At 62.6% G+C, this 456633-nt stretch carries 419 protein-coding genes, 1 tRNA gene and 5 pseudogenes (2 of these 425 cut by a window edge); 217 read left to right on the top strand and 208 right to left on the bottom strand.

The genetic code is table 11. The features are described 5' to 3' along the window. The 4 genes and pseudogenes from pgeF to ACU5AZ_RS17535 form a co-directional block, all read left to right on the top strand. Window positions 1–739 (top strand): annotated as a pseudogene (pgeF, locus tag ACU5AZ_RS17550) (peptidoglycan editing factor PgeF); its annotated part reaches 50 nt to the left of the window's first position; the annotation flags it as partial. A gap of 7 nt (window positions 740–746) precedes the next feature. After that, window positions 747–1898 carry a M24 family metallopeptidase gene (locus ACU5AZ_RS17545; protein WP_446823614.1) on the top strand — a complete coding sequence of 384 codons (1152 nt, stop codon included), beginning with the start codon at window positions 747–749 and terminating at the stop codon, window positions 1896–1898. Between the two features lie 147 nt (window positions 1899–2045). Further along, window positions 2046–2747, top strand: a complete 702-nt coding sequence (locus ACU5AZ_RS17540; protein WP_446823613.1) for a hypothetical protein — start codon at window positions 2046–2048, stop codon at window positions 2745–2747. 134 nt (window positions 2748–2881) lie between these two features. Beyond that, complete coding sequence (locus tag ACU5AZ_RS17535) at window positions 2882–3814, top strand: ribose-phosphate pyrophosphokinase (protein ID WP_446823612.1); 933 nt, start codon at window positions 2882–2884, stop codon at window positions 3812–3814. A 108-nt stretch (window positions 3815–3922) separates the two neighbouring features. Here the strand turns inward: ACU5AZ_RS17535 and ACU5AZ_RS17530 are convergent, their stop codons facing one another. The 3 genes from ACU5AZ_RS17530 to ACU5AZ_RS17520 all read right to left on the bottom strand — a co-directional run bounded on the left by ACU5AZ_RS17530 (window position 3923) and on the right by ACU5AZ_RS17520 (window position 7089). Then, the gene (locus ACU5AZ_RS17530) at window positions 3923–4300 is read right to left on the bottom strand and encodes a DUF779 domain-containing protein (RefSeq protein ID WP_446823611.1); all 378 of its coding nucleotides are present in this window, start codon (window positions 4298–4300) and stop codon (window positions 3923–3925) included. Window positions 4301–4383: 83 nt separating this feature from the next. Then, window positions 4384–5892: an aldehyde dehydrogenase gene (gene adh / locus ACU5AZ_RS17525; RefSeq protein WP_446823610.1), complete on the bottom strand. Its 1509-nt coding sequence runs from the start codon at window positions 5890–5892 to the stop codon at window positions 4384–4386. A 240-nt stretch (window positions 5893–6132) separates the two neighbouring features. After that, complete coding sequence (locus ACU5AZ_RS17520) at window positions 6133–7089, bottom strand: helix-turn-helix domain-containing protein (protein ID WP_446823609.1); 957 nt, start codon at window positions 7087–7089, stop codon at window positions 6133–6135. Between the two features lie 344 nt (window positions 7090–7433). Here ACU5AZ_RS17520 and ACU5AZ_RS17515 point away from each other — a divergent pair, with 344 nt between their 5' ends. The 5 genes from ACU5AZ_RS17515 to ACU5AZ_RS17495 all read left to right on the top strand — a co-directional run bounded on the left by ACU5AZ_RS17515 (window position 7434) and on the right by ACU5AZ_RS17495 (window position 12796). Further along, on the top strand, window positions 7434–8048 hold the full coding sequence (locus ACU5AZ_RS17515; protein ID WP_446823608.1) for a 50S ribosomal protein L25/general stress protein Ctc: 615 nt from the start codon (window positions 7434–7436) through the stop codon (window positions 8046–8048). 343 nt (window positions 8049–8391) lie between these two features. Further along, on the top strand, window positions 8392–10779 hold the full coding sequence (locus ACU5AZ_RS17510) for an EAL domain-containing protein (RefSeq protein WP_446823607.1): 2388 nt from the start codon (window positions 8392–8394) through the stop codon (window positions 10777–10779). Between the two features lie 17 nt (window positions 10780–10796). Then, window positions 10797–11510 carry a substrate-binding periplasmic protein gene (locus ACU5AZ_RS17505; RefSeq protein ID WP_446823606.1) on the top strand — a complete coding sequence of 238 codons (714 nt, stop codon included), beginning with the start codon at window positions 10797–10799 and terminating at the stop codon, window positions 11508–11510. Window positions 11511–11602: 92 nt separating this feature from the next. Then, window positions 11603–12325 (top strand): aminoacyl-tRNA hydrolase, encoded by a 723-nt coding sequence (gene pth, locus ACU5AZ_RS17500; RefSeq protein WP_446823605.1) that lies wholly within the window; start codon window positions 11603–11605, stop codon window positions 12323–12325. 24 nt (window positions 12326–12349) lie between these two features. After that, the gene (locus ACU5AZ_RS17495) at window positions 12350–12796 is read left to right on the top strand and encodes a GNAT family N-acetyltransferase (RefSeq protein ID WP_446823604.1); all 447 of its coding nucleotides are present in this window, start codon (window positions 12350–12352) and stop codon (window positions 12794–12796) included. 18 nt (window positions 12797–12814) lie between these two features. Here the strand turns inward: ACU5AZ_RS17495 and ACU5AZ_RS17490 are convergent, their stop codons facing one another. Continuing rightward, window positions 12815–13528: a DUF930 domain-containing protein gene (locus ACU5AZ_RS17490; protein ID WP_446823603.1), complete on the bottom strand. Its 714-nt coding sequence runs from the start codon at window positions 13526–13528 to the stop codon at window positions 12815–12817. Between the two features lie 112 nt (window positions 13529–13640). Next, complete coding sequence (gene clpS / locus ACU5AZ_RS17485) at window positions 13641–13952, bottom strand: ATP-dependent Clp protease adapter ClpS (protein WP_261929565.1); 312 nt, start codon at window positions 13950–13952, stop codon at window positions 13641–13643. A 241-nt stretch (window positions 13953–14193) separates the two neighbouring features. Between clpS and ACU5AZ_RS17480 the strand changes: the two genes are divergently transcribed. Together ACU5AZ_RS17480 and ychF are read left to right on the top strand one after the other, a co-directional pair. Then, window positions 14194–15231, top strand: a complete 1038-nt coding sequence (locus tag ACU5AZ_RS17480; RefSeq protein ID WP_446823602.1) for a CorA family divalent cation transporter — start codon at window positions 14194–14196, stop codon at window positions 15229–15231. A 103-nt stretch (window positions 15232–15334) separates the two neighbouring features. Beyond that, window positions 15335–16438: a redox-regulated ATPase YchF gene (gene ychF / locus ACU5AZ_RS17475; protein ID WP_261929563.1), complete on the top strand. Its 1104-nt coding sequence runs from the start codon at window positions 15335–15337 to the stop codon at window positions 16436–16438. Window positions 16439–16549: 111 nt separating this feature from the next. Here ychF and ACU5AZ_RS17470 read toward each other — a convergent pair whose 3' ends face one another. Together ACU5AZ_RS17470 and ACU5AZ_RS17465 are read right to left on the bottom strand one after the other, a co-directional pair. Beyond that, window positions 16550–17737 (bottom strand): hypothetical protein, encoded by a 1188-nt coding sequence (locus tag ACU5AZ_RS17470; RefSeq protein ID WP_446823601.1) that lies wholly within the window; start codon window positions 17735–17737, stop codon window positions 16550–16552. Between the two features lie 92 nt (window positions 17738–17829). After that, window positions 17830–18036 carry a YgaP family membrane protein gene (locus ACU5AZ_RS17465; RefSeq protein ID WP_446823600.1) on the bottom strand — a complete coding sequence of 69 codons (207 nt, stop codon included), beginning with the start codon at window positions 18034–18036 and terminating at the stop codon, window positions 17830–17832. Window positions 18037–18242: 206 nt separating this feature from the next. Here ACU5AZ_RS17465 and ACU5AZ_RS17460 point away from each other — a divergent pair, with 206 nt between their 5' ends. The 3 genes from ACU5AZ_RS17460 to ACU5AZ_RS17450 are packed head-to-tail and all read left to right on the top strand — an operon-like array spanning window position 18243 to window position 19672. Next, window positions 18243–18710: a MaoC family dehydratase gene (locus ACU5AZ_RS17460; protein ID WP_446823599.1), complete on the top strand. Its 468-nt coding sequence runs from the start codon at window positions 18243–18245 to the stop codon at window positions 18708–18710. Next, a complete protein-coding gene (locus ACU5AZ_RS17455) occupies window positions 18707–19174 on the top strand; it encodes a MaoC/PaaZ C-terminal domain-containing protein (RefSeq protein ID WP_446823598.1) in 468 nt (155 codons plus the stop codon). Before ACU5AZ_RS17460 ends, ACU5AZ_RS17455 begins: the two co-directional genes overlap by 4 nt. Before the next feature lie 18 nt (window positions 19175–19192). Beyond that, window positions 19193–19672 carry a glutathione peroxidase gene (locus ACU5AZ_RS17450; protein WP_446823597.1) on the top strand — a complete coding sequence of 160 codons (480 nt, stop codon included), beginning with the start codon at window positions 19193–19195 and terminating at the stop codon, window positions 19670–19672. 6 nt (window positions 19673–19678) lie between these two features. On the opposite strand, the gene ACU5AZ_RS17445 is transcribed toward ACU5AZ_RS17450, so the two are convergent. The 5 genes from ACU5AZ_RS17445 to ACU5AZ_RS17425 form a co-directional block, all read right to left on the bottom strand. Beyond that, on the bottom strand, window positions 19679–20221 hold the full coding sequence (locus ACU5AZ_RS17445) for an adenine phosphoribosyltransferase (protein WP_446823596.1): 543 nt from the start codon (window positions 20219–20221) through the stop codon (window positions 19679–19681). Window positions 20222–20316: 95 nt separating this feature from the next. Further along, on the bottom strand, window positions 20317–21216 hold the full coding sequence (locus ACU5AZ_RS17440) for a cytochrome c1 (RefSeq protein WP_446823595.1): 900 nt from the start codon (window positions 21214–21216) through the stop codon (window positions 20317–20319). A gap of 29 nt (window positions 21217–21245) precedes the next feature. Further along, on the bottom strand, window positions 21246–22502 hold the full coding sequence (locus ACU5AZ_RS17435; RefSeq protein WP_446823594.1) for a cytochrome b: 1257 nt from the start codon (window positions 22500–22502) through the stop codon (window positions 21246–21248). A gap of 14 nt (window positions 22503–22516) precedes the next feature. Beyond that, on the bottom strand, window positions 22517–23095 hold the full coding sequence (petA, locus tag ACU5AZ_RS17430; protein WP_446823593.1) for a ubiquinol-cytochrome c reductase iron-sulfur subunit: 579 nt from the start codon (window positions 23093–23095) through the stop codon (window positions 22517–22519). 356 nt (window positions 23096–23451) lie between these two features. Then, window positions 23452–25338 carry an ABC transporter ATP-binding protein gene (locus ACU5AZ_RS17425; protein ID WP_446823592.1) on the bottom strand — a complete coding sequence of 629 codons (1887 nt, stop codon included), beginning with the start codon at window positions 25336–25338 and terminating at the stop codon, window positions 23452–23454. Window positions 25339–25761: 423 nt separating this feature from the next. Here ACU5AZ_RS17425 and ACU5AZ_RS17420 point away from each other — a divergent pair, with 423 nt between their 5' ends. Further along, window positions 25762–27246, top strand: coding sequence for a TadE/TadG family type IV pilus assembly protein (locus ACU5AZ_RS17420; protein ID WP_446823591.1), 1485 nt, complete (start codon window positions 25762–25764; stop codon window positions 27244–27246). A gap of 39 nt (window positions 27247–27285) precedes the next feature. On the opposite strand, the gene ACU5AZ_RS17415 is transcribed toward ACU5AZ_RS17420, so the two are convergent. Next, on the bottom strand, window positions 27286–27924 hold the full coding sequence (locus tag ACU5AZ_RS17415) for an HAD family hydrolase (protein ID WP_446826039.1): 639 nt from the start codon (window positions 27922–27924) through the stop codon (window positions 27286–27288). Between the two features lie 60 nt (window positions 27925–27984). Beyond that, the gene (locus ACU5AZ_RS17410; protein WP_446823590.1) at window positions 27985–29832 is read right to left on the bottom strand and encodes an ABC transporter ATP-binding protein; all 1848 of its coding nucleotides are present in this window, start codon (window positions 29830–29832) and stop codon (window positions 27985–27987) included. A gap of 14 nt (window positions 29833–29846) precedes the next feature. On the opposite strand from ACU5AZ_RS17410, the gene ACU5AZ_RS17405 reads away from it, so the two are divergent. Together ACU5AZ_RS17405 and ACU5AZ_RS17400 are read left to right on the top strand one after the other, a co-directional pair. After that, window positions 29847–30155: a hypothetical protein gene (locus tag ACU5AZ_RS17405; protein ID WP_446823589.1), complete on the top strand. Its 309-nt coding sequence runs from the start codon at window positions 29847–29849 to the stop codon at window positions 30153–30155. Between the two features lie 107 nt (window positions 30156–30262). After that, window positions 30263–30718: a tRNA (cytidine(34)-2'-O)-methyltransferase gene (locus ACU5AZ_RS17400; RefSeq protein WP_446823588.1), complete on the top strand. Its 456-nt coding sequence runs from the start codon at window positions 30263–30265 to the stop codon at window positions 30716–30718. Between the two features lie 73 nt (window positions 30719–30791). Here the strand turns inward: ACU5AZ_RS17400 and ACU5AZ_RS17395 are convergent, their stop codons facing one another. Both ACU5AZ_RS17395 and ACU5AZ_RS17390 read right to left on the bottom strand, forming a co-directional pair. Beyond that, window positions 30792–31745, bottom strand: coding sequence for a flagellin N-terminal helical domain-containing protein (locus tag ACU5AZ_RS17395; RefSeq protein WP_446823587.1), 954 nt, complete (start codon window positions 31743–31745; stop codon window positions 30792–30794). A 280-nt stretch (window positions 31746–32025) separates the two neighbouring features. Next, a complete protein-coding gene (locus tag ACU5AZ_RS17390; RefSeq protein ID WP_446823586.1) occupies window positions 32026–32286 on the bottom strand; it encodes a hypothetical protein in 261 nt (86 codons plus the stop codon). Window positions 32287–32477: 191 nt separating this feature from the next. Here ACU5AZ_RS17390 and hemF point away from each other — a divergent pair, with 191 nt between their 5' ends. From hemF to ACU5AZ_RS17370, 4 genes are all read left to right on the top strand, one after another. Continuing rightward, entirely contained in the window at window positions 32478–33392 is a 915-nt protein-coding gene (gene hemF / locus ACU5AZ_RS17385; protein WP_446823585.1) for an oxygen-dependent coproporphyrinogen oxidase, read from the top strand. A 110-nt stretch (window positions 33393–33502) separates the two neighbouring features. Beyond that, the gene (locus ACU5AZ_RS17380) at window positions 33503–35050 is read left to right on the top strand and encodes a cryptochrome/photolyase family protein (RefSeq protein WP_446823584.1); all 1548 of its coding nucleotides are present in this window, start codon (window positions 33503–33505) and stop codon (window positions 35048–35050) included. A 133-nt stretch (window positions 35051–35183) separates the two neighbouring features. Further along, the gene (locus tag ACU5AZ_RS17375; protein WP_446823583.1) at window positions 35184–35468 is read left to right on the top strand and encodes a hypothetical protein; all 285 of its coding nucleotides are present in this window, start codon (window positions 35184–35186) and stop codon (window positions 35466–35468) included. 70 nt (window positions 35469–35538) lie between these two features. Continuing rightward, a complete protein-coding gene (locus tag ACU5AZ_RS17370) occupies window positions 35539–35724 on the top strand; it encodes a DUF1059 domain-containing protein (RefSeq protein ID WP_446823582.1) in 186 nt (61 codons plus the stop codon). A 24-nt stretch (window positions 35725–35748) separates the two neighbouring features. Here the strand turns inward: ACU5AZ_RS17370 and ACU5AZ_RS17365 are convergent, their stop codons facing one another. The 3 genes from ACU5AZ_RS17365 to ACU5AZ_RS17355 are packed head-to-tail and all read right to left on the bottom strand — an operon-like array spanning window position 35749 to window position 38251. Further along, window positions 35749–36999: a CCA tRNA nucleotidyltransferase gene (locus tag ACU5AZ_RS17365; RefSeq protein WP_446823581.1), complete on the bottom strand. Its 1251-nt coding sequence runs from the start codon at window positions 36997–36999 to the stop codon at window positions 35749–35751. Beyond that, a complete protein-coding gene (locus ACU5AZ_RS17360; RefSeq protein ID WP_446823580.1) occupies window positions 36996–37631 on the bottom strand; it encodes a CoA pyrophosphatase in 636 nt (211 codons plus the stop codon). Before ACU5AZ_RS17360 ends, ACU5AZ_RS17365 begins: the two co-directional genes overlap by 4 nt. Further along, the gene (locus tag ACU5AZ_RS17355; protein WP_446826038.1) at window positions 37628–38251 is read right to left on the bottom strand and encodes a DUF1285 domain-containing protein; all 624 of its coding nucleotides are present in this window, start codon (window positions 38249–38251) and stop codon (window positions 37628–37630) included. The genes ACU5AZ_RS17360 and ACU5AZ_RS17355 overlap by 4 nt, the downstream gene beginning before the upstream one ends. 175 nt (window positions 38252–38426) lie before the next feature. On the opposite strand from ACU5AZ_RS17355, the gene ACU5AZ_RS17350 reads away from it, so the two are divergent. Genes ACU5AZ_RS17350 through ACU5AZ_RS17330 form a run of 5 tightly spaced genes read left to right on the top strand, consistent with a single transcriptional unit; the run spans window position 38427 to window position 45691 of the window. Beyond that, window positions 38427–39431, top strand: coding sequence for an AAA family ATPase (locus ACU5AZ_RS17350; protein ID WP_446826037.1), 1005 nt, complete (start codon window positions 38427–38429; stop codon window positions 39429–39431). 25 nt (window positions 39432–39456) lie between these two features. Further along, window positions 39457–40377 carry a DUF58 domain-containing protein gene (locus ACU5AZ_RS17345; RefSeq protein WP_446823579.1) on the top strand — a complete coding sequence of 307 codons (921 nt, stop codon included), beginning with the start codon at window positions 39457–39459 and terminating at the stop codon, window positions 40375–40377. Further along, complete coding sequence (locus ACU5AZ_RS17340; RefSeq protein WP_446823578.1) at window positions 40374–43196, top strand: DUF4159 domain-containing protein; 2823 nt, start codon at window positions 40374–40376, stop codon at window positions 43194–43196. The genes ACU5AZ_RS17345 and ACU5AZ_RS17340 overlap by 4 nt, the downstream gene beginning before the upstream one ends. Continuing rightward, entirely contained in the window at window positions 43196–45265 is a 2070-nt protein-coding gene (locus ACU5AZ_RS17335; protein WP_446823577.1) for a hypothetical protein, read from the top strand. Before ACU5AZ_RS17340 ends, ACU5AZ_RS17335 begins: the two co-directional genes overlap by 1 nt. A 3-nt stretch (window positions 45266–45268) precedes the next feature. Then, a complete protein-coding gene (locus tag ACU5AZ_RS17330; protein WP_446823576.1) occupies window positions 45269–45691 on the top strand; it encodes a GNAT family N-acetyltransferase in 423 nt (140 codons plus the stop codon). 154 nt (window positions 45692–45845) lie between these two features. Here ACU5AZ_RS17330 and purU read toward each other — a convergent pair whose 3' ends face one another. Together purU and ACU5AZ_RS17320 are read right to left on the bottom strand one after the other, a co-directional pair. Then, window positions 45846–46730, bottom strand: a complete 885-nt coding sequence (gene purU / locus ACU5AZ_RS17325; RefSeq protein WP_446823575.1) for a formyltetrahydrofolate deformylase — start codon at window positions 46728–46730, stop codon at window positions 45846–45848. Between the two features lie 416 nt (window positions 46731–47146). Then, window positions 47147–47671 carry a GNAT family N-acetyltransferase gene (locus ACU5AZ_RS17320; protein WP_446823574.1) on the bottom strand — a complete coding sequence of 175 codons (525 nt, stop codon included), beginning with the start codon at window positions 47669–47671 and terminating at the stop codon, window positions 47147–47149. A gap of 268 nt (window positions 47672–47939) precedes the next feature. On the opposite strand from ACU5AZ_RS17320, the gene ACU5AZ_RS17315 reads away from it, so the two are divergent. Then, window positions 47940–48926 (top strand): glutathione S-transferase family protein, encoded by a 987-nt coding sequence (locus tag ACU5AZ_RS17315; RefSeq protein ID WP_446823573.1) that lies wholly within the window; start codon window positions 47940–47942, stop codon window positions 48924–48926. 12 nt (window positions 48927–48938) lie between these two features. On the opposite strand, the gene ACU5AZ_RS17310 is transcribed toward ACU5AZ_RS17315, so the two are convergent. Next, window positions 48939–49427 carry an NUDIX domain-containing protein gene (locus ACU5AZ_RS17310; RefSeq protein ID WP_446823572.1) on the bottom strand — a complete coding sequence of 163 codons (489 nt, stop codon included), beginning with the start codon at window positions 49425–49427 and terminating at the stop codon, window positions 48939–48941. Window positions 49428–49468: 41 nt separating this feature from the next. On the opposite strand from ACU5AZ_RS17310, the gene ACU5AZ_RS17305 reads away from it, so the two are divergent. Next, window positions 49469–50371, top strand: a complete 903-nt coding sequence (locus tag ACU5AZ_RS17305; RefSeq protein ID WP_446826036.1) for a metallophosphoesterase family protein — start codon at window positions 49469–49471, stop codon at window positions 50369–50371. A 28-nt stretch (window positions 50372–50399) separates the two neighbouring features. On the opposite strand, the gene ACU5AZ_RS17300 is transcribed toward ACU5AZ_RS17305, so the two are convergent. The 4 genes from ACU5AZ_RS17300 to ACU5AZ_RS17285 form a co-directional block, all read right to left on the bottom strand. Beyond that, complete coding sequence (locus tag ACU5AZ_RS17300; protein WP_446823571.1) at window positions 50400–51095, bottom strand: CerR family C-terminal domain-containing protein; 696 nt, start codon at window positions 51093–51095, stop codon at window positions 50400–50402. A gap of 432 nt (window positions 51096–51527) precedes the next feature. Beyond that, window positions 51528–53261 (bottom strand): 2-isopropylmalate synthase, encoded by a 1734-nt coding sequence (gene leuA / locus ACU5AZ_RS17295; RefSeq protein ID WP_446823570.1) that lies wholly within the window; start codon window positions 53259–53261, stop codon window positions 51528–51530. 339 nt (window positions 53262–53600) lie between these two features. Next, window positions 53601–55355 carry an alpha/beta fold hydrolase gene (locus ACU5AZ_RS17290; RefSeq protein WP_446823569.1) on the bottom strand — a complete coding sequence of 585 codons (1755 nt, stop codon included), beginning with the start codon at window positions 55353–55355 and terminating at the stop codon, window positions 53601–53603. Window positions 55356–55559: 204 nt separating this feature from the next. Beyond that, complete coding sequence (locus ACU5AZ_RS17285) at window positions 55560–56150, bottom strand: ATP-dependent Clp protease proteolytic subunit (protein ID WP_446823568.1); 591 nt, start codon at window positions 56148–56150, stop codon at window positions 55560–55562. 217 nt (window positions 56151–56367) lie between these two features. Between ACU5AZ_RS17285 and ACU5AZ_RS17280 the strand changes: the two genes are divergently transcribed. Together ACU5AZ_RS17280 and ACU5AZ_RS17275 are read left to right on the top strand one after the other, a co-directional pair. Further along, window positions 56368–57186, top strand: a complete 819-nt coding sequence (locus tag ACU5AZ_RS17280; RefSeq protein WP_446823567.1) for an isocitrate lyase/PEP mutase family protein — start codon at window positions 56368–56370, stop codon at window positions 57184–57186. 140 nt (window positions 57187–57326) lie between these two features. Next, the gene (locus tag ACU5AZ_RS17275) at window positions 57327–57893 is read left to right on the top strand and encodes a HupE/UreJ family protein (RefSeq protein WP_446823566.1); all 567 of its coding nucleotides are present in this window, start codon (window positions 57327–57329) and stop codon (window positions 57891–57893) included. A gap of 63 nt (window positions 57894–57956) precedes the next feature. Here the strand turns inward: ACU5AZ_RS17275 and ACU5AZ_RS17270 are convergent, their stop codons facing one another. From ACU5AZ_RS17270 to ACU5AZ_RS17250, 5 genes are all read right to left on the bottom strand, one after another. Further along, window positions 57957–58676, bottom strand: coding sequence for a gamma-glutamylcyclotransferase (locus ACU5AZ_RS17270; protein ID WP_446823565.1), 720 nt, complete (start codon window positions 58674–58676; stop codon window positions 57957–57959). 37 nt (window positions 58677–58713) lie between these two features. After that, window positions 58714–59178, bottom strand: a complete 465-nt coding sequence (gene queF, locus ACU5AZ_RS17265; RefSeq protein ID WP_446823564.1) for a preQ(1) synthase — start codon at window positions 59176–59178, stop codon at window positions 58714–58716. Between the two features lie 68 nt (window positions 59179–59246). Further along, a complete protein-coding gene (locus tag ACU5AZ_RS17260; protein ID WP_446823563.1) occupies window positions 59247–60179 on the bottom strand; it encodes a cation diffusion facilitator family transporter in 933 nt (310 codons plus the stop codon). 131 nt (window positions 60180–60310) lie between these two features. Then, window positions 60311–62500: an anthranilate synthase gene (locus tag ACU5AZ_RS17255; RefSeq protein WP_446823562.1), complete on the bottom strand. Its 2190-nt coding sequence runs from the start codon at window positions 62498–62500 to the stop codon at window positions 60311–60313. Window positions 62501–62781: 281 nt separating this feature from the next. Continuing rightward, window positions 62782–64977, bottom strand: a complete 2196-nt coding sequence (locus ACU5AZ_RS17250; protein WP_446823561.1) for a TonB-dependent hemoglobin/transferrin/lactoferrin family receptor — start codon at window positions 64975–64977, stop codon at window positions 62782–62784. Window positions 64978–65290: 313 nt separating this feature from the next. Between ACU5AZ_RS17250 and ACU5AZ_RS17245 the strand changes: the two genes are divergently transcribed. Further along, window positions 65291–66127 carry an extensin-like domain-containing protein gene (locus tag ACU5AZ_RS17245; RefSeq protein WP_446823560.1) on the top strand — a complete coding sequence of 279 codons (837 nt, stop codon included), beginning with the start codon at window positions 65291–65293 and terminating at the stop codon, window positions 66125–66127. On the opposite strand, the gene ACU5AZ_RS17240 is transcribed toward ACU5AZ_RS17245, so the two are convergent. After that, window positions 66090–66494, bottom strand: a complete 405-nt coding sequence (locus tag ACU5AZ_RS17240) for an STAS/SEC14 domain-containing protein (RefSeq protein ID WP_446823559.1) — start codon at window positions 66492–66494, stop codon at window positions 66090–66092. The two genes, ACU5AZ_RS17245 and ACU5AZ_RS17240, sit on opposite strands and share 38 nt — an antisense overlap. 281 nt (window positions 66495–66775) lie before the next feature. On the opposite strand from ACU5AZ_RS17240, the gene ACU5AZ_RS17235 reads away from it, so the two are divergent. Beyond that, window positions 66776–67246: a diguanylate cyclase gene (locus tag ACU5AZ_RS17235; RefSeq protein ID WP_446823558.1), complete on the top strand. Its 471-nt coding sequence runs from the start codon at window positions 66776–66778 to the stop codon at window positions 67244–67246. A 73-nt stretch (window positions 67247–67319) separates the two neighbouring features. Here the strand turns inward: ACU5AZ_RS17235 and ACU5AZ_RS17230 are convergent, their stop codons facing one another. The 6 genes from ACU5AZ_RS17230 to ACU5AZ_RS17205 form a co-directional block, all read right to left on the bottom strand. After that, window positions 67320–68429: a DUF2333 family protein gene (locus ACU5AZ_RS17230; protein WP_446823557.1), complete on the bottom strand. Its 1110-nt coding sequence runs from the start codon at window positions 68427–68429 to the stop codon at window positions 67320–67322. Beyond that, entirely contained in the window at window positions 68422–69720 is a 1299-nt protein-coding gene (locus ACU5AZ_RS17225; protein ID WP_446823556.1) for a DUF6638 family protein, read from the bottom strand. The genes ACU5AZ_RS17230 and ACU5AZ_RS17225 overlap by 8 nt, the downstream gene beginning before the upstream one ends. After that, complete coding sequence (locus ACU5AZ_RS17220) at window positions 69717–71633, bottom strand: AAA family ATPase (RefSeq protein WP_446823555.1); 1917 nt, start codon at window positions 71631–71633, stop codon at window positions 69717–69719. Before ACU5AZ_RS17220 ends, ACU5AZ_RS17225 begins: the two co-directional genes overlap by 4 nt. Window positions 71634–71635: 2 nt before the next feature. Beyond that, entirely contained in the window at window positions 71636–72781 is a 1146-nt protein-coding gene (locus ACU5AZ_RS17215) for a hypothetical protein (protein WP_446823554.1), read from the bottom strand. 71 nt (window positions 72782–72852) lie between these two features. Continuing rightward, window positions 72853–73941: a hypothetical protein gene (locus tag ACU5AZ_RS17210; RefSeq protein WP_446823553.1), complete on the bottom strand. Its 1089-nt coding sequence runs from the start codon at window positions 73939–73941 to the stop codon at window positions 72853–72855. Between the two features lie 226 nt (window positions 73942–74167). Then, window positions 74168–74554: a c-type cytochrome gene (locus ACU5AZ_RS17205; protein WP_446823552.1), complete on the bottom strand. Its 387-nt coding sequence runs from the start codon at window positions 74552–74554 to the stop codon at window positions 74168–74170. 506 nt (window positions 74555–75060) lie between these two features. Here ACU5AZ_RS17205 and ACU5AZ_RS17200 point away from each other — a divergent pair. From ACU5AZ_RS17200 to ACU5AZ_RS17175, 6 genes are all read left to right on the top strand, one after another. Continuing rightward, on the top strand, window positions 75061–75993 hold the full coding sequence (locus ACU5AZ_RS17200) for a choline ABC transporter substrate-binding protein (RefSeq protein ID WP_446823551.1): 933 nt from the start codon (window positions 75061–75063) through the stop codon (window positions 75991–75993). A 78-nt stretch (window positions 75994–76071) separates the two neighbouring features. Further along, on the top strand, window positions 76072–76965 hold the full coding sequence (gene choW / locus ACU5AZ_RS17195; protein ID WP_446823550.1) for a choline ABC transporter permease subunit: 894 nt from the start codon (window positions 76072–76074) through the stop codon (window positions 76963–76965). Continuing rightward, on the top strand, window positions 76962–78017 hold the full coding sequence (gene choV / locus ACU5AZ_RS17190; RefSeq protein WP_446823549.1) for a choline ABC transporter ATP-binding protein: 1056 nt from the start codon (window positions 76962–76964) through the stop codon (window positions 78015–78017). The genes choW and choV overlap by 4 nt, the downstream gene beginning before the upstream one ends. 14 nt (window positions 78018–78031) lie before the next feature. Beyond that, a complete protein-coding gene (locus tag ACU5AZ_RS17185) occupies window positions 78032–78790 on the top strand; it encodes a HugZ family pyridoxamine 5'-phosphate oxidase (RefSeq protein WP_446823548.1) in 759 nt (252 codons plus the stop codon). A 75-nt stretch (window positions 78791–78865) separates the two neighbouring features. Then, window positions 78866–79189, top strand: a complete 324-nt coding sequence (locus tag ACU5AZ_RS17180; RefSeq protein ID WP_446823547.1) for an ArsR/SmtB family transcription factor — start codon at window positions 78866–78868, stop codon at window positions 79187–79189. 268 nt (window positions 79190–79457) lie between these two features. Continuing rightward, window positions 79458–80786, top strand: coding sequence for an aminotransferase class III-fold pyridoxal phosphate-dependent enzyme (locus ACU5AZ_RS17175; protein ID WP_446823546.1), 1329 nt, complete (start codon window positions 79458–79460; stop codon window positions 80784–80786). 116 nt (window positions 80787–80902) lie between these two features. Here the strand turns inward: ACU5AZ_RS17175 and ACU5AZ_RS17170 are convergent, their stop codons facing one another. Further along, window positions 80903–82222, bottom strand: a complete 1320-nt coding sequence (locus ACU5AZ_RS17170) for a GGDEF domain-containing protein (protein WP_446823545.1) — start codon at window positions 82220–82222, stop codon at window positions 80903–80905. 208 nt (window positions 82223–82430) lie between these two features. On the opposite strand from ACU5AZ_RS17170, the gene ACU5AZ_RS17165 reads away from it, so the two are divergent. From ACU5AZ_RS17165 to ACU5AZ_RS17150, 4 genes are all read left to right on the top strand, one after another. Then, window positions 82431–82844 (top strand): rhodanese-like domain-containing protein, encoded by a 414-nt coding sequence (locus tag ACU5AZ_RS17165; protein ID WP_446823544.1) that lies wholly within the window; start codon window positions 82431–82433, stop codon window positions 82842–82844. An 80-nt stretch (window positions 82845–82924) separates the two neighbouring features. After that, on the top strand, window positions 82925–84619 hold the full coding sequence (gene ade, locus ACU5AZ_RS17160) for an adenine deaminase (protein ID WP_446823543.1): 1695 nt from the start codon (window positions 82925–82927) through the stop codon (window positions 84617–84619). Between the two features lie 61 nt (window positions 84620–84680). Further along, a complete protein-coding gene (locus ACU5AZ_RS17155) occupies window positions 84681–84926 on the top strand; it encodes a DUF4160 domain-containing protein (protein WP_446823542.1) in 246 nt (81 codons plus the stop codon). Then, a complete protein-coding gene (locus ACU5AZ_RS17150; protein ID WP_446823541.1) occupies window positions 84907–85152 on the top strand; it encodes a DUF2442 domain-containing protein in 246 nt (81 codons plus the stop codon). Before ACU5AZ_RS17155 ends, ACU5AZ_RS17150 begins: the two co-directional genes overlap by 20 nt. Here ACU5AZ_RS17150 and aac(6') read toward each other — a convergent pair whose 3' ends face one another. Then, complete coding sequence (gene aac(6') / locus ACU5AZ_RS17145; protein ID WP_446823540.1) at window positions 85153–85605, bottom strand: aminoglycoside 6'-N-acetyltransferase; 453 nt, start codon at window positions 85603–85605, stop codon at window positions 85153–85155. After that, a complete protein-coding gene (gene bglA, locus ACU5AZ_RS17140) occupies window positions 85605–87260 on the bottom strand; it encodes a beta-galactosidase BglA (RefSeq protein ID WP_446823539.1) in 1656 nt (551 codons plus the stop codon). Before bglA ends, aac(6') begins: the two co-directional genes overlap by 1 nt. Window positions 87261–87428: 168 nt before the next feature. Here bglA and ACU5AZ_RS17135 point away from each other — a divergent pair, with 168 nt between their 5' ends. Together ACU5AZ_RS17135 and ACU5AZ_RS17130 are read left to right on the top strand one after the other, a co-directional pair. Continuing rightward, window positions 87429–88340 (top strand): sugar kinase, encoded by a 912-nt coding sequence (locus tag ACU5AZ_RS17135; protein WP_446823538.1) that lies wholly within the window; start codon window positions 87429–87431, stop codon window positions 88338–88340. A 100-nt stretch (window positions 88341–88440) separates the two neighbouring features. Beyond that, entirely contained in the window at window positions 88441–89535 is a 1095-nt protein-coding gene (locus ACU5AZ_RS17130) for a glycosyltransferase family 4 protein (RefSeq protein ID WP_446823537.1), read from the top strand. Between the two features lie 22 nt (window positions 89536–89557). Here the strand turns inward: ACU5AZ_RS17130 and der are convergent, their stop codons facing one another. From der to ACU5AZ_RS17115, 3 genes are all read right to left on the bottom strand, one after another. Then, window positions 89558–90982, bottom strand: coding sequence for a ribosome biogenesis GTPase Der (gene der, locus ACU5AZ_RS17125; protein ID WP_446823536.1), 1425 nt, complete (start codon window positions 90980–90982; stop codon window positions 89558–89560). Window position 90983: 1 nt separating this feature from the next. Continuing rightward, the gene (locus tag ACU5AZ_RS17120; RefSeq protein WP_446823535.1) at window positions 90984–91661 is read right to left on the bottom strand and encodes a tetratricopeptide repeat protein; all 678 of its coding nucleotides are present in this window, start codon (window positions 91659–91661) and stop codon (window positions 90984–90986) included. A gap of 107 nt (window positions 91662–91768) precedes the next feature. Then, window positions 91769–92356, bottom strand: a complete 588-nt coding sequence (locus ACU5AZ_RS17115; protein ID WP_446823534.1) for an NnrU family protein — start codon at window positions 92354–92356, stop codon at window positions 91769–91771. Between the two features lie 127 nt (window positions 92357–92483). Between ACU5AZ_RS17115 and ACU5AZ_RS17110 the strand changes: the two genes are divergently transcribed. Continuing rightward, the gene (locus tag ACU5AZ_RS17110; protein WP_446823533.1) at window positions 92484–93458 is read left to right on the top strand and encodes a polysaccharide deacetylase; all 975 of its coding nucleotides are present in this window, start codon (window positions 92484–92486) and stop codon (window positions 93456–93458) included. A gap of 84 nt (window positions 93459–93542) precedes the next feature. Here ACU5AZ_RS17110 and ACU5AZ_RS17105 read toward each other — a convergent pair whose 3' ends face one another. The 3 genes from ACU5AZ_RS17105 to ACU5AZ_RS17095 all read right to left on the bottom strand — a co-directional run bounded on the left by ACU5AZ_RS17105 (window position 93543) and on the right by ACU5AZ_RS17095 (window position 97228). After that, window positions 93543–95537, bottom strand: coding sequence for a primary-amine oxidase (locus tag ACU5AZ_RS17105; RefSeq protein WP_446823532.1), 1995 nt, complete (start codon window positions 95535–95537; stop codon window positions 93543–93545). 66 nt (window positions 95538–95603) lie between these two features. Further along, window positions 95604–95783: a hypothetical protein gene (locus ACU5AZ_RS17100; protein ID WP_446823531.1), complete on the bottom strand. Its 180-nt coding sequence runs from the start codon at window positions 95781–95783 to the stop codon at window positions 95604–95606. Beyond that, window positions 95780–97228 carry an APC family permease gene (locus tag ACU5AZ_RS17095; RefSeq protein WP_446823530.1) on the bottom strand — a complete coding sequence of 483 codons (1449 nt, stop codon included), beginning with the start codon at window positions 97226–97228 and terminating at the stop codon, window positions 95780–95782. The genes ACU5AZ_RS17100 and ACU5AZ_RS17095 overlap by 4 nt, the downstream gene beginning before the upstream one ends. A gap of 126 nt (window positions 97229–97354) precedes the next feature. On the opposite strand from ACU5AZ_RS17095, the gene ACU5AZ_RS17090 reads away from it, so the two are divergent. Further along, entirely contained in the window at window positions 97355–98362 is a 1008-nt protein-coding gene (locus tag ACU5AZ_RS17090) for an AraC family transcriptional regulator ligand-binding domain-containing protein (protein ID WP_446826035.1), read from the top strand. A gap of 42 nt (window positions 98363–98404) precedes the next feature. Here ACU5AZ_RS17090 and sbmA read toward each other — a convergent pair whose 3' ends face one another. The 7 genes from sbmA to glpK all read right to left on the bottom strand — a co-directional run bounded on the left by sbmA (window position 98405) and on the right by glpK (window position 105224). Beyond that, window positions 98405–99655, bottom strand: a complete 1251-nt coding sequence (gene sbmA / locus ACU5AZ_RS17085; protein WP_446823529.1) for a peptide antibiotic transporter SbmA — start codon at window positions 99653–99655, stop codon at window positions 98405–98407. A 131-nt stretch (window positions 99656–99786) separates the two neighbouring features. Next, a complete protein-coding gene (locus tag ACU5AZ_RS17080; RefSeq protein ID WP_446823528.1) occupies window positions 99787–100893 on the bottom strand; it encodes a YbfB/YjiJ family MFS transporter in 1107 nt (368 codons plus the stop codon). Between the two features lie 145 nt (window positions 100894–101038). Continuing rightward, the gene (map, locus tag ACU5AZ_RS17075; protein WP_446823527.1) at window positions 101039–101791 is read right to left on the bottom strand and encodes a type I methionyl aminopeptidase; all 753 of its coding nucleotides are present in this window, start codon (window positions 101789–101791) and stop codon (window positions 101039–101041) included. 43 nt (window positions 101792–101834) lie between these two features. Then, complete coding sequence (locus ACU5AZ_RS17070) at window positions 101835–102893, bottom strand: LLM class flavin-dependent oxidoreductase (RefSeq protein ID WP_446823526.1); 1059 nt, start codon at window positions 102891–102893, stop codon at window positions 101835–101837. Window positions 102894–102992: 99 nt separating this feature from the next. Then, window positions 102993–103424, bottom strand: a complete 432-nt coding sequence (locus ACU5AZ_RS17065; protein WP_446826034.1) for a PIN domain-containing protein — start codon at window positions 103422–103424, stop codon at window positions 102993–102995. Beyond that, a complete protein-coding gene (locus ACU5AZ_RS17060) occupies window positions 103421–103666 on the bottom strand; it encodes a type II toxin-antitoxin system prevent-host-death family antitoxin (protein ID WP_261931880.1) in 246 nt (81 codons plus the stop codon). Before ACU5AZ_RS17060 ends, ACU5AZ_RS17065 begins: the two co-directional genes overlap by 4 nt. A 70-nt stretch (window positions 103667–103736) precedes the next feature. Next, window positions 103737–105224 (bottom strand): glycerol kinase GlpK, encoded by a 1488-nt coding sequence (glpK, locus tag ACU5AZ_RS17055; RefSeq protein WP_446823525.1) that lies wholly within the window; start codon window positions 105222–105224, stop codon window positions 103737–103739. Between the two features lie 207 nt (window positions 105225–105431). Here glpK and ACU5AZ_RS17050 point away from each other — a divergent pair, with 207 nt between their 5' ends. The 4 genes from ACU5AZ_RS17050 to xdhC all read left to right on the top strand — a co-directional run bounded on the left by ACU5AZ_RS17050 (window position 105432) and on the right by xdhC (window position 111102). Beyond that, window positions 105432–106208, top strand: a complete 777-nt coding sequence (locus ACU5AZ_RS17050) for a 3-hydroxybutyrate dehydrogenase (RefSeq protein ID WP_446823524.1) — start codon at window positions 105432–105434, stop codon at window positions 106206–106208. A gap of 84 nt (window positions 106209–106292) precedes the next feature. Next, entirely contained in the window at window positions 106293–107759 is a 1467-nt protein-coding gene (xdhA, locus tag ACU5AZ_RS17045; RefSeq protein ID WP_446823523.1) for a xanthine dehydrogenase small subunit, read from the top strand. Window positions 107760–107770: 11 nt separating this feature from the next. Continuing rightward, a complete protein-coding gene (gene xdhB, locus ACU5AZ_RS17040) occupies window positions 107771–110110 on the top strand; it encodes a xanthine dehydrogenase molybdopterin binding subunit (RefSeq protein WP_446823522.1) in 2340 nt (779 codons plus the stop codon). A gap of 191 nt (window positions 110111–110301) precedes the next feature. After that, on the top strand, window positions 110302–111102 hold the full coding sequence (gene xdhC, locus ACU5AZ_RS17035; RefSeq protein ID WP_446823521.1) for a xanthine dehydrogenase accessory protein XdhC: 801 nt from the start codon (window positions 110302–110304) through the stop codon (window positions 111100–111102). A gap of 3 nt (window positions 111103–111105) precedes the next feature. On the opposite strand, the gene ACU5AZ_RS17030 is transcribed toward xdhC, so the two are convergent. Continuing rightward, complete coding sequence (locus ACU5AZ_RS17030; protein WP_446823520.1) at window positions 111106–111336, bottom strand: hypothetical protein; 231 nt, start codon at window positions 111334–111336, stop codon at window positions 111106–111108. 96 nt (window positions 111337–111432) lie between these two features. Between ACU5AZ_RS17030 and ACU5AZ_RS17025 the strand changes: the two genes are divergently transcribed. From ACU5AZ_RS17025 to guaD, 4 genes are all read left to right on the top strand, one after another. Further along, a complete protein-coding gene (locus ACU5AZ_RS17025; protein WP_446823519.1) occupies window positions 111433–112350 on the top strand; it encodes a LysR substrate-binding domain-containing protein in 918 nt (305 codons plus the stop codon). 92 nt (window positions 112351–112442) lie between these two features. Then, a complete protein-coding gene (locus tag ACU5AZ_RS17020; protein WP_446823518.1) occupies window positions 112443–114107 on the top strand; it encodes a sulfotransferase in 1665 nt (554 codons plus the stop codon). 119 nt (window positions 114108–114226) lie between these two features. Beyond that, window positions 114227–115471 (top strand): urate hydroxylase PuuD, encoded by a 1245-nt coding sequence (locus tag ACU5AZ_RS17015; RefSeq protein WP_446823517.1) that lies wholly within the window; start codon window positions 114227–114229, stop codon window positions 115469–115471. Next, window positions 115468–116778: a guanine deaminase gene (gene guaD / locus ACU5AZ_RS17010; RefSeq protein ID WP_446823516.1), complete on the top strand. Its 1311-nt coding sequence runs from the start codon at window positions 115468–115470 to the stop codon at window positions 116776–116778. Before ACU5AZ_RS17015 ends, guaD begins: the two co-directional genes overlap by 4 nt. Window positions 116779–116889: 111 nt before the next feature. Here guaD and ACU5AZ_RS17005 read toward each other — a convergent pair whose 3' ends face one another. Then, a complete protein-coding gene (locus tag ACU5AZ_RS17005; RefSeq protein ID WP_446823515.1) occupies window positions 116890–117726 on the bottom strand; it encodes a LysR family transcriptional regulator in 837 nt (278 codons plus the stop codon). Window positions 117727–117821: 95 nt separating this feature from the next. On the opposite strand from ACU5AZ_RS17005, the gene ACU5AZ_RS17000 reads away from it, so the two are divergent. Further along, window positions 117822–118796, top strand: coding sequence for a quinone oxidoreductase family protein (locus ACU5AZ_RS17000; RefSeq protein ID WP_446823514.1), 975 nt, complete (start codon window positions 117822–117824; stop codon window positions 118794–118796). A 201-nt stretch (window positions 118797–118997) separates the two neighbouring features. Here the strand turns inward: ACU5AZ_RS17000 and ACU5AZ_RS16995 are convergent, their stop codons facing one another. The 8 genes from ACU5AZ_RS16995 to ACU5AZ_RS16960 all read right to left on the bottom strand — a co-directional run bounded on the left by ACU5AZ_RS16995 (window position 118998) and on the right by ACU5AZ_RS16960 (window position 125118). Beyond that, on the bottom strand, window positions 118998–119738 hold the full coding sequence (locus tag ACU5AZ_RS16995; protein ID WP_446823513.1) for a metallophosphoesterase family protein: 741 nt from the start codon (window positions 119736–119738) through the stop codon (window positions 118998–119000). Window positions 119739–119741: 3 nt separating this feature from the next. Next, window positions 119742–120098 carry a hydroxyisourate hydrolase gene (gene uraH / locus ACU5AZ_RS16990; RefSeq protein ID WP_446823512.1) on the bottom strand — a complete coding sequence of 119 codons (357 nt, stop codon included), beginning with the start codon at window positions 120096–120098 and terminating at the stop codon, window positions 119742–119744. Beyond that, on the bottom strand, window positions 120095–120595 hold the full coding sequence (locus tag ACU5AZ_RS16985) for an ureidoglycolate lyase (protein WP_446823511.1): 501 nt from the start codon (window positions 120593–120595) through the stop codon (window positions 120095–120097). Before ACU5AZ_RS16985 ends, uraH begins: the two co-directional genes overlap by 4 nt. Next, on the bottom strand, window positions 120592–121614 hold the full coding sequence (alc, locus tag ACU5AZ_RS16980; RefSeq protein WP_446823510.1) for an allantoicase: 1023 nt from the start codon (window positions 121612–121614) through the stop codon (window positions 120592–120594). Before alc ends, ACU5AZ_RS16985 begins: the two co-directional genes overlap by 4 nt. Then, on the bottom strand, window positions 121614–122111 hold the full coding sequence (gene uraD, locus ACU5AZ_RS16975) for a 2-oxo-4-hydroxy-4-carboxy-5-ureidoimidazoline decarboxylase (protein WP_446823509.1): 498 nt from the start codon (window positions 122109–122111) through the stop codon (window positions 121614–121616). The genes alc and uraD overlap by 1 nt, the downstream gene beginning before the upstream one ends. Further along, window positions 122111–123034, bottom strand: a complete 924-nt coding sequence (puuE, locus tag ACU5AZ_RS16970) for an allantoinase PuuE (protein WP_446823508.1) — start codon at window positions 123032–123034, stop codon at window positions 122111–122113. The genes uraD and puuE overlap by 1 nt, the downstream gene beginning before the upstream one ends. A gap of 81 nt (window positions 123035–123115) precedes the next feature. After that, a complete protein-coding gene (locus tag ACU5AZ_RS16965; protein WP_446823507.1) occupies window positions 123116–123823 on the bottom strand; it encodes a DUF1045 domain-containing protein in 708 nt (235 codons plus the stop codon). Window positions 123824–123939: 116 nt separating this feature from the next. Further along, the gene (locus ACU5AZ_RS16960) at window positions 123940–125118 is read right to left on the bottom strand and encodes an NAD(P)/FAD-dependent oxidoreductase (RefSeq protein ID WP_446823506.1); all 1179 of its coding nucleotides are present in this window, start codon (window positions 125116–125118) and stop codon (window positions 123940–123942) included. On the opposite strand from ACU5AZ_RS16960, the gene mnmD reads away from it, so the two are divergent. After that, window positions 125117–125845, top strand: coding sequence for a tRNA (5-methylaminomethyl-2-thiouridine)(34)-methyltransferase MnmD (gene mnmD / locus ACU5AZ_RS16955; RefSeq protein WP_446823505.1), 729 nt, complete (start codon window positions 125117–125119; stop codon window positions 125843–125845). The two genes, ACU5AZ_RS16960 and mnmD, sit on opposite strands and share 2 nt — an antisense overlap. On the opposite strand, the gene ACU5AZ_RS16950 is transcribed toward mnmD, so the two are convergent. The 3 genes from ACU5AZ_RS16950 to ACU5AZ_RS16940 all read right to left on the bottom strand — a co-directional run bounded on the left by ACU5AZ_RS16950 (window position 125834) and on the right by ACU5AZ_RS16940 (window position 130147). Next, window positions 125834–129136, bottom strand: a complete 3303-nt coding sequence (locus ACU5AZ_RS16950; RefSeq protein ID WP_446823504.1) for a response regulator — start codon at window positions 129134–129136, stop codon at window positions 125834–125836. The genes mnmD and ACU5AZ_RS16950 overlap by 12 nt on opposite strands. Before the next feature lie 182 nt (window positions 129137–129318). Beyond that, complete coding sequence (locus ACU5AZ_RS16945) at window positions 129319–129885, bottom strand: cytochrome b/b6 domain-containing protein (RefSeq protein WP_446823503.1); 567 nt, start codon at window positions 129883–129885, stop codon at window positions 129319–129321. Further along, a complete protein-coding gene (locus tag ACU5AZ_RS16940) occupies window positions 129875–130147 on the bottom strand; it encodes a PepSY domain-containing protein (protein WP_446823502.1) in 273 nt (90 codons plus the stop codon). Before ACU5AZ_RS16940 ends, ACU5AZ_RS16945 begins: the two co-directional genes overlap by 11 nt. A 178-nt stretch (window positions 130148–130325) precedes the next feature. Here ACU5AZ_RS16940 and ACU5AZ_RS16935 point away from each other — a divergent pair, with 178 nt between their 5' ends. The 8 genes from ACU5AZ_RS16935 to ACU5AZ_RS16900 all read left to right on the top strand — a co-directional run bounded on the left by ACU5AZ_RS16935 (window position 130326) and on the right by ACU5AZ_RS16900 (window position 138446). Then, window positions 130326–130637 (top strand): PepSY domain-containing protein, encoded by a 312-nt coding sequence (locus ACU5AZ_RS16935; protein ID WP_446823501.1) that lies wholly within the window; start codon window positions 130326–130328, stop codon window positions 130635–130637. Further along, complete coding sequence (locus tag ACU5AZ_RS16930; protein ID WP_446823500.1) at window positions 130638–131303, top strand: response regulator; 666 nt, start codon at window positions 130638–130640, stop codon at window positions 131301–131303. It abuts the gene before it with no gap. After that, a complete protein-coding gene (locus ACU5AZ_RS16925) occupies window positions 131303–132655 on the top strand; it encodes an ATP-binding protein (protein WP_446823499.1) in 1353 nt (450 codons plus the stop codon). The genes ACU5AZ_RS16930 and ACU5AZ_RS16925 overlap by 1 nt, the downstream gene beginning before the upstream one ends. A 302-nt stretch (window positions 132656–132957) precedes the next feature. Further along, a complete protein-coding gene (locus ACU5AZ_RS16920; protein ID WP_446823498.1) occupies window positions 132958–134346 on the top strand; it encodes a DEAD/DEAH box helicase in 1389 nt (462 codons plus the stop codon). 333 nt (window positions 134347–134679) lie between these two features. After that, window positions 134680–136074, top strand: coding sequence for a circularly permuted type 2 ATP-grasp protein (locus ACU5AZ_RS16915; RefSeq protein WP_261931878.1), 1395 nt, complete (start codon window positions 134680–134682; stop codon window positions 136072–136074). A gap of 3 nt (window positions 136075–136077) precedes the next feature. After that, window positions 136078–137016 carry an alpha-E domain-containing protein gene (locus tag ACU5AZ_RS16910; RefSeq protein WP_446823497.1) on the top strand — a complete coding sequence of 313 codons (939 nt, stop codon included), beginning with the start codon at window positions 136078–136080 and terminating at the stop codon, window positions 137014–137016. 46 nt (window positions 137017–137062) lie between these two features. Then, on the top strand, window positions 137063–137890 hold the full coding sequence (locus tag ACU5AZ_RS16905) for a transglutaminase family protein (RefSeq protein WP_446823496.1): 828 nt from the start codon (window positions 137063–137065) through the stop codon (window positions 137888–137890). A gap of 79 nt (window positions 137891–137969) precedes the next feature. Then, window positions 137970–138446, top strand: a complete 477-nt coding sequence (locus tag ACU5AZ_RS16900; RefSeq protein WP_446823495.1) for a hypothetical protein — start codon at window positions 137970–137972, stop codon at window positions 138444–138446. Window positions 138447–138467: 21 nt separating this feature from the next. Here ACU5AZ_RS16900 and ACU5AZ_RS16895 read toward each other — a convergent pair whose 3' ends face one another. Genes ACU5AZ_RS16895 through ACU5AZ_RS16885 form a run of 3 tightly spaced genes read right to left on the bottom strand, consistent with a single transcriptional unit; the run spans window position 138468 to window position 142780 of the window. Continuing rightward, window positions 138468–140132 (bottom strand): CRTAC1 family protein, encoded by a 1665-nt coding sequence (locus tag ACU5AZ_RS16895; protein ID WP_446823494.1) that lies wholly within the window; start codon window positions 140130–140132, stop codon window positions 138468–138470. Window positions 140133–140143: 11 nt separating this feature from the next. Further along, on the bottom strand, window positions 140144–141553 hold the full coding sequence (locus ACU5AZ_RS16890) for a di-heme oxidoredictase family protein (RefSeq protein WP_446823493.1): 1410 nt from the start codon (window positions 141551–141553) through the stop codon (window positions 140144–140146). Window positions 141554–141577: 24 nt separating this feature from the next. Then, window positions 141578–142780 carry an ROK family transcriptional regulator gene (locus tag ACU5AZ_RS16885; protein WP_446823492.1) on the bottom strand — a complete coding sequence of 401 codons (1203 nt, stop codon included), beginning with the start codon at window positions 142778–142780 and terminating at the stop codon, window positions 141578–141580. 255 nt (window positions 142781–143035) lie between these two features. On the opposite strand from ACU5AZ_RS16885, the gene ACU5AZ_RS16880 reads away from it, so the two are divergent. The 6 genes from ACU5AZ_RS16880 to ACU5AZ_RS16855 all read left to right on the top strand — a co-directional run bounded on the left by ACU5AZ_RS16880 (window position 143036) and on the right by ACU5AZ_RS16855 (window position 148264). Then, window positions 143036–144034 carry a substrate-binding domain-containing protein gene (locus ACU5AZ_RS16880; RefSeq protein WP_446826033.1) on the top strand — a complete coding sequence of 333 codons (999 nt, stop codon included), beginning with the start codon at window positions 143036–143038 and terminating at the stop codon, window positions 144032–144034. A gap of 210 nt (window positions 144035–144244) precedes the next feature. Further along, window positions 144245–145570, top strand: a complete 1326-nt coding sequence (locus ACU5AZ_RS16875) for a sugar ABC transporter permease (protein WP_446826032.1) — start codon at window positions 144245–144247, stop codon at window positions 145568–145570. An 11-nt stretch (window positions 145571–145581) separates the two neighbouring features. Further along, window positions 145582–146391 carry an ATP-binding cassette domain-containing protein gene (locus ACU5AZ_RS16870; protein WP_446823491.1) on the top strand — a complete coding sequence of 270 codons (810 nt, stop codon included), beginning with the start codon at window positions 145582–145584 and terminating at the stop codon, window positions 146389–146391. Between the two features lie 177 nt (window positions 146392–146568). Continuing rightward, window positions 146569–146645: transfer RNA gene (locus tag ACU5AZ_RS16865), tRNA-Arg, on the top strand. Between the two features lie 101 nt (window positions 146646–146746). Beyond that, window positions 146747–147550, top strand: coding sequence for a hypothetical protein (locus ACU5AZ_RS16860; RefSeq protein ID WP_446823490.1), 804 nt, complete (start codon window positions 146747–146749; stop codon window positions 147548–147550). Window positions 147551–147793: 243 nt separating this feature from the next. Then, window positions 147794–148264: a helix-turn-helix domain-containing protein gene (locus tag ACU5AZ_RS16855; protein WP_446823489.1), complete on the top strand. Its 471-nt coding sequence runs from the start codon at window positions 147794–147796 to the stop codon at window positions 148262–148264. Between the two features lie 549 nt (window positions 148265–148813). On the opposite strand, the gene ACU5AZ_RS16850 is transcribed toward ACU5AZ_RS16855, so the two are convergent. Continuing rightward, the gene (locus ACU5AZ_RS16850) at window positions 148814–149704 is read right to left on the bottom strand and encodes an AraC family transcriptional regulator N-terminal domain-containing protein (protein ID WP_446823488.1); all 891 of its coding nucleotides are present in this window, start codon (window positions 149702–149704) and stop codon (window positions 148814–148816) included. Between the two features lie 95 nt (window positions 149705–149799). On the opposite strand from ACU5AZ_RS16850, the gene ACU5AZ_RS16845 reads away from it, so the two are divergent. Further along, window positions 149800–150627 (top strand): oxidoreductase, encoded by an 828-nt coding sequence (locus ACU5AZ_RS16845; protein WP_446823487.1) that lies wholly within the window; start codon window positions 149800–149802, stop codon window positions 150625–150627. Window positions 150628–151051: 424 nt separating this feature from the next. On the opposite strand, the gene ACU5AZ_RS16840 is transcribed toward ACU5AZ_RS16845, so the two are convergent. Continuing rightward, window positions 151052–152221 carry an MFS transporter gene (locus ACU5AZ_RS16840; RefSeq protein ID WP_446823486.1) on the bottom strand — a complete coding sequence of 390 codons (1170 nt, stop codon included), beginning with the start codon at window positions 152219–152221 and terminating at the stop codon, window positions 151052–151054. Next, window positions 152218–152556: an antibiotic biosynthesis monooxygenase gene (locus ACU5AZ_RS16835; protein WP_446823485.1), complete on the bottom strand. Its 339-nt coding sequence runs from the start codon at window positions 152554–152556 to the stop codon at window positions 152218–152220. The genes ACU5AZ_RS16840 and ACU5AZ_RS16835 overlap by 4 nt, the downstream gene beginning before the upstream one ends. A gap of 108 nt (window positions 152557–152664) precedes the next feature. On the opposite strand from ACU5AZ_RS16835, the gene ACU5AZ_RS16830 reads away from it, so the two are divergent. After that, window positions 152665–153552 carry a LysR family transcriptional regulator gene (locus ACU5AZ_RS16830; protein ID WP_446823484.1) on the top strand — a complete coding sequence of 296 codons (888 nt, stop codon included), beginning with the start codon at window positions 152665–152667 and terminating at the stop codon, window positions 153550–153552. 300 nt (window positions 153553–153852) lie between these two features. On the opposite strand, the gene ACU5AZ_RS16825 is transcribed toward ACU5AZ_RS16830, so the two are convergent. Then, window positions 153853–154776 carry a LysR family transcriptional regulator gene (locus tag ACU5AZ_RS16825; protein ID WP_446823483.1) on the bottom strand — a complete coding sequence of 308 codons (924 nt, stop codon included), beginning with the start codon at window positions 154774–154776 and terminating at the stop codon, window positions 153853–153855. 93 nt (window positions 154777–154869) lie between these two features. On the opposite strand from ACU5AZ_RS16825, the gene ACU5AZ_RS16820 reads away from it, so the two are divergent. The 4 genes from ACU5AZ_RS16820 (at window position 154870) to ACU5AZ_RS16805 (ending at window position 160237) form a co-directional block, all read left to right on the top strand. Beyond that, complete coding sequence (locus ACU5AZ_RS16820; protein WP_446823482.1) at window positions 154870–155880, top strand: DAPG hydrolase family protein; 1011 nt, start codon at window positions 154870–154872, stop codon at window positions 155878–155880. 282 nt (window positions 155881–156162) lie between these two features. Then, window positions 156163–156351, top strand: coding sequence for an SDR family oxidoreductase (locus ACU5AZ_RS16815; RefSeq protein ID WP_446823481.1), 189 nt, complete (start codon window positions 156163–156165; stop codon window positions 156349–156351). Between the two features lie 170 nt (window positions 156352–156521). After that, window positions 156522–158345 (top strand): ABC transporter ATP-binding protein, encoded by a 1824-nt coding sequence (locus tag ACU5AZ_RS16810; RefSeq protein WP_446823480.1) that lies wholly within the window; start codon window positions 156522–156524, stop codon window positions 158343–158345. Then, on the top strand, window positions 158342–160237 hold the full coding sequence (locus tag ACU5AZ_RS16805; protein WP_446823479.1) for an ABC transporter ATP-binding protein: 1896 nt from the start codon (window positions 158342–158344) through the stop codon (window positions 160235–160237). The genes ACU5AZ_RS16810 and ACU5AZ_RS16805 overlap by 4 nt, the downstream gene beginning before the upstream one ends. 310 nt (window positions 160238–160547) lie before the next feature. Here ACU5AZ_RS16805 and moaA read toward each other — a convergent pair whose 3' ends face one another. Genes moaA through ACU5AZ_RS16785 form a run of 4 tightly spaced genes read right to left on the bottom strand, consistent with a single transcriptional unit; the run spans window position 160548 to window position 165363 of the window. Further along, window positions 160548–161558 carry a GTP 3',8-cyclase MoaA gene (moaA, locus tag ACU5AZ_RS16800; protein WP_446823478.1) on the bottom strand — a complete coding sequence of 337 codons (1011 nt, stop codon included), beginning with the start codon at window positions 161556–161558 and terminating at the stop codon, window positions 160548–160550. Continuing rightward, window positions 161558–162898 carry an FAD-dependent oxidoreductase gene (locus tag ACU5AZ_RS16795; protein WP_446823477.1) on the bottom strand — a complete coding sequence of 447 codons (1341 nt, stop codon included), beginning with the start codon at window positions 162896–162898 and terminating at the stop codon, window positions 161558–161560. Before ACU5AZ_RS16795 ends, moaA begins: the two co-directional genes overlap by 1 nt. Further along, a complete protein-coding gene (locus ACU5AZ_RS16790; protein ID WP_446823476.1) occupies window positions 162895–163200 on the bottom strand; it encodes a 4Fe-4S dicluster domain-containing protein in 306 nt (101 codons plus the stop codon). Before ACU5AZ_RS16790 ends, ACU5AZ_RS16795 begins: the two co-directional genes overlap by 4 nt. 36 nt (window positions 163201–163236) lie before the next feature. Further along, window positions 163237–165363 (bottom strand): molybdopterin-containing oxidoreductase family protein, encoded by a 2127-nt coding sequence (locus tag ACU5AZ_RS16785; RefSeq protein WP_446823475.1) that lies wholly within the window; start codon window positions 165361–165363, stop codon window positions 163237–163239. Between the two features lie 189 nt (window positions 165364–165552). On the opposite strand from ACU5AZ_RS16785, the gene ACU5AZ_RS16780 reads away from it, so the two are divergent. Together ACU5AZ_RS16780 and ACU5AZ_RS16775 are read left to right on the top strand one after the other, a co-directional pair. Continuing rightward, window positions 165553–166446, top strand: a complete 894-nt coding sequence (locus tag ACU5AZ_RS16780; RefSeq protein WP_446823474.1) for a helix-turn-helix domain-containing protein — start codon at window positions 165553–165555, stop codon at window positions 166444–166446. Between the two features lie 110 nt (window positions 166447–166556). Next, window positions 166557–167492 (top strand): helix-turn-helix domain-containing protein, encoded by a 936-nt coding sequence (locus ACU5AZ_RS16775; protein WP_446823473.1) that lies wholly within the window; start codon window positions 166557–166559, stop codon window positions 167490–167492. A gap of 94 nt (window positions 167493–167586) precedes the next feature. Here ACU5AZ_RS16775 and ACU5AZ_RS16770 read toward each other — a convergent pair whose 3' ends face one another. From ACU5AZ_RS16770 to ACU5AZ_RS16750, 5 genes are all read right to left on the bottom strand, one after another. Beyond that, window positions 167587–168840, bottom strand: a complete 1254-nt coding sequence (locus ACU5AZ_RS16770; RefSeq protein WP_446823472.1) for an acyl-CoA dehydrogenase family protein — start codon at window positions 168838–168840, stop codon at window positions 167587–167589. Window positions 168841–169289: 449 nt separating this feature from the next. Further along, window positions 169290–170036 (bottom strand): ATP-binding cassette domain-containing protein, encoded by a 747-nt coding sequence (locus ACU5AZ_RS16765; RefSeq protein WP_446823471.1) that lies wholly within the window; start codon window positions 170034–170036, stop codon window positions 169290–169292. Beyond that, window positions 170029–171093, bottom strand: coding sequence for an ABC transporter permease subunit (locus ACU5AZ_RS16760; RefSeq protein ID WP_446823470.1), 1065 nt, complete (start codon window positions 171091–171093; stop codon window positions 170029–170031). Before ACU5AZ_RS16760 ends, ACU5AZ_RS16765 begins: the two co-directional genes overlap by 8 nt. A gap of 106 nt (window positions 171094–171199) precedes the next feature. Then, window positions 171200–172189 carry an ABC transporter substrate-binding protein gene (locus ACU5AZ_RS16755; RefSeq protein WP_446823469.1) on the bottom strand — a complete coding sequence of 330 codons (990 nt, stop codon included), beginning with the start codon at window positions 172187–172189 and terminating at the stop codon, window positions 171200–171202. A 236-nt stretch (window positions 172190–172425) separates the two neighbouring features. Beyond that, the gene (locus ACU5AZ_RS16750; RefSeq protein ID WP_446823468.1) at window positions 172426–173337 is read right to left on the bottom strand and encodes a sugar-binding transcriptional regulator; all 912 of its coding nucleotides are present in this window, start codon (window positions 173335–173337) and stop codon (window positions 172426–172428) included. Between the two features lie 246 nt (window positions 173338–173583). Here ACU5AZ_RS16750 and ACU5AZ_RS16745 point away from each other — a divergent pair, with 246 nt between their 5' ends. The 3 genes from ACU5AZ_RS16745 to ACU5AZ_RS16735 are packed head-to-tail and all read left to right on the top strand — an operon-like array spanning window position 173584 to window position 176624. After that, window positions 173584–174501: a tagatose-bisphosphate aldolase gene (locus ACU5AZ_RS16745; RefSeq protein ID WP_446823467.1), complete on the top strand. Its 918-nt coding sequence runs from the start codon at window positions 173584–173586 to the stop codon at window positions 174499–174501. Between the two features lie 18 nt (window positions 174502–174519). After that, window positions 174520–175944 carry an ROK family protein gene (locus ACU5AZ_RS16740; RefSeq protein ID WP_446823466.1) on the top strand — a complete coding sequence of 475 codons (1425 nt, stop codon included), beginning with the start codon at window positions 174520–174522 and terminating at the stop codon, window positions 175942–175944. After that, window positions 175941–176624: an HAD family hydrolase gene (locus ACU5AZ_RS16735; protein WP_446823465.1), complete on the top strand. Its 684-nt coding sequence runs from the start codon at window positions 175941–175943 to the stop codon at window positions 176622–176624. Before ACU5AZ_RS16740 ends, ACU5AZ_RS16735 begins: the two co-directional genes overlap by 4 nt. 51 nt (window positions 176625–176675) lie before the next feature. Here ACU5AZ_RS16735 and ACU5AZ_RS16730 read toward each other — a convergent pair whose 3' ends face one another. The 3 genes from ACU5AZ_RS16730 to ACU5AZ_RS16720 all read right to left on the bottom strand — a co-directional run bounded on the left by ACU5AZ_RS16730 (window position 176676) and on the right by ACU5AZ_RS16720 (window position 179818). Beyond that, a complete protein-coding gene (locus tag ACU5AZ_RS16730) occupies window positions 176676–177524 on the bottom strand; it encodes a carbohydrate ABC transporter permease (protein WP_446823464.1) in 849 nt (282 codons plus the stop codon). A gap of 6 nt (window positions 177525–177530) precedes the next feature. Then, entirely contained in the window at window positions 177531–178472 is a 942-nt protein-coding gene (locus ACU5AZ_RS16725) for a carbohydrate ABC transporter permease (protein ID WP_446823463.1), read from the bottom strand. A gap of 98 nt (window positions 178473–178570) precedes the next feature. Further along, complete coding sequence (locus ACU5AZ_RS16720; protein ID WP_446823462.1) at window positions 178571–179818, bottom strand: ABC transporter substrate-binding protein; 1248 nt, start codon at window positions 179816–179818, stop codon at window positions 178571–178573. 520 nt (window positions 179819–180338) lie between these two features. Between ACU5AZ_RS16720 and ACU5AZ_RS16715 the strand changes: the two genes are divergently transcribed. Continuing rightward, the gene (locus ACU5AZ_RS16715) at window positions 180339–181373 is read left to right on the top strand and encodes a LacI family DNA-binding transcriptional regulator (RefSeq protein WP_446823461.1); all 1035 of its coding nucleotides are present in this window, start codon (window positions 180339–180341) and stop codon (window positions 181371–181373) included. Between the two features lie 18 nt (window positions 181374–181391). On the opposite strand, the gene ACU5AZ_RS16710 is transcribed toward ACU5AZ_RS16715, so the two are convergent. Beyond that, complete coding sequence (locus ACU5AZ_RS16710) at window positions 181392–182330, bottom strand: alpha/beta hydrolase (RefSeq protein ID WP_446823460.1); 939 nt, start codon at window positions 182328–182330, stop codon at window positions 181392–181394. Then, window positions 182327–183475: a Gfo/Idh/MocA family protein gene (locus tag ACU5AZ_RS16705; protein WP_446823459.1), complete on the bottom strand. Its 1149-nt coding sequence runs from the start codon at window positions 183473–183475 to the stop codon at window positions 182327–182329. The genes ACU5AZ_RS16710 and ACU5AZ_RS16705 overlap by 4 nt, the downstream gene beginning before the upstream one ends. Window positions 183476–183746: 271 nt before the next feature. Between ACU5AZ_RS16705 and ACU5AZ_RS16700 the strand changes: the two genes are divergently transcribed. Beyond that, complete coding sequence (locus ACU5AZ_RS16700) at window positions 183747–184565, top strand: sugar phosphate isomerase/epimerase family protein (protein ID WP_446823458.1); 819 nt, start codon at window positions 183747–183749, stop codon at window positions 184563–184565. A 40-nt stretch (window positions 184566–184605) separates the two neighbouring features. Here ACU5AZ_RS16700 and ACU5AZ_RS16695 read toward each other — a convergent pair whose 3' ends face one another. Then, on the bottom strand, window positions 184606–185367 hold the full coding sequence (locus tag ACU5AZ_RS16695) for a DeoR/GlpR family DNA-binding transcription regulator (RefSeq protein WP_446823457.1): 762 nt from the start codon (window positions 185365–185367) through the stop codon (window positions 184606–184608). Between the two features lie 214 nt (window positions 185368–185581). Between ACU5AZ_RS16695 and ACU5AZ_RS16690 the strand changes: the two genes are divergently transcribed. The 10 genes from ACU5AZ_RS16690 (at window position 185582) to ACU5AZ_RS16645 (ending at window position 195548) form a co-directional block, all read left to right on the top strand. Further along, window positions 185582–186382: an aldolase gene (locus ACU5AZ_RS16690; RefSeq protein WP_446823456.1), complete on the top strand. Its 801-nt coding sequence runs from the start codon at window positions 185582–185584 to the stop codon at window positions 186380–186382. A gap of 4 nt (window positions 186383–186386) precedes the next feature. Beyond that, the gene (locus ACU5AZ_RS16685; RefSeq protein ID WP_446823455.1) at window positions 186387–187316 is read left to right on the top strand and encodes a PfkB family carbohydrate kinase; all 930 of its coding nucleotides are present in this window, start codon (window positions 186387–186389) and stop codon (window positions 187314–187316) included. A 310-nt stretch (window positions 187317–187626) separates the two neighbouring features. Further along, complete coding sequence (locus ACU5AZ_RS16680; protein ID WP_446823454.1) at window positions 187627–188772, top strand: ABC transporter ATP-binding protein; 1146 nt, start codon at window positions 187627–187629, stop codon at window positions 188770–188772. Between the two features lie 19 nt (window positions 188773–188791). Next, window positions 188792–189868: a Gfo/Idh/MocA family protein gene (locus ACU5AZ_RS16675; RefSeq protein ID WP_446823453.1), complete on the top strand. Its 1077-nt coding sequence runs from the start codon at window positions 188792–188794 to the stop codon at window positions 189866–189868. Beyond that, entirely contained in the window at window positions 189868–190701 is an 834-nt protein-coding gene (locus ACU5AZ_RS16670) for a sugar phosphate isomerase/epimerase family protein (protein WP_446823452.1), read from the top strand. The genes ACU5AZ_RS16675 and ACU5AZ_RS16670 overlap by 1 nt, the downstream gene beginning before the upstream one ends. Beyond that, window positions 190698–191519 carry an alpha/beta fold hydrolase gene (locus ACU5AZ_RS16665; protein ID WP_446823451.1) on the top strand — a complete coding sequence of 274 codons (822 nt, stop codon included), beginning with the start codon at window positions 190698–190700 and terminating at the stop codon, window positions 191517–191519. The genes ACU5AZ_RS16670 and ACU5AZ_RS16665 overlap by 4 nt, the downstream gene beginning before the upstream one ends. Continuing rightward, window positions 191512–192213, top strand: coding sequence for a ribulose-phosphate 3-epimerase (locus tag ACU5AZ_RS16660; protein ID WP_446823450.1), 702 nt, complete (start codon window positions 191512–191514; stop codon window positions 192211–192213). Before ACU5AZ_RS16665 ends, ACU5AZ_RS16660 begins: the two co-directional genes overlap by 8 nt. Before the next feature lie 15 nt (window positions 192214–192228). Continuing rightward, window positions 192229–193215 carry an ROK family protein gene (locus tag ACU5AZ_RS16655; protein ID WP_446823449.1) on the top strand — a complete coding sequence of 329 codons (987 nt, stop codon included), beginning with the start codon at window positions 192229–192231 and terminating at the stop codon, window positions 193213–193215. Between the two features lie 105 nt (window positions 193216–193320). Continuing rightward, complete coding sequence (locus tag ACU5AZ_RS16650) at window positions 193321–194268, top strand: sugar kinase (RefSeq protein WP_446823448.1); 948 nt, start codon at window positions 193321–193323, stop codon at window positions 194266–194268. Next, entirely contained in the window at window positions 194265–195548 is a 1284-nt protein-coding gene (locus ACU5AZ_RS16645) for a D-tagatose-bisphosphate aldolase, class II, non-catalytic subunit (protein WP_446823447.1), read from the top strand. Before ACU5AZ_RS16650 ends, ACU5AZ_RS16645 begins: the two co-directional genes overlap by 4 nt. Window positions 195549–195596: 48 nt before the next feature. Here ACU5AZ_RS16645 and ACU5AZ_RS16640 read toward each other — a convergent pair whose 3' ends face one another. After that, window positions 195597–196913 (bottom strand): aminotransferase class I/II-fold pyridoxal phosphate-dependent enzyme, encoded by a 1317-nt coding sequence (locus ACU5AZ_RS16640; protein WP_446823446.1) that lies wholly within the window; start codon window positions 196911–196913, stop codon window positions 195597–195599. 96 nt (window positions 196914–197009) lie between these two features. Between ACU5AZ_RS16640 and ACU5AZ_RS16635 the strand changes: the two genes are divergently transcribed. Further along, window positions 197010–197888: a LysR family transcriptional regulator gene (locus ACU5AZ_RS16635; protein ID WP_446823445.1), complete on the top strand. Its 879-nt coding sequence runs from the start codon at window positions 197010–197012 to the stop codon at window positions 197886–197888. A gap of 10 nt (window positions 197889–197898) precedes the next feature. Here the strand turns inward: ACU5AZ_RS16635 and ACU5AZ_RS16630 are convergent, their stop codons facing one another. Next, window positions 197899–198279 (bottom strand): GFA family protein, encoded by a 381-nt coding sequence (locus ACU5AZ_RS16630; protein ID WP_446823444.1) that lies wholly within the window; start codon window positions 198277–198279, stop codon window positions 197899–197901. A gap of 144 nt (window positions 198280–198423) precedes the next feature. On the opposite strand from ACU5AZ_RS16630, the gene ACU5AZ_RS16625 reads away from it, so the two are divergent. Further along, the gene (locus ACU5AZ_RS16625) at window positions 198424–198735 is read left to right on the top strand and encodes a helix-turn-helix domain-containing protein (protein ID WP_446823443.1); all 312 of its coding nucleotides are present in this window, start codon (window positions 198424–198426) and stop codon (window positions 198733–198735) included. Window positions 198736–198856: 121 nt separating this feature from the next. Then, window positions 198857–200356, top strand: coding sequence for a hypothetical protein (locus ACU5AZ_RS16620; RefSeq protein WP_446823442.1), 1500 nt, complete (start codon window positions 198857–198859; stop codon window positions 200354–200356). Window positions 200357–200417: 61 nt separating this feature from the next. Here ACU5AZ_RS16620 and ACU5AZ_RS16615 read toward each other — a convergent pair whose 3' ends face one another. Next, entirely contained in the window at window positions 200418–201689 is a 1272-nt protein-coding gene (locus tag ACU5AZ_RS16615) for an NAD(P)/FAD-dependent oxidoreductase (protein WP_446823441.1), read from the bottom strand. A 180-nt stretch (window positions 201690–201869) separates the two neighbouring features. Between ACU5AZ_RS16615 and ACU5AZ_RS16610 the strand changes: the two genes are divergently transcribed. Continuing rightward, window positions 201870–202259 carry a globin domain-containing protein gene (locus ACU5AZ_RS16610; protein ID WP_446826031.1) on the top strand — a complete coding sequence of 130 codons (390 nt, stop codon included), beginning with the start codon at window positions 201870–201872 and terminating at the stop codon, window positions 202257–202259. A gap of 4 nt (window positions 202260–202263) precedes the next feature. Then, window positions 202264–202629, top strand: a complete 366-nt coding sequence (locus ACU5AZ_RS16605; RefSeq protein ID WP_446823440.1) for a DUF423 domain-containing protein — start codon at window positions 202264–202266, stop codon at window positions 202627–202629. Window positions 202630–202658: 29 nt separating this feature from the next. On the opposite strand, the gene ACU5AZ_RS16600 is transcribed toward ACU5AZ_RS16605, so the two are convergent. The 4 genes from ACU5AZ_RS16600 to ACU5AZ_RS16585 are packed head-to-tail and all read right to left on the bottom strand — an operon-like array spanning window position 202659 to window position 203959. Next, entirely contained in the window at window positions 202659–203033 is a 375-nt protein-coding gene (locus tag ACU5AZ_RS16600) for a glyoxalase superfamily protein (RefSeq protein WP_446823439.1), read from the bottom strand. A gap of 1 nt (window position 203034) precedes the next feature. Continuing rightward, window positions 203035–203349 carry an antibiotic biosynthesis monooxygenase family protein gene (locus tag ACU5AZ_RS16595; protein WP_446823438.1) on the bottom strand — a complete coding sequence of 105 codons (315 nt, stop codon included), beginning with the start codon at window positions 203347–203349 and terminating at the stop codon, window positions 203035–203037. A 17-nt stretch (window positions 203350–203366) separates the two neighbouring features. Continuing rightward, complete coding sequence (locus ACU5AZ_RS16590; protein ID WP_446823437.1) at window positions 203367–203621, bottom strand: hypothetical protein; 255 nt, start codon at window positions 203619–203621, stop codon at window positions 203367–203369. Next, window positions 203618–203959, bottom strand: a complete 342-nt coding sequence (locus ACU5AZ_RS16585; protein WP_446826030.1) for a DUF2325 domain-containing protein — start codon at window positions 203957–203959, stop codon at window positions 203618–203620. The genes ACU5AZ_RS16590 and ACU5AZ_RS16585 overlap by 4 nt, the downstream gene beginning before the upstream one ends. A 379-nt stretch (window positions 203960–204338) precedes the next feature. Between ACU5AZ_RS16585 and ACU5AZ_RS16580 the strand changes: the two genes are divergently transcribed. Together ACU5AZ_RS16580 and preA are read left to right on the top strand one after the other, a co-directional pair. Further along, window positions 204339–205700 (top strand): NAD(P)-dependent oxidoreductase, encoded by a 1362-nt coding sequence (locus ACU5AZ_RS16580; protein ID WP_446823436.1) that lies wholly within the window; start codon window positions 204339–204341, stop codon window positions 205698–205700. Window positions 205701–205718: 18 nt separating this feature from the next. Beyond that, a complete protein-coding gene (preA, locus tag ACU5AZ_RS16575; RefSeq protein WP_446823435.1) occupies window positions 205719–207032 on the top strand; it encodes an NAD-dependent dihydropyrimidine dehydrogenase subunit PreA in 1314 nt (437 codons plus the stop codon). Between the two features lie 49 nt (window positions 207033–207081). Here preA and ACU5AZ_RS16570 read toward each other — a convergent pair whose 3' ends face one another. After that, window positions 207082–207852, bottom strand: coding sequence for an ion channel (locus ACU5AZ_RS16570; protein WP_446823434.1), 771 nt, complete (start codon window positions 207850–207852; stop codon window positions 207082–207084). 116 nt (window positions 207853–207968) lie between these two features. Here ACU5AZ_RS16570 and ACU5AZ_RS16565 point away from each other — a divergent pair, with 116 nt between their 5' ends. Beyond that, a complete protein-coding gene (locus ACU5AZ_RS16565) occupies window positions 207969–208901 on the top strand; it encodes a DMT family transporter (RefSeq protein WP_446823433.1) in 933 nt (310 codons plus the stop codon). A 31-nt stretch (window positions 208902–208932) separates the two neighbouring features. Here the strand turns inward: ACU5AZ_RS16565 and rutR are convergent, their stop codons facing one another. Further along, complete coding sequence (gene rutR, locus ACU5AZ_RS16560) at window positions 208933–209625, bottom strand: HTH-type transcriptional regulator RutR (RefSeq protein ID WP_446823432.1); 693 nt, start codon at window positions 209623–209625, stop codon at window positions 208933–208935. Window positions 209626–209910: 285 nt separating this feature from the next. On the opposite strand from rutR, the gene ACU5AZ_RS16555 reads away from it, so the two are divergent. From ACU5AZ_RS16555 to hydA, 3 genes are all read left to right on the top strand, one after another. Continuing rightward, window positions 209911–211164 (top strand): Zn-dependent hydrolase, encoded by a 1254-nt coding sequence (locus tag ACU5AZ_RS16555; RefSeq protein ID WP_446823431.1) that lies wholly within the window; start codon window positions 209911–209913, stop codon window positions 211162–211164. 32 nt (window positions 211165–211196) lie between these two features. After that, window positions 211197–211631, top strand: coding sequence for an endonuclease domain-containing protein (locus ACU5AZ_RS16550; protein WP_446823430.1), 435 nt, complete (start codon window positions 211197–211199; stop codon window positions 211629–211631). Between the two features lie 325 nt (window positions 211632–211956). Beyond that, a complete protein-coding gene (gene hydA, locus ACU5AZ_RS16545; protein ID WP_446823429.1) occupies window positions 211957–213411 on the top strand; it encodes a dihydropyrimidinase in 1455 nt (484 codons plus the stop codon). 184 nt (window positions 213412–213595) lie between these two features. Here the strand turns inward: hydA and ACU5AZ_RS16540 are convergent, their stop codons facing one another. After that, window positions 213596–214006, bottom strand: coding sequence for a cupin domain-containing protein (locus ACU5AZ_RS16540; RefSeq protein WP_446823428.1), 411 nt, complete (start codon window positions 214004–214006; stop codon window positions 213596–213598). Between the two features lie 79 nt (window positions 214007–214085). Here ACU5AZ_RS16540 and ACU5AZ_RS16535 point away from each other — a divergent pair, with 79 nt between their 5' ends. From ACU5AZ_RS16535 to ACU5AZ_RS16500, 8 genes are all read left to right on the top strand, one after another. Further along, on the top strand, window positions 214086–214877 hold the full coding sequence (locus ACU5AZ_RS16535) for an ABC transporter ATP-binding protein (RefSeq protein ID WP_446823427.1): 792 nt from the start codon (window positions 214086–214088) through the stop codon (window positions 214875–214877). Window positions 214878–215076: 199 nt separating this feature from the next. Beyond that, window positions 215077–215472 (top strand): endonuclease domain-containing protein, encoded by a 396-nt coding sequence (locus ACU5AZ_RS16530; RefSeq protein WP_446823426.1) that lies wholly within the window; start codon window positions 215077–215079, stop codon window positions 215470–215472. Further along, window positions 215469–216353: an ABC transporter permease gene (locus ACU5AZ_RS16525; protein WP_446823425.1), complete on the top strand. Its 885-nt coding sequence runs from the start codon at window positions 215469–215471 to the stop codon at window positions 216351–216353. The genes ACU5AZ_RS16530 and ACU5AZ_RS16525 overlap by 4 nt, the downstream gene beginning before the upstream one ends. Continuing rightward, window positions 216350–217222, top strand: coding sequence for an ABC transporter permease (locus ACU5AZ_RS16520; RefSeq protein ID WP_446823424.1), 873 nt, complete (start codon window positions 216350–216352; stop codon window positions 217220–217222). Before ACU5AZ_RS16525 ends, ACU5AZ_RS16520 begins: the two co-directional genes overlap by 4 nt. A 20-nt stretch (window positions 217223–217242) precedes the next feature. Continuing rightward, complete coding sequence (locus ACU5AZ_RS16515) at window positions 217243–218226, top strand: ABC transporter substrate-binding protein (RefSeq protein ID WP_446823423.1); 984 nt, start codon at window positions 217243–217245, stop codon at window positions 218224–218226. Between the two features lie 340 nt (window positions 218227–218566). After that, window positions 218567–219760 (top strand): efflux RND transporter periplasmic adaptor subunit, encoded by a 1194-nt coding sequence (locus tag ACU5AZ_RS16510; protein ID WP_446823422.1) that lies wholly within the window; start codon window positions 218567–218569, stop codon window positions 219758–219760. A 13-nt stretch (window positions 219761–219773) separates the two neighbouring features. Beyond that, window positions 219774–223079, top strand: coding sequence for an efflux RND transporter permease subunit (locus ACU5AZ_RS16505; protein WP_446823421.1), 3306 nt, complete (start codon window positions 219774–219776; stop codon window positions 223077–223079). 312 nt (window positions 223080–223391) lie between these two features. Next, entirely contained in the window at window positions 223392–224123 is a 732-nt protein-coding gene (locus ACU5AZ_RS16500; RefSeq protein WP_446823420.1) for a Crp/Fnr family transcriptional regulator, read from the top strand. 20 nt (window positions 224124–224143) lie between these two features. Here ACU5AZ_RS16500 and ureG read toward each other — a convergent pair whose 3' ends face one another. The 21 genes from ureG to ACU5AZ_RS16395 form a co-directional block, all read right to left on the bottom strand. Next, window positions 224144–224755, bottom strand: a complete 612-nt coding sequence (gene ureG, locus ACU5AZ_RS16495) for an urease accessory protein UreG (RefSeq protein WP_446823419.1) — start codon at window positions 224753–224755, stop codon at window positions 224144–224146. Window positions 224756–224785: 30 nt separating this feature from the next. Continuing rightward, complete coding sequence (locus ACU5AZ_RS16490) at window positions 224786–225472, bottom strand: urease accessory protein UreF (protein WP_446823418.1); 687 nt, start codon at window positions 225470–225472, stop codon at window positions 224786–224788. Next, window positions 225465–225941, bottom strand: a complete 477-nt coding sequence (gene ureE / locus ACU5AZ_RS16485; protein WP_446823417.1) for an urease accessory protein UreE — start codon at window positions 225939–225941, stop codon at window positions 225465–225467. The genes ACU5AZ_RS16490 and ureE overlap by 8 nt, the downstream gene beginning before the upstream one ends. 111 nt (window positions 225942–226052) lie before the next feature. After that, complete coding sequence (locus ACU5AZ_RS16480) at window positions 226053–226886, bottom strand: GGDEF domain-containing protein (RefSeq protein ID WP_446823416.1); 834 nt, start codon at window positions 226884–226886, stop codon at window positions 226053–226055. 435 nt (window positions 226887–227321) lie between these two features. Next, window positions 227322–227930, bottom strand: coding sequence for a LysE family translocator (locus ACU5AZ_RS16475; RefSeq protein WP_446823415.1), 609 nt, complete (start codon window positions 227928–227930; stop codon window positions 227322–227324). Between the two features lie 55 nt (window positions 227931–227985). Then, complete coding sequence (locus tag ACU5AZ_RS16470; protein ID WP_446823414.1) at window positions 227986–228867, bottom strand: GNAT family N-acetyltransferase; 882 nt, start codon at window positions 228865–228867, stop codon at window positions 227986–227988. A 100-nt stretch (window positions 228868–228967) separates the two neighbouring features. Further along, entirely contained in the window at window positions 228968–230680 is a 1713-nt protein-coding gene (ureC, locus tag ACU5AZ_RS16465) for an urease subunit alpha (protein WP_446823413.1), read from the bottom strand. Between the two features lie 3 nt (window positions 230681–230683). Then, complete coding sequence (locus ACU5AZ_RS16460) at window positions 230684–231328, bottom strand: DsbA family protein (RefSeq protein WP_446823412.1); 645 nt, start codon at window positions 231326–231328, stop codon at window positions 230684–230686. Window positions 231329–231330: 2 nt separating this feature from the next. Continuing rightward, entirely contained in the window at window positions 231331–231783 is a 453-nt protein-coding gene (locus ACU5AZ_RS16455; RefSeq protein ID WP_446826029.1) for a lysozyme inhibitor LprI family protein, read from the bottom strand. Between the two features lie 13 nt (window positions 231784–231796). Continuing rightward, on the bottom strand, window positions 231797–232102 hold the full coding sequence (locus ACU5AZ_RS16450; protein WP_261929399.1) for an urease subunit beta: 306 nt from the start codon (window positions 232100–232102) through the stop codon (window positions 231797–231799). Between the two features lie 19 nt (window positions 232103–232121). Beyond that, the gene (locus ACU5AZ_RS16445; protein WP_446823411.1) at window positions 232122–232424 is read right to left on the bottom strand and encodes an urease subunit gamma; all 303 of its coding nucleotides are present in this window, start codon (window positions 232422–232424) and stop codon (window positions 232122–232124) included. Between the two features lie 22 nt (window positions 232425–232446). After that, a complete protein-coding gene (locus ACU5AZ_RS16440) occupies window positions 232447–233265 on the bottom strand; it encodes an urease accessory protein UreD (RefSeq protein ID WP_446823410.1) in 819 nt (272 codons plus the stop codon). Between the two features lie 186 nt (window positions 233266–233451). Beyond that, window positions 233452–234147, bottom strand: a complete 696-nt coding sequence (gene urtE / locus ACU5AZ_RS16435; RefSeq protein ID WP_446823409.1) for an urea ABC transporter ATP-binding subunit UrtE — start codon at window positions 234145–234147, stop codon at window positions 233452–233454. A gap of 171 nt (window positions 234148–234318) precedes the next feature. Beyond that, a complete protein-coding gene (urtD, locus tag ACU5AZ_RS16430; protein ID WP_446823408.1) occupies window positions 234319–235086 on the bottom strand; it encodes an urea ABC transporter ATP-binding protein UrtD in 768 nt (255 codons plus the stop codon). Window positions 235087–235091: 5 nt separating this feature from the next. Beyond that, complete coding sequence (gene urtC / locus ACU5AZ_RS16425; protein WP_446823407.1) at window positions 235092–236255, bottom strand: urea ABC transporter permease subunit UrtC; 1164 nt, start codon at window positions 236253–236255, stop codon at window positions 235092–235094. Beyond that, window positions 236252–237874: an urea ABC transporter permease subunit UrtB gene (gene urtB, locus ACU5AZ_RS16420; protein ID WP_446823406.1), complete on the bottom strand. Its 1623-nt coding sequence runs from the start codon at window positions 237872–237874 to the stop codon at window positions 236252–236254. Before urtB ends, urtC begins: the two co-directional genes overlap by 4 nt. Before the next feature lie 79 nt (window positions 237875–237953). Beyond that, complete coding sequence (gene urtA / locus ACU5AZ_RS16415) at window positions 237954–239201, bottom strand: urea ABC transporter substrate-binding protein (protein ID WP_446826028.1); 1248 nt, start codon at window positions 239199–239201, stop codon at window positions 237954–237956. A gap of 307 nt (window positions 239202–239508) precedes the next feature. Continuing rightward, entirely contained in the window at window positions 239509–239727 is a 219-nt protein-coding gene (locus tag ACU5AZ_RS16410) for a hypothetical protein (protein WP_446823405.1), read from the bottom strand. Between the two features lie 146 nt (window positions 239728–239873). Then, on the bottom strand, window positions 239874–240110 hold the full coding sequence (rpsU, locus tag ACU5AZ_RS16405) for a 30S ribosomal protein S21 (protein WP_446823404.1): 237 nt from the start codon (window positions 240108–240110) through the stop codon (window positions 239874–239876). A 54-nt stretch (window positions 240111–240164) separates the two neighbouring features. Then, window positions 240165–240470: a cold-shock protein gene (locus ACU5AZ_RS16400; protein WP_446823403.1), complete on the bottom strand. Its 306-nt coding sequence runs from the start codon at window positions 240468–240470 to the stop codon at window positions 240165–240167. Window positions 240471–240596: 126 nt separating this feature from the next. Then, window positions 240597–240806: a cold-shock protein gene (locus ACU5AZ_RS16395; RefSeq protein ID WP_446823402.1), complete on the bottom strand. Its 210-nt coding sequence runs from the start codon at window positions 240804–240806 to the stop codon at window positions 240597–240599. A gap of 428 nt (window positions 240807–241234) precedes the next feature. On the opposite strand from ACU5AZ_RS16395, the gene ACU5AZ_RS16390 reads away from it, so the two are divergent. From ACU5AZ_RS16390 to sciP, 11 genes and pseudogenes are all read left to right on the top strand, one after another. Next, complete coding sequence (locus ACU5AZ_RS16390; protein WP_446823401.1) at window positions 241235–242170, top strand: DMT family transporter; 936 nt, start codon at window positions 241235–241237, stop codon at window positions 242168–242170. A 92-nt stretch (window positions 242171–242262) separates the two neighbouring features. Further along, window positions 242263–242892 (top strand): HupE/UreJ family protein, encoded by a 630-nt coding sequence (locus ACU5AZ_RS16385; RefSeq protein ID WP_446823400.1) that lies wholly within the window; start codon window positions 242263–242265, stop codon window positions 242890–242892. Window positions 242893–242896: 4 nt separating this feature from the next. Then, window positions 242897–243664: a hypothetical protein gene (locus tag ACU5AZ_RS16380; RefSeq protein ID WP_446823399.1), complete on the top strand. Its 768-nt coding sequence runs from the start codon at window positions 242897–242899 to the stop codon at window positions 243662–243664. Continuing rightward, entirely contained in the window at window positions 243661–244248 is a 588-nt protein-coding gene (locus ACU5AZ_RS16375; protein WP_446823398.1) for a DUF1007 family protein, read from the top strand. The genes ACU5AZ_RS16380 and ACU5AZ_RS16375 overlap by 4 nt, the downstream gene beginning before the upstream one ends. Before the next feature lie 108 nt (window positions 244249–244356). Next, entirely contained in the window at window positions 244357–244617 is a 261-nt protein-coding gene (locus ACU5AZ_RS16370) for a CopG family ribbon-helix-helix protein (protein WP_446823397.1), read from the top strand. Then, a complete protein-coding gene (locus ACU5AZ_RS16365; RefSeq protein WP_446823396.1) occupies window positions 244614–244955 on the top strand; it encodes a type II toxin-antitoxin system RelE/ParE family toxin in 342 nt (113 codons plus the stop codon). The genes ACU5AZ_RS16370 and ACU5AZ_RS16365 overlap by 4 nt, the downstream gene beginning before the upstream one ends. A 142-nt stretch (window positions 244956–245097) precedes the next feature. Next, a complete protein-coding gene (locus ACU5AZ_RS16360; protein ID WP_446823395.1) occupies window positions 245098–248484 on the top strand; it encodes a hybrid sensor histidine kinase/response regulator in 3387 nt (1128 codons plus the stop codon). Continuing rightward, window positions 248477–249011 (top strand): annotated as a pseudogene (locus ACU5AZ_RS16355) (response regulator); the annotation flags it as partial. The gene ACU5AZ_RS16360 and the pseudogene ACU5AZ_RS16355, both read left to right, overlap by 8 nt. Window positions 249012–249079: 68 nt before the next feature. Continuing rightward, window positions 249080–249397 (top strand): annotated as a pseudogene (locus ACU5AZ_RS16350) (response regulator transcription factor); the annotation flags it as partial. Between the two features lie 135 nt (window positions 249398–249532). Further along, the gene (locus ACU5AZ_RS16345) at window positions 249533–250573 is read left to right on the top strand and encodes a DUF2793 domain-containing protein (RefSeq protein ID WP_446823394.1); all 1041 of its coding nucleotides are present in this window, start codon (window positions 249533–249535) and stop codon (window positions 250571–250573) included. A gap of 214 nt (window positions 250574–250787) precedes the next feature. Next, window positions 250788–251063 carry a CtrA inhibitor SciP gene (sciP, locus tag ACU5AZ_RS16340; RefSeq protein WP_261929379.1) on the top strand — a complete coding sequence of 92 codons (276 nt, stop codon included), beginning with the start codon at window positions 250788–250790 and terminating at the stop codon, window positions 251061–251063. A gap of 81 nt (window positions 251064–251144) precedes the next feature. Here the strand turns inward: sciP and ACU5AZ_RS16335 are convergent, their stop codons facing one another. Then, on the bottom strand, window positions 251145–251597 hold the full coding sequence (locus ACU5AZ_RS16335) for a paraquat-inducible protein A (RefSeq protein ID WP_446823393.1): 453 nt from the start codon (window positions 251595–251597) through the stop codon (window positions 251145–251147). A gap of 202 nt (window positions 251598–251799) precedes the next feature. Then, complete coding sequence (locus ACU5AZ_RS16330) at window positions 251800–252150, bottom strand: flagellar export protein FliJ (RefSeq protein WP_446823392.1); 351 nt, start codon at window positions 252148–252150, stop codon at window positions 251800–251802. Between the two features lie 444 nt (window positions 252151–252594). Between ACU5AZ_RS16330 and ctrA the strand changes: the two genes are divergently transcribed. Then, window positions 252595–253296 carry a response regulator transcription factor CtrA gene (gene ctrA / locus ACU5AZ_RS16325; protein ID WP_261929376.1) on the top strand — a complete coding sequence of 234 codons (702 nt, stop codon included), beginning with the start codon at window positions 252595–252597 and terminating at the stop codon, window positions 253294–253296. Between the two features lie 168 nt (window positions 253297–253464). Here ctrA and ACU5AZ_RS16320 read toward each other — a convergent pair whose 3' ends face one another. Both ACU5AZ_RS16320 and chpT read right to left on the bottom strand, forming a co-directional pair. Further along, a complete protein-coding gene (locus ACU5AZ_RS16320; RefSeq protein ID WP_446826027.1) occupies window positions 253465–253827 on the bottom strand; it encodes a response regulator in 363 nt (120 codons plus the stop codon). A 151-nt stretch (window positions 253828–253978) separates the two neighbouring features. Then, window positions 253979–254626 carry a histidine phosphotransferase ChpT gene (gene chpT / locus ACU5AZ_RS16315; RefSeq protein WP_446823391.1) on the bottom strand — a complete coding sequence of 216 codons (648 nt, stop codon included), beginning with the start codon at window positions 254624–254626 and terminating at the stop codon, window positions 253979–253981. A gap of 305 nt (window positions 254627–254931) precedes the next feature. Here chpT and ACU5AZ_RS16310 point away from each other — a divergent pair, with 305 nt between their 5' ends. Continuing rightward, window positions 254932–255522: a DUF1134 domain-containing protein gene (locus ACU5AZ_RS16310; protein ID WP_446823390.1), complete on the top strand. Its 591-nt coding sequence runs from the start codon at window positions 254932–254934 to the stop codon at window positions 255520–255522. Between the two features lie 175 nt (window positions 255523–255697). Continuing rightward, entirely contained in the window at window positions 255698–256828 is a 1131-nt protein-coding gene (locus ACU5AZ_RS16305) for a hypothetical protein (RefSeq protein WP_446823389.1), read from the top strand. A 30-nt stretch (window positions 256829–256858) separates the two neighbouring features. Here the strand turns inward: ACU5AZ_RS16305 and ACU5AZ_RS16300 are convergent, their stop codons facing one another. Continuing rightward, the gene (locus ACU5AZ_RS16300; RefSeq protein ID WP_446823388.1) at window positions 256859–257695 is read right to left on the bottom strand and encodes a TrmH family RNA methyltransferase; all 837 of its coding nucleotides are present in this window, start codon (window positions 257693–257695) and stop codon (window positions 256859–256861) included. A 4-nt stretch (window positions 257696–257699) separates the two neighbouring features. Then, window positions 257700–258080, bottom strand: a complete 381-nt coding sequence (locus ACU5AZ_RS16295; protein ID WP_446823387.1) for a hypothetical protein — start codon at window positions 258078–258080, stop codon at window positions 257700–257702. A 29-nt stretch (window positions 258081–258109) separates the two neighbouring features. Between ACU5AZ_RS16295 and ACU5AZ_RS16290 the strand changes: the two genes are divergently transcribed. Further along, window positions 258110–259138, top strand: a complete 1029-nt coding sequence (locus tag ACU5AZ_RS16290) for an RluA family pseudouridine synthase (RefSeq protein WP_446823386.1) — start codon at window positions 258110–258112, stop codon at window positions 259136–259138. Between the two features lie 166 nt (window positions 259139–259304). Continuing rightward, complete coding sequence (gene rpoH, locus ACU5AZ_RS16285; RefSeq protein WP_446823385.1) at window positions 259305–260219, top strand: RNA polymerase sigma factor RpoH; 915 nt, start codon at window positions 259305–259307, stop codon at window positions 260217–260219. 80 nt (window positions 260220–260299) lie between these two features. Here rpoH and ACU5AZ_RS16280 read toward each other — a convergent pair whose 3' ends face one another. Then, window positions 260300–262165 (bottom strand): hypothetical protein, encoded by a 1866-nt coding sequence (locus ACU5AZ_RS16280; RefSeq protein WP_446823384.1) that lies wholly within the window; start codon window positions 262163–262165, stop codon window positions 260300–260302. A gap of 55 nt (window positions 262166–262220) precedes the next feature. Then, window positions 262221–263519 (bottom strand): adenylosuccinate synthase, encoded by a 1299-nt coding sequence (locus ACU5AZ_RS16275; RefSeq protein ID WP_446823383.1) that lies wholly within the window; start codon window positions 263517–263519, stop codon window positions 262221–262223. 302 nt (window positions 263520–263821) lie between these two features. On the opposite strand from ACU5AZ_RS16275, the gene ACU5AZ_RS16270 reads away from it, so the two are divergent. Next, window positions 263822–264715 (top strand): DMT family transporter, encoded by an 894-nt coding sequence (locus ACU5AZ_RS16270; RefSeq protein WP_446823382.1) that lies wholly within the window; start codon window positions 263822–263824, stop codon window positions 264713–264715. A 9-nt stretch (window positions 264716–264724) separates the two neighbouring features. Here the strand turns inward: ACU5AZ_RS16270 and ACU5AZ_RS16265 are convergent, their stop codons facing one another. From ACU5AZ_RS16265 to ACU5AZ_RS16255, 3 genes are all read right to left on the bottom strand, one after another. Further along, window positions 264725–265657 (bottom strand): VOC family protein, encoded by a 933-nt coding sequence (locus tag ACU5AZ_RS16265; protein WP_446823381.1) that lies wholly within the window; start codon window positions 265655–265657, stop codon window positions 264725–264727. 159 nt (window positions 265658–265816) lie between these two features. Next, entirely contained in the window at window positions 265817–266521 is a 705-nt protein-coding gene (gene ung / locus ACU5AZ_RS16260; protein WP_446826026.1) for a uracil-DNA glycosylase, read from the bottom strand. A 94-nt stretch (window positions 266522–266615) separates the two neighbouring features. Continuing rightward, complete coding sequence (locus tag ACU5AZ_RS16255) at window positions 266616–267017, bottom strand: ketosteroid isomerase-related protein (protein WP_446823380.1); 402 nt, start codon at window positions 267015–267017, stop codon at window positions 266616–266618. A 148-nt stretch (window positions 267018–267165) separates the two neighbouring features. Between ACU5AZ_RS16255 and ACU5AZ_RS16250 the strand changes: the two genes are divergently transcribed. Both ACU5AZ_RS16250 and ACU5AZ_RS16245 read left to right on the top strand, forming a co-directional pair. Continuing rightward, the gene (locus ACU5AZ_RS16250) at window positions 267166–267768 is read left to right on the top strand and encodes a GNAT family N-acetyltransferase (protein ID WP_446823379.1); all 603 of its coding nucleotides are present in this window, start codon (window positions 267166–267168) and stop codon (window positions 267766–267768) included. Window positions 267769–267788: 20 nt separating this feature from the next. After that, on the top strand, window positions 267789–268655 hold the full coding sequence (locus ACU5AZ_RS16245; protein ID WP_446823378.1) for a carbon-nitrogen hydrolase family protein: 867 nt from the start codon (window positions 267789–267791) through the stop codon (window positions 268653–268655). Window positions 268656–268716: 61 nt separating this feature from the next. Here the strand turns inward: ACU5AZ_RS16245 and ACU5AZ_RS16240 are convergent, their stop codons facing one another. The 17 genes from ACU5AZ_RS16240 to chvE all read right to left on the bottom strand — a co-directional run bounded on the left by ACU5AZ_RS16240 (window position 268717) and on the right by chvE (window position 288967). Next, window positions 268717–269571 carry an ABC transporter permease gene (locus ACU5AZ_RS16240; RefSeq protein ID WP_446823377.1) on the bottom strand — a complete coding sequence of 285 codons (855 nt, stop codon included), beginning with the start codon at window positions 269569–269571 and terminating at the stop codon, window positions 268717–268719. A 15-nt stretch (window positions 269572–269586) separates the two neighbouring features. Further along, a complete protein-coding gene (locus ACU5AZ_RS16235) occupies window positions 269587–270855 on the bottom strand; it encodes an ABC transporter permease (protein WP_446823376.1) in 1269 nt (422 codons plus the stop codon). Between the two features lie 69 nt (window positions 270856–270924). Then, on the bottom strand, window positions 270925–272019 hold the full coding sequence (locus ACU5AZ_RS16230; RefSeq protein WP_446823375.1) for an extracellular solute-binding protein: 1095 nt from the start codon (window positions 272017–272019) through the stop codon (window positions 270925–270927). A gap of 86 nt (window positions 272020–272105) precedes the next feature. Beyond that, window positions 272106–273179 carry an ABC transporter ATP-binding protein gene (locus ACU5AZ_RS16225; RefSeq protein WP_446826025.1) on the bottom strand — a complete coding sequence of 358 codons (1074 nt, stop codon included), beginning with the start codon at window positions 273177–273179 and terminating at the stop codon, window positions 272106–272108. Between the two features lie 243 nt (window positions 273180–273422). Then, window positions 273423–274286, bottom strand: coding sequence for an SMP-30/gluconolactonase/LRE family protein (locus tag ACU5AZ_RS16220; RefSeq protein ID WP_446823374.1), 864 nt, complete (start codon window positions 274284–274286; stop codon window positions 273423–273425). Beyond that, the gene (locus ACU5AZ_RS16215) at window positions 274283–274891 is read right to left on the bottom strand and encodes a 2-dehydro-3-deoxy-6-phosphogalactonate aldolase (RefSeq protein WP_446823373.1); all 609 of its coding nucleotides are present in this window, start codon (window positions 274889–274891) and stop codon (window positions 274283–274285) included. The genes ACU5AZ_RS16220 and ACU5AZ_RS16215 overlap by 4 nt, the downstream gene beginning before the upstream one ends. Beyond that, on the bottom strand, window positions 274888–275802 hold the full coding sequence (locus tag ACU5AZ_RS16210; RefSeq protein WP_446823372.1) for a 2-dehydro-3-deoxygalactonokinase: 915 nt from the start codon (window positions 275800–275802) through the stop codon (window positions 274888–274890). The genes ACU5AZ_RS16215 and ACU5AZ_RS16210 overlap by 4 nt, the downstream gene beginning before the upstream one ends. A 6-nt stretch (window positions 275803–275808) precedes the next feature. After that, complete coding sequence (locus ACU5AZ_RS16205; RefSeq protein ID WP_446823371.1) at window positions 275809–276579, bottom strand: SDR family NAD(P)-dependent oxidoreductase; 771 nt, start codon at window positions 276577–276579, stop codon at window positions 275809–275811. A gap of 94 nt (window positions 276580–276673) precedes the next feature. Next, window positions 276674–278263, bottom strand: coding sequence for a response regulator (locus ACU5AZ_RS16200; protein ID WP_446823370.1), 1590 nt, complete (start codon window positions 278261–278263; stop codon window positions 276674–276676). Further along, window positions 278264–278695 (bottom strand): response regulator, encoded by a 432-nt coding sequence (locus ACU5AZ_RS16195; RefSeq protein ID WP_446823369.1) that lies wholly within the window; start codon window positions 278693–278695, stop codon window positions 278264–278266. Continuing rightward, window positions 278676–281144, bottom strand: a complete 2469-nt coding sequence (locus tag ACU5AZ_RS16190) for a PAS domain S-box protein (RefSeq protein ID WP_446823368.1) — start codon at window positions 281142–281144, stop codon at window positions 278676–278678. Before ACU5AZ_RS16190 ends, ACU5AZ_RS16195 begins: the two co-directional genes overlap by 20 nt. Before the next feature lie 191 nt (window positions 281145–281335). After that, on the bottom strand, window positions 281336–282262 hold the full coding sequence (locus ACU5AZ_RS16185; protein WP_446823367.1) for a Gfo/Idh/MocA family protein: 927 nt from the start codon (window positions 282260–282262) through the stop codon (window positions 281336–281338). A 16-nt stretch (window positions 282263–282278) separates the two neighbouring features. Then, window positions 282279–284024 carry an L-arabinonate dehydratase gene (gene araD / locus ACU5AZ_RS16180; protein ID WP_446823366.1) on the bottom strand — a complete coding sequence of 582 codons (1746 nt, stop codon included), beginning with the start codon at window positions 284022–284024 and terminating at the stop codon, window positions 282279–282281. Window positions 284025–284035: 11 nt separating this feature from the next. Continuing rightward, entirely contained in the window at window positions 284036–285001 is a 966-nt protein-coding gene (gene araD1 / locus ACU5AZ_RS16175) for an AraD1 family protein (RefSeq protein WP_446823365.1), read from the bottom strand. Between the two features lie 16 nt (window positions 285002–285017). Then, complete coding sequence (gene mmsB, locus ACU5AZ_RS16170; RefSeq protein ID WP_446823364.1) at window positions 285018–286223, bottom strand: multiple monosaccharide ABC transporter permease; 1206 nt, start codon at window positions 286221–286223, stop codon at window positions 285018–285020. Between the two features lies 1 nt (window position 286224). Further along, the gene (gene mmsA / locus ACU5AZ_RS16165; protein ID WP_446823363.1) at window positions 286225–287814 is read right to left on the bottom strand and encodes a multiple monosaccharide ABC transporter ATP-binding protein; all 1590 of its coding nucleotides are present in this window, start codon (window positions 287812–287814) and stop codon (window positions 286225–286227) included. A gap of 82 nt (window positions 287815–287896) precedes the next feature. After that, window positions 287897–288967: a multiple monosaccharide ABC transporter substrate-binding protein gene (gene chvE, locus ACU5AZ_RS16160; protein ID WP_446823362.1), complete on the bottom strand. Its 1071-nt coding sequence runs from the start codon at window positions 288965–288967 to the stop codon at window positions 287897–287899. A 176-nt stretch (window positions 288968–289143) separates the two neighbouring features. Here chvE and ACU5AZ_RS16155 point away from each other — a divergent pair, with 176 nt between their 5' ends. Further along, the gene (locus tag ACU5AZ_RS16155) at window positions 289144–290115 is read left to right on the top strand and encodes a LysR family transcriptional regulator (protein WP_446823361.1); all 972 of its coding nucleotides are present in this window, start codon (window positions 289144–289146) and stop codon (window positions 290113–290115) included. 4 nt (window positions 290116–290119) lie between these two features. On the opposite strand, the gene ACU5AZ_RS16150 is transcribed toward ACU5AZ_RS16155, so the two are convergent. After that, entirely contained in the window at window positions 290120–290614 is a 495-nt protein-coding gene (locus ACU5AZ_RS16150) for a hypothetical protein (protein ID WP_446823360.1), read from the bottom strand. A 236-nt stretch (window positions 290615–290850) separates the two neighbouring features. Next, a complete protein-coding gene (locus tag ACU5AZ_RS16145; protein WP_446823359.1) occupies window positions 290851–291489 on the bottom strand; it encodes a TerC family protein in 639 nt (212 codons plus the stop codon). A gap of 226 nt (window positions 291490–291715) precedes the next feature. Here ACU5AZ_RS16145 and ACU5AZ_RS16140 point away from each other — a divergent pair, with 226 nt between their 5' ends. From ACU5AZ_RS16140 to ACU5AZ_RS16100, 9 genes are all read left to right on the top strand, one after another. Continuing rightward, complete coding sequence (locus ACU5AZ_RS16140) at window positions 291716–292669, top strand: sugar-binding transcriptional regulator (RefSeq protein ID WP_446823358.1); 954 nt, start codon at window positions 291716–291718, stop codon at window positions 292667–292669. A gap of 143 nt (window positions 292670–292812) precedes the next feature. Beyond that, window positions 292813–294123 (top strand): ABC transporter substrate-binding protein, encoded by a 1311-nt coding sequence (locus ACU5AZ_RS16135; RefSeq protein WP_446823357.1) that lies wholly within the window; start codon window positions 292813–292815, stop codon window positions 294121–294123. A 133-nt stretch (window positions 294124–294256) separates the two neighbouring features. Next, the gene (locus tag ACU5AZ_RS16130; RefSeq protein WP_446823356.1) at window positions 294257–295129 is read left to right on the top strand and encodes a carbohydrate ABC transporter permease; all 873 of its coding nucleotides are present in this window, start codon (window positions 294257–294259) and stop codon (window positions 295127–295129) included. A 4-nt stretch (window positions 295130–295133) separates the two neighbouring features. Further along, entirely contained in the window at window positions 295134–295964 is an 831-nt protein-coding gene (locus ACU5AZ_RS16125; protein ID WP_446823355.1) for a carbohydrate ABC transporter permease, read from the top strand. Between the two features lie 12 nt (window positions 295965–295976). Next, a complete protein-coding gene (locus ACU5AZ_RS16120; RefSeq protein ID WP_446823354.1) occupies window positions 295977–296975 on the top strand; it encodes an ABC transporter ATP-binding protein in 999 nt (332 codons plus the stop codon). Further along, complete coding sequence (locus tag ACU5AZ_RS16115; protein WP_446823353.1) at window positions 296972–297748, top strand: L-iditol 2-dehydrogenase; 777 nt, start codon at window positions 296972–296974, stop codon at window positions 297746–297748. The genes ACU5AZ_RS16120 and ACU5AZ_RS16115 overlap by 4 nt, the downstream gene beginning before the upstream one ends. Window positions 297749–297801: 53 nt before the next feature. After that, entirely contained in the window at window positions 297802–299292 is a 1491-nt protein-coding gene (locus tag ACU5AZ_RS16110) for a mannitol dehydrogenase family protein (protein ID WP_446823352.1), read from the top strand. Between the two features lie 32 nt (window positions 299293–299324). Further along, window positions 299325–299990 carry an HAD family hydrolase gene (locus tag ACU5AZ_RS16105; RefSeq protein WP_446823351.1) on the top strand — a complete coding sequence of 222 codons (666 nt, stop codon included), beginning with the start codon at window positions 299325–299327 and terminating at the stop codon, window positions 299988–299990. An 18-nt stretch (window positions 299991–300008) separates the two neighbouring features. Then, window positions 300009–301592, top strand: coding sequence for an FGGY-family carbohydrate kinase (locus ACU5AZ_RS16100; RefSeq protein ID WP_446823350.1), 1584 nt, complete (start codon window positions 300009–300011; stop codon window positions 301590–301592). 9 nt (window positions 301593–301601) lie between these two features. Here the strand turns inward: ACU5AZ_RS16100 and ACU5AZ_RS16095 are convergent, their stop codons facing one another. From ACU5AZ_RS16095 to ACU5AZ_RS16080, 4 genes are all read right to left on the bottom strand, one after another. Further along, the gene (locus tag ACU5AZ_RS16095; protein WP_446823349.1) at window positions 301602–302897 is read right to left on the bottom strand and encodes a TRAP transporter large permease; all 1296 of its coding nucleotides are present in this window, start codon (window positions 302895–302897) and stop codon (window positions 301602–301604) included. Then, window positions 302894–303391: a TRAP transporter small permease gene (locus ACU5AZ_RS16090; protein WP_446823348.1), complete on the bottom strand. Its 498-nt coding sequence runs from the start codon at window positions 303389–303391 to the stop codon at window positions 302894–302896. Before ACU5AZ_RS16090 ends, ACU5AZ_RS16095 begins: the two co-directional genes overlap by 4 nt. A gap of 20 nt (window positions 303392–303411) precedes the next feature. Further along, window positions 303412–304413 carry a sialic acid TRAP transporter substrate-binding protein SiaP gene (locus tag ACU5AZ_RS16085; protein ID WP_446823347.1) on the bottom strand — a complete coding sequence of 334 codons (1002 nt, stop codon included), beginning with the start codon at window positions 304411–304413 and terminating at the stop codon, window positions 303412–303414. A gap of 189 nt (window positions 304414–304602) precedes the next feature. Further along, the gene (locus tag ACU5AZ_RS16080) at window positions 304603–305304 is read right to left on the bottom strand and encodes a GntR family transcriptional regulator (protein WP_446823346.1); all 702 of its coding nucleotides are present in this window, start codon (window positions 305302–305304) and stop codon (window positions 304603–304605) included. Between the two features lie 97 nt (window positions 305305–305401). On the opposite strand from ACU5AZ_RS16080, the gene aroQ reads away from it, so the two are divergent. Next, a complete protein-coding gene (aroQ, locus tag ACU5AZ_RS16075; RefSeq protein WP_446823345.1) occupies window positions 305402–305842 on the top strand; it encodes a type II 3-dehydroquinate dehydratase in 441 nt (146 codons plus the stop codon). Further along, complete coding sequence (locus ACU5AZ_RS16070; protein WP_446823344.1) at window positions 305839–306888, top strand: Gfo/Idh/MocA family protein; 1050 nt, start codon at window positions 305839–305841, stop codon at window positions 306886–306888. The genes aroQ and ACU5AZ_RS16070 overlap by 4 nt, the downstream gene beginning before the upstream one ends. Before the next feature lie 20 nt (window positions 306889–306908). Here ACU5AZ_RS16070 and ACU5AZ_RS16065 read toward each other — a convergent pair whose 3' ends face one another. The 6 genes from ACU5AZ_RS16065 to ACU5AZ_RS16040 all read right to left on the bottom strand — a co-directional run bounded on the left by ACU5AZ_RS16065 (window position 306909) and on the right by ACU5AZ_RS16040 (window position 313244). Beyond that, entirely contained in the window at window positions 306909–307655 is a 747-nt protein-coding gene (locus tag ACU5AZ_RS16065) for a FadR/GntR family transcriptional regulator (protein WP_446823343.1), read from the bottom strand. Further along, a complete protein-coding gene (yjfF, locus tag ACU5AZ_RS16060) occupies window positions 307648–308634 on the bottom strand; it encodes a galactofuranose ABC transporter, permease protein YjfF (protein WP_446823342.1) in 987 nt (328 codons plus the stop codon). The genes ACU5AZ_RS16065 and yjfF overlap by 8 nt, the downstream gene beginning before the upstream one ends. Continuing rightward, on the bottom strand, window positions 308631–309638 hold the full coding sequence (locus ACU5AZ_RS16055) for an ABC transporter permease (RefSeq protein ID WP_446823341.1): 1008 nt from the start codon (window positions 309636–309638) through the stop codon (window positions 308631–308633). The genes yjfF and ACU5AZ_RS16055 overlap by 4 nt, the downstream gene beginning before the upstream one ends. Beyond that, window positions 309635–311164 carry a sugar ABC transporter ATP-binding protein gene (locus ACU5AZ_RS16050; RefSeq protein ID WP_446823340.1) on the bottom strand — a complete coding sequence of 510 codons (1530 nt, stop codon included), beginning with the start codon at window positions 311162–311164 and terminating at the stop codon, window positions 309635–309637. Before ACU5AZ_RS16050 ends, ACU5AZ_RS16055 begins: the two co-directional genes overlap by 4 nt. A gap of 103 nt (window positions 311165–311267) precedes the next feature. Next, window positions 311268–312239 (bottom strand): galactofuranose ABC transporter, galactofuranose-binding protein YtfQ, encoded by a 972-nt coding sequence (ytfQ, locus tag ACU5AZ_RS16045; RefSeq protein ID WP_446823339.1) that lies wholly within the window; start codon window positions 312237–312239, stop codon window positions 311268–311270. 285 nt (window positions 312240–312524) lie between these two features. Further along, on the bottom strand, window positions 312525–313244 hold the full coding sequence (locus ACU5AZ_RS16040; RefSeq protein ID WP_446823338.1) for an aspartate/glutamate racemase family protein: 720 nt from the start codon (window positions 313242–313244) through the stop codon (window positions 312525–312527). A gap of 162 nt (window positions 313245–313406) precedes the next feature. Between ACU5AZ_RS16040 and ACU5AZ_RS16035 the strand changes: the two genes are divergently transcribed. Beyond that, window positions 313407–313868, top strand: coding sequence for an Lrp/AsnC family transcriptional regulator (locus ACU5AZ_RS16035; protein ID WP_446823337.1), 462 nt, complete (start codon window positions 313407–313409; stop codon window positions 313866–313868). Window positions 313869–313874: 6 nt separating this feature from the next. Here ACU5AZ_RS16035 and ACU5AZ_RS16030 read toward each other — a convergent pair whose 3' ends face one another. The 7 genes from ACU5AZ_RS16030 to ACU5AZ_RS16000 all read right to left on the bottom strand — a co-directional run bounded on the left by ACU5AZ_RS16030 (window position 313875) and on the right by ACU5AZ_RS16000 (window position 323597). Next, window positions 313875–314774: a PfkB family carbohydrate kinase gene (locus ACU5AZ_RS16030; RefSeq protein ID WP_446823336.1), complete on the bottom strand. Its 900-nt coding sequence runs from the start codon at window positions 314772–314774 to the stop codon at window positions 313875–313877. Between the two features lie 141 nt (window positions 314775–314915). Next, window positions 314916–316655 carry an OFA family MFS transporter gene (locus tag ACU5AZ_RS16025; protein ID WP_446823335.1) on the bottom strand — a complete coding sequence of 580 codons (1740 nt, stop codon included), beginning with the start codon at window positions 316653–316655 and terminating at the stop codon, window positions 314916–314918. 292 nt (window positions 316656–316947) lie between these two features. After that, a complete protein-coding gene (locus ACU5AZ_RS16020) occupies window positions 316948–318948 on the bottom strand; it encodes a sensor histidine kinase (RefSeq protein ID WP_446823334.1) in 2001 nt (666 codons plus the stop codon). Further along, on the bottom strand, window positions 318941–320329 hold the full coding sequence (locus ACU5AZ_RS16015; protein WP_446823333.1) for a sigma-54-dependent transcriptional regulator: 1389 nt from the start codon (window positions 320327–320329) through the stop codon (window positions 318941–318943). The genes ACU5AZ_RS16020 and ACU5AZ_RS16015 overlap by 8 nt, the downstream gene beginning before the upstream one ends. Window positions 320330–320422: 93 nt before the next feature. Next, window positions 320423–321508, bottom strand: coding sequence for an ABC transporter substrate-binding protein (locus tag ACU5AZ_RS16010; RefSeq protein WP_446823332.1), 1086 nt, complete (start codon window positions 321506–321508; stop codon window positions 320423–320425). Continuing rightward, window positions 321505–322917 (bottom strand): sensor histidine kinase, encoded by a 1413-nt coding sequence (locus tag ACU5AZ_RS16005; protein WP_446823331.1) that lies wholly within the window; start codon window positions 322915–322917, stop codon window positions 321505–321507. The genes ACU5AZ_RS16010 and ACU5AZ_RS16005 overlap by 4 nt, the downstream gene beginning before the upstream one ends. After that, complete coding sequence (locus ACU5AZ_RS16000) at window positions 322914–323597, bottom strand: response regulator (RefSeq protein WP_446823330.1); 684 nt, start codon at window positions 323595–323597, stop codon at window positions 322914–322916. Before ACU5AZ_RS16000 ends, ACU5AZ_RS16005 begins: the two co-directional genes overlap by 4 nt. 130 nt (window positions 323598–323727) lie before the next feature. Between ACU5AZ_RS16000 and ACU5AZ_RS15995 the strand changes: the two genes are divergently transcribed. The 3 genes from ACU5AZ_RS15995 (at window position 323728) to ACU5AZ_RS15985 (ending at window position 326792) form a co-directional block, all read left to right on the top strand. Next, complete coding sequence (locus ACU5AZ_RS15995; RefSeq protein WP_446823329.1) at window positions 323728–324711, top strand: Bug family tripartite tricarboxylate transporter substrate binding protein; 984 nt, start codon at window positions 323728–323730, stop codon at window positions 324709–324711. 93 nt (window positions 324712–324804) lie between these two features. Continuing rightward, complete coding sequence (locus tag ACU5AZ_RS15990) at window positions 324805–325236, top strand: tripartite tricarboxylate transporter TctB family protein (protein ID WP_446823328.1); 432 nt, start codon at window positions 324805–324807, stop codon at window positions 325234–325236. Window positions 325237–325250: 14 nt separating this feature from the next. Continuing rightward, entirely contained in the window at window positions 325251–326792 is a 1542-nt protein-coding gene (locus ACU5AZ_RS15985) for a tripartite tricarboxylate transporter permease (protein WP_446823327.1), read from the top strand. Between the two features lie 90 nt (window positions 326793–326882). On the opposite strand, the gene ACU5AZ_RS15980 is transcribed toward ACU5AZ_RS15985, so the two are convergent. Beyond that, window positions 326883–328220 carry an MFS transporter gene (locus ACU5AZ_RS15980; protein WP_446823326.1) on the bottom strand — a complete coding sequence of 446 codons (1338 nt, stop codon included), beginning with the start codon at window positions 328218–328220 and terminating at the stop codon, window positions 326883–326885. 354 nt (window positions 328221–328574) lie between these two features. On the opposite strand from ACU5AZ_RS15980, the gene cyoA reads away from it, so the two are divergent. The 8 genes from cyoA to argE all read left to right on the top strand — a co-directional run bounded on the left by cyoA (window position 328575) and on the right by argE (window position 336094). Continuing rightward, the gene (gene cyoA, locus ACU5AZ_RS15975; protein WP_446823325.1) at window positions 328575–329510 is read left to right on the top strand and encodes a ubiquinol oxidase subunit II; all 936 of its coding nucleotides are present in this window, start codon (window positions 328575–328577) and stop codon (window positions 329508–329510) included. Between the two features lie 101 nt (window positions 329511–329611). Beyond that, the gene (gene cyoB / locus ACU5AZ_RS15970) at window positions 329612–331618 is read left to right on the top strand and encodes a cytochrome o ubiquinol oxidase subunit I (protein ID WP_446823324.1); all 2007 of its coding nucleotides are present in this window, start codon (window positions 329612–329614) and stop codon (window positions 331616–331618) included. Window positions 331619–331621: 3 nt separating this feature from the next. Further along, entirely contained in the window at window positions 331622–332251 is a 630-nt protein-coding gene (gene cyoC / locus ACU5AZ_RS15965; protein WP_446823323.1) for a cytochrome o ubiquinol oxidase subunit III, read from the top strand. Next, window positions 332251–332637, top strand: a complete 387-nt coding sequence (cyoD, locus tag ACU5AZ_RS15960; RefSeq protein ID WP_446823322.1) for a cytochrome o ubiquinol oxidase subunit IV — start codon at window positions 332251–332253, stop codon at window positions 332635–332637. Before cyoC ends, cyoD begins: the two co-directional genes overlap by 1 nt. A 52-nt stretch (window positions 332638–332689) precedes the next feature. Then, on the top strand, window positions 332690–333454 hold the full coding sequence (locus tag ACU5AZ_RS15955; protein ID WP_446823321.1) for an SURF1 family protein: 765 nt from the start codon (window positions 332690–332692) through the stop codon (window positions 333452–333454). A gap of 89 nt (window positions 333455–333543) precedes the next feature. Beyond that, window positions 333544–334617: a cation diffusion facilitator family transporter gene (locus ACU5AZ_RS15950; protein ID WP_446823320.1), complete on the top strand. Its 1074-nt coding sequence runs from the start codon at window positions 333544–333546 to the stop codon at window positions 334615–334617. Continuing rightward, a complete protein-coding gene (locus tag ACU5AZ_RS15945; protein WP_446823319.1) occupies window positions 334614–334922 on the top strand; it encodes an ArsR/SmtB family transcription factor in 309 nt (102 codons plus the stop codon). The genes ACU5AZ_RS15950 and ACU5AZ_RS15945 overlap by 4 nt, the downstream gene beginning before the upstream one ends. 47 nt (window positions 334923–334969) lie before the next feature. After that, entirely contained in the window at window positions 334970–336094 is a 1125-nt protein-coding gene (gene argE / locus ACU5AZ_RS15940) for an acetylornithine deacetylase (protein WP_446826024.1), read from the top strand. A gap of 10 nt (window positions 336095–336104) precedes the next feature. On the opposite strand, the gene ACU5AZ_RS15935 is transcribed toward argE, so the two are convergent. Then, window positions 336105–336563, bottom strand: a complete 459-nt coding sequence (locus ACU5AZ_RS15935; RefSeq protein ID WP_446823318.1) for an Lrp/AsnC family transcriptional regulator — start codon at window positions 336561–336563, stop codon at window positions 336105–336107. A 143-nt stretch (window positions 336564–336706) separates the two neighbouring features. Here ACU5AZ_RS15935 and ACU5AZ_RS15930 point away from each other — a divergent pair, with 143 nt between their 5' ends. The 7 genes from ACU5AZ_RS15930 to ACU5AZ_RS15900 all read left to right on the top strand — a co-directional run bounded on the left by ACU5AZ_RS15930 (window position 336707) and on the right by ACU5AZ_RS15900 (window position 345107). Then, window positions 336707–337897, top strand: a complete 1191-nt coding sequence (locus tag ACU5AZ_RS15930) for an acetyl-CoA C-acyltransferase (RefSeq protein WP_446823317.1) — start codon at window positions 336707–336709, stop codon at window positions 337895–337897. Window positions 337898–337922: 25 nt separating this feature from the next. Next, window positions 337923–339050, top strand: a complete 1128-nt coding sequence (locus ACU5AZ_RS15925; RefSeq protein WP_446823316.1) for an acyl-CoA dehydrogenase family protein — start codon at window positions 337923–337925, stop codon at window positions 339048–339050. Between the two features lie 71 nt (window positions 339051–339121). Then, window positions 339122–340354: a thiamine pyrophosphate-dependent enzyme gene (locus ACU5AZ_RS15920; RefSeq protein ID WP_446823315.1), complete on the top strand. Its 1233-nt coding sequence runs from the start codon at window positions 339122–339124 to the stop codon at window positions 340352–340354. 2 nt (window positions 340355–340356) lie between these two features. Then, window positions 340357–341370, top strand: a complete 1014-nt coding sequence (locus ACU5AZ_RS15915) for an alpha-ketoacid dehydrogenase subunit beta (RefSeq protein ID WP_446823314.1) — start codon at window positions 340357–340359, stop codon at window positions 341368–341370. 3 nt (window positions 341371–341373) lie between these two features. Next, the gene (locus tag ACU5AZ_RS15910) at window positions 341374–342639 is read left to right on the top strand and encodes a dihydrolipoamide acetyltransferase family protein (protein WP_446823313.1); all 1266 of its coding nucleotides are present in this window, start codon (window positions 341374–341376) and stop codon (window positions 342637–342639) included. 4 nt (window positions 342640–342643) lie between these two features. Continuing rightward, a complete protein-coding gene (gene lpdA / locus ACU5AZ_RS15905; protein ID WP_446823312.1) occupies window positions 342644–344035 on the top strand; it encodes a dihydrolipoyl dehydrogenase in 1392 nt (463 codons plus the stop codon). After that, window positions 344019–345107, top strand: a complete 1089-nt coding sequence (locus tag ACU5AZ_RS15900) for an enoyl-CoA hydratase/isomerase family protein (protein ID WP_446823311.1) — start codon at window positions 344019–344021, stop codon at window positions 345105–345107. The genes lpdA and ACU5AZ_RS15900 overlap by 17 nt, the downstream gene beginning before the upstream one ends. Window positions 345108–345137: 30 nt before the next feature. On the opposite strand, the gene ACU5AZ_RS15895 is transcribed toward ACU5AZ_RS15900, so the two are convergent. From ACU5AZ_RS15895 to araD (ACU5AZ_RS15885), 3 genes are read right to left on the bottom strand one after another with little or no spacing between them, the layout of a single operon-like run. Further along, entirely contained in the window at window positions 345138–345848 is a 711-nt protein-coding gene (locus tag ACU5AZ_RS15895) for a ribonuclease activity regulator RraA (RefSeq protein WP_446823310.1), read from the bottom strand. A 23-nt stretch (window positions 345849–345871) separates the two neighbouring features. Beyond that, a complete protein-coding gene (locus ACU5AZ_RS15890; RefSeq protein ID WP_446823309.1) occupies window positions 345872–346771 on the bottom strand; it encodes a dihydrodipicolinate synthase family protein in 900 nt (299 codons plus the stop codon). An 18-nt stretch (window positions 346772–346789) separates the two neighbouring features. Next, window positions 346790–348526, bottom strand: coding sequence for an L-arabinonate dehydratase (araD, locus tag ACU5AZ_RS15885; RefSeq protein ID WP_446823308.1), 1737 nt, complete (start codon window positions 348524–348526; stop codon window positions 346790–346792). A 224-nt stretch (window positions 348527–348750) separates the two neighbouring features. Here araD (ACU5AZ_RS15885) and ACU5AZ_RS15880 point away from each other — a divergent pair, with 224 nt between their 5' ends. Genes ACU5AZ_RS15880 through ACU5AZ_RS15865 form a run of 4 tightly spaced genes read left to right on the top strand, consistent with a single transcriptional unit; the run spans window position 348751 to window position 352902 of the window. After that, window positions 348751–349794, top strand: coding sequence for a Bug family tripartite tricarboxylate transporter substrate binding protein (locus tag ACU5AZ_RS15880; protein WP_446823307.1), 1044 nt, complete (start codon window positions 348751–348753; stop codon window positions 349792–349794). Between the two features lie 59 nt (window positions 349795–349853). Continuing rightward, on the top strand, window positions 349854–350273 hold the full coding sequence (locus ACU5AZ_RS15875) for a tripartite tricarboxylate transporter TctB family protein (protein WP_446823306.1): 420 nt from the start codon (window positions 349854–349856) through the stop codon (window positions 350271–350273). Window positions 350274–350298: 25 nt separating this feature from the next. Further along, window positions 350299–351795, top strand: coding sequence for a tripartite tricarboxylate transporter permease (locus ACU5AZ_RS15870; protein ID WP_446823305.1), 1497 nt, complete (start codon window positions 350299–350301; stop codon window positions 351793–351795). 45 nt (window positions 351796–351840) lie between these two features. Next, complete coding sequence (locus ACU5AZ_RS15865; protein WP_446823304.1) at window positions 351841–352902, top strand: LacI family DNA-binding transcriptional regulator; 1062 nt, start codon at window positions 351841–351843, stop codon at window positions 352900–352902. Window positions 352903–352921: 19 nt separating this feature from the next. Here the strand turns inward: ACU5AZ_RS15865 and ACU5AZ_RS15860 are convergent, their stop codons facing one another. Beyond that, complete coding sequence (locus ACU5AZ_RS15860) at window positions 352922–353950, bottom strand: glycoside hydrolase family 25 protein (protein ID WP_446823303.1); 1029 nt, start codon at window positions 353948–353950, stop codon at window positions 352922–352924. 268 nt (window positions 353951–354218) lie between these two features. Here ACU5AZ_RS15860 and ACU5AZ_RS15855 point away from each other — a divergent pair, with 268 nt between their 5' ends. Then, on the top strand, window positions 354219–355493 hold the full coding sequence (locus tag ACU5AZ_RS15855) for an MgtC/SapB family protein (RefSeq protein ID WP_446823302.1): 1275 nt from the start codon (window positions 354219–354221) through the stop codon (window positions 355491–355493). A 477-nt stretch (window positions 355494–355970) separates the two neighbouring features. Further along, window positions 355971–358532, top strand: a complete 2562-nt coding sequence (locus ACU5AZ_RS15850; protein WP_446823301.1) for a GcvT family protein — start codon at window positions 355971–355973, stop codon at window positions 358530–358532. 90 nt (window positions 358533–358622) lie between these two features. Here the strand turns inward: ACU5AZ_RS15850 and ACU5AZ_RS15845 are convergent, their stop codons facing one another. Beyond that, window positions 358623–361589, bottom strand: a complete 2967-nt coding sequence (locus tag ACU5AZ_RS15845) for a M10 family metallopeptidase C-terminal domain-containing protein (protein ID WP_446823300.1) — start codon at window positions 361587–361589, stop codon at window positions 358623–358625. Between the two features lie 331 nt (window positions 361590–361920). Here ACU5AZ_RS15845 and ACU5AZ_RS15840 point away from each other — a divergent pair, with 331 nt between their 5' ends. After that, window positions 361921–363411, top strand: a complete 1491-nt coding sequence (locus tag ACU5AZ_RS15840) for an NAD-dependent succinate-semialdehyde dehydrogenase (RefSeq protein WP_446823299.1) — start codon at window positions 361921–361923, stop codon at window positions 363409–363411. Window positions 363412–363432: 21 nt separating this feature from the next. Here ACU5AZ_RS15840 and recQ read toward each other — a convergent pair whose 3' ends face one another. The 6 genes from recQ to hutI form a co-directional block, all read right to left on the bottom strand. Further along, window positions 363433–365286, bottom strand: coding sequence for a DNA helicase RecQ (gene recQ, locus ACU5AZ_RS15835; protein ID WP_446823298.1), 1854 nt, complete (start codon window positions 365284–365286; stop codon window positions 363433–363435). Window positions 365287–365375: 89 nt separating this feature from the next. Beyond that, window positions 365376–365972: a HutD/Ves family protein gene (locus ACU5AZ_RS15830; protein WP_446823297.1), complete on the bottom strand. Its 597-nt coding sequence runs from the start codon at window positions 365970–365972 to the stop codon at window positions 365376–365378. Between the two features lie 57 nt (window positions 365973–366029). Next, complete coding sequence (gene hutU, locus ACU5AZ_RS15825) at window positions 366030–367703, bottom strand: urocanate hydratase (RefSeq protein WP_446823296.1); 1674 nt, start codon at window positions 367701–367703, stop codon at window positions 366030–366032. 10 nt (window positions 367704–367713) lie between these two features. Beyond that, entirely contained in the window at window positions 367714–368514 is an 801-nt protein-coding gene (gene hutG, locus ACU5AZ_RS15820; protein ID WP_446823295.1) for an N-formylglutamate deformylase, read from the bottom strand. Window position 368515: 1 nt separating this feature from the next. After that, window positions 368516–370051 carry a histidine ammonia-lyase gene (hutH, locus tag ACU5AZ_RS15815; RefSeq protein WP_446823294.1) on the bottom strand — a complete coding sequence of 512 codons (1536 nt, stop codon included), beginning with the start codon at window positions 370049–370051 and terminating at the stop codon, window positions 368516–368518. Beyond that, the gene (hutI, locus tag ACU5AZ_RS15810) at window positions 370048–371259 is read right to left on the bottom strand and encodes an imidazolonepropionase (RefSeq protein WP_446823293.1); all 1212 of its coding nucleotides are present in this window, start codon (window positions 371257–371259) and stop codon (window positions 370048–370050) included. The genes hutH and hutI overlap by 4 nt, the downstream gene beginning before the upstream one ends. A gap of 167 nt (window positions 371260–371426) precedes the next feature. Between hutI and ACU5AZ_RS15805 the strand changes: the two genes are divergently transcribed. From ACU5AZ_RS15805 to ACU5AZ_RS15700, 22 genes and pseudogenes are all read left to right on the top strand, one after another. Continuing rightward, window positions 371427–372770 (top strand): formimidoylglutamate deiminase, encoded by a 1344-nt coding sequence (locus tag ACU5AZ_RS15805; RefSeq protein WP_446823292.1) that lies wholly within the window; start codon window positions 371427–371429, stop codon window positions 372768–372770. Next, window positions 372763–373512, top strand: coding sequence for a histidine utilization repressor (gene hutC, locus ACU5AZ_RS15800; protein WP_446823291.1), 750 nt, complete (start codon window positions 372763–372765; stop codon window positions 373510–373512). Before ACU5AZ_RS15805 ends, hutC begins: the two co-directional genes overlap by 8 nt. A gap of 120 nt (window positions 373513–373632) precedes the next feature. Next, complete coding sequence (locus ACU5AZ_RS15795; protein ID WP_446823290.1) at window positions 373633–374562, top strand: ArsR/SmtB family transcription factor; 930 nt, start codon at window positions 373633–373635, stop codon at window positions 374560–374562. Between the two features lie 126 nt (window positions 374563–374688). Further along, window positions 374689–376200, top strand: coding sequence for an arabinosylfuranosidase ArfA (gene arfA / locus ACU5AZ_RS15790; RefSeq protein WP_446823289.1), 1512 nt, complete (start codon window positions 374689–374691; stop codon window positions 376198–376200). A 9-nt stretch (window positions 376201–376209) separates the two neighbouring features. Beyond that, window positions 376210–377280 (top strand): ABC transporter ATP-binding protein, encoded by a 1071-nt coding sequence (locus ACU5AZ_RS15785; protein ID WP_446823288.1) that lies wholly within the window; start codon window positions 376210–376212, stop codon window positions 377278–377280. Window positions 377281–377355: 75 nt separating this feature from the next. Further along, on the top strand, window positions 377356–378630 hold the full coding sequence (locus tag ACU5AZ_RS15780; RefSeq protein WP_446826023.1) for an extracellular solute-binding protein: 1275 nt from the start codon (window positions 377356–377358) through the stop codon (window positions 378628–378630). 60 nt (window positions 378631–378690) lie between these two features. Continuing rightward, window positions 378691–379575 (top strand): carbohydrate ABC transporter permease, encoded by an 885-nt coding sequence (locus ACU5AZ_RS15775; RefSeq protein ID WP_446823287.1) that lies wholly within the window; start codon window positions 378691–378693, stop codon window positions 379573–379575. After that, window positions 379572–380399 (top strand): carbohydrate ABC transporter permease, encoded by an 828-nt coding sequence (locus ACU5AZ_RS15770; RefSeq protein ID WP_446823286.1) that lies wholly within the window; start codon window positions 379572–379574, stop codon window positions 380397–380399. Before ACU5AZ_RS15775 ends, ACU5AZ_RS15770 begins: the two co-directional genes overlap by 4 nt. Before the next feature lie 197 nt (window positions 380400–380596). Beyond that, complete coding sequence (locus ACU5AZ_RS15765) at window positions 380597–381559, top strand: helix-turn-helix transcriptional regulator (RefSeq protein WP_446823285.1); 963 nt, start codon at window positions 380597–380599, stop codon at window positions 381557–381559. Window positions 381560–381787: 228 nt separating this feature from the next. Continuing rightward, the gene (locus tag ACU5AZ_RS15760; protein WP_446823284.1) at window positions 381788–382885 is read left to right on the top strand and encodes an HD domain-containing phosphohydrolase; all 1098 of its coding nucleotides are present in this window, start codon (window positions 381788–381790) and stop codon (window positions 382883–382885) included. Next, on the top strand, window positions 382882–383208 hold the full coding sequence (locus ACU5AZ_RS15755) for an STAS domain-containing protein (RefSeq protein ID WP_446823283.1): 327 nt from the start codon (window positions 382882–382884) through the stop codon (window positions 383206–383208). The genes ACU5AZ_RS15760 and ACU5AZ_RS15755 overlap by 4 nt, the downstream gene beginning before the upstream one ends. Continuing rightward, window positions 383205–383573 (top strand): response regulator, encoded by a 369-nt coding sequence (locus ACU5AZ_RS15750; protein WP_446823282.1) that lies wholly within the window; start codon window positions 383205–383207, stop codon window positions 383571–383573. The genes ACU5AZ_RS15755 and ACU5AZ_RS15750 overlap by 4 nt, the downstream gene beginning before the upstream one ends. Beyond that, the gene (locus ACU5AZ_RS15745; RefSeq protein ID WP_446823281.1) at window positions 383570–385615 is read left to right on the top strand and encodes a chemotaxis protein CheA; all 2046 of its coding nucleotides are present in this window, start codon (window positions 383570–383572) and stop codon (window positions 385613–385615) included. Before ACU5AZ_RS15750 ends, ACU5AZ_RS15745 begins: the two co-directional genes overlap by 4 nt. Then, window positions 385612–386124, top strand: a complete 513-nt coding sequence (locus tag ACU5AZ_RS15740; RefSeq protein WP_446823280.1) for a chemotaxis protein CheW — start codon at window positions 385612–385614, stop codon at window positions 386122–386124. Before ACU5AZ_RS15745 ends, ACU5AZ_RS15740 begins: the two co-directional genes overlap by 4 nt. A gap of 23 nt (window positions 386125–386147) precedes the next feature. Further along, a complete protein-coding gene (locus ACU5AZ_RS15735; RefSeq protein ID WP_446823279.1) occupies window positions 386148–387836 on the top strand; it encodes a methyl-accepting chemotaxis protein in 1689 nt (562 codons plus the stop codon). Between the two features lie 176 nt (window positions 387837–388012). Next, entirely contained in the window at window positions 388013–389839 is a 1827-nt protein-coding gene (locus ACU5AZ_RS15730; protein WP_446823278.1) for a methyl-accepting chemotaxis protein, read from the top strand. Between the two features lie 204 nt (window positions 389840–390043). Beyond that, window positions 390044–390562 (top strand): annotated as a pseudogene (locus tag ACU5AZ_RS15725) (CHASE3 domain-containing protein); the annotation flags it as partial. 249 nt (window positions 390563–390811) lie between these two features. Next, window positions 390812–391963, top strand: a pseudogene (locus ACU5AZ_RS15720) (methyl-accepting chemotaxis protein); the annotation flags it as partial. After that, window positions 391963–392460: a chemotaxis protein CheW gene (locus ACU5AZ_RS15715; protein ID WP_446826022.1), complete on the top strand. Its 498-nt coding sequence runs from the start codon at window positions 391963–391965 to the stop codon at window positions 392458–392460. The pseudogene ACU5AZ_RS15720 and the gene ACU5AZ_RS15715, both read left to right, overlap by 1 nt. Before the next feature lie 86 nt (window positions 392461–392546). Next, window positions 392547–393341 carry a CheR family methyltransferase gene (locus ACU5AZ_RS15710; RefSeq protein ID WP_446826021.1) on the top strand — a complete coding sequence of 265 codons (795 nt, stop codon included), beginning with the start codon at window positions 392547–392549 and terminating at the stop codon, window positions 393339–393341. Between the two features lie 3 nt (window positions 393342–393344). Further along, the gene (locus ACU5AZ_RS15705) at window positions 393345–394439 is read left to right on the top strand and encodes a protein-glutamate methylesterase/protein-glutamine glutaminase (protein ID WP_446823277.1); all 1095 of its coding nucleotides are present in this window, start codon (window positions 393345–393347) and stop codon (window positions 394437–394439) included. Between the two features lie 111 nt (window positions 394440–394550). After that, entirely contained in the window at window positions 394551–396299 is a 1749-nt protein-coding gene (locus tag ACU5AZ_RS15700; RefSeq protein ID WP_446823276.1) for a hypothetical protein, read from the top strand. A 6-nt stretch (window positions 396300–396305) separates the two neighbouring features. Here the strand turns inward: ACU5AZ_RS15700 and ACU5AZ_RS15695 are convergent, their stop codons facing one another. The 11 genes from ACU5AZ_RS15695 to pobA form a co-directional block, all read right to left on the bottom strand. Beyond that, window positions 396306–397022, bottom strand: a complete 717-nt coding sequence (locus ACU5AZ_RS15695; protein WP_446823275.1) for an AAA family ATPase — start codon at window positions 397020–397022, stop codon at window positions 396306–396308. A gap of 141 nt (window positions 397023–397163) precedes the next feature. After that, the gene (locus tag ACU5AZ_RS15690; RefSeq protein ID WP_446823274.1) at window positions 397164–398726 is read right to left on the bottom strand and encodes an acyl-CoA dehydrogenase family protein; all 1563 of its coding nucleotides are present in this window, start codon (window positions 398724–398726) and stop codon (window positions 397164–397166) included. Further along, window positions 398723–399598, bottom strand: coding sequence for an amidohydrolase family protein (locus ACU5AZ_RS15685; protein ID WP_446823273.1), 876 nt, complete (start codon window positions 399596–399598; stop codon window positions 398723–398725). Before ACU5AZ_RS15685 ends, ACU5AZ_RS15690 begins: the two co-directional genes overlap by 4 nt. A gap of 12 nt (window positions 399599–399610) precedes the next feature. Beyond that, complete coding sequence (locus tag ACU5AZ_RS15680; protein WP_446823272.1) at window positions 399611–401425, bottom strand: feruloyl-CoA synthase; 1815 nt, start codon at window positions 401423–401425, stop codon at window positions 399611–399613. Continuing rightward, entirely contained in the window at window positions 401418–401918 is a 501-nt protein-coding gene (locus ACU5AZ_RS15675) for a MarR family winged helix-turn-helix transcriptional regulator (protein ID WP_446823271.1), read from the bottom strand. Before ACU5AZ_RS15675 ends, ACU5AZ_RS15680 begins: the two co-directional genes overlap by 8 nt. A gap of 13 nt (window positions 401919–401931) precedes the next feature. Further along, entirely contained in the window at window positions 401932–403254 is a 1323-nt protein-coding gene (locus ACU5AZ_RS15670) for a TRAP transporter large permease (protein ID WP_446823270.1), read from the bottom strand. After that, window positions 403251–403793: a TRAP transporter small permease gene (locus tag ACU5AZ_RS15665; protein WP_446823269.1), complete on the bottom strand. Its 543-nt coding sequence runs from the start codon at window positions 403791–403793 to the stop codon at window positions 403251–403253. Before ACU5AZ_RS15665 ends, ACU5AZ_RS15670 begins: the two co-directional genes overlap by 4 nt. A gap of 2 nt (window positions 403794–403795) precedes the next feature. Continuing rightward, complete coding sequence (locus ACU5AZ_RS15660) at window positions 403796–404836, bottom strand: TRAP transporter substrate-binding protein (protein WP_446823268.1); 1041 nt, start codon at window positions 404834–404836, stop codon at window positions 403796–403798. 46 nt (window positions 404837–404882) lie between these two features. Continuing rightward, window positions 404883–405677, bottom strand: coding sequence for a crotonase/enoyl-CoA hydratase family protein (locus ACU5AZ_RS15655; protein ID WP_315972581.1), 795 nt, complete (start codon window positions 405675–405677; stop codon window positions 404883–404885). A gap of 10 nt (window positions 405678–405687) precedes the next feature. Then, window positions 405688–406449, bottom strand: coding sequence for an SDR family NAD(P)-dependent oxidoreductase (locus ACU5AZ_RS15650; RefSeq protein WP_446823267.1), 762 nt, complete (start codon window positions 406447–406449; stop codon window positions 405688–405690). 187 nt (window positions 406450–406636) lie between these two features. Beyond that, the gene (pobA, locus tag ACU5AZ_RS15645; protein WP_446823266.1) at window positions 406637–407809 is read right to left on the bottom strand and encodes a 4-hydroxybenzoate 3-monooxygenase; all 1173 of its coding nucleotides are present in this window, start codon (window positions 407807–407809) and stop codon (window positions 406637–406639) included. A gap of 163 nt (window positions 407810–407972) precedes the next feature. Between pobA and ACU5AZ_RS15640 the strand changes: the two genes are divergently transcribed. Further along, a complete protein-coding gene (locus tag ACU5AZ_RS15640) occupies window positions 407973–408860 on the top strand; it encodes a helix-turn-helix domain-containing protein (RefSeq protein ID WP_446823265.1) in 888 nt (295 codons plus the stop codon). 33 nt (window positions 408861–408893) lie between these two features. On the opposite strand, the gene ACU5AZ_RS15635 is transcribed toward ACU5AZ_RS15640, so the two are convergent. Further along, window positions 408894–409967 carry an ABC transporter ATP-binding protein gene (locus ACU5AZ_RS15635; RefSeq protein WP_446823264.1) on the bottom strand — a complete coding sequence of 358 codons (1074 nt, stop codon included), beginning with the start codon at window positions 409965–409967 and terminating at the stop codon, window positions 408894–408896. Between the two features lie 350 nt (window positions 409968–410317). On the opposite strand from ACU5AZ_RS15635, the gene ACU5AZ_RS15630 reads away from it, so the two are divergent. The 7 genes from ACU5AZ_RS15630 to ACU5AZ_RS15600 all read left to right on the top strand — a co-directional run bounded on the left by ACU5AZ_RS15630 (window position 410318) and on the right by ACU5AZ_RS15600 (window position 418147). Beyond that, the gene (locus tag ACU5AZ_RS15630; protein ID WP_446823263.1) at window positions 410318–411958 is read left to right on the top strand and encodes an extracellular solute-binding protein; all 1641 of its coding nucleotides are present in this window, start codon (window positions 410318–410320) and stop codon (window positions 411956–411958) included. Between the two features lie 72 nt (window positions 411959–412030). Continuing rightward, on the top strand, window positions 412031–413149 hold the full coding sequence (locus ACU5AZ_RS15625; protein WP_446823262.1) for a carbohydrate ABC transporter permease: 1119 nt from the start codon (window positions 412031–412033) through the stop codon (window positions 413147–413149). After that, complete coding sequence (locus tag ACU5AZ_RS15620) at window positions 413149–414060, top strand: carbohydrate ABC transporter permease (RefSeq protein ID WP_261929245.1); 912 nt, start codon at window positions 413149–413151, stop codon at window positions 414058–414060. The genes ACU5AZ_RS15625 and ACU5AZ_RS15620 overlap by 1 nt, the downstream gene beginning before the upstream one ends. A gap of 16 nt (window positions 414061–414076) precedes the next feature. Beyond that, a complete protein-coding gene (locus tag ACU5AZ_RS15615) occupies window positions 414077–415075 on the top strand; it encodes a LacI family DNA-binding transcriptional regulator (protein ID WP_446823261.1) in 999 nt (332 codons plus the stop codon). A gap of 50 nt (window positions 415076–415125) precedes the next feature. Then, window positions 415126–415587 (top strand): RbsD/FucU family protein, encoded by a 462-nt coding sequence (locus ACU5AZ_RS15610; protein WP_261929243.1) that lies wholly within the window; start codon window positions 415126–415128, stop codon window positions 415585–415587. Further along, a complete protein-coding gene (gene rbsK, locus ACU5AZ_RS15605; RefSeq protein ID WP_446823260.1) occupies window positions 415584–416513 on the top strand; it encodes a ribokinase in 930 nt (309 codons plus the stop codon). Before ACU5AZ_RS15610 ends, rbsK begins: the two co-directional genes overlap by 4 nt. A 17-nt stretch (window positions 416514–416530) precedes the next feature. After that, window positions 416531–418147, top strand: a complete 1617-nt coding sequence (locus tag ACU5AZ_RS15600; protein ID WP_446823259.1) for an FGGY-family carbohydrate kinase — start codon at window positions 416531–416533, stop codon at window positions 418145–418147. A 47-nt stretch (window positions 418148–418194) separates the two neighbouring features. On the opposite strand, the gene ACU5AZ_RS15595 is transcribed toward ACU5AZ_RS15600, so the two are convergent. The 8 genes from ACU5AZ_RS15595 to ACU5AZ_RS15560 form a co-directional block, all read right to left on the bottom strand. Continuing rightward, the gene (locus tag ACU5AZ_RS15595) at window positions 418195–419478 is read right to left on the bottom strand and encodes an NAD(P)/FAD-dependent oxidoreductase (RefSeq protein ID WP_446823258.1); all 1284 of its coding nucleotides are present in this window, start codon (window positions 419476–419478) and stop codon (window positions 418195–418197) included. 83 nt (window positions 419479–419561) lie between these two features. Next, window positions 419562–420758 (bottom strand): kynureninase, encoded by a 1197-nt coding sequence (gene kynU / locus ACU5AZ_RS15590; RefSeq protein ID WP_446823257.1) that lies wholly within the window; start codon window positions 420756–420758, stop codon window positions 419562–419564. A gap of 2 nt (window positions 420759–420760) precedes the next feature. Further along, the gene (kynA, locus tag ACU5AZ_RS15585; protein ID WP_446823256.1) at window positions 420761–421600 is read right to left on the bottom strand and encodes a tryptophan 2,3-dioxygenase; all 840 of its coding nucleotides are present in this window, start codon (window positions 421598–421600) and stop codon (window positions 420761–420763) included. 64 nt (window positions 421601–421664) lie between these two features. Next, entirely contained in the window at window positions 421665–422138 is a 474-nt protein-coding gene (locus ACU5AZ_RS15580) for a MarR family winged helix-turn-helix transcriptional regulator (RefSeq protein ID WP_446823255.1), read from the bottom strand. Between the two features lie 163 nt (window positions 422139–422301). Beyond that, window positions 422302–423231: an XdhC family protein gene (locus tag ACU5AZ_RS15575; RefSeq protein WP_446823254.1), complete on the bottom strand. Its 930-nt coding sequence runs from the start codon at window positions 423229–423231 to the stop codon at window positions 422302–422304. Window positions 423232–423358: 127 nt separating this feature from the next. Then, on the bottom strand, window positions 423359–425623 hold the full coding sequence (locus tag ACU5AZ_RS15570) for a xanthine dehydrogenase family protein molybdopterin-binding subunit (protein ID WP_446823253.1): 2265 nt from the start codon (window positions 425621–425623) through the stop codon (window positions 423359–423361). After that, a complete protein-coding gene (locus tag ACU5AZ_RS15565; protein ID WP_446823252.1) occupies window positions 425613–426671 on the bottom strand; it encodes an FAD binding domain-containing protein in 1059 nt (352 codons plus the stop codon). The genes ACU5AZ_RS15570 and ACU5AZ_RS15565 overlap by 11 nt, the downstream gene beginning before the upstream one ends. After that, the gene (locus ACU5AZ_RS15560; protein WP_446823251.1) at window positions 426668–427165 is read right to left on the bottom strand and encodes a (2Fe-2S)-binding protein; all 498 of its coding nucleotides are present in this window, start codon (window positions 427163–427165) and stop codon (window positions 426668–426670) included. Before ACU5AZ_RS15560 ends, ACU5AZ_RS15565 begins: the two co-directional genes overlap by 4 nt. A 198-nt stretch (window positions 427166–427363) precedes the next feature. On the opposite strand from ACU5AZ_RS15560, the gene ACU5AZ_RS15555 reads away from it, so the two are divergent. From ACU5AZ_RS15555 to ACU5AZ_RS15510, 10 genes are all read left to right on the top strand, one after another. Further along, entirely contained in the window at window positions 427364–427942 is a 579-nt protein-coding gene (locus ACU5AZ_RS15555; RefSeq protein WP_446823250.1) for a TetR/AcrR family transcriptional regulator, read from the top strand. Between the two features lie 226 nt (window positions 427943–428168). Continuing rightward, the gene (locus ACU5AZ_RS15550; RefSeq protein ID WP_446823249.1) at window positions 428169–430490 is read left to right on the top strand and encodes a bifunctional salicylyl-CoA 5-hydroxylase/oxidoreductase; all 2322 of its coding nucleotides are present in this window, start codon (window positions 428169–428171) and stop codon (window positions 430488–430490) included. 10 nt (window positions 430491–430500) lie between these two features. After that, complete coding sequence (locus ACU5AZ_RS15545; RefSeq protein ID WP_446823248.1) at window positions 430501–431289, top strand: SDR family NAD(P)-dependent oxidoreductase; 789 nt, start codon at window positions 430501–430503, stop codon at window positions 431287–431289. Between the two features lie 37 nt (window positions 431290–431326). Next, window positions 431327–431773: a cupin domain-containing protein gene (locus ACU5AZ_RS15540; RefSeq protein ID WP_446823247.1), complete on the top strand. Its 447-nt coding sequence runs from the start codon at window positions 431327–431329 to the stop codon at window positions 431771–431773. A 62-nt stretch (window positions 431774–431835) separates the two neighbouring features. Further along, window positions 431836–432678, top strand: coding sequence for an enoyl-CoA hydratase family protein (locus tag ACU5AZ_RS15535; RefSeq protein ID WP_446823246.1), 843 nt, complete (start codon window positions 431836–431838; stop codon window positions 432676–432678). Between the two features lie 4 nt (window positions 432679–432682). Beyond that, a complete protein-coding gene (locus ACU5AZ_RS15530; RefSeq protein WP_446823245.1) occupies window positions 432683–433879 on the top strand; it encodes an acyl-CoA dehydrogenase family protein in 1197 nt (398 codons plus the stop codon). An 8-nt stretch (window positions 433880–433887) separates the two neighbouring features. Beyond that, the gene (locus ACU5AZ_RS15525; protein WP_446823244.1) at window positions 433888–434301 is read left to right on the top strand and encodes an acyl-CoA thioesterase; all 414 of its coding nucleotides are present in this window, start codon (window positions 433888–433890) and stop codon (window positions 434299–434301) included. Further along, window positions 434294–434689, top strand: a complete 396-nt coding sequence (locus tag ACU5AZ_RS15520; protein WP_446823243.1) for a RidA family protein — start codon at window positions 434294–434296, stop codon at window positions 434687–434689. Before ACU5AZ_RS15525 ends, ACU5AZ_RS15520 begins: the two co-directional genes overlap by 8 nt. A gap of 11 nt (window positions 434690–434700) precedes the next feature. After that, window positions 434701–436695 (top strand): 3-hydroxyacyl-CoA dehydrogenase NAD-binding domain-containing protein, encoded by a 1995-nt coding sequence (locus tag ACU5AZ_RS15515; RefSeq protein ID WP_446823242.1) that lies wholly within the window; start codon window positions 434701–434703, stop codon window positions 436693–436695. Window positions 436696–436848: 153 nt separating this feature from the next. Next, window positions 436849–437349: a MarR family winged helix-turn-helix transcriptional regulator gene (locus ACU5AZ_RS15510; RefSeq protein WP_446823241.1), complete on the top strand. Its 501-nt coding sequence runs from the start codon at window positions 436849–436851 to the stop codon at window positions 437347–437349. Between the two features lie 2 nt (window positions 437350–437351). Here the strand turns inward: ACU5AZ_RS15510 and ACU5AZ_RS15505 are convergent, their stop codons facing one another. The 6 genes from ACU5AZ_RS15505 to ACU5AZ_RS15480 form a co-directional block, all read right to left on the bottom strand. Further along, window positions 437352–438038, bottom strand: coding sequence for an ABC transporter ATP-binding protein (locus ACU5AZ_RS15505; RefSeq protein WP_446826020.1), 687 nt, complete (start codon window positions 438036–438038; stop codon window positions 437352–437354). Continuing rightward, window positions 438035–438784, bottom strand: coding sequence for an ABC transporter ATP-binding protein (locus tag ACU5AZ_RS15500; RefSeq protein WP_446823240.1), 750 nt, complete (start codon window positions 438782–438784; stop codon window positions 438035–438037). Before ACU5AZ_RS15500 ends, ACU5AZ_RS15505 begins: the two co-directional genes overlap by 4 nt. Further along, complete coding sequence (locus ACU5AZ_RS15495; RefSeq protein WP_446823239.1) at window positions 438777–439751, bottom strand: branched-chain amino acid ABC transporter permease; 975 nt, start codon at window positions 439749–439751, stop codon at window positions 438777–438779. Before ACU5AZ_RS15495 ends, ACU5AZ_RS15500 begins: the two co-directional genes overlap by 8 nt. Window positions 439752–439766: 15 nt before the next feature. Then, a complete protein-coding gene (locus tag ACU5AZ_RS15490; RefSeq protein ID WP_446823238.1) occupies window positions 439767–440681 on the bottom strand; it encodes a branched-chain amino acid ABC transporter permease in 915 nt (304 codons plus the stop codon). A 9-nt stretch (window positions 440682–440690) separates the two neighbouring features. Further along, complete coding sequence (locus ACU5AZ_RS15485; protein ID WP_446823237.1) at window positions 440691–441827, bottom strand: ABC transporter substrate-binding protein; 1137 nt, start codon at window positions 441825–441827, stop codon at window positions 440691–440693. A 116-nt stretch (window positions 441828–441943) separates the two neighbouring features. Beyond that, window positions 441944–443569 (bottom strand): AMP-binding protein, encoded by a 1626-nt coding sequence (locus ACU5AZ_RS15480; protein WP_446823236.1) that lies wholly within the window; start codon window positions 443567–443569, stop codon window positions 441944–441946. 258 nt (window positions 443570–443827) lie between these two features. Between ACU5AZ_RS15480 and ACU5AZ_RS15475 the strand changes: the two genes are divergently transcribed. Further along, window positions 443828–444652 (top strand): alpha/beta hydrolase, encoded by an 825-nt coding sequence (locus ACU5AZ_RS15475; protein ID WP_446823235.1) that lies wholly within the window; start codon window positions 443828–443830, stop codon window positions 444650–444652. A 148-nt stretch (window positions 444653–444800) separates the two neighbouring features. Here ACU5AZ_RS15475 and ACU5AZ_RS15470 read toward each other — a convergent pair whose 3' ends face one another. Then, entirely contained in the window at window positions 444801–446795 is a 1995-nt protein-coding gene (locus tag ACU5AZ_RS15470) for a methyl-accepting chemotaxis protein (protein ID WP_446823234.1), read from the bottom strand. Window positions 446796–447160: 365 nt separating this feature from the next. Between ACU5AZ_RS15470 and ACU5AZ_RS15465 the strand changes: the two genes are divergently transcribed. From ACU5AZ_RS15465 to ACU5AZ_RS15440, 6 genes are all read left to right on the top strand, one after another. Continuing rightward, on the top strand, window positions 447161–448180 hold the full coding sequence (locus ACU5AZ_RS15465; protein WP_446823233.1) for a LacI family DNA-binding transcriptional regulator: 1020 nt from the start codon (window positions 447161–447163) through the stop codon (window positions 448178–448180). A 61-nt stretch (window positions 448181–448241) separates the two neighbouring features. Then, complete coding sequence (locus ACU5AZ_RS15460) at window positions 448242–449477, top strand: ABC transporter substrate-binding protein (protein ID WP_446823232.1); 1236 nt, start codon at window positions 448242–448244, stop codon at window positions 449475–449477. A 123-nt stretch (window positions 449478–449600) separates the two neighbouring features. Then, on the top strand, window positions 449601–450518 hold the full coding sequence (locus tag ACU5AZ_RS15455; RefSeq protein WP_446823231.1) for a carbohydrate ABC transporter permease: 918 nt from the start codon (window positions 449601–449603) through the stop codon (window positions 450516–450518). Beyond that, entirely contained in the window at window positions 450518–451381 is an 864-nt protein-coding gene (locus ACU5AZ_RS15450) for a carbohydrate ABC transporter permease (protein ID WP_446823230.1), read from the top strand. Before ACU5AZ_RS15455 ends, ACU5AZ_RS15450 begins: the two co-directional genes overlap by 1 nt. A gap of 18 nt (window positions 451382–451399) precedes the next feature. After that, entirely contained in the window at window positions 451400–453340 is a 1941-nt protein-coding gene (locus tag ACU5AZ_RS15445; RefSeq protein WP_446823229.1) for a glycoside hydrolase family 127 protein, read from the top strand. Further along, window positions 453337–454428, top strand: a complete 1092-nt coding sequence (locus ACU5AZ_RS15440; protein WP_446823228.1) for an ABC transporter ATP-binding protein — start codon at window positions 453337–453339, stop codon at window positions 454426–454428. Before ACU5AZ_RS15445 ends, ACU5AZ_RS15440 begins: the two co-directional genes overlap by 4 nt. 129 nt (window positions 454429–454557) lie before the next feature. On the opposite strand, the gene ACU5AZ_RS15435 is transcribed toward ACU5AZ_RS15440, so the two are convergent. After that, the gene (locus ACU5AZ_RS15435) at window positions 454558–455178 is read right to left on the bottom strand and encodes a TetR/AcrR family transcriptional regulator C-terminal domain-containing protein (protein WP_446823227.1); all 621 of its coding nucleotides are present in this window, start codon (window positions 455176–455178) and stop codon (window positions 454558–454560) included. Between the two features lie 94 nt (window positions 455179–455272). Between ACU5AZ_RS15435 and ACU5AZ_RS15430 the strand changes: the two genes are divergently transcribed. Beyond that, on the top strand, window positions 455273–456633 hold the 5' portion of the coding sequence (locus ACU5AZ_RS15430; RefSeq protein WP_446823226.1) for a carotenoid oxygenase family protein. Its footprint extends 106 nt past the window's final position; the window shows 1361 of its 1467 coding nt (coding positions 1–1361); it begins with the start codon at window positions 455273–455275; its stop codon lies beyond the right edge, outside the window.

The raw sequence follows: 456633 nt of genomic DNA, 5'->3' as shown, positions 1-456633 counted from the left end.
CAGCACGAAAGCGGGCATCCGGCATGGCTTCTTCACCCGCAAGGGCGGCGTATCGGAAGGCATCTATCAGGGGCTGAACACCGGCCTCGGCTCAAATGACGAGCGTGCGCGCGTCGTCGAAAACCGCGCCCGCGTCAGCCGCTGGTTCGACGCCGACCCGGGCCGTCTCGAAACCGTGCACCAGATCCACTCGAACATCGCCGTAACGGTCTCCGAGCCCCTGAACGGCCATCGCCCGGAAGCCGATGCGCTGGTGACCGCAGTCCCCGGCCTCGTTCTCGGCATCCTGACAGCCGATTGCGGCCCCGTGCTGTTCTGCGACCCGGTCAACCGGGTCGTCGGTGCCGCGCATGCCGGCTGGAAGGGCGCCCTCTACGGCGTTCTCGAAAGCACCATCGAGGCCATGGAAGCGCTCGGCGCCGAGCGGTCGCACATCAAGGCTTCTCTCGGGCCGTCGATCAGCGGACGCAACTACGAAGTGGGACCGGAATTCGTGGAACGCTTCACCACCCACGACGCGGCCTATGAGCGCTACTTTACCGCAAGCCCGAAACCGGGCCATGCCATGTTCGATCTTCAGGGTCTCACCCTGATGCGGCTTGAAAAGGCGGGCATCGAGGCGGAATGCCTCGGCATCTGCACATATGAGGACGAAGACGGCTATTTCTCCTACCGCCGCACGACGCATCGCGGCGAGCCCGACTACGGGCGGCAGATTTCGGCCATCGCAATCATGGAGACCAGATATGGCACTGCATTTCGACCGCCACGAATACGCCATGCGGCTTGCACGGCTGACCGAAAAGATGCGGGACGACAAGCTCGACGCCATGCTGCTCTTCGCCCAGGAGAGCATGTACTGGCTGACCGGCTATGACACGATGGGCTTCTGCTTCTTCCAGACGCTGGTCGTCAAGGCGAACGGCGAGATGGCCCTGCTGACCCGCTCCCCGGACCTGCGTCAGGCCCGCCACACCTCGACGATCGAAAACATCATCGTCTGGGTCGATCGGCTTAAGGCCGATCCCTCCTCCGACCTGAAGAACCTGCTGAGCGACATGGACCTGCTCGGAGCCCGTATCGGTGTCGAATACGACACGCACGGCATGACCGGACACACCGCGCGTCTGGTCGACGACCAGCTCACTTCTTTTGCGCAACTGATCGACGCCTCGGCGCTGGTCGGACAGCTGCGCCTGATCAAGAGCCCCGCAGAGATCGAGTTCGTCGAGCGCGCCGCCGAGCTTGCCGATGACGCACTGGATGCGGCGATGCCTTATCTGAAGGAAGGCGGCGACGAGGCCGATATTTTTGCGGCCATGCAGGGCGCTGTGCTCGCCAGCGGCGGCGACTATGCCGCCAATGCCTTCGTCATCGGCTCCGGCCCGGATGCGCTGCTCTGCCGCTACAAGTCCGGACGCCGCACCCTGTCGGCCAACGACCAGGTGACGCTCGAATGGGCCGGGGTAAGTGCCCACTACCATGCCGCGATGATGCGCACCGTCGTCATCGGCGAGCCCTCGCCGCGCCATCACGAGCTCTACAGCGCCTGCGTCGACAATATCAGGGCGATCGAGGACGTGCTCGTGCCCGGCAAGACGTTCGGCGACGTGTTCGACGCCCATGCCCGGATGATGGACGAACGCGGCCTGACGCGCCACCGCCTGAACGCCTGCGGCTATTCGCTCGGCGCCCGTTTTGCTCCCTCATGGATGGAACAGCAGATGTTCCATGCCGGCAATCCGCAGGAAATCGCGCCCGGCATGAGCCTCTTCGTCCACATGATCATCGCCGATTCCGATACCGGCACCGCCATGACGCTTGGTCAGACCTATCTCACCACCGAGGAGCGCCCCCGCTCACTCTCCCGCCACCCGCTCGACTTCATGAACCGTTAACGCTCGTGACAGGAACTGTCACAGCTTGAGGCGCCCTATCGCGGATTTTCATAAAATGTGAAGGAAACGGGGGGAAAACCGCTAAAGTAGAAACGGAAAGCGGCGGAATAAGCGGCCCTGCAAGCCGCGTCTGAGAGGTAAGGCGTCATGAAGTCGATAGTCTCGACGCTTGTTGTTGTCGCATGTACGGGCCTGACGACCGCCTGCACTTCGACCGACGCCCTGACGCCACCGCTTCCCGTCGGAGAACCATCTTCCGCCTCCGTCGGCATGCCTCTCGCGCAGGAGGAAGCCCAGCAGATCGAAAGCGATGCGGGAGACCCCAGCCAGTTTCCGCCTCCGCCGCAATCCGCCGGATCGCAGATCGCCGCAACCGACGACATGCAACAGCAGCAGCAGCCGATGACGGCGCCGGCGCAAGCTACCGTTCAGCCGGCACCGACCGGCACGATGCTGACGCCGCAGATCGCCGCGGCGGCAAGCGTCCCGGCCATCCGCTTCCTGCCGATCATCGGCGCCCCCGTCAGCGCAGTCACCCCCCTCTCGCAGGCACTCGGAACGGAAGCGCGCAACCGCGGCCTGACGATCAAGCCGGCCGCCGATGCCAGCGGTGGCGATATCCTCAAGGGCTATTTCTCTTCCACGTCGGGCGACAACGGCGTGACCGTCATCTATGTCTGGGACGTGCTGGACAATGCCGGCAGCCGCCTGCATCGAATTCAGGGTCAGGAAACGGTACCCGGCCCGGTCCAGAGCGACGCCTGGGCCAGCGTGCCGGCAAGCGTCATGCAGAAGATCGCCGCCGACACGATCGCCTCCTATCTCTCCTGGAAGCAGACGGCCGGGTGAGCACGCTTCCATGCGCCGCACTGCAGATTTGTGACTAAAACTTGAAAATAACGGGATGCGAACCCATGCGCCCCCTTGAATTAAGAGGTGGTGGCGTTATTAAGCGGCCATCAGAATGATCACAGGCGGCCAAAATGAAGGTTTTCGCAGGCAATTCGAACCGGCACCTCGCCGAAGCGATCTGCAAATATCTCAATGTTCCCTTGGGGAAAGCCAGTGTCCGGCGATTTGCCGACCAGGAAATTTTCGTTGAAATCCAGGAAAACGTGCGCGGCGAGGACGTCTTCATCGTCCAGTCGACCTCGTTTCCCGCAAACGACAACCTGATGGAGCTGCTGATCATGATCGATGCCTTCCGCCGGTCCTCGGCGAAGCGCATCACGGCCGTTCTTCCCTATTTCGGCTATGCCCGCCAGGACCGCCGGGCATCGGGCCGCACGCCGATCTCCGCCAAGCTCGTCGCCAACCTGATCACCGAGGCAGGCGCCGACAGGGTTCTGACGCTCGACCTACATGCCGGTCAGATCCAGGGCTTCTTCGACATTCCGACCGACAACCTCTATGCCGTGCCGATCCTTACGCGCGACATCAAGGAACACTACGACACCAAGAACGTCATGGTCGTCTCTCCCGACGTCGGCGGCGTGGTGCGCGCGCGATCGCTCGCCAAGCGCCTCGACTGTCTGATCGCAATCGTCGACAAGCGTCGTGACCGTCCGGGTGAGTCGGAAGTCATGAACATCATCGGCGACGTAGACGGCAAGGACTGCATCCTGATCGACGACATCGTCGATTCCGGCGGCACGCTCTGCAACGCCGCCGAGGCGCTCCTGAAGAACGGCGCGACCAGCGTCACGGCCTACATCACCCACGGCGTGCTGTCGGGCGGCGCGGTCACCCGCGTCACCTCGTCGAAGCTGAAGGAGCTGGTGATCACCGACTCCATCCAACCGACGACCGCGGTCCAGTCCGCCCCGAACATCCGCGTGATTTCGACGGCCAGCCTGATCGGCGAAGCCATCAACCGCACCAGCCAGGAAGAATCGGTTTCGAGCCTGTTCGACTGATGGCAGCGCGGCCGCCAGGCGGCTGAATCAGAATATCAAGACATTGAATCAGGCCCTTCGGAAGCTTCCGCAAGGGCCTGATTTGATTCAACTTGCAGACTACCAGCTTCAACGCCCCGGCAGAGGACAGGCCTCGTCCTCGCCGAAGACGCGGCCGCGTGTCAGGAATCGTTTCTCGCGGCCATTGTCGAGCGAGAACATGCCGCCTCGTCCGGGGACCACGTCAATGATCAGCTGCGTGTGCTTCCAGACCTCGTACTGCTTGCCGCCGATGTAGAACGGCACCCCGCCGATATGGCCGAGCAGCACGTCATGGTCGCCGACCTGAAACTCGGCGGCCGGATAGCACATCGGCGACGAGCCGTCGCAGCAGCCGCCGGATTGATGAAACAGGATGTCCGGATGATCCGCCTTGATTTCGGAGATCAGATTGAGAGCCGCGTCGGTGGCGATGACGCGCGGTTCGGTGCCATTGTCGTCCGGCATGTTCGTTTCCTCCCGAATGACCGAAGGGCTCCCGGCGCATGACGCCGGAAGCCCGCTGTTGAGGTGACTGCCTGTCGGCAATCTCAGAAGAAGCCGAGAGCGTTCGGGCTGTAGCTCACCAGCATGTTCTTGGTCTGCTGGTAGTGGTCGAGCATCATCTTGTGGGTCTCGCGACCGATGCCGGACTGCTTGTAGCCACCGAAGGCGGCATGCGCCGGATAGGCATGGTAGTTGTTGACCCACACGCGGCCGGCCTGGATGCCGCGGCCGAACTGGTAGCAACGGTTGGCATCGCGGCTCCACACACCGGCACCGAGGCCGTAGAGCGTGTCATTGGCGATCTCCAGCGCTTCGGCCTCGTCCTTGAAGGTCGTGACGGACACGACAGGGCCAAAGATTTCCTCCTGGAAGACCCGCATCTTGTTGTGGCCGCGGAAGACGGTCGGCTCGACATAGAACCCGCCGGCGAGATCGCCTTCGAGAACATTGCGGCCACCGCCGGTCAGCACCTCGGCGCCCTCGCCCTTGCCGATTTCGATGTAGGACAGGATCTTTTCCAGCTGTTCGGAAGAGGCCTGCGCACCGATCATCGTCGAAAGGTCGAGCGGGTTGCCCTGCTTGATCTTCTGGACGCGGGCGACGGCGCGCTCCATGAAGCGGTCATAGACCGATTCCTGCACCAGCGCGCGGCTCGGGCACGTGCACACTTCACCCTGGTTAAGCGCGAACATGGCGAACCCTTCGAGCGCCTTGTCGAAGAAGGCGTCGTCTTCCTGCATCACGTCGGCAAAGAAGATGTTCGGCGACTTGCCGCCAAGTTCCAGCGTCACCGGAATGAGGTTCTGCGACGCATACTGCATGATCAGGCGGCCGGTCGAGGTTTCGCCGGTAAAGGCGATCTTGGCGATACGCGGGCTGGAGGCCAGCGGCTTGCCGGCTTCAAGGCCGAAGCCGTTGACGATGTTGAGCACGCCCGGCGGCAGCAGGTCGCCGATCAGTTCGGCGAGCACGAGGATCGAGGCCGGCGTCTGTTCGGCGGGCTTCAGCACCACGCAGTTTCCGGCGGCCAGTGCCGGAGCAACCTTCCAGGCCGCCATCAGGATCGGGAAGTTCCAGGGAATGATCTGGCCGACGACGCCAAGCGGCTCATGGAAGTGGTAGGCGATGGTGTCGTGGTCGACTTCGCCGATCGTGCCTTCCTGGGCGCGGATGCAGGCCGCGAAGTAACGGAAGTGGTCGATGGCGAGCGGAATGTCGGCCGCCATGGTTTCACGCAGCGGTTTGCCGTTGTCCCAGGTTTCCGCCTTGGCGAGGACCTCGAGATTTTCCTCCATGCGGTCGGCGATCTTGTTCAGGAGATTGGCGCGTTCCGTCGTCGACGTCCGGCCCCATTTGTCCTTCGCGGCATGCGCCGCATCGAGAGCGAGTTCGACGTCCTTCTCATCCGAACGGGCAACCTCGCAGAGCACGCCGCCATTGACCGGCGTGGTGTTTTCGAAATAGCGGCCGGCAACCGGCTCGCGCCATTCGCCACCGATAAAGTTCCCGTAGCGCAGCTTGAACGGGGTTTCGATAATCTTCTGGTGCAGCATGTCATCCTCCTTGACGATGTTCGAGCAACCGATGGAGGAAGGATGAGCGCTAATCGGCATCAGCGATAGATGCCAAGAACAATGCCGCACTGCACACTGTATCACTTGTGCGACAGCACAATCTCGCTGAATTGATCAATAATCTACATGCATCAATACTAAATTTTACATATAAAAATGGAGGCGCATCCGAAAAATACGCCTCCAGTCAGAGAAGATATTAAAACTATAAACAACCCATCAGTGAACGGAGAACTTCTTCATCTTGCGATGCATGGTCGCCCGGCTGATGCCGAGCAGTTCGGCGGCCTGGGAGACGTTGCCGTTGGTCCGCGACAGCATGCGCCGCAGCGCTGCGCGCTCGGCCTCGAACAGATCGCCGCCCTCGTCGGCGCGCGCCTCCTGCAAGGCGTCGGCAGCCGGAACACCGCGCATGATCTGGGCATCATCGAGCTGGAGAGCGAGACGCGCCGCGCGGGTTGCGCCAACGACGAGATCGTCCTGATCAACGGCCAGAAGGGCGTTCGTCGGATTGGCGGCATGCGGCACCATGATGATGCGCGCACCCGGGAAAGCCCGGCGGAACAGGTTGGTCTCGATCCGCCCCGCCGTATCCCGCACGGCCTGCGAGAGGATCGACATCGTCATCTCGTTGAGGTCGTCGCGGCAGGTGGAAATGTCGAGCGCGGCCGTCACCCTGCCCTGATGGTCGCGGATCGGCGACGTCGTGCAGCCGAGGCCGATATTGGTCGCGAGAAAATGCTGATCGCGGTAGATCGTCACGGAGCGCTCGTCCGCAAGGGCCGTGCCGATCCCGTTCGTGCCGACGCTCGCTTCCGTCCAGACATTGCCGGGCCACAGGCCGACGGTCTTGAAATCCTTCTCGTCTCCGACGGTGCCTCGGCGGTCGAGCGCAATGCCGTTTTCATCGCTGAGAATCAGGCAGCAGCCGGCCTTACCGACCGTCTGGAACAGGCGATCCAGTTCGCCGCGGGCCTCATTGACCAGCAGTTCGGAGCGTTCCAGCGCCTGGCGGAAGGCCGCATCATCGAGATGGAAGGGCAGTCGGCGCTCTTCCGGCGCCATCGAGTGCATGACCATGCAGCGTCGCCAGGAGGCCACCACCGGCGAGCTTGCCGCCGCGGAGCCCTGCTTGGCGAGCGAATAGACCCGCTCGATATGCTGGATATCTGACATCGGCTCCTCCCAAAGCGTCCGTACACATTACGCCATGAGCATATCACACCTGCATAATATGTATCGGATCTTATATAGGCAGACAATTCAGGCGTATCCTTGATCTGTATCAAAAGTGCGACAGACGCAGCCGCCCGGTACGGCTGACAACATGCAAACAGCAGCGAGGCCATGCAGCGTGATCCCTTGCGTTTCCGGTACTATTGGTCTATAGCGCCCCGGTCCGCCCAGACACCCTTGGAGGCAAGGCGGATGAAGCCGGTCAATTTGCCGATTTCAAGTGAACCTCTCCCGGAATATCCCGGCCACGGTTCGCTCTCCAATAATACGCGAAAGGAAATGCCATGAGCCAGGAAACTTACGTGCTCAAGGCCGAAGCGCGCGAACGGGTTGGTAAGGGGTCCGCCCGAGAACTTCGCCGCAACGGTATGATTCCCGCTGTCATCTACGGTGACAAGCAAGCTCCCCTCGCCGTCGCTCTGTCGACGAACGAAGTTACCAAGCGCATCCACGCTGGCGGCTTCATGACCACCATTGCGACGATCGAAGTCGACGGCAAGTCCATCAAGGTTCTGCCGAAGGACTATCAGCTCGATCCCGTCCGCGACTTCACCGTGCATGTCGACTTCCTTCGGGTTTCCGGCAACACCCAGGTGACCGTTGCCGTTCCGGTTCAGTTCATCAACGAAGACAAGTGCCCCGGCATCAAGATCGGCGGCGTTCTGAACGTCGTTCGTCACGAAGTCGAAGTCCATTGCCCGGCTGATGCCATTCCGGACCACATCGTGGTCGACCTCACCGGTTGGAAGATCGGCGAAGGCGTTCACATCTCGCACGTCAAGCTGCCGGCAAAGGTGACCCCGGTCATCACCGACCGCGACTTCACGATCGCGACGATCGCGACGCCGGCTGGCGGCGTCCAGGACGAAGAAGAAGCATCCGGCGACACCGAAGAATAATCCTCTTCGATCGTTACGATCAGGGCCCGCGCACCGGCATCCGGCGCGCGGGCTTTTTTCATGCCGGCGCATCCCTGGCCGCTGCGATCGCAGATACCGGACGCACCTTAAGGCCATGTTTACCAGCTTTCGGCTTTGCGCCTGAAAGAGGCCCGCCTGCCCCGCCTCCAATGCTGTTTCGACCGGGTTATTCAGCAAAGCTTAAAACTCGTCGATGAAGATCGTCGGCAGTTCTGCGGCCTTCACGCTCCATGCGCCCCGAAGCCGGCCACAGATCAAAAGCGGGAGGAGGAACGCCGACGATATCGCGTCTCCCAGCGAAGTCGATTGAGGATAGCAGCATATGAAGACAAACTCGGTCCAGAGCCGATTTATCGCCATCATTCTCGCAGCGCTCTTCGTGCTTGTCGTCCCGCTTTTCCTGCTCTTCTTCCACCTGTCCGGCGAGCGCGCCAGCCGCGAGGCCTTGGAACATGCGCAGATCGTTCTGGCCGCCAACGCGCAGGCGCTGGGCAAGCCTCTATGGGACTTCGACGAGGAGAGCGTAAAGCAGATTGCCAACACGATTGTCTCCGACCCCAGCATCGACGCCGTCAAGGTGACCGAAAGCGCCAACAATACGTCCACCGAATTCACGTCCTTCCAAAACAAGCCGCAAACCGAAACTGTCAATCTGTCCGCACCCATCGACTATCAGTCTCCCGATGGCGTCCGCCGGGTCGGCATCTTGTCGATCTCGGTCGCCAAGCCGGGCTTTCTTTCCAATCACAAGAGCGAAGAACTGTCCTTGATCGGCATCTTCGCCTTTGCTGTCCTGATCATCACCGTCGCCGCGATCGTCGGCAGCCGGATCATCATCCTGAAGCCGCTGGAGAAACTCACAAAGGCGATCCGCGCCACCCGCATTCCTGGGTCGCGCCACATGGTCGAGTGCTCCTCGAAGGACGAAATGGGCGAACTTGCCGCGAACTTCAACGAGATGCAGGCGCGTCTCGCCAAGGAAGAGCTGGAACTGAAGCAGGCGCACGACCGCGCCACCACCACCTACAATCTGACGCCCGCCAAGCTTTACACCGTCGACGAACAGGACCGGCTGGTGGCCGTCAGCGATTACTGGCTGCTGGCGACCGGCTACCGCCGCGAAGACGTGCTGGGACGGACGTTCGGCTCCTTCGTGCATGAGGCCAGCCGTGAAGCCTATGCCGAATACAAGATCAAGGCCGCGCAATGGCAGGGCGACTACAATCCGACGGTCAAGTTCGGCTGCGCGGACGGACGGGTCATCGACGTCCTGATCAAGGAAGTGCCGATGGAGCAGGACGATGGCAACGGCCTGGTCAATCTCGCCGTCATGACCGATGTCACCGAACTGAAGGACGCCGAGCAGCGCAACAGGATGCAGGCGATCACCGACCACCTCACCGGACTTCTGAACCGGCAGGGCTTCGAGAACGAACTCGACAAGGTGCTGACCGAGGTCAATGAGAACGGCGGCGAACTCGCCTGCCTGCTGATCGACCTCGACCGCTTCAAGGCCATCAACGACAATCTGGGGCACGCTTATGGCGACAAGGTGCTGCGCACCATCTCGAACCGCATCCGCGACCAGTTGAGAGCCCAGGACAGGATCGCCCGCCTCGGCGGCGACGAATTCGCCGTGCTCGTGCCCGCCCAGAATGCGGAAAAGGCCGCCACGGCAATCGCCGAGCGCATCGTCACCGCCTGCGAGGCGCCGATCCTGACGGACGGCCATGAATTGTCGGTGAGCGCCAGCGTCGGCATCGCGCTTTACCCGGCCCAGGCCTCCAGCGCCGGTGAACTGCTGCAACGCTCGGACATGGCCATGTATGTGCGCAAGCACAATGGCAAGAACGGCGCGGAACTGTTCAACTTGGACATGATCAAGTCCGCCCGGGAAAAGGCCGACATCGGTGCATGGATCGATCAGGGGCTTCGTGACGACTGGTTCGAGGCGCACATGCAGCCGGTCATGAACCTGCAGAAAGGCACCCTGGCCGGCTTCGAATGCCTCCTGCGCCTGAACCACCCGGAACACGGGCTGATCCCGCCGAGCCGCGTCATCGCGGTCGCGGAGGAAAACGGCTCGATCCGCAGGGTCGGTGACCGGATGTTCGAGAAGGCCATCAGCCAGATGGTGGAGCTGTCGGCGATTCCGGCGCTGTCCCAGACGCGCTTCGCCGTCAATGTCTCGCCGTTGCAGTTCACGCCGGATCTGGCGCCGCGCCTCGCTCACCTGATGATGGCGGCGGGGCTTTCCCCGCACCGGCTGATCCTGGAAATTACGGAAGCCGTGCTGATGCACAGAAATCCGGAGATCAGCAACGTTCTGGCCGCCATCCATGAATGCGGCTTCAAGATCGCCATGGACGATTTCGGCACCGGCTACTCGTCCCTGAGCTACCTGCTGCGCTTCCCCTTCAACATCGTCAAAATCGACCAGTCCTTCACCAGCTCGCTCACCAGCCCCGATGCGGAGATCGCGAAGCGCAGCCGTCAGCTGATTGAAGGCATCCGGGCGATCTCCCAGCAGATGAACTGCCAGGTCGTCGCCGAGGGCATCGAAACGCCGGAGCAGGCAGAAGCCCTGCTTGGCCTCGATATCGAGTTCGGCCAGGGCTACCACTTCGGCCGCCCGAAGCCCGTGGCCGAAATCATCCGCCAGTTCTCGCCCGCCGCCCTGGAGAAGGCGGCCGCTGGCCTGTTGTCCTAACCGAACGGAGCCCCCCTTTGAAGAACGCCATCCTGGTAGCCGCCTTTCTGATCCCGACCGTCCTGCAGGCCGCACCGCTGACGCTGACGACCGAATCCTATCCGCCCTTCAACTTCCGTGAGAATGGCGAATACAAGGGCTCCTCGATCGAGCAGATCCAGATTCTGATGAAGGCGGCGGGCATCGACTACACGATGGAGATGATGCCGTGGGCCCGCGCCATCGCGCTTGCCGAAAAGGATGCGAATACCTGTGTCTTCACCACCGTTCACAACCAGGAACGCGATCCGTCCTTCAAATGGGTGGAACCACTGCTGACCAGCCGGACAGTCCTCATTCGCAAGGCGGGCTCTGGCGTCGATCCGAAGTCCCTGGCCGATGCCAGAATGTTCAACGTCGGCACACAACGCGACGACTTCACCCAGACCATCCTGCAGGAAAACGGCTTTGCCCGGATCGATCTCGCCACCGATCTGGAACTGACCATGAAGAAACTGCTCTCCGGTCGCATCGACCTGATGCCGATCTCCGAGAAATACTACGACAAGCTGAAGCGCGAAGGCGTGCCGATCGAGTCGACTCTCGTCCTCGCTCAGGACGTCTATTCGATCGCCTGCAATCCGGGCGTACCCGACGAGACGGTCAAGAAGATGCAGACCGGGCTCGACGCACTGATCGCCGACGGCACGCAGGCGAAGCTCTTCGAGAAATACGGGTTGGCGGGTGACTGACGCCACGCGTCAGCAGCGCCGCAAGACTTGACATCGTCTGCGTTTCAGGTTGGTGAAGCGGAGGAACAGCTTCAAGCGAAAAAGGCCCCGCCATGCTCATAATCGCCGGCCTCGGCAACCCCGGAGCGAAGTACGCCGGAAACCGCCACAACATCGGCTTCATGGCCGTCGACGCCATCCAGCGCCGCGCCTCTTTCGCGCCCTGGTCGAAGAAATTCCGCGCCGAAATTTCCGAAGGCGAGATCGCCGGCGAGAAGGTGCTGCTGATGAAACCGCAGACCTTCATGAATCTCTCCGGCGAATCCGTCGGCGAGGCGATGCGCTTCTACAAGCTCGGACCGGAGAACATCGTCGCGATCTACGACGAACTGGATCTGCTTCCCGGCAAGGCCCGCATCAAGACCGGCGGCGGCTCCGGCGGCCATAACGGTATCAAGTCGCTCGACGCCCATTGCGGCAAGGACTACCGGCGCCTGCGCCTCGGCATCGGCCACCCGGGCGACAAGGCCCGCGTCCACGGCTACGTCCTCGGCGACTTTGCCAAGGCCGATCGCGAATGGCTCGACCCGCTGATGGACGCGCTCGCCGACAATGCCGAGATGCTGGTGAAGGCAGAGGATTCGCAACTGATGAACAAGCTGGCGCTGGCCGTCGGCGGCAGCAGCGACGCCCCCGCCCCGAAGCCCGCCAAGGCTCCCGCCAAGCCGGCCGGAAAGTCGCATATCCATCAGGCAAGGACCACGCAGCAGAAGATTCCCGAAAAGGGACCGATGGCCGAGATGCTGAAGCGCATGTTCGGCAAGAAGGACGATTAGCTGCGGCACATTTTGGAGCTCAGGATGTCACTTCTCGATATTCGCCCGGTTGTCGAGGGAGACATTTCCGCGCTCATAACGTTGTATTCCCACCTGACAGGCGACACGCCAGCCATGCCTTCGGATATGGCAGCCAGACGGTTCACGGAAATCGACCGTCACCCGGGTATGACAATATTGGCGGGATTTGCTGGCAGCGAGATGGCTTCGTCCTGCACCCTTGTTGTCATCCCGAACCTGACACGCGGCGGCAGACCCTATGCGCTGATTGAGAATGTCGTCACACATCCAGACCATCGTCGCATGGGATACGGGCGCGCAGTCATCCGGAAAGCCATCGAAATGGCCTTCCAGGCCGATTGCTACAAGGTAATGCTGCTGACAGGCGCGCGAAACCCCGGCGTGATCGAATTCTACGAGAGTTGCGGCTTCTCGCAATCGAAAACGGGCTTTCAGATCAGGCAGGATTAGCGCGGCCAACTGTCTTGACTAATCCTCGTCGCCGCCCGCCGGCAGATAATACTGCTCCCAATCCGCCTTCGGAATGGCGTCTCCCAGTTCGAAGGCGAAGGCCGTCACTGTGCGGTCGTCGGCAGCGAGCGTGCAGTCGAACTTGAGCCGGTACCAGAGACCGTTGGCACGGATCGCCGCGCCGTCGGCCCGAATGGTGGCGCCGTCGGTCTGTGTGTCCTTCAGCGCATAGGCGATCACCTGTTCGGTCTTCAGGCTCTTCTTCCACGCCTCCACCTGCTCCATGGCCTCAAGGTTGCAGATCTGCTCCTTGCGGTCGTCGAGCGCCACGCCGTTGAGTTCGGCCACCGCCTTGGCACTGCGCGGATCGGCGAGCGTCCTTGCCGCAAAGAAGGTCTTCGCCTGAACCATGCTGCTTTGGGACGGAGGCTGCGAGCTCTCCGACGGCGCGGCGGGCTTGATGGATGTCGGCGGAACGGGAGAAGGTGTCGGGTTCGTAGCATCCTTCGGCGCGGTCAGGATGGCCGGCGCGGGCCGCGTCGCCTCAGGTGGCACGGAAGGCACGATCGCAACCGAGATGCTCTCTTCGGTCGGTCGGACCTGCGGCCTCGGAAATCGTATGAGCAGCAGCAACAGGACGAGAAGAACGCCGTGGAACGCCACGGAAACGGCAACAGACCACCGGTCGCCGGGCGGGGTCTCCGGCCCCGGAAGAAGTCTCTCTGCCTGCATGATTGTCCGATGGTTGCGAATACCGAAGCAACTTTGGATTGGCACCGATCAAAGCGGCAGTAAGATGGCAATCCGAAGGCCTCGGTGAAATGACACCGCCCGGGGCTGCGCGCTATTCCTCCGGCTCGGTCGTGAACATCAGCGGGAAGCCCGCCTCCTTGGCCAGATCCGTCGCTTCCTTCGCCTTTGTCTCGGCAATGTCGCGGGCATAGACGGCAACCACGCAGGAGCCCTTCTGATGGGCCGTCAGCATGATGTGGTTGGCGGCATCTTCGCCGGTGCGAAACACAGCTTTCAGGACGAGCACGACGAATTCACGCGGCGTGTAGTCATCGTTGAAGAGAATGACCTTGTGCAGCCGCGGCCGCTCCAGCTTCGGCTTGGTCACCGTCTTCGGTTTGAGAACAGTATCGTTCTGGCTCATCGCAGCAAATCGTGTCCGTCAAAGCGCAAGCGCCGCCGTTTTCAGGCGGAATGGGGCGCGGAAAATTTATGGAGTTCCAATGCCACTACCATACAGCATCGCGACGCCGAATCCAATGCCGCCCGCCGGCAGCAACAGGTCACCCTGCCCCGCTTGCGACTGTCGGCCAAGCTGCTAAGCTTTCGGCACACGGGGCAAGACGCTGATGAAGCTTGACCTTTTGCAGCACGGGGAGACGATCTTGGGCATAGCAGCGTCATCGCGTCGATCGTCCGTCAGCTACGGCTCCGAGCCCGGAGTACGCTTCGCCTTGCTTCTCGATGGCGCCGGCGGCGGCACGCAACTCGATTTGACGGCGGTCGACAGCCTCAAGCCCGAGGAAGGCGTCGTCTGGCTGCATCTGGAGCGCGACCATCCGGCCGCGGCGGAATGGATCCGGACGAAGAGCGGCCTCGATCCGGTGGTCATGGACGCCCTTCTGGAGGAAGACACCCGCCCCCGCGTCGAACCGATCGACGACGGGCTGCTGATCATCCTGCGCGGCGTCTGCGCGACCGCCCCGGACGACGTCGACGATGCGCCGGACGACATCGACCTCGTACCGATCCACCTGTGGGTTGACGGCGAAAGCGTCGTCTCGCTGCGCGACAGCGGCCATTACATCACCGCGCTTCGCGACATCCGCCTGGCGCTCGAGAACGGCAAGGGACCGCAGCGTTCCGGCGAACTGCTCGCCCTCATCTCCGACAAGCTGGTCCGCGATCTGGAGCCCGTGCTGGACGACATGGACGAAGAGGTCGATCAGCTCGACGACATGATCTTCAACGGCAATGACAGCGAGGTGCGCGGTCGCCTGAAGGCACTTCGCCGCCGCGCCGTCCAGTTGCGCCGCTATCTCGCGCCGCAGCGCGACGCCCTCAACCGTATCGAACATGACGACGCCCCCTGGCTCGGCGAACGTGACAAGCTCAGGATGCGCGAGGTCATCGACAAGCTGATGCGCTTCATCGAGTATCTCGACGCAATCCGCGACCGCACCTCGATCCTGCATGACGACCTGTCGACCGTCATCAGCGAGCGCATCGCCCGCAATTCCAATCGGCTGGCAGCACTCGCCGCCCTCCTCCTGCCGCCAAGCGTGATCGCCGGTCTGTTCGGCATGAATGTCGGCGGCATACCCGGCGTCAACGACACCTGGGCCTTCATCCTGATCGTCGCCTTCGTCACGATCAGTTCCGCCGCCACGCTCTGGCTGCTCAGGCGCATCAACTGGCTCTGACATCGCCAAAGCGGCCCCGCCGCGCCGCTTTCCCCTTGACCTGAAAGCCCGTGTCCCGCATAGGCAGGCAAAGAATTTCCGGAAGAAAAGACAGGTTTTCCCGATGGGTTTCAAATGCGGTATCGTCGGTCTGCCGAATGTCGGCAAGTCGACCCTCTTCAACGCGCTGACGAAAACGGCCGCCGCGCAGGCAGCCAATTATCCGTTCTGCACGATCGAGCCGAACACCGGCGAAGTCGCAGTGCCCGATCCGCGCATGAAGAAGCTGGCGGAAGCCGCCAAGTCCAAGGAAATCATTCCGACGCGTATCTCCTTCGTCGACATCGCCGGCCTCGTGCGCGGCGCGTCGAAGGGCGAAGGCCTCGGCAACAAGTTCCTCGCCAATATCCGCGAAGTCGACGCCGTCGTGCACGTGCTGCGCTGCTTCGAGGATGACGACATCACCCATGTCGAAGGCCGCATCAATCCGGTCGGCGACGCCGACACGATCGAGACCGAGCTGATGCTTGCCGACCTCGAAAGCCTGGAGCGCCGCGTCGAGCAGACGCGCAAGCGCGCCACCGGCAAGGACAAGGAATCCATGGCGCAGCTCCCGGTCATGGAAGCCGTCGTCAAGCTCCTGAACGAAGGCAAGCCCGCACGCCTGCTCCTGAAGACGCTGAGCCCGGAAGAAGTGCTGACGCTGAAGGGCCTCAACCTCCTGACCTCGCATCCGGTCCTCTACGTCTGCAACGTCGCCGAAGCCGACGCCGCGACCGGCAACAAGCACACCGAAGCCGTCGCCGCCATGGCGAAGGAACAGGGTGCGGAATGCGTGATCATCTCGGCGGCGATCGAATCCGAAGTCGCGCAGCTCCCGGAAGAGGAAGCGCAAGAATTCCTGGGCGCCCTCGGGCTGGAGGAAGCCGGCCTCGACCGGCTGATCCGCGCCGGCTACCACCTGCTCGACCTCATCACCTATTTCACCGTCGGGCCGAAGGAAACGCGCGCCTGGACGATCGTGCGCGGCACCAAGGCACCCGCCGCCGCCGGCGTCATCCACACCGATTTCGAACGCGGCTTCATCCGCGCAAACACCATCGCCTATGATGACTACATCGCCTTTGGCGGCGAAGTCGGCGCCAAGGAAGCGGGCAAGGCCCGCGACGAAGGCAAGGAATACGTCGTCCAGGACGGCGACGTCATCCACTTCCGCTTCAACACGTAAGACAAGCGCTTACCGCAATAGACAAAGAGCGAGACGGAAAACCGCCTCGCTCTTTTCTTTTCAACACGTTGCGTAGCCGGCCTGAATCAGTCTCTCAGGCTGGAAATGGATTTACCGCAGCGTCGGCAGGATCGCCCGCATCCGCGCGGGCAGAATGGCCAACAGGCCCGAGCGCAGCGTCCGCCAGCCGAAACCGATGATCAGCACGATGGCGCCGACGACCAGCACGACGACCGAGAACTGGTCCGATATCCGGCCCCACAGGCCGCCTCTTGCGCCCGTCTCCAGAATGCCCGCAACGGCATAGCCGAGCGACAGCAGGCCGGAGGTGACGAAGGCGCGGCGGTCGAGCAGGACACCGGCGAGCATCAGCACCACGACGGCACCAATGAGCGTCAGCGATGCGCTGAGCGGCAGATTGGCGATGCCCATCCCGCCGCTGTGGTTCATCGTCGTGACGAACACCGCATTCAGGAGCGCAGGCGCGGCAACCAGATGCAGCCAGAAAGCGACGTCGGAACGCCGCGTCAGCCGCTTCGGATCGGAAAGGTCGAAATAGAGCGCGATCAGGAACAGAGTGAGTCCGAACAGGCCGATGAAGAACGGGCCGATGCCGCGCCCGGCCGCGGTCTCCAGCGGCAGCGGTCCGAGGAACGGCGTGGCGATAGCGGAGACAATGAAGGCGACGGCGGAAACGCACAGCATGGCAAAAGCGATCGGCACGCGGTAGCGCCAGTAATAGGCGCCGAGCAGCAGGGCCTCGAAGACGAGGATGATCAGCGCATCCGCTTTTTCGGAAGCGGCGCCGAAGAGGTCCGGCGTACCTGTCATCGTCACGTAGAGCGATGACACCGCGTAGAACGCCGAAACCGTGAAAGCCAGTGTCAGAACGACGGCAGGCAGGGCAAGCCGCTGGCGGCGGATGAAGATTTCCGATAGCAGCAGCACCGCGGCGAGAATGACATAATAGGGTGTCAGCCCGGCGAGACCTGCAAGCGTGATGAGGATGCCGATGGTGATCAGCACGTCATGATAGCCACGGATGAAGCGCGGCGATTCGCTCTCCTCCTCCTCCGTCGCCCGGTCGGTGGCGATCGGCTCGTCGAGCGTGTCACGCACTTCACCATTCTGCGGCGAAGGTGCGGCGGTGATGCCCACGCCCCGATGCAGCAGGAAGTCGGCAAGCGGCGCGCTTTGCGCCTCCGCGATCACGCCCGCCTGGGCGGCTTCTGCGAGGAGTGGCTGGAGCGCACGCTTGCGCCCCTCCCAGTCGTCGAGCGAAAAGGTCCTGTCGGCCATTCATATCCCCTGGCTGCAAAATTCAGCACAAGGGATATAGCTTCAACCCGCAGATGCAACCCGTAAAGGTCGATCGGGACGCGTTATGCCGCTCAGTTCTTTTTCGCCGGGCAGGTCGAAACGCCGAGGATCGAATAAAGCGGGCACGTGGAAAAAAGCCCGGTGGCCAGCGGCACGATGCCGATCAGCGCGTAGTAGCGCCACCAGGCACCCGGATAAAGAAAGAATAGTGCGATGAGAACCACGCCGACGAGGATTCGAAGCATGCGATCGACGGAACCGACATTCTTGGCAAACATGGAAGTGACCTTTCCTGAAGCGATGCATTGGCCGGACGCCGCCGGCAGTCGTCACATATTGCGCCTGTCCGGCATCGAATGACATGATAAAAATCAAAACATCTATATGTGTGAATGTTTTTTCATCGAAATCCGGGCTCCCCGCCCCTTGCCATGCGGGTGGCAACTGACCATTGTTCAACCTCGAACAATGGTCCCAGAGCCCCATGACAGCCAGATACTATTTCGAGGATTTTCATTCCGGCCGCACATTTCCGTTCGCTCCGGTCACCGTCAGCAAGGAAGAGATCATCGCCTTCGCAAGCGAATTCGATCCGCAGCCGATGCACACCGACGAGGAAGCCGCGAAGGAGTCGATGTTCGGCACGCTGATCGCCTCCGGCTGGCACACCTCCAGCATCATGATGCGGATGATGATCGATGCCTACCTCCTGCAATCGGCCTCCGAGGGGTCCCCCGGCGTCGACCTGATGGAGTGGAAGAAGCCGGTGCTCGCCGGTGACACCCTGTCTGGTCAGACGACCGTCGTGCAGAGCCGTGGCTCGGCCTCCAGACCCGGGCTCGGCCTCGTAAAGGTCCTCCACGAACTCTTCAACCAGCGTGGCGAACTGGTCTTGAAATCGGAAAACTGGATCATGATGCGGCGGCGTCCGGCCGGGGAGGCTCAACAATGAGAATGTCGGATCTCCACAAGCCGGATACGCGTGTCAACGTCGGCACCTACACCTTTACCGACGAAAAGATCATCCGCTTCGCCAACGCCTTCGACCCGCAGCCGTTCCACGTCGATGCGGAAGCGGCCAAGGATTACGTCTTTGGCGGCCTGTGCGCCTCCGGCTGGCACACGGCCGCCGCCTGGATGCAGACCTTCCTTGGCTACTGGCAGAGGGAGAGCGACCGGTTGACCGGCGAAGGCGAGGAGCCGCCGAAGCTCGGCCCCTCGCCCGGCTTCACCAGCCTCAAATGGCTGCGTCCGGTCTTTGCCGGCGACAAGGTCACCTACTACGTCACGCTGACCGGCAGCCGGGCGCTGGCCTCCCGGCCGGGACTTATTCTCAACACCACCCTTGTCGAAGGCGAGAACCAGGACAAGTTACCGGTGTTGCGCTTCGAAAGCAGCGTGCTGGAATACGAGTGAAACACGGTGGAGTGATCAATGTCCGTCTATGACTATCAGGCCAGGAACAATGCCGGCCAGCCTGTCGACCTCGACACCTATCGCGGCAAAGTGCTGCTGATCGTCAACACGGCAAGCGCCTGTGGTTTCACCCCGCAATATGCCGGCCTGGAAGAGCTCTACAAGGCGTACAAGGACGACCTCGTCGTCCTCGCCTTTCCGTGCAACCAGTTCGGCGCGCAGGAGAAGGGCAGCGACGAGGAGATCAAGACCTTCTGCGACCTGAACTTCAACATCTCCTTCCCGCTCTTCGCCAAGGTCGATGTCAACGGCAGCGATGCCCATCCGCTGTTCAAATATCTGAAGGAGGCCTTGCCCGGTGTGCTTGGCACCGAGGCGATCAAGTGGAACTTCACCAAGTTCCTGATCGCCCGCGACGGCAAGCCGCTCAAGCGCTTTGCACCGAACGACAAACCTCAGGACATCGAGGACGACATCAAGGCGGCGATCGCCGCCTGACGGCTTTCAGTGGCCTGAAAATTCGACGAGCGTGCGGACCTCGACGCCGAGCGCTTCGAGCTTCTTGCGGCCGCCGAGTTCCGGCAGGTCGATGACGAAGCAGGCCGAGACCACGTCCGCCCCCATCTGCCTGAGAAGCTTCACCGCACCTTCCGCCGTACCGCCGGTCGCGATCAGGTCGTCGACGAGGATCACCTTCTCGCCCGGCTGAACGGCATCCTTGTGCATCTCCATCTCGTCCACGCCGTATTCCAGGCTGTAGGCGATGCGCACGGTGTCGTGCGGCAGCTTGCCCTTCTTGCGGATCGGGATGAAGCCGGCGGAAAGCTGGTGGGCCACCGCGCCTCCGAGAATGAAGCCACGCGCCTCCATGCCGGCGATCTTGTCGACCTTCAGCCCGACATAGGGCTGCACCAGTTCGTCGACGGCGCGGCGGAAGGCGCGCGGATTGCCGAGCAGCGTGGTGATGTCGCGGAAGATGATGCCGGGCTTCGGATAATCCGGAATGTTGCGGATGGCGGCGGCAAGTTCGGAACGCAGATCGTTCATCGATGACTTTCCTCTGTTTTGGCTGGGAGGTTCGAAGCCTCCCATAAAAAAGGCGGCCCGAAAGCCGCCTTTCAAGTATGGGGACAAGAGATCCCTTAGTGTTCCTTGCTGGCGTAGACAGCCTTCTTGGTCAGGTAGATCAGCGCCGTGAAGATCGCCAGGAACACCAGTACCATGAAGCCGGTGCGCTTGCGGTCTTCGAGATGCGGCTCGGCGGCCCACATCAGGAATGCGGAGACGTCGTGCGCATACTGGTCGAGCGTTTCCGGCGAGCCGTCATCATACGTCACCTGGCCATCGGAGATCGGCGGCGCCATGGCAAGCGACGGCGAACCGACGAAATACGGGTTGAAGTGCGTGCCTTCCGGAACCGTGTAGTCCGAACCGTCGGTGTTCTTGATGCCTTCCGGCGGCTCCTGGTAGCCTGTCAGAAGCGAGTAGATATAGTCCGGACCACCTTCCTGATACTGCGTGAAGATATCGAAGATGAAGGTCGGGAAGCCGCGTTCGACACCGCGCGCCTTGGCGAGCAGCGACATGTCCGGCGGGGCAGCACCGTTGTTGGCGGCGGCGGCTGCTTCCGGGTTCGGGAACGGCGACGGGAAGTAGTCGGAGGCAACGGCCTTGCGGGTGAACATCTCACCATCGCCGTTCGGACCGTCCTGCACTTCGTAGTTGGCCGCGAAAGCCTTCACCTGGGCTTCGGAGTAGCCGAGGTCTTCCAGCGTGCGGAAGGACACCAGCTCCATCGAATGACAGGCCGAACAGACTTCGGTGTAGACCTTCAGGCCGCGCTGCAGCTGGGCCTTGTCGTAATGGCCGAACGGCCCGGCAAAGCTCCAGTCCTGGTTCTTCGGCTTGAGGATGGGGAAGTGCCCACCCGCAATCGCATGCGTTGTTTCCTCGGCCAGGCCGTGGCCTTCCTCGGCCGCGAATGCCGATCCCGACGCGAAGACAGCGGCGGCGATGACAATGCTTGATACAAGCTTTTTCATTGTTTCAGTTCCTTTCAGCCGCTGCAGGTTCACGCTTTCGCGCTCTTCTTCTCGAGCACCGCTTCGGTGATCGAGTTGGGAATGCGCTTCGGCGTTTCGATCAGGCCGAGAACCGGCATGATGACCAGGAAGAAACCGAAGTAGTAGATCGTGCCGCACAGAGCCATGAGGGTGTAGAGGTCGGACGGCGTACGCGAACCGAGCCAGCCCAGCATGATGCAGTCGACGACGAAGAGCCAGAAGAACAGGCGGTACCACGGACGGTACACGGCCGAACGGACCTTCGAGGTATCGAGCCACGGCAGGAAGAACAGGATGATGATCGAGCCGAACATCACCAGAACGCCGCCGAGCTTGGAGTCGATCGGACCGATGTTGAAGGTGATCGCACGCAGCATCGCGTAGAACGGCAGGTAATACCATTCCGGAACGATGTGGGACGGCGTCTTCAGGGCGTTGGCCATGATGTAGTTGTCGGGGTGGCCAAGGTAGTTCGGCAGGTAGAAGACGAACCAGGCATAGGCGATCAGGAAGATCACCACGCCGAGCGCATCCTTCAGCGTCGCATAGGGCGTGAAGGGAACGGTGTCGGTCTTCGACTTGACTTCAACGCCGGTCGGGTTCGTCTGGCCGGTCACGTGCAGCGCCCAGATGTGCAGGATAACGACACCGGCAATCATGAAGGGCAGCAGGTAATGCAGCGAGAAGAAGCGGTTCAGCGTCGGCTGGCCGACGGCAAAGCCGCCAAGCAGGAACTGCTGGATCCACTCGCCGACCCAAGGGAAGGCGGAGAAGAAGCCGGTGATGACGGTCGCGCCCCAGAAGGACATCTGACCCCAGGGCAGAACGTAGCCCATGAAGCCGGTCGCCATCATCAGGAGATAGATGACGACGCCGAGGATCCAGAGGATTTCACGCGGCGCCTTGTAGGAACCGTAGTAGAGACCGCGGGCGATGTGCAGGTAGACGGCGACAAAGAAGAACGACGCGCCGTTGGAGTGCAGGTAACGGATCAGCCAGCCGTGATTGACGTCGCGCATGATCTTTTCGACAGAGTCGAAGGCGATCGTCGTCTCGGCGGTGTAATGCATGGCGAGAACGATGCCGGTGAGGATCTGGACGATCAGCATGACCGACAGCATGGCGCCGAAGGTGTAGGCATAGTTCAGGTTGCGGGGAACCGGATAGGCGACGAAGCTGTCGTAAATCATCCGGGGCAGCGGCAGGCGGGAATCGATCCACTTTTCGAGACCCGTCGACGGCTGGTAGCTAGAATGGCCACTCATAATCAGTATCCCCCTCAACCGATCTTAATGACTGTGTCGTTGACGAACGAGAAAACCGGCATGTGGAGGTTCTCGGGTGCCGGACCCTTACGGATACGGCCCGCCGTATCGTAGACAGAACCATGGCAGGGACAGAACCAACCGTTATATTCGCCGGCCTGCCCGAGCGGCACGCAGCCGAGATGGGTGCACGAGCCGATCATCACGATCCAGTTCTGCTTGCCGTCGCCGGCGGAGCGGTCGACGCCACTCGCAGGCGCATCGGCCGGCAGGTTGGCGTTGCGCGCGACCGGGTCCTTCAACTGGTCCATCGGAACGCTGGCAGCCTCTTCGACTTCCTTGTCCGTGCGGTTGCGGATGAAGACCGGCTTGCCGCGCCACTTGACCGTCAGCGACATGCCCGGCTCCAGCGCCGAAACGTCAACCTCGATCGAGGCGAGCGCCAGAGTCGATGCATCCGGACGCATCTGGTCGATAAAGGGCCACGCAACGGAGACTGCGCCTACAGCAGCAGCCATGCCGGTGGTCAGATAAAGGAAATCACGGCGAGTCGGCTCGCCCATGTTCTCGCTAGTCGCTTCGTGTTCGCTCACGGTTACCCATCCTCTCCGCGTATTTCTGCGAAAAACCGCATCTACACCTTAAGATTGGAGAGCCCCATGAAAACACGGTCCCGTAACAGACTCCCCACCATTCCGGCGCTTCTATGCTTGATCGCAAAATAAGTCCAGTCTTGGCAAGGGGGTGAGCCAACAATGTCCCGGAAAATTGCTCCCGCCATGTCACTGATCGAGTTGATGAAAGACAAATGGCCCAGCATAGGCCCCGGCAGTTCTTGGCGGAGCATTGCGCGACCTCCCGCAAGCCGCTCCGTCGGCAGCGGCGTCCTGCCGCATGCCAACTGATCAGAACGGCCTAAGGAGGGCAGTTTTTCCGGCGTCTGGAGCCGCTATTCCGCCGAAATCGGCTGTGCGACATCGTCTTCTGCGGCAAGGAATCCGCCCGACTGCCGCGCCCAGAGTTCTGAGTATAGCCCACCGGATGCGAGGAGCTCGTGATGCGTTCCCTCCTCGATGATCCGCCCCTTGTCCATGACGATCAGCCGGTCCAGCGCGGCGATCGTCGACAGCCGGTGCGCGATCGCCAGAACGGTCTTTCCTTCCATCAGCCGGGCGAGGTTCGACTGGATGGCGGCCTCGACTTCCGAATCGAGCGCCGACGTCGCCTCGTCGAGAACGAGGATCGGTGCGTCCTTCAGCATCACGCGGGCGATGGCGATGCGCTGGCGCTGGCCGCCGGACAGCTTGACGCCGCGCTCGCCGACATGCGCGTCGAAACCCTTGCGGCCGCGCTGGTCCTGCAGGTCGCGGATGAAATGCAGCGCTTCGGCGCGTTCCGCCGCCCGCTCCAGATCCCCTTCCCCCGCATTCGGCCTGCCGAACAGAATATTGTCGCGGATGGACCGGTGGAGAAGCGCCGTGTCCTGGGTGACCATGCCGATCTGCGAGCGCAGCGATTCCTGGCGGACGGCCGCGATATCCTGGCCGTCGATCAGGATTCGTCCGCCTTCGAGGTCGTAGAAACGCAACAGCAGATTGACGAGCGTCGACTTGCCGGCGCCCGAGCGTCCGACAATGCCGACCTTCTCGCCGGGCCGGATGTGCAGGCTGAGATCGTCGATGACACCCGAGCCCTTGCCGTAGTGAAAGCGGATGCCCTCGAAGCGGATATCGGGTCCGGTCACCACCAGCGCGCCGGCCCCCGGTCGATCCGTCAGCTGGATGGGCTCCGAAATCATCTCGGCCGCATTCTGTATGACGCCGATATTGCGCACGATGCCGTTGAACTGCGTCATCATGCGGCCGAGCAGCATGTTGAGGCGCAGGACGAGACCAAGCGTGAAGGCGACTCCGCCGGACGAGATCGCGCCGCTGAGCCAGAGGTCGACCGAAAGCGCGGCGACCATGGAAATCATCACCCCGGACAGAAGTGCCAGCGACGTGCGGATACCGGTAATGTGCCGGGTCAGTTCCATGACCACGGCGCGCCCCTTGCGGAAACCACTCATCATGTACTGGTCGTTCACGTCCTCGCGGCCGTAGAGCTTCAGCGTCTGGATATTCCCGTAGGAATCGACCAGCCGGCCGTTGATCATCGACGCCATCTCCGCCGTCTCGCGCGCCCTCGCCCGCACCCGCGGGACGAAATAGCGGGCCAACACCCCGAACACCCCGATCCAGAGGGCGATCAGCGCCGACAGTCGCCAGTCGAGCTGCGCAACCAGCGCCATGGTCGAGACGGTGTAGATGATGATGAACCAAACCACCTGCAGCATCGACACCATCAGGTCGGAGACCGACTGCCCGGCACTCCAGACCTTCGTCACGATGCGCCCGGCGAAATCGTTCTGGAAGAAGGTCAGCGACTGGCGCGCGACATGCACATAGGCCTGCCAGCGGGCAAGCGTCACGAAACCGGGGACGATCACCTGCTCCTCAACGAGCGCGCTCAACGCCGTCACGATGAAGCGGACGACGAGCACGGTTGCGAGCATCGCGGCGAGCTCCATCCCGTGATTGGCTGTAAGCCCCTCCCATCCCGATCCTTTCGGCGTCTGGTCGAGGATATCCACCAGCCGGCCGACGAACCAGAACAGCGCAGCCTCCAGCATCGCCACCAGCCCGCCAAGCACGAGCATGGCGAAGAACGGCCACTTGGCCTGCCGGACATAATACCAGATGAAAGCCAGCGTACCCCGTGGCGGCCGCAGGTCATCATGGCGGGCGAAGGGATCGATCCAGTTTTCGAAGAGGCGGAGGATTCGGGCGATCAGCATGAGCGAGATATAGGCGGATTCCGAATTTCGGCAAATAGAGGCTCCCTCGCCAAATTGCCGCGCGGCCCTGTCCCGCATTTACCATTCAGAAACGCAACGGGGCCGCGCGACAACCGTAACCAAACAAGACAGGTGCCTCGAATTGATACATCCACCCACGGCCGATGGCGGGAAAACGGCGATCGGAGGACACCTGAAATTGCACGAACAGCAGCCCAGCACAGCGGATAAGTTGAAAAATCTGGAGCAATTCGACAAAATCGATACATGTATATATTTCGATTAAAAATTTAATATTCGAATTACAGCGGAATAAACCAGGTATTTACAAGACACCTACTACAAGACTGCAAGAAATAGTAATGTCTCCGATCAGTAATGGCGCATATCGACCGCCTGTATCATTTTGAACCGGAGCAGTGCATGCAAAAGGAATGGCAGCTTGTAGAACAGTGCTCTGCAGCCTTGCCGCGCTTGCGGCAAGCGCTGAAGCGCTTCAGCTCGGATCGCGCCGGCAATTTCGCGGTGACCTTCGCGCTCATCGCCGTGCCGCTCTCCATGACGGTGGGATCGAGCTTCGACTTCGCCGAAGCCTACAACACCCGCGAGAAGATGCAGGCCGATCTCGACGCCGCTCTTCTTGCCGGCGTGCGCGACATCGGCACGGCGACCGATGCCGAGATCAAGGACAAGATCCGCAAATGGTTTGCCGCCCAGACGCCGCTGACCAACGCTGACGGCTCGGTCGATCCGACCGCGGATGTCAACGCGACGGCTTCGTCGAATATCGGCACCTACCAGCTCACGGACGACGACATCACGATCGATCATACGACGCACGAGATCAAAGCCACCGTCAGAGGCACGATCGGCACAACGCTGCTGCGCATCGTCGGCGTGGACGACATTGACGTCTCGATCACCGCTGCCGCGGCAGGCTCGACGACATCCTTTATCGACGTCTACATCGTCCTCGACAAATCCTCTTCTATGCTGCTGGCCGCCACCACGGCCGATCAGCAACTGATGGTCGACAAGACCAGCTGTGTCTTCGCCTGTCACTCGGGCAGCATCGCAGTGGCGAGCGGCAGCGGTCGCAAGAAGACGTACACCTACTACACCCCATACGAAATGGCGCGACTGAACAACGTGACGCTGCGTTCGGACGTCCAGCTCGACGCCGTCAGGTCCGTGCTCGACATGGTCGACGCCGCCAACACCGAAACCCAGCACATTCGTGTAGGTTTCTACACAGTCGGCACCAGCACGACCGGCTCGTCGCTCTTCTCTTCAAGCTACAACACGGCAAACGGGCTGCACGCGATCCAGGCGCCGACCTACGACACCGCCGCGCTGCGCTCGTCGCTGACCAACAACAGCGCCCTGAACTCCGACAGCACCTACGACTCGTCCGACTTCCGCGCCCTCAAGAGCCTGTCGACAGCCGTCGGCACCGCCGGCGATGGACTGACCCAGGATTCCGCCAAGAAACTGGTCATGCTGATCACCGACGGCGCGCAGTCCAGCAAGGGCTTCATCACCAGTTCGAGCTATTATCCGGACATCTCGCCGCTCAATCCGAAATGGTGCGACAATGCCAAGAACGCCAAGGCCACCATGGCGGTTCTCTACACCGAGTATCTCGCCGTCTCGATCGGCGATGACGTATACCGCTACCAAAGCACGCTGGGTTCCACGATGAGCTCCAGCTACTTCACCAGTGTCTGGGGAGGCACCCTGAGCTCGACCGACAACGGCACGAGCCGGCGCGACTATATATCCAAGGCGCTGTCCGCGTGCGCATCGAACTCCAGCTACTTCATCGCGGCAGAGGACAAGGACGAGATCGTCAGCGGCTTCTCGGCGCTGTTCGACACCTACCTCTCGAATATCCGTCTGACGCAATAATGGGAGGCCAATCGGAGGAGTGCGATCTGCCTCCTCCGGTTACCATAGAGAGGCGAGACGAGGATGGTTGCGGATGTCGTCTGCGGAAGTCACCTCGGTAGCATCCCATCCACACGCGATGGCGATGTCGCAGATGTCTCTCTGATCATCGAAAAATAACGGCCGCTCGCCCATGGCAATACTCAGGCGATCATTGATGGCTTCAAAAAAGCGGGGATCGTTTTTGCCGAAGCCTATTTCGGCGCTGTAGAACAAGTCATCAAAGTGCTCGGAAAATTTCAGGTCGTCCCACAGATATCGGGCTCGGTGATGCTCCTGCCCAGTGGCGAGAAAAAGCTGACGCCCCCCGAGGGCCCGCAATCGCTTCACCAGCGAAAACACCGCAGCATTCTGGTTCGAGTCCTTTTCAAACCAGTACCGCATGAAATCCCCGACGGAACCGCGATAACCTGTTCGGGGCAAGACCTCGGCCAGCACGTCTGCCAAATCCCGACGGCCCGTTATACAATCCGTCATCGGCGCGGCCCCGCCTTCGCCTGCAAACAACTGCCGTTGCAATGCTAGGCGATCGACGCCGAGATCCTCCTCGATGGTTGCGTCCCATGGTCGGCGCAGTTCCGGCCGCACGTGCCACCCGTCGATCAATACGCCATCAACATCGAAGAATATTTTCATCATTTCACCCAAGTAGCGTGTCCGCCCGCGACTAAAGCCGCGGGCGGATTTGCGTGAAACGCCCTACTCCGCCGCCACTTCCAGTTCGTCGGCGATGAAGCCGCCGGACTGGCGGTTCCAGAGGTCGGCATAGATGCCGGTACCGGCGGCGAGTTCCGCATGCGTGCCCGACTCGACGATGTTGCCCTTGTCCAGCACGATCAGCCGGTCCATCTGCGTCAACGTCGACAGGCGGTGGGCGATCGCGATCACCGTCTTGCCTTCCATCAGCGAGAACAGGCTCTCCTGGATCGCCGCCTCCACTTCGGAATCGAGCGCCGACGTCGCCTCGTCGAGGATCAGGATCGGCGCGTTCTTGAGGAACACGCGGGCGATCGCGATCCGCTGGCGCTGGCCGCCGGAAAGCTTGACGCCGCGTTCGCCGACATGGGCGTCGAGCCCCTTGCGGCCCTGCAGATCCTCAAGCGACTGGATGAAGTCCCAGGCGTTCGCCTGCCTGGCAGCCTCGATGATCTCCTCGTCGCTGGCCGACGGACGGCCATAGGAGATGTTGTCGCGGATCGAGCGATGCAGGAGCGAGGTGTCCTGCGTGACCACGCCGATCAGCGAACGAAGGCTGTCCTGCGACACCGTGGAGATGTCGTCGCCATCGATCGTGATGCGGCCCGCCTCCAGATCGAAGAAGCGCAGAAGCAGGTTCATCAGCGTCGTCTTGCCGGCACCCGAACGGCCGACAAGGCCGACCTTTTCGCCGGGACGGATGCCGAGCGTCAGGTTCTCGATGACACCCTTCTGCTTGCCGTAGTGGAAGCGGACCTTGTCGAACAGGATCTCCCCCTTCGGCACGGTCAGCGCGTTGGCGGCGGGCCTGTCGACGATGTCGTGCGGCTTCGTCATCATCGCCATGCCGTCATAGACGGTGCCGATGTTTTCGAAGAGCGCCGAGACTTCCCACATGATCCACTGCGACATGCCGTTGATGCGCATGGCAAGGCCGATGGCAATGGCGATCGCCCCGATGGAGATCACGCCGTTCAGCCAGAACCAGATCGACAGCGTGCCGATAGCAAACAGCGCCACGCAGTTGTTGAGATAGACGAAGATCTGGAAGAGCGTCACGCGGCGCATCTGCCGGTAGACGGTCTGCAGGAACTCGTCCATGCCGCCCTTGGCGTACTGCTCCTCGCGACCGGCATGCGAGAACAGCTTCACCGTCGCGATGTTGGTATAGCTGTCGACGATCCGGCCGGTCATCATCGAGCGCGCATCCGCCTGATCGGCGGAGATCTTGCGCAACCGCGGCACGAAGTAGGCGACGATGCAGACATAGATGGCGAGCCACACGATCAGCGGCGCCGTCAGCCGCCAGTCGGCTGTGGCGACGACGACGATCATCGTGATGAAGTAGGACATCACGTAGACGAACACGTCGAGCAGCTTCATCACCGTTTCGCGCACGGCAAGCGACGTCTGCATGACCTTGGTGGCCACGCGCCCGGCAAATTCGTTGGCGAAGAACGTCATCGAATGCCGCAGCAGGAAGCGGTGCATCTGCCAGCGCGCCATCATCGGGAAATTGCCGAGCAGCACCTGGTGCATGATGACCGACTGCGCTGCGACGATCAGAGGCAGGCCGACCAGCACCATGGCACCCATGCCGATCAGCTTGGGTGCTTCCGTCTGCAGGAAGGTCGTGCGATCCGCATTCGACAGCCAGTCGACGATGTCGCCGAGGAACCGGAACAACATGACTTCTCCGACCGCGATCAGCACGGTGAAGAACGACATGGCCAGGAGCCAGCCGGCGGCCGGCTTGGTGTAGTGCCAGCAGAAGGAGAAAAGCCCCTTGGGGGGCAGCTCGGGATCTTCCGAGGGATAGGGGTTCAGTCGCTGTTCAAACCAGGCGAACATTGGATGTCTCCAGAATGATTTTTACGCGCGATGCAGATCCCGAACGGAACTATAGCATCAAAAAGGCCGGTCGAAACCGAAGCTTCCTCAGGGAAAACGAGGCAAATCTGCCGCGCGCGCTGTTATTTAGAATCTTGGGAAAATGGGAGAGCGTTAAGGGCTCAGCCGGCGAAGGAGATGCCGGTCGGTCGTGGCAGTGCATTCCGCCGCGCGCCAGCAAGAAGGCCGGTCCAGGTCACATTATCCATGTCTGCCTCCTGTATCGCGGTGGAAAGATGGGACGTCTTTTACCCCCGTTTTCGAAATTTGAAAAGCATCAATGACGCAACGGCGTCACGGACTGTCGCATGTGACAGATCGGCAACAGCCTGAAGTTGCATCGACGCATCGACGCTTGAACGCGTCCGGCAAGCGGGCTAACCAGCAGATCATGACGAGACCATCGATCGCCCTCTACCAGCCCGACATTCCCGGCAATACGGGAACAATCCTGCGGTTTGCCGCCTGCCTCGGCCTTGCCGTCGAGATCATCGAGCCGGCCGGATTCGATCTCTCCGACCGCAACCTGAAGCGCGCCGGCATGGACTACATCGCCCGCGCCGCGCTCACGAGGCACGTCAACTGGCAGGTCTTCGATGAATGGCGCAAGGCCGAAGGGCGACGGCTGGTGCTGGCCTCCACCAAGGCCGCCCTGCCCTACACAACGTTTGCCTACCGGCCCGACGACATTCTCCTCTTCGGGCGCGAAAGCGCCGGCGTGCCCGAGCATGTCCACGACGCGGCCGATGCCCGCGTGCTCATCCCCATGGTCGAGGGTCAGCGGTCGCTCAACATCGCCATGTCGGTCGCCATGATCGCCGGGGAAGCGATTCGCCAGCAGGCATGAAAAAGCCCGCAGCCTATTTCAAGAAACCGCGGGCAGGTTGGAAACATAGGCACTGTTTCCGGGGTCAGGGTATTCAGCCGAACAACGACAGGATGTTCTTCGACTGATTGTTCATGATGTTGAGGCCGATGGTCTGCAATTGCTGCTGCACCTTCTGGGCCGACAGGTTGACCGCCTGCTCCTCCATATTGGCATCCACAAGCCGGCCGATGCCTTTCTTGATGGTGTCCTGCAGGTTCTGCAGGAAATCCGACGAGCTGGAAATCCGGTTCGACGTCGCGCCAAGCGATGCGCCGGCACCGGTCAGTCCGCTCAGCATGGAGTTCGTGGCCGCGATCATGCCGTCGAGTTCGTCGGAAGTGGTCGAAGAATCGACCGCAATTTCCGATCCGGTCGTTGCAGCCGTCGAGTTCGCGTCGATCAGGTGATAGTCATAGGCCGTACCGCTTGCCGTCGTACCGGAATAGCTGCGCGTCAGGAGACCATCTTCGGCATCGCCGCCGGCAATGAGATTGGATTGCGCGGTATCGTAATCGATCGTGCCGATCCTGACGCCGCCCTTGCTGTCGGTTGTTGCCGAAGCGACGAGCGACTGCGTCTGCGGAGCGCTGCCGGCATCCGTGCTCAGCCAGTTCTGGCCGGCAAACGAGGTGCTCTGGGCAACCGTGCCCAACTGTTCCTTCAGCTGGTTGATCTCCGCGCCGACCGCATCCTTGGCCGATCCGCCGAGCGACTTCGCCAGGATCAGCTTCGACTGGATCTGCGTGACGATATCGGTTGCCGCCTGCATGCCGAGCCGCGCGGTGTCGACGGTAGCGGAGGCGAACGCCGTCGCATCCTGTGCGCTCGAAAGAGCCGACCCTTGCGACTCCATGTCCGTCGCAATCGCCCAATAGGCGGCGTTGTCGGAGGCGCTGTTGACCTCCTTGCCGGAGGCAACCTTGGTGATCGTGTTGGCCAGCGCCTTGTTTGAGCCGGTGAGCAGCGAAAGGGCGGATGCGGCCGTCGAATTGTTCAAGCTTACCATGGGATCCCCATGTGTCTCGGGTTAGGGCGACATGCCGAAGAACGGCGCTCGGATGGCGTCATGCCCTGTTCCCCATATCCATATCGATGGCAGGGAAGTACCGATCAGGCCTCACATGTATAAGACAACCGTTGGAAAATGTTTTTCCGGATCGCTAAACTTTTATGGATCACTGCATTTCACAGGATGAACCACAAACGATCATTGAATTGGCAAATAGAATATGAAGCTTTGCTTTGAATGCTTCAGAATAAAACATGAGAGATAAACTGTCAGGTGATCAGTCCGCGGACGGCAGGCGGCGCATGGTGAACTCGATCCGGTCGCCTTCGAGCTGCCGCCAGCTTTCCACCGTCGTCCAGTATGCGGCCTTGGGGAAGGCGTCGAACCATTCGCGCGCCTTGGCGCGGGCTTCCTCGCGACCGAGGCAATAGGTCTTGCGAACGAAATCTGTCTTGGCGCCCCGCGCGCGTTCGTCGCGGTGCTGTCGGATCCGTCGCTTCAAACCGTCCATCGGCGGACGGGCAGGTACTTTCGCCATGCACAATACCTCTCGCCACGCTCAAGAATAGTGCGGGTAATGCTTTATGGCGAGTCCATTTTGCTGGCGTAATGCATGACCCAAGGGCCGCCACCGTTGGATTTTGCGCCATCAACTGTTAGAGCACGCCAGAAACTACAGGCGGGGCCCAGCGAGTCGCCGCCAGGATCGCGCGCAAGGCGGAGGAAACGATGCAGAGACCGGAACTGCCGAAGGGCCTGCCGGACGATATCGAGGAGAAGAAGACCAGGGCCAAGACCTGGTTCGAAGAGCTTCGCGATCAGATCTGCGCCTCGTTCGAGACGCTCGAGGACGAGCTTGCCGGCCCCTTGTCGGATCACGAACCCGGCCGCTTCGAGCAGAGCGACTGGAAGCGCGACGGCGGAACGGGCGGCGGCGGCCGCATGTCCATGCTGGCCGGGCGCGTCTTCGAAAAGGCCGGGGTCCATACCTCCACGGTCTACGGCGAGTTCTCGCCGGAATTCCGCAGCCAGATCCCCGGCGCCGAGGAAGACCCGCGCTTCTGGGCATCCGGCATTTCGCTGATCGCCCATCCGGTGAACCCGAATGTTCCGGCCGTCCACATGAACACCCGCATGGTGGTGACGTCGAGCCAGTGGTTCGGCGGCGGCGCGGATTTGACCCCGGTGCTGTCGCGAAGGCGCACGCAGGACGATCCCGACACGCAACTCTTCCACAAGTCGATGCAGATCGCCTGCGGCCAGCACGACGAGGTCGCCGACTATCCGCGTTTCAAGGAATGGTGCGACGAATACTTCTTCCTGAAGCACCGCAACGAGCCGCGCGGCATCGGCGGCATCTTCTTCGACTGGCTGCATTCGGACGAGGCGCGCGGCGGCTGGGACGCCGACTTCGCCTTCGTGCGCGACGTCGGTCGGGCCTTCAGCCTCGTCTATCCCAAGATCGTCCGCGACAATTTCAACAAGAGCTGGACTGAAGCCGACCGCGACGAGCAACTGATCCGTCGTGGCCGCTATGTCGAGTTCAACCTGCTCTACGACCGCGGCACAATCTTCGGCCTGAAGACCGGCGGCAACATCGATTCCATCCTGTCTTCGCTGCCGCCCGTGGTCCGCTGGCCGTAAGGTCGAGTGGCCGCGTCGCCTGATCCGCGCGGCGCCCGAATTCGTAGTGTCCGGAGTAGCCGCGGCGCGCACATGCGCCGCCTCTCCTGACGAAAGACGAATTCGAGCCCATGGCCGACCGCCCTTCCCTCATCCTGATCCTTGGCGACCAGCTTACGCGCCAGATCAGCAGCCTGCGAACCGCCGACAAGGATCGCGACGTCGTGCTGATGTGCGAACTTCGCGACGAGACGAGCTATGTCGGCCACCACAAGCAGAAGCTGGTGTTGATCCTATCGGCCATGCGGCACTTCGCAAGCGAGCTTGAGGCAGACGGCTGGACCGTCGACTATGTGAACCTCACCGACCCTGAGAACACCCACAGTTTTTCCGAGGAGGTCGCCCGCGCCGTCAAGCGCCACAAGCCGGGCAAAGTCGTCGTCACCGAGGCAGGCGAATGGCGCGTCCAGCAGATGATCGACAGCTGGGCGGACGACCTTGATATCGACGTCGACTGCCGGCCCGACGAACGCTTTCTCTGTTCGAAGGCCAAGTTTGCGGACTGGGCGGAGGGGCGCAAGGAATTCCGCATGGAGCATTTCTATCGGGAAATGCGCCGCGACACCGGTCTCCTGATGGACGGCGACAAGCCGGAGAGCGGCAAGTGGAACTTCGACCATGACAACCGCAAGCCGGCCAAGGAAGACCTGTTCCTGCCGAAACGCCTGCGCTTCGAGCCGGACGACATCACGCGCGAGGTGATCGCTCTCGTCGAGAAAGCGTTTCCCGACAATTTCGGCGCGCTGGAGAATTTCGGCTGGGCGGTGACTGCCAAGGACTCGGAGCGCGCCTTCGACGACTTCCTGAAAACGTCGCTCGCCGATTTCGGAACCTATCAGGACGCCATGCTGAGCGGTCGGCCCTTTCTCTATCATGGCCTGATTTCGCCCTACATCAATCTGGGGCTGCTCGACCCTCTAAAAGTCTGCCGCGCAGTCGAGGAAGCCTGTCGCAAGAACAAGGCGCCCTTGAACGCCGCCGAGGGCTTTATTCGCCAGATCATCGGCTGGCGCGAATATGTCCGGGGCATCTACTGGCTGAAAATGCCGGACTACCGCGACAGGAATGCCCTGTCGGCGCATGCGCCCCTACCCTGGTTCTACTGGAGCGGCGAGACCGACATGAACTGCCTGCGCCAGGCGATCGGCCAGACCCGCGACGAGGCCTATGCCCATCACATTCAGCGGCTGATGGTGACAGGCACCTTCGCTCTTCTGGCCGGCATCGACCCACACGCGGTCCACGAATGGTATCTCGCCGTCTACATCGATGCCTTCGAATGGGTGGAACTGCCGAACACGCTCGGCATGAGCCAGTATGCCGACGGCGGGCTGCTGGGGTCGAAGCCCTATGCGGCGAGCGGCGCCTACATCAACCGCATGTCCAACTACTGCGATGATTGCGCCTTCGATGTGAAGGCGCGGACCGGCGAAAATGCCTGCCCCTTCAATTACCTTTACTGGGATTTCATCGCCCGGCATGAAAAGCGCCTGGGCTCCAATCCGCGCATGCGACAGATCTACGCGACCTGGCACAAAATGGCTCCTGAGGACCGCAAGACTGCCCGCGATCAAGCGTCTGTTTTTCTTGAAAAACTGCGGAATGATGCCACGGAATAGGTCCGGCGACCGTGCTCCACGGGCAATGCCTTGCCCGCTTTTTAATTTAGCATTCGCGCAAAAAGATGGTACCTTCAGACCCAGAGCAATCGTTGGAGGGATTGTAGCTCGCTTTTTGAAGGAGGAGTTCGAAATGGCAGATGCAAAGACCGACCGCAAACCGGTCATCGATGTCGCAACAGAGTCCCCCCGTAAGACGCGTACGCTGAAGATCGAAATAGAACGCCTTGCCGAAGACTTGCGCGCGGCAAGCGATCTGAAATTGCCTCATTCCTATTTTGTCGAGCAGGCGACGCTGAAGCTCGGCGGCCATCCCGAAATCGCGACCGGACATCAGGAAGCGATCGAAGGCAGGGTCACGCATGACGGGCAGTACAAGTCGCCCGCATGCTTCAACGCCTGGGCAATGCCGGACTGAGATTTCCGGTCTCCGGGTGTAACCGGCCATCATCACTCAAGAGTTGGCCGATGACAGAAAGGAGAACCTGATGAAAGTATTCGAATGTGGAACACTCGTTCCGGGTTGCGATTGGCATACCCGGGCGGACGAGGACGCCGAAGTGGTTCGCCGCGCCGTCGAGCACATGCGCACAGCGCATGGCGAAACGGTAATCCGGGAAACCATGGTCGAAAACATCAAGGCCCGTATCCGCAAGGAAGACAAGGCGGCCTAGGCCTCGAAAGGCCCTCGGCCGCCGTCAGCGCAAATGATCCAGCCGGGCGAGCAGGCTCGCCCGGTCCATCACGAAATTCGACTTCACCCATTCTTCTTCCAAACCCTTGAGGACATCGCCGACCTTTGGGCCCGGCTGCATGCCTGCGGCCAGCAGATCTGCGCCCGACAGCGGAAAGACCGGCTTCTGCCAGCGTTCCGCCCGCTCCAGCAGGAGCGACAACCGTCCCACCTTCGCCATCGCCAGCATGTCCGCGCCAGCCTTCGCCCGAGCATTGGCGAGATCGATGCGCAGCCGGGCGATGATGCCTTCACGACCCGACCGGTAAAGAAGCCGGTCGAAGGCGCGGTCGCTGATATCCTCCGCAATCGGGGGAGCACCCGCAAACGCGGCAAGCTCGGCAGCTTCCGCGTTCGAAAGCCGCAGGCGCTTTGCCAATGCGGCGAGGCGCTCGCCATCCGGCGGCACCATGGCCATCAGCCGTAGCATGGGATCGGGCTTCCAGCCGAGCGCCGTGCCGGCCTCGATGAGCGCCGGTATCGTGTCGATGCCCCACTTCTCCGTCTCAGGCAGGATTTCGGTCAGGACGCCCGTCTGGCGCATCCATAGGAGCGCCCTGCCCGGATCCCGCGCGCCGAGCAGCTTCTTCGTCTCCGACCAGATGCGTTCCGCCGAAAGCGTCGAAAGCTTCGAACGTGCCGCCGCAGAAGCACGCAGTCCCGCCGCATCCGGACGACCGCTGCCGTACAGCGCAAAGAAGCGGAAGAAGCGGAGAATGCGCAGATAATCTTCCGCGATCCGCTCGCCGGCATCCCCGATGAAGCGCACGGTGCGCGTTTCGATATCCGGTATACCGTTGACGAGATCGATGATGTTGCCGTCCGCATCGGCATAGAGTGCGTTGATCGTCAGGTCACGGCGCTCGGCATCGACCTGCCAGTCCGTTCCGAACGCCACTTCCGCGTGGCGCCCGAAGGTCTGGACGTCCTTGCGCAGCGTCGTGACTTCAAACGGCGTATGGTCCTTCACCAGCGTGACAGTGCCATGATCGATCCCGGTCGGCACCGCCTTGATCCCGGCCTCAGCCGCCCGACGCATGACTTCCTGCGGAAGAAGCGTCGTGGCGATGTCGATATCGCCAACGGGAATGCCCATCAGCGCGTTGCGCACCGCGCCGCCTGCAACCCGCGCCTCCCCGCCATCGGCGTTCAGGAGCGCCAGGACCGCTTGCAGCGCCGGTTCCTTGAACCACGCTTCGTCGGCGACAGTCTTCATGCATAAAGCCTTTCATAGATGGTGCGGACGATTCCCGCCGTCACGCCCCATATCATCCGCTCGCCATAGGGGATGCGGTAGAAATGCCGCACCGCGCCGCCGAGCATGCCGCTGTCGCGCCGGTGGTTTTCCGGCTGCATCAGAAAGGACAGCGGTACCTCGAAAACGTCGTCGACCTCGTGCGGGTTCAGCGTGAACTTGAAACCGGGTCTGACGACGGCGAGCACCGGTGTGATGCGGAAACCGGTCGCCGCCAGATACTGCGGCATCCGGGCGACCGGCTCGACGAAGGACGGGTCGAGCCCGATCTCCTCCTCGGCCTCGCGGATCGCCGCCCGCTCCGGGCTGCCGTCCTCGGCATCAACCGACCCGCCGGGAAACGCCACCTGACCGGAATGCTTGCGCAGCTTCTCCGTTCGCTTGGTGAATATAACCGTGGCGTCGGGACCATCGTCGACGACCGGCACCAGAACGGCGGCATCGCGCAGCTTCGGCGTGTCGATCGCCCGCACCAGATCGACGTTCAGGGAATGATCACCATGGTCGAGCACCGCGTGCTCGATCGGCGCGCCGACCTGATGCAGGGCCCTGCGGCGAAACTCCGCGGCAGAAAAAGGGAAATCAGCACTCATTGCGACAGGGCATCCAGTTCCGCCGTCGGCATGATCGGGAAGACCGTGCCGCCGGAGCTGACCGAAAACATCTCGATGCCATCGACCGTCTCGCGCTCGCCGAGCGCCACGAGGTCGTACATCAGAGCCCGCGTGACAAGCGCCTCCAGCCGGCCACGAACGAGGATATAGGGCTTCAGCTGCTTGTCCTCGCCGGCAATCTCGAAGCGCAGCGGATGCTCCGGTCCGACCTCGACCACATCGCCGACATTGGTCCGGAAGGTCAGCAACGGCGCGCCGTCCTTCTCTCCGACATGCATCTCGACGGCCAGGAAGGGCGCGTCCTCGACCCGGATGCCGACCTTTTCCACAGGCGTGACGAGATAGGTCTTGCCGTCCTCGTCCCGCCTGAGGACGGTCGAAAAGAGCCTCACCAGCGGCTTCCGGCCAATCGGCGTCCCCATGTAGAACCAGGTGCCGTCGGCCCGGATTTCCATGTCGATATCGCCGCAAAAGGGCGGATTCCAGCGCTCCACCGGCGGCAGGCCGCCGCCCTTTGCGCCGGTCTCGGATGCGGCACGCTGCACGAGTGCCGCCAGTCCGGCCGCATCCGCCTGCGCTTTCATCTCATTGGCCGCCATCATTCAGTCCCGATTGTCCATTTACCATTCCCTTCACGAGATAGTCATTTGCACCCAGCTTGTCAGCCACCACAATGGAAATAAGCTATGATGAGTTGAAGTGCAGCGCACAACACCGCGATTCGGCAGCCCAATTTCGCCCACACCCTGCCAATGGAGATGCCCCATGAGCCTGATGTCCGCTTCCGAAACGACACTCGACGAAAAGGCCATCGTCGAGCTCGCCGAACGGGCGCTCGCCGACATCGCCACCGTCAAGGCCGAGGTGGGCAAGGTTATCTTCGGCCAGGAAAGTGTCGTCGAGAACACGCTTCTCGCCGTCCTCTCCGGCGGCCATGCGCTGCTGGTCGGCGTTCCCGGTCTTGCCAAGACGAAGCTGGTCACCACGCTCGGCACGGTTCTCGGCCTTTCGGCCAACCGCATCCAGTTCACACCCGACCTCATGCCGTCGGACATCCTCGGCTCAGAAGTGATGGACCAGGACGAGACTGGCCGCCGCTCCTTCCGCTTCGTCAAGGGACCGGTCTTCGCCCAGCTCCTGATGGCCGACGAAATCAACCGCGCCTCGCCGCGCACCCAGTCGGCGCTTCTGCAGTCCATGCAGGAGTACCACATCACCATGACCGGCCAGCGCTACGACCTGCCCTCGCCCTTCCATGTGCTCGCGACCCAGAACCCGCTTGAGCAGGAAGGCACCTATCCGCTGCCGGAAGCCCAGCTCGACCGCTTCCTGCTGCAGGTCGACGTCAACTATCCGGAGCTGGCCGCCGAGCGTCAGATCCTGATGGAGACCACCGGCGTGTCCGAAGGCAAGGCGGAAAGCGTGATCGACGCCGAACGGCTGCAGTTCATCCAGAAGCTCATCCGCCAGATGCCGGTTCCCGACAGCGTCGTTGACGCCATTCTCGATCTGGTCCGCTCGGCTCGTCCGGGTCAGGGCAACGCGACGACCGACAAGCATGTCGCCTGGGGTCCGGGTCCGCGCGCCGGCCAGGCGATGATGCTCTGCGCCCGTGCCCGCGCGCTCTACGAAGGTCGGCTGGCGCCGTCGCTGGACGACGTCTACGCGCTTGCCGAGCCGATCCTGCAGCACCGCATGGCGCTGACCTTCGCCGCACGCGCCGAAGGCATGAGCGTGCGCGACGTCATCGCCGATCTGGTGCGGAAGGCCAAGGGTTGAACAAGGTTATAGGAGGCCGGCGAATTTGGCGGCAATAGGCCAGAAGGTCATCCCGACACCGGCAACGGAAACGCTGGCTCGCGCCCGGCAGCGCGCGGCGCTCATCCCTGACTGCATGGTCGAAGCCAAGCGCATCGCCAACACGGTGATCGCCGGCTGGCACGGCCGCCGCAAGCGTGGCATCGGCGAGAATTTCTGGCAGTTTCGTCCCTTCACCGAGGGCGAAAGCCTGTCGCGCATCGATTGGCGCCGCTCGGCGAGAGACGATCATGTCTATGTCCGCGACCGCGAATGGGAAGCCGCCCACACCGTCTGGCTCTGGGCCGACCTCTCGCCGTCGATGATGTACAAGTCGAGCCTGTCTCCGGTTTCGAAGGAAAGCCGGGCGATGGTGCTGATGCTGGCGCTGGCCGAAATCCTCGCGCGTTCCGGCGAACGCATCGGCTGTCCGGGCGTCATGGAGCCCGTTTCCGCCCGCAACGCCGCCGAACGGCTGGCAACCGCCCTGATGCACACCGAGATCGACGGCGGCCTGCCCGACACCGGCATGATCCGCTCGCTGAGCGATCTGGTGCTGATCGGCGACTTCCTCGACACGCCGGAAGCCATTCTCGACCGTCTCGGACCGCTTGCCAAGCGCGGCCTTCGCGGCCACGTGGTCGAGATCGCCGATCCGGCGGAGGAGGATTTCCCCTATGCCGGGCGCACGGAGTTCGTCGATCCGGAAACCGGTGACAAGCTGATTTCCGGCCGCGCCGAAACCGTCCGCGAAGATTACCGCAACGCCTATCTCTCGCGGCGCGCAGCACTCGGCGAAACCCTGCGCCATCTCGGCTGGAACTTCATCAGCCACCGCACCGATCACCTCGCCTCCGAGGCGCTCGTCGCCGTCCACATGTATCTCTCCGGCATGCCGGCCAAGGCCAGCAATGGAGGCCGGCGATGATGGGGCTGCCCTTTGCCTTCACCTTTCCGCTGGCGCTCGGCGCGCTCATCGCGCTGCCGCTGATCTGGTGGCTGCTGCGCCTGACGCCGCCATCGCCGAGGACCGAAGTCTTTCCGCCGCTGCGCATTCTCGCCGGAGTTCTGAAACGCGAGGAAACGCCGGCCAAGAGTCCGTGGTGGCTGACCCTCCTGCGGATGATCATGGCGGCCGCCGTCATTCTCGCCATCGCCGGCCCGGTCTACAATCCGCAGGTCAACACGGTCGCGGGCGACGGGCCGCTGGCGCTGGTCGTCGACAATAGCTGGGCCTCGGCCGCCGACTGGGACATGCGGGTCGAAACGGCAAAATCAATCATCGAGGATGCCGCCGAAGGCGAGAAGCCGGTGGCGATCGTCTTTACCGCCGACCAAACGCATGATGCGACGCCCGGAACGGCCAGCGCCGCATTGGAAAAGCTCGCCGCCGCCAAGCCGCGTCCCCTGAAGGCCAACCGCGCCAAGGCGATAGAAGCCTTGCGCGCCGAACTGCAGGGCCAGACGCCCGGCACGCTCGCCTTCATTTCCGACGGCATCGACGAGGCCGGCGACCGCAAGGCGATGCAGATGCTCGCAGACCTCAAGCCGCAGTCGCTCGACCTCATCGAGGGCGACAACAGCCGCGCCGTCGCGCTCACCTCGGCGTCCAACGATGCCAGCAGCATGACGGTCACCGCCACCCGCCTCGACACGGCCTCGCCTGCCCGCCACCTTCTAGTGGCGCAGGATGCGCAGGGCCGACCGATCGCGACCGGCGACCTCGACTTTGCCGCCGGCGCGGCGACCGCGAGCGCCCGGATCGACGCCCCCTTCGAAATGCGCAACGACTTCGCCCGGATCGCGATCCGCAACATGGACACCGCCGGCGCGGCCTATCTTCTGGATGACGGCTTCAAGCGCCGGCGCGTGGCGCTGATTTCCGGCGAGGCGGCCAACGAATTCCAGCCGCTGCTCTCGCCGCTCTACTACATACGCCGGGCGTTGGAGCCCTATGCCGACCTGATCGCCCCGGACAATGCCGACATGTCGGTCGCCATCCCCAATCTCCTCGAACAGAAGCCCTCGGTCATCATCATGGCCGATGTCGGCCGCCTGCCGGCCGAAACCTATGCGCCGCTCGAGCGCTGGCTGGCGAACGGCGGCATGCTGATACGCTTTGCCGGACCGAGACTGGCGGCAGCCCCCGCCGACGATCCGTTGGTGCCGGTCACGCTGCGCCAGGGCGAACGTTCGCTCGGCGGCGCGCTCTCCTGGGCCGAGCCGCAGCCGCTCGCCGATTTCCCGCCGGACGGCCCCTTCGCCGGCCTGCCGACGCCGAAGGACATTCTCGTCAAGCGCCAGGTCCTGGCCGAACCGAGCCCGGATCTTGCCGCCCGCACCTGGGCAAGCCTTGCCGACGGCACGCCGCTCGTGACCGCCAAACCGGCCGGCGCCGGCAACATCGTTCTCTTCCATGTGAGCGCCGAGGCGACATGGTCGAACCTGCCGATCTCGGGCGAATTCGTGGAAATGCTGCGCCGTGTCGTGCAACTGTCCCGCTCGGGCGGCGCGACGGCGGAAACCACCGCCAATTCGATCGCGAGCCTCCTGCCGCCCTACAGATTGCTGACAGCCACCGGCGCGCTGACGAGCGACACCGGCTCGGCCAAGCCGCTCGACGTCGCCGCCAAGGGCGGTCTGCGGACGAGCTTCGACAATCCGCCCGGCCTTTACGGATCCGAAGACGGCTTCACCGCGCTCAATCTGATGGCGAAGGACGAAGTGCTGAAACCGCTCGACCTTACCGGCATCACCGTGCCCGTCACGCGCAGCCGGCTCATCGGCAACGAGGCGCTGTCCCTGAAGCCGCCGCTCTTCATCCTCGCCTTCCTTTTGTTGGCGCTCGACAGCCTCATCGTCCTCTTCATCAACGGCGCCTTTGCCCGCCTGCCAAAGGCGACGCGGGTCGCCGGCAGCGCCGCCGCCGTCCTCATCTTTGCAGCAGCGATTGCCTTCGCCGTGCCGCCACAAGCCCGCGCCGACGACAGCAAGCCCGGCGACGACATCCTGATGAAGAGCCTCGACACCACCCACCTCGCCTATGTCGTCACCGGCGAAAAGCAGACAGACGACATTTCCGAGGCAGGACTGAAGGGTCTCACCGAGTTCATGACCTACCGCACCGCACTGGAGCCCGGCGAGCCGATCGGCGTCGATATCTCGCAGGACGAGCTTGCCTTCTACCCGATGATCTACTGGCCCGTTTCCGCCTCCGCGCCGATGCCGAGCCCCGCCGCGATCAGCCGCATCGATGCCTATATGCGCAGTGGCGGCACGGTCCTGTTCGATACGCGCGACCACATCAGCGGGCTCGGCGACGATTCCGTCTCCGCCAATGGCGAACGCCTGCAGATGATCCTCGCCAATCTCGACATTCCGCCGCTCGAGCCGGTGCCGGCCGATCATGTGCTGACCAAGGCGTTCTACCTGTTGTCGAACTTCCCCGGCCGCTATGCCGGCGGCCCGCTCTGGGTCGAAGCGCGGCAGGATCCCGACAAGGCGAACCTCAAGTCTTCGTCGTCGGGCGACGGCGTCTCGCCGATCCTGATTACCGGCAATGATTTCGCCGGCGCCTGGGCCGTCAACGATCGCGGCGAACCGCTGCTGCCGACGGTGCCCAATGACGAAACCCAGCGCGAATACGCCTACCGCGTCGGCGTCAACATCATGATGTACATGCTGACCGGCAACTACAAGGCCGACCAGGTCCATATCCCGGCGTTGCTTGAAAGGTTGGGCCAGTAATGACGGTTGCCTTTTCGCCATTCCTGCCCTGGCCCGTCATCGCCGTTCTGGCCTTTGCCGCGGCTGTCCTGCTGGCACTCGGCATCTGGCGCTCGGTGCGCGGTACATGGCTTCGCGCCGGCGCGCTTCTCCTTCTTCTGGCGGCGCTGACCAACCCTGAACTCTTGCAGGAGGACCGCGAGCAGCTGTCGACCGTCGTGCCGGTGGTCGTCGACCGCTCGCAGAGCCAGATGACGCCGGAGCGCATCAAGGCGACCGACGAGGCGCTGGCTGAGGTCGAGCAACGGCTGTCGCGCTTTCCGCGGCTGGAACCGCGCATCGTCGAAGCCCGCGACGACGCCGATGCCGAGGCGCCCGCCACAAAGCTCTTCTCCGCCCTGCAGGCGGCCGTCGCCGACGTCCCGCCGTCCCGCATCGGTGCGGCGATCTTCATCACCGACGGCCAGATCCACGACCTGCCGAAATCGGCAGACCAGATCGGCTTCAACGCGCCGGTTCACGGCCTGATCACCGGCAAGGCCGACGAGTTCGACCGCCGCATCGAGATCGTCAAGGCACCACGCTTCGGCCTCGTCAACAAGGAGCAGGAGCTGACTTTCCGAGTCATCGACGACGGCAAGGCCCCCTCTTCCGCCGCAGAAGTCACCGTGCGCATGAACGGCGAGGAAATCGCCACCTTGAGCGCAAGGCCGGGACAGGACACGCCCTTCTCCTTCAAGGTCCCGCGCGGCGGCAACAACATTCTCGAGTTCGACGTCGGAGCGCTTGACGGTGAAGTGACCACCGCCAACAACAAGGCGATCCACGAGATCGAGGGCATCCGCGAAAACCTGCGCGTGCTGCTGGTCTCCGGCGAACCGCATGCCGGCGAGCGGGCCTGGCGCAATCTTCTGAAGTCTGACGCATCCGTCGACCTCGTCCACTTCACCATCCTGCGGCCGCCGGAGAAGCAGGACGGCACGCCAATCAACCAGCTGTCGCTGATCGCCTTTCCGACCCGCGAACTCTTCGTCGAGAAGATCGAGGATTTCGACCTGATCATCTTCGACCGCTACCAGCATCGCGGCGTGCTACCGATCCTCTATTACGATTATATCGCCCAGTACGTGCAGAATGGCGGCGCGCTCTTAATCGCCGCCGGACCGGAACATGCCGGCGACAACTCGATCGCGCTGACCCCGCTCGAAACGGTACTGCCCGCCGAGCCGACCGGCCGCATCGACGAGAAGGCCTTTTATCCGCGCCTTTCCGACGAGGGCAAGAAGCACCCCGTCACCCGGGGCCTCGAAGGCTCCGACCAGGAACCGCCGCACTGGGGCCGCTGGTTCCGCAGCGTCGATGTCGAACAGCCGAAGGGCGAGACGGTAATGGTCGGCGACGACAGCCACCCTCTCCTCGTCCTCAACCGCGTCGGCGAAGGCCGCGTCGCCATGCTGCTCTCCGACCAGGGTTGGCTCTGGGCACGCGGCTTCGAAGGCGGCGGCCCGCATGTCGCCCTCTATCGGCGCATCGCCCACTGGCTGATGAAGGAACCGGCGCTGGAAGAGGAAGCCCTGACGGCCAAGAGCAGCGGCCGGACGTTGGAAATCACCCGCCAGACCATCGGCGACGATCCGGGGCCGGCGACCGTCCGCTATCCCTCCGGCAAGAGCGAAAGCGTGACGCTCAGCCAGACGAAGCCGGGGCTTTACACCGCCGAACTGAAGACCGACGAGACGGGCCTGTTCCAGATCGCCAATGGCGATCTCTCGACGCTCGCCCATGTCGGCGCGCCGGATGCACCAGAATTCAAGGCCATGGTGTCGACCGAACAGGTGCTGGCACCGGTCGTCGAGGCGAGCAAGGGGCTGATGACGCGTGTCGAAAAGGACGGCGGCAGCGTGGACGTGCCGGCAGTACTTCCGCTTTCCGGCACCATCCGCTCGGCCGACAGGCAGCGCATGGTGGTCCATCTGACCGACGAAAGCGTTCTGAAGGGCATCAACACCTATCCGCTGTTCGCGGGCTTTGCCGGGCTCGGCGCCCTGCTGCTCGCCTTCTCCGCCATGTGGTGGCGCGAAGGACGCTAAGACGTGACGCCTCGCCTTGAAGTGACCGACACGCTGGACGACGGTGCGGAAGAGAAGATCCTGGCCGAGCTGAAGGCCCACAACGACGTCCTGTTCGGCGCACCGAGCGACCGACGTGGACTGTACGTGCCGATCCGTGACGAAGCCGGCGCCGTCATCGGCGGGCTGACCGGCTATACCGGCCGCGGCTTCCTGCATGTGGAAATGCTGTTCATTCCGGAAGGCATGCGCGGAAAGCGCCTGGCCGGCCGCCTGCTTGAGGCCGCCGAGACCGAGGCGAAGGCCCGCGGCTGCGTCGGTGCCTATATCGACACGGCCAACCCCGACGCCCGACGCGCCTACCAGCGGCAGGGCTACGAGATCATCGGCACGCTTGCCGACTACCCGCCGGGCTTCTCCATCACCTGGATGGCCAAGCGGTTCTGACTCGCTTCCGGCAAACAGAAAACCCCTCGGGTATGACCGAGGGGTTCAATCAATGGCAGTATTGATACCTGACCCGGCCCTTCGCATAGCTCAGGGCGTTCGGCGCTTGAAACGCTCCACCGGAGCGTTTCATAGGGCTATGCCCGACCGCGCCTCACCCCATCCGTTCAGACTTGTAGGCGCCGGGGCTGGCCGGGAAGACGACCGTGCGGTTGCCGTTGATGAAGGTACGGCGCTGGATGTGCGCATGGATGGCGCGCGCCAGGACCTGTGCTTCGACGTCGCGGCCGATCGAGACATAGTCGTCTGCCGACTGCGCATGGGTGATGCGGGCGACGTCCTGCTCGATGATCGGACCTTCGTCGAGATCCGAGGTCACGTAATGCGCCGTCGCACCGATCAGCTTCACGCCGCGCTGGTAGGCCTGCTTATAGGGGTTCGCCCCCTTGAAGGACGGCAGGAAGGAATGGTGGATGTTGATGATCTTGCCGGACATCTTCCGGCACATGTCGTCCGACAACACCTGCATGTAGCGGGCGAGCACGATCAGTTCCGTTCCCGACTGCTCGGCAAGGTCCATGATCCGGGCTTCCGCTTCCGGCTTGTTCTCCTTCGTCACCTTGATGTGGTGGAAGGGAATGTCGTGATTGACGACGACCTTCTGGTAATCGAAATGGTTGGAGACGACACCGACGATGTCGATGTTCAGCGCGCCGATCTTCCAGCGATAGAGAAGGTCGTTGAGGCAGTGGCCGAAGCGCGACACCATCAGCAGCACCTTCATGCGGCTTTCGGCGTCATAGATTTCCCATTCCATGTCGAACTTGTCGGCGATCGGCGGAAAGCCGGCCTTCAGGGCCTCGAGCGTCGCGCCCTCTTCGGAGAGGAAGGTGACACGGGTAAAGAAGTTGCCGGTGTCCAGATCGTCGAACTGCGATGAATCGGTGATGTTGCAGCCCTTGTCGGCGAGATAGGTCGCTAGCGCAGCGACAATCCCGCGCGTCGACCGGCACGAAACGGTGAGAATAAAGGTCTTCATGGTTCCCCCGCAAAAACGGCGTCGTTGGTCTTCTGTCCTGTCCGAAGCGGCTTGCGCCGCAGCGGTGAGGGTTAGTGGCAAAGTCTTGGGGACATGTCCACCTGCAACGTCGAATGCCGGCCCTGGCCGTCAATCACCATTGGCAGAAACGTCTGTTGCGGATGTCCCTTTCCTCGCAGGAGAGATTAGGCGAGATGGTAGAAAACTCTGCTCCCTTTGCGCCTTCGAAAGGCTCATCACCGTCAAGGCTTTTCGCAAGCATAACCCCACCGCCCGATTTTGAGCACCCGGGGACGAAAAGCGATTCCTCGCCATACACTTGGACGCGCCGGCTGACTCAGAGCGCGAAGCGTCCGCCGAAATGCCCGTATCGAAGAATGCCTGCCATTTCAAACTGCTTGGCGCAAAAGCCTGAATCAGACTGCCAAGGCCTGCCGGACGTCGCCGCGCCAGCCAATCACGCCGTGCAGCCGCTCATGCGTATCGGCGGCGATCGGCACGACCAGCACACGGCCCGGATCGACCGGACCGGGAAACTCGAGCGCGCCATAGGCGACCTTCTCGAACCCCAGCGGTCCGTAATAGGGCGGATCGCCGACGAGAATGACGGCTTCCGAACCGGCTCTTCTGGCGGCGGCAACGGCAATGCGTACCAGTTCGCGGCCGATGCCGATATTCTTGTGAGACGGGCGGACTGCGAGCGGCCCGAGCAAGTGGCCCTTGACCGTTCCGGCGTTCACCGGTGTCATCCGCACGGACGCGATCACCTCGCCATTGTCCTCGCAGACATAGGAAAGCGAACGCGTATGCGGACCCTGCTCGCGGATGCGGGCGGCAGCGCGGGTAAACCGGCCGGGGCCGAAGGCTTCTTCGTTGATGAGTTCGATGACGTCGTCATGCGACGCATCCTCGGTGAGGTAGACGAGATCGTGCTTTTTCATGTGGGTACGGAAACCGGAAAGACAAACGGATGAGCGGTTCGGACGCGCCAGGTGAAGCGCGGGAAGGTCATCGGCGTCGTCGCAGGTTCCGTATGGCAGTCATCGTCAGATGTGTCCCGAATTGAGGTGAAAGGCGGATATCAGGAAATTTTCATGGCGTCCAACACAAAACGCATTGTTCACCTTTTTTGTCTCGATCTTCCCGCCGCGGTCTCTAAGTATAGACCAGACATCAAAGAAACGAACATCAAACGGGGAGACATCGGATATGGGCAAGCTGATCGACGGCACCTGGCACGACGTCTGGTACGACACCAAGGAAACCAAGGGGCACTTCAAGCGCTCCGCATCGAGCTTTCGCAACTACGTGACCGCCACCGGCGAGGCAGGCCCTTCCGGTGAGGCCGGCTTCAAGGCGGAGGCCGGTCGCTATCACCTCTACGTCTCCTATGCCTGTCCCTGGGCGCATCGCACGCTGATCTTCCGCAAGCTCAAGGGTCTTGAGGACCTGATCGGCCTTTCGGTCGTCAACCCGCTGATGCTCAGCAACGGCTGGGAATTCGGCGGCCATGACGGCGCGACGGAAGATCATCTCCACGGCTCCTCCAAGCTCTGGCAGGTCTACACCAAGGCCGATCCGCACTATTCCGGCCGCGTCACAGTGCCGGTCCTGTGGGACAAGCAGAAGGAAACGATCGTCTCGAACGAATCCGCCGAGATCATCCGCATGTTCAACTCCGCCTTCAACGACCTGACAGGCAACGAGGACGACTATTATCCGGAGGAGTTGAGGGACGAGATCGACGCGATCAACGAGCGCGTCTACGACACCGTCAACAACGGCGTCTACAAGGCCGGCTTCGCAACCACCCAGGAAGCCTATGAGGAAAATGTCGAGAAGCTGTTCGAAACGCTCGATTTCCTGGAACAGAAGCTGGCGGACAGCCGCTACCTTGTCGGAAACCGGCTGACGGAGGCGGACTGGCGGCTCTTCACCACGCTCGTGCGCTTCGACGCGGTCTATGTCGGCCACTTCAAGTGCAACATCCGGCGGATCGTCGATTATCCGCACCTCTCGGGCTATCTGCGCGATCTCTACCAGACGCCGGGCGTCAAGGAGACGGTCAACTTCGATCACATCAAGCAGCACTATTATCGCAGCCACACGATGATCAACCCGACCGGCGTCGTGCCCGTCGGCCCGGTGCTCGATCTCGACGCTCCGCATGAGCGGGCGTCTCTCAGTAAAGGCTGAGGCCCTACGGGCTCACCAGTGGTCGGCGGGAATGGCTTCGCCGGCTAGCTCGGCGAGACGCCGGCGGGTTGCCGGCGTCACCCCGTCCGGCAACGCATCCAGCGGAAAGAAGCCGGCTTCGGCGATTTCCCGGTCTGGCCGCCGTGGCGCCGTCTGCCGCACACGCACCCGGTAGAGCAGGACGTGGTCGCGCCGTGTCGTCACGGTGTTGAAATAGGCCTGCACGAGTTGAGGAGCTTCGAGCATTTCGAGGTTCCCCTCCTCTTCGAGCTCCTTCTTCAGCGCCGCATGTGCCGTCTCGCCCCGCTCGACGCCGCCGCCCGGCAGGTGCCAGCCGCGCACATAGGTATGGCGCACCAGAAAGATCCGGCCGTCCTCGTCGAAGCACGCGCCCCTGACACCGAGCGTCATGCCCCGCACCAGGAAATAATAGCCGTGGAACAGTCGTAAAAGGACCTTCTCGCCGATCCGCCGCACGCCGGGCTTCCTTTCCGGGTTCATTTTACTTGCCCGATGCGCCATGCATGCTTATGCCTCTTGCCATGTTCAAGCTTGCCCATATTTCCGACGTCCATCTTGGTCCCCTGCCCCGGCTGACGATAGGCGAACTGTTTTCCAAACGCATCACCGGTTTCATCAACTGGCACAGGAACCGGCGCAAGCACCTCTTCACCAACGCCCTCGACATGATCCTGGAAGACATCGAACGGCAGGGTCCCGACCATCTGGCAATAACCGGCGATCTGGTCAATCTCGGCACCGGTTTCGAAGTCCGGGCGGTCGCGCGGTGGCTGGATACGGTCGGTGACCCGAAAGAAGTCTCCGTCGTGCCGGGAAATCACGACGCCTATGTGCGCGGCTCGGTCAAGAAGGCCATCACCGCCTGGAGGCCTTACCTCACCGGTGACGACGGATCGATTTCCGGCGTCGAGCCGGACCAGCCCTTCCCCTATATCCGCCGGCGCGGCCCGGTCGCCCTCATCGGCTGCTCGACATCCATCGCCACTCCGCCATTCTCCGCCACCGGCTATTTCGGGCCCGGACAGGCGCGCGAGACGGCAAGGCTGTTGAAACAGGCGGGCGAGGAAGGCCTTTTCCGCGTCGTGATGATCCACCATCCGCCGATCCGCGGCGCGGCCGCCAGCCACAAGCGCATGTTCGGCATACGCCGCTTCAGGGCAGCAGTCTCTCTCGGCGGCGCGGAACTCGTCCTGCACGGCCACACGCATCTCAACACGATCAACTGGATCAAGACGATGAGGGGAGACATTCCCGTCGTCGGCATCGCCTCCGCGTCGCAGGGCCCGGGCGGCAAGAAGCCGCCGGCAGCCTATAATCTCTTCTCGATTTCCGGGGAGCCGGGCAACTGGAAGCTGTCGATGGAGCGCCACGCGCTGACGGAAGACGGCGAGAGCATTGCGCTCGACATGCGCAAGCACTTCTGACGCCGGAACGCCCGGCGTCATATCACAATTAGCGGTCCAGAAGCTCCAGATGCTTCTGCGGGGACGTGGCCTTGCCGGCGCGGTGATAGGCAATGATCGCCCGAAGATTGTCCTTCAGCGTGTCGATGACAAGCTGGGCCTGCTTCGGACCGAACTCGCACCATCCCATCTGGTGCAGCACCACGGCCTGACAGTTCTTGAAGTGCATGGTCTGGCCGATCAGGGTGAAGACGAGCGCCCGCATCGCGCAGCTGTCGGCGCGCTCTCCGGTGGCGATCGAAAGCAACTGGCACATCCGCTCATGCAGAGGACCGGTAAGCTCACGCTCCAGGTAGACCAGAACCTCGCCGGGCTGAAGCATCTCGCGCATGATGAAGCGGGTGATCTCAAGCGCATCCGCGCGCTCGGTGGAGGTGCGGACGAACGTTGCCAGAATGTCTTCCAGCATAAGACCTGCCTCGTCCGGCGTCATGTCCGCAGACAGCGGCTGGCTGAAGGAGTCACCCATCTGCTCGATGATCGTCGAGACCACGTATTCCGTGCAGGCTAGCCTCAACCCCGGCTTGCCGCCGAAGTGATAGGCGATCGAGCCGATATTGGCCGCGGCCTGATCGGCGATTTGGCGCGTCGACACGGCGTCGTAACCATGCTCTCCAAAAAGACTGAGAGAGGTGGAGATGAGCGCCTGCCTCGTGGCCATTGCCCCCGAGAGTGTCTTCTTCATAGCTGCCAAACCTTTTCTTTCTTCTTTTAATCACTCGATTAATATACAAATCTCGGCCAATATCAAGTCTTGCACGTCACCGCGACGGTTCGTCGCGATGCATGCCCGGCAAGATTGGCCGCAAATTGCCATCCCCTGCCCTGTATAAAAGCACGTCATCGACGGTTTTGAAACTCGCAAGACTGCCAATAGGCCGGAATGGATTCACATCCGGCAGCCATATCCGGGCTTTGCCCGACAAGCGATGCTGCATCGCCTGGCCGCGTCCTGCAGAACATATGGATATTGTAATGTATTATTGCAAGGAGCTGTCGGGGTTCCGGCGATGGCTCCCCGAGACCCAGGCTCGTCTTGCGGCACCTTGAATAGGAGAAGGCCGCGCTGTGGCAGCGCGGCCTTCCCTTATCTCGTCTCTCTGGTGGCGCGACTGCGTCAGCGCTGCGCCAGCACCCGGTTTGCTGCCGAGACCACCGCCTCCATGGAGGCGGCGACGATGTTGGTGTTGACGCCGACACCGAACAGCTTGCCGCCCGGATAGGAGACTTCCATGTAGCAGATCGCCGAAGCGTTCGAGCCGTGCTGCAGCGAATGCTCGGAATAGTCCTCGACCGTCATCTCGATGCCGAGATAGGCCGAGAGCGCATTGATGAAGCCGTCGATCGGACCGTTGCCGTGGCCTTCGATCCGCTTGGTCTCTCCGCGGTCGGTGATTTCGGCGGCGACCACGCGCCGGCCCTTCACTGCCGTATCGGCATAGGTATGGTGATCGACGAATTTCAGCCGTGCGTCCGGCTGGTCGACATAGCGCTCGATGAAGCGCTCGTAGATCCGCTTCGAAGGAAGCTCCTTGCCTTCCTCGTCGGTGATCCGCTGGATGTCCTCGCGGAACTCGACCTGCAGGTTGCGCGGCAGGTTGATGCCGTAGTCCTGCTGCAGGATGTAGGCGATGCCTCCCTTGCCCGACTGCGAGTTGATGCGGATGATCGCCTCGTAGGTGCGGCCGACGTCCTGCGGGTCGATCGGCAGGTACGGCACTTCCCAGAAGGGCTTGTTGGCGACCTTGATCGCCTTCATGCCCTTGTTGATCGCATCCTGGTGCGAGCCCGAGAACGCCGTATAAACCAGCTCGCCGACATAGGGATGCCGCTCCGGGATCGTCATCTGGTTCGAATATTCGTAGACTTCCTTGATGCGCTCGATGTCGGTGCAGTCCAGCTCAGGATCGACGCCCTGGGTGAACATGTTCAGCGCCAGGGTGACGATGTCGACATTGCCGGTGCGTTCGCCGTTACCGAACAGCGTGCCCTCGACACGGTCCGCGCCGGCCATCAGCCCCAGTTCGGTGGCCGCGATCCCGGTGCCACGGTCGTTGTGCGGATGCAGCGAGACGATGACGTTTTCGCGATTGTTGATGTTGCGGCACATCCATTCGATCTGGTCGGCATAGATGTTCGGTGTCGCCATCTCGACCGTCGAAGGCAGGTTCAGAATCAGCTTGTTGTCGGCCGTTGGCTGGATGATATCGATGACCGCGTTGGAGATTTCCAGCGCCACCTCAAGCTCCGTGCCGGTAAAGCTTTCCGGCGAATATTCGAAACGGAAGCCGCCGCCGGCCTTGGCGGCCATGTCGGTGATCATCTTGGCCGCATCGACGGCGATCTGCTTGATGCCGGAGACATCCTTGCCGAACACCACGCGGCGCTGCAGTTCACTGGTCGAGTTGTAGAAGTGCACGATCGGGCGATGCGCGCCTTCCAGCGCCTCGAAGGTGCGGGTGATCAGTTCCGGCCGGCACTGCACCAGCACCTGCAGCGACACGTCGGCCGGCACGCCGCCTTGCTCGACGCACCAACGGGCAAAATCGAAGTCGGTCTGCGAGGCCGACGGGAAACCGATCTCGATTTCCTTGAAGCCCATGTCGAGCAGCAGCTTGAACATGCGCGCCTTGCGGTCGTGCCCCATCGGGTCGACCAGCGACTGGTTGCCGTCGCGCAGATCGACCGAACACCAGATCGGCGCCTTGGTGATCGTCTTGGACGGCCATGTGCGGTCCGGAATGGCGATCTGCGGATAAGGGCGGTACTTTTCGCTGGCGGACGGCATGCCCTTCTTGCCGGCGGTATCCGGCTGGGCATCGGTCTTGGCGGGGGATGCGTTCACGTTCATCTTGCTTCTCTCTTCGCTCCCGGCAGGTCACGCGGCCTATAGCGCATTGTCGCTCTCTTGGCGACGAAAAAGGCGTGTACTGCCGTTCAGTTGATCAGGATATTCGGCTTTCGAGGAGAGCTTCTGCCGGCAGGGCTTATCGGCCGCCGGGCGCTCCCTCAAAGGACCCGGCAACCGCGAGTAAGGCCGAGGAGAAGAAGCGAGGATAGCGCACGCGAAAAGATCGGACGGCCAAATCGGCCACGTCCGGCTTCGCTGATGATATGTGCGCGTTCTGTCGTCATGGCACGGCTTATAGTGTCTGGCGCGAAGAAAGGCAAGCGCAACCGCCAGCGATCATCACGGCAGATGCAGCACGGTCTCCGCCAGCACATCGCGCCAGCGCTTGAAGAAGATCAGTTCCCCGGCCTGCTGGTCCTCGACATAATGGATCTTCGGAAAGGCCTTCTTGATCTCCGCCAGCGTCTCCGGCGGCGCGGACGGGTCCTCGCGACCGATGAAGGCGATCTGCGGCAGGTCACAGCCGGCCATCAGGTCGCTCCAGTCCTGCTGCTGCAGGATCACTTCTTCCGCGAACGCCTCATGCGCGCTGTGCCAGTCGGAGAAGGTGATCTCCGAGCCGGTCAGCAGCGCCTCGAAGAGGTCCGGCGTGTCGCAGAGCGCAAGATCGCTCGGCGAGTTCTGGTGGATGAGCCGGACGAAGCCCGCCTTGCCGATTCGCCTTGCAAGGGAAAAACCGGCCTTGATGATGAACGGCAGGATTTTCGGTGCATAGCGCGCATTGGCGCGCACGAAGCGATGCCACTTGCTCATGCGCTCGAACTGGATGTGCGAGAGCGTCGGGAAGCCACCGCCGCAGATCACGATCGCTGTCAGCCGCCCCGGATGCCGCCGGGCGAAGGAATAGGCGAAGAAGCTGTCCGGTCCAAGGGTGATTGCCGGTGCCGCGTCAACGCCGAGGTGATCCATCAACGCCAGGAGGTCGTCCGTGACGATCTCCGTCCGGCTGGCCCGCCTCGGCACCGGCGAACTGTGGCCATAGCCCGGCCGGATCGGCACGATCACCCGATAGCCGTTGCGTTTGGCAAGGGCTTCGGCCACGGCCGGCCAGCGGATGAGGCCATATTTCATCGGCATGAAAATGATCGGCCGGCCCGCAGGATCGCCGAGCACGACGTAATCCGCGCGGCGCCCGTCCGAACGCCAGAGCGTCTGGAACGGCACGGGCTCGAGCTGCCCCTCCGTACCGTCACCCGCAAGGCCACGCGTGACCGTCCGCTCGCCGTCGCCGATCATGTCCATCAGGTTCAGCGTGACGCGCAGCAGTTCCGACTGGCTCTTGGTCCGCGTCTTGTTGAGGATGGATTTGACCTGCGTGCGGATCGTCTCCACCGAACGTGCGCGCGAGGCTGCGAGAGCACCGATCGTCTGGCCCTCGACCAGCCCGCGCACGATATCCACCTCCGCGCTGGTCAGTTGAAAGGCGTCCTTGATCATCGCCGACAGCGCCTCCGGCCAGGCAAGCTCCGTCGAGATCGCCAGCACGAACCGTCCGCCATACCGCGCCGGGTCCATGGGGCTCAGGCGGAAGACGACCACCCGGCCACCATCGTTGAGGTGGCAGCGCAGATACCGGTTGCCGGTGCCCTGTCCGGCGATGCTTCGCACCTCGGTCAGGTAGGCTTCGATTTCCGCGGCCGCGAAGGGCAATTTGCCGGCATCGTCGCCGGTCTTCACGCCGAAGACGGTGATGGCCGCCGCATTTGCCTGGCGGATCGTCCCATCGGGCTCGACGACAAGCGCGGCCGAGGGAAGCAGCGAATTCAGGAGCGCATGCAGCGGGTTGACGACGATCTCTGCCGGCGTGCGATCGAGCACCATCGCCGCCCGCTGGACATGATCCTCCAGGAACGAGTCGCGGAATTCGCTGCCCTTCTCCCCGCCCTGCCGCAGGATCGGGCCGACCTTCTCGTCCCAGACGTCGACCAGCCGCTCATAGTGCAGTGACGGATCGAGCGCCGCATCATAGAGCGATGTGACGATTTCCGCCCGCTGACCGTCACTTAGATGGCCCCTGTCGTCTTCAGTCCCCATGCGTCCCCAGTACCCCAACTGGTCGTCGCGCTCCTGGCAAAAGCCAAGGGTGCCGCGACATCATTGGCCACAACCTACACCATCGATCCGCCCGGAGCGACCCTCGCAACCGGTCAAAAGGCCTGAATTCCGGTCGCGCGGGCAGATGCAAGAAGGGCCCCGCATTGCGAGGCCCTCCCAGGACTTGATTCAGCTAGTGTGCGATCAGCCGATTTCGGCCTGCGACGTGACGATCTTCGACACCAGGCCATAGGCCTGGGCTTCGTTGGCCGACAGCCAGTAGTCGCGATCCGTGTCCTTGGCTATCTTTTCGACCGGCTGGCCGGTCGCCTCGGAGAAGATCTTGTTCAGGCGCTCGTTCATCTTGATGATTTCGCGGGCCTGGATCTCGATGTCGGATGCCATGCCGCGCGTGCCGCCGGACGGTTGGTGCAGCAGGAAGCGGGTGTTCGGCAGGCATATGCGGCGCTCCTTCGGAGCGGCGACATAGATCAGCGCGCCGGCTGAAGCCACCCAGCCCGTCCCGATCATCCAGACCTTCGGCTTGATGAACTTGATCATGTCATGGATGGAATCGCCCGATTCCACGTGACCGCCCGGCGAATTGACGAAAATCTTGATGTCTTCGTCGCTGGCGGCGGCAAGCGCAACCAGCTGGGCGCAGACCTTGTTGGCGAGCTCCTGCGTGATGCCGCCGTAAATGAAGATCGAGCGCGACTTGAACAGGTTGGCTTCTGCGTCCTTGCCAAGCGGCGCCGCGGTCTTCTTGTCGTCTTCTTCGTCTTCGAGGCGCATGCGCGAACTCCCAATGCTTGATTTCAGTTTCCCGGACATAATGCGACTCCAGTCGTAAAACAATGGAGGAAAAAGGCAAGGGAAGCACGGGGTGAAGGAAAGGTTATGACCACCCGATCACAGGCGCTCTCCAGGCAGCGATTGACATCCGTCTTTTGTTCCCTTTACGTTCACTAACGGATCGCATTGTCGATGATCGCACCTGGCAGGACGGAAGATGGATAAGAGCAAGGGCGCAGCATTTCGGCTTATGCATGACAGGGAGCGCGCGTTCATCATCCCCAATCCCTGGGATCGGGGCTCGGCCCGCATCCTCGCAGGCATGGGGTTCGAGGCCCTTGCGACCACAAGTGCGGGAATGGCGTTCTCGCTCGGCATCGCCGAAGGGACCGCCTCCCGCGAACAGACGCTCGACCATTGCAGGACCATCGTGGAGGCGACGCCCCTGCCCGTTTCGGCCGATCTCGAACGAGGCTTCGGCGACCATCCGGAGGCTGTGGCGGCAACCCTAGTATCGGCCGCCGGCATCGGGCTTGCGGGTGGCTCCATCGAAGACCATACCGGCGACGCTTCCAATCCCATCTATGATTTCTCACTTGCCGTCGAGCGGATCGCCGCAGCGGCGGAAGCTGTGCGCGGCCTGCCGCAGGATTTCGTGCTGACGGCACGATGCGAGAATTTCCTCTGGGGCCGCCCCGATCTCGACGATACGATCCGCAGGCTACAGGCATTCGAGGCGGCGGGCGCAGACGTCCTTTATGCGCCCGGTCTCCCCGACCTCGATGCGATCAGGACCGTCTGCTCTTCACTGCAAAGGCCGGTCAATGTCGTCATGGGCATGCCGGGCACACGCTTCAGCCTGGCGGAGCTGTCCGACGCCGGTGTCCGCCGCGTCAGCGTCGGCTCGGCTTTGGCCCGGCTTGCCTATGGTTCGCTTCTCGACGCCGCCGAGGAAATGCGCGGCAGCGAAACTTTCGCCTTTGCCGGTCAGGCAGCACCCTTCGCCTCAATAGAACGATACTTCCGCGACCTCTGACCAGGCGTCGCAAACGCCATAGTCTACGGCAAAATGCGCATGGACATCGCCGAGGGACTTACCCTAGTCTGTGAATCTCATTAAGACGGGGTCAGGCGCGACCGGTTCTCGGGCGCCATGTCGACCAAACGAGGGACATCATGTTGAAAAGAATTTCCATCACCGCCGCCATTTTCGCCGCCGCAGCAGCTCCGGCCTTCGCGCATATCAGCAGCGAACACCTGTCCGCGATGACCGGCCTTGCGCATCCGCTGTCGGGTGCCGACCACATCCTCGCCATGGTCGCCGTCGGCCTGTGGGCCTCGATGATCGGCGGCCGCGCCCGGCTCATCGTTCCGGCGGCCTTCGTCTCGACGATGGCGCTCGGCTTCCTGCTGTCGATCTCCGGCGTCGCCCTGCCCTTCGTCGAACCGGCGATCCTTGCCTCGGTCATCGGCCTCGGCCTCCTCGTCGCCATGGCGGTGAAGATGCCGACCGCCGCTTCCGCCGCCGTCGTTGCCGTCTTCGCCCTCTTCCACGGCTTTGCCCATGGCAGCGAGATGCACGGCGCCGGCGCGCTGCCGTTTGCCGCCGGCTTCATCGCCTCGACGATCGCGCTGCATGCCGCCGGCATCGGCCTCGGCACGCTGCTCGGCCGCTACCAGACCGTCGCCCGCCTGCTCGGCGGCGCAACGGCCATCGGCGGCATTGCCCTGATGATGGCATAAGCCGAACCAACCACATCCAAATATGCGAAACGGGGGCTTTAAGCCCCCGTTTTCATTTCCCGGTCAGACCGATGTCGGAAAATCGGGCTGTCTTTCGATCTCGTCGGCGATCAGCGCCTGCAGCTGCCAGAGGTTCCTGTCGCGAATGCCGAGTTGCTCAAGATGCGAGACGGTATTGAAGACGTATTCCGCCATCGACCCGCGAAAGCCGCTGGCCCGGGCGAGAATCGCCGCAAGTTCTGCGTCGTCCTCGCAGACGATATAGCGCCCGCTCTTGCGGTTCATGGCGAATGTCAGGGCCCGGACCCTGCCCTCCTCGGTGACGACGTCGATCCAGCGCCATGGAAAGGCCGACGGCACCATGCTGACCTCGCGGCGGATGAGCTTGTGCAGTTCGGCCTCGAGCCCGTCGTCCGGCAACCGATAGGCCATGCCGCGGCATTGCCCGCCGCGATCGAGCGCCAGCATCACGCCCGGCGTTTCCCGGCAGCCGCGATAGCGATAGTCCCATCCGAGGCAGAAGCGTCGATGCCAGCCGAGCGCAGTCGCTGGCCGCTTTTCAGTATACGCAGTCTCGGGATTCCAGATCAGCGATCCATAGCCGAAAAGCCAGACGCCATCATTCGGACGCGAGGCCAGAATGGCGTCCACATCTTTGGCGTAGTCGGCATCGGTTGCGGTGCGAAACCCTTCGATCAACTGCGGACCGGGATCGTCCATGACGCGGGCTACATGGCGGAGATGCGTCTCGGTGAGCCTCATTCGCCTGCCGGTCTTCGTCATGCCGATCTCTTTCCCGTTGCAATCCGTTGATCAGAACTCAGCCGCGCCCGCGATAGGTCGGCACGCCCTGGTCCGGTATCCAGACCCCCTTCGGGGCCTCGCCGGTCTGCCAGAACACGTCGATCGGAATGCCGCCGCGCGGATACCAGTAGGCACCGATCCTCAGCCACTCCGGCTCGAGCAAATCGACGATACGCTTGGCGATATAGACAGAGCAATCCTCATGGAAAGCGCCATGATTGCGGAACGCGGTCAGGAACAGCTTCAGCGACTTCGATTCCACCAGCCATTTGCCGGGAACGTAGTCGATGACGATGTGGGCGAAATCGGGCTGGCCGGTCATCGGGCAGAGCGAGGTGAATTCCGGCGCGGTGAAGCGCACGACATATTGCGTGCCTTCATTGCCGTTCGGAACCCGCTCGAGAACGGCCTCTTCCGGCGTCTGCGGCGCGGATACGGTCTGGCCGAGCTGCGTCAGCCCGGAAACATCGGTCTTGGACATGGGTAAGCCTCAAAGTCTGGAAATTGGCGGGTGTCATAGACCCGCCGGGCACGGAATGGAAGCCCCGCTCAGCCCGCCGCCGCGTGGCGGCTGCGCCGCCGGCCGATATTGACGTGCACGCCGTGCGCCTTCTCGCCTTCCGGCTCGACGTGGATCGCGATGCTGGCGCCGGAGATCACGTTGTGGATCGCATCTTCCAGCCGGTCGCAGATGTCATGCGCCTCGCCGACCGGCATCTGCCCGGAGACGACCAGATGAAAGTCCACGAAGACGGCCGGCCCGGCGCGGCGGGTCCGCAGATCGTGAACGTCGATCGCGCCTTTCGCATTGTCCGAGATCGCCTGCTTGATCGCCGCCTCCTCGTCCGCCGTCACGGCCTTGTCCATCAGGCCGCTCACCGAATGGGAAATCACCTTCCAGCCCTGGTAGAGGATGTTGACGGCGACCAGGATCGCCATCAGCGGATCGAGGATGGCATAGCCTGTGAGAATGGCCGCGACCAGGCCGACCAGCACCCCACCGGAGGTGATGACGTCGGAGAGGATATGCTGGCCATCGGCCGTCAATGCTGCGGAATGATGCGCCTTGCCGATGCGGATCAGAAGATAGGCCCAGGCGGCGTTGACGACCGCAGCCGCCGTATTGATCACCAGACCCAGCGCAGGTGCGGCGGGCAGTTCCGGAGAGCTTAGATGCGGCAGCGCTTCGTTGACGATCAGCAGCGCCGCCAGCACGATCATCACGCCTTCGGCGACCGCCGAGAGATATTCCGCCTTGTAGTGGCCGAACTGGTGGTCCTCGTCGGCCGGCTTCTGCGCATAGACGACGACGAAATAAGCGATGAAGGCGGCGATGACGTTGACCGTCGACTCCAGCGCATCCGACAACAGCGCGACGGAGCCCGTCACCCACCAGGCGAGCAGCTTCAGCCCCATCACGAAGAAGGCAAGAGGGATGCCCCAGAAAGCGATCCGCTTCAGGTTTTCGCGCTCGACAGCCATGACCGGCTCCACTTCGTGATCTCCCGCGCCGCATAGCATTCAAGCGCAGCAGAGCAAAGCGGCAGATTGCACTATCAAAAGAAAAAGGCGGCCTTTGATGCCGCCTTTTTATGTTCTCTGTTCGCAGGCACTCAGGCGGCCTTGATCTTCGCCCGCTTTGCCAGATGCGTCACCACGTTCTCGATCATCCGCATGCCGGCATCGTGACCGAGTGTCATGATCGATTCCGGGTGGAACTGGACGGCGGCGATCGGCTCCTTGGTGTGCTCGATGCCCATCACAGTTCCGTCCTCGCTCTCCGCGGTGATCATGAATTCGGCCGGCAGGGCCACCGGATCGGCGAAGATCGAGTGGTAGCGGCCGACCGTGATCTCCTTGCCGAGGCCGGAGAAGACGATGCCCGGATCGAGGACGCGGATGCGCGACGGCTTGCCGTGCATGGGGATAGCCAGCTGACGCAACTGCCCGCCATAGGCTTCGGCCAGCGCCTGCAGGCCGAGGCAGACGCCGAAGATCGGCAGGTCGCGTGCCCGCGCCTTCTTGATCGTCGCCTTGGTGTCGAAGTCCTGCGGACTGCCCGGTCCGGGCGACAGCACGACGAGGTCCGGCTTCATACGGTCGAACACCTCTTCCGGCACCGGGGTTCTGACGGTCGTTACCGTCGCGCCGGTCTGGCGGAAATAGTTGGCGAGCGTATGCACGAAGCTGTCTTCGTGGTCGATCAGCAGAATGTTGACGCCCTTGCCGACGGCGGCAACGTCGCGCTGCGTCTTGGCATTGCTGCCGACCTTGGCTTCACGGATGGCAGACAGCATGGCGGATGCCTTCAGTTCGGTTTCGGCTTCTTCTTCCTGCGGATTGGAATCGAAAAGCAGCGTCGCGCCGGCGCGCACTTCGGCGATGCCGTCCTTGATGCGGATGGTGCGCAGCGTCAGGCCGGTGTTCATGTCGCCGTTGAAGCCGACCATGCCGATCGCCCCGCCATACCAGGCGCGCGGGCTCTTCTCGTGGTTCTCGATGAAGCGCATCGCCCAGAGCTTCGGCGCGCCGGTGACGGTGACCGCCCAGGCGTGGCTGAGGAAGCCGTCGAAGGCGTCCATGTCGTCACGCAGACGGCCCTCGATATGATCGACCGTATGGATCAGGCGCGAATACATCTCGATCTGCCGGCGGCCGATGACCTTGACGGAGCCCGGCTCGCAGACGCGGCTCTTGTCGTTGCGGTCGACGTCCGAACACATGGTCAGCTCGGATTCGTCCTTCTTGGAGTTCAGGAGCTTCAGGATCTGCTCGCTATCGGCGATCGGATCATCGCCGCGCTTGATCGTGCCGGAGATCGGGCAGGTCTCGATGCGACGGCCGGACACCCGGACGAACATTTCCGGCGAGGCGCCGATCAGGTATTCCTGATTGCCGAGATTGATGAAGAAGGAATAGGGCGACGGGTTGATCGCCTTCAGGCGGCGGGAGATGGCCGACGGCTTGCTCTCGCAGCGCTCCATGAACTTCTGGCCGGGAACGACCTCGAAGAGATCGCCCTTCTGGAAGCTTTCCTTGGCCTTGACGACCAGCTCGGAATACTCGCCCGGACGATGATCGCCGCGCGGCGGGATCGTATCCGTCATCTTGAACGGTTCCGGAGCGATCGTGCCGGCCTTGCCGAAGGTGGTCAGGCCGTCCTTCTCGAAATCGTAGCGCTGCACCCAGGCCTTGGCCGAATAGTTGTCGACGACGAGAATTTCGTCCGGCAGGTAGAGCACCATGTCGCGCTGGTCCCCTGCCCGCTCCAGCTTCAGCTTGATGGCGTCAAACTGGAAGGCGAGATCGTAGCCGAAGGCGCCGTAGAGGCCGAGATTGTCGTCGGCCTTGGAGAAGAACAGGTCCGTAATGGCGCGCAGGACGGTGAACACCGTCGGGATCTTCGAGCGCTCTTCTTCGGTGAAGACCCGGTCCGGCTCCTTGACCGTCAGGTCGATGCGGCGAGCGGTGCGCTCATCGATGGTCACGTCTTCGACGGCGGCAAGCTTCTCGCCGATAAAGGCCAGAAGCACCTCGCCGCGCTCGTTATAGGCATCTAGCCACATCTTGCGGCCGAAGCAGGAAACTCCGACCGGCGGATCGACGATCGCCGTATCCCAGCGGGTATAACGGCCCGGATATTCGTAGTTCGACGACAGCACCGCACCGCGTCGCTCGTCCATCATGTCGATATAGTCGGAGATCGCGTCGGCGTAAGGCTTCTCGATCTTCTGCCGGGTGATGGTGATGCCACCCTTCGTCTCGTAGACTTCCGCGCCGTCATCGCGAAGTATCGTAACCATTCTCTTCTCTCCAGCATTCCCCTGGCCGGGTGATCAGGCGCTTAAAATACAAAAAAGCCGCCTGAAGGATCCCGGGCGGCTTCACAAGTCTTCGTCTTCAAGACACGACTGGTCGCGGCCGCCTCAGCGAGCCCACCACCAGTTCCAGATGTTCAAAGACGTGTTCATGGGGCGAATTGTTAGCGCGTGTCCCCGGCTTTAGCAAGACCGGCTTTTCGGCTTTGAAAAAATAGGGAGCGGCATGATGCATGCCGCTCCCGCAACTGATGAAATATTGAAGTTTAAAAGGTTTTGGTGATCGAAACTTTGAACGTGCGTCCCGGCTCCGAGTAGAAAGCACGGTTGGATGAAGTCGATGTGACGTTCACATCCTTGACCTCCAGCGCATCGTAATACTCCTTGTCGAACAGGTTGTAGACGCCGGCCTGTACCCTCAGCCCCTTGAGCTTCGCGGGCTCCCACCATCCGGTCACGTTGACGATGCCGTACCCGGCGGGCTTGAAATTGGCGGTGAACTTGTCCGAAACGCCGCTGACGCCGATCACGGTGAAATCCGTTCCCCATTCCTCCTGCTGATATCCGATGCCGGCGACCACCTTGAGCGGCGGCACGGAAGCCAGGCGCTCGCCAGTGTCGAGATCCTCACCGATCGCATAGCTCAGCGCGCCATGCAGATTGATGCCGTTGTCGAAGTTCTTGTGGAGATTGGCCTCGACACCATAGATGCGGACACGGTTCCGGTTGAAGTATTCCGTGCTGCCCATCGGGAAGTCGGAGGTGATGGTCGTCTCGCTGTCGATGAAGTTGCGGTAGCGGTTGTAGAAACCGGCCAGCCGCCCGCCGAAGCCCTCATTGCCAAAGTTGGTGCCGAGTTCGAAGCCATTGCTGGTTTCCGCATCCAGATCGGGATTGCCGATTGTCCGATAGCGGCCCGGATTGGTGTAGTTGAGATACATCTGCGTGACACTCGGCGCCTTGAAGCCGACCGCCCATTGCGCATAGAGCTCGACATCCGGTCGAACCTGCCAGGACGCTCTCACCTTGGGCGAGAACTGATAGTCGCTGGTTCCGTCGGGCAGCCCGTCATAGCCGTCATTGTTCTCGTAGCCCGCCGTTTCCTTCGTGTCGTAGTTGAACCAGTCGAAGCGCAGGCCCGGTGTGAGCGAGAAATTGCTGTTGCCGAAGCTGATCTTGTCGTCGGCGTAGATGCCCAGGTTTGTGCTCCAGACTTCCGGCATGTCAGCCTGGTTGTTGTGATAGAACGAGCAGGCGGTTGGCTTGGTGGCGTAGGTGTCGCACGTGTCGTAACCCGTCTCGTACTGCGTCGTCTTCGCCAGCGATGCGTTGCCGCCGACGGTAACCTCGTGGTTCAGGCTGCCGGTCTCGAATCCACCCTTCACCCAGCCGGTGAAGCCGAAGGACTTGTCGTCATAGTCGCTCTTGCGCCAGTAGTCGCCGGCCGGAGCGCTAAGTCGGTACGCTTCCACCCCGCCGTACTTCTGCAGTTTCTGCCAATAAAGAGTGGCCGAAGCACTGTCGATAAGGCTGTCGGTACTCTCCGACTCGAACCGGTAGTCGAGCGACACGCGCGTACGGGTCGTGTCGTCGATGTCGTCGTAGTCGTCCTGGCGATAGGTCGTGCCCTGCTGGTTGCGCAGGTCGGTGGTCGAATCATAGTTGTAGTGCTCTGCGGTCAGGCCGATCGTGTGGCCGCCCTCGAGTTTGCGGCGGATCTTGAAGAGCACGTTCTCGCGATCGAAGTCCTCGGGGTTCGCCTCGGTGCGCGTCGATCCGTAGCCGCCGACGTCGCCCTTCGTCTCGGTCTCGTGTCCCTTCTTGTAGCTGCCCTGGAAGAGCACCGACGTGTCGCCAACGCGCTTGGCGCCGGCCACGGAGGCGCTGAAGGAACGGTCGGAACTGTCGTAGGTCGTCTTGGCGACGACACCCCAGTCCTTGTAGTCGCTGATCAGGTCTTCCGGTTCCAGCGTACGCAGCACGACGGCGCCGCCGAGCGCACCGGAACCGGCGCGCGACGAATCCGCGCCGCGGACGATGTCGATGGCGGAGAGCGACGAGAAGTCGTAGCTGTCCGATCCGCCGAGCGCATAGCCGCGCACCGGATCGCTGACATAGGGGATGGGAACGCCGTCAATGAGCGTCAGGACACGGTCCTCTTCCAGACCGCGGATGTTGACCGAGCCGGATGCGCCGACGAAGCTGACGCCCGGCTCCGTGGTGTTGCCGAGATCGTTGAGATTGTCGACGTCCTTCTTGGCGATCTCCTCCCGCGTTGTCTCGCTGGCCAGCGGCGTTTCGGCGACTGCTGATTTGACCCGCTTGCCCTTGAGCACGATCGGGGCGAGTTCGGTCGTATCCTCGGTCTTCTGTGCATCCTGCGCGGAAGCGATGCAGGCGGACGAGGCAAGAAGAATGGCAGACAGCGCAAGTATCGAGGAATGCGCAGGGCGAAGCGGCATTGAGCTAGTCCTTTCGATGGGATCGACCGGGCTGGCTGAGGCATCTTCATATGCCGGGCTGGCTGGGCAGGGAGAGGAGGCACCGGAAAAGCGCCTGATTTCCGCCACATAAATAACATGAGTTTTTATGTCAACAAATTATCCATGCCGTACCGGAATTGAACATTTCCGCCGTTCGCGCGTTGCAGCCATGCAACAGTGTCTTCCTGCATCCGCCATGTGGTTCAGGCAGCGGCGACCATTGCCTTGTTGCAAACACGAGACCATGGCTCCGTTTCCGGAGCCGGTCATGGTCGGGGCATGGAGACGACGCATGAGGACACTGAAAGCCGGACTTCTGGCGATAGCCGCACTTCTGCTGATCTCGGCTGCATTGCCTGAGACGGGTCCTGTCCCGAAGGAAAACCCCATGCGTGACGAGGCATCGCCGCCATCCGGCGAAAAGGCCGGCCCGGACGACGCAGCACCCGCCGAGACAAAGGACGATCAGAAGAAAGGCGCTGACAACGGGGAAAAGACCGACGACGAGAAGAAGCCGGCCGAAGAAACTGCTCCCAAGACGCCCCCGCCCCCTCCGGTCGAAAAGGAAAATGCCGCCACATACGCCGCCTGCATCAGCGACCTGAAGGCAATCGGCGCAGCCTTCAGCGAGAAGGAACGGATCGACGACGGCGATGGTTGCGGTATCGACAAGCCGATCGAGGTCACCGCCATCCTGCCCGGCGTCAAGATCGAGCCGGCGGCGACCCTTCGCTGCGAGGCCGCCTTGGCGCTTGCCCACTGGACGCGCGAAACGGTCATCCCCATGTCGGAGAAGGCCTTTCCAAAGGCGGGCCGCCTCACGACGCTCGGCCAGGCGTCAAGCTATATCTGCCGCAATCGCAACAGCGCCACGACAGGCAAGCTGTCGGAACACGCCAGAGGCAATGCCATCGACATCGCCTCTTTCAAGTTCTCCGGCGGCAAAGCGCTCAGCGTGGAACCACGCAGCAAGGATTCGACCTTCGACGGCGCGTTTCAGCGCGCCGTTCGCGAAGCGGCCTGCCTGGACTTCACCACCGTCCTGGGGCCGCCAAGCGACGAAGCCCACAAGACCCACCTTCATCTCGACGTCATAGAGCGGCGTGGCGGGTTTCGGTATTGCTGGTGAAATCCTTGTCATAGGCAAGCCAAGCCGTCGCCTTATCGAGGTTTTCCGTCTTGAATACATGCGTTTCCGCCGGAATCATGAAGGCGACCGAGTGGATGATGGCGGCCATCACCGAACTGGAGGTGACGACGGCGATCTTTTCGAAATCGAAATAGTGCCTCAAACCGAAGACCGCGTCGTCCCAGACCGCGCCGAGTTCGAACCCGGCAAAGTCATCCGCCAGCACGAACAGGAAACGCATCCTTCCGTCTTCAAGCGCATTGAGAACCGCGGGAATGAGCACCGTCTCATAGTCGTGCGCCTTGAGTTTCCCGTGCGCCTCGAACCCGATAATTCCGTCGGGCAGATCGTCCATTTGCTTCAGCATCGTTTTCTCCCTTGGATGCGGACCGAAGAACGAAGTGTTGAAACAGTATAGCACGACCGGCCACTCAAAGCACCGAACTGATCTGCTGATCAGCAATGGTGGAATACATAGTAATTGCAAGATTTAAGGATGTTCAGGCGTCTTGACAGGGCGTATCCTCCATATAGTGGGAGAAGTACGATCAGCAAATTCAGCCTGGACCGAAGGAATTTCAATCTGATGAGATCCGAAGGCAAGGCCGACTCGTATGAGTGATAGAAACTAGGAAACAGCCTGTGCCATTGCGTTTTACAGATATCGACGAGACCTCAAAAACCGCCGACCGCGACCATATCAGCATTTCCGACAAGGAAATCGTGGATCTCGTGGCCGCATACCGGCTTTATGGTTTCTGGCGAATGGACCTGGAAACAGGTCATTTCTTCGCGACGAAAGATATCTTCACGCTGTTCGGCATGGAATACACCACGGGCCCGATGAACCTGGTCGAGGCCAACAGCAAGATCCATCCGGACGACTACACGCTTGTTGTCCAGGCGCTCGAAACCTGCATCGAGCAGAGAAACAGCTTTCACGTGATCTTTCGCCTGAAGAGCGGCGATCAGAACTTCAAGTTTCTGCGCAGCGTCGGTCGCTACCGCGAAACGCCGGACGGCCGCGGCGAGATGGTCGGCATCACCTACGAATTCTTCGAGCGCCTTCGCGCCATCGGCTTCGTCGGAGACGGCGCCGAGAACATGGCGACTGTCTGAAAAGACAATCGGCCCGCCAGGTTAACTGGCGGGCCGTCACATTTGCAGTATCCGGTAGGACCCTGCCCGTTCCTCAGCGGTCCAGAACCGAGCGCAGTTCGACGAGGTTCGACCGCACTCTTAGGATATAGAAGCCCATCGTCGCCAGATGCGTCGGCATGATCCAACCGGCTTCGCTGCCGTTGGAAATGATCGCCGGGCGGATCTTCAGCGCGCCTTCGAATTGCGCATCCATCTGCGACCAGATCGCGCCGAGATTGCGCTCCTTGACCACATCCGCGAAATCGGACCGGGCCGCCGACAGCACCGCATATTGCGCGTAGAGCTGGCCATAGGCAAACCAGAAACGGTCATCGGCGCGGGTGTCAAACCAGCCCGCATTGTAATCCTCCGAACGCTTGCGCAGGATATCCGACGTGCTGCCGAGGTCGCTCGCCATGCGGTCGAAGAGCTGGATCAGGTTGTCGGCACGCGTGTCGAAGGTTGCGTTGCAGCTCGCCAGGTCGGTGTTGAACTTGTCGAAGTCCTTGATCGCCTGGCGATAGAAGCTCGGCGTCGGCGTCTTGAAGCCGAACGGATGCAGCCCGAAATACCAGGTGTATTCGTCAAACTGGATATTGCCGCGCGCCCGCTGCAGGTCGTTGTTGATGCTCGACGTGCCGCGCACGCGGCCGAGCGCATCGACAAGCTCGATGGCCGTGCGGCGCACCACCTGGTTCACCCCACGCTGGAACGACGCCTTGTTGTCGAGGAACGGCGTGTTGTCCCAATCCATGCCGAACAGGCCGGCCTTGTAGAGCACCATCGACGAAATCCAGGCATTCTGGTTGACGTTGAAGTCGGTGAGATCGGAGGCAATCTGGACGACGGCCGACGGCTCGCAGGTGCCGGGCTTGTCCGGAACCGGCTCGCCTGCGCTCAGCGTCCGCGATCCGAAATTGTAGCTCTTGACCAGTTCCGGATTGAAGCCCGACCAGACCTGTGTCTGCCAGAAGAAGTAGCCGTAAAGACCGACAAGCACGATCAGCATGAGACCAACCGGCCCTTTCACCAGCCAGTGGCGGCGGCGGTACCAGCTTGCCAACGCCAGAAACGGCCAGACGACCCACGCCACCAGCATGCCAAATCCGCGGCCTATGGCGCGGAAGCCGCGCTCGAAGAATTCGATGATCGGATCAAGCATTGACGTCGTCTCCTATGCCGTAAAGGCGCTTGCGGAACGCTTTCTTGTCTTTCAGATATGCGCCGGTCAGCACCGACACAACATGCGCGCGGAAATTCTCCGGGAAATCCTCGTAGTTCCGGTAGAAGCCCTGCTTGTCGAAGACGAAGCGGGACACGAAATCCTGCGGCACCAGCTGCGCGATCAGCCGGTTGGTGAGCCACATGTCCGGATGGGCAGGTGCTGCCCGCAACAGCGCGAAACGTCGCTCCGGCGCCACCTCTTCCATCCGGATGGAGCCCGTCTGCGCAATCGTCTTCTGGATGCCGGCGAGGAAGGGATAGGTCCCCTCCGCCATCACGGCGTCGGCGTTTCTGTGCAAAAAGGTCTGCGTCCAGATCGGATCGATGCGCTCGAAATCCGCCTGCGGCTCCAGCCTGGCAATCAGCGTCTGCAGCGCCATGTCGGCGCGGTGGCGATAGAGACCCGACGCCTCCACCCAGCTTGCCCGCGGCAGCTCGATACGGCCCGATCGGGCGAGGAACTCGTAGATGCGGGCGTGATCGTGGACGGAAATATAGCTGACCTGCCAGGGCCGCGAGCGACGGAAGCCCGGCGCATCCGGATCGCAGATCACCGTGATCGTACGCTCGTCGGAAAAGATGTAGACACCGCCGAAATGGTCCGCCCAGAAGCTCTCGTGGCGGAAGACCAGCTTGTCGGGCACCAGCGCATTCTGGCGGATGTCTCCGGTCGACTTGGCGAGCTCGACCATGCGGTTCAGCATGGCGTCGTCGCGCCAGGCATCGGGAACCGTCGTCAGCCGATCGGCGAGCGCGCGCAATTCGCCGGCCTTGCCGAGCAGGTCCTCCGCCGACAGGACGCGAAAGCGGACCTCGTTGATCGACAGAAGGTCCTCCAGGCTTTTGACCTCGGCGACCGAATCCTCGATCTCGCCGTAGAGCGCATCCTTGATCGTCACCGCCGTGATCGCCCGCCGGTTGGCGAGGTAGAATTCGTGCATCAGCCCGGCGGTGTTGGAAAAGCTCGTATGAACGACCGGCAGGTTCTCCTGGTCGGGCGTCATGATGATGAAGCGGCGGTTGACCTTGTTCGGATCGAGATAATCCCAGTCACCGAGCTCGGCCGCGACGTCCGGCGAAAATCCGGTCATGTCGATCGAAAAGCGGTCGAGCTTCGTCTCGGGCAGACCGAACCCCTTCAGCGCCTTGTTGTAGCGCGCGATCAGGTGCGGCTCGGCGATGTCGAGCAGCCTGCCATAGATCAGTTCGGCTTCGAGAAGGCGTCTCATTCCTGCCAGCGCCCTTCCTTCTTCATGGTCTCGATCTCGCGAACGGCCTTCTCCCGCTGCCGCTCGCGGCGCACGATGTCGGAGACGGCGGCATCGTCCGACTTGTCGGTGTAGCGGAATTCGCTGTCGGCGTAGCGGTTGATCTCCTGCAGGATCATCTCGAGGGTGATCGGCCCGCGCAGATCCTCGATCATCGCCTTTTTGTCGTCGTAGCTCTTGTGCATGAAGGCTTCCGGCGTTGCGAACCATTCGTCCGGCAGGTCGACATCCATCGCCCGCATCTTGATCGCGTCGGTGATGTTCTTGATCGCCCGGCCGGTAAAGCGCGGCTCGGCGACCTTGATCATGTGCAGGTATGCGCCGATATCGGCAAGCGACTTCGGTTCGCCGTGGTCGCGCGTGAAGCGGTCCCACACGGCGACGAGCCCCTCCTCCTGCGGGCGCGAATAGCCCTGATAGGCCTCGGAGACGGCCTTCTTGATCTCCTGACCCGCAAAGAGCTCGTGCTGTCCGAGCGGGATCGAATGGTTCTTGCCGATCAGCAGCGCGAAGATGTCGATGTAGTCGTCCTCCGTCTGCGGACCATCGACCAGCCAGCGGGTGCCGGCACGCTGGCGCAGCGCGTCGTCGACGTTCTCCGGATAGTTGGAGAACATGCCGAAGGAGCAGTTGCCGCGCACCACGGTCGACGCACCGGCAAAGTTCTCCATCAAGACGGCGGTCACTTCCTGCTGGCCGGCAGAGGCCCGGTCGTCCGCGCGCCTCGCAGCGACCTGGTCGATATCGTCGATCGTGCCGAAGCCGATCGCCCGCGGGTTCATCACGTTGTTGATGAATTCCTTGCAGTTCTGGCCGGACTTTCCCTGATAGGACGAAATCTGGTCGACGCCGAAATTCTCGTAGTGGAAGGCATAGCCTGCGACCTGGCAGTAATCGTTGAGGAGACCCGCCACCATCTGGATCAGGATTGTCTTGCCGGTCCCCGGCATGCCGTCGCCGATGAAGGTGAAGAGAAAGCCGCCAAGCTCGACGAACGGGTTCATCTGCCGGTCGAAATCATAGGCCATCAGCATCTTGGCGAGCTTCATCGCCTGGTACTTGGCGATGTGGTTGCCGATGATCTCGTTCGGCTTCTTGAAGGTCATGACCAGCGGCTTGCGCGTCTGGCCCGGCGCGACATCGAAACCATCGAGCGTGAAATCGTCCTGGTCAATGCGGATATGATTGCCTTCGAAGGCGGAAAGGCCGGTGAAGCGCGCCTTGCGGCCGATCAGTCCGGCAATCGCCTCGCGGGCGAACGCCCTCGCCCGCGCCGTCATCGCCATTTCGTCGGCACCGCCCGCAATCGCCGTGTCGAGACCCGAGATCATGCTTTTCAGCGCGTCTTGCGGCGTGTCGAACAGATAGTCCGGCTCGTGCGTGTCGTTGACCGGCTCACCCTCGCCGGCCAGCGTCTGCGCCAGATAGGCCGCGAAGGTGAAGGCGGCGACATAGGCCTGTGCGGCGAGCAGCGCCTTGAAATGGGTCGCCTCCTCACCCTGCAGCGGCGCCGAGATGTTGCGCGCCAAAAGGCCCTCGAGCGCTGTCTGCCGGCCGTAGATCTCCGCCACCGCCAGCGCCACCTGCAGCCCGCGCCGCGCCCGGTAAAGCAGCGTATGCTGGGCCGGGGACATCAGCGGATCGTCAGGCTTGATCGACTGGATCGTCTTCGACAGTTCGACCTCGCGCGTCCGCCGTATGCCGCCGGTCGAAACCGTGGAGACGAAACGCCGACCGGTGCCGGCGAGCGGCGTCGACGGCGCGGCACCGCCGGTCTCGATCATCACCAGCCGCGTCACCATGCCTTGGGCAACCGCCAGGTGTTTGGCGATGTCGTCTTCGTGGATCGTGGTCAGTCCGGTACTGCTCGCCATGGTCAAACCTCGCTGATCACCTTGTTCGATGAAATCACATGCACCTTGTAATTGCCGAAGATGCTGTCGGCTTCTCCGGCAGCATAGAGCGCCTGATAGGCGTCGTGCGGCACAAGGGCATGTTTCTCGTAGGCGCTGACGCCCATGCGCGTCGCCTCCAGATCGTTCGTCTCGATGTGGAATTCCTCCGCCGCAGGCGCCGTCGAGAAGAAGCCCTTCTTCTCCGGCCGCTCGCGCTTGGAGAAGATTTCCTGCATCGTCCAGGTGAACATCCAGGCATTATCGGTGTTCCGGACCTTGGACAGGATGTCGTTGACCCGGCCATTGTTCTCGGTGATGCCCGCGGAATAGAGCGGCCCGAGCACCAGCCGGCGCATCACCTTCGGATGCAGCTCCGGAAAATCCTGGTCCAGATTGACCGCGATCGTCGCCGGTGTGAGCGAATAGGCGCCGTTGCGCACGACGAAATCATCGAACCGGACGGCGAGCCGCGGATTGAGGAGCCCGCCAACCGGCAGCGGGATTTCTGAGTCCAGATTGAGCCTGCCGTCCTTCGTCACCAGAAGCTTGACCATTTCCTCCGACGAATCCTCGATCGCCGCCAGGTAGACCATCGGCAGGGTCTGGCTGCCGTCGAAAATGCCCCAGGCGACATGGTAGACCGGCCGCATGGTCTTCGGGTTGACCGAGACATGCAGCGTATCCGGCAAGACGGCCGGCGAGAAGACGGCGCCCTCGCCGATACGTTCCAGATAGGTGCGCTCGGCCATCTGCTGCTGCAGGGCGGAGGGAAAGCTCTTCTGCCGCAGGATGAAATCCGCCATTTCCTCGCGCAGCGCCTGTGCCGGCGGGATCGAGGCGAGCCGGCTCTCGGCGCTGGCCCGGTCGTTTTCAAGCTCCAGCACGTTCTGGAACACCGGAAAGCCGCTGTCGGCGCGCGAAATGCGGAATTGCTCGGCAAATCCCGCATGCGTCTCCCAACAGGAGAACGATGCCATCAGCCGCTTGAGATAAGGCTCCAGCACGCCCGCCGCGAAACCATCGACGGGGCCCTTCGGCCCGCGCTGCTCCACATAAGCCTCAAACCCGGAAAGCGCCGCCTTGATCGTCGCAAAATAATGCGCGGTGGCGGGTGACCCATTGCTCATTTCCAAATGCCCCTCACCCTAACCCTCTCCCCCGCACGCAGGGAGAGGGTCCGGAGTGCCGTGTGAACGCCTTACTGCTTCACGTAGTTTGCCGAATTGTGCTTGTCCATCACCGCCTGGAAGCGGCGGGCGAAGGCGTCGTCGGCGAGCTTCTTGCGGCGCTGGATGTCCTGGGTCGACAGCATGTTCTTCTCATGCATCTCGAGGAGATCACCGATATGGCGCTGGGCGGCGGCGCCGATGCCAGCCATGGTTTCCTCGGCAGCGGTGTCGACCTTGCTGCCGAGCGTGTTGATCTTGTGCGCGACGTCCTGTTGCGCCGCCGTCTTCAGCGAATCTTCCAGCGCCTTGTAGAGGACGATGCGCTGCTCGGTGTCGATCGTCAGCTTGTTGATCAGCGTGTTCTGGGCGGCGATCTGGTTGTTGAGCGAGTCGACAAAGGTCTGGAACATCGACGTGTAGCGTTCCAGCGTCTGGCTCTCGGCAAGCAGTTCCTGCTCGCGCGCCTGCAGCTGGTTGTACTCCGTCGCCATCGCCGAGCGCTCGCCCTCGATCTGGGTGCGTTCACCCTGATCGGTCGAGGCAGCGATGCGGTTTTCGAGATCCATCAGCATCGGATTGAGCTCGTCGATGCGCTTCTGCGTCTCTTCGAGCGTGCCGATCGTCGACTTGCGGCGCTCGATCACCTGCACGAGGCTCGCCTCTGAGGTCTTGTAGCGCTCGTCGAGGACGGCGCGCTGCTCCTTGAGGATGCCGACGATCGCGTCCGACTTGCCGAGCAGATCCTGCAGGTTGCCGGCCAGCGACATGTTGCGCACGCGGTCGGTGCGCATGCGCTGTGCCTTCTGCTTGGAGAAGATGCCGACGAACTTTTCGAAACCGGTCATGCTCTTCATGCTTTCGAACTCCTGTCCGAAAACATTGGTCGCATCCTCGAGCCCGATGATCAGGTCGGCGATGTTCGCCTCCATCACCTTCTGCTGATTGATGACGTCCTGGAGCCGCGCGTTCTCGATGTCGAAATCGGCGCTGCCGAGCTTTTCATCGGATTTCGCGAATTCCTCGAGGACGATGCCGGACTGCTCGAGCTTCGAGCGCATGTCCTTCACGATGCCCCTGGTTTTTTCGATCTCGCTGTCAAACGATTGAAGCGTGGCCATTGCAAACGTCTCCCCTTATGAGCCCGTCTGCAGATTATCGGCAGACGCGGTTCCGTCAATCGCGGGAAGACAATCAATCCAAACGGATAGTTGTGATTCCGCCGCTGAAATGTAGTTATGGCTGCAATCGGTACAAGAGATAATCGGCAGGCGAATGACAAGAGGCCCGGCGAAATGTTCCGCCGGGCCATCTTGCTGGAAATGCTACCAAGAAACCGAAACGACGTTACTTCGCCGCAGCCGGATCCTTGAGGTAGGCGATGATGTCGAGGATGTCCTCCTCCTTCGTCAGCCCGGCAAAGGCCATCTTGGTCTTCGGCACGAGAACCTTGGGCTTCTTGAGATACTGATCCATCAGCGCTTCGTCCCAGACCTTGCCGTCTGCCCCGAAGGCCTTCATGTCGGCCGAATAGCTGTAGCCCTCCACGGTCGCAACCGGACGGCCGATCACGCCCATCAGCGACGGTCCGACCTTGTTCTTCGGCTCGGTGGCGGTGTGACAGGCCATGCACTTCTTGAACACCTTGGCGCCGGCTGTGGCGTCCCCGTCCGCATAGGCCGTCCCCGCGGCCAAAAGCGATGCAGCAGCAACGGCAACAAAACTCAATTTCATCCGATGTCCTTTCGTCGTCATCCCTTGACCCGGCCCCACGCCGGCAAACAGGCAGCAAAGCTACGCGATAACAGCATCCTCTAGGGCATGGCCAAGAGGTGCGGCTTGATCAGGATCAAGCCCGGTGCATTTTCATGGCCAACGCGGCCAGGCCGCCACACGGACCTCCGGCCACCGCTAAAACATGCAAAAGCCAGCAAAAATCACAGATATTTCAATGAAAATTGCCTCAAGGGGTTGCCCTCTGGGGAGGCTGCCGTTAGGTCACACCCGCCCTCTCCGGGCTTGCCTCACCGTTCCACCGCCGCCGTGCGCCCGCATGCGGCATGATCAAACTTCCAGGCCAACTCCCCCGCGCGATTAAATTTTAGCCATTCCTGAAAGTCGCAAACGCATAGGGCAAACTGGCGCAAACGAACCGAAACCGCTTGATTGGTTAGGGTATTGGTGCTTGGCTTGGGAACAAAAATTAAGACTGGGAGTCAAACATGCAGAAAACAAGCATAATGGGAATCTTTATGGCCTCGGCCATGTCCATCGTCGGCTTTGGCAGCGCGATGGCAGCGGAAGCTGACAGCTGCAAGGCAGTCCGCTTCTCCGACGTCGGCTGGACCGACATCACCGCGACGACGGCAACGACGTCCGTTGTCCTCAAGGCTCTCGGCTACGAGCCGAGCGTGACCGTTCTCTCCGTTCCGGTGACCTACACCTCGCTGAAGAACAAGGACATCGACGTCTTCCTCGGCAACTGGATGCCGACGATGGAAGCCGACCTGAAGCCCTACCGCGATGACGGTTCTGTCGAAAGCGTACGCGCCAACCTTGAAGGCGCCAAGTACACGCTGGCCACGAACGGCAAGGGCGCCGAAATCGGCATCAAGGATTTCGCCGACATCGCCAAGCATGCCGACGAACTCGACGGCAAGATCTACGGTATCGAGCCGGGCAATGACGGCAACCGCCTGATCCTCGACATGATCAAGGACGACAAGTTCGGCCTGAAGGATTTCGAACTCGTCGAGTCCTCCGAACAGGGTATGCTGGCCCAGGTCGCTCGTGTGAAGAAGTCGGGCGATCCGATCGTCTTCCTCGGCTGGGCGCCGCATCCGATGAACGTCCGCTTCGACCTGACCTACCTGGCCGGCGGCGATGACGTCTTCGGCCCCGACTTCGGCGGAGCGACCGTCTACACCAACGTGCGCGCCGGCTACACCAGCGAATGCCCGAACGTTGGCGCCCTGCTCAAGAACCTGTCCTTCACGCTGCCGATGGAAAGCGAGATCATGGGCAAGATCCTGGACGACGGCGAAGAGCCGGAAGCCGCCGCAACGGAATGGCTGAAGGCCAATCCGGACGCCATCGAGCCGTGGCTCGCCGGTGTCACGACCTTCGACGGCGGCGACTCGGTTGCCGCGGTAAAGTCGGCTCTCGGCCTCTGATGACATGACGAAACGGGGTGCCTTGGCACCCCGTTTCCGATTGCATCGACAGTCTAAACACGGGGGCCCCACTCAGCCATGTTTTCAGACAACTCCTTCCTTTTCGACAAGGACTACAAGATCGCCATCGGCCGATGGTCGGAAACCTTCTTCGAATGGCTTACCGACAATTTCGGCTGGTTCTTCAACTTCGTCACCAAGGTCCTGAAATCCTGCATCGATGCACTGGTCTACGTGCTGCAGATGCCCGAACTGAAAGGCACCGGATACGAGAACTACTACGGCGTCTTCGTCATCCTCGTCTTCACGGCGGCGACCTGGTATTTCAGGCGCAGCCTTTCCAATGCGCTGCTCGTGCTAATCGGCTTCCTGCTGATCATGAACCAGGGCTATTGGAAGGAAACCACAGAAACACTGGCGCTGGTCGTCGTCGCCACGGCGGTCTGTATGATCATCGGCGTTCCGATCGGGATCGCCGCTGCCCGTCGCGCCTGGCTCTACTCCGTCATCCGCCCCATTCTCGACCTCATGCAGACGCTGCCGACCTTCGTCTACCTGATCCCGGCCCTCATCCTGTTCGGCCTCGGCATGGTGCCCGGCCTCATTGCAACAGTGATCTTCGCCATCCCGGCGCCGATCCGCCTCACCCGCCTCGGCATCATCTCGACGCCCGGCTCACTGGTGGAAGCCGCAGAAGCATTCGGCGCCAGGCCGCTGCAGGTGCTGACCAAGGTGGAGTTGCCCTTCGCGCTGCCGCAGATCATGGCCGGCCTCACGCAGACCATCATGCTCTCACTGTCGATGGTGGTCATCGCCGCCCTCGTCGGTGCGCCCGGGCTCGGCGTTCCGGTCGTACGCGCGCTCAATACGGTGAACGTCGCCAAGGGCTTCGAGGCCGGGACCTGCATCGTCATCCTGGCGATCATCCTCGACCGCGTGTTCCGCATTTCCGATGAAGGAGAAGGCGCATGAGTGACGCTGTCATCTTCAAGAACGTTGACATCGTGTTCGGCGACAAGCCCGGACCGGCGATCCCGATGATCGACGCCGGCAAGACCCGTGACGAGATCAGCCGCGAGACCGGCCTCGTTCTCGGCGTCGCCGACGCCTCGCTGACGGTCAAGGAAGGCGAGATCCTCGTTCTCATGGGCCTGTCGGGTTCCGGCAAGTCGACGCTGCTGCGCGCCGTCAATGCGCTGGCGCCAGTGGTCCGCGGCGAAGTATCGGTGATCACCCCGAACGGGCCGGTCAATCCCTACAGTGCCAATGCCCGGACGCTGCGCGATCTACGCACGCACACCGTCTCCATGGTGTTCCAGCAGTTCGCGCTGCTGCCCTGGCGGACCGTCGCCGAGAATGTCGGCTTCGGCCTAGAGCTCGCCGGCATGCCGGAGAAGGAGCTGAACGCGAAGGTCGACGAACAGCTCGAACTCGTCAATCTCACCCAGTGGAAGAACCGCAAGGTGGGCGAGCTCTCCGGCGGCATGCAGCAGCGCGTCGGGCTCGCCCGCGCCTTTGCGACGGGCGCGCCCATCCTCCTGATGGACGAACCCTTCTCGGCGCTCGACCCGCTGATCAGGACACGGCTTCAGGACGAACTCCTCGAATTCCAGCGTCGGCTGAAGAAGACCATCCTCTTCGTCAGCCACGACCTCGACGAGGCGGTCAGGATCGGCAATCGCATTGCCATCATGGAAGGCGGCCGGATCATCCAGTGCGGCACCCCGCAGGACATCGTCAGAAATCCGGAAAACGACTACGTCGCCGATTTCGTCCAGCACCTGAACCCCATCAACCTGCTGCTCGCCCGCGACGTGATGCGGCCGGGCGCCGGCGGAGCGGAAACCGGAAGCGGCGTGACCGGCACGACCTCGCCGACGACGCCGCTCGCCAACATCCTCGACGCGCTTTCGCGCCAGCCCGGCGTCATCGGCGTGGTCGAGAACGGTTCGGTCATCGGCACGATCGGCCCGCAGGACGTCATCTCCGGCCTGACGCGCCACAAGCGCGCCGAACCGGCGTAAGTCGGCCGGCGGACATGGCAGACAAGCCGTCGGTCATACGGGAAACGGACGATGAAGCGCGCGGGCTGGCCCGCGCGCTTCTGCGTTCGGCTTCCTATGCTGCGCTTTCGGTCCTGGAACCCGGCACAGGCTTTCCCTTTGTCAGCCGCACCCTGGTGGCGACGGCAACGGACTGTGCACCGGCCATACTTGTCTCGGCACTTTCGACGCATACGAAAGCCTTGCGCGCGGATGGCCGCGCCTCCCTGCTCGCCGGCGAACCGGGAAAGGGAGACCCGCTCGCCCACCCCCGTGTCACCGTTCAGTGCATCGCCGAACCGGTCGAACGCGACAGCCCGGCGCATGCGACATTGCGCCGCCGCTTCCTCGCTCGTCATCCGAAGGCGGCCCTGTATATAGACTTCCCTGACTTCAGCTTCTTCAGGCTGGTGCCGCAGCGTGCCAGCCTCAATGGTGGCTTCGGTCGGGCCTATCTCCTGGAGGGCAGCGAGTTTCTGATCGACCCGTCCGTCGCCGGCCGTCTGGAAGAGCACGAACAGGGCCTTCTGGACACCATCAATGCGGAATGGCCGGACGCTATTGCCAAGCTTGCGGCGATCAAGGGCCGCAGCCCGGCAAAGGGGTCTTGCAGGCTGGTCGGCATCGACGCAGCCGGCATCGACATCAAGAACGGCGACACTATAGTCCGCAAGGAATTCGCAAGGGTGGCGGACGACTTAGAAAATATGCGAGCCTTATTAAACGAACTAAATATTCCACTGTTGCAAAATTAAGAATGTACGATCCATGAATTGCTGATATACCACACGGCAATCCCAAGGCCCCACTTTAATACCGAGACCGAAACCATGACCGAGAAAAAGGCCCTTACCGTCTTCTGCGATGAGGCGGCCAGGATGCTGACTGCATTCGCAAACCCCAAACGATTGATGATCCTGAATTTTCTGCTGATGGGCGAAGTCGCCGTCGGCGATCTGGCCGAACGTGTCGAGCTCAGTCAGTCCGCCCTGTCGCAACACCTCTCCAAGCTCAGGGCACAGAAGCTGGTGGCCACCCGCCGGGAAGCCCAGACCATCTACTATTCAAGTAACAGCGAGGCCGTCGCCAGGCTGATGGCGCTGTTGAATGATCTTCATGCCGCCAAGGCGATGCACAGAGACACAGCTGCCTGAGGTCGAATTCGGCCGGCAGAGAGCTCTCCAGAAAGGTCGCCCCATCGGCGCATGCCGCATGTGACGACCTGGCATACATGCGCTTGTGTGCCCGGACGAAGCCTCCCGAACCTGCCGCCCCGACATCGCTCCACACCGTCGCAACGCCGAGGGAACGAGCCCTTGCCGCGCTCCTTGACGCAATGCGCAGCGCTGATAATTTGCCAACCGGTAAAAAACGACGGCCTTCGCACGGGAGGCCGTTTGGCCTTGGGCTCTGGAGAAAATAATGTCCAACAGATTGAATGCCACGCCGAACGATTTGCGCGCCTTTTGGATGCCGTTCACGGCGAACCGCCAGTTCAAGAAGGAACCGCGACTGTTCGTTGGCGCCAAGGACATGTATTACACCACCCATGACGGCCGCCAGGTCCTCGACGGCACCGCAGGCCTCTGGTGCGTCAATGCCGGTCACTGCCGCCCGAAGATCACGGAGGCCATCCGCGAGCAGGCCGGTGAGCTGGATTACGCGCCGGCCTTCCAGCTCGGCCATCCCAAGGCCTTCGAACTGGCAAACCGCCTGGTCGACATCGCGCCGGAGGGCATGAACCATGTTCTCTACACCAATTCCGGATCGGAATCGGTGGAAACGGCGCTGAAGGTGGCGCTTGCCTATCACCGCGCCAAGGGCGACGGCTCGCGCTTCCGCCTGATCGGCCGCGAGCGCGGTTATCACGGCGTGAACTTCGGCGGCATCTCGGTCGGCGGCATCGTCGCCAACCGCAAGATGTTCGGCACGCTCCTGACCGGCGTCGACCACATGCCGCACACCCACCTGCCCGGCCAGAACGCGTTCACCCGCGGTGAGCCGGAACACGGCGGCGATATCGCGACCGAACTGGAACGCATCGTCACGCTGCATGACGCCTCGACCATCGCCGCCGTCATCGTCGAGCCGGTCGCAGGCTCGACCGGCGTTCTCATCCCGCCGAAGGGCTACCTCAAGAAGCTCCGCGACATCTGCACCAAGCACGGCATCCTGCTGATCTTCGACGAAGTCATCACCGGTTTCGGCCGCCTCGGCACGCCGTTCGCGGCACAGTATTTCGACGTCAAGCCGGACATCATCACCACGGCGAAGGGCCTGACCAACGGCGTGATCCCGATGGGCGCCGTGTTCGTGACCTCGGAAATCCACGACGCCTTCATGAACGGGCCGGAACATCTGATCGAGTTCTTCCACGGCTACACCTATTCCGGCAACCCGATCGCGTCTGCCGCCGCTCTCGGCACGCTCGACACCTACAAGGAAGAAGGGCTTCTGACGCGCGGCGCCGAGATGGCCTCCTACTGGGAAGATGCGCTGCATTCGCTGAAGGATTGCCCGAACGTCATCGACATCCGCAACATCGGCCTGATCGGCGCGATCGAACTGTCGCCGATTGCCGGCGAGCCGACCAAGCGCGCGTTCACCGCCTTCCTGAAGGCTTATGAGAAGGGTCTACTGATCCGCACCACGGGCGACATCATCGCGCTGTCGCCGCCGCTGATCATCGAGAAGCACCACATCGACGAACTGTTCGGCAAGCTGCGCGAAATCCTGATGAACAACGTCTGAGGCGAGAAGCCGAAGGATATCAAGCGATCGCCTCCCCGCTCACCCGGGGAGGTTTTTCATGCAAAATACAGGTCGGATGACCGGCAGTGCTCGGCGGCAAGCCTCATCCCCCGCAGTCAGAACCTGTGAACCCGGTTGCGGCCCGACACCTTGGCCGCATAAAGCGCGTCGTCGGCCCGTTTCAGGACGTCGTTCAGTCCCTCGTCCTCGGCATGAAGCTCCGCCACGCCGATGCTGACCGTTACCGTCACGCTGCCGCCAACCACCGAAACGGCCTGCCGGGCAACCAGGTTGCGCAGCATTTCCGCATAGACGACGGCATCGTCGAGCGACTTGCCCTTCATGACGAAGAAGAACTCCTCGCCGCCGGCGCGGGCCATCAGGCCATCGCCGCGGACACGATCGTCGAGACGCTCGGCAACCTCCCGCAGGACGATGTCGCCACCGGCATGGCCGAACCGGTCATTGATCGATTTGAAATGGTCGATGTCGAGGACGAGCACGCAAAGCGGCTCCTCGTCCTGCCGCGACTGGTCGATCATCGCCGAACCGGCGGTGAAGAACTTGCGGCGGTTGAAACAGTTCGTCAGCGGGTCGCGCTCGGCCGCGTCGATCAGCTTGGTCTCGAGCTCCTTCTGCTCGGTGATGTCGAGCATGGCGCCCGCAAGTCCGATGACCTCTCCGCTCTCGCCGATCATCGCCGCCTTGTGGAAACTGACGATGTGCCTGCGGTCGTTCGCCGCGAAACGCACCTGGGCTTCGTAAATCTGCACGCCACGCTCGCGCATCAATGCTTCGTCGGCGTCTTCATAGGTTTTGGCGAGATCGGACGGCGCGACGTCATGGACGGAACTGCCGATCACTTCGGCGCGGCTGCGACCGATGAAGGCGGAAAAGGCCTTGTTGCATCCGATGTAGCGCCCCTGCCGGTCCTTGTAGAAGATCGGCGACGGCAGCGTGTCGATGCAGGTCTGCAGGAAGGCGCGATCGGCCGCAACCTTGCCGAGGCGAGCCGCATCGGCCGACTGCCGCGCCATCATTCGCCTGGCTCTCGCGATAACCGCGTCCGGTGCCCCGGCTATCTCCATCACGTCGTCGGCGCCCAGTTCGATCACCCGCGCCGCCCACGTCGGCGACAGGGCGATATCGGTGACGGCAATCAGATAGGCGTCGTCGCCGAGCCGCTCGCGGAACGCCGCGACATCGCGTCCGAGCCTGCCCGCATCAACGCGGACGAAATAGATGGCGCCGGCGGCACCTTCGGGTCTTTCCGCGATAGACCTGATGCCGGCTTGCAGGCCCCAGCCCGGTATCTCCATATTGTCTTCAGACCACCAGTAAAGCGTCGGCGCCGGCAGATTGTCAGGACAGTGACGGGAATTGGGAGGTGAAACGACGGGCAGGCTCTGATCGAGCATAGATGCGGGTGTCTGCATAGGGAGCGGGCCTCGAAAAATCGCAGGTGAGTTCTAGTCCACGTTGATTATCGAACTGTTAAGCTGGTGAGAGTTCACAACAAAACATCACGCACTCCGCCCGCCCGCGCGCGGTGACATATCCCGCATATATGTTTTTTCGCCTGCCGCTGTTTTCGCAGGGCGCAAGCGACGCTAGGCTGCCCTTGAGGTCGCTTGGCAGATGCGAATGGAGGAGCGAATGAAAAAGGGATACAGGCAGTTGCTCGACGAAGCGAATGCGCAGGTCGTGGCGGTCAGCGCGGTTGACGCGACCACCCTCCACGGCGATCCCGGCATCGTCTTCGTCGACCTGCGCGATCCGCGCGAGCGGGAACGCGAAGGCACCATCCCCGACGCATTCTCCTGCCCGCGCGGCATGCTCGAATTCTGGATCGATCCGGAAAGCCCTTATGCCAAACCGGTCTTCGCAGAGGACAGGCGCTTCGTCTTCTTCTGCGCCAGCGGCTGGCGTTCGGCGCTCGCCGCCAAGACCGCGGAAGACATGGGGCTTGAGAAGGTGAGCCACGTGGCGGGCGGCTTCACCGCCTGGCGCGACGCCGGCGGCCCGGTCGTAACCGTCGGACACAAGCCAAAAGCCTGAACCCGAAACCCGCCTCCCGCCATTTCCTTGCGCATCGGTGGGGGCTACACTTGCTGCAAAGCAACATGGAGCAGATTCGCATGAGTGACCTCAGCCGCCGTATCGACCAGGGCGTGGGCCGTGAAAAGGCGGACATCGTGCTGAAGGGCGGGCGCTTCTTCGATCTCGTTACCGGCGAACTCGTGCATTCCGATATCGCCATATGCGGCGACACCATCGTCGGCACGCTCGGCGAATACAGCGGCAACGAGGAATTCGACATTTCCGGCCGGATCGTCGTCCCCGGCTTCATCGACACCCACCTGCACATCGAATCCTCGCTGGTCACCCCGCATGAATTCGATCGCTGCGTACTGCCCTATGGCGTCACCACGGCCATCTGCGACCCGCACGAGATTGCCAATGTGCTGGGCGCGGAAGGCATCAGCTTCTTCCTGGAGTCGGCCACGGAAACGATCATGGACATCCGAGTCCAGCTCTCCTCCTGCGTGCCGGCGACCCATCTCGAAACGGCGGGCGCAGACCTGCCGATCGAAAGCCTCCTGCCCTTCCGCGACCATCCAAAAGTGATCGGCCTGGCGGAATTCATGAACTTCCCTGGCGTGATCCACAAGGATCCGATCTGCATGGCAAAGCTCGAAGCCTTCCAGGGCGGGCATATCGATGGCCATGCGCCGCTCCTGCGCGGCAACGACCTCAACGGCTATCTTTCCGCCGGCATCCGCACCGACCACGAATGCACGAGCGCCGAGGAAGCGCTGGAGAAGATCCGCAAGGGCATGCACATCCTCGTGCGTGAAGGCTCCGTTTCCAAGGATCTGCACGCGTTGATGTCGATCCTCACGGAGCGCCTGTCGCCCTTCGTCGCGCTGTGCACGGACGACAGAAACCCGCTCGACATCGCCGAGCAAGGCCATCTTGATTACATGATCCGCACCGCGATCCGCGCCGGCGTGCAGCCGATCGCCGTCTACCGCGCCGCCTCCATTTCCGCCGCCCGCGCCTTCGGCCTGCGCGACCGCGGCCTGATCGCGCCCGGCTGGCGCGCCGATCTTGTGGTGATCGACAGCCTGGAGAGTTGCACCGCCGAGTTCGTCTTCTCCGCCGGGCGGATCGTCACGGAAAGATTGTTCGCCTCGCGCCGGCCGGTCGCCCCGGTCGGGCTCGAAAGCGTCAAGGCCAATCCCGTCAATGCCGCCGATTTCGGCGTGCCGGCCAGCGCGCTGGAAACATCGGTCATCGGCGTCCTGCCCGGCAAGATCATCACCGAGAACCGCCGCTTTCAGCTGCCGTCGAAGGGCAACCAGACCGGCGTCGATCTCGACCGCGACATCATCAAGGTCGCAGTCATTGAGCGTCACGGCAAGAACGGCAACCATGCCAACGGCTTCGTCCAGGGCTTCGGCCTGAAAAAGGGCGCGATCGCCTCGACCGTCGGCCATGACAGCCACAACATCTGCGTCGTCGGGGTCAACGAGGACGACATGGCGCGGGCCGCCAACCGGCTCTCCGAGATCAACGGCGGCTTCGTCGTCGTCGAGGACGGCAAGATAACCGGCGAGATCGCCCTGCCCGTCGCCGGACTGATGAGCCTGGAGCCCTACGAAAGTGTCCGCGACACGCTGCACGACCTACGACAGGCTGCCTACGCCCTCGGCGCCACGCTGGAAGAACCCTTCCTGCAACTCGCCTTCCTGCCGCTGCCGGTGATCCCGCACCTGAAGATCTCCGACAAGGGCATGGTCGACGTCGACAATTTCACGCTGATGGGGTGAAGGAGGGGCACTCCCTTGCTCGCTTTGCAATATCAGGCATCATCCAGTCTTGGAGAACCCCATGCCTGTCGTCTTTCGCTTCAACAATCTGACCTTCTTTTTCTATTCCAATGAAGGTGATCCGCGCGAGCCGATGCACATTCATGTGCGTTGCGCCGGCTGCGAGGCGAAGGTCTGGCTGGAGCCGGCGATCGGCGTAGCTGAAAGCCGAGGCTTCAACAGAAAAGAGCTATCTGTTATCGTCCGCAAGGTGATCGATAACCGTCACCTCATAACGCAGGCTTGGCATGAACATTTCTCCGACTGATGTCCGCTTCGATGACGAGACCATGTGGGTATCGCTTGATGACGGCCGTACGATCGGCGTACCGCTGGCCTGGTTCCCGCGCCTGCTGACGGCGACGCAGCCGCAGCGCCAGAATTTCGAGCTCAGTCCAGCGGGAATTCATTGGGATCATCTGGATGAGGACATCTCGATCGCTGGGCTGCTGGCGGGTCGTGGCGACCAGACTGTCAAGAAGCCTGCGGCCTGATCACTCAAGCGCCTTGCGGAAGAAGACCACGCGTTCGGTGTCTTCGAAGCCGAGCGACCAGTGCATCTCGTGCGACACGGTGTTGTCGGCATAGGCGTCCGAGCCGAGTTCGGTCATGCCTTTTTGCCTGGCCCATCCTTCCACAGCCTGCACAAGCAACCCGGCGACACCTTTGCGGCGCGCTTCCGGAGCGACGTAAATGCCCTCGAGGAAGGCGACCGGGGACGTCTTGCAGCCGCTGACGGAGTCATGACGGATGCTGACTTCGGCAAAGCCGACAGGACCGGACACATCATCGACCGCCAGGAAGCCGGCAAACCGGTCCGGGCGGGTGAGCATCGCCTCCACCTCGGCGAACAGGTGCTCCTCGGTGTGCTCATGCCACAGGACATGGCGGAAGCGGACCCAGTCCGCTGCCTGATCCGTCGTACATCGAACGATCCCGACCGACATCATTCCCCTCCCATAGTGCCTGCAAACCCGCTCATCGGCGGCAGCGTGACGACGCCGTTCTTCAATGTCGCCTCCATCGCCGGCGCAGTGAGCGGCTGGCAGCCGACAAAATGCTCCGGCAACGCATAGTCCTGTGGCTGCCGCGTCAGGTTGAAGACGAAGAGCAGATGCGCCCCGTCCTTCTCCCGCGTGAAGGCCAGAAGATCGGCATTGCCGCCGAGGAACATCATGTCGCCGTCGAACAGGGCAGGATGCGACCGGCGGAAGGCGAGAACGGCACGGTAGTGCTCCATCACCGAACCCTCGACGCCATCCTGTCCATCCACGGCCAGTGCGAGATGCTCCGGCTTCACCGGCAGCCAGGGCTTGGCCGTGCTGAAACCGCCATTCGGTTGCTGCCGCTCCCAGACCATCGGCGTGCGGCATCCGTCGCGGCCCTTGAAGGCCGGCCAGAAGCGGATGCCGTAGGGATCGGTCAGTTCCTCGAAAGCGAGTTCCGCCTCAGGCAATCCCAACTCCTCGCCCTGATAGAGGCAGATCGAGCCGCGCAGGCAGGCCAGAATGCTGATCGCCAGCTTTGCCACGGTCTCGTATTCGGCGGGACTGTGGGCAAAGCGGCTCACATGGCGGTGTACGTCGTGATTGGAAAACGCCCAGCAGACCCATCCATCCGACACCTGCTTCTGGAACTCGATGACGCAGCGGCGAATGTGATCGGCGGTAAAGTCCGGGCTCAGCAGGTCGAACGTGTAGCACATGTGCAGCTTGTCGCCGCCGCTCGTGTAATTGGCGACCGTCTTCAGCGATCGCGCCCCGTCGCCCACCTCGCCGACCGATGTCCGGCCCTCATAGGTGTCGAGCAATGCGCGGAAGCGCTTCAGGAAGTCGATATTCTCCGGCTGCGTCTTGTCGTAGAGATGGTTCTGCATGCCGTAGGGATTGACGTCGGGCGCGTCGAGACCGACGGCATCCGGATCCGGCTCCAGCGGCGGGTTGTCGCGCAGGTGCTTGTCGTGCACGAAGAAATTCACGGTATCGAGCCGGAAGCCGTCTACGTCCCGGTCGAGCCAGAACTTCACCGCTTTCAGCAGAGCCTCCTGCACCTCCGGATTGTGGAAGTTGAGATCGGGTTGCGAGGCGAGGAAGTTGTGCATGTAATACTGCTTGCGCACGCCGTCCCATTCCCAGGCCGGTCCGCCGAAGATCGACAGCCAGTTGTTCGGGGCCGTGCCGTCGCGCTTGGGATCGGCCCAGACATACCAATCGGCCTTGGGATTGTCGCGGCTGGAACGGCTTTCCTTGAACCAAGGATGCTGGTCTGAGCTGTGCGAGAGCACCTGGTCGATGATGATCTTCAGCCCAAGATCATGGGCCTTGGCGACCAGCGCGTCGAAATCGGCGAGCGTGCCGAACATCGGATCGACATCGCAATAATCCGAGACGTCGTAACCCATGTCGGCCATCGGCGAGGCGAAGAAGGGCGACAGCCAGATGGCGTCGACGCCGAGCGAGGCGATGTGGTCCAGACGCTGGGTGATGCCCTTGAGATCGCCGATCCCGTCGCCGCTGGTGTCCTGGTACGATCGCGGATAGACCTGATAGATGACGCCGCCGCGCCACCAGTCCGCACCCGTATTCGTCCTGCCAGCCGCCATCTGAACCTCTCATCCTGTCGGTTTGAATTCGGATAGACCGATGCCCGCGGGCGGTCTCCAGACACAAGGGGTAAAGCACAATACCCCGAACCGCAATGCAGCATGGGCGTCTTGTCTGCACCGCGTCAAAAGGCTAGGACCGCTCGGGCAGCAATCCTGGAGGCGGACTTGGCGAAGCGTTTTCTTTCCATCGGCGAGTGCATGGTCGAACTGTCGCAGGCCGAAGGCGGCCTTCTGCGCAAGGGCTATGCCGGCGACACCTTCAACACCGCCTGGTACGCCCGCATCTGCCTGCCGACCGACTGGACGGTCTCCTATTATACCGCGCTTGGCGACGACCCGGTCTCCGACGAGATGCTCGCTTTCATGGCAAAGGCCGATGTCGAAACCGGCGACATCCGCCGCATCAAGGGCCGCACGCCCGGCCTCTACATGATCCACCTGAAGGACGGGGAACGCTCCTTCAGCTACTGGCGCGACACCTCCGCCGCCAAGAATCTGGCCGCCGACCCCGACCACCTCCGCCGCGCCATCGACGCGGCCGACATCGTCTATGTCTCCGGCGTCACGCTCGCCATCCTGAAGCCCGACGGCCTCGACACGCTGCTTTCCGAACTGCGCCGCGCCAAGGTCGCCGGCAAGCCGGTCGCCTTCGATCCGAACCTGCGTCCACGCCTCTGGCCGGACCGGCAGACCATGCTCGACACGATCAGCCTTGGCGCGCGCGCCGCCTCGATCGTCCTCCCCGGCTTCGATGACGAGGCCGCCCATTTTGGCGACGCATCGATCGACGCGACCCTCGACCGCTACAAGGGGCTCGGCTCCACCGGTATCGTCGTCAAGGACGGCGGCAAGGGCGCGACCCTCGATTTCGGCGATGGCAGCATCCATGTTCCGGCAACGGCGGTCGACAAGGTCGTCGACACCACCAGCGCCGGCGACAGCTACAACGGCGCCTTCCTTGCCCGCTATCTCGATGGCGCGTCGCCGGAAGACGCCGCCGCCTTCGCGGGAAAGGTCGCATCCCGCGTCATCAGCCATCACGGCGCCCTGATACCGGCGGAAAAGCTCGGCGTCTGAGCCGGTCGGCCGCACTGTAATAATCACGTCACACGACGCAGGCATGGTCCGGGCGTGCTGGAGCCAGCCCGGCCTCGGCAAGCACGGGTGTGACTGTGGAATGACACGAATCATCATTGTCTCCGATGCCTGGCATCCTCAGGTCAACGGCGTCGTCCGCTCGATCGAGATGACCTCGCAGGAACTCGACAAGATGGGCTTCGAGACGGTGATGATCACGCCGCAGCTCTTCCGCTCCTTCCCCTGCCCGTCCTATCCGGAAATCCGCCTGTCACTCTGCACCGCGGGCTCCGTCGGCAAGAAGATCGAGGCAGCCCAGCCCGCCTTCGTCCACATCGCCACCGAAGGCCCGCTTGGCTATGCCGCCCGCGCCTGGTGCCGGCGCAAGGGCATGCCCTTCTCGACGAGCTACCACACCCGCTTTCCCGAATATGTCGCCGCCCGCTTTCCCGTCCCCCTGACGCTGCTCTACGGCATCATGCGCCGCTTCCACAATGCCGGCTCGGGCTGCATGGTGGCGACACAGAGCCTCGAGAACGACCTGGCCGCGCATGGTTTCAAGAACCTGATGCGCTGGAGCCGCGGTATTGACGGTGTCCTCTTCCATCCTCGCGAAAAGCAGGAGCGGCCTTTCGGCCTGCCGCGCCCGATCTTCATGACCGTCGGCCGCGTGGCGATCGAAAAGAATCTGCCGGCCTTCCTGGATCTCGATCTTCCGGGCTCCAAGGTCGTCGTCGGCGACGGCCCGGATCTCGAAAAGCTGAAAGCGCACTATCCGGACGTCCATTTCACCGGCGTGAAGTTTGGCGAGGAACTTGCGGCGGCCTATGCCGAGGCCGACGTCTTCGTCTTCCCGTCGAAGACCGATACGTTCGGCAACACCATCCTCGAAGCGCTGGCAAGCGGGGTGCCCGTGGCAGCCTATCCGGTCATGGGGCCGATCGATATCATCGGCGGGGACCCTAAGGCCGGGGCACTCAACGACGACCTGCGTCAGGCCTGCCTCGAAGCCCTGCCGTTGAAGGGCGAAGACGCCCACGCCCACTCCGAAGCCTTCACCTGGGAGGCAGCGACACGGCAATTCCTCGACAATGTCTTCAAGGCGAACGGCATCCCGCCGTCGCGGCGTTTCGGCCTGTTCCGCCGGCGCCAGAGCGCGGAATCAATCACGCAGGAAATACCGGCATCCCATTGATGCGCCAGCCAAATCCGATCGATCAGCGGTTCTTGCGCTTCTTCTTTTCGAACGGGTTGTCGGAAGTGCGGAAGTGGATGCGGATCGGCACGCCCGGCATGTCGAAATCCTTGCGCAGACCGTTGGTCAGGTAGCGCACATAGGATTCCGGCAGCGCGTCGGCCCGAGTCGACGAGATCATGAAGGCCGGCGGACGGGTCTTCACCTGCGTCATGTATTTCAGCTTGATCCGGCGGCCGGAAACGGCCGGTGGCGGATGCTGGACCTGCTGGGTGTCGAGCCAGCGGTTGAGCTTGGCCGTCGACACGCGCTTGTTCCACACCCGGTCGGTATCGGTGACCGCCTGCATCAGCTTGTCGAGGCCCTGCCCCGTTTCGCCGGAGATCGGCACGGCGCGGATGCCGCGCGCCTGCGGCAGAAGCCGGTCGGTCTTTTCGCGCAGCTCGGCGAGCACGGCCTGCCGGTCCTCGATCAGGTCCCACTTGTTGAAGGCGAGCACGGCCGCACGTCCTTCGCGCAGCACGAGATCGACGATGTGCAGGTCCTGCTTCTCGAACGGGATCGTCGCATCGAACAGGATCACGACCAGCTCGGCAAAGCGGATGGCGCGCAGCGTGTCGGCGACAGAGAGCTTTTCCAGCTTCTCCGTGACCCTCGCCTTGCGGCGCATGCCGGCGGTGTCGAACATCTTGATCATCCGGCCGCGCCAGTCCCACTCGACGGAAATGCTGTCGCGGGTAATGCCGGCCTCGGGTCCGGTCAAAAGACGGTCCTCGCCGAGGAAGCGATTGATGAGCGTCGACTTGCCGGCATTCGGACGACCGACGATTGCCACGCGAAGCGGCTTGCTGTCGTCATAGAGCGGCTCTTCGTCGTCATCATCGACGTCGTCGCTGATCGGCAGGTCGATATCGGTGACCGCCTCTTCCTCTTCCTTCGGGAAGGCCTTCTCTTCGCCGATCGCGGCGATGATCGCATCGCGCAGGTCCCACATGCCCTCGCCATGTTCGGCGGAGATCGGGCACGGCTCGCCAAGGCCGAGCGTGAAGGCGTCGTAGAAACCGCCGTCGGAACCCCGCGCCTCGGCCTTGTTGGCGACCAGCACCACGGGCCAGCCGCGCTTTCTCAGCATGCCGGCGAGCTCCTGGTCGACCGGCGTCAGGCCCATCTTGGCGTCAACCAGAAACAGCGTCAGGTCGGCCTCGTCGATGGCGATCTCGGTCTGGGCGCGCATGCGGCCCTGCAGCGTGTCGGCGCCGGCCTCTTCGAGACCGGCCGTATCGATGATGCGGAAACGCAGGTCGATGAGCTTCGCCTCGCCCGGTCGACGGTCGCGGGTAACCCCTGGCGTGTCGTCCACCAGCGCCAGCTTCTTGCCGACAAGCCGGTTGAAAAGGGTGGACTTGCCGACGTTCGGACGGCCGACGATGGCGACGGTGAAGCTCATATCAGCCTTGCGCCACCTTGCCGGAGGCAGCGATCACGCCGAGCAGCATCTTGGCCCGGTTGGCGACGTTTGCCGGAGTTTCGTTGTCGTTTTCGATCGCGTCGAACCATTCCTTGGCCTTGCCGTAATCGCCGGCCTTGAACGCGGCGAGGCCGAGAAGTTCGCGAGCGGAATGACGGAAGGCGTTTCCGGCAACCGCCAGAACCTCGACTTCGCCAGACACCTGGTCATAGGTGCCGGTTTCGACGAGCAGCCAGCCGGCGCGCAGCTTTGCCGCGCTGCGGATGGCTTCCGGAACGGCGTCATCCTTGCCGATCGCCGTAAATGCGTCGATCGCACCCTTCTTGTCGCCCTGCTGCGCCATCAACGAGGCGGCACGCATCTTCGACAGGATCGGATAGGAGCCGGAGCCATTGGCTTCGAGATCGGCCAGTGCCTTCTTGGCTTCGTCCAGCTTGTCCTGGTCGGCCAACTGCAGCGCCGCAAGGAACTGGTCGCCCGACCGCGAAGCCCGGGAGTCGGCCCAATATTCGTAACCGCGGTACGCAGCAGTTCCCACGACGACCAGAACGGCGAGCGCAACGATGATCCGACCGAAGCGTCTCCAGACGGCTCTCATCTGATCCGAGCGCAGCTCTTCGTTTACCTCACGGATAAAACTGTCGTCGTTGTGTACCATGCGTGTCTCCGCGGCCGCGTTCTCCGCCAGCCTTTGTTATCCGGGCCTTCTACCCGATTTTGCCGGTATTGTAAGGGGGCAGTCCGTGTTTTCTTGACAGCCAAGGTTTACATGGCGACCAGAGGGCTGACGCCGATCAGGGTCTCATGCAGATCGAAGACGATCGCCGCCCAGATCAGAATGCCGAGCGCAACGGCGAAAATGTCGTAGCGGCTGGACACGAAAGGCCGCGCCACGACCTCGCCGGACGCCACCCGCTTCTTCAGCGAAATGCGCAGCACCACGGCCCAGATCAGGAAGGCGCCGAACAGCATCACCGACGAAGTCTCGCCATTGGCGAGGAGGTGCGAGAACGCCCAGATCTTGATCGCCACAAGCAGCGGAAACTTCGTCTTGGTCCGGATGTAGCCTGCCGGCAGCGCGGAGGCTGCCAGACAGACGCAGGCAATCAGCATCAGGGTCAGCGTGATATGCGACATCCAGGCCGGCGGATTGTAGAGCATGCCTGTCACCGCCCGCGCCTCTGCGAAGGCCCAGATGAGCAGCGCCAGCGTCGCAATGCTCAGCACGGAATGGAACGTGATCCAGACCGGCCTTCCCAGCGCGGAAATGGCCGACCGGCGCAGGCCGGGCGCGACGACGCGGACCAGGTGAACCGCGAGAAAAAGCAAGATGCTGACCGCCAGAAGCGCCATATGTCCGATCCCCAAAACCTGTGTTCAATCGTTTTTTCGCCACGAAACGCCTGCATGAAGCAGCGGCAACCCGCGCGCCACAGGTTTATTCAGGATTGGCCCGCGAAATCAACATTGAAGGACATGCATGCGTCATTCTGTTCGCCTTTCATTGCTGTTTACCTGCCTTCTTGCCTCTACGGCGATCGCGAAGGAACCGCAGAAGCAGCTGGTCATCATCTCCTTCGACGGTGCGCATGACAACGCGCTGTGGCAGAAGAGCCGGCAGATGGCGAAGGACAGCGGCGCGCATTTCACCTACTTCCTGTCCTGCACCTTTTACATGACGAAGGAGATGGCGCACGCCTACCAGGCGCCGGGCGAAAGGCGCGGCCGGTCGAATGTCGGTTTCGCACCCGACAATGCCGACATAGCCGCACGGCTGGACAATGTCTGGAACGCCCACCTGGAAGGCCACGAGATCGCCAGCCACGGCTGCGGCCATTTCGACGGTTCGAAATGGAGCAAGGCCGACTGGCTTCAGGAATTCGGCACGTTCCGCCAGACGCTGCTGTCCGCCTGGGACGGCATCGGCAAGACCGCGCCGGAGGGCTGGGACGACTTCGTGACCAAGGACATTCGCGGCTTTCGCGCGCCCTATCTCGCGGTGAACGACGCGCTCCCGAAGGCCGAGAAAGAAGCGGGCTACCTGTTCGACGCGAGCCTGGTGACCCGCGGCCCTGCAATGCCTGTTGTTGACGGAAAGCTCACCCGTTTCGGCCTACCGACCATTCCGGAAGGCCCAAGGGACCGGCGCATCATCGGCATGGACTACAATCTCTATGTCCGCCATTCCGACGCCAAGGAAGACAAGCGCGACGCCCCTGAGTTCGAGGAGCGCGCCTATGAAGCCTTCAAGTCCGCGTTCGACCGGCAGTACGACGGCGACCGTGTTCCGCTGCAGCTCGGCTTCCACTTCGTCGAAATGAACGACGGCGCCTACTGGCGCGCGCTGGACCGGCTCCTCAAGGACGTCTGCCACAAGGACGACGTAGCCTGCGTCACCTATCCGGAAGCTATGGATATCCTGAAGAGGGAAAAGGACGGCCACGCCGCCGGCTGATGCCAACCAGGGAACGGTTGCCGGACGCAGCAACCATCGGTGAACACGCCTGCCGCAGAGCCGGCAGGCGTGCCCGGTCTTCGCTCAGGAAGATTTGCAGCATCCCGACGGCTCCGCCGGCGCAGAGCAGCAATCAGCGCTGCGGTTATCCTTGCTGTGCGCGTTCTTTTCCGGCGGCAGGTCCATGCCTATGTTGGACGCAAAGAAGCCGTTCGGCTTCAGGGTGAAGGCTGCATATTCCACCGGCATGATCGGAAAATCCTCCGGCTTGCAGACATGCGTGTGACCGAACGAGTGCCAGAGCACAATGTCCTCGTTCTCGATCGGACGGTTACGCTGCACATATTTCGGCAATCCATCGCCGCCGGCATGGACGTTGGGATAATCGCCGCTGGCATATTTTTCCTTCGGATCATAGGCCGTGACCCAAATGTGCTTGCGCGCAAAGCCGCCGCGCTGGGAGACGGTGGATTCCGGCTGTGCGAGCATCGTCGGAGAAGGCATCACAATCATCTTGTAGCCCGGCGCCTTGCCGACGCTGTTGGAGACGTTGGGATTCTGCACTTTCCAGTAGCGGCCGGTCTCGCCATTGGCGTTTGAAGGACTGTCCAGCTCGCGCTTCAGGACCCGCGTTTTCGTATCGAAGACATTTCCGTAGGGATTGTCGTCACCCCACGGACGCGGAGCAAACTCGTGTTCGGTGACCGTATTGCCACCACCGTCGACGTCCATATGCAGGCGCGCATTGAAGAAGTGCTGGTGCGTCGGACCGCCAAGATTGTCATCCACCATCCCGCCCCAGGGATAGGTCTCGCCGGATGCGATGGCCGCCGTCTGGATGATGCCGGTCAGCTTGGCCTCGAGCTGGATCGTCCCGTCCTGGTAGAGATACCAGTAAAATCCGTAGTCATAATTGCCGACTGTCGCGAAGAACGAGATCACCAGCCGCCGCGAGCGCCGGACCTCATAGATGTCGTTGCGGAATTCGTAGTGCTTCCAGAGGATGCCGTAGTCCTCCTCATGCATGCAGATGGCATTCTTCATGACAAACGGCTGGCCGAAATCGTCTGCGGCGGGCACATCGAAATAATGGATATGGCCGAGGCAGTCGCAGCCGAGCTCCAGGCAGTTGGCAAGCCGCCCGAGACCATACTCGCCGGCGTCGAAGGCGCTCTTCCAGTAGTGATTGGCGGTGGGGTCCGCATAGGGAACGACCATTTCCGTCACCGACGCACGGAATATGATCGGACGCACGCGGTCTCCGTCCTTGATCGACAGCTCATGAAGGACAAGGCCCTCACGGGGCGTGAAACCGACGCGGAATGACCAGTTCTGCCAGGTGACCTTCCAGCCGTCCACGGAGAAGCTCGCGCCTTGCGGCTGCACGATGTCGAGCGGCTTCAGATCCTGCCGGGTCGTCGGAAAGTTTTCGCGACCGTAGTTGCGCTTCTTCTTCGGCACCGGGACGATCTTGTCGTCATCCACGAGGTCGACGACCTCCTGCTTTACCAGATCCACAACCGCGACCACCCCTTCGATCGGATGCGCGTAGCCGTTGTCGCGGATATCGCCGCGCCAGTAGGAAACGGCGCGGACAATTCGTGCCCCCTTCTCGAATTCACGCCCGAAGTAACCGGACGAGAAGGGATCGATCTGGACGAGCGGGATGTCTTCATCGGTGATGCCCCGCCTCTTGACCGCAGCAATCCAGCGGGGATCGCTCTTGACGATCCCTTCGACCGTTTCGAACTCGCACAGCATGACTGGCGGCTGGCCATACGGCGCTTCGTCAAGCGGCAGCCGTTCGTGCGACTTTATCTGACCGGCGGTGAGGTCGACGATCGTCTCGCTCGTCTCACCGGTGGCAACATCGAGGCTCAGAATGAAGGCCAGGCGCGCCGGTCGCCCGCCGGATCGGTAGGCGGCAAGGTCGGCCTTGTCCGGCTCCTCGAGCCGGATGATCGGAAAGCGCACCGAAGCGGCCAGCGCCTTTTCCGATTTCAGGATTGAGACGGCCTGAATGATCTCTTCGGCGGTCAGGAGGTCGAGCGGATGCTGGGACTTGACGGTCGCGTCCATGTGTATTTCCTCTTGATAGAACGGGGTGGCGGCGCGCTCCTCACGCGCCGCCTCGTGCTGGTTGCGTCAGGGTGCCGAGCGGCTGGAGCAGACGTCATCGACGAACGTCATCTCGTCTCCGTGGATGCAGTAGATCCGGCAAAAGGCATGCGCCTCGGCAGCCACAGCAAGCGTTGCGATGAACAGACCGGCATACATCATCCTGATCAGCCGGTCGGATGGTTCCCAGGCGAGAAGCGTGCTCATGCTTCGAACACCTTTCCGAGCGCGGCGTAGCGCTCCGGGCTCGACTTCTTGATGGTGAGCGCGAAGGCGATGCCGGCCAGGCCGCAAAGCACCACCAGGACCGGGAAGGAGTTGACGATCAAATTGGACGTGCCGGCCAGCAATTCCAGATTGGAGATCACAAGGACGAGGGCTCCGGCCAGGCCAATCAGTGCCACTGCTGGAGCAATCACCGTTTTCCAGCGTCCATATCCCTTATTGTCCCTCTTGAAGAACAGCAGGATTGCGACGCAGACGAGGGCCTGGACTGCCAGAATGCCGATGACCGCAAGCGCCGACATGTAGGAGAACACCACCGTGAATGGATCCTGGCCGGCGATCGCGAACGCCGCGAGGATGATGGCAGCGATGGAGGACTGAAGCATGCCGGCGACATAGGGAGAACCATGGACGACGTGGACCTTGCCGAGCGCGCTGAACGCGATGCCTTCGCGTCCGAGAGCGAAGAAGTAGCGGTTCAGCGTATTGTGGAAGGACAGGACGCAGGCGAACAGGCTGGTGATCAGCAGAATGTTCATGGTCTGGGCGGCCCATGCACCAAGTACCGTGCCGGCGGCATCGAAATAGAAGGTCTCAAGCGCGTTGCCGGCGACTTCCTGAACCTTCGACGGCCCGTAATACTGGGTGATCGCCCAGGTCGAGAACGCGTAGAAGACAGCGATCAGCAAGACGGAAATATAGGTGGCGAGCGGAATGGTCTTCTCCGGCTTCTCCGCCTCTTCTCCGAAGATCGCGGTCGCTTCGAAGCCGATGAAGGAGCCGATGACGAAGACCAGGGAGACGCCGAGGCCCGGCGCGAAGACCGAAGATGGCGCGAAGGAGGAAAACCCGATCCCCTCGGGGCCTCCGCCACCGGCAACGATTCCGATGTCGAGCAACAGCAGGATGGCAATCTCGGCGAGCATGCACACCCCGAGGATGGTTCCAGAAAACGCAATGTTGCGCTGCCCCGAAAAGTGCACGACGATCAGGAACGCGAACGACCAGACCCACCAGGGCAGATCAAGGCCAACACCGGCGAGGGCTCCCTCCGTGAACAACCCCAGAAGTCCGTAGACGGCGATCTGCACGGCACTGTAGGTCAGCAGCGCCATGAAGGCCCCGGCAACGCCGGCCGGCTTGCCGATGCCATGCGTGATATAGGTATAGAAGGCCCCAGCGCCGCCGACGTGACGGCTCATCGCCGTAAACCCGACCGAGAACACCAGATAGAGCAGCCCGGCAAGCACGAATGCCCCCGGGACACCGGCGCCATTGCCGAAGGCAAATGCGGGCGGTGTGGCGCCGACCACTGCGGTAAGCGGCGCAGCGGCAGCGACGACGAAGAAAACGATATGGGCGATTCCGACGGAATTACGAGCAAGGCGCACCTGGGGCGTCGCCTGCATGCTTGTCTCAATAGTCATTGGAAGATCCCCTCTTGTGGCGATGGGGGGAAGCCTATTGCTGCTCAACTGGCCCAAATAGTGCAAGGCATGCCAATTATTCGATATATTGTGCCATAACAGCCTACCAGGTCAGCGTTTGCATCAATTGCACAGAAAGGAGGCAGGCCAGTGTCTGGAATTGCATCAATCCGCGCCTCCGTTCTCATCCCCCTGGTTCAACAAATCGACAGGTCGACGGGAAAAGGTGACATTCTGCTGGCCACTCACGGCATTTTGCGGTCGCAGTTGAACGATCCCTACGCCGTGGTTCCCATGTCCCGCTATGTCGCCCTGTTCGAGGATAGCGCGAGGATCACCGGCGACGAGTGCCTCGGCGCCCGGATGGGTCTTCTGTTCAAGGCCGGCGATATCGGCCCGACCGGTGTGCTCTTCTCGATATCGCCGACCATCAAGGCCGCATTTCAACGCATCTCCCGGTTCGTCCACTCACTCCAGGGAGCCACGACAAGCGGACTTTACGAGTATGACAACAATCTCGTGTGGAGTTACAGGCTCGCCGATGAAACGCTCTGGCCCCGTCGCCAGGACAGCGAGTTCTCGCTCTCCGCCTCGTGCCAGATGGTCCGCACCTGCTTCAGCCGCAGCTGGCGGCCGCTCGAAGTCCATTTCGAGCACGGACCGCCACGGAGCGTCGCCGTGCTCGAGCGCATTTTTCGGGCGCCCCTGAAATTCGGCCAGTCGAGCAATCGCATCATATTCGAAAGAGGCGACGGAGAGAGGCTGTATCGGGCAGAAGACGTGGCACTCACCAGCGTCCTTGAACGCCATATCGTGGATTTGCTCGACCGGGATCAGGAACCGGCATCGGTCCACGACAAGGTGCAGTCGCTCATAGAGATCTACCTCGGTCACAAGCGCATAACGCTGGGGACGATCGCCGACGAGCTTGGCATCTCGCAGCGGACCTTGCAGCGCCGTCTGTCGGAGGAAGGGACATCGCTTCGCGCAATGATCGAAGGGCACCGGCGCATCTTGACTGCCAAGCAGCTCGACGCCTCCGTGAAGAAATCCCGCATAGCCGAAACGCTCGGCTATGCGGATTCGACCGTCTTCTGGCGCGCGCACAAGAAGTGGACGCAGACACAGGACTGACGAACGATCCGCGGCGATGGCCGCGGCCGCCGTTCCTCGACGTCAATCTTCGACCGGGTTGGCCATGTAGTTCTGATCGATCGCCGGCAGAGGCTCGTCATAGATCGCCGCCTCGAAGGAGCGCAGGCGCTTGTAGATCGAGAGCAGGTCGACGATCGTCGTCCAGGAATTGACGAGATACTGGAATGATCCGCGCACCTGGTCGAAGACGTTGTTGATCTGCGTCATCAGGCCCAGCGTCAGCTTGCCCGCGACGATCGACGGCACCAGAACCAGCAGGGAGAAGATGTTGTCGGCCTGCAGGTAGAAGATGCGGGCGACGTTGAAATACAGGTAGTGGAAATAAAGCCGGAAATAGTTCTTCCGGACGTTGTCGTAGAGTTCGCGGACCGTCAGCGGCTCGGCGCGGGCACCGTCGTCCTCGCCATAGACCAGTTCCTTGCGGTAGGCCGCTTCCACGCGCTGGTTCTTGAATTCGAGCCCCGGCAGCTTGATGCCGACGATGGCCAGGAAGAACGTGCCGAAGACCGACCAGAAGATCGCCGCCCAGACCAGCGCATATGGAATGTGCCCGACGATCGGCAGTTCGGTGATGTCCTTGCTGAGCGTGAAGAGAACGGGAAGGAAGGCGATCAGCGTCATGACCGAGCCGATCAGGCTCACGCCCAGCCCCTCGACGGTCGAGGAGAACCGCATGGTATCTTCCTGCACACGCTGGGAGGCGCCTTCGATGTGGCGCAGCCGTCCCCAGTTGGCCATGTAGTATCCGTTCATCGCGGTCCGCCAGCGGAAGATCCAGTGGCTGACGAAGAAGCGGTTGAGAACGCCGATGGTGATTGCCACGAAGGCAATGCCGGCGACACCGAGCATGCCGAGATAAAGCTCGCTTGCGGTGACGGCGCCCGGCGTCGAAAGCGCCTTCTGGATAAGGTCGTAGTAGGGGCCGTACCAGGCGTTGAAGGCGACGCTGACCTGGACGCTGAAATAGGTGTTGAAGATGATCAGCGCGCTGCCCCAGAGCGACCAGCCCTGCCACGGATGCGGGCTGATCATCCGCCATGCGGCGCCGAACAGCAGGACCACGAAGAAGTAGTAGATGTAGAACCAGAGAAACGACGGCGCCCAGAAGCGCGAGATCCCGATCGGCAGTTCGCTGTCGGGCATTGTGCTTGCCAGTCCAATGTATTCCCCCCATCTGTCGGCGCCGGCATACCATAAGCCGATGCAGAGCAGCGACCAGACGACGGCGGAAATGAAGAATGGCTTCGGCTTGGGGAAGAATGAGAGGAACAAGCTATGCGGCTCCCTTGTCGTATGTCTCGCATGCGAGCAGGATTGATTTGCGGGGAACCTAGGCCAGAACGCAAAACGCGGCAATGGCGGGCGGCCAAGATGACACAATTGTAATCAGGGAAAATGCGCCGTTACCGGGGCTTGGCACCAAGCGTCATGACAAGGAACGCAACCACAAGCATAGCCGCCGCCATGAGGCTCGCCATGGTAAAGCTTCCCGTCAGCGACGCCGCATAGCCGGCGACGACAGGACCGACGATCTGGCCCAGTCCGAAGGCCGCCGTCATGAGGCCGATCGCCCGGCGCGGACTTTCATGCCAGAGCGTCCGGCTGAGCTGCAGGCCGTAGGCGGTGATCATGATGAAGGTCGCGCCGAGAAAGATGCCGCCGATCATGAGACCGGCAAGTCCCGGCACCAGCACGGACGCGACGACGCCCACCGCTTCCAGCGCGATCCCGGTGATGTAGGTCCGCCGAAGACCGTTTCTTTTCGCATAGAACGGCCAGAGAAACATCGACGCCATGACGGCCAGGCCGGTGGCGAACCAGCAGAGAAATTCGGCCGCCGCCCCGCCGCCGCCCATGCGCGCGATGGTCACGAGGAAGGTGGCGGTGATGATGTACCCAAAGCCGAAGAGGCCGTAGGAGACTATCATCCGGATCCCCTCGCCGTTCCACGTCAGATGCGGCTCGGCTGGCGTCTTGCCGCGATGCCGGTCCGGCCTCGGGATGAAAATCAGGCCGACCACGAAGGCCACGACACACAGCGCGCCGGCCACAACCCACTCCGCCCGCCACTGCGCAATGCCGAAATCGATCGGCTTCATGGCGAAAACCATGAGCGAGGACAGCGCGATGCCGAAGCCCACGCCGCCGAAATGCAGCGCCTGCACGCGCACGTCGCCGGGAAAGCGGGCAAGGATCAGCGATGTCGCGAAGATCATGATGAAGGCGCTGGCGACGCCGGCACCGAAGCGGACGATGGAGAAAAGGAAGAGGTTGGAAATGCAGGCCATCAAAACGAGCAGGACGGCATTGGCGGCCAGCGACCAGAGCGCCACCTGCCGCTCGCGCCCGGAGGCCCAGCCAAGCGAGGCGAGGATGGCGCCTGCGAGATATCCTACGAAATTGGCGGAAGCGATGATGCCCGCATCACCCGCGGAAAGCCCCGCGCCGGCCATCATGCCCGGCAGGATGGGGGTGTAGACGAAGCGACCGAATCCCATCGCCGCGGCCATGACGATCGCTCCGGACAAGCCGGAAAAAATGGCGGATTCGGAAGCGGGCTTCATTAGCATGCGAGCGTTATGGCATCGCCTCCCGCGCTGCACAAACGCAGAATGCTGCACGATCGGACAAAAAATTTGATCGGTGACCCGCTGCTCAGTCCGGCAGCGTCAGGATCAAGGGGCCGTTCTTGGTGGCGACGACGGTGTGCTCATATTGGACAGTCAGCGCCCGCGGATCGGAATAGAGCGTCCACTCGTCCGCCTCACCGTCATCAGCCCACTGCGCGCCGAGCGAAAGAAACGGCTCGACGGTGAAGACCAGACCATCTTCTGCAACCCGTCGCTCGGATGCATCCGGCCAAGTGGAAAGCTCGGCCGGCTCCTCATGCAGAGAGCGCCCGACGCCGTGGCTGGCGAGATTGCGGATGAGCGTATAGCGGTTTCTGCTGGCGAAACGCCCGATAGCATTGCCGATGTTGGCGAGCGGCGCACCGGCTTTCACCTGCTGCAGGCCGATGAACAGCGCGCGCTTGCCGTCGCGGCAGAGCCTTTCGGTCCGCTTGGCGACCGGCGGCACCGCATAGGACGCGCCCGTATCGCCGAAGAAGCCATCCTTGACGGCCGACACGTCGATGTTGACGAGATCGCCGGCCTGGATGACGCGCGCGCCCGGAATGCCGTGCGCCACTTCTTCATTGACGGAAATGCAGGTGGCGCCGGGGAACTTGTAGCAGAACTCCGGGGCCGATTGCGCACCGTTGTCCTCCAGGATCTTGCGGCCGATCGCGTCGAGCTCTGCCGTCGTGATGCCCGGTTCGAGAGCCTCGCCCATGTCCTTCAGGGCAATACCGCAAATCCGGCCGATATCCTTCAGCTTTTGAAGTTCGTCGTCTGAGGAAATGACCATGGGCTCCGTCCGGTTGCTTGCAATGCTGGTTCAGGTGGCGGTGTTATTCTGCCGCTTTCTCCATCTTTTTCTCATCCGTCAATGCTTTTCTGACCAGAGGCGCGACCTTTGTGCCGAAGAGTTCGATGGCGTGCATGAGCTTTTCATGCGGCATCAGGCCGATCGCCATCTGCAACAGGAAGCGGTCATTGCGGAAGATGCGGTGATGCGCGACGATCTTCTCCGCCATCTCTTCCGGGCTGCCGACGAAGATCGCGCCGTGTGGTCCGCGCTGCATGTCGAAATGGCTGCGCGTCATGGCCGAGAACCCGCGTTCGCGGCCGATCCGGTTCATCACCTCGGCCTGCGGCTCGTAGAAGATGTCGGCCGCTTCCTCGGTCGTATCCCAGACGAAGCCATGGACGTTGATGGACGTCGCCAGCTTGTCCGGATCGTGTCCGACCTTGCGCGCCGTCTCGCGGTAGAGCTGGAACAGGGGCGCAAAGCGGCGCGGCTCGCCACCGATGATGGCGAGCGCCAGCGGCAGGCCGAAATAGGCAGCGCGCGCCACCGAATTCGGCGTGCCGCCGACGGCGACCCACAGCGGCAACGGATCCTGCAGCGGCCGCGGATAGACCGGCAGGTCGTTGATCGGCGCCCGCGTCTCGCCTGACCACGTCACCCGCTCGCCTTCGCGCAGCTTCAAGAGCAGGCCGAGCTTCTCGTCGAACAGCTTGTCGTAATCGTCGAGATCGTAGCCGAACAGCGGGAAGGATTCGATGAAGGAACCACGCCCGGCCATCATTTCCGCCCTACCCTTCGACAGGAGATCGACGGTCGCAAACTGCTGGAACACGCGCACCGGATCGTCGGAACTCAAGACCGAGACCGCGCTGGTCAGGCGAATGTTCTTGGTCTTCACCGCCGCTGCCGCGAGCAACGTCGCCGGGCTGGAGGCCATGTAGTCCGGGCGGTGATGCTCACCGAGACCGAAGACGTCGAGCCCCACCTTGTCGGCAAGTTCGATTTCGGCGATCAGCTCTTCGGCCCGCCTTGCCGCGGCCTCCCCCTTGTTCTGCGCATTCGGGTCGACATCGGCAAATGTGTAGAGGCCAAGTTCCATGATCGTTCCTTTCGGTTTTGACCAATGACATAGGCCGGCGACGGAACGAGGCCAAGGGCAGCCGCGAAGACAGACTGTCCTCCACGCGAAAACAGTCGCCTATTCGGCCGCCACTTCCCAGGGGTTGATCAAATTCAGGGGCATACCCTCAAAATCGCGGACATTGCGGGTGACCAAGGTGAAGCCCGCAGCAATGGCGGTCGCTCCTATCAGGGCATCACGCTCTGGTTTGCGATCGGGTATGTGCAGTCCCGCACAGATGCGGGCGACCTGCTCGTCTACGGGAAGTATTCTGGCGTTAAACACGCTGACGACGGTCTCTTCGAGCCAGCGTCTCAGTCCCTCGCCTTGACGGGCGTCGCGCCGCTCCATCAAAAGCGCGCCATATTCGAGCTCGAGAAGTGTTATGGCGGATATGAAAGATTGACGTGGGTCGCGACCGCCAATCCATGCCACGACACTCTTGTCGGCCCGGCCGCTACGAAACTTCCGCAGTTCCGAAACGATGTTCGTGTCGAGAAGATACATCAGTCGAATTCAGCTGGACGGATTCCCAAATCGCCGAGTTTGGGCGGATCGAAATCGATATCGTCATCTTCCGGCATGGAAAGAAGCTCCGCCAGATTCTGCTTCCGGAGCCCCGCAAGGCGTTCGTACTCCTCGATCGACAACAGCACATGCGCCGGCCGGCCGCGGTCGGTGATGAACACGGGTTCCTTTTCGGCTGCCTTCTTGGCGCCGCTGGTATTCTGGTTGAATTCCCGGCTGGTCATGATCGTCACGGCGGCATCTCCTTTGTAGCAACGTTACTACATTTGGTGCCGGTCGTAAATCGGAACAAGATCAGCTCAGCGTCCGCTCGACCGCCCGCTTCCAGCCCTTGAGCCTTGCCTTGCGCGTATCGTCATCCATTTGCGGTTCGAAACGGCGGTCACGCGCCCAGCTGGCGGCAAAGCCGTCCATGTCCGGCCAGACGCCGGCCCGTGATCCGGCGAGCCAGGCGGCGCCGAGCGCCGTCGTCTCGAGGATCGTCGGACGGTCGACGGGCGCATCGATCAGGTCGGAAAGCCGCTGCATGGTCCAGTCGGAGGCCACCATGCCACCATCGACCCGCAGGACGGTGTCGCCTTCCGCGCTCGTCCAGTCCTTCTTCATCGCGTCGAGCAGGTCGCCGGTCTGGAAGCAGACCGCCTCAAGCGCCGCCTTGCAGAATTCGGCCGGACCGGTGTTGCGGGTCATGCCGTAGATCGCGCCGCGCGCTTCCGCGTCCCAATAAGGCGCACCGAGCCCGGTAAAGGCCGGCACGAGATAGACGTCCTGAGACGGGTCGGCATTGGCGGCCAGCGCGCCGGATTCGGCGGCATTGTCGATGATCATCAGCCCGTCGCGCAGCCACTGTACGGCAGCCCCGGCGATGAAGATCGATCCCTCCAGCGCATAGGTGGTCTCTCCATTCATCCGATAGGCAATCGTGGTCAGCAGACGGTTCTTCGAATGGACGAGATCCGTGCCGGTGTTCAAAAGCGCAAAGCAACCCGTGCCGTAGGTCGACTTCATCATGCCCGGTTTGAAGCAGGCCTGGCCGATGGTGGCAGCCTGCTGGTCGCCGGCAACACCAAGGATCGGGATCGGCGCGCCGAACAGATCGGCATCCGTCGTTCCGAAGTCGGCGGCGCAATCCTTCACCTCCGGCAGCATCGACGCCGGAATGTTCAGGATGCCGAGAAGGTCCGCGTCCCACTCGTTCTTGCGGATATTGTAGATGAGGGTGCGCGACGCATTGGTCGCGTCGGTGACGAAGGATTTGCCGCCGGTCAGCCGCCAGATCAGGAAGGCGTCGATCGTGCCAAAGCAGAGCTCGCCCTTTTCCGCCTTCTCTCGCGCGCCTTCGACGTGATCCAGAAGCCAGGCAACCTTGGTTCCGGAGAAATAGGGATCGAGCAGCAGACCGGTCTTCTGCGTGAAGGTCTTTTCATAGCCCTGCTTTTTCAGCGTCTCGCAGAAGGAGGCGGTGCGGCGGTCCTGCCAGACGATCGCCTTGTGGATCGCCTTGCCGCTCTTGCGCTCCCAGACGACCGTCGTTTCGCGCTGGTTGGTGATCCCGATCGCTGCGATGTCGGAGGCCGATATCCCGGCCTTCTTGATGGCGCCCTTGATGGTCGAGACGACGGACTGCCAGATTTCTTCCGGATCATGCTCGACCCAACCGGAATCGGGGAAGAACTGGGTGAACTCCTCCTGCGCGATAGCCACGACCTTCATGTCGCCGTCGAAGATGATCGCCCGGCTCGATGTCGTGCCCTGATCGATGGCGAGAATATAGCTGCCCATGCCGTCCTCCCAGAAGTCATGCTTTTGTTTCACTTCAATATCAGCCCAAAACGAATGTCAAACGAAAACAAAACGCAAATGCACCGCAGCCGCGGCATCGCGTCACCCCCGCCGGAAATCTCAATTGCCAGCTCTCCCTGATGTCAATAACCTGCCCTAGATACTGCATTGCAGCAGAACACAAACTCATTCACAGGGAGTTCTATCATGGCAATCACTGTCGTCGTCACTGGGTCGACCAGCGGTATCGGTTTCGGCATCGCCAAGGGCTTTGCCGGAAAGGGCGCCAACATCGTGATGAACGGCTTCGGCAAGCCGGAAGACATCGAGGCGAAGAAGAAGGAACTCGAGGACGCCGGCAGCGGCAAGGTGCTCTATCACGCCGCCGACATGACCAAGCCGGAAGAGATTGCCGACATGATCGCCACGGCCGAAAAGACCTTCGGCGGCATCGACGTCCTCGTGAACAATGCCGGCATCCAGCATGTCGCTCCGGTCGAGGAATTCCCGATCGAGAAGTGGAACATGATCATCGCCATCAACCTGTCCTCCTCCTTCCACACGATCCGCGCCGCGGTTCCGGGCATGAAGAAGAAGGGCAAGGGCCGGATCATCAACATCGCGTCTGCCCACGGCCTCGTCGCCTCCCCCTTCAAGTCGGCTTATGTCGCCGCCAAGCACGGCATTCTGGGTCTCACCAAGACGGTCGCGCTGGAACTTGCCGAACACGGCGTCACCGTCAATGCCATCTGCCCCGGCTACGTGCTGACACCGCTCGTCGAAGCGCAGATCCCGGATACGGCGAAGGCCCGCAACATGACGGAAGAACAGGTGAAGAAGGAAGTCATCCTCGAAGCCCAGCCGACGAAGGAATTCGTCACCGTCGAGCAGATCGCCGCACTGGCGCAATACCTTGCGAGCGACGACGCCAAGCAGATCACCGGCACGCACATCTCCATGGATGGCGGCTGGACAGCGAAATAGTTTCCGTTGCACTGCAACCATTGACGGAAAGCCGAAATAGGCAAAGAGTGGCCTTTTGTTTACTAATTGGACAAAAGGCAACTCATGGCAGATTCGATCCGCTTCTTCTTGAATGATGAAGTCGTTTCTCTTTCGTCCGTCCGTCCGACGGAAACGCTTCTCGATTATCTTCGGCTGAAACGCCGGCTGACCGGGACGAAGGAGGGATGTGCGGAAGGAGATTGCGGCGCCTGCACGGTCCTCGTCGGCCGCCTGGTCGACGGCGCGTTACGTTATGAAGGCGTCAATGCCTGCATCCGTTTTTTGGGATCGCTGAACGCGACTCACGTCGTCACGGTCGAGCACCTGGCTGCGAAAGACGGCAAGTTGCACCCGGTCCAGCAGGCCATGGTCGACACGCATGGCTCGCAATGCGGTTTCTGCACGCCGGGCATCGTCATGTCGCTATACGGGCTCTGGCTGTCGAACAGCGCGCCGTCGCGCGCCGATATCGAGAAGGCGCTGCAGGGCAATCTCTGTCGCTGCACTGGCTATGAGCCGATCGTGAAGGCCGCCGAACAGGTGTCGGCGGCGCGACCGAGCACGCTGTTCGACCCTGTGGAAAAGATTCGCACGGAAGTTGCCGCCAAGCTCTGGTCGATGCGCAGCGACGCGACAATCGACATCACGACCGAGGACGGCAGGCTGCTCGTTCCGGGCTCGGTCGAAAAGCTCCTCGAAATCATGGCCGAACATCCACAGGCGACCATAGTCGCCGGCTCAACCGATGTCGGTCTCTGGGTCACCAAGCAGATGCGGGAACTGAACCCCGTCGTCTTCATCAATCACCTGACCGACCTGCAGATCGTTCGCGCTGACGAGACCGGGGTCTTCATCGGCGCCGGCGTCACCTACAGCCAGGCCTTCAAGACACTTGCCGCCGAAATTCCGGCGCTTGCCCCTCTCCTCGACCGGATTGGTGGCGAGCAGGTGCGCAACATGGGCACGATCGGCGGCAATATCGCCAACGGCTCGCCGATCGGCGACACGCCGCCGCCTCTGATCGCACTTGGCGCAACCGTGACGCTGCGCTCGGTGCGCGGCCGCCGGTCGATCCCGCTCGAAGACTTCTTCATCGAATATGGCAAACAGGACCGCGCCGCCGACGAGATCGTCGACAGCATTTTCATTCCGCGCCCGCCCGCAGCGAGCCGGTTCGCCGTCTACAAGATTTCCAAGCGGCGCGACGAGGACATCTCGGCGCTCTGCGGCGCCTTCAGCCTGACGCTCGACGACATGAACAAGGTCGCCGACATCCGCATTGCCTTCGGCGGCATGGCCGGCACGCCCAAGCGCGCCCGGGCTGTCGAAAGCGCACTTCTCGGCCAGCCCTGGAGCGAGGAGACGATCGAGGCGGCGCGTGACGCCTTCGACAGCGACTTCCAGCCGTTGACAGACTGGCGCGCCAGCGCCGGATACCGCCAGCTGACCGCGAAGAACCTTTTGACCCGCTTCTACCTGGAAACGACCGGTGACCGACAGGAACTGGTGCGTTTCGAGGCTGCTGAGTGAGGAAGACGGACATGGACAAGAGAACCTTCGAACCCAAGAGCACGATCAGCGGCCCGATGCACCAGGTCCTGAAGCACGATTCGGCCCACAAGCATGTCAGCGGCACCGCTGACTACATCGACGACATGCCGGAACCGGCAAACCTCCTGCATGGCGCGCTCGGCCTCTCCACGCGGGCGCATGCAAAAATCCTGTCGATGGACCTTTCAGAAGTGGAAGCATCCCCCGGCGTCGTCTGCGTGCTGACCGGCAAGGATGTGCCCGGCGTCAACGACGTCTCGTCCGCCGGACTGCACGACGAACCACTGCTCGCCGAAACGGAAGTCCAGTTCCATGGCCAGCCCATCTTCGCCGTGATCGGCGAAACCCGCGAGGCCGCCCGGCGCGCCGCGACCAAGGCGAAGATCGAGTACGAGGACCTGCCCTTCTGGACCGACATCGACGGCGCACTTGCCAACAACGCGCCGACGGTCGTCACCCCCATGACGCTGAAGCGCGGCGAAGCCGAGGCGGAGATGAAGAACGCGCCGCGCACGCTCTCCGGCACCATGCGGATCGGCGGCCAGGAACATTTCTATCTGGAAAGCCATATTTCCATGGCGATCCCCGGCGAGGACGACGAGGTCACCATCTGGGCCTCCACCCAGCATCCGAGTGAAATCCAGCACATCGTCGGCCACGTCCTCGACGTTCCGTCCCACGCGATCACGGTCAACACGAGGCGCATGGGCGGCGGCTTCGGCGGCAAGGAGACCCAGGGCAACCAGTTCGCGGCGCTGGCCGCCATTGCGGCCAAGAAGCTGAAGCGCGCCGTCAAGTTCCGCCCCGACCGCGACGAGGACATGACCGCGACCGGCAAGCGCCACGATTTCCGCGTCGACTACGAGGTCGGCTTCGACGACGACGGCGCCATCCATGCCGTCAAGGCGAACTTCGCCGCCCGCTGCGGCTATTCGGCCGATCTCTCCGGCCCGGTCACCGACCGCGCCCTCTTCCATGCCGATTCCAGCTATTTCTATCCGCATGTGCTGTTGAAATCGCAACCGCTCAAGACCCACACGGTCTCCAACACCGCGTATCGCGGCTTCGGCGGTCCGCAGGGCATGGTCGGCGGCGAGCGCATCATCGAGGAGATCGCCTATGCGCTCGGCAAGGACCCCCTCGAGATCCGCCGCAAGAATTTTTATGGCCAGAAGGGCTCCGACCGGGTCCTGACGCCCTATCACCAGACCGTCGAGGACAACATCATCGACCGCATCGTCGACGAGCTGGAAGCCTCCTCCGACTATCAGGCCCGCCGGCAGGCGATCGTCGATTTCAACCGCACGAGCCGCGTCATCCGCAAGGGCATCGCACTGACCCCGGTCAAGTTCGGCATCTCCTTCACCATGACGGCCTTCAATCAGGCGGGCGCGCTGGTGCACGTCTATCAGGACGGGTCGATCCACCTGAACCATGGCGGCACGGAAATGGGCCAGGGCCTGTACACCAAGGTCGCCCAGGTGCTCGCCGACGCCTTCCAGGTCGATATCGACAAGGTGAAGATCACCGCGACGACGACAGGCAAGGTGCCGAACACCTCGGCGACGGCCGCGTCTTCCGGCACCGACCTCAACGGCATGGCCGCTCTCGACGCCGCCAACCAGATCAAGGACCGCCTGATCCGCTTCGCCGCCAAGAAGTGGAAGGTGAAGATGGCCGACGTCGAGTTCCTTCCAAACCGGGTGAAGATCGGCGACAAGGAGGAAGTCCCCTTCCCCGATCTCATCCGCCAGGCCTATTTCGACCGCGTCCAGCTGTCCGCCGCCGGCTTCTACAAGACGCCGAACATCCACTGGGACCGCGCCAGCGGCAAGGGCCAGCCCTTCTACTACTTCGCCTATGGCGCGGCCTGCTCCGAGGTCTCGATCGACACGCTGACCGGCGAATACATGATGGAACGAACCGACATCCTGCACGACGTCGGCAAGTCGCTCAATCCGGCGATCGACATCGGACAGGTGGAAGGCGCATTCGTGCAGGGCATGGGCTGGCTGACGACGGAGGAACTCTGGTGGGACGGCAAGGGACGGCTGCGCACGCATGCGCCGTCGACCTACAAGATCCCGCTCGCCTCCGACCGGCCGAAGATATTCGACGTCAAACTGGCGGAATGGTCCGTAAACGCCGAGCCGACCATCGGCCGCTCGAAGGCCGTCGGCGAGCCGCCTTTCATGCTGGCGATCTCCGTCCTGGAGGCGCTGTCGATGGCCGTCGCCAGCGTCGCCGACTACAGGGTCTGCCCGAAACTCGACGCGCCGGCGACACCCGAGCGCATTCTGATGGCCGTGGAACGCATGAAAACGGTATGATGCGTTCGCCAGTGATGGGCAAATTAGGAAGGTCCCCCTCTGGCCTGCCGGCCATCTCCCCCACAAGGGGGGAGAAACCGCGCGGAAGCGACCTGTTGATCTCCATGAGGGTGAGAAGGCGCGGCAAGCCCCTCCCCCTTGTGGGGAGGGGTTGGGGAGGGGATTTTTGTTGAAGCGCAGATACTTTCCCCATGTTCACCTGTGATTCCTTCAGGGCCTTTGCGGCCCGCCACCGCCAGCTCGTCTTCGTCGAGGTCGCCTCGGTCAAGGGGTCGACGCCGCGCGAGGCGGGCGCGTTCATGCTGGTCGCCCCGCGCGAGACCTGGGGCACGATCGGCGGCGGCCAACTGGAGTACCGCGCGATCGCCCATGCGCTGAAGCTGATGGTCGGCGAGGAAACCACGCTCTCGCTCGACATTCCGCTGGGCCCGGAAATTGGTCAGTGCTGCGGCGGCCGCACGCTGTTGCGATTCCTGCAGGCCGACCCGCACATCCTCCAGCTGATCGAACGCCGGCTGGAGGACGAGCGCGCCATCTGGCCGGACGTCCATATCTTCGGCGCAGGCCATGTGGGCAAGGCGCTCGTCCGTGCGCTCGCCCCCCTGCCGCTCGCCGTCACCATGGTCGAAACCCGCGCGGAGGAACTGCAGGGACTGAAGGCGGAGGGCGTCTCGGTCAAGCACGTTGCCATGCCCGAGGCGCTGGTGGCGGACATCCGGCCCGGTGGTGCGGTCCTGGTGATGACCCACGACCACGCGCTCGATTTCCTGATCGCCCGCGAGGCGCTCCTGAACGACGATCTTCTCTATGTCGGCATGATAGGCTCGTCGACCAAACGCGCGACCTTCGTCAACTGGCTTCAACGCGAAGGCGAGGACGAAAGCCTGGCGCGCCGGCTCGTCCTGCCGATCGGCGGCGCCAGCGTCCGCGACAAGCGCCCGGCGGTGATCGCCGCCATGGTCGCCGCCGAGCTGCTAGACCACCTCCTTTGACCATCACAGCATGTGGCGCAGCCGGTTGCCGGCCCGCCAGAAGCGCTCCCGTCCGGTGTGTCCGTCCGCCCCACCGTTATCGCCAATGCCAATGTCCGCGCGCAGATGGCGATCAAGCTCTTCCACCCGGCAACGGAAATGCTCCGGCCGGGATGGGCGCCTGAACATCAGGCGCAGTTTGTCGATGACAGAGCGCGTCGCGCCGCTGCCTTGCGTTGCTTCCATGCTGGCCATTGCCAGATTCCTTTTATTGATCCACAGTCACATTCGCTCAAAAAAGGCTTCTCCACCAACGAATTTCTCGCCAGAACGCATAAAGAGAACTGATCCATGAAACTGTCGAAGCAGTTGCCGCTGAATGCCTTGCGTGTTTTCGAAGCCGTGGCGCGGCACGGTTCCTTCACCCGCGCCGGCGACGAGCTCGGCATGACCCAGACGGCGGTCAGCTACCAGATCAAGCTTCTGGAAGAGACGATCGGCGAACAGCTTTTCCGCCGCCAGACGCGGCAGATCACCCAGACTTCGGTTGCCGAACGGATGCTGCCGAAAGTGACCGAGGCAATGGCACTTCTGCACGAAGCCGTGGATTCCGCCCGCAAGGCATCGAACGAGATGCTCGAGATCCATTCGATCCCAACCTTCGCCACACTGTGGCTCGCCCGCAATCTCGGCTCCTTCCAGCTCCGCCACCCGGAAATCGCCGTGCGGCTGGTCCGCTCCGACCAGGCAACACGGATCTACCGTCAGGGCGCCGACGTCTCGATCGAATATTGCAACGAGGCTCCGGCCGGCTTCGTCGCCCAGCCACTGCTCAATCTTGAATTCACGCCGATGCTGAGCCCCTCGCTGGCAGACACCATTGGCGGCGTGAAGACCCCGGACGATCTTTTCCGGCTGCCAGTCATCACCGAAACCGCCGACGAGGAATGGTGGCGCCGCTGGCTCGCGCTGGCCGGCGGGGAATACAGAAAGCCGAAAACAGCGACGATCAACGCGATGGGCATCATGGATCTGGAAGCAAAGGCAGCAATCAGCGGACAGGGGATCGCCATCTTGAGCCCCTTCCTGTTCCAGGAAGAGCTAGCCTCCGGCCGCCTGATCCAGCCGTTCCCCTACACCGTGCCGGGCAAGGCACCGCTCAGCCTTCTCTATGCCCACGCACACCGCCGCGCGCCAAAAATCCAGGCCTTCCGCGCCTGGCTGGAGAGCGAGCTTTCGGACGAAGCCGCAACACTGACGGAAGGCTGAGCCGCTTAAGCGTTTGCCGTAAGCTCGGTTCAGCCCTGGACAAGCCGCAACCGCTATCCACCATTGGACCAAAGAACAACTTCCGCAGGGCAATGAGCAGCGACACGGTAGAGAAAATCCAGGCCATGCTGGCAAGAGCCGGCCAGGCCATTCAGTCGACAGCACTCGCCGGCAAGCCGTTGCCGGACGGCTTTGCCGACAGGATCGCCGAGGCCTGCATCACAGCCGCCCGCCAGGAAATTCACCGGAACGAGCTAGGAGCCGCCGGAACGATTATCGATGGCGCATTGTCGCTCTTTCCCGACCACCCGGCCCTCAAGCGGGAGCGCGCCTCGATCTGCGTCGCCAACGGCGATCCGCGAGCCGCCCTCGCCCACCTCTCCTCCGTGCTGGCAACCTGCGCGGATGACGCAGACGCCCTCCATCTTGCCGGCTATGCCTGCCAGCTCACCTGGCGTCTCGGCGAGGCGATAGCCCACCTGCAGCGTGCCGTGGCGTTGCGGCCCGATAACGACCGTTTCCACAGGACGCTTGCCAACGCCTATTCCGCGGCCGGCCGACCCCAGGACGCCGCCGCCATCTGGCAGCGCTTTGCGGAACAGGAACCGGAATGCCTGGATTACCTCTTCTGCCTCGCCGGAGCGCTGAACGATGCCGGCGAGATCAAGCAGGCGGCCGAAACCTACCGCCGCATTGTCAGGCTGAACCCGGATTGCGGCACCGCCCACCGCATGGCGGGCCTGGCAACGACCTATGACAGCCCGTCCCATCCGCATATCGCCGAACTGGAGGACGGGCTGACCCGGATAGCCGACGACAAGACGAATGCGCGCGAATTCCACTTTGCGCTCTATCGTGCCTATGACGGCGCAAAGGACTATGACCGCGCCTTCGCGCATCTCCTGGAGGCAAACCGTCTGCTCGGAGAAACCAAAGGCTATTCAACGGGTTCCGAGTTCACGCTGATTCAGCGTCTGCAAGATCACTTCTCTGCGGCTTTCGTTGAAGAGATGCCCGTATCCGATTCGAAGGATTCGCCTATTTTCATCGTCGGACTGCCGCGCTCCGGCTCGACGCTGACAGAGCAGATCCTTGCCAGCCATCCCGACGTCGGCGGTGCCGGCGAAGTCACGGTGCTTCAGGACATTGTCGAACGCGACCTTTTCGATCATGGCCGATCGACCCTGAAAACCTTCGACCACGGCTCGGTTCCGCTGCTGAATGCCCTCGCCATGGAATACATGTCTTGCCTGTCGGGCATGTCGCCGGGCGCCCGCCGCGTGACAGACAAATACCTGTCGAACTTCCTGTGGGTCGGCGTCATCCGCATGCTGTTCCCGCTGGCGCGCATCGTCCATTGCCGCCGCGATCCGGTCGCCAACGGCTTCTCGATCTTCTCCAACCATTTTGAAACCAGCGGCCTGCTCTACAAGACCCGCCTTGAAGATATCGGCCGCTACCACCGCGCCTACAGCGGATTGATGGCCCATTGGCACGACCGCTTTCCGGGCTGGATCCACGATCTCGACTACGAAGCGCTGACCGAAAACCAGGAAGAGGAAACCCGCAGGCTGCTCGCCTATTGCGGCCTTGCCTGGGATCCGGCCTGCCTCGAATTCCACAAGACGAAGCGAACGGTGAGGACCACCAGCTACAACCAAGTGCGAAAGGCCATGTACAGCGGCGCCGATCGCAAGACCATGAATTATATCCGGCATCTGCAGCCGCTGATCGACAGCCTGTCAGCCGAAAAGTGACGTTCGGAGTGCCGAACCGCAACGCAACGCGACAAATGCGTTGCGGCGCACAAAAGTTCTTTTCTTGTCGGCACGAATTGCGCAAAGTGACCCGCAAAGACTTGGATGGGGGCAACTGCATGTATGAATTCGCCATAGCCTGGGAATGGCTGGCCTTTGCCGTTCGCTGGCTGCACGTGATCACGGCGATTGCCTGGATCGGATCGTCCTTCTATTTCGTCGCCCTCGACCTCGGCCTCGTCAAGCGCGACCACCTGCCCGCCGGCGTTTACGGCGAGGAATGGCAGGTCCATGGCGGCGGCTTCTATCACATGCAGAAATACCTGGTGGCGCCGGCGACCATGCCCGAGCACCTCACCTGGTTCAAATGGGAGAGCTACGCCACCTGGCTCTCGGGCTTCGCCATGCTCTGCGTGGTCTATTACGGCGGCGCCGACCTATTCCTCATCGATCGGCATGTGCTCGACGTCAGCCAGCCGGTTGCCATCCTGATTTCCATGGCATCACTCACCATCGGCTGGCTGTTCTACGACACGCTCTGCAAATCGCCGATCGGCAAGAGCACCTGGGGCCTGATGATCCTGCTCTATGTGCTGCTGGTGCTGATGGCCTGGGGCTATACCCATCTCTTCACCGGCCGCGCCGCCTTCCTGCATCTCGGCGCCTTCACGGCGACGATCATGTCGGCCAACGTCTTCTTCATCATCATTCCGAACCAGAAGATCGTCGTCGCCGATCTGGTGGCTGGCCGCACGCCCGACCCCAAGCTCGGGCTTCAGGCCAAGCAGCGCTCGCTGCACAACAACTACCTGACGCTCCCCGTCATCTTCTTCATGCTGTCGAACCACTATCCGCTGGCATTCGCGACCTATTTCAACTGGATCATCGCGGCTCTCGTCTTCCTGATGGGGGTCACGATCCGCCACTGGTTCAACACCACGCATGCGCGCAAGGGCACGCCGCACTGGACCTGGGCGCTGACCGCCATCATCTTCGTCGTCATCATGTGGCTGTCGACCCGCCCCGGGCCCGAGCAGGCGGCAGAGGATGAAAGCACGGCCGTGGCGCCGGCCTTCCAGGAATTCGCCGCCAACGCCCATTTCGGCGCCGCCCGCGATGTCGTCCTGTCGCGCTGTTCCATGTGCCATGCCGCCGAACCGGTCTACGAAGGTCTCAGCCGGCCGCCGAAAAACGTCATGCTCGAAACCGATGCCGAGATTGCGTCCCACGCCCGGGAAATCTATATCCAGGCCGGCCGCAGCCACGCCATGCCGCCAGGCAACGTCACCGATGTCACGCCGGACGAGCGCAAGCTGCTGGCGGCCTGGTATGAAAGCGCAATAGGCGGAAGCAAGACCGAATGACCGATACACTCCTTTTGCGCGGACGGATCCTGTCCTTCCGCCGCGCGCCTTGCGATATCTCCGACACCGGCAGCTACCAATACGAGGAGGACGGCGGTCTGCTGATCGGGAACGGTCGCATCATCGCCTGCGGCAGCTATGCGGATATCCGCCGCAATGCGCCGGCGGATATCCGCGAGGCTGATCATCGCCCCCACCTCATCATGCCAGGCTTCATCGATACCCACCTGCATTTTCCGCAGATGCAGGTCATCGGCTCCTACGCCGCCAATCTCCTGGAATGGCTGAACACCTACACCTTCATCGAGGAACAGCGTTTCGCCGACAGGGCGCATGCCGAGCGGATTGCCGTGCGCTTCTTCGACGAGATGGTCCGTCATGGCACGACGACAGCGGTCGCCTATTGTTCGGTCCACAAGACCTCCGCGGATGCCTTCTTTGCCGAAAGCCTGAAACGCGGCACGGCGATGATCGCCGGCAAGACGATGATGGACCGCAACGCGCCGGACGCGCTCACCGACACGCCGCAATCCGCCTATGACGACACGAAGGCGGTGATTGCGCAGTGGCACGGCAAGGGCCGCAACCGCGTCGCCATCACGCCGCGCTTCGCCATCACCTCGACGCCGGAAGAGATGGAGGTCGCCAAGACGCTTGCCGCCGAGCATCCCGACCTGCACATCCAGACGCATCTCTCCGAGAACAGGGAGGAGATCGCCTTCACCTGCTCGCTCTATCCGGAGGCGAAGGATTACACCGACATCTATGCGCGCTATGGGCTCCTGGGTCCGAAGAGCCTGTTCGGCCACGCGATCCATCTTTCGGACCGCGAGGCAGACGCCATGAGCGAAAGCGGCTCGGTCGCCGTTCACTGCCCGACCTCGAACCTCTTCCTCGGCTCCGGCCTGTTCCCGATGAAGACCTACCAGCGGCGCGAGAAGCCCGTCCGTGTTGCCGTCGCCACCGACATCGGCGGCGGCTCCAGCTATTCCATGCTGCGCACACTCGACGAGGCCTACAAGATCCAGCAATTGCTGGGCGAACGGCTGAACCCGCTCGAAAGCTTCTACCTGATGACGCTCGGCAATGCCGAAGCACTCTCCATGGCAGACGAGATCGGCACGCTCGAACCCGGCACCATCGCCGACCTCGTCGTGCTCGACGCCTCGGCGACCCCGGCCATGGCGCTGAAGCAGGAAGCCAACCGGACGCTGACGGAAGAACTCTTCCTCATGCAGACGATGGGCGACGACCGCACGATCGCCGAGACCTACATCGCCGGCCGACCGGCGAAGAGCGTTCTGTGAGTCTTTGAACTCGCCATTCCTATGAGTTGCCCCTCATCCGCCCTGCCGGGCACCTTCTCCCCGCTCGCGGGGAGAAGGTCAGGGGTAGGGGCAATCTTCAAGGAGCTCCCCCTACCCCGCCGACACCGCATCGATCACCGCCCGGATCGCCGGGGCATGCCGGATATCCGGGTGGACGACGAGCCAGACCTCGCGGTTCAATGGCGAAAGCGACGTAGGCACCACCTCGACGGGCATTCCGGGTTCGATCATGAAATCCGGCAGGATGGCGATACCCGCCCCGCCGCAAACCGCCCTCACCTGCAGGTCCAGCGTAGAGGCCCTAAAGCCGATCGACCGGCCGGCGGCAAACTCCAGCAGCTTGCGGTGCTGGGGAGCATTCTCCATCTCGCGGTCGTAGCTGATGAAACTCCACTCCGCTTCCGGCACCTGGCCCACATAGCCTCGGGCAGCATAGAAGGAGAAGGACACCTCGCCGATCCGCATGATCGTCAGCTCGCCCTCGACAGGTCGGGTCATGCGTATGGCAATATCGGCTTCGCGCCGCGCCAGCGATGCCTCGCGCTTGTCGCCGAGAATGGTGAGGCTCAGTTGCGGATGCTCCCGCCGCAGTCGGAGAAACGGTTCGGCCAGCACCCTGTCCGCATAGGCTGGCGGCGCGCTGATCACCACTTCGCCGGCAATTTCCGAACGGTCGCCGACAGCCGCGCGTTCGATGGCGATTGCACCCTCTTCCATGCGCTCGGCCAGTGCCGCGATGCGCTGCCCCTCCGCCGTCAACGACAGGTGCCGTCCGCGGCGGTCGACAAGCTTGAGGCCAAGCTCCGCCTCCAGCGCCGCCACACGCCGCGCCACGGTCGCGTGCTCGACACCAGCCGCACGTCCGGCAGCGGACAGTGTGCCTTGACGTGCCAGAAGGGCGAAGATGCGCAGGTTCTCCCAGTCCATATCCGTTAATTTCCTCACATCTCATGCGCATATATCGGGAATTTTCAATCAACATAGCGTGCGCGAAACTCGTGTCCAGACACAGGAGACACACCATGAGCAAAGTCGTTAAACTCAAAGAGATCGGCGGACCGGAAAACTTCGTCATCGAGGACCAGTCGCCGGCGGACCCGGGTCCCAAGGAGATCCGCATCCGCCAGGAGGCGATCGGCCTCAACTTCGTCGACATCTACCACCGCGTCGGCCTCTACAAGCTGCCCACCTATCCCGCCGTGCTCGGCGTCGAAGGTGCCGGCGTGGTCGAGGCTGTCGGCAGCGATGTCACAGATCTGAAGCCCGGCAACCGGGTCACCTATGCCGGCGCGCCGGTCGGTGCCTATGCTACAACCCGGCTGCTACCCGCCGAGCGCGCCATGCGCCTGCCCGACGGCGTTTCGACCAAGGTCGCTGCCGCCTCGATGCTGAAAAGCCTGACCGCCTACATGCTTCTGAAGGAAGTCTATCCGGTCGGCGAGAACACCACTGTCTTCGTCCAGGCGGCTGCCGGCGGCGTCGGCTCAATCGTCGTCCGCTGGGCCAAGCATTTCGGCGCAACCGTTATCGGTGCGGTCAGTTCGGACGAGAAGGCGGAGATTGCCCGCCGCCACGGCGCCGACCATGTCATCGTCGGCCGCAACGCTGATCTTGGCAAGGAAGTGAAGGTGCTGACGGAAGGCCGTGGCGTCGATGTCGCCTATGATGGTCTTGGAGGCGAACCGCTTATAAAGATGCTGGATTGCGTCCGTCCCTTCGGCATGGCCGTCAACATCGGCCAGGTCGTCGGCCCCGTCCCAGCGTCGATTAGCGCCGACATCGCCGCGCCCCGCGCCATCGCCTTTTCGAGGCCAAGCGTGATGTTCTACATCTCCGACACGGCGCGTTACCGCAAGGCGGCCGATCGCGTCATCCATCATCTCGCCGCCGGCCTGGCACCAGGCGAAGGTCAGGAATATGCCCTTGCCGACGTCACCCTGGCCCACCGCGATCTTGAGGCCGGACGCACCAGCGGCAGCGCCATTCTCGTGCCGTAACCGCACAGATTTCAGAGGGTTGCGCCGGGGAAGAAAAATTTACCGGAAAGAAAATTTCTTCTTTACTTTACGTTAACCACTCGGCATTATCTTTACATACAGATCCTGCATTTACGAATGCAGTCGAGGGAAACCGCGCTAGCACGGATGTACTGCAGCGCGGTTTTCCGCATATGAACTCTCCTAAAATTTCAATGATCGCTAGCGCAGCCACCCAGTGGCCAGTGCTGCCGCCCACTCGTCGCGGCCGTTCTCGCGTGCCAGTCTCGCCGCGGCTTCGCAGTCATAGGGCACCTGCCGGAAGGTGACCGACCAGCCCGCGCTGTCCTTCTCCAGAATTGCGTAGCTTGCCAGCGGATTGCCCGTCTGCATGCGGTGCGGATAGGGCTGGTCGTCCTCATAACCCGGACAGCCGACGCTTCCCGGATTGACGATCAGCCGACCGTCGCGAAGCCGGACGGTGCGTGGCGTGTGCGTATGTCCGCAGAGGATGAGGGAAAAATCCACGCCTGCGGCCATCGCCTCGATCTCATCTACCGGGCGCTGGTGCATGATGCCCTGCGGAGAGACCGTCTCCAGCCAATAGGTGTTGTCGTCGGTCGGCGTTGCATGACAGAGATAGACCTCGTCCTGCCAGACGCGATCGAACGGAAGGCTTGCCAGCCAAGCAAGGTGCGAAGGCGTCATCCGGTCGCGGGCATAACGATCCGTCCGTCCCATGGCCTCGGGCATCTGTTCGACGAGATAACGGTCGTGATTGCCGCGCACTGTCGGCAGGTCGAGCGCCATCAGCCGGTCCGCCACCTCCGCCGGCCAAAGCGGCCCGGACACGCAGTCGCCGAGATTGACGATGTCGCGAATGCCCAGCCGCGCGATGTCGGCGAGCACCGCCTCCAACGCTTCCAGATTGCCGTGAATGTCGGCGATCGCGGCGAAACGCACCGCTCAACTGCCGCGATAGGTGGAATAGCTGTATGGCGAGAGAAGCAGCGGCACGTGATAATGCGCCGTCGTATCGGCAATACCGAAGCGGATCGGGATGTCGTCGAGGAACGGCGGATCGGCAAGCGCGACGCTCTTCGCCCGCAGATAATCACCGGCATGGAACAGGAGTTCGTAACGGCCAGCGGCAAAATCATCGCCCTGCAGCAGCGAACCGCCATCGACGCGGCCATCGGCATTGGTCACCACCGTCTTGATCAGCACAGGTTCGGCGCCGTCCATCCGGAAAAGATCGATGACGAGGCCTTCGGCCGGCGTGCCGCGGGCGGCATCAAGAACATGTGTGGTAAGACCGGTCATGGCTTCGGCTCCGTGATGGTGAAGGGTGTGTCGAAGAAGAATTCCTCGAGATTGTTACCCGGTCCGGCGCGGTCGACAACCAGAAAGTCGGACGCTTCGCCGATCGCCATCAGCGGATGGTGCCAGACATTGCGGCGGTAGTTGACGCCCTGATGGGGCTCAGCGAGAAAAACCTGCGGCTCGCCGGGCTTTCCGTCCTCGTCCATGGAGACCACCACCAGAAACGGCCGGCCGGAGAGCGGCGTAAACGACTGGCTGCCGAATGGGTGCCGCTCCATCATGTCGACCGTGTAGGGAAAGCTGCGCGCCTGGCCGCGGAAGATGTTGAGGATGACCGAGGCCCCCTCGCCTTCGGCCTCGGCGGTGGCGAGCGCGTGAAACCGTTCGGTCGTGCCGCCGTTGATCAGCCGCATCGTCTGCGGATCGGCTTCCAGAACATCGCCGAAGGGGGCAAAGGCCGCCTTCGTCAGCGGCCTTATCGGAAGTGTACGGCTCACGCCTTGTGGCCCATCAGCCTGAGGCGCATGACGCCGCCGTCCGGATGCATGGCGAAGCGGACATGCGTGACCGGCCCGATATCGGCGACGGTGTGTCCGGCGAAGACATGTTCGTGGTCCATCTCCAGCTTGTGGCGGGCAAGGATCGGCTTCCAGCTTTCGGACGCGGCAATTTCCGCCTCGCTGATCGTCTCGCCGGCATCCGGCAGATAGGCGCCGAGCAACTCGCAGGTGTCGGGAAAATTACCCTTGAAGAAATGTGTATCGACGATGACCCGCTTGATGATGCCCGGATGGCCGAGGCGGATGATGGTCCAGTCATGGCCGGGGCCGCGTCGACGCTTGGTTTCCCAGCCGTCGCCCATGTTGATGCCGCGCCCGGGCGACAGCATCTTGTCGGGATGCCCGTAATGGGCGTCCGTCCAGGTCAGTGCCTTGGCGCCGTGGAAGATGTAGGCGAGATCGATTTCCTGCTCGGGCGAGACCTTCGACCAGTCGAAATGCGCGGCACCGTAGACGCGCAGGCGGGCGATGCCGCCATCGGGATACATGTGGACCCGCAGATGCGTCCAGACCTTGTCGCGATCGCCGTTCTCGAAGAAGAACTGCGCGCTGGCGCCGAGCGTCGACTTGGCGAGCACTTCGGTCCACTCGGTCGCATCCGTCGGATCGCCGCTCTCGACGAAGGCAGCCTCGATCGAGACCGCGGGCGCGTAATTGCCGGTGAAGTAGCGGGTATCGACATCGAAACCGAAGATCTTTCCCGGCATGGCAAGCCGGATGATCGCAAAGTCATGGCCGGGCGTGCGCTTGCGCCGGCTTTCCCAGCCGTCCATCCATTTGCCGTTGTCGTCATAGGCATCGGCCTTCCACACGGCCGGATCGTCGGACAGCATGCGGTCGACCGGTGCGAAGAAATCGTCGGTCACGAAAATGCCCTTGGCGCCGAGACGGGCCGAGGCGAGATTGACGGCGCCCGCCGCGAAATCAGGCAGCAGGACCTCACTTACTTCAGTCATCAGGAATTCTCCGAAAATATGGCGTCCAGCCTCAGCCGCGCGATCTTCTCCACCTGCGCGCAGGCTGTCGCCAGCTCCTCCTCGCGCTCATGGTGGATGCGTGTCTCGAACGCGGCCAGAATGGCGTCCTTGTATAGGCCTTTCACGGCAATAATAAAGGGGAATCCGAACTTTGCCACATAGGCCAGGTTGAGTTCGGTGAACCGCGCATGCTCCTCGGCCGTCAGCTGATCGAGGCCGGCGCCGGCCTGTTCCTTGCGGCTGTCTTCGGTCAGCTTGCCGGCGATGGCGAGCTTGCCGGCGAGATCGGGATGGGCGCGAAGAACCGCCAGCCTCTCCTCGCCATTCGCCGCGCGGAACGCCGAACAGAGCGCCGCGTGAACACTGCTCGCCGACAGCGGTTCGGTGATCCCGGCATCATAGGCCCGCTCCGCGACCCACGGCGAATGCTCGAATATGCCGCCGAAGCGGGCTACGAAATCCTGTCTGTCCATCATCACATGATCTGCGGCTTGTGGTGCTCATGCCAGTGACGGGCGATCTCGATCCGCTTCGGGATCCACACCTTGTCATGGGAAAGCACGTATTCGACAAAGCGCTTCAGCGCGGCGGCGCGGCCCGGACGGCCGACGAGGCGGCAGTGCAGGCCGACATTCATCATCTTCGCCTGCCCCTCCTTGCCCTCCTGATAGAGCACGTCGAAGGCGTCCTTCAAATAGTTGAAGAACTGGTCGCCGGCATTGAAACCCTGCGGTGTCGCAAACCGCATGTCGTTCGTCTCAAGCGTATAGGGAATGATGAGGAACGGCTTGCCGTCGAGACCCGGCACCCAATAGGGCAGATCGTCGGCATAGGAGTCGCTCGAATAGAGGAAGCCGCCCTCCTCCATGACGAGCTTCAGCGTATTGTCGGACGGCTTGCCCTGATACATGCCGAGCGGGTGCGAGCCGGTCAGTTCCTTGTGCAGCCGCACAGCCTCGAGAATGTGCTCGCGCTCCTTCTCGATCGGAAAATCCTTGTATTCGAGCCAGCGATAGCCGTGGCTGGCGATCTCCCAGCCGGCTTCCTTCATGGCGGCAACCGCTTCCGGATTGCGCGCCATGGCAAGCGTGACGCCGTAGACGGTGACCGGAACATTCAGGCTGGTGAACATGCGGTGCAGACGCCAGAAGCCGGCGCGCGACCCGTATTCGTAGATCGATTCCATGTTGAGGTTGCGCTGCCCCGGCCAGGGTTGCGCGCCGACAATCTCCGAGAGGAGCGATTCCGACGCCGGATCACCGTCCAGTATGGAGCTTTCGCCCCCCTCTTCGTAATTGACCACGAACTGCACCGCGATCCGCGCATCGCCCGGCCATTTCGGGTCGGGGGTTTGACGGCCGTAGCCGATAAGATCGCGGGGATAATTGTCTATGTCCATCGACGCACCTTTTTCCATTCGGTCAAAAATTATCAGGTGCGATTGGATTGTCGAGGGCGCCAAGGCAAAAAGCGGCGCGTTCTACGCCCTCTTTTTCTGCGACACGGGCCCAAGCGGGTGCAGCGAATGCACATGGAAGGGAGCCCCTTGCTCCTCCTCGATCATCAGCGCCAGATTGGCCACTTCCAGCGGCATTTCGAGCGCCGGCGCGAAGAAGCGCTTCAACGCCCGCTCGAAGCGCTCCAGCTCGGACGCATTGAGCGCGCCCGTCAGCATCATGTGAAAGCGGTATTCGTCCATCACATGCGGATGGCCCCAGCGGTGGAGATTGGCGAACTCGGTTGCGTTCAGAACGTCCGGATTGCGCCGCTCGATCTCGACGTCGCTGAGCGGTGCCCGGTAGGCATCGAACTCGTGGATGACGGAACAGGCGAGCTCGTGCATTTCATAGGGATAGGTCGAAGCGATCAGCCCCAGCCCCTGCCCGACCCGCGCGACCTCGAGCGGTGGCAGCAGGAACGGCTGGCGACCGCCGGCAAATGTCATCATGTGCTTCAGGAGAGACGCCGGATTGGCGTCATCCTTCAGCCGGAACGGCGCCTGCAGCATGGCATGGAACCCCGCCCGGCGCGGCAGCGCTGTGTGGAAGGCAATCTCATGGATGCCAAGGCCACCGATGCCGTGCGGTTCGTACAGGTGGCCCGCGAAAGCGTCGCGGCCGAGCCACAAGGCCGCCGCCTCCGAAAGCACATGGCGCGGCGGCGGTGTAAAGGCGATAGAATAGCGCATGTCGCACATCCCGAAAGAAGGATGAAATTCGTCGGCATCGGTCATTCCGATGCTGTTTGCGCCGGTTTAGGTGATTTGCGTAACAGATTGACGACGGGGAGAAGGCGGAATTGCGCTCATATCTTGCCGGCCAGGACAAAGTGCCGTTCGGCGACGAAGCTCTCCGGCAGGACAATACCGGACGGCCTGCCGGCAATCTCGCCGACAACTGCTTCGGCAAGCCGGTGGGCGATCCCGAAACTGACCTTGAAGCCGCCGGTCAGAAAGGAAACATTCTCAAATGCCGGGTGCCGGCCGGCCATCGGATCGCGGCCGATCGCCTTTGGTCTGAGCCCCGCCCAGCGCTCGACAACCGGCGCTTCGCCAAGGCATGGCGCAAGGGCCCTCGCCCGCTCCAGCAAATCCTCCAGCAGACCATCGGTGGCGAACGGCTGGTCGAACTCCTCCTCGCTGGTGCTGCCGACAGCAACCAGCCCATTCTCATGCGGCACGACATAGACGCCGTCGTGAAAGATGACCGGCAGCGCCGGATCGATCTCCGCCTTCAATAGCGCTGCCTGCCCCTTGACCGGCTTGCCGATCGGCTTTGCCATCGGTGCCATGGCCTCAGCCAGAGGGAATGAGCCGACACCGGCGGCAATCAGGCAGTGCCCGAAACGGATGTCGTTGCCGCCGACGCAGGCGACCCCCGCCTTCGCATCGATGGACGTGACCGCCGCGTTCTCCATAAGCCGCGCCCGACCCGACCGACGGAGAGCGGCAATCAGCGCCGCCGTCAATGCGCGCGGCGACACGCGGGCCGCAAACGTGTCGAGCACCACGCCGAAGGGCGCTGCCTCGGCATGAGGCCACGTCGCAAATGGCGACTGCTCCAGCACCTGCCAAACATAATCCGCGCCCGGGACTTGCCAGTTCAACCGCGCATCCTCGGAATGACCAAACGCGCGCTCCCGGTTCTGCTCGTGGGTCAGCGGCAGAAGACGGCCGCAGCGGTGGTATCCGGTCGAAAGCTCGGTCATCTCTTCCAGCGCCGCGATCTCGTCTTCAAGCGCAACGAGCGCATCGAACTGGAACTGCTTCTTCGCGTTCCAGCGGTCGGGTTGATGCGACATCAGTGCGCCGAGAAAGCCGTTGCTTGTGCCCCCACCCAAACGGCCCGCATCGGCGAGCAAGACATCGAGGCCCGACTGCACCGCCTTTAGAGCCGCCCAAAGCCCCACGATGCCGCCGCCGACGATCAAAAGACCGGCGGACGATTGACCGCTCGCAAACGCGGTATTATCGGCTTGGCTCATGACGGATCCAATTTCGAACGACGGCGCCTCCGGCAACAGGCTCGAATGGCGCGAGGGCGATATGCCCTATTCGACCGCCTTTGGCGACCACTTTTATTGCCAGACGGACGGACGGCTGGAATGCGCCTACGTGTTCATGGACGGCAATGGCTTGCCGGCGAGATGGCAGGCCGGCGGTGATTTCCGCATCGGCGAACTGGGGTTCGGCACCGGTCTCAACCTCTGCGAAACCTGGCGGCAATGGAAGCGGTCACGGACAGCGGATGGTCATCTGCACTTCACCTCGTTCGAGCTCTATCCCATGCAGCGCGAAGAGATTGACAAGGCGCTCGCCCACTGGCCGGAGATCGATGCCGAACGGCAGGGCCTGACATCGCTCTGGCCCGACGCGCCAGAAGGCATCGTCACGCTCGAACTCGACAGCCGCACGACGCTGACGATCGTCTGCGGCCCGGCGGCAGACACTGTTCCGGCCGTGCACATGCCTTTCGATGCCTGGTATCTCGACGGTTTTGCCCCCTCCCGCAACCCGGACATGTGGTCGCCGGAACTGATGGCCACGGTCTGTGCGAAGACGGCGCCTGGCGGCACATTTGCCACTTATGCAGCGGCAGGTTTCGTCCGCCGCAATCTCGGAGCCGCCGGTTTCGAGGTCAAGCGTCGGCCGGGATTTGCGGGCAAACGCGAAATGCTGTTTGGAACGAAGGCCGCGCCCTCAGGGGCGTGACTGCCCCGCTCCCGCCCCTTCCACATCGCTCAGGAGCGCGTGGATCTTGTCGAGCAGGACCGAAGGCACGATCGGCTTGGCCATGTGATCATCCATGCCCGCGTGCAGGCAGACCTCGCGCTCCCGTTCGAGCGCATGGGCGGTGACGCCGATGATCGGCACATGCGCGCCGTCGCATCGCTCCTGCTCCAGCTCGCGGATCATCCTGGCGGCTTCGAACCCGTCCATCACCGGCATGGAGACGTCCATCAGGATCAGGGACGGAGAGAGCGCCTCCCAGCTCGCCACCGCATCGGCGCCATTCTCAACCATCTTGAACCGCAAGCCCGCCTCGAGAAGGATCTGCGAGAAGAATATCCGGTTGACCTCGTTGTCCTCGGCGACCAGTACATCGATCCGCTGTGCATCCGTCTTCCCGACCGCCGGCCGGGGCCGGGCTCTGCCGTCAACAGGTGGTACCGGGAGGAAGGTGTCGCGGCGTTGACCGTCCATGCGCGCAGCAGTGCGCAAGACCTCGATCAGCGTGCTGCGCAGAATGCCGAAGCGAACGGGTTTCACGACATAGGTATCCGCAATGGTCCCGGTCTTGGGCTGGCCGCGCTCGGCCGCGTCCAGCGACGACAACAGAACGGCCGGTATGTGCGGGCAGATCTCGCGGTGGATGATGCCGACGGCGGCAGTCCCCTTCATATCGTCGAGCCGTTCGTCAACAATGATCGCCGCCGGCTTCACACCCGCTTCGAGTGCCGCCTTGAGGATCTGCATCGCCATGCCGGCGTCTTGCGCCACCACGGCTTCGCAGCCCCAGTCGGAAAGTTTCGCGCTGAGCAACTCGCGCCCGATCGGATTCGAATGGATCACCAGCACGCTGCTGCCACCGAGATCGACAGGGAGCGCCCAGACCCGCTCGCGATGCGACGCCACGGCAAAGGGCAACTCGACGGTGAAGGCGCTGCCGACACCCGGCTCGCTTTCGACCGAAATCGTGCCACCGAACAGCTCGACCAGCGTTGCCGTCACCGACAGTCCCAGCCCGATACCTTCGTAGCGTGCGCTGTTGCCCGCCTCAAGCTGGTGGAACTTGTCGAAAATCGTCGGAAGCTTGTCCGCCTCGATGCCGATGCCGCTGTCGCGAACCGTCAGGACCAGCGTGACGCACGACGGATCGTCCTTGTCAGTGCGTGAGGCAAGGTCGATCAGCACATGACCGGCCTCGGTAAAGCGGATCGCATTGCTGACAATATTGGTGAGGATCTGCCGCAGGCGGCCCGCATCGCCGACAAGCGTGCTCGGCAAACTGTCGTCGCTCGAAAGGAATATCTCGAGGTCCTTTTCGAAGGCCGCGGCCGACATCAGCGTCGCGACGTCCTCGACCGCCTCGAGCGGGTCGAAATGCTGGCTGACAAGCCGCAGCTGACCGGCTTCGAGCGTCGAGAAATCCAGGATATCGTTGATGATCGTCATCAGCGCCTTGCCCGATTTGACCATCACGTCGATGAAGGTCTTCTGCCGCGGATCGGGATCGGTCTTGGCCAGCAGTTCGGCCATTCCCAGAACGCCGTTCATCGGGGTGCGGATTTCGTGGCTGACGACAGCGAGAAAGTCCGATTTTGCCCGGTCGGCGGCCTCGCTGCGGGCGAGCGCGACCTTCAGCTCTTCCTCGCGCTGCTTCATCTCGGTCATGTCGGTGAGCACGATGGTCCACTGGCCGAGACCGTTGGGCGAGGCCTCCATATGCACCCAGGTCTTGCCGGCGGCCAGGAATCCGGCGGAAAACGCCTGATCATTCAGGAGAAAATTGTCCCATTCGGCGGACGGGTCAGCAAGTTCGCCCTCAAAGTCGCCCCGGGCCGCGCAATGCGAAATGAGGTCCGCCCAGGCAGCGCCGGGCATTAGCACTTCCGGCGGCAGTTCCAGCATGGCCGGCAGCGCATCGTTCGACAGCAGAATGCGTCCGTCCTCGATCAGCAGCAGCCCCTGCGACATGACCCGGGTCGCATCGGAGATGAACCGGCCAAGGCGGGAAAGCTGTTCCTGTACCTGATCGATCTCCATCTCCCGCGACCGGATGGTGGTCACGTCGGTGTAGATCATCAGCAAGCGACCGTCGCTCAGGTGGCGATTGGAAACGACGACGAACTTGCCGTTTTCGTATTCCACTTCCTGCGGCTTGTCGAAACTGTTGTCGGCAAGCTCGGTTCTTCGCCTGTCGACATATTCGTCCAGCGCCTCGGTCTTCACGGGTGCCATCCCGCCCTGCCGCGTCAGCTCGACGACTTCGGAAAAGCCCATGCCTTCTATGACGGCATCATCGGGCCAGCCCCAGATATTGCGCGCCTCCTGGTTGACGTATTCCACGACGAAGTCGCTCGACATCATGACGACGCCGACCGGCATCGCTGACACCAGCCGTTCCAGATCCCCGCGCAGGGACTCGGTTTTTGCCCGTTCGGCAATCAGCTGCGCTTCGCGCTGCTTCAGTTCGGTGACGTCGGTGATGGTACCGACGAGAAATGATCCCGCCGCGGCGGTGGAAACCCTCGTAATACGGCAAAGAAGCACATGCTCCTCGCCATCCGGCAGGAGCGCCGTCTGCTGGAATTCGGCCGTCGATCCGGTCTCCAGGACCACCTCGTCGGCGGCCTGGTACTCGAGGCCGACCGGGCCGAAGATATCCGGTTGCGTCGTCCCGATGAGCTTGTCTTCGGGCATGCCGACGATACGGGCATAATGACGGTTTGCGGCAATCAGCCGATGATCCCGCCCGCGAACGAAGGTGGCGACCGGCAGCTTGTCGAGGAGTTCCTTGAACAGGTCCTGCCCGAAGGAATGTTGATCGCCGGCAGGCGCCAGTCCGTGATCAGGCGGCTTGCCGGGAGTGCCGGCGCCTGGACCGGAAGCGTCCGTGGCGGCTACAGGCCCTGCGGAAGGCACCTCCGTCTGCTCTTCGAATATACCGACGACGTGGAACTGGCCGCTGTCTGAAATGAACCGCTCGATCAGCACGGAATGACGCGTATTGCCGGACGCATCGAACCAGGCGGCGGTTTCTTCCGAGCCGAAGACAAGCGCGCGCCGCTCTCGTTCTTCCAGCTCGCCGGTCACGCCGGCTATGCCGAGGTCGCTTGCAAGACGGCCTTCGAAACTGTCGGCAGTAAGCCCGAAGAGACGTGCAAAGGCATCATTGACCGCAGAAAAGCGAAGCTTCCCATCCTTTACGTAGGCGGGAAGTTCGTGAGCGCGGATACGCTCACATGCCAAAAGAACCAAGTCGGCCCCGGCCTCGGTCAAATGAAAACTCCCGGTTGCACTAAGTCAGGTCGACAACAGGAATACCCGATTTCCCTTGAACAATTCGTTAACCATAAGTCCGGGAAGCCACAAATTGGAAAGCAGGCTATCGGAATGAGAATGCCAGGGCCGCACGGGCGGGGAACATTGCGGTCCTGGCATCGATCAAGCGGTCTGTTTTGTTATTGCGGCCGCTTGCGCCCGGTGATCATGGCCCGAACGAGGTTTTCCCGATGTTCGAAGCTGGCGAGTATGACACCGAGGATGTGAAGCCCGACGAGCCCCAACGTGACATTGACAGCGCCTTCGTGGAGTTCCCCGACCCATTCCACGCCCCAGTAAGCGTCCGTGGTCATCATGTATCCGGTCGTCGCAATGGTTGCGATCATGACGAGAAGCGCGATCACCATCGCGCCGCCGGCCGGATTGTGGCCGAGATAACGCCGCGCCCGCATGCGTGCGGTATCCCTGAGGAAACCAAGCACCGTCGACGGCCGGTAGATGAACGTCGAGAACCGCGCATGCTCGGTGCCGACCAGGCCCCAGAGGACCCGGAACGCGATCAGCCCGGCGATCACATAGCCAGAGAGGATGTGGGCGCTCTTCCATTCGTCGCCGGTCAGGTAGGAAAAGGCGAAGAAGCCGACCAGAGACCAGTGGAACAGCCGGACGAAAGGGTCCCAGACCTTCTCGGTCGCGGCGCCCTCGTCGAGCGCGCCGCCATTGTCGAAATCGGCATCAACCGTCATTGTCTTCACCAGCGGCTTCGCCGGTCACCGGGTTGAATAGCTGCTCGACGCGCTTGCCCTCGGGGCTGACGGCGTAGACTTCGTAGCAGCCCTTCTCGGCCTTCACCTGACGCACCTTGTAGCCCATGCCCTCGGCCTTCTGCTGCATGGCCTCCTTCGACATCCACTTGGACTGAGGCTCGTTGCCACACGGGCTTTCCGCCGCAAAGGCGGCACCGGCAAAGGCTGCGGAAGCAAGGATTGCAAGAATAGTGGTCTTCATAAAAGTCGTCTCCATCGTCTTGTGGCGACCGGACTGCCCGGCCTCGACACAAACCCTAGCGGAGCCAAACTGACGGCTGGCTGACGGCCCCTGTCAGCTTCCTGTAAGGTTGGCGGCGCTAATGGAGAGCATGGCAACTCTCGGCAAATTGCACTCCCCGTCCCTTAAGAGAAGGCGCATGCTGGTCCTCGCGCTCAGCGGCCTTGCGGCCAGCCTGCCGCTTTCGGCCCGAGCCGATGACGACGACGGAGACGGAGACGACGACCGGGACGACGCGCTGCGTTCGGTCCGGGCCGGCCATGCCAAACCCCTCTCCGCCATTCTTCCGGTGATCCGCGAGCGATGGCCGGGCGAGCTCGTCGGGGTGAAAGTCCGGCGAAGACGCCACCGGCTTTATTATGCCATCCGCGTCGTCGCCGAGAACGGCCATCTCATCGAGATCGAGGTCGACGCCACCTCCGGCACCGTCATCGAGGTGGAAAACGAATAGATGCGCATCCTGCTTGCCGAAGACGATCCGCTGATCGCCCGCGATGTGACCGCGCACCTCACGAGCGCCGGCTATCTGGTCCGGCACATCTCGGACGGCGAGACCGCATGGCACCTCGGCGATACCGAAGATTTTTCCGCCGCCGTCCTGGATCTGGGACTGCCGGCGCTCGACGGCATGCAGGTGCTGAAGCGCTGGCGTACTGCCGGACGCGACATGCCTGTCCTCATCCTGAGCGCGAGGGGAAACTGGGAGGAACGGGTGGAAGGCATCGACGCGGGTGCCGACGACTACCTTCCAAAGCCCTTTCGCATGCTCGAGCTTCTGGCGCGGCTGAGGGCGATCATGCGCCGCTATGCCGGCCAGTCGGGAACGATGCTCGCCTGCGGTCCGATCGAGATCGACACGAGGAACAAGGCCGTCTTCCTGCATGGCGTGCCGGCACCGCTGTCGGCCCTCGAATACCGCTGCGTCGCCGTTCTCGCCATGAATGCCGGCCGGCCGGTCTCACAGGTCGAACTTACGGAACAGCTCTATGAACAGGACTTCGAGCGCGACAGCAATTCGATCGAGGTGCTGATCACACGGTTGCGCCGCAAGCTCGGCAAGGAAACCATCCTCACCAAGCGCGGCTTCGGATATCAGCTGACGACCAGCGAGGCGTGATGCGGTCGATCAGGCTCCGCTTTCTCATCGTCTCCCTGATCGGCATAACCATCGCGCTCTCGCTCGCCGCCTGGTTCTTCGTCATCCTGTTTACCCGCAACCTGCAGGCCCGGATCGACGGAGAGCTGTCGGGCTATATCGGACGGTTGGCCGCGACACTGCAGTTCGATGACGCCGGTGCCCTGAAACGCCCTGAACAATTGGCCGACAACCGCTTCTACCAGCCCTATGGCGGTCTCTACTGGCAGATCGAGGACGAAGCACAAAGCGTCCGCATGCGTTCGCCATCATTGTTCGACTATGCCCTGCCCCTCCCCGCTGATACCCATGAGCCAGGCACCATTCACCGCTACCGCCTGCCCGGCCCCGACGGAAACGACGTGATGGTGCAGGAGCGCATCATCGTCCTTGCCGCACCGGGCGGAAAGCGGGACATCCGCATCGCGGTCGCGATCGACGCTGCCGGCCTCGACAATGCCAGCCGCCGCTTCGCCCGTACGATCCTGCCCTACATCCTTGCCCTGGCGCTTCTGCTCTCGCTGATGTCGGCGGCGCAGCTGTCCTTCGGCCTTCGTCCGCTGTCGAGGCTTGCCGAAGACGTCCGCAAGATCCGCGAACGCCGGGCCTTGCGGCTCGACGGCCAGTATCCGAGCGAGTTGTCGGGCCTGTCGAGCCAGTTGAACCAGCTGATCGAAGCCCAGGAAAAGACGGTCGAATCCGCCCGCACCCGCGCCGCCGACCTGGCGCACGGTCTCAAGACCCCGTTGACCGTGCTCGCCAATGACGCACTGACCCTGCGCGAGAAGGGGGAGACGGAAATCGCCGACGAACTGGAGGCGCTGGCCGCGACGATGCGGGCGCATGTCGATCACGAACTGGCCCGGGCGCGCATGGCGCCGAGCCCCGAGCAGAGACGTTCCGACGCAAGCCTGAAGACGGTCGTCGACGGTCTGGTCCGGACCTTGCGTCGCTCTCCCTATGGGGAAAGGCTGGATTGGCGATCGGACATCCCCGAGCACGCCATGGTGCCCGTCGATCCGCAGGACGCCCGCGAGATGCTGGGCAACATTCTCGAAAACGCCGCCAAGTGGGCGGCGGCCAGCGTGGCCATCGGGGCGGTCATGACCCGCAACGGCTGGCGCCTGACCATCGAGGATGATGGCCCCGGCGTTTCCCCCAACAAGCTTGGCGACATCACGGCACGCGGCCTGCGTCTCGACCATCGCAAGCCAGGCAGCGGCCTCGGTCTCGCCATCGTCGCGGACATAGCAACGCTCTACGATATCGATGTCGCCTTCGACAATCGCGCGGAGGGTGGATTGCGGGCCACCTTCCTGTTTCCAAGGCTCTGAGACGCCGTATGTTTTTCGCAACTGCGAAACAATTACCTTGACTTGTGGGCCGTAATCCATCAAACAGCGGGCAGCTTTCACCTTCCGGCCGCCGCGTGAGCTGGCCCCTGCGATTGAATTGAACGGACGCTCAAGAAGGAAAAGCGCAATACGTAAAGCACCGAGACGGTGCCATCCCAGCGCTGGAAAGCTTTTTCCAACAAGCAAGTTCCCACTTCACGCGGGGTTCTTGATGTCTCACAGGCCCGACCCGCAGAAAGCGGAGCCGGCGTTGCCTGTTGCGGCATCCGAAAGGTATTGACTTGACCACATTTGAATCTCTGGGTCTTTCTCCCAAGATCCTGAAGACCCTCACCCTCGCCGGTTTCGAAAATCCGACCCCGATCCAGGCACAGGCCATTCCGCTGGTTCTGGAAGGCCGCGACCTCATCGGTCTCGCCCAGACCGGCACCGGCAAGACGGCCGCATTCGGCCTGCCGATCATCGAAATGCTGATGGTTGAAGGCAAGGACGGCGTTCGTCCCGACCCGCGCACCACCCGTACCCTCATTCTCGCCCCGACCCGCGAACTGGTGAACCAGATCGCCGAAAATCTGAAGGCGTTCGTCCGCAAGACGCCGCTGAAGATCAACACCGTCGTCGGCGGCGCTTCGATCAACCGCCAGCAGATGCAGCTTGCCTCCGGTTCCGACATCCTCGTCGCGACCCCGGGCCGCCTGCTCGACCTGATCGCCCGCAACGCCCTGTCGCTCTCCAAGGTCAGCTATCTCGTCCTCGACGAAGCCGACCAGATGCTCGACCTCGGCTTCATCCACGACCTGCGCAAGATCTCCAAGATGGTGCCTGCCAAGCGCCAGACGCTGCTCTTCTCGGCCACCATGCCGAAGGCAATCGCCGATCTCGCCGGCAACTTCCTGACCAATCCGGTCAAGGTCGAAGTCAGCCCGCCCGGCAAGGCTGCCGACAAGGTCGAGCAGTATGTTCACTTCGTCGCCGGCAAGAACGACAAGACGGTCATCCTCGAAAAGTCCCTCAACGACAATCCGGACGGCCGGGCCCTCGTCTTCCTGCGCACCAAGCACGGCGCCGAGAAGCTGATGGTCTACCTCGACAAGCGCGGCTTCGCCGCCGCCTCGATCCATGGCAACAAGAGCCAGGGTCAGCGCGAACGGGCGCTCAAGGGCTTCCGTGACGGCTCGGTCAAGGTTCTCGTCGCCACCGACGTTGCCGCCCGCGGCATCGACGTTCCCGGCGTGACCCACGTCTACAATTACGACCTGCCGGAAGTGCCGGACGCTTACGTCCACCGCATCGGCCGTACGGCCCGTGCCGGTCGCGACGGCGTTGCCATCGCCTTCTGCGCACCGGACGAAGCAGGTCTTCTGCGCGACATCCAGCGTCTGATGGGCATCGACATCGTCGTTGCCTCCGGCGAACCGCATGCGGGCAATGCCCGTCCGGTCCGTGGCAGCGGTGGCCGCAACGCCGGCGCCGGCCGTGGCAACGGCAACGGCCAGCGCGCACCCCGCGCCCAGGGCGCCGACGCCGAGCGTCGCGACCATGGCGATGGTGCGGGCCATCACCGCGCCGGCAAGAAGCCGCACCGCAAGGGCGCCGCTTTCCGCGGCGGCAAGGGTTCCTCCAGCGGTCGGCCAAGCGCCGGCCGGCAGGACCGCCGCGAACGCGCGTAAGCCTTGACGGCATCAATGTAGTGGATGGCGGGGCAACGTCCCCGCCATTTCTTTTTCATGCGGCGCGACATGCGTGGCCGCCGCTGAACAGCAAATGCACAACTGACCAAATAAGCAGCAGCACCATCCTGCTTTTTCGGCATCCGCTTTGGAAAGCCGGTCAGTTCAGTCCATCGCCCGGCATCTGCGGACAGAGCTTCGCTGCCCAAGACAGCGAATTCCGCGCCCGCGAAATTTCTTTCGCCTCGATTGCGCACGCTTCTTGCATTGCCGATAGCATTGTAATCTTATGTGAAAAAATCACAGGGGAAAGTTCACTTGGCATTCGATGAAATGACAAACGCGGACGGAAGCCCGCGAGAACCCTACAGGAAATATATGGAGTGGCTCTCGGTACAGGATACCGAGCATTTGAAAGCCAAGGCGCGCGACGCCGAGAATATCTTCCGGCGAACCGGGATCACCTTTGCCGTCTACGGACACGAAGATTCCTCCGAGCGCCTCATCCCCTTCGATCTCATTCCCCGCATCATATCCGGCCGTGAATGGCGAAAGCTGGCCCAGGGCATCGAGCAGCGCGTGATCGCGCTGAACGCCTTCCTTGACGACATCTACCACAAGCAGGAGATCGTCCGCGCCGGCCGCATTCCAAGAGAGCTGATCGAGCGCAACGACGCCTTCCTGCCCCAGATGATCGGCATGAAGCCGCCGGGCGGCGTCTACACGCACATCATCGGCACCGACATCGTCCGCACCGGCGAAGACCAGTTCTACGTCCTGGAAGACAATGCCCGCACGCCCTCCGGCGTCAGCTACATGCTGGAAGACCGGGAAACCATGATGCACATGTTCCCGGAGCTCTTCCAGAAGATCCGGGTGCGCCCCGTGGAAGATTATCCACTCAGGCTCCGCCAGTCGCTCGACACGCTCGCGCCTCCCGGCTGCAAGGGAAAACCCCGCGTCGCCGTTCTCACCCCCGGCATCTTCAACTCGGCTTTCTACGAACACGCCTTCCTCGCCGACCAGATGGGTGCGGAGCTGGTGGAAGGCTCGGACCTGCGCGTCATCGACGGCAAGGTGCAGATGCGCACCATCCGCGGCTACGAGCCGATCGACGTGCTCTATCGCCGCGTCGATGACGACTTCCTCGATCCGCTGACCTTCCGTCCGGATTCGGCGCTCGGCATCGCCGGCATCATGGATGTCTACCGCGCCGGCAACATCACCATCGCCAATGCGCCCGGCACCGGGATTTCCGACGACAAGGCGATCTATTCCTACATGCCCGACATCGTCGAGTTCTACACCGGCCGCAAGGCGATGCTGGAAAACGTGCCGACATGGCGCTGTTCGGAACCCGATAGCCTCGCCTACGTGCTCGACAACCTTGCCGACCTCGTCGTCAAGGAAGTGCACGGCTCCGGCGGCTACGGCATGCTGGTCGGCCCGACGGCGACGAAGAAGGAAGTCGCCGAATTCGCCAAGAAACTGAAGGCCAAGCCGGGCAACTACATCGCCCAGCCGACGCTGTCCCTCTCCACCGTTCCCATCATGGTCAAGAAAGGCGTTGCCCCGAGACACGTGGACCTCAGACCCTTCGCACTCGTATCGGACAAGGTCAGGATCATCCCCGGAGGGCTGACGCGCGTCGCCCTCAAGGAGGGTTCGCTCGTCGTCAATTCCAGTCAGGGAGGCGGCACCAAGGATACCTGGGTGCTGGAGGACTAAGACATGCTCGGACGTACTGCCAACGGACTCTACTGGATGTCGCGCTATCTCGAGCGCGCTGAAAACACCGCCCGCCTCATCGATGCCGGCCTGCGCCTGTCGCTGACGCGTTCCACCGGCGCGGACGACGAATGGGAAGGCATTCTCCATTCGGCCGACGTGAAGGAGGCCTATCTCAAGAAGCACGACAAGGTGACCGCTGCCGACGTGATCGACTTCATGCTGCGCGACCGGGACAATACCTCCTCCGTCCTCAACAGCATGGAATTCGGCCGCAACAACGGCCGCATGGTGCGCACCGCATTGACCCGCGACACGTGGGAAGCGCTGAACGAATGCTGGCTGGAGACACGTCAGCTCCTGTCCAAGCGGGTCAGCCCGGCCGTGCTGCCCGACGTCATCGAGACGATCAAGCGGCGCACCTCGCTGATCGGCGGCATGTTCTTCGGCACGATGCTGCGTGACGAGAACTACAACTTCGCCCAGCTCGGTACCTTCATCGAACGCGCCGACAACACCAGCCGCATTCTCGACGTGAAGTACTACGTGCTTCTGCCGTCGATCACCTCGGTCGGCTCCTCGCTCGACAGCGTGCAGTGGGAATCGATCCTGCGCTCGGTCTCGGCGCAGCGCTCCTACAGCTGGGTCTACCAGGAAGACTATTCGCCGGCCAACATCGCCGACTTCCTGATCCTCAACGTGCAGATGCCGCGCTCGCTCGCCTATTGCTACGAGAAGCTCTGCTCGAACCTCAACTATCTCGCGCTGTCGGTCGGCGACCGCCACCAGGCCCATTCCACGGCGGAAGCGATGCGCAACCAGTTGCGCACCAAGTCGATCGCCGAGATCATGGACCAGGGGCTGCACGAGTTTCTCGACGCCTTCATCACGCAGAACAACCAGCTCGGGATGGAAATTTCATCCGCATACAGGTTCTATTGATCGTGAACCGGATTGAGCCCCGAACAAACAGGATGGACCTTGCGGCATGAGACTGAAGATCAGCCACATCACCGAATACCGCTATCCGACCCCGATGGAATTCTTCCTGCAGCGCCTGCGCCTGACGCCGAAGTCCGGCCCAGGCCAGGAGGTCGTGTCTTGGAAGACATCGGTTGAAGGCGCAAACTTCGAAGTCGGCTATGACGACCACTTCAGCAACCGCGTGCAGCTCCTGAGCATCACGGCGGAAACCGACAGCGTGCGCATCATCGCCGAGGGCGAGGTGGTGACCTCCGATCTTGCCGGCGTCACCGGCCCGCATGTCTCGAATGCGCCGCTCTGGCTCTTCAAGCGCGAAACGCCGCTGACCAAGCCCGGAAAGCTGGTCCGCGAACTGACGCGCGGCCTGACCGGCACCGATCTCGAAAAGATGCATGCGCTGATGCTCTCGATCCACGAGGCGATCGTCTACGAACCGGGCAACACGACGACAGCAACGACGGCGGAGGATGCACTGGAGCACAAGAAGGGCGTCTGCCAGGACCATGCCCATGCCTTCATCGCCGCCGCGCGTTCGATGAAGATACCGGCGCGTTACATCTCCGGCTACCTGTTCATGGAAGACAAGCTCGAACAGGAAGCAACGCACGCCTGGGCGGAAGCCTACATCCCGGATCTCGGCTGGGTCGGCTTCGACCCGGCGAACAACCTCTGCCCGGACGAGCGCTACATCCGCGTCGCCTGCGGTCTCGACTATCGCGACACCGCACCGGTCTCCGGCATGAGGATCGGCACCGGCGAGGAAAAGATGACCGTCACGGTGAAGATCGTCGAAGCCGAACCCGGCCAGTCACAAAGCCAGAGCCAGGGCTGAAGGCGCCTCGCGCAAGCGGGACGGCAAGCTCCGCGCCAATTTGCACGGCTAGAACCCTTGCACGAAAGGGAGCGTGATCATGCTGTTCGGGCAATCGGTCTTTCAGTCCGTGCTGGAGCGGCTGAAGGAAGAGCATCCGGAAATCGAGGATGAGGAACCGTCGTACCGCGTGCGCGGGCTCGGCGCGGCGTTCGTCGCCGCCCAGTCGCCCTCCGACGATGTCACCGCCCGCGGCGTCATGAACGCCTATATGGACTTTGCCGGCGAGGCGCCGCCTCCTGAGCCCGAGCCAATACAAGAGCCGGTCGTCGAGGAAGCGCCGGTGATGCCGGAGCATCTGTCCCGCATCGATCCGCAGGAGGTTTCCGACGAACTAGCGCTCAGCGAAACCGACACGGTCGCAAGCCTTCACGAAAAGCGCCGGCTGTTTGCCAAGGCCAATCACCCCGACAGCGTCCTCGCCGCATTCCGCGACAACGCCAATATCCGCATGATGATCGCCAACCTGCTGATCGACGAAGCGCTGCGGCGGCTGAAAAAGCAGGACACCCGCTGATCCAGCCGCCCTCGGTTTCAGTCAGTGCGCATTGCTCACCGGAAACCAGTATTGTGCGCCGGCGGCACCGCGCCGGATCACCACATGCTGGTTGGCAAAGACGCGGTAGGGCGCGCTCCACTCTCCATCCGGCCATTGCACCCGGATCACCGCGCGTTCGTTGACGCCGAGCCCGAAATGCGTGAACCCGAGATGGCCCGACGCATGGCCGCCGCCGACCTGGACGGTCCTGACCTGCGTCAAAGTCCCCGCCCTGACATTGATCTTGGCGCCGACGGCGAAAGGATTGACCTTGCCGTTGTCGAGCTCGATTTCCGTCCAGTTGCCAAGCGGCCGGTAACCCCAGTCGGTCTTGGCGCCCATGTTGCGGAACAGGCTCGCCTTCTGGCTGCGGTTGACGACCAGCAGATCGAGCATGCCGTCATTGTTGAAGTCCTCCAGCACCGCGCCGCGGCCCTTGGTGTTGAGCGCAATTCCCGCCTCGCCGCCACGTTCATGGAACTTGCCGTCGAAGCCGCCGAGCAGGAGATTGTCCGGATCGAAATTGGCGAAGTCCGGCATCACCTCGACATTGCCCTTGGCAATGAAGAGATCAATGTTGGTGTCGTTGTTGACGTCGGCGAATTCGGAATGCCAGCCGGTCGAGGGCCGTCGGTCGCCGCCGGTATAGGGCCGGTAGGCGGTCGAGCCCTTCTCATAGGCGATGTCGCGATAGGTCGGCCGGTCTTCCTCCGCCTCGTCATCCAGCGTCTGCAGCATGGTGTCGCCCATCGAGGTCAGCGCATATTCCGGCAGGCCGTCGGCGTTGAGGTCGGCTTCCGCAATCCCCATGCCCCAGATCTTCAGGGCCTGCCAGCCCTGCGCCGTCGTATACTGCCGGGGTGGATGGCCGTCCGGAAGTTCCCACAATTGCTCCTGACCACCGCGATAATATTGCCGGTCGTTGGTGACCCTCAGCGACGCCTTGCCCGACCGGTTCCAGTCGGTAAACAGCATCGACAGCGTGCAGTAGCTGGGCCTCAGCGCGAATCCGTCGGAGTAGTCCGGCTTGTCGCCCTCCTTCGGCCGCAGCAGCCGGTTGTCCGAGCAGGTGCCGAACGGCGAACCGGGCGCGGAACGGTCGACATAATTGCCGATCGCGAGCGTCGGAAAGCGGCTCCCCGTTTCCCACGTCGCCGCGAACGCCGTCGACCAATCCCGCCCGCCATCGAAGGCGAAGGCGCGGTTGGCCTTTTCGAAGCTGCAGTTCGGCCCGCCCTTCAGGACGATGTTCTCGCCAAGCCGCAGCAGCACGAGATCGATGTGGCGGTCATTGTCGATATCGACCGGATAGACGCCGAGCACCGACTTCTCGTCCCGCTCGGAAAGCCCCAGCGACCGCTTCTCGAAGGTAAGCGCGCCACCGACCGGACTGCGATTGACATAGAGCGACGCCGGTGACGTTCCGCCGGCAAGCACCAGGTCCGGTGTGCGGTCGCCGTTGCAATCGAAGCTCGCGACGCCGCCGCCGACGAAATATTCCCACGGGCCGATATATTCGTGATCGATGCCGGCGGCGAGCGCCTCCTCGTTATACTGCGGAATGTCCCCGTAGAAGGGAGCTTCGGGCTTTGCGTCTTCCGCGGCAATCGAAGGCTGGAACAACCCGAGCGCGGCGAGACCTGCGTAAAATGCGGTTTTCTTCATGATCCCCCTCCTCATGGCTTGATCACCAACGTCTTCAGGTAGGCGATGATGCTGTTGCGGTCGGCTTCGGATGCGGCGACATAGGCATCCCGTGCCGCCCGCCCATCACCGCCATGCGCGCGGATCACCTCGTCGAGCGTGGTGAGATCGTTGCGATGGCCGTAGGGTGCCGTCGAGCCCACGCCCCAGAGTTCGGCGGTCATGAAGATGTTGCGATCGACGAATCGCTGCGGCAGCAGTTCGTTGCCGAGCTGGTCGATGCTGTTGTCCGTCATCGTATGACGCTTGAGATCGCCGAACAGCGGCACCAGAACCTCGCCCTTTTCGTTGCGGGGCAGCGCATCCGTCCACTTTTCCAGCGCCAGATCGTAGACGGCGGGTGCCTTGACCTGCGAAATGCTGAGCGTGCCGGCCACATCCGCACCGCCGGGATCGGCGAATTTGAGCGACGTCAGCGGCAGGCTCGGCTTGTGACAGGTCTCGCAGCCCATCGAACCGAAATTCTTCGCGCCCAGCGCGGCCATCTCGCGCCAGCGGCCATCCTCCGGCACTTCTTCGACCGGTGCGGGCCGTGTCGCCTGCCAGGCGACCAGCGCCGACACGTCGGCGGCGTTGATCTCGTCGGCGATGCCGTCGCCGTCGAAATCCGTCTCGCCCGTCCAGCGCGCCCCGAAGCGTTCATCGGCCTCCATGCCGTGATGGGCATTCAGTGCATTGATGGTGAACTGCCGGATCGACGTCATCACGCCCTTCTGGCTGAACGGCCGGATGACGAGATCCATGTCGACGCCGTCTAGCTCACGCATGTCGACGATTCCGTCCGGATGCACGGTCAGCCAGCCGAAATCGATACCCTTGCTCGCAAGCTTGATGCGCAGTTCCTTGCCGGCCTTTTCCGCCGCCTTGAGCGCATCGAGGCGCTGGCGCTGCAGATCGGCCGTCATTTCGCGCGCAAGCAGTTCGACAAGCCCGGCACCGAACAGATGAGTCGATCCGCGCTCGTTGGAAAATTGCGGATCGGTCGTGTCGAAATCGGCGCTTTCGAAGCCTTCCGAGACGAAGACATTCATCGAGAAGTCGCCCGCGCCGCCGACGACCGGCTGATTATGACAGGACGAACAGGAATTGGCGTCCATGCCGGCGGTGCGGGAAAACTCGTTCGGGACCGGATGCCGGCGCTTGGTCGGCACGATCGCCTGCGTCGCCAGCGGACGACCGGCGCCGTCGAGCGTGGTGTAACGTGCCTCGAACAGCTTCTCGCCGATATCCGAGAGCGTCTTGAGCTGCGCCGCATCGAGCGTGCCGGAAACCTCGGCTCCCGCCGTCCCGAGTGCCCCGGTGCGTTCCTCCCATGGCTCTGCGGCCATCACCGGCATTGCCAGCGCCATCAGCGCCGCTCCGCCCGTTATCCAGTTTCGCATGGTCCCCTCCTCCCAAAATTCACTCTATCCGGACTGCACGATCCCGACATCCATTGCCGCAAGCGCCTGACTGAGGTGCCCGCTGAATGCCAGGTTCTGCTCGTCCGTGATGATCGATATTGCCGGCATGCCCTGCATGGCGACAACATGCGACTGAGCGAGCCCTTCCTCCAGGCCCGGCTTCATCAGGTCATAATAGCGCGTGCCGGGTCCCGTGATGACGATCGGCATGAAATCATAAAGGCTCATCAGCCGCGACAGGCCATTGCCGAGCGCCAGCCCCGCCTGGCGGAAGGCGAAGCCTGCCATGCGGTCGCCACGCCGCGCATTCGCGGCAATCTTGTCGAGCTCGGACAGCGGCACGAACTTCGCCGGGATCGCATCGGCCGGCACTTCGAAGGCGGTCCTCAATATGGCGTAGAAACCGGAATAGGCCTCGATGCAGCCCTTCGCACCGCAGCGGCAGAGGGCACCTTCCGGCTGGTGCAGCATATGGCCGAAATTCGGAGCGGACACGCTTTCGCGATCGCCGTTGGACGCGACGATCCCAAGCCCGATCGAATGGCCGAGCGAGAGTGCCGCGAGCGATGGCGGACGCGGATCGAGACGGTGGGAGATCGCCTGGGCCACCAGCAACGTTTCGTTGGACAGCGACACCCATATGCCCGGACGATCGCCGAAAACGGCATGAAAATCGATCCGCTCGCTGCCGAAGACCGGCGACCAGACGAGCTCCGGACGATCGGCAGCGACCAGCCCCTTGCTGCTGGCGGAAATTGCCAGCACGCGGCTGTCGTCGATACGCGAGCGTTCCAGCAGACGGTCGAGTCCTTGCCGCAGCATCGCGATAAAGCCGGCGGTGCCGCGCGGATTGGTCTCGCGCGCCTCGTTGAAGCGGTCGATCAGCGTGCCGCGATAGTCGGCGAGCGAAAACTGCACGGTGTCAGACGAAATGATGATGATCGCCAGATAGGCGAAATCGCGTTTCGGCGCGAACAGCACGCGTGGCCGGCCACGGCCGACGGCGGCCATCTGCTCGACCCGCTCGATGACCCCGCGGCCTTCCAGTTCGGCGGTGATCGCCGAAACAGTCGCCGAGGACAGGCCGGTGCGTTCCGTGATCACCGTGTGCGCGGCAGCCCCGTGCTCCCTCAGCGCGTTCAGCACAAGGATGACGTTGCCAATGCGCAACTGTTCGGTACTGGACCTGGTCGGGCTGACCATCATCCGTCTCTTTCGACACTTCCTTTGGAGGCTCCTCCCAGAGCACACGAAGGCAGGCAACACAGGCAGAAAGAAGCCGTGTTGACAGCCCAAAAATTCTCTGCCATTAAATTTCTCGACTGTCGAGAAAAAACTTTTTTGAAGTGTCTCGGCAGATTTCTGGTCCGGCTGGCCATGAGGATGGAGGGGTGCCGGACTCTGTTTTGGGAGGACAACATGAAGAAGTTGACAGCCGCGCTTTTGGGCGCAGTATTTACCATGTCGATTGCCGGCCCGGTTCTGGCCGAAGGCAAGACGGTCGCCGTATCCTGGAAGATCTTCCAGGAAGAACGCTGGAAGCGCGACGAAGGCGTCATCAAGAAGATCGTCGAAGACGCCGGCGACAAGTACATTTCCGCTGACGCCCAGGGCTCTGCGGCAAAGCAGCTGACCGACATCGAATCGCTGATCTCGCAGGGCGCTGACGTGCTCCTGATCGTTCCGTGGGACTCCGAAGCGATCATGCCTGCCGTTCAGAAGGCCAAGGACGAAGGCATTCCGATGATTGCCTATGACGTTCAGATCGAAGATCCGAGCGTTCTCTACATGACCTTCGACAACGTCGGCGTGGGCCGCCTGATGACCGAGGAAGTGCTGAAGGTGAAGGACAAGGGTAACTTTGCCATCATCAAGGGCGACCAGGGTGATCCGAATGCGACCTTCCTCTACAACGGCATGATGGAAATCCTGAAGCCGAAGATCGACGCAGGCGACATCAAGATCGTCGGCGAAGCCTCGTCGGACGGCTGGAAGCCGGAAAACGCCCAGAAGAACATGGAACAGATCCTGACGGCCGCCGACAACAAGGTCGATGCGGTTCTGTCTGAAAACGACGGCATGGCTGGCGGTGTGGTTGCTGCCCTCGCCGCCCAGGGTCTTGCCGGCACCGTTCCGGTCTCCGGTCAGGACGGCGACTTCGCCGCCATCAACCGCGTGGCTCTCGGCACCCAGACCGTTTCGATCTGGAAGGACTCCCGCGCCCTCGGCAAGGCTGCCGCTGAAGCAGCCCTGATGCTCGCCGACGGCAAGGAAATGACCGACGTTCCGAACGTCTCCAAGTTCAACCAGGGCGCCAAGGGCGTCGAGATGAACTCGGTTCTGCTGACCCCGACGCCGATCACCAAGGACAACATCAACGTGATCATTGATGCCGGCTGGATCGACAAGGCAACCGCTTGCGCTGGCGTTGCTGCCGGCAAGGTCGCAGCCTGCGACTGATCCCTGCGGGATAAAGGCCTCGTTTTGGCTGAAACGGGACCGCGCTGCATTCATGCGGCGCGGTCCTGTCAAATACGGGGTCCGCAGTCATGAACCATCATGCAGTCTCGCAGCCGGTCTGCGACGCTTAAGGCAAGCGCACGAAGCGGCCCGCCCGAAGTCACGATCGCTGGGTGGAAGACTTCGAGATTCATTAAAAAAGGCAGAAAAATCGTGAACAAACCTCATTCCGCTTCGCCCGGTCCGGGGCAAGTCAAAGAAGGGCCGGTCACCACCTTCCTTCGGGCGACGGAGATCGACGCACGCATGCTCGGCATGTTCGGCGCCCTCCTTCTCATCTGGGTCGGCTTTCATGTGTACGGGATGATCTTCAACGGCTACGGCGCGTTCCTGACCTTCCGCAACCTGTGGAACCTGTCGGTCCAGACCTCCTCCATCGCCGTCATGGCGACCGGCATGGTGCTGATCATCGTCACCCGCCACATCGACCTCTCCGTCGGCTCGATGCTCGGCGTCACCGCCATGATCACCGGCGTCGTCCAGGTGTGGCTGCTGCCGCCGATCATGGGATTCGGCGATCCGGCCATCTGGATTCTCGCGGTTATCACCGCGCTCGTCGTTGGCACGCTGATCGGCGCCTTCCAGGGCATCCTGATCGCATACCTGCAGATCCCCGCCTTCATCGTCACGCTCGGCGGCCTGATGGTCTGGCGCGGCGCAGCCTGGTGGGTGGCGCGCGGTGAGACGATCTCGCCGGTCGACGCCAACTTCGCCCTGATCGGCGGCGGTCCCTACGGCTCCATCGGCGTGACCGCGAGCTGGATCGTCTCGGTACTCGGCTGCGCCGCCATCGCCTTCTCCATCCACGCGGCACGCCGCCAGCGCACCCGCTTCGGCTTTCCCCTGCGTCCCATGTGGGCCGAGATCTTCATCGGCACCTGCGGCTCGCTGATGCTGCTTGGCGCCGCCTATGTCGCCAACAACTATCCGTGGCCGCGCGGCATCGTCAAACAATACGCCGCCGCCCACAACATCACCGTGCCGCCGGAAGGGCTTGACATCGGCCATGGCTTCGCCATTCCGGTGCTGATCGCAGCGGCCGTCATGGTCGGCATGACCTTCCTGTCCAACCGCACCCGCTTCGGCCGCTATGTCTTTGCCATCGGTGGCAATCCGGAAGCAGCGGAACTCGCCGGCATCAACACCCGCCGCGTCACCGTCATGGTGTTCGCGCTGATGGGCACGCTGGTCGGCATTTCCGCCATCATCGCTTCGGCCCGCCTGAACTCGGCGACCGCCGACCTCGGCAAGCTCGACGAACTCTACGTCATCGCCGCGGCCGTCATCGGCGGCACGTCGCTGGCTGGTGGTTCGGGCACCATCTGGGGCGCCGTGCTCGGCGCGCTGGTCATGCAGTCGCTGCAGTCAGGCATGGTGCTCATCGGCTTCGACAGCGCCATGCAGCAGGTGGTCGTCGGCATCGTGCTCGTCGTTGCGGTCTGGATCGACACGATCTACCGCCGGCGTATCAAGTAAGGAGGACGGACATGAACGAGAACAAAGCCCCTTCTCAAAACGGTGCCGTTCCGCTGGTCGAAATGCGCAACATCTCGATCGCATTCGGCGGCATCCACGCCGTGGAGAACGCATCGGTCGACCTCTTCCCCGGCGAAGTCGTCGCCCTGCTCGGCCACAACGGTGCCGGCAAGTCGACCCTGATCAAGATCCTGTCGGGCGCCTACAAGCGCGACGCAGGCGACATTCTGATCAACGGCGAACAGGTGGAAATCCGCAATCCGCGTGACGCCAAGGCCTATGGCATCGAGACGATCTACCAGACGCTCGCCGTCGCCGACAATGTCGACGCCGCCGCCAACCTGTTCCTCGGCCGCGAGATCCTGACGAAATGGGGCACGCTCGACGATGCCGCCATGGAGGCGGAAGCGCGCGAGGTGATGGGGCGCCTGAACCCCAACTTCAAGCGCTTCAAGGAGCCGGTGAAGGCCTTGTCCGGCGGCCAGCGCCAGTCGGTGGCGATCGCCCGCGCCATCCTCTTCAACGCCCGCATCCTGATCATGGACGAGCCGACGGCGGCCCTCGGGCCGCAGGAAACCGCGCAGGTCGGCGAGCTCATCAAGCAGTTGAAGAAGGAAGGCATCGGCATCTTTCTGATCAGCCACGACATCCACGACGTCTTCGATCTCGCCGATCGGGTCACCGTGATGAAGAACGGCCAGGTCGTCGGCCATGCCCGCACCGAAGACGTCACCAAGGACGAAGTCCTCGGCATGATCATCCTCGGCAAATGCCCGCCCAAGGCCATCCCCGGTCCCGGCGCCATGGCCGAAGCCGGCTGACGGCATAACGACATGAGAAACAAGGAAAAGGCCTGGCAAGACCGGGCCTTTTCCTTATCCGCTCCGCCACCCCGAACAAATTCCCCGCCCTGCCCTTTTTGACCATTGAAGCAGGCCGAAAGGTAGGGTAATACCCGAAGCACTGAGGCCTGATTCAAATCAAGGCCCATACGGCAAGCACCCGTAGCTCAGCTGGATAGAGTGTTGGATTCCGATTCCAAAGGTCACAGGTTCGAATCCTGTCGGGTGCGCCAGTAACTTCCTAATGCATTGAAATCCTAAAAGCGCTAAGGTTTCCAAGACCTTGTCGGAGCCCGATTGGTACACAATAAGGGCACGCAAGGGATACCCACCTATGGCAACGGGGATGAGCTACATGCAGCGCCGGAAGTCGGGAATTTACGAATTTCGCAAGAGGCTACCCACCAGCCTTGCGGGGGTGCCCTGCCCTGACCACCTGAAAATTGAGCTGAGTGAGCTGGTCAATCCACAAACGGGTCGCTTCAAGCGAGAGCTCACTGGCCTGCTGGGGGATTACCTCGCAGTCAAAGGCTTCTCGCTCGCCGGCACCGCCGGGGCGACGGGCCAATTGGCACTGCAGAAGCTGCTTAACAAAAGATTAGAGGCGGCAAGAAAGGAGCTGTTAGACAGCTTATCCAAGGGGAAAATCAATGTGAGCGACATCCCAGAAGATGATCTTGCCGCCATAGTTTTCCGCCATCTGCGGGCTGCCGAGGAAGGTGCTGCACGCCTAAACCTTAAGCTTATGGCGTCTGTCATCGCTGGGAGTGTGGACAAACCTGATTTCTACGCGAACGATTTTCTTTTGTGGGCTGACGCCCTAGCCAGCCTCAAGCGTGACGAAGTCTTGGTTTTGGGGGTTATGCACCGCGTGGCCGCCGAGACTGACTACGACATTCAGCAACGAACCGGAGAGTTTTGGGGGAAGTGCTTGCCAATATTGAAAGACAAATACGGCATGGAATACACTTGGGCGGAGATACACGCTGCGGCCCTAATGCGCACAGGACTAGTCAGAATTCTGGGTGGCTTAATGGACACCGGCCAAGCGTTCCTCCCAAGCCCGGACCTCCGCAAACTAGGCGAGATGGTTGATATCGAGTCAGCCTATAGCGACACCCCCTACGGGTACAGTTAATGCCCAGCAGCGACGGGCGCTTGGTGCCGGCTTCGGGCATAGGGGTGGCCATTTGCCCCATAACGGGAGGGCCTGGGGCGGCACGGGGGGAAAGCCCTTTGCCGCTGCTACGTGATCACCCTTGAGATGTGTGACCCCTAGTGTACCTCGGGAAGAAGAACCCACATTCAAAATTAGCGACAAAAATGGCATATTAAAATAAGATACCTTGTTGCTCTTTCAGTTTTCGACTAGATCTGACCCATGATGACGAGACCGACACTTGACGCTCTTCGGGAGCATGACGACAGCACGGATAGCCTTAGCGTCTCACAGCGCTGGGAGGGCATCACCAACACTGGGTTTATCGCCGTCCCAAACCTCCTCCTGCTCAATCAGGCTCGTTTGGGTCTGACCAGCGAGGAGTTAAATGTGCTTCTGAATTTGCTTGTTCATTGGTGGCGGCCCGAAGATTTCGTGTTCCCCCGGTCGGAAACTATAGCGACCAGAATGGGCGTATCACAAAGGAGTACCCAGAGAGCATTACGTTCACTGGCGACCAAAGGAATGATAGTTCGAAGGCGGACCGGGGACCTCAGAAGCTATTATGATCTGGGGCCTCTCATTGAGAAACTGAAGCCACTTGCGGACAGGGCAACAAGCGAGAGAGCAGCCTTTCAAACTCTAAGCGCTTTCAATGGGCCTGCTCTAGGCAATGAGGAACCTGCAAACTAAAGTTCGAATGTGGCCGATGGTTTGAATTTTCAGGGCAATCCATCGGCCATCATCAAGACTCAAATTCACAGGAGGACAGCATGAAGCCGCCATAGTCCCGCAAATATTCCCGAAGAAAGCCCCTTAAAGGCCCAATTCGGCAGCCCCGTAGGGGGAAGAGTCGGGGCGCAAATGCCTCGACTCTACTTGATTTTAGTATCACGCCGCCCATTCAGCCGTCAAACCCGGGGGCCGGTGCCCCAGCTATGCTTCGTACCAAGACCGGTAGCTTTGTCGATATGACTTGCCTTTCCCGTCAAAAGTGGTACACAAAGTTCAAATGGCTCCGTCAAAAGCCTTTTAGATTCAGTGCGCTATAGGCCACCCATCGTTTCCTGTCGGGTGCGCCAAATTCCACTGATCGCCCTCCATAATACGCTATAGCCGCGGAACGGTTCGAATCGCTTTCGGTCGAGTGATTGCCACAAGAATGCATCGCGGTCTGCTGCGGCGGGAACGCGCCCTCGCTTGAAGCAGGCAGACACGGTCAGGGAAAATCTGCGCTCGCCATCAAGTCGGCTCTCCCAGATGTTCCCGCATCCAGCGGGCCTCTTCGGTAGCGGTTCGTCCAAAATGCTTGCGAAAATCGCGGCTGAACTGGGCCGCACTTGCATATCCGACTTGGGCCGCAACAGTGGAGATGGGGCCCTGGTTGGATGCGATCATGACGCGCGCTTCGTGAAGTCGCATCGCCTTAATATAACGGACTGGCGACGCTCCTGTCAGGGCCTTGAAATGGGCGTGATAGGAAGGAACGCTCATACCGGCCTCTGCCGCCAGTTCCGGGACGGAAATGCCCGCGGTGAACGATGCGCGAATGCGAGCGAGGCTTTCCACGATCCGTCCGGCAGGCCCCCGGTGACGCAGGGCCGCCCGAAGAGCGCCCCCCTGAGGCCCGACGAGGACCAGGTAATGCAGCTCCCGCAGAATAGCGGGGCCGAGGATCGCGCATTCCTGCGGGTCTGCCAGCGCGCTCATCGTTCTGCGCAAGAGATCTCGCAACTTCGAAGACAAGGGGCTTGAAACAAGGCTCCGAGCCTGCTCTCGCGCAATATTTCCCCCATCTTCAAGCATGACAGCGATCTCGGCGGCGAGATGCAGGTCGAATTCCAGGTAGAGCGCGAGCAGAGGCATTTCAGGGCTGGCTTGCGACGCCATCCGGAATGGCACTGGAACCGACACGCCGAGGTAATGATCGGCATCGTAGCGATAGATTTGCCCGTCCAAGAAGCCCTGCTTCGCGCCTTGCAGCACAAAGACCGCCCCGGGTCGATAGAGAACCGGAACGTCCTCCAGAACGGTTTCAGACCGCAAGATACGCATGCCAACCAAGGCCGTGGGATTGTATCCAGGGCGCGGTGCGAGCTTTGATGCCTGCCAGGCGAGATCGTCATGTTTCATAGGATTGGTCAATTTTATCAGAGGATGCGCGCTGTCTGTCGGCTCCGCCTCATACTATTTAGCAATTCATCGAAACGCACAAGCAAGGCCCAATCATGACGACCAAGACTTTCTTCATTACCGGTGCCAATTCGGGCTTCGGGTTCGCCATCGCCGAGGCAGCGCTGCGGGCGGGACACAATGTGATCGGCACTATTCGTTCCGAGGAGGCGCGCATCTCCCTGCTCGAGCGACTTCCAAAAGTCCACGCCGTCTTATGCGACATCACCGATTTCGACCACATCGAGGGGATCGCTCGCCAGGCCGAGACCGATTTCGGCCCTGTCGACGTGCTGATCAACAATGCCGGCTACGGGCACGAGGGGGTGCTGGAGGAATCGCCATTGTCGGAAATGCAGCGCCAGTTCGACGTCAATGTTTTTGGCGCCGTCGCTGTGGCCAAGGCATTCTTGCCACGCTTCCGCCAGCGGCGTTCGGGATTTATCGTCAACGTCACCTCGATGGGTGGTCTGATCACAATGCCTGGGATCGCCTATTACTGCGGCAGTAAATTTGCCTTGCAGGGCATATCCGAAGTCATGCGTGCCGAGATGGCACCGTTTGGGGTGCATGTTACCGCGCTTTGCCCAGGCTCTTTCCGCACCGACTGGGCGGGGCGCTCCATGGTTCGCACGGAGCGCTCGATCGACGATTACGACAGGCTCTTTGATCCGATCCGCGAGGCGCGGCAAAAAAAGCACGGCGCTCAGCTCGGCGATCCGGAAAAGCTTGCTGACGCAGTCCTGACCCTCGTGAAGTCCGAAAATCCTCCGCCACAACTGCTTTTGGGCAGCGACGCACTTGGCCTGGTTCGTCATCGGCTTCAGGCGATGCTCCATGAGATCGACGACTGGGAGAAACTCACCTGTTATACGGACGGCTGACAACCAATCCGGTAGACCGCTGCAAGCCCCAGCCAAACGCCGATAAGCTTTGGGCTGGGGCTCGCGGAAAGGCGAGATGCGCTCAAGCTGATCTACGAACTTCCAGACCGGCCTCGCTGACGATGGACCGCCCCCCGAAGATCCGGCCAAGCTGCTGGCCTTGCGAGGGCCAGATGAAGCGAACGATCGCTTTCGAGGGCTTCTCACATCGACCGGCTACAATGGGGCGCCATGCCGCCCAAAGACATCCTATCAACAAGCGCTCAAAGGCCGCCAATTCCACACCCCAACCACCTTTGCTACGCAGCACGACGCTACAGCTTGATGGCGGGCCGCGCCCGACGAAGATGAGCACTACGTCTACGCTATAGCACTCTAACACCGCACAAGGCGACAATCCGGAGCAAACCTGCATCGCGCTTTGTCACGACATGCGTCCTGCGTCAGCGGGGTGGGCCATGCACAGTGATGATCCAGCGGCGCCGACAAGCAGAGCGATACCTGCCCACGACAACCCGCCTGCTCCTGCGGTTTCGAGAATGACCCCGCCCATGACGGCTCCGCCAAAAATGGCGATGTTCCATGCCGTGACGATCATCGCCTGGGCCACATCGGCCGCAGCACCGGCAGCACGCGCCGATGCGGTCTGAAAGAGCGTCGCCGACCCGCCAAAAGCCAGTCCCCAGATAAGTGTGGCCCCGTAGATCGCCGACGGTGCTCCGGTTATCACCGCAAGGATCAAGACCGCCACAAGAAACAGGCCGATGCCGGTGAAGGTCAATGGTCGCAGCCATTTGTCGATCAACACGCCCGTCAGACCGATACTGACAAGTGCGGAAACCCCGAAAACCAGAAGGACACTATCGATCTGGCCCGTCATGCGATGGCCGGCCAGAAGTGGCGCGATGTACGTGTAGAGGATGTTGTGGGCCAGCACGAAGCAGAGCGTCACCGCCAGCACCGGGCGCACGCCCGGCACCGCAAAGACCTGGGCCAATGACGGGCGTTGCGTTTCAGGCTCGCTGGCGAAATCCGGCACCTTCGCCATGATCCAGCCAGCGAGCAGCAACGCAATGACGCTGAGCAATCCGAAGGTCAGTCGCCAACCGGCGAGGTTGCCGATAAATGTGCCGGCGGGGATGCCGATGGAGAGCGCCAACGGCGTCCCCGCCATCGCAATGGCCATGGCCCGGCCAGCGAGGCTGGGCGGCGCCATGCGAACAGCATAGCCGGCCAGCAACGCCCACAGCAAGCCGGCCGATACACCGCCGACGAAACGTGCCGCCATCGCGACGATGTAACTCGTCGTCAGGGCCGTAATCAGATTGGCGATAGCGAAACCGATAATGGCACCGACCAGGAGCGGTCGCCTGCGCCAGCTTCGCGTCGCCGCCGTCAGCGGGATCGCGGCAAGCAGCGACCCGAGTGCATAGATACTGATCCATTGTCCGGCCATCGCCTCGCTCACCCCCAGCGATGTCCCGATCTGCGGGAGCAAACCGGCAGGCAGGGCTTCAGTCAGAATGGTGACAAAACCGGCAACCGCCAGTGCACATAGCCCGGCTACCGGCAGCCGTTCCCTCCGGCACGTCACGCTGAGGCCCTCGGCAGCACCAGCTCACAAACCGTGTAGGTATGAAACTCGCTCGACGAGACGGTGTCGAGCTTGCGGAACTTTTCGAGAAATACTGGATCGGAAAAGAAAATCTCAACGTCGCCGGGGTCTGAGATCGCCTCGATATTCACGACCGTCAGCCCATCGGTGCTCTTGGCAAGATTGCTCCAAAGAAAGCCCGGCTTCCGCTCGGCGACATAGTGGACGACATCCTGGATCAACTGAAACGCCTCCTCCTGTTTGCCGGGGTGAACGTGAATGACATTGACGATGAAAGTCGTCGGGGTGGGTTGGGTCGTGAAGGCGGGGATCATGTGCGTCTCCTTGGTTTCGGAAGGCCAAGGGGTAGCGGACGGCTTTCTACGGAAAAACAGGCCGTCGTTCCGATGACTACGGAATAAAGTTCCTGTAATAGTCAGTGCATGGACAAACTCACTGCGTTCGACGCCTTCGTGCAATCGGCTGAAACCGGCAGTTTCGTTGCGGCTGGCCGCAAGCTCGGCCTTTCCGCCTCTGCGGTGGGCAAGGCGGTGGTTCGACTTGAACAACGGCTGGATGTGCGCCTGTTCCACCGCAACACGCGCAACATGACGCTCACCGAAGAGGGGCGGCTGTTCCTCGAACGCTGCCGCCGCATCTTCGAGGAGGTGGAGGCAGCGGAAGCCGAGCTTGCCCGATCCAATCGGACGCCAAGAGGGCGGCTGCGGATCAGTCTGCCGCTGGTCGGCATGCTGCTGACACCGGTGATGGCCAAGTTCATGCGCGCCTGGCCAGAGGTGCAACTCGATCTGGATTTTAGCGATCGGCTGGTGGACGTGGTGGAGGAAGGGTTCGATGCCGTCATTCGCACCGGGCAACCATCGGACAGCCGGTTGATGAGCCGCAATGTCGGCCGATTCAAACTGAAAATCGTCGCCTCACCCGACTATCTGGCAAGGTGTGGCGTGCCGGAAACCCCTGACGATCTGGCGCAGCATCAGTGTCTCCACCAACGCTCTCCCAGCACCGGCAAGCTCCGACCCTGGCCGTTTGCTCGCGGGGAACGGCAAGGGAAGGTTGTCCTGCCCGAACGGATGAGCGCGACGGCGGTCGATCCTCTGATCGAGTTGGCGATCGAGGGACTGGGCATTGCGTGTCTGCCGCCCTTTGCGATCCGTGACGAGATCGCTGACGGCCGCCTCGTGTCCATCCTGGACGAGTGGGTTGCCGAGACCGATCAGTTCAACGTGCTCTGGCCGGCCAGCCGCCAGATTACGCCCAAACTGAGGGTGTTCGTCGACTTCATGGCCGAGCATCTGCAGCCGCAATAGGTGTCGCATATCGCGCCGGTTCGGCCCGTTTCCGCTGTCATGGTCGCGGGCGGAGCGGCCACGGCGTGACGCGCGGTGCGGAAATCGGCGGTGTTTGCGTAGCTATCGCGCAGGGTATCGCGTCATAGCGTAGAATCGGCGGGACAGACGGGACATGCGGGATTCGAACCGGCTTAAGGGGGGCCACAGCGTAGACATAGTTCTCATCATCACCCGGCACGGTGCGCCATTTTCCTTTACCAGCGCCGCCATGCCGTCACCATTTTCGCAGGAAGCGGAAAAAAGCGCGAAAGCGGGAGCCTATGGTTTCCTCCCACGCAGACATCTGAGCCCTTCGACGACAAGATCGCGCAGGAAGCGGTTTGCGGGAGCCTTGTCGCTGGCCGCATGCCACATCAGCATCAGCTTTGCAGGCGCGAGGCGGATTTCTTCCGGAAGCGGCCTGACGGACAGGTCGAAATGCCTGGCGAAACGTTCCGCCACCTGGGTGTGGACGGCGGCGATCATCGGCGCCTGGGAAACGATAGAAGGCACCGTCAGCAGATGGGGCGTTCGCAGGGCGACATGCGGCCACACGTCCAGACGTCCCAACGCGTCGAGGATTGCGTCTCCGTCCGGTCCGTCGACCACCACCATCGGATAACGCCTGTAATCATCAAGCGTCATCGCTTCACCGATGGCGACCAGGGCGGCATTGAAAACCGTATGATACCCTTCGTGATAGATCACGCGTTGCTTGTGGTAGCTTTTCCCCCCGGCGAAGGTGCCAATGGCGAGATCGAAGACGCCCATCTCCAGACCATCGGCGACATCGGCCCCGCCTATGGGGATCAACTTGAGCGTGACGCCGGGCGCCTTTTCAAGCAGCAAGGCCGAGACTGCGGGAATGAGGATTGCTTCGGCGCTGTCGGTCACGCCAAGCCGAAAGGACATTTGCGCGGTTGAAGGATCAAACGGCAATTGCTCCTCAAACAGCATGCGTATCTTCCGCATGGTCGCGCGAAGCTCGACTTCGAGGCTGACGGCTTTCTCCGTCGGCACCATGCCACCCGCACTTCGCACCAGCAACTCGTCCCCCAGCAAGCGCCGAAGCCGCGCCAGATTGTGGCTCATGGCGGGCTGGCCAAGAGAAAGCCGCCGCGCAGCGCGCGAGACGTTCTTTTCCTCCAGGAGGGCCTCCATCGAGATCAGCAAGTTGAGATCGATGTTCGAGATATCAGTCATGTCGATTTCTGTCATGTATTAGATCGATTTGATTAATGATGAGCATGGCGTAGTTTCAGGGTCAAGCATCGAATTTTCGCCAAGGAGCTCGCCATGACCCATACGCTGTCCCGCCGCACCCTTCTCAAAAGCGCTCCAGCCGCAATCGTCGGAACCACGTCTGCCGCTATCCTGTCCCATTCGGATCTGGCGCAGGCGGCATCCGCCGCCGAACCCGCAGCGCATCGCGACGCCTACGGGGACTGGAGCGCTGTCACATACCTTTCCCTGGAATGCCAGAAGCAGCGCACCGCCAATGAGCAGGCCGTGGGCGCCACCCCTTATGCGCCCTATCTCGACACGGATCTCTCCGTCCCCTCGGCGTCGGCGAAGGCTCTCCAGTTCGGACCGCTCGACCCCGGCGAAGTACCCACGCCGAGTGCGCAGAACCTCAACCGCCTGATCGACCCGTCCTTCAAGACGAAAGACAACGGCTATGCCGTTCTTGATGGACAGATGGCCTATGCGCAAAGCCGCATCGTCATGCCCGGCGTGACCACTGAGATGTTCAAGTGGTGGTTCACCTGGCATCCGGTCGAAAGGGAGCGCTACATGCTCTGGTTTCCGCAGGCGCATATCGACACCAGCGTCGCCGACCCGTCCCGCCTGAAGGATGCATCGCTGAGCTACGAGAAGCGGCTCTTCAACAATCCCAATCGCATCCAGGAATGGATCGGACCGAGCCGTCTCGACGCCATCATCCATTTCTCCGAGCCGGCGACGCTCGGCTTCGACGCGCAGGCACTGGCGCGAGAGGGTTATACCGCCAGCGCCAGCGCCGTCTGCTATGCGACGCCGGCGCCCGATATCCCGTTCACGCTGATGGTCCATATTGCCCGCGACACAAGTGCCGGCATGGAACTCTTAAGCCGATACTGGATCGGAGCCCATGCGGACATGGCGCGGTTCGCCAATGCGGAAAAGGCTCCGGCAATGCTGCAAAAGATTGGCTTCAACGAGCAGGTTGCGGAATCAACGGCCTATGAAATGTCGGTTCACGACATGACCGAGTTCAACCATCTCGCGCGCATCCTGCCCGGCATTCATCACGCATTCGGGTCATGAGGGGGCGGAAGCCAATGTCGGCCATAAACGCCCGGATCAAAGGAAGGCGATAGAGTAGAGATAGTTCTCATCATCACCCGGCGTGACGCGCCAATTCTTGAAATGCAGCGTTCTTGGGCGAACTATCTTCTCTTGTGCGTGCTCGACGATGATCCAAATGCGGTCATGGAAAAAACAATAAAACTGCGCAAGCGTGGCGTCATGCGCCGATCGCGTTGGTAGAGAAGCCACATGGGTCTTTCACGCAGTCGCCAATCCGCAAAAAGCCGAACCAGGCAGCCGATGGCCGACGAGGTTCTGGACCCGGCATTCTCCGCCAAGCTTGCCGCCCACGCGCCCTTGGGGCGAAACGGAACTCCCGACGACGTTGCCGGCACCGTCGCATGGCTGCTCTCCGACGATGCCCGGTTCGTTACAGGTCAGGATATTCTGATTGATGGCGGCTTCACACTCGGAGGACCGCGGCTGTAAGCGACGCACTCAATAGACCCCGAAGCGCCCTTTGAGACGTGGTCTTTAAGACCCGGATCCGGCGCCCGCGGTTACCGCCGGAAAATACACGGGCGGCAACCACCATCATCCACAGCACCACCAGCCAGGCCGCGACAATATTCTTGTGCAGCGCGAAGGAGGAGGCCAGTATGGTTCCTGACGCGAAGCAGCGGAGCAAAATGGCCATGGCGAACTTAACCGAAGTGTCGATCATCGAACCCGTTCCTGCTGCACCTGCGAAAAATTGGAGCGCCCGGCTTCGCGGGCATGGCTGGGCCCTGTCGGGCTTACTGCTGTGCCAATTGGGGCAGGTTACGGCATCGCTGCTGCTTCCCGGTTATAGCGCCGATGTCATCGACAAAGGCATCTCCACCGGGTCCACCGACACGGTGCTGGGCTATGGCGGATGGATGGTGGCGGCCTCGCTGGCTCAGCTCCTGCTCAACGTCGCGACAGTCCTGCTCGGCGCGCGCATAGCCTACCAGATTGGCCAGACCTTGCGCGCAGACATCTTTGCCAAGGTTCATAGCCTCGCCCTCGCGCAGGTCCAGAGCTTCAGCATCGGCTCTCTGATCACCCGCTGCACGAATGACGTGTTGCAGGTGCAAACCATGCTGATCCTGACACTGACCATGATCGTGACCGCACCGATCATGGGGATCGGCGGCGCCATCATGGCTTTGCGCCAAGATGTGCAATTGTCCAAGCTTTTGGTCATCGTGGTGCCGATCCTCGCTCTGATCGTCGGATTTTTGACGCTACGCGCGACACCCTTGTTCCAGCAGATGCAAAGACAACTCGACGGTGTCAACACCATCCTGCGCGAACAGATCGACGGCATTCGGGTCATTCGCGCGTTTTTGCAGGAGGGCCGCGAGAGCCGGCGGTTTGGCGCGGCCAACACCGAACTGACGGACACCGCGCTTCACGCAGGGTGGCTGATGGCGACGATCAGCCCGGCGGTGACCGCAGTGATGCAACTGGCCTCGGTAGCTCTGGTATGGGCCGGTGCGAGCCGGATAGTGTCGGGCGATCTGCAGATAGGCGCGCTGATCTCCTTTCTCTCCTACGTCTCGCTGATCCTGATCTCGGTGATGATGATGGGAATGCTGGTCGTGTTGTTGCCGCGCGCGCTGGTCAGTGCACGTCGGATCGGCGAACTCCTGCAAACCCCGCTCATGGTAGCCCCGCCCGCACATCCGCACGCTCTACCCGAAAAAGGCGCCGGACTGTCCGTACGCTTTGAGGCGGTGAGCTTCGGCTACCCTGGTGCAGAGGCCATGGTGCTCGAAAGCATCGACTTCGCGGTCGACCCTGGGGAGGTCCTCGGCATCATCGGAGCGACCGGCTCGGGCAAATCCACGATCGTCAATCTCATCGCGCGGCTGGACGATCCAAGCACCGGACGCATCTTGCTCGGCGGGACCGATCTGCGGGCGATCGCGCCGGAGACGCTGAGCGGACGAATCGGCTACGTTCCGCAAAAGACCTACCTCTTCTCAGGCACCGTCGCTGACACCTTGCGGCTGGGGAATCCTGAGGCCGATGACGCCAGCCTGTGGCGCGCCCTCGAGATCGCCCAGGCCGCAGACTTCATCCGCGCGCTGCCTGAGAAACTGGCGGCGCCCGTGGCCCAGGGAGGAACGAATTTTTCCGGTGGCCAGCGACAGCGGCTCGCCATCGCCAGGGCGCTCGTCTGCGATGCCAATCTCTACCTGTTCGACGACAGCTTCTCGGCGCTCGATCAGGCCACCGATGCGCGGTTGCGGGGGGAGCTTCGCCGCGCGACCGCGCAAGCGGTGACGGTGATCGTCAGTCAGCGTGTGATATCGATCAAGGATGCGGACCGCATCCTTGTGCTCGATCGCGGAAGGATCGTCGGGTCGGGTCGCCATGCGGCGCTGGTGGAGGATTGCCCGATCTACGCCGATATCGTGCGCTCGCAGCAAAGCGTGGCGGAGGATGCCGCATGAACAAGGTGGAGGATTCCCGCCCGGCCACCGCCTCGACCTCCCCACGGCCTGCGCAAAATGCGCCCGGCGCCGCGATCGGGGGGGAGAAGCCGAAAGATACCCGTACTGCGGCCCTCGCAACCTGGCGAGCTCTCGGCGCCAGCCGACTGGTCGTCGTCGGCACCGTGCTCCTGTCGATCGGCAGCGTGGCGGCCAGCACGGCCGGGCCTTGGCAACTCGGGGAGGCGACCAATCTTCTGATCGGCGATGGCTTCAGTAACGCGGCGCTCGTCCGCCACCTCGCGATCGTCGCGGTTATCTATCTGGCCGCCTCACTGTTCAATCTGGCGCAGGCCTGGCTGATCAACAATCTGGTACAAAAGCTGGGCCGCGATTTGCGTTGCCAGGCGCAGGCGAAGCTTTCACGCGTGCCATTAAGCTGGTTTGACGCGCAGCCCCGGGGCGAGCTTTTGTCGCGTTTCACCAACGATATCGACAACATGGTCCAGAACCTGCAGCAGGTCGCCAGCCAGTTCCTGCTGATGCTGCTGACGATCCTCGGAGTTCTGGCGTTCATGATCGTCATGTCACCGCCGCTGGCTATTGTCGCGCTGGCGGCTATTGCCGTCTCCATGGTACTGACATGGCTTCTCACGCGGGTGTCAGGGCCGCAATTCGCCCGCCAATGGCGCGAAACGGGCAATCTGAACGCGACGGTGGAGGAGAGCTTCACCGGCCAGACCCTGATCCGGGTCTTCGGCGCGCGCAGCCGGATCGAGGCGCGCTTCGCCGATCAAAATGCCAAGTTGACCAATGCCAGCAGGACCGCGCAAATCCTGGCCAGCCTGATCCAGCCGGTGACCATGCTCGTCACCAACCTCGCCTATGTCGCGGTCGTCGTTGTCGGCGCCTTCCGCGTGCTTGCGGGCGGGCTGTCGCTGGGCGAATTGCAGGCGTTCATCCAATATATCCGGCAGATCGGGCAGCCCGTCTCTCAGTTGGGTAGCATGGCGGCCCAAGTCCAGTCCGCGCTGGCATCGGCCGAGCGAGTATTCGAACTCCTCAATGCTCCGGAAGTGTCGTCAGACGAAGCCAGCGAGACGCGGCCACGCTTTGCCGTCACCGGCCATGTGTGTTTCGATCACGTTCGATTCCGCTATCAGCCCGATCAGCCCCTGTTCGAGGATGTAAGCTTCGAAGCGCTGGCGGGCCAGACCATCGCCATTGTCGGCCCGACCGGGGCCGGAAAAACCACCCTGGTCAATCTGCTGATGCGGTTTTACGAGATCGACGGTGGCGCCATCCGTCTCGACGAGGTCGATATCCGGGAACTTTCGCGCTCCGAACTGCGCAGCCGGATCGCCATGGTGCTTCAGGACACATGGCTCTTCACGGGCACGGTCCACGACAACATCGCCTTTGGCCGCCCCGAAAGCAGCCGCGAGGCGGTGGTTGCCGCCGCGCAACGCTGCCACGTCGATGATTTTGTCCGAACCCTTCCAGGGGGATATGACACAGTGCTGGAGAATGGCGGCGCCTCGCTGTCACAGGGTCAGCGCCAGCTCATGACCATCGCGCGCGCCTTTCTTCTGGACGCGCCGATCCTTGTTCTCGACGAGGCCACCAGCTCCGTCGACACAAGAACCGAGATGCTCATCCAGCAAGCCATGTCCGAGCTGCGTCAGGGCCGGACCAGCTTCGTCATCGCGCACAGGCTCTCGACCATCCGCGACGCGGACCTGATCGTCTATATGGAGGCGGGCAACGTGCGTGAAACGGGCACCCACGACGCATTGATGGCGCTCAGGGGCGGATACTGGTCGCTGCAACAGGGCGGAGCCACGCAACAGCCACCGCAAGAGGCCCCGGATCGCCCGGCGGACTCAGATTTACAGCCGTCACATGTATCGTAAAGCCGAGAGCAGCAAGCATCGAACGTGACGCATGATCGAACCGCCATGCCGCTTGGTTTTGGGAGGCCCCGGGGGGCGGGAATGGCGGGCAGAGAGGGATCCAGACACCGCCGAAGTGAGCGTTATGGCGTAGACATAGTTCTCATCGTCACCCGGTACGCTGCGCCATTTGCTCGGAAATTCGAGAATAAATTCAGCTCTGACGCCGCGAGAGCCCCAACCGTCGGGGTGAACTGGCTGCGCTCCACGTCAGCAACGGGGCCACACGCTGCGTGCGGCGCGTCGGCACGTCCCTGCGCCGCGGCCGGGGTTAGCCCCCGGTCGCCGACATGTGGCGGGCGATCTGTGGCACTGATGCGCGGTCCAGCACGAAGTCGTGGCCCTTGGGTTTATGCTTCAGCGCATGGGCGATCGTCTCCAGCAGCAGTCCGTCGTCGTCGGATGCGCGTATGGCTTCCTTCAGATCCGCCGCGTCGTTCTGGCCGAGACAGGTGTGGAGTACGCCGGCGGCGGTCACCCGGACGCGATTGCAGTTTTCGCAGAAATTATGCGTCATCGGCGTGATGAAGCCGATGGTGCCGCCGGTTTCGGCAACCCGCGCATAACGGGCCGGGCCGCCGGTGCGAAGGCCGATATCCGTCAGCGACCATCGCTCCTCTATCTGCCGGCGCAGGCGATCCAGCGGCAGATACTGGTCGAGCCGGTCCTCCCCCGTTTCTCCAAGGGGCATGGTCTCGATCAGCGTCAGGCCCATGCCGCGCCCGTGCGTGAAGGCGATCAGGTCATCGATCTCCTCTTCCGTGCTTCCGCTGAGCGCGACCGTATTGATCTTGATTGCCAGCCCGGCATCGTGCGCAGCGTCGATCCCCTCGAGCACGGTTGCCAGGGAGCCGCCACGGGTCAAGGCTGCGAAACGATGCGGATCAAGCGTATCGAGGGATATGTTGACTCGCCGCACGCCCGCAAGCGCCAGATCCCTGGCGTAACGGGCAAGGCGGGTGGCGTTGGTGGTCAGCGTCAGTTCCTGCAAGCGTCCATCCTGCAGGCTTGCCGAAAGATCGCGGAAGAGCTCGATGACATCCTTGCGGACAAGCGGTTCGCCACCGGTGATGCGTATCTTGCGCACGCCCACCCGGATGAAGGCGTGGGCGACCCGCGCCAGTTCGTCCAGCGAAAGAATGTCCTTCCGCGGCATGAAGGTCATGCGCTCCGACATGCAATAGACGCAGCGCAGGTCGCAGCGGTCCGTCACCGACAGCCGCAGATAGCTCACCCTGCGGCCGAAACTGTCGACAAGCGCGCAGGCGGATGAGGGTTCCATCAGCACGCGATATCCCTCCCCGTGGCCGCGGCCATCATCTCTGCAACGGACACGAACTTCTCGCGCGGCTTGCCCAGCGCCCGGCCCCGGGCCACCTCCGCCATGTCGATCGCACGCCAAGCGTCAAAATCGAGCCGCTGGCCCTGTCGCGCCCAGATTGAGGCAACGAAGTCGTCCGCTGAGGTGGCGAGTGGCGAGGGCAGAGATTCGATGTCGGCCAGAACCTTCTCCACCGTATCGAGCGCGCAGGCGCGATTTGTGCCGATCGTTCCCTGCGGACCGCGCTTGCTCCAGCCGCACACGTAAAGGCCCGGAACACCCTCTCCTTCAACACCGACGCGGCCACCGGCATTGGCGTGGACGCCGCGGGCCGCGTCATACGGAACATCGGCGACCGGCGCACTGCGCCTGCCCACACTGAGGAAGACGAGGCCGGTATCGATCGCCACGTCTTGCGTCATCCCCTCGCCCGCTGCGGTCGAACGAAAGTGCGCACGGCTGACCCGCTCATTTCCTTCGAAACGGACCGGATTGAGATGGAAGCGGAACAGGCAGCGCTTGCTCTTCGTCGCCGGGTGGCGGGAGAATGCCTCAAGCAGGCCGACAGCGATTTTCCGTTCCGGGTCCGCGGCCTGCGGCAGGGCAAACGGATCGATGCCAAGATCGTTCTCGGCAACGCCCGGATCGCAATCGGCCAGCGTCCCGAACTCCTGCAGCTCCTTGGCGGAGAAGCGGGTCCCCGCCGGGCCGCCACGCCCCACGAGATGCACTTCGCGAATCCGGCTTTCGGCCAGCGCCTCGAGAGCGTGGCCAGCAATATCCGTGTGGCGCAACTCCTCCGGCGTCTTGAGGAGGATGCGGGCGACATCGAGAGCGACGTTGCCATGGCCGATGACGACCGCGCGCTCGCCGCCGAAGTCGAACGTCAGATCCCTGTAATCCGGGTGACCGTTATACCAGCCGACGAAATCGCTCGCCTGATGGGTGCCGGGCAGGTCTTCACCCGGCAGGCCGAGGTCCCGGCCCAGCGCGGCACCCGTCGCCAGGATCGTCGCGTGATAGGATCGGCGCAGGTCATCGATGCCGATATCGACACCGATCTCCACCCCGCCGACAAAGCGAAAGCCGGGCATCGCCGCGATCCGCTCGAACACCGCGGTGACCTGCTTCAGCTTCGGATGATCGGGCGCGACCCCGAACCGGACCAGACCGTAGGGCACCGGCAGTCGCTCGAACAGATCGACCGCGATGTCCTTGTCCGACCGAAGCAATGCTTCGGCCGCATAGAACCCGCTCGGACCGGCGCCGACAATGGCAACACGATAGCGCGGCACCGTCATAGGCCCATCGCCCTCTTGCGCTCGTCGGCGCCGGGAAGCGGCGCCAGGCGCGTGTTGACAACCGGCGTTTCGGCGGAACGACGCTTGTTGATCTCGATCCACTTCTGCTGGTCGGGCGACAGGAGGTAGGACGGCTGGATCGCGCCAACCGGACAGGCCGGGACACAGCCGCCGCAATCGATGCAGTTGTCGGGGTCGATATAGGTCATGTCATCGTCGATGTGGAAACATTCGACGGGGCACACCGTCACGCACTCCGTATAGCGGCATCCGTTGCATTGGTCGGTAACGACATAGGGCATTGTCAATAAACCTCTTCAGGGAAGCAAGATTGTCGGTCAGGATCTGGCAACCTCGACCAGCACATCCGAAAATGTCGGTGCACGGCCCAGGTCGGCGAAAGCGGGAGGCGTCAGGGCATGGACCGTGGGGCCCCGGCGGTTCGAGCGCTGCCAGTAACCGGCGGGTGCAACCACAACGCCGCGCATCACGTCCTCGGAGACGGTGGCGAAAGCCTCGAAGACACCGCGATCGTTGAAGACGCGAATGGGCGCCCCCACCTCTATCCCGCGTGCGTTCGCGTCATCCGGATGAAGGATGACCGCCTGCTCCTCGCCCGCCTGGGCCAGTTGCGCCGGCAGGTTGCCATAGTTGGAATTGAGGAACGCATGGCTCTTGGGCGAGATCAGGCTGAGCGGATATTTCTTCGCAAGCGCCGGTGCGCTGGCCGGGCTCTCGTTCGGCCTGATGTAATGCGGCAAGGGATCGACGGGTTCGCCTGCCTGATCGCCGTTGTAGCCCTGGCGAAACAGCGGAACCACGAAGTTGCCGTTGTCGGCCAGCGTGGACTTGAACTCGCATTTCCCTGTCGGCGTCGGAAAATTACCGTCGCGGTGCGGTGCCCAGTCGCCGGCAGCCGGCAACTTCAGACGCAGGAAGCCCTTCTCCTTCAGCTCCTCGAGCGTGATGCCCTCCATGACCGGATTTTCCCAGTCCATGGACTGCTCGATCATCTCGTCGTCCGAACGGTGGAAGAACGGGTCATCGATATCGAGCGCGCGGGCGATCCGGCGGAACAGTTCGGTATTCGGCACCGCCTCCCCCAGGGGCTCGATCGCCGGATTGTTGTAGGAGAGATAGAGATGCCCCCAGGAGAACATGATGTCCTTCTGTTCCAGCTGGGTGGTCGCCGGCAGAAGGATATCGGCATAGCGGGCGGTGTCGGTGATGAAATGCTCGCTGACCACGGTGAAGAGATCGTCGCGTGCCAGCCCCTGCTCCAGCTTTTCCTGCTGGCTGACCATCGCCATCGGATTGGCGTTGTAAACGAAGAGCGAGCGGATTGGCGGATCAAGCGGCATATCGCCGGTCAAGGCAGGCCCGAGCTGCCACGAATTGATGACCCGCATGGTCTCGGGCTGCAGATCCGGCCGCATCATTCCGCCCCAGTTGACCGGGAAGGCCCAGATCGGCAATTGCAGCAACCCGCCCCCCACATGCTTCCAGGCCCCGATCAGGGCCGGCAGACAGGCGATGGCGCGCACCGTCTGGCCGCCGCCGGCATGGCGTTCGACCGCGACGCCGATGCGCACCACGGCCGGCGCGGTCGTGGCATATTCCCGCGTCAGCGCGTAGATGTCCTCCACGGGAATGCCCGTTTCGGCGGACGCGAATTCGGGCGTGTATTGCTCGGCCCGCTCCGCCAGTTCGGCAAAACCGACGGTATGGGCATCGATATAGTCGCGATCGATGAGCCCTTCCTTGATGATGATGTGGATCATCGCCAGCGCCAGTGCGCAATCGGTGCCGGGGCGGATGGGAATGTGCCAGTCCGCCAGGCGCGCGGTGCGGGTGCGCACCGGATCGATGACCACCAGCTTGGCGCCGTTCTTCCGGGCCTGTTCGATAAAGGGCCAGTGATGCGAATTGGTGCTGAGCGTGTTGCAGGCCCACAGGATGATGTATTTCGAATGGATGAAGGCTTCCGGATCGACGCCAGGCGTATGGCCGATCGTCATCATATAGGCGGTGCAGGAACCGGAATCGCAGAAGGTGCGCTCGCTGACGCTGGCGCCCAGCTTGTTGAACAGCGGATCGCCGACATTGAGCCCGTTGATAATGCCCTGCGTGCCGAGATAGCTGTAAGGCAGGATGGCCTGCGCGCCGTCGGTGGCAATGATGTCCTTGAAACGCGCCGCGATCTCCCCAATCGCATCGTCCCAACTGATGCGCTCGAACTGCCCACTGCCCTTAGGGCCCGTGCGGCGCATCGGATACAAGAGGCGCTTGTCGCTGTAGACGCGGTCCTGGTAGTTGTTGACCTTCACGCAAAGACGACCGCGCGTAAACGGGTGATCCGGATTGCCACGGACAGCGACAGCCTTCCCATCCTCGACCGTGGTCAGGATGGAGCAGGTGTCCGGACAGTCATGCGGGCATGCGCCGACAACAGTAGTGCGAGCCATTTTCAACTCCCAAGGTTTGCCTTCTGAAAAGCATTGCTTCAACTTTAGGCAATGTGGAGCGAGTGGGCGGTCTTTGGCGTTAGCAAAAACTGCGTTTGTCTATTCAATTCCTGCTAAACTGGCTGTTTGGCGGGTTGGTCCGGAAATTGCTTCTCCTCACCTCAGGCAAAATGGAACCGGAGCGAAGCCATGTTCGGTCATTCCGTCGACAAATACATTACCGGCACGATGACCCAGACCTCGAACGCAAGCGGTTGGCGCAATATTCTGGCCGAGCGCTGGTGCCATGAAGCGGGTGAACTGCCCTCACTCGTTCCGCGGGAAACCGAAATCGCCATCCTCTTGCACGGACGCAGCGTCGTGGATCGCCGCGGCGGCGGCATGCGGCAGCACACGGTCGCCCGGCGCGGCACGATCTGGCTCTGTCCGGCCGGGATTGAGGAGGAGTTCATATCGGTGACGGAGCGGATGGACGACTGTCTTCATCTCTTCCTGCCGGGGCAGCCCTTCTCCTCGACGATCCTGCAGGAGTTCGACCTCGATCCGGCGGCGATCGAATTGCGGTACGAAAGCATCGACCAGGATCCCTTCATCGAATTTGCCGCGGGACAGATCCTGCAGGAGATGTCGACGGAAAGCGCGGCCGGCCGCCTGTTGATCGAGACGCTGGCCGTCTCCCTTTCCGCCCATCTTGTCCGCTCCTATTCGACGGCCTCCTCCCGCCAGCAGGGCAAGCGTAGCAGCGAGGGTGCGCTGGACGCGCGGCGAATGAGACGCGTGACGGATTATATCGAATTTCACCTCGACGAGGAGTTTTCGGTCGCCGACCTTGCCGAGGTGGCCTGCATGAGTGTTGCTCATTTCGCCCGGGCATTCAAACACGCCACCGGAACGAGCCCGCATGCCTATGTCAATGGCAAGCGCATGGCGCTCGCCAAGCAGAGACTGCTCGATGACAACTGGAATGTCGCCGACGTCGCCATTGCCGCCGGATTTTCTTCCCACGCCAACTTCACCCGTGCGTTCAAGAACTCGACAGGCATGACACCGCACACATTCCGCAGCGAGATGCGCGGACACTAGGGACCGACAGCGAATTCGTGGCCTTGCCGTGGCTGTCGGCTGGGCCGGGCAGCTCTCCAAAGCCTGTCACGGAGCAGAGAAACAGGAAGCCGTAACCGGAGCAGTAAGTCATGCACGCGAGGTCTTTCGATTTGACGGAGATCAGGGCCACAGAGCGCTTCAGCTACTGGAGGGATGTCCTGTGCAAGGTCTACGTGACACTCGCCCCTGAAAAGGCGCCGCAACTGGCTTTCCAAGGTGCCGTCACCGATCATGCGTTCGATGACATCGGTATTTCGACGATTTCCTCGGTGCGACAGACGATTGCCCGCACCAGAAGGGACATTGGTCGCGACACGGATGCCTATTGCTTTCTCAACCTGCAGGTAGACGGCAGTTGCAGCGCCAGTCAGGGCCGCCGGAGCGCCGTCACCTCGCCCGGCACCTTCACCGTCGTCGATTCATCCGAGCCCTTTCTCCTGGACTATGGCAGCGACGCCTGGACGCAACATTCCTTCAAGATCCCCAAGCATATGTTTGATGCCCATGTCGGCCAGGACCTGGCCGTGCGAACCGCCGGCGCCGGCACTCCCATCGGCAGGATCGTTGTGGATTTTCTCTCAGCCGTGGCCAGCAATCCGGAAAGCTTCCGCCACAGCGCAATCGACCTGACGAAGACCATTCTCGATCTGGTCGCCATGTCGCTTCGGGCTTCAGCGCCGGATCCGGGAAAGGAACAGCAGCGGAGCTTCCGGTCGCCGCTGCGCCACGCGGTGCTCCGCCATATCGATCTCCATTTCGCCGATCCGCACATCACGCCGGCCAAGGTCGCCGCGCATTTCGGGATCTCGCCGCGCTACCTGCACAAGTTGTTGCAGGGAAGCGGCGAGACCTTCGGCCAGATCATTCTCAACAAAAGGCTGGAGCGCTGCGCCTTCGAACTTAGCAAGGGGACGTGCCTGACCATATCGGAGGTCGCCTTCCGCTACGGCTTCAACGACATGTCCCACTTCAGCAGGGCTTTTCGCCGTCGCTTCGGCGTCACACCCCGGGACTACCGGCCGTGACAAGGCAAGCCTGGAGCGGGGCCGCCGACACGCTGCCCCGCTCCGTTCGAGTTCAAGGCATCATCGCCTGAAGCGGTTGATGCCGGGACGATTGTCAGGCGCCGAAAGTGGCGTAGGGAGCAGTCAGCGAACTGTAGCTCGGATCCTTGATGATGCTGTGCAGATTGCGCCGGCGTGCGCCCATGTTGCCGCCGTCGTAAAGCGGGAAGCACATGGCGTCATTCATCATGTCGGCCAGGGGATGAAGGTCGGTGTAGCTGTCGACGCCGACCACCCGCATGGCATCGTAGACGACGTTGACGCAGGTTTCGGAGCAGAACACCTTGGTCATCACCGCCAGTTCATGCTCGGCGCCCTTGGACTGATCGTACTGATGGCACGCTTTCCACGTCAGGTAGCGGCAGGCCTCGATCTTCATCTTCATATCGGCGAGCTGGTAGCCGACGGTCGGATAGTCGATGATCGGATGCGGGCCGGAACGGGCATCCGAGCGGGCGAACTGCAAAGCATGGTCGTAGGCCGCGCGCATGACGCCGACGCAGGCCGCGCCGATCAGGGCTGCGGTCCAGGCAAAATTGGTGGAGATGATCTTGATGCCATCACCCGGTTTTCCGAGAATATTGTTCGCTGGTACGCGCACATTCTCGAAGGTCATTCGCGGAGAAATCGTCGCCCTGTGGCCGATCGTGTCGAGAAGGCCCGAAACCTTGATACCCGGCGTGTTGCCGGGAACCATGATGACGGCAAGCGAATCCTGAGCGCTTTTGGACAGGTCGGTGCGGCACAGCACGGCATAGAGGTGGCAATTCTTGCCGTCCCAGCCAGTGCCGTTCGTTGTGTAGTGCTTCTCGCCGTTGATCACCCATTCGTCACCCTCCAGCGTGGCGACCGTCTTCACGCCGAAGCGCGGATCGGCGGAATCGAAGTTTGCGCCGCCCGTGACTTCCGTGAAGGCCAGCGCACCGAGGCGTGTGCCATCCTCGGCGAAATCGGTCAGAAGGCGCTTTTGCTGCTCCTCGGTTCCAAACATCGCGACCGGCTTGACGCACAGGCCGGTGCCGAACAGGGCGCTTGGAATATTGACATCGACAGTCGTCAGTTCTTCGGCCGCCAGCGCGAAATCCAGCGTGGCGATATTCGAGCCGCCGGCAGCCTCGGGCAGCAGGGTCTTCACGAAACCCGCCGCCACGGCCTGGTCGAAAAACGGCTTGATGGCATAGAAGCGTTCGTCGGGTCTCGCATACTGCGCGATCGTCTTGCGGACATCCTTCAACACGGTATTGGCAAACGTACGCGCACCGTCGCGAAGTGCGATCTGGTCTGCGTTCAAGGCGAAATTGATACTCATTGACGTTCCCTTGTCTGGTGGATTGGAGCAATCGATATGGCGGCACAGCGTCTCTCGCGCCTTCACGCCGGTTCATACCGTCCAAAAGGATAGAACCGGAGAAAGCGGCCGGCTTGACTGTCCGCGCCCGAAGACTTGGCCGTAAGGGAACTGCCGGCTTTCATCGAGAGGGCTTTGCCGGACATGGATCGGATGGAAAGCGCCCGGCACTCACGGGCGGATTAAGGGAGCGCTCCGGCGTAGTCACGGCTCTCATCATCACCCGGCGCGTTGCATCGGGGATGTTTCCGATGCTTTGAAGTCGGAGCTTCGATAAGCGCTGCAGCGGCCGGCTTCGCACAACGAAGTTGCGAACGTCCTGAAGAGTTCCAGGGCGGCGGCGTCATATTAGGTCAGACCGCGAACGTTCAGACGCGGCCTGCCTGATCGCAATGCATGAGCAGCGGCTTTCAGCCGCCGATCATCAGCTTGACCACTTCCGAGTGATCCGTCTCCGAAATCGCCCTTTCGCCCGCGACGACGCCGCGGCGCAGCACGACGATGCGGTCGGACACGGCGAAGATGTCCTGCAGATTGTGCGAGATGAAGATCACGCCCCTGCCCTGCGCCTTCAACGCTTTGATGAGGGAGATCACCTTGCGCTGCTCCGGCACGCCGAGGGCTGCCGTCGGCTCGTCCATGATCAGGATCTTGGCGTTCCAGTAGACCGCCCGGCCGATCGCCACTGCCTGGCGCTGGCCGCCGGAGAAGTTGGAGACCGGCGCGTCGAGGCGCTTCACATGGAAATCGAGCTTTGCCATGGTCTCGCGGGCGGCATCCGCCATCGCCTTGCGGTCGAGCACCGGCAGGAAGCCGAAGCGCTTGGTCATCGGCTCGCGACCGAGGAAGATATTGGCGCCGATGGACAGGTTGTCGGCGAGCGCGAGATCCTGGTAGATCGTCTCGATCCCCTTCATGCGCGCTTCCTGCGGCGAAGAGAACTCGACTGGCTTGCCGTCGATCAGGATTTCTCCCGACGTCGGGGGATAGACGCCGGACAGCGCCTTGATCATCGTCGTCTTGCCCGCGCCGTTGTCGCCGGCCAGCGCTACGACCTCGCCGGCCCTGACCATCATCGAGCATTCCTGCAGGGCCTTCACCGCGCCGAAATGGCGGGAAAGGTTGCGAACTTCCAGAAGCGGAGCCTGACTATTCATCCTGTTTTCCTCCGCTGAAGCGGCGCTGCGCCTGGTCGATCAGAACCGAGATGATGATGACCGTGCCGACGGCGATAAACTGCCAGAACGGCTCGACATTGACGAAGACCAGTCCGTACTGGATGACGGCGATGACAAGGGCGCCGGCAATCGTGCCGATGACCGAACCGGATCCGCCGAAGAGCGATGCACCGCCGATGACGACGGCAGCGACCGAATCGAGCAGCAGCGGCTCGCCTGCCTGCGCGGCACCGGCCGTGAAGCGGGCCGCATAGAGCGCTCCGCCGAGGCCCGCGCACATGGCCGAGAGAATGTAGAGCTTCAGGATATGCGCCTTGATGTCGATGCCGGAGCGTCTTGCGGCCTGCGCATTCGCGCCGATCGCATAGTTGTGCTGGCCGAAACGTGTCTGGCTCAGGATGTAGTGCATGATCAGCAGGAACACCGCTGTGACGATCACCAGATAGGGGACGCCGAAGAAGCGTCCGTTGCCGAGCTCTGCGAAGGCCGCATTCGCGACGGGGACCGTCGTTCCGCCAGCGAGAAGGAATGCCGTACCGCGCGCAACGCCGAACATGCCAAGTGTGCCGATGAAGGGCGGGACCTTGAGTCGTGAAATGAGGAGCCCGTTGATCATGCCGGGGACGCCGGCAACGACGATCGCCGAGGTAATCCCGCAGAGCATTGCCGGGATGGGCGGCATGTAGCCGCCGGCAAGGTTCGTCACATGCGCGGCAACGACGGCAGCAAGGCCCATGATGAAGCCGGCCGAAAGATCGATACCGCCGGATATGATGACGAAGGTCTGGCCAACGGCGATCAGCAGCGGAGCGACGGCGAAAACGGCTATCGACTGCCAGTTGAACTGCGATCCGACGAAGGTTCCGCCGAACGAAACCCGCGACCAAACCTCGAAGGTCAATATGAGGAAAGCCAGGAAGAGCCAGGCCCTGAGTTGGGCGACGCGCTGCACGATGGTCTTGGCGATCTCGTCGTGATCGGCCTGGGGTGCCACGTGCTGTTCTGGTTCGCCGGATAAAGTCTTTTGATCTGTCATGCCTGATCCCGGACTGTCGTCAAATGGAGGGAAGCACTCGTCCGCTTCCGAGAGAGCGGCCCCCGCACCAGGTGCGGGCGCCGCCTTGCGCTCGGGAGGAGCAGTCTCAATCCGAGTAGATGAACTTCGCTACGTTCGGATCGTCGACATTCGCTTTGTCGATGACGGTGAAGCCGGTGCCGATCGCGGTCGGTACCGAGTTGCCCGTCAGGTGGGCATAGGCCGTGACGACGCCGTAGTAGCCGATTTCCGCAGGATGCTGCGCAATCGCCAGGTCGACGAGGCCGGACTTGATGTTGTCGACGATGCTGGTCGGCGCATCGAAGGCAACGACCTTGATATTGCCGGTCTGGCCCGCCTGCTGAACGCCGTTGGCCGCACCGAGCGCGGAAAACAGGTTGGCGCCGAACACGCCGACCAGATCCGAGTTGCGGGCATAGACGGCCTGCAGCTGGGATGCCGCCTTGTTTGCATCATTGTCGTTGAACTGGGTATCGAGAACGGTGATACCCGGGAATTCGGCCATTGCCGTCTTGAAGCCTTCCTCGCGCTGGTCGGTCGTGGAAATGCCGGGCTTGACGTTCGAGACGTAGACCTTGCCCTTTTCGCCGACGGCCTTGGCAAGTGCGCGGGCAGCCATCGCGCCGCCGAGCACGTTGTCGGAGGCGACATAGGAAATCGGGAAATCACCATCGCCCGAACCGGTCTGGTACTTGCCGGTACCGATGAAGGTATCGACGGTGACGATCGGGATGCCGGCGTCGGCAGCTTTCTTCAGCGGCTGAACCAGCTGCGCCTTGTCGGTCGGCGCGATCAGGATCGCATCCGGCTTCTTGGCGATGACCGCATCGAGAACCGGAACCTGCGTCACCGGATTGAAGTCGGGCGCGCCCTGGAACTCCAGCTCGACGCCAAGCGCGTCCGCTGCAGCCTGCGCCCCCTTGCGCATCGTGATGTAGAAGGCATCCGTGGTCAGACCAGGAATAAGCGTGATCTTGAATTTCTTGTCCTGCGCACCGGCCTTGTCGGCAGTCATTGCGGCGGCGCCTACGAGGGCGGCAGCGGCAGAGGCTTTAAAGAATGAACGACGTTCCATGGTCTCCTCCTTTGGAACACTTATTGGTTGCAGAGCGCTATCTCCCAGAGCGTCATGCCGGCGCATACTCGACGCAAAACTTTACTCACGTCAAGCGCAATTTCTTCCTGAAATGAATTTCTTTGGTGGGGACCGCTCTCGCCCGCAGTCGATGCAGGGCCGTAAATCACTGATGAAATTTCGGAAATCGATGCAGACCGGTGACCGCTTCAAAAACGGGAAATCAACCGAAAGCCTCAGTTGCGGGCAGGAAGCAGCACCGAGATGATCGCCTGCGCCGTGGCGGTATCCGTCACGATGGCGTTGACCATGCCGGAGCGGACCGCGCCGATAAGCCCCGCGGCCTTCTCCGGCGATGCGGCGACCGCAATCGACAGCCGGGCTCCGGCCAGCTGCTCGCGGGATGCGGCGATCATCCGCTCCTCGCCCTCCCAGGGCACGACCTTGCCGTCCCGGTCGAAATAATGGCGGATCACGTCGCCGGCGGCTTCGGTCAAGGCCTTTTCGCTGGCCGTCGCCGCACTCGCCTCCGGCGGATTGAACGGATGCGGCAGCCCGACGCCGACGATCGCGCAGTCCAGCCGATCCCACAGCGAGACGGTGTCGTTGACCCCCGAATCGGCCAGGAACGCCGCCCGAAGCTCCTGCGACGACACATAGGGCGCGTGAAGGAAGCGCGGCTCGCCGCCCATCTGCTCGGCCGCCTGCCGGACGAACTCGTTGATCTGGAAGTGCGCTGCCGGTTGCTGCAGTCCGCCATTGAGCGGAACGACCGTAACGGCTCCGAGCTTTGGCAAACCCGCCGAGATCACTTCCCGGATCGCCCTCCCCCAGCCGATGCCTATGACGGAACCGTCGGCAAACCCTGCTTCCTTCAGAAGGTCGGCAAGCGGTGCAGCAAGGGCGCCGACCATTCCCGGCGACACTGTTTCGGCCACCGCCACGCCCTTCAAGCCCAGGAGTTCAGCAAGCTCTTCCGCCACTTCGTTCGGCGCAATGAGATCCATGACCTCAATCTTCACGATGCCAAGTGCGCGGGCCTTCTGCAACATGCGCGAAACCGTTGCAGTCGACAGCCCGAGCCGACGGGCGATGTCCACCTGGGCCATCTCCTCGACATAGTGAAGCTTCGCAACCATGTGCAGCATGGCGCGGCTTGCGGGGCTTTCCTGATTGGGCTGAAGAGCCAGCTTGCAATTCCTTTCTGAAATGTGTTACACGACACAAAGAAAGTTATCGCTCAATTGCCGTCGTTTCGCAACGACCGAAATAAGAAACAGGGATGGAAGCATCTCCCGCGGACAGATGTCCGGTCGGGCGGTCTTCGTGCGGCCGGACACGGCCTCGTACACCGGAATTTGCAACAGCCGAAGAGACTTCGAAGGAGAATGACAGTGTCTGCAATGACGACAGCCGAACTCAGGGGTTATCAACAGATCTGCGGCGACGAGGGCGCGATGATGGTGATCGCCTGCGATCAGCGCGGTGGCATGCGCCAGGTCCTCGCCGCCACTCCGGAGGAGCAGGCCAAGATCAGCAACGAGACGCTGGGCCTGACCAAGGCGGACATCGCCCGTTATCTCGCAAGCCAGGCCGGCGGCGTGCTGGTCGATCCGATCTGCGCCGTGCCGATGATTGTCGACGAATGGCTTCTGCCGAAAAACACAGGTCTCCTGATCGGGCTCGACGCGTCCGGCTGGGACACCTCGCCCGAAGGCTACCGCCTGTCGAAGCTGGTTGAAGGAGTGGATGCCCGACGCGTGCGCGAGCTTGGCGGCACCGGCGGCAAGATCATGGTCTACCTGCGGATGGATACGCCCGCCGCCAATACCCACAATCTCGAAATCCTGAAATCCTGCATCGAGGATTTTGCCCGCGAGGACCTGTTCCTGGTCGTCGAGTTCCTCACCTACCGGCTGGAAGGCGAAAGCAAGGAAGATTACGAGGCAAAGCTGCCCGCCCTCATTCAGGACGGTTGCCGTGCCTGCCTCGATCTCGGTTCGAAGATTTTGAAGATCCCCTATCCGGGTTCACCGGAAGCCTGCGCGGAAGTGACCCGCATTTGCGGCAGCACCCCGTGGGCGGTCCTTTCGGCCGGCGTCGACCATTCGACGTTCCTCGGACAGGTCGAAGCGGCGATGAGCAACGGCGCCTCCGGCGTGATCGCCGGCCGCTCGCTCTGGAAGGACTGCATCTCTCTCGATCGCGCCGTGACGCAGGAAAAGCTGACGACGATCGCCGTGCCGCGGCTGAAGGAGTTGCAGGCGATCATCCGCAAGCATTACCGTCCAGCTTACCGCAAGGCGGCCTAAGCTCCGGGAGCAGCAGACATGGCGAGAACCTCTGTCGGCCTCGATGTCGGCGGCACGCGCATCCGCGTGGCGCTCGTCGACGAGGCGGGTACGATCCTCCGCAAGAAGGTGATCGATGGCACGCGCGACCCGGAACGTGCCGTCGAGTTCTTCGTCGAGCTTATATCCGAGATCGATGACGGCGCCTTCGAAGCGATTGGCATCGGCATACCCGGGCGGGTGAATGCTCACACCGGGGAAGTCCTCTCCGGCGGCTTCCTGAATCTTGCCGGCGTTGACCTCGCCGGCATTCTCGGCAAGCGCTTCGCCAGACCAGTGGCTGTCGCCAACGACTGTTCCATGGCACTCCTCGCCGAGGCTCGCGCCGGCGCCGGTCGCGGCCTCGCCAATATCGTCATGCTCACCATCGGCACCGGAATTGGCGGCGCGGCGATGCTCGACGGCAAGATCGCCAGCGGCCGCCGTTCTGCAGGCCAGTTGGGCCACCTGATCGTCCGCGAAGGCGGCGTCCGCTGCGTCTGCGGCCAATCCGGCTGCGTCGAGATGTATTCGTCAGGCACCTCGTTCCGCCGGCTCGCATCCGAAATCGGATTTCCCGCAGGCTATACCTGCGAACAGGCGCTTTCCGACGCGATGCAAAGCGATGACGCCCGATCGCTGATCAGCAATTGGGCCGGGCCATTGCGCGCGGCGATTTCCTCGCTCTCCGCAAGTTTTGATCCAGACATACTCCTGCTCGGCGGCGGCCTCGGGGAGAGCGCCGTCATGGCCTTGCGGCAACTGCCCGCCGAGACCTCCTGGTATGACATTCCGGTCGCCCCCGCCCTGCTCGGCGACGATGCCGGCGTGATCGGCGCGGCGCTTGCCGGTCTCGATCTCGTGCAACCTACACCCGCCGCCGGAAAACGGCTGGTTATGGTCAATGGCATTCCGGCAACGGGCAAGAGCCGGGTGTCCGCGGCGCTGTCGGCCCGCACCGGCTGGCCGATCCTGGCGCTGGACACGATCAAGAACCCTTTTCTCGCCGAGATCGGCGATGTCGACCGGCTCTTCAACCGCCGCCTCGGGAAAGCGAGCTACCAGGCGATCTGGGACACCATCGCCGCCGCGCCCGCAGGCTCGACCTTCATCGTCGACGCGTGGTTCGGCTTCCAGCCGCTTGACCTTCTGGACGCGGGTATTTCACACGCCGGCATCACCGCGCTTGCCGAAATCTGGTGCCACGCGCCGGGAGACGTGCTTGCCGAACGCTACCGCGCGCGACTGTCTTCTCGCCTCCCGGGCCATCCGGGAGAAGCTTATATTCCCGAGCTGATCGCCCTTGCCGAACGGGCGACGCCCGCCGGCCGCGGGCCGATTTTCGACCTGGATACAACGAAAGTGCCAGACGACGACGCCCTCGCCGAATGGGTGACAAATGCATTGAAAGGCACGCCGCAATGAACGGTTTCGAACTGGTCATCTTCGATTGCGACGGCGTCCTGATCGATTCCGAAGCGATCGGCGTTCATATCGAAGCAGATCTGCTGACGGCTTCCGGCTATCCCGTCACGGCGCCGGAAGTCGCGGAACGTTTTTCCGGCCTGCCCTGGGAGCAGATCCTCAAGATCGCCGAGCAGGAAAGCGGCCTGGACCTTTCCGGCAAACTCGCGGGCCGACTGGAGCAAGTCCTCGACCAGCGCTTGCCACTGGAAGTCGAGGCCATCAGCGGCGTTGCCGAAACGCTGGCGGCGCTCGGCCGGAAACGCTGCGTCTGCTCCAACACCAAGTTCAGCCGTGTGGACCTGCTCCTTGGCAAGGTCGGCCTTAAAGACTTCTTTGCCCCGAACATCTTCTCGGCAAAGGATCTCGGTCCGGGCCGTTCCAAGCCGAAGCCCGACATCTTTCTGCATGGCGCAGCCAGAATGGGCGTCGCCCCAGTCAAAACCGCGGTGGTCGAAGACAGCGTCCACGGCGTCGAAGCCGGCGTTGCCGCCGGCATGACCGTTATCGGCTTCACCGGCGGCGGGCACAGCTATCCCGGCCACGCCGCGAAGCTAAGATCCGCCGGTGCGAGCGCGACCATAGGCGACATGCGCCGACTGCCGCAGACGCTGGAAGACCTTCAACAAGCCATTGCCTGACATCGCGGGAACCCGCTGATCTCTGAGCAGCCGAAAAGCTGCAAGCCTCCGTCAGCTCTTGACCGAGCCTGCCGTCATGCCGGCCAGGAAATAACGCTGGGCGACGAGGTAAAGGAGGAGAAGCGGCAGCGAACCCAGAACGCTCATCGCCATCATCTCATTCCACTCGAAGGCGTGCTGGCCCATCAGCAACTGGATGCCGATCGGCACCGTCCTGAGGCTTGTCGACTTCGTCAGCGTGAGCGCGAAGAGAAACTCGTTCCAGGAGAGGAGGAAGGTGTAGACGGCGGTCGCGACGATGCCGGGGATCGACACCGGCACGATCACCCGCCAGAGCGCCGTCCAGCTCGATCCACCGTCGACCAGCACAGCTTCATCGAGCTCCTTGGGCAATGTATTCAGATAGCCCGTCATCAGAAGAATGGCGTAAGGCAGCGTGAAGACCAGATAGGTCAGGATGAGCGCGTAATAGCTGTCGAAGATCCGCAGCGCCACGACGATGCCGAAATAGGGAATGAGCAGCGTGATCGGCGGCACGGTCTGGGTGCTGATGATGAAGATGTTCAGCGTGTTCTTAAAGCGGAAGTTGTAGCGGCTGAAGCCGTAGGCCGTCAGGATCGCGATCAACACCGTCAGCACGGTGACCACGCCGGCGACGAAGTAGCTATTGATGAAGAACCGCACCTTCACCGGATCGCTGAAGATCGTGCGATAGGCCTCGAGCGTCGGAATCTTGGGCAGGATCGCCGGCGGCAGCGCGAAGATTTCCGTGTTCGACTTGATTGACGTGAAGAACATCCAGACGATCGGGAAGGCGGCGAAGACGAGGCCGATCGCAAGCCCGAGATAGATGAGCAGCGTCGGAAGAACGGTTCGCTTGAAGGAAGAACGCTTGGCCATGACCGATCACCTGCGCTGCTGATGCTTGATGTAGAAATAGGTGACGCTCATGGACAGGAGCAGCACGATGATGGCGCTCGCCGAGGCGACCGAGAACTGGTACTCGGCGAATGCAAGCTTGTAGGTGAAGGTGGACAGCATCTCGGTCGAGTAGATCGGGCCACCGCCTGTGGTCATCCACACGAGCGGGAAAACCTGCATGGTCCAGATGAAGTCCAGAAGTGCAATGCTGATGGTGATCGGCATGAGCTGCGGAATGGTGATGTACCAGAATTTTTCGAGCTCGTTGGCGCCGTCGATGCCGGCCGCCTCGTAGAGCTCCTTCGGAATGCCCTGAAGCCCGGCAAGCAGGCTCACCATGTAGAGCGGATAGCCAGCCCAGATGTTGGCGAAGGTCAGGGCGTGGATCGCGGTTTTCGGCGAGGAGAACCATTCGACCTTGAAGTCGACGATGTGAAGCGCCATCAGGACGCTGTTGACGACCCCGTTCGGATCGAGCAGCAGGCGCCAGATGATGGCGATGATGACGGCGGTGAACAGCCAGGGAAGAATGTAGAGCACGCGCAGAATGCTGCGGATGAAGGGATCGATGCGGTTGGTGTTGAGCAGCAGCGCGAAGATCAGCCCGAGGACCAGGTGAAACACCACGCTCATGATGGTGAAATAGAGCGTGTGGCCGACCGACTGCCAGAACACCGGATTTGAAAAGACCGTTTCGTAATTGACGAAACCCGCGAAGCTTGCGTCCTTGCGCATGATGGCGCCGTCCATCAGCGAATAGCGCAGGACCGTGATCATCGGCAGAAGCATCAGGAGCGTCAGAAGAAGGGTCGCCGGCGATATGTACAGATACGGCACCAGCTTCCTCAGCGAGCGATAGCTGAATCTGCCCCTCTTCTTGAGTGTCCGTGGCTGGGCGGCAACCATTGCCGGTGCTGATCGGTTCATGGAGCGTGTCTTTCCCATCTCTCCGGGCAAAGCCCGGAACTGACGCATATGCCGGCAGCGGTTTTGGCGCTGCCGGCAGCTTGAGAGGATTACAGGTCTTAGAACTTGGTCATCCAGGCCTTCTGCGTGTTCGCAGCTGCATCCTTGGCCGACTGCTGACCGTCGAAGAGCTTCTGCACTTCGATATTCATGTCACGCATCAGGTCTTCGGCAACCGGCAGGCCGACGAATTCGTTTGCCGGATAGCCGCTCTGGTAGATCTTGAACGCGTCGGCGAAGATCGGGTCGGACTTCACGAAGTCCGGCTTGGCATGGACGTTGCCAGGGAAGGCGTTGGCAATCGAGACGAGCCGGCTGTTGATTTCCGGGCTCATCAGGAAGCTGACCAGCTTCCAGGCCTCTTCCTTGTGCTGACTGCTATCACTGATGCCGATGCCCCAGGATGCATAGGGCATGCCACGCTTGCCGTCATATCCGTCCTTGGCCGGCAGGGCCGACAGGCCGAAATTGAGATTCGGATTGCGCTCGCGGATCAGGTTCACGTGGGCAAGCGAGTCGATCATCATGCCGACGCGGCCGTTGACGAATTCCTCGACCTTGTCCTGTTCCTTCTTGGCGAAGATGCCGGGCGAAATGACGCCGTCCTTGTTCAACTTGTCGAGATACTCGAGCGTGCCGACGACATCGTCATTCTCGAGGTCCGGCTTGCCGTCCTTCATCATCGATCCGCCGGACGCCCAGACCCAGGACATCACGTCGTTCTGGATACCGCTCGGCGACTGCAGCGATAGCGGCAGAACCCAGCCGTACTGGTTCTTCGAAGCGTCCGTCATCTTCTTGGCGGCGTCCTCGAATTCCGTGCGGTTCGACGGCATGGTCTCGACGCCGGCGGCCTTGGCGAGATCAAGGTTCACGAACACCGGATAGACGAAGGACGCGACCGGGAACATCACGCTCTTGCCGTCGACCTTGACGATGTCGGCGAGCTGGCTGCGGTCATAGTTGGCCTTGTCCATCAGCGCGCCCATGTCGGTGATCGCGCCCTGCTTGGTCAGGCCGTTCACCCAGGCACCGTCGAGACCGACGACATCGCTGAGCGTGCCGGAGGCCGCCCCGACGACGATCTGGTCATGCGTCGTGGAATAAGGGCCGCTGACGAGCGTGACCTTGATGTCCGGATTGGCCTTCTCGAAATCGTCCATGATGCCGCGAAGGGCGCCGGCGGGCATTTCCGGTTCCCACCACTGGATGAACTCGAGATTTGTTTCGGCGAGCGACGTCGAGGCCCAAAGGCCCCATGCGGCGGCCGCAATGGTCAGAGTCCTGCTGATTTTGCTGAATTTCATGTCCAACCTCCCATTAGACGAATGACTTATCGATCCTCCCAAAGATCGTGCCGGCAGTAGGTTCCCGCGCTTGTCGCATGTCAACCACGAACTGCGCGGAAGCAAACGAAAGGCGGGATTTTTTTGCGAAAAAATCGATCAAATAACTGAAATAATTAATCTAAAAAAATTTGCGCGCGAGAATTTTTTGAACCCGCATCTATTGCTTATGATGCCTTTTTTCTTTACTTTCGTAAACAAATGAAAGCTGCTTGTGCCGCAGATGGTTTTGCCGCCTTTGGAGGAGTGCAGCGCACCGTTCCTTGCTGCAATGCAATCAGGTGTCGGTCACCCGAAGTATCGACCGAATACACCCACACGCCGGGACATTGGGCGCCGCACGAGGATGGCAAGCCGATTGTATCGCGCAGCAAATTGCGCTTTTCCTGAGCGAAGAAGTTGACGCGCCAGTCAATTTTGATTTACGCGCGGAACAGAAGTGGTCGCGCAACGAAAATTCCGGCGACCTGTGGGGAATGGCATGGCGAAGAAAACGTACAAATCGATGGACGACTTTGCCGGCGCCTGCGGCGTGTCGCGCCCGACGCTGTCAAAGTATTTCGACGACCCCACCCAGGTCAAGGAGTCGACCCGCAAGCGCATCGAGGCCGCGCTGAAGAAGTCGAATTTCGAGCCCAACCTCTTCGCACGCCATCTGAACCGCAAGCGGACCAAGAACATCGGCATTCTGGTTCCCAGCATGGCCGACCCGTTCTATGTGCAGGTCGTCTCGCTGATCGAACTGGAACTGCGCGAACGCGGCTTCTGGCCGATTCAGTTCTCGTCCCATACACGCCCGGACCTCGAGGAGGAGGCTGTGCGCACCCTCCTGTCGCTGAAGGTCGCCGGCGCCGTCGTCGCCCCGATGGGCGCAAGCTCCAAGCGCGGAGCGCTGGAACGGCTGAAGGATGCCATTCCCGTCGTCTGCTTCGACAGCCCGTCGAGCTTCAACCTGCCCTTCGTCGGCAACGACAATGCGCAGAGCGTGGCCGCCATCGTGCAGTATCTCTGCCGGTCCGGCGAGCCGCCGGTCTTCCTCGACGTTCCGCACATGATGGAAAACACCAACGAGCGAACCGAAAGCTACCGCTCGACGATGATCCGCGAGGGCCATGCGCCGCTGGTTGTCCCCTGCGATGCGCCGCCATCCTGGGAATTCGAGCGGCTCGGTTACGAGCAGATGAACCGGATGCTGCAAAAAGGCGCCCTGCCCGGCAAGACGCTGCTGTGCGCCAATGATCGCTTCGCCTTCGGCGCCATGGCTGCGGCGTTTGCCGCGGGCCTGAAGATCGGCAGGACGGAAAGCTCGGACATCAGGATCGCCGGCCACGACGACCATCCGCTGAGCCGCTATACCTGCCCGTCGCTCACCACCATGGCCCAGAATGCTCCGGAAATTGCGGCGAGAGCGGTGGAAATGCTGCTGGCCATCATCGATGAAGACAGCGATGACAAGAAGGTCCTGCCAAGCCGGGTGATCCTTGAATCGACCCTGATGATGCGCGAATCCGCCTGACCGAGCCACACCGGCGGATCATTGCCCGAAAGCGGGATCCATCGCGCGCCAGGCATCGACGATAGCGTCAAGCGCCTCGCGCGCCTCTGGGATTGCCTTGCTCATCGACACGAAGCCATGGATCTGCCCCGGCCAGATGCGACGGGAGCAACGCGCTTGCCCTTCAAGCGCTTCGACATAGGCGAGCCCCTCATCGAACAGCACATCGCAGCCGGCCAGCACGACGAATGCAGGCGCAACGCCTGAAAACGAAGACGCCAGCAGCGGAGACGCCCGCCAGTCGAGCTGCGCTCCTTCCTCCTTGCCGACATAGTGATCACGGAACCAGCGCATCGCCTCCGCCGTCAGGCCGAAGCCGCTGGCGTAGCGACGATAGCTTTCGGAAACCTGGCGTTGGTCGGTGACGGGATAGATCAGCAGCTGACCGATGACCGGCGGCACCTCGCCATCCCGCGCCATCAGGGCGACGACAGCGGCAAGGTTGCCGCCGGCACTGTCACCGCCGACCACGATGCGGGCGGGATCCACTCCGAGACTTGCCGCCTCCGAAACCATCCAGGCCAGCGTCGCGGCGCAATCCTCCAGTCCGGACGGAAACGGATGCTCCGGGGCGAGACGGTAATCGGGCGAGATCACGACCGCGTTCGCGGCATTGGCGAGGATGCGGCAGATGTCCTCATGGGTTTCCGGTGCGCCGATCACGAAGCCGCCGCCATGCAGATAGAGAAGCGCCGGCGCCGCCGTTTGCGGCGCATTCAAGCCGCGCCAGACCCGAATCCGGATACCGCCGACGTCTTCCTCCGACGCCGCGCCGACCGGTTCGAGCGGCACCTGAAATCTCGCAAATCCGTCAAGATATTGCCGCCTTGCCTCTTCCGGCGTGAAGTCCTCCACCGGCTTTTCCGGTTCACCCGGCCAGTTCAGCGCTTTGACAGCGGACGGGTCGAGCGAGGTCATCCGAGCAGGCTCCGGACCTCGTCCTCGCTAAGCTCCTTCGGCTGCGTAGCGGAGCCGGAAATGGTCTGCGCCTGGCCGGTTTCACCAGCCCGCAGGATCGCCTCCATGATCTCCAGCACGTGCAGGGCGAGGTCGCCGGATGCGCGCGGCGCGCGGCCTTCGGTGATCGAACGCGCGAGATCGGCGAGGCCGACCATCCGGTAGTTGGCGCGGTCGGGCTTGTCGATCGGCCAGTTGATCGCCCCGAGAAGTTCACCCGCGGTATCCGTCTCCTGCCAGGGCGCCCCCTGCTTCGACAGGCCTATGACGCCGCCGAACGTGTCTGGATCGGGCAGGCGCAGCGACCCTTCGGTGCCGTGCAACTCGATCGGATAATTGGAATGGCGGAAGACGTCCCATGAAGCCCCGAAGGTCACCGTCGCACCGCTCGCAAATTCCAGAAGGGAGAGAACGCTGGTCGGCGTACCGACCTTGAAGGTGGTATTCTTCTTCGGTCCGTCGGCGGTGATCAGGCGCTCTTCCTGCCCGCTCGTCGCCACCGCCTGCACGCGCCGGACCGGTCCCATCAGGTTGACCATCATCGAAAGATAATAGGGGCCCATGTCCATCACCGGCCCCGCGCCGGGCTGATAATAGAAACCCGGATCCGGATGCCAGTGCTCCATGCCGCGCCCCATCATGAAGGCGGTTCCGGTCACCGGCTTGCCGATCGCGCCCGTTTCCATCAGCCGCCGGGCATGGCGGCCGGCAGCACCGAGAAACGTGTCCGGCGCGGAGCCAAGCGCCAGCCCCTTCCCCTTCGCCTCGGCGACGAGCCTGCGACCTTCATCCGCCGTCACGCCGAGCGGCTTTTCGGTGAAGACATGCTTGCCGGCGGAAAGCGCCCGCATGGAAATCTCGTAATGCGCCGCCGGGATCGTCAGGTTGAGGACGAGGTCGACATCCTTGTCGGACACGAGGTCGTCGACGTCCATCGCCTTCAGGCCGAACTGATCGGCGCGAGCCTTGGCCGCGGCCATGTTCAGGTCGGTACAAGCCGTGATTCTGACACCCCGAAAGAGGGCGGCGTTGCGCATGTAGGCAAGAGAAATGCTGCCGCATCCCACCACGCCGATTCTCAAGATTGTCTCATTTTTCGTCGTCATTTCAGTCACCTGAACTTACAGCTTAGAGAGTGGCTTCGGGCGGGCAGCTTACACATTTTCACATTGCGCGCACGAGAAATGTTGACGCACGATAATATTTTATCTTACGTATTGATAGGACGTTGGGAGGCGTCTCGATCCGGACAGTTTCAAGCGCTCGGCGACAGGTTCCACTCCATTGGGAGAGCGCCTCGCCGTCACCTCACATTCGCCCATGTCCGCCGCGCCAGCCCACACGATAGACAATCAAGGACAAGTCAGGACCCCATTCATGAAGACCGCAGAACTCAAAATCGGTTGCCAGACATTCACCTGGGAAATGCTCGGCGACCGCTTTCGCGGCGGCCCGGACGATCTGGTGCGGGCAATTTCCGCTGCCGGCTATTCCGGCATAGAGATCACCGACACGATGATCGGCGATTACGCGAACAAGCCCGAGGCCTTCGCGCAGACACTTGACTCCGCCGGCCTCACTCTCGTGTCCTTTGCCTTCGGCTCGGACAGCGGCTTTACCGTCCCCTCCAAGCTCGACGAAGACCTCGAGGCAACCCGGCGCTGGGTCGATTTCGCCGCTCATTTTCCGGGCGCGCTGGTCTCGATGGGGTCGGCGACCGTGGTCGACGATGGCCCCCGCAACGACAAATTCGCCGTCGCCGCCGAATGCTACAACCGGTCGAGCGAAATCGGCAGGGCGGCAGGCGTGACCGTTGCCGTCCACCCCTCCTCGCACCACAACACGCTGTTGTTCACACGGGCAGACTATGACGCCCTCTTTCCGCTCCTCGATCCGGAAGTCGGCTGGGTGCCGGACACCGGCCACATCCTGCGCGGCGGCCAGGTCATGGCGGACACGCTTCAGGCCTTCCGCGACCGCATCCGCTACGTGCACCTGAAGGACGTGGACGCAGGCGGCACCTGGGCGATGCTCGGAGCCGGCGCTTGCGATGTCCCGGCCGTCATCGAGACCGCAAGGAACAGCCCCAGGTTCAACGGCTGGATCGTCGTGGAAGAGGAGTCGGACGAAGCCGGCCGCGATCCGGCAAAGGCCGTTCGCGTGAACTACGAGACACTTCGGAGCTTCGGCTACTGAGCGGAGCTGTCCGGTGGCGGCAAGTCTGCCGCCGGACCGATCAGGCGTAACGGACCTCGACCCCGAGCTTGTCGAGGCGGTGGCGGATGCTGAGCGGCAGGCCGCTGTCGGTGATGATGAGATCGACGCGAGAGAGGGAGAAGGCCTTGGAGGAGGCGCCTATGTCCCATTTGCTGGAATCGGCGACAAGCACCACCCGGCGCGCCATGCGCACGAGGTTGCGCTTGGTGCGGGCGACATCCTCTGAAACATCGACCACGTCGAAGGACTGGTCGATCGCGTGCGCGCCGACGAAGGCCTGGTGGGCGACGAGGCCGCCGAGCGCCTTGTCGGAATCCGCGACGATCGTGCTGACCGTGCTCGGGAAAACCCGCCCGCCGATCATATGGACGTCGAGGCCCGGTCGATACATCAGATGCTGGGCGATATTCATTCCCGTCGTCGCGACGACGACATTGTTGACCGGCGGCATCTGCATCGCGATCTGCAGCAGGGTGGAGCCGCTGTCGAAGACGATCGACTGGTTGTCGATGATCTGCTTTGCCGCGAGCTGGGCGATCCTGCGCTTGGCGTCGAAATTGCGCTGCATGCGCTCCTCGAATGCCGCGGCGGGTGAATCGGCGGGCGCGGCAATGGCGCCGCCATGCGTCTTGATGAGCCTCTTCTTCGCATCGAGCAGTTCCAGATCGGAGCGGATGGTGACTTCCGAGACGCCGAACAACTCCGCGAGCTGGCTGGTTTTCGCCTGGCCGACGCGCTGGAGCTCGATGAGGATCTGGTGCCGTCTCTGTTCTGCAAGCATCTTCGGTTCCGCTCTACGTCGCCATCTTTCCGCTTTCGAAATTCGAAAGCGGACTCAGCTTTCGAATTCTTTCGATCTCATTTTCATAGCTTTTAGCACGATAAAATACCGATGCTAAGCCACAAATGAAAGATTTCGAAAGATTGAACATTCTTTTATTTCCGAGTTAGGGTCCACTTACCTCAGCTGCAACGAACGCAAGGAAACCACTGCAATGGGTCTCGGAACCAAGATTCGCCTGTCTCGCCTCTTCTCCAATCCGTCCGGAAATCTCTTCGGCGGCGCGGTGGATCACTTCGTCGGCTACGGCAATGTGCGTGAAGGCGGCCTTGCCGACCTGCCCGGCGCGCTTGGCCGCGTCATGGAAGGCGGCCCCGACTATGTCAGCATCCAGCCGGGCGCGGCCCGCCACCTCTGGCCGCAATATGCCGGCAAGGCGGCGCTCGTCATTCAGGCCGGCTGCTTCACGGCCGACGACCGCATCCGCCAGCTGATCGCCACCCCCGAGGATGCCGTGCGCTACGGCGCCGACGCGCTCGCCGTCGCCATTCCCGTACGCGGCAATACGGAAGGCGAATACATTCGCTGGCTGACGGACACCGTCAACGCGGCCGCCCGCTACGAGATGCCGATCATCGCCCACATCTATCCGCGCGATTTCACCAACGGCGCCAAGATCGTCTTCACGCCGGACGAGATCGCCTATGCGGTGCGCATCGGCTACGAGACCGGCGTCGATGTCGTGAAGGTCGGCTACACCGGCGATTTCGACTCGTTCCGCGAAACCGTGGCGACCTGCCCGATCCCGGTGGTGATGGCCGGCGGACCGAAGACCGAAAACCTTCTCGGCGCCCTCACCCAGACGGCAGATGCCCTGCGCGCCGGCGCAAAGGGCGCGGTCGTCGGCCGCAACCTCTGGGGCCATGGCGACACCACGAAGGCGGCCAAGGCATTCAAGATGGTGATCCACGACGGCGCCTCTCCGGCCGACGCGCTTGCGGCGACTGGCGCCTGACAGGATGTCCCGGCGGTTCGACGTCATCGGTTTCGGTGCATTGGCGATCGACGACATCGTCTACGTCGACCGCCCTCTTTCTGCGGGCAAGGGCAAGGTGACCCGACGCGAGGCCGATCACGGCGGCAATGTCGCGACGGCCCTCGTCGCCGCGGCCCGCCTTGGCGGTCGTGCGGCCTTTGTCGGCTGGCTCCCCCAACCGGCAGACGATGTCGGCGGCCCCGAAATGCAGCGGGAAGGCGTGGACATATCGCTTGCCCCGCGCCGGGCCGACGCCTCACCGATCCGTTCCGTCATCACCGTCGGACCGGACGGCGACCGTTTCATTGCCTATGATGACGACGTCCCCCATGGTACAGCGGAGACGATTGCCGATGAGGCGATCGCCTCCGCGCCGGTGCTGATCATCGACGGATATTCGATCCATTCGGAAAGCGTGGTGGCGCGCGCGCGCAAGCTTGGGCTGTCGATCGTCGCGGACATCGAATGGGCGGTCGGCGAACAGACCGACCGCATCCTGGCGCTCGCCGACCATCTTGTCCTGCCCCTTGCCTTTGGCAAGCTGGCGACGGGCGAGACGGAACCGGCGGCGATCCTTGCCCGCCTCTGGACACCGGATCGCGCGGCCGTGGTCCTGACCGACGGACACAATGGCTGCTACCTCCGCCAGAACGGAGATACGACCCTCTGGCATTTGCCCGCTTACCCGGTTACCGCCGTAGACACCACCGGCGCGGGGGATTGCTTCCACGGCGCCTACGCGCTGGCTCTTGCGAGAGGCGAAACACCGCTAGCCTGCGTCGCCTACGCGACCGCCGCCGCGGCAATCTCGGTCACCCACCACGGCGGCCGCAAGGGTCTGCCGAACGACGCGGCCTGCCGCACCCTCATGACGAGTGACAGCGCGCCTGCTCCCTCGCCGATGCCGGCTTGACGCCAAACCTCCGCCAGACTGCAGCTATACCCAACAGAATCTTGCGCATCGAGGGCTCGATCAGCGACCCTTTCGTCGCTTATAAAATTACGCGCGTTAAAAAATAAAATACCACAAAGATATTTTTTAATAAATCAATTTAGTATTTTAAAATCATATGCTTAATTGCACTGACGCGCTCTGTTAGGCCGCTTCATCCCAAATTTTCTATTGACTTTACCCACCACTCCTGAGCCATTTGAAAGAAAAAGATGGCAGCGGCAGCGGTGTGCGTGCCGGCTTTGCCCTGGAGTGACGGGAGGAAATCGACGTGGCTGTGGTAGTGCTCGACAAGATCTGCAAGACCTACGGGAACAATTTTCACGCGATCAACGAATTGAGTCTGACGATCAACGACGGCGAGTTCCTGATCCTCGTCGGACCGTCCGGCTGCGGCAAGTCGACAGCACTGCGCATGATCGCCGGACTCGAGGAGATCAGCAGCGGAACGCTGACGATCGGCGGACACGACGTCGAGGACCTTCCGCCGAAGGATCGCGACATCGCCATGGTCTTCCAGAACTATGCGCTCTACCCGCACATGACGGTGTTCGACAATATCGCCTTCTCGATGAAGCTCGCCGGCAAGACCAAGGCCGAGCGCGAGAAGCGCGTCAACGAGATCGCCAAGATCCTCCAGCTCGAAACGCTGCTGCAGAACAAGCCCTCGCAGCTTTCCGGCGGCCAGCGCCAGCGCGTCGCCATGGGCCGCGCCATGGTGCGCGAGCCGGCGGCGTTCCTGATGGACGAGCCGCTGTCGAACCTCGACGCCAAGCTGCGGGTGCAAATGCGGGCGGAAATCGCCAGCCTCCAGCGCCAGCTCGGCGTCACGACGATCTACGTCACCCACGACCAGACCGAGGCGATGACGATGGGCGACCGCGTGGCGGTCCTCAAGGGCGGCGTGCTGCAGCAGGTGGACACGCCCAAGGCGCTCTACCATCACCCCGCCAACGCCTTCGTCGCGGGCTTCATCGGCTCGCCGTCGATGAACCTCTTCGAAGGCCGGCTCGAGGGCCGCAGTATCCGCCTTCCGAGCTTCTCCATACCTCTGCCCGAAAATGTCTTCGATCGCGCGCCGGGCCTTTCAGACCTTCAAGGCGAGACGGTCGTCTTCGGCATCCGCCCGGAAGATCTGTTCGACAGCAAACTGCCGTCCGGCTCGGCTTTCCCGACCATTCCCGCGACGGTAAAATCGATCGAGGAACTCGGCTCCGAACTGATCGTGCATCTGAAACTCGACGCGAGCCGCGTCGATTCCGGCGATCCCGACGCTGTCGAGGATTTGAGCGGAGCCGCCAATGCCGTCGCGAGATTCGAGGCGGTGAGCACAATCCGGCCGGGACAGGTGATCGATCTGGCGATCGACACGTCGAAGATGCACTTCTTCCATCCCCAGACCCACCTGACGCTCTGAAAGAACGATTGAGGATATCATGCCCGCAAAGCAGGAAAAACGTCTCCGCGTCGGTGTGTTGGGCGCCGGCCAGATCGCCCAGGCAGCGCATTTCGAGAGCTGCACCAAGGCAGCCAACGCCGATCTTTATGCAATCTGCGATGTCGCCGACGACCTGCGCGAACGCATGGTGATCACCCATGGCGCAGAGAAGAGCTACAACGATTACGACAGGATGCTCGCCGATCCGGATCTCGATGCGGTGATCATCGCGACTGCCGATGCCTTCCACGTCCCCGCCTCCATCCGGGCGCTCGAAGCCGGCAAGCACGTGCTGTGCGAAAAGCCTGTCGGCCTGACCGTCGAGGAATGCCGCGACCTGAAGGCGGCCGTGACCCGTTCGGGCAAGGTCTTCCAGGTCGGCCATATGAAGCGCTTCGACCCTGGCCTGCAGGCCGCCAAATCCTTCATCCGCGACGAGATGGGAGAGCTGGTCGCGCTCAAGGCCTGGTATTGCGACAGCACCCACCGCTATCCGATGACGGATGCCGTGCAGCCGCTGATTGTCACCAGCGCCAATGCCAGGAAACCGTCGGCCAATCCCAAGGCGGATCTGCGTCGCTACTACATGCTCGCCCATGGCTGCCACCTGATCGACACGGCACGCTATTTTGCCGGCGACATCGTTTCGGTGGATGCGAGGCTTTCCGAACGGGCCGGGATCTGGTGCTGGTTCGTCGACGTGGAATTCGCCTCCGGCACGCTCGGCCATCTCGACTTGACGGTTCAGGTCCGCATGGACTGGCACGAGGGTTTTCAGATCTACGGTCAGAACGGCAGCATTCTCGGCAAGACCTATAACCCCTGGTACTACAAGTCGAGCGAGGTCGACATCTTCCGCGAGGCGGATGGCGCAACCCACCGGGTGCTGGGTGCGGACGGCCATTTCTACCGCCGCCAGCTCGAGGGCTTTGCCCGCACCATTCTCGACGGCGCCGCCATGGAAGGCGCAAACATTGACGACGGCCTCGCCTCGGTCCAGGCGATGGTGGCGATCGCACGCTCCGTGGAAAGCCGTAAGCCGGTCGCCCTTGCCGACGTCTCGGGCGGCGTCTGATGAAGCTCGGGATCTTCGCCAAGACCTTCGATGGCAAGGACCCGCTGACGGTCCTTGAAGCGGTTGCCGCGGCCGGCTTCGGCGCGGCCCAGTACAACATGGCCTGCTCCGGCCTTCCCTCGATGCCCGATGTCATCGACGAGGCAGACGCGCGGAGCGTTGCCGATGCCGCCGCACGCACGGACGTCGAGATCGTCGCGGTCTCCGGCACCTACAACATGATCCATCCCGATCCGGCCGTACGTGCAGCCGGACACCGGAGGCTTGAAACGATTGCCGCAAGCTCGGCAGCGATGTCGACCGGGCTCATCACGCTCTGCACCGGCACCCGCGATCCGATCGACCAGTGGAAGGAGCATCCCGACAACAACACGCCGGAGGCCTGGCGCGATCTTCTGGACGCGATGGCCATCGCCGTGGAGATCGCCGACCGCCACGATGTAGACCTCGGCATCGAGCCGGAACTGGCCAACGTCATCAACTCCGCCGAAAAGGCACGCCGCTTGATCGCCGAAATGCAGAGCCCGCGGCTGAAGATCGTGCTCGATCCGGCGAATCTGTTCGAGGTGGCGACGCTCGAGGAACAGAAGCGTACGGTATCCGCCGCCATCGATCTTCTAGCCGACCGCATCGTGATGGCGCATGCCAAGGACCGCTATCCCGACGGCCGTTTTGCAACCGCCGGCAAGGGCGTCCTCGACTACGGACATTATCTCGGCAAGCTCAAGGACATCGGCTTTTCCGGCAGCCTCGTCACCCATGGCCTTGCGGCCATAGAGGCGCGGGACGTCGCGATCTTCCTCACCGACCATCTGAAGGCGCTGTCCGCATGACGAGCCTCGCAACGTTCGAAACCGTTGATGGAACGGTCCTGAACGTCGATGGCGACGAGGCGGGTATCCCGGTCGTCTTCCAGCACGGGCTCTGCGGTGACGCCGGACAGACCGCCGAAGCCTTCCCGCCGCTGCCGGGCTATCGCCGCATCACGATCGAAGCGCGCGGTCACGGCGACTCCGGGGCCGGGGACCTTTCCCGCCTGTCGATCGCAACCTTTGCCGAGGATATCGCCGCCTATATCGAAACGCGGCTGACGGCGCCGGTGGTGGTTGGCGGCATATCGATGGGCGCGGCGATCGCCCTGAGGCTTGCGGTGACGAGACCCGATCTCGTCCGCGGCCTGATCCTCGCGCGACCCGCCTGGATCGCGGCGGCCGCACCGGACAACATGCGGCCGAATGCCGAAGTCGGCCATCTGCTGCAAACCCTGCCGCCGGAAGAAGCCAAGACCGCCGTCCTCGCCAGCGAGACCGGACAGCGGCTCGCCAAGGAAGCGCCGGACAATCTCGCCTCGCTCACCGGTTTCTTTTCGAGAGAGCCCATCGCCGTGACAGCCGCCTTGCTGACGGCGATCTCGAATGACGGTCCCGGCGTCAGCGAGGCCGAAATCGTCGCCATCACCGTGCCAACGCTCGTCATCGGCCACGATCGCGACATCATCCACCCTATTACCCATGCCGAAGCGCTGGCTGCGGCGATTCCGGGCGCACGCCTCGCCAAGATCACGTCCAAGGCGGAAGACCGCACGCGCTACGTCTCGGACTTCCATGAGGCGCTGGGACAATTTCTCAAGGAGATCGAAGACAATGAGTGATCAACACAAGACCTGGATCGCTGACCTGCCGAAGGACCGGCTGATCGCCGAATTCTCCGTCTGGTCCGCCGATCTGATGCGGCTCGCCGACGACCTCGCCCGTGTCGAACAATATGTCGATGTCCTGCATGTCGATGTCGCCGACGGTCACTTCGCCCCCGCCATGCTGTTCTTCCCGGACCTTGTCGCGGGCGTTCGCAAGGCGTCGAAGCGACCGATCCACGTCCATCTCATGGTCGCCGACGCGGTCATCCTTCCGCAGATCGAACAGTTTGCCGATGCCGGCGCCGACCTGATCAGCCTGCACGTCGAAAACGAGAGCGTCGCCGAGAAGGCTCTCGAACTTCTGGACCAGCGACGCCTTGCCGCCGGCATGGTGCTTAGGGTCGAGACGCCGGTGGAGCGGATCCGGAAATATGCCGCCCATCTCGATTTCATTACCCTGCTCGGCACCGCGATCGGCGTGAAGGGACAAGGCCTCGACGAGAAGGCTGGCGACCGTCTTGCTGAAGCCAAGAAGATCATTGCCGATTGCGGTGCCGACCACCGCATCGTGCTCGCCGCCGATGGCGGGATCCGCGAACATACGGTGCCATTGCTGCGTGAGGCAGGTGCCGAAACGGTCGTGCTCGGGTCGCTGGCCTTCAACGCGCCATCGCTCGCCGATCGCATGGCGTGGCTCCGCGCCCTTTGAGAAGGCCCAGTTCCGATGGAGCATTTCGCCATAGGTGTCGATCTCGGAGGAACCTCGGTTCGCGCGGCGCTGGTCGATGAACGGGGCAACATCCTTGCGCAGGACGAGGACGAAACCGATGCGACCGGCGGCCCCGAGCGGGTGCTCTCCCAGATACTCGGCCTCGCCCGTGGCCTGATCGCCTCGCGGCCAAACCTTGGGCCGGCAGGCGTCGGCGTTTCGACGCCGGGGCCGGTCGATACCATCACCGGCATTGCAAGCGACATTCCGACCCTTTCAGGCTTTGATGGCTTTCCCCTGCGCGCCGAACTGGAACGGCAGTTCGCTCTCACCGTCTCACTCGAAAACGACGGCATCGCCGCAGCCATCGGCGAATGGCAGTTTGGCGCTGGAAAGGGATATGACAGTCTCGTCTACGTGACGGTCAGCACCGGCATCGGCGGCGGCATCATTGCCGACGGGCGCGTCGTACGCGGCCGCATGGGCATGGCCGGCCATGTCGGCCATATGACGATCACGCCGGATGGAGAACCCTGCCCTTGCGGAAACCGTGGTTGTTTCGAGGCCTATGCGTCGGGAACTGCCTTCACCCGCCGCGCGCGCCAGCGTGCGTCCGGACGCACCGACACGGCTCTCGGCCGTGATGGCAGTCCGATCAACAGCCGGGCGATATTCCGCGCCGCCCGGGAGGGCGACGTCTTCGCCAATCAATTGATCGACGAAGAGGCCGAGACGCTCGGGCGCGGGATCACCAACCTCATCCACATTCTCAGCCCCGAGATCGTCGTGATGGGCGGCGGCCTGTCGAACGAATTCGACCGGCTGCATGCCGGCATTGCGGATCATATCGCACGACGCGCCATGCCCGCCTTTCGCGAAGTACCGGTGGTACGAGCCGCGCTTGGCCAGAATTCCGGGCTCGTCGGCGCCGCGGCCCTTGCCCTGCCGGGACGACATCTCGCATTTCATCCCGTGGCGAAACCGGGCGTTCTGGAATTTTGACGCTCGCCATTCGACGTATTCGCGAGACAGGGGTAATACACCCGGCATGAGACAGAATAGCTGCTTGGGGCAGTGCCCACACAAAACTTGGACGAGGGAGAGCCAGTGAAGAAAATCGTGACGTCGGGTGAGATTCTCGTCGAGATCATGGCGGAAAGGCTAGACCAGAGCTTCCTGACGGCCGGCCCGCTCGTCGGACCGTTTCCCTCCGGCGCGCCCGCCATATTCATCGGCCAGGCGGCGGCCCTCGGCCAACCGGCCGGGCTGATCGGGTGTGTCGGCAACGATGATTTCGGAACACTGAACATTCGCCGGCTGGAAGCGCTGGGCGCCGACGTATCGGCGATCACGACCCATCCGGAATTGCCCACCGGCACTGCATTCGTCACCTACCGGAGCGACGCAAGCCGGCATTTCGTCTTCAACATCAAGCACAGCGCCGCGGGCGCGCTTGCCTTTGGCGATGCCGCGCGTGCGCTGGTTCAGGGCGCCGATCATATGCATGTGATGGGATCGTCCCTGTTTTCGCCGGAAGCGACCGACGTGGCGCTTCAGGGGATTGCTGCCATCAAGGAACGGCGCGGTACCGTGTCATTCGATCCCAATATCCGACGCGAGATTCTCTCGCTGCCGGGCATGCGCGAGGCACTGGCGCGCGTGTTTGAGCTGACCGACGTCTTTCTGCCGAGCGGCGACGAACTCTTCCTGTTCTCGGACGAGAAATCCGAGGCCGCGGCCATCCGGTCCATTCTAGCCCGAGGGCCTTCGGTGATCGTGCTCAAGAAGGGCGCAGCCGGCGCAGTCTATTTCGATCGGGACCGAACTGTCGCGAGCACCGCATTTCCGGTCGAGGAGGTCGACCCGACGGGAGCCGGCGACTGCTTCGGGGCTGCCTTCATCTCAATGTGGCTGCGCGGCGCCGAACCCGAACAGGCCATGCGCATCGCCACGGCGGCAGGCGCGCTTGCCGTGACGCGCAAGGGGCCTATGGAGGGTATTCACTCCATGGCCGACATCGAAGCGTTTATTGCAAGCCGGGAGCATCGGGCATGACCAGCGTCACTAGACAATTCGCCGACATGCCGGCCGCCCGGCGCGCCGGCCGGCGGCCCGGCATCGTCTCCATCTGCTCGGCCCATCCGATGGTGATCGAGGCGGCGTTTCGCCATGGTCTTCGTCGCGAGGGACCGGTGCTGATCGAAGCGACCTGCAATCAGGTGAACCAGGACGGCGGCTATACCGGCATGACGCCCGCCGACTTCCGCAGTTTCGTCGAGGACATCGCCGGCAAGGTCGGCTTTCCTATCGACCGGTTGCTGCTGGGCGGTGATCATCTCGGCCCCAATCCGTGGACCGCTCTCAATGCCGACACGGCCATGGAAAAGGCCGTAACGATGATCGAAGCCTTCGCAGTGGCGGGCTTCACCAAGCTGCATCTCGACACCAGCATGAGCTGCGCCGATGATCCCTCGCCGCTGCCCGATGAAGTGATCGCGGCACGCGCCGCAAGGCTCGCGGCCGCCGCCGAACGTTCGGTCCAGGCAACCGGAGGCACCCTGCCCGCCTACATCATCGGCACCGAGGTGCCCGTTCCGGGTGGCGCTTCGGAAGCGCTGGACCATCTGGAAGTCACAAAGCCCGAAGACGCGCTGCGGACAGTCGAAATCCACCGGGACGCGTTCTCAAAGCTGGGGCTGGAAAGCGCCTTCGAACGGGTGACCGGCGTCGTGGTCCAGCCCGGCGTCGAATTCGGGAATGCCGAGGTCGTGGAATACGCGCCGGACAAGGCAGTCAGTCTGTCCGCAGCATTGAACGACATGCCGCAATTCGTCTTCGAGGCGCATTCGACGGACTATCAGAGCGCTGAGGCGCTACGTCGCCTGGTCGACGATGGCTTCGCCATCCTGAAGGTCGGCCCGTGGCTGACATTCGCGCTGAGGGAAGCGCTCTACGGCCTCGACAGCATCGCCGGCATTCTTGTTCGTGACAGCGACCGGGAAGCCCTCCCCGCGAGCATGGAACGCCTGATGCAGGAAAAGCCGGGCAACTGGCGCAAGTACTATCACGGCACCGGCACGGAGCAGTATGTGCAGAGGCACTATTCGTTTTCGGACCGGATCCGCTATTACTGGCCCGATCCCGCAGCGCAAGCGGCCGTTTCGGCACTGCTTGCCTGCCTGGACGGAGCTCTGATACCGCGACCGCTCATCAGCCAGTATCTCGGCCATCTGGAACCGCTCGTCGAGAGTGGAAAGGTCAGGCCGATGGCGCGCGACCTCATCCTCGCCAGCATCGAACGCATTCTCGACATCTACGCCGACGCCATCGACTGAAACGTGGCGAAGATCGATCCGCCACGTTCCTGGAGCCATTGCCGGTCGTCAGTTGACGAAGTGCACCGTGTCGAAGGTCCGGCGCCATTCGGCAACCTCGGGGGCGAGCGCCTCCGGGTCGTTGCGTTTCAGTCCGGCGGCGATCAGCTTGGCGAGACGGGGCGCGTCGGCCGCCGTCATGCCCCAGCGCACCAGTTCCGGCGTGCCGATGCGAAGGCCGTTCATGTCACCCTTGACGTCCGCGATCGGCAGGCCGATGCCGCAGGCGAGGAAGCCGGCGCGGCGCAGCGTCTTCGACGCCGCCTGTCCGCCGCCGAACTCAGCCGCCGCGATGGCGAACTGGTGGGAACGGGTATAGCCGTCCGCGCCGGAAAAGACCGGCAGGCCTTCGTGCGCCAGCGCTTCTGCGAGCGCCATCGACATGCGGATCATCTCTGCCGCATAGGCCTGTCCGAAATCGCGCCAGTCAAGCATGGTGACGGCGAGCGCGGCGGACTTGGCCGCATCGAAATTGGCGGTCATGCCCGGGAAGGCGATGGCGTCGAGCGCCTTGGCGATCTCGGCCTCGTTGGTGACGATCAGCCCGCCGGCCGGACCGCCGAGGCTCTTGTACGTGCTCATCGTCATGAAATGCGCGCCGGCGGCAAGCGGGTTCGTCCAGGCCTTGCCGGCGATGATGCCGCATTGATGCGCGGCATCGAACATCACCTTGGCGCCAACCTCGTCGGCAATCGCCCGCACTTCCGCGACCGGATGTTCGAAGAGATTGAGGCTGCCGCCGACGGTGATCAGCCGCGGTCGTTCGTGGCGCGCGAGTTCGCGCAAGGCATCGACATCGACGGTGTAGCCGTCGGCGCGCACCGGCGCCGGAACGGTGCGCAGACCGTAGAGGCCGGCGCAGCCGGCAATATGATGCGTCACGTGGCCGCCGATCGAGGCCGGCGGCGCGATGATCGTGTCGCCCGGCTTGCAGATCGCCATGAAGCCGAAGAGATTGGCAAGCGCGCCCGACGGCACGCGGATTTCGGCATATTTCGCGTCGAACACTTCCGCCGCCAGTTCGGCCGCGATCACCTCGATCTCCTCGATCGCCTCCAGCCCCATCTCGTACTTGTCGCCGGGATAGCCAAGCGACGGGCGCGTGCCGATGCCCGAAGCCAGCAGTGCCTCGGCTTTCGGGTTCATGACGTTCGTCGCCGGGTTGAGATTGAAGCATTCCTTCTCGTGGATCTCGCGGTTGCGCTCGGCCAGCGCTTCGACGCGGGCGAGCACGCCGCCGGACGCCTGCCGGGCAACCTCGCCGGCAATCTCCAGCACGCGCGTTTCACACTGTTCGGGAACCCAGTTTCTGCGGGACAATGTCATGGCCGATCTCCTTTGTTGGCGCGAGCATCCGATTTTCCGCAAGACCGGGCAAATCAGATTTGCTATTTTTGAGTTTAGAAAAACTGAGGGTAGAAAATGCCGGTCTCGCCTCCGCGCCCCAAGGGCCCGCCGCTCAACGCGCTTCGCGCTTTCGAGGCCGCCGCCCGGCTGGAAAGCTTTGCCGAAGCCGCCGAAGAGTTGTCGGTGACGCCGGGTGCGGTGTCGCAGCACATCCGCACGCTGGAGGACTGGACCGGAGCCGACCTCTTCATCCGCCACGCACAAGGCGTGCGGCTCACAGCGGTCGGCAAGTCGCTGCTGCCGAAATTCGTTGCCGCCTTCGATCACCTCGGCGAAGCCGTCAGGGCGCTGCAGGGCATCCGGCCAGTCACCGACATCCACATCGCCACCATGCCCAGCATCGCGCAATTGTGGCTGTCGCCGCGGCTGAGTGGCATCCGCCGGCATCTGACAGGCATAAGGCTGTCGGTCACGGCGCTGGAAAACGCCCCGAACCTGAAGCGCGAACTCTTCGACCTGTCGCTGTTCATCCGCAAGCCCATGGGCCTGCCGTCGGAGACCGTGCTGGAGGAGGACCTGATCTATCCGGTCTGCGCGCCCGCCCTCCTCGACCGCGTCTCCAGTCCGGAGGATCTCGCCGGCCTGCCGCTGCTGTTCGACCGGTCGTGGGAGGAGGACTGGGAGCTCTGGCTCTCAAGCTGCGGCGTGACGCTGCCGGGTGGACCGCAGGGCCCGCGCTATTCGCTCTACAGCCTGGCGCTGGAGGAAGCCAAGGCCGGCGCCGGCGTCCTGATTGGCCATCAGAGCCTGGTCGCTCCGGCCATTGCCGCCGGCGATCTCGTCTGCCCGTTCGAACATGTCTGCAGTACCGGCAAGGCGCTGGTCCTGGAAACCCTGCCCGGCAAGAGCGCCGTCAGCGATGTGGTCGAGATCGTTCGACTGCTAAGGGAATGACACAGCTCGCCTAGTGCGCGTTCTGAGGCAGGCCGTCGGCGATCTCGTAATAGTCGCCCTTGTCGGCGACGAAGATATGCATCTCCAGATGCGTCCCGGTCGGGCCATCGAAAGCGCCCATGGCAATGGCGATCCAGTCGCGGTGCGGCGGATCGAAGAACAGCGAGGAGCCGCAGACCGAGCAGAAGCCGCGGCGCACCTTCACCGACGACTGATACCACGTGACGTTCTCTTCGCCTTCAACCGTCAGGCTGTCCTTCTGCACATTGGCCGAGGCGAAATAGTGGCCGGAATGCTTGCGGCAGATCGAACAATGACAGGCATCCGGCGCCCCGAGCTCACCCGCCACCTTGAAGCGGACGGCGCCGCACAGACATGAACCACGATGCATCGGCAAATCTCCTGTTCGTCGGGCGCAGACTAGAGGAACGCAGCAGGAATTGCATTCACAACCGGATACACTTTTTACGATATTACGGTTGAAAGATGCACGCATAGATGTTTTATCCAGAGCCATACGCTCCAGGGGAGATCGATGGACACCCAAGCTGTCAGCACGCGTCTGCGCACCGCCATGGAGACAAAGCGGCGACGCAAGCTCTTTGCGTTTTCGCATGAGCTCGGCGTCAGCCCGAGCACCGTCACAAGATGGCTGCAGGGACAGCCGATCAGCTCGGATAATCTCGTCCGGCTCGCGGAAGCGCTCGATATTTCGATCGACTGGCTGCTGATGGGCAAGGGCGACATGTCGCCGAAAGGCCCGCCGGCACCAAACGAACTCGACGCCCTGCGACGACTGCCGCCGGATGCAAAGGCCGCGTTGCGAGACCTGTTCAGCAGGATCTAGGTCGGAATTGCGCGAATGCAATCATAAGGGCAATAAGTTGCATTAATGCAATCTTGAATAGTTTACAGGATGCCGCCGACGCTCGACCATTGCCCTGCAATCCACTCATGGAGGAACGGACATGCCGAGAACGCTCTATCTTCCCGGAACCACCATCGCGGGATGGGCCGGGGTTCAGGTCTGGCAGGGACACAACAATGTCTTTGCCAATATAACCGCCACCTGGAACTGGTCTCTGACGCATCACCAACACTATGAAGTCGCCCGCTTCGGCGGAGGTTCTTATTGGGTGCCTGTCTCAACACATCCGCCCCATGTCTGGGGCGGCTCGAAATATGTCGTCGGAACCCAGCCAGCCGGCGGGACCCCCGTCAATCCCTACGGAAACGAGCAGCGGCCGGACACCACCTACATCTGGATCCCCGATGCCAGCATACCGGGCTACATCGTGCCCGGCATGACCTCAAACTGGGTGATCTGCGGGTATCCGACCGCCTACCCGCCGCCGCATCAGGCCGCCAATCTTCTCGTGCCGGACGACCTGCCCAGGCAAGGTGTTCACCGTGCCGCATTCCGCCAACAATCCAACCGGGAGGAAACCGCCATGCTCATGCTCGAACGGGCCCACGCCACACTTGACGACATCCTGAGCACCACCACGCCGACGGACGTGATGAAGCTCGCCGCCGCCAACCAGGACGCCTTCTCCGACAGTGACGGCCTGATCTCCTTCGTCAACCTGTCTTCCTCGTTCGTCACCAGCAATCCGGAATTCAAGACGGGACGTGCGGTGTGCGACAAGATCTCCAACTTCTATTCGACCATTCGCGAGCCGATGTTCGCCTTCCTCGTCAAGAATCCGTCCAAGGTGCCGCCCGGCGATGCCGTTCCGAAGACGAAATGGGATCCGGCCGTCAACAACATGATCAAGATGATGCTGGCCCAGGCCGGCGGGCTGACCAATTTCAGCGTCACCAACGAGACCTATTCGGCCACGCAGGTGATCGCCGATTTCAACACCAGCTTCCTCAAACTGATCTTCGATGCCGCCGTGGTGCCGGCGAGCATCATCAGCCAGGTCGGCAACTTCATCACCAGTGTCGGCGATACGCTGCGCACGAGTTGGGATGACCGCAGCCGTACCTTCGCGACGGCCCTTCTCGGCCAGTGCCACGAAGCGGTGCCCGTCGCCGCCGGCAGCGACACGACGATCTACTTCCCGAAGGTCAAGTATTACCGGATCGAGGTGGATTCCAGCCAGCAGGAGTTCACCTCCCCTTGCACGTCGGTCAAGAAGGTGACGTTCAACTTCAACTACACCTACTACGTCACCGGCCTGAAGGCATCGATCCTGGACCCCACGTCCAGCGACTACAAGCAGTTCGTCGGCTTCCTCGACAAGCAGCAGAACATTTCCTACGACCAGGCGCAGAACCTGCTGGACCAAATCCTGAACGGCACGGTCTCCTCGGCGCCGTCCGGGCAGAAGCAGTCCCCCGGCATGCTCGACGAAATGAACACATTCGGCGTCGACCTGATGGCTTACCCGAAGGCGCTCATCCAGCCGCACCCGAGCATCGAAAGCGTGCTGAACGGCATCGTCGCCGAAACCAACGGCTAGCAGGCAGCTTGAAAATCCGGAAGTCGCGGGCGTCTCGCCCGCGGCTTTTTTTTTCCAGACCTCAGAACCGCGCCGGCGAATAGGCGGCGATGTCATTGCTGTTGCCGCGCCGTGAGATGAGGCCGGAGACGATGCGGGCGGTGACCGGCGACAGCGTCAGCCCGATATGCCCATGGCCAAAGGCGAGAATGACGTCATCTCCACCGCCGGACTGACCGATCACCGGCACGGAATCGGGCATCGACGGCCGAAAGCCCATCCACGTCCGGTCCGGCGTCCTGTCTTTCAGGAACGGAAAGACCTCGCGCGCGCCGCGCTCCAGTGCCGCCAGGCGATGCGGGCTCGCCGGCGCTTTTGTTCCGCCGAGCTCGACCGTTCCGGCAACCCGCAGACGTCCGTTCATCGGAATGAAGTAGAAGCCGCGCTCGGTCGGGCAGGTCGGCCGGGTCAGCGGCACATCGTCCAGGTCGTATTCGAGATGATAGCCACGCTCGGTCTCCAGCGGCACGCGGCTGCCGGCCTGGGCGGCAAGCGCGCGCGAATGGGCGCCGGCGGCGATCACCACGCGCTGCGCCTTGACGCGAAGTTGCCCCGCCCCAATCTCCACGCCGCCGTTCACCCGTGTCAGCGTCTTTGCGCTCGTCTTCAGGAACGGCACGCCCTCAGCCGTCAGCTTCGCCGCAAGCAGCCGCATCATTCCGCCGGGATCGGCCAGATGGATCGCATCGCGGAAATGAACGCCGCCACCCTCGATCGGCGGCAGTGCCGGTTCCAGCGCCGCCACCTCGTCCGGGCCGACCAGGGCCTGCGACACGCCGTAATTGCGCCGCTCAGCGAACCCTTTCTGCGCGCCCAGAAAATCCTTTTTCGAGGAATAGAGGTAAAGCGCGCCGTTCTCGCGAATGAGGCCCTCGCCGCCGATTTCCGCCGCGAGTTCCCGCCAGGACGATGCCGCGCCGGACAGCAGGCCGGCAATGGTCGCGGTGTTGCGCGCCGCATTGGCCGGCAGCGATTGCCAGGCGAACCGCACAAGCCAGGGCAGCAGCGCGGGCAGATAGGCCTTGCGGATGGCGAGCGGGCTGTCGCGATCGAAGAGCAGCGACGGCAGGTTCTTCAGTACCGCCGGCGTGCCGACCGGCATGATGGCATAGTCGGCGATCGTCCCGGCATTGCCGTAGGAGGCGCCCATGCCCGGCTCGCCGGGTTCGATGATCAGGACCTCATGACCCTCGCTCCTGAGCCTTAGCGCGATCGTCATGCCGATCGTGCCGCCGCCGATGATGGCGATTTCGGTAGATACTGTCCCTGCCGCCTGTTCCATACCGTCCGTCATCCCCGACCCCGAATCCTTGTCCTCGGATTTAGCCGCCGCACCCAATCACCGGCCGGAGAAGCAATCAAGCCCCGCGATGCAGGCCGGCCACACGGGCGCGCCGAAACGCCGCATGACGGGCCGTGCGCTTGCGGTCTCTGCACCGTTGCGAATATGACAATGGAACAAGGGTTGGTAATGATGAGCAACGAAACGATCACGCTTTACGAGGCCATCGGTGGCGACGCCACCGTCAAGGCCCTCGCCCGCCGCTTCTATGAACTGATGGACACCTTGCCGGAAGCCGCCCGCTGCCGCGCCATCCATCCGGCCGATCTGTCCGGCTCCGAGCAGAAGCTCTACGACTATCTGACCGGCTATCTCGGCGGACCGCCCGTCTATGTCGAAAAGCACGGCCATCCCATGCTGCGCCGCCGGCATTTCATGGCCGCGATCGGACCGCTGGAGCGCGACGAATGGCTCCTGTGCTTCCGCCGTGCCATGGATGAAACGATCGAGAACGAGAAACTCAGGGCCATCATCTGGCCGCCGATCGAGCGCCTCGCCCATCATATGCAGAACCGGGAATAAGCCCTTGCCGAGACTCCAGAATATCATCCTGTTTCTTGCCGGGCTGACGGGCCTTTCCGGCGTTGCGCTTGCCGCCGCCGCCAGCCATCTCGGCGACCGCTACCTGCTCGGCAACGCCTCGCTGATCTGCCTCAGCCATGCGCCGGTGCTCATCGGCCTCGTTGCGCTGTGGACGAAGGCGCGGACAATCCCGGTAGCAGCCGTCGTGCTATTCGTCGGCATCCTGCTTTTTTCGGGAGATCTCGTCAGCCGCCACTTCACCGGCGCGGCTCTGTTTCCGATGGCAGCACCATCCGGCGGCGTATTGATGATGGCAGGATGGCTGTTGATCAGCCTCGGCGCGTTCTTCCCGGCGAAATCCGAGCGCTGAAGCCCCTTCGCTGCAGGCGATGTGCCCGGTCAGGGCATGCTGCTGAAGCGCAGCAGGTTCCAGTGCGGATCGTGAACGAAGAACTCCACCACGTCCGGCTGGCGTTCGCATAAAGGGCTCAGATGATCGAGACCCGCTTCGCTGAACTCCTCGTAAAGGCCACGAATGCCGCTGCCGCGCAGGAAGATGCAGGAGTTTTCGCAGAGTTTGGGATCGTCGACCTGCCAGAAATGCAATTCCATGCAGCCACGGCGAACGACGAGATAGGACTTCTCGTCATGAGGAACCTGTTCAAATCCAAGCCTGTCCCGGTAGAAGGCCAGCGTCACGTCGAGGTCCAGCGACGGCAGCACCGGCAGGACCTCCACCAGACAGTCGTCGCTCGTTGCATGTTCGGCAGTCACGTCATGCTCCTTCGACGTCCGTAAATCCTTCGAACACCGGCGGTCCCAGATACATTCCCTTGTGGTCGGCGGCGTGCCTGTGGGCCTGCCGGAAATTCTCCGACTTCGTCCAGTTCAGAAAATCGGCCTCGCTCTTCCAGAGCGAGTGCGATGCAAAGAGGGTATATCCCTCTTCCGCGAATGTCTTGCCGCGCAACAGCCTGAAACCCTCGAAGCCCGGCACGCTCGCCAGGCTCGAATCGCGGTTCTTCCAGACATTCTCGAATGTCGTTTCCGCGCCGCAGGCGACCTTGAAACGGTTCATTGCTACATACACTCGAATGCCCCCCCTCGTCATGTGCGGGCACTCTGCCGAAATGACCGGACAAACGCAATCACGCGTCCTGCGGCCTCCACATTCGATTGCATGCCCCGCTGCCCGGCAAACTGCCTTTTCTGAGGCAATGGTAAAACGTTCGATAATGCCGCCCGCCGCTCGCGCTCATCCTCGACAATCTGATGGAGTTCGACGACAAAACCGCCGTTTTCCGCCTGCATCAGCTTGTGAAGACCGATCAGCGTCGACCTTTCTCCGGCTTCGATGATCACTGCAGTCCATCCCGCTCATGCAGGTCGGCCAGCGCCCGCTCGAGGCTTGATTTCGAGCCGTTTCGCAATGGAATGAAGGCCTTGCCGAACTTCTTGCAGCCGGTTTTTACACGCAGGCACGCATCATGGCTGATGCAGTTGACCGGGCAGAACACGCAGTCGACCGACGGCAGAACCGTGTCGATCCGGGACACCGCCTCACGCAGGCCGCCGTCATGGTGCAGCAATTCGGCACCGTAGCTCTCCGCGAGCTCTCTGAGATGCGCAACCTGACAGTCACGGCCACCCACATAGAGGAAGCTGCGGCCGCCAAGTCCCTGGCGCTCTCCCGAAGACATCTCGTTCTGCACCTGCGGCTGATTGCTCCGGTCGCGCTTCTTGATCTTCTTCGCCATTGGCAGATTCCCTCCTTGCAAGCATCAAGGCTTCAAGCCCCTTTGATGCCGGAACCATATAAAACCTGATTTTTATAATCAACTATAAATATGATCAAATAACTCATGTTTTTTCACACCGGAAAACGGCCAATGCGAACGCCTGAATCAGAGTGTGAAGACCATGCAACTCAGCATCAGGTAACCGGAATAACCGATTCAAATCATTGACTTGCAGAGACCGACGGCACGCCGTCAGACAGTCAAATATTTACCGTTTGATAAAATTTTTAAGCTGAGTTACCGTTATCCCAGTCGCCATACCAAAAAAGAGGGAACGTTCATGGGACGACTGGATTCCGGCATTGCCGCCGGCAGGCTTCAGCCTGCCGAATACGAGACGAATTTCTCCGACCTGCACCCGCGGCTCGACAAGCATGAGGCACTGGTCGCCTCCGACCGCTGCTACTTCTGCTACGACGCGCCGTGCATGACGGCCTGTCCCACCTCGATCGACATTCCGATGTTCATCCGCCAGATCGGAACCGGAAATGCGATCGGCGCGGCAAAGACCATCTTCGACCAGAACATCCTGGGCGGCATGTGCGCCCGCGTCTGTCCCACCGAAACGCTCTGCGAGGAGGCCTGTGTGCGCAACACGGCCGAGGAGAAGCCGGTCGAGATCGGCCGCCTGCAGCGTTACGCGACCGACATCGCAATGGGCGAAGGCAAGCAGTTCTACAGCCGTCCCGCCTCGACCGGAAAGACGGTCGCCGTCGTCGGTGCCGGCCCGGCCGGGCTCGCCTGCGCCCATCGTCTCGCCATGCACGGCCATTCCGTCGTCGTCTACGAAGCCAAGGAAAAGGCAGGCGGCCTGAACGAATACGGCATCGCCAGCTACAAATCGACCGGCGGCTTTGCCCAGAAGGAAGTCGACTACGTGCTTTCGATCGGCGGCATCGAGGTCAAGAACGGCCAGATGCTCGGCCGGGACTTCTCGCTCTCCGACCTCGCCTCGGACTATGACGCCGTCTTCCTCGGCATGGGGCTGGCTGGCGTCAACGCGCTCGGAGCCGAAGGCGAGGAAACGTCAGGCGTCATGGACGCCGTCGACTTCATCGCCGAACTGCGCCAGTCCACCGACCTATCCACCCTTGCCGTCGGCCGCCGCGTCGTCGTCATCGGCGGCGGCATGACCGCCATCGACGCCGCCGTTCAGGCAAAGCTGCTCGGCGCCGAGGAAGTCACCATCTGCTATCGCCGCGGCAAGGAAAACATGAACGCCTCGGAATTCGAGCAGGACCTCGCCGCCTCCAAGGGCGTCATGATCCGCCACTGGCTGCAGCCGAAGAAGGTGATCGCCAAGGACGGCAAGGTCGCCGGCATCGAAGTCGAATACACCGAACTGAAGGACGGCAGACTGTCGGGCACCGGCGAGACTGGCCTCATTGCCTGCGACCAAATCTTCAAGGCGATCGGCCAGACCTTCGAGGCGACCGGCCTCGGCGCCCTCAAGATCGAAGGCGGACGCATCGCCATCGACAGTGAAGGCCGCACCTCCGTCTCCGGCGTATGGGCCGGCGGCGACTGCGTGAAGCTGGGCGAAGACCTGACGGTGACTTCGGTCGCGCAGGGTCGCGATGCCGCAGAATCGATCAACAAGGCTCTGGCCGCCGGCACCGTCCGCGCCAGCGCCGTGGCTTGAAGGAAGGGATGAGGGACAATGGCTGATCTTCGCACGAACTTCGTCGGCATCAAATCGCCGAACCCCTTCTGGCTCGCCTCCGCGCCGCCGACCGACAAGGCCTACAATGTCCAGCGCGCCTTCAAGGCCGGCTGGGGCGGCGTCGTCTGGAAGACGCTCGGCTCGGAAGGCCCGCCGGTCGTCAACGTCAACGGCCCGCGCTACGGCGCGATCTGGGGGGCCGACCGCCGTCTGCTCGGCCTCAACAACATCGAGCTCATCACCGACCGCGACCTCTACGTGAACCTGCGGGAGATGAAAGAGGTCAAGATGAAGTGGCCCGACCGGGCGCTCGTCGCCTCGATCATGGTCCCCTGCGTGGAAGAGGAATGGAAGGCGATCCTGCCGCTGGTCGAAGAAACCGGCGCCGATGGCATCGAACTCAATTTCGGCTGTCCGCACGGCATGTCCGAGCGCGGCATGGGTGCTGCGGTCGGCCAGGTGCCGGAATACATCGAGATGGTCGTGCGCTGGTGCAAGCAGTACACGCGCATGCCGGTCATCACCAAGCTGACGCCGAACATCACCGACATCCGCAAGCCGGCCCGCGCCGCAAAGGCCGGCGGCACCGATGCGGTGTCGCTGATCAACACCATCAACTCGATCGTCTCCGTCGACCTCGACAACATGGCCCCCTCGCCCACTGTCGGCGGCAAGGGCACCCATGGCGGCTATTGCGGCCCGGCGGTCAAGCCGATCGCGCTCAACATGGTTGCCGAGATCGCCCGCGATCCGGAAACCTACGGCCTGCCGATCTCCGGCATCGGCGGCATCACCACCTGGCGCGACGCGGCCGAATTCATGGCCCTCGGCTCCGGCACCGTCCAGGTCTGCACCGCCGCCATGACCTATGGCTTCAAGATCGTCGAGGAGATGATCACCGGCCTTTCCGCATGGATGGACGAAAAGGGCTATGCGACGCTCGACGACGTCGTCGGCCGCGCCGTTCCCAACGTCACCGACTGGCAGTACCTGAACCTCAACTACATCGCCAAGGCCCGCATCGACCAGGATCAGTGCATCAAGTGCGGCCGCTGTCACATCGCCTGCGAGGACACCTCGCACCAGGCGATCACAGCCATCGTCGACGGCGCCCGCAAGTTCGAGGTCATGGAAGACGAATGTGTTGGCTGCAACCTCTGCGTCAACGTCTGTCCCGTCGAGGGCTGCATCACCATGGTGCCGCTCGAAGCCGGAGCGATGGACGAGCGCACCGGCAAGCCGGTCGACCCGAACTACGCCAACTGGACGACCCATCCCAATAACCCGATGTCCCGTCAGGCCGCGGAATAAGTGTCCTCCTCAAACTCCAAGCGCCCGGTTCGTCCGGGCGTTTTTTTGTTCAGACGTCGCCCTCGTTGGGAATGTTCAGCACGGTGCCGCAATGCTTGCAGTGCACCGCATCGCGCTCATGCTGGGAGAGACCGCATTGCGGACAGGGATATTTCACCTTCGACGGGCGGAAGATCGTCTGCACCAGACGCAGGAACAGCGACACGCCGAACACCATGATCAGGATCGAAAGCAGCCGTCCCGTCTGGCCCTGCAGCGTGATGTCTCCGAACCCCGTCGTCGTCAGTGTCGTGACGGTGAAATACATCGCGTCGAGGAAATGCCGGACGTTCGGATTGACGCCCACCTGGGTCACGAACACCGCTTCGGTCATGACGAAGATGAAGATGAACATGTTGGTGGCGCTGAGGATCACCTCCTCGTTGCGCTTGAAATAGGGAAAGTCATGCCGGAGCCTGTTCTGCAGCCGGTAGGAGCGCAGCAGCCTCAGAACCCGCAGACCGCGCAGGAAGGCGAAGTTCTCGCCGAGAATGGGCGCGAGGAACGACAGCATGGCGACCAGGTCGGCAAGATTGAGCGGATGAATGAGAAAGGCCGGCTTCTTCTTCGCGATCCAGAATCGCGCCGCATAGTCGGCCAGGAGGTAGAGGCCGAAGACCACGTCCAGCGCTTCGATCAGCGCCGAACCGTAATAGAAGGTCGAGACGACGAGAAACAGGATCGTCAGGACATCGACGCCAAGAAGCGTGTATCGAAACCGGTGTGCGGCATCGCTGTCGCCTTCGTACAGTTCGTAGATCCGCGCTTTCAGCCTCTGCAATATGCCGCCCCCGTTTGATTTCATCCCCCTGCTTGGCAGTTTTGGACGATTGCGGCAAGACAACCCGGCACTTTAAGGCTAAAGCACGTTTCAACCTCACAGCCAGGGGCAGAACCTTGAAGCAGGATGTTCAACCGCAAAAATCGATCCACAACACCCATGCCACGGGTGCTGTGAAGCTTCGCGCGCACCTGGCGATGCTGTCCTTCTCGCTGCTGGTGGCCGGATCGTTTTCCCTTGGAGGCATGGCCGCGCAGCACATGCCGGCGGCCGAACTGCAGTTCATCCGCTACATGATCAGCATCGTCGTCATGGCGGGCATGGCCTTCATCATGTTCCGCCAGCGCTTCGCCATTCCGGTCCAGCCCTGGCGCTTCGCCATCTACGGCATGCTGATGGGCACCTACATGCTGACCATGTTCCTGGCGCTGGAAATCACCAGCCCGGTGCAGACGGGCGCAGTCTTCACGCTCATGCCGCTGGCGAGCGCCGCCTTTGCCTTCGTGATCCTGAAGCAGCATACCCGGCCCGGCGTTTTCCTGAGCCTCGTGATTGCGGCGAGCGGCGCGATCTGGGTGATCTTTCGTGGCGACGTGCAGGCAATCCTGCGCTTCGACATCGGCAAGGGCGAACTGATCTATTTCGTCGGCGTTCTCTGCCATGCGGCCTACGTGCCGCTCTTGCGCAAGCTCGATCGCCGCGAGCATCCGACCGTCATCGGCTTCTGGCTCTCCGTCGCTGTCAGCATCTATCTGCTGTTTCCGGCCGCCCCGCAGATCGCCGTGACCGATTTTTCGGCCATGCCGCCGATCGTCTGGACGGCGCTCGCCTATCTGTCGGTGGTCACCACGGCCATCACCTTCCTGCTGATCCAGTACGGCTCGATGCGCCTGCCGGCGCCGAAGGTGCTCGCCTACAACTACCTGACGCCGAGCTTCATCATCATTCTCGAAGGGTTGATCGGCCATGGCTGGGCAAGCCCCGCCGTCTTCGCCGGCGCGCTAGTGACCGCCTGCGGCCTGATCGTCACCGGCCTTTTGCCGGATTGACGTCACTCAAGCGACCGGCACGCCGGCTCGCTCAGACCGCACCCGAAGCAAGTCCGCCCTGATTCTGCGTGATCGTGGCGTCTGAAGATTTCACCCTGAGCCCTTCGATGAAGAGCTGCTCAAGGAACCGGGCGGCATCCTCGAACCGGCCATCACCCGAAAGCTTCTGGCCGAGAACAGCCCGCACCTGGACGTCGAAGTCGGCATAATGCTGCGTCGTCGCCCAGATCGAGAAGATCAGGTGATAGGGATCGCATTTGGCGATCTTGCCGGCCTTGGCCCAGGCGCGGATCACCGCCGCCTTCTCATCGACCAGTTCCTTCAGCGGGCCGGCGAGCTCATCCTCGATATGCGGCGCGCCCTGCAGCACCTCGTTGGCAAACAGCCGGCTTTCCCGCGGGAAATCGCGCGCCATCTCCAGCTTGCGCCGGATATAGGAGCGGATCTCGGCCTCCGGATTGCCGGCCGCGTCGAAGGCCCTCAGCGGCTCGAGCCAGGTCTGCAGCACCCGGTCGATCAGGGCCCGGTGCATCGCCTCCTTGGTGCGGAAATAGTAGAGCAGGTTCGGCTTCGACATCTCGGCGACCTCGGCGATCTGGTCGATCGTCGCGCCCTTGAACCCGTAGGAGGAAAAGACATCCAGCGCGGCCTGGAGGATGACCTCCTCCTTCTCTTCCTGAATGCGGGTCCTGCGCTGCGTTTTCGCCGCCCTGGCCTTCACCATGTACGCCTGTCTCCTCGCCTCAAAAATTCATGACCGACGGCAAAAAGTGCCGCAAGAATGCGCATGCGGAAAACCTATGCAAAATCTTCGCGCCGACACTTCTTTTTTGGCTTTTCCGACTTGAGTGGCGCTGCGGAAATTGTAATGTTTACCAATCGGTCAAATTATCAGACAGAAATGCCGTGAAGGCAACTGATATCCGGCGGCGAACAAAAACAATAAGCGCCGCACCGACAATGGGAACGAGACCGGCAGACCGCCGGCGAAAATGGCGAGGATGAAATCATGGTGGCAGCACCCGGCGAAAACATGCGCGTCAACGGCGACCGCCTGTGGGACATGCTGATGGAGATGGCGAAGATCGGCCCCGGCATTGCCGGCGGCAACAATCGCCAGACCCTGACGGATGCCGACGCCGAAGGCCGCAAGCTCTTCCAGACCTGGTGCGAGAATGCCGGCCTGACGATGGGCGTCGACACGATGGGCAACATGTTCATGACGCGGCCCGGCACCGACCCGGACGCCCTGCCCGTCTACGTCGGTTCGCACCTCGATACCCAGCCGACCGGCGGCAAGTTCGACGGCGTCCTCGGCGTGCTCGGCGCGCTGGAAATCGTCCGCTCGATGAACGACCTCAACATCAAGACCAAGCACCCGATCGTCGTCACCAACTGGACGAACGAGGAAGGCGCCCGCTTCGCGCCCGCCATGCTCGCCTCCGGCGTCTTCGCCGGCGTCCACACTCAGGACTACGCCTATAACCGCACCGACCCCGAGGGCAAGAAGTTCGGCGACGAGCTGAAGCGCATCGGCTGGGTCGGCGACGAGGAAGTCGGCGCCCGCAAGATGCACGCCTATTTCGAATACCACATCGAGCAGGGCCCGATCCTCGAGGCGGAGGAAAAGCAGATCGGCGTCGTCACCCACTGTCAGGGCCTCTGGTGGCTGGAATTCACCCTGACCGGCAAGGAAGCCCATACCGGCTCGACGCCGATGAACATGCGCGTCAATGCCGGGCTCGCCATGTCCCGCATCCTGGAAATGGTGCAGGACGTCGCCATGAGCGAACAGCCGGGCGCCGTCGGCGGCGTCGGCCAGATGTTCTTCTCGCCCAATTCCCGCAACGTCCTGCCCGGCAAGGTCGTCTTCACCGTCGACATCCGCACGCCGAGCCAGGAAAAGCTCGACCGCATGCGCGCCAGGATCGAGGCGAAGGCGGCGAAGATCTGCGAGGATCTCGGCGTCGGTTGCTCGGTCGAGGCCGTCGGCCATTTCGATCCCATCACCTTCGACCCGAAGCTGGTCACCATGGTCCGCGACGCTGCCGAACGCCTCGGCTATTCCCACATGAACCTGATTTCCGGCGCCGGCCACGACGCCTGCTGGGCCGCCAAGGTGGCGCCCGCCACCATGGTCATGTGCCCCTGCGTCGGCGGCCTCAGCCACAACGAGGCCGAGGAAATTTCTAAGGAATGGGCCACCGCCGGCGCCGACGTGCTGCTGCACGCCGTGCTCGAAGCTGCGGAGATTGTGGAGTGATGCTTTCTCCACGGGAAAGTGGGAGTATCTGGATGGCAGCGAAGTCCGAGGCATGGCTTCGAAAACCCGGCGCTACAGCACGGGCCAGAATACTGCGCGCAAACGATACGGAACCGGAATATCGTCTGTGGAGCGATCTTCGGGGCCGGAGATTGAACGGACATAAGTTTTCACGGCAGATCCCGCTGGGGCCTTACATCGTGGACTTCGTCTGCCGGGAAAAGAATCTGGTGGTCGAGCTTGATGGCGCGCAACATGCCGAAAGCCAGGTTGACGATATACGGACGGACTGGCTTAACGCCAACGGCTACTCAGTCCTGCGCTTCTGGAATGAAGAGGTTTTGAAGGAACCCCGCGCGGTGCTGGAAACCATGCTGGCCGTTCTGGAAGGCGAGATTTTCGAACGATGTGACACTTTGCGTTTCTATCCCGCGACGGCGGCTGCTCAAGGGGAACGGCAAGAATGAGAGCAGTTTGCACCCCCGTTTATGGGAACCCCTCATCCGCCCTTCGGGCACCTTCTCCCCAGGGGGAGAAGGCGAGACCGCCGCACCCGACAGCCAGTAACGCACGCCATCAAATGGCGCAGAAGACAGTAACCGCGCCCTCCCTCTTCTCCCCTTGGGGAGAAGGTGGCGCAAAAAGCCGGATGAGGGGTTCCAATCGACATGGAAAGCACACCGTCATTCAGGTCTCGGGATCAAAGACCCGGGAACACAGCTCCGCACCGACACCTCTAAACCCCATGCATCACAGCAACAAAGCGCAGGATTCCGAAGGGGAGTATTCAAAATGTCCACAGTCATCAAGAACGGCACCATCGTCACCGCCGACCTGACCTACAAGGCCGACGTCAAGATCGATGGCGGCAAGATCGTCGAGATCGGCCCGAACCTGTCCGGCGACGAGACGCTGGATGCGACCGGCTGTTATGTCATGCCGGGCGGCATCGATCCGCACGTCCACCTCGAAATGCCCTTCATGGGCACTTACTCCTCCGACGATTTCGAGAGCGGCACGCGCGCTGGCCTTGCCGGCGGCACCACCATGGTCGTCGATTTCTGCCTGCCCGATCCCGGCCAGTCGCTGCTCGACGCGCTCAACCGCTGGGACAACAAGTCGACCCGCGCCAACTGCGACTACTCCTTCCACATGGCGATCACCTGGTGGAGCGAGCAGGTCTTCAACGAGATGGAGACCATCGTCAAGGACAAGGGCATCAACACCTTCAAGCACTTCATGGCCTACAAGGGCGCGCTGATGGTGGATGACGACGAGATGTTCTCCTCCTTCCAGCGCTGTGCGGCGATCGGCGCGCTGCCGCTGGTGCATGCCGAAAACGGCGACATCGTCGCGCAGATGCAGGCCAAGCTCTTGGCCGAAGGTAATAACGGCCCCGAGGCGCACGCCTATTCCCGTCCGGCCTCCGTCGAGGGCGAAGCCACCAACCGCGCCATCATCATCGCCGACATGGCCGGCGTACCGCTCTATGTCGTGCACACCTCCTGCGAACAGGCGCATGAAGCGATCCGCCGTGCCCGCCAGAACGGCATGCGCGTCTATGGCGAACCGTTGATCCAGCACCTGACGCTGGATGAGAGCGAGTACGCCAATGCCGACTGGGATCATGCCGCCCGCCGGGTCATGTCGCCCCCCTTCCGCGACAAGCGCCATCAGGACAGCCTCTGGGCAGGCCTCGCCAGCGGCTCGCTGCAGGTGGTCGCAACCGACCACTGCGCCTTCACCACCGACCAGAAGCGTTACGGTGTGGGCGATTTCACCAAGATCCCGAACGGCACCGGCGGCCTCGAAGACCGCATGCCGATGCTCTGGACCTACGGTGTCGCGACCGGCCGCATCACCATGAACGAGTTCGTGGCGGTCACTTCCACCAACATCGCCAAGATCCTCAACATGTACCCGAAGAAGGGCGCGATCCTCGTCGGCGCCGACGCCGACCTCGTCGTCTGGGATCCGACACGCGAGAAGACGATCTCGGCTTCAAACCAGCAGTCGGCGATCGACTACAACGTCTTCGAGGGCAAGAAGGTCAAGGGCCTGCCGCGCTACACGCTCACCCACGGCGTCGTGGCGATCGAGGAATCGACCATCAAGACGCGCGAGGGCCACGGCCAGTTCGTGAAGCGCGAACCCTTCCCTGCCGTCAGCACGGCGCTGTCCACCTGGAAGGAAATCACCGCCCCGCGCAAGGTCCAGCGCACGGGCATCCCGGCGAGTGGGGTCTAGCAACGCGATGGCAATGCGTCGCTCAATCTCTTTTCCCCCTCTGGCCTGCCGGCCATCTCCCCCACAAGGGGGGAGAAGACTCGCGGTGAACCATCGCCACAATGACGACACGAGCGGTTGGGTCAGCCCCTCCCCCTTGTGGGGAGGGGTTGGGGAGGGGAAAGTCGCGAACCTTGCCAGCGCCTCACGGCACCAGCCCATCCAGCTCCGGCGTCAAAACCACGCTTTCCTGCTCGTTCGGGTCTGTCCGCGCGATGACCGCCGTGCAGGGCACTGTCCCGGTGTTGACCGGCACATGCGGCACGCCGGCCGGGATGTAGAACATGTCGCCGGCGCGCTGCACCTGGATGTGTTCAAGCTTCTCGCCGAAATAGGTCGTCGCTTCGCCCCCCACGATGTAGATCGCCGTCTCGTGGCTTTCGTGAAAATGCGCCTTGGCGCGCGCACCGGGCGGAATGGTCAGCAGCATCATGGCGATGCCCGTCGAGCCGACGCTTTCGGCGCTAATGCCCTCGATATAGGAAAAGCCCTGCTTGCCGTCATAGGTCTCGGAGGGGCGGATGGTCTTGCATTGGGGATACGTCGACGATGACATGAGCGGAAACTCCCTGACATGAGACAAGAAGGACGGATATACCGTCACGGGGACAGATTTTACAACAAACTGGGATCACATGGCTGAACAATCGAAAACGGTCGTCGAGGCGAAGGGGCTTGGCCTGACATTTCAGACCAATGACGGGCCGGTGCACGCCCTGTCCGACGTCAATCTGGAGGTCAAGAAGGGCGATTTCGTCTCCTTCATCGGCCCGTCTGGCTGCGGCAAGACCACCTTCCTGCGCGTCATCGCGGATCTCGAAAAGCACACCTCCGGCACGATCACCGTCAACGGCACGACGCCGGAGGACGCCCGCAAGAACCGCGCCTACGGCTATGTCTTCCAGGCCGCCGCGCTTTATCCCTGGCGCACCATCGAGCGCAACGTCGCCCTGCCACTCGAAATCATGGGCTATTCGGATGCCGAGAAGAAGAAGCGCGTCGAGCAGACGCTGGAGCTCGTCAATCTTTCCGGCTTCGGCAAGAAATTCCCCTGGCAGCTGTCAGGCGGCATGCAACAGCGCGCCTCGATCGCCCGCGCGCTCGCCTTCGACGCCGATCTGCTTTTGATGGACGAACCCTTCGGCGCGCTCGACGAGATCGTTCGCGACCACCTGAACCAGCAGCTGCTGGAACTCTGGGAGCGCACCAACAAGACCATCTGTTTCGTCACCCACTCGATCCCGGAAGCCGTCTATCTCTCGACGAAGATCGTCGTCATGAGCCCCCGCCCCGGCCGCGTCACCGACATCATCGAATCCACCCTGCCGAAGGAGCGCCCGCTCGACATCCGCGAGACCCCCGAATTCCTCGAAATCGCCCACCGCGTCCGCGAGGGCCTTAAGGCGGGGCATAGCTATGAGGAGTAGTGCCGGAGGTTTTGAGAGAAATGCCCCTCCCCAACCCCTCCCCACAAGGGGGAGGGGCTTCATTGCCGATGCGCTTCCACCCGGACAACGACCCGGGTTATCAACAGTATCTGTTGCTAATGTAAATGCGGTCCCGCACGGTGAGCCCCTCCCCCTTGTGGGGAGGGGTTGGGGAGGGGTTAACCTCATCCGCAGAGGTATGGAGGGATGCAGCATGCCGCATTCAAACATCCAACCCAAAACGAGGTCTCGCGCTCGAGAACTCCGGCGCGAAATGACCAAGGCCGAAAAAGCCATGTGGGACATGTTGCGCGACCTTCGTCCCCTAGGCGCGCACTTCAGGAGAGAGACACCAGTCGGTCCGTACATTGCTGATTTCGCCTGGCTTTCGGCACGTGTTATCGTTGAAGTGGACGGGCACAGCCACGAAACGCGTGAAGGCCGTCGCCACGACCATCGGCGTGATGCTTTTCTGAAAGCAAACGGTTTCACGATATTGCGCTTTGACAACGACCAGGTGCTTGATGGACCCGACTTCGTATTCCTGAGGATCAGGGAAGCGGTATTGTCGTTTTTGAAGGAGGGTGAATATTGACCCTCCGCACCAAACTCCTCCCCATCCTCACCGTCATCCTCGCCATCGTCGCGATCTGGTATGTCGCGGCGCTCTTCATGAACCACACGCTGGCCGCGGAAGAAGCGATCCGCAAGAACGAGAACCTGACGGCGGGCGAGGTCTGGCTGAAGTCCTATGCGATGGACAAACCGCTCCTGCCCGCGCCGCATCAGATCGTTGCCGAAATCTGGAAGACGACGGCTGAGATGAAGGTGACGTCCAAGCGTTCGCTCGTCTATCACGCCTGGGTGACGCTATCGGCCACCCTGCTGGGCTTCGCGCTCGGCACGATCACGGGCGTCCTGCTCGCCGTCGGCATCGTCCACAACAGGGCGATGGACAAGTCGCTGATGCCGTGGATCATCGCCTCACAGACAATCCCGATCCTCGCAGTGGCGCCGATGCTGATCGTCGTCCTGAATGCCATCGGCATTTCCGGACTGCTGCCGAAGGCGCTGATCTCGACATACCTCTCCTTCTTCCCGGTCGTCGTCGGCATGGTGAAAGGCCTGCGCTCGCCGGAAACGATCCAGCTCGACCTGATGCACACCTATAATGCCAGCCGCAGCCAGCTCTTCTGGAAGCTGCGCTGGCCGTCGGCCGTCCCGTTCCTGTTTGCCTCGCTGAAGGTGGCGGTCGCCATTTCCCTGATCGGCGCGATTGTCGGCGAACTGCCAACGGGCGCCGTCGCCGGGCTCGGCGCACGGCTCCTGTCGGGGTCCTATTACGGCCAGACGATCCAGATCTGGTCCGCCCTCTTCGTTTCGGCCATCGTCGCCGGCGGCCTCGTCTTCCTCGTCGCCGCCATCGAGAAGCTGGTGATGAAGTCCATGGGCGCCAAACCGGAGGCGCTTGCATGACGACGACGATCACCATTATCGCCGCCCTTGTCATCTGGCTCGGCGCCTGGGCCCTCAACGAGAAGCTGGTGCATGTCACGCCGGCAAGCCCGGCGAGCGCGCGGCGCATCAACCTCGCCGTCCCGGCCATTTTCGGCCTGACGCTTCTGGTGCTCTGGGAACTCATCACGCGCGGGCTGAACGTACCGGAGATCCTGCTGCCGGCTCCAAGCGCCATCCTTGCCGAAGCGGTCACGGCCTTCCCGACCCTCTGGCTCGATCTCGTCCAGACGGTCTTCAAGGAAGTCCTGACCGGCTATGTCATCGGCTGCGGCCTCGGTTTCGCCGCCGCACTGCTGATCGATCGGTCGCCCTTCCTTAAAGCCGGCCTTCTGCCGCTCGGCAATTTCATCTCGGCGCTGCCGATCATTGGCATCGCGCCGATCATGATCATGTGGTTCGGCTTCGAATGGCCGTCGAAGACCGCTGTCATCGTGCTGATGATCGTCTTCCCGATGCTGATCAACACCGTCGCCGGCCTGTCCGCCGCCGGCCACATGGAGCGCGACTTGATGCGCACCTATGCGGCCAGCTGGTGGCAGACGATGGTCAAGCTTCGCCTGCCCGCTGCCTGGCCGTTCATCTTCAACGCGCTGAAGATCAATTCGACCTTGGCGCTGATCGGCGCTATCGTCGCCGAATTCTTCGGCTCGCCGTCGGTCGGCATCGGCTTCCGCATCTCGGTCGAGATGGGGCGCATGAACACCGCCATGGTGTGGGCCGAAATCCTGGTGGCTGCCGTCACCGGATCCTTGTTCTACGGGATCGTCGCGCTCATCGAGCGCAAGGTCACGTTCTGGCATCCGTCTGTCCGTGGTGGACAGGCGTAACAAAAAGAGGGAACTGAAACATGAAACTGAAGATTGCGACATTGCTGGCCGCGACCGCGCTGGCATTCTCGGCCCTCCAGGCTCAGGCCGCCGACAAGATCACCCTGCAGCTGAAATGGGTCACCCAGGCGCAGTTCGCGGGTTACTTCGTCGCCAAGGACAAGGGCTTCTACGACGAGGAAGGCCTCGACGTAGAAATCAAGCCGGGCGGACCGAACATCGCACCGGAACAGGTGATCGCCGGCGGTGGCGCCGACGTGATCGTCGACTGGATGGGCGCAGCACTTGCCGCCCGCGAAAAGGGCGTGCCGCTCGTCAACATCGCCCAGCCGTACAAGAATGGCGGTCTGGAAATCATCTGCCCGAAGGACGGCCCGATCAAGACCGTTGCCGACTTCAAGGGACACACGATCGGCGTATGGTTCTACGGTAATGAAGTGCCCTTCTTCGCGCTGATGAACCGCGAAGGCCTGAAGACCGGCGAAGGTGCGGACGAAGTGAAGGTCCTGCAGCAGAGCTTCGACGTTCAGCCGCTCATCCAGAAGCAGGCCGACTGCATCCACGTCATGACCTACAACGAACTCGGCCAGGCGATCGATGCCGGCTACACGCTCGACAAGCTGACCGTCTTCAACTACGCCGAGATGAACGCCAACCTTCTTGAGGACGGCCTTTATGTGCTGGGCGACAAGCTCGAAGACCCGGCCTTCAAGGCCAACATGGTCAAGTTCGTCCGTGCCTCGATGAAGGGCTGGGCCTATGCCAAGGACAACCCGGAAGAAGCAGCCGACATCGTTCTCGAAAACGACACGACGGGTGCGCAGACCAAGGAACATCAGGTCTACATGATGACCGAAGTGGCCAAGCTTCTGGGCGATTCCACCGGCGTTCTCGATGAAGCCGCCTACGACCGCACCGAGAAGGCCGTGCTCGACCAGAAAATCATCACCAAGAAGCCGGAAGGCGCCTGGACGCATGAGATCACCGACGAAGCACTGAAATAAAATCGCTTTTTCGGATATTCTAAAGAAGCCGCGCGGGAAGAGACCTCCCGCGCGGCTTCGCATTTGGGCGGATTCGATCAAGATGTGTAAACGCCCCGATTGACAGCGCCTTTTGCAGCGCACAGAATAAAATCAAGCAAACAGTGGAATTAAATGGATGCGCTGCCTTGTAAGCGTCTTTCGCAGATCCCATGTTGTTGCGGCTTGCGATATGAAGGGGGCTTTCTGACGTCGCAAAGGCTGCATGAAATGCGTCAATGAGCAACCATTTTGAACAATCCTGCCTCAGTCCGCCCCGGCTGTCGCTGCGGTTGTTGAGCGACCTTTCCGGAACCGTCACATGACCCGATTTAAGCGTTTGATCCTGAGTGCGGCAATTTCGGCCGTTGCCCTTGCAGCCCCGCTCGCCGGCCATGCCGAGGAGGCCCCGGCGGCCACCAAGGAAACGCGGCAATTCCCGGCAATCATCGTCACCAAGGTTGAAGACAGGAACCTCACGGATCGCCTGATCGCCACCGGTACGGTCAAGGCCGTCGAGGAAGTCTATATCCAGCCGCAGGTCGATGGCCTCGCGATCCAGAGCCTGGGCGCCGATATCGGCGACCGCATCGAAAAGGGTGCGGTCATGGCCGTGCTGTCGACCGACGCGCTTCTCCTGCAGAAGAGCCAGCTGGAAGCCAACAAGGCAAAGGCTGAAGCATCCCTCGCCCAGCTGCAGGCGCAGCTGATCGAGGCCAAGGCCAATGCCGACGAAGCCGTCAACCAGCGGGAGCGTGCGCGCAAGCTGAAGACCTCCGGCACGGTCTCCACCTCGCAGGTGGACCAGCTGACCGCGTCCGCGGCCGGTGCCAATGCTCGCGTCACGGCCGCCGAACAGGCGATTGTTGTCGCCAAGGCCGACATGAAGGTCGTCGACGCCCAGATCGCCGACATTGATCTGAAGCTAGCCCGCACCGACGTCAAGGCACCAGTGTCGGGTGTCGTATCCGCCAAGAACGCCAAGGTCGGCGCGATCGCCAGCGCCGCCGGCCAGCCGCTCTTCACCGTCATCCGCGACGGTGCGGTCGAACTTGTCGCCGACGTCGCCGAGGGCGACGTCCTGCGCCTCAAGCCCGGCCTGAAGGCCCGCATCACGCTTGCTGGCGGTTCCGACGTGCTGGACGGCTCGATCCGCCTGATCGACCCGACCATAGATCCGACCACCCGGCTTGCCTCGGTCCATATCGCCATCGACGACCCGGCAAAGGCACGCGCCGGCATGTACGGCAGCGCCGAGATCATCATCAAGGAAGTCAACGGCATGGCCCTGCCGCTGACCGCAGTCAACAGCGGCGAGACCGGTTCCACGGCCCGCAAGGTCAAGGACGACCGCATCGAACTGGTGAAGATCGACACAGGCGTCCAGGACGGCGACTACATTCAGGTGCTGAGCGGGCTGACGACCGGAGATACGGTGGTCGCCAAGGCCGGTGCCTATGTCCGCAACGGCGACCGCATCACGCCGGTCGAAGACATGCCGACGGCATCGAACTGAGAAGGCTGGAACGATGAATTTCTCTGCCTGGTCCATCCGCAATCCGGTCGCCCCGCTGCTTGCCTTCGGCATGCTCATGTTCCTGGGCTACCAGTCCTTCATGAACCTCCCGATCACCCGGTTCCCGAACATCGACGTGCCGATCGTGTCCGTCGTGGTCACCCAGAGCGGCGCCTCCCCGGCTGAACTCGAAATGCAGGTGACGAAGGAGATCGAGGACGCCGTCTCCGGCATTTCCGGGGTCGATGAAATCCAGTCGACCGTCTCCGACGGCTCCTCGCAGACCGCCGTCGTCTTCCGCATGGAAGTGCCGACCGATCAGGCCGTCCAGGACGTCAAGGACGCCATCGACCGCATTCGCGGCTCGCTGCCCGCCGCCGTTGATGAGCCGATCGTCTCGAAGGTCGACGTCGAGGGACAGGCGATCCAGACCTTCGCGGTCTCCGCCCCCAACATGACGCTCGAGGAACTGTCCTGGTTCGTCGACGATACGGTCAAGCGGGCGCTGCAGGGCCAGCCCGGCGTCGGCCGCGTCGACCGTTACGGCGGCGCCGATCGCGAGGTCCGCATCGAACTCAACCCCGACAAGCTCGGCGCCTACGGCATCACCGCCGCGGATGTCAGCAAGCAGCTGAAGGGCGTCAACACCGACCTCGGCTCCGGCCGCGGACAGGTCGGCGGTGCCGAACAGGCGATCCGCACGCTCGGCGATGCCCGCAGCGTCGCAGCGCTCGCCGACACGACGATCTCCGTCGGCAACGGCCTCTTCGTCAAGCTCTCCGATCTCGGCGTCATCAAGGACACCTACGAGGAACCGAAATCCTTCTCGCTGTTCAACGACACCCCCGTTGTCACCTTCGGCGTCTTCCGCTCCAAGGGTGCGAGTGAGATCTCCGTTGCCGAAACGGTTGGCGAAGCGCTGGACAAGGTCCGCGCCGACAATCCCGGCGTTGATATCTCGCTGGTCAATGATTCCGTCTATTACACCTACGGCAACTACGAATCCGCCATCGACACGCTGCTCGAAGGCGCGCTGCTGGCCGTCATCGTGGTCTTCCTGTTCCTCAAGAACTGGCGCGCCACCCTGATTGCCGCGGTCGCCCTGCCGCTCTCGGCCATCCCGACCTTCTGGGTCATGGACATGATCGGCTTCTCGCTCAACCTGGTGAGCTTCCTCGCCATGACGCTGGCGACCGGCATTCTCGTTGACGACGCGATCGTGGAAATCGAGAACATCGCCCGCCATATCAAGATGGGCAAGACGCCGTACCGGGCAGCGATCGAGGCCGCCGACGAAATCGGCCTCGCCGTCATCGCCACCTCGTTCACCATCATCGCCGTCTTCGTGCCGGTGTCCTTCATGCCGGGCATTCCGGGCCAGTACTTCATCCAGTTCGGCCTGACGGTCGCCTTCGCGGTGTTCTTCTCGCTGGCCGTCGCCCGCCTGATCACGCCAATGATGGCCGCCTACCTGATGCGCTCCACCGACACGATGGACGATCACGAGGGCAATGACGGCAGGCTGATGCGCGCCTACACGCGGATGATCAAGGCGACCACCGGCCGCTGGTATACCCGTTTCGGCACGCTGATCGGCGCCGTCGCATTCCTCGTCGGTTCGCTGATGCTGCTCGCCCAGGTACCGGGCAGCTTCCTGCCGCCGGAAGACGCCTCGCGCATCACGCTCTCGGTGGAACTGCCTCCGAACGCCTCGCTCGAGGATACGGAGAAGGTCACCGACCTGATGTACGACCGGCTGCACACGATCCCCGAGGTCGAGAACGTCTTCGTCCTCGACGGCGCCTCGCCGAAGGGTGACCTGGAGCTGCGGCGCGCGACCGTGACGCTCAACCTGCACAAGATCGAGCATTCGCTGCTCAAGATGGTCGTCAACGATGTCTTCGGCCGACTGCCGCTGATCGGCCCCTACCTGCCGAAGATGGAAGTGCACGGCCGCGTCAAGCCGCAATGGGATGTGGAAACGGAAGTCTTCGCACGGCTGAAGGACATTCCCGACGTTCACATCCTGAAGCTCAACGACCGTGGCGAGCGCGACCTGTCGTTCAACTTCCTCTCCAAGAACGAGAAGGATCTGAACGAGGCCGTCGCAATCCTCGAGTCCAAGCTTCGCAACGAGCCGTCGCTCGCCAATGTCAGCGCCGAAGGCTCCCTGCCCCGGCCCGAATTGCAGATCCGCCCGCGCAAGGACCAGGCGGCACGCCTCGGCATTACGCCGCAGCAGATCTCCGAGGTCGTCCGCATCGCGACGATCGGCGACGTGGATGCGGCCCTGCCGAAAATGTCGCTCGACGATCGCCAGATCCCGATCCGCGTGCAGGAATCGCTCGACATGCGGCGTAACCTCGCTGAAATCCGGGCGCTGAAGATCCGGACGTCCTCCGGGGTCATGGTACCGCTCTCGAGCGTCGCCGACGTCGACTATTCGGAAGGCGTAAGCTCCATCAAGCGCAACAACCGCAACCGGGTCGTCACCATCGGCGCCGACCTGCCCAAGGGCGTGGCGCTGGATACCGCGACGGCGGCCTTCAAGGACATCTTCGCCAACACAGAGCTGCCGAAGAGCGTACAGCTTGCCGAAAGCGGCGATGCGAAGGTGCAGGCAGAAATGCAGCAGAGCTTCGTCAACGCCATGCTGATGGGCCTGCTTCTGGTTCTCGGCGTGCTGATCCTGCTCTTCAAGGACGTCATCCAGCCCTTCACCATCCTGTTCTCGCTGCCGCTGGCGATCGGCGGCGTGGCTGTAGCGCTGATCGTGACCAACAATCCGCTCTCCATGCCCGTGCTGATCGGCATCCTGATGCTGATGGGCATCGTGACGAAGAACGCCATCCTTCTGGTCGACTTCGCCATCGAGATGCGCCATCAGGGCATGCACCGGTTGCAGGCCGTGGTCGAGGCGGGCCGCAAGCGCGCCCGGCCGATCATCATGACCTCGATCGCCATGTCCGCCGGCATGCTGCCCTCCGCCATGGGCGTCGGCGAAGGCGGCACCTTCCGCGCGCCAATGGCAATCGCGGTGATCGGCGGCATCATCGTCTCGACGGTGCTGAGCCTTGTGGTCGTGCCCTCCTTCTTCCTGATCATGGACGACGTGTCCCGCTTCTTCGGCTGGATCTTCGGCCGGCTGGTCGGACCAAAGGAGGAAGAGCCCGAGCCGAGATCGGCCGAAGACATCGCCCAGGCGGTGGAAAGCAGCCAGGCCGCCATTTCCAACCTCGCGGACAAGGTCTCCCGGCTGGAAAAGGAACGCAGCGGCGGCAGCAACATCATCAAGTTGCCTCCACTCGCCGCCGAATAGGCAGCCCGCATCCCATAAGACTGACGAAAAAGGCGCCGGAATTTCCGGCGCCTTTTTGTTGTCCGCCGCATTCCAGCCGACGCGTCCGGCTCATGCAAACTTTTTTCCCTGTTCATCAGGATGAATTGACTGAAATCAAATGGTTCCAGCAGCGGACGCGCTAAGCAGATGGAAACGTGACCGGGTTGCATCCGCCGACAACTCCGCACCCGCCACGTGACGAGGGAAAGGTCCCCACTCCCTGTCGAGGCACTGGAACTGGGACGGCTGTCATAACGGTGTTCACGCCGGATTTGCCCGCCGAAGGAAAAAATGGGACTTCAAATGCACGGGAACAACGAAACAGCCATCCTGCTGGGGCCGCTGTTGAAACTGGAGCCGCGTGAGGTCAGCGCGGTCACGGGCCTTCCGTTCCTCCTTGGCATGAGCCAGCCGGCGCTGAGGAAACTGCTGGCGACGGCCGAAGTTCGTCGGCTGGAGGCGAAGGAAGTCCTGTACAGCGAAGGCCAGGCCGCCGATCATTTCTTCTGCGTCGTCTCCGGCCATCTTCGCGCCTACAGGACGGACCGGGACGGCCGGACGGCCGACGTGATGCTCTACGGTCCGGGCGACTGCTTCGGCCACAGCATGCTGTTCAACAGCTTGAAACAGCATTTCGACGTCCAGGCGGCGGAAAGGGCGATGATCGTCGCCTTCAGCCTCGAACATATCCGCAAGCTGATCGGCGAGGAGCCGGATGTGGCCCGCGCGGTCATCCGCTCGCTCTCGACCAATCTCTTGAACGCCACCGACTGCATCGCCAACGACCGCCTGCAGACTGCCCCGCAGCGGGTGGCCCATTATATCCTCACCCATTGCCGGAAGGACGATGCCGGCAAGTCGGCAACCATGCGCCTGCCCTTCCAGAAAAGCCTGCTGGCTGGCAAGCTTGGTCTGGCGCCGGAGGCCCTGTCCCGCGCCTTTTCAACGCTGAGAGACAATGGCGTCGTCGTCCGCGGCCGGCTGATCCATGTGGAAAACACCGGCGCGCTCGAAAACATCTGACGGACAAGCGACAGGTGCTGCTAGAGGCCGCCCTGCGCCTTCAGGAACGCGACCACCGTGTCTATGCCATCGCCGCGCTTCATGTCGGTGAACACGTAGGGACGCGACGTCCGCATGCGCTCGGCATCGCGGTCCATAACGCCGATATCCGCGCCGACATGCGGCGCCAGGTCCTTCTTGTTGATCACCAGCAGATCCGAACGGGTGATCCCCGGCCCGCCCTTGCGCGGTATCTCCTCACCCTGGCAGACGGAAATCACGTAGATCGTCAGGTCGGCCAGATCCGGCGAGAAGGTCGCCGCCAGATTGTCACCGCCCGATTCGATGAACACGATATCGAGATCGGGGAAACGCTCGTTGAGCGATGCGATCGCCTGCAGGTTGATCGTCGCGTCTTCGCGGATCGCCGTGTGCGGACAGCCGCCCGTCTCGACGCCCATGATCCGGTCGGAGGTCAGTGCTTGCATGCGCACCAACGCCTCGGCGTCTTCCTTTGTGTAGATGTCGTTGGTCACGACGGCAACCGAATAGTCGTCGCGCAACGCCTTGCAGAGCTTCTCCGTCAGCGCCGTCTTGCCGGACCCGACCGGTCCGCCGATACCGACGCGCAATGGGCCATTTCCCGATGCCATGCTTATCCCCGTCATCTGTCGCACCGCCTCTTACGACCGGAAGAGACGTGCCGTCTGTGTTTCGTGTCTGAGGCTCGATATCTCGGCGAAAAAGGCCGCCGAGCCGAGCGCATCGATGGTGGAATGGGCCGCCTTCTCCGCCGTCGCCCCGATCAAGGGTTCCAGCGCGGCGAGAATGGCGACACCCTGCCTCTGTCCGCAAAGCGAAAGCCTTATGCCGGCCGAAACGGCCTGCGAGGCGGCGGCATGCAGATAGGCGGCAAGCGCGGCTGTGAGTTCGACCCCGTTTGCCGCCGCAACCACGCCGACGGCGACCGGATACGGCGCGTCGGCAGGCAGATGGTCGAGCGCAGGCTGCGGCCAGGCCCCCGCCGCCTCCAGGAAGGCTTCGCCGACGAGCCGCGTCTCCCGGTAACGCTCGGCGGAGCCGGCAAGCGCGGCCGCAAGTTCGGCCAGCTCTTCGAGACTCGCCGGATCGTCCAGCCGGCGAAAGCTCTCGGCCAGCAGAACGGCGTCGTTCCAGGCGGGGCCGGAGGTGATAGACAGGCCAATCCAGTCGGCCAGTCCATCGCCATCCTTCACGCGCCCCTCGCCCGCGGCATTCTCCAGGCCGGCCGAATAGGCGAAAGCGCCAACCGGAAAGGCCGGCGACAGCCATGTCATCAGCCGCAGCAGCGATTGCGTGCCGGCTGCATTCGGCAGAGTGACATCAGTCATGGGCGTGATGCGCATGTCCGCCATGACCGTGACCGCCATGGGCGTGATAGGCGCCGCGCACCGGCTGGAAAGCCTCGCGCACTTCGCGCACATTCGCGCCAAGCCCTTCAAGCATCGCCCGGATGACGTGATCGCGGCCGATCAGGATACGGTCCTCGTCGATCTGGGCCGGCAGGTGCCGGTTGCCGAGGTGCCATGCGATTTCCATGAGATGCAGCCGGTTGCGGGCGGTCACCTCGTAGAGGTCCTCCTGCTCGGCAACGATGCGGATATAGCTGCCCTCTTCCGTCAACAGCATGTCGCCATCGGCAAACAGCACGGCCTCCTTGAGATCGAGCATGGCCATGGAGCCATCGGCGAGATGCAGAAGCTTGCGCCGCAGATGGCGGGCGTCATGGGCAAGGGTGACCGTGTTGGCGGGCGTTGCGTCAACGCTTCCGGCCGGGCTGTAGGAGTTTATGCGCTGCATGGTGATGCCTGACTGAAATAGACGTTCACCATGCAAAATAGATGCGGCAGGCGCAAGGACAATACGTCGTTTGGACACCCCCGCCGGTGCCCACAGAGCTGCGCCCTGCCCTCAGGCCGCGCCTCGCTGCAATGCCAGCGGCATCCCGCCGGCGGCATCATCCTGCAGCAGATCCCGCTCATGCAGGACCCGGTTGCGGCCGGCGCTCTTTGCAATATACAGCGCCTTGTCGGCGGCCCGGTAGGCGGCGTCGGGCTCGCGCCCGCCGCCCATCTCGGCCACGCCTGCAGACACAGTCAGGCGGATGCTCGACTGTCCGAGGTGAAAGACGGTCTCGCCGATATGCCGGCAAAGTTCCTCCAGCCGCGTTAAACGCTCCCTGGCATCACCAGAGGTAATGATCACCGCGAATTCCTCGCCGTTCAGGCGCGCCACGGCCCGGGCATCGCCCAGACCGTCAACAATCGCCGTGCCGACCCGCTCGATGACGGTGTCGCCGACCGCATGGCCATAGCGCTCGTTGATGCTCTTGAACCGATCGATATCGAGAACCGCAAGGGTCGCCTCGCCCGTTATGTCCCGCATGGCCTCCTGGAAGCCTCTGCGGTTCAGAAGGCCGGAGCGCGTATCCGTGCCTTGCACGCGCTGGATCTGCTGGCTGGCTTTCGACAGTTGATAGACGGTGGAGCCGGAGCCATAGGCGAGGACGCCGGTGACCGCCGAGCTTGCAAGCCACGCCGTCACGAAGAGCGAGACAAAGGGCGCATCGAGCTCGTGCGGCATGAGATCGAAGCTCTTGAGCACCGGCAGAAAGGCCAGGATAAGCAGCGGGGAAAAAATGGCGGCAAGACAGGCCTGCTTGATGGCGTGAAGCCAGACCTGCTTCAGCGTGTTGATCGGTGAGGCGAACATGTCTTCCGGCTGTGCGATGGCTTCTGCATTCATTGACGGCGGTCTCCAGAATACCGAGGGCTTGCGACTGCTTGGGATGGGCAAGTCCGATTGGCGGAGACCTTACAGCAACCATTTTGCGGCTTCGCTAAGCTGTCCGCTAAAGTTTGAAACATTCCGATATTTGAATGCCGGGAGACAAGCAGTGCGGCGGCCCCTGCTCAAGACCGGCGAACATACAGAAAAGCCCGGCACGGGGGCCGGGCTTTTCAATTCCAGTGGCTCGCCATTGATGCTGCACCTCGCAAACACCACGACCGCTGCCGCCGCTTCAACGGGACCGCAGCAAGTCTTGGGAGGAAAATCCGCGATCAACCGTTGGATCGTGTATACACGAGAGATTGCTGCAGCGCACCATCAAAGCGCTTTGAAATTGTCCGTGCATAGCGGCTATGCATCAGGGTAATAGCTGGCACCCCGGCCTGCCTTTCAATGCCGTGACAGCGCCATGGTGCCGCCGGACGCGACCAGCGCGGTCGCCACCAGCCGGTTCAGGTAGACGAAGATGCGCTCCGAGCGGATGAAGCGGCCGAGCACCACGCCGGCGAGCACGTAGAGGATGACGGCCACCACTTCCATGATCAGGAACGCGCCGCCCATCTTGACGAGCTGCGGCCAGGCCGCATTCGTCGCATCGATGAATTGCGGAAAGAAGGCGGTGAAGATGGCGATCGCCTTGGGATTGGTGATCGCGATGCTGAAATCTCGGCGCATCAACGCGCGGACCGACGTGTCCTTCGCCTCCATGCGCGCCAGCGTCCGCGCCTTCCGCCAGATCTGCACGCCCACATAGACGAGATAGACCGCACCGATCAGCTTGATCGCGGTAAAGGCCGTCGCGGAAGCCGCGAGCACCGTCCCGAGACCGATCACGGTGACCAAAATCAGCAAGGTGAAGGCCGGCATCCGCCCGAGCCCGCCGAGCATCGCCCGCGCAAAGCCGAGCCGCGCGCCATTGGCGAAGGCCAGCATGTTGTTCGGCCCCGGCGCACAATTGAGCGCGAAGCAGGCCGGTATGAAAATGGACCAGGCGATCATCGCAGAATTCCTCCAAAACATCACGTCGCGAAACAGATCCCAACACCACCGACGATCAGCTAGTCCGACCCGGAGCGACCAGATGAGGCTTCGACAGCAGGGCCAGACGATATTTCCCAGCCCTGCGGAAACCGATGGCTTCATATGCTTTCGCCGCAGACGGGTTGTTTGTAAAGAGGATAGACCGCGACACACCTTCGGCCCGAGCCCGCTCGAGCGTTGCCGCGACCACGCGGCGGGCATATCCTCTGTTGCGGAATTGCGGCGGCGTCCAGACCGGACCGACCTGGACGACGTCCGACAGCCGGGCATTGAAGCCACTGAGCGCGACCGGCAGTCCATCGACGATCCACGCCCAACGCTCCGCAACCGCCTGCCCACTATCAAACTCGCGGTGCAACCGCTTGTCCAAATCCTCGTCATCTTGGGCGCCAAGTGCCTCGATGTTGTAGGCCCTCAGCCACGAAATAAGGATGTTTTGATCGAACTCGGATGCCGGCACGAGAAAACCGGCATTCGCTGGGACGATCAGATCGGAAAGCGGAAGCGCATAGAGATCCTCATCCGCATACAACGCGAACTGCTGACGCCGCAGACCGAAAGCCTCGATGACGTCGTCCACCTGCTCGGGAACACCGAGAATGCCGCAGACCGGTCGCTCGATCTCTGCCATCAGACGGACGATCAGCGCCGAACGGATATCCCGGTCGGGCACCTGCAGCATGATGTTGCCGTTCCAGAAATGCGCGATCACGCCAAGGATTTCACCATCCGGACCACAGGCCCCGAAATATTGCCCATGATAGGCGGCGTCCCTGTAATCCAGTCCCGATCGCAGAACATTCGATCGCAGAAACATGCTCGTATCGGCATGCGTCGCAAGAAAGGATGACAGGAACGGCGTATCGGTCTGCACCAGCAGGCGTATGTCAGACATGGGGCCTCGCGTAGAAATCAACGGCCCTCATCCTGTCACCACAAGACAACCGGATACATGCTGTTCCGGTCATCCGATCGATGAAAACTTCTGATGGGTCTCAGAACAGGAAATATCGCTGCGCCATCGGCAGCACCTTTGCCGGCTCGCAGGTCAGGAGTTCGCCGTCGGCACGCACTTCGTAGGTTTCCGGATCGACCTCGATGTTCGGCGTCACCGCATTGTGGATCATCGATGCCTTGCCAATCCCGCCGCGGGTGTTCTTCACCGCCACCAGCTGCTTGGCGACGCCGAGGCGTCCGGCAAGCCCGGCGTCGAGCGAGGCTTGCGAAACGAAGGTGACGGACGAATTGGTCCGCGCCTTGCCGTAGGCGCCGAACATGTGCCGGTAGTGGACCGGCTGCGGCGTCGGGATCGAGGCGTTCGGATCGCCCATCGGCGCCGCCGCGATCACACCACCGAGGATCACCATGTCCGGCTTCACGCCGAAGAAGGCCGGCGACCACATGACGAGGTCAGCGCGCTTGCCGATCTCGACCGAACCGATCTCATGGGAAAGCCCGTGGGCGATGGCCGGGTTGATCGTGTATTTGGCGACGTAGCGCTTGACGCGGAAATTGTCGTTCTCGCCCGTCTCTTCCTTCAAGCGGCCGCGCTGGCGCTTCATCTTGTCGGCCGTCTGCCACGTGCGGATCGACACTTCGCCGACACGGCCCATGGCCTGGCTGTCGGACGAGATAATCGAAAAGGCACCGATGTCGTGGAGAATGTCTTCCGCAGCGATCGTTTCCTTGCGGATGCGGCTTTCGGCAAACGCGATGTCTTCCGGGATCGACGCCGACAGATGATGGCAGACCATCAGCATGTCGAGATGCTCGGCGATCGTGTTGACCGTGTAGGGCCGCGTCGGGTTGGTCGACGACGGAATGACGTTCGGGCTGCCGCAGACCTTGATGATGTCCGGCGCATGACCACCGCCCGCCCCTTCCGTGTGGAAGGCGTGGATGGTGCGGCCTTTGATCGCCGAAATTGTGTCTTCCACGAAGCCGGACTCGTTCAGCGTATCGGTATGGATCATCACCTGCACGTCATACTGGTCGGCGACCGACAGGCAGCAGTCGATGGCCGCCGGCGTCGTGCCCCAGTCCTCGTGCAGCTTCAGCGACGAGGCGCCCCCGAGCACCATTTCCTCCAGCGCGCCCGGCAGCGAGGCGTTGCCCTTGCCGGCGAAGGCGAGGTTCATCGGGAAGGCGTCCGCCGCCTCGATCATCCGGGCGATATGCCAGGGACCGGGCGTGCAGGTGGTCGCGAGCGTCCCGTGCGCCGGACCGGTGCCCCCGCCGAGCATGGTGGTGAGGCCGGACATCAGCGCATCCTCGATCTGCTGCGGGCAGATGAAATGGATATGCGCGTCCATGCCGCCGGCGGTGATGATCTTGCCTTCCGCCGCGATTGCCTCCGTGCCCGGGCCGACGATGATGTCGACGCCCGGCTGCGTGTCCGGATTGCCGGCCTTGCCGATCGCCACGATCCGCCCGTCCTTGAGCCCGATATCGGCTTTGACGATGCCCCAGTGGTCGACGATCAGCGCATTGGTGATAACGGTATCGACGGCCCCGTCGGCGCGCGTCACCTGGCTCTGCCCCATGCCGTCGCGGATGACCTTGCCGCCGCCGAACTTCACCTCGTCGCCATAGGAGGTGTAGTCCTTCTCCACCTCGATGAAGAGTTCGGTGTCGGCGAGCCGCAGTTTGTCGCCGGTCGTCGGACCGAACATGTTGGCATAGGCGGCGCGGGACATTTTGAACGGCATGGTTCACACTCCTTCAAGCGGGGAGATTACGGAGATATCGGAAATTCGGATAAGCCGGCCTTCGCCGGCATAACGGTCGACCAGAACCTTTTCGGCGGCGAAGGGATGCCCGTCCCAGCCCTGATGGCCGAAGCCGGCAAGCAGGATCGTGTCTTCGGATTTGGCGTGATGGGCCAGCACCTCGGCGATCACCACCATGCCGGACGACGGCACGACATAGGCGCCTGCACCGGCACCGGCGAGATCGGCGTCGAGCTGCTCGTGTACCCGCCTGCCGATGACCCGGAAACCCTTGCCGGTTTCTGCCGCGAAGGCCGCGAAGCCGTCGGTATAGTCGTCACAGAAATCGTCGAGTTCGGGGTGGCTTTCGGCAAGCGCGGCGCGCATGTCCTCAAATTTCTGCGGGTCGCGCACGCACCAGATGGATGCGGCGGCACGCACGGCAGAGATTTCGCGCCAGTCGCTCTCGTAGAGCATCTCCCTGCCCGGCCGGCCGGTATTGCAGACCGCAACGACATCCGTGCGGCCGCGCTTGCCTGCCAAAGAGCGACAGTCGTTGAAACGGATGACAAAATCGCAGGCGTCGACGCGCTCCTTGGTGTCTTGCGACACCTCCCCGTTTCCGACTATGGCGATCCGGCGGGCCATGGCTATTTCTGTTCCTCGCCCTCGTCGAGCTGCTGCGATTCCAGCCCGGTCATCAGTTCCTTCAGTTCCTTGGTGCGCTGGCGCGTGAGGTCAGCCAGACAGGAGCCGACAAGCAGCGGCTCCATGGAGCCGCCCCGCGCCTGGAACCCCATGCCGTCACAATGCCCGTCGCGATACTCCACCCAGGCGCGCTGCGCCTTCTTCAAGGCATCGAGCGCGCCCACCAGGTTCTTGTCGATGTCGGCAAACTGTGTGTCCTCGTCCTTCGCATAGGCGACGGCCTCTTTGTAGACGGCGTTCAGTTCCTTGTCGGCGGCCTGCCAGTCCTGATAGGCGCAGATGTTCATGTCCGTCTGTGTCGTCGGATCGCTGCAGTCGACATCGGGATTCTGCTGAGCCGAAGCACTGGCCGCGAGCGGCAGGCCGACGACGGCGAGAACGGCAAGAAACTTCAACACGCGCACTCTCCTAGAGCTTGCCCATGACGGACTGGCGGAAGCCGTAAACCTCGCGCTTGCCCGACATCGGCACCAGCGTCACCTGCCGCGTCTGTCCCGGCTCGAAACGCACGGCGGTGCCCGACGGAATATCGAGCCGCATGCCGCGCGCCTTGTCGCGGTCGAAGGAAAGGCCCGGATTGGTCTCGCCGAAATGATAATGGCTGCCGACCTGGATCGGCCGGTCACCGGTGTTGGAGACCTCCAGCGTGACGGTCGGAAGACCGGTATTCAGTTCGATTTCGCCTTCAGCGGCAATCAGTTCGCCCGGTATCATGAATCAGTCTCCCAACCACTTAACGTATCGGTTCGTGCACGGTGACGAGCTTTGTGCCGTCGGGGAATGTCGCTTCCACCTGCACGTCGTGGATCATCTCGGCAATGCCTTCCATCACCTGGTCGCGGGTAATCACATGCGCGCCCGCCTCCATGAGATCGGCGACCGTGCGACCGTCGCGGGCCCCCTCAACGACGTAGTCGGTGATCAGCGCGATCGCCTCGGGATAGTTCAGCTTGACGCCGCGCTCCAGCCGCCGCCGGGCCACCATCGCCGCCATGGAAATCAGCAGCTTGTCTTTTTCTCTCGGGCTGAGGTTCATAGTCGTTCCACTCGTTTGCGATCTAGAGGTTCCAGACTTTCGGCACGGACGCGCCGCCACGCAAGGCCGAAATCACCGGGATCAGGATTTTTCTTAAAGCGAAGCCGTCGGCAGCAACCAGCCGGACGATCAGCTTGTCACCCCAGTGGCTGGCCCCGCCGGCGGCATCACCGATCAGTGCCCGCACCTTGGGCAGATAGGCCTCCGCCATCGGGCCGCAATAAAGTGCCGTCGCAAACGCGACCTCGCCGGAAAGGGATGCCGCTCGCGCCGTCAGCGCCGCGATGTCACCCTCCAGCCGCTGGTCCTCCGCATGGACCAGCCGGCCGGCCCGACGGATGCGCCAGCGGTCGCGAAAGAAGCCCTCGCGCATCGTCTCGCCCATCGCCTTGCGGCCGAGAAGCACGGCTTCGACGGCGACGAATTCCGCCGTCTCGGCCAGGTCGACCTCGAGCGAGCGCGTGAGTGACGCGCGGTCGAAGAGAATGGTTTCCTGTGGCAACCACGAAAGCCGCGCCCCCTCGCCCGCCTCGATCCGCGTCGAGACCTCGGCCGTGCCGAAGGACGCCTTGTAGAGCTTCTCGCAGGCTTGCGTGGTGACGGTGAGATGGGTGTCGGGGCCGGCCGCGATCGTCCAGTCCATGCGGTCGCCGCCGGTGAGCCCGCCGGAGGTGTTGATGAGCACGGCTTCCATGCTGGCGTCGAAGGTGGTCGGCAGGCGGATCTTGGCAGCACCCTCCTGATAAAGCTCGGCGATGCGGGTGCGCCCGGCCAGCGGCTTGGCGACCAGCCGGCCCGTGCCCCGCGCCCGCTGCGGCAGTGTCTCCGCCAGTGCAGACAAATGTCTCTCCCCTCGTCGCCGGCGCATTGGCGCGGCCTTGCATGCCGTCACGCCGTTCAGGCGTTGTTCTTATCTTTCAACACTTTGCAGGTAAGCAATTTTCATGCCCGCCTTCAAGCGCCGTGTTTGCCGCATCGCGTCCGGCACCAGAAATACGCCTGCCGCTTTTGGCGGCAGGCGTGCCCATCAAACGGTCAGGTGGCGGCGCGCTTCCGGCGTATCCAGCGTTTCGGCAGCGCCCTCGTGGACGATCTCACCGCGGTCCATGATGTAGACGTGATCGGCAAGCTCCCGGCAGAAGTCGAGATACTGCTCGACCAGCAGGATCGCCATGCCGGTCGAATCCCGCAAGTAACGGATAGCCCGGCCGATATCCTTGATGATCGACGGTTGGATGCCTTCGGTCGGCTCGTCGAGCACCAGGATTTTCGGCCGGGTTACCATCGCACGTCCGATGGCCAGCTGTTGTTGCTGGCCACCGGAGAGGTCCCCACCCCGTCGCGATAGCATCGTTTCCAGAACCGGAAACAGACTGAAGATGTCGTCCGGAATGCTGCGGTCCTTGCGGGCCAGCGGCGCAAATCCGGTTTCGAGGTTTTCCTTGACGGTCAGAAGCGGAAAAATCTCGCGGCCCTGTGGCACGAAGCCGATCCCCTGCTTGGCGCGCGCATAGGGCGCCATGCCATCGAGCGGAGTGCCGTTGAAGGTGATCTTGCCCTTCGACAGGGGATGCTGGCCGGTCACGGCGCGCAAGAGCGACGTCTTGCCCACGCCGTTTCGGCCGAGCACACAGGTGATCTTGCCCATCTCCGCCTTGATCGAAATCCCGCGCAACGCCTGCGCCGCGCCGTAGTGAAGATTGGCGTTTTCAACGGTCAGCATGGGTATTCTCCTTCATGCGAGGAGGTTTCACCCCCCTCTGTCACTTCGTGACATCTCCCCCACAAGGGGGGAGATTGGGTCTCCGCGGCTTGCCTCTCGTCGATCTCCCCCCTTGTGGGGGAGATGCCCGGCAGGGCAGAGGGGGGTGCAAAACCAAGCAACATCATCCACTCACCTCCCGAGATAGTTCTCGATGACCTTCTGGTCATTCGAGACGAAGTCGATGGAGCCTTCAGCAAGCACCGAGCCTTCCGCAAGGCAGGTGACCTTGACGCCGAGATCGCGGATGAAGCTCATGTCGTGCTCGACGACGACCACCGAGCGGGTCTTGGCGATCTCGCGCAGCAGCGCCGCCGTCTCGACGGTTTCGGCGTCGGTCATGCCGGCGACCGGCTCGTCGACAAGAAGAAGCTTCGGCTCCTGGGCGAGCAGCATGCCGATCTCCAGCCACTGCTTCTGCCCGTGCGACAGGTTTGCCGCCAGATCGTCCTTGCGGTCGGTCAGCCGCACGGTTTCGAGGATTTCCTCGATACGCGCCTTGTCGCCCGACGTCAGCGTATAGAAGAGCGTGGCGAAGACGCCGCGGTCGCGGTTGAGCGCCAGTTCCAGATTGTCCCAGACCGTATGGCTTTCGAACACGGTCGGCTTCTGGAACTTGCGGCCGATGCCGAGCTGGGCGATATCGGCCTCATCGCGCTTGGTAAGGTCGATGTCTCCCTGGAAGAAGACCTCGCCCGAATCCGGCCGGGTCTTGCCGGTGATGATATCCATCATCGTCGTCTTGCCGGCCCCGTTCGGACCGATGATGGCCCTCAGTTCCCCCGGCGCGATAACGAGAGAGAGGCTGTTCAGCGCCTTGAACCCGTCGAAGGAGACGGAGACGCCGTTGAGGTAGAGAAGGCTCGAGGGCCGTTCGACTGACGTATCACTGACCTGCATGCGCCTCACTCCGCCGCTTGCGGTTCGGCTTCGCCGCCACCGCGATTGTCTTCAGCCTTTGCCGCGTCCCGGTATTCCTTGCGGGTGACGAAATACTGCTGCACCGTCCCGACAATGCCCTTCGGCAGGAAGAGGGTGACGAGAACGAACAGTCCGCCGAGCGCGAACAGCCAGACTTCCGGGAAGAGGCCGGTGAAGATCGTCTTGCCGCCATTGACGAGGACCGCGCCGATGATCGGCCCGATCAGCGTTCCGCGCCCGCCGATCGCCGTCCAGATGACGACTTCGATCGAGTTGGCCGGCGCGAACTCGCCGGGATTGATGATGCCGACCTGCGGGACGTAGAGCGCGCCGGCAATGCCGGCCATCATCGCCGACACGACGAAGATGAAGAGCTTCATGTGCTCCACCCGGAAGCCAAGGAAGCGGGTGCGGCTTTCGGCGTCGCGGATGCCGACGAGGATCTTGCCGTATTTCGACCGGACGATGGCCGAGGCGAGGATCAGCGACAGCGCGAGAAAGATCGCCGAGGCGGCAAACAGGACCGCACGCGTGCCGTCGGCCTGGATGTCGAAGCCGAGGATGTCCTTGAAGTCGGTGAGGCCGTTGTTGCCGCCGAAGCCCATATTGTTGCGGAAGAAGGCGAGCAGCAGCGCGTAGGTCATCGCCTGGGTGATGATCGACAGGTAGACGCCGTTGACGCGCGAGCGGAAGGCGAACCAGCCGAACACGAAGGCAAGCAGGCCCGGCACCAGAAGCACCATCAGCATGGCGAACCAGAACTGGTCGAAGCCGTACCAGAACCAGGGCAGTTCCTTCCAGTTGAGGAAGACCATGAAGTCCGGCAGGATCGGGTCGCCATAGACGCCACGCGAGCCGATCTGGCGCATCAGGTACATGCCCATGGCATAGCCGCCGAGCGCGAAGAAGGCGCCGTGGCCGAGAGAAAGAATACCGCAGAAACCCCAGACCAGATCCAGCGCCAGGGCGAGTAGAGCATAGGTCAGGTATTTCCCGAAAAGCGCCATGATGTAGGTCGGGATGTGCATGGCGCTTTGCGGGTCGATCATGAGGTTCAGGACAGGAACCAGAACCGCAAGAGCGAGCAGGATGACTGCGGCAAAGACGATTTTCTTGTCGAGGGCGCGGAGGACAAACGAGGTGATCATGCTTCCACCGCCCTTCCCTTCAGCGCGAACAGGCCGCGCGGACGTTTCTGGATGAAGAGAATGATGAGCACGAGGACGATGATCTTGCCGAGCACCGCGCCCGCATAAGGCTCAAGGAACTTGTTGAGGATGCCGAGCGAGAAGGCCCCGACCAGCGTGCCCCAGAGGTTTCCGACGCCGCCGAAAACGACGACCATGAAGCTGTCGATGATGTAGCCCTGCCCGAGATTGGGCGAGACGTTATCGATCTGCGACAGCGCCACGCCCGCCATGCCGGCAATGCCGGAGCCGAGCGCGAAGGTGAAGGCATCGACCCAGGCGGTACGGATGCCCATCGAGGAGGCCATGCGCCGGTTCTGGGTCACCGCCCGCATCTGCAGTCCGAACGGCGTGCGCTTCAAAAGCATCAGCAGCGAGACGAAGACGGCGAGCGAGAAGACGATGATCCACATGCGGTTCCAGGTGATCGTCAGCCCGCCGAGCGGGAAGGCGCCGGACATCCAGCTCGGATTGCCGACTTCCTGGTTGGTCGGCCCGAAGATCGAGCGCACCGCCTGCTGCAGGATGAGCGAGATGCCCCAGGTGGCAAGCAGCGTTTCCAGCGGCCGGCCATAGAGGAAGCGGATGACCAGCCGTTCGATGACGAGCCCGACGGACCCGGCGACGACGAAGGCCACCGGCAGGGCGATCGCCAGCGACCAGTCGAACAGCCATGGCGCGGAGGTGCGGATGGCCTGCTGGACAACGAAGGTGGAATAGGCGCCGAGCATGACCATTTCGCCATGCGCCATGTTGATGATGCCCATCACGCCGAAGGTGATGGCAAGGCCGATGGCGGCAAGCAGCAGCACCGAGCCGAGCGACAGCCCGTACCAGATGTTCTGCACGACGTTCCAGAGCTGCTGGGCGTTCTGGATGTGGGCGATCGCCTTGTCGATGTCGGGCTTCAGCTCGTCGCCGGCAGCGCCCTGCGCCGCCATCAGCACCGAGACCGCATCCTGGCCGCCCATGTCGCGAATGATTTCAACCGCGGCCTGCTTTTCAGCAAGCGGCCGGTCGGAACTCATGATCAGGAAGGCATGCGCCTCCTGAAGCGCGGCACGGACTTCCGGGTCCTGTTCAGCCGCGAGCGCCGTCTCGACGGGCTCTAGCGCTTCCTGGTCCGGCGACTGCAGAAGCGACTTCGCCGCCGACAGCCTGACCTCGCGCTTGGGGCTCTGCAGGGTAAGCGTGCCGATCGCCGAACGGATCGTCCGGCGGATGCTGTTCTTCACCTTGATCTTGGTGAGCGCGCCTTCCGCTTCCTCGCCGACCTTTTCCCCGCTCAAGGGGTCGATCAGCGCCAGATTGGAACCGGCCTTCTTGGTAATGAATACCTGATTGTCGGAGGTACGGACATAGAGATCACCGTTCGACAGCGCATTCAGGGCCGGCACGACCGCCGTGTCTCCCGTTGCAGCCAGATCGGTGACGATCTTTTCCACCTTGTTGAAATTGGCGCCCGCGAAGGAATTGATCAGCGTCTTCAAGTCTTCCGCATGCAGCGGCCCGCTGGCAGCGGCAAGAACGAAGACCGCCGCGATAACTCTGAATAGATGAAGAAAATATCTTTTGAACATGATCGGCCCGCCCCTTTTCATGGAGCCGCAGGCAGGAATCCCGCCTGCGGCATGTTCGGTTCAAGCGAGAGACGGGAGCTTAGGAGCCCTTGCCGCCGCACTTGCCGGTGGCAACGTTGAAGTTGCCGCAGGACATCGGCTTGCGCCAATCGGAGATCAGGTCCTTGCTATCCGGCAGGTAATCGGACCAGGCATCGCCCGGGACGAGACCGGAGGTCTGCGAGACGATGTCGAACTGACCGTCGTCCTGGATTTCGCCGATGAGGACAGGCTTGGTGATGTGGTGGTTCGGCATCATGGCCGAGTAGCCACCCGAGAGGTTCGGGACCGAAATGCCCGGCAGAGCGTCGATGACGGCGTCCGGATCGGTGGTGCCGGCCGCTTCTACGGCCTTAACCCACATGTTGAAGCCGATGTAGTGGGCTTCCATCGGGTCGTTGGTCACGCGCTTGTCGTTGCCGGTGAACTTCTTCCACTCCTCGATGAAGGCCTTGTTCTCAGGCGTATCGACGGATTCGAAGTAGTTCCAGGCAGCGAGGTGGCCGACGAGCGGCTTGGTGTCGATGCCGGCGAGTTCTTCTTCACCGACGGAGAAGGCGACGACCGGAATGTCTTCGGCCTTGATGCCCTGGTTGCCGAGTTCCTTGTAGAACGGAACGTTGGCGTCACCGTTGACGGTGGAGACGACGGCGGTCTTCTTGCCGGCGGAGCCGAACTTCTTGATCGCGGCGACTTCGGTCTGCCAGTCGGAGAAGCCGAACGGCGTGTAGTTGACCATGATGTCTTCGGCCGGAACGCCCTTGGCCTTCAGGTAGGCTTCGAGGATCTTGTTGGTCGTGCGCGGATAGACGTAGTCCGTACCTTCCAGAACCCAGCGCTCGACGCCTTCTTCCTTCATCAGGTAGTCGACGGCGGGAATGGCCTGCTGGTTCGGAGCGGCACCCGTGTAGAACACGTTGCGTTCGGACTCTTCGCCTTCATACTGGACCGGGTAGAACAGGATGTTGTCGAGCTCCTTGAAGACCGGCAGCACCGACTTGCGCGAAACCGAGGTCCAGCAGCCGAACACGGCGGCAACCTTGTCCTTTTCGATCAGCTCGCGTGCCTTTTCGGCAAACAGCGGCCAGTCGGAAGCCGGGTCGACTACGACGGCCTCGAGCTTCTTGCCGAGAAGGCCGCCCTTCTTGTTCTGCTCGTCGATGAGCATCAGCATGGCGTCTTTCAGCGTGGTTTCTGAAATCGCCATCGTGCCCGACAGCGAGTGCAGGATGCCGACCTTGATCGTGTCGTCGGCGGCAAGTGCGCTGGTGAAGGCCGAAGCCGACATGGCCGCAGCCAGAAGCGCACCAGAAATTTTGCTGGTGATAGACATTTTGGTTTGAACCCCTCTTCTCGTTCACTCCGCAACGGCGCGGGAGAAAAACGTCAACCGCTGCTGCAGGCGACTATCCGACGGGATTGTGCGTTGCGATATACGTCAATTGACGTAGGCAGAGGGGGCAAATGTACGCTGGATGCACCAGCGTCACGCCGCGGCAAAAGATTGCCGGCAGCGGACATCTATAATGTCGGGAGGCGAGTATGTCAGTTCGGGGGATTGTGGCCGGCATTGAGATGCGGCCGTTCTGGAAGGATCAGCGCGCCGCAGTCTTGCGGGTACGTTTCGCCTTGACCGGCTCGGCCGGCGCTTCGGCGTCCTGGGCCATGCGCAGGGCGCGGAGTTTTTCGGTCTTCTTGTCGCGGGCCGTCGCTTCGGCCGCGATGATGGCGCGGGCGGTATCGTCCGTCACGGTCGCCTTGTCCTTCGATTTCATCTTGGCGGGATCGAAGAATTTGTCTTTGCTGGCAGCCATGTCTTCTTCCTTTCGGCACATTCAATGGAGATGTCGGTCGGGCCGTTGCTCCGCGCCAATCGGCGGAGCCAACCCTGTGGACCGGGACCTGCCAGAAGGCGAGGACAGCCCTCACGCCGGCAAACCGGCGTGACGGGCAAATCGGGTCAGCGCGCGCGCACGACCTTCTTGGGGCCCGGGATCAGGCCTTCACGCTGCAATTTCTTGCGCGCCAGCTTGCGGTGGCGACGGATGGCTTCGGCTTTTTCGCGGGCTCTCTTCTCAGAAGGCTTCTCATAGGCGCTGCGCTGTTTCATTTCCCGAAACACGCCTTCGCGCTGCATCTTCTTCTTCAGTACGCGGAGTGCCTGATCGACGTTGTTGTCCCTGACGAGAACCTGCAAAACAATTCCTTCCTTTTGTCTGTCTGTCTGCGCGGCGAGGCACCGCATTTCATTTCAACGGGGCAGAGATCTGCTGGCCTTCGACCGAAGTGGCTTCAGCCAGGAGTTGCCGCTGCCGGCGACAATGCCACCGCCCTCTACAGCCACAGCCTTCTTCAGCGTCTCGATGTCCGATTCCACCACGCGCCGTTCGAAGTTTTCGTTTTCAAACTGCACGCGGTACTGCCGCTCGCCGCGATCGGCTGCCGGCAAAACGCTGACAATTGTGCATGTCCTGAGGTCAGTCGATGTCTTGACCAGGCCGGAATGCAATATGACGACATCGCCAGCGGCAAAGCCTTTTCCGCTTCTGCTCTTCATCGTCGCTCCTTCATCGGGCAAAGCCCGGGGGAAATAAATAAAAAGGCCGGGGGTTACCCCGACCTCTCCAGGTCATTCAAGCGCCACACTGCCAGTACATCCGTGGTCAGCAGGCGCGAATGACAATTAGGCAACCTTGAGGTTGTCAGCCGAGTTCTTGCCGGACTTGCGGTCACGAACAACTTCGAACTCAACCTTCTGGCCTTCGGCCAGCGAACGGATGCCCGCACGCTCAACGGCGGAGATGTGAACGAAAACGTCCGTCGATCCGTCGTCCGGCTGAATGAAACCAAAACCCTTGGTGCTGTTAAACCACTTAACTGTGCCTGTGTTCATAACGATTACCTTTCAATCGCTGGTGTTGCCCGGCTGTAGCTCGCCAGGAAAAGCTCGATGTTTTGAAAGGAGATCTGAAGAGGAGCAAAAGCTCCGGAAGCAAAAGTCACAAGCAAAGTTCGATGCCTCATATATAGCCGTTGTGGAGAAACAATCAATCACAATCGGTAATTTAGTTCCTCGACCACCCCGGATCAGAGCGATACTTTTTCATCAACAGCTTGAAACCATTGCCTATATTGAAATAAATTTTCTTTGCCTGCCGACATCTGCGCCACGGCCCGCGCCGTGCCGGCTTGCCACTGGCGCCGCGTGGTGACACAAAAGCATGCGGTCCGCGTTTTCCCTTCGACTCGTCCCGGAAACGTCTCGGCCCGCACTCCAATGATCCCATCCTTCCCTTTCCCTCTTCTCTGTCGAAGGCCGGAATGAGCACCCAGAACCAGACCGGGACGCAATCGCCCCCGCCCGCCGAAGAGCATCGCCACGGCGCCCTGATCGCCAGGATCGCGCCCGTGCTCTTTCTCGTCTTCTGGTCATCCGGTTTCGGTTTCGCCAAGGTCGGCCTGCAGCACGCACCACCGCTGACCTTCCTGGCGCTACGCTACGGCATCATCGTGGTCGTCTTCCTGCCGCTCTTCTTCATCATGCGCGCGCAGGCGCCGGCAAAGGCGATAGGCTGGCTGCACATTGCCGTCGTCGGCTTCCTCATCCAGTCGGTCTATTTCGGACTTGCCTATGGCGGCATGAACCTCGGCGTCTCGGCGGGAGTGACGGCGGTAATCGCCTCGATGCAGCCATTGCTCGTTGCGCTTGCCTCCCCCCTCGTCACCGGCGAACGGATCAACCTCGTCAAATGGGTCGGGCTTATCCTGGGTGCTGCCGGCGCCATCATCGTCATCGTCGGCAGCCAGACGGAGGAAATGGGCGCGGCGCTCGACATCGGCCTCATCCTCTGCGTCGGTTCCACCATCGGCATGGCCGCAGCCACGCTCTACCAGAAGCGCTTTCCGGTCAAAGCCCATCCGGTCACGGTCAACCTGATCCAGTATGTGGTCGGCCTCGTCACCATCGCCCCCATGGCGCTCACCTTCGAAAGCGGCCCGGTCGACTGGAGTGCCGGCCTTTTCGTCGCACTCGGCTGGCTGGTTGTCGCCAATTCGCTGATCTCGATCTCGCTGCTGCTCTTCATGCTCAGCCGCTCCGAAGCCTCCAAGGTCTCGGCGCTGTTCTTCCTCATTCCGCCCGTGGCCGCTGTCTTCGGCTGGGTGCTGCTTGGCGAGCAGCTCACCCTGATCGCAATCGCCGGGATGGTGATCGCCGGCTTCGGCGTCTGGCTGGTATCGCGGCCACAGGCCGCATGAAATCGGCAGCCAATCGACACAATCTTGCCGGACTTGACCGCTTGTCATGGTGGGATAAAGATTCCGGCAGGCAAGATCAGGAAGGGCGATCCATGACAAGACAGGCGGACGGGAAACGCACCGCGACGGGCGACGCAGGCAGCAGCCTTTTGACGCTTGCGCTCGCGGCCGTGTTCGTGGCCGGCCTTCCGGCCATTGCCGAAGCCCATATCACCCAGGATAGCGCGGGCGGCTTCGTCCACGGCTTCCTGCATCCTCTGTCCGGTGCCGATCACCTGCTGGCGATGTTTTCCGTCGGCCTCTGGGGCGCGCAGATGGGCGGCCGCTCGGTCTGGAGCCTGCCGATCACCTTCCCATTGATCATGGTCATCGGCGGCGTGCTCGGCATTGCCGGCGTGCCGATCCCCGGGGTCGAGATCGGCATTGCGCTTTCGATCCTCGTGCTCGGCGCGGCGATCGCCTTTTCCTGGAAGCCGCAGGAATGGGTGGCGCTCGCCATCATTTCCGTCTTCGCCATCTGCCACGGCTACGCGCACGGCGCGGAACTGCCGATCGCCACAGATCCGGCTGATTACGCCATCGGTTTCGTCGTCGCGACGGGAATGATCCACATCCTCGGCATTCTCGTCGGCCTCTACGCCGGACGGCTATACAATGGAAAACTCGCCCGCATTCTCGGTGCCATGATCGCGCCGGGCGGCGTCTACTTCCTGATGAGCTGACCCGGTGACGCCCGTCGGATCGGTTGCACGCACCGGCGGCTGGCGCCGGCATGTCGCGCTTACCCTCGCCCTCTTTATAGCTGGGACCGGCTTGATCGTCCTCTCGGCGATCAGCGAAACGGACGTCCAGGGCGACCTGTTGCGATGGGCGCTGCAGCCCTCCCTGTCCTTCGACCGTCTTCTGCCGCTGATCGGCTTCGGCTTTCTGCTGGCGCAACTGCCGACCCGACCAAGGCTTGTCGCCACCGCCCTGCTGATGGCCGGCATGGCGGCAGGGTTTGGCGCGCGTGACATCTTTTTGAAGGTGGTGGCACCGCTTCCGGGCGCCGGCACGCACTTCTTCTATGCCGGACCGTTGGCGACGCTTGCCGTCGGGCTCTGTCTCGTCCTGCCCGTCAGGTGGCGGACCTGGCCGGCCCAGCCTGTCGCCTTTCTGACCGGCATGCTGCTGGCCATTCTCGTCAGCCTCTCGGACCTCACCCTGCACGATCGCTTTTTCGTGCCGCAAAACCTCGCCGCATCGCTCTGGACCGTCGCATTAGCGGCCGCCCTTGGCCTGCTGGCACGCTTTGCCTGGGCGGGAACGGCGACGCAGATCATGGGAAGCTGGCTGATCGCCATCAGCCTGCTCTATGGCGGAGCCTTCGCTGTCTCGAAAGACCAGGGATTTCATCCGCCGGCCTTTTCCGCCGTCCCCACCGGCGAAGAAGACTATCCCGGCTTCGGCCCGGTGCTGGGAGAACTGGACGCCAGCGGAGACAACAAGCCATGAGACGGTCGCTCCTTGCTCTGGCACTTCTCACCACAGGCGCGCTGCCGGCATTCGCCCATCCCGACATCGCCGTCACCGTTCGCGTTCTCTTCGACGTGAAAGGCGGAAACCTTGCCGCGCTGGCGGAAACCTGGACCTTCGACAAGGCCTACAGCACCTATCTGGTCAAGGCATTCGACGCCAATGCGGACGGCACCTTCGATCCGGACGAAATCCAGGCGCTCGCAGCGAAGACGAAAGCCGATCTCTCCGGCCTGGGCTACCTGACACGGCTTGCGGCGGAAGACGGCACGCGGTTTGTGCTGACGCTCGCAGTCTTTCACGCGGAGATCCGCGACGGCGATGTGACGGTCTCGCTGGGGCTGACGCCGCCTGAAGCCATTCCCCTTGCCGGCAGATCCCTCTCGGCAATCGTTGCCGACACCGGCTACATCGCCGACATGCGGCTTGCCGACGACCGGCCGGCGATGATCCGCAACGACGATGCCGCGGCCAACTGCACGACGACCATCAGCCCGGCACCGGACCACGCCTATTTCGGCGGACTGGTGATCCCGGAGAAGATTACGCTTACCTGCCAATAAGGAAGCGCTTCCATTTTCGTGCGAGAGAGTTTGAGCGGCAAAGGCGATTGAGTTTGACCCAAATCCTGCGTCGAGGTATCCTTTGTATTACAAATGAAGGAAAAAGCGATGTCAGAACATAAGCTTTCAGATCCGATCACGATGCGTTTGCCAAAGGACGTACTGTCCGAAATCGAAGAGATCGCTGAAATCTGCAACCGAAGCCGAAGCTGGGTTTTCGTTCGCGCTTTGAAATCCTATCTGGCAGCGGAGGGACGTGAGATCATCGAACTTGCAGAGGCAAAGCGGGATATTGATGATGGACAGGGTCACGATCTGGATGAACTCGTTGATGAGGTGGATGCCATCGTCAAAGAAGCGGCAGCTTGAAAGTCACCGTCGCGCCTCGCGCACGAGACTATGTGAGGCGCGAAGCAAGTTATCTTAAATCAAGAAGTCCGAGAGCCGCCCAGCAATTCCTTGATGATCTGAAGCGACTGAGACAGGAACTGTCACGCTTCCCGGAAATGGGAAAATTCAACGCCGATATTCCGGTTCCAGGCATCCTGCGCTTCGTCATGGGCGAGTACCTTGTCGACTATCAGATTTTGAATGACGAGATCGCGATTTACGCCGTTCGTCACGGTCGCGAGCAGCCGCCAAGGATTGAACTGGACGAGGATTTCAACTTCGAAAATCCCACAGGGACGAATTCCAGCACAAAGTGACAGTGCTTCTCGGGTGGCGATCCCTCTCTCCGGCCACTCTAACTCCCCTTGCAAATTACCCGCAATCCGCAGACACTCGCCACAATTTCAAAGAAGACGGCGACCTCCCACGACCGTCACACGGGAACAGCAGACGAGCCCTATGGCCGCACGCCAACGCATCATACCCGTCCGGCGCGAGTATAACCGCTGGGTGGCGAACCAGACGCTTGAGGATTACGCACTGCGGTTTACGGCCAAGAGCGCGCGCCGCTTTTCCTCCGAACGCATCTCGCAGACGGCGATCGGCGCGATCTCCTTCCTCGCGCTTGAGGCGATCGGCGGGGCGATCACTCTTTCCTACGGCACCACAAACGCCTTCTTCGCGATCGTCGTCGCTTCCATCGCCATGCTGACCGTCGGCCTGCCGATCAGCCGCTATGCGATCCGCCACGGCGTCGACATCGATCTTCTGACCCGCGGCGCGAGCTTCGGCTATATCGGTTCGACGATCACCTCGCTGATCTATGCCAGCTTCACCTTCATGCTGTTTGCCATCGAGGCGTCGATCATGTCAGGAGCGCTGGAGCTGGCCTTCGGCATACCGCTCTGGATTTCCTACATTATTTCGGCCGCCGTGGTGATCCCGCTTGTCACCCACGGCGTGCAGCTGATCAGCCGCTTCCAGCTCCTGACGCAGCCGTTCTGGATCATCCTGAACGTCCTGCCCTTCGTCTTCATCGCGCTGTCGGACTGGCAGAAATTCGACCTCTGGCGCGCCTTTGCCGGCATTCATCATCCGCCGGCGGCCTCCGGCACCGCCCCCTTCGATCTCGTCGAATTCGGCGCCGCATCTGCCGTCATCCTGGCGCTGATGGCGCAGATCGGCGAACAGGTCGACTTCCTGCGCTTCCTGCCGCCGGAAGGCACGCGAAAGCTGCGCCACCGCATCGCCATCTTCCTCGCCGGTCCCGGCTGGGTGATCGTCGGCGCTCCGAAGCTCTTGGCCGGTTCCTTCCTCGTCGTGCTGACGCTGAGTTCCGGCGTTCCGGCCGACCGCGCCGCCGATCCGTCACAGATGTACCTGACCGCCTTTGGCTACATGATCCCTTGGCACAATGCCGCCCTTCTGCTGATGGCCGCCTTCGTGGTCGTCTCGCAGCTGAAGATCAACGTGATGAACGCCTATGCCGGTTCGCTCGCCTGGTCGAACTTCTTCTCCCGCCTGACGCACAGCCACCCCGGCCGCGTCATCTGGCTGTTCTTCAACGTGGCGATTGCTCTCCTTTTGATGGAACTCGGCATCTACAAGCTGCTCGAGGAAACGCTCGGCATCTTCTCGATCATCGCCATGGCCTGGCTCTGCACGATCTCGGCCGATCTCTTCGTCAACAAGCCGCTCGGCCTCTCGCCGCCCGGCATCGAGTTCAAGCGCGCCCATCTCTACGACATCAACCCGGTCGGCCTCGTCTCGATGGGCCTGTCGGCGACATTGGCGCTGATCGCCCATTTCGGCGCCATGGGACCGACCGCCGCCTCGCTTGCGCCGTACATCGCGCTGATCGTCGCCTTCATCGTCTCGCCGCTGATGGCGTTCGCGACCGGCGGCAAATATTACCTCGCCCGCAAGCCTCGACGGAAATGGCAGGAGATGTCGACCATCACCTGCTCCATCTGCGAACATCCCTTCGAGCCGGAAGACATGGCCTGGTGCCCGGCCTATGCCGCGCCGATCTGCTCGCTCTGCTGTTCGCTCGACAGCCGCTGCCACGATCTCTGCAAGCCGAAGGCGCGCTTCAACGCGCAAGTCGGCGCGGTCGCCCGCCGCCTGCTCTCCGACGAGATCGTCACGCGCCTGACGACGCGGCTCGGGCGCTACGGCATCGCGGTCGTCCTTGCCGTCTCCGCCATCGGCGCGATCCTGGCCATGATCGCCCATCAAGTCGGCATCTCCGCGCCGGAAGTCGCCGAGGTGGTCAACCGGACCATCCTTGTCGTCTTCTTCGTCTTCGCCATCCTGACCGGCGTCGCCTGCTGGTTCTACGTGCTCGCCCATGACAGCCGCGTGGTCGCGGAAGAGGAATCCTCGCGCCAGAACACGCTGCTGCTGAAGGAAATCGCCGCCCACCAGAAGACCGACGCGGCGCTGCAGAAGGCCAAGGAGGACGCCGAAGCCGCCAACCGCGCCAAGAGCCGCTATGTCGTCGGCCTGTCGCATGAACTCAGGACGCCGCTCAACGCCGTGCTCGGCTATGCGCAGATCCTCGAGCGCGACGACACCATCCCCGCCCCGCGCCAGTCGGCGATCAAGGTGATCAAGCGCAGCGCCGACCACCTCTCCGGTCTGATCGACGGCCTTCTCGACATTTCCAAGATCGAGGCGGGCCGGCTGCAGGTCTACTCCAAGGAAATCAACATCCAGGATTTCCTCGACCAGATCGTCGACATGTTCCGCCCGCAGGCGCAGGCCAAGGGTCTGTCCTTCGTGCATGAACGGCCCGCCCACCTGCCGCAATATGTCCGCACGGACGACAAGCGGCTGCGGCAGATCCTCGTCAACCTGCTGTCGAACGCCATCAAGTTCACCGACCGCGGCGAGGTTCGCTTCACGGTCGCCTATCGCAGCCAGGTGGCGACCTTCACGGTCGCCGATACCGGCCGCGGCATCTCGGAAAAGGACATCGCCCACATCTACGAGCCCTTCCAACGCGGCGAGGCGGAGACCGTGCAGCCCCGCCCCGGCCTGGGCCTGGGCCTGACGATCACGCAGTTGCTCACCAATACGCTCGGCGGCGAGATTTCGGTCTCCAGCGTCAAGGACGAAGGCTCGACGTTCAAGGTGCGCCTGATGCTCGCCGCCATCGACAGGCCGAGCACCGCGCCGGCAGCGGAAAAGCGCATCATTTCCTACACCGGCCCGCGCCGCACCATCGTCATCGTCGACGACAACGAGGATCACCGCAGCCTGATGCGCGAGGTCCTCGAACCGATGGACTTCGTCGTGCTGACGGCCGAAAGCGGCGAGGAATGCCTGCAGCTCGTCTCGGAGCTGAAGCCCGATCTGTTCATGATCGACATCCTGATGCCCGGCATGACCGGCTGGACGCTGGCAACAAGGCTGCGCGACGCCGGCCAGACCGCGCCGATGCTGATGGTGTCCGCCAATATCGGCGACGGCTCCTATCTGGAGGGCGGCACCGACGCCCACAACGACACGCTGGCAAAGCCGGTCAACATCCGCCAGATGATCGACAAGCTGGCCGCCTATCTCGGTCTCGACTGGATCTACGAGGAGGAGCGTGTCGAGGAAAAGACCGACCGGCATTCGGCGATCGCCAATCCCGGCATTTCCCATGTGCGGGAATTGCGGCAGCTCGGCGAAATTGGCTATGTTCGCGGCATCGAGGCGAAACTGGCCGAGATGGAGAAGCATGAAACCCACCGGCCCTTCGTCGAGGCCCTGCGCGCCTATGTGCAGGCATTCGACATGACCGGCTACATGGATTTCCTCAGCCAGTTCGAAGAGAAAGGCATCAAGGCCAGTGGTTAGCAGCGGGCTCCCGAGAGACATTGTCCTCCTGGTCGACGATTCCCCGGACGCGCTGGGCTTCCTGACGGATGCGCTTGAGCAGTCAGGCTTCTCCGTGCTGATCGCCACATCCGGCGCCGCAGCACTCAACATCGTCGACCGCATCACCCCGGATCTCGTGCTGCTCGATGCCGTGATGCCCTCCATGGACGGTTTCGAGACCTGCCGGCGGCTGAAGGCCAATCCGGCGGCCGCGCAGATCCCCGTCATCTTCATGACCGGCCTGTCGGAAACCGAGCACATCGTCCACGCGCTCGAATCGGGCGGCGTCGACTATCTGACGAAACCGATCAACATCGACGAACTGCGCGCCCGCATCCGCGTGCATCTCTCCAACGCCCGCTCCGCGCAAAGCGCCCGCGTGGCGCTCGATGCCGCCGGCCGTCACCTGCTGGCGGTCAAGAACGACGGCAAGATCCACTGGTCGACACCGCAGGCAACCCGCCTCGTCAATGCCGCAACCGGCAGCGACGACGGGCTGGAGATCATCACCGAGAACGTCGGCCGCTGGCTCAAGGCGCGCGAGAAGGCAGATGGCGGCGACAGCGCGCTGACGATCTCGCACAACGGCCGTGCCGCGCTGCAGCTGACCTTCCTCGGCGCGATCGGCGGCGACGAATATCTCTTCCGGCTGACGGCCGCGAACGAAAGCAGCGACGACGAGATACTGCGCCAGCACTTTCCTCTGACGAACCGGGAATCGGAAGTCCTGCAATGGATCGCGAAGGGCAAATCCAACCGCGATATCGGCGAAATCCTGGGATTGAGCGCCCGCACGGTCAACAAGCACCTCGAACAGATCTACATCAAGCTCGGCGTCGAAAACCGCGCCTCCGCAGCCGTCAAGGCAGCGCAGGTGTTGTTGGAAATGTGAGCGCGGGCGGGGAAATACGGGTAGGCACTGCCCGGTTTCCGTTTTGATTTCAACAGCAGTGCGGCAGCCTTCTCCACCCCCTCGGCATCACATCCATACTCTCCGGCAGTTGTTGTTTTGCCGGAGACGATGCCCATGTCCGAGATCACCGCCAATCTGAAGATGCCCTATATCCTGCCCTCGCAGGCACAGAAGCATGTGACACATAACGAGGCGCTGCAGCTGATCGACGCGGTCGTGCAGTTGACGATCGAGAACACGCTGGACGAAGAACCCGAGGCGCCGGAGGAAGGGGAATGTTATCGGGTCGGCGACAGTCCGACGGGCGTATGGACAGGCAAAGCGGACCGCCTCGCCTTCAGGCAGGACGGCGCCTGGATCTTCATCGAACCGCTCGAAGGTTGGCGCGCCTGGTTCAAGGCTGATGGCCGGCAACGCTACTGCACCGGCACGGATTGGGTCGAACTGCCCTTGCCGGATGAGACGAACTTCTCGAAGCTCGGCGTCAACGCCACGGCGGACGCCAGCAATCGCCTGGCGGTCTCCTCTCCGGCGAGCCTCTTCAACAATGCCGGCAACGGACACCAGATCAAGGTCAACAAGGCGGCGAGCGGGGACACGGCCTCCCTCCTCTTCCAGACCGGATGGTCGGGCCGTGCCGAGATGGGACTGGCCGGCAACGACGAATTCTCCGTCAAGGTGAGCCCCGACGGGGCGAACTGGGCGACGGGCTTTTCGATCGCGCCCGGCGGCATCGTCCGGCTGCCGAACCGGCCGCTTGCCCGCGCTGCGCTCTCGCCGCTGACGGCAACGCCTGCCGATGGCGAGGAGACCGGCTTCGACACGCTGCACATCGCCCAAGGCGGCGTCTCGCTCGGAGCCTCGCTTGCCAGCGGTTACGGCAAGACGCTCGTTATCCCGGCATCGGGCTTTTATCTCGTCGGCCTCTCCACCCGCATCGTCTCGACGTCCGGCCACATGGCCGTACTGACGGCCAACGGCTCGACCGGCCTTGTGGCCGTTAACGATTTCGCAACAGTTGCGGACGGCTACAGCCAGTTTGCCGGCGCCGTCACCTATCTTTCCGCCGGCGATACGCTCAGCCTGAAGCATTACGGCACGGCGACATATGAGTTCGATGTGACGAAAACCGAGGCGATATTGGTGATGCTGTGAACATCCGACGAAAATGTTTGAGAAAAAGATTCTTTCTGCGGACTGTCCAAAAGCACCCGATTGCCCCGCCAAACGGCTGATTCAGGCCGATTATGGCGCAAATCGGGCCAAGGTATTTTCAATTCTTATCAAATTCTTACTTGGCCTTTAGGCAAATTTTAAATGTGGCGGGCTAGTGTTGCCCCATATGGTCTTGTGTTTAGTAGAGAGTCCAATGACCGAGTTAATGCGTCCACGTGTAAAATATGTCATCGGTCCTGATGGCAGCCCGCTTACTATTGCTGATTTGCCACCCGCCAATACCCGTCGCTGGGTCATCCGCCGAAAGGCCGAAGTCGTCGCCGCCGTTCGCGGTGGCCTCCTCAGTCTGGAAGAAGCCTGCGAGCGCTATACCCTTACAGTTGAAGAATTTTTGTCCTGGCAGTCTTCCATCAACAGCCATGGCCTTGCTGGTCTGAGAACCACTCGCATCCAGCAGTACCGCCATTGATGGAAGGGGCATCAGCCCCTTTCACACCCTTTGCTTCTCTTCCCCAATTCTTGTCGGTATTTTAAATCCGGGCCTTGCTTCTCACGCGCCCGGCTTTGGCGCGATCTGCGGCAGGATACCCGACAGGATCGCCGATCCCGCATAGAACCACAGTCCCGGCTGGGTGAAGGCCGTCGCGAAACCCGACGTCTTGGCCGCGAAGATGACGATTGACACGAGCATCACGTCCATCATCGACCACTTGGCGAGATAGGGAAAGATCGCGACCAGAAGCCCCTTGCCCTCCCGCGGCTTGCCGTCCACGAATTCCGCCGTCAGCACGATCAGCTTGACGATCGGGAAGACGACGGAAAACAGGCCGACGATGACGGCCAGCAACGCGTCGCCGTTCCCCCAGAGTTCGAGCAGCAGACCGATCAGCGACGGCGTTTCGGAAAAGAAGTGCAGCTTGTTGAGTTCGATGAGCGGCAGCACTAGGCCGAGCGCCAGCATGAAGGGCGCGGCGAAAAGGCAGAGTGATCTCAGAAATTTCAATGTTATGCCGCTCCGCCCCTTGGGTCTCCCGCCTCCCCGACAGAAAGGCGCAACCACCGATGTAGCGACGCCTTGCGCCCTCCGCAATATGCGGGCCGGATATCTGCTATGTGGAACGACGCGCGGGCGCCGGCCGGCAGAAGCCGGCGGACGCCCGTTTAAAAACGGTCCCGGGAGCAAATAGGCTAGACGGCCGGTCGCGTCAGGCGCGCAGGCGCTGCGAGCTGTCCCGCTCCTCAAGCGCCGCGGCCTTGGCGTATTCCGCCTCGACCTCTTCCAGCGCCAGTTCGGCCGCATCCTGCTGGATCTTCAGTTCCTTGATGGATCCCTGAAGATTGTCGGCGCGCTGCCGCGCCGCCTTGGCGAAGGTTGGATAGGCAAAATGCGACGGATCGCTGATGCCGGACTTCTTCTCTTCGAAGGCAATCTGGTTTTCAAGTTCGTCGGCCATCCGCTCGAACTCGGCCATCATCATCTGCAACTGCTGCAACTGACGGCGCTTTTCCTTGACCTGAAATTCCTTCAGGCGTGTAAGGCTCTCACGTGACTTCATACGCAATACTCCCGTGGATACCGAGACCCCGGCTCATTCACAAAAACACCCTACCGACCCAATCGAAACGAATCGGTTAACGAAAAAAAATCGACGGCGTTAACAAAAACCTACCGCTGGTAACCTTTCGTTTACGGGCATGGTTAATCATAGGGGTGATCATTTAAGGGTCAGTAAATGCCAGGGCCGATTTTTAGGTCTCGACAATGATGAGTCGAAAGAATCAGTTAGCGGGATTTCTTCACGTACTGATTCACAAATGGCGATGTCAGATTCACGCGGAAAAACAGGAGCCTGCTAAAAATATTTAATAAATTCGATACTCCTTGCCAGAAGGAATTAGAATTTGTTAACCATTACGTGGCAGCTTTCCTAACAGGCAACGACTGGACCGGGCGCTTCTAGGGGCTGTCAAACCTTTTAGCGGCGGAAAAGGGGATAAATATGCGGGTTCTACTCATCGAAGACGATAGTGCGACAGCACAGAGCATCGAACTGATGCTCAAATCGGAAAATTTCAACGTCTACACCACCGATCTCGGTGAAGAAGGCGTCGATCTCGGCAAGCTGTATGATTATGACATCATCCTGCTCGACCTTAACCTTCCCGACATGTCGGGCTACGAAGTGCTTCGGACGCTTCGCTTGTCCAAGGTTAAGACACCAATCCTGATTCTCTCCGGCATGGCCGGCATTGAAGACAAGGTCCGGGGCCTCGGCTTCGGCGCCGACGATTACATGACCAAGCCGTTCCACAAGGACGAGCTGGTGGCCCGCATTCATGCGATCGTTCGTCGCTCGAAGGGACACGCCCAGTCGGTGATCACCACCGGCGACCTAGTCGTCAACCTGGATGCCAAGACTGTCGAAGTCGGTGGCCAGCGCGTTCACCTGACCGGCAAGGAATACCAGATGCTGGAGCTGCTTTCGCTCCGCAAGGGTACCACGCTCACCAAGGAAATGTTCCTCAACCACCTCTATGGCGGCATGGACGAACCGGAACTGAAGATCATCGACGTCTTCATCTGCAAGCTGCGCAAGAAGCTCGCCAATGCGGCCGGTGGCGCCAACTACATCGAGACCGTATGGGGTCGCGGCTACGTGCTGCGCGAGCCCGACGGCAGCGAGTACATGGAAACCGCCTGATCCAAGGCCAAGCCAGAGCCCCCTTATCCGCGATCAGCCGCCAGGACGGAAACGTTCCGGCGGCTTTTCCATGTCCGCAATCGGGAAGAACGGGTAAAGACGAGCGACATGGAGCCTCGCCTCCCGGAGGAGCCGGGCGCATTGCCTCGAATTTCGGTGTCCAGATGGTCAGGCCGCGACGATGAGGTGGCCGAACTTCTCGGTCAGGATGCGCCGGTCGAACGGCTTCATCAGGAAATCGTCGGCACCGGCGCGCTTGCCGGGCATCATCGTCTTCAGATCGGCCTCGATGACGCAGTAGTAGATGCGCACGTCCGGCCCGTTGGGCAGAGCGCGGACATTGGCGATCAGGTCGAGAGCGCCTTCCATGGCGGCATCGACGACGAGAATCTTCGGAAGGTCCGCTTCGCAGCGTACGATCGCCTCGCGGGCGCTCGATGCTTCCATGACCAGATAGCCGATTTCGGACAGGATGCGCTTGCCGACCTTGCGGACGATGTCCGATCCATCGACGATCATCAGTCTCGGCATGGCCATGGCGATCTCCTTGCGGTCCCAGGTCCACCATTCCGGGCCTCAGAACGGCACGGGCTGGCTCAAGCAAATGGGAGCGCCACGTGCCCGCCTGGCGCGGACCTGTAACGCTCCCAACAAAATATAGAACCAGTGCGCTAAGGAATGGTTACGCCGCCGGCACAACTTCTGCGGTGAAGATGATCGAGTCCTCGGTGACCTGGTACTCGATCTTCATGCCGGCTTCCTCGGCGAGCAGCACCGTGTAGTAGGGCTGCACCGCATGTGCATCGACGGCTTCCGACAGCGTGCCGTTCAGCAGTTCGACCATTTTCGCCGGAACGCGCATCATCCGGCCTTTGGAGACGAGCGAGAACTTGGCGTCGAATTCCGGATTCTCAAGCGTCACGTCGATCGAACCGCCGCGCGGGATCGATGCGTAGCTGACCAGGAACAGGTTGAGGAGCAGCTTGACGCGGTTCTTGGCAACGATGGCGCGCGGACCGTTCCAGCTGACTTCGACCTTCTTTTCCGCCTGAGCGAAATCCTTCGCGGCCTTTTCCGCCTCACCGGTGTCAATCGAGGCGCCGACGGATCCGGACGCACCGAAGGCGAGCCGCGCGAACTTCAGACGCACCGAGGCGTTCAGCGCGCTGGTACGGATGAGATCGAGCGCATCCTCGTCGGTGCCACCCTCGTCGAGAAGCTCGAGACCGTTGTTGATCGCACCCACCGGCGAGATCACGTCATGGCAGACGCGGCTGCACAGGAGAGCGGCCAGGTCCGGGCCGGAAAGGGTGAGGTTCGGATTGCTCATGGTCGAAAGTCTCCTGATGAATGGTCGCGGCGCGCGTGGCGCGGTGTTGCCTGCCGCCGGGCGCGCGTCAATGGGTTGCCGTGTCCCTGGCACAGGAAAATGGCGTGGCGCTTGTCTCGCGACAATGCGTCATTTTCCCGTATCAGCTTCACCGATATCACATCGGCGGCCCAAATAGTCCGCCCGAGACGCAAGTAATAAAGGCAAATCGACGGTGCCATAATGACACCATATTTGGTAAACCGATTGTTAAGGGGAAAGGTGGAAAATGCTTACATCCGAATTACCGATGAACGGGTGAAGCCATGTTTCTGAAAAAATTGCGCACCTGGGCACACTTGCGGCTCGTCACCGCCCTTTTGGCTTTCATGAGCCTGACCGTGCCTTCCAGTTCTACTTACGCCGCCACGAACTCCGAATATTCGATGCAGGAAATCGTCGATGCCGGTCATTCCTTCTTCGGCGAAACGAGCGGCGGCCTCGCCAAGGTGATCGAGACGGCGTTTTCCAAATACGGCCTGCCGAATGGCTATATTCTCGGCCAGGAAGGCTCCGGAGCACTGATTGCCGGCCTGACCTACGGCGAAGGTGCGCTTTATACCAAGAATGTCGGCGAACACACCGTCTTCTGGCAGGGCCCGTCCCTCGGCCTCGACTATGGCGGCAATGGCGACCGCACGATGATGCTGGTCTATGATCTGCCGAATGTCGACGACCTCTATAACCGTTTCGGCGGCGTCAACGGCTCGGCCTACGTCGTCGCCGGCGTCGGCATGACGGTTCTGAGAAACCGCGACGTGCTGCTGGTCCCGATCCGCACCGGCATCGGCGCGCGGCTGGGCATCAATGTCGGCTACCTGAAGCTGACCCGCCAGCCGACCTGGAACCCCTTCTGATCCGGTTCCCGCGTTAACCACGACAGAGAATTCAGGCGGCCTGCGGGCCGCCTTTCTATTTCCGCCGGCGGTCAACAACTTGCCGCTGTCAGTATAAGGTGCTTTAAGTACCGCAACGGAACAGACGAAACGGCCGACCGTGATCGAATTTGCTCTCTTGTTTGGATTGGGCTTCTTGAGCGCCGCATTGGCGTTCCTTCTGCTGGCTCCCGCAATCCACCGCCGTATCGTCCGTTACACCGAAAGGCGCCTTCAGGCGACCATGCCGCTTTCCCCCCAGGAGATATCCGCGCAGCGCGACATGGCGCGCGCCACCTATGCCGCCGAGAACGCGAAGGCCAGCATCGAGCTGACGAAACAGCGCGAGAAGGCGACCCATCTCGAAGTGCGCAACAACAGCCTGTCGGAAGAGGCACGCAAGCTGCTGTCGGAAAACCGCGAACTGAAGATGCAGGTCGAGGAGATGAGCGTCGAGGCCGCCGACCTGCGCTCGAAGATCCGCGACGAGGACGGCTACGTGATGCGTCTCAAGCAGCACCTCAATGAAGCGGAGCGGGCGATGGCCGCCAAGGGCTTCAGCGCCGAGACGCTACAGAAGCGCGTGGATCTGGTTGCCTCCAACCTCGACACGCTGAAAATCGAGATCGCCAGCCGCGATACCGAAATCGAGAACCTGAAATACCGCCTGTCAACCATCCGCGAGGAACGCGAGGCGCTGCGTCATGAACTGAAGGAAATGACGCACCGCGCCAAGGAAGCCGAGTTCCAGGCCAGCCGCCAGGAAAGCAAGGTGGCGAAGCTGGAGAACCGGCTGGAAGAGGAAGCGGCGAAGAATGCCGATTCGCAGACGGCACTCAGACAGCGCATACAGGACATCCGCCAGTTGACGGAGCGGCTGAAGGCCGCCAATGCTGACGCGAGAAACGGCAATGCCGCCACCGGAATGCAGACGCCGGGAGGCAATGCCGCGCCGAATGCCAACGGATCGCCCCATGCAGGAGAACAGTCTGCCGTGAAAATGCTGTCGCCAGACGAAATGAGCCGGTTGCGCGAGGAACTCTATCACCAGAACACGGCGCTCTCCGAGCGACTGATGAAGGCAGGTTCCGCCGACAAGGACGACGCCCTGCGCACGGAGATCGCCACGATGGCGGCCAAGGTGGTGGCGCTGACCGCCAGCGAGGAAGGCGCCGCCTCGCCGATCCGCAGCCTGCTCTCCGACATTTCATTCGATGACGGTGATCCCGTGCCCGGCAGCCTGGCCGAGCGCGCCCGCAAGATGCTCTCCGGCGAAGCCGCCGAATAAGCCACCCCTGCTTCCCGTAAATATAGGCGTTTAGCTCAGTCGCCCGGCCGCCGAGGCGATTTCGTGGAGCGCGATGCCGGCCGCCGTCGCGACGTTCAGGCTGTCGAGGCCCGGCGCCTGGGCGATGCTGACCACAGTGAAGCGTGACAGGATCTCGGGCGAAAGCCCCTCCCCCTCGGTGCCGAGCACAAGGGCAGTGCGTCCCTGTGGCGCCACATCGGTGATACGCCGCTGACCGGAGGGCGACAGGCAGAATACGTCGAAGCCGGCCTCTGCAAGGCGCGCGACGAGGTCGGTATCCAAGCCGCCGCGCACGTATGGCACCGACAGCACCGCCCCGACGGAGACCCGCAGCGCCTTGCGATAGAGCGGATCGCAGCTGGTCTGGTCCAGGAGGACGGCATCGACGCCAAAGGCGGCCGCATTCCTGAAGATTGAGCCGATATTGTCGTGGTTGGAAATGCCGCAGGCGACGACCACCAGCGCATTTTCCGGCAGAACCGAAAGCTGCGCCTCGAAGTCGGGCGCATTCTGCCGCCGTCCCAGCGCCAGGATGCCGCGATGCAGGTGAAAGCCGGCAATTGCATCGATCACCGCCTGCTCAGCGACATAGACCGGAACATCCGTCGGGAAGGTTTCGAGAATGTCCTCGATGCCGTTGAGCCTGTTCCTGAGCACCAGCACCGCCTCGCAGACAATGCCCTCGCCGCGGCGGTGCGCCTCGGCCAGCATCCGCAGCACCACGGTACCTTCGGCAATGAACCGGCCCTCGCGGTGTGTCATGTCCTTTTCGCGGATGTCGCGGAAATAGGCGATCCGAGGATCCTGCGGATCATCGACGACGATGACGGAACGATCGATGGACATGGGATCAGCGGCTGCCGACGTTGATGTCGGCAATGATGCGACCGGTGGCAATGTCGAACACGAAGGCCTTGCGCGCGCCATCGGCCATACGGCCGAAGAACAGCACCTGGCCGTCCGAAAGCGACGTGTCATCGACCGTGAAGCCCTCCGGCAGGGCGACGCTTGCGGTCAGCGGCTGGTCGGACGGCACGGAAAGCGGGCCGGAGACGGTCGCCGGCTTGCCCGGCGTCTGCGTGACCTTGTAGACAACGGCCGCCAATACCGCCATAAGCATCACGCCCATGATGCCGGCCGATACGAGCTGAAGGCGGACCATCTTGCGGCGGACGTTTTCCATCGCCGGATCGAGCGGCTTTTCGTCTTCGTCTTGCTCGATATGAGCCATGTAATTCGCCTTTCACACGGGAACTGGAAATGAAAGCCCCCTTTAAACAAGGTCACGACAATAAGAAAGTCCTCACGGCGGATGAAACGGCATCCGGGCGGCTGGACACCTGGCTTGCGGCCGGCCTGGAGGGGGAATTCTCGCGAAGCCGCATCAAGAGCCTGATCGAGGGCGGCAACCTCACCGTCAATGGCAGCGTCGTCGACGGTGCGCACCGCAAGATCCGTCCCGGCGACGTCGTGGAGATCACCCTGCCGGAGCCGGAAGACCCGGAACCCCAGGGCGAGGACATCCCGCTCGACATTCTCTACGAGGACGATGATGTCATCGTCATCAACAAGCCCGCCGGCCTCGTCGTCCATCCGGGCGCCGGCAACTGGACGGGAACGCTGGTCAACGCCCTCATCCATCACTGCGGCGACAGCCTGTCGGGCATCGGTGGCGTGAAGCGCCCTGGCATCGTCCACCGGCTGGACAAGGATACGACCGGCGTCATGATCGTCGCCAAGAACGACCTCGCGCACCGCTCGTTGTCGGCGCAGTTCGCCGACCATGGGCAGACGACAGAGCTTGCCCGTGCCTACAAGGCGATCGTCTGGGGTCGTCCACCGCAGATGCGCGGAACGATCGACCTGCCGCTCGGCCGATCGATTTCGGACCGTACCAAGCGCGCTGTCAAGCGCGAGGGCGCCGTCGACGCAGACCACGCCGTCACCCATTTCGAGGTGCTGGAGCGCTTTCAGGAGCGGCCGGACGCCACCTCGCTCGCCTCGCTTGTCGAATGCCACCTGGAAACCGGCCGCACCCACCAGATCCGTGTCCACATGGCCCATATCGGCCATCCGCTGATCGGCGACGCACAATATGGCGGCGGCTACCGCACCAAGGCGAACCTGCTGCCGGACGAGGCCAAGGCCGTCGTCAACCGTTTCCCGCGTCAGGCGCTACACGCCTTCATGCTGCAGTTCGAGCATCCCTCGACCGGCGAAGTCATGCATTTCGAAGCCCCCCTGCCCCCCGACATGGCCGAGCTGGCAGAGGTTCTGAGAGCCGTCTGAAATTCACCAAAGCGTGAAGGCGAAAACCGCTTGAAACACGGTTTTGCCGTACTTATCTGTGATATCTATCAGTGTGGGGTTCGATAGGAACACACGCGTTTTTGGCCTGCTCAAAAGCGCCGCCGCCGCGGCGCGAGGGGTCATCGAGAAAGAAGGAGGGGTGCTTATGGCCCGCGCATCATTGCCAGTCATCGCCTCGGGCGAAGCCGGCCTCAGCCGGTATCTGGACGAAATCCGCAAATTTCCCATGCTGGAACCGCAGCAGGAATACATGCTTGCCAAACGGTATCAGGAGCATGGCGACCGCAACGCCGCCCATGAACTTGTCACGAGCCACCTGCGTCTCGTTGCCAAGATTGCCATGGGCTATCGCGGCTACGGCCTGCCGATTGGCGAGGTCGTTTCCGAAGGCAATGTCGGCCTCATGCAGGCCGTGAAGAAATTCGACCCGGAACGCGGCTTCCGCCTGGCGACCTACGCCATGTGGTGGATCAAGGCCTCGATCCAGGAATATATCCTGCGCTCGTGGTCGCTCGTGAAGATGGGCACCACCGCCAACCAGAAGCGCCTGTTCTTCAACCTGCGCCGCCTGAAGGGCAAGCTGCAGGCCATCGAGGACGGCGATCTGAAGCCCGATCAGGTCAGCGAAATCGCCACCAAGCTGAACGTCTCCGAGGAAGAAGTCGTCTCGATGAACCGGAGGCTCTCCGGCGATGCATCGCTGAACGCACCGATCCGGGCGACGGAAGGCGAATCCGGCCAGTGGCAGGATTGGCTGGTCGACGACCACGAAAGCCAGGAACAGGTGCTGATCGAGCAGGACGAGCTGGAAACCCGCCGCTCCATGCTGGTCAACGCGATGAAGTCGCTGAACGATCGCGAAAAGCGCATCTTCCAGGCCCGCCGCCTGTCGGAAGATCCGGTGACGCTGGAAGAGCTGTCGGCCGAATTCGACATCAGCCGCGAACGCGTCCGCCAGATCGAGGTCAGAGCCTTCGAGAAGGTGCAGGACGCGGTCCAGAAGGAAGCCCGCGAACGCGCCAAGGCCGTTCGCGTCGTGGACGCCGACGCCAGCCTCTGAGCGCTGCGAAATTGCAAATATAAAAAACCGCCCGGCGTGCATCATGCCGGGCGGTTTTGTTTTGCATCTCGCGTAAGGCGTCAGTTGCCGCTGTTGCCCATCGCCGCCCACTTGTTGAGCGCCTCGTCGAACACCTGCTTGCCGGTCGGGCCCTTCTCGAGCGTCAACAGCGCGCGGCGGCCGTTGCGGTAGGTGATCGGAATATCGATCCAGTCACGCGTGCGCAGCAGCTCCAGGTTCGCCTTCTTCGCCTCGTCGAAATCGTTGAGCGCGATCATGTGGAAGTCGTCGGTGATCTTGGCCGGCACGGCGACGAGCGCATTACCGCGATCCTGCTCCGACTTCTTCATGGCGATGCGCTGCACCGAGTCGATGCCGCCGCCTTCGAAATTGTCCGGCAGCGAAAAGACCAGCTCGATGAGATGGCTTGCCGGCAGCGAGGCGTCGTCGTTCTTCTTGATGGTCAGCAAGGCGGACAGCCCCTTGTCCGGAACGGACAGCTGGCCCTGGATCGTCGGTTCGGGACGTCCATCATCGCTCGCTTCCTGCTGCAGCGTCCAGGTCACGGTGCCGGCGATCGCGGTCGGTGCACTCTGGCCGAGCTTTTCCTCGTAGAGCAGCATCTTCTGCGCGCCACTGGTCGTCGCCGCAGGCGTCGCACTGGAGCCGGTATCGGCGTTTGCCTGTGCGCCGGGAGACTGCTCGGAGACCGAGCGCCCCTCCGCGCCACCATCGCTGCCGTCTGCGCTGGCGGGGCCGGAATTGACCTCGCTGCCGTCGGCCATCAGGCGCTGGGTAAACTTCTGCGGTCCTGCATCCTGAGCATCGCTTGCCGGAGCCGTCGCGGCCGGCTTGGCTTCCTCGGCCGCCGGAGTGGCTTCCGCAGCCGGCTTCTGTTCTTCCGTCGCGGCCGGCGTCGTCTCGGCCGGTGCGCTCGTGTTGACGGCCTCCGCGGTCTTCGTGCCGCTCTCCCCGCTCATCGACATCCAGGCGGCGACGCCTGCACCCGCCAGAACGACGATACAGACGGCGGCAATGATGATCTTGCGGAGATTGCCGCTCGAAGCCTCCTCAGATGCCGACGCCCTGCTCTTGCGGCGGGACGCCATGCGATCGATGGATGCGGGCTCGTCGGCCTCATCGACTTCACTGTCGAAATCGCCGTTGTAGCTGCCGTTGTACTGGCCGTTCGAATAGCTGTGGGATTGCGCCGGGGCGGCTGTTCCACCACGGCGCTGGGTTGCCGGTCCAACATCCAGCTCGTCGGAGTAATAATCCTCCTCGCCAAAGATGTCCTCCGCCGACCCGGCAGCATACCTGCCCGTCGGTGCCGGCTTGTGCGCCGGTTCGTCCTGGAAATCGAGGTCGAGCTCGTCGGACGCCTTCGGCATCCGCGGTCCGGCATTTGCCGCCGGTGCCGGCGGCGCCGGAGCCTTCGCGGCCGGAGGCGCGCTCTGCGGCGCCTTGCGTCCCGTCAGGTCGTTGATGATGTCTTCGAGATTGTTGTGGGCCTGATCGAGATTGTAGTCGGTCCGCTTGGGTGTGGCGGCGACCTGCTCGTCATAGGCGGGTTCGGCAGGCGGCATGCGCGGCTCCGGGTCGCGCTTCGAAAGCGCAGCCTTTGCCTCGCTTGCCTGCCGTGCGAACGCTTCCCGCGAGCCGTCGGATGACGGCGCGGCACGCGTCTGAACCGGCGGCGGCGCCACGATGGGTTCGGGCTCCGGCTCCGGCAACGCCTCGGTATGTTCCAGCTCGACCGCCTGGATCGCCTGATCGAGCTTTTCGATCTGCCGCTCCAGCATTGCGGGCGGAGGCGCCGGCTTCATGTTCTCGAGCTGACGGACAACCGCCGTCCGGGCCTTTTCATACACTTTGGCCCGTCGTTCCGGCGTATTCTCCTTCAACCCGTCGACAGCACGCCGAATGACCTCAACAAAATCCGACATCAGCACCTTCTCATTCGCGCCGGAATCCCGGCTAAAACACAGTCCCCGTTAGAGATTAGTCTTCAAAGGGGTCCGTCACAAGTATCGTGTCGTCACGCTCGGGGCTGGTCGAGAGCAATGCCACCGGCGCACCGATGAGCTCTTCCACCTGGCGGACGTATTTGATCGCCTGGGCCGGCAGATCGGCCCATTTGCGCGCGCCGACGGTCGATTCCTTCCAGCCTTCCAGCGTGACGTAGATCGGCTCGACCCGCTGCTGCGCACCCTGGCTCGCCGGCAGATGGTCGATCTGCTCGCCGTCCAGCATGTAGCCGACGCAGATCTTGATCTCGTCGAGACCGTCGAGCACGTCGAGCTTCGTCAGCGCGATCCCGTGAATGCCGTTGGTGGCGACCGACTGGCGCACCAGCGCCGCGTCGAACCAGCCGCAACGGCGCTTGCGGCCCGTCACCGTGCCGAACTCGCGGCCGCGCTCGCCGAGGAACTGGCCGACTTCATCGGTGAGTTCGGTCGGGAACGGCCCTTCGCCGACGCGCGTCGTGTAGGCCTTGGTGATGCCGAGGATATAGCCGACGGCACCCGGTCCCATGCCCGAACCGGCGGCGGCCTGACCGGCAACCGTGTTCGACGAGGTGACGAACGGATAGGTGCCGTGGTCGATATCCAGGAGCGTGCCCTGCGCGCCCTCGAACAGGATACGCGAACCGCGACGGCGCGCCTTGTCGAGCAGCAGCCAAACGGTTTCGCGGTATGGCAGGATGCGGTCGGCGACCGAGGTCAGCTCTTCCATGATCGTCGCATGCGCGATTTCCGGCTCGCCGAAACCGCGACGCAGCGCATTGTGATGCGTCAGAATTCGATCCACCTTCAGTGCCAGACTGTCCTTGTCGGCCAGGTCCATCACGCGGATTGCGCGGCGGCCGACCTTGTCCTCGTATGCAGGGCCGATGCCCCGGCGCGTCGTTCCAATTTTCGTGCCGCTGTTCGAGGCCGCATCTTCGCGAAGTCCGTCCAGCTCGCGGTGCAGCGACAGAATCAGCGTCGCATTGTCAGCGATACGGAGATTTTCCGGCGAAATCTTGACGCCCTGCTTCTCCAGCCGGTCGATTTCGGCGATCAGTGCGTGCGGATCGACCACGACGCCGTTGCCTATGACGGCGAGCTTGCCTTCGCGCACGACGCCCGACGGCAGCAGCGACAGCTTGTAGGAAACGCCGTCGATAACGAGTGTATGGCCCGCATTGTGGCCGCCCTGGAAGCGCACGACGATATCGGCGCGCTCGGAGAGCCAGTCGACAATCTTGCCCTTTCCTTCGTCACCCCACTGCGATCCAACAACAACGACGTTCGCCATTTCAATGTCCCTAGCTGCGGCGGCGCTTGCATTCCACTGCGACGCCAATCTTTACAAACCCGCGCATGTATAATGAGTTGTTTCCCATATTGCGACTCCGATATGACACTTCAGCCGGCTTTTTCACGTGACAAGCAAGCGGGAGCCGGGCTAGAGCAAAAACCAGCGGCCGATCATCCCGCCATGAGGCTCCGCCTCCACAGAAGCCGCCGTTTTCAGGGAGAGGACATCGTGACAACACGTTCCTGCCGGACAGGGGGTCGCCAGTCCCGTTTCGCCGCCAATTGCCGGAAGACAAGGGCATGAGCGCGGTACAGAAGGCCTATCTGGCGCTGATCATCGCGACGCTCAGCTGGGGCGGCAACACGGTTGCCGGCAAGTTCGCCGTCGGCCATATCACGCCGTCGATGCTGACGCTGTCGCGCTGGGTGCTTGCCGTCGCACTGATCTTCGCGATCTCCGTGCCGCAGATCAAGCGCGACTGGCCCGTTCTCCGCCAGCATCGCCTGCTGCTGCTCGGCTACGGCGCGATCGGCTTCACCGGCTTCAACTTCTTTCTCTACTCGGCGTTGCAATATACGAGCGCGGTCAATGCCGCGATCGAGCAGGCCGGCATTCCGATGCTGATCTTCGTGCTGAACTACATCCTGTTCCGCACCCGTGTCGCCACCGCCCAGATCATCGGCTTTGCGCTGACCCTCGTCGGCGTCGCCGTCACGGCATCGCATGGCGACCTGATGCGGCTCGTCAACCTCACCGTCAACTTCGGCGACACGCTGATGCTGGTCTGCGTCATCATCTACGCTGGCTACACGGTCGCGCTGCGCTGGAAGCCACAGGTGCACTGGAAGAGCCTGATGGCGGCGACCGCCGTCGGCGCGCTGCTCGCCAGCATTCCCGTCGCTGCGTGGGAAGTATCGCGCATCGGCGTGCAATGGCCCGACACGCGCGGCTGGGGCATCGCCGTCTTTGCCGGTATCTTTCCGTCGCTGGTCTCGCAGATCCTGTTCATCAAGGGCGTCGAGGGCATCGGTCCGAACCGCGCCGGCCTGTTCATCAACATGATCCCGGCCTTCGCCACCATCCTGTCGATCGCCATCCTCGGCGAGCGGCTCGAAGTCTTCCACATCGTGGCGATCATCCTCGTGCTGGCCGGCATCGCCATTGCCGAATGGCGACGCAAGCAGCCGGTGTGAGGACGCCGATCAGTCCTCGATCGGCTGCAGGCTCGCCTCCAGCACGGCCCTGAGGTGGCGGTGCTGAATCGGCAGCATGAGGTTGCGGCCGAGCTCGGCCGGATCCTCGTCCCTGTCGAAGCCCGGTTCGCTGGTGGCGACCTCGAACAGGATGCCGCCCGGCGCGCGGAAATAGATGGCGGAGAAATAGTCGCGGTCGAACACCGGCGTCACCTTGAAGCCGGCATTGGCGAGCGCTGCGCGCACCTCGTCCTGCGCATCCCTGTCATCCACGGCAAAGGCGATGTGGTGGACGGATCCCGCCCCCTGCTCCGCCTCGGCGGCATCGGGCACCATTTCGATATCGACGATCGAGGCGCCATTGCTGTTTGCCAAAGCGTAGCGGACGATATTCCCGTGCCGCTCGACCGGATCGTACCCCATGAAAAGCAGGAGCTCCGACATCGCGCCGCCATCGGCCAGCCGAAGGGTGACGGAATGGAACCCGTGGATGGCCCGGTCGGCGGCAACGCCGCCAGCCAGCCAGGCGCTGCGGTCGTCGACCGGCGCCTCGACCAACGCCAGGTCCTCGCCGTCGGGGCCGATGAAGTTGATCTGCCGCTCGCCGAAGGCGTCCGTATGGGGATGGAGCGCGACATTGGCGTCCAGCAGACGCCGCCGCCAGAACTCGATGGAGCCGCGCGGCACCGAGAACCGGGTGAAGCCGCCCTCGCCCGATCCGTGACGGCATCGCTTGCGCGCCGGATCGGGAAAATAGGTCATCACCTTGCCGGGCGTCCCTGTCTCGTCACCATAATAGAGGTGATAGATGTCCGGCTTGTCGAAATTGACGGTCTTCTTGATCCGTCGAAGTCCGAGCGTGCGCGTGAAGAAGCGGTTGTTCACCGCCGCGTCGTTCGCCAGCGACGTTACATGATGCAATCCTCTGATCTGATCCAGCATGCTGCCATCCTCCGCGTGCAGGCCGACCCGAGCGGCCTGTGGGTCAAACTCCAAATCAATGCGTCCTCACCCCGATTTGAGGAGGCTAACCGGCATCAATGGCAAACTTGTGGACGGATGATGGCGGGTCGCAGACCTTCGGAAGACGAATTGGCGCGGTCAGGCGGCGGCGTTTGCGTCCGCCGGAAGCTGCCAGTCGATCGGCTGGCGGCCATGCGAAGAGAGATACGCGTTCGCCCTGGAAAACGGCCTTGAGCCGAAAAAGCCGTTATGGGCCGAAAGCGGCGACGGATGCGGCGATCTCAGCACGAGATGGCGCGACGTATCGACGAATGCCGCCTTCTTCTGCGCGTAGGAGCCCCAGAGGATGAAGACGACGTTCTCGCATTCGTCATTGACGATGCGGATGACCGCATCGGTGAACTTCTCCCATCCCCTGCCCTGATGCGATGCCGCACGGGCCTGTTCGACGGTCAAAACGCTGTTGAGCAGAAGTACGCCCTGCTTCGCCCAGCTTTCGAGGAAGCCGTGCCGGACAGGCTCGATGCCGAGATCGCTCTTCAGTTCCTTGTAGATGTTGACGAGCGACGGCGGGATGCGCACGCCGGGCTGCACGCTGAAGCAGAGACCGTGCGCCTGCCCCGGCCCGTGATAGGGGTCCTGGCCGAGGATGACCACGCGGACATTGTCGATCGGCGTCAGGTCGAGCGCACGGAAATACTCCGCGCCCCTGGGGAAGATCTGCTTTCCTGCCGCCTTCTCCTCCGTCAGGAAGGATTTGAGCGACTGCATGTACGGGCTGGCGAATTCGCCCGCCAGCCGCGCCTTCCAGCTTTCTTCCAGCTTGATCCCTGCCTCGGCCATGTCCTGCTCGCTTCCATCCATCTCAAAGTCCGGCGATTGAAGGCGCGGGCCGAAGCAAGGTCAACCCTTGCCCGGGCTTTCCACAGGAACCGCGTCAGGCGCCGACCTGGGCGATCCAGTCGTTCAGATTGTAGTAGTTGGTCACCCGCGTGACCTTGCCGTCCGCAAGTTCGAAGAAGGCACCGGCCGGCAACCGGTAGGTCTGGCCGTTCGCTTCCGGCAGGCCTTCGTCTGTTGCCAGATATGTGCCGTTGACGATGAACTCGGCGGCGGCCCGGCCGCCGTCCGGATGCGCCATGATCACCATGTCGGTGAGCTCTTCGCGGTAGCAGCGGTTCATGTGCTCCATGAACGCGGCGAACGCCTGCTTGCCAACCTGCCGTTCGCCCTGATTGATGTCGTGGACGACGTCGTCGGCAAGCAGCGACAGGAAGCGCTCCATGTCCTGCCGGTTGAAGGCATCGTAATAGGCGGCGATGGTTTCGGCAGCTGTCATCTCTTTTCCCCGGTTCGTGCTGTCTCTCTGTCTGGCGGAATCATCCGCCGGTCCATCTTCCACTAGCAACCTATGGATCGTTTGCGCCAGACCGAAAACGTCCGCAAACGGCTTGATCGCGCCCTGGCGTCCGTGGAATATCGCCGCCATGAACGAGACAGACGGCATCCGCATCGAGACTTTCCACGGCGACGCGATCGCGCCCTACATCACCGATCTCGCGCGGCTGCGGATCACCGTCTTCCGCGCGTTTCCCTATCTCTACGAGGGATCGGAAAACTACGAGGCAAAGTATCTTTCGACCTATGCGCAGGCGTCGGAAAGCCTCTTCGTCCTCGCCTTCGACGGCGATGAAGTAATCGGCGCCTCGACCGGGATGCCGATGGCAGACGAGACGGACGAGGTGAAACGGCCCTTCCTCGCCGCAGGCCTCGATCCGGAGACGATCTTCTATTTCGGCGAATCCGTACTGCTCGACCGCTATCGCGGCCACGGCATCGGCGTCCGCTTCTTTGCCGAACGCGAAGCCTATGCAAAGAGGCTCGGCCGTTTTCACGCCTGCGCCTTCTGCGCCGTCGAACGTCCCGGAGACCACCCGCGTCGTCCAAAGGATTACCAGCCGCTGAACGCCTTCTGGGCAAAGCGTGGCTACACCCACCATCCGGAACTCGCCACCACCTTCAGCTGGAAGGATCTGGACGAGCCCCAGGAAAGCCCGAAACCCATGTCCTTCTGGATGAAGACGATCTGACGGATAGGAGCCTACGCCTCATGAAGCTTGCCGCCAGCCAGTATGCGATGATGCTGTTTGCGGATTTCGACGCCTTCGCCGAGAACCTGATCGACCATTGCCGGGAGGCGAAGGACGCCGGCGCCGAGCTTCTGCTTCTGCCGGAATATGCGGCCATGGTGATGACCGGCCTGCTGGCGCCCGACATCCGGTCCGATCTCCATGCCTCGATTGCCGAGCTGCAGCAGTTTCTGCCGCGCTGGCTGGAGCTGTCGGAAGAGATTGCCCGCAATCTCGGCGTCGTCTTCTGCCCCGGCTCCGCGCCGGTGAAGGACCCAGACGGCCATTATCGCAACCGCGCCTGGCTCTTCGGCCCGGATGGCATGATCGGGCATCAGGACAAGATCATGATGACCCGCTTCGAGAAGGAGCAATGGGGTATTTCCGCAGGCCATGGCCTGACGGCGTTCGATACGCCGCTTGGCAGGCTCGGCATCCTCATCTGCTACGACAACGAGTTTCCGATGCTGGCCCGCACGCTGGCCGAACGCGACGCCGACCTCATCCTCGCCCCGAGCTGCACGGATACCGAGGCCGGCTATTACCGGGTCAGGATCGGCGCGCAGGCCCGGGCGCTGGAAAACCAGATTGCCGTACTCGTTTCGCCGACCGCAGGCCGGGCGCCGTGGTCGCCGGCGGTCGACGAGAATTTCGGCAAGTCGGCGCTCTATGTCCCGTCCGACTACGGCATGCCGCCAAGCGGTGTCATCGGCGAAAGCGAGAGCGTTTTCACCGAGGAAAGTCGCTGGTCGTTCTTCGACATCGATCTAGAAATGGTGCGGCGGTTGCGTCGTGAGGGACAGGTCTTCACCCGACGTGACTGGCCGGATCAGTTCGGCGAACACTGACGCGGAAATGATAAAGGCGGCCCGAGAGCCGCCTTTTCTCAATTGATGCAATCCGGCTCGATCAACCGGGCGTCAGGCCGCGCAGCCGCTCGGAGCGCCGGCGCAGCATTTCGAGCACCGTCAGCAGCGCGATCGAGATGACGACCATGATCGACGCGACGGCAAGGATGGTCGGAGAGATCTGCTCGCGCAGACCGGTGAACATCTGCCATGGCAACGTCTTCTGCGCCGCGGACCCCAAGAAGATCACGACGACCACTTCGTCGAACGAGGTGATGAAGGCGAACAGCGCGCCGGAGACGACGCCCGGGATGATCAGCGGCATCTGGACCTTGAAGAAGGTGGTGATCGGATCAGCGCCCATGGAAAGCGATGCGCGCACCAGCGACCGGTCGAACCCGACGAGGGTCGCCGTCACCGTGATGATGACGAAGGGCGTGCCGAGGGCCGCATGCGCCAGCACGACGCCCCAATAGGTGCCCTGCAGGCCGATGCGCGAATAGAAGAAGTACATGCCGGCAGCCGAAATGATCAGCGGCACGATCATCGGCGAAATCAGTACCGCCATGATCGCCCCGCGGAACGGCACATGGCTCTGCGACAGGCCGATGGCGGCCAGAGTGCCGAACGCCGTCGCCAGGATCGTCGCCATCGGCGCGATCAGCACCGAGTTCTTCAGCGACTGCTGCCAGTCGGGATTGGTGAAGAAATCCACGTAGTGCTTCAGCGAGTAGCCGGCCGGATCAAGATGCAGCATGGCAGGCGTGAAGGTGAAGAAGTTCTCCGCATTGAAGGACAGCGGCAGGATCACCAGGATCGGGAAGATCAGGTAGAAGAAGATCAACCCGCAGATGACGCGGAAGGCATAGTACCAGATCCGCTGCGGTGCCGATGCATAGGGAGGAAGACCTGACATGTTGAACGCTCCTCCTTAGCCGAGCTTTACGTTGTCGATGCCGACAATCTTGTCATAGAGGACGAACAGCACCATCACGACCAGCAGAAGCAGCGTGCCAAGCGCGGCCGCAAGGCCCCAGTTGAGCGAGCTGGAAATGTGGTAGGCAATTCGGTTCGAGATGAAGACGCCCGAGGTGCCGCCGACCAGCTCCGGTGTGATGTAGTAGCCGATGGCCAGGATGAAGACGAGGATGGAACCGGCGCCGATGCCCGGAACCGTCTGCGGGAAATAGACCCGCCAGAACGCCGTCCAGTCGTTTGCGCCAAGGCTCTTCGCCGCGCGGACATAGGACGGGGAAATGGTCTTCATCACCGAGTAGAGCGGCAGGATCATGAACGGCAGCAGGATGTGCGTCATGGCGATGATCGTGCCGGTCTGGTTGTTGATCATCACAAGGCGGTTGTCGTTCGAGATGATATGCGCCCAGACGAGCAGGTCGTTGATGACGCCCTGCTGTTGCAGCAGGATCTTCCATGCCGATGTGCGCACCAGAAGACTGGTCCAGAACGGCAGCAGCACCAGGATCATCAGGAGGTTCGAGCTCCGGGCCGGCAGGTTGGCGAGCAGCCAGGCGATCGGATAGCCGAGCAGAAGACAGCTGAACGTGATGGCCAGGCTGAGGAAGATGGTGCGGGCGAACAGGAAGAGATAGATGCGTTCGCTGGGCGGCGCCAGGTGGATACCGCTGGCGTCACGCTTCATGTCGAGCGCCGCCAGGAAATAATTGGGCGTATATTCGGACGACAGGACCTTCAGCATGCTCCAGAACTGGACATCGCCCCATTCCTTGTCCATCGCCAGGAACTGGCCCTTGTAGTCGCCATTGTCCTTTAGCTTGCGGACCTCGCGACCGGTCTGGCGCATGAGACTCGATGCGCCCGGCACGTCGTAGTTGAGGCGTGAGCCGAGACGGGTGTGCGCCTTTTCCTTGACCGCGACCTTCAGGTCGTCGGCAAGGGCGGCGTAGACGGGCTCGCCCGGCGCTTCGCCGGTCTTCGGATCCCAGTCCTTCAGGGCAACAACGGTCTTTGGCAGCGTCTCTGGCACGATGCTGTTGTCGATCGAACGCATCAGCATGTCGGCGATCGGAGCAACGAAGCTCAGGATGATGAAGACCAGCAAGGGTGCGATCAGGATGAAGGAGCGCAGTTTCTCGCGTCGCAGCGCCTTGGCCAAGCTCGCCTTCAGCGGCTTTCCGTCGACGGTCAGAACCGGTCCGTCAGTTGTCGTCGTTGCACTCATTAGCCCCGCGCCCAGTCGTAGAAATTCAGGAAAAGGGACGGAGCGTGAGCCCCGTCCCCCATCGTTGGATTACTTGGCGAGCCAAGCCTGGAACTTCGCGTCGATGTCGTCGCGATGGTCGGCCCAGAACTCGAAGTTATAGTAGATGACGTTCTTCGAGTTTGCCGGATCGGTCGGCATGTGCGGAGCCATGTCGATGCCGAGCGTGGCGTGCTTGCCGACGAGCGGAGCGGACGAAGCGCGAGCCGGGCCGTACGAGATGTACTTCGACTGGTCAGCAAGGCGCTGCGTGTCGGTCGCGAACTTCACGAAGTCCTCGACAGCCTTCAGGCGGTCTTCAGGCAGGCCGGCCGGGATGATCCAGCCGTCGAACGAGAACACCTGGGCGTCCCAGAGCATCTTGATCGGCTGCTTCTGTTCGGCAATCGCCGAGAACAGACGACCGTTGTAGGTCGAACCGATCACGACTTCCTTGTCGGCCAGCAGCTGGGGCGTTTCGGCAGCAGCCGACCACCAGACAGTCTGGTCCTTGATGGTGTCGAGCTTCTTCAGAGCGCGCTCGACGCCTTCGTCGGTGGCGAGAACGTCATAGAGCTGATCCTTCGGCACGCCGTCGCAGAGCAGTGCCCATTCGACGTTGTTGATCGGGCGCTTTTCCAGCGCGCGCTTGCCGGGGAAGGTCTTCAGGTCGAAGACGTCGCAGATGCTGGACGGCTCCTTGCCACCCCATTCGGCAACGTCGGAACGATAGCCGAACGTGGTCGAATAGACGATCTGCGGGATGTAGCAGGAGTTCACCAGCTGGGCGCCGAAATCTTCGGAAGCCGGCGTGCCGTCCGGAGCCGGAGCGAGCAGCTTGTCCGGATCGACTTCCATGGCAAGACCTTCGTCGCAGAGACGGAAGGAGTCGGCCGCGTCGACGTCGACGAGATCCCAGGTCAGGTTGTTGGCTTCCTTCATCGCGCGCAGCTTGGCGACGGCTTCAGCAGAAGACTCGTCCCAGATGAAGTTAACGTCCGGATGCTCTGCATGATAAGGATCAGCATAGGCATTCTTCTGAGAAGCCTGATAGGCGCCCCCCCAGGATACGACCGTCAGGTCCGTCGCCATTGCGGACGACGCCAGAGCGACGACGGCCGTGGTTGTCAGAATAGTCTTGAGCATTTTCATTGTTATTCTCCCCTTCTTTGAGGTTTTGCCGGATTCACCGGCGATAGCTTGCAGATGGCGGCCCTGCCATCTGCAGATTGTCATGCAACGGCGTCGAGTGCCTTGCAGTCCTTCAGCGACCAGCCGATCATGCGCGAGTCCCCGACCTTGAGGTCCCAGCGCTCGCCTCGGTTACGCACCTTGACGACGAATTCGTCGTTGCCGCAGACGTTCATGCGAATGCGGATGTGGTCGCCCAGATAGATGAGCTCTTCGATCTTGCCCTGGACCTGGTTCTGGTGGGAGTCAGTCGGGACGATCTCGACGCGCTCCGGACGGAGCGAGATGGTGGTCTTGTCGCCGATGCCCTTCACGTTGACCTTGTCGGCCACGAGTTCGGTGCCGTCAGGCAGGCGGACCCGGCATTCGCCGCCGTTCACTTCGATGACATCGCCGGTGAGCTTGTTGTTCTCGCCGATGAACTGGGCGACGAAGGAGTTCTGCGGCTCTTCGTAGAGCATGTCAGGGGCGGACAGCTGCTGGATGACGCCGTCGTTGAACACCGCGACGCGGTCCGACATGGTCAGAGCCTCGGTCTGGTCGTGCGTCACGTAGACGATCGTCACGCCGAGGCTCTCATGTATGTGCTTGATTTCATACTGCATCTGCTCACGCAGCTGCTTGTCGAGCGCACCGAGCGGCTCATCCATCAGCACCAGTTTCGGATCGAAGACCAGAGCGCGTGCCACGGCGACGCGCTGCTGCTGACCGCCAGAGAGTTGCGCGGGTCGGCGGGAGCCGAACTTGGGCAACTCGACCATTTCGAGGGCGCGCTTGACGCGTGCCTCGGTGTCGGCCTTGCTCATCTTGCGCACCTGCAGCGGAAACGCCAGGTTTTCCGCAACCGTCATATGCGGGAAAAGCGCATAGTTCTGGAAAACCATGCCGATGCCGCGCTTGTGAGGCGGTACATTGTTGATCGGCTTGCCGTCGAGATAAATCTCGCCATGCGTGGCCGGCTCGAAACCGGCAAGCATCATGAGGCTTGTCGTCTTTCCCGACCCGGACGGTCCGAGCATGGTCAGGAATTCGCCACGAGCAATATCCAAGTTAAGATTCTTGACGACTAACGTCTCGCCGTCATAGCTCTTTTGTACGCTATCAAAGCGCACCATAAGATCGGTGGCTGGCACAACTACCCCGTCTAGCTACTGTTTTCCCCTGGCAGGTTCATCCTGTCCTTAGTTGGTGGCATACAAGCACGACTCTTTGCGGCGACGCAACAGCCACTGTCAAAGAGGATAAAAATTTATTCCCACAAGTGGAGAAAAACGCCGCTCACGGCAGTTTATGTCGAATTTGCGACAAAGTTTGCCGTGAGCGACTATCGAGCGCCTGTTCGCGAGAGACCTTGCGCCTCAGAGAAGGACGCGATGTTCCGCCTGTCCGGTCACATCGCACTCCGCCGCATGCACCATGCCGGCCGATGGCTGCGCCGCGAGTTCTTCGGATGAAAGCCCCTGCTGCGCAGTCGTTACAAACATCAGGTTGAAATCCGGTCCTCCGAAGGCAGGGCAACTGGTGTGGGCGGCCGGGACATCGATCGCCCGCAGGAAGGTGCCGTCGGGTGCGTAGCAGGCAACTCGCGATGCGCCCCACTGCGCGTTCCAGAAATTGCCTTGCGAATCGACGACCGCGCCATCGGGATAGAGGCCCTCCCCGCTCACATCGAGGAATACCTCGGCCTCACCGACGGGCCAGCCGTCCGAATCGGCAAGCGCCTGTTTCCAGACGATCTGCCGATCGGTGTCGGCATAATAGGCAAACCGGCGGTCCGGCGAAAAGCAGATCGCATTGGTGATGGTGACGTTCGGGACGAGACGGCGCAGCTCACCCTTGTAATAGCGGTAGATCGAGCCGGCCCCGGCTTCCGCACTCTTGCCCATGGTACCGATCCAGAAGCCACCCCACGGGTCGGCCCGCCCGTCATTCGACCGGGTGACGGGATTGTCTGCCTCGAGGTCGCAAAGTTTCTGACGCTCCCCGGATGTGAGATCGAAGCGGGAAAGCGACGTTTCGCTGGCGATCAACAGCGTATCCCTGTCGACCCAGCCGGCCGCCGAAACCTTCTCGTCAAAGGTCCACTGCTTCTGCTCGCCATTTTCGACCGTCATCAGCGTACAATTGATGATGTCGAACCAGAAGAGTTGGCCGCGTTCCGGATGCCAGAGCGGTCCTTCGCCGAGGAAGCAACTGCGGTTGTCGTATACGGTTGCACTCATTTGCTGCTCCCTGCATCATAGGCTTCGACCATCTTCCTCGCTACCGAAGCGACATCCTCGACCGAACGGCCTGGCTTGTAGAGCGCGGTTCCGATACCGAAGCCGTCCGCGCCTGCGGCAAACCAGTCCGCGAAATTGTCCGGTCCCGCGCCACCGACGATATAGACTTCCGTTTGCTTCGGAAGCACGGCGCGGATGGCCTTCAATCCCTCTGTCCCGAGCATGACGGACGGAAAGATCTTCAGACCGTCGGCACCGGCCTCAAGCGCGGCGAAGCACTCGGTCGGGGTCAGAACACCCGGGAAGGACTGCAGGCCGGCGGCCTTGGTCGCGCGGATGACGTCGGTGTTGCAATTTGGCGAAACGACGAGCTTGCCGCCGGCGGCCGCGACGCCTTCGACATCCTTCACCGTCAAAACGGTGCCAGCGCCGATCAGCGCCTTGTCGGCGAAAGCGTCCGTCATGATCCGGATGCTTTCGAATGGCTCCGGGGAATTGAGCGGTACCTCGATACGGTCGATGCCGGCCTCGATCAGCGCGGCTGCGACATCCTTCGCTTCTTCGGGGCGGATGCCTCTCAGAATAGCGATCAGTTTGCGGCTCATTGTGCCTTGTCCTTTTCCATTTGAGCGCGGGCCGCCTTCAGCCCGCCGAGAGTAAGCGTGTCATTGTCCGCGATCACCGGCCGGCAGCCCTGCGCGGACAGCGCCCTGGCATAGAGGTCGGAGAGAGCGCGGGCGCCGATGATGGCGATGTTCTGGCCGAGCCAGTAGGGTTTGGAGGCGGCGAGTTCCATGCCGATCAGAAGGCCGGAAAGCCGCGCACGGGCGGCCGCCGGGTCGGCCTCGGTCAGAAGCGATTCCGCCCTGAGCGAAAAGAGACGCGAGGCGACCGCTTCCGGCTTCGACATCGCATCGTCGACGGCTGCGGCAAAGGCGTCCTCATGCCAGCCATCGGCGGGAATGGAATGGCGAAGCACCGATTGCGTCGAAATCAGCGAGAACAGTTCGCCCGACATGAAAGTGCGGAAGCTGACGACCTCGCCAGCGCTGATCTGCGCCCACTTGGTATGCGTGCCGGGAAGGCAGAGCACGCCGTCGAAGTCCGGCTTGTCGAACAGGTATCCGGCGATCTGCGTTTCCTCGCCGCGCATCACGTCGGCAGGCTGCATCTGGCAGAGGCCGGGAATGATGCTGACCGCGATGCGCGGATCCTTGACCGGCACCGCCACCATGCTGTCGGCATGCAGCGGCGGGCACGGCACCTTGGCATAGGGAGCCTCCAGCCAGCCCTGACGGGCACCGACCATGCCGCAGGCAATCACCGGCAGGCGCTTGCCGTCCGTGAGCCATGGCCCCACGACCTCAAGCAGCGCCCCTTCGAATTCGTCGCGTTTGAGCGAGCCCATGCCCTTGTTCGAACTCGCCTGGTCGAGGACGGCGCCATCCTTGCCGATCGCCCATACGCGCAGGTTCGTCGTGCCCCAATCGGCCGCAATCCAGTCTACATTCATCATGTCATTTTAACCCGTTACAACCACGCCGCCATCGACCACCAGAGCCTGTCCGGTCATCATGCGGCTCGCTTCAGACGCCAGAAAAAGCGTCGTGTCCACAATGTCGCGCGGACCGAGATGCTCTTTCAGGCATTGTTTTTCCAGGAATGCGGCAAGCCCCTCCGGGGTCGCCCAGAGATCGAGCTGCCGATCGGTCAGCACCCATCCCGGCATGACCGCATTCACCCGGATATTGTCGGGGCCGAGTTCGCGCGCCATCGTACGCGTCAGGCCGGTGATCGCCGCCTTGGCAGTGACGTAGCCCGGCATGCCGTCATGCCCCATCATGTAGGTGATCGAGGAAAAGTTGATGATCGCGCCGCCACCGAGCGCCCGCATGCCGGGCGCGACCGCCTGGATGGTGAAGAACTGCGGCCGCAGATTGACGGCAAGCGCCGCATCCCATTCCTCGACCGTCAGGTCCTCCCAGCCGTGCCGTGTATCGTTCCCCGCATTGTTGACGAGCACGCGCACCGGCCCGTGCGCGTCGACGGCCTTGTCGATCGCCACCCTCAGCGCATCGATATCGGTGATGTCGCAGGGGATGAAGAGCGGCGCAGCACCGTATTTCTCCTTCATCTCCGCGACGAAGCGCGAAGCGTCGGACCGCTGGACGAAGGCGACCTTCGCCCCCTGCTCCAGAAACCCCTCCGTCAGCGCCGCGCCGATGCCGGAACCGCCGCCGGTGATGAAGACGCTCTTGCCCTTCAGATCGTGAAATGTCGCAAACTCCGTCACCGGATTCACTCCCTGTTCTCAGCCATGGCCTTCGGGTCCATGCGTTTTGTTGTTATTGCCGGCCGACAGAATGAACCGGCCGGTCGGATCGCGCTCACGCGCAAAGATGGATGCCGTTGTCTCGCGTCACCAGTTTGAGGGTGGAAATGTTGCGAACCGCCTGCTGCAGCTGCGATATCGTCGCCGGCTTGATCATGTAGCCCTGCGCGCCACGCTCCTTGGCCCGCATCATATCGCGCTCGTCGCTCGATGTGCTGAGCATGCAAACCGGAATGGGCCTCAGTCTTTCATTGCTGCCCAGCACTTCCAGCACCTGGAACCCGTCCATGATCGGCATGTTGATGTCGAGCAAGACCAGATCCATGGGCGGCACCTCGTGCTCGGTCAGCAGCTTTTCAAGAAGCGTGATCGCCTCCCGACCGTTGGACGCGACATGCAGGTTGAAATGCACCTGCTCGCGCTTCATCAGCTTGATCTTGGTCAGCGTCACGTCGACCGGGTTGTCCTCGACCAGAAGGACGTTGGCGAGACGCAGGACATCCGGATCCGAGCCGGCGGCTGGAAGAGACGCCAGCGGCCTTCGCATCAAGGGGGCTCCGGCGAGCACCGCCGGGTCTGGATTCGGCAGGGCGATGGTAAAGGTGGTTCCCTGCCCCGGAGCAGAGGTGCAACTGATGGTACCGTCGTGGATTTCGGCAATCCGCTTGCAGAAGGCGAGGCCCAGGCCGCTGCCTTCGACATCGCGCCCGACCAGACGCTTGAACGGCTCGAAAATCCGTGCGTGAAACTCAGGGGCAATGCCCGGTCCGTTGTCGCTGACGTGAATGAGATTGTGCGTCTCCGTCGCCTCCGTCCAGATGCGGATATGCGGCTCGGGCTTGTCGCTGTAGCGGATCGCATTCTGAATGAGGTTCTGCAGCAGTTGCACCAGCAATGTCTGGTCGCCGTAGACGCGGGACAGCTCGCCGGTTTCGACAACCGCATTGGAGAACTGGATCTGCTGGCTGAGGCTCGCCTCGGCGCGCACGATCACTTCCTGCACCGAGACCATCTTCATGTCCCGGTGCTCATAGGCGTCGAGCTGGGTGTAGCGCGACACGCTCTGGATCAGGTTTTCCATGTTCTCGCCGGCCTTGATGATGAAATTCATCATGTCGCGCTCCTGCTCCGGCAGGTCGGGGGATTCGGCGACGATGCCCGCAAACGAGCGGATGACGCGTACCGGCTCCTTCAGGTCGTGCGCCATGGCGCGGGTAAAGATTTCCAGCGACTGGCGCTTCTGTTCGACAAGGCTTTCGAGCCGCGCCCGGTCGAGCGCGCTTGAAATGCAGCGCTGCAGCGAATCCGCCGTCACGGAATCCTTTATGAGGTAATCCTTCGCGCCCGCCTTCATGACTTCGACGGCCACGGCCTCGTTGCCCTGCCCCGTCAGCATGATCACCGCCGCATGCGGGTCGGCCTTCAGGATATCCTGCAGCACCGCGAGGCCATTGCGGCCCGGCAGCGAATAGTCGAGCAGGATGCAGGACGGCTTCTTCTCGGCCCGCAGGCGCATGGCCTCCTCGCCATTGCCCGCTTCCAGCACCACCGCACCGGGGCCGATGCCCCTGCGGATGAAGCGCTTGTACATGTCCCGGTCGTCGTAGCTGTCATCGACGATGAGGATCGTGCTTTTCTCGGGCACCTAGTCCTCCCTCGGCAGGATCGCGATCTCGAACCAGTACTCCTTCAGCCGCTGGACGGCGGCAAATAGTCCGTCGAGGTTTACAGGCTTCTGGATGTATGTGTTGGCGCCGAGCTGATAGCAGGCATCCACATCCCGCTCGTCGTCGGACGTGGTCAGGATCACCACCGGCGTCTTGCGGGTGTCCTCGCGCTGCTTCAAGTGCGTGAGCAACTGCCGGCCATCCATGCCCGGCATGTTGAGATCGAGCAGGATGAGCCCCGGCTTCTGCTTCGCCTTGTCCAGAAGATCGATCGCCTCGTCGCCGGACGCCGCCCGCATGATGGGATTGCGGAGGTTGGCCCTGCGGAAGGCGCGCATGGTCGCCTCGAAGTCGTCTTCGCTGTCCTCGACCATCAGGATCGGCTGAACGTCATGCTGCAGCTTGTTCATGCGCATCACTCCCTAGTGTAAAATAGAATGTCGTACCGACCCCGACCTCCGAGGTCAGCCAGATGTCGCCATGGTGACGACCGACGATCTTCTTCACGAAGGTCAGACCGGAGCCCGTGCCCTCGTCGCCATCGTCACGCTTTTCGAGCCGCTTGAATATACGGAAGACGTCGGAGAAAAACTCCCGCGCGATACCCTTGCCGTTGTCGCGGACGTAGAAGACCGCCTTCGCGCTTCGGCCCGAAGCATCGTTGTAGCGCGGCAGGAAACCGACTTCCACCCGCTTGTCCTGCTTGTCGTTGTATTTGGCCGCATTGGTGATCAGGTTGCGGAAAGCCTCGGCGACGCGCACGGAATCGCAGGTGTAGACGGGAAGATCGGCGGAAATCTCGACCGTGACGCCGCGCTCCTGCAGGAAATCCTCCAGTGTTGTCACGACATCCTGCACGAGCGCGCCCATGTCGGTGGGCTGCACCGCAAGCTCCTGCCGGCCGATCCGCGAGAAGTAGAGAAGATCGTTGACCAGCCGCTCCATCCGCTGGGACAGGAAAATCAACCGTTTGATGCGCCGCTTGCCGTCCTCGTCGAGAAGTTCCTCGTAATCCTCCTGCAGGAAGCGCGAATGATTGTGCAGGCCCCGCAAGGGTTCCTTCAGGTCATGAGAAGCGATGTAGGCGAAGTCGTCGAGCTCCTGGTTGGAGCGCTCGAGATCGGCGGCATAGACTTCGAGCTGGCCGAGCGTGCTCTTCAGCTGCTGCTCCTGGTGCTTGCGGTCGGAAATGTCGCGCACCATGCCGACGAACGCCCGGTGCCCGTCGCCGACCGGCACTTCGCTGACCGCGAGATCGAGCGGGAAGACGCTGCCATCCTTGCGCTTGCCCTGCACCTCGCGGCCGACCCCGATGATCTTCTTCTCGCCCGTCTGCATGTAGGCGGAAACGTAGCCGTCATGGGCGGAATGATAGGGCTCCGGCATCAGCAGGTTGACGTTCCTGCCGAGCACCTCATCGGCGCGATATCCGAAGATGCGTTCGGCCGCCGGATTGAAATGCCGGACGATGTAGTTTTCGTCGATGGCGATGATGCCGTCGACGGCGGTGCGCAGAACCGCGCTCAGACGCTGCTCGCGTTCATTCAGATTGGCGAGCGCGGTGCGCAGTTCGTTTTCCTGCCGCCTGCGCTCGGTGATGTCGCGCACGATGCCGACGAAGGTCTTCTCAGCGCCCGTTTCCACCGCGCTGACCGACAGGTCGAGCGGGAAGGAACTGCCGTCGCTGCGCAGGCCCGAGACTTCCCGGTTCGTGCCGATGATCCGCCGCTCGCCGGTCCTCCGGTGGCGGCTGAGATAGCCGTCGTGCTCGCTGTGGTAGGGCTCCGGCATCAGCATCTTTATGTTGCGCCCGATCACATGGCTCGCCTTGAAGCCGAACATCGCCTCCGCCGCGGGATTGAAACTGCGGACGGTGCCGCGCTCGTCAATGCTGATGACGCCATCGGGCGTCGAGCGCACCAGCGCGCCGAAGCGCACCTGTTCCTCGATGAGCTTCAGGGAGGTTTGCCGGAACCAGTAGACGAGGAACGCGACAATCCAGATCGTGCCGACCGACAGAGCGCGGTTGGTCATCACCTTCCAGAACGCCACGCCCTCGTCAACTGACGCGAAGTAGCCGATGCCGATCAGCAACGTGCACACGACCGCGAAGAAAAACGGCGCGGCGCGGTCGCTGAACCAGAACGCGCAGGCGACCAGCGGAACGTAGAGAATGCCGGCGGCGACGCCGAGCGGCGTGTAAAGGTCGAAAAGCAGCGCGAAGATGCAGAGGAACCCGGGCACCCACAACGGCACCCGATCAGATTCGAACAGGCCCATTCTCTGGTCGCGCAGCACGATGCTGGCGCCGGCAATGACCATTCCGAGGGAGGTATGGAGCGCCATGCCGGCAAGCGGGGTCCAGCTGTAGGCGGCTTCCAGCGCCGCCACATACCCGGACAAAGAAACGAAGCCCAGCGCCAGCATGGCGAGGCCGGAAAATTCCAGCACGACATGGCGGTAACGGTTGCTGACCGGCATTCCGTCGAAGATCAGCGCGCAGCCCCCTATGAGGAAGGACAGCGAGGTATTCGGCCCCATCCCACCGCCGATCAGATCGATGAACGCACGCGGGACGAACAGGGAGACCAGCAGCTGTCCCCACCCGCTTGGCAGGCCGGTCACCAACTCTGACAAGCGAAGGCCCGATATCACCACCACCAGCACCGCCGGGACAAGCACGACGCTGCGCGACCTGTTGGCCTCGAATGTGGCCATCACCAGCGCAAAACCGAAAAGAATGAAACAGAGCGCCGTGTTGAAGCCCATCGAGGGCAGTCCGGGATAGACCGTCACCAGCCCCGCGTCCTGCATCAGCCAGCCGGCCATGACGACCGCGCCGAGCAGGGTCGTGATCATGGCGAGAACCGCAGAGGGCCGGGCTAGCTGCCTCCGATACATCAACACCCTTTCGTCAGGAGCGGGCATGTCTTCTTTGGAAACGCCCCACCGTCTCAAGTCGAAAAGACGCGAATCCCGCCACACGATTCGCGTCCAGATATCTTTATCCTATTCCGGCACTGCCCGTTGGCAACCGGGCAGTGTCGTCCTCAATCGTGAAACGCCTCGACGAGGTTGCGCTTGCCGAGGAAGAAGCAGTCGCCGACGAGACGCTGCGGACGGACGTCCACATCGCTTTCGCCACGCTCGATCAACTCCGCGAACCGACGATAGATTGCGTCATATTCGGTGTCCGGCGCTTCCGAGACCGGCTTGCCGTCGACCGACATCACGCTGCCGCCCATCGAAAGCTTCAGCGTGCCGCTTCCCGTCTCGACGGTGATGTCCCAGGTCTGCGGCCCGGTCTGCAGCCAGTCCAGTTCCATGTTGATCGGATAACCGGCCTCGCCGCGCATGCTGACGGTGGCGGCGATCGGCGTCTGGCAGTTCTCCGGCACGTCGAGCGACGCGTCGGTGACATAGACCTCGTCCGGCATGATCTCGGTCAGGATCGACAGCGCGTTGATGCCCGGATCGAAGACGCCGAAACCGCCCGGCTCCCAGATCCAGGCCTGGCCCGGATGCCAGCGGCGGACATCTTCCTTCCAGATGATTTCCGCCCGCTTGATGGTCTTGCCCTTAAGCCATGCCTTGGCCGGCGCGACGGCCGCGGCGTAGCGGGAATGCCAGGTGGCAAACAGGACGACGCCCTTGGCGGCAGCCTGTGCCGCCAGCGCCTCGACCTCGCCGAGCGTGGCGCCCGGCGGCTTCTCGATCAGCACGTGCTTGCCGGCCGCGATCGCCGCCGACGCCATGTCGTAGCGGCCGCTCGGCGGCGTGCAGAAGGCGATCGCCGGAATGTCGCCGCTTTCCGGCAGGTAAGCCTCCAGCGAGGCGTAATTCGGCACGCCGTCGACGCTCGCATTGCGGCTGACCGCCGCCGCCATCTTGAAGGATGGCGAGCGGGAGATCGAGGGCAGATGCTGGTCGCGGGCGATCTTGCCGATGCCGACGACCGCAATCGGTGTCTTGCTCATTGTCTTGCGTCTTCCCTTAGTGCGAGTCCTTACCGACCGGCGCGCCGCGGCATCCCTTGAGGAAGTCGAGGTCGGCCCCGGTATCGGCACCCTGCACGTGGTTGTGGTGCAGCCAAGCATAGCCCGAAGCCGGCATGTCGACGGTCGGGCGCCAGTCGGCGAGACGGGCTGCCAGTTCTTCCTCGGAGATATCGAGGTGCAGGCGGCGGCCTTCGACGTCGAGCTCGATCATGTCGCCGTCACGAACGACGGCCAGCGGACCGCCGGCGGCGGCTTCCGGCGAGGTGTGCAGGACGACGGTACCGTAGGCGGTGCCGGACATGCGCGCATCCGAAATGCGGACCATGTCGGTAATGCCCTTCTTCAGAACCTTCGGCGGCAGACCCATGTTGCCGACCTCTGCCATGCCCGGATAACCCTTCGGGCCACAGTTCTTCAGAACCATCACGCAGGTCTCGTCGATGTCGAGCGCTTCGTCGTTGATCTTGCGCTTGTAGTCGTCGATGTCTTCGAAGACCACGGCGCGGCCGCGGTGCTTCAGGAGATGCGGCGAAGCGGCAGACGGCTTCAGCACCGCTCCGTTGGGAGCGAGATTGCCGCGCAGGACGGCGATGCCGCCGTGAGCTGTCAGCGGCTTGTCGGCCGGCAGGATGACGTCTTCATTGTAGTTGACGACGTCCTTGACCTCGTCCCAGATCGCACCGCCGGAAACGGTCAGCGCATCCTTGTGCAGGAGGCCGGCCTCACCAAGGCGCTTGATGACCACCGGCAGGCCGCCCGCATAGAAGAACTCTTCCATCAGGTACTTGCCGGACGGCATCAGGTTGACGATCGTCGAGACGTCCTTGCCGCAACGGTCCCAGTCGTCCAGCGTCAGGTCGATGCCGACACGGCCGGCGATCGCCAGCAGGTGGATCACCGCATTGGTGGAGCCGCCGATCGCACCGTTGGTGCGGATGGCGTTCTCGAAGTTTTCCTTCTTCAGGATGTCGGATGGCTTCAGGTCGTCCTTGACCATCTGCACGATCCGGCGGCCGGTCATGAAGGCCATCACGCGACGGCGGCTGTCGACGGCCGGGATCGCTGCATTGCCGGACAATGCCATGCCGAGCGATTCCATCATCGAGGCCATCGTCGAGGCGGTGCCCATCGTGTTGCACGAGCCCGGCGAACGCGACATCGAGGCTTCGGCCTCGGCGAATTCGGCAGCGGTCATCTCGCCCGCCTTCACGGCTTCGGAGAATTTCCACAGATGCGTGCCGGAGCCGACGCGCTCGCCACGGAAATAGCCGTTCAGCATCGGACCGCCGGACACCATGATCGCCGGCAGGTCGCAGCTCGCAGCCCCCATCAACAGCGACGGGGTGGTCTTGTCGCAGCCGACCAGCAGCACGACGCCGTCCATCGGTTGCCCGCGGATCGCCTCCTCGACCGCGAGCGCGGCAAGGTTGCGGAACATCATCGCGGTCGGTCGGAAGGCGCTCTCGGAGGCCGAGAACACCGGCACTTCGACCGGGAAGCCGCCGGCTTCGTAAACGCCGTGCTTCACCCGCTCGGCGAGATCGCGAAGATGCGCGTTGCAGGGGGTCAGTTCAGACCACGTGTTCAGGATGCCGATGACCGGACGTCCGTCGAACAGATGGTGCGGCAGGCCCTGGTTCTTCATCCAGCCGCGGTGATAGATCTGGTCGCGGCCCGAACCGCCGAACCATTCCTGGGATCGAAGCTTGCGGGGCCATTGGGCAGGTTTGAAAGCAGCCATTGTCGTTCTCCTCAAAGAGCAGTGACGGCTGTCGACAGCTTTTCGCTGCCGGCAAGCGGGTTTTTCAGGGTCAGGCCGAAATCGGGAGCGCCGATTTCGAAGACGTCGCCGGCTTCCGTCCGGATGCCGTCGGCAAAGGACAGCGTCGCCGTGCCGAACATGTGCACATGCAGGTCGCCCGGCTGGCGGAACAGGCCGTATTTGAAGTGATGATGCTCCAGGTTGGCGATCGTGTGGGACATGTTCGCCTCGCCGGACAGGAACGGCTTTTCCCAGATGATCTCGCCGTTGCGGCGGATGCGCGAGAAGCCGCGGATATCGTCCGGAAGCGGACCGACGAGCAGTTCCGGACCGAAGGAGGCCGGACGCAGCTTGGAGTGCGCGAGGAACAGATAGTTGATCCGCTCGGTCACATGATCGGAAAACTCGTTCGAGATCGTGAAGCCAAGGCGGAACGGCGTGCCGTCCTCGCCGATGACGTAGAAGCCTGCGATTTCCGGCTCTTCGCCGCCGTCGAGCGCAAACGACGGCGAGACGAGCGGCTCGCCCGGGCCGACGGCGTTGACGCCGGTGCCCTTGTAGAACCACTCCGGCTGAACGCCTTCCTCACCCGCCTTCGGCTTGCCGCCCTCGATGCCCATGCGGAACATCTTCATCGAGTCGCTCATACCGGCCGTATCGGCATGCATGGCGTCGCGGGCAGACGCGGACCCCGTATGGGTCAGGCCGGTGCCGGTCAGGAACATGTGCGCCGGATCCGGATGACGGACCGGGCAGTCGAGTGCGCCCTGATCGGCCAGCTGCATCAGGTCGACACTGTCGCCGAGCCCATACTGGTCGACCAGACCGGCAAGGGTCTTGCCGGAAGCGATGGCGGCCTGGGCAAGATGATAGACGCTCTTGGCCCCGTTCACGATACGAGAATCCTCGCCCCGGCGGCAGACAACGCCGCCGGATTTCAGTTGCGACAGATGCATGGTTCGGTTCCTAACCCTAGCTAGCTTTGTTCTTGTTGTAGACGTCGAAGACCACGGCGAGCAGCAGCACGGCACCCTTGATGACCTGCTGCCAGTCGATGCCGATGCCCATGATCGACATGCCGTTGTTCATGACGCCCATGATGAAGGCACCGATGACGGCACCCACGACCTTGCCGACGCCGCCGGTCGTCGCCGCGCCGCCGATGAAGCAGGCCGCGATCACGTCCAGTTCGAAGCCGAGACCGGCCTTCGGCGTCGCCACGTTCAGGCGTGCCGCGAAGATCAGGCCGGCGAGTGCGGCGAGCGCACCCATGATCGTGAACGTCAGAAGCGTCAGGCGTTCGGTGTTGATGCCCGAAAGCTTCGCCGCCTTTTCGTTGCCGCCCATCGCGTAGATGCGGCGGCCGAAGGTGGTGCGCGTGGTGATGAAGGTGAAGAGAGCGATCAGCGCGAACATCACGATCAGCACGTTCGGGAGACCCTTGTAGCGCGCCATCAGGAAGGTGAAGCCCAGGAAGCCGACAGCGATCAGGATGTTACGGGCGATGAAGATGCCACGTGGCTCCTCAGCAACGCCGTGAGCCATCTGCGCGCTGCGCTCCTTCATGTTCGACCAGATAATAACTGCCGTCACGATCGCGCCGAGCAGCAGAGCCAGCGTGTTGAAGGGCTGGCCGAACAGGGTGAGCGAGAAGATGTCCGGCACATAGCCCGAAGACAGCAGCTGGAATTCCTTCGGGAACGGACCGACGGACGCGCCGCCGAGCACGGCCAGCGCCAGGCCCTTGTAGATCAGCATGCCCGCCAGCGTCACGATGAAGGCCGGGATGCGGAAATAGGCGGTCAGGTATCCCTGGCTGGCGCCGATCATGCCGCCGACGGCGATACAGATGGCACCGGCGACGAACACGTCGACCTTCCATTGCACGATCAGAACGGCGGCAAGCGCGCCGATGAAGCCCGACACGGAGCCGACCGAAAGGTCGATATGTCCGGCGACGATGACCAGCAGCATGCCAAGCGCCATGATGACGATATAGCTGTTCTGCAGGATGATGTTCGTCATGTTCACCGGCATGAACAGCGTGCCGTTGGTGTTGAACTGGAAGAACACCATGATGACCAGAAGCGAAATCAGCAGCGCGTAGTCGCGGATATTCGCCTTGATGTAGTGGGCAAGGTCCACCTTTTCCCGGGTTGTCTCGGCAGCCTCGGTCATTTCAATTCTCCCATGATTTCATAATCGCGCGCATGATCGCCTCCTGCGAGGCTTCTGCAGCGGGCATTTCGCCGACGAAGCGGCCTTCGTTCATCACATAGATCCGGTCCGACATGCCGAGCAGTTCCGGCATTTCGGACGAGATGACGATCACCGCCTTGCCGGCTTCGGCCAGCTTGTTGATGATGCCATAGATTTCGTATTTCGCACCGACGTCGATACCGCGGGTCGGCTCGTCCAGGATCAGCACGTCCGGGCCCGAGAAAAGCCACTTGGACAGCACCACCTTCTGCTGGTTGCCGCCCGACAGGTTGACTGTCTTCTGGTAGACGCCCGAGGAGCGGATCGCCAGGTCGCGGCGATAGCTGTTGGCGACCTGAAGCTCGCGCATGTCGTCGATGACGCCGCGGTTGGCGACGTCCTTCAGATTGGCCAGCGTGACGTTGTGCTTGATGTGGTCGATGAGCACCAGCCCGTAGGTCTTGCGGTCCTCGGTCACATAGGCGAGCCCGGCCTTCATGGCGCGCGGGATGCTGGACACATCGGCGGGCTTGCCGTGGATCGACACCTCGCCCGAGATCTTCTGCCCCCAGGAGCGGCCGAACAGCGACATGGCGAATTCGGTCCGCCCTGCCCCCATGAGGCCCGCGATACCGACCACTTCGCCGGCGCGCACGTTGAGATCGACGCCCTTGATGACCTTCCGCTCCGCGTGCTGCGGATGGAAGACCGTCCAGTTCTTCACCTCGAGCAGCGGCTCGCCGATCGTGGCATGACGCTGCGGATAGCGGTCGGTCAGTTCGCGGCCGACCATCGCCTTGATGATGCGGTCCTCGTCGACCGTGCCGTCCGAACAGTCCATCATGTCGACGGTAGATCCGTCGCGGATGACCGTGATGCGATCGGCGACCTTGGTCACCTCGTTGAGCTTGTGGGTGATCAGGATCGAGGAAATGCCCTGCGACTTGAACTCGGTCAGGAGCGCCAGCAGCGCGTCGGAATCGCGCTCGTTGAGGCTCGACGTCGGTTCGTCGAGGATCAGAAGCTTGACCTTCTTGTTGAGCGCCTTGGCGATCTCGACAAGCTGCTGCTTGCCGGTGCCGATATTGGTGATCAGCGTATCGGGGTTCTCGTTAAGACCGACCTTCTTGAGAAGCTCCTTGGTCCGCTTGAAGGCTTCGAGCCAGTTGATGACGCCGAACCTGGCGGTCTCGTGGCCGAGGAACAGGTTTTCGGCGATCGACAGGAGCGGCACGAGGGCCAGTTCCTGGTGAATGATGATGATACCGAGGTCTTCGCTGTCGGGAATGCCGGAGAACGCCACCGGCTTGCCTTCGAAGCGGATTTCGCCAGTGTACTCGCCGTGCGGATAGACGCCGCTGAGCACCTTCATCAGCGTCGATTTACCCGCGCCGTTTTCACCGACGACGGCATGAATTTCGGCAGGCATCACCGTCAGGTTGACGTCCGTCAGCGCTTTCACGCCGGGAAACGTCTTGGTGATGTTGCGCATTTCTAGGATGGGCTGCATGTATCTAACCCCGGAGCCTTTTGTCCGGCCGGTCCTTCGCGAACCGGGCCGGCCATGCATGCGTCAAGCGCAGGCAGGCCATTTCAAACGACGTCATGGAAAGAGGGCCCGGCAACACCGGACCCTCCATGCGAAAATCGACTTAGTTGTCGATCTGGTCCTGCGTGTAGTAGCCGGAACCGACCAGGATCTTGCTGATGTCGTCCTTGTAGACGACATAAGGTGTCAGCAGGTTCGACGGAACGACCTTTGCACCGTTGTCGTAGGTCTTCGTGTCGTTCACTTCCGGCTCCTTGCCCTGCATGACGGCGTCAACCATCTTTGCAGTCGTCGAAGCCAGCTCGCGGGTGTCCTTGAAGACGGTCGAGTACTGCTCGCCGGCGATCATGCCCTTGACGGAAGCAAGCTCGGCGTCCTGACCGGAAACGATCGGGAAGTCCTTGCCGGCCGGATCATAGCCAATGCCCTTGAGCGAGGAGATGATGCCGCGCGACAGACCGTCGTAAGGCGACAGGACGGCGTGAACCTTCTTGTCGGTGTAGTTGGCCGACAGCAGGTTGTCCATGCGAGCCTGTGCGACCGCACCGTCCCAACGCAGCGTACCGACGACGTCCATGCCCATCTGGCCCGACGGAACGACGATGTCGCCCGAGTCGATCATCGGCTGCAGAACGCTCATCGCGCCGTCATAGAAGAAGAAGGCGTTGTTGTCGTCCGGCGAACCGCCGAACAGTTCCACGTTCCACGGCTTGGTGTCCGGGAAGCGTTCCTTCAGGCCCTTGACGAGCGATTCGGCCTGCAGAACGCCGACCTTGAAGTTGTCGAAGGTCGCATAATAGTCGACGTTCGGCGAGTTGCGGATCAGACGGTCGTAAGCGAAGACCTTGACGCCCTGCTCATGTGCCTGAGCGAGAATGTCAGACAGCGTCGTGCCGTCGATGGCGCCGATGACGAGCACCTTGGCGCCCTTGGTGACCATGTTCTCGATCTGGGCGAGCTGGTTCGGGATATCGTCTTCGCCGAACTGCAGGTCGGTGTCATAGCCGAGCTCCTGGAAGCTCTTGACCATGCTTTCGCCGTCCGAAATCCAGCGGGTCGAAGACTTGGTCGGCATTGCGATGCCGACGAGGCCCTTCTCGCCCGCAAACGACGGAACGGCAAACATCGACACGCCGAGCGCAATCGACGCAACGAGAGTTGCGATTTTTTTCATTTGATGTCCTCCCAGACAACAACCGCAGACCATTCGACCCATGAATGGGCCAAGCATGTCCGCGGAGCTCTATATCAGGATCCCAGCGATCCGGCCGCGACCCTATTGCCTCTCGTCATACCGAGCAAATAATTATTTCCGCTTACAACATGCCAGAATTGGTATATTGAAGCTTCATGTTCACCAAAGCCACCCTTCGCCTGAAACTCGTCCACCTGCAGCTGGTGGCGGCCGTCGCCCAGTCCGGCCAGATCAGCCACGCGGCCAGATTGCTGGCCATGACACAGCCTGCCGCCTCGCGCATGCTGTCGGAAATCGAGAAGATCGTCGGCATGACGCTGTTCGAGCGCCATCCGAAAGGCATGACCCCGACCGACGCCGGCAGACTGCTGGCGCGCCGCGCCCACAACGTGCTGACGGAACTCGGCGAAACCTCGGCCGAGGTGGAGGATTTCCGCCGCGGCGTGGGCGGCACGGTCAGGGTCGGCGCGGTCACGGGCGGCGCCGTCGGCTATGTCGTGCCGGCCATCAAGAAGCTGCGGCAATTGTCGCCAAAGGCCGAAATCCATGTCGAGGTGGCGTCGAGCGACCAGTTGATCCGCGACCTGACGTCAGGGACCTTCGACCTGATTCTCGGCCGTGTGCCGCCAACCTCGGACATCCGCGACTTCAACATCGTGCCTGCCCGCGCCGAGCGCATCGAATTCGTCGTCCGACGCGGGCATCCGCTCGAATTCGAGGAGCACCTGACCTACGATCGGCTGGGGAGCTTTGAGTGGGTGATGCAGAGCGCCGGAACGCCGATCCGCAAGGCGGTGGAAGAAGCCTTCATCTCAGCTGGTGCGCAGCCGCCGACGAATGTCACCAACACGATGTCACTGCTGGTCATGATCGCGGTGATGCAGGCATCAAACGCCATTGCGCCGATGGCGAGCGAAGTGAGTGAGCTGATCTGCAACGACCACGCGACATCAGGCTTGACGACGCTGAAGCTCCCTCACATCCACGTCTCGCCCTATCACCTTATCTCTTTGAAGACACGGCGCCTGTCGCCGCTGGCGAGCCGGCTCCGCTCCCTCCTCCAGGAGCAGTTGAAGGCCGCCTCGTCCATGGCTGTCTCGGACCCGAACATGCCGGGCCTCATCTGACAGACTAGCGCTTGAAGGACTTCAACGCGCGACAGAGGCCGACAAGGTCCGTGTCGTAGGCTGCGGGCTGTGCAAGGATGCCGACGCACCGCTTGCGATAGACGGCGGCCTGGCCGGAAGACATGTCCGAAATCAGCACACGGTAGCCCTGGTTGCCCGAGGAGGAACCGGCGCCGGAGCCAGAATTTCCGCCCGATCCGCCACCGATACCGACATCGGCATCAAGGCCAAGACCGCCGCTCTGGACAGCGGCCTTTGCGTTGATCCCGTTGCCGCCGCCAACGGAGGCATCGACATTGGCGCTGGTGCCGCCGACATTCGCATCGGCATTCGCACTGACGCCGGAACCGCCGCCGATAGACGCACCGACATTGGCTGACGTCGAACGACCCAGCGAAACGCTGACGCCGAGATCGGCGGCAGAAGCGGTGGATGATGCCAATGCGGCAAACGCCGCGACCGGAATGGCAAGTCGTGTTGCTCTGAGGATGTTACGCATGACTGCACCTCCTTTTGATTGCGATATCAAAACGTAAGCATCTTCAAGTATATTCTACTTTAGACATTTCGAATTCATAAAATGACAATTGCCAATTATCCCGACGAACAGAACGCAAAGAAATTCCGTAAAATTGTATGGAATTCGGGCTCCGGCCTGAACTGATCGGCCGGGCGATCGTACTGATCTGGAACGCCGCTGGCCCGCCCAAAGGCCCGTCACACGGCGCACTGTCGTCACATGGGCATGGCCTGCGCCACGTCGATGACGCCGCGATAGATCATCTCGACAGCAACAAACAGGATGATGGCGAGGCCGATATAGGCAATCCAGCGGTGACGGTTGAGCACGGCCGCGATCAGCGAAGCCGCGATCCCCATGAGGACGACGGAGAGCGCGAGGCCGAAGACGAGGACGGTCGGATGCTCGTGCGCCGCGCCGGCGACGGCCAGCACGTTGTCGAGCGACATCGAGACGTCGGCGACGACGATCTGCCATGTCGCCTGGGCGAAGGTCTTGCGGCGCGGCGAAATTTCGCCGGACGGCAGGCCGTCACCATGCTCCTCTTCGCCTGCGCCCAGACGCAGCTCGCGCCACATCTTCCAGCATACCCACAAAAGCAGGATGCCGCCGGCGAGCAACAGGCCGATGATGGCGAGCAGCCAGGTGGCCGCCACCGCGAAGATGATACGAAGCGCCGTGGCGATCAGGATACCGATCGCGATCGCCTTGCGGCGGTCCCTCTTCTCGAGACCCGCCGCCGCCATGCCGACGACAACGGCATTGTCGCCCGCCAGCACGAGGTCGATCATCACCACCTGCAGAAAGGTTCCGAAGGCAGCGGCATCGAAGAGATGTGTAAATGAGAGATCCATGAGAAGACCGGTTGGCTGGCCGCGCGGGATTGAAATGGTGGCCGAGTGCAAATCGCTAATTGGCCACCGTGGCAAGATCAAGGAAAATGTAGACGCCCCTGAAACTTATTGCGTTTTCGTCGCCCTTCGCCGCCGGACGTGCCATGCGGGGGAAAACCGGGCTGGACGTTTGCCGCCATTTGCAAGACATTGCCGCGAAGCAGCAGATATCCATCGAGGAGACATCATGGCCAGAAGGACGGGCGCATCGGGGCGACTGGACGATGCCGCAAGGGCGGGCTGGCTCTATTACGTCGCGGGCCGCACCCAGGACGAGATTGCCTCCATCATGGGCATTTCCCGGCAATCCGCCCAGCGTCTCGTTTCCCTCGCCGTCTCCGAGCGGCTCGTCAAGATGCGGCTCGACCATCCGATCGCCGATTGTTTGGAACGCGCGGCTGCGCTGAAGAAGAAGTTCGACCTGAACCATTGCGAGATCGTGCCAAGCGACCCGGGCTCCGCCTCCACCATCACCGGTATCGCCGAGGCGGCGGCCGCAGAAATCGAACGCTGGCTGCGGCGCGAGACCCCGGTGATCATGGCCGTCGGCACCGGCCGCACCCTGAAGGCGGCCGTCGACCAGCTGCCGCCGATGGAATGCCCCGACCACCGCATCGTCTCCATCACCGGCAATGTCGGTCCGGACGGTTCGGCGGCCTATTACAATGTCATCTTCTCGATGGCCGACGCGATCAAGGGTCGGCATTTCCCCATGCCCCTGCCCGTTCACGTCAACTCCCGCGAAGAGCGCGATCTGCTGCACGATCAGGCGCTGATCCAGACCACCATGGCGCTCGGCGCCAAGGCCGACGTCTGTTTCCTCGGGATTGGCGAGATGGGCCCCGAGGCTCCGCTCTGCGTCGACGGGTTCCTCAAGCGCGAGGAGATCCGGGAACTCGAGGAGGCCGGTGCCGCCGGCGAAATCTGCGGCTGGATCTTCGATCAGGACGGTCGGCTTCTCGACCACCCGATCAACGATCGCGTTGCCAGTCTTCCGATCCCGTCGAGAGAGACCGCGACTGTCATCGGCGTCGCCAAGGGCAAGCGCAAGAACGCCGCGATTCGCGCCGCCCTGCTCGGCCGCCAGATCAACGGCGTCATCACCGACGAAGAGACGGCTGATTTTTTGCTCAAAGAGTGAGCAAAAAATTTTCAGTGTGATTTCATCAGGATAACCGTTCCTTTCGGCAACGCAGCATAGAATGTCGATTGACTCTTCGTGCGCTTTAATGAGTAATTGCCCACGAGCAAAGCGAATGCTCATTTCTCTTCTGGGAGGAAGATATGACATTGAAGACCATTTTGCTGGGCTGCTGCTCAGCAATTGCGTTTGCCGGCATGGCATCCGCAGAAACCCTCACCATTGCGACCGTCAACAACGGCGACATGATCCGGATGCAGAAGCTGACGGACGACTTCAAGAAGGACAATCCGGACATCGACCTCGAATGGGTCACGCTGGAAGAAAACGTTCTTCGCCAGAAGGTCACCACCGACGTTGCCACCAAGGGCGGCCAGTACGACATCATGACGATCGGCACCTACGAAGTTCCGATCTGGGCCAAGCAGGGCTGGCTTCTGCCGCTTGAGAATCTTGGCGCCGACTATGACGTCGACGACCTGCTTCCGGCCATTCGCTCCGGCCTGACGGCTGACGGCAAGCTCTACGCCGCGCCGTTCTACGGCGAAAGCTCCATGGTCATGTACCGCAAGGACCTCATGGAAAAGGCCGGGCTCACCATGCCCGACGCCCCGACCTGGGACTTCGTTGCCGATGCGGCCCGCAAGATGACCGACAAGGCCAATGAAGTGTACGGCATCTGCCTGCGCGGCAAGGCCGGCTGGGGCGAAAACATGGCGTTCCTGACGGCCATGTCGAACTCCTTCGGCGCCCGCTGGTTCGACGAGAACTGGAAGCCCCAGTTCGACCAGCCGGAATGGAAGGACACACTCGACTTCTACGTCAAGCTGATGAACGACGCCGGACCGCCCGGCGCATCCTCGAACGGCTTCAACGAAAACCTCGCCCTCTTCCAGACCGGCAAGTGCGGCATGTGGATCGACGCGACGGTGGCCGCTTCCTTCGTCACCAACCCGAAGGACTCGACGGTGGCCGACAAGGTCGGCTTCGCGCTCGCTCCGGACAAGGGTCTCGGCAAGCGCGGCAACTGGCTCTGGGCATGGTCGCTCGGCATTCCCGCCGGCACCAAGAAGGCCGAAGCCGCCGAAAAGTTCGTCGCCTGGGCTACCTCCAAGCACTACAGCGAACTGGTCGCGGAAAAGGAAGGCTGGGCCAACGTCCCTCCGGGCACCCGCAAGTCTCTCTATGACAATCCGAAGTACCAGGAAGCCGCACCGTTCGCCAAGATGACCCTCGAGTCGATCAACGCGGCCGATCCTGAACATCCGACGGTCAAGCCGGTTCCCTATACGGGCGTCCAGTTCGTGGCGATCCCGGAATTCCAGGGTATCGGTACCGCAGTCGGCCAGCAGTTCTCGGCGGCTCTCGCCGGCCAGCTCAGTGTCGACCAGGCCCTGCAGAGCGCCCAGCAGCTTACCGAGCGCGAAATGACCAAGGCAGGATACATCAAGTAGGATCCTCCACAGTGCTAGCCACCGGGTAAGCTTGAACCCGGTGGCCACTTGGGCCGCCGATCACGCAGCATGCGCTCTGCGGCCCTTTTTCCTTTCTCTTTGAAAAACAAGGTCGGTCGAAAGGGCAAGAGCCATGGCGACGCTACAGACACGTTCAGCCGCACGGCTGATGATGGCACCTTCCGTTCTCCTGCTGCTTGCATGGATGATCGTGCCGCTGGCAATGACCATCTACTTCTCCTTCCTGCGCTACAATCTTCTGATGCCGGGAATGGAGGAATGGGCAGGCTTCCTGAACTACCAGTACTTCCTGACCGATCCGGCCTTCTTCGCCGCGCTCGCCAACACGCTGTTGCTGGTCGTCGGCGTCCTCCTCATCACCATCCTCGGCGGCATCGGCTTCGCACTCCTGCTCGACCAGCCGGTCTTCGGCCAGGGCATCGTGCGCATCCTGGTGATCGCGCCCTTCTTCGTCATGCCGACGGTCTCCGCGCTGGTGTGGAAGAACATGTTCATGAACCCTGTGAACGGGTTGTTCGCATGGATCGCCAAGCTCTTCGGGCTGCAACCGATCGACTGGCTCGCCAGCGCGCCGCTGACCTCGATCATCATCATCGTCGCCTGGCAGTGGTTGCCATTCTCGACCCTCATCCTGCTGACCGCCCTGCAGTCGCTGGACGAGGAACAGAAGGAAGCCTCCGAAATGGACGGCGCCGGCCCGATCTCGCGCTTCATCTACATCGTGCTGCCGCACATGTCGCGCGCCATCACCGTGGTGATCCTGATCCAGACCATCTTCCTGCTTTCGGTCTTCGCCGAAATCCTCGTCACCACCAATGGCGGGCCCGGCTACCAGAGCACCAACATCACCTACCTCGTCTACGCTCAGGCACTCCTGCAGTTCGACGTCGGTGGAGCATCCGCAGGCGGCATCGTCGCCGTCATCCTCGCCAACATCGTTGCCATCTTCCTGATGCGCATGATCGGCAAGAACCTGGAGGGCTGAGACAATGGCAAGACAGGTTACACTGCGTCGCAAACTGGTCATGACGGTCATCGTCTGGACCCTCGGGCTCTTGATCTTCTTCCCGATCCTCTGGACGGTACTGACCAGCTTCAAGACGGAAGCGGAGGCGATCGCCTCGCCGCCCTCCTTCCTCTTCTTCCACTGGACGACGGAGAACTACGCCGAAGTGCAGAGCCGCTCGGATTACTTCCGGCACTTCTACAACTCGGTGACGATCTCCTTCGGCTCGACCATCCTCGGCCTGATCCTCGCGATCCCGGCCGCCTGGGCCATGGCGTTTTCGCCGACCAAGCGGACCAAGGACGTGCTGATGTGGATGCTCTCCACCAAGATGCTGCCGCCCGTCGGCGTGCTGGTGCCGATCTACCTGATGTTCCGCAACACCGGCCTGCTCGACACCCGCACCGGCCTCGTGATCGTGCTGACGCTGATCAACCTGCCGATCATCGTCTGGATGCTCTACACCTACTTCAAGGAAATCCCGGGCGAGATCCTCGAGGCGGCCCGCATGGACGGCGCGTCTCTCGCCAAGGAGATCGTCTACGTGCTGACGCCGATGGCCGTTCCCGGCATCGCCTCCACGCTTCTCCTCAACATTATCCTGGCGTGGAACGAAGCCTTCTGGACCCTGAACCTGACAGCCTCCAAGGCCGCCCCGCTCACCGCCTTCATCGCCTCCTATTCGAGCCCCGAAGGCCTCTTCTACGCCAAGCTTTCAGCCGCCTCCACGATGGCGATCGCCCCGATCCTCATCCTTGGCTGGTTCTCGCAGAAACAACTCGTTCGCGGCCTGACCTTTGGCGCGGTGAAATAAGGAACGACGACTATGGGCAGCATTTCACTCAGACAAGTTTCGAAGGTCTTCGGCGAACTGAAGGTCATCCCTTCGATCGATCTCGACATCAATGAAGGCGAATTCGTCGTCTTCGTCGGCCCGTCGGGTTGCGGCAAGTCCACGCTTCTGCGCCTGATCGCCGGGCTGGAGGACGTCTCCGGCGGCAAGATCATCATCGACGGGCAGGACGCCACCGACAAGGGCCCCGCCCAGCGCGGCCTGGCCATGGTGTTCCAGTCCTACGCGCTCTATCCGCATATGAGCGTCTACAAGAACATCGCCTTTCCGCTGAAGATGGCCGGCATCGACAAGGCCGAGATCGACCGCAAGGTGCGCGATGCGGCAAAGGTCCTGAACCTCACCGACTATCTGGAGCGCCGGCCCGGCCAGCTCTCCGGCGGCCAGCGCCAGCGCGTCGCCATCGGCCGTGCCATCGTCCGCGAGCCGGCGGCCTTCCTGTTCGACGAACCTCTGTCGAACCTCGATGCGGCGTTGCGCGTCAACATGCGCCTGGAAATCTCCGAACTGCACCAGACGCTCGGCACGACCATGGTCTACGTGACCCACGACCAGGTCGAGGCGATGACGATGGCCGACAAGATCGTCGTCCTCAACAGGGGCAATATCGAACAGGTCGGCTCGCCGCTCGACCTTTACCGCAGCCCGAAGAACCTGTTCGTCGCCGGCTTCATCGGCTCGCCGAAGATGAACTTCGTCACCGGCGACTATGCCAAGGCCAAGGGTGCCCACACGATCGGCACCCGGCCCGAACACATCACGCTGTCGACCGAAAGCGGCGAATGGCGCGGCAAGGTGACGGTCTCCGAACATCTCGGCTCCGACACCTTCCTGCACGTCCAGGTCGACGGCATCGGCCTCGTCACCGTGCGCGCCGACGGCGAGTTCCCGGTCAAGCACGGCGACACGGTGTTCATGACACCGGACGCAAACCGCATCCATCGTTTCGACGACAAGGGACTGGCCATATGACCGGACGCCTGGAAGGAAAATCGGCGCTGATCACCGGATCGGCGCGCGGCATCGGTCGAGCCTTCGCGGAAGCCTATGTCAACGAAGGTGCCACCGTCGCCATCGCCGACATCAATCTCGAGCGGGCAAGGCAGACGGCATCCGAGATCGGCCCGAAGGCCTACGCCGTCGAGATGGACGTCACATCGCAGGCCTCGATCGATGCGGCAATCGCCACGGTCGAGGAAAGGACCGGCGGCATCGACATCCTGATCAACAACGCCGCCCTCTTCGATCTCGCCCCCATCGTCGAGATCACCCGCAAGAGCTATGACACGCTGTTCTCGATCAACGTCGCCGGCGCGCTCTTCACCATGCAGGCTGCGGCAAAGTCGATGATCAAACGCGGCAAGGGCGGCAAGATCATCAACATGGCGAGCCAGGCCGGCCGGCGCGGTGAAGCGCTGGTCGCCGTCTACTGCGCCACCAAGGCGGCGGTCATATCGCTCACCCAGTCCGCCGGGCTCGACCTGATCAAGCACGGCATCAACGTCAACGCCATCGCCCCCGGCGTCGTCGACGGCGAGCACTGGGACGGGGTCGACGCCCTGTTTGCCAAGTATGAAAACCGGCCGCTTGGCGAAAAGAAGCGGCTCGTCGGCGAAGAAGTGCCGTTCGGCCGCATGGGCCGGGCGGAAGACCTCACCGGCATGGCCATTTTCCTCGCCTCCAAGGAGGCGGACTACATCGTCGCCCAGACCTACAACGTCGACGGCGGCAACTGGATGAGCTGACGTTCGTGCCACAGACGGACAGACAGCCAAAGCCGCAGCAAGGATGCGCGAACATGACGACCAAACTCTCCCTCTCGTCGCTGGACGAGATTGCCTCCAAAGCAGCCGTTCCCGCCTACGGGCGCGAAGGCTTGAGCGCCGGCATCCTGCATTTCGGCGTCGGCAACTTCCATCGCGCGCATCAGGCCATCTATCTCGATGACCTCTTCAATTCGGGTCGCGATCACGACTGGGCGATCATCGGCGCCGGCATCATGCCGTCGGACCAGCGGATGAAGGAGAAGCTCGCGGCACAGGATTACCTGACGACCGTCGTCGAGCAGGACATCAATGTGACCGCGGCCCGCGTCACCGGCCCCATGATCGACATCATGACTGCGCCGGACCTCGGCAAGATCATCGACAAGCTCACGGACCCGGCAATCCGCATCGTCTCGATGACGATTACCGAGGGCGGCTATTTCATTGACCCGGCGTCCGGCAAGTTCAATCCCGCCCATCCGGCCATCGCCGCGGACGGCCGCACCCCGGACGATCCGAAGACCGTGTTCGGCCTGATCGTAGCCGGCCTGAAGAAGCGCCGCGCGGCCGGCATCGCCCCCTTCACGGTGATGTCCTGCGACAATATTCCCGGCAACGGCGAAGTGACGGAAGCCGCCGTGCACGGGCTGGCGAAACTCTCCGACCCGGATTTCGCCCATTGGATCCACGAAAACGTCGCCTTCCCGAATTCGATGGTCGACCGCATTACGCCTGCTACCGGCGAGCGCGAGATTTCCTATCTGCGCGACACGTTCGGCATCGAGGACGGCTGGCCGGTCTTCTGTGAGGAATTCAAGCAGTGGGTGCTGGAAGACAAGTTCCCCGCCGGGCGCCCTGCCCTGGAGACGGTTGGCGTGACCTTCGTCGATGACGTCGCGCCTTACGAACTGATGAAGATCCGCATCCTCAATGGCGGCCATGCGGCGATCGCCTATCCGGGCGCGCTCCTCGACATCCATTTCGTCCATGAGGCGATGGAAGAGCCGCTGATCCGCCAGTTCCTCGAAAAGCTCGAGAAGGAAGAGATCATTCCGATCGTACCGCCGGTTCCGGATACCGATCTCAACGCCTATTACGACCTCATCGACCGCCGCTTCTCCAATCCGAAGATCGGCGACACCATTCCGCGCCTGGCCCAGGACGGCTCCAACCGACAGCCGAAATTCATCCTGCCGTCGACCGCCGACCGTCTGCGGCAGGGACTGGACGTCACGGGTCTTGCCCTGGTCTCGGCGCTCTGGTGCCGCTATTTCGAAGGCACGAGCGACAGCGGCAAGGAGATCGTCTTCAACGACGAAAGCGCCGAACGGCTGCAGAAGGCGGCCATCGCCGCGAAAAGCGATCCGATGGCGTTTCTGGCGCTCGACGACATCTTCGGCGACGTCGGCCGCTCGGAAGTCTTCCGCAAACGTTTCGCCAATGCGCTCAATCACCTGTGGACGAACGGAACGCGCAAGACGCTGGAAGACTATATCGCCGGCCGGCTGAACGCCGGCGATTGACGCCGACCGCGCGCAACGGTTAGCTCCAGGCCATGGAAAGCGGCGAACTCATCATCTTCGATTGCGACGGCGTGCTGGTCGACAGCGAGCCGATCTCCGTCGATGTCCTGGTGGACGCGATCCGCAAGGCCGGCGGCACGATCAGCAACGAAGAGGCCTTCGACCTCTTTCTCGGGCGCAGCCTGTCGAGCGTGGTGGAAACGCTGAAGACCCAGTTCGAGATCGTCGCCGGTCCGGCTTTTCTCGACCGCATGCGGGTGGCGCTCTACGAGCGGTTTCGCGAGGAGCTGGAGCCGGTGGACGGCATCAAGGCCGCACTGGCCGCCCTCGGGACGCGTCACTGCGTCGCCTCGTCGAGCCAGCCGGAACGCATCCGCCTGTCGCTCACCGTCACCGGCCTCATCGACTTCTTCGAGCCGAACATCTTCTCCGCCAGCATGGTCAGGAACGGCAAGCCGGCGCCCGATCTCTTCTTTTACGCCGCGGACAGAATGCAGGTCGACCCGAAGGACTGCATCGTGATTGAAGACAGTCCGGCGGGCATTCAGGCCGCCAAGGCCGCCGGAATGCGGGTCTTCGCCTTCATCGGCGCGACCCACGGCCAACGCCAATCCTACCGTCAGCAGATCGAAGACCTCGCGCCCGACGTCACATTTGACCGGATGGACGATTTGATACACCTTCTCTCGAAAAAATAAGGGAGAGGAACGATCGGGATGAGGGACATACTGCTCGCAGTCGATGTGGGAACCGGCAGCGCCCGCGCCGGGGTCTTCGACAAAGGCGGCGAGCTGCTGGCGCGCGCGGTCAATCCGATCCTCATCCATCGCCCGAAAGAAAATCATGCCGAACACGACTCGGAGAACATCTGGTCCGCCGTCTGCCAGAGCGTCCGCCAGGCTCTCGCCGCGGCCGCCATTCCTCCGGGCCGGATCGCCGCCATCGGCTTCGACGCCACCTGCTCGCTCGTCATCCGCGATCGCAACGGCGAACAGCTCAGCGTCTCGGCAACCGGCGACCACACGTACGACACCCTCGTCTGGCTCGATCATCGCGCCCTGGCCGAAGCCGACTTCCTGACTGGAAGCGAGCATCCCATTCTGGAATATGCCGGGCATTTCATGTCCCCGGAAATGGAAATTCCGAAGCTGATGTGGCTGAAGAAGAACCTGCCCGCCACCTGGGAGCGCATGGGCTACGCCTTCGACCTCGCCGATTTCCTCACCTGGAAGGCGACCGGCTCGATTGAGCGGTCACGCTGCACGCTGACGGCCAAATGGAACTATGTCGCCCACGAGAACCCGTCATGGAAGGCGGACTTCCTTAACATGACGGGGTTAGGCGACCTCCTGGTCAAGGCCAGGCTGCCGGACGAGACGGTCCCCGTCGGCGGTATTATGGGCCACCTGAGCGAGAAGGCGGCCGGCGAGCTCGGGCTCGACACCGGCTGCATGGTGACGGCGGGGCTGATCGACGCCTATGCCGGGGCGCTCGGCGTGCTGGGCGGCTATGCCGACCCCGGCACCGATCTCGACAGCCACTTCGCCATGATCGCCGGCACGTCGAGCTGCATCGTCGCCTTTTCCAGCGAAAAGCGTCCGAGCCGCGGTCTCTGGGGACCCTATTTCGAAGCCGTCTTCCCGGGCTACTGGCTAGTCGAAGCCGGCCAGTCGGCGACCGGCGCCCTGCTCGACCACGTGATTGACATGCATGCGGCCGGCGGCGAGCCGGGCAGCGCCCTGCACCAGCGCATCATCCGCCGCATCGGCGAACTGCGTCAGATGGAACTGGGGGATATCGCGCCGCGCCTGCATCTCCTGCCCGACTTCCACGGAAACCGGTCGCCGCTTGCCGACCCGCATGCGGTCGGGGTGATCTCGGGCCTGACGCTCGACACCTCGTTTGATGGCCTGTGCCGGCTCTATTGGCGCACATGCGTCGCCATCGCCTTCGGCATACGCCATGTGCTGGAGACAATGGGCGGCTACGGCTACCGGCCCGGCACGCTTCACATCACCGGCGGCCATGTCCGCAATCCGTTGCTGATGGAGCTCTATGCCGACGTCACGGGCTGCGAGGTGGTCGCGGCCGAGACCGGCGATGCGGTGCTGCTCGGCACGGCGATGTCGGCAGCCGTCGGCGGCGGGCTCTACCCGGATCTGGCCTCGGCCGGAAAGGCCATGGACGCCGGCGGCCGGACCATCCGGCCCGATGCCAGCCGGCGCGAGGCCTATGACCGCGATTTCAGGAAATATCTTGCCATGATCCGCCATCGCGCCGAGCTCGACGCGATCGCTTGAGACGACGGGTCAGCCGTTATAGCCGAACATCCGCGGCAGCCACAGGACGATGTCCGGGAACAGGATCATCAGCACCAGCGCAATGACGAGCGCGGCCAGGAACGACCAGATCTCGCGGATGATCTCGCGCAGCGGAATGCCCGTCGTCGCGTTGATGACGAAAAGCAGGATGCCATAGGGCGGCGTGATCAGGCCGATCATGCAGTTGACCACGGCGACGACGCCGAAATGCACGAGGTCGATCCCGAGCGCCCGGCAGGCGGGAATGAACAGCGGGATGATGACGAGGATGATCGTCGATGCATCGAGCAGGCAGCCGAGGATCAGCAGCAATGCGTTGACGGCAAACAGGAAGAACAGCGGCGAGATCTCGATGGCCGACAGCAGGCCGGCGACCTTGCCCGGCACGTTCTCCGACGCGACAATATAATTGAAGATCAGCGCGCCACCGATGACTAGGCCGACGGATGCCGACGACTTGGCGCTGTAGGACATGATCTCGTACATCGACTTCCAGCTGAGCGCCCGGTAGAAGACGGCGGCCAGAATGAAGGCGTAGGCAGCGGCAACGGCGGCCGCTTCGGTCGGCGTCGTGACGCCGCCGTAAATGCCGTAAAGCAGGATCACCGGCATCAGCAGCGCCGGAAGGGCGTTGACCGTAAGCTTCGGCATGTCCTTCAGCGGCACCGGCTCTTCCAGCGCGAAGTTGCGCTTGCGGGCGATGTAGCTGTTCATGACCATCAGCACGAGACCCATCAGCAGGCCCGGCAGGATGCCGCCGAGGAACAGGTAGCCGATGGAGGTATCGGAGACGAGCGCGTACATCACCATCGGGATCGACGGCGGAATGATCGGGCCGATGGTCGCCGACGCAGCGGTGATCGCCGAGGCGTAGCCCGGAGAATAGCGGCCGTTGCGCGTCATCATCTCGATGATGATCTTGCCGATGCCGGCCGCATCCGCAACCGCCGAACCGGACATGCCGGAGAAGATCAGGCTGGCGACGATGTTCACATGGCCGAGGCCGCCGCGGAAGCGGCCGACGGCCGCCACGCAGAAATTCAACAGCCGGTCGCTGATCGTGCCGGCATTCATGATGTTGGCGGCGACGATGAACAGCGGTACGGCAAGCAGGATGAAGCTGTCGTAGAGGCCCTGGATGATCTGCTCAGCGGCAAGCGCCAGATCCTGCCCGTTGACGGCAAGATAGGCGATCGCGGCGACGATCATCGACAGGGCGATCGGTGTGCCGAGCGCCGCGAGGAAGAATAGCACCAGAAGACAGGCGAAGAATGCAGTGCTCATGCGGCGGTGTCCTTGTCGCCTTCATCCAGCGTCTTGCCGCGCACAAGGGCAAACGCCCTCAGCGCATAGCGGGTGATGACGGCAACCGCGAAGATCGCATAGATGCTGAACACATAGTCCAGACGGATCCGCAGCGTCCCGCTCTTCTTGATCTTGTAGAAGGTGATGTAATCCCACGTCGCCGGCATCGCGCCGACGAAACCGACGATGATCGCCACCGCCGAGACCAGCGCGAACATCCGCCGCATCCGGGCGCTGCCGGCATGGTAGAGTATGTCGAATTTCACATGGTCGCTGTCGTCAAGGCAGAAGGCCGCGCCCCAGAAGACACCCCAGAGCCAGAGCGTCAGGCAGAGCTCGACCGTCCAGCCGATCGGGTAGTTGAGCAGGTAGCGCGCGACAATCTGCAAAATGAACGTCAGGAACATGACGGTGAGCATTGCCACCGCCACATTGTCCGCCCTTGCCTTCAGCCATTGAATTGTCGCGCGCACCCGTCCGCTACCTTCTCAAATCAGAGGGCGTTGATCTTGTCGACCATGCCTTCCGGCCAGTCCTTGGCGAACTCGGAGTCGAGGTAGGCCTTCTGGACGTGCGTGCGGAACGCCTCGATGTCGGGCGTGTAAACCTCCAGGCCCTGATCCTTGAAGAACTGCTCAAGCTCGGTTTCGAGCGCGAGCTGCTTCTGGCGGCCGGACTCGGCAGCGTCGTCGGCAGCCTTCTGGATGGCGGCCTGCTGGTCGGCGGAAAGACCGTCCCAGACCTTCTTGGAGAAGGCGATGTAGTTGAGGTCGACGAGGTGGCTGGTCAGCACGATCTGCTTGGTCACTTCGTAGAACTTGGAGTCACGGTCGGTCGGCAGCGGGTTGTCCTGGCCGTCGATCGCGCCGGTCTGCAGCGCGGTATAGACTTCCGTGAACGCCATCGGCACCGGATTGGCGCCGAGCGCCTTGCCGAGGAACTGCCAGGCGTCCGTGCCCGGCATGCGCAGCTTGACGCCGGAAAGGTCGTCAGGCGTCATCACCTTGCTGTCCGTGCGCAGGTTGAGCTGGCGGCGGCCGAGATACATGACCGTCAGCAGCTTCACGCCGAGTTCGTCCTCGACCTTCTTCTTCAGCGGCTCCATGAAGTCGGCAGCGAAAACCTTCTTCTGGTGCTCGGCGTCCTTGTGCAGGTAGCCGGCGGTGAAGATCGAAAATTCCGGGAAGATCGTTGCGAGTTCCTGGGCCGAGGTGATCGACATTTCCAGGTTGCCGCGGGCGATCGCCTCCAGTTCGGTGCCCTGCTTGAAGAGCGTCGCATTGTAGTGCGGCTCATAGGTCGCGAATTCGGCGACAGCCGGACCGAAGACCGATTCCAACGCAACGCTGCGCTGATCGGACGGGCTGGCAGGCGTCGACATGCGAAGCGTGATCTTTTCGGCGGCGAAAACGCTGCTGCCGAACGGCACGATCGCGGCAAGCGACGTGGCAGCCAGAGCGGCAAGCGCGGTACGACGGGTAATGAGTTTAGTCACAGGTCATCCTCCTCTGTGGCCCGCTCTCCCCGCGGGCCTTGAACACGTCATTTCGCACAGAAAGGGCGAAACTTCAACACAAAATCAACACACAAACAGAACTATGCCACGAAATAGCTAAATCATATGATATTTTTCGTTTTATCATGTCATTTGGATTGACAGCGAAACGCGATTTTCTTGACCGTTCTATCCGACGTCATTCTGCGATGCCGAAATCTTTTCCTGCAGCTCGACCGCGCCACGGCTGTACTCGACACCACTATTGATATGCGCCCGGAGAATGGACTGCGCCTTCGCGGCATCCCTCTCCAGCGCCGCATCCAAAAGCATCTGGTGCTCGCGGGCAGCGACCTCGCCGCGAAAATTCAGCGCCAGCATCTGGTAGCGGAGATACTTGTCGAAGACGATGCCATGAACATGCAGGAGCTGCTCGGAGTTGCAGGCCTTGATGAGGGCCTGATGAAAGCCCCAGTCATATTGCTTCCAGGCCTCCAGGAAGGAGTGATCGCCAGCGATGATCCGGTTTTCCATCTGCTTGAGCTTGTAGTGAGCCGCAACCACTTGGCCCTCCCAGTCCATGTCGCCGGCGGCAAACGAGAGCTGCATGGCATGACATTCGAGCAGGGCGCGAAGATCGGCAATCTCCTGCAGGTCCTCGAAGGAGACCGGCGCGACCTGGAATCCCCGCTGCCCTTCGGCGACCACGAAGCCCTCCGATGCGAGCCGGCTCAGGATTTCCCGCAGGGTCGAGATACCGGCGCCGTAGCGCTCTTTCAGACGCTCGAGGCGCAGACGTTCGCCCGGCCGCAACTGACCGAAGATGATATCGGTCCGCAACCGCAGGAAGATATTGTCGCCAACGGTGGCGTCTTTTGGAATGATCAGCATATGGCCAAAATATCAGATTAATGCAATTATGTCAGATGAAATGCTCCTCATCGGAATCGATTTCACAGAAAACTAGATAAATCTCAGGGAGATGCGTGTGGCGCAGCTAATTTATGTCCTGAACGGACCGAACCTCAATCTTCTCGGCAAACGCCAGCCCCATATCTACGGCCACGAAACGCTGGCCGACGTGGAAGCCAACTGCAAGGCACTGGCGGCGGAATGCGGCCTGGAAATCCGCTTCCTGCAGAGCAATGCCGAGCATCAGCTGATCGACTGGATCCACGAAGCGCGCGAAACCGCGGCGGCGATCATCATCAATCCGGGCGCCTACACCCACACCTCCGTCGCCATTCTCGATGCGCTGAACACCTGCGAGTTTCCGGTCTTCGAGGTTCACATCTCCAACGTGCACAAGCGCGAATCCTTCCGCCATCACTCCTACGTCTCGCTGAGAGCCGATGGCGTGATCGCCGGCTTCGGCATCCAGGGCTACGAGCTGGCGCTGCGGCGCGTATCGAAGCTCGTCGGCAAATGACCGGCGCCGCCCCCGTCTCGCTTTCGGTTGCCGGCGCCGGTCTGATCGGCCGTCGGCACATCGAGGCCATCACCGCGTGCCCGGACACCCGGCTGGCGTCCATCGTCGACCCGTCGGCGGAAGCGGCAGCCTATGCGGCATCGCTCGGCGTGCCGCACTACAAGACGCTCGCCGACATGATCGCTGCCAGCAAGCCGGATGGCGTCGTCCTGGCGACCCCGAACCAGCTGCATGTCGACGGTGGGATGGAATGCATCTCCGCCGGCCTGCCGGTTCTCGTCGAAAAGCCGCTGGCCACCTCCGTCGAGGACGGCAAGCGGCTGGTCGATGCCGGCGAGAAAGCCCGCGTGCCGGTCCTGACCGGCCACCACCGCCGGCACAATCCGCTGATCGCCGCCGTCAAGGCACGGCTCGACGAGGGTGTCATCGGCACGCCGGTTGCCGCCCACGGCATGTTCTGGCTCTATAAGCCGGACGACTATTTCGAGACCGAATGGCGGCGCTTGCCCGGTGCCGGCCCGGTTCTCTTGAACCTGATCCACGACGTCGACCTGATGCGCTATTTCTGCGGCGAGGTCGAAAGCGTCCATGCCGTCACCTCCAACGCGGTGCGCGGCAATCCGGTCGAGGAGACGGCGGCAATCGTGCTCACCTTCACGAACGGCCTCATCGGCACCTTCTCGGTGTCCGACACTATTGTCGGGCCCTGGAGCTGGGAGCTGACGGCGGCGGAAAACCCCGCCTATGTGCCGACGGGACAGTTCTGCTACCTGATCGGCGGAACGCATGGATCGCTGGAACTGCCGAATGCGAAGCTGTGGACCAATCCCGGCAAGCGCAGCTGGCTGGAACCGGTCAAGCCTGAAAGCCTGTCCGCCCCGCAAGAGGATCCGCTTGATCGGCAGATAGCGCAGTTCGCCGCCGTCATCCGCGGTGAGGAACAGCCACTCGTCTCGGGGCTGGAAGGCTTGAAAAGCCTGCAGGTCATAGAAGCGGTGAAGCAGTCGGCGGAAACCGGCCGGACCATCACCATCGAGCCGCTGTAATCCGGCGTCTGAGACTAAAGTCAGTCGAGCGCCTGCATGTTGGCAATGGCGCTATGAAGTTCCGCCGCGATGATGTCGCTCATCGCGGCGGCGGCGTTTTCGGCGTCCGCCCTCTCGATCAGCTGCACGAGCCCGCGATAGGCGGCAACGGACGTCTCGTCATACTCCCCCTCGCCGCCCGCACCGCCCGGCATCGTGGTCGCCAGCGCGAATTCGACGATCCCGGTAATCGAGCGCATCAGGGGATTGTGCGAGGCATCCGCCGTCACGCGGTGCAGTTCAAGCGCGGCGATCGCGAAGGATTCCGGCACCGGTCGGGAAATTTCCATCTGCTGCACCCAGTAATGCATGAGGCGGATGTGATCCGCCGTGCGGTGCCGCGCCGCCAGTGCCACGGCCTCGATTTCCAGAAGCCGGCGAATGTCGAACAGGCTGCGGATGAAGCTCTCCTCCGGCCCGGCCTCGAAATGCCAGAGCAGCACCTGCTGGTCGAACAGCGCCCAGCGGCTCTTCGGCGAAACCCGAGTCCCGACCTTCGGGCGCGCCTCCACAAGACCCTTCGCCTCCAGCGTCTTCAGCGCTTCGCGCAGCACCGTGCGCGACACGCCGTACATGTCCATCAGCTCCGCATCGCGCGGCAGGATCGAGCCGACGGGAAATCGTCCGGAGGCGATGCCGACCCCGATCTCGTTGATCACGAAGGAATGGAAGTTGCGTGCAGCCGACCGCCCGGAAAGGGAGCGGATCAGGCTGCCGGGTTCACTCATGTTTCAGTTTCCAGAATACCTTGGACCGCGGCGCGGAAGCGGAGAAGACCAGCCTTTGAAGGACGATGAAGATGAAAAGCAGACCTCCTATTACTATCTTGGTCCACCAACTGGAAAGTGTACCGTCGAAAATGATGTAGGTTTGCACAAGCCCTTGCAGCATGACGCCGATAAACGTTCCGAAGACGAAGCCGTAGCCGCCCGTCAGCAGCGTGCCACCGATCACCACGGCGCCGATCGCGTCGAGTTCGACGCCGACCGCGGCAAGCGGATAGCCGGCCGATGTATAGAGCGAGAAGACGATGCCGGAAAGGCCGGCCAGCGTGCTCGACAGCATGTAGATCATGATCGTCGTGCGGGCGACCGGAACACCCATCAATTCGGCCGAGGTGGCGTTGCCGCCAAGCGCGTAGACATAGGAGCCGAAGCGGGTGCGATGAGCCACCAGCGCGCCAATGACGAAGATCGCGACCATCAGGCAGCCAATGACGCTCAGCCGTCCGCCGCCGGGCATCTTGTAGTAGAGCGCGCTGATGGCGGAATAGAACTCGTGGCTGACCGGGATCGAATCCTGGGTGATGACCGAAGCCGCGCCACGCGCCAGGAACATGCCGGCGAGCGTCACAATGAAGGGCGGCACCTGCAGATAGTGGATCGCCGCGCCCATCGACGCCCCGAACAGCGCGGACACGACCAGCACCACCGCAAATGCCGTCAGCGGATGAAATCCGTACCAGCTGATCAGCACAGCAATCAGCACGCCGGTAAAGCCAATGACCGCGCCGACGGAAAGATCGATCCCGCCGGAAATGATGACAAAGGTCATGCCGACGGCGGTGATCCCGAGGAAGGCATTGTCGGTCAGGAAGTTGCCGAGCACGCGGGTCGACCACATGCCGGGAAACTGGGTGATGGCGGCTGCATAGGCGAGCGCGAAGATGATTGCGGTTGCCGCCAGGGGTCTCAAGCTGCGATTCATGACGTCTTCCCGGATAGGCTGCTGAGGTTGCGCCGCATTTCGATAAGGCGACCGGCCAGAGGCGACTGCATGATGAGGATCAGGATGATGACGCCGGCCTTGACCACGAGGTTGAATTCCGGCGGGAAGCCGGACACGAGAATGCCGGTGTTCATCGCCTGGATTATGACGGCACCGAGCACCGACATGCCGATCGAGAACCGCCCGCCGAGGAGCGAGGTGCCGCCGAGCACGACGGCGAGAATGGCGTCGAGTTCAAGCCACAGGCCGGCATTGTTGGCGTCGGCACCACGAATGTCGCCGGCGACGATAATGCCGGAGATGGCGGCGCAGAGGCCGGAGAAACCGTAGACGCAGAGCAGCAGCAGCCGGCTGCGGATGCCGGCGAGGCTTGCCGCCGAACGGTTGACGCCGACCGCCTCGATGAACAGGCCGATCGCGGTGGACCGCACGACGAAGATCGACAGCGCCAGAAGGACGGCGGCTATGACGACCGGCATGGGAAAGCCGAGGAACGAACCTGTGCCGATGAAGATCAGAACAGGATTGGAGAAGGTGACGATCGTGCCTTCGGTGATCAGCTGCGCGATCCCGCGTCCCGCCACCATCAGCACCAGGGTGGCGACGATCGGCTGGATTTCCAGGAAGGTGACGAGGATGCCGTTCCACAGGCCGCAGACGATCCCGGTCGCAAGCGCCGCGGCGACCGCGGCCGAGGCCGGATAGCCATTGACGACGAGGGTGGCGGAGACTGCGCCGGCGATCGCCATGACCGCACCGACGGAAAGGTCGACGCCCTTGGTGGCGATGACCGCCGTCATGCCGATGGCGAGGATGGCGACCGGCACGCCGCGGTTCAAGACGTCGATCAGGCTGCCGAACAGGCGCCCGTCCTGCCAAGTGATGTCGAAGAAGCCGGGGAACAGGATCCAGTTGATCAAAAGGACGCCGGCAAGCGCGATGGTCTGCGGATTGACGATCCGCTGAAGTCGTTTGAGTTTCATGCCGAGGCTCCCTCCGGCTGTGCGGCGATGGCCTGGACGATGACGGCAGGGGTGATGTTGTCGCCCCTGAGCTCCGCCACCAGCTCGCGGTCGCGCATAACCACGACGCGCGAGGAATAGGCGACGATCTCGTCGAGTTCGGACGAGATGACGAGAAGCGCCAGCCCGTCTTCCCGCAGCCTGTTGATGGTGCGGACGATTTCGGCATGCGCGCCGACGTCGATGCCGCGCGTCGGCTCGTCGAGGATCAGGAAATCCGGATCGGTCGCCAGCCAGCGCGCCAGGATCACCTTCTGCTGGTTGCCGCCGGAGAGAAGCTTGACCGGCATGTCGTGCGAGGCCGCGCGGATATCGAGGTCTTCGGCGAACTTGCCGGCGATCTCCATTTGCTCGTCGCGGTTCAGCGCCTTGAACCAGCCGAGCTTGCCCTGCAGGGCGATGACGATGTTTTCGCGTACCGACAGGTCGCCGAGAATGCCGTCGGCCTTGCGGTCTTCCGGGCAGAAGCCGAAACCATGGGCGACGGCATGGGCCGGCAGCTTCAGCTCGACCTTCTTGTCGGCGATGCGGATGTCGCCGCTGTCCGTCTGGTCGACGCCGAACATGATGCGCGCCATCTCGGTGCGGCCGGAGCCGAGCAGGCCGGCAACGCCGACCACCTCGCCCTTGTGGATCTTCAGCGAGAAGGGGCGAACCTTGCCGGCCTTGCCGCAATTGGAGAACTCGACCATGGCCGGACCGGCCTCACGCTCCTCGACGCCGCTGACGGCGGGGGCAAAGGTGATGTCCTTGCCGAGCATCATGCGCACGACATCGGTGCGCGACAGGTCGTTCAGCGGCTCGGTGCCGATCAGCTTGCCGTTGCGCAGAATGGTCACGCGGTCGGAAATGGCGAAGACCTGGTCGAGGAAATGGGTGATGAAGACGATGGCCATGCCGCGCGCCTTCAGGTCGGCGATGACCTCGAACAGCTTGTCGACCTCGTGCCGGTCGAGGCTGGCGGTCGGCTCGTCGAGCACAAGCACCTTGCCGGAGAGCTCAACGGCACGGGCAATCGCCACGATCTGCTGGACGGCGACGGAATAGGTGCCGAGTTCGGCCTGCACGTCGATATCGAGGCCATAGTCGGCCAGAAGCCGGCGGGCGTTCTTCTCGATCAGCGACTTGCGCACGAAGCCGAACCGGGTCGGCTGGTGGCCGAGGAACAGGTTTTCGGCAACCGAACGGTTCGGCAGGAGATTGACTTCCTGGTAGACCGTGCCGATGCCATGCGACTGCGCCTGCAGCGGATCGCGGAACGTGACCGTCTTGCCGTCGAGGACCACTTGTCCGGCGTCGGGATGATAGGCGCCCGTGAGAATCTTGATCAGCGTCGATTTTCCGGCGCCGTTTTCACCGAGCAGCGCATGCACCTCACCCGGCCGGAGACCGAAATTCACTCCATCAAGCGCCCGGTGCTGTCCGAATATCTTTGTGACGCCGCGCGCCTCGAGCACGAATGGCGTGCCCGGACCTCCTGCAAGCATGTCTTTTCCCCCTGCCATCTGCAGCGATTGTTGCCTCTCCTCGAGAGGTTGACAAGAAGGGGCCGGCGGATCTCGACCGCCGGCCCCTTCAAGCTGCCTGGGATCAGTAGCCGAGGCCCTTGCGACGCTCGTACTCACCAGCCGGATCATCGGAAGGCGTGTAGAGCTTGGACTCGGTGATGATGAACTTCTCCGGGGCCGTGCCGCCGTTCAGATAGGCATCAAGCGCTTCGAAGGCCGGGCCGGCCATGTTCGGCGTCAGCTCGACGGTCGCGTTGGCTTCGCCCGATTCCATTGCCTTGAAGATGTCCGGAACGGCATCGATCGAGACGACCAGGATGTCGGAACCCGGCTTCAGGCCGGCGTCCTTGATGGCCTGGATACCGCCGACGGCCATGTCGTCGTTGTGGGCGTACATGGCGCAGATGTCCTTGCCACCGTCTTCCGCCTTGATGAAGCCTTCCATGACTTCCTTGCCCTTGGAGCGTGTGAAGTCGCCGGTCTGGCTGCGGACGATCTTGATGTTGTCATGACCGGCAATGGCTTCCTCGAAGCCCTTCTTGCGGTTGATCGCCGGCGTGGAACCGACGGTTCCCTGCAGTTCGACAACCTTACAGTCCTTGTCGCCGACGGTCTTGACCAGCCATTCGCCGGCCACGCGGCCTTCCTTCACCTGGTCGGACGCGACCGAGGTCAGGTAGAGGTCCTGCGAGGCATCGACGCCGCGGTCGAGAAGCACGACCGGGATGTTGGCGTCCTTGGCTTCGCCGAGAACGTCGTCCCAGCCGGTTGCGACGACCGGAGCCACGAGGATGGCGTCAACGCCCTGGGCGATGAAGCCGCGGATGGCCTTGATCTGGTTTTCCTGCTTCTGCTGCGCATCGGCGAACTTCAGATTGATGCCGAGCTTTTCGGCTTCCATCTTCGTGACCGACGTCTCAGCAGCGCGCCAACCCGACTCCGAACCGATCTGCGAGAAACCGATCGTCTTGCCTTCCAGGCCATTGGCATAGGCGGCAGAAGACAAAAGGGTAGCGAGGCCCGCGGCGAGCGCGAGCTTGGACAAGATTTTCATGATTTCCTCCCAAAAAGAATGCCGTCCCGCCCTCCCGCGGGGTTTGGCTGATTGGGACGCTAGCAAAAGTACTATTATATGTAAATAGGCTTCATGACAGCCAACTTGCGGCACCTGACGGCAGCAGGCAGGCGGAGACGGCGCTTTCAATAACCATTCAAATTCATAGACTTGAGACGGGAAAAGGAATCAAAATACGAAAAGAGTCCGCCGGACAAGGCGACCTCCTTAAACCTTTTCATGAACAGCCGCGGACCGAAACCACGCCACCGTTGCGGGCTGAATTCAGGCGACCTTGGCTTGCGGCAGGCTTCCAAGCGCGAACTCGACAGCGGCCGCGGCATGCAGTTCGGTCGAATCGAAAACGGGCAGATCGATATCGTCGGCCGAGATCAGCAGACCGATTTCTGTGCAGCCGAGAATGACGGAGTCGCATCCGGCCGCCCGGCCGTTTTCGATCACATCGAGATAGGCCTGCTTCGAGCGCTCGATCACCTTGCCGCAGCAGAGTTCGTTGAAGATGGTGTCGTGGACGACCGTGCGTCCGGCTTCATCCGGCACGACGGCATCGAGGCCGTAACGCGCCTTCAACCGGTCGCCATAGAAGGACTGTTCCATCGTGTAGCGGGTGGCGAGCAGCAGCGGCTTCTTCGCCCCGGCAGCGACCAGCGCCTCGCCGGTGACGTCGACGATATGGATCAGCGGAATGCCGCAGCCGTCGGCAACCGCGTCAGCAACCAGGTGCATCGTGTTGGTGCAGATCAGCACGCAACCGGCGTCCGCCGCTTCCAGCTTGCGGCCGATGTCGGCCAGGTGGTCGGCCGCCTTGCCCCACTCTCCGGCCTTCTGCCACTTGACGATGCGGTCGAAATCGACAGAGCGCATGACCACATCGGCCGAGTGCAGACCGCCCAGACGGTCACGTACGATCTCGTTGATCAGCCTGTAGTAAACAGCCGTGCTTTCCCAGCTCATGCCGCCGATCAGCCCAATGGTCTTCTGCATTTTCTGCCTCCGTTTCGATCTTCCAGAATCATAACGCCGGTAAAATCGAAAATGCGCTTGATGTTTGCAGAATGATCGCCCATTCACGCCATTAAATTTTGTAATAATGGAAATTTACGCTATTATTTTTCGACATAGCAATTATTAGCAAGAGCGAATTCCATGCTTGACGATCGTGACCGAAAATTATTGCAGGCCCTGCAACAGGACGCCTCGACGCCGGTGGCGGACCTCGCCGATCAGGCGGCGCTTTCGGTCTCCGCCTGCTGGCGGCGTATCCGCAACATGGAGGAAAGCGGCCTGATTGCCCGCCGCGTGGCGCTGGTCGATCGGCGCAAGGCGAATGTGGCGATGACGGTCTTCGTCGGCGTGCGCACGTCCCGGCACTCGATCGAATGGCTGGACAGTTTCCGCCAGGCGATCGCCGACATACCGGAAATCGTCGAAGCCTACCGGCTGACGGGCGAGATGGATTATCTCCTGCGCCTCGTCGTTCCGAGCGTGGATGTCTACGACGCCGTCTACAAGCAGCTGATCTCGCGGCTCGATTTCACCGACGTCTCGTCCTTCATCTCCATGGAGGAGCTGAAGTTCACGACATCCGTGCCGCTCAAATATCTCTAGAGAGGCTCAGCCGCCATGCAGCCGCAGGAAGGCCTCGACCTCTTGACGGTCGGGGCAGCCGCTCTGGCCGCCGAACCGGCTGCATTTGATCGACGCGGCCGCATTGGCAAAACGGATCGCCGTCTCCGTCTCCTGCCCCTCGCCGAGCGCCAGCGCGAATGCGCCGTGCCAGATGTCGCCGGCGCCGAGTGTGTCGACCACATCGACCGCCACCGCCGGCACATGACTGAAGTTCACGCCGTCCAGCACCGTTACACCATTCTCGCCATCGGTGACGCAGAGCCAGGCCTCGAACTCTTTGCGCGCGGCGAGGAGCCCGGCGCGGGCATCCTCCTCGCCGGTCAGATCCCGCAGCCCCTGGATCGAAAAGGCGATGTGCGAGGCAAGCCGCAGCGCCTCGAGCGCATCCCGGACCGGCGCTTCCCCGTCCATGATGCCGGGAACCCCGCGTTCTCGGGCTAGCCGCATCAGCGCCGCCGCTCCTTCCGGCCAGCGGGTATCGGCCACGGTCGCGCCGATCGACGGATGACCGGCATCGAGCAACCATCCGGCATCCGCCGGCAGGTCCCAGTCGCGGTAGTTGACGACCTGCCGCTCACCGGCAGCATCGATCAGGATCGAGGAGTAGGACGACCTGCGCCCCTCGAACCGCCGGGCAAAGCGGCAGTCGATGCCGTTCGCCGTCATGCCCTCCACGACGTGCGCCCCCATCATATCGTCGCCGAGACGGGTGACCGCAAACCCCTGGCCGCCGAGCCGGGTGGCGGCCAGCGCCTGCCCGGCCGCGCCGCCGCCGGTGCTCTGCGCAGCATCCTTTGCCCGGTATTTCTCCGGCTTCGTCGGCATCTCGCCGACACGGAAGATGAAATCCATGCTGGCGAGCCCGGCGCACAGAACATTGACCATGAAACTCTCCCCCGAATGCAAGTCTTGCTCCGCTCTCGCATATCGGCGGTTACCGGGAAAGGGCAGCCGGACACTCGTCAACGAAAAACCCGGACCGGCTTTCGCCGATCCGGGTCGTGTCAGTCAGGATTGTAAGGCAGCTTATTCTGCCGCCTGCTTCACCATGCGTGGCACGTCCTTGGAAGGCACCGTATCGCTTTCCATGTGGTGGTGCGCCGCGACCGGCTTGACCATCATGTTGGCAATCAGTGCGATCACCAGCAACGCGGCCATGGCGTACATGGTCGTGTTGTAAAGGCTCGGCGTCGGGTCGATCGTTCCGGCCGGCGCGATTGCCATCAGGCCGGCCACCGTCACGGTCTTGGCGGCCACCAGCTGGTCGAGCTGGTCGATGCCCGCGCCGAATTTCGCCTGGAAGGCGGCCGGGTCCACCTTGGCGGCGAGCGCCTTGATGGAGCTGGTCAGCGACATGTCACGCAGCTGCGTGATCGCCAGCGGGCCGAGAACGCCCGCCGTGCTCCACGCCGTCAGCAGACGGCCATGGATGCCGCCGACATACTTGGTGCCGAAGATGTCGGCGAGGTAGGCCGGAATGGTGGCGAAGCCGCCGCCATACATCGTGAAGATAATCATCGTGGCCGCGTAGAACATGATCAGCCAAGTCACCGCCGGATTGGCGCTGACCTGCTCTGCCGCAAACGGGATCGACAAATAGAGGATGATTCCGAGTACGAAGAAGCAATGATAAGTGTTCTTGCGGCCGATATAATCCGAGATCGACGCCCAGAAGAAGCGTCCGCACATGTTGAAGACCGAGATCATCAGCACGTAGGTCGCGGCGAAGGCGGAATTGACGATCAGCGGCAGCGTCGTGCCGAAGATTTCCGTCATCATGGTCTTCGCGACCCCGATCACGCCGATGCCGGCGGTCACGTTGAAGCAGAGGACGATCCACAAGAGATAGAACTGCGGGGTCTTCAGCGCCTGGTCGATATGGACGTTGTTCTGGGTGATCATCTTGCGGCTTGCGGAATCCGCCGTCGGCGGGGTCCAGCCGGCCGGACGCCAGCCTTCGCGCGGTACACGGTAGGAGAAGGCCGCAATCATCATCACGAAGAAGTAGACGATGCCGAGGGTGAAGAAGGTGCCGGCAGCACCGGTGTTGCCGGTACCGACCGCATAGACGCCTTCCTGCAGCGGAACGGGAGCCGCAGCCACCTGCTTGGCCGTCGCCACGACGACTTCCACCATCTGGCCGTTGACTTCCGCCAGGCGCTTGCCGCCTTCGGTGGCCAGGTTGACGGCGCCTTCGGCCCCGAGGAACTGCGGCGCCTTGTAGAACACGCCAAGCAACCATTCCTTGATCGGTGCGGCGATCATCGCGCCGCCGCCAAAGCCCATGATGGCCATGCCGGTCGCCATGCCGCGCCGGTCCGGGAACCATCGGATAAGCGTCGACACCGGCGAGACATAGCCGAGACCGAGACCACAGCCGCCGATGACGCCGTAGCCGAGATAGACCAGCCAGAGCTGGTGGGTCATGATGCCGAAGCCGCCGATGATGAAGCCGCCGCCCCAGCAGAGGGCAGCAACGACGCCGACCATGCGCGGGCCGACCTCTTCAAGCCACTTGCCGGCGAAAGCCGCCGCAAGGCCGAGGAAAACGATGGCGACGGAGAAGATCCAGACGACCGACTGCAGGCCCCAATCTTCCGACGCTGCCGCGACGACGCCAAACTGCTTGGTGAGCGGCGGATTGAAGATGCTCCAGGCGTAGACCGAGCCGATACAGAGGTGAATGGCGATCGACGCCGGTGGCACTTTCCACCGGTTGAACCCTTCCCCCGCAACGATGTGTTCTTTCTTCAGGCTGTCAAACACGTCAATTTCCTCCCATGTGTTGACCGCCGGCCAGGTCCCTTTGCCTCGATGCCCGCCCAACCAACCTCCCGGGCGAAACGCCCGCCTTGCCGGTGATGCCGGTCGGTGGGCTGATGCGAATGAACCGGATGTCCGGCATGCCTTGGAAAAGACAAATTCCGTGCCAGTTGCGATTTGTTAAGCATTGCGGGGATTTGCCACGAGCGCAGCCGGTGCCGAACTGGACAAAATGTCCAACCCATCCCGCCGCATGGACATTTTGTCCGGACAGAATGTCCCGCTTCCGGCGCGCTCAGTCGGCCTCGGGCAGGACGATGGTGAAGGTCGTTCCCTTGCCGGGCTCGCTGGCAAGCGACAAATGCCCACCCTGACGCGCGATCAGCGTCTGGCTGATGGAAAGGCCAAGGCCGGTGCCCTCGCTCTTCTTGGTGGAGAAGAACGGGTCGAAGATGCGCGCCTGCGTCGCCTCGTCCATGCCGATGCCAGTATCCTCCACCTCGATCGTCACGCCCGGTCGCCCTTCCTCGCTGCAGTCGAAATCCCGAAGCGTCAGCTCGCCGCCGTCGGGCATGGCATGGATGGCATTGACGATCAGGTTGACCAGCACCTGCTGCAGCTCGGTCCGGTTCATCAGCACGAGCCGCGTAGAGCGGTGATCCTGCCTGACTTCGATCTCGGCCTTGTTCAGGAGATGCTGGACGAGCGGCAGGCAATCGGCGACCACTTCGGCCGGCGAATGGCGCTCGACGGCTCCGGCATATTCCTCCGGCCGCGCGAACTGCAGAAGCTTGGTGACGATCAGGTGGATGCGGTGGATCTGCTCGTCGACGAGATTGATCTCGGTCCGGACGTCGTCGATCTGGCTACCGATCACGGAGCGGATGACATCGAGATTGCCTTGCATCACTGCGACAGGATTGTTGATCTCGTGCGCCACGCCCGCCGTGATTTCGCCGATCGCCGCCAGCTTCTCCGAGACGATCAGCTGCTTGGTCGCCGCCTCCAGCTGGTCGTTGGCAAGCCTGAGTTCGCGGGTGCGATCCTCGACGCGGCTGTTCAACTCCTCGTTCCAGGCCCGCAGTTGCCTGTCGCGCGACTGGATGTCGTCCAGCAGTTCGTCGAGATGCATCGCCACCCGCGAAATCTCGTCCTCGCCGCGCTCCAGTCCCGTGCGGGCGGCGAGATCGCCCTCCTCCACCTTGGCGATCGTCGCCGTCATCCGCTCCAGCGGCAGGAAGATACCGCTCGCCCAGCGCATGAACACCGGCACGCTGATGGCGGCCGCCAACAGGAACGCACCGACCAGAATGGCGACGGTGATGTATTTCGTCTGGCGGAACGGCGCTTCGAGGAAGCCGACATAGAGCATGCCGACCCGCTTGCCGAAACTGTCGACGATCGGCTCATAGGCGGAAATATACCAGTCGTTGACGACGAAGGCGCTGCCGAGCCAGATCGTCCCGTGGTCGAGAACCTCGTCGCGCACGGCGGCCGACACACGCGTGCCGAGCGCCCGTTCGCCCTCGAACAGGCGGACATTGGTGCTGATGCGCACATCGTCGAGGAACAGCGTCGCCGTCCCCTGGCTGCCTTCCGAAAGGCTTGCCTTCTGGTAGACGAGGTCGTTGATCGTATCGATGAAATCAAGGTTGCGGTTCAAAAGCATGCCACCTTCGAGCGCCGCGTGGCGGCCATCGGGCAGGATCACCGGGCTCGCCGAATGAATGACCATACCGCGCGTTTCCGCCCTGCGCTCCGTCGGCACGGCATTGGCTGTGGAGATGAGCTCGATATGCGCCTTGCGCTGCAGCTCAGGCGAGATCGCCGCCAGATCGTCTTCGGAAAAGATATCGACCATGGTCGAGGCCTTGCCGGCAAGCGCCGACGCGACCACCGGCCAGCGATCCGAACGGGCATCACCGCCGCCGACCTCCGTCAGGAACAGGAAGTCGAGCCCCATATCCTTGCGACGCGCTTCGAGCAACGCAGCCAAAGCCGCGCCGTCGGTCTGCTCGGCAGCGATCGTGTCGCGGAACTCCGCCGACTGGCCGAGCGCATCCATCGCGGTCCCGGTCTTGTCGAGCAGGCGGGTGAAATACTGATGCGCGATCGTCAGGTCGCTGTTGACCTTGGCCGTCAGCAGCGCGTCGAACTTGCCGTTCCAGCGCACCATGGCGATGCCGAGCAGCAGCGGCGCGATGAACAGCATCGGCAGGAGCGCAATGGCCAGCAGGCGATAGCGGACGGACCGCGCGACGGGTTCCGGGGCCTTGGACGAGTGGGCCTCAGACATCCCAGGACGCACATTTGCGGTCGATGGTCTTGCGCGAAACGCCAAGGCGCCGTGCCGCCTCCGCCCGGTTGCCGTCGCATTCCTCCAGAACCTTCAGAATGTGCCGGCGCTCCAGCGCTTCCAGCGATTCCCCGTCCCCGCCGGCAAGCGCCGCCTGTCCACGCAAAAGTTCCTGCGGAAAGCGGCCGAGGATCAGCGTCCGCTCGACCATATTGCGCAGTTCGCGGACATTGCCCGGCCAGTCGTAAGCGAGCAGCCCCTCGCGCACCTCCGGCGTGATCGCCACCTCCGGCATGCCGAGCTGCTTCGACAGGCGCTCCATGAACAGTGCGGCGAGTTCTACCACGTCGCCGCCGCGATCCTTCAGCGGCGGCATGGCGATCTGCATGACGTTGATCCGGTAATAGAGATCGGCCCGGAAGCTGCCGGCTTCGACCTTGCGCTCCAGATCGGCATTGGTGGCGAAGACGAAGCGCAGGTCGACGGGGATTTCGCGCTCCGATCCGACCGGACGGATGCGCCGGCTTTCGATCGCCCGCAGAAGCTTGCTCTGGGTCGCCGGCGGCAGTTCCCCGATCTCGTCGAGAAACAGCGTGCCGCCCTGGGCATGGAGAAACAGCCCGTCGCGGGTCGCGGCCGCGCCGGTGAAAGCCCCCTTCACATGGCCGAACAGCTCGGCCTCGATCATCTCGCTCGGAATGGCCGCGCAGTTGACCGGCACGAAGGGCTTGTCCTGGCGGTCGGAAAGCCCATGGATGGAACGGGCGGCGATCTCCTTGCCGGTGCCGGATTCGCCGGTGATCAGGATGGAGGTCGGCAGCGGCGCCACGCGGGCGATCGTATCGCGGATGGCACCGATCTCCGCCGAACTGCCGATCAGCCGGTCACGCAGCAGCCTCTCCTCCGATGCCGCCTTGAGTTCGTATTTCAGCACGAAGTTTTCGCTCTGCAGCCGCATGCGGTCGAGACACCGGGCCACGGCATTCAGGATCTGGTTCGAACGGAACGGCTTCAGCACGAAATCGACCGCGCCGGCCCGAAGCGCCTGGATGACGGTGTCGAGATCGGCGTAAGCCGTCATCAGAATGGCATTGGCAAAAAAGCCGATGCGGCGTTGCTCTGCCAGCCAGTCGACGCCGTTCATGCCGGGCATGATGTTGTCGAGGATGACGACGTCGAAATGCGTCGCGTCGAGCTTGCGCGACGCTTCGGCAGCATCCGCTGCCTCCTCCAGATGTTTGCAGCGCGGCCCCAGCGTTCTGACCAGGAAATTGCGCATCCCCGGCTCGTCGTCGATGATCAGGATGCTGGCCTGGGCAAGCCAGGGGCCGAACTCCGGATCGTTGGGCAACGTGGCGGCTGCCCTCTCCCTTTGCGGCATGGTCCTCTCCTCCCGCTTCAACGGCAGACTATGCAATTTCGCGATGTCAAAAAAGGCATATTGCCGAAATGCCGGAAGAGACTGTGGACGACCTCACCGCGGCGCCAGCGACTGACGCCATTGCTGGATGAAACTCTTCTTCTTCTGCTTGTCGAGCGCCACCAGAAGCGTCGGGTTCAGGCCGATCGTGCGCAACGTCTGTTCGCCGTCCGATGTGAGCTGGCTGAGGACGGCGGGACCGTCGACGGGCGAAAAGAGCTGTGGCGGACCCGCGAGCAGCGCGCGCCCCTCGCTGGACACGAGATAGTCGAGAAACAGGCTCGCGACGCCCGCGGCGCGGGCTTCGCGCGGAATATAGGCCGCCCGCGCCAGCACCAGCGTGTAATCGGAGGGGAAGATGATGCCGATGCGGTCATCGGTCTTCTGGCGGGCAAGCGCATAGGAGCCGAGCACGTTGTAGCCGAACAGCAGCCGGCCGTCGGCGACCCGGTCGAGGATTTCCGACGTGCAGCAGAAGGTCTGCGCCCGGTTGCGGCCAAAACTTTCGATGAGACGCCCCCAGGTGCTCGCCTGCAACGCATCCTCGAAGGCGAAGATGTAGCCGACGCCCGAACGCTCGATGTCGTAAGTCCCGATCCGCCCCTCGAAACGCCCCGGATCGCGCAGGAGGTCGATCAGCGAGAACCGGTCCTGCGGCACCTCGGCGGGCGCAATCCCCGCCTTGTTGTAGACGATCACCGCCGGCTCGAAGGTGACGCCGACAAGTTCGCCCCGCCATTTGGCAAAGTCCGGCAGGCTGGCCGCCGCCGTGCCGCCGATCTTCTGGGCGCAGCCATTGTTGACCTGCTGAACCTGCGCGGCAATCGAGGATGAGATGACGAGGTCGGCGGCAAACTGCTTCTGCTTGCAGGCCGACGCCATGGCTGCATCGAGATATTCGCTGGTGGTCTCGTTGTAGTCGATGGCGATGTCAGGATGATGCTTCTGGAACCCTTCGATCAGCGGCCGGAAGGCCTGCAGGTCGGTGATGCTGGCGATCACCAGCGTCTGTGACGGTTTGCCGGACATCGCCGGAAAATCCGTGTCGGCCGCGCCCGCAGCAGCCGCACTTGTCATGAGCAGACAGCAGACGCCGGCGGCGCGCGACAGGCGTGAGAAGAAGGCGGAAAGCCGGCTCATTGGACTGCCCCCTCATGGTCGACGACGTCGAAGCGCATGCCGATCCAGAAACCGGCCCCGTCGTTGCCGGTGATGATGTCGCCATTATGGGAGACCAGCACCTCGCGCACGATGGCAAGGCCGAGACCGGCGCTTTCCGGCTTGTTTTCGTTGCGGGCGAAGCGCTTGCCGATCTCGGACGGATCGGCGGCGGCAAACCCCTCGCCGTGGTCGGAGACCTTGACGATCGCCTTGCCACCCTCCTGCAGGACGGTGAGGCCGACTGGCGGCTTGCCGTGGGCATAGGCGTTGGCGATCAGGTTCTTGATCGCCTCCTTCAGCGAGAAGGCATCCCCCGTCATCCGCACTTCTTCTTCCGGCAGGTCGAGATCGATCGACGAGTTCTGCTGAAACGAGATGGAGCGGAACTCGCGTTCGGCCTCGAGTGCGACGCGGCGCAGGTCGAGCGGCGTGAGGACGGCGGTGTCGGACCGGTGGGTGACGAGCGCGTGCGAGAGCAGCTGGTCTGTCAGTCTGCCGACGCCGATGGCGCGCGCCCGGATGCGCCGCACCAGCATTTTCAGCCGTTCCGGATCGTCTTCCTCGACGGCGAGTTCCGCCTGCGCGCGGATGGCGGTGATCGGCGTGCGCATCTGGTGGGCCGCGTCGGCGACGAAATCCTGCAGCGCGTGGACGCGCCGCGACAGCCGCTCCATGAAGCGGTTGATGGAGCCGACCAACGCCTCGACCTCGCGCGGCGTCGTGGAGGTGAACGGCGATAGGTCGAGCGGATCGCGGGCGATGATCGCCCGCTCGATCCGGTCCAGCGGCCTGAGCGCAAGCCGCATGGCAAGAATGGCGAGGAAGATGACAGTCACACCGGCAAGGACGACGAGCAGCATGGCGCGCCGGGCAATGCTGCGGGCGAGCGCCGTGCGCGCCTCCGTCGTATGCGCGACGATGATGCCGACCGGCCCGCTGACGCCCTTTTCGGCGAGGTAGCGGGTGAGCATGACGGCCCTGACCGGCGCTCCGGCATAGACGGTCTCATAGGTGACGGGGCGGTTGCTCTTTTGCCGTCCTTCCGGCGGCAGAGGGAAATCGTCATAACCGGTCACCGTTTCGCCGGTCGAATCGAAGATGCGGTAGAAGATCCGGTCGTCCTTCGCGAGCGCCAGAAGCTCGAAGGCCGACAGCGGAATATCCGCCTCGAACTGCCGATTGCTGACCGAGATGCGCTCGGAAATTTGCAGCGCCGCTCCGGTCAGAAGCTGGTCATAGGTTTCGTCCGCCGCCGCCCGCCCATAGCTGTAGGCGGCATAGATTGCGACTGTCGACGCCAGCAGCAGCAGGACGGTCAGAAGCAGGGCCAGACGGGTTGCGACCGACGGGCCGCGCGAGGCCGGGGCGGAAACGGCTGAGATCGTCAAACGGCCTTCCCCTGCACGGTGTCGCGCGCCTGGTAGCCAATGCCGCGCAGCGTACGGATCTCCAGATCGGAGCCCTCCAGCTTGCGCCGCAGCCGGGCGACATAGAGCTCGACGGCATTGGCATTGCTGTTGCTTTCCAGTCCGAACAGCCGCTTCAGGAGCTCCTCCTTCTCCAATACGCGGCCGCGATTGGTGAGGAAGATTTCGAGCAGGATCGTTTCCCGTCGCGTCAGCTCGACCTCGCTGCCGTCGATCGTCAGGGAGCGCTCCGCCATGTCGAAGACGAGGTTGCCGACCGAAATCGACCGGTCGCTCTGCGTGCTGCCGCGCCGGACGATCGCCCGGATGCGCGCTTCCAGCTCGCCGAAATCGAAGGGTTTGACCATGTAGTCGTCGGCGCCGTAGTCGAGCGCGCCGATCTTGTCATTGACGGAAAGCCGCGCGGTCAGGACGAGCACGGGGAAGACGATCCGTTCCTGACGCAGGCGCTTTAAAAAATCGAGGCCCGAGCCGTCCGGCAGGTTCATGTCGAGGATCACCAGATCGTAGTCGTTGGTCACCACGAAATGCCAGGCATCTTCCAGGGTCTGCGCGAGATCGATGACATGGCCGGCATTGCCCAGCCGGCCGGCAATGGCCTCGGCGACATCCAACGTATCTTCAACAAGCAAGAACCGCATCGCGCGGCCTCCCGGGCCCACCAGTAGAGTGACAGGTTAATGACAGCTTTCTCGGCTAGCGTAAACGCCGATCGCGGATTCTGTTCGGAGGCAGATGCCGCGTCGTCCATTCATTCCTGAGGAGGGATTCATGAAAAAACTGATAACGACAACCTTTGCTGCCGTCATGACGGTCGCAACCTTCGCCGCACCGTCTTTCGCTTTTGAGCCGGATGCTCCGGAATGCGTCGCGCCGGCAAACCCGGGCGGCGGCTGGGACTTCACCTGCCGTCAGGTCGGCAAGGCGCTCCAGGACCTCAAGCTGGTCAACGGCACCGTTCAGGTCGCCAACATGGCAGGCGGCGGCGGCGGCGTGGCCTATGCCTTCGTGGTCGGCAAGCGCAACGACGATTCCAACCTGATCGTTGCCGCGTCCTCCGCAACCTCGACCCGTCTTGCCCAGGGCGCGTTCCCGGGCAACACCATGGATCAGGTCCGCTGGGTCGCGTCCGTCGGCGCCGACTATGGCATCATCGCCGTTGCCAAGGATTCGCCGATCAAGACGCTTCCCGAGCTGATGGATAAGATCAAGGCCGATCCGACCAGCGTCGCTGTCGCTGGCGGCTCCGCGGTTGGCGGCTGGGACCACCTGAAGGTTCTGATGGCTGCCAAGAAGGCAGGCGTCACGGACGTTCGCCAGATCAAGTACGTCGCCTTCGATGGCGGCGGTGAAGCCGTGACCCAGCTCCTGGCCGGCAGCGTTCAGGCCTTCACCGGCGACGCGTCCGAAGCCAAGGGCTTCGTCGATTCCGGCGACATCAAGGTCATCGCCGTTCTCGCTCCCGAGCGCCTGGAAGGCGACTTTGCCTCCTTCCCGACCGCCAAGGAACAGGGCATCGACGTGGTGGGCGCCAACTGGCGCGGCTTCTACGCACCGGGCAACATGTCCGACGAAGCCTACAACTACTGGGTCGAGTCGATCGGCAAGGTCTACGATTCCAAGGAATGGAAGGACGTCATGGCCCAGAACGGCCTGGCTCCGCTCGACAAGCGCGGCGCCGACTTCCAGGCATTCGTCCAGGAATCGGTCAACGAGATCACCTCGATTTCCAAGGAAATCGGCCTGATCAAGTAACGCTTTTGGGTAAGTATCAACGGTCCGGGCAGGTCTTTCCTCGCCCGGACTTCTTGTAGGAAGAAACAAGGGAGACATATCGTGGGAGGCAACATGAGCGACCGCGTTCTCGGCGTCGTCGGGCTTCTGCTGGCGGGCTTCTACATCTGGCAGGCGACCCTGATCGAAACCAGCTTCATCACCGATCCGGTGGGCGCCAAGACATTTCCAATCATCGTCGGCATCGTTCTGGCCATCGCCAGCGTCGCCATCTTCTTTCTCCCCGATAGCGATCCCCACTGGCCGGCCATGAGCCGCCTGTTCGAGATCGGCCTGTCGGTCGCCGTGATGATCGCCTACACCTACGCGCTGCCGGAAGCCGGCTTCGTCATCGCGACCATCTTCGCATCGGCCTTCCTCGCCTGGCGTCTCGGCGCCACGCCGCTGGAATCGCTGATCGCCGGCTTCTGCATTTCCGTCGGCATCTACGCCATCTTCCATCTCATCCTTGGCCTCTCGCTCGCCAAGGGACCGTTCGGTTTCTAAGGGGAGGAACAGTCATGGATACCCTATTCGCCCTTGCCGACGGCTTTGCGGTCGCGCTGACCTGGCAGAACCTGCTTCTGGCCCTCATCGGCTGCTTCCTCGGCACCATCATCGGCGCGCTGCCGGGCCTCGGGCCGTCGAACGGCGTCGCCATCCTCATCCCGCTCGCCTTCTCGCTCGGCCTTGGCGCCACCGCCGCGCTGATCCTGCTGACGAGCGTCTACTACGGCGCCATGTATGGCGGCCGCATCTCGTCGATCCTCCTGAACATCCCCGGCGACGAGCCGGCGGTGATGACCACGCTCGACGGCTATCCGATGGCGAAGAACGGACAGGCGGGCGAAGCGCTGGCGCTCTCCGGCATCGCCTCCTTCGTCGGTTCCTTCGTCGCCACCATCGGCCTTGCCTTCCTCGCCCCGCAGCTCGTCAAGCTGGCGCTTTTGTTCGGCCCGGCCGAATACTTCGCCCTCTACGTTCTGGCCTTCGCCACGCTCGGCGGCATTGCCAGCGCCAACCAGGGCAAGGCGGCGTTTGCCGCAGCGCTCGGCATCGGCATCGCCATGGTCGGCGTCGACGGGCAGACGGGCGTGCCGCGCTTCTCCTTCGGCAACGTCCATCTCTATGACGGCATCAACTTCCTGGTCGCCATCGTCGGCCTGTTCGCGCTGTCGGAAGTCTTCATCTTCCTCGAGCACCGCAACGAGGCGACCGACGGCAATCCGGACAGCAAGGTCAAGATCGGCCGCATGCTGCCGTCCTGGGCGATGCTGAAGGGCTGTTTCGGCGCCATCTCGCGCTCGACCGTCGTCGGCTTCCTGGCCGGCGTCCTGCCGGGTGCCGGCGCCTCGCTCGGCTCCTTCATGGCCTATGGCCTGGAGAAGAAGATCTCCGACAAGGACAAGACCTTCGGCAAGGGCGATCCGCGCGGCGTCGCGGCCCCCGAGGCCGGCAACAATGCCGCTGCCGGCGGCGCGCTGGTGCCGATGCTGGCGCTCGGCGTTCCCGGCTCCGGCACCACCGCGGTGCTGCTCGCCATGCTGATGGCGCTCAACATCACCCCCGGCCCGCTGCTGTTCACCAAGAACCCGGACGTCGTCTGGGGACTGATCGCGGCGCTGATCATCGCCAACGTCATGCTCCTGGCGCTCAACATCCCGCTGGTCGGCATCTTCGTGCGCATCCTGATGATCCCGACGAAGTACCTGATGCCGGCGGTCGCGATGATCTCCTTCGTCGGCATCTACGGCATCTCCGGCTCGACCTTCGACCTGATGGTCATGATCCTGTTCGGCGTGCTCGGCTGGGTGCTGCGCAAGCTCGACGTGCCGCTGGTGCCCGTCATCATGGGGGTCCTGCTCGGCAACGCCATGGAGGTCAACCTGAGGCGCGCCATGACCATCTCCAACGGCGACTGGTCGGCGCTCGGCGCCTCGCCGCTGTCGATCTCGATCTGGACCCTCGCCGTCGCCGGCTTCGTCCTGCCGATCATCGCCGGCAAATACCTCCGCCGTGCAAAGCCGACGGTCCCGGAAGTCGCCGAAACCGAAGCCGACTGAGGCTTCGTCCCTCGACCATCACAAACAGAAAGGGCACCGGAACGTTCCGGTGCCCTTTCCCATTCAACGCTTCAATGAAGCGTAGTCCAATTAGTCGTCGGCTGTTTCCACCGTCTTGCTGAAGTAGAGCGCCACCAGCGTACAGATCGCACCCGACAGCAGGTAGATGCCGACATAGGCGATGCCGAAGGCTTGGGCGACGCTGAGCGCGACCAGCGGCGCGAAACCGGCACCGATGAGCCAGGCGAGGTTCGACGTCAGCGCGGCACCCGAATAGCGATAGACCCGGCCGAAACGGGACGCCGCAGCGCCGGCAGCCTGTCCAAAGGAAAGGCCGAGAAGCGCAAAGCCGATCAAAACGAAGGCATCCTGGCCACTGCGGCCCATGTCGAGCAGGATCGGTGCGGTCAAGCTGAAGATGGCGATCAGCACGGCCGAGACCGTCAGCTGGCCACGGCGGCCGATCTTGTCGGCCAGCATGCCGGACAGGATGATCGTGCCGATACAGATGCAGGCGCCCAACATTTCGACCAGCAGGAAGCTGTGGACCGGGTGATCCGAGTAAAGCGTGATCCAGCTCAGCGGAAACACCGTGACGAGGTGGAACATGGCAAAGCTGGCGAGCGGGATGAAGGTGCCGATCACCACGTCCACGCCGCGATTGCGGATGAGGTCGATGGTCTTCACCGGCATCAGTTCGGCCCGCTCCAGCAGCTCGCCGAATTCACGGGTAGCCACCAGCCGCAGACGGGCAAACAGCGCCACGACGTTGATCGCGAAGGCGACGAAGAACGGATAGCGCCATCCCCATTCGAGGAAGTCTTCCGTCTTCAGGGCGAGCACGAAATAGGTGAACAGGCCGGCGGCCAGCAGGAAGCCGAGCGGTGCGCCGAGCTGCGGCATCATCGCATACCAGCCGCGACGGTTGTTCGGCGCGTTCAGCGCGAGCAGCGAGGCCAGACCGTCCCAGGCGCCGCCGAGCGCAAAGCCCTGGCCGAGGCGCAGCACGATCAGCATGGCCGCCGCCCAGTAGCCGATTTCGGCATAGCCCGGCAGGAAGCTCATCGCCGCAGTCGAACCGCCAAGCACGAAGAGCGCGATGATCAGCTTCGTTCCACGGCCGTAGAGGCGGTCGATGATGGTGAAGACGATCGTGCCGACCGGGCGGGCGATGAAGGCCAGCGAGAAGATCGCGAACGACAGGAGGATGCCCTCAAGCGGCTGGAAATTCGGAAAGAAATGCGACGGGAAGACGAGTACCGACGCAATCGCATAAATGAAGAAATCGAAGAATTCCGACGACCGACCCAAGATCACGCCAAGCGCGATCTTGCCGGCATCCGTTCCGCGATCGGCATGCATACCGCGCGCGTCTCGCTCCAGTCCGGCGGAATTCGGATGATCGCTGATCTGACCTGCAACACTCATTAATTAACTCCTCCAAGCTTCATCGAGCTTTGATTCTCCGCCGGCCGGCCCAAGGGCCCTCGGCCTGCGATTCCGCTCCTCGCCCGCCAAATATGCGCGCGAGGGCTGCCTGCGTCAAATGGACCTGTATGAAAGGCCCCCGCGCCGCGTGAGCCCGGTTGCCATAGATCCCGCCTTTTTGTTGGCGCATTCTTGTCGAATTTTTGCTGCACTGCGTCACATCACCTCATAGGCATTTTGATCTGGATCATTTACCGGCTCGTACCCAAGAGGAGTGGGGGAAAGAAAGACAACGCTACGCAAGGGATAACCGTGAAGAAAATTTGGAGATTTGGAGCTGCGTCCCTCCTTTGCATGATGCTTGCCTCATGCAACTGGGTCGTCATGGCGCCCTCCGGCGATATCGCCAACCAGCAACGCGACCTGATCGTCATCGCAACGATTCTGATGCTGTTGATCGTCGTGCCCGTCATTGCTCTCACGCTGATATTCGCTTGGCGTTACCGCCAATCGAACAAATCCGCCCGCTACGAACCCGACTGGGATCATTCCACGGGCCTCGAAGTCGTCATCTGGGCAGCGCCATTGGCAATCATCATTGCGCTCGGTGCAATCACCTGGATCAGCACGCATACTCTCGACCCCTATCGCCCGCTCGACCGGATTGCCGAGGACAAGGCACTTGATCCGAACGTCAAGCCGCTGACCGTGGAGGTCGTGGCTCTCGACTGGAAGTGGCTGTTCTTCTATCCCGATTACGGCATCGCCACAGTCAATGAACTCGCGGCCCCCGTCGATGTTCCGATCAATTTCAAGATCACCTCCGCCTCGGTCATGAATTCCTTCTACGTGCCGGCGCTGGCAGGTCAGATCTACGCCATGGCCGGCATGGAGACGAAGCTGCACGCCGTCATCAACAAGGTCGGCGACTATGAGGGCCTTTCGGCGAACTATTCCGGCGCCGGCTTCTCGCATATGCGCTTCAAGTTTCTCGGTCTCGATCAGGCCGGCTTTGACGACTGGGTCGCCAAGGTCAAGGCCAGCGATGACAGCCTGACCCGCGCGGCTTATCTCGATCTGGCCAAGCCCAGCGAGAAGGAACCGGCCCGCTACTACGCCAGTGCCGACACAGACCTCTACGGCAAGATCCTCGACATGTGCGCGGATCCGTCCGAGACCTGCATGAGCGAAATGGCGATGATCGACGCCGGGCTGGTCTGCCGGGCACCCGACGGCCTGCTTGAGAAAGCGGCGCTCGACGAAAAGAAAGCGATCCGCCCCGAGGGATGATCCGCCTCCGCTGCTGCGGCTTCGCCTCTGCGCGAAGCCGGACCCGGCGCCAGAAGCGCCGGACGCATTGACAGTTAGAAAGAAAACTCAAAGGAAATCCGATGTTTTCCGATCCGGATTTGATGAAATTCCTCTTTGGCAAGCTAACGCTTGACGCCATTCCCTACCACGAGCCGATCCTCGTCGCGACCTTTGCCGTCGTGGCGCTCGGCGGTGCCGCGGTGCTTGGTGCCCTGACCTATTTCCGCCTGTGGGGCTACCTCTGGAACGAATGGTTCACCTCGATCGACCACAAGAAGATCGGCATCATGTACATCGTGCTCGCCGTCATCATGCTGCTGCGCGGCTTCGCCGACGCGCTGATGATGCGCCTGCAGCAGGCGATCGCCTTCAACGGTTCGGACGGCTACCTGCCGCCGCACCACTACGACCAGGTCTTCACGGCCCATGGCGTGATCATGATCTTCTTCGTGGCCATGCCCTTCGTCACCGGCCTGATGAACTTCGTCGTGCCGCTGCAGATCGGCGCCCGCGACGTCTCCTTCCCCTTCCTCAACAACTTCTCCTTCTGGATGACGGTCGCCGGCGCGGTGATCGTGATGATCTCGCTGTTCATCGGCGAGTTCGCCAAAACCGGCTGGCTTGCCTATCCGCCGCTCTCCGGCATCATCCACAGTCCGGACGTGGGGGTCGATTATTACATATGGGGCCTGCAGGTGGCGGGCATCGGGACGTTGCTATCGGGCGTCAACCTGATCGTGACCATCCTGAAGATGCGCGCGCCCGGCATGTCGATGATGAAGATGCCGGTCTTCACCTGGACCTCCTTCTGCACCAACGTGCTGATCGTCGCCGCCTTCCCGGTCCTGACCGCCGTGCTCGCCATGCTGACGCTGGACCGTTACGTCGGCACGCACTTCTTCACCAATGCCGACGGCGGCAACGCCATGCTCTACGTCAACCTGATCTGGATCTGGGGCCACCCGGAAGTCTACATCCTGATCCTGCCGCTGTTCGGCGTCTTCTCCGAAGTCGTCGCAACCTTCTCCGGCAAACGGCTGTTCGGCTACACCTCGATGGTCTATGCGACGGTGGTCATCACCATCCTCTCCTACATCGTCTGGCTGCACCACTTCTTCACCATGGGCTCAGGCGCCTCGGTCAATGCCTTCTTCGGCATCACGACCATGATCATCTCGATCCCGACGGGGGCGAAGATGTTCAACTGGCTCTTCACCATGTATCACGGCCGCATCCGCTATGAAGTGCCGATGCTCTGGACGATCGGCTTCATGGTGACCTTCGTCATTGGCGGCATGTCGGGCGTCCTGCTCGCCGTCCCGCCGGCCGACTTCGTGCTGCACAACTCGCTGTTCCTGATCGCCCACTTCCATAACGTGATCATCGGCGGCGTCGTGTTCGGCGTCTTCGCCGGCATCAACTTCTGGTTCCCGAAGGCCTTCGGCTTCAAGCTCGATGCCTTCTGGGGCAAGATGTCCTTCTGGTTCTGGCTGATCGGCTTCTACTTCGCCTTCATGCCGCTCTACGTGCTGGGCCTGATGGGCGTGACGCGCCGCGTGAGCCAGTTCGAGGATCCGTCGCTGCAGATCTGGTTCCAGATCGCCGCATTCGGCGCCTTCCTGATCCTGCTCGGCATCCTGTCCTTCCTCGTCCAGCTCTACGTTTCCTTCAAGAACCGCGAAGCGCTGAAGGACGAGACCGGTGATCCGTGGAACGGCCGTACGCTGGAATGGTCGACCTCGTCGCCGCCGCCGGCCTACAACTACGCCTTCACGCCGATCGTCTACGATCACGACGCATGGTGGTTCATGAAGAGGCACGGCTACACGCGGCCGCAGGAAGGCTTCATCCCGATCCACATGCCGAAGAACACTCCGACGGGTATCATCCTCGGCGGCCTCAGCATCGCCTTCGGCTTCGCCATGGTCTGGCACATCTGGTGGCTGGCGGTCGTCTCCTTCGTGGCGATCCTCGGCGTCACCATCGTCCACACCTTCAACTACAAGCGCGACTACTACATCCCCGCGGAAGACGTGGTTCGCGTCGAGGCCGAGCGCACACGCAAGCTCGCTGCGCTGGAGACCTGACCCATGACGGATACTGCAATGGAAAAGCACCCGGCGAACGGCGAAAGCTACGCCTTCTACACGACCGAAGAGCATCATTCGGAAAACGGCACCGCGATCGGCTTCTGGATCTACCTGATGAGCGACTGCCTCATCTTCGCGATGCTGTTTGCGAGCTACGCCGTTCTCGGCCACAGCTATGCCGGCGGCCCGAACCCGAAGGAAATCTTCGAGCTGCCGCTGGTGGCGGTCAACACCGCCATGCTGCTGTTCTCGTCGATCACCTACGGCGTCGCCATGCTGGAGATGGAAAAGGGCAACCGCAACGGCGTGCTCGGCTGGCTGGCGATCACCGGCCTGTTCGGCCTCGCCTTCCTGTGCATCGAGCTCTACGAGTTCTCGACCCTGATCCATGAAGGCGCAGGCCCAGGCCGCAGCGCCTTCCTGTCGGCCTTCTTCACGCTCGTCGGCACCCACGGCCTGCACGTCACCTCCGGCCTCGTCTGGATGGTCGTGCTCATGCTGCAGGTCGCCAAACACGGGCTGATCGCCGACAACAAGCGCCGCCTGATGTGCCTGTCGATGTTCTGGCACTTCCTCGACGTCATCTGGATCGGCGTCTTCTCCTTCGTCTATCTCATGGGAGTTCTCTGATGAGCGCCGAACACCACGCCGGCCATCACGGCCACGACCATCACGAAACCCATGCCAGCCATGGCACGCTGAAGTCCTACCTGACCGGCTTCATCCTCTCGGTCATCCTGACGGCCATCCCTTTCTGGCTGGTCATGGGCGACGTCATCGGCGACCGCATGGTCACCGCCACGCTGATCATGGCGCTCGGTCTCGTCCAGATCGTCGTCCACATGATCTACTTCCTGCACATGGACACGAAGTCGCAGGGCGGCTGGACCATGATGGCGCTGATCTTCACCGTCATCCTCGTCCTGATCGCGCTCTCCGGATCACTGTGGGTCATGCATCACCTGAATGCGAACATGATGCCGCAGATGGAAGACATGATTAAGCAGTTGCCCTGAGGGCAGACGGGAGCGGCCCTGCGGGGCCGCTTCGCACATATGGGATAGAAAGATGAAGCATGCCGTGCAGAGCCAAGCGCCGAAACCCATCAGCGCCCGCAAATGGCTGACCGTCGGCTTCCTGACGCTCTTCTTCTTCTCCGTCTTCACGGCGCTCGGCACCTGGCAGGTCCAGCGGCTTTACTGGAAGCTCGATCTGATCGCCCGCGTCGACGCAAGGGTGCATGCGCCCGCTGCCGCTGTTCCGGCGAAAGCCGACTGGCCGTCCGTCACCGCCGAGAAGGACGAATATCGCCACGTCACGGTGAGCGGACGCTTCCTGAACGACAAGGAAGCACTGGTCTATGCCTCGACGGAACGCGGTCCCGGCTACTGGGTCATGACCCCGCTTGAGGAGAGCGACGGCTCCATCGTCTTCGTCAATCGCGGCTTCGTGCCCCTCGACCGCAAGGACCGGGCGAGCCGCATGGAGGGCGAGCCGGACGGCAATGTCACCGTCACCGGCCTAATGCGCATGAACGAGCCGAAGGGCACGCTGCTGCGTTCCAATGCCCCTGAGGACGACCGCTGGTATTCGCGCGATGTCGGGGCCATGGCGGCATCCCGCGATCTCGGGGACGCGGCCCCCTTCTTCATCGATGCCGATGCGACGCCCAATCCCGGCGGACTGCCGATCGGCGGCCTCACCGTCGTCCAATTCCGCAACAGCCATCTCTCCTACGCCATAACCTGGTACGTCATGGCGCTCATGTCTTTTGCGGGCGGCTACATCGCGCTTCGCTATCGGCGCAAGCCGGATGGCGTCGAGGAAGACTAAAAGCCCTTGGCTCGAACATCTCACATTTACATATGAACAATTTTTCATATGATGCATTTGAGTAATGATTGAGTCTTGAGGAGCAGGCCATGGCCGCGCACGACCACGCACACCAGACGCCGGACGGAAAGCATGACCACGCCCATTCCGGCGGCCATAGCCACGCACCGAGCGTCAACAACAACAATGAACGTGCCGTGCTATTGGGCTTCCTCCTCACCTTCGGCTTCATGATCGCCGAGGCTGCCGGCGGCCTCCTTTCGGGTTCGCTGGCCCTGATCGCCGATGCGGGTCACATGCTGACGGACTCCGCCGCCCTGGCTCTCGCCTGGGCCGGTTTCTACTTCGGCAGAAAGTCGGGAGACAACAAGCGCACCTTCGGCTACATGCGTTTTGAAGTGCTCGCTGGCTTCATCAATGCGATGGCGCTGATCCTGCTGGTTGTCTGGATCGCCTATGAGGCGGTCATGCGGCTCCTCTCGCCCTCCTCCGTGCTTGCCGGCCCGATGTTCGTGATTGCCGTCCTCGGGCTCCTCGTCAATATCGCTGTCTTCATGATGCTGATGAAGGGCGACAGCGACCATGTGAACATCAAGGGCGCGATGCTGCACGTGCTCGGCGACCTGCTCGGCTCGGTGGCCGCCATCGTCGCCGCCATCGTCATCTACTTCACCGGCTGGATGCCGATCGACCCGATCCTGTCGCTGCTACTCTCCGCCCTCGTGCTGCGTAGCGCCTGGGTTCTCCTGAAGAATTCGCTCAATATCCTGATGGAAGGGTCGCCGCACGGCGCCAATCCCGAAGCGATGCGGTCTCATCTCTGCAAATCGGTCGAGGGCATCGCCGACGTCCACCACATCCACGTCTGGTCGATCACCTCCGGCCAGACCACCGCGACCATGGAAATCACCCTTGCCGATGGCGCCGACCCGGCCGGCACCCAGCAGCGGCTGAAATCGGAACTCGCGGCCGAATACGACATCCGTCATTCGACGATCGAAATCGACTGGGACGGCAGACGGAACACGTGCCCAATCAATGGTCAGGGCGGCGGCAAAAAGCAGCAGGACGCCACGGGGCAGGATCATGCAGGGCACGATCACGCCGGTCATGACCATTCGGGCCACGATCACGGGCACGCCGCGGGAGGGCATTCGCATTGACGACCGCAACACCCGATGACGCCGACATCACCATCATCGCCGAAACCTTCCGCCTGCTCGGCGACCAGACGCGCCTGCGCATCCTGCTATGCTGTCTGAACGAACCGATGTCGGTCGGCGACATCGCCGCCCGCGTCGGCGCATCCCAGTCGCTGGTCAGCCACAATCTCCGCCTGCTCCGGGCCGCCCGCCTGGTGCGCAGCGAACGGCGTGCCAAGCAGGTCTTCTACGAGGCCGCAGACCAGCATGTCCGCCACATGCTGGCCGACATCACCGAACACGCCGCCGAGGAGGCGGAGGAATAGCCGCATCCGACTACGTGCCGGACCACCAACACGAATAGAGAATGACAATGACCCCCGCCGATATCCTCGAACGCCTGATTGCCTTCCCCTCCGTCGTCGGAACGCCGAACGGCGAGATCGTCGCCTGGATTGCCGACTATCTGGAGCAGATCGGCGCCAAGGTCACGTTGATACCCGGCCCAGAGGGCGATCGTTCGAACCTGTTTGCGACGCTCGGCCCCGCCGATCAACCAGGCTATATTCTCTCCGGCCACATGGACGTGGTGCCGGCGGGAGAACCGGACTGGACCTCCGACCCGTTTGCCATGCGCCGGGACGGCGATCATCTCTTCGGCCGCGGCACCAGCGACATGAAGGGTTTTCTGGCCACCGTCCTGGCCGCCGCACCCGAGTTCGCCAAACGGGAGCTGAAGCAGCCCATCCACATCGCCTTCTCCTATGACGAGGAAGCCGGCTGCCGCGGCGTGCCGCACATGATCGCGAAGATCCCGGATCTCTGCGCCACGCCGCTTGGCGCCATCATCGGCGAGCCGAGCGGTATGCGCGCCGTCAGGGCCCACAAGGGCAAGGCGGCCGCACGCATTACGCTGAAGGGTCTCGCGGGCCATTCGTCGCGCCCCGATCTTGGCCGCAACGCCATCCATGCCATGGCAAACGTCCTGAACGCGACGATCGCGCAGGCGGCAAACCTGGCGACCGGTCCCTTCGACGAAGCCTTCCAGCCGCCCTACTCCTCCATGCAGGCCGGCACCATCTCAGGCGGCCAGGCGCTCAACATCATCCCCGAGGAAGCCGTCATGCAGGTCGAGGCGCGCGCCATCACCGGCGTCGATCCGGCCGGGCTGCTGACGCCGGTCAAGCAAGCGGCGGAAGCGCTGGCGAAAGACGGTTATGATGTGGAGTGGACGGAGCTGAATGCCTATCCGGCCCTCTCCCTTCCCGCCGATGCGCCGCTCAAAAGTCTCGTGGAAGAGCTCAGCGGCAACGAAAGCCTCGCCGCCGTCAGCTACGGCACAGAGGCGGGACTGTTCCAGCAGGCCGGCATCGACGCCATGATCTGCGGTCCCGGCGACATTGGCCGCGCCCACAAGCCGGACGAATATGTGCTGATCAGCGAGCTCGAAGCCTGCCTGACGATGATCCGCGCGCTCGGCGATCGCTGCGCCGCCTGACGGTTGGCGATCAGGCGGGAAAGGCCGACCGCCGCACGAAGGTCTTGATGGCAAAATTCGACTGGATGCGCGCCACCCCCGGCGCCGCCGTCAGGATATCGAGCAGCCGCTGGTAGTGTTCCAGATCGCGCACCATGGCATGCAGCAGATAGTCGGAATTGCCGCTCGTCTGATAGCCGCCGACGACCTCGGGGATTTCGGCCACGCAACTCTCGAAGGCCAGAAGCACGTCCTTGGTCTGGCGCTCCAGCGTGACGGAAATGAAGACGCCGAGCGTGCCGAGCATCCGCCCTTCGTCGAGCAGTGCGGCATAGCCCTGAATGGCGCCGCTCTCCTCCAGCTTGCGCACCCGCCTGAGCGTCGGCGAGAAGGACAGGCCGATGCGTGCGGCGAGATCGCGCCAGCTGATGCGCCCCTCCTCGCTCAGAACCTTGAGAATCTTTCGGTCGAAGCCGTCGAGATCGTCCATCTAGATCATATGATCCAACAAAATCAGAAATGATGGATCAAAGCTATCACTATAACTGTATTGGTCAATCGAAATAGCGATGAAACGCGCCCAGAAGAGTGCTATTATCCAATACATCAAATCAGTTTCATTGGGAGGTGAAAATGGCAACGGAAGATCCGGTCGTGATCGTCGGCTCCGCCCGCACCGCCATCGGCGGCCTGCAGGGACAGTTTGCCGGCACCAGCGCGCCAGAACTCGGCGCCAGCGCGATCCGCGCCGCCCTGGAACACGGCAATGTTTCCGCCGATACGATCGACGAAGTCATCTTCGGCTGCGTGCTGCCGGCCGGTCTCGGTCAGGCGCCGGCCCGTCAAGCGGCCATTGCCGCCGGCATTCCCTACGCATCGGGTGCAACCACCATCAACAAGATGTGCGGCTCCGGCATGAAGGCCGCCATGCTCGCCCATGACCTGATCGCGGCGGGCTCGGCCACCGCTTGCGTTGCCGGCGGCATGGAAAGCATGACCAATGCCCCCTACCTCTTGGAAAAAGCCCGCAGCGGCTACCGCCTCGGCCATGGTCGCATCATCGATCACATGTTCCTCGACGGGCTGGAGGACGCCTATGACAAGGGCCGGCTGATGGGCACCTTTGCCGAGGACTGCGCCGAGGCCTACCAGTTCACCCGCGAGATGCAGGACGACTACGCCATCGCCTCGCTGGACCGCGCGCAAAAGGCCATCGCCCACGGCCTGTTCGAACACGAGATCGTTCCGGTCACTGTGCGCAATGGCAGGAGCGAAACGCTCGTCGCCATAGACGAACAGCCGGGCAAGGCGAAGCCCGAAAAGATCCCGACCCTCAAGCCGGCCTTCCGCGACGGCGGCACGGTGACGGCGGCCAATTCCAGCTCCATTTCCGACGGCGCGGCCGCCCTCGTTTTGATGCGGCGGTCGGAGGCGGACCGCCGCGGCCTGACGCCGCTTGCCGTGATCCGTGGCCACGCAACCCATTCGCAGGCCCCCGCTCAATTCGCCACGGCCCCGATCGGCGCTCTGGAAAAGCTGTCCGCGAAGACCGGCTGGGGCCTGAAGGATGTCGATCTGTTCGAGATCAACGAAGCCTTCGCGGTTGTCGCCATGGCCGCGATGCGTGACCTTGACCTGCCGCATGACAAGGTCAACGTCCATGGCGGCGCCTGCGCGCTCGGCCATCCGATCGGTGCCTCCGGTGCTCGCATCATCGTGACCCTGCTGGCGGCGATGGAGCGCTATGATGTTAGACGCGGCATGGCGGCGGTCTGCATCGGCGGCGGCGAGGCAACCGCCATCGCGATCGAACGCCCGCGATAAAAAGGAATTGGGAGGAGACCCGCGCATGATCCTGACGGAAGCACAAGAACAGATCCGCGACATGGCCCGCGATTTTGCCCGCGAGCGCCTGGCGCCGGGTGCCGCCGAGCGTGACCGGCACTCCCGCTTCCCGAAGGACGAACTGAAAGAGATGGGCGACCTCGGCTTCCTCGGCATGCTGGTGCCCGAAACCTATGGCGGCTCGGAGACGGGTGCGGTCGCCTATGCCATAGCGCTGGAAGAGATCGCCGCCGGCGACGGCCCCTGCTCCACCATAATGAGCGTTCACAGTTCCGTCGGCTGCGTTCCAATCCTCAACTTCGGCACCGACGCCCAGAAGGAACGCTTCCTGCCGAAGCTTAGCAGCGGCGAATGGATCGGCGGCTTTGCGCTGACCGAGCCGCAGGCCGGCTCCGATGCATCGAACCTGAAGACAAAGGCGGTGCGCGACGGCGACCATTACGTCATCAACGGCGCCAAGCAGTTCATCACGTCGGGTAAGAACGGCCAGATGATCATCATCTTCGCCGTCACCGATCCCGCCGCCGGCAAGAAGGGCATTTCTGCCTTCATCGTACCGACGGACACGCCCGGCTACGAGGTCGTGCGGGTCGAAGAAAAGCTTGGCCTGCATTCCTCCGACACCTGCCAGATCGCCTTCACCGACATGCGCATTCCGGCCGACCTGCGCCTCGGCGAAGAAGGAGAAGGCTACCGGATCGCGCTCGCCAATCTCGAGGGTGGCCGCATCGGCATCGCCGCCCAAGCCGTCGGCATGGCGCGCGCCGCCTTTGAGGCAGCCCGCGACTATGCCCGCGAGCGCAACGCCTTCGGCAAACCGATCTTCGACCATCAGGCCGTCGCCTTCCGCCTCGCCGACATGGCAACCCGCATCGAGGCCGCCCGGCAGCTCGTCCTGCATGCCGCAGCGCTGAAGGAAGCCGGCCTGCCCTGCCTGTCGGAAGCCTCCATGGCAAAACTCTTCGCCTCGGAAATGGCCGAAAAGGTTTGTTCCGACGCCATCCAGATCCACGGCGGATACGGCTACATGGCCGACTATCCCGTCGAACGCATCTATCGCGACGTCCGCATCTGCCAGATCTACGAGGGCACGAGCGACGTGCAGCGCATGGTCATCGCCCGCGCCTTGTAGCGGGCGGGCTTCCGTCGCCGGAAGAGGGGCCGCGGCGGAAGCCTGAATTTGAAAGAGGAGGAGAATGACGCATGAGTGAGCCCGGTCACCTGAGCCTGCATGTTCCGGAACCCGCGGTGCGCCCCGGCGGGGAGCCGGACTTCTCCAACGTGAAGATCCCGAAGGCCGGCAGCGTGCCGCGGCCCGAGATCGACGCGGCGCCGGAGACGATCCGCGACCTCGCCTATTCGATCATCCGCGTGCTCAACCGCGACGGCGAGGCCGTCGGCCCTTGGGCCGGATTGCTCACAGACGACGAGCTTCTCGCCGGTCTTCGCCACATGATGACGCTGCGCGCCTTCGATGCCCGCATGCTGATGGCGCAGCGGCAGGGCAAGACCTCCTTCTTCATGCAGCATCTCGGCGAAGAGGCCGTTTCCTGCGCCTTCCGCAAGACGCTGTCGAAGGGCGACATGAACTTCCCGACCTACCGGCAGGCGGGCCTGCTGATTGCCGACGGCTATCCACTCGTCACGATGATGAACCAGATCTTTTCGAACGAGGCCGACCCGCTGCACGGCCGCCAACTGCCGGTCATGCACTCGTCGAAAGCGCATGGCTTCTTCACCATCTCCGGCAATCTTGCCACGCAATTCGTGCAGGCAGTCGGCTGGGCCATGGCGTCGGCCATCAAGAACGACACCAAGATCGCCGCCGCCTGGATCGGCGACGGCTCGACGGCGGAATCCGATTTCCACTCCGCCCTCGTCTTCGCCTCGACCTACAAGGCCCCCGTCGTCCTCAACATCGTCAACAATCAATGGGCGATCTCGACCTTCCAGGGCATCGCCCGCGGCGGCTCCGGTACGTTTGCCGCCCGCGGCCTCGGCTTCGGCATTCCCTCGCTGCGTGTCGACGGCAACGACTATCTCGCCGTCCACGCGGTTGCCCGCTGGGCCATCGAGCGGGCTCGCCGCAATCTTGGGCCCACGTTGATCGAATACGTCACCTACCGCGTCGGCGCCCATTCGACCTCCGACGATCCGAGCGCATACCGGCCGAAGACCGAATCCGAAGCCTGGCCGCTCGGCGACCCGGTCCTCAGGCTGAAGAAGCACCTGATCGTCCGCGGTGCCTGGTCCGAGGAACGTCACGTGCAGGCGGAAGCCGAGATCATGGATAGCGTCATCCAGGCGCAGAAGGAAGCCGAAAGCCACGGTACGCTGCATGCCGGCGCCAAGCCTTCGGCACGCGATATCTTCGAGGGCGTCTATCAGGAGATGCCGCCGCATATCCGCCGTCAACGCCAGCAGGCGGGGTACTGACGATGGCCAGGATGACCATGATCGAAGCCGTCCGCAGCGCCATGGATATCTCCATGGAGCGTGACGACGATGTCGTCGTCTTCGGCGAGGATGTCGGCTATTTCGGCGGCGTCTTCCGCTGCACGCAGGGCCTGCAGGCAAAATACGGCAAGACCCGCTGCTTCGACGCGCCGATCTCCGAATCCGGCATCGTCGGCGCGGCGATCGGCATGGCCGCCTACGGCCTGAAGCCCTGCGTCGAAATCCAGTTCGCCGACTACATGTACCCGGCCTATGACCAGCTGACCCAGGAAGCCGCCCGCATCCGCTATCGGTCGAACGGCGACTTCACTTGCCCGATCGTCGTGCGCATGCCGACGGGCGGCGGCATCTTCGGCGGCCAGACCCACAGCCAGAGCCCCGAGGCGCTTTTCACCCATGTCTGCGGCCTGAAGACCATCGTCCCCTCCAACCCTTATGACGCCAAGGGCCTGCTGATCGCCGCTATCGAGGATCCCGACCCGGTGATCTTCCTCGAACCGAAGCGGCTCTATTCCGGCCCCTTCGACGGCCATCATGAGAACCCGGTCGTCGCCTGGTCGAAGCATCCGCTCGGCGAGGTGCCGGAGGGCCACTACACGATCCCGATAGGCAAGGCCGAGATCCGGCGCGAAGGTGCGGCCGTCACCGTCATCGCCTATGGCACCATGGTGCATGTGGCGCTCGCCGCCGCCGAAGAGACCGGCATTGACGCCGAGGTCATCGACCTGCGCTCGCTGGTGCCGCTCGACCTGGAGACGATCGTTCAGTCGGTGTCGAAGACCGGCCGCTGCGTCGTCGTCCACGAGGCGACGCTGACGTCGGGGTTCGGCGGCGAGATTGCCGCTCTGGTGCAGGAGACCTGCTTCTATCACCTCGAAGCGCCGATTATCCGCGTCACCGGCTGGGATACGCCCTACCCGCACGCACAGGAATGGAGCTATTTCCCTGGTCCCGAGCGCGTCGGCCGCGCCCTGCAACAGGTGATGGAGGGCTGAGCCATGAGCGAATACACCATCAAGATGCCGGATGTCGGCGAAGGCATCGCCGAGGCGGAACTGGTCGAATGGCATGTGAAGCCCGGCGATCCGGTCCGCGAGGACATGGTGCTCGCCGCCGTGATGACCGACAAGGCGACCGTCGAGATCCCCTCGCCCGTCGCCGGGATCGTGACATGGCTCGGCGCCGAGGTCGGCGAGACGATCGCCGTCAAGGCGCCGCTCCTGAAGATCGAGACAGACGCATCGGCCTCCACGGACCAAGAGCCGCCGCGGGACACGCCGTCCAGGCCGCCGGAGGAGGAAAAGCCTATCGCGCGGGAAGAGCCCACCAAGGCCGAAGCACCGAAGACGACGCAGCCCATCGTTGCAGCCCCCAAACCACAGCCGCATGCCGCAAAGCCTCTCGCCTCACCCGCCGTACGCCAGCGGGCGCGCGACGCCGGCATCGACCTGCGCCAAGTCCGAGGCAGCGGCCCGGCCGGCCGGATCACCCATGAGGACATCGAGCAGTTTCTCTCCCGCGGCGAAGGGTCGGCAGCCGCCCCGGCGGGTCTCAAGCGCAACACGGGCTCCGAGCAGGTGAAGCTTACCGGCCTTCGCCGCCGCATTGCCGAGAAGATGACGCTTGCCACCTCGCGCATCCCCCACATCACCTATGTGGAGGAAGTCGACATGACCGATCTTGAGGAACTGCGCGCTACCATGAACAACGGCCGCAAGGCGAGCCAGCCGAAACTCACCATCCTGCCCTTCCTGATGCGCGCCATGGTCAAGGCGATTGCGGAACAGCCGGCAATCAACGCCACCTTCGACGACGACGCCAATGTCATCACCCGCCATGGTGGGGTGCATATCGGCGTGGCGACGCAGACGCCGTCGGGACTGACGGTGCCGGTGGTCAAGCATACGGAATTCCGCAGCATCTGGGACTGCGCGGCGGAAGTCTCACGCCTGGCTGATGCGGTGCGCACCAATACCGCAGCACGCGAGGAACTGACCGGTTCGACCATCACCATTTCGTCGCTCGGCGCCCTGGGCGGCATCGTCTCGACGCCGGTCATCAACCATCCGGAAGTCGCGATCATCGGCGTCAACAAGATAGCCACTCGCCCGGCATGGGACGGAAGCCAGTTCGTGCCCCGCAAGATGATGAACCTATCGTCGAGCTTCGATCATCGCATTGTCGACGGCTGGGACGCGGCGACCTTCATCCAGCGGCTGAAGGCGCTTCTCGAAACCCCGGCTCTGATCTTTATCGAGGACTGATGCGATGAAGGAAATGACCTGCAGACTTCTCGTCATCGGCGCCGGCCCCGGCGGCTATGTCTGCGCCATCCGCGCCGGACAGCTGGGCATCGACACCGTCATCGTCGATGCCGGCAAGCCGGGCGGCACCTGCCTCAACATCGGCTGCATCCCTTCGAAGGCGCTGATCCACGCCGCCGATGAGTTCGAAAAGGTCCGGAACATGGCCGCCGGCGCAAGCCGCATCGGCATAAGCCTCGACGCACCCAAGCTCGATCTTGAGAAGACGGTCGAGTGGAAGGACGGCATCGTCGGCCGGTTGACCGGCGGCGTCGCCGGTCTGTTGCGCAAGGCGAAGGTCAGGGTCGTCGAAGGCACAGCCCGCTTTCGCGACGGCAAGACGGTGGAGGTCGAAACCGAAACCGGCGCTCAGTTGATCCGCGCCGAGACCGTTGTGATCGCCACCGGCTCCGCGCCGGTCGAGCTTCCCTCCCTGCCCTTCGGTGGAAATGTCATTTCTTCGACGGAAGCCCTGTCGCTGAAGGCAGTGCCGCAGACGCTGGCGATCGTCGGCGGCGGCTATATCGGTGTCGAACTCGGAACCGCCTTCGCCAAGATGGGCGCCAAAGTCACGATCATCGAAGCAACCGGACAGATACTGCCGCTCTACGATGGCGACCTGGTCCGCCCGGTGCTGGCGCGGCTGAAACAGCTGGGCGTCGAGGTGCTGACCGGAGCAAAGGCCAAAGGGCTCGACGGCAACACCCTGCTGATAGAGACCGCCGACGGCGGCGAGCGACGGCTGGAAGCGGAGAAGGTGCTGGTCACCGTCGGCCGGCGTCCGCGCACGCAAGGCAGCGGGCTGGAGGAGCTAGACCTCGACCGCGCCGGTCCCTTCGTCCGCATCGACGAACGCTGCCGCACCTCCATGCGCGGGGTCTATGCCATTGGCGACGTGACCGGCGAACCGATGCTCGCCCACCGCGCCATGGCGCAGGGCGAAATGGTGGCGGAAATCGTCGCCGGCCTCAAACGCGAATGGGACAAGCGCTGCATTCCGGCCATCTGCTTCACCGATCCCGAAATAGTCTCCGCCGGCCTCTTGCCCGACGAGGCTCGGGCGTTAAGCTCGGACATACGCATCGGCCAGTTCCCGTTCGGCGCGAACGGCCGGGCAATGACGACGGAAGCGGAGGAAGGCTTCGTGCGGGTGGTGGCGCAGGCGGAAACGAATGTGGTACTCGGCATTCAGGCGGTCGGCAGCGGCGTCTCGGAACTGTCGAGCACGTTTGCGCTGGCCATCGAGATGGGTGCGCGGCTGGAAGACATCGCCGCCACTATCCACGCCCACCCGACCCGCGGCGAAGCCCTGCAGGAGGCAGCATTGAAGGCACTCGGTCATGCAATCCACATCTGAGACGCGGACATCGCCGGCAGAGCCGGAACAACTGGTGCTGACGGAACGCGCCGGCGCCATCGGCCGCATCCGCCTGAACCGCCCGAAGGCGCTGAACAGCCTGACGCTTTCCATGGTGCGCGATATCGAGGCGGCACTGGATGAATTCGAGGCCAATGACGGGATCGCCGCGATCCTGATCACCGGCGAAGGCGAGCGCGGCCTCTGTGCCGGCGGCGACATTCGCGCCTTTTACGACGGCGGCAAATCCGGCTCCGATATGCCTGCGACCTTCTGGGCCGAGGAATACCGGATGAACGCGCGCATCCACCGGCTGAAGAAGCCCTATATCGCGCTGATGGACGGCATCGTCATGGGTGGCGGCGTCGGCGTTTCCGTCTATGGCAGCCATCGCATCGTCACCGAGCGCACACGCTTCGCCATGCCGGAAACCGGCATCGGCTTCTTCCCGGATATCGGCGGATCTTGGTTCCTGAGCCGCCAGCGCAACGAACTCGGCACCTATGCGGGCCTGACCGGCAGCCAGCTTGCCGCCGCTGACGTCATCACGCTTGGCCTTGCCGACTTCTACGTCGAAAGCGGACGGATTGCCGACGTGCTCGACGCCCTTGCGGCCCTTCCCGCTGGCAGCACACGCGCCGACATCTCCGCCCTGATCCGCGGTTTCGAAACTGACCTGCCGCGCGGCAGGCTCGAACAGGACAAGACGCTGATCGACCAGGCCTTCGCCTTCGATGTCATGGAGGATATCTTCGCCGTCCTGCAGCGCAACGAAAGCCCCTTTACGATCGAGACGCTGAAGGTGCTGAAGTCGAAGTCGCCGCTGAGCCTCAAGGTGACGCTGAAGCTCCTGCGACTCGGGCGACACACGACCCTTCTCGAGGAATGCCTGGAACGCGAGTTCGCCGCCACCGCCGCCGTGCTGAAGAGCGACGACTTCTACGAAGGCATCCGAGCGGCGGTGATCGACAAGGACCGCAATCCGCGCTGGCAGGCCGCAAGCCTTGCAGAGGTGACGACGGAAGAGGTGGATGCCTTCTTCCCGAAGCCGGAGAGCAGGCTCTTCAAATAGGCCTCGCTCTCCGTCCGAAGAAACGGCCGGTCAACGGCCGGTCTTCTTGCGCCAGGCCTCGAAGGTCGCCAGGTGCTCGTCCTTGGTGCGCGGATAGAGACCGATAATGGTCTCGCCGGCCTTCACCTGGTCGACCACGAAATCCTCGTAGACCGTCATTTCCGCAGCCTCGTCGGCGATCTCGTCGGCGATATGCGCCGGGATGACGATGACGCAATCGTCGTCGCCGACGATGATGTCGCCGGGGAACACCGGCGCGTCACCGCAGCCGATCGGACCGTTGATCTCGATCGCCTCGTGCAGGGTGAGATTGGTCGGGCTGGACGGCCGCGTGTGATAGGCAGGAATGTCGAGCTCACCGATCGTCACCGCATCGCGGAAGCCGCCATCCGTGACGATCCCTGCCCCGCCGCGCACCATCAACCGCGTCACCAGAATATCGCCGGCGCTTGCCGCGCGCGCATCCTTGCGGCTGTCGATGACCATGACATGGCCTTCCGGGCAGGTCTCGATCGCGACGCGCTGCGGGTGCTGCGGATTGCGGAACTCTGTCAGCTGGTTGCGGTCCTCGCGGGCCGGCATGTAGCGCAGCGTAAACGCCGGGCCGACCATGTTCTTGCCCTTCATCTTCACCGGATGCACGCCCTGGATCACCTGGTTGCGCAGCCCGCGCTTGAAGAGTGCCGTCGCCAGCGTCGCGACGGAGACGCCCATCAGTTTTTCTTTCGTCTCGGATTTCATCTCGTTGTCCTCAATCAGATGCGTCAGATCAGGCCGTTGGCCCGCAGGAAACCTTCCATCTTGGCCTGTTGCGCCGAAGTCAGCGGCCAGGCGGACGGCGGCCGCGTTGCGCCGCAATCCTTGCCGATCGCCTTTAGCGCCGCCTTGACGCCGGTAACGTTCGTGCCGTTCAGCTCCTCCGCGCGAACTTCCTCGAAGGCCCTCATGGCAGCGATCAGTTCGCGCGCCTTGGCGTAATCGCCGGCCTCAAGCGCCGCATGGATCGCCATGGAGCGCTCCGGCCAGAGATTGATGAGACCCGAGGTGAAGCCACGCGCACCCACCGCGTAGAAGGCCGGCGCCCAGACTTCGGCGAGACCGCCGACCCAGACGATGGAGGGGTCGCAGGCGGCGATCGCCTCGGCGAGCTTCATCGGATTGGGCGTCGCCCATTTGACGCCCTTTACGCCCGGCACGGCGCAAAGATCGGCGATCGCCTTCGTTCCGATCGCGTCGTTGCGCAGATAGAGCATGATAGGCAGCCCGCCGGATGCGTCGCTGACCGCCTTGATGTAGTCGACGGTGCCTCGCGGCGAGACGAACGGATCCGGCGGCTGATGGATCATCAGCGCCGCTGCCCCCGCATCGGCGGAAGCCCTGGCGAGCCGGCAGGCATCGCGAATGCCACGACCGACGCCGGCCAGCACCGGCGCACGGCCGTCGACCATGCCGGTCACTTCCGTCGCCATGGCGCAGGCTTCATCGGTCGTCAGCGCGTAGAACTCGCCGGTGTTGCCATTGACGACCGGGATATGCATCCCCGCGCCGAGCACGTGATCGATGATCGGCTTCAGGCGGGCCGGCGCAATGTCGCCGCCCTCGTCATAAGGCGTGACCAGAATGCCGGAGATGCCCTTGAGGGCCTTGTCTAGATCGTGAGCCATGCGGTTGTCCTCTCGCGCTCAGTAGATGTCCGGTTCGCCGACCGGGCGACCGAAATCGGATTGCAGGAAGTCGAAATCGCAGCCCTGGTCCGCTTGCGTGACGTGCTTGGAGAACATGTAGCCCCAGCCGCGTTCGAAATGTGGTGCGGGCGCCTGCCATGCCGCCTTGCGGGCGGCAAGTTCCTCCTCGCTGACCAGCATGTCCAGCCTGCGGTTCGGCAGGTCGAGACGGACGATGTCGCCGGTCTTCAGGAGCGCCAACGGTCCACCGATATAGCTTTCCGGCGCGACGTGCAGCACACAGGCGCCGTAGGACGTGCCGGACATGCGGGCATCAGAGATGCGCAACATGTCGCGATGCCCCTTCTTGATCAGCGCCTTGGGGATCGGCAGCATGCCCCATTCGGGGAATCCCGGACCGCCGAGCGGGCCGGCATTGCGCAGCACCAGCACATGATCCGGCGTCACGTCGAGATTTTCATCATCGATCGCCTTCTTCATCTCCGGATAGCTGTCGAAGACCAGCGCCGGGCCTTCATGGACATGGAACTTCGGATCGCAGGCGGCCGGCTTGATGACGGCGCCGTCCGGGCAGAGATTGCCGCGCAGCACGGCAAGCGAGCCCTCGTGGTAGACCGGGTTCGACAGCGGCCGGATGACGTCGTCGTTGTAGACCTTGGCGCCTTCGAGGTTCTCGCCCATGGTCTTGCCGGTCACCGTCAGCGCGGAAAGATCGAGACGGTCCTCGATCTGCTTCATCAGAGCCCGCAGGCCGCCGGCATAGAAGAAGTCTTCCATCAGGTAGTCCTTGCCGGACGGCCGGACATTGGCGATCAGCGGCGTCACGCGGCCGAGCGCATCGAGATCGTCGAGCGTCATCTGCACGCCGGCACGGCGCGCCATTGCGATCAGGTGAACGACGGCATTGGTCGAACAGCCGGTCGCCATGGCGACGATCGCCGCGTTGCGGCAGGCGGCTTCTGTCACGATCTTGTCCGGCGTCAGTTCTTCCCAGACCATCTCGACGATCCGCCGGCCACAGTCGGCGCCCATGCGCTGGTGGCCGGAATCGACCGCCGGGATCGAGGATGCACCGGGCAATGTCAGGCCCATCGCATCGGCGATCGCCGTCATCGTCGAGGCGGTACCCATCGTCATGCAGGTGCCGGCCGAACGGGCGATGCCGCCCTGGATGCCGAGCCATTCGGAATCGGAAATGTTGCCGGCGCGCCGCTCGTCCCAGAACTTCCAGGCATCCGACCCCGAACCGAGATACTTGCCGGCATAATTGCCGCGCAGCATCGGTCCTGCCGGCAGGTAGATCATCGGCACGCCGGCCGACAGCGCGCCCATGACCAGACCGGGGGTGGTCTTGTCGCAGCCACCCATCAGCACCACGCCGTCGAGCGGATGCGAACGGATCATCTCCTCCGTCTCCATCGCCAGCATGTTGCGGTAGAGCATGGAGGTCGGCTTGGTAAAGCTCTCGTCGACGGAAAGCGACGGCATCTCCACGGGGAAGCCACCGGCCTGCAGCACGCCGCGCTTGACGTCCTGCACCCGCTCCTTGAAGTGCGAATGGCAGGAGTTGAGTTCCGACCACGTGTTGAGCACGCCGATCACCGGCTTGCCGCGAAAGTCGTCCTCGGAATAGCCGAGCTGCATCATGCGCGAGCGGTGACCAAACGACCGCAGGTCATCGGGCGCGAACCAGCGCGCGCTACGGAGTTTTTCCGGATTCTTCTTGTCGTGCATCGGCACCTCCCTGACAATGCAAGTTATGTATGCGCTTTCATAAATTCATGTCAACTGCCATCACATGTGGATTAATCGCGAAAATTACGCCGAAGTATTGGGTTGACAAAGGCGACAACAACTGACCAAATTTATGTATGCGCATTCATGGGAGCGTTTGCGCACCGCTATCACCTGATTGACTTAAAAACCAACCGCCTCACGGCGGTGCTTGGGAGGAAAACATGAAGCTAACCCGTAGAATGATTCTGGCCGCCGGTGCCGTAATGGCCCTCACCCAGCCGATCACCGCCTGGGCGGTGGACCTGCCAAACAACATTCGTGTGGTGATCGGCTCCACCTCGACGGGAGGCGACACTTATCAGAACTCCGCGATCATCGCCGATGCGCTCTCGGAGAAGCTCGGCGTGAACATGAAGGTGGACGCAGTCGGCTTCAGCGAAGGCTTCAAGGCCCTGGAACGTGACAAACGCGGCACGACGATCATGATCTTCCACGACCAGGCCTTCCTGGGTCACCTTTATGGCGTGCGCGGCTACGACGACCTCTTCGCGAAATACAAGGTCGGCCCGACCATCGCTATCAATCCCGGCAATGCCTACCTGGTGTCCAAGGATTCGCCCTACAAGACGATGGACGACATCTTCAAGGCAGCCGCAGACGGCAAGAAGATCCGGGTGGCGATCCAGCCGGGCGGCGTCTCGGAAATCGGCTTTTCCGCCATGAAGAATGCGGCGAGCATTCTCTCGCCCGGCTCGGAAGCCAATCTGGTTCCGGTCAATACCGGCAGCCAGTCTGACAAGAACCAGGCCATGTTCGACGACCTCGCGGACGTCATCAACGGCTCGATCCAGGCAAACGAGCAGTTCACCCAGCTCCCGGAATCCGATCAGAAGGCCATGCGCTTCATCTGGATCACGGCACGGCCCGAGACCATCGAACAGGCCCCCGCGCAAGGCATGGGCAACACCTCGCGTGATGACATGCTGAAATATACGAGCCCGAAGACCAGCGTGACGGAAGATGGCAAGAAGGACTTTGTCTTCGATAAGGAATTCTTCTTCATCTACAACAAGGACATGCCACAGGATCTGGTCGATGCGATCGATGTCGCGATGAAGGACATCTACGCCGACGGCAAGATCCAGGAACGCCAGAAGGAGGCCTTCTTCATTCCTGACTTCAAGCCCTCTGCGGAGTCCTCGAAGGATATCGAGGAAAAGAACGCCGCCTACGCAAAGATCATCCAGAAGATCACCGGCAACTAAACAGTGCGGGCCGGAGTTCGTCTCCGGCCCAACCCGCCTTTTTCTTTGAGGAAGCCGGCATGAGCAGCCTGACCCAAGTCAAGATCAACTTCGCAACATCGCACCTCATCTTCCCGACGGTGATCGGAGCCGTTCTCGTCATCCTGGGATTGGCGATCGTCATTCAGCGGCGGCGATCGCTGGCCGGATCCGTCGGCTACTGGCGCGAGATCGTCTCGCAGATGGACAAGTTCCGTTTCTTCGGCGTGATCGCCCTCTGTTTCATCTATTTCTGGTTGCTCGAGCCGGTCGGAGAACTCATCCCCAATACCGGTTTCGGCTTCCTCGCCTGTTCCATTCCGTTCGTCTTCCTGACGTCGGTGCTCTTCATGCACCACCGCACGGTGAGGTCTCTCGTGCCGGTCGTCATCATGGCGCTCGTGGCGCCCGTTCTTTCCTGGTGGCTCTTCAACGACATCTTCTACCTGACGCTGCCCTGATCCGACCTCTCGCGGACATCATCTCATGGAAATCTTCGACTTCATCACCCCGCTCTTCCTGGTACTCATCGTCGCCGGGACCTTCATCGGGATCATCTTCGGCGCCATACCGGGCCTGACCGCGACCATGGCGGTCGCCGTCTGCCTGCCGCTCACCTATTCGCTCGGCCTCAACAACGGTCTCGCGCTGCTGCTCGGCCTTTACGTCGGCGGCATTTCCGGTGGACTGGTGCCGGCGGTGCTGATCGGCATACCGGGCACCCCCTCCTCGATCACCACGACGCTCGACGGCTATCCGATGGCGCAGAGGGGCGAAGGCGAGAAGGCGCTGCGGATCGGCATCATCTCGTCGGTTTTCGGCGGCCTGTTCAGCCTGCTCATCCTTTACCTCTTCGCCCCGACGCTCGCGGATTTCGCAATCAAGTTCTCCTATGTCGAGAAGTTTCTCATCATCCTCTTCGCGCTCACCGTCATGGGCGCGCTGAGCTCCAATATGCTGATGGGCATATTTTCCGGCTTTCTCGGCATCTTCATCAGCCTCATCGGCACCTATTCGATCGAAAACGGCGGCAACGGCGAGTTTCGCCTGATCCCGCCCGGCCTGGAATACTGGCTTCAGGACGGCTTCGTACTGCTTCCCGTCTTGATCGGCCTTTTCGGGATCGCCGCCGTCTTCGACGAGGCGGAAAAGGGAGTACCCGAAGGTCAGAGCATCCGCGACATCAAGGTCGGCCGAGATTCGACATTCAAGCTGTCGCTGTTCAAGGGCCAGATCTGGAATCTCATCCGCTCCTCCGGCATCGGCACTTTCGTCGGCATCCTGCCCGGTGTCGGTGGGTCGGCGGCCTCCATCCTCGCCTATTCGAACGCCAAGACCTTTTCGCGCACGCCCGAGCGTTTCGGCAAGGGAGAACCCGCCGGCATCATCGCATCGGAATCCGGCAACAACGGCCTGACCGGCGGGGCGCTCATCCCGCTGCTCTCGCTCGGCATCCCGGGAGATTCGACGACCGCGCTGCTGATCGGCGCCTTCACGCTGCAGGGCGTGCAGGTGGGACCGCTTTTCATCGGCAACAATCCCGGCACATGGGACGCGATGATTGTCGCGATGCTGATCGCCAACATCGCCATGTTCGCCATCATGTACCTGGCGATCCGCTATCTGGCGCTCATCGTGACCGTGCCGAAGCACATCCTGTTTCCGCTGATCCTGATGATGTGCACGATCGGCGCCTACACCACCAATTACGGCGTCATGTTCGACGTCTGGACGCTGCTGATTTTCGGCCTGTTCGGCTGGCTGGCAATGAAGATCCGCATCGAAATCGCCCCTTTCATCATCGGCTTCATTCTGGGCCCGTCCGCGGAGATCTATTTCGTCAAGAGCCTGGAATCCTTCGGCGATCTGACGATCTTCTTCACCAAGAGCTGGATTGCCGTCCTGTTGTGGATACTGATCGCGGCGTCTGTCTGGGTTTCCGTCATTCTATCGCGCAAGAACAAGGCAAACGGCAACGGCTGATGCTAGGATAAGCCGAATCCGAAAACATGAAGGGTCAGGCTCGGAATGGCAAAATCCGGTTCGGGGACGCGGGTAAGGCAGAAGGGAGACGGCGTCGGGGCGCGACCGGCGGCGGGTCGATCCGTCACCATGGAGACCGTCGGCCGGCTGGCCGGCGTGTCGCAGGTCACCGTGTCCCGTGCGCTCAGCGATCCATCGAAGGTTTCGCCGGCGACTCTGGAAAAGATCAAACAGGCGATAGAGACCACCGGCTTCGTGCCCAACGCGCTGGCCGGCGCGCTGGCCTCCCGTCGGAGCAAGCTGATCGCGGCGCTGGTGCCGTCGATTACCAACATCGTCTATTCCTGGATGATCAAGGCCTTCACCGAGGGCATCAGCGGCCACGGCTACCAGATCCTGCTGTCCGAGACCGGCTTCGACCCGGCCGAGGAAGAGAAGCTGATCATGACGCATCTTTCACGCCGGCCGGACGCCATGTTGCTGACCGGCATCCATCATACGGCGGAGGCACGCCGGATGCTGCTGGCCGCCGGTATACCGGTCGTCGAATTGTGGGACATCACGGAAAGCCCGATCGATCTTTGCGTCGGCTTTTCCCATGTCGAGGCGGGTCGAGCCGCCGCCAGTTTCGCCGTCAACGCCGGTTACCGCAACTTCGCCACCGTCAGCGCAGGCGACGAGCGCGCCACGCGTCGGCGGGATGCGTTCATCCGTGAAATCGCTCGTCTCAGCGGCAAGACGACGGCGGCAATCAACTTCGAGGAAATTGCCAGGCTTTCGCACGGTCGCGACGCAATGCGACGGCTGATCGAAGAAGAGGGTTTTCGTGACGGCTTGATCTTCTGCAGTTCCGACATTCTGGCTCACGGTCTCATCATCGAGGCCAACGCCCGAAACCTGAAAATCCCGGAAGACGTTGCCGTCATCGGTTTCGGCGACCAGGAATTCGCCGCCCATGTCGAACCCGCCATCACGACGGTCCGCGTCGATCGCACGAAACTGGGACACGCGGCGGCTGCGGCCGTATTGGCCCGTTGCGAGGGCGGACCGTTGCCGGACAAGGTGACGGATCTCGGCTTCGAGATCATCCGCCGCAGGTCCGCCTGAGCGGCCGTTCCGTCAGACCTCAGCTGCGGCCCGACCCCGAGAAACGCCGCCACTCGGCTTCGCTGCCATGGAAGGCGTTCAGATCGATGCGTCCGTCCACGCCGTGAGACAGGCCGGAACCCGAATACTGCCAGAATATCCAGTCACGGCCCGGATAGACCTTGGACGGATGCGCGGCCACCGAACGCAGCCAGAAGGGATGGCTCTTGAACGCGCCCTGCAGGTTGTCCTGGTAGAAGTCCGGCGCCGTATAGATGACCGGCCGCTTGCCGTAGTGGCGTTCGAGCATGTCCATGAAGACCTGCATCTTTTCGCGAATCTTTTCCGGCGACGGGCGGCGCTTGCAGCTCGATTGGTGGTTCCACTCGACATCGATGACCGGCGGCAAGGCATCCGGATCACGCGGCACGTTGCGGATGAACCAGTCGGCCTGTTCGCCGGCCGTGCGGCACCAGTAGAAGAAGTGATAGGCGCCGCGCTTCAGGCCCGCGGCCTTGGCATTGCGCCAGTTGGTCTTGAACATCGGGTCGAGATGGTCGCCGCCGTCGGTGGCCTTGATATAGGCGAAATTGGCACCTTGGGTCCTGAGCTTCGGCCAGTCGATATTGCCCTGCCAACGCGATACATCGACGCCGTGGACGGCGTGTTTATGCGGTGAGCGCTTGCCGAAATTGATCGGCTTGGCGTCGCGGAAGCGGCTGCTGTAGACGCGGGAGCCTTTCAGCACCGCCGGCGACGGCGTCGCGTCGAAACTATCACCGCCCAGCGGACGTTCGCTGGGAAGCGGCATGCTGATGGCAACGGTCGAGGCTTCGACGGCACCCGATGCCGGTACGTCGCCCGCCCAGGCAAGTTCATGCGGCTGCGGATCGGCGGATTGCGCGACCGCCTTGACGGGGACATTGCCGACCGGTTCCGGCGGCGTGATCGACCCGGTCACGTCCTGCGGCGCGACGATGTTCAAGGCCTCCGTGGGGCCGGACGTCGCCCTGCAGCTGGCGAGCGCGACACTGGCGAGGATCAGGAGGGAAAAAGCCTTAAAGCGCATGAACACAAAACTCGATACAAGGGGTTCAGGAGTGCTCCCGCCCGGCCTTACAGCCACGCCGAACGGAGTTGCTAACAAAGATTTACCGGAAAAAGATAAATTGAATCTTTACCGAACCGCGCTCGCAAGCGTGATTCCGCGAAAAAGTGTTAACGCGTGGCCGATCACGCACGAACGGCCGCTGAGGACATGACACAAGTCAATTCCATCGCTGCGCCATGGCTTATGATGGCATCCATATTGCAGTCCGGGAAAGGACGCTTGAGGGATGGAGACATTGGACGTTTTCCAGCGTCTGGCGCTGGCGCTCGCGATAGGCCTTCTGGTCGGCATCGAGCGCGGCTGGCAGGAGCGTGACCAGCCGGCGGGCGGGCGGACCGCGGGGATCAGGACCTTCGCGCTTGTCGGCTTCCTGGGTGGAGTGACCGCCCTCATCGGCCAGACGACGGGCTGGGTTCTGCCGGCGGCCATCGTGCTCTGCTTCGGCCTGGCCTTCGTCGTCTTCCAGAAGATGGAGGCGGAGCAGGAGAACAATCACTCCGTGACCAATGTGGTCTCCGCTTTCGTGGTCTTGGCCCTCGGCATTCTCGCGGTGCTTTCCGACATGAAGATCGCCGCAGCCTGCGGTGTCGTCACCGCGACTCTGCTTGCCGCACGCCACAGCCTGCACGGCTTCCTGCGGCGCATGACATGGCTGGAACTCCGGGCCGCGCTCGTCTTGCTGGCGATGACCTTCGTCGCCCTGCCGCTGCTGCCGAACAGGGCCATAGATCCCTGGGGCGGGTTCAACCCGTTCGAACTGTGGTTGCTGACGATCCTGATCGCGGCGATTTCCTATGTCGGCTATCTGGCGATCCGCATCGCCGGCCCGCAGGCGGGGGTCCTTTTCGCCGGTGCCGCCGGCGGCTTCGTGTCCTCGACCGCCGTCACCCTGTCTTTCGCCCGCATGGCGGCGGAGACACCGGCATTTTCGCGCCGCTTTGCCGCCGGCGCGACGATTGCCGGCGCCCTGTCCTTGAGCCGCGCCACGGTGATCGCTGCCGCAATCGCACCCGGCCTGTTGCTGCCGGTCGCAAGTGCTACCGTGCCGGCAGTGATCGCCTTCCTTCTGGCGACCGCGCTGATGGTCCGCAGATCTGTCGCGACGGGCGGCGCGCCCGCCGTAAACCTGAGCAACCCGTTCGAGCTCGGAATGGTGTTGAAATTCGGCGCCCTGCTGGCTGTCGTCAGCTTCGTCTCGCGGTTCCTGATAGCCAAACTCGGATCGGCGAGCCTGCTCGGCGTTGCCGCCGTCTCGGGCATCGCCGACCTGGACGCGATAACGCTGTCCGCGGCGCAGTTGTCGCAGTCGACAGTGTCGCTGCAGACCGCAGCCCTTGCCATACTGATTGCCGCCGCGGTCAATCTCTTCACCAAGGCGGTTCTGGCGCTGACGTCCGGCACACGGCTTTACGGCGCAAGCCTTGCCGCGATTACGGCAATCGCGATCGCATGCGGGGGCGCAGGTTTTCTGGCTTATTCTGCAGGAATTGGAGGAGTCTGAGGATCAACCGGCACGAATGGTCCAAGGAGGAACTGAACCTGCGGGATGGATCCTGAGTAGGATGTGGCGGCGATTGCCCTCGGCGGCTGATGCCGGCCGATCCGAAAAAGCGGGTTCGCGAAGCGGCCGGGCCCGGACCGGATGCGAATAGAATGAATCAGTGCCTGACGTTGGCGTACCAGCCGGCACAGACGATCGGAATGATTGCCATTGCGATGATGCAGACGGTAAGAATGCTTTGCGTGTCCATGACAGTGTCTCCCTTTCTTGTGACCTGTTAACGCGCGATCCGCCGGAAAGGTTCCACGCCCTGTAGAGGCGCAGGTTCCGGCCGTTCGCGCCGGTAACGATGGCTGTCGATGGAGGAGGACCAAATTCCGCTCGTCGTACAGTATGCGGAGAATGTCGTAGACAGGCTTTGGTCGTGTCGCGCCAGCAATTATGATTTGGCAAAACTTCCAATCAGGGTCGCAAGAAATGGCAGAGTTTCCGAACAAGGCGAAGATCGTCATCGTGGGTCTGGGGGGCATCGTCGGTGCCTCGATCGCCCATCATCTGATCGAACGGGGATGGGACGACATCGTCGGCATCGACAAGTCGGGCATCCCGACCGACATCGGTTCGACGGCGCACGCCTCCGACTTCTGCTACACCACCAGCCACGACTACCTGTCCGTCTGGACGACGCAGTACTCGATCGACTTCTTCGAGAAGATGGGCCACTACGCCCGCATCGGCGGCCTCGAAGTCGCCCGCACCGGCGACGACACCTGGATGGAGGAAATCAAGCGCAAGGTGACCTCGGCCAAGGCCTTCGGTACCCGCGCCCATCTCGTCACCCCGGCCGAGATCAAGGAAAAGTTCCCGCTGATCGAGGAAGACATGGTGCAGGGCGGCATGTTCGATCCCGACGCCGGCCTCGTCATCCCGCGCTCGCAGACGGTTGCCGGCAAGCTCGTCGATGCCGCCGAGAAGTCCGGCAAGCTGCAGATGTTCGGCAATACGCCGGCCAAGTCGCTGATCGTCGAGGGCGGCCGCATCAAGGGCGTCGTCACCCATCGCGGCACCATCTATGCCGACCACGTCATCGTCTGCGCCGGCCTCTGGGGCCGCCTGATCGCCGAGATGGTCGGTGAAGACCTGCCGGTCATGCCGGTCGACCATCCCCTGACCTTCTTCGGCCCCTATAACGAGTTCGAAGGCACCGGCAAGGAAATCGGTTTCCCGCTGCTGCGCGACCAGGGCAACTCCGCCTATATGCGCGACACCGGCGACCCGAAGACGACCGAAGGCGGCCAGATCGAATGGGGTTACTACGAGACGACCAATCCGCGTCTCTGCCATCCGCGCGAACTCCTCGAAAAGCACGAGGCCCGCCTCTCGCCCTCGCAGCGCGACCTCGAGATGGAACAGATCATCGAGCCGCTCGAACGCGCCATGGAGCTGACGCCGATCCTCGGCGAGCTCGGCTACAATGAAGGTCACTCCTTCAACGGCCTGCTGCAGGTATCGGCCGCCGGCGGTCCGTCCTGCGGCGAAAGCCAGAAGGTGCGCGGCCTCTGGTACTGCGTCGCCATCTGGGTCAAGGACGGCCCCGGCTACGGCAAGCTGATCGCCGACTGGATCACCGACGGCCGCACCGAGATCGATCACAACTCGATCGACTATTCACGCTTCTACCCGCACCAGCTGACGGAAGAGTTCATCGAGAACCGCTGCTTCGAGGCAGCCCAGAAGATCTACTTCCCCGCCGTCCACCCGCGCGAACCCTATGCATCGAGCCGCAACGTCAAGCGCTCGCCCTTCTACGAGCGCGAGAAGGAACTCGGAGGCTACTTCATGGAACTCGGTGGCTGGGAACGCGCCCACGGCTACGCCGCCAACGAGCATCTGCTCGAGAAATACGGCGACAAGGTTCCGGTCCGCGAGAACGAATGGGACAACCGCCACTTCTGGCGCGTCTCGAATGCCGAGCACCTGGCGATGAGCGAGGACTGCGCGATCATCAATCTCTCGCACTTCTACATGTTCGACGTCGAGGGACCCGATCATGTCGAGCTGATGGAATGGGTGTGCGCGGCCAAGATCGGCGGCGACAACAACATCGGCAAGGGCATCTACACCCACTTCCTCGACGACGAGGGCATGGTGCGCGCCGACCTGACCGTCATCCGCATGGCGGACCGCTGCCGCGTCATCGACGGCGCCGATGCCGGCCCGCGCGACTTCCACTATGTGAAGCGCGTCGCCGAGGACAAGGGCTTCGACGTCACCGTCACCGACGTCTCGGAGAAGTACACGACGCTCGGCATCTGGGGCCCGAATGCGCGCGAAAACCTGAAGAAGGTCGTTGCCGATCCGGCCGCCCTCGATCCGGAAAACTTCCCCTTCGCGGCAATCAAGCAGATCGAGATCGCCGGCAAGCCGGTCTCCGCATTCCGCATCTCTTACGTCGGCGAACAGGGCTGGGAACTGCACATGAAGTACGAGGACGGCCTGGCCGTCTGGGATGCACTGCGTGGCGTTGGCGTCATGGCAATCGGTGTCGAGACTTATGCCAACTCGCGCCGCATGGAAAAGAGCCTGCGCCTGCAGAACGCCGACCTCCTGACCCAGTACAACCTGCTGGAAGCCGATCTCGCCCGTCCGAAGGTCAAGGAAGCCGACTTCCGCGGCAAGGCCAAGCATCTGGAATACAAGGCCCGCGACCAGCAGCCGGCCATGCTCTGCACGCTAGTGATGACCGAGAACACCGATGCCAACGGCGTCAAGCGCTACCCGGTCGGCTCCATGCCGGTCATGGATCCCGAAACCGGCAAGACGCTGGTGGATGAACTCGGCCGCATCTCCTACACCACCTCGGTCGCCTTCGGCCCGACGATCGGCAAGAACATCGCGCTCGCCTATCTGCCGAAGGAATACTGCCAGGTCGGCCGCAAGCTGAACGTCGAATACTTCGCCGAAACCTACCCCGTCGAAGTCGCCGCCGTCGGCTACAAGCCGCTCTACGACCCGGAAAACCTCAAGCCGCGCACCTGATCCGCTGCCGGATGGAAAATGAAAGAAGGCCCGCTCGTCGTCGAGCGGGCCTTTTGCTTGAAGATATCAGAATCTGCCGATCTGTCGGGCTCAGACCACGACAAAATCCTGATGCTGAAGAACCGTGCCCAAAGCCACATGCGAGAAGACCACGGCAGCATTCGCTCCGTTGCCGTCGCTATCGTAGGAAAGCGTTCCCGCGGTATCGTCATAAATGATCCGCTGGTCGACCGTCGTGGCCGCGGTTCCTGTCCCGAAGGCGCTTTCCAGAAGCTCACCCAGAGACGGAAGGTCGACGAAGACGCCGTGATCAAGCAGGATAGTGTCATCTGCACTGGAGAAGTCCGCCAGCGTATCGGCACTCTCGCTGCCCATATGCTGGAAGAAGAAACTGTCCTTGCCCGATCCGCCGATCAGGATGTCGTTGCCGGCACCGCCTGCCAGCCAGTCATTTCCGGCAGAGCCGTTCAGCACGTCGCTTCCTGCGCCGCCTGAAATGCTGTTGTTGAGCGTGTTGCCCGTCCCCTGGAAGTCATCGTCGCCATCGTAAATGAGGTTTTCGAGATTGGCGCCCAGCGTGTAGCTTTCCAACGTCACATGGACTGTGTCGGTACCGGCGTTCTTCGCTTCTAACACAAGGTCACCAGCAGAATCGACATAATAGGTGTCATCGCCCTTGCCGCCATACATGCGGTCGGCACCGTCACCACCGATCAGCGTATCATTGCCGGCGCCGCCATCGAGATAATCGGCACCATCCCCGCCGGTCATCACGTTGTTGGAGGCGTTGCCATATCCCTTGAAGGAGGACGTCCCGACATAGGTCAGATCCTCCACATTGGCCGACAGCTTGTAGCTGCTCACATTGGCGAAAACCGTGTCGGTTCCTCCATTGCTGTATTCGACAATCGCATCCCGCGCATTGTCGACATAGTATTCATCGTCACCCGTGCCGCCAATCATCCGGTCGATGCCGGAACCGCCGTCCAGAACGTCGTTGCCGATGCCTCCGTTCAGTGTATCGTTTCCGGCGCCACCGAATAGCTGGTCATTGCCGCTGCCGCCGGTGATCACATTGGCAAGCTCGTTGCCCGTCCCAGTCCAGTCTCCGTCGCCCTGAAAATTAAGCTTCTCAAGCCAGGCGCCGAGGACGAAGCTTTCCAAGGTCGTGTAGACCGTATCCGTCCCACCCGTCTTGCCGGCGATCTCCATGATGACGTCGCCGACGCTGTCGACCACGTAGATATCATTACCGCTGCCGCCGTTGAGCTGATCGTCACCGGTGCCGCCGTCGAGATAGTCGTTGCCGGATCCGCCGATCAGGATGTCGCTGCCCGCTGCACCAAGCAGCCTGTCGTTGCCACCATTGCCGACGATACGATCCGCATCATCAGTGCCCTGGAGCAACTCGGATATCTTGGTGCCCGCAATTTCGTTGTAGACTGGCTGAGCATCGTCATTGACGATCGTGAAATCAGCCGTGGCAACACCCAGATCCAGTCCGGATGTCGGATCGGACAGCACGATGCGGAACGTTTCGTCCTGTTCGTAGACCGTATCACCGCGGACGAACACAGTGATTGTCTTCGACGTCTCGCCGGCGTCAAATGTCAGCACACCGCTCGTGTCGCCGGAAAAATCGCTGCTGTTGGCAGCATTGGCACCGGTTCCCGCCAGCGCCCAACTCACCTGCTGTTGCGTGTCTGCCGCCCTGCTCAGCGTCACATTGAACGTGACGGAACTGGTGCCCTCATCGCCCTCCGCAACCGTGGAAGCTTCAGCGGAAACGGAGGCGGCAGGATCGAAAAGAGCCGGATCGAGCAGGGAACTGAACGTCCGCACGACATTCAGACTATCGATGAAGCGTTCGACGGCCGTAATCGTATCCGAGCCGATCAAGGTGCTCATGAAGGTGAAGGTCACCGTGGTGACATCATAGGTCCAGCTGATGTTCGACCAGCTGTCTTCAAAGAGGACCGTATCCGTCCCGTCTCCGCCGTCAACGATATCATTGCCGGAACCGGCCGCGATCGTGTCGTCGCCAGCCAGGGCGTAGACGGCGTCATTGCCGCCGTTGGTGGTGATGACGTTGGCCAGTTCGTTGCCGGAAACCGTATCGTTGCCGCCGCCAGTCACCGCATTCTCGATGTAGCAGTTGCGGGCGATGGAGATGTTCATCGTCATGCTATTGCCGGACGAGAAGCTGCCCGGCGCCAGATCGACGGTGCTGGCGGTGTTCCAGCCGGACAGGTTGATGGTGTCGTTTCCACCGGCATCCCAGATACAGATGATCGGGTGCAGATTCTGGCTGAAATCGTAGATCGCCGCCGTTACGCCGGTGATGTTCGACGAAAAGCCGTAGACGGTGTCGCCGGTGCGCGTCGTCGTGTCGGCGCCATACATCGCCTGCATGGCCATGATGTCGTTCATCATCGGCGTCTGCGGCGAATAGAGCTTGCCGTCCGATCCAACCCAGTCCGCCCAGGCAACCAGTCCCTGGCCGTTGGCGCTGCCCGAGCCCCAGGACGGGCCGAAATAGGACATCACCGAGTAGACCGTCGAATCCTGATAGGACGACGGCGTTTCGGCGGAGCCGTTATAGTCGCCCATGTGATCAAGGCCGAAGGCATGACCGATCTCATGGATATAGGTCATGAAGCCGTGCGCGCCGATCTTCGGCGTCATCAGGTCATTGACGCCGGTCGTCGAATTGTAGGCGCTGTTCAGCCAGACGCTGCCGACCGACGGGTAATAGGCATGGGCATAGCTGACGCCGGTGCTGGAATTGCCGAACTCGATATTCGAGGTAGTGGACGACGAGCCGGCCGCCACCTGCTGGACCGAAGGCTTGATGATGTCGTCCCAGAGCGTCAGCGCCAGTTGCGCGCGTGACTGCTGTGTCGAGCTGAAGGCGGAAAATCCCGAGCCTTCGCCGGAGTATGTGGCAATGCCGCTTGCCGAGGTGGCGAATGAGTACGTGATGACCGACGAGGTCCAGCGCGAACCGGAATTCAACTGGGCGATTACTTGCTGATCAGACCAGGAGGACAGTGCCATCGCATTCCCATTCATTTGCTTCGACAACAGGGTCTTCACCCATTGCACCATATTGCTGGAACCAGCCTTGTTTTCCGGTTAGCAAAGTTGGTGAATTATTCGTCTCTCGACCCTGGAAAATCTTTATGAATCAACGCGAATTCTACCGCTCCCATACAACCGCCGGACCAGGGTGAATTTGAAAGACACCGGCAATTCCCCAGCGGTCAAAGCATGTGCCTCCCCCACCATGGGCCAAGGCATTGTCTCAGAGACAAATTCGCGGTTGTCGCTTGCCGCAATTCATGCAAGGCGTATGCCCCCGGTCGGGTTCGGGAGGCCCGTCTGTTTCATGGAGCATACACGCGTGACCCTGACCTCTGCCCTCACCCGCCACCTGAAGAACCCCGACCTTTTCGGCAGCCTGGTACGCATCCAGGCGCTTGGACCGGTCGCCGGCGAACGCACGTTCAAGGTCTACAATCCCTCGACCGGCGAGCTTCTCGCGGAACTGCCGGACATGGGTGTTGCGGAAACGACGACGGCGATCGACAAGGCTTATGAGGCGCAGGCGGAATGGGCCGGGCTGACGGCACGTGCGCGCAGCGACGTGCTCTGGCGCTGGCACCAGCTGATCGTCGACCATACCGACGATCTCGCCGCCATCCTGACCGCCGAAATGGGCAAGCCGCTCGCCGAAGCGAAGTCGGAGGTCAGCCACGCCGCCGCCTATCTGCAATGGTACGCTGAAGAAGCGAACCGGATCTACGGTGAGACGATTTCGGCGCCGTCCAACGATCGCCGGATGATGGTCATCAAGCAGCCGATCGGCGTCGTCGGCACGATCACGCCGTGGAACTTCCCGGCCTCGATGGTCGCCCGCAAGATTTCCCCGGCGCTGGCGGCCGGCTGCACCATCGTCCTGAAGCCCGCCGAACAGACGCCGCTCGTTGCCGGCGCCATGTTCGCGCTCGCCGAGAAGGCCGGTTTTCCGGATGGCGTCCTCAACCTCGTCTATGCCTCGGAAGGTGCGGCGGTCGGCCACGAACTCTGCACCAATGCCAAGGTGCGCAAGATCAGCTTCACCGGCTCGACGGAGGTCGGCCGGCTGCTGATGCGCCAGTGCTCCGAGCAGATCAAGAAGGTCAGCCTCGAACTTGGCGGCAACGCGCCCTTCATCGTCTTCGACGACGCCGATGTCGACGCAGCCGTGGACGGCGCGATCCAGGCGAAATTCCGCAATGCCGGCCAGACCTGCGTTTCCGCCAACCGGCTCTACGTGCAGGCCGGCGTGCATGACGAATTCGCCGAGAAATTCGCGGCGCGGGTCAAGACGCTGACGGTCGGCGACGGTTTTGTGCCGGATGTCGCGATCGGGCCGCTGATCGACACGCGAGCGCTCGCCAAGATCGAAAGCCATATCGCCGACGCGGTGTCGAAGGGCGGCAGGATCCTTTCCGGCGGCAAGCGGATCGGCAATGACGGCACCTTCTTCGAGCCGAGCGTACTGACTGAGGTCTCGGGCGCGATGCGGATCGCGCAGGAAGAAACTTTCGGGCCGCTCGCCCCGATCATCCGCTTCGAGGATCCCGACCAAGTGGTGCGCGAGGCCAACGATACGATCTACGGCCTTGCCGCCTACTTCTACGCCTCCAACCTCAAGCGCGTCTGGCGCGTCGCCGAGGCGCTGGAATACGGCATGGTCGGCATCAACACCGGCCGCATGTCGTCGGAAGCAGCCCCCTTCGGCGGCATGAAGCAGTCCGGCATCGGCCGCGAAGGCTCCCGCCACGGCCTCGAGGATTATTTGGAGATGAAGTATCTCTGCATGGGCGGCATTTGAGACTGAGCCGCCCGCCGAGCGCTATTCGTGCGCCCGGATGACGGCGAGGAATTCGTCTCCGAAGCGTTCCAGCTTCGACTGGCCGACGCCGGAGATGCCGAGCAATGCCTCGCGATCGGTCGGCCGTTCGGTGGCGAAGGCGACCAGTGTCGTGTCCGGAAAGACGACATAGGGCGGCACGGAGAGCCCCTTGGCGATTTCCATGCGCGCAGCCCTCAGCGCTTCGAACAGCTCCATGTCGCGCCCTTCCAGCGCCGCCTTGGCGGTCGCCGCGCGGGCCGAGCCCCCCTTGGAGGCCTTGCCGCGCGTCGGACGGTCCTTGCGGAACAGGACCTGGCGTTCGCGCTTGAAGACGGCGCGCGCTTCCGGCTCCAGCTTCAGCGCGCCAAAGGCCTCGTGGTTGACGCTGACGAGACCGGCGGCCAGCAATTGCCGGTAGACCGACTGCCATGTCTTGGCCGGCACATCCTTGCCGGCGCCGAAGACCGGCATGTCGACATGGCCGAAGCGGGTGGTCTTCTCGTTCTCGTTGCCCATCAGCACATCGATCAGATGGCCCGCCCCGAAGCGTTCGCCGGTGCGGTAGATGGCGGCGAGCGCCTTTATCGCCGCATCCGTGCCGTCCCAGGTCTCGACCGGCTTCAGGCAGGTGTCGCAATTGCCGCAATGGCCGGGATGCGACTCGCCGAAATGCGCCAGGATTGCCTGCCGCCGGCATCCCGGCGTCTCGCAGATGGCCAATAGCGCATTGAGCTTCGCCCGTTCGACACGCTTGATCTCGATCGCGGAATTGCCGCCGTCGATCATCCGTCCGCGCTGAATGACGTCGGCCATGCCGTAGGCCATCCAGACCTCCGATGGCAGACCGTCACGGCCGGCGCGTCCCGTTTCCTGGTAATAGGCCTCGACCGAGCCCGGCAGGTCGAGATGGGCCACATAACGCACGTTCGGCTTGTCTATCCCCATGCCGAAGGCGACGGTTGCCACCAGGCAGAGATCCTCTTCCTTGAGAAACGCGTCCTGGTTGGCGTCGCGAACCTCGCGCTCCATGCCGGCATGATAGGCAAGCGCGCGGATGCCCTGCCCGTTCAGCCATTCCGCCGTCTCCTCGACCTTGGCACGCGACAGGCAATAGACGATGCCGCTCGCCCCCTTGTGCCGCGACAGGAACTGAAGGAGCTGCTGGCGCGGCTGGTCACGCTCGACAATCTCGTAGGCGATGTTCGGCCGGTCGAAGGAAGTGGTGAAGACCTTGGCGGACGACAGATTGAGCCGCGCGATGATATCCTCGCGGGTGTGCGGATCGGCGGTAGCCGTCAGCGCCATCCTCGGCACGCCGGGATAGTCCTCGGCGAGCTTGCCGAGCTCGCGATATTCCGGCCGGAAGTCGTGGCCCCATTGCGACACGCAATGCGCCTCGTCGATCGCAAACAGCGCAATCCGCGCATTGCCGATCATGTCCTTGAAGCCGGGCGTCGCGATGCGTTCCGGCGTCACGTACAGGAGATCGAGCTCGCCCGCGCCGATCGCCCGCCGCACATCCATGAACTCCTCGCGTGACAGCGACGAATTGAGCGCTGCGGCACGCACGCCAAGCTGCTTCAATGCCTCCACCTGGTCGCGCATCAGCGCGATCAGCGGCGAAACGACGATGCCGACGCCATCCCGGCAGAGGGCGGGCACCTGAAAGCAGAGCGACTTGCCGGCCCCGGTCGGGAAAAGCACGACGGCATTGCCGCCGGACACCACCTGTTCGACAACCTCCGCCTGCCGGCCGCGAAAGGCAGGATAGCCGTAAACCCGCTTCAGGACGGCGAGCGGATTGCGCGGGTCGTCGTCGAAAAAGGGCTCGATGCGGTGGGGAGACTGCGGCATGGAATCGCTTTCGTGGAAGAATTTACGCCATTATGGCACAGCGATCCCTTGGGCGTGACCCCTGCCGCCATCATTCCCAAGAACAGTCCTCAGGCCGGCCCGATGACCACCGCGAGAATACGGCTATCCATCCCGGCATGAACACGCGCCAAGCCGATGCCATCGGCCGGATGCAGCAGCGTTTCATCGGCAGCCAGTGCGAAGGTCTGGCCGCCGATGACGACGTCCGCCGAACCTTCACAGCAGTAGACCAGCAGACACGCCCCTTGGGGCAGATCGATATCCCTCGAGCCTTCCGCAATCGCCAGAACCGTGTGCCGGCAGCGGCCACGCCGCGTCATGATGTTGAAATCAGTGAGTGGCCCGTCGATCAGCCGCGCACGGGTCTCTGCGTCGGCGGCAAAGCTGTGCGGCGCGCTCTCGGCCGTAAGCGTGATGGAGTCATCACCGGCAACGAAAAGTTCGAGCCCCTTGCCGGTCAGGACAGACAAGGTCCGGTCGATATCGGGAAAGCGTGAGAAAGGCCCGTCCTCGACGACGCTCGCCATGCTGACACGCCAGTCGAACGTGTCGAGCGTCGCACCGGGCGGATGGATGGCGATCTCGACGGTGACGCCGCCGCCGTTCTTCCACGGCATGCGGCGGTAGTCATCAGGACGCAGGATTCTAGCGACGTTGGCTGCCATAGCAGACCTCCAGAATGAAAGACCCCGGACCAGCGTCCGGGGCCTCAATGTCGAGCCTCAGTTGCCGAGAATACCCGGCAGGCGCAGGCCCTGCTCGCGGGCGCAATCGAGCGCGATGTCGTAGCCGGCATCGGCGTGACGCATGACGCCGGTCGCCGGATCGTTCCAGAGAACGCGGCCGACGCGGGCGGCGGCATCATCCGTGCCGTCGCAGCAGATGACCATGCCGGAATGCTGCGAGAAGCCCATGCCAACGCCGCCACCGTGATGCAGCGACACCCAGGTTGCGCCCGAAGCGCAGTTCAGGAGTGCGTTCAGGAGCGGCCAGTCGGACACGGCGTCCGAGCCGTCCTTCATCGCTTCCGTCTCGCGGTTCGGCGAAGCGACCGAGCCGCTGTCGAGATGGTCGCGGCCGATCACGATCGGCGCCTTCAGCTCGCCGTTGCGAACCATTTCGTTGAAGGCGAGGCCGAGGCGATGACGATCACCGAGACCAACCCAGCAGATGCGCGCCGGCAGGCCCTGGAAAGAGATGCGCTCGCGCGCCATGTCCAGCCAGTTGTGCAGGTGCGTGTTGTCCGGCAGCAGCTCCTTCACCTTGGCGTCGGTCTTGTAGATGTCCTCCGGATCGCCCGAGAGAGCGGCCCAGCGGAACGGGCCGATACCGCGGCAGAACAGCGGCCGGATATAGGCCGGCACGAAGCCCGGGAAGGCAAAGGCGTTTTCAAGCCCTTCGTCCTTGGCCACCTGGCGGATGTTGTTGCCGTAGTCGAGCGTCGGAACGCCGGCATCCCAGAAGGCGAGCATGGCTTCAACGTGCTCGCGCATGGAGGCGCGGGCAGCCTTTTCGACGGCCTTCGGATCACTTTCGCGCTTGGCCCGCCATTCGGCCATCGTCCAGCCCTTCGGCAGATAGCCGTTGATGGGATCATGGGCGGAGGTCTGGTCGGTGACGATGTCGGGGCGGATGCCGCGCTTGACCATTTCCGGCAGGATGTCGGCGCAGTTGCCGAGAAGGCCGACAGACTTCGCCTCGCCCGCCTTCGTCCAGCGGTCGATCATTTCCATGGCCTCATCCAGCGTCTCCGCCTTCTCGTCGAGATAGCGGGTGCGCAGGCGGAAATCGATGGAATCCGGATTGCATTCGATCGCCAGGCAGGAGGCTCCGGCCATGACCGCGGCGAGCGGCTGGGCGCCACCCATCCCGCCGAGACCGCCGGTCAGGATCCACTTGCCCTTCAGGCTGCCGCCGTAATGCTGGCGTCCGGCTTCGACGAAGGTCTCGTAAGTGCCCTGCACGATGCCCTGGCTGCCGATATAGATCCACGAACCGGCCGTCATCTGGCCGTACATGGCGAGCCCTCGTCTGTCGAGCTCGTTGAAATGATCCCAGGTCGCCCAGTGCGGCACGAGGTTGGAATTGGCGATCAGCACGCGCGGCGCGTCCTTGTGCGTCTTGAAGATGCCGACCGGCTTGCCGGACTGCACGATCAGCGTCTCGTTTTCTTCCAGGTCCTTGAGGCTGGCGACGATGCGGTCGAAATCCGACCATGTTCGCGCGGCGCGGCCGATGCCGCCATAGACGACCAGTTCGTGCGGGTTTTCCGCTACCTCCGGGTCGAGATTGTTCATCAGCATGCGGAGCGGCGCTTCCGTCATCCAGCTCTTGGCGTTGAGTTCGGTGCCACGCGGGCTGCGGACGTCACGAATGTTATGGCGCGGATTGTCCATGATGATCCTCCTAGATCCGGGCGGAAAGCGCGATCCTCTCGATGCGCTCCAGAATGTCTTTCAGGTGAATGCGAAGGCGAGCGGCCTTGTCGGCGTCATAGGCAAACGGCGGCGCTTCCGTCGCCAGATGGGTCGACTGCGCGAGCTCCATCTGGATGGCGTGGACGCCGTCCTGCGGCCGGCCGTAGTGCCGCGTCGTCCAGCCGCCCTTGAAACGGCCGTTGACGATGTGGGTGTAGCCGGAGGCGGAAGCGACGACGTTTTCCACGGCCGCCTCGATTTCCGGCGCGCAGGTGATCCCGAGATTGGTTCCGACGTTGAAATCCGGCAGCGTGCCATCAAACAGGAACGGGATCACCGAGCGGATCGAATGGCAGTCGTAGAGGACGGCGATGCCGTGGATCGACTTTACCCGCTCGATTTCGGCGGCGAGCGCCGCATGATACGGCGCATGGAAGCTGGCGACGCGTTCGGCGATATCGGCCTCAGTCGGCTCTTCACCGGTCTTCCAGATCGGCTTGCCGTCGAAATCCGTCGTCGGCACGAGTTCCGTGGTGTTCTGTCCCGGATAGAGACTGCCTCCCGCCGGGTCGCGGTTGGCGTCGATCACGTAGCGATGGAAGGTCGCCCGGACACTCGTCGCGTCGGCCAACAGCCCGTCATAGAGCTCATGGATATGCCAGTCGGTATCGGCGAGCAGCCGGCCATTGTCGTTCAGTCGGCTCCGGATATCCTCCGGTACGTCCGTACCGGTATGCGGCAGGCCCAGGATGACGGGCGAAGTGCCCTGCTTGATGTCGACAACAGCCATCTTACGCCTCCAGAACCGGCAGGATACCGGGACTGATTGCCGCGTTCAGCGCGCCGGTGGCAACCAGATCGGTGGCGGCGGCGAGATCGTCAGCCATGTAGCGGTCGACCTCGAGCGATGCGACCGCGTCGCGCACCACCTTCATCGCCTTCATCAGTTCCGGGCTGGTCGTCAGCGGACCGCGGAACTCCACGCCCTGCACGGCGGTGAGCGCCTCGATGCCGATGATAGAGAACAGGTTTTCCGTCATCTGCAGGAGCCTCCGCGCGCCATGGCAGGCCATGGAGACGTGGTCTTCCTGGTTGGCCGAGGTCGGCGTGGAATCGACGGAGGCCGGATGCGTCATCTGCTTGTTTTCGCTCATCAGCGCCGCGGACGTCACTTCGGCGATCATCAGACCCGAATTGAGGCCGGGCTTCTTGGCGAGGAAGGCCGGCAATCCGTAGGAAAGCGCCGGATCGACCAGAAGCGCGATGCGTCGCTGTGCGATCGCACCGATTTCCGAAACGGCGATGGCGATCTGGTCGGCGGCGAATGCCACCGGCTCGGCGTGGAAATTGCCGCCCGAAACGACAGAGTTGTCCGAGAGCACCAGCGGGTTGTCGGTGACGGCATTCGCCTCGATTTCGAGCGTGCGTGCCGCCATGCGCAGAAGATCGAGGCACGCGCCGTCGACCTGCGGCTGGCAGCGGATGCAATAGGGGTCCTGCACGCGCTCGTCACCCTGGATGTGGCTTTCGCGGATGACCGAACCTTCGAGCAGGTTGCGCAGCGCGCTGCCGGCGTCGATCTGGCCCTTGTGGCCGCGAAGCGTGTGAATGTCCGGATGGAACGGCGCCGAGGACCCCATCGCGGCGTCGGTCGAAAGCGCGCCGGTGACGAGCGCGCTGCTGGCGGCCCGATGGGCGCGGAAGAGACCGGCAAGGGCGAGCGCCGTCGATGTCTGCGTGCCGTTGATGAGCGCCAGGCCTTCCTTGGCGGCAAGCTCGACGGGCTGCAGACCGGCCTTGTCAAGCGCGGCGGCAGCCTTCATGCGTTCGCCGGCGAAGAATGCCTCGCCATGCCCCATCATCGCGGCGGCCATGTGGGCGAGCGGCGCCAGGTCGCCGGACGCGCCGACGGATCCCTTTTCCGGGATCACCGGAATGACGCCCTTCTCCAGCATGTCCTCGATCAGCCGCACCACCACCATGCGCACGCCGGAAGCCCCGCGACCAAGCGAGATGAGCTTCAGCGACATGATCAACCGGACGATGTTTTCCGCAAGCGGCGCACCGACGCCGCAGCAATGCGACAGGATCAGGTTGCGCTGCAGCGTGGCGACGTCGGCGGCATCGATCTTGATCGAGGCGAGTTTGCCGAAGCCGGTGTTGATGCCGTAGACCGGCTCGTTGCCGGCGGCGATTTCGGCGATGCGTGCCGCCGCCTTCTCGATGCCGGCGTGATAGGACGGCTCGATCCGGGCGGGCTCACCCGTCCAGTAGATCGTTTCCAGCTCGCTGAGAGCGACATGACCGGGTTTCAGAACGATGGTCATCTTGCGATCCATTCTCCCTTGAAGATCCTTGCGTGTAGCGGATTGAAGCCGATGCGGTAGACAAGCTCCGCCGGGCTATCGATGTCCCAGATGGCGAGATCGGCGGACTTGCCCGGCGCAATCGTACCGGTCTCGGACTGCAGGCCGAGCGCGCGGGCCGCCTCCCGGGTGGCACCGGCGATGCATTCCCCGACCGTCAGCCCGAAGAGCGTCGCCGACATGTTCATGGTCAGAAGCAGCGAAGTGAGCGGCGAGGTGCCGGGATTGCTGTCCGTCGCAATCGCGATGCGGGTGCCGGCATCCCGAAGCGCCTGCACCGGCGGCTTCTGCTTTTCATTGAGCGCATAGAAGGCGCCCGGCAGGAGGACGGCGACCGTTCCCGCTTTCGCCATGGCTTGGGCGCCATCTGCATCGAGATATTCCAAGTGGTCGGCGGAAAGCGCTCCGTAGGAAGCGGCAAGCCTGGCGCCGCCAAGATTGGAGAGCTGCTCGGCATGCAGCTTGACCGGCAGGCCAAGCGACTTGGCCAGATCGAAGACCCGGGCGATCTCGTCCGGCTGGAAGGCGATTCCTTCGCAGAATCCGTCGACGGCATCGACCAGCCCTTCGGCGTGCGCCTGACGGAGCGCCGGCAGCACGACGTCGGTGATGTAATCGGCGTTGCGGCCCTTGTATTCGACCGGACTGGCATGCGCGCCAAGGAATGAGGTCACGACGCGGACCGGCCGGATTTTCTCGATGGCGCGGGCCGCGCGCAGCATGTTGAGCTCCGCCTCTATACTGAGGCCATAGCCCGACTTGATCTCGATGGTGGCAACGCCTTCGGCGAGCAGCGTGTCGAGGCGGGCAAGCGAGACACTGACGAGACCGTCGACGTCGAGCGCACGCGTGGCGTTGACAGAGGAGACGATGCCGCCGCCGGCACGGGCGATTTCCTCATAGGTCGCGCCGTCGAGCCGCATTTCGAATTCGCGGGCGCGATTGCCGCCGTAAATGATGTGCGTGTGGCAGTCGATCAGCGCCGGTGTGACCCAGCGTCCGCCGAGGTCCTTCACCTCGACATCGGCCGCAGCACCGTCCGGCAATTGGCTTTCCTCGCCCACCCAGGCAATCCGGCCGTCATGCAAAAGGACGGCACCCTTGTCGATCACACCGAGGCCATTGTCGGTAGCGTCAAGCGTCGCGATCCGCGCATTCCTGAGCAACATCTCTCCACCTCTTCAGCCTTGCAAAGCGGCCCATGACTGCGCCTGCCTTTGCATTTTCGCTTTTCTTTGTGTCAAATATGTATATACATAAAAATCGCATTGCAAGCGAATTTTGAGAAGCCCGGTTGCAGCGGATTGCCGGCACCGGACCAAGAGGAGGCTCACGAATGGCTGTGTTCGCCGAGAAGGCCCTGCTGGCCGAAGGCTGGAGAAAAAATGTCCGCATCACGTTCGACGGCCGCCTGATCGGCTCCGTGACACCGGATGCGACGCCGCAGGCCGGCGACGAGCGTCATGCCATAGTCGTTCCCGGCATGCCGAATCTCCATAGCCACGCCTTCCAGCGCGCCATGGCCGGCCTCGCCGAAGTGCGCGGCCCGGCAAGCGACAGCTTCTGGAGCTGGCGGACCGTGATGTACGACTTCGCACTGTCCATGACACCGGACCAGATCGAAGCGGTCGCGGCCCAGCTCTACATGGAAATGCTGGAGGCGGGCTTCACCCGCGTCGGCGAATTCCATTATCTGCACCACCAGAAGGATGGTCGGCCCTACGCCAATATCGCCGAGCATGCCGAACGGATCGGCGCGGCCAGCGCCACTGCCGGCATCAACCTCACCCTCCTGCCCGTCTTCTACGCGCACTCGAACTTTGGCGGCCAGCCGCCGATCGACGGCCAGCGGCGTTTCGTCAATTCACTGGACAGCTTTGCAAGGCTGATGGAAGCAAGCGGCAAGGTGACCGCCGGGCTGGACGGCGGCGAGCTGGGCCTCGCCTTGCACAGCTTGAGAGCCGTGACGCCGGATGAACTGCAGACACTGGTGAAGGCGCATGGCGACGGACCGATCCACATCCATGTCGCCGAGCAAGTGAAGGAAGTCGAGGATTGCGTCACCTGGTCGGGTGCGCGGCCGGTCGAATGGCTGCTCGCCAACGCCCCGGTCGACCAGCGCTGGTGCTTCATCCACGCCACCCACATGACCGATGCGGAAACTTCCGGGATGGCGACGCGCGGTGCTATCGCCGGGCTCTGCCCGATCACCGAGGCCAATCTCGGCGACGGCATCTTTCCGGTCGAGACCTTTCTTCGGAACGGCGGCCAGTTCGGGGTGGGCTCCGATTCCAACATCTCGATTTCGGTCGCCCACGAATTGCGCCAGCTTGAATATTCCGAGCGCCTGGGCCTGCGCGCCCGCAATGTCATCGCTGCTGCGGGTCAATCCACCGGGCGGCGGCTCTTCGACGGGGCCCTTGCCGGCGGGGCGAAGGCACTCGCAAGCGGAACCGGATTGATCGCGGGAGCGCCCGCCGACCTGGTATCACTTGACGCGGAGACTGTGTTCGTGCGCACGGATGACCAGCTGCTCGACCACTGGATCTTCGCCGATGGCGTCTCCGTCGACAGCGTATGGGCAAGCGGCCGCAAATGTGTAACAGGCGGCCAGCACATCGACCGCCGTCGCATCGCCGATCGATTCCGCAACACCATGAGAGAGCTGATCGATGGCTGACAGGACGGACACGACCGGCAAGAACGATCCCGCCCGCTCATCCCTCCACAAGACAATCCTGGGGGATCTGGAGCGCAAGATCGTCTCCGGCGAATGGCCACCCGGCCATCGTCTGCCGTTCGAGGTCGACCTTGCCGCCTCCTACGATGTCTCACGCATGACCATGAACAAGGTCATGACGCAGCTGGCCAAATCGGGCCTCATCGAGCGTCGCCGGAAGTCGGGCAGCTTCGTCGCCCAGCCGCGCGGGCAATCGGCAATCCTGGAGATCACCGACGTCGAGGCCGAAGTTCGCGCCATGAAACTCCCCTACGCCTACCGGCTCCTATCCAGGACCCAGCGCGGAGCGACGGCAGCGGACGCCGCCGCCCTCGAGGTCCGCAAGGGAACCGGCCTCATCGAGATACGCGGCCTGCACATGGCCGGCGGCGAACCCTTCTGCATGGAGGAACGGCTGATCAACCTCGATACCGTGCCGGATGCCGAGGGCGCCACCTTCGCCGATGGACCATCCGGCGCCTGGCTTTTGAAGCAGGTGCCCTGGAGCACCGCCGAACACAAGATTTTCGCCGTCAACGCCTCGGCCGAAACGGCCCGGCACCTGCAGGTTCCGGCAAGGACTGCCTGCCTGCTGATCCAGCGCCGCACCTGGAGCGAGGTCGGCCCGGTCACCTTCGTCCGCTTCACCTATCCCGGTGAAAAGCACGTCATCGCCGCGACCTTCGCCCCGGTCGCCGGCTGAGGACATCGCGCTCGCGTCCGGCAAGACAGCCAATCTCTGGCGCCGCCCCCGTATCGATTTGTAAATATCGAAAAATACGATATAGACATGGGAATCTGATCAATACGCCAGGACGCCGGCATGAATCCGAAATTTCTCGTCATCGACCCGGAAAAGGACGCCGTCCTGTTGAAGGCCGTCGCCTCCCTGCCCCGCCTGCAGCTGCTGCAGGAACTGGCCAAGAACCCGGGCATGAATGTGAACGAGCTTGCCGAGGCCGCCGGATTGCCGCAGTCTTCTGCATCCTCTCACCTCCAAAGCCTTGAAAGCGCAGGGCTTATTCGCACGGAAGTAAAGAAGGCTCGCAAGGGCAGCCAGAAGGTCTGCTATGTCGTCTATGACGAGCTCGTGCTGGCGTTTAATCCATCGCCCACCAAGATCATGCCGAACCGGATCGAGGTGTCGATGCCGCTCGGGCTCTATACCGGCAGCACGGTCACCGGCCCCTGCGGCATCTGTTCGACCGAAGGCATCATCGGCCTGCTCGACGTTCCCGACACCTTCATGGACCCGGAACGGATGCGGGCGAACCTTTTGTGGTTTACCAGCGGCTTCATCGAATATCAGTTCCCCAACAATGCCAAGCTCAAGGGCGTCGGCGTCGAAAGCCTTGAAGTGGTTATGGAAATCAGCTCGGAAGTGCCGGGAACCTTAAGCAACTGGCCGTCCGACATCCTCCTCTCGATCAACGGCAAGGAGATCGGTGTCTGGACCTCGCCCGGCGATTTCGGCGATCATCGCGGCCTGCTCACCCCCACCTGGTGGAAGCTCAAGGGCTCGCAATACGGCATGCTGAAGACCTGGATGGTCGGGCCGGACGGAACCTATGTCGACGGCCAGAAGATCTCCGACGTCGTCATCGCCGACCTCGATATCGACAATCACCGTTCGATACGGTTGAAGATCGAGGTCAAGGCCGACGGCCGTCATCCGGGTGGCGTCAACATCTTCGGCCGCGGCTTCGGCAACTATGATCAGGACATAATTTTGCGCCTGAATACAGTTGCTTAGCGGAAACGCCTTCCCCTCTGTGCGCTGCAGCACATTAAGCCTGTTGACAAAAAGCCGGCTTGCCATGAGTTTATCGTCAATTCAGATGCATATCTGATTAATCGATATACAAATTGGGAGGATAGAATGGAAGCACGCGTTGCTGTCCATCGGGATTTTCGTGTCAGTACGATCGACAACCGGCTGTATTCCGCGTTCATCGAGCATATGGGTCGGGCGATCTACAGCGGCATCTACGAGCCCGGGCACCCCGAAGCCGATGCCAACGGATTCCGCAAGGACGTGCTGAAATTCGTCCGGGATCTGAAGATCCCGGCGATCCGCTATCCGGGCGGAAACTTCGTCTCCGCCTACAATTGGGAAGACGGTCTTGGGCCCAAGGACAAGCGTCCCGTCCGCCTCGATCTTGCCTGGCGCTCGAAGGAAACCAACCAGGTCGGCATCGACGACTTCGCCATCTGGGCGGAAATGGCCGGCATCGACATGATGCTCGCCGTCAACCTCGGTTCGCGCGGACTGGAAGACGCCCGCAACTTCCTCGAATACGTCAATTTCCCGGGCGGCACGACCTTGAGCGATCGCCGCCGCGCCAACGGCCGCAACGAGCCCTATGGCGTCAAGATGTGGTGCCTGGGCAACGAGATGGACGGCCCCTGGCAGATCGGCCACAAGGTCGCCACCGAGTACGGCCGCCTCGCCAACGAGACCGCCAAGGCCTTCAAGGGCTTCGATCCGACCATCGAGGCCATCGTCTGCGGCAGTTCCAACGACGGCATGCCGACCTATCCGGAATGGGAGCGCCAGGTTCTCGAGGAATGCTACGAGAACGTCGACTACATCTCGCTGCACAAATATTTCGGCAACAACAGCAAGGACACGCTGAACTACTTCGGCAAGATCGAGGAAACCGGCCGATATATCCAGACGATCGCCGGCACCATCGACTACGTGAAGTCGAAGAAGCGCGCCAAGAACGACGTCCATATCTGCTTTGACGAATGGAACGTCTGGTACCACATCCGCGAGGAAGACGGTCGCCGGATCAAGCAGTGGGACTGGCCGGAAGCGCCGGCGCTGCTGGAGGAAGACTACAATTTCGAGGACGCACTCTTCGTCGCCGGCCTCCTCAACGAGTTCATCCGCCGCTCCGACCGCGTCCGCATCGCCTGCATTGCCCAGCTGGTCAACGTCATTGCCCCGATCCGCGCCGAAAAGGGCGGCCCGGCCTGGCGCCAGACGATCTACTATCCCTACCAGATGGCCTCGCTCTATGGCCGCGGCGATGCGCTGAACGTCGCCGTCAGCGGTCCGACCTATGACTGCCGCGTCGCCGACGACGTCAATTATCTCGACGTTTCCGCGGTCCACGACAAGGAAGGCGGCATGCTGACGCTGTTCATCGTCAACCGCCACCTGACGGAGAAGGCCGATCTCGACGTCTCGCTGACCGGCTTTGCCAGTCCGTCGCTCGCCGAGCACTTCGCCATGCAGGGCTACGGGCTGGAGGAAACCAACGGCCCGGACCGCCAGGATCACGTCAAGCCGACCAACGGTTCGGGCGTCGGCATGGAGGACGGCAAGCTCAAGGGTTCGCTGGCACCTCTGTCCTACCACGTCCTGCGCCTCGAGGTCAGCTGAGGCGGGATCATGAGCATTCAGCTTCGCAATGTGAAGAAGAGCTACGGGAGCCTCGGCGTCATCCATGACGTGTCGCTGGAAATCCCGAAAGGCGATTTCGCCGTGTTCGTCGGACCGTCGGGCTGCGGAAAGTCGACGCTTCTGAGAATGATCGCCGGGCTGGAGGAAACCTCAGGCGGGTCGATCATGATCGAAGGCAAGGATGTGACCAATGTGGAACCCGCTGACCGCGGCGTCGCCATGGTGTTCCAGTCCTATGCGCTCTATCCGCATCTCTCCGTCTTCGAGAACATGGCCTTCTCGTTGCGGCTGAGGCGGGCGCCGAAGGCCGAAGTGCAGGAGATGGTGCACGAGGCGGCCCGCATTCTGCAGCTCGAGGAGGAGTTGCAGAAGAAGCCGTCGCAGCTGTCGGGCGGCCAGCGCCAGCGCGTTGCCATCGGCCGGGCGATCGTCCGCCAGCCGAAGGTCTTCCTGTTCGATGAACCGCTGTCGAACCTCGACGCGGAACTGCGCGTGCAGATGCGCCTCGAGCTTGCCCGCCTGCACAAGCAGATCGGCGCCACCATGATCTATGTGACGCATGACCAGGTCGAGGCGATGACGCTCGCCGACCAGATCTTCGTGCTCAAAAAAGGCGTTCTGCAGCAATCCGGCAGGCCGCTCCAGCTCTACGACGATCCCGACAACCAGTTCGTCGGCGGCTTCATCGGTTCGCCGGCCATGAACTTTCTGTCAGCGACGGTGCGCGGACGGGATGAAACCGGCCTGAAGGTCGAACTGGACGGCACCGGCGCCGTCATGAGCGCGGCCGTCACCGGCGATCTCGCCGTCGGCATGCAGCTGACGGCCGGCATGCGTCCGGAGCACCTGAACATCGGCGACGGCGGCTTTGCCGCGACGATAGAAATGGCTGAGGATCTCGGCGGCGTCTCCTATCTCCACACCCGGCTGCAGGACGGCCGCGAAATCGTGGTCGAGCGCCGCGGCAGGCGCGATGCGAGCGGCGGCGAGACGATCCATCTCACCTGCAAACCGGAGAACCTGATGCTGTTTTCCAGAGACGGCAGCCGGCTGCGCTAGCGCGTTTTCGTTTCATTACCAGGAGCCGCCAGAGGGAGCGATTGGCGGTTTGTCACAACAAGGGAGGAAAGCATGATGAAATATCTGAAGGCACTTTTGATGACGAGCGTCATCGGCCTGACGGCGCTGCCGGCACTGGCTCAGGAAAACATCGTCTGGTGGGATTTCCTGAGCGGCGGCGACGGCGTGCGCATGAAAGCCCTGATCGACAGCTTCAACAAGGAGCATCCCGACATCCAGATCAGCGGCACGACGCTGGAATGGGGCGTCCCCTTCTATACCAAGGTCCGCACATCCGTTGCCGTCGGCGAAGGTCCGGACATCATGACCTACCACCTGTCGCGTGCAACGCTCGGCCTCGAGGAAGGCGTCTTGAGCGAGATCACCGACGAGGACCTTAAGAATGCCGGCCTCAGCCGCAGCGACTTCTTCGAAGCCCCGATCAAGGCGGCGACCTATGACGGCAAGCTCTACGCCGTGCCGTTCGATATCCACGCCATCATCCTCTATTACAATGCCGACGCACTGAAAGGTTCGCCCTATCTGGACGACAACGGCAAGCTGACCGGCATCAAGACGCTCGCCGACTTCGAAGGAGCGCTGAAGTGGCTGAAGGACAACGGCATGGACACGCCGCTGACCTACCAGACCGGTGGCGATGGCGGCGTCTGGCGCGTCTTCTATACGCTTCTCAAGCAACAGGGCGGCGAGTTCATCGCCGACGGCCAGGTCCTGCCGGGCGACAACGCCGCCAAGGCCGCCAAGGCGATCGAGACCATGACTCATTGGCAGCAGGAAGGCTGGGCGCCGCAGCAGGCCGAATACGAAGCCTCCGTCGCGCTGTTTTCGTCCGGTAAGTCCGCCTTCCAGCTGAACGGCGTCTGGGAAGTCCCGACCTTCAACGACCTCGAATCCAGCGGCAAGCTCGGCTTCAAGTGGGGCGCGGTCGAAATCCCGCCGCTGATGGGCGAGCCGGCGACCTGGGCGGATTCTCACGCCTTCGCCATTCCGAACGAGGGCGACAAGACGATCTCCGGCGAAAAGCGCAAGGCGGTCATGGAAGTGATCGGCTGGATGGAGAAGCATGCCATCAAGTGGGCCTCAGCCGGCCACATCCCGGCCTACAAGCCGGTCACCGAAAGCGACGAGTACAAGGGCATGGAACCGAACGCCACCTATGCGTCGCTCGCCGAACATGCCGCTTACGACCCGCAGACCCGCGTGACCGGCGTCGCCTCGCCTGCCTATGACGCTGCGATCAACATCATCTCACCGGCGATCCATGGCTACATGAGCCCCGAGGACGCCGTGACGCAGATCCAGGAGGAACTGCAGGGCCAGCTGAAATAGCGCCTAGTCGCCCCGGCGGGCTTCCCGCCGGCCGGGGCCGTCCAGACGGAGAAAAATGCCATGGCCATGATTGAAAACCGGCGTAAGAAGTCGCTGATCGCGTTGTCGATGGTGGCGCCGTTCGTCATCACCTTCACGCTCTTCTTTCTTTATCCGGTCGTCGAAATGGTGCGCCTCAGCTTCACCGACGCGCCGCTGATAGGCCCCGGCAACTGGGTCGGCTTCGACAACTACGTCAAGCTGATCACCGATCGCCTGTTCATCACCTCGCTGAAGAACAACGGTTATTTCATCCTGCTGACGGTCGTTCCGACAACGATCATCGCGCTGATGATCGCGCTCGCCGTCAACCGGTTGAGCGGCGCGTTGCAGGCGCTCGTCATGACGCTCTTCTTTCTGCCCTATGTCCTGCCGGTCTCCGTGGTCACGGAAATCTGGGCGTGGATGCTGGATTTCCAGTTCGGCGTCCTGCAGCCCCTCATCTCGCTGATTTCGGGCAAGCCGGTCGCGGTCTTCAAGAACCCCTATTGGGTCATGCCGACGGTTGCGGTGGTCACGATCTGGTGGACGAACGGCTTCAACGTTCTTCTGTTCATCGCGGGTCTGCGCAATATCCCGAAGGAACTCTATGAGGCCGCCGCACTCGACGGCGCCACCAGCTGGCAGCGGTTTCGCCGCGTCACCTGGCCACTTCTGTGGCCGGTCACCGCGCTCGTCCTCACCCTGCAACTGATCCTGCAGCTGAAGATCTTCGACCAGATTTATCTCCTGAGCCAGGGCGGTCCATTCAACTCGTCCTACGTTCTGCTGCTCAAGGTCTACCGCGAAGCTTTCCAGCTCAATCACGGCGGCTATTCCTCCGCCGTCGCCACAGTTCTGTTCATCCTGATCGCCGGCGTCTCGGTGCTTCAGTTCCAGCTTCTTCGCATCAGGAGGGGTCAATGAGCCCGGCGCGCCGCACCGAAAACATCATCCTGACGCTGGTGACGCTGACGGCAGCCGCCATCTGGATCTTCCCGCTCTACTGGGCCTTCATCACCTCGATCCGCTCGGAAGAGCGCGTTGTCAGCAATGCCAGCCTCCTGCCGGACGAATTCCAGCTCACTGCCTATATTGAGGCCATCTTCAATACGAAGATCATGACCTGGTACTTCAACTCGGTCGGCACGGCCGTCATCGTCACCGTGGTCGTCATCCTGTTCTCGCTGATGTGCGCCTATGCCATCTCGCAGATCCGCTTTCCCGGCCGCCGGCTGCTCTATGGCATTGTCCTTGCAAGCTTCATGGTGCCGACCCAGGCCCTCGTCGTCACCCAGTTCATCCTCATGCACAAAATGGGTCTCATCAACACCTGGGGCGGCATCATCCTGCCGCAGCTGATCGTGCCGGTGGTGATCATCGTCTACAAGCAGTTCTTCGACGCCGTGCCGAAGGAAATGCGCGAGGCAGCGGTGCTCGACGGCGGCGGCGAATACACCATCCTCTTCAAGGTCTACCTGCCGCTCAACTGGGGCATCACTACCGCGCTTGCGATCATCACCTTCATCGGCGTCTGGAATGCCTTCTTCTGGCCCTTCCTGATCATCACGTCGGAAGACATGATGACGATCCCGGTCGGCATCACCCAGGTCAACGATGCTTTCGGCGTGCATTACGCCCGGCTGATGTCGGTCGCCCTGCTCGCCGCCATGCCGGTGGCGGTCGCCTATCTCATCTTCCAGAAGAAGGTGACGGAGGCGGTGATGATCTCGTCGGGGGTCAAGGGCTAGGGTTTCAATCCGGCAGCGCCGGAGCCGGGTGGGGCGGAAATTGCCGGTCGCATTTCCCGACGACACCAATAATGGTCGTTCCGGCCTTGACCGATGACATCCCGGTCATGTGCACTTACATCTTGAACGATGTAAGAAGATGACACGGCGCGGGGTCAAGACTTGCCACACCTCCCGCGGCCGGGAGCCCTGTAAACATGTTACGCAAATGCCTGATCGAGACGAGCGATCCCGCCGAGTTCCGGAAAGCGGTGGGAGCGCTGATCAGTGCCCCGAGGCTGGATCCGATAGCTGGACAGACCGAGCTGGACATCCGATTCCAGGTTTCCATCGTCCGCAACATGAAGCTGACGCAGGCCTCGACGCGGAGCGGATACGTCTTCTCCCACGCTCTCGGCAACAGCGACTGCTTCGGGATATTCTTCGTCAAGTCGGGACGCATCCGCTTCAAGCGCAAAGGCGAAAGCGTCGACATAGGCGCAGGCGCAGCCTATCTGGCGGTCAATACGGATGACATGGTCATAAACGCCTCCGCCGGATCGAGTCTCGTCTACGCGGAAATTCCCCAGGCACGATACGCATCGCTCGCATCGACGCATGAGATCGATCCGACAGAGAAGCTCGCGAGCCTGGAAGCGGTGGCCAGCATCGAAGCGCACGGACTTTCGATCGTCGAACAGATGGCAATGGTGCTGATTGGCGACGGATCCGAGGTGCATCCCTTGCTGAAATCTCCCTTTGCCGCCCTTCAGGTGAAGGAGGCGATCGTGGCCGCTTTCATAGAATATTGGCCGTCCAAGGCCTCGACCGGCGGAATGACAGCGTATCGCGGCACGGTGAGGCGGACCATCTCCTGGTTGCACGAGCACCTCTCGGAAGACTTCACGATTGAGGATGTTGCGAGGGTGGCAGGTGTCAGCATGCGAGGCCTCCAGCAGGCATTCAAGGATGAGATTGGAGCAAGTCCGACGAATTACGTCCAGAAGTTGCGCCTTCAGAGGGTCCGTCAGGACCTTCTTGATCCCTCATGTCCGGGGACGGTGAAGGAAATCGCCTTCAAATGGGGGTTTCGGCATCTCGGATATTTCGCGTCGCGCTATCGAACCCTCTACGGCGAATCACCATCCGAGACGCGGAAAAAGCGGGCAAGACCAACCTAAAGATATATCACAAATGCGAAAAGCGATCACGCGAACGCATAATTTCAGTATCCTAATGTAAACACAGCGGAATTTTAAGGCGACATTAAGGTTTACAACCATTAGCTATACCCGCCCCAAGCCTTTGTGTAATGGCTTCTTCCGCATGATGCGGTTCTCAACTGAACACCATTTCAAGCTTTTTTAATTTGCGCGTCGGTGATGCCCTCGCGCGAAGCGGGGAATTTCATGCGTGTAGTAATTGTCGATGACAGTGCATCTGTCGTCTCCTTCCTGCAGAACGCCATCGCCAAAATCGAAGGCACGACAATCAGCACGTTCACCAAGCCGCTCGATGCGCTGAACGAACTGAGACAGAATGAAGCCGACCTGCTACTCGTCGACTATACGATGCCACGGATGAACGGTGTCGAATTGATCCGGAAGGTCAGGCGTCACGCGATGACCCCGGACATCCCCATCATCATGCTAACCTCTGAAACCGACGCCGGCATCAAGCTGGCCGCGATGGAGGCCGGCGCGACGGAATTCGTCAACAAGCCGATCGATACGGCGGAACTGACGATCCGGGTCCGCAACCTGATGAACCTCTGGTGCGCGCAGCGCAGCCTGGGGGAACGGGCAACGCAGCTCGAACGCGATATCGCTGCCGCCCGCCAACAGATCGCCCGGCAGGAAGAGGAACTCATCTGGCGGCTGTCGAAAGCCATGGCCTGCCGCGATGGAGAGACGGCCGAACATGTGGCCCGCGTCGCCGCGGTCGCCAGCCTGATCGGCGAGGAGCTCGGCCTCGACGCCAAGCTGGTGCGCACGATCTACCTCGCCTGCCCGCTTCACGATGTCGGCAAGATCGGCATTCCAGACGCCATCCTGCTCAAGCCAGGCAGCCTGAGCGCCGAAGAGTTCGACAAGATGCGCCAACATTCCGCCCTCGGCGCCGAAATCCTCAGCGAGAGTTCGTCGCCGGTCGTGCAGATGGCCGCCCGGATAGCCGACAGCCATCATGAGAAATGGGACGGCAGTGGCTATCCGAAGGGTCTCCGGCAGGACGAGATTCCGATCGAGGGTCGTGTGGTCGCCGTAGCCGACGTCTTCGACGCCCTCTGCAGCGAACGCCCCTACAAGAAGCCCTGGCCAGTCGACAAGGCATTCCAGGAGATCGTCCGCAGCAGCGGCAGCCACTTCGATCCCGCCTGCGTGGCGGCCTTCTGCCGGCAATGGCAGAAAATCAGCCAGCTCTACAAGGAGCCGGACCAGTCTTCGGCGGACGACGCACGGTCTTCCGCTACCTCCCACCCACTCTCAAAGACCGGGAAAGTCGCATGACGGAACATGACGAAATTCTGCGCCTCGACGGCGCGCTTACGATCAAGACTGCGGCCGATGTCAAGGAGCGGATCTCCGCCTCAATGGAAGCCGCCTCTGCCCGCGGCGTGCCTTTGCGCATCGACATCGACGAAGACGCCGAATGCGACCTGACGACGCCGCAGCTGCTGCTGTCTGCCTTCAAGACGGCGGAGAGCAAGGGCATCGACCTGGTCTTGAACGCCCCCGCCGAGGGCTCGTTTCCCACCACTTTGCAGCGCGGCGGCTTTCTGGCCGACGGCGCTGAATCGAAAGAATACTGGACAAAAGGATTTCAACAATGAGCGCAAACATTCTGACCGTCGACGATTCCGCGAGCATTCGGCTGACGACGCGCATTGCCCTCACCGGAGCCGGCTACACGGTGACGGAAGCGGTGGACGGCGCTGACGGCCTCAACAAGATGAAGGCCGGCAGCTTCGACCTGATCGTCACCGACCTCAACATGCCCAACATGGACGGCCTGACCATGATCCGCAGCTTGCGGCAGTTGCCGGCCTATATGGGCACGCCGGTCGTCTTCCTGACGACCGAATCCGATGGAGAGCTCAAGCAGCAAGCCAAATCCGCCGGCGCGACAGGCTGGCTGACCAAGCCGTTCGAGCCCGACACTCTCGTCAAGATCGTACGTAAGGTTCTCGGTCGATGAACAATCTGGATCCGATCGCAGTTTTTATGACCGAGGCCGCCGAACAGCTTGAGCTGATCGAGGCCGGTCTTCTCGATTTGACGCGCGATCTAGATGATCGTGCCCAGATCGATGCCGTCTTCCGTGGCCTGCACACCCTGAAGGGCTCGGGCTCGATGTTCGGTTTCGATCAGCTCGCCGCCTTCACGCATCACTGCGAAACGGCCTTCGATCGAGTCCGCAAGGGCGAGGCACCGGCCACCGAAGAGCTGGTCGGCGCCGTTCTCGATGCCCAGGGTCACATGCAGGCGCTGCTTGAAACACCGAACGGCGATCACGAAGAGATGAGCCGCAGGCTTCTGGAAAACCTGCAGCGCGCCGTCGACGGCGCCGGCGGCGCGCCGGTTCGCAGTGCCACGACCGGCGCACCCGCCGCTGCGGCTGCGGCTGTGAGCACCGTCGCATCCGGAAAGCGCTCGTGGCTGCTGAAGTTCAGCCTGCCGGCGAATGCCATGATCAACGGCACCAACCCGCTCGGACTTTTGGATGAGCTGAGGGACCTCGGTGAATGCGAAATCGTCGCGGAAACGGACAAGATCCCGCTGCTCGACGATCTTGATCCGCGCGAGATCCACCTCTCCTGGACCGTCTCGCTGGTGACCGACAAGCCGCAGAGCGAAATCGAGGACGTCTTCATCTTTGTCATGGATGACATGACCATGGACCTGAAGGATGTCACCCCAGCGGCGACAGACGTCGCGGTCGAAGCCGGCTCCGAGGCAGTGACGACCGAAAAGACCGGGTCCATGCCGACGCCGGCCGTCCGCGAAGCTGCCGCTTCCGGCGACAATGCAAAGGCCCAGCCGCAGGACGCGAAGGCGCAGAAACAAGCCGACAATGTCCGTGTTCCGGCGCTCCGCCTCGACGAAATGATGGACCGCGTCGGCGAACTCGTGATCGCGCAGTCGCGGCTCAGCCAGATGACCAGTTCGCTCGCCGATCTCGGCCTGCGGTCGGTCTCCGAGGAAATCGAGCGGCTGTCCGGCGAATTGCGCGACACGATGATGGTGCTGCGGATGATGCCGGTGGCAAGCCTCTTCAGCCGCTTCCGCCGTCTCGTGCACGACCTCGCCCGTGAAACCGGCAAGGACATCGAGCTGGTCACCGAAGGCGAGACCACGGAAGTCGACAAGACCGTCATCGACCGGCTCGCCGATCCGCTGATCCACCTTGTCCGCAACTCCATCGACCATGGCCTGGAAAACCCGCAGGACCGCATCGCCGCCGGCAAGTCTCCGACCGGACGCGTTCAGCTGACCGCCCACCAGACGGGCAGCGAAGTGGTCATCACCATCAAGGACGATGGCCGCGGCATCGACCGGGAACGGGTCCGCGCCAAGGCAGAAGCCAACGGCCTCATCCAGCCCGGCCAGCAGCTGACGGACCAGGAACTGCTTCAGCTGATCTTCCAGCCGGGCTTCTCCACCGCCGAGAAGGTCACGAACCTCTCCGGCCGCGGCGTCGGCATGGATGTGGTCAAGAAGACGATCGAGACGCTTCGCGGCGCAATCGACGTCAAGTCGGAGTTCGGCACGGGGTCGGAAATCGCCCTCAGAATTCCGCTGACGCTCGCCATCATCGACGGTCTTCTGGTGCGGGTCGGAAACGGCAATTACGTCATCCCGCTCTCGGCGGTCGAGGAATGCCTCGAGCTGTCGGTGGAAGAGGACCTTCGTTCGCGTGGCCGCAGCTTCATCTCGCTGCGCGATCATCTCGTGCCCTTCATCCGGCTGCGGGAACTCTTCCGCACGGGCACCGAACCGGAAAAATTCCAGAAGGTCGTCGTCATCTCGACCGGCAGCGAACGCGTCGGGCTGGTGGTCGACCAGATCATCGGTGACCACCAGACGGTGATCAAGTCCATGTCGAAACTTCACAACAACGTCTCGTCCTTCTCGGGGGCGACGATCCTAGGCGACGGCAACGTGGCGCTCATTCTCGACGTCACGCATCTGGTCGCCGCGGGCCAGCACCAGGAAGCACAAGTGAGGGCAGCAGGATGACAAACACAGCCAGCAAAGCGGACCACAGCGCTCTGTGGAAGGACGAGGAGGAACTCTCCGTCCTCACCTTCAGCCTCAACGGCGAAATCTTCGCGATCGAAGCGATCATCGTCCAGGAAATCCTGGATCTGCTACCGGAAACGAGCGTACCGGGCAGCCTGCCCTTCGTCGGCAGCGTCATCAACTTCCGCGGCAAGGTCATCCCGCTCGCCGACATTCGAGTCGCTTTCGGCATGGAAGCTGCGGAAGTCACGATCGACAGCCGGATCGTCGTCACGGAACTCGAACTCGACGGCGAACAAGCCCTGATCGGCATTCGGACGGACAAGGTCTACGAAGTTACCCGTCTTTCCGCCAGCGCCAGCGAACCGCCTCCCATCGTTGGGATGCGCTGGCGCCCCGACTACATTCACGCGCTCGTCAAGCGCGAGGGTGAATTCATCATCGTCCCCAATCTTCAAGCAATCTTCTCGTCGCAGAGCGGGCAACCGATCAAAGCCACGGCGTGACCACTGAACCAGAGGATACTAAAATGCGTTTTACCATCAAACTCAAGCTATTACTGGCCTTCGGCTTCATCATCTCGATGCTCGTTGGCACCGCCGTCTACAACGTGATCAGCCTGGCCGCCGTCAATGATCACTGGTCCGAGGCCGTCCATGGTCCCGCCCAGCGCCTCAGCTACGCTCAGGACCTCAACATCGCGCAGCTGCAGCAGATCCGTCAGCAGAAGAACATGCTGAACGCAACCTCGATCTCGGAACTGAAAGGCTACATCGTCAAGAGCGACGAAGAGCGCGCTGCCTTCGACAAGGATTTCGATGCGCTTCTTGCCAAGGCAACCGAACAGGGAATGGTCTACTGGACGAAACTGAAGGCTCTGACCGCAGACTTCCGTCAGGACGACGACGAGATGCGCCGCATGCTTCTCGCTGGAGACACCGTCGGCGCCATGCGCGTTTCGTCGACCACGGCGCGCGAAGCAGCATCGAAGATCGACGATCTTCTCGCCGAAGTCTTTGATCTGGAACGCGAACGTCTGATCGCGGCAGACAACAACGCCGCCGAACAATACGCCGAGATCCGGACGATCGTGATCACCGTTGCCGCCGTCGCGTCCATCATCGCTCTGATCGCCGCTCTGTGGATCATCATGTCGATCAACAAGGGCATTGCGATGGCCGTCCGCACGGTACAGACGGTTGCCGACGGCGATCTCACCGAACTCGCCGAGGTCAAGACCCGCGACGAGATCGGCGATCTGATCGGTCACGTCAACTCGATGATCGAGCGCCTGCGCGGCGTCGTTGCCGACGCCCTGTCTGCCTCCGACAACGTCTCGGCCGGCAGCCAGCAGCTGTCCGCCGGTTCCGAGCAGCTCTCGCAGGGCGCTACCGAACAGGCATCTTCTGCCGAGGAGGCTTCCGCCTCCATGGAAGAGATGGCCGCCAACATCAAGCAGAACGCCGACAACGCCGCCCAGACGGAAAAGATCGCTCGCCAGTCCGCCAAGGATGCGGAAGCCTCCGGCGAAGCCGTCTCCAAGGCCGTCAACGCCATGCGGACGATCGCCCAGAAGATCTCCATCGTCCAGGAAATCGCCCGTCAGACCGACCTTCTGGCATTGAACGCCGCCGTGGAAGCAGCCCGCGCCGGCGAGCATGGCCGCGGCTTCGCGGTTGTTGCCTCGGAAGTCCGCAAGCTTGCAGAACGCAGCCAGGCGGCAGCCGCCGAAATCTCCGGCCTTTCCGGCGAAACGGTGACGGTTGCCACGGAGGCCGGAGAAATGCTGGTTCGTCTGGTTCCGGACATCCGCAAGACGGCCGAACTGGTCTCGGAAATCTCCGCCGCCTGCCGCGAGCAGGACATCGGTGCCTCGCAGATCAACGAAGCGATCCAGCAGCTCGACAAGGTCACCCAGCAGAACGCAGGCGCCTCGGAAGAAATGTCGGCGACCTCGGAAGAGCTTGCCGCCCAGGCCGAGGAACTGCAGGCGTCGATCGCATTCTTCAAGGTCGACAGCTCCGCCATGACCAAGTCCGCGACCGTGCATCCTGCTGCAAGCCCGGCAAAGCGCCCTGCCCGCCCGGCCGCGGCGAAGGCTGCGCCGAAGCCGCAGAACAGCGTTGCTGCCCAGCAGGCACGCGTCAAGGGCTTCGCCCTCGACATGTCGATGGGTGGACCGGACGAAGACGACGCGGATTTCCGGCAGAGCGCTTGAGCTCCGCCTTTTCCCGATAACGTACGGCGCCAACAGGCGCCGTACCAAAGCCGGTGAATGATCGCCGGTCAGAGAGAGGCCCCTCCCGAACTTCTCTCAAAGACATGTTGAACCCACCCGCCAGACAACCGACTGAAAAAGTCAACATTCACCCTTATCCTTCGGGGACCGCCTCCATGCGCTTTACGATCAAGCTGAAACTCGCACTTGCCTTCACACTTCTCATCTTGCTGTCGACCGGCATGTCGGTCATGGCAATCATGAACCTGTCATCTCTCAACTCGGCGATCACTGACATCATTCAGGGGCCCGCCGCCAATCTGCGCAATTCCAGTGACCTGTCCGACGCCGTTCTCAATGCGATCCGCAACGAGAAGAACGCGATCCTGAACACCGATCCGAGGCTCGTTGACACTTTCGTCACCGAAGTACGTGCCAACCAGCAGAAGATCGAAACGCTGGCAGACAAGATCCAGCTCGACAAGAATCCGGACATACAGTCCAAGATCAGCCAGTTCCTGACCAATCTGCCCGCCTGGCGGCAGGTGCAGGAGAAGGTCATCAAGCTGGCCATCGAAAACACCGATGAAAGCAACCGGATGGCCGGCGAAATCTCCATGAATGCAGGCCGCGCCGCTGCCGCCGAGCTGTTGAGGTCGCTTAGTGAACTCAATGACTCGATTGCCGCTGACCTCGCCGCCACCGACAATTCGACCAATCAGCAGTACGCCTTCTCCCGCAACCTCCTGCTCGGCGCGCTGGGCGTCATGTTCGTCCTCTCCATCGCCGTCGCCTTCTGGATTGCGCTTGGCATCAATAACGGCCTGAAGAAGATCCAGGCCGTTGCCGAGGCGGTCGCCATCGGCGATCTGGACCAGAACATCGAGATCAAGACCAACGACGAAATCAAGGACCTGGTCAACACGATCAACGTCATGACCGGCAACCTGCGCAATACCGCAGACATCGCCGACCAGATCGCAAACGGCAACCTGACGGTGGAGCCCAAGCCGCTTTCCGACAAGGACACCCTCGGCATCGCGCTTCAGTCGATGGTCGAGCGCCTGCGCGGCGTCGTTGCCGACGCACTGTCGGCCTCCGACAACGTCTCGTCCGGCAGCCAGCAGCTCTCCTCCGGTTCGGAGCAGCTCTCGCAGGGTGCGACCGAGCAGGCCTCCTCGGCCGAGGAAGCCTCTGCGTCCATGGAAGAGATGGCCGCCAACATCAAGCAGAACGCAGACAACGCCGCCCAGACGGAAAAGATCGCCCGTCAGTCCGCCAGGGACGCGGAAAGCTCAGGCGAAGCCGTCAACAAGGCCGTAAACGCCATGCGGACGATCGCCCAGAAGATCTCCATCGTCCAGGAAATCGCCCGCCAGACCGACCTCTTGGCCCTGAACGCCGCAGTCGAAGCGGCCCGCGCCGGTGAACACGGCAAGGGCTTCGCGGTCGTGGCCTCCGAAGTGCGCAAGCTTGCCGAGCGCAGCCAGGCGGCAGCCGCGGAAATTTCCGGTCTTTCCGGCGAAACGGTTTCCGTCGCAACGGAAGCCGGTGAGATGCTGGCACGCCTCGTCCCGGATATCCGCAAGACAGCCGAACTCGTCTCGGAAATCTCCGCCGCCTGCCGCGAGCAGGACATCGGCGCCTCCCAGATCAACGAAGCGATCCAGCAGCTCGACAAGGTCACCCAGCAGAACGCCGGCGCCTCGGAAGAAATGTCGGCGACCTCGGAAGAGCTTGCCGCCCAGGCCGAGGAACTGCAGGCCTCGATCGCCTTCTTCAAGGTCGACACTGCGGGCACGGCGAAGCCCTCCGCCCTGCACCGTCAGGCGCCCGCGGCCAAGCCTGCCGCGCGCCCGTCAGCCGCGAAGGCGACAGCAAAGACGGCGCCGAAGCAGCAGCACGACGTCGCCGCCCAGCAGGCACGCGTCAAAGGCTTCGCCCTCGACATGTCGATGGGTGGACCGGACGCCGACGACGCCGATTTCCGGCAGACCGCCTGACGGTCGGCCCAGCAATACAGGATGCAGCCGCAAGCGGCTGCATCCCAACCAGACCGAAAGGCATGCAAATGCATGACGCATCCACAGGCCGATCGACTTTCAAACTCTTCTTCGACGCAAAAGTGTTGCGTGGCGCGAAGACTGAAAGACCCAAGAATAAAACTGCCCTGCAATCAATTCATTCATTCGACATAGGATCGCGCCATGCTCAATAATCTTTCCATTCCCAAGAAACTGATGCTCTTCCTCGGCTTCATCATTCTCGCGTCGCTCTCCATCAACGCCGTTGTGCTGCTCAAGTCCAACGAGGTCAAGCAGACGACCTTCTGGAACGACCACACGATGAAGGTCATCAGCGCCGCCAACGAAATCGTTTCCGGCATGGTCAACCAGGAGACCGGCTTCCGTGGCTATCTCCTTTCCGGCCAGGACAAGTTCCTCGAGCCCTACAAGTCGGGCTGGGAAACCTTCAACAAGTCCTGGAACGAAGCCAAGACGCTGACGTCGGATAATCCGGCCCAGCAGCAGCGGCTTGATGAAATCAAGCAGATGGCCGAAACCTGGCACAACTCGGTCGCCGAGCGCGCGATCACGCTGATGGCCAATCCGGCCACCATGGACCAGGCCCGCCACGTCGAAATCTCCGGCGCCGGCAAGGAATCCATGGACGGCCTGCGCAAGAAGGTGGCCGAGGTCATCGACACCGAATCCGGTCTGCTTGCAACCCGCCAGGCTGCCCAGCAGGATGCCCTGAGCCTGATGACGCAAGTCATCATCGCCGGCATGATCATCAGCGTGCTGATCTCCGTCGTCACCGGCATCGTGATGACCAGGACGATCGCCAAGCCGATCGGCAACGTCAACGAAGCACTGGCAAAGCTGGCAAAGCCGCTGGAAACCGGCCGTCACGACGAAGTTGGCCAGATGCAGGGTGCCTCGCAGGCGGTGGAAGCCGCATTCCGGGACATCTCCTCGGTCCTGCAGGCTGTTTCGGTCGGCGACCTCTCCCGCCAGCTTGAGCGTGACTACGGCGCTCTCAGCAGCGAAGTGGCCGGCAACCTCACCGACATGATCACCAATCTGCGCGGCACCGCGACGATTGCCGATAAGATCGCCAATGGCGACCTGATGGTCAGCCCGAAGCCTCTCTCCGACAAGGACACCCTCGGCATCGCCCTTCAGTCGATGGTCGAGCGCCTGCGCGGCGTCGTCGCCAACGCACTCTCCGCATCGGAGAACGTCTCGTCCGGCAGCCAGCAGGTTTCCTCCGGTTCGGAGCAGCTCTCGCAGGGCGCGACCGAGCAGGCCTCCTCCGCCGAAGAAGCCTCCGCCTCCATGGAAGAGATGGCCGCCAACATCAAGCAGAACGCCGACAACGCCGCCCAGACGGAAAAGATCGCCCGCCAGTCTGCCAAGGATGCGGAAGCCTCCGGCCAGGCGGTTGAAAAGGCCGTCGGCGCCATGCGGACGATCGCCCAGAAGATCTCCATCGTCCAGGAAATCGCCCGCCAGACCGACCTCTTGGCGCTGAACGCCGCAGTCGAAGCGGCCCGCGCCGGTGAACACGGCAAGGGCTTCGCGGTGGTCGCCTCCGAAGTGCGCAAGCTTGCCGAGCGCAGCCAGGCCGCAGCCGCCGAAATCTCCGGTCTTTCCGGCGAAACGGTCTCCGTCGCAACCGAAGCCGGCGAAATGCTGCACCGCCTTGTTCCCGACATTCGCAAGACGGCCGAACTGATCTCGGAAATCTCCGCCGCCTGCCGCGAGCAGGACATCGGCGCCTCGCAGATCAATGAAGCGATCCAGCAGCTCGACAAGGTCACCCAGCAGAACGCCGGCGCTTCCGAAGAAATGTCCGCGACCTCGGAAGAGCTCGCCGCCCAGGCCGAGGAGCTGCAGGCGTCGATCGCATTCTTCAAGGTCGACAACAGCATGGTCGGCAAGGCTTCGGCGCCCTATCGCGCCGCAAGCCCGGTAAAGCCGGCAGTCCGCGCGGCTGCACCAAAGGCCGCGCCGAAGCGCGAATACACCGTCGCCGGCCAGCAGGCCCGCGCCAAGGGTTTCGCGCTCGATATGTCGATGGGTGGCCCCGATGGTGACGATGCAGATTTCAAGGAGAGCGCATGATGGCTGACAAGGCTTCCGAAGGACAATACGTAACATTCAGCCTCGACGACGAATGCTTTGCCGTTCCGGTCGAGGTGGTTCGGGAAATCCTGGACCATGAGGATGTGTTCCGCATCCCGCATGGTCCGGACTACCTGCTGGGGCTGCGCGACGTGCGCGGCCAGGGTGTGCCGATCATCGACCTGCGTCTGCGTCTTGGCATGTCCAGGACGGAGAAGACCCTGCACACGCGCGTTCTGGTGATCGACGTACCGCTTGCCGGCCGCATGCTGACGCTCGGCCTCGTTGCCGACCGGGTGCACGAAGTCGCCTCCTTCCAGGGGGCGGCGATCGAAGGTGCGCCGGATATCGGTGTGCGCTGGCCCTCCGACTACATCGCCGGCGTCGTGCGGCGCGAGACGGATTTCGTCGTCATCGTCAACCTCGCGCGGCTGTTTACCGACAGCGATGCGAAATCCCTGACCGGCTTCGGTCAAAAACAGGTGGAAATGGCATGATTGGAAGTGCGGCAAGAGCGCACCGGCAGGCAGAGACGGAGGCGTCGCCAAGCGACGTCTCCGGCCTCAGCCATCGCAATTTCGAGATGCTGGCGCGTTATATCTACGATTACAGCGGCATCAAAATGCCCTCATCCAAGCGCACCATGCTGGAAGGGCGCATCAGGCGGCGGCTGCGGCCGACGGGCATGCAGGACCCGAACGACTACTGCAACTACCTCTTCAAGCAGGGAGGCCTTGAAAGCGAGGCCGTGCACCTGATCGACGCGGTCACGACCAACAAGACCGACTTCTTCCGCGAGCCCAAGCATTTCGAGCATATGATGCAGGCTGGCCTGCCCGATCTCGTCGCCGCCGGCCACAAGCGTCTGCGGCTGTGGAGCGCGGCCTGCTCCATCGGCGCCGAGCCCTACACGCTCGCCATGGTCATGGAGGACTTCAAGTCCGACGCCAAGCTGAAGCTGGATTACACGATCCTCGCGACCGACCTGTCGACGGACGTCCTGAAGATCGCCCAGCGCGGCATCTACCCCACCGGCATGATCCAGCCGGTCTCGAAGGCGCAGCGCGCCCGCTACGTCATGGAATCGCGCGAGCAGGCGCGCAACGAGGTCCGCATCCATCCGCAGCTGCGCTCCCACGTCGGCTTCGCGCGGCTCAACCTGATGGACGACAGTTACAAGGTGGGCGATCCCATGCACATCGTCTTCTGCCGCAATGTGCTGATCTATTTCGACAAGCCGACGCAGCAAAAGGTGCTGACCAGGCTGTGCGACAACCTCATCGATGGCGGCTACCTCTATGTCGGCCACTCGGAAACCATCACCGGCTTCAAGCTGCCTGTCAAACAGGTGGCCAATACGGTGTTCAGGAAGGTCTAGGCCATGCATCTCGGCAGGAAAATCCGTGTTCTGATTGTCGACGACAGTGCCAGTGTCCGCCAGGCGCTGACCAGGGTTCTGGAGGCAGACAACGAGATCGAGATCATCGGCGTCGCGTCCGATCCCTTCATGGCCGCGAAGAAGATCCAGGAGGTCGTTCCCGACGTCATCACGCTGGACGTGGAAATGCCACGCATGGACGGCATCACCTTTCTCCGCAAGCTGATGTCGCAACATCCCATTCCGGTGGTGATGTGCTCGTCGCTGACCGAGGCGGGTTCGGAAACGCTGATGCAGGCGCTGGAAGCCGGCGCCGTCGACGTCATCCTGAAGCCGAAGATTGCGGCTGCCGATCATCTGGAAGAAAGCGGCGCCATGATCCGCGAAACGGTCAAGGGCGCCGCCGCTGCCCGGCTGGGTGCGCGACGCCGCCTCGTGCCGGCGTCAAGCAAGGTGCAGGGCAAGCTGACCGCCGACGCCGTGCTCCCTCCCCCGACAGGCAAGGCCATGGCCAAGACGACGGAAATGGTCGTCTGCGTCGGAGCATCCACGGGTGGCACCGAGGCGTTGCGCGAATTTCTCGTCGCCCTGCCGGCCAATACGCCGGGCATCGTCATCGTCCAGCACATGCCGGAAAAATTCACCGCCGCCTTCGCCAACCGCCTGAACGGATTGTGCGAGGTCGAGGTCAAGGAAGCGGAAAACGGCGACCCGGTGCTGCGCGGCCATGTCCTGATCGCGCCCGGCGGCCGGCACATGCTCCTGGAACGCCAGGGCGCCCGCTACTGCGTGGCCGTCAAGGACGGTCCGCTCGTCTCCCGTCATCGCCCCTCCGTGGACGTCCTCTTCCGCTCGGCGGCAAGGGCGGCGGGCAGCAATGCCATGGGCATCATCATGACCGGCATGGGCGACGACGGCGCCCGCGGCATGGAGGAGATGCACAATGGCGGCGCATTCACCGTGGCACAGGACGAGGCGACCTCCGTGGTCTTCGGCATGCCGAAGGAAGCGATCGCCCGCGGCGGCGTCGACCGCGTCGTGCCGCTCGAGCAGATTGCCCGGGAATTGCTGGCGGCCGACCGCCGACATCTGGGCTGACTTTCCGCTGTTACCGAGCGTTAATCACGATCGCAGGTAGCCTGCGGAATTTACCAGACATTTCAGATTGTTGTCTCTTATGGGGCAGACAACGGGGACACGACAGCGACCATGAATGCTTTGGCGAGATTGACACCAGCCGCCTACGGGACGGAAACGGCGGAAACCGATGGGATCGCGAACAGGCTGGAAGAGGCCCGTGCGCAGATCGAACAGCGTTTTCTGGAGGGCGGCACGCTGCTGGTCTCCGTGCTTGAGGTCTTCACGCAACTGACCCAGGTACTGGAAAAGGTCAGTGGCTCGCTCAAGGAAGAAGAGGCCGCGGAAGCATCGCAGGAACTGGCCCTGACGGCCAGCCTGATCGCCAAGCTGCCCGAGGCACAGACGTTCCGCGACACCAGGCTCGGGGAAATCGGCGTCGAGGGTCAAGCCCTCGGCCGGGAAATCCAGGCCATGGAGGAAACGCTTCGCTATCTGAGAACGTTTGCGACCACAGCCAAGATAACCGGCGCGCATATCCCCGACTTTGCCGGCTTCGCCGTGGAGATCATCGAGCGCATCCAGTTTGCCACCAAGGAAGTCAAGAGCCTGTCGGACAGGATCGCCACCCTGCACGGCATGATCCGGCAGGCGTCGCTGGCCAGCGGTTCGAAGATGAGCCGGCACGACGATGACATCCCCCGGATCGTTGCCGACCTCGAAAACAACGCCAAGGCCATCAAGGCGCAACGCGAAGCATTGGGCAAGGTTGCCACCAAGATCACCGACATGGCGCACAAGGTGCAGGGCCGGCTGGCGAGCAGCCTGTCAGCACTGCAGATCGGCGACGTCACCCGCCAGCGCATCGAACATTGCCAGGCCGCCTATTCCATTGCCGAGGCCCAGATCGCGGCCAACGCGGCAACCCTTGGCGACGACGGCAGGGAGAGGCTTCTGCAGGCCGTCACGAAGCTGGTTCATGAACAGATCAACGCGCTCAGCAGCGATTTCTCACGCGAATGCAGCACGATCGTCACCAATATCCGCGCCTTTTTCAACGACGCGGCATCGCTGATGTCCCTCTATGAAACGCTGCTGCCGCGACATGGCGGCACCGAAACGACACCCTTGACCGCGGTCAAGGCGGGTCTCGAATCCGCCCGCGGTACGGTCGGCGCCATCGAAGGCTCGGCCGCCGAGGCCATGCGCCTCAGCACCTCGGCGAACGGCGTGGTGGAAGAGCTGGTCCGCAGCGTCGAAACCATACAGCTGGTCCGCACCGACATTCAGTACATGGCGCTGAACACCAATCTGCGCTGCGGCAGGCTTGGCGAGGAAGGCCGTGCAATCAACGTTGTCACCAGCGAGCTGCGGGCATTCTCGGGCAAGCTGGACGAAGCGGCAGAACGCGCGCTCATCAACCTGCGCCGGCTGGAGCAGCTGGCCGCCGACCTGCAGCGCAACCGGAACGACGAAACCGGCAAGGACCTGTCGGTCCACATAGACATCGCTCTTGCCCACGTGACTACGGCCGCCGACACCGTCGACCTGCAAATGGGCGAACTGCGCGACTGCGGCAACAATGTCTCTGCCCAGCTGGCCGCAGCGACCACGGGCCTGAACTTCCACCATGGCATTCAGGACATCATCGCGGCCTGCGCCGAGCGAACCGCTTCGGCCCGCAACGCCGCAACCGACCTGTCCGGACTGGAGGAGATTGCCTCCGCCATATCTGCGCAGGTTTTCAAGACCTATACGATGAAATCGGAACGGGATGTCCACGCCCACGTGCTCGGCTTGCCGGAAACCGCTTCGGCGGCTGCGGCTCCTGTCCAGCAACAGCAGGACGACGACGATCTCTTCGAGGACGCCCTCTTCTGATCGCCGTCAGGCGACGTTGAGGATGGCATTCTCTTCCGTCTGCTTGCCGACCGTATAGGGCAGGATGCGGCGGAAGACTTCCATGCCGAGCATATGCGCATTGTGCTGCGCCTTGTCGAGGTTGCTGACGCGCTGGGCATCCATCGTATAGAGCGTCTCGCCCGCCCCGAACACATCGCGGAAGGCGGAGCGTTCGATGATCGGCGTGTCGAGGAGATGGACCCGCTTTTCGTCAAGAAGCGCCTTGACGGCCTGCAGTGCCCGCGTCGTGACCATCGGATTGATGCGCGTCAGCACCACCGAGTGCGGGATGTGAATGCCGGCCCGGACCTTCAGATATTGCAGGATCTCGATCACGTTTGCCCCGCCCTGCGCGTCCATGGCCGAGCCCTGGACCGGAATGATCACATATTGCGAATGCCCGAGCGCCTGCGCCAGAAGCGGGCTGCGCGAACCGGGCAGGTCTATGAGGACGAAGTCGTTCTTGGCCTTCGCTCCCCGGATATTGCGATCGAGATTGGCAGCCGAGACATAGGACACGACGGAAAGCCTGGACGGAACATTGGCGCCGAGCTGCTCGTACCACTTCGAAATCCAGTTCTGCGGATCGCAGTCGAGGACGGCGACGGAATAGCCCATGCGCTCCAGCTCGCACGCGATGATCAGCACCGCCGTGGTCTTGCCGGCCCCGCCCTTGGTATTCGCGAAAGTGATGACCGTCATGATGTGCTCCGAAGCTGATGGCAAGCAGACATTTCCGAAGAAAATCATACAGTTTCATGGTTAACCGACTGCTAACGCCGAAGCACCTCGGCAAGCTTCGATCGCCCTCTCCTCTCCTCACAGCGCAGGATTGCGGTGCCGCTATGCGGCACTCATGATGCCTTCCGCTTGACGGTGGGACAGGACAAACTCGAACAGTCGTGACGTTTCCCTGTCGTCGCTGACGGCGGCGATCCGCGCCCACGCCGCCTGGAAAAACAGCTTGCCCGTCAGCGTCATGAATTCATGGGCATGCGAGGCCGGATCGGCGTCTGCCAGCAGACCGGCGCGCATCGCCCGCCAGCGATCACGTAGCTCCATCACCTCGGGATGGTCCGTAAGCCGGCCGATCAACGCGTCGAAAGCCTCGGCACCAGCACCGCCGTTCGCCCGAAGCCCGCGCGTTGCCGTCGCCAGCGCATGAATGCCATTCGCGCCCTCGTAGATCGACGTGATCCGCGCGTCACGCCATGTCTGGGCCACCCGGTACTCGTTGAGGTAGCCGTATCCGCCAAGGATCTGGATGCCGAGATCGGCCGAGCGGATACCCGCCTCCGTGCAGAACACCTTGCAGACCGGCGTGAGGAAATCGACGAGTGGCCCGGCATCGCCGCGGGCCTGTTCGACCAGTGTCACATGCACCATGGCGCGGCTGCCAAGCGCGAGCGTCCGCTGCTCGTCAAGCATCCGGCGCACGTCGGCATGGTCCGACAATACCGCCGAAGCGCCGTCGTCCCGGCGGCCCTGCACGCGCTCGCCGGCATAGGCGGCGCCGATGGCGGATGCGCGGGCGGCATGGGCCACGCCCTGCAGCGCGACGTCGAGCCGGGCATGGTTCATCACCGTGAACATCGCCTTCAGCCCTTCGCCCTCCTTGCCGACGAGCTCCGCCGGCGTTCCGGAAAAGGCCATCTGGCAGGTGGGAGACGCATGCAGCCCGAGCTTTTCCTCGATCCGCACGACGCTGATCATCGCCCCGGCCCGGGAACGGCTGGTGAGAAAGAGCGACAGGCCTTTGACGCCATCCTCCGGCGTACCGGTCCGGGCGAGAACCAGATGCAGAATGTCATCCGACATGTCCTGGTCGCCGCCGGAGATAAAGATCTTTTCGCCATCGAGCCGCCAGCCATCCCCGTTGCGCGCTGCGCGGGTGCGGATGCGCGACAGATCGGACCCGGCGCCGGGTTCCGTGAGGCACATGGTCGACAGCACCTCGCCCGCCGCCAGACGCGGGATCCATTCGGCCTGCTGCGCTTGACTGCCGAAGGCCAGCAATGTGGAGACGGCACCCGGAACGAGATTGCACACCATCTGCAGCGAATGGCAGGCGCCGGAGAAGATTTCCGAGACACCGGCCGCGACGAGGCCGCCCTGCCCCATGCCGCCGAAATGCTCCGGCACGGTCAATCCCTGCCAACCCATCTCGGCAAGCTGGCGGAAAGCCGCCGCAAAGCCGTCCGGCATGCGCACCCGGCCTTTCTCAAGCCGGCATCCCTGCCGATCACCGGTCTCGTCCAAGGGCGCAATCACCCCCTCCGCGAAGTCGGCGAAATGACGGATGATGCCCTCCGCAAGTTCCGCATCCCATTCAGGCAGCGAAGCCGCGTCCGCCACCCGCGTCAGCGAGAAGAGGATGTCATCGACGGGAGCGGCAAAGGGGATCATGGGGCAACGCCCAGAAGACGCATGGCGTTTTCCTTCAGGATCAGCGGTCTCACCTCGTCCTTGAAGTCCGCCTTGTCGAAGGCGTCGAGCCACTTTTCCGGCGAGATCATCGGCCAGTCGGAACCAAACAGCATCTTTTTCTTCAGGATGCTGTTGGCGTAGCGCACCAGGATCGGCGGGAAATATTTCGGCGACCAGCCGGAGAGGTCGATATAGACATTCGGCTTGTGCTGGGCGACGGCCAGCGCCTCCTCCTGCCAGGGAAAGCTCGGATGGGCGGCGATGATGTTCATGTCGGGAAAGTCGACGGCGACATCGTCAAGATACATCGGATTGGAGTATTTGAGCCGCATGCCGTTGCCGCCGCGCATGCCCGACCCCACCCCCGTCTGGCCGGTATGGAACAAAGCCACGCAGCCATGTTCGGCCAGAACCTCGTAAAACGGATAGGCCATGCGGTCGTTTGGATAGAATCCCTGCATGGTCGGATGGAACTTGAAGCCCTTGATCCCATGCTCCTCGACCAGCCGGCGCGCCTCGCGCACCGCCATCTTGCCCTTCCACGGATCGATCGAGGCGAACGGAATGAGGATATCGTCGTTCTGCCTGACGAGCTCCAGCACCTCGTCGTTGGAATAGCGGCGATAGCCGGTCTCGCGCTCGGCATCGACCGGGAAGATCACCGCGGCGATGTTCTTCTCGCGGTAATGCGCCGCCGTTTCCGGAATGGTCGGCGGATGCGTCCATGGCGCGCCGAAATAGCCGGCCATGGTGCATTGCAGTTCGTCATAGCCGTCGTCGGAATGGCAACCGCAGGGCTCTTCGGCATGGGTGTGGATGTCGATCGCGCGGACCTTGGCAAAATCCACCATTTGATACCTCCGTCAGACGCGTATCAGCGCCGGGTCTTCGTTGTCGTAAAGGCGCTCGAGCAGACGGGCCCGGCGCGTGATGATCTTGCGCACGTTGAGCGAGCCCTTGTCGGTGAGCTCGCCATCCTTGAGCGACGGCGGTTCGGCAAGGATCATCGCCCGGCTGATGCGTCGGCCGGACCCGGTCGCGGCTTTCGCCATGGCCCTGAGCCGTTCCTCGATCATCGCCTGGAGGATGCTGTCGATCACGGCGCCATCCGAGCAGTTGTCGCCGTGCACCTGGTCGGGGCGCGGAAATATGAAGAGGCCGATCGCGTCCCGGTCATGGCCGCAGACGACGACGTCCTGAACCAGCCCCCGCAACCCCTCCAGCGCGTCAAGCCGCAGCTTGCCGGCCTGGACCCAGGTGCCCGTCTGCAGCTTGAAATCTTCCGACACCCGTCCGTCGAAGATCAGGCCACGGTCGGGATCGCCGGGGGCGACGAAGCGGACTGCGTCGCCGGTCTTCAGGAACCCGTCCTCGTCAAACGCCTCGGCCGTCTTGGCCGGATCGGCGTAGTAGCCCGGCATGATGTTCTGGCCCTTGACCCGCAATTCGCACCGCATCTCCTCGTCCGGGATCAGCTTTATCTCCGTACCGGGCAGCGGCACGCCGATGACGCCCGAGCGGCCGATCGGCTCGTGCACCATCACGGTCGCCGGCGCGGTCTCTGTCATGCCCCAGCTTGAGATCATCAGCGGGATACGGCCCCGCAGTTTCATCGCCATCGTTTCCAGGCTGGTCCAGACATCCTGAGGCAGCGAGGCGCCGGCATAGAAGATCATGTCCAGATCGCGGAAATAGGCCTCGCGCAGGACGGCATTCGTCTCCATCTCCCGCACCAGCATGGAGAAGCCGACCGGCACGTTGAAGGACAGAGTTCCCGGTCGCTCGATGGTGTTGCGGACGGTTTCGGCAAACAGCGCCTTGGTCGGCTTGCCGTTGTCGATCGTCAGCGTGCCGCCATGCGCCAGCATCATGTTGAGATTGTGCGACCCGCCGAACACGTGGTTCCAGGGCAGCCAGTCGCAGATGCTCGGTGGGCGATCCTTGAGGAAAGGCAGCACCGAAGCCATCTGCGACTGGTTCGCGCACATCATCCTCTGTGTCGTCAGGACACCCTTCGGATCGGAGGAGGAACCGGAGGTGAAGAGGATTTTGGCGACGGTGTCCGGCCCGACGGAGGCCAGACGTTCGTCGACATCGACTGCCGGGTCTCCCGCCAGAAGATCGGCGAACGGCGTCACCGGCCGGGGGGCGCCGTTCGTGCGGCTGGCGACGATCTCCACGCCGGCAAGTGCAGGCAAGCCAAGAGCGGCGGCATAGACACCCGCGTCCTCGACGAAGGCGAGCATCGGCCTGACCTTCTCGACGATGTAGAGCAGCCGGGCATGGGCCTCCGGGATCAGCGAATACTGCTCGGCAAGCGGCACGGTCGGCACGCCGGCAAACTGCGCGCCGTAGGACAAAAGCGCATGGTCGACCGAATTGCCGGAGAGGATGACGATCGGGGTTTCCGGCCCCAGTCCACGGACAACGAGCGCCGAGGCGATGGCGCGGACATGCTCGAGCGCCTGGGAATAGGTGACATCCCGCCAGCCATCGCCCGCCCGTTCGGACAGGAAGACGCGGTCGGGCGCGGTCCGCGCCCAATGATGCAGCCAGTCAGCCGTCCGACCGACGACCGGATCGAGCGGAAGATTGGACGTCAGCAGGAGATGCCCGTCCCGCCTCTGCATGGTCACGGAATGGCGCACGGTGCGCACCGCTGTCATCGTCTCAGTCATCCGACTGCTCCCGCCGGCGCTTCGCACCGCTGCGCGCCGCCCGGCACAACAGGGTCCGCAAGACATCGAGTTCCTCGGCCGAGAGATCGGCAAACATTGCGACCTCATGGTTCTGGACGGCCGCTTCCGCCCGGCGCCAGAGATCAGCCCCCTCCGGCGTGATCTGCAGGGCATAGGCGCGCCTGTCCGTCTCTACCGGCATGCGCTCCACGGCGTTCAGCTCTTCCAGCTCGTCGACGACGACGACGACCCCGGAGCGCTTGATGTTGAGCACATGCGACAGCCGCGTCTGCGAGATGCCGGGACTGGCGGCGATCACCGCCAGCGCCGAAAAGGTGCCGACCCGCAGGCCGAGCGGCGCCAGCGTCTCGCTGATGTCCTCCTGGACCGGGATGAAGGCCCGTTTCATGTTGTAGCCGACGAACTGGCGCAGCAGCCGGTCGTCCGGCGCCTTGACGTCGAGATTCTGGTTGGCAACGGCATTGGTGGACACTGGCTGGCCCTCCTCAGTTCGCGACAAGATCGACCAGCCAGTAACTCAAGGCCGGGAATGTGATGATGATGGCGATGCGGGTGAACTCCGCCATGATGAAGGGCAGCGTGCCGCGGAAGATCTGCGTCATCGGGATATCCTTGGCGAGCGCCGAGATGACGAACAGGTTCATCCCGACCGGCGGCGTGATCAGCCCCATTTCCACGACGATCAGCGAAATGATGCCGAACCACATCGCCATGTGCTCCGGTGTCAGGCCGAAATCGAGCGCCATCACCGTCGGGAAGAATACCGGCACCGTCAGCAGGATCATCGACAGGCTGTCCATCAGGCAGCCCATGACGAGGTAGAAGACGACCATTGCCAACAGGATCAGCATCGGCGGAATGCCCGAACCGGCGAAGAACTCGGCCACTTCCACCGGCATGCGGCTCAGCGCCAGCGCCACGTTGAAGAGATCGGCGCCGAAGACGATGGCGAAGATCATCGCCGTCGAACCGGCGGTGTCCACCAGGCTGTCGAGGATCGACCGCAGGCTGAGGCCACCCTTGAGGATGCCCAGGACCAGGGTGAGCACGACACCGATCGCAGCACCCTGCGCCGGCGTGAAGAAGCCGCCATAGATGCCGCCGAGAACGATGACGAAGATCAGCGCCACGTGCCAGATGTCGCGCAGGGTGCGCAGCCTCTGGCGAAAATTCTCGCGCTCGCTGGTCGGCCCTTCCGACGGATGCAGCCGGACATAGACCGAGATGGCGATCATGAAGCCGATGACAGCCATGATGCCGGGGACCGTCGCGGCCAGGAACAGCTTGACGATGTTCTGCTCCGTCAGGAGCGCATAGATAATCAGCACCACCGATGGCGGGATGAGGATGCCGAGCGTGCCGCCGGCGGCAAGCGCACCGGAGGAAAGCGCACCGGAAAAGCCGTGCTTGCGCATTTCCGGCATCGCCACGCGGGTCATTGTTGAGGCGGTCGCCAGCGACGAGCCGGAGATCGAGCCGAACAGCGCGCAGCCTGCCACCGCCGCCATCGCCAGACCGCCACGCCGGTGGCCGATCCAGGAGCGCGCGGCTGCGAAGATAGACGCGGAGATGCCTGAATTCGTCGCCAGATGCCCCATCAGGATGAAGAGCGGCACCACGGCAAAGTCGTAGGACATGAACTTGTCGACCCAGGCCGACTTCAGATAGGCGGTCAGGCCGGCAAGCGAGCTCAGCTGGATATAGCCAGCGGCGCCGACGAGGCCCATGGCGAGCGCGATCGGCATACGGATAAAGATCAGGATGAAGAGGGCAACGATCAGGACGATCGCGATGGCGAAGGGCGTCATGTTTCAATCCCGGTGCGGAAACTGCGGGGAAAGGCGGCTTCGAGGACCTGGATGGCCGCCACCAGAGCGGACATGCCGGTGCCGAGGATTGCGGGCAGATAGACCCACCAGATCGGCGCGCGCAGCAGCATCGTCTGGTCGCCGTAGCCGCGCATGTCGATCATGCCCTGCACCAGTTCCCAGCACAAAAACGCCCAGGCGAGCGCGAAGATCAGCGTCCAGACAGCATCGATGGAGCGATTGGCGGAACCGGGCAGCCAGTTGGTGAACACGTCGACCATGACGTGTCCCCTGGAAAGCTGGCAGAGCGGCAGGAAGAGCGATGCACAGGCGGCGCAGGAAAGCTCCACCAGTTCGAACTCGCCGCGCACCGCGCCGAAGCCGAAGGTCGCGCCGAGCACGGACAGGGTGACCGTAATCGATGCGCCGAGCACCACCAGCCCACCAAGGCCGGCGAGCGCCGTGCACAGGACGCGGAGCGTCCTGGACAGGAGGGTATCCCCCTCCTGTCCTGCCTCTACTGGAAGGCGTTCAGACATGATCAGCTCTCGTCAAGCAGTGCGTTTGCGCGCGCCATGATGGCAGCACCGTCAAGGCCGGCCTTGTTGAGCTTTTCGGTCCATGCCGCATGTATCGGCACGGCTGCCTCTTGCCAGGTGGCGATTTCTTCGGCCGGGATTTCGACGATCTTGTTGCCCTGCTTTTCGACAACCGATCGGCCAAAGGCCTCGAAGGCATCGAACTGCTTGCCGATCCGGTGCGACAGTTCCATGCCGGATGCGGCATCGATGACGCCGCGAAGGTCGTCCGAAAGGCTCTCGTATTTCGCCTGGTTCATGACGAAGGCGAAGGTGTTGGCGTAAAGGCCACGCGCCGCAGGCACCGGCTCGGCACTGAACGACGTCAGCTCCTGCAGCTTGAAGGCGGGCACCACTTCGAACGGCAGGCAGCAGCCGTCGATCACGCCGCTCGACAGCCCGACCACCATTTCGGTGACGGGAAAGAACACGACTTCCGCGCCGAGCGAGGTCAGCATGTCGCCCGTCGCCTGGTTCGGCGCACGCAGTTTGAGCCCCTTGAGGTCGGCCTTGCTGAGCACCGGCGCGTTGCGGGTGTGCAGCTTGCCGCCGGCATGGGTGTGATAGGCGAGAACCTTCATGCCGCGATATTCGTTCGGGCCGAACTCGTCCATCAGCTTGTGCATGGCGACCGATGACTTCTCCGCCGTGGTCACCATGAACGGGTTGGACATGGTTTCGGCCACCGGGAAGCGGTCCGGCGTGTAGACCGGCAGCGTCCAGGCGATGTCGCAGATCCCCTGGCGTGTCTGGTCGACGAGCTGCGGCGGCTTTCCGCCGAGCTGCATGGCCGGGAACATCTGGATCTCGATCGCCCCGTTCGAGGCCTTCGCGATCTCGGCGGCCCAGGGCTCGAAAAACTGCTTCTGCATCGGGGCAACACCCGGCAGGAAGTGATGCAGCCGAAGCGTCACCTCGGCCGCATGCGCCCGCGTCAGGATTGCCGGCGTGGCCAATGCCGCACCGATGGAAGCCAGTACTGTACGTCTTGTGAAGCTGGTCATCGAAGTTCCTCCCACTATCTCGACCTTCAATTCACGCTTGTCGCGTCTACCGGAAATCCGGCTTTCGCTTCTCCAGGAAGGCTTTAAGGCCCTCCACGGCATCTGCGCTTGTCTGCGACACGGCGGCGGCGAGGCTCTCGGTGAAGAGACCGTCGGCGCGCGACATGTCGGATATCCGGCTGATCGCCTGGATCATCATGAAATTGGAAAGCTGGGCGTTGTCGGCGATCTTCAGCGCCAGTTCGCGCGCCATCGCCATCGCCTCGCCTTCCCCCACCGCATAATGCGCGAGTCCGAGCGCCAGCCCCTCCTCGGCGCCGTATTTGCGGCCGGTCAGCATCATCTCGCACATCCGGTCCGAGCCGATGATACGGCCAATCTTGACGCTGGCACCGCCGCCGACGAAGATCCCGCGCCGCCCCTCTGGCAGCTGGAAAATGGTCGAAGGCTCGGCGATACGCACATGCGTCGATGCCGCAAGCTCCAGCCCGCCGCCGATGACCGCGCCGAACAGCGCGGAGACGACGGGAAGGCCGGAAAACTGCACGAGCTCCATGACCCGGTGCCAGTTGCGCGAGTGGCGCATCGTGTCTTCTGCATCGCGAGCGACATGCTCGCTAAGGTCCAGACCTGAACAGAAATGGCCGGCCGTTCCGGTCAGGATGACGACGCGCACGCCCTTTGGCGGCCGGCTGAAAAAGGCATCGATCTGATCGAGCAACGCGTCGCACATGGCATTGCGCTTTTCCGGTCGGTTCATCCGGAGGATTGCCAGCGGTCCATCGATTTCGACGGTCAGCATCTGGTTCGCATCCCCGGTTTTGACATGTGCCTGTGACAAGAAACGTCTCCTATTTGATCGGCATGCGCGCGCTGGCATCGAGGCGGATCACCGAGCCGTTCAGCATCGGATTTTCGATGATCGCCTCGACGAGACGGGCGTACTCCTTCGGCTCGCCCATCCTGGACGGGAAAGGTACGGATTTCAGGATTTCCGCCCGAATGTCATCCGGCAGGCCTTCGCTCATTGAAGTCTCGAACAGTCCCGGCGCGATCGCCATCACCCGGATGCCAAAGCGCGCGAGCTCGCGTGCGGCCGGCAGCGTCATCGACACCACTCCACCTTTGGAAGCGGAATAGGCGGACTGGCCGATCTGTCCGTCCTCGAAGGCGACGGAGGCCGTATTGATGATGACCCCGCGCGAGCCGTCGTCGTCCAGAGGCTCGGCCGCAGCCATCGCCCGCGCGGCAAAGCTCATCACCGTATAGGTCCCAAGCAGGTTGACATGGAGGGTGCGCTCGAAAGCGCCGATAGAAAGACTTCCGTCGCGCGGCAGGATACGGGCAGCCGTTCCGATGCCGGCGCAGGAGACAGCAATTCGCGGGGTTCCGAGTTCATCGACGATCCGAGCAAAAGCGGCACCGACCTCGGCTTCGCTGGAGACATCCGCACCGATCGCCAGCCCGCCGATCTCGACGGCGACTGTGGCAGCGGCACTTTCGGACAGGTCAATACAAGCGACCCGGGCGCCAAGCCCGGCCAAGTGGCGCGCGGTCGCAGCACCCAAGCCGCTACCCGCTCCCGTTACCACGGCAACGTGTCCCTTGATCATCGACAATTCCTCCCTGTTGATATTTGTTATTCAAAAATATTGTTCTGTCAATGAACAATATGCAATCATAACAAAATCGGGAATTGCTCGCCGAATATGCCAAATGGATATGCCGGACGGCGTTCGTCCGGCATGTCCTTGAGGGCGTAGTTCCGGCCGACTGGCCGGAAGAAGCAGACCTGCGTAGCTAGAACGGCAGGCCGACGTAGTTTTCCGCAAGCGCCGTCGACGCCGCACGCGAATGGGTCAGATAATCGAGTTCAGCTTCCTGGATCTTCTGGTCGAAGTCGAGCGTGTCCGGGAAGCGATGCATCATTGTCGTCATCCACCAGGAGAAGCGGACCGCCTTCCAGATCCGTGCGAGCGCCCGGGACGAATAGGCGTCAATCCCGGCGTTCGACTTTTCCTTGTAGTGTTCGAGCAACCCCTGGAACAGGTAATGCACGTCGCTTGCCGCCAGGTTCAGTCCCTTGGCGCCGGTCGGCGGCACGATATGCGCCGCGTCGCCAACAAGGAACAGACGGTTGAAGCGCATCGGCTCGGCGACGAAGGAGCGCAGCGGCGCGATCGACTTTTCGAACGACGGCCCCGTCGTCACCTTTTCGGCATGGAAGGCGGGCAAGCGGCGACGCAACTCGTCCCAGAACCGGTCATCGCTCCAATCCTCGATCTTCTCGTTGAGGGCGCACTGGATGTAATAGCGGCTGCGGGTCGTCGAGCGCATGGAGCAGAGCGCGAAACCACGCGAATGGTTGGCATAGATCAGCTCGTGGTTGACCGGCGGCACGTCGGCCAGAATGCCCAGCCAACCGAAGGGATAGACCTTTTCATAGGTGCGGATCGCGCCGTCGGGCACCGACTTGCGGCTGACACCGTGGAACCCGTCGCAGCCGGCGATGAAATCGCAGTCGATGCGATGCGTGACGCCATCCGTCTCATAGGTGACGTAAGGCTTTTCGCCGGCAAAATCATGCGGCGTGACGTTGGCGGCATCGTGGATCGAAAGGCCGCCGGTCTCCTCGCGACGCTTCATAAGGTCGAGGGTCAGTTCCGTCTGGCCATAGACCATCACGCGCTTGCCGCCGGTCAGGCCGAACAGGTCTATCCGGTGATCGCGCCCGTCGAAGGCAAGCGAGAAGCCGTCATGCGGCAGGCCTTCGGCATGCATGCGCTTGCCGGCATTCGCCTCGTCCAGAAGCCGGACCGTGCTTTCCTCCAGAACGCCAGCGCGGACGCGGCCAAGGATGTACTCCTTGCTGACACGGTCGAGAATAACATTGTCGATGCCGGCATCCGTCAGCAACTGGCCGAGCAGAAGCCCGGACGGACCGGATCCGATAATGACGACTTGAGTGCGCATTTTTCCTCCTGCGGCCGCGGCTCCCACCGCGGCTCCTTCCTCCCGGACCTGTGTCCGGGATCATTCGATTGCAGGAGAAACTTGCGTTTTGACAGGTCTTATCTCAATGGACTTTTCCGTCAAAAACTTGCACAAATCGAACATAGAGCATCAGGAAGCACGCATGCGCCAGCCCGTTCCGACATATGATCTCTACGGCGAAGAGAGCGTCGACAGACCCGATTTCTGGATGCATTGCGAAACCATACCCGCCCGCAGCCGGCTGCATCACTGGGAAATCGGGCTGCACCGGCACGAGAATTTCTTTCAGATCCTGTACATCGCGGACGGTTCCGGCGATGCCGTGTTCGGCGAGCGCACGCGGGCGTTCGCCCCGCCGGCAATCATCACCGTGCCGCCGACGGCAAAGCACGGCTTTCGCTTTTCCAGCGATGTCGACGGCTTTGTCTTCACCATTCTCGCCTCGCATCTGCCGGCGGCTCCGGGCGGGCGAAGCAGGCTTGGTAGCTGGCTTGCAAAGCCGCACCTGACCATTCTCGGCGACAGCGACGACGGGCGTTATATCGCCGAGACCCTCAAAAGAATGGCGAACGAATGGGAGACCCGGCGCGGCCATCGCACCGCACTGCTCGACAGTCACCTGATGACGGTGCTGATGCTGACCGAGCGCCTCGACCAGACGCAGCCCGACGAGGGAGCGAAGGACGAGACCGTCAATGAACGGCGCATGGAGGTGTTCAACGCCCTCCTGCAGCAGCACTACCTCACCCACCGGCCTGCGGCCTTCTATGCAAGCGAACTGAACATTTCCCCAACCCATCTGAACCGGGTCGTGCGCGCCGCGACCGGCAAGAGCGTGCAGGAAGTCATCGCCGGAAAATTGCTGTCGGCCGCCGGCCGTCAGTTGGTCTTCACGCGAGCGAGCGTCCAGGAAATCAGCTTCAGCCTCGGCTTTTCCGATCCCGCCTATTTCTCGCGTTTCTTCGTACGCCACACCGGCCTGTCGCCGCGTGCATGGCGCATCGCGGAACGGCGCAAACTCGGCGCCTGACAGCGACCACCCCGGACGATAGACCGGTTCCCGTCAGGCGAAATCGCGACGCAGGCTCTTGCCCGTCTTAGCATCGAAGAGATGCAGCTTTTCAGGACGTGGGGCGACCACGACCTGCTGACCGGGCTTGAATTCGTGCCGCTCGGAAAACACCGCGACCAGTTCGCTTTCGCCATAGCGCAGGAAGACCATGGTTTCGTGGCCCGTCGGCTCCGTGACGATTACCGTTGCGGCCAACCCGCTATCGCCGAGCAACAGGTGCTCGGGCCGAGCGCCGAGCAGCACTTGCTGACCGTCGGCGGCCTCCGGCTTGAAGCCGAGCGGAATTTCATCGCCGGTTTCGGAGACGAACAGGCCGCGCTCGGCCTTGTAGGTCCCCTTCATCAGGTTCATCGAGGGCGAGCCGATGAAGGTCGCGACGAAGGTGTTGTTCGGCCGGTCGTAAAGTTCCAGCGGCGTGCCCATCTGCTCGACATTGCCGCCCTGCATCACCACGATCTTGTCGGCCATGGTCATGGCCTCCACCTGGTCGTGGGTCACGTAGACGGTCGTCGTCTTCAGCCGCTGGTGCAGCTCCTTGATCTCCTTGCGCATCTGCACGCGCAGCTTAGCGTCGAGGTTGGACAGCGGCTCGTCGAACAGGAACACCTGCGGCGAGCGCACGATGGCGCGGCCCATGGCCACGCGCTGGCGCTGACCGCCGGAAAGCTGGCGCGGATAACGGTCGAGATACGGAACCAGATCGAGCGTCTCGGCGGCGGCCTGCAGGCGCTGCTTGATCACGTCGGCGGGCATCTTCTTAAGCCGCAGCGCGAAGACCATGTTCTCCGCGACCGTCTTGTGCGGATAGAGCGCGTAGCTCTGGAACACCATGGCGATGTCGCGATCCTTCGGCGGCAGGTTGTTGACCACCTTCCCGCCGATCGAGATCGTGCCGCCGGTGATGCTTTCCAGCCCGGCGACCATGCGAAGAAGAGTCGACTTGCCGCAACCGGACGGGCCGACCAGCACGACGAACTCGCCGTCATTGATATCGATGTCGATTCCGTGAAGGACGTTCAAGGCACCATAAGCTTTTTGCGCCCCGGAAATATTGACCTCAGCCATCTCGCTCCCATCGCCTCGCGCCGGACCGTCCTCACGGAACCGGAACCCGAAGCTTCCTTTCAAAAGTCGCGAATTTTCCACGCGGAAACCGGGCAAAACACGCCCTGAACCGCTTCCGAAAAGCCCGCGATATCCTCCTCCATGAAACGTTTCATTTTATATTGACATTTTCCGGCTCCCGTCTAATGCTCGTTGCCGAGACCGAGAGGAGCGGTTTCACGCAAGATATGAAACGTTTCATTTTCTTGCTTACCAGATAGTTCTGCCCGAGACCAGCGCAAAAATCGGACCGGCAAGTGACGCCTCCGGGCCCTGCGGGCAGCACATCAGACAAACGTGGAGGAGACCACATGAAAGTCGAGATATACGATGCATTGATGCGCCGGCATGCAAGCCGCCGCGACATCTTGCGCGGCACGGCAAGTGCTGCGGCCCTGCTGGGCGTTTCGGGTGCGATCGGCGGCCTGCCGGGAATGGCATTCGCCGAAGACGACATTCGCGCGCAGATCCTGCAGATCCCGGGCGTCGGCAAGGGGTCGCCGACGGACGCGGACTACCAGAAGGTCGGCGAGCTTTGCCTTGGCCCGACCAAGGCAAACGTGAAGGAAGGCGAATTCGCCGGCGTTGAGCTGACCTTCATGGGCCTCAACAACCAGAACCAGCACAACTTCCTGTTCCGCGGTTTCCTGAAATCGTGGGAAGCCTATACCGGCGCCAAGATCAACTGGATCGACCTGGCGCAGGCCGACTATAACGCCCGGCTGCAGCAGTCGATCGCCACCGGCACCGTCGACTTCGACATCATCGAAATGGGCGCCCCGTTCGAAGGCGACACCGCCGGACGCGGGCTTCTGGACGAGATGCCCGACTGGGTCGGCAAGCAGATCGAGTCCGACGACCTCGTGGACTATCTGAAGCCGCCGGTCGGCACCTGGGACGGCAAGACCTATCGCGTCACCATCGACGGCGACTGCCACACCTTCGCCTACCGCAAGGACTACTTCGGCGAAGGCTCCGTCAGCGGCATGGCTGAACCGCCAAAGACCTGGCAGGAAATCAACGAAGTCTCGAAGGCGGTCATCGGCAAGACCGACCCGCTCACTGGCCTTCCGACCTACGGCTTCCTCGACCCGCTCAAGGGCTGGGGCGGCTTCGGCTTCTATTTCCTCGAAGACCGGGCAACGCCGTATGTGAAATATCCGGGCGACGCCGCATGGCTGTTCGATCCGGACACGATGAAGCCGCTCGTCAACAATCCGGGTTGGGTCCAGGCGATCCAGGACGTGATGGACCTCATCGCGGCCAACGCCTATCCGGCTGACCAGATCAACGCCGATCCGGGCACCACCGCCTTCTCGCAGTTCCTCGCCGGCACGGGCTCCATGCTCACCTGGTGGGGTGACGTCGGCGCGGCCGCCCGCACCTCCGACACCTCGGTCGTCGGCGATGTCGTCGGCTTCGGCATCAACCGCGGCTCCGACAAGGTCTACAACCGCAAGACCGGCGCCTGGGAGGAAAAGTACAACGAAGCCCCGAACATGGCCTATCTCGGCTGGGGCATCTATGTGACCAACCGCGTCTCCGGCGACGAGAAGAAGCGCAAGGCCGCCTGGTCCGCAGCCGCCCATCTCGGCGGCAAGGATCTGTCGCTCTGGACGTCTGCCTATCCGTCCGGCTTCCAGCCCTACCGTCAGTCGCACTTCAAGTATGACGAATGGGAAAAAGCCGGCTACGACCGCGCCTATATCGAGGACTTCCTCGGTTCGAACGCCGACAGCTACAACCATCCGAACGCTGCCATCGAACCGCGCATCCCCGGTATCTTCCAGTACTATTCCGTTGCGGAAGACGAACTGGCGAAGGGCTTTGCCGGACAGTACAAGTCGGCCCAGGAAACCGCGGACGCGATTGCCGCCGCCTGGGAGAAGATCACCGACCAGATTGGCCGCGAAAGCCAGCTGAAGCTGTACCGCGCGAGCCTCGGGCTCTGATCTCCTGAACCGATCACGCCGGCGGAACCTTCCGTTCCGCCGGCGTTCAAAACGGCCCGGACGAGGAATATCATGTCGACAACCGAAGGCGACCTGCTGCACACGGTCGAAACCGGCTCCATTTCCACGAGCAGGCGCTTCTGGGGCCATACGGCCCTATGGCTGAGCGCCCTATGGCTGGTTGCATCCTTTTTTCTGCAAGCGGCCCAGGATCTTGGCTGGACGGAGTTCGGCTTCGACAACTGGCGGCCGGTGCTCTACGCCTATTTCATCTGGGCGTTCGTTCTGTGCGTGACCCGTGTGATCATCTACGGCGAATCCGGCAAGAAGGCGCTGTTCGTGCTGCCAGCCGCCCTCTTCGTCGTGTCGATGGTGGTGTTTCCGCTGCTGTTTGCGCTCTGGGTCGGATTTTCCGACTGGAACCTCGCATCTCTGACGGGCCGCCAGTTCAACGGGCTCGATAATCTCAAGCAGATGATCGCCGATCCGTTCTACGGCAATGCACTCCTGAACATGGTCTATTACTGCCTGGCGATCGCCATCGAATACGCGATCGCCTTCGGCCTCGCGCTGCTGCTGAACCAGGAGATTGTCGCCCGCAAGTTCTGGCGCATCACCTTCCTGGTGCCGCTAATGCTGTCGCCGGTGGCGATCAGCTGGATGGTCGGTAAGTCGATGCTGGAGCCGCGCTTCGGCCCGATCGCGCGGTTTGCCCGCTGGCTCGGCTGGGAGAACCCCTCCTTCTTCGGCGATCCGCTGACGGCGCGGCTCTCCATCATGATCATGGACGCATGGACTTTCATTCCCTTCATGATGATCATGCTGCTGGCTGGCCTTCAGGCCCTGCCGCGCGAGGTGCTGGAGGCGGCCGAAGTCGACGGTGCCACCAAATGGCAGCGCTTCTGGCAGGTCATCTTCCCGCTGATGCTGCCGGTCTCCGTCACCGCCGTGATGATCCGCATCATCTTCAAGCTGAAGCTCGCCGACATCATCATCACCGTCACATCCGGCGGGCCCGGCGGCGCCACAGATTCCGTGACCAGCTTCATCTACCGCGAATATCGTGACCGATCGAATGTCGGCTACGGCACATTGCTCGCACTCGTCTATCTGGTGATCATCGTCATCGGCATGACCGGACTCATGAAGATATCGGACCGGATCGTCCGCCGCATGACAGGGAGGCTCTGATGGCTTCGATCGATCTCGACAAATTCGACCGCGGCCAGCGCCTGCGCTGGTGGGGCATGCGGTTCGTCGTCTACGGTCTCCTGACGCTCTGGGCGATCATCTGCATCTTCCCGCTGTTCTGGACCGTCACGACCTCGTTCAAGACGGCCGCCGACGTCATGCGCGGCAATCTCGTGCCGTGGCTGAACTTCCACCCGAACTGGCTCGGCTGGCGCTCGCTCGGTCTTTCGCCCGACACGATCTTCGCGACCTCCACGGTGCGCGAGGAGTTCATGCGCAGGCTGTGGAACAGCATCATCATTTCGGGAACGTCATCCGCCCTCGCCGTCGTCCTCGGATCGCTGGCCGCCTATGGCCTCAGCCGCTTCTCCTACAAGTTCGGCTACATGCGCAATTCGGACATTTCCTTCTTCTTCCTCTCGCAGCTGATCATGCCGCCCGTCGTGCTCGCCCTGCCCTTCCTCGTTCTCTACAAGGAACTGGCGCTGCTCGACACCTATGCCGGCATGATCGCCATCTACACCCTTATGGTGCTGCCGATCGTCATCTGGATCATGCGCGACCAGTTCGCGACGGTACCGGTGGAACTCGAGGAAGCCGCACTCGTCGACGGCCTGTCGATCTGGGGCGCTTTCCTGCGCATCATCGTGCCGCTGGTGGCGCCGGGCATGGTCGCCGCCTTCATTCTGGCGCTGATCCTGTGCTGGAACGAGTATTTCTTCGCCGCACTCCTGACCTCGACCAACACCAATACGCTGCCCGTGATGATTGCCAGCCAGACCGGCAGCCAGGGCATCAACTGGTGGTCGATGGCGGCCTTGTCGACGGCCGGGATCCTGCCTCTTGTATTCGTCGGCGTCCTGCTTGAAAAACACATCATCGCCGGCATGACCGCCGGTGCGGTGAAGTAAGAGCGGTGAATTCGAGATGGACAAGATACCCACAGTCAAGGATGTCGCCGTCGAGGCTGGCGTCTCGGTGGGTACGGTTTCGCGGGTGCTTGCCGGCGAGGCTGCCGTCAAGCCGGCGCTCCGCGACAAGGTCAACGATGCCATTTCCACGCTCGGCTACCGGCCGAACGTCATGGCGAGGGCACTGCGCACCAGCAAGACCGATGTCATCGGCCTGATCGTCCCCGACATCACCAATCCGTTCTTCGGACAGATGGCGGCGAGCGCCGAGATCGCCGCCTCCGAGCACAAGCATTCGCTGATGCTCGGAAGCTCCCACAACGACCATGCCGCCGAGCGAAGCCACATGCTGGCCTTCCTCGACCGTTCGGTGCGCGGCATCATCGTGGTCGCCGCCAGCGACAGCCCGGCCTCCCGCCTGAAATCGTCCATCCCGATCATTTCTCTCGACCGCCGCTTCGGCAGCTTCCCGCTGGTCTCCACCAACCACGCGCAGGCGGCGGCCCTCGTCGCCGACCATCTTTTCGAGCTCGGCCACCGTCGGATCGCCTACATTTCCGGTCCGGTGGACACGGAGGCGGGCCGCGCCCGGCGCGACGGTTTCGTCAGCCGGATCAATGCGCTCGGCGACACCGTCGACCTCGAGATCTTCTACGGCAAGTTCGACTATGAATCCGGCGAGGCGGTCGCGCGCAAGCTGTTGTCGCGACCGGCAGGCAAGCGCCCGACGGCGATTGCGGCGGCCAGCGACCAGCAGGCGATCGGCGCATTGCGGGCGGCCCGCGACCTCGGCATCGACATACCCCGCGAACTCTCCGTTACCGGCTTCGACGACATCCACCTCGCCAATCTCGTGGTGCCACGGCTGACCACCGTGCATCAGCCGACCGACGAACTGGCGAGGCGTGCCGTCGAACTTCTGTTCGAGGCGCATCCGCACCCGGCCGACGAAGCCATGAGCGCCACGCTCGTGGTGCGCGGCTCGACCGGGCCACCCGTCGCACATCGCAACTGACATGCAATTGAAGACACGCCGGAACGGCGGCCATTAGAAGGGATGAAACAATGCTCAAAGGTATCAGGGCGGAACTCAACGGCGACATTCTGCAGGCGCTCAGCAATATGGGCCATGGCGACTACCTCGTCGTCTCCGACACCAATTTCCCGTCCGATTCCGTCGCGCACAAGACGCGGCTCGGCAAGCTTCTGACGATGGAAAACATTCCCGCACCGCAGGCGATCGACGCCATCCTGTCGGTACTGCCGCTCGACACGCCGTTGCAGCCGTCCGTCGGCCGCATGGAAGTGATCGGCAAGCCGGACGAAATCCCGGGTGTCCAGGCGGAAGTGCAGGCAATCGTCGATCGCGTCGAAGGCAAGCCCGCGCCGATGTACCCGATCGAGCGGATGGCCTTCTACGACATTGCCCGCAAGGCCTATTGCGTCATCGCCACCGGCGAGATGCGCTTCTACGGCTGCTTCATCCTGACGAAGGGCGTCATCCCGGCCGAGGACGTCGTGCGATGAGTGACCGGAAAGCGACCGTCATTCTCGGCATCTTTGCAGCCGATACCGCCTACAAGGCCAAGCGCATGCCGCAGATCGCCGAAACCCTGATCGGGTCCGGCTTCTCGCTCGGCCCCGGCGGCAAGGGTTCGAACCAGGCAATCGCCGCAGCCAAGGCGGGCGGCAAGGTCACCTTCATCTCGCGCGTCGGCAACGATCCCTTCGGCGACATGGCGCTCGCAGCCTACGATGCCGCGGGCGTCAAGGCCAATGTCATGCGCATGGACGGCGTGTCGACCGGAGCCGCCTTCATCTTCGTCAACGAGGACAATGGCGACAACGCCATCATCGTCGCCCCGGGCGCGGCCGGCCTGATCGGCAAGGAAGACGTCGACGCCAATCGCGCCGAGATCGAAGGCGCCGCGATCTTCATGACCCAGCTCGAGCAGCCGATCGAAGCCGCCATCCATGGTCTGACGATCGCAAAGAAGGCCGGGGTAACGACGATCTTCAATCCCGCGCCCGCCCAGGCCCTGCCGGATGACATCTACCCGCTCTGCGACTTCATCGTCCCGAACGAGGTGGAAGCGGCTGGCATCGTCGGACACGACGTCGATACCGACGAGCAGGCTGTCAAGGCGGCCGAAACGCTGCTCAAGCGCGGCGCCAAGGGCGTCGTCATCACGCTCGGCGGCCGCGGTGCGCTCTACCACACGGCCGGCCACAGCGAATTCGTACCGGCCTTTTCCGTCGGCAAGGTGATCGACACGACCGGCGCCGGTGATGCATTCCTCGGCGGCTTTGCAACGGCAATCGCCGAAGGTCAGGCCGCAATCGATGCGGTGCGCTTCGGCGCGGCGACCGCGGGCATTGCCGTCACCCGCCCCGGAACGGCGCCGGCCATGCCGGAACGCGGCGAAATCGACGCGCTGCTGGCCTCCGCATGAATGAGCAGGCGGCGACCATGAGCGGAAGCGACGACGCCCGGTTCCTGATCGGCGTCGACGTCGGCACGGGCAGCGCCCGCGCCGGCGTATTCGATCTCTCCGGAAAACTGCTCGCCGTCGCCAAACGCGATATCGCCCTCTACCGGGAAACCGGCGGCATTGCCGAGCAATCGAGCCGCGACATCTGGTCGGCCGTGTCGGAAACGGTTCGCGAGGCCGTGGCCGGCTGCGGAAGGCCGACATCCGCCGCGATCGGCATCGGCTTCGACGCCACCTGTTCTCTGGTGGTCCTCGGCGAAGGCGGAGCGCCCCTGCCGGTCGGCCCCTCCGAAGATCCCGACAGGAACATCATCGTCTGGATGGATCATCGCGCGATCAATCAGGCGGAACGGATCAATACGCTCGGCCATCCCGTCCTCGACTATGTCGGCGGGCGGATATCGCCCGAAATGGAAACCCCGAAACTGCTCTGGCTGAAGGAAAACCGGTCGGAGGTCTTCGACAGCGCCTGGCAGTTCCTCGATCTTACCGACTTCCTGACCTGGAAGGCGACCGGCGACCTTGCCCGTTCGACCTGCACGGTCACCTGCAAATGGACCTATCTGGCCCATGAAGGCCGGTGGTCGGCGGACTATTTTGATAAGATCGGCCTCGGCACCCTCGCGGAGGAGAACTTCGTCCGTATCGGCCAGACGATCGTCGAGCCCGGAGCCGCACTCGGAACGGGATTGACGGCGGAAGCCGCACAGGATCTGGGCCTTTCGGCCGGCCTTGCCGTTGGCGCGGGGCTGATCGACGCCCATGCCGGCGGGCTTGGCACGGTCGGCATCGGCAAGGGCGCGGCGGCCAATCTCGGCTATGTCTTCGGCACGTCGTCCTGCACCATGACGACCACAGAAGCACCGGTCTTCGTACCCGGCGTCTGGGGACCCTATTACTCCGCCATGGTGCCGGGCATGTGGCTCAGCGAGGGCGGCCAGAGCGCTGCAGGCGCTGCAATAGACCAGCTGTTGACGCTGCATCCCGCTTCATCGGAGGCCGCGAACCGCGCCCAATCGACCGGCCAGTCACTACCGGTATTCCTCGCCGACATGGCAGTCGAAAAGTCCGGATCCGCCTCCGCAGCCGTTCAACTCGCGCGCGGTCTGCATGTCGTGCCGGAATTTCTCGGCAACCGCGCTCCCTTCGCCGACCCGCATGCCCGCGGCCTGATCGCCGGCCTCGGCATGGACCGCGACATCGACAGCCTCGTGGCACTCTATGTCGCCGGCATCTGCGGGATCGGCTACGGCCTGCGCCAGATCGTCGACGCGCAGGCCGAGGCAGGCATTTCGGTCGAAAACATCGTGATCAGCGGCGGCGCCGGCCAGCATCCCCTGATCCGGCAACTGCTCGCCGACGCCTGCGGCCTGCCGGTCATCGCACCGGCAACAAGCGAGCCGGTGCTTCTCGGCGCGGCCATGCTCGGTGCCGTCGCATCCGGCAGCGTCGACAGTCTCCAGACGGCCATGCGGCAGATGTCCGCCGCTGAAGCGACCTGCCTTCCGGCCACAAGCTTTCTCGACCTGCACGCAAGGCGCTACGACACCTTCAGGCAGCTCCAGGCCTCTGCGAGAAACATACGGGATATCTGAGCGCCCGGCGCGCGATCAGAAGCACGCCGCCTGCCATCGACTATCTATCAAAACCGCTCGCCGGCGAAATGGGCGATCTGCGCGCCAGCCTCGTAGTAGATTTCCTTGACCGAGCGCAACGGCGCGCTCTCTGGCTCGGTGATCGGTAGCGGCAGCTCCGCTTCGTCCAGTTTCCCGAGGACAAGCTCCGCCAACGCGCGACCGAAGACCGTGCCGGGCGCTATGCCACGGCCGTTGTAACCAGAAAAGCCGACCACGTTCTCGGCAAACCGGTGGAAGCGCGGCAGGGCATTGTCCGTCATGCCGATCATCCCGAACCATTCGCTTTCGAACTCGACCGGGCAGAGGGCAGGAAAGAGCCGCTTGAGCGATCGCTTCGCCCAGGCGACATGGACGGCGCGCCCGGTATTGCGCAGGGCGCCGACACTGCCGAAGACCAGGCGGCCTGCCTGATCGAGCCGGAAGGACGAAAGAATTTCCTTCGTATCCCAGGCGCCCTGCCTTTCGGGCAGGATGGTCTGCAGGAGATCGGGCGACAACGGCCGGGTCGCCAGGTTGAAATAGGGCAGATGCACCTGCTCCTGCCGCACGCTCGCCCATGGCCCCGTGCTGTAGGCATCGGTCGCAACGATCACCCACGGCGCCGTCACGCTTCCGTACGGCGTCCTGACGGTCCAGGCCGCCCCGGACCTTGTACAGCCGGTCACCCGCGATCCGGTGTGGATGGTCGCGCCGGCGGCAACCGCCGCATGCGCCAGACCACGGACATAGGCAAGCGGCTGCAAGGTGCCCGCCCGCCTGTCCAGAAGCGCGCCGGCATAGGCGTCGGTACCGACGAGCCTCGCCGTCTCGGCGGCATCCAGCAGCGAGACCGGCGCGCCACGCTTGCGCCATTGCCCTTCTCGCTCCGTGATCTCCTTCAATCCGGTATCGCCGACAGCGCAATGCAACGTGCCGTTGCGCTCCAGTTCGCAGGCGATCCCATGCCGGTCGATGAGGTCCATGACGACCTTGGGGCCGGCGCCGAGCATGGTCAGCAATCGCTCGCCGTGCAGCTCGCCGAGTTCGCCGGGCAGGTCATCCGGCATCACCCACATCCCGGCATTGATCAGCCCGACATTGCGGCCGGCGCCGCCGAAGCCGATTTCGGCCGCCTCGAGTACGATCACGCACCGTCCGGCCTCCGCCAGATGAAGCGCCGCGGAGAGACCCGTAAAGCCGCCGCCGACGATCACCACCTCGGCCAGGCTGTCACCGGTCAACATGCCGGTTGCCGGTGCCGGCGGCGCGGTCTTTTCCCAGAGTCCGTGCGAGCGTGGATCGTTCAGCATTCCCGCAATCCTTCAGCGCGAGTCGGTGATGATCGCAAGGAAATCGGAGAGCGACGAACCTGTAAAGTGGTGCCGCGGGACCGTCACGTCACGCGCGACACCTTCCTGTATTTCGGGTTGTACCAAAGGCGTCCATCGATCACCTCGACAATGATTTCGGCGGCCCTGACGACATCGTCCTCATCGAGATAGAGCGGCGTGAAGCCGAACCGCATGATGTTCGGCGCGCGGAAGTCGCCGATCACGCCGCGATCGATCAGCGCCTGTATCGCTGCATAGCCATGCTCGAAGGCGAAGGACACCTGAGAGCCGCGCTTCGACGGATCGCGAGGAGAGACGAGCACAAGCGCGGGGCATCTCGAACCGACCTCTTCGATGAAGCACTCCGAGAGAGCGATGGAGGCCGCCCGGATGTCGGCCATGTCGACGCCCTCCCAGGCATCAAGCGCCTGATCGAGGATGGACAGCTGCACGATCGGCGGCGTGCCAACCCTCAGCCGCTCCGTCGACATCGCCGGCCGATAGCCGAGTTCCATGGCGAAAGGCGCGTCATGCCCCATCCAGCCGGCAAGCGCCGGCTTCACGTCCTCGACGATGTCCGGCCGGGCATAGATGAAGGCCGGGGCGCCGGGGCCGCCGTTAAGGTACTTGTAGGTGCAGCCGACCGCGAACTCCGCCCCGCAGCCGGCAAGATCGATTGGCACGGCGCCGGCGCTGTGGGCGAGATCCCAGATCATCACCGCGCCCGCCTCGTGCGCCCGGCGCGTCACGGCGTCCATGTCGTGCATCCGGCCCGTGCGGTAGTCGACCTGGGTCAACAATACCGCCGCGACCTGGTCATCGATCGCATCGGCGACATCCTCCGGCGCAGGCGTGCGCAACTCGTAGTCCTTGCCGATCACGTCGATCAGCCCGCCCGCCATGTAGAGGTCGGTCGGGAAATTGCCGCTGTCGGAGAGGATGATGCGCCGGTCGGGCCGCATCTTCAGCGCCGCCGCCAGCGCCTGGTAGACCTTGATGGAGAGCGTATCGCCGGTCGCAACCGAACCGGCCGGCGCGCCGATCAGCGGCGCGATGCGGGAACCGACACGTTGCGGCAGCGAGATCCAGTCGGCGGTGTTCCAGGCCTTGATGAGCTCACGGCCCCATTCCTCGGCAATGACATGGCCGGCCCGCTCGACAACGCCCTTCGGAAGCGGGCCGAGGGAGTTACCGTCGAGATAGATCACCCCTTCGGGAAGATCGAACAGATGCTTGCGGGGAAGGTTGGAGGCCGTCATGTTCAAAGTTCTCCTCGCAATTGCCAGAGTTCGGGAAAGAGTTCGACGCTCAGCATCTTCTGCAGATAGTTGACGCCGGACGTCCCGCCCGTCCCGCGCTTGAAGCCGATGACGCGTTCGACGGTGGTCACATGGTTGAACCGCCAGCGCCGGAAATAGTCTTCCAGATCCACCAGCTTTTCCGCCAGCTCGTAGAGGGACCAATAGCGGTCGTTGTCCTGATAGACGATCTTCCAACGCGCCTGGATCTCGGGAACGGCGGCATGCGGCGAGCGCAGCTGCGGCGCCGGGACGGCATCTTCCGAACCGTCGACCGTGCGGAACAGAAGCCGGACGACCTCGTCGTAGAAGCTGGGGCGGTCCAGTTCGGCCGTCAGCATGGCGTGCACCTCCGGCACATGCTCATGCGGCTTCAGCATGTTGGCGTTGCGGTTTCCGAGAATGTATTCAATCAGGCGATACTGGTGGGACTGGAAGCCGGAAGACGGCCCAAGCGCCTCGCGGAAACGGGTATAGTCGGCCGGCGTCATCGTCCGCAGCACGTCCCAGGCGCTGTTGAGCTGTTCGAAGATGCGGGCCACGCGCGCCAGCATCTTGAACATGGCGGGAATATCCTCCCGCTTCAGCGCCTCGCGCGCCGCGCCGAGTTCATGGATGATCAGCTTCATCCACAATTCGCTCGTCTGATGCTGGATGATGAACAGCATCTCGTCATGCGCCTTGCTCAAGGGATGCTGCTGGCCGAGAATGCCGTCGAGATGAAGATAGTCGCCGTAGGACATGGCATCGGCAAAGTTCATCTTCGCGCCCTCGGCGCCGGGATTGTAAGGCTGATTGCTCACATGATGCTCCTGAGATTTGGAAGCCGCGCGCTGCCGCCGGCGATGCGCAGGATGCCGGCGTCGGTCATGGCCCCGCCTCCAGCGCATGGATGAGGTGATCCAGCCGCCGGATCATGCCGTCGACGTCATCGGCATTAAGCCCGCCAAGAATCTCGTCGATCCATGCTTCATGGGTTCGCGCCAGGGTTTCGAACTCCTGCCGCCCCCTCTCCGTCAGCTGGATGATCTGCGTCCGGCGGTCCTGCGGCGGCGTGGTGCGCAGCACCAGCCCTTCTTCCACGAGCTTGTCGACGATGCCGGTGATGTTGCCGTTCGAGACGCGCAGAAGACGGGAGATGTCCTTCATCTTCAGGCCGTCGGGCGCACGAGAAAGCGCGGACATGACATCGAAGCGCGGCAGCGTCGTGGCGAACTGCGCGCGAAGCCGTCGGCGTATTTCGTCCTCGACGCGGCCGGTCGACTTGATGAGCTTCAGCCACAGGCGAAGCCGGTCCTTCGAAAGCTGCGCCTTCGCGCCCAGACTTTCCAGATCCGCCAACAGTTCCGTCTCCCGCGTCAAGCCGCGCCAGAAACAGGCGCGGCTCCCAGTCGATAGCATGACCGGATCACGGGATGCAATATAATTCAAGCTTGAAATGTTTATGCTGAGACTTTATCGGCGTATGGCAGCGGCACAAACGCAGCCTCCCGCGCCCAAAAGATCAGGCATAGGCCTGCAGACGACAGGCAGCGACATCCGCCACCACGGAAAGTGCGAGGGAAGAGGCATCGCGCGCGGGTCCGAACATGCCGATCGGCGCCTTGATGCGCGCCAGCGCATCGTCTGTCCAACCCAGCGCACCAAGCCGATCGAGCCGTTTTCTGTGTGTGCGCGTGCTGCCGAGCGCTCCCAGATAGAGAGGCCGCGACCGAAGTGCCGCGTCAAGCACGTCCAGCTCGTTTTCGATGTCATGATGCATCAGGACGACGGCGGTGAACGGGTCGATCAGGTCCGCCAGTTTTCCGGCAGCATCTCCTGGCTTCAGGTTGAAGACGTCGAACCCGGCAGCCTCCGCCACGCGGCTGACCATGTCGGCTTCGTTGCTCTGTCCCGAGACAATCAGCCGGGTTGCGGGGCGATAGACCGTCGCAAAGGCATCCTCGTCCCAGCCGGCACGCCCGACAGGAGTGGTCGCGACGAGCGTCTGCGCTTCGGGCGAATAGAGAAGCGCGGCCGGCTGCCGCCGCTCGAGACGGGCCAGAACATGTCTGATCGGCTTGGCATCGCGCAACACGTGGATGGCGACCGTGATACCGCCGCCGCAGGGAAGGACGATATCGAAGAAGGGCGAACCTTCGCCGAACATCACCATCCGGTCGCGCCCCTCCTCCAGGGCGAGAAGCGCCTCGGAAGCGACCGCGGCCTCGACGCATCCACCCGAAACATATCCGCAGAAGCGCCCGTCGGCGGCAACGACGACATGCGACCCGAGGGCCCGCGCCGCGCCGCCGCGAATGGCGACGAGCGTCGCGATCGCAGCACCGCGGTCGTCACATGCATCGGCGGCAAAGCCGAGGATTTCGGCAGGATCGTCGGACACAGTGGACCGCGCCGGCAACGGCCGACTTTTGCGAATTGGTTTATCCAGCATTGCCTGCTCCAAATGAATTGGCACGGGCCGGAGATGCCCGGCATCTGTCCTGTCAGGCGGCAACCGTGCGTGTTGCCGCTGAACGATGCCGGCGGAAGCACTTTCATGCTCCGCCGGCATCGGTGTCTTACGCGGCCGACCGGCTTTCGATCAGATCCTCGATCCGGATCGGGAAGCGGCGAACGCGAACGCCCGTCGCATGCCAGACCGCATTGGCGATCGCGCCAACCGTGCCGGTGATGCCGATTTCGCCGACGCCCTTCACCCCGAGCGGATTGACGAGCGTGTCTTCCTCAGGGATGAGGATCGCGTCGAGCGAGGGAACGTCCGCATTGACCGGCACGTGGTATTCGGCGAGATCGGCATTCATGATCCGGCCGCTCCGGTGGTCGAACACGGCTTCCTCGTGCAGGGCGAAGGATGCGCCCCAGATCATGCCGCCGAAATACTGGCTGCGCACAAGCCGGGGATTGATGATCCGGCCGGCGGCAAATGCGCCGACCAGCCGTGTCGCCCGCACCTGACCGAGATCGGGATCGACCTTCACTTCCGCAAAGACGGCTCCGTGCGAGAACATGGCATGCGACGCCGTCACATCTGCATCACGCCCGGACTTGCCGGTGCCGACGACGACACGGCCGCCGGCGCGGGCAATGATCTCGGCATAGCTTTCGCTGCGGCTTTCGTCGTCACGACGATAGAGCCGCCCGCCACGCGCAATCACTCCGATATTGCCGGCGCCGAAGAGCGGTGACGCGGAATCGGCGGTGGCAATCTCCGTCAGTCGGGCAATGGCATCCTCGCCGGCATTGTGAAGCGCCAGGCCGGCGCTTGCCGTATGGCCGGAGCCGCCGGCAATACCGCCACTCGGCAATGTCGAGATGCCCGAGTGGAACTCGACCTGGTCCATGTCGAGCCCGAGCGCTTCGGCGGCAATCTGCGCCAGCGCCGTCCAGGCGCCCTGCCCCATGTCGATGCCGGACGTCTCGACGAGAGCCGTACCGTCGGCGCGCAACGTGGCGCGTGCATCCGCCGGGAAATGCGGACAGTGGAATACCGCCGTTCCCATGCCCCAGCCGACGAGAAAGCCGTTCTCGTCGCGCATCTGCCGCGGCTGAAGCGGTCGCTTCGACCAGCCGAAACGCTTGGCGCCTTCGGCATAACAGGCACGCAGGGCCTTGGAGGAAAACGGCCTGCCGGTTCCCGGCTCCGTCTCGGCGTAGTTGGCCAGGCGGAAGTCGAGCGGGTCCATGCCGCAGGCTTCCGCCGCCTCGTCCATGGCCACTTCCAGGGCAGCCGACCCGGATGCTTCACCCGGCGCGCGCATCGGCCCCGGCGTGCCGATATCAAGCCGGATGCCGCTATGCTCCGCCAGAAGTGCGGGGCTGGCATAGAGCGGCAGTGACGCATTCGACGACGATTCGAGAAAGTCGTCAAAACTCGACGTGGCCGCCATCGTGTGATGATGCAGCGCTGTCAGCTTGCCGGCGCCGTCGAGACCGATGCGCAGGGTCTGCCAGGTCTGCCCGCGGTGTCCGACGGGACCGTACATCTGCGCCCGGGTGAGCACGAGCTTGACCGGGCGGCCCAGCATGCGGGCGGCAAGAATGCCAAGGATCTGCGGCCCGTTGAGGATCGCCTTCGACCCGAAGCCACCGCCGATGAAGGGCGACCGGATCGTCACGTTCTCGGCCGGTATGCCGAAATACGCCCCGTAGGATTCACAGCTCAGCGCCAGAGCCTGATTGGGCATGTCGAGCATGACCTTGTCGCCATCCCACTCGGCAACGACCGCATGCGGCTCCATCGCGTTGTGATACTGCGACGGGACCACATATTCGGCCTCGACGATCCGCTCCGCCGCCGCCATGCCCGCCTCGATATCGCCATGGGCAGTGCGGCTCGGCGAGCCGATACCGATCGCCTCCGGCGCAAAGCGCACGCCATTGTTGATGTCGGTGCGAGCCGCCTCCGCCTCGTATTGCGGATCGAGAAGCGCCGCCCCCTCGGTTGCCGCCTCCAGCGTCTCGGCAATGACCAGCGCGATCGGCTGGCCGGCATAGCGGACGGTATCGTCCTGCAGCACTTCGGTCCGGAAACCGAAGGGCGGCATCTTTTCGTCCGGGTCGTGCGAAAGCGGCGGACGGTTCTGCGGCGTGATCACCTCGACGACGCCGGAGTGGGCCTTGGCCGCATCGACATTCAGTGAGGTCACGCGGCCGCGCGCGATCGTGCTGGTGGCGGTCACCGCATAAAGCATGCCGGCAGGGTGGTTGTCGGCGGCGTATGTCGCCCGACCGGTCACCTTGAGCACGCCGTCGCGGCGGGTGAGCGGCTGCCCGATATTCGAGCCAAACCGCGGGTTCTTCGCTTTGGATGTATCAGGCGACATGGTGTGCTCCCGTATGTGAGGAGAGGACGGAACCGGGCAGCGCGGGCATTTCGGCCGGCGTTCCCTCCGATGCAAGGGTGAGGGCGCGCAGCAGGATGCGGCGCGCCAGTTCGATCTTGAAGGCATTGTCGCCGGAAGGCTTTGCCTCGGCTAGCGCCAGTTCTGCAGCCCTGGCGAAGGCTTCGGGCGTCGGAGCGACGCCGGCAAGGACCGCTTCCGCCTCGCGTGCCCGCCACGGTTTTGCCGCAACGGCGCCAAGCGCAATGCGTGCCTCGGTGATGACGCCGTTCTCGACGGTCAGCATCGCTGCGGCGGAGACCACCGCAAAGGCGTAGGACGTGCGCTCGCGCAGTTTCAGATACCGGGCATGGCCCGAGAAGGATGACGCTTCCGCCGGCAGCGTGACCGCAACGATCAGCTCTCCCGGCTCGAGCGCCGTCTGCTTCTCCGGCGTATTGCCCGGCAGGAGGTGCAGCACCTCTAGCGGGATGGTCCGTTGTCCCTTCGGCCCTTCGATCTCCACGACCGCGTCAAGAGCGGCAAGCGGCACGCAGAAATCCGACGGATGGGTGGCGATACACTGATCGCTCCAGCCGATGACGGCATGCAGCCGGTTCTCGCCCTCGATGGCGTCGCAACCCGATCCCGGCTCCCGCCGGTTACAGGCGCTGGACTTATCCTGGAAATAGGCGCAACGCGTCTTCTGCATCAGGTTTCCGCCGACGGTCGCGGCATTGCGCAACTGTGCCGATGCGCCGGAAAGCAGCGCTTCGGCAACCGCCGGGAAGCGCTTGGCGAACCTGTCGTCATAGGCAAGATCGGAATTGCGGACGAGCGCGCCGATGCGCACGCTGCCGTCATCACGCCACTCGATCCGGTCGAGACCGGGCAAGCGGGTAATGTCGACAAGCCGCTGAGGCTCTGCCGCACCGACCTTCATCAGGTCCAGCATGTTCGTTCCGGCCGCAAGGATGGCTGTGCCGGGTTCGCCGGCCATGCGGATCGCTTCGGCGACGCTTGCGGGCTTCAGATAATCGAAGGGCTTCATGCCGCGTCCCTCCCCTTCTCGTCGACAAGGATCTTCTGGGCTTCGATGACGGCTTCGGTGATGCCTTGATAGGCACCGCACCGACAGAGGTTTCCGCTCATCAGTTCACGGACGCGCTCGGGGTCATCGCCCGCCCTGCCCTCGTTGATGAGACCGACGGCGCTCATGATCTGGCCGGGCGTGCAGTAGCCGCACTGGAAACCGTCGCAGGCGATGAAGGCCGCCTGCACCGGATGCAGGTCGTCGCCATCGGCAAGACCTTCGATCGTGGTGACTTCCGCGCCGTCGAGGCTTGCTGCGAGCGTCAGACAGGAATTGATGCGCCGACCATCGATGAGAACGGTGCAGGCACCGCACTGGCCGCGATCACAGCCCTTCTTCGTACCAACAAGATCCAGGCGCTCGCGCAAAAGATCGAGCAGCGTGACACGCGGGTCGTCGATCGCAATGTTGCGCGACTGACCATTGATAGTCAGACTGATGGAGAGTGACATGAAGTACTCCATTTCATAGATTGAATTTTATGGATCGGGGCCGCCCGCAGGCGACAAAAGTGGCGATTTCACACATAGGGGGCGATCGGCCGACCGCCGGCACCAGGAGAGTGTTTCCTCTCCACTGCTCCGGGTGTACAATGCAATATACGGAGGATGCCTCCGTTTAGCAAGTCAAAATCCAGCCTGTGCGAGAAGATGGAACCGAAAGCCGAAAAAGCAAGACGAAAGCCGCGTTCAGACTCCCTGCGCAATCGTGAACTCCTGCTCGCCGCAGCAACGCAGATCTTCAGCGCCGGCGGCAAACAGGCGAGCCTGGAGGCGGTGGCACGCCAAGCCGGTGTCGGCATCGGCACGCTCTATCGGCATTTTCCGACGCGCGAAGACCTGTTCGCCGCCGTTTACCGTCATGAAGTGGACCAACTCGCAGACCTCGCCGCCGAGCTCGCAAATGACGAGAAGCCGGTGGAAGCCCTGCGCAAATGGATGCGCGCCAACATTCAACTCGTCGCGACAAAGAAGGGCATGATCGAGGCGCTGCAGCTTGCCGCCTACGGATCTTCGGAACTGAAGGCCTACACAAGCAACCGGATGGCTGATGCGATCGGCGTGCTGCTGGCACGGGCAGTGGCCGCGGGCGACGTGCGCGATGACATTCCACCGGAAGACATCCTGCGTGCACTCGCCGGCATACTCTACTCGCTCGGCCCGACCGACTGGCAACCCAATGCGCTCCGCCTCGTTGACGTCTTCGTCGACGGCTTGCGCAATCGCTGACGGCAAGCCTCCGCCTCTAAGCCGCATCCGGCGGGATGATGCGCCATCTTGCTACGCACCGCGCCACATGCGCAGGGCGTACGATCTCACACGCTCGGAAATTTTAAGCTCAAAATAATTCTGCTCACAGCCCTTTTGGAATTGACAGCCATGGGCAGAGGCAATTACTTTAATCTTAAAATAATTCCTGAAAACAGGAAAACGTCTTCGACGAAAGGGAACGGACATGCGCATCGTCTGCATTGGTGGAGGACCGGCCGGTCTCTATTTCGGTCTGCTGATGAAGAAGTTCCATCCGGAACATCATGTCCGCGTCGTCGAGCGCAACCGCCCCTATGACACCTTCGGCTGGGGCGTCGTCTTCTCGGATGCGACCATGCAGTCCATGCGCGTCTGGGATCCGGAAACCGCTGCGGAAATCGAGGACGCGTTCAACCATTGGGACGATATCGAGGTGCTGTTCAAGGGCACCCGCCAGCGCACCACCGGCCACGGCTTCGTCGGAATCGGCCGCAGGAAGCTCCTCAATATCCTGCAGGCCCGTTGCGAGGCGCTCGGCGTCGAGCTCGTTTTCGAGACAGAGGTCGACAGCGACCTCGATTTCCCGGATGCCGACCTGATCATCGCCGCCGACGGACTGAATTCGAAGATCCGCCGCAAATACGAAGCCGAATTCGAACCCGACCTCGTCGTGCGCCCGAACCGCTATATCTGGCTCGGTACCGACAAACTCTACGACGCCTTCACCTTCGATTTCCGCAAGACCGAGCACGGCTGGTTCCAGGCGCATATCTACAAGTTCGACGACAAGACCTCGACCTTCATCGTCGAGACGACGGAGGAGGCCTATCAGGCTCACGGCCTCGACGCGCTCGACCAGCAAGGCTCGATCGACTTCTGCGCCGACCTGTTTTCCGAGGTGCTGGACGGCGGCAAGCTGATGACCAATGCCCGCCATGTGCGCGGCTCGGCCTGGCTGAATTTCAGCCGGCTGATCTGCGGCAAATGGAGCCTTTTCAACGGCAAGTCGCATGTGGTGCTGATGGGCGACGCCGCCCACACCGCCCATTTCGCCATCGGCTCGGGCACCAAGCTCGCGATCGACGACGCGATCGAGCTCACCAACCAGTTCCAGAAGCTCGGCCACGAGACGGACAAGATCCCGGCCGTGCTGGCAGCCTATGAAGACATCCGCCGCGTCGATGTCGCCCGCATCCAGAATGCCGCCCGAAACGCCATGGAATGGTTCGAGGTCGTCGGCCGCCGCTATGCCGACACGCTGGAGCCCGAGCAGTTCATGTATTCGATGTTGACACGCTCACAGCGCATCAGCCACGAGAACCTGCGCCTGCGCGACAAGGACTGGCTGGAGGGATACGAGCGCTGGTTTGCCCGCAAGCAGGGCCTCAACGTCGAGGACGGCAAACGCTGCCTGCCGCCGATGTTCACGCCCTATACGGTGCGCGACGTGACGCTTGCCAACCGCATTGTCGTCTCGCCCATGGCGATGTATTCCGCCGATGACGGCCTGATCAACGATTTCCACATGGTCCATCTCGGCAGCCGCGCGCTCGGCGGCGCCGGCCTCGTCTTCGCGGAGATGACCTGTGTGTCTCCCGACGCCCGGATCACCCCCGGCTGCCTGGGCCTGTGGAACGACGAGCAGGCGGAGGCCTGGAAACGGGTGATCCGCTTCATCCACGCCAACAGTGCCGCGAAGGTCGGCATCCAGCTCGGTCATGCGGGTCGAAAGGGTGCCACGAAACGCGCCTGGGACGGCATCGACCAACCGCTGGAGGATGGCGGCTGGCCGCTGATCTCGGCCTCCGCCCTGCCCTACCTGAAGAACAGCCAGGTGCCGAAGGCAATGGACCGGACCGACATGGATCGCGTCAAGGCCGACTTCGTCGCCGCCACCAAGCGCGCGGCGGAGGCCGGCGCCGACTGGCTGGAATTCCATGCAGCCCACGGCTACCTGATTTCCAGCTTTCTGTCGCCGCTGACCAACCGCCGCGACGACGACTACGGCGGCAGCCACGAGAACCGCGCGCGCTATCCGCTGGAAGTCTTCCGGGCGATCCGCGAGGCCTGGCCAAAGGAGAAGCCGATCTCCGTGCGCCTCTCCTGCAACGACTGGTTCGAGGGCGGCAACACGCCGGAGGATGCGGCAATCTTCGCCGAGATGTTCAAGGATGCCGGCGCCGACCTGATCGACTGCTCGTCCGGCCAGGTGTGGAAGGAGGAGCAGCCCGTCTATGGCCGCCTTTTCCAGACGCCGTTCTCCGACAAGATCCGCAACGAAATCCGCATTCCGACGATCGCCGTCGGCGCGATCTCGGAAGCCGACCACGCCAACTCGATCATCGCCGCCGGCCGCGCCGACCTCTGCGCCGTCGCCCGTCCGCATCTCGCCGATCCTGCGTGGACACTGCACGAGGCCGCCAGCATCGGCATTTCTTCGGTTGCCTGGCCGAAGCAGTACCAGTCCGGCAAATATCAGTACGAGGCGAACCTCGCCCGCGCCAACCCCGCACCGGCTGCAAAGTAGGGAGCCGCCGATGACGAACGGAGTTCTAAAGGGGCGCCATGCCCTGATCACCGGAGCCGGCAGTGGCATCGGCGCCACCATCGCGCTGCGGCTTCTCGCCGACGGCGCATCGGTAACCCTCGCCGGCCGCCGACGCGCACCGCTGGAAGCAGTGGCCGACGAGGCGGACAGCGACAGGGTCTTTATTGTCGATGGTTTCGACGTGACGGACCCGGCCGCGATTGCCGCCGGCCTCGACGCCGCACGCTCCGCATTCGGTCCCGTTTCCATTCTCGTCAACTGCGCCGGCGAAGCGCCGAGCGCACCCTTCGAGAAGACCGATGCGGCGATGTGGGCGCATGTGCTCAATGTTGACCTGACCGGCGTCTTCAATGTCACGCAGGCAGCCCTTGCTGACCTGAAGGCGCATGGCGAGGGCGCGCGCATCATCAACATCGCCTCGACGGCGGGCCTGACCGGCTATGCCTATGTCTCGGCCTACTGCGCCGCAAAGCACGGCGTCATCGGCCTGACGAGGGCGCTGGCGCTGGAGCTTGCGAAGAAGGGTGTCACCGTGAACGCGGTCTGCCCCGGCTTCACCGACACGCCGATCATCACGCAGTCGATCGCCGCCATCGTCGAAAAGACCGGCCGCAGCGAAGAGGACGCACTCAAGGAATTCGTCAAATCCAATCCGCAGGGACGGCTGGTGCAGCCGCAGGAGGTTGCCGATGCCGTTGCATGGCTCGCCTCTCCCGGCGCATCGTCAGTAACCGGCCAGGCGATCGCGGTGGCCGGCGGAGAAGTCATGGCGGGCTAGCCGCCTGAACTGCAGCAACGACAAGCGGGAGTGTGGAATGGAACTGGAAAAAGGCATTACGTCAAACGGGACCGGCTTCAAGGGTGTGAAGTGGAACATCCTCGGGCAGGTGTATTTCCCGAAAGCGCTGTGTGACGACACATTTGCATTCGAGACCAACAGCGAGCCCGGACAGTTTGTGCCCGTGCACGTCCATCCGACCCAGGACGAGTTCATCCTCGTGCAGGAAGGCGAGCTGGATCTGAAGCTTGACGGGGAATGGACGAAGGCCCGGGCCGGCGATCTGGTCCGCATGCCGCGCGGCGTTCCCCACGGCTACTTCAACAAGTCGGACAAGCCATGCCGTGCGCTGTTCTGGGTGTCGCCTGCGCGCAAGCTGGAAGACCTGTTCCGCAGGCTCGACCAGATGACGGACGTCGACGAGATCGTCCGCGTCTCGGGCGAACATGAGGTCGATTTCCTGCCTCCATCGGCGAACGAATAACAACACGAAAAAGCGCCGGCCGCTGTCATGCTGCGGCCGGTACCCAAGAGGAGGAGCTCAACATGACCAACGCTATGCAAGGCATGACGCGGCCATTCCGCGACTACAAGGCCGAGCACTTTCTCTGGGATGTGAGCGATGACGGTCGCGTGGCGACGCTGACGCTGAACCGGCCGGACAAAAAGAACCCGCTGACCTTCGAGAGCTATGCCGAACTGCGCGACCTCTTCCGCGACCTCGCTTACGCCTCGGATGTCCGCACCATCGTCCTGACCGGCGCCGGCGGCAATTTCTCTTCCGGTGGCGACGTGTTCGAGATCATCGAACCGCTGACCAGGATGGTGATGCCGGAGCTACTGGCTTTCACCCGCATGACCGGCGACCTCGTCAAGGCGATGCGCAGGTGCCCGCAGCAGATCATCGCCGCCGTTGACGGCATCTGCGCCGGCGCCGGCGCGATCCTGGCAATGGCCTCCGACCTGCGGCTGGCGACGCCCGAAGCGAAAACCGCCTTCCTGTTCACCCGCGTCGGGCTCGCCGGCGCCGACATGGGCGCCTGCGGCATGCTTCCCCGCATCATCGGCCAGGGCCGCGCCGCCGAGCTTCTCTACACCGGCCGCTTCATGACCGCCGACGAGGGCGAGCGCTGGGGCTTCTACAACGGCTTGCATCCGCAGGCGGAGCTTGCCGGCAAGGCGGCCACGCTGGCGCAGTCGATCGCCGACGGCCCGTGGTTTGCGCATGGCATGACCAAGACAATGCTGAACCAGGAATGGGCGATGGGAATCGAGGAACTGATCGAAGCGGAAGCGCAGGCGCAGGCTATCTGCATGGCGACGCAGGACTTCCGCCGCGCCTTCGAGGCCTTCGCCGCCAAGCGCAAACCCACCTTCGAAGGCAACTGAGGCGATGACGCAGCAACCGCCCGCCCCTGCGCTCGACCGCGACCATCTTGCCTGGCCGTTCTTCGACGCCTCGCATGCCGACTGGGCCGCAAAGCTCGACGCCTTCGCGGCGGGTGACGCGATGGCGCATGTCGACCATCAGAATGTCGACGACGCCTGCCGCGCCCTCGTCCGGGCGCTCGGCCAGGCGGGCCTGCTGACCGCCGCCGTCGGACTTTCCGGTGGAGACGCGATCGACAGCCGCAAGATCTGCATCGCCCGCGAGACGCTTGCCTTTCATGACGGTCTCGCCGATTTCGCCTTCGCCATGCAGGGGCTCGGCAGCGGCGCCATCAGCCTCAGCGGTTCCGATGCGCTGAAGAACAGCGTCCTGCCGAAAGTCGCCTCGGGCGAATGGATTGCCGCCTTCGCCCTGTCCGAAAAGGATGCCGGCTCCGACGTCGCCGCCATGTCCTGCGCGGCGCGGGCCGACGGCGACGACTATGTGCTCGACGGCGAAAAGACCTGGATTTCCAACGGCGGCATTGCGGATGTCTATACCGTCTTTGCCCGCACCGGCGAGGCGCCGGGAACGCGCGGCATCTCCGCCTTCGTGGTCTTCGCCGACGATCCGGGTTTCTCGATTGCCGAGCGCATCGACGTGATCGCCCCGCACCCGCTGGCGACGATCCGCTTCGACAATTGCCACATTCCGGCCTCGCGCCGGCTCGGCGCACCCGGCGAAGGCTTCAAGATCGCCATGCGCACGCTCGACATCTTCCGCGCCTCGGTTGCCGCCGCCGCACTCGGCTTTGCACGCCGGGCGCTTTCCGAAGCGCTCAGCTACAGCCGCGAGCGGCCGATGCTCGGGGGCACGCTTTCCGACCTGCAACTGACGCAGGCGGCCCTCGGCGACATGGCGACCGCCGTCGATGCGGCGGCGCTGCTGACCTACCGCGCGGCATGGCGTCGTGACGTTCAGAAACTGCCGACGACGATGGAGGCGGCCATGGCCAAGATGACGGCGACGGAGAACGCCCAGGCCGTGATCGACCGCGCCGTGCAGATGTTTGGCGGCCGTGGCGTCAAGAGCGGCGAGATGGTCGAACGACTCTACAGGGAAATCCGGGCGCTGCGCATCTACGAGGGGGCGACGGAAGTCCAGAAGCTCATCGTCGCGCGCGAACTGATCAAGGCGCATGCCGGCGGCAAGACGGCGTGAGGAGAGCCATGTTCCAGACAACGCGCTACCTCAAGTTCGGCGATTGCGATCCGTCCGGGATCGCCTACTTCCCGTCCTATCTCGATCACCTCGTCGGTGTGCTGGAAGAATTCTTCGCCGCCGCCGGCTTCCCTTGGCCGACGCTCATTCAGGAACGGCGGATCGGCGTGCCGACCGTAAAACTCGACCTCACTTTCTCGAAACCCGGCTTTCATGGCGACCGGCTCGACTTCGCGCTGCGGCTGAAGCGGATCGGCACGTCCTCGATGGACCTCGAACACGAGGTCTCGTGCGATGGCGCAATTCTATGGCGCGCTGACCACCGCATTGTCGCCACCTCGCACGACACCCACCGCGCCTGCCCGTGGCCCGACGACATGCGCCGCGCTTTCATGCCCTATCTGGAGACCCAAGATGCATAAGATCCTCCAACCCGAAGGATGGGCGAAGCCCGTCGGCTATTCGAACGGCATGGAGGCGCGCGGACGTCAGGTCTATGTCGGCGGCCAGATCGGCTGGAACGGTCAGTGCCAATTCGAAACCGACGACTTCGTCGGCCAGGTCAGGCAGACGCTGCAGAACGTCGTCGACGTGGTGGCTGCGGCCGGCGGAGAGCCGCACCACATCACCACCATGACCTGGTATTTCGTCGACAAGACCGAGTATCTCGCCGATCCGAAGGGGCTTGGTGAAGCCTATCGCGCCGTCATGGGCCGGCATTTCCCGGCCATGGCCGCCGTGCAGGTGGTCGCCCTGGTGGAGGATCGCGCGAAGATCGAAATCCAGGCAACCGCCGTCATTCCGGATTGACGGGAAAAGCGATGACCGGAGAAAGCCTCCAGACAGACGCGTTTTCGTTCTCCTCAACGGTCCGGGCACGGATCGACGGAACGACGCTCGTCGTCGCCATCGACAATCCGCCGGTCAACGCCGCCGGGGCGGAGGTCCGCGCCGGGCTGGCAGCCGCGATCAGCCATGCGGAAAACAACGACGGCGTGACGGCGGTCGTCATCACGGGAGCCGGCAAGACCTTCGTCGGCGGCGCGGATATCCGGGAATTCGGCAAGCCGCCGGTAGAGCCGTCTCTTCCTGCGGTCGTGGCGGCCATCGAGGCGAGCGGCAAGCCGGTCGTCGCTGCCATCAACGGCGCCGCGCTGGGCGGTGGGCTGGAACTGGCGCTCGCCTGCCATGCGCGCATCGCATCCGCCTCCGCGTCCATGGGGCTTCCTGAGGTCAATCTCGGCCTCGTTCCCGGTGCCGGCGGCACGCAGCGCCTGCCCCGCCTCATCGGCATGACGGCTGCCCTGGACATGATTGCCGGCGGCAAGCCGGTCAAGGCCGCCAAAGCGCTCGAAACAGGACTGATTGACAAGGTTGCCAGCGCCGACCTGATCGGCGAAGCGATAGCGCTCGCAAGTGAACTGGCAGGCAAGCCGCCACGCCGCACCGGTGGGCTTTCCGTCCCCAAGGTCGACGAAGGGGCATTCGAAGCGCTGACGGAACGGTTCCTCAAGAAGGCGCGCGGGCAGACCGCTCCCGGCGAAGCGATCCGGCTCGTCCGGCTTGCCGCCGGGACCGACCTTGAAAAGGGTCTGATCGCCGAGCGCGAAACCTTCATCCGCCTGAGGGATGGAGCGGAATCGGCTGCGCTACGACACATCTTCTTTGCCGAGCGGGCCGCCGGCAAGCCAGCCGACCTTGCCGGTGTCGAGCCCTATCCCTTGTCGGTGATCGGCATCGCCGGCACCGGGCTGATGGGCTGCGGCATCGCTGTCGCGACGCTTGCCGCCGGGTACAGGGTGGTGGCGCTCGACCAGACCGAGGAGGCTGCACAGGCAGGTCTACAGCGCATCCGCGGCATGATCGAACAGTCGGTTATATCGGGGCGCCTGACCCGCGAAGCGGCCGACGATCAGCTGTCGCGCCTGACGGCATCGGCCGATCCGAAAGACCTCGCCGAAGCAGACCTCGTCATCGAGGCGGTTTTCGATGACTTCGAGGTGAAGGCGGAACTCTTCCGCACCCTCGACGGCATTGTCCGTCCGGACACCGTTCTCGCCACCAATACCAGCTATCTCGATCCGGACGGGATCGCGGCAGCAACCGCGCATCCGGAGCGCGTCGCCGGCCTGCACTTCTTCTCGCCGGCCAACATCATGCGGCTGGTGGAGGTGGTGCGCTGCGCCAGGGCGACGCCGCGCACGATGGCGACGCTGCTCGCCTTCGCGCGCAAGCTGAAGAAGATCCCCGTTGTCACCGGGGTCTGCGAGGGTTTCATCGGCAACCGCATCTTCTCCGCCTACCGGACGGCCACCGAGCGGCTGCTGGAGGAAGGCGCACTGCCGCAGGATATCGACCGGGCGGCGGAAGATTTCGGTTTTGCCATGGGTCCCTTTGCCGTCTTCGACATGGCGGGCCTCGAAATTGCCTGGACGCGACGCAAGCGGCAGGCGGCAAGCCGCGATCCGTCCCTGCCCTATTGCGAACTGCCGGACAGGGTTTGCGAGGCCGGGCGCTTCGGCCGCAAGACCGGCCGCGGCTGGTACCGCTACGAGGACGGTAAGCGCATGATCGACCCGGACATCGACCGCATGATCTCGGACTACCGTGCAGAAAAGGGCTTTTCCGTGCGAAAGATCCCGGACGCCGAGATCGTCGAGCGGCTGCTGGGCGCCATGGTCCGCGAAGGTCTGGCGCTGATCGACGAAGGCATCGCCGCCGGGCCGGACGACATCGACGTGGTGATGGTGCACGGCTATGGCTTTCCGGCACGGCACGGCGGCCCGATGTTTGCCGCCGGCATCCGCAGGCGGTGACCGCAAGCATCGATCAACACGATCTTTCCACCGCGTTTTCATACCGGAAGGCTATGACAATTCCCGGAGCTGCTTTAGAGTTCAAATAGTTTGCCCGACGGCGCATCGCGTTCCGGACAACCGCTCATTCATACGCACGGGAACGGTTCAACCTTGAGCAAAGCAGTCGATCTGGAAGTCGTCGTCGAGGACACGCATGAAGGCAAGGACGAGCTCCGGCTGTGGCTGAAGCTGCTCGCCACGACGAAGCTGATTTCACAGGAGATCCGCCGCCGGCTGCGCAGCGAGTTCGGCGCCACCCTGCCGCAGTTCGACCTTCTGGCCCAGCTCTACCGTGAACCATCGGGCCTGCGACTCGGCGAGCTTTCCAAGCGGACGATGGTCACCAACGGCAACATTACCGGGCTCGTCGAGCGGCTGGAAGCGGATGGGCTGGTGATCCGCGAGACGCCGGGCGGCGACCGGCGCGTGACGGTCGCCCGGCTGACGGAGACGGGCCGCGCGTCCTTCGCAGAAATGGCCGAGGCGCATGAAGGCTGGATCCGCGACATGATGGCGGATGTCGAACCGGCCACGATCAACAGCATGCTCTCGCATGCGGACCTGCTGCGCCAATCCGCCCGCACCCACCTCTCCGGCCCCGAAGAGGAATAGGGTCAGATACCCAGATAACGATCCTTGATCGTGCCGTCGATGTCGCCCGGCCGGCCCGTCCAGACGGAGCGGCCGTTTTCGAGGATCACGCAGCGGTCGGCGACCGGCAGCAGTTCGGACAGCGTCTTGTCGACCAGCAGGATCGACAGCCCGTCGGACTTCAAGGCCTTGATCGCCCGCCAGATGTCGTCGCGGATGACCGGCGCCAGACCTTCCGTCGCCTCGTCGAGAATGAGCAAGGTCGGGTTCGTCATCAGGGCGCGGCCGATGGCGAGCATCTGCTGTTCGCCGCCCGACAGCGTCTTCGACAGCTGGTTGCGACGCTCGGCAAGCCGGGGAAAGAGCTCGTTGACCCGCTCCAGCGTCCACCGTCCCGGCCTTGCGGCGGCCACCAGGTTTTCATGCACCGTCAGCGTACTGAAGCAGCGCCGGCCTTCCGGCACCAGGCCGATGCCGCGCCGCGCAACGCGGAAGGCCGGCTGGCGGCTCGTCGATTTTCCGGCGAATGAAATCTCGCCGCGACGGGGCGGCGTCAGATTGCAGATCGAGCGGATGGTGGTGCTCTTGCCCATGCCGTTGCGGCCCATCAGCGCCATCACCTCGCCTTCGGCGATCGCGAGGCTGACGCCGAACAGCGCCTGGCTCGCACCGTAGAAGGTTTCGATGTCCTTGACGTCCAGCAGCATCAGGCGTGTTCTCCAAGATAGGCGGCGCGCACGGTCGGGTCGCGGCGGATCTCATCGACGCTGCCGGTGGCGACGATCTTGCCGTAGACCAGCACGGAAATGCGGTCGGCGAGCGCGAAGACGGCGTCCATGTCGTGTTCGACCAGCAGGATCGGCGTTTCCGCCCGCAGCTTGTCGAGAAAGCCGGTCAGTGTCTTGGACCCTTCCGGTCCCATGCCCGCCATCGGTTCATCAAGCAGGAAGGCCTTTGAGCCGAGCGCCAGCGCGATGCCGATTTCCAGCTGACGGCGTTCGCCATGCGAGAGTTCCGAGGCCGGCAGCCTGGCCCGTTCCGCAAGGCCGACCCGTTCGAGAATGGCCATGGCCGGGTCGGTCAGCGACGCATCACTCATCACCGGGCGGAAGAAGCGGAAGCTCGAACCCTGCCGCGCCTGGACCGCCAGCATGACGTTGCGCAGCGCCGAGAATTCCGGCGCGATCGACGAGATCTGGAAGGTACGGCCGAGCCCCTTGCGCGCGCGGGCCGCCGGACCGAGGCGGGTGATGTCCTCGCCTTCGAGCCGGATCGTGCCGCGGTCGGGCTGCAGCGTGCCGCAGATCTGGTGGATCAGCGTGGACTTTCCCGCGCCGTTCGGGCCGATCAGGGCATGGATCTCGCCGCGGCGGAGATCGAGGCTGACGTCGCCGGTCGCCTGCAGCGCGCCGAAGGTCTTGAAGAGGTTGCGGATCTCGAGAACGGGCTCAGCCATGACGCGCCTTTCCGGCCAGGAGGCCGATCGCGCCGCCTCTGGCAAAGAGAACGGTGGCGAGCAGGATCAGTCCGAGGAAGAACTGCCAGCGCTCCGTGATCTCTCCGAGATAGTACTCGATCAGCACGTAGAGCGCCGCGCCGGCAACCGGGCCGAACAGCCGGCCGGTGCCACCCAGGATGATCAGCACGATGAGTTCGCCCGACATGTGCCAGGCGAGCATGGACGGGCTGACGAAGCGGTTGAGATCGGCAAACAGCGCGCCGGCGATGGCCGTCAGCATGGCGGAGATGACAAAGGCGACGAGCTTGACCGGAAACGGGGCGATGCCGACGGCGGATGCCCGGACTTCATTCTGGCGGGAGACTTCGAGCGCGCTGCCGAAGCGGGAGCGGCGCAGGACGAAGAAGACCAGAAGTCCCAGCATCAGAAGGACATAGGTGATCAGGAAGAAGCTCATCGGCTTCATGGTGTTGAGGCCCGGAAAGCCGTTGCGCACCAGGATCGACAGACCGTCCTCGCCGCCATAGGCGGGCCAGGAAACCGCAAAATAGTAGACCATCTGCGCGAATGCGAGCGTGATCATGATGAAGTAGACGCCGCTGGTGCGCAGGCTGATCGCGCCGACCGCAAGGCCCATCACGCCGGCCAGCACGGCCGCGACGATCCAGATCACCGGCATCAGCGTGGTGCCGGGTATGCCAAGCAGAATCGGCTCGCCCGAGAAGGAGTGGCTCGCCAATATGCCGGCGGCATACCCGCCGATGCCGAAGAACATGGCGTGGCCGAAGGAGACCATGCCGCCAAGCCCGAGCGCAAGATTGAGGCCGACGGCGGCGAGCCCGAGGATCGCGATCCGCGTCGCGAGCGTGATGTAGAATATCTGTCCCGTCGCCTGCGCGGCGAAGGCGGCGATGAGAAGCCCGAGCGCAATGGCGGCGTTGACGATTGTTTCGCGTGTGATCATGTCGCCCGTTCCCGCCTATGCCGCAAACAGGCCGCGCGGCCTGAAGGCAAGAATGAAGGCCATCATGATATAGATCAGCATCGATGACAGCGCCCCGCCGACCGATCCTGCCGCCGACGGCGAAACGACGAGCAGCAGCAGTTGCGGCAGCAGGAAGCGCCCCAGCGTATCGACGACACCAACGAGCAGCGCACCGATGAAGGCGCCCTTGATCGAACCGATACCGCCGATGACGATGACGACGAAGGCGAGGATCAGCACCGGCTCGCCCATGCCGACCTGCACCGACTGCAATGCGCCGACCATCGCCCCGGCCAGACCGGCGAGTGCGGCGCCGAGGGCGAAGACGACAGTGTATAGCGTCTGGATATCGATCCCGAGCGCGCCGATCATCTCGCGGTCGTTTTCGCCCGCGCGGATCTGGATGCCGAGCCGCGTGCGGCCGATCAGCATGGCGAGGCCAAGTGCGACCAGCCCGCCGACGAGTATGACCGCCAGGCGATAGACGGGGTAATGCACGTCCCCCGGCAGCGCGACGGCACCTTGCAGGATCGGCGGAATGTTGAGGTAGAGCGGAAACGAGCCGAAGATCCAGCGCGTGCCTTCCGAGAAGATCAGGATCAGGGCGAAGGTCGCCAGCACCTGATCGAGGTGGTCGCGCGCATAAAGCCTGCGCACGACCAGGATTTCGACGAGCGCGCCCGCTGCTGCCGCGGCAACCAGGCTGGCGGCAAGGCCGAGCCAGAAGGAGCCGGTAGCGGCAGCCACCGCGGCACAGGCGAAGGCGCCGACCATATAGAGGGAGCCATGGGCCAGGTTGATAAGGCCCATGACGCCGAAGATGAGGGTCAGTCCCGCGGCCATCAGAAACAGCATGACGCCGAACTGAAGGCCGTTGAGCAATTGCTCGATCGCCAATGCCACAGTCACGATCCGTCCTTACATCTTGCAGTCTTGCGCGTAGGCGTCGCCGTGATCGGTAAAGGCGGTGCCGACGATCTTATTGGTGATCACGTCGCCTTCCTTGACCACTTCACGGACATAGATGTCCTGGATCGGATGCTGGTTGGTATTGAACTTGAACTTGCCGCGCGGAGAGGCGAAGTCGGCCTTCAGCAGTTCGGCGCGGAAAGCCTCGGTGTCCTTCACATCGGCCTTGGCGGCGGCCGAAAGAATGATCTGCGCGGCATCATAGCCCTGCATGGCATAGATCGACGGCAGGCGGTTGTATTCGGTCTTGAAGGCTTCGACGAAGGTCTTGTTGGCGTCGTTGTCGAGGTCTTGCGACCACTGGCCGGAATTCTTCGTGCCGATCGCCGCATCGCCGATCGCGCCGAGCACGTCCTGGCTGAAGGAGAAGCCCGGGCCCATTACCGGAATGTCGACGCCCGACTGGGCATACTGCTTCATGAAGGCGATGCCCATGCCGCCCGGCAGGAACATGAAGACGCCGTCGGCACCTGAAGCGCGGATCTGGGCGATCTCGGCGGCATAGTCCGTCTGGCCGAGCTGGGTGTAGATCTCGCTTGCCAGTTCGCCCTTGTAGTAGCGCTTGAAGCCAGTCAGCGAGTCCTTGCCGGCCGGATAGTTCGGCGCCAGGATGAACATCTTCTTGTAGTCCTGGTTGGCATACTGCCCCATGGCTTCGTGAAGATTGTCGTTCTGGTAGGCGACGTTGAAGTAGAGCGGGTTGCAGCCCTTGCCGGCCAACGGAGCCGGCGCCGCATTGGTCGAGATGTAGAACTTGCCCTGGGCAACCACGCCCGGTTCGACGGCCATGAGCAGGTTCGACCAGACGATGCCCGTCAGGATGTCGACGTTTTCCTGCTGGATCAGCTTGTCGGCGAGCTGGACTGCGATTTCCGGCTTCTGCGCATCGTCTTCGACGACGACGGACACGTCCGGATTGTTCGCCCGCTTGATGGCCAGCATGAAGCCGTCACGGGTGTCGACGCCGAGACCGGCGCCGCCGCCGGAAAGCGTGGTGATCATGCCGATCTTGACCGGTTCGGCGGCGGCAGAGCCGGCGACGCCGAGGCTCAAGGCCAGGGCTGCGGCGGAGATGATTGTCTTCATTGTTCCCTCTTTCTGGTTATCTCGAACGCCGGGTACATGGAACCATTCGCCCTCCCCCCGACTTGGCGAAGGCAATGTCCAACGGCGAAACGACATTCGTCAAGCCATTGAACGGTTTAGTTGACAGTCTCGGCCTTCAGCCGGAAGCGCTGGATCTTGCCGGACTCGGTCTTGGGCAGCTCCTTGATGAAGACGATCGAGCGCGGATACTTGTAGGGCGCGATCTGTGCTTTCACATGATCCTGCAGCAGTTTGACCAGCGCATCGCCCGGAACGGCATGGGCTTCGAGCACCACATGCGCCTCGACGATGTGGCCGCGAGCGTCATCCGCCTTGCCGATGACCGCGCATTCACGGACATATTCGTGGGAAAGAAGCGCTGCCTCCACCTCCGGGCCGGCAATATTGTATCCGGCCGATACGATCATGTCGTCGGAGCGCGCGGCGAAGTGGAAATAGCCGTCCTCGTCCTCGATGAAGCTGTCGCCCGTCAGGTTCCAGCCGTCGCGGACGTAATCGGCCTGCCGCTCGTCGGCGAGATAGCGGCAACCGACGGGACCGCGCACCGCGAGCTTGCCGACGGTGCCGCGCGGCACCTCGTTCATCTCGTCGTCAACGACGATCGCCCGGTAGCCCGCAAGCGGCTTGCCAGTCGAGGCCGGTTTGTGGTCGTCCAGGCGGTTGGAGATGAAGATGTGCAGCATTTCCGTCGAGCCGATGCCATCGAGGATCGGCTTGCCGGTCTTCCTCACCCATTCCTCGTAGACGGGCGCCGGCAAGGTCTCGCCGGCGGACACGGCAACCCTCAGCGAGGACAGGTCGGCGCCCTGATCCATGGCGCCGAGCATGGCGCGATAGGCGGTTGCGGCGGTAAAGCAGATCGTCGCCTTGTACTTCTTGATGATCTCGATGAGGTTCGGCGGCGTGGCATTCTCAAGAAGTGCTGCGCTGGCGCCGAAACGCAGCGGAAAGATCGCCAGCCCACCAAGTCCAAAAGTAAAGGCGAGCGGCGGCGAACCGACGAAGACGTCTTCCGGCTGCACGTCAAGCACTTCCTTGGCATAGGCATCGGCGATGATCAGCAGGTCGCGGTGGAAATGCATGGTCGCCTTGGGAATGCCGGTCGAACCGGAGGTAAAGCCGAGCAAAGCGACGTCGTCGCGGCCTGTCCTGACCGCCTCGAACTGCACCGGCTTGTCGAGCGCCGCACGGTCGAGCTCGGCATCATGATTGGCGGTGCCGTCGAAGCTGATGACCTGCTTCAGGAAGGCGCTTTCCTTGGCACAGGCGACCATCTCGTCCATAAGCCGGCTGTCGCAAAGCGCCAGCGAGATTTCGGCCTTGTCGACGATCTTGGCGAGTTCCTTCGCCCTCAGCATCGGCATGGTGTTGACGACGACGGCGCCCGCCTTCGTCGCCGCCAGCCAGCAGGCGACCATGGCCGGATTGTTAGCCGAGCGGATCAGCACCCGATTTCCGGGCTTCAGGCCGAAATCCTCGACCAGCGCATTGGCGAGCCGGTTGGTCCAGTCGGTGAGTTCCTTGTAGGTGCGGCGGCGGCCATTGCCGATCAGCGCGACACGGTCGCCGAAGCCGCGATCAACCATCCGGTCGCTCAGTTCGACGCCGGCATTCAGCCACTCCGGATAGTCGAAGCCCGACAGGTCGATCTCGGGCCAGTCTGCAGGCAAAGGAAGATTATCCCGCGCGAACGTGTCCGCGTGAGCCGAAGGTCCAAGCATGATGTCTTTCCCAGTTTTAGTCAGCGCGAACCGCCGGGCCTGTTCCCTGCCCTTTGACGATCCATGGCGGCGCAATTCACCCTAAATCGAAGCATTGCACTGTCTGCGCCTCGTCGCAAGAAAGAAATTTCAAGTTTATAATATTTTTTGCGACAGCCTTGTTTCCATTGACTTCAGCCCCTTTCGCCCGGACATTCCGGGTCATGTGAAACCCTCTCCGAACGGGCGACGGCCCGACAAGAAACGCTGCGAGGAACGATGCTGCACCGAATTACCGACTGGTCCGATGCCTACGCCAATGGCGCGAACATTCCCGGAGGCGAACGCTGGCCCGGACTGTGGGTCGAGCCGGCAAAGGCCATGCGCGACTCAATGATGGCCGCCGGTCGCGCCAAACTCGACCTCCCCTATGGCGACGGCGAGCGCAACCGCTTCGACCTGTTCCTGCCGGAAACGGCACCGAAGGGTCTCGTCGTCTTCGTGCATGGCGGCTTCTGGGTTCGCCTCGACAAGAGCTACTGGTCGCACCTCGCCGCGGGACCGCTGGCGCATGGCTATGCAGTGGCGATGCCCTCCTACACACTCTGCCCGGAAAACCGGGTCAGCGGCATCACCGCGGAAATCGGCAAGGCGATCGATACGGCAGCCGCCGCGGTCGACGGACCGATCCGCCTGATCGGACACTCCGCCGGCGGTCACCTCGTCTCCCGCATGGTCTCGTCGACTTCGCCGCTCTCCGCGCCCGTCGCGTCCCGCATCGCCCATGTCGTGTCGCTGTCCGGCCTGCACGATCTGCGCTCGCTGCTGCCGACCAGCCTCAACGACGCGATCCGCCTCGATGCCGAGGAAGTGGTCCGCGAAAGCCCGGCGCTGCTGCACCCGGCCGCCAATGCCCGCATCACCTGCTGGGCAGGCGCCGGCGAGCGCTCGGAATTCCTGCGGCAGAACGCGCTTCTCGCCAATATCTGGAAAGGTCTAGGGGCGACGACTGATTGCGTCGAAGAGCCCGACCGCCATCACTTCAACATCCTCGACGGCCTCCTCGATCCTGAGCATCCGCTGACGCTCGCACTGCTTGGCTGACAGTCGGACTAGAAGTGAGGGCGTGAGATCGTCGCGTGCGATCTTGTGAACGACCGCACCACTCGGGAACTCTGGCGCAGACAATAAAAAACCCGCCGCAAAAGTATTTTGCAGCGGGTCGATGAATTTGATGTCGCGGTGCCGGGGTTCAGAACTCCTGCCAGTCCGCGGCGACAGCAGCCGAACCGTAGGCGTTGGCGAGCTTGCGTCCGAGACTACGCGCGGGCGAAGTCACCGGCTGCTCGGCAGGAGCGGCGTGGCGGGGTCCGCGCGCATTCTCCGACGTCTTGAAGCGGGCAACCAGCACGCTGAGGTTCTTCGCCTCTTCGGCGAGACGATTTGTGGCAGCAGTGGATTCTTCCACCATCGCCGCATTCTGCTGCGTCGTCTGGTCCATCTGGTTGACGGCGACGTTGACCTCCGACAGGCCGGTCGCCTGTTCACGCGCCGCGGTCGCGATCGAGTTGACGTGCTCGTTGATCCTGATGACCCGGCCTTCGATCTGCCGCAGCGCTTCGCCGGTCCGGCTCACCAGATCCACGCCCGAGCGGACTTCATTGCCGGAGCGATTGATCAGCGTCTTGATATCCTTCGCGGCGGTCGCCGAACGCTGCGCCAGCTCCCGCACTTCCTGTGCGACGACCGCAAAACCCTTGCCGGCTTCGCCGGCGCGCGCTGCTTCCACCCCGGCGTTCAACGCCAGAAGGTTGGTCTGGAAGGCGATTTCGTCGATGACATTGATGATCTGACCAATCTCGCTGGACGCCTTCTCGATCCGTCCCATCGCTTCGACGGCAGACTCCACAACCTCGTTCGATTCCTCTGTGTCGCGGCGGGCCTCCTGCACCATGCGCGAAGCCTCGACCGAGCGCTCCGAGGAGTTCTTCACCGCAGAGGTGATTTGCTCGAGAGCCGCAGCCGTTTCCTCAAGAGAGGCAGCCTGCTGTTCCGTTCGCTTGGACAGATCATCGGATGCGCCTCGCAACTCGCCGGCACCGCTGTTGATCATGTCGATCGCGGAACGGATTTCCGTCATGATCGTCCGCAGGCTGGTCATCGTGGTATTGACGTTGTCCTGCAGGTTCTTGAACGCACCCTGGAACTGCCCGTTCATCGACTGGGTGAGGTCACCTGCAGCAAGCGCGGCGACCACACGAACAGTCTCGTCCACGCCTCTTTCGACTGAACCGACCAACTCGTTGACGCTGGCGGCAAAGCCGGCGAGGTCGGGATTTTCATAGGTCTTTGTGATGCGGGCGTTGAAGTCTCCGGCAACCGCTCTGGACACCACGGACGCGATGCTGGCCTGAAGGTCCGCGTTTTGCGCCTGGAGGGCGGCTTCCTGGGCGTTCATGTCGCGCACCTTGATGCCGTTCTTCCGGAAGACTTCGACAGCGTTAGCCATCTCCCCGATTTCGCCGGGGCGGCCGGTGAACGGAATATCCTTGTCAAGGTCCCCGGCTGCCAGCGAGTTCATGCTTTCGGTAATGTCACGGATCGGATTGGCGATGGCCCGCTTGCCAAAAATACCCGAGCCGATCAGCAACAATATCATGACTGCTGTCATGACATTGGTCACGATGGACGACAGGGACTGCATCTCGCGACGGTATTCGGTGGCGTCGCTTGCGCGCTTGTTCGCAGCATCGACAGCCTGGTCGACGAGAGTGGACATTTCCTCGGCCGTTACACTCAGGCTCTTGACGGTTTCGCTGTCTTTGGCGCCGTTGCTGGACGCCAGCTTGCTGGCGAGGTTCTTGGCCTCTTGATCATAGCTATCCAGCAAAGCCTTGATCTTGCCGACCCGGTCGATGTTCTCCTGAACGGTCATGTCGGCGACGGCAGCGTCTATAAAGTCGATCGCAGCGGCATAGCGCTTTTCGATATATTGGGCGGCTTCCGCCTGCTCGGCAGGCGTCGTTGCCAGGCGGAAATCGCGCACGCCGATCTGCATGCCCCGCATCGAAGCCTTCATCGACACCATATTTCGGGAAATGTCCTGCTGGATCCGGCTGAGCGAGACGGCCTGATCGACGGAGTTGCCGACAATCCAGGTCGTCAACGCAGTCACGAGCATGAAACCTATGCCGAGCGCCGATATGATCGCCAGTTTCGTACTGATGCGGGAGAAGTCCAGTTTCATTCAAAAAAATCCTTCGCTTGACGTACGGCGTTTCATGCGCCTCGAAGCGAGCAATTCATTCGCCCAAAAGTAGATCCAGAGTATCGCGACCAATGGTTGCGCATCGAGTTGTATTCGTATTGATACTAGTTAAAGTTTTAATTAATTGGCGCTGATTTTCATTCGAAATTGACCTGCTCCTCGAAATTTGGACGCCTGCAAAACGTCGTCTGGCGCGAACCACCTTCATCGGCCGTGTCGCCTTGAAAGGGCGTCGGCCAACCCCTCCCTGCGCGTCCAACGAATTATTTTGAGAAAACGTTTTCTCATATTGACACCTCAAGTGAGAAAAGGTTTTCTCGGGTGAAATTTGGAGGGAGGCCAGATTGGCGAATTCGGACAGGACATTGCGTCGCGCGACGATTCATGACGTGGCCAGAGCGGCCGGCGTCAGCGTGTCGACGGTCTCCAAGGCGCTGAATGATACCGGCCGAATGGCGGAGGAAACGCGCCGGCGGATCAAGAAGGTTGCCGCCGATCTGAGCTTTCGTCCGAATGCGCTTGCCCGAGGTCTCCTGTCCAGCCGTTCCCTGACGATCGGCCTTCTCACCAACGACACTTATGGTCGCTTCACCCTGCCCGTCATGGCCGGCATCTCCGAGGCGCTGGTGGATCAGGGCGTATCCGTCTTCCTCTGCGCGATCGAGGACGATCCAGCGCTCGGCAAGATCCATGTGGACGCGATGCTGGACAAGCAGGTGGACGGCATCATCGCGACCGGAAAGCGCATGGACCGGTCGCTGCCGGTCGACCTTTCGGGTCTTCCGGTGCCGGTGGTCTACGCGTTCACGAAGGGCACGCCGGACAGCGTGACCTTCACGTCGGATGACGCGCAAGGCGCCGGGCTGGCGACCGACTGGCTGAGGCAGATCGGCCGCAAACGGCTGGTGCACGTTACCGGCCCGGAGGATTTCGCCGCCGTCAGCGAGCGCTCAGCGGCCTTTCGCAGCCACGCCGGCGACGGCGCGGAAATTCTTCACGGCCAATGGTCGGAGGACTGGGGCCATCGGGCCGTCTCCGAGCTTTGGAGCCGGCACGGAGAGAAGCCGGACGGGATCTTCTGCGGCAACGACCAGATTGCCCGCGGTGTCATCGATGGCTTGCGAGAGCGCGGCGTCAATGTGCCGGATGATGTCTCGGTCGTCGGCTTCGACAACTGGGGGATCATGGCGGAGCACACCCGCCCGCCCCTGACCACCATCGACATGAACCTGAAGGAACTCGGCCGGCAGGCAGGCCTTACGGTGCTCGCCCTGGGAGAGGGTGAGCCGGTGGAACTCGGCATCAGAAAACTACCATGCCGGCTGGTTGTTCGCCGGTCCTGCGGAGGAGCAGGCGCATCCTGAGAATGCAAGGGTCATCAAGAAGGCCGTGTGCCACGCGGTCTTATCAAAGGGAGGAATGGAAATGCTCAGTCGGATTATGACATCCACAGCGCTCGCGACATTGCTTTTTGCCGGCAGCGCATCGGCCGAAACGGTGCAGATGTGGGTGAGAAGCGGCATCGGCGATGCCTTCAAGGAAACCGTGAAAGCCTATAACGGCAGCCACGAGGACAAGATCGAACTGACGGAAGTGCCGTTCAGCGAACTGGTGCAGAAATATGCGATCGCCATCGCTGGCGGCCAGGCGCCCGACGCGCTGTCGCTCGATCTCATCTATACTCCGGCCTTTGCCGCCGCAGGTCAGCTCGAGGACCTGACCGACTGGGCGAAGTCCCTGCCCTACTTCAACTCCCTCTCGCCTTCCCATGTGAAGCTCGGGACATACGAGGATCACATCTACGGCCTGCCGCTGTCGGTCGAAACCTCGATCTTCGCCTGGAACAAGGACCTCTACCGCAAGGCGGGTCTCGATCCGGACAAGGCGCCGACGACCTGGGACGAAATCACCGCCAATGCCGAGAAGATCACGGCGCTCGGCAATGATACCTACGGGTTCTATTTCTCCGGCGGCGGCTGCGGCGGCTGCATGATCTTCACCTTCACCCCGCTCGTCTGGGGTGCCGGGGCCGACATCCTGTCCGAAGACGGCAAGACGGCGACGCTCGATACGCCGCAGATGCGCAAGGCCGTCGATATCTACCGCAACCTTGTACAGAAGGGCACGGTGCCGGCGGGCGCAGCCACCGACAACGGCTCGAACTTCCTCAGCCTCGTCAACGGCAATATCGGCCAGCAGACGCTCGGCGCCTTCGCCATCGGCACCATGATCACCCAGCATCCCGAACTCGATTTCGGCGTCACGCTGATCCCATCGGTCGACGGCAAGACGTCGTCCTTTGCGGGTGGCGACAACTTCGTGGTGACCAAGGGCACGAGCAAGCTCGAAAACGTCAAGGCGTTCCTCGACTATGTCTATTCGCTGGACGGCCAGAAGATCATGGCCAAATACGGCAGCCTCCCGACACGCGGCGATCTGGCGGATCAGGTTCTCGACGGCCTTGATCCGCGGCTGAAGGTGGGCGTCGATGCGATCAAGGTTGCGCAGACACCCTACACGCTGCAGTTCAACGATCTGATCAACAGCGCCAACGGTCCCTGGGCCAGCTTCACGCATGCGGCGATCTTCGGAGACAATGTCGACCAAGCATTCTCGGATGCGCAGTCGCAGATGCAGCAGATCATCGACGACGCCCAATAAAGGCTCCCGGGCAGCCGCTGGACTTCCGGCGGCTTCGAAACCGGCCGGAAGTCCAGCGAAACGCTTCCGGCCGGCACCGGCAAATTCATCAACAAGAGGTCATCAACACAGATGACGGTCTCCATGACGCATGACATCAAAGTCGAGCCGATCAGAAAACGCCGCCGCTCAACCCAGCGCGGCTCATGGAAAGGGCTGCTCTATATCGCGCCGGCCATGCTTCTGGTCGCCGTCTTCTTCATCATTCCGGTCTTCTTCACCGCCTGGATGAGCCTGCACAACTGGTCCCTGCTCGGAAATCCGAAATGGGTGGGCCTGCGCAACTACATCCGCATGTTTTCCGACGCCCGGTTCATGGATGCACTCGGCTTCACGGCCTATTACACGGTCATCGTGACGATCGCGATCTTCGCCGTGGCGTTTCCGCTCGCCATCTTCGTGGAACGCCAGCGCCGTTTCGTCGCCGCCTATAGAACCCTCATCTTCCTGCCCGTGGTGGTCGGCCTCGCCTCCGCCTCGCTGCTCTGGGTCTGGCTCTCCAATGTCGACAGCGGCTTCTTCTCGCCGCTCTTCGAAATGCTCGGATTGACCGAAGGCCGGCTGAACCTTCTCGCCACGTTCGACAAGGCCTTTGCCATCATCATCGTGATGGTGGTGTGGAAGATCGCCGGCTTCACCATGGTCATCCTGCTGACCGGGCTGCAATCGATCCCGTCGGAACTGATGGAAGCGGCGAAAATCGACGGCGCGGGCTCGTGGCAGCGTTTCCGGCATCTCACGCTGCCGTTGATGCGCAAGACCCTGGCCCTCGCCCTCATCCTGTCGATCACCGGCTCGGTGCTGGCCTTCGACCAGTTCTACATCATGACGAGCGGTGGACCGCAAAACAAGATGATCTCCGTCGTCTACTACATCGTCAACCAGTCGTTCGTCTCATTCCACCTGGGATACGGCGCGGCGCTTTCGATGGCCGTGCTGGTCATCCTCGTCGCCATCAGCGTCTTCCAGCTCTGGCTTCTGCGCGTCGGGGAGGAGCAATAATGGCATCGGCAAAGGACCTCAGGACACGCCGGAAACGTCTCGGCAACGTCATCTTTCATTCGACGGGCATCATTGTTTCCCTCTTCTTTTTCGCGCCGTTCGCCATCGCCCTGCTCGCCTCGTTCCGGCGCGGACAGGAAGCCGGAACGCCACCGCTGCCGCCATGGCCGATGCACGGCTTCTCGCTGGATGCCTATCGCGCGCTCGACACATTCGGCGCCGGCGTCTGGCAGCACACGATGAACTCGCTTCTCGTCTCGCTTGCCACCGTCATTCTCACGGTGATCGTCAGCGTGCTGGCGGGATATGGCTTCTCGCGCTACCGCTTCGCCTTCAAGAATGTGCTGTTCATCCTGCTGATCGCGACGCTGATGATTCCGTTCCAGTCGATCCTGACGCCGCTCTTCATCATCCTTGCCAAGCTCGGGCTCAGCAATTCGCTCGTCGGCCTCGTGCTCGTCTATGTGACGCTGCAGCTGCCGTTCTCGGTCTTCATGATGCGCAACGCCTTCGATGCGGTGCCCAAGGAAATCGAGGAAGCGGCACGCATCGAAGGGGCTCGCGATATCAGGCTGCTGACGCGCGTGCTGTTGCCGCTGGTCATGCCGGGCGTTGCGACCGTAGCGATCTTCGCCTTCCTCAACGCCTGGAACGAGTTCCTGGCGGCGCTCATTCTGCTTTCCAGCAACGAGCAATATACGCTCCCCGTATTGATGACCGCCGTCAGGGTCGGCCGATTGGGGGCGATCAACTGGGGCGCCGTACAGGCGGGCGTGGTCGTCATGATCGTCCCCTGCCTCGTCGTCTTCCTTCTCCTGCAACGCTATTACCTGCGCGGCCTGATGGCCGGTGCGGTCAAGTAAAACAAGGAAACAAGCATCATGCCGAACCTGGAAAAGCAATTCCGTCCGCCTGCCGTGCCCGCCGTCCGCGTCGATGGTTTCTGGGGCAAGTGGCAGGATGCCATCTGCAACGCGACCGCCGGTATCCTTCTCGACCGCTGCGTGGAAGCCGGAATGCTCGACGCCATCGATGTCCGCAAGCCGAGCCCCGGCGTCATCATTCCAATCCAGCCCTGGGGCGGCACAACGCAGATGTTCTGGGACAGCGACCTGGCGAAATCGATCGAGACAATCGCCTATGCCCTGTATCGCCAGCCCGATGCCGGGCTTGAAGCCAGGGCCGACGAGATCATCGACATGTATGAAAGGCTGCAGGACAGCGACGGCTATCTGAACGCCTGGTTCCAACGCATCCAGCCCGGCCGCCGGTGGACCAATCTGCGCGATCACCACGAACTCTATTGCGCCGGCCACCTGATCGAAGCGGCCGTGGCCTATTATCAGGCGACGGGAAAGCGCAAGCTCCTCGACATCATGTGCCGCTTTGCAGATTACATGATCACCGTCTTCGGACATGGTGAGGGCCAGATCCCGGGCTATTGCGGTCACCAGGAAATCGAACTCGCTCTCGTCAAGCTGGCGCGGGTGACCGGCGAACGCAAATACCTGGATCTATCGAAGTACTTCATCGACGAGCGTGGGCAGGAGCCGAACTTCTTCATTGAAGAGGCGATCCGCGACGGCCGCGCCCCGGCCGAATACATTCAGAAGAACAACGAATACAGCCAGTCGCACCAGCCGGTGCGCGAACAGAAGAAGGTCGTCGGCCATGCGGTCCGGGCCATGTACATGTATTCCGGCATGGCCGACCTCGCCACCGAATACGAGGACGACACTCTGACCGATGCGCTTGAAACGCTCTGGGACGACGTGACCACCAAGCAGATGTATGTCACCGGCGGCATCGGACCATCGGCAAGCAATGAAGGCTTCACCGACTATTACGACCTGCCGAACGATACCGCCTATGCGGAAACCTGCGCTTCCGTGGCGCTCGTCTTCTGGGCAAGCCGCATGCTCGGCCGGGGCCCGAACCGGCGCTTCGCCGACATCATGGAACAGGCCCTCTATAATGGTGCCTTGTCCGGACTGTCGCTCGACGGCAAAACCTTCTTCTATGACAACCCGCTGGAAAGCACCGGCAAGCATCACCGCTGGAAATGGCACCATTGCCCGTGCTGCCCGCCGAACATCGCCCGCCTTGTCGCGTCGATCGGCTCCTACATGTACGCCGTCGCCGACGAGGAGGTGGCAGTCCACCTCTACGGCCAGAACACCGCGCGGCTGACGGTGGCCGGCAAGGATGTCGAACTGCGCCAGGAAACCGCCTATCCGTGGGAGGGGGCCGTCTCGATCACGGTCGATATTGCCGAGCCACAGAGGTTTGTCATGTCGCTGCGGATTCCGGAATGGGCTGCTGGCGCCCGCCTTTCGGTCAACGGCGAGACGGTCGAGATCAACGCCTGCCTGAAGGACGGATACGCGCGGCTCGACCGGACCTGGAGTTCGGGCGACCGGATCCTTCTCGACCTGCCGATGGCGCTCCGCCCGCAATACGCCAATCCGAAGGTGCGCCAGGATGCCGGCCGCGTCGCGCTGATGCGCGGACCGCTGGTCTATTGCGCGGAGGAAGTCGATAACGGCGCCGATCTGAACGCCTATGTCGTCTCGCCGGCGGTATCCGAGGTTGGCAGCCAACGCATCGCGGAACTGGGCGACGCTTTCGCAGTCGACATCGAGGTTGCGAAGGAGGATATCGACGGCTGGGGAGCCGCGCTCTATCGCAGCGGCCCAGCGGAACGCGTTCCTGCACGATTGCGGCTCGTGCCCTATCATCTGTGGGACAACCGTGATCCCGGCGCCATGCTCGTCTGGCTGCAGGCCGGTGATCGTCAAGCGACTGGAGGCCCTGCGGCATGAGGCAGTCTGCGGGAAGTGCGGGCGTCGTGCTGACCGACGTGCGCAAGAACTTCGGGGCAGTCGAGGTGATCCACGGGATCGACCTCGATATCGCCGGTGGCGAGTTCGTCGTCTTCGTCGGCCCGTCCGGCTGCGGGAAATCCACCCTGCTGAGGATGATCGCCGGCCTTGAAGAGGTGACCGACGGCGAGATCGCCATCAAGGGCCGTGACGTCACCGATCTCGATCCGTCGGAACGGGGCATCGCCATGGTCTTCCAGTCCTACGCGCTCTATCCACATATGACCGTGCGCGACAATCTCGCCTTCGGCCTGAAGATGGCGCATGCCGGCGCAGAGGAAATCGCCTCGCGCGTCGGCCGGGCATCCGAAATCCTGAAGATCGACCATCTCATGGATCGCCGGCCGGGCCAGCTGTCAGGCGGCCAGCGCCAGCGCGTGGCGATCGGCCGCGCGATCGTGCGCGAACCCGACGTCTTCCTGTTCGACGAGCCGCTCTCCAACCTCGACGCCGAGCTTCGAGTGTCGATGCGGGTGGAGATCGCCAAGCTGCACAAGGAGCTCGGCAATACGATGATCTACGTCACGCACGATCAGACGGAGGCGATGACACTCGCCGACAAGATCGTCATCCTGCGCGACGGTCGCATCGAACAGAGCGGATCGCCGCGCGAAGTCTACGAGAACCCCGTCAACACCTTCGTTGCCGGCTTCATCGGCTCGCCGCGGATCAATCTTCTCCAGGGAGAATGGCTGGAGGGCGGCGGGATATCGCTGGCCGGCACGACGATCGAAGCGCCGCTTGCCGGTCTACCGGGCAAACCTGGGGCAATGGTCACCGTCGGCATGCGCCCGGAGCATGTCACCGTCCTCGACGACGGGGATGAAGGGCTGGCCGCCACCGTCGACTTCAGCGAGTATCTCGGCGGAACGCGCTATCTCTACTGCAACCTCTCCGACGGTCAGCCATTTGTCGCCGAACAGCGCGAAGGCCCCGACTACAAGGGCGGCGAAAGCATCCGGCTGGTCGTCGCGCAGGAGAAGCGCCGCTATTTCGGCGAAGACGGATTGCGCCTCGATCGCCAATGAGGCGCGACCGAAGCCGGGATGTGACGCACGTGGCGGGGAGATCATTCCCACGCGCCCGCAACGCATGGGGCGGCACGCCGGATGACCTCGGTGACCTAGGGAAGCCGCGGATCGCCGAGTTCGTGGCCGCTAGCCGCGCGCCCCATCTCCGGCACCGTAGCTTTCGAGAAAGATGGCGCAGGCAGGCCCGACATTCTCGAGGATTTCGGTTTCCGTGACGCTGTTGCGTGTGGCCCATAGATATTGCTCGAACAGGCGGGCTTCGCAGAGTGCCTTGAATCGCCATGCCGCAGCCACCGGATCGTCAAGCTGCAGTTCTCCAGCTTCGACCGCCTCATTCAGAGTGGTGACGATCACACCGATCACGCTCTTCGGCCCGTTCTCGTAGAAGATGCCTCCGAGCTCGGGGAAGCGCGTGGCTTCCGCGATGACGAGCCGGTTGACCGACATGATTTCATCCGACAGCACGAAGCGCAGATAGTTCTTCCCGAGCGCCCTGAGCTTGGATTCGATGCCGTCGGACGTTTCCGGAAAGCTGATGAACTCTTCCCATCGCTGCAGGCCGGCATTGACGACGAAGGCCGCGAACAATTCCTCCTTCGATGAGAAGTAGCCGTACAGCGTCCCTTTCGAGCCGCCGACCGCGGCGGCGATCGTCGCCATGGACACCGTGCCATATCCCTGGCTGCGGAAAAGGTCGCCGGCAATGGCGATGATTTCGTTTCGCTTCTTCTGACTTCTGACTCGCATGGCGCCTTATAACCGTATCGACCTGTATTGTTAAGTTGACATATGCCAAAACCTATAATAGTACACATTAGTACGGTTATGAGGAGGAGATACGATGACTGGACCTTTCCCCAGCGCACCTGAATTCACCGGCGCGCTCTACAAGCCTGCCCGATTTGAAGGACAGGTCTATGATCTGGAGGTGGAAGGAAAGATCCCGGTCGAGATCGACGGCACCTTTTTCCAGGTGGCTCCCGATCCGCAATATCCGCCGATGCTTGGCAAAGACATATTCTTCAATGGCGACGGCGCCATCTCCGCCTTCCGTTTCCAGGGCGGGCACGTCGACTTCCAGCGTCGTTACGTCATGACCGAGCGTCTGAAGGCGCAGCGTGCAGCGCGCGCATCGCTCCACGGCACCTATCGCAACCAGTATACCAATGACCCGACCGTGCGCGATTTGAACAACAGCACGGCCAATACCAACGTGATCGTCCACGCCGGCAAGCTGCTGGCATTGAAGGAGGACAGCGCGCCTTACGCGCTCGATCCCGTAACGCTCGAAACGATCGGCCTTTGGGACTTCGATGGTCAGCTGACCAGCGCCACCTTCACGGCACATCCGAAGTTCGATCCGGCGACCGGGGACCTTCTCTGTTTCGGATACGAAGCCAAGGGCGATGCGACACCGGACATCGTCTATTACGAGATCGACGCAAGAGGCCGGAAGAAGCGCGAAACATGGATTGTCGCGCCCTACGCGGCAATGATCCACGACTTCGCCGTCACAGAAAACTACGTCATCTTTCCGCTCATGCCGCTGACCGTGGACCTTGAGCGGCTGAAGAACGGCGGAAAGCATTTTCAGTGGCAGCCGGGCCTCGACCAGCTGTTTGGCGTCCTCCGGCGCGACGGCGACGGCAGCGACGTGCGATGGTTCACGGCACCCAACGGCTTCCAGGGACATACGCTGAACGCCTTCGACGATGCCGGACGCATCTATGTCGACATGCCCGTCACCAGCGGCAACATCTTCTACTTCTTCCCCCAGGCAGACGGGACAGTGCCGCCGCCGGAAACGCTCTCGTCCAACCTGATGCGGCTGACCATCGACATGAACGCACGCGGCAATACGCTATCGATGACGCCGCTCACCGCCTTTGCCTGCGAATTCCCGCGAAGCGACGACCGTTACATGGGCCGGCATTACCAGCATGGCTTCGTCATCGCCATGGACCCGAGCAGACCTTTTGACGAGACCCGCATCGGACCGCGGCCGTTCCAGTTCTTCAACTTGCTCGCTCACGTCAACGTGGCGACAGGCAAGACGAAGACCTGGTTTGCCGACGACCAGTCCTGTTTCCAGGAGCCGATTTTCGTACCGAAGCGCGCCGACTCTCCGGAAGGCGAAGGCTATGTCATCGGCCTCTGCAACCGCCTGGCCGAACAGTCTACGGACCTTTTGGTACTCGACGC

The organism is Rhizobium sp. PAMB 3182 (assembly GCF_052908355.1).
This window is presented reverse-complemented; position numbering and strand designations above follow the sequence as displayed.

Excerpts from the sequence above, each read along its gene's own strand:
- ACU5AZ_RS17545 (WP_446823614.1), top strand. The coding sequence starts at position 747 with ATGGCACTGCATTTCGACCGCCACGAATACGCCATGCGGCTTGCACGG.
- ACU5AZ_RS17540 (WP_446823613.1), top strand. The coding sequence starts at position 2,046 with ATGAAGTCGATAGTCTCGACGCTTGTTGTTGTCGCATGTACGGGCCTG.
- ACU5AZ_RS17535 (WP_446823612.1), top strand. The coding sequence starts at position 2,882 with ATGAAGGTTTTCGCAGGCAATTCGAACCGGCACCTCGCCGAAGCGATC.
- ACU5AZ_RS17530 (WP_446823611.1), bottom strand. The coding sequence starts at position 4,300 with ATGCCGGACGACAATGGCACCGAACCGCGCGTCATCGCCACCGACGCG.
- adh (WP_446823610.1), bottom strand. The coding sequence starts at position 5,892 with ATGCTGCACCAGAAGATTATCGAAACCCCGTTCAAGCTGCGCTACGGG.
- ACU5AZ_RS17520 (WP_446823609.1), bottom strand. The coding sequence starts at position 7,089 with ATGTCAGATATCCAGCATATCGAGCGGGTCTATTCGCTCGCCAAGCAG.
- ACU5AZ_RS17515 (WP_446823608.1), top strand. The coding sequence starts at position 7,434 with ATGAGCCAGGAAACTTACGTGCTCAAGGCCGAAGCGCGCGAACGGGTT.
- ACU5AZ_RS17510 (WP_446823607.1), top strand. The coding sequence starts at position 8,392 with ATGAAGACAAACTCGGTCCAGAGCCGATTTATCGCCATCATTCTCGCA.
- pth (WP_446823605.1), top strand. The coding sequence starts at position 11,603 with ATGCTCATAATCGCCGGCCTCGGCAACCCCGGAGCGAAGTACGCCGGA.
- ACU5AZ_RS17495 (WP_446823604.1), top strand. The coding sequence starts at position 12,350 with ATGTCACTTCTCGATATTCGCCCGGTTGTCGAGGGAGACATTTCCGCG.
- ACU5AZ_RS17490 (WP_446823603.1), bottom strand. The coding sequence starts at position 13,528 with ATGCAGGCAGAGAGACTTCTTCCGGGGCCGGAGACCCCGCCCGGCGAC.
- clpS (WP_261929565.1), bottom strand. The coding sequence starts at position 13,952 with ATGAGCCAGAACGATACTGTTCTCAAACCGAAGACGGTGACCAAGCCG.
- ychF (WP_261929563.1), top strand. The coding sequence starts at position 15,335 with ATGGGTTTCAAATGCGGTATCGTCGGTCTGCCGAATGTCGGCAAGTCG.
- ACU5AZ_RS17470 (WP_446823601.1), bottom strand. The coding sequence starts at position 17,737 with ATGGCCGACAGGACCTTTTCGCTCGACGACTGGGAGGGGCGCAAGCGT.
- ACU5AZ_RS17465 (WP_446823600.1), bottom strand. The coding sequence starts at position 18,036 with ATGTTTGCCAAGAATGTCGGTTCCGTCGATCGCATGCTTCGAATCCTC.
- ACU5AZ_RS17460 (WP_446823599.1), top strand. The coding sequence starts at position 18,243 with ATGACAGCCAGATACTATTTCGAGGATTTTCATTCCGGCCGCACATTT.
- ACU5AZ_RS17455 (WP_446823598.1), top strand. The coding sequence starts at position 18,707 with ATGAGAATGTCGGATCTCCACAAGCCGGATACGCGTGTCAACGTCGGC.
- ACU5AZ_RS17450 (WP_446823597.1), top strand. The coding sequence starts at position 19,193 with ATGTCCGTCTATGACTATCAGGCCAGGAACAATGCCGGCCAGCCTGTC.
- ACU5AZ_RS17445 (WP_446823596.1), bottom strand. The coding sequence starts at position 20,221 with ATGAACGATCTGCGTTCCGAACTTGCCGCCGCCATCCGCAACATTCCG.
- ACU5AZ_RS17440 (WP_446823595.1), bottom strand. The coding sequence starts at position 21,216 with ATGAAAAAGCTTGTATCAAGCATTGTCATCGCCGCCGCTGTCTTCGCG.
- ACU5AZ_RS17435 (WP_446823594.1), bottom strand. The coding sequence starts at position 22,502 with ATGAGTGGCCATTCTAGCTACCAGCCGTCGACGGGTCTCGAAAAGTGG.
- ACU5AZ_RS17425 (WP_446823592.1), bottom strand. The coding sequence starts at position 25,338 with ATGCTGATCGCCCGAATCCTCCGCCTCTTCGAAAACTGGATCGATCCC.
- ACU5AZ_RS17420 (WP_446823591.1), top strand. The coding sequence starts at position 25,762 with ATGCAAAAGGAATGGCAGCTTGTAGAACAGTGCTCTGCAGCCTTGCCG.
- ACU5AZ_RS17415 (WP_446826039.1), bottom strand. The coding sequence starts at position 27,924 with ATGATGAAAATATTCTTCGATGTTGATGGCGTATTGATCGACGGGTGG.
- ACU5AZ_RS17410 (WP_446823590.1), bottom strand. The coding sequence starts at position 29,832 with ATGTTCGCCTGGTTTGAACAGCGACTGAACCCCTATCCCTCGGAAGAT.
- ACU5AZ_RS17405 (WP_446823589.1), top strand. The coding sequence starts at position 29,847 with ATGATTTTTACGCGCGATGCAGATCCCGAACGGAACTATAGCATCAAA.
- ACU5AZ_RS17400 (WP_446823588.1), top strand. The coding sequence starts at position 30,263 with ATGACGAGACCATCGATCGCCCTCTACCAGCCCGACATTCCCGGCAAT.
- ACU5AZ_RS17395 (WP_446823587.1), bottom strand. The coding sequence starts at position 31,745 with ATGGTAAGCTTGAACAATTCGACGGCCGCATCCGCCCTTTCGCTGCTC.
- ACU5AZ_RS17390 (WP_446823586.1), bottom strand. The coding sequence starts at position 32,286 with ATGGCGAAAGTACCTGCCCGTCCGCCGATGGACGGTTTGAAGCGACGG.
- hemF (WP_446823585.1), top strand. The coding sequence starts at position 32,478 with ATGCAGAGACCGGAACTGCCGAAGGGCCTGCCGGACGATATCGAGGAG.
- ACU5AZ_RS17380 (WP_446823584.1), top strand. The coding sequence starts at position 33,503 with ATGGCCGACCGCCCTTCCCTCATCCTGATCCTTGGCGACCAGCTTACG.
- ACU5AZ_RS17375 (WP_446823583.1), top strand. The coding sequence starts at position 35,184 with ATGGCAGATGCAAAGACCGACCGCAAACCGGTCATCGATGTCGCAACA.
- ACU5AZ_RS17370 (WP_446823582.1), top strand. The coding sequence starts at position 35,539 with ATGAAAGTATTCGAATGTGGAACACTCGTTCCGGGTTGCGATTGGCAT.
- ACU5AZ_RS17365 (WP_446823581.1), bottom strand. The coding sequence starts at position 36,999 with ATGAAGACTGTCGCCGACGAAGCGTGGTTCAAGGAACCGGCGCTGCAA.
- ACU5AZ_RS17360 (WP_446823580.1), bottom strand. The coding sequence starts at position 37,631 with ATGAGTGCTGATTTCCCTTTTTCTGCCGCGGAGTTTCGCCGCAGGGCC.
- ACU5AZ_RS17355 (WP_446826038.1), bottom strand. The coding sequence starts at position 38,251 with ATGGCGGCCAATGAGATGAAAGCGCAGGCGGATGCGGCCGGACTGGCG.
- ACU5AZ_RS17350 (WP_446826037.1), top strand. The coding sequence starts at position 38,427 with ATGTCCGCTTCCGAAACGACACTCGACGAAAAGGCCATCGTCGAGCTC.
- ACU5AZ_RS17340 (WP_446823578.1), top strand. The coding sequence starts at position 40,374 with ATGATGGGGCTGCCCTTTGCCTTCACCTTTCCGCTGGCGCTCGGCGCG.
- ACU5AZ_RS17335 (WP_446823577.1), top strand. The coding sequence starts at position 43,196 with ATGACGGTTGCCTTTTCGCCATTCCTGCCCTGGCCCGTCATCGCCGTT.
- purU (WP_446823575.1), bottom strand. The coding sequence starts at position 46,730 with ATGAAGACCTTTATTCTCACCGTTTCGTGCCGGTCGACGCGCGGGATT.
- ACU5AZ_RS17320 (WP_446823574.1), bottom strand. The coding sequence starts at position 47,671 with ATGAAAAAGCACGATCTCGTCTACCTCACCGAGGATGCGTCGCATGAC.
- ACU5AZ_RS17315 (WP_446823573.1), top strand. The coding sequence starts at position 47,940 with ATGGGCAAGCTGATCGACGGCACCTGGCACGACGTCTGGTACGACACC.
- ACU5AZ_RS17310 (WP_446823572.1), bottom strand. The coding sequence starts at position 49,427 with ATGAACCCGGAAAGGAAGCCCGGCGTGCGGCGGATCGGCGAGAAGGTC.
- ACU5AZ_RS17305 (WP_446826036.1), top strand. The coding sequence starts at position 49,469 with ATGTTCAAGCTTGCCCATATTTCCGACGTCCATCTTGGTCCCCTGCCC.
- ACU5AZ_RS17300 (WP_446823571.1), bottom strand. The coding sequence starts at position 51,095 with ATGAAGAAGACACTCTCGGGGGCAATGGCCACGAGGCAGGCGCTCATC.
- leuA (WP_446823570.1), bottom strand. The coding sequence starts at position 53,261 with ATGAACGTGAACGCATCCCCCGCCAAGACCGATGCCCAGCCGGATACC.
- ACU5AZ_RS17290 (WP_446823569.1), bottom strand. The coding sequence starts at position 55,355 with ATGGGGACTGAAGACGACAGGGGCCATCTAAGTGACGGTCAGCGGGCG.
- ACU5AZ_RS17285 (WP_446823568.1), bottom strand. The coding sequence starts at position 56,150 with ATGCGCCTCGAAGACGAAGAAGACGACAAGAAGACCGCGGCGCCGCTT.
- ACU5AZ_RS17280 (WP_446823567.1), top strand. The coding sequence starts at position 56,368 with ATGGATAAGAGCAAGGGCGCAGCATTTCGGCTTATGCATGACAGGGAG.
- ACU5AZ_RS17275 (WP_446823566.1), top strand. The coding sequence starts at position 57,327 with ATGTTGAAAAGAATTTCCATCACCGCCGCCATTTTCGCCGCCGCAGCA.
- ACU5AZ_RS17270 (WP_446823565.1), bottom strand. The coding sequence starts at position 58,676 with ATGACGAAGACCGGCAGGCGAATGAGGCTCACCGAGACGCATCTCCGC.
- queF (WP_446823564.1), bottom strand. The coding sequence starts at position 59,178 with ATGTCCAAGACCGATGTTTCCGGGCTGACGCAGCTCGGCCAGACCGTA.
- ACU5AZ_RS17260 (WP_446823563.1), bottom strand. The coding sequence starts at position 60,179 with ATGGCTGTCGAGCGCGAAAACCTGAAGCGGATCGCTTTCTGGGGCATC.
- ACU5AZ_RS17255 (WP_446823562.1), bottom strand. The coding sequence starts at position 62,500 with ATGGTTACGATACTTCGCGATGACGGCGCGGAAGTCTACGAGACGAAG.
- ACU5AZ_RS17250 (WP_446823561.1), bottom strand. The coding sequence starts at position 64,977 with ATGCCGCTTCGCCCTGCGCATTCCTCGATACTTGCGCTGTCTGCCATT.
- ACU5AZ_RS17245 (WP_446823560.1), top strand. The coding sequence starts at position 65,291 with ATGAGGACACTGAAAGCCGGACTTCTGGCGATAGCCGCACTTCTGCTG.
- ACU5AZ_RS17240 (WP_446823559.1), bottom strand. The coding sequence starts at position 66,494 with ATGCTGAAGCAAATGGACGATCTGCCCGACGGAATTATCGGGTTCGAG.
- ACU5AZ_RS17230 (WP_446823557.1), bottom strand. The coding sequence starts at position 68,429 with ATGCTTGATCCGATCATCGAATTCTTCGAGCGCGGCTTCCGCGCCATA.
- ACU5AZ_RS17225 (WP_446823556.1), bottom strand. The coding sequence starts at position 69,720 with ATGAGACGCCTTCTCGAAGCCGAACTGATCTATGGCAGGCTGCTCGAC.
- ACU5AZ_RS17220 (WP_446823555.1), bottom strand. The coding sequence starts at position 71,633 with ATGGCGAGCAGTACCGGACTGACCACGATCCACGAAGACGACATCGCC.
- ACU5AZ_RS17215 (WP_446823554.1), bottom strand. The coding sequence starts at position 72,781 with ATGAGCAATGGGTCACCCGCCACCGCGCATTATTTTGCGACGATCAAG.
- ACU5AZ_RS17210 (WP_446823553.1), bottom strand. The coding sequence starts at position 73,941 with ATGGCCACGCTTCAATCGTTTGACAGCGAGATCGAAAAAACCAGGGGC.
- ACU5AZ_RS17205 (WP_446823552.1), bottom strand. The coding sequence starts at position 74,554 with ATGAAATTGAGTTTTGTTGCCGTTGCTGCTGCATCGCTTTTGGCCGCG.
- ACU5AZ_RS17200 (WP_446823551.1), top strand. The coding sequence starts at position 75,061 with ATGGGAATCTTTATGGCCTCGGCCATGTCCATCGTCGGCTTTGGCAGC.
- choW (WP_446823550.1), top strand. The coding sequence starts at position 76,072 with ATGTTTTCAGACAACTCCTTCCTTTTCGACAAGGACTACAAGATCGCC.
- choV (WP_446823549.1), top strand. The coding sequence starts at position 76,962 with ATGAGTGACGCTGTCATCTTCAAGAACGTTGACATCGTGTTCGGCGAC.
- ACU5AZ_RS17185 (WP_446823548.1), top strand. The coding sequence starts at position 78,032 with ATGGCAGACAAGCCGTCGGTCATACGGGAAACGGACGATGAAGCGCGC.
- ACU5AZ_RS17180 (WP_446823547.1), top strand. The coding sequence starts at position 78,866 with ATGACCGAGAAAAAGGCCCTTACCGTCTTCTGCGATGAGGCGGCCAGG.
- ACU5AZ_RS17175 (WP_446823546.1), top strand. The coding sequence starts at position 79,458 with ATGTCCAACAGATTGAATGCCACGCCGAACGATTTGCGCGCCTTTTGG.
- ACU5AZ_RS17170 (WP_446823545.1), bottom strand. The coding sequence starts at position 82,222 with ATGCAGACACCCGCATCTATGCTCGATCAGAGCCTGCCCGTCGTTTCA.
- ACU5AZ_RS17165 (WP_446823544.1), top strand. The coding sequence starts at position 82,431 with ATGGAGGAGCGAATGAAAAAGGGATACAGGCAGTTGCTCGACGAAGCG.
- ade (WP_446823543.1), top strand. The coding sequence starts at position 82,925 with ATGAGTGACCTCAGCCGCCGTATCGACCAGGGCGTGGGCCGTGAAAAG.
- ACU5AZ_RS17155 (WP_446823542.1), top strand. The coding sequence starts at position 84,681 with ATGCCTGTCGTCTTTCGCTTCAACAATCTGACCTTCTTTTTCTATTCC.
- ACU5AZ_RS17150 (WP_446823541.1), top strand. The coding sequence starts at position 84,907 with ATGAACATTTCTCCGACTGATGTCCGCTTCGATGACGAGACCATGTGG.
- bglA (WP_446823539.1), bottom strand. The coding sequence starts at position 87,260 with ATGGCGGCTGGCAGGACGAATACGGGTGCGGACTGGTGGCGCGGCGGC.
- ACU5AZ_RS17130 (WP_446823537.1), top strand. The coding sequence starts at position 88,441 with ATGACACGAATCATCATTGTCTCCGATGCCTGGCATCCTCAGGTCAAC.
- der (WP_446823536.1), bottom strand. The coding sequence starts at position 90,982 with ATGAGCTTCACCGTCGCCATCGTCGGCCGTCCGAACGTCGGCAAGTCC.
- ACU5AZ_RS17120 (WP_446823535.1), bottom strand. The coding sequence starts at position 91,661 with ATGGTACACAACGACGACAGTTTTATCCGTGAGGTAAACGAAGAGCTG.
- ACU5AZ_RS17115 (WP_446823534.1), bottom strand. The coding sequence starts at position 92,356 with ATGGCGCTTCTGGCGGTCAGCATCTTGCTTTTTCTCGCGGTTCACCTG.
- ACU5AZ_RS17110 (WP_446823533.1), top strand. The coding sequence starts at position 92,484 with ATGCGTCATTCTGTTCGCCTTTCATTGCTGTTTACCTGCCTTCTTGCC.
- ACU5AZ_RS17105 (WP_446823532.1), bottom strand. The coding sequence starts at position 95,537 with ATGGACGCGACCGTCAAGTCCCAGCATCCGCTCGACCTCCTGACCGCC.
- ACU5AZ_RS17100 (WP_446823531.1), bottom strand. The coding sequence starts at position 95,783 with ATGAGCACGCTTCTCGCCTGGGAACCATCCGACCGGCTGATCAGGATG.
- ACU5AZ_RS17095 (WP_446823530.1), bottom strand. The coding sequence starts at position 97,228 with ATGACTATTGAGACAAGCATGCAGGCGACGCCCCAGGTGCGCCTTGCT.
- ACU5AZ_RS17080 (WP_446823528.1), bottom strand. The coding sequence starts at position 100,893 with ATGGCCGCGGCGATGGGATTCGGTCGCTTCGTCTACACCCCCATCCTG.
- map (WP_446823527.1), bottom strand. The coding sequence starts at position 101,791 with ATGGTCATTTCCTCAGACGACGAACTTCAAAAGCTGAAGGATATCGGC.
- ACU5AZ_RS17070 (WP_446823526.1), bottom strand. The coding sequence starts at position 102,893 with ATGGAACTTGGCCTCTACACATTTGCCGATGTCGACCCGAATGCGCAG.
- ACU5AZ_RS17060 (WP_261931880.1), bottom strand. The coding sequence starts at position 103,666 with ATGACCAGCCGGGAATTCAACCAGAATACCAGCGGCGCCAAGAAGGCA.
- glpK (WP_446823525.1), bottom strand. The coding sequence starts at position 105,224 with ATGGGCAGCTATATTCTCGCCATCGATCAGGGCACGACATCGAGCCGG.
- ACU5AZ_RS17050 (WP_446823524.1), top strand. The coding sequence starts at position 105,432 with ATGGCAATCACTGTCGTCGTCACTGGGTCGACCAGCGGTATCGGTTTC.
- xdhA (WP_446823523.1), top strand. The coding sequence starts at position 106,293 with ATGGCAGATTCGATCCGCTTCTTCTTGAATGATGAAGTCGTTTCTCTT.
- xdhB (WP_446823522.1), top strand. The coding sequence starts at position 107,771 with ATGGACAAGAGAACCTTCGAACCCAAGAGCACGATCAGCGGCCCGATG.
- xdhC (WP_446823521.1), top strand. The coding sequence starts at position 110,302 with ATGTTCACCTGTGATTCCTTCAGGGCCTTTGCGGCCCGCCACCGCCAG.
- ACU5AZ_RS17030 (WP_446823520.1), bottom strand. The coding sequence starts at position 111,336 with ATGGCCAGCATGGAAGCAACGCAAGGCAGCGGCGCGACGCGCTCTGTC.
- ACU5AZ_RS17025 (WP_446823519.1), top strand. The coding sequence starts at position 111,433 with ATGAAACTGTCGAAGCAGTTGCCGCTGAATGCCTTGCGTGTTTTCGAA.
- ACU5AZ_RS17020 (WP_446823518.1), top strand. The coding sequence starts at position 112,443 with ATGAGCAGCGACACGGTAGAGAAAATCCAGGCCATGCTGGCAAGAGCC.
- ACU5AZ_RS17015 (WP_446823517.1), top strand. The coding sequence starts at position 114,227 with ATGTATGAATTCGCCATAGCCTGGGAATGGCTGGCCTTTGCCGTTCGC.
- guaD (WP_446823516.1), top strand. The coding sequence starts at position 115,468 with ATGACCGATACACTCCTTTTGCGCGGACGGATCCTGTCCTTCCGCCGC.
- ACU5AZ_RS17005 (WP_446823515.1), bottom strand. The coding sequence starts at position 117,726 with ATGGACTGGGAGAACCTGCGCATCTTCGCCCTTCTGGCACGTCAAGGC.
- ACU5AZ_RS17000 (WP_446823514.1), top strand. The coding sequence starts at position 117,822 with ATGAGCAAAGTCGTTAAACTCAAAGAGATCGGCGGACCGGAAAACTTC.
- uraH (WP_446823512.1), bottom strand. The coding sequence starts at position 120,098 with ATGACCGGTCTTACCACACATGTTCTTGATGCCGCCCGCGGCACGCCG.
- alc (WP_446823510.1), bottom strand. The coding sequence starts at position 121,614 with ATGACTGAAGTAAGTGAGGTCCTGCTGCCTGATTTCGCGGCGGGCGCC.
- uraD (WP_446823509.1), bottom strand. The coding sequence starts at position 122,111 with ATGATGGACAGACAGGATTTCGTAGCCCGCTTCGGCGGCATATTCGAG.
- puuE (WP_446823508.1), bottom strand. The coding sequence starts at position 123,034 with ATGGACATAGACAATTATCCCCGCGATCTTATCGGCTACGGCCGTCAA.
- ACU5AZ_RS16965 (WP_446823507.1), bottom strand. The coding sequence starts at position 123,823 with ATGCGCTATTCTATCGCCTTTACACCGCCGCCGCGCCATGTGCTTTCG.
- mnmD (WP_446823505.1), top strand. The coding sequence starts at position 125,117 with ATGACGGATCCAATTTCGAACGACGGCGCCTCCGGCAACAGGCTCGAA.
- ACU5AZ_RS16960 (WP_446823506.1), bottom strand. The coding sequence starts at position 125,118 with ATGAGCCAAGCCGATAATACCGCGTTTGCGAGCGGTCAATCGTCCGCC.
- ACU5AZ_RS16945 (WP_446823503.1), bottom strand. The coding sequence starts at position 129,885 with ATGACGGTTGATGCCGATTTCGACAATGGCGGCGCGCTCGACGAGGGC.
- ACU5AZ_RS16940 (WP_446823502.1), bottom strand. The coding sequence starts at position 130,147 with ATGAAGACCACTATTCTTGCAATCCTTGCTTCCGCAGCCTTTGCCGGT.
- ACU5AZ_RS16935 (WP_446823501.1), top strand. The coding sequence starts at position 130,326 with ATGCTGGTCCTCGCGCTCAGCGGCCTTGCGGCCAGCCTGCCGCTTTCG.
- ACU5AZ_RS16930 (WP_446823500.1), top strand. The coding sequence starts at position 130,638 with ATGCGCATCCTGCTTGCCGAAGACGATCCGCTGATCGCCCGCGATGTG.
- ACU5AZ_RS16925 (WP_446823499.1), top strand. The coding sequence starts at position 131,303 with ATGCGGTCGATCAGGCTCCGCTTTCTCATCGTCTCCCTGATCGGCATA.
- ACU5AZ_RS16915 (WP_261931878.1), top strand. The coding sequence starts at position 134,680 with ATGACAAACGCGGACGGAAGCCCGCGAGAACCCTACAGGAAATATATG.
- ACU5AZ_RS16910 (WP_446823497.1), top strand. The coding sequence starts at position 136,078 with ATGCTCGGACGTACTGCCAACGGACTCTACTGGATGTCGCGCTATCTC.
- ACU5AZ_RS16905 (WP_446823496.1), top strand. The coding sequence starts at position 137,063 with ATGAGACTGAAGATCAGCCACATCACCGAATACCGCTATCCGACCCCG.
- ACU5AZ_RS16900 (WP_446823495.1), top strand. The coding sequence starts at position 137,970 with ATGCTGTTCGGGCAATCGGTCTTTCAGTCCGTGCTGGAGCGGCTGAAG.
- ACU5AZ_RS16895 (WP_446823494.1), bottom strand. The coding sequence starts at position 140,132 with ATGAAGAAAACCGCATTTTACGCAGGTCTCGCCGCGCTCGGGTTGTTC.
- ACU5AZ_RS16890 (WP_446823493.1), bottom strand. The coding sequence starts at position 141,553 with ATGCGAAACTGGATAACGGGCGGAGCGGCGCTGATGGCGCTGGCAATG.
- ACU5AZ_RS16885 (WP_446823492.1), bottom strand. The coding sequence starts at position 142,780 with ATGATGGTCAGCCCGACCAGGTCCAGTACCGAACAGTTGCGCATTGGC.
- ACU5AZ_RS16880 (WP_446826033.1), top strand. The coding sequence starts at position 143,036 with ATGTCGATTGCCGGCCCGGTTCTGGCCGAAGGCAAGACGGTCGCCGTA.
- ACU5AZ_RS16870 (WP_446823491.1), top strand. The coding sequence starts at position 145,582 with ATGAACGAGAACAAAGCCCCTTCTCAAAACGGTGCCGTTCCGCTGGTC.
- ACU5AZ_RS16860 (WP_446823490.1), top strand. The coding sequence starts at position 146,747 with ATGGCAACGGGGATGAGCTACATGCAGCGCCGGAAGTCGGGAATTTAC.
- ACU5AZ_RS16855 (WP_446823489.1), top strand. The coding sequence starts at position 147,794 with ATGATGACGAGACCGACACTTGACGCTCTTCGGGAGCATGACGACAGC.
- ACU5AZ_RS16850 (WP_446823488.1), bottom strand. The coding sequence starts at position 149,704 with ATGAAACATGACGATCTCGCCTGGCAGGCATCAAAGCTCGCACCGCGC.
- ACU5AZ_RS16845 (WP_446823487.1), top strand. The coding sequence starts at position 149,800 with ATGACGACCAAGACTTTCTTCATTACCGGTGCCAATTCGGGCTTCGGG.
- ACU5AZ_RS16835 (WP_446823485.1), bottom strand. The coding sequence starts at position 152,556 with ATGATCCCCGCCTTCACGACCCAACCCACCCCGACGACTTTCATCGTC.
- ACU5AZ_RS16830 (WP_446823484.1), top strand. The coding sequence starts at position 152,665 with ATGGACAAACTCACTGCGTTCGACGCCTTCGTGCAATCGGCTGAAACC.
- ACU5AZ_RS16825 (WP_446823483.1), bottom strand. The coding sequence starts at position 154,776 with ATGACTGATATCTCGAACATCGATCTCAACTTGCTGATCTCGATGGAG.
- ACU5AZ_RS16820 (WP_446823482.1), top strand. The coding sequence starts at position 154,870 with ATGACCCATACGCTGTCCCGCCGCACCCTTCTCAAAAGCGCTCCAGCC.
- ACU5AZ_RS16815 (WP_446823481.1), top strand. The coding sequence starts at position 156,163 with ATGGCCGACGAGGTTCTGGACCCGGCATTCTCCGCCAAGCTTGCCGCC.
- ACU5AZ_RS16810 (WP_446823480.1), top strand. The coding sequence starts at position 156,522 with ATGGTTCCTGACGCGAAGCAGCGGAGCAAAATGGCCATGGCGAACTTA.
- ACU5AZ_RS16805 (WP_446823479.1), top strand. The coding sequence starts at position 158,342 with ATGAACAAGGTGGAGGATTCCCGCCCGGCCACCGCCTCGACCTCCCCA.
- moaA (WP_446823478.1), bottom strand. The coding sequence starts at position 161,558 with ATGGAACCCTCATCCGCCTGCGCGCTTGTCGACAGTTTCGGCCGCAGG.
- ACU5AZ_RS16795 (WP_446823477.1), bottom strand. The coding sequence starts at position 162,898 with ATGACGGTGCCGCGCTATCGTGTTGCCATTGTCGGCGCCGGTCCGAGC.
- ACU5AZ_RS16790 (WP_446823476.1), bottom strand. The coding sequence starts at position 163,200 with ATGCCCTATGTCGTTACCGACCAATGCAACGGATGCCGCTATACGGAG.
- ACU5AZ_RS16785 (WP_446823475.1), bottom strand. The coding sequence starts at position 165,363 with ATGGCTCGCACTACTGTTGTCGGCGCATGCCCGCATGACTGTCCGGAC.
- ACU5AZ_RS16780 (WP_446823474.1), top strand. The coding sequence starts at position 165,553 with ATGTTCGGTCATTCCGTCGACAAATACATTACCGGCACGATGACCCAG.
- ACU5AZ_RS16775 (WP_446823473.1), top strand. The coding sequence starts at position 166,557 with ATGCACGCGAGGTCTTTCGATTTGACGGAGATCAGGGCCACAGAGCGC.
- ACU5AZ_RS16770 (WP_446823472.1), bottom strand. The coding sequence starts at position 168,840 with ATGAGTATCAATTTCGCCTTGAACGCAGACCAGATCGCACTTCGCGAC.
- ACU5AZ_RS16765 (WP_446823471.1), bottom strand. The coding sequence starts at position 170,036 with ATGAATAGTCAGGCTCCGCTTCTGGAAGTTCGCAACCTTTCCCGCCAT.
- ACU5AZ_RS16760 (WP_446823470.1), bottom strand. The coding sequence starts at position 171,093 with ATGACAGATCAAAAGACTTTATCCGGCGAACCAGAACAGCACGTGGCA.
- ACU5AZ_RS16755 (WP_446823469.1), bottom strand. The coding sequence starts at position 172,189 with ATGGAACGTCGTTCATTCTTTAAAGCCTCTGCCGCTGCCGCCCTCGTA.
- ACU5AZ_RS16750 (WP_446823468.1), bottom strand. The coding sequence starts at position 173,337 with ATGCTGCACATGGTTGCGAAGCTTCACTATGTCGAGGAGATGGCCCAG.
- ACU5AZ_RS16740 (WP_446823466.1), top strand. The coding sequence starts at position 174,520 with ATGGCGAGAACCTCTGTCGGCCTCGATGTCGGCGGCACGCGCATCCGC.
- ACU5AZ_RS16735 (WP_446823465.1), top strand. The coding sequence starts at position 175,941 with ATGAACGGTTTCGAACTGGTCATCTTCGATTGCGACGGCGTCCTGATC.
- ACU5AZ_RS16730 (WP_446823464.1), bottom strand. The coding sequence starts at position 177,524 with ATGGCCAAGCGTTCTTCCTTCAAGCGAACCGTTCTTCCGACGCTGCTC.
- ACU5AZ_RS16725 (WP_446823463.1), bottom strand. The coding sequence starts at position 178,472 with ATGAACCGATCAGCACCGGCAATGGTTGCCGCCCAGCCACGGACACTC.
- ACU5AZ_RS16720 (WP_446823462.1), bottom strand. The coding sequence starts at position 179,818 with ATGAAATTCAGCAAAATCAGCAGGACTCTGACCATTGCGGCCGCCGCA.
- ACU5AZ_RS16715 (WP_446823461.1), top strand. The coding sequence starts at position 180,339 with ATGGCGAAGAAAACGTACAAATCGATGGACGACTTTGCCGGCGCCTGC.
- ACU5AZ_RS16710 (WP_446823460.1), bottom strand. The coding sequence starts at position 182,330 with ATGACCTCGCTCGACCCGTCCGCTGTCAAAGCGCTGAACTGGCCGGGT.
- ACU5AZ_RS16705 (WP_446823459.1), bottom strand. The coding sequence starts at position 183,475 with ATGACGACGAAAAATGAGACAATCTTGAGAATCGGCGTGGTGGGATGC.
- ACU5AZ_RS16700 (WP_446823458.1), top strand. The coding sequence starts at position 183,747 with ATGAAGACCGCAGAACTCAAAATCGGTTGCCAGACATTCACCTGGGAA.
- ACU5AZ_RS16695 (WP_446823457.1), bottom strand. The coding sequence starts at position 185,367 with ATGCTTGCAGAACAGAGACGGCACCAGATCCTCATCGAGCTCCAGCGC.
- ACU5AZ_RS16690 (WP_446823456.1), top strand. The coding sequence starts at position 185,582 with ATGGGTCTCGGAACCAAGATTCGCCTGTCTCGCCTCTTCTCCAATCCG.
- ACU5AZ_RS16685 (WP_446823455.1), top strand. The coding sequence starts at position 186,387 with ATGTCCCGGCGGTTCGACGTCATCGGTTTCGGTGCATTGGCGATCGAC.
- ACU5AZ_RS16675 (WP_446823453.1), top strand. The coding sequence starts at position 188,792 with ATGCCCGCAAAGCAGGAAAAACGTCTCCGCGTCGGTGTGTTGGGCGCC.
- ACU5AZ_RS16670 (WP_446823452.1), top strand. The coding sequence starts at position 189,868 with ATGAAGCTCGGGATCTTCGCCAAGACCTTCGATGGCAAGGACCCGCTG.
- ACU5AZ_RS16665 (WP_446823451.1), top strand. The coding sequence starts at position 190,698 with ATGACGAGCCTCGCAACGTTCGAAACCGTTGATGGAACGGTCCTGAAC.
- ACU5AZ_RS16660 (WP_446823450.1), top strand. The coding sequence starts at position 191,512 with ATGAGTGATCAACACAAGACCTGGATCGCTGACCTGCCGAAGGACCGG.
- ACU5AZ_RS16655 (WP_446823449.1), top strand. The coding sequence starts at position 192,229 with ATGGAGCATTTCGCCATAGGTGTCGATCTCGGAGGAACCTCGGTTCGC.
- ACU5AZ_RS16645 (WP_446823447.1), top strand. The coding sequence starts at position 194,265 with ATGACCAGCGTCACTAGACAATTCGCCGACATGCCGGCCGCCCGGCGC.
- ACU5AZ_RS16640 (WP_446823446.1), bottom strand. The coding sequence starts at position 196,913 with ATGACATTGTCCCGCAGAAACTGGGTTCCCGAACAGTGTGAAACGCGC.
- ACU5AZ_RS16635 (WP_446823445.1), top strand. The coding sequence starts at position 197,010 with ATGCCGGTCTCGCCTCCGCGCCCCAAGGGCCCGCCGCTCAACGCGCTT.
- ACU5AZ_RS16630 (WP_446823444.1), bottom strand. The coding sequence starts at position 198,279 with ATGCATCGTGGTTCATGTCTGTGCGGCGCCGTCCGCTTCAAGGTGGCG.
- ACU5AZ_RS16625 (WP_446823443.1), top strand. The coding sequence starts at position 198,424 with ATGGACACCCAAGCTGTCAGCACGCGTCTGCGCACCGCCATGGAGACA.
- ACU5AZ_RS16620 (WP_446823442.1), top strand. The coding sequence starts at position 198,857 with ATGCCGAGAACGCTCTATCTTCCCGGAACCACCATCGCGGGATGGGCC.
- ACU5AZ_RS16615 (WP_446823441.1), bottom strand. The coding sequence starts at position 201,689 with ATGACGGACGGTATGGAACAGGCGGCAGGGACAGTATCTACCGAAATC.
- ACU5AZ_RS16610 (WP_446826031.1), top strand. The coding sequence starts at position 201,870 with ATGAGCAACGAAACGATCACGCTTTACGAGGCCATCGGTGGCGACGCC.
- ACU5AZ_RS16585 (WP_446826030.1), bottom strand. The coding sequence starts at position 203,959 with ATGTCTTCGGGAGAGCGCCAGGGACTTGGCGGCCGCAGCTTCCTCTAT.
- ACU5AZ_RS16580 (WP_446823436.1), top strand. The coding sequence starts at position 204,339 with ATGGGACGACTGGATTCCGGCATTGCCGCCGGCAGGCTTCAGCCTGCC.
- preA (WP_446823435.1), top strand. The coding sequence starts at position 205,719 with ATGGCTGATCTTCGCACGAACTTCGTCGGCATCAAATCGCCGAACCCC.
- rutR (WP_446823432.1), bottom strand. The coding sequence starts at position 209,625 with ATGGTGAAGGCCAGGGCGGCGAAAACGCAGCGCAGGACCCGCATTCAG.
- ACU5AZ_RS16555 (WP_446823431.1), top strand. The coding sequence starts at position 209,911 with ATGGTGGCAGCACCCGGCGAAAACATGCGCGTCAACGGCGACCGCCTG.
- ACU5AZ_RS16550 (WP_446823430.1), top strand. The coding sequence starts at position 211,197 with ATGGCAGCGAAGTCCGAGGCATGGCTTCGAAAACCCGGCGCTACAGCA.
- hydA (WP_446823429.1), top strand. The coding sequence starts at position 211,957 with ATGTCCACAGTCATCAAGAACGGCACCATCGTCACCGCCGACCTGACC.
- ACU5AZ_RS16540 (WP_446823428.1), bottom strand. The coding sequence starts at position 214,006 with ATGTCATCGTCGACGTATCCCCAATGCAAGACCATCCGCCCCTCCGAG.
- ACU5AZ_RS16535 (WP_446823427.1), top strand. The coding sequence starts at position 214,086 with ATGGCTGAACAATCGAAAACGGTCGTCGAGGCGAAGGGGCTTGGCCTG.
- ACU5AZ_RS16530 (WP_446823426.1), top strand. The coding sequence starts at position 215,077 with ATGGAGGGATGCAGCATGCCGCATTCAAACATCCAACCCAAAACGAGG.
- ACU5AZ_RS16520 (WP_446823424.1), top strand. The coding sequence starts at position 216,350 with ATGACGACGACGATCACCATTATCGCCGCCCTTGTCATCTGGCTCGGC.
- ACU5AZ_RS16515 (WP_446823423.1), top strand. The coding sequence starts at position 217,243 with ATGAAACTGAAGATTGCGACATTGCTGGCCGCGACCGCGCTGGCATTC.
- ACU5AZ_RS16510 (WP_446823422.1), top strand. The coding sequence starts at position 218,567 with ATGACCCGATTTAAGCGTTTGATCCTGAGTGCGGCAATTTCGGCCGTT.
- ACU5AZ_RS16505 (WP_446823421.1), top strand. The coding sequence starts at position 219,774 with ATGAATTTCTCTGCCTGGTCCATCCGCAATCCGGTCGCCCCGCTGCTT.
- ACU5AZ_RS16500 (WP_446823420.1), top strand. The coding sequence starts at position 223,392 with ATGGGACTTCAAATGCACGGGAACAACGAAACAGCCATCCTGCTGGGG.
- ureG (WP_446823419.1), bottom strand. The coding sequence starts at position 224,755 with ATGGCATCGGGAAATGGCCCATTGCGCGTCGGTATCGGCGGACCGGTC.
- ACU5AZ_RS16490 (WP_446823418.1), bottom strand. The coding sequence starts at position 225,472 with ATGACTGATGTCACTCTGCCGAATGCAGCCGGCACGCAATCGCTGCTG.
- ureE (WP_446823417.1), bottom strand. The coding sequence starts at position 225,941 with ATGCAGCGCATAAACTCCTACAGCCCGGCCGGAAGCGTTGACGCAACG.
- ACU5AZ_RS16480 (WP_446823416.1), bottom strand. The coding sequence starts at position 226,886 with ATGAATGCAGAAGCCATCGCACAGCCGGAAGACATGTTCGCCTCACCG.
- ACU5AZ_RS16475 (WP_446823415.1), bottom strand. The coding sequence starts at position 227,930 with ATGATCGCCTGGTCCATTTTCATACCGGCCTGCTTCGCGCTCAATTGT.
- ACU5AZ_RS16470 (WP_446823414.1), bottom strand. The coding sequence starts at position 228,867 with ATGTCTGACATACGCCTGCTGGTGCAGACCGATACGCCGTTCCTGTCA.
- ureC (WP_446823413.1), bottom strand. The coding sequence starts at position 230,680 with ATGCCGTTCAAAATGTCCCGCGCCGCCTATGCCAACATGTTCGGTCCG.
- ACU5AZ_RS16460 (WP_446823412.1), bottom strand. The coding sequence starts at position 231,328 with ATGGCCCGCCGGATCGCCATAGTCGGAAACGGGGAGGTGTCGCAAGAC.
- ACU5AZ_RS16450 (WP_261929399.1), bottom strand. The coding sequence starts at position 232,102 with ATGATACCGGGCGAACTGATTGCCGCTGAAGGCGAAATCGAACTGAAT.
- ACU5AZ_RS16445 (WP_446823411.1), bottom strand. The coding sequence starts at position 232,424 with ATGAACCTCAGCCCGAGAGAAAAAGACAAGCTGCTGATTTCCATGGCG.
- urtE (WP_446823409.1), bottom strand. The coding sequence starts at position 234,147 with ATGCTGACCGTTGAAAACGCCAATCTTCACTACGGCGCGGCGCAGGCG.
- urtD (WP_446823408.1), bottom strand. The coding sequence starts at position 235,086 with ATGCAGGTCAGTGATACGTCAGTCGAACGGCCCTCGAGCCTTCTCTAC.
- urtC (WP_446823407.1), bottom strand. The coding sequence starts at position 236,255 with ATGATCACCTCGTTTGTCCTCCGCGCCCTCGACAAGAAAATCGTCTTT.
- urtB (WP_446823406.1), bottom strand. The coding sequence starts at position 237,874 with ATGTTCAAAAGATATTTTCTTCATCTATTCAGAGTTATCGCGGCGGTC.
- urtA (WP_446826028.1), bottom strand. The coding sequence starts at position 239,201 with ATGTCGGCTTCGGCCTTCACCAGCGCACTTGCCGCCGACGACACGATC.
- ACU5AZ_RS16410 (WP_446823405.1), bottom strand. The coding sequence starts at position 239,727 with ATGGCTGCCAGCAAAGACAAATTCTTCGATCCCGCCAAGATGAAATCG.
- ACU5AZ_RS16400 (WP_446823403.1), bottom strand. The coding sequence starts at position 240,470 with ATGAAGAGCAGAAGCGGAAAAGGCTTTGCCGCTGGCGATGTCGTCATA.
- ACU5AZ_RS16395 (WP_446823402.1), bottom strand. The coding sequence starts at position 240,806 with ATGAACACAGGCACAGTTAAGTGGTTTAACAGCACCAAGGGTTTTGGT.
- ACU5AZ_RS16390 (WP_446823401.1), top strand. The coding sequence starts at position 241,235 with ATGAGCACCCAGAACCAGACCGGGACGCAATCGCCCCCGCCCGCCGAA.
- ACU5AZ_RS16385 (WP_446823400.1), top strand. The coding sequence starts at position 242,263 with ATGACAAGACAGGCGGACGGGAAACGCACCGCGACGGGCGACGCAGGC.
- ACU5AZ_RS16375 (WP_446823398.1), top strand. The coding sequence starts at position 243,661 with ATGAGACGGTCGCTCCTTGCTCTGGCACTTCTCACCACAGGCGCGCTG.
- ACU5AZ_RS16370 (WP_446823397.1), top strand. The coding sequence starts at position 244,357 with ATGTCAGAACATAAGCTTTCAGATCCGATCACGATGCGTTTGCCAAAG.
- ACU5AZ_RS16360 (WP_446823395.1), top strand. The coding sequence starts at position 245,098 with ATGGCCGCACGCCAACGCATCATACCCGTCCGGCGCGAGTATAACCGC.
- ACU5AZ_RS16345 (WP_446823394.1), top strand. The coding sequence starts at position 249,533 with ATGTCCGAGATCACCGCCAATCTGAAGATGCCCTATATCCTGCCCTCG.
- sciP (WP_261929379.1), top strand. The coding sequence starts at position 250,788 with ATGACCGAGTTAATGCGTCCACGTGTAAAATATGTCATCGGTCCTGAT.
- ACU5AZ_RS16330 (WP_446823392.1), bottom strand. The coding sequence starts at position 252,150 with ATGAAGTCACGTGAGAGCCTTACACGCCTGAAGGAATTTCAGGTCAAG.
- ctrA (WP_261929376.1), top strand. The coding sequence starts at position 252,595 with ATGCGGGTTCTACTCATCGAAGACGATAGTGCGACAGCACAGAGCATC.
- ACU5AZ_RS16320 (WP_446826027.1), bottom strand. The coding sequence starts at position 253,827 with ATGCCGAGACTGATGATCGTCGATGGATCGGACATCGTCCGCAAGGTC.
- chpT (WP_446823391.1), bottom strand. The coding sequence starts at position 254,626 with ATGAGCAATCCGAACCTCACCCTTTCCGGCCCGGACCTGGCCGCTCTC.
- ACU5AZ_RS16310 (WP_446823390.1), top strand. The coding sequence starts at position 254,932 with ATGTTTCTGAAAAAATTGCGCACCTGGGCACACTTGCGGCTCGTCACC.
- ACU5AZ_RS16300 (WP_446823388.1), bottom strand. The coding sequence starts at position 257,695 with ATGTCCATCGATCGTTCCGTCATCGTCGTCGATGATCCGCAGGATCCT.
- ACU5AZ_RS16295 (WP_446823387.1), bottom strand. The coding sequence starts at position 258,080 with ATGGCTCATATCGAGCAAGACGAAGACGAAAAGCCGCTCGATCCGGCG.
- ACU5AZ_RS16290 (WP_446823386.1), top strand. The coding sequence starts at position 258,110 with ATGAAAGCCCCCTTTAAACAAGGTCACGACAATAAGAAAGTCCTCACG.
- rpoH (WP_446823385.1), top strand. The coding sequence starts at position 259,305 with ATGGCCCGCGCATCATTGCCAGTCATCGCCTCGGGCGAAGCCGGCCTC.
- ACU5AZ_RS16280 (WP_446823384.1), bottom strand. The coding sequence starts at position 262,165 with ATGTCGGATTTTGTTGAGGTCATTCGGCGTGCTGTCGACGGGTTGAAG.
- ACU5AZ_RS16275 (WP_446823383.1), bottom strand. The coding sequence starts at position 263,519 with ATGGCGAACGTCGTTGTTGTTGGATCGCAGTGGGGTGACGAAGGAAAG.
- ACU5AZ_RS16270 (WP_446823382.1), top strand. The coding sequence starts at position 263,822 with ATGAGCGCGGTACAGAAGGCCTATCTGGCGCTGATCATCGCGACGCTC.
- ACU5AZ_RS16265 (WP_446823381.1), bottom strand. The coding sequence starts at position 265,657 with ATGCTGGATCAGATCAGAGGATTGCATCATGTAACGTCGCTGGCGAAC.
- ung (WP_446826026.1), bottom strand. The coding sequence starts at position 266,521 with ATGGCCGAGGCAGGGATCAAGCTGGAAGAAAGCTGGAAGGCGCGGCTG.
- ACU5AZ_RS16255 (WP_446823380.1), bottom strand. The coding sequence starts at position 267,017 with ATGACAGCTGCCGAAACCATCGCCGCCTATTACGATGCCTTCAACCGG.
- ACU5AZ_RS16250 (WP_446823379.1), top strand. The coding sequence starts at position 267,166 with ATGAACGAGACAGACGGCATCCGCATCGAGACTTTCCACGGCGACGCG.
- ACU5AZ_RS16245 (WP_446823378.1), top strand. The coding sequence starts at position 267,789 with ATGAAGCTTGCCGCCAGCCAGTATGCGATGATGCTGTTTGCGGATTTC.
- ACU5AZ_RS16240 (WP_446823377.1), bottom strand. The coding sequence starts at position 269,571 with ATGTCAGGTCTTCCTCCCTATGCATCGGCACCGCAGCGGATCTGGTAC.
- ACU5AZ_RS16235 (WP_446823376.1), bottom strand. The coding sequence starts at position 270,855 with ATGAGTGCAACGACGACAACTGACGGACCGGTTCTGACCGTCGACGGA.
- ACU5AZ_RS16230 (WP_446823375.1), bottom strand. The coding sequence starts at position 272,019 with ATGCTCAAGACTATTCTGACAACCACGGCCGTCGTCGCTCTGGCGTCG.
- ACU5AZ_RS16225 (WP_446826025.1), bottom strand. The coding sequence starts at position 273,179 with ATGGTGCGCTTTGATAGCGTACAAAAGAGCTATGACGGCGAGACGTTA.
- ACU5AZ_RS16220 (WP_446823374.1), bottom strand. The coding sequence starts at position 274,286 with ATGAGTGCAACCGTATACGACAACCGCAGTTGCTTCCTCGGCGAAGGA.
- ACU5AZ_RS16215 (WP_446823373.1), bottom strand. The coding sequence starts at position 274,891 with ATGAGCCGCAAACTGATCGCTATTCTGAGAGGCATCCGCCCCGAAGAA.
- ACU5AZ_RS16210 (WP_446823372.1), bottom strand. The coding sequence starts at position 275,802 with ATGATGAATGTAGACTGGATTGCGGCCGATTGGGGCACGACGAACCTG.
- ACU5AZ_RS16195 (WP_446823369.1), bottom strand. The coding sequence starts at position 278,695 with ATGAACAAGCTGCAGCATGACGTTCAGCCGATCCTGATGGTCGAGGAC.
- ACU5AZ_RS16190 (WP_446823368.1), bottom strand. The coding sequence starts at position 281,144 with ATGATCACGACCCTGCTCGGCGCGGTCGTCATGGCCGGCTGGCTGATG.
- ACU5AZ_RS16185 (WP_446823367.1), bottom strand. The coding sequence starts at position 282,262 with ATGAGCAAGACACCGATTGCGGTCGTCGGCATCGGCAAGATCGCCCGC.
- araD (WP_446823366.1), bottom strand. The coding sequence starts at position 284,024 with ATGGCTGCTTTCAAACCTGCCCAATGGCCCCGCAAGCTTCGATCCCAG.
- araD1 (WP_446823365.1), bottom strand. The coding sequence starts at position 285,001 with ATGCATCTGTCGCAACTGAAATCCGGCGGCGTTGTCTGCCGCCGGGGC.
- mmsB (WP_446823364.1), bottom strand. The coding sequence starts at position 286,223 with ATGACCGAGGCTGCCGAGACAACCCGGGAAAAGGTGGACCTTGCCCAC.
- mmsA (WP_446823363.1), bottom strand. The coding sequence starts at position 287,814 with ATGCATGGCCGGCCCGGTTCGCGAAGGACCGGCCGGACAAAAGGCTCC.
- chvE (WP_446823362.1), bottom strand. The coding sequence starts at position 288,967 with ATGAAAAAAATCGCAACTCTCGTTGCGTCGATTGCGCTCGGCGTGTCG.
- ACU5AZ_RS16155 (WP_446823361.1), top strand. The coding sequence starts at position 289,144 with ATGTTCACCAAAGCCACCCTTCGCCTGAAACTCGTCCACCTGCAGCTG.
- ACU5AZ_RS16150 (WP_446823360.1), bottom strand. The coding sequence starts at position 290,614 with ATGCGTAACATCCTCAGAGCAACACGACTTGCCATTCCGGTCGCGGCG.
- ACU5AZ_RS16145 (WP_446823359.1), bottom strand. The coding sequence starts at position 291,489 with ATGGATCTCTCATTTACACATCTCTTCGATGCCGCTGCCTTCGGAACC.
- ACU5AZ_RS16140 (WP_446823358.1), top strand. The coding sequence starts at position 291,716 with ATGGCCAGAAGGACGGGCGCATCGGGGCGACTGGACGATGCCGCAAGG.
- ACU5AZ_RS16135 (WP_446823357.1), top strand. The coding sequence starts at position 292,813 with ATGACATTGAAGACCATTTTGCTGGGCTGCTGCTCAGCAATTGCGTTT.
- ACU5AZ_RS16130 (WP_446823356.1), top strand. The coding sequence starts at position 294,257 with ATGGCGACGCTACAGACACGTTCAGCCGCACGGCTGATGATGGCACCT.
- ACU5AZ_RS16125 (WP_446823355.1), top strand. The coding sequence starts at position 295,134 with ATGGCAAGACAGGTTACACTGCGTCGCAAACTGGTCATGACGGTCATC.
- ACU5AZ_RS16120 (WP_446823354.1), top strand. The coding sequence starts at position 295,977 with ATGGGCAGCATTTCACTCAGACAAGTTTCGAAGGTCTTCGGCGAACTG.
- ACU5AZ_RS16115 (WP_446823353.1), top strand. The coding sequence starts at position 296,972 with ATGACCGGACGCCTGGAAGGAAAATCGGCGCTGATCACCGGATCGGCG.
- ACU5AZ_RS16110 (WP_446823352.1), top strand. The coding sequence starts at position 297,802 with ATGACGACCAAACTCTCCCTCTCGTCGCTGGACGAGATTGCCTCCAAA.
- ACU5AZ_RS16105 (WP_446823351.1), top strand. The coding sequence starts at position 299,325 with ATGGAAAGCGGCGAACTCATCATCTTCGATTGCGACGGCGTGCTGGTC.
- ACU5AZ_RS16100 (WP_446823350.1), top strand. The coding sequence starts at position 300,009 with ATGAGGGACATACTGCTCGCAGTCGATGTGGGAACCGGCAGCGCCCGC.
- ACU5AZ_RS16095 (WP_446823349.1), bottom strand. The coding sequence starts at position 302,897 with ATGAGCACTGCATTCTTCGCCTGTCTTCTGGTGCTATTCTTCCTCGCG.
- ACU5AZ_RS16080 (WP_446823346.1), bottom strand. The coding sequence starts at position 305,304 with ATGCTGATCATTCCAAAAGACGCCACCGTTGGCGACAATATCTTCCTG.
- ACU5AZ_RS16070 (WP_446823344.1), top strand. The coding sequence starts at position 305,839 with ATGACCGGCGCCGCCCCCGTCTCGCTTTCGGTTGCCGGCGCCGGTCTG.
- ACU5AZ_RS16065 (WP_446823343.1), bottom strand. The coding sequence starts at position 307,655 with ATGAGTGAACCCGGCAGCCTGATCCGCTCCCTTTCCGGGCGGTCGGCT.
- yjfF (WP_446823342.1), bottom strand. The coding sequence starts at position 308,634 with ATGAATCGCAGCTTGAGACCCCTGGCGGCAACCGCAATCATCTTCGCG.
- ACU5AZ_RS16055 (WP_446823341.1), bottom strand. The coding sequence starts at position 309,638 with ATGAAACTCAAACGACTTCAGCGGATCGTCAATCCGCAGACCATCGCG.
- ACU5AZ_RS16050 (WP_446823340.1), bottom strand. The coding sequence starts at position 311,164 with ATGCTTGCAGGAGGTCCGGGCACGCCATTCGTGCTCGAGGCGCGCGGC.
- ytfQ (WP_446823339.1), bottom strand. The coding sequence starts at position 312,239 with ATGAAAATCTTGTCCAAGCTCGCGCTCGCCGCGGGCCTCGCTACCCTT.
- ACU5AZ_RS16040 (WP_446823338.1), bottom strand. The coding sequence starts at position 313,244 with ATGCAGAAGACCATTGGGCTGATCGGCGGCATGAGCTGGGAAAGCACG.
- ACU5AZ_RS16035 (WP_446823337.1), top strand. The coding sequence starts at position 313,407 with ATGCTTGACGATCGTGACCGAAAATTATTGCAGGCCCTGCAACAGGAC.
- ACU5AZ_RS16030 (WP_446823336.1), bottom strand. The coding sequence starts at position 314,774 with ATGGTCAATGTTCTGTGCGCCGGGCTCGCCAGCATGGATTTCATCTTC.
- ACU5AZ_RS16020 (WP_446823334.1), bottom strand. The coding sequence starts at position 318,948 with ATGTCTGAGGCCCACTCGTCCAAGGCCCCGGAACCCGTCGCGCGGTCC.
- ACU5AZ_RS16015 (WP_446823333.1), bottom strand. The coding sequence starts at position 320,329 with ATGCCGCAAAGGGAGAGGGCAGCCGCCACGTTGCCCAACGATCCGGAG.
- ACU5AZ_RS16010 (WP_446823332.1), bottom strand. The coding sequence starts at position 321,508 with ATGAGCCGGCTTTCCGCCTTCTTCTCACGCCTGTCGCGCGCCGCCGGC.
- ACU5AZ_RS16000 (WP_446823330.1), bottom strand. The coding sequence starts at position 323,597 with ATGCGGTTCTTGCTTGTTGAAGATACGTTGGATGTCGCCGAGGCCATT.
- ACU5AZ_RS15995 (WP_446823329.1), top strand. The coding sequence starts at position 323,728 with ATGAAAAAACTGATAACGACAACCTTTGCTGCCGTCATGACGGTCGCA.
- ACU5AZ_RS15990 (WP_446823328.1), top strand. The coding sequence starts at position 324,805 with ATGAGCGACCGCGTTCTCGGCGTCGTCGGGCTTCTGCTGGCGGGCTTC.
- ACU5AZ_RS15985 (WP_446823327.1), top strand. The coding sequence starts at position 325,251 with ATGGATACCCTATTCGCCCTTGCCGACGGCTTTGCGGTCGCGCTGACC.
- ACU5AZ_RS15980 (WP_446823326.1), bottom strand. The coding sequence starts at position 328,220 with ATGAGTGTTGCAGGTCAGATCAGCGATCATCCGAATTCCGCCGGACTG.
- cyoA (WP_446823325.1), top strand. The coding sequence starts at position 328,575 with ATGATGCTTGCCTCATGCAACTGGGTCGTCATGGCGCCCTCCGGCGAT.
- cyoB (WP_446823324.1), top strand. The coding sequence starts at position 329,612 with ATGTTTTCCGATCCGGATTTGATGAAATTCCTCTTTGGCAAGCTAACG.
- cyoC (WP_446823323.1), top strand. The coding sequence starts at position 331,622 with ATGACGGATACTGCAATGGAAAAGCACCCGGCGAACGGCGAAAGCTAC.
- cyoD (WP_446823322.1), top strand. The coding sequence starts at position 332,251 with ATGAGCGCCGAACACCACGCCGGCCATCACGGCCACGACCATCACGAA.
- ACU5AZ_RS15955 (WP_446823321.1), top strand. The coding sequence starts at position 332,690 with ATGAAGCATGCCGTGCAGAGCCAAGCGCCGAAACCCATCAGCGCCCGC.
- ACU5AZ_RS15950 (WP_446823320.1), top strand. The coding sequence starts at position 333,544 with ATGGCCGCGCACGACCACGCACACCAGACGCCGGACGGAAAGCATGAC.
- argE (WP_446826024.1), top strand. The coding sequence starts at position 334,970 with ATGACCCCCGCCGATATCCTCGAACGCCTGATTGCCTTCCCCTCCGTC.
- ACU5AZ_RS15935 (WP_446823318.1), bottom strand. The coding sequence starts at position 336,563 with ATGGACGATCTCGACGGCTTCGACCGAAAGATTCTCAAGGTTCTGAGC.
- ACU5AZ_RS15930 (WP_446823317.1), top strand. The coding sequence starts at position 336,707 with ATGGCAACGGAAGATCCGGTCGTGATCGTCGGCTCCGCCCGCACCGCC.
- ACU5AZ_RS15925 (WP_446823316.1), top strand. The coding sequence starts at position 337,923 with ATGATCCTGACGGAAGCACAAGAACAGATCCGCGACATGGCCCGCGAT.
- ACU5AZ_RS15920 (WP_446823315.1), top strand. The coding sequence starts at position 339,122 with ATGAGTGAGCCCGGTCACCTGAGCCTGCATGTTCCGGAACCCGCGGTG.
- ACU5AZ_RS15915 (WP_446823314.1), top strand. The coding sequence starts at position 340,357 with ATGGCCAGGATGACCATGATCGAAGCCGTCCGCAGCGCCATGGATATC.
- ACU5AZ_RS15910 (WP_446823313.1), top strand. The coding sequence starts at position 341,374 with ATGAGCGAATACACCATCAAGATGCCGGATGTCGGCGAAGGCATCGCC.
- lpdA (WP_446823312.1), top strand. The coding sequence starts at position 342,644 with ATGAAGGAAATGACCTGCAGACTTCTCGTCATCGGCGCCGGCCCCGGC.
- ACU5AZ_RS15900 (WP_446823311.1), top strand. The coding sequence starts at position 344,019 with ATGCAATCCACATCTGAGACGCGGACATCGCCGGCAGAGCCGGAACAA.
- ACU5AZ_RS15895 (WP_446823310.1), bottom strand. The coding sequence starts at position 345,848 with ATGAAATCCGAGACGAAAGAAAAACTGATGGGCGTCTCCGTCGCGACG.
- ACU5AZ_RS15890 (WP_446823309.1), bottom strand. The coding sequence starts at position 346,771 with ATGGCTCACGATCTAGACAAGGCCCTCAAGGGCATCTCCGGCATTCTG.
- araD (WP_446823308.1), bottom strand. The coding sequence starts at position 348,526 with ATGCACGACAAGAAGAATCCGGAAAAACTCCGTAGCGCGCGCTGGTTC.
- ACU5AZ_RS15880 (WP_446823307.1), top strand. The coding sequence starts at position 348,751 with ATGAAGCTAACCCGTAGAATGATTCTGGCCGCCGGTGCCGTAATGGCC.
- ACU5AZ_RS15875 (WP_446823306.1), top strand. The coding sequence starts at position 349,854 with ATGAGCAGCCTGACCCAAGTCAAGATCAACTTCGCAACATCGCACCTC.
- ACU5AZ_RS15870 (WP_446823305.1), top strand. The coding sequence starts at position 350,299 with ATGGAAATCTTCGACTTCATCACCCCGCTCTTCCTGGTACTCATCGTC.
- ACU5AZ_RS15865 (WP_446823304.1), top strand. The coding sequence starts at position 351,841 with ATGGCAAAATCCGGTTCGGGGACGCGGGTAAGGCAGAAGGGAGACGGC.
- ACU5AZ_RS15860 (WP_446823303.1), bottom strand. The coding sequence starts at position 353,950 with ATGCGCTTTAAGGCTTTTTCCCTCCTGATCCTCGCCAGTGTCGCGCTC.
- ACU5AZ_RS15855 (WP_446823302.1), top strand. The coding sequence starts at position 354,219 with ATGGAGACATTGGACGTTTTCCAGCGTCTGGCGCTGGCGCTCGCGATA.
- ACU5AZ_RS15850 (WP_446823301.1), top strand. The coding sequence starts at position 355,971 with ATGGCAGAGTTTCCGAACAAGGCGAAGATCGTCATCGTGGGTCTGGGG.
- ACU5AZ_RS15845 (WP_446823300.1), bottom strand. The coding sequence starts at position 361,589 with ATGGCACTGTCCTCCTGGTCTGATCAGCAAGTAATCGCCCAGTTGAAT.
- ACU5AZ_RS15840 (WP_446823299.1), top strand. The coding sequence starts at position 361,921 with ATGGAGCATACACGCGTGACCCTGACCTCTGCCCTCACCCGCCACCTG.
- recQ (WP_446823298.1), bottom strand. The coding sequence starts at position 365,286 with ATGCCGCAGTCTCCCCACCGCATCGAGCCCTTTTTCGACGACGACCCG.
- ACU5AZ_RS15830 (WP_446823297.1), bottom strand. The coding sequence starts at position 365,972 with ATGGCAGCCAACGTCGCTAGAATCCTGCGTCCTGATGACTACCGCCGC.
- hutU (WP_446823296.1), bottom strand. The coding sequence starts at position 367,703 with ATGGACAATCCGCGCCATAACATTCGTGACGTCCGCAGCCCGCGTGGC.
- hutG (WP_446823295.1), bottom strand. The coding sequence starts at position 368,514 with ATGGCTGTTGTCGACATCAAGCAGGGCACTTCGCCCGTCATCCTGGGC.
- hutH (WP_446823294.1), bottom strand. The coding sequence starts at position 370,051 with ATGACCATCGTTCTGAAACCCGGTCATGTCGCTCTCAGCGAGCTGGAA.
- hutI (WP_446823293.1), bottom strand. The coding sequence starts at position 371,259 with ATGTTGCTCAGGAATGCGCGGATCGCGACGCTTGACGCTACCGACAAT.
- ACU5AZ_RS15805 (WP_446823292.1), top strand. The coding sequence starts at position 371,427 with ATGGCTGTGTTCGCCGAGAAGGCCCTGCTGGCCGAAGGCTGGAGAAAA.
- hutC (WP_446823291.1), top strand. The coding sequence starts at position 372,763 with ATGGCTGACAGGACGGACACGACCGGCAAGAACGATCCCGCCCGCTCA.
- ACU5AZ_RS15795 (WP_446823290.1), top strand. The coding sequence starts at position 373,633 with ATGAATCCGAAATTTCTCGTCATCGACCCGGAAAAGGACGCCGTCCTG.
- arfA (WP_446823289.1), top strand. The coding sequence starts at position 374,689 with ATGGAAGCACGCGTTGCTGTCCATCGGGATTTTCGTGTCAGTACGATC.
- ACU5AZ_RS15785 (WP_446823288.1), top strand. The coding sequence starts at position 376,210 with ATGAGCATTCAGCTTCGCAATGTGAAGAAGAGCTACGGGAGCCTCGGC.
- ACU5AZ_RS15780 (WP_446826023.1), top strand. The coding sequence starts at position 377,356 with ATGAAATATCTGAAGGCACTTTTGATGACGAGCGTCATCGGCCTGACG.
- ACU5AZ_RS15775 (WP_446823287.1), top strand. The coding sequence starts at position 378,691 with ATGGCCATGATTGAAAACCGGCGTAAGAAGTCGCTGATCGCGTTGTCG.
- ACU5AZ_RS15770 (WP_446823286.1), top strand. The coding sequence starts at position 379,572 with ATGAGCCCGGCGCGCCGCACCGAAAACATCATCCTGACGCTGGTGACG.
- ACU5AZ_RS15765 (WP_446823285.1), top strand. The coding sequence starts at position 380,597 with ATGTTACGCAAATGCCTGATCGAGACGAGCGATCCCGCCGAGTTCCGG.
- ACU5AZ_RS15760 (WP_446823284.1), top strand. The coding sequence starts at position 381,788 with ATGCGTGTAGTAATTGTCGATGACAGTGCATCTGTCGTCTCCTTCCTG.
- ACU5AZ_RS15755 (WP_446823283.1), top strand. The coding sequence starts at position 382,882 with ATGACGGAACATGACGAAATTCTGCGCCTCGACGGCGCGCTTACGATC.
- ACU5AZ_RS15750 (WP_446823282.1), top strand. The coding sequence starts at position 383,205 with ATGAGCGCAAACATTCTGACCGTCGACGATTCCGCGAGCATTCGGCTG.
- ACU5AZ_RS15745 (WP_446823281.1), top strand. The coding sequence starts at position 383,570 with ATGAACAATCTGGATCCGATCGCAGTTTTTATGACCGAGGCCGCCGAA.
- ACU5AZ_RS15740 (WP_446823280.1), top strand. The coding sequence starts at position 385,612 with ATGACAAACACAGCCAGCAAAGCGGACCACAGCGCTCTGTGGAAGGAC.
- ACU5AZ_RS15735 (WP_446823279.1), top strand. The coding sequence starts at position 386,148 with ATGCGTTTTACCATCAAACTCAAGCTATTACTGGCCTTCGGCTTCATC.
- ACU5AZ_RS15730 (WP_446823278.1), top strand. The coding sequence starts at position 388,013 with ATGCGCTTTACGATCAAGCTGAAACTCGCACTTGCCTTCACACTTCTC.
- ACU5AZ_RS15715 (WP_446826022.1), top strand. The coding sequence starts at position 391,963 with ATGGCTGACAAGGCTTCCGAAGGACAATACGTAACATTCAGCCTCGAC.
- ACU5AZ_RS15710 (WP_446826021.1), top strand. The coding sequence starts at position 392,547 with ATGCTGGCGCGTTATATCTACGATTACAGCGGCATCAAAATGCCCTCA.
- ACU5AZ_RS15705 (WP_446823277.1), top strand. The coding sequence starts at position 393,345 with ATGCATCTCGGCAGGAAAATCCGTGTTCTGATTGTCGACGACAGTGCC.
- ACU5AZ_RS15700 (WP_446823276.1), top strand. The coding sequence starts at position 394,551 with ATGAATGCTTTGGCGAGATTGACACCAGCCGCCTACGGGACGGAAACG.
- ACU5AZ_RS15695 (WP_446823275.1), bottom strand. The coding sequence starts at position 397,022 with ATGACGGTCATCACTTTCGCGAATACCAAGGGCGGGGCCGGCAAGACC.
- ACU5AZ_RS15690 (WP_446823274.1), bottom strand. The coding sequence starts at position 398,726 with ATGATCCCCTTTGCCGCTCCCGTCGATGACATCCTCTTCTCGCTGACG.
- ACU5AZ_RS15685 (WP_446823273.1), bottom strand. The coding sequence starts at position 399,598 with ATGGTGGATTTTGCCAAGGTCCGCGCGATCGACATCCACACCCATGCC.
- ACU5AZ_RS15680 (WP_446823272.1), bottom strand. The coding sequence starts at position 401,425 with ATGACTGAGACGATGACAGCGGTGCGCACCGTGCGCCATTCCGTGACC.
- ACU5AZ_RS15670 (WP_446823270.1), bottom strand. The coding sequence starts at position 403,254 with ATGACGCCCTTCGCCATCGCGATCGTCCTGATCGTTGCCCTCTTCATC.
- ACU5AZ_RS15665 (WP_446823269.1), bottom strand. The coding sequence starts at position 403,793 with ATGTCTGAACGCCTTCCAGTAGAGGCAGGACAGGAGGGGGATACCCTC.
- ACU5AZ_RS15660 (WP_446823268.1), bottom strand. The coding sequence starts at position 404,836 with ATGACCAGCTTCACAAGACGTACAGTACTGGCTTCCATCGGTGCGGCA.
- ACU5AZ_RS15650 (WP_446823267.1), bottom strand. The coding sequence starts at position 406,449 with ATGATCAAGGGACACGTTGCCGTGGTAACGGGAGCGGGTAGCGGCTTG.
- pobA (WP_446823266.1), bottom strand. The coding sequence starts at position 407,809 with ATGCGCACTCAAGTCGTCATTATCGGATCCGGTCCGTCCGGGCTTCTG.
- ACU5AZ_RS15640 (WP_446823265.1), top strand. The coding sequence starts at position 407,973 with ATGCGCCAGCCCGTTCCGACATATGATCTCTACGGCGAAGAGAGCGTC.
- ACU5AZ_RS15635 (WP_446823264.1), bottom strand. The coding sequence starts at position 409,967 with ATGGCTGAGGTCAATATTTCCGGGGCGCAAAAAGCTTATGGTGCCTTG.
- ACU5AZ_RS15630 (WP_446823263.1), top strand. The coding sequence starts at position 410,318 with ATGAAAGTCGAGATATACGATGCATTGATGCGCCGGCATGCAAGCCGC.
- ACU5AZ_RS15625 (WP_446823262.1), top strand. The coding sequence starts at position 412,031 with ATGTCGACAACCGAAGGCGACCTGCTGCACACGGTCGAAACCGGCTCC.
- ACU5AZ_RS15620 (WP_261929245.1), top strand. The coding sequence starts at position 413,149 with ATGGCTTCGATCGATCTCGACAAATTCGACCGCGGCCAGCGCCTGCGC.
- ACU5AZ_RS15615 (WP_446823261.1), top strand. The coding sequence starts at position 414,077 with ATGGACAAGATACCCACAGTCAAGGATGTCGCCGTCGAGGCTGGCGTC.
- ACU5AZ_RS15610 (WP_261929243.1), top strand. The coding sequence starts at position 415,126 with ATGCTCAAAGGTATCAGGGCGGAACTCAACGGCGACATTCTGCAGGCG.
- rbsK (WP_446823260.1), top strand. The coding sequence starts at position 415,584 with ATGAGTGACCGGAAAGCGACCGTCATTCTCGGCATCTTTGCAGCCGAT.
- ACU5AZ_RS15600 (WP_446823259.1), top strand. The coding sequence starts at position 416,531 with ATGAGCGGAAGCGACGACGCCCGGTTCCTGATCGGCGTCGACGTCGGC.
- ACU5AZ_RS15595 (WP_446823258.1), bottom strand. The coding sequence starts at position 419,478 with ATGCTGAACGATCCACGCTCGCACGGACTCTGGGAAAAGACCGCGCCG.
- kynU (WP_446823257.1), bottom strand. The coding sequence starts at position 420,758 with ATGACGGCCTCCAACCTTCCCCGCAAGCATCTGTTCGATCTTCCCGAA.
- ACU5AZ_RS15575 (WP_446823254.1), bottom strand. The coding sequence starts at position 423,231 with ATGCTGGATAAACCAATTCGCAAAAGTCGGCCGTTGCCGGCGCGGTCC.
- ACU5AZ_RS15570 (WP_446823253.1), bottom strand. The coding sequence starts at position 425,623 with ATGTCGCCTGATACATCCAAAGCGAAGAACCCGCGGTTTGGCTCGAAT.
- ACU5AZ_RS15565 (WP_446823252.1), bottom strand. The coding sequence starts at position 426,671 with ATGAAGCCCTTCGATTATCTGAAGCCCGCAAGCGTCGCCGAAGCGATC.
- ACU5AZ_RS15560 (WP_446823251.1), bottom strand. The coding sequence starts at position 427,165 with ATGTCACTCTCCATCAGTCTGACTATCAATGGTCAGTCGCGCAACATT.
- ACU5AZ_RS15555 (WP_446823250.1), top strand. The coding sequence starts at position 427,364 with ATGGAACCGAAAGCCGAAAAAGCAAGACGAAAGCCGCGTTCAGACTCC.
- ACU5AZ_RS15550 (WP_446823249.1), top strand. The coding sequence starts at position 428,169 with ATGCGCATCGTCTGCATTGGTGGAGGACCGGCCGGTCTCTATTTCGGT.
- ACU5AZ_RS15545 (WP_446823248.1), top strand. The coding sequence starts at position 430,501 with ATGACGAACGGAGTTCTAAAGGGGCGCCATGCCCTGATCACCGGAGCC.
- ACU5AZ_RS15540 (WP_446823247.1), top strand. The coding sequence starts at position 431,327 with ATGGAACTGGAAAAAGGCATTACGTCAAACGGGACCGGCTTCAAGGGT.
- ACU5AZ_RS15535 (WP_446823246.1), top strand. The coding sequence starts at position 431,836 with ATGACCAACGCTATGCAAGGCATGACGCGGCCATTCCGCGACTACAAG.
- ACU5AZ_RS15530 (WP_446823245.1), top strand. The coding sequence starts at position 432,683 with ATGACGCAGCAACCGCCCGCCCCTGCGCTCGACCGCGACCATCTTGCC.
- ACU5AZ_RS15525 (WP_446823244.1), top strand. The coding sequence starts at position 433,888 with ATGTTCCAGACAACGCGCTACCTCAAGTTCGGCGATTGCGATCCGTCC.
- ACU5AZ_RS15520 (WP_446823243.1), top strand. The coding sequence starts at position 434,294 with ATGCATAAGATCCTCCAACCCGAAGGATGGGCGAAGCCCGTCGGCTAT.
- ACU5AZ_RS15515 (WP_446823242.1), top strand. The coding sequence starts at position 434,701 with ATGACCGGAGAAAGCCTCCAGACAGACGCGTTTTCGTTCTCCTCAACG.
- ACU5AZ_RS15500 (WP_446823240.1), bottom strand. The coding sequence starts at position 438,784 with ATGGCTGAGCCCGTTCTCGAGATCCGCAACCTCTTCAAGACCTTCGGC.
- ACU5AZ_RS15495 (WP_446823239.1), bottom strand. The coding sequence starts at position 439,751 with ATGATCACACGCGAAACAATCGTCAACGCCGCCATTGCGCTCGGGCTT.
- ACU5AZ_RS15485 (WP_446823237.1), bottom strand. The coding sequence starts at position 441,827 with ATGAAGACAATCATCTCCGCCGCAGCCCTGGCCTTGAGCCTCGGCGTC.
- ACU5AZ_RS15480 (WP_446823236.1), bottom strand. The coding sequence starts at position 443,569 with ATGCTTGGACCTTCGGCTCACGCGGACACGTTCGCGCGGGATAATCTT.
- ACU5AZ_RS15475 (WP_446823235.1), top strand. The coding sequence starts at position 443,828 with ATGCTGCACCGAATTACCGACTGGTCCGATGCCTACGCCAATGGCGCG.
- ACU5AZ_RS15470 (WP_446823234.1), bottom strand. The coding sequence starts at position 446,795 with ATGAAACTGGACTTCTCCCGCATCAGTACGAAACTGGCGATCATATCG.
- ACU5AZ_RS15460 (WP_446823232.1), top strand. The coding sequence starts at position 448,242 with ATGCTCAGTCGGATTATGACATCCACAGCGCTCGCGACATTGCTTTTT.
- ACU5AZ_RS15455 (WP_446823231.1), top strand. The coding sequence starts at position 449,601 with ATGACGCATGACATCAAAGTCGAGCCGATCAGAAAACGCCGCCGCTCA.
- ACU5AZ_RS15450 (WP_446823230.1), top strand. The coding sequence starts at position 450,518 with ATGGCATCGGCAAAGGACCTCAGGACACGCCGGAAACGTCTCGGCAAC.
- ACU5AZ_RS15445 (WP_446823229.1), top strand. The coding sequence starts at position 451,400 with ATGCCGAACCTGGAAAAGCAATTCCGTCCGCCTGCCGTGCCCGCCGTC.
- ACU5AZ_RS15440 (WP_446823228.1), top strand. The coding sequence starts at position 453,337 with ATGAGGCAGTCTGCGGGAAGTGCGGGCGTCGTGCTGACCGACGTGCGC.
- ACU5AZ_RS15435 (WP_446823227.1), bottom strand. The coding sequence starts at position 455,178 with ATGCGAGTCAGAAGTCAGAAGAAGCGAAACGAAATCATCGCCATTGCC.